Genomic DNA, 461,373 nt, shown 5'->3' with positions numbered 1-461,373 from the left:
GTGCCCTTCATGGGCGAGACCATGGCCTCGCGCTGGGCCTTTGAGGCGTACATGGTGACCCAGTTCAAAGATAACCCCTTCGAGCGCGAGTTCTACGACCTCGACAAAGTGACCGCCGAATCGGACTACAAACGGGTATACTATATACCACAACTGGAATCGCGGTTAGCCTACTGCCTGAATCACCCCAATAGCTGGCGCGTAAAACGCAACGACGACGTAGAAGCGTCGCTCAACCTGCTGCAAACCGAAATCAAAAACGAGTTGAAGTTTGTGGGCGACGCGCGGCTGCCCGAAGTCGACCGCCTGGCCATCGGCAAATTCGACTCGACGGTCTACCTTAAAACTTCGCGTTTTTTGAATTCGCTGAAGAAGTATTATGCCCGCAAGATGGACCGCGCAACGAAAGAGAAAGAAGCGTTGATTGCCAGCCATACAAACACACCCGCTAAATCCCAGGAGTATGAGGCCAGCAAAGCCCGGTACGTAAACAAGGCGGTAACCGACGCCGTTAAAAATACCGGCTCACCCGACCGGATTGTAGAGTACGGTGGAAAGCTGGTGCAAAAGATCTATCCCATCTACCAGGACGATCACCAACCCAGCAACCCGCTGGACTTCTCCGCAAATTTATACCAACCCACCAAGCACCTCCTGGGAGCAGAGTTTGACACGTTATATTTTAACCTCGGCGTGATCTGGAGTATGACACTTGTGTTATTTTTGACCTTGTATTTCGATGCCTTGAAAGGGATCATCAAGGTGTTGGAAGGAAACCGTAAGTATAAACGAAGAGACAAATAACCACGCCCCCTATGAAACAGCTTAACCTTTTCTGCATGATGTGTGTGATCGCCGCCGTAGCGCTGGCGTGTTCCGGCAAAAAACAAGAAACACACGAGCACGACACCGCCGCCGACGAATGGAAAGAAATGGACGACTTCCACATGCTGATGGCGGAAGCGTTTCACCCCTATAAGGACTCCGCCAACCTGGCCCCGGCCAAAGAAAAAGCCGACGCGTTGGCCAGCAGCGCCGAGCAATGGAAAAGCACTCCGCTCCCCGAAAAAGTAAATAACGACGAAGTTAAAGCCGCCCTGGCTCAATTGTCAACCGATGCCGCCGCCTTTGCCGCCACCGCCAAAAGCGGCGACGACAAAGCCACCGGCGAATCCCTCAACAAGCTCCACGACGAATTCCACCACATCCAGGAAATGTGGTACGGCGGCCACGGCCATGATCACGAGCACTAGATCGAGGCAGGCAGCGCCAAGGCAAAGGCAGGGATAAAGCATAGATGTCGCATAGATGAAGCAAACTTAAAGCACAGATAAGCCACTATAGGCAGCATTGCTTTATCGATGCTTTATCGCTGGTCTATTCCTGCGATATTCTCGCTGCCACCGTACTTTATCCCTGGGAAAGCCCGACGAGCTCTGACCCGGCTACGCTGAAGCCACCGCTGGCGCAAGGTTTTAGTCCTGCTTGCCAGCAGGACTAAGGGTTAGCGGAGGTACGGAACTTGCGTTTGTCCCGATATTATCGGGGTGCCTGAACCATCTCGCCCCGGAGGGGCGCAGTGTATCTAATATCACATTGAGCTAACATCGATCTAACCCCGACTTATCTCAGTCCTCTAAGCACTGACTCATGTCTGACTAAACACAGGCTATACTCAGACTCAACTCTGAGACATCCCAGCAGTACCCGGACTACTTACCCCAAAACCGTCTCGGGCACTGCGCACGATTAATTCCTTAAAAAATCTGTAACGTCGCCATCTTTTTGGCGACATATTGCGTATTGTAACCCATATGGCAGAAAAAAGCAGTGTTTTTGATATGATAGGGCCGGTTATGATCGGTCCCTCCAGCTCGCACACCGCCGGTGTTGTGCGCATCGCCCGGACAGCCTACAGACTGTTGGGCAGTCGCCCCGAGGAAGCCGAGATCACCTTTTACAACTCGTTCGCCCGCACTTACGAGGGCCACGGCAGCGACCGGGCCATCATCGCCGGCCTGCTGGACTTCAAAACCGACGATAAACGCATCAAAGAAGCACTGGACCTGGCCAAAGAGGCCGGCCTGGAATACCGCTTTAAATCCGTCGGCAACGCCTCAACGCTCCATCCCAACACCATCAAACTGGTGCTGCGGAAAGGGGAGGAGACCCTGGAAGTGGTCGGAGAAAGCCGCGGCGGCGGTCTGATCAACATTGCCGAAGTAAACGGCTTTAAAGCCGACTTTGGTGCCAACGCCCACACTGTCATTATCACGGCCGACGACGTCAAAGGAAGCATCGCCTTTATTGCCGACGTCGTGGCACACGACGATTGTAACATTGCCACCATGTCGGTGTCCCGCAAGGGCCGGAACGACGTGGCGTGCCTGGTAATCGAAATGGATTCGGGCATCAAGCCTGTAACATTGGCGTACCTCCGGAGTCTTAGCTGGGTAAAACAGGTCATTTATATCCCCGATATTGATTGTTAGAGTAATGATGAGAACACTACGCTGGACTTTTTTCCTTTTATGTGCGCCATTCCTGCTGCAAGCACAGCAGACACAGCCGGCGGCTGACACGGTACAACCCGGCACTGCCTGGACGTTGAAACAATGTATAGACTACGCCCTGGCCAACAGCCTGCAGGTGGAGCGCAGCGGCTACACGGTCGAGAATAGCAAGCTGGACTATAACCAGACCTGGGGGGGCATGCTTCCGCAGATCAATGGGTCGGCGACGTATAATTTTGGGTGGGGCCGCAACATCAACCAGGCAGACAACGAAGTTACTACCAGCGAACAGCGTACGCTGTCGCCAGGTGTGAGTGCCAGCGTTCCGCTCTTTAACGGTCTTCGCCTTCAGAACCAGGTGAAGCAATATTCCCGGAGTTATGAAGCTGCCAACTACGACCTGCAAAAGGCAAAGAACGATGTGGTCCTGAATGTCGCATCACTTTATATAACGGTAGTGTTCGACAAAGAGCAGTTGGAGAATGCCAAGTCGCAACTGGCTTCCAGCCAACAGCAATACGAACGTACCAAAAAGCAAGTAGCGGCAGGGGCACTGCCCCGGTCAAACGAGCTGAACCTCGACGCGCAGGTGGCCACCAATGAGGTGAACCTCATCACCCGCGAGAACAATCTTAACCTCTCCCTGCTGCGCCTGAAGCAAGCGTTGCAACTGCCGGCCGGGTCGACGCTGGATATAGAAGTGCCGCAGATCGACGTCGAAGACCTGGTCCTGGAGCAGTCGCGCGATCAAATCTACGATGTGGCCCGCTTGGTCATGCCGGAGATAAAAAGTGCCGACCTGAAAGTAGAGAGTTCGTACTTCGGCGTAAAGGCAGCGCGGGGTGGTTTAATGCCGCGCCTCTCCCTGGGGGGATCATACAGTACCGTATACAACAGCGAGTTCGAAACACTGACGGGGTTGGGGTACGTTGATCAGTTGAAGAATAACCGTGGTCACTCCCTGGGGTTTACGCTCACCGTTCCGATCCTGAACGGCTTGCAGTCACGCGTGGCCTTACAGCGTGCCAAAGTCACACGAAAGCTGGCCGAGGTCGATGCGAAAGAAACCTCCAACACTCTTCGCCAAAGCGTCGAGACAGCGTATAACGACGCCGTGGCCGCCTCGAAGACCTACAACTCTTCCCTGCGCCAGGTGCAGGCGCGCGACGAAGCTTTCCGCATGACCAAACAACGCTTCGAAGCCGGGGCGACCAACTACGTAGAGTACCAGGTTGCAGAGAACGATCTCTTCCAGGCCAAGTCCGACCTGGTACGCGCTAAATACGATTTTATCTTTAAGAAGAAAGTGCTCGACTTCTATCAGGGCAAGCCTTTAGCATATTAACATATTGACCGCAATGGCAAAAAAGCAACAATCCAATAAGCTCATCCTTTGGCTCGTAATCATCGTGGGCGTTCTCCTGGTATTCGTAATCGTTGGTAAATCGGCCGGATGGATCGGTAAACCGAACGAGATCGAGGTAGAATTGGCAAAAGCCAAACGCGCTACCATCATTGAAAAAGTCAGTGCCTCGGGCACCATACAACCTGTAACAGAGGTCAAGCTCGCCCCCGAAGTGTCGGGTGAAATTCGCGAGCTGCTGATCGAAGAAGGGGACTCGGTCAGCCGTGGTGACCTGTTGGTAAAAATACGTCCCGACACCTGGGTGTCACAGCTCGAGCGGGCGGAAGCTTCTATGAACCAGCAACGCGCGAACGAAGTAGCATCGGAAGCATCGCTGGCGCGCGCGGAAGCTACTTACCTTCGTGCTGAACAGGAATATAAGCGTAACGAACGACTGTGGAATGAGAAAGTCATTGCAGAAGCCGACTGGCAACTGGCACAGCAGAATTTCAAGGTGGCCGAGAACGATCTGAAGTCGGCAAAGCAGTCGCTGCAAGCCTCGAAGTTTGTGGTGCGCAGCAGCGAAGCCTCGGTGCGGGAAGCACGCGAGAACGTGCGTCTTACCAGCGTGCTGGCACCCATGGATGGCATCGTTTCAAAGCTCAGTGTAAAGAAAGGCGAGCGTGTGGTGGGAACACAAACCATGGCCGGAACGGAGATGCTGCGTATTGCCGACCTGAACGCCATGGAAGTACGCGTGGAGGTAAATGAAAACGACATCGTACGTGTGCACATTGGTGATACTGCCAACATTGATGTAGACGCATATTCAAACCAGGAAAAAGAGTTTAAGGGCGTTGTAACACTCATTGCCAATACAGCCAAAGAGAAGACTTCTGCCGATGCCATCACCGAATTCGAAGTGCGTATTCTCATTCTGAACTCGTCGTATAAGGACCTGATACAAGATGGTAAACGATACCCGTTCCTGCCCGGCATGACCGCCAGTGTGGACATTTTAACGCGACGCAAGATCGGCGCGCTGTCTGTACCCCTGGCAGCCGTTACAACGCGGGGACCAGATGACAGCGAGAAAAAGGAGCAAAATGGCCCGCCGCAAAACAATCAGTCTACGGACGACAAAAACAAGTCTGCAAAGAAAGAGGTGGTAAAAACCGTTGTGTTCGTCAACGATAAAGGCACGGCCAAGATGGTGGAGGTAAAAACCGGTATAAGCGATTACGATAATATAGAAATAATCTCGGGTGTGGGCGATAGTACCGAAGTAATCACAGGGCCGTTTTTGGCGGTATCCAAACGTTTGAAAGACGGCGACAAGGTCCGGCTAATGGAAAAGGACACGTCTCCCAAAAAATAAACCTGCGAGGTCGCAGAAAAGCCCTGATCGTAATCGGGGCTTTTTTGTTTAATATTGCCGTTAAAATCTAAAAAAGAACATGTCATTACATCCCTGGCACGAGGTTTCGGTTGGTGTTCATCCCCCGGACCAAGTCAACGCAATCATCGAGATTCCCAAAGGTTCCCGCGCAAAATACGAGATCGACAAAGAGAGCGGCCTGATCAAGCTGGACCGTGTTATATACGCGTCCATGTACTACCCGCTGAACTATGGTTTTATTCCCCAGACCCTGGGCGAAGACCATGATCCTCTCGACATCGTTGTGTTGACGCAGGTAAGCGTGGTGCCAGGCTGTCTGATTCCCTGCAAGATCATCGGTGTGATGCAAATGATTGACCAGGGAGAGGCCGACGACAAGATCATTGCCGTAGCCGAACAAGACCCGAGCGTAAGCCATATTCTGGACGTGAAAGACCTGCCCCAGCACTTGCGTGCCGAGCTGAAACACTTCTTCGAAAGCTACAAGCAACTGGAGAACAAAAAAGTTGTCGTAGACGAGTTTCTCTCCAAAGATAAGGCAGAGGCCATCCTGCAAGCCAGCATGAAGCGTTATCAGGAGACCTACGCCAAGAAGTAATGCACATAGGCTTCGAGGCAAAGCGGTTCTTTACCAACTTTACCGGTCTCGGTAACTACGCGCGCTTTGTCGTCGACGCCCTGAGCGAGTTCTATCCCCACGATCACTACACGCTGTATTCTCCCACGACAAGGGCGCATCCCGAGATCGACCCGATCGTACGCCGTTCAAACGTACAGGTCGTTGCGCCCACGGGAGGGTACCGGTTCCTCAAAGGACTGTGGCGATCGTGGGGCGTGAGCCGCCACGATACCGTCAAAACATTGGATGTATACCACGGCCTGAGCCAGGAGCTACCGGCAGGCCTACCTGCCGGCGTAAAAAAGGTAGTGACGGTACACGATCTGATCTATATACGATACCCGCAGTTTTATAAACCCGTAGATGTCGCCATCTACAAAGCAAAGGCCAAGGCTGCCTGTACCCGGGCAGATCGGGTAATTGCCATCAGCCAGCAAACTGCCCAGGATATTGTTGACTTCCTGCACGTCGATCCCCGGAAGATCGACGTCGTGTATCAGGGTTGTCACCCCATTTTTAAGCAACCTGTTTCCGTGGACGTCCGGGCGCAGGTACGCCAGAAGTACGACCTGCCCGACCGGTATATTCTGAATGTCGGCACCCTCGAGTCGCGTAAGAATGCGCACCAACTGGTAAAGGCCCTCGCGCTCCTGCCGCAGGAAGCACGTATACCCCTGGTGTTGGTGGGCCGGGCCACGGCCTATAAAGAAGAGGTCGTGCGTACCGCACGGGAAAGTGGCATCGAAGACCAGCTGATCTTTGTGCACCAGGCTTCATTTCAGGACTTTCCCGCCTTATACCAGGGGGCGGAGGTATTTGTATACCCCTCGTTGTTTGAAGGCTTTGGCATACCCCTCGTAGAAGCGATTGAGTCGGGTGTGCCGGTAATAACCTCTACAGGCTCGTGTTTCCAGGAAGCTGCCGGCGACGGAGCGTTGTATGCCGATCCGCACAGTGCGGAAGCGCTGGCACACCAGCTGGCCCGTACGTTGCAAGATGCTACCCTGCGCAGTCAACTAGTCGAAGCCGGCCGCCGGTATATACAGCAATTTCAGCCCGCTGTCATCGCACAGCGCCTGCAGGAAGTGTACAGGGGATAGGCTGACGATCAGGGGGTATTCCCGACAACTTGATGATAGATTGCCAGCGTGCGCGCCGCCATCTGTTCTTTTGAAAATTCCTTTACCTTTTCTTGTGCCCCCTTGATCAGCGTCTCGCGTAACGCGGGGTTGGCCATGATCGCCTCGATGTGTTCGGCCAGCGCCGTGCTGTCGCCCGCAGGCGCTAATAATCCGGTCTGTCCCGAAATGACCATCTCCGGTATGCCGCCGGCCTGGGTAGCCACGACCGGCACATGCGCCAGAAAAGCGTCAAGCACGGAAGTGCCCAGGCCTTCCAATATCGAAGGCATTAGGAATACATCCAGCTCAGGCAACAAGGCAACAAGATCCTTCCGGAAACCGGTAAACGTAATGATGTCTTGTAACTGCTTATTTTGTACATACATTTTCAACGATTCCTCCAGCGAGCCTTTTCCAATGATTACGGCCTGTACAGGCAGCTTCTTTTCCACCAGCGTATGAACTGTATCAATAAACGTGGTATAGTCTTTTTCGTACTCCAGCGCGGCGGTATTGCCGACGACGGTGAGCCCCGGCCGGCGAATGCCCTCACGGAGGAGGATATTGCCTCGGTTGGCCGGATCAAACTTGTGCAGGTCGACACCACTGTAGACCGTCACGGCCTTCTCCGGATGTTTCAGGTATGCCTGCATAACCTCCCGGGTCTTATCCGATACGCAGAGTATCCGGGCAATAGCCGGGTGGTTGTATTTCCAGCGGGTGAACCACGAGCGCTTGGGGGTAAACATCACGCGCCGGCTCAGTACCAGCGGCGTCGGGTTGCCAAACACATGCGATATGACCCCGAGACCATGCGACTTGGCACTGTGCATGTGTACCAGATCGATGGCATGCTCCCGGCAATAACGCTTAATGGCCAGTGCCGTGCCGATGTCGACAGCATTCTTGAATGGCAAGGCGATGACCGGTATACCTTCTTTGCGGCAATGCGCCTCAAACGCCGAACCTTGACGAGCGGCCACATGGTTTCGGACACCTTGCTTCTTTAGCTCTTCCAGCAGGTAAGCAATTTGCTGCTCGCCACCACGCCAGGTCTTTTCCGAGCTTAAGTGTAATATGGAAAGTGATGCCGCCATCATAAAATGCTAACGGGTAGACTGATTTTTGCGCAGCTCGTGAAACCGGAGATACCGTAGGTAGCGCTCATACGCCGAGTTAACGGCGATGACAAAACCATAGAAGCCATCCAGGAAGCCTGCTTGCAGGAAATACTTCTTCATGAACATAAACCAGGGCTTGATCAGCCCGTGCGTCAGGAGTCTATAACGCTTGCCCGCTTTAAAATCCTTTTCCGCCGCCAGCGCAGAGTAGGGGATGATCTTGCGAATATGGCTTTCGATCGTGGGGTATGAATAGTGATACAGGTCGCCCTCCAGCCGTTGCGTGGTATAGGAGGTCTGGTTAAACACCAGTTCTTCGTGAATCAGGCCGGCCCATTGCGTAAGGCCTTTTTTGAAGAGCCGTATTTTATACTCCGGGTACCAGCCGCTGTGACGGATCCAATGTCCGCAGTAATTTGTCAAACGGTTTACTTCGTATACCTCGGCTCTGGGAGCGGCTTTTACCTGTAAGATCGCTTGTTGCAATGCAGGCGATAGCGCTTCGTCGGCGTCGATCGATAGAATATAGTCGCCGGTAGTCAGGCTGTTGGCGTAGTTCTTCGACTCCGAGTAGCCGGTCCAGGCGCGCTGCACAGGGGTTAGGCCGTGGCGTTTAATAATATCACAGGTGTCGTCGGTGGAGAGTGAGTCCAGAATAATAAACTCATCGACCACGGGCTTGAGCGACTCGATACACCGGCCGATGTTTTTCGCTTCGTTGAACGTAATGATGACCGCGGAAAGTTTTGCCATTTTCTCCATTGCTACCACGTTGCCAGGTGCTGATACACTTTGTGAATGGGGAGGCCCATCACGTTAAAGTATGAACCGGCGATCTTTTCAATGGCAACCAGGCCTATCCAGTCCTGTGCGCCATAGGCGCCCGCCTTGTCGTAGGGCTTATACGTATCGACATAAAAGTCGATCTCTTTTGGCGACAGCCTGACAAACGTCACATCGGTAATATCGTCAAAGGTCTCTTCGCGTTCCTGCGAAAGTATGCACACGCCCGTCATCACGCGATGCGTACGTCCGGACAGGTCGCTCAGCATGGCGACGGCGTCGGCACGGTCCTGAGGCTTATTCAAAATGCGGTTGCCCAGGATCACGACGGTGTCTGCTGTGATGATGATCTCGTGGCCCATACGCGGACGGAAATACTCCGCTTTCTTAGCCGCCAGGTAGCGCGCCACCTGTTCCGTCGGTAAATCCTGCGGAAAGTCTTCTTCTACATCGGGCTTCTCCACGGTAAACGTAAAGCCCGCTTCCTTCATCAGGTATTGTCTGCGCGGAGAGCTGGAAGCGAGTATGATCGATCGCGTTAGGGGTATGGTCATATTGGTTGTTAAAAAGGGGCATAGACCGGCAGGGCAAATTCCGGTTCGCTGATCGAGCTGAACAGGTAGCCGCCGATAACCTTGGGGTAAAAATACGTCGATTTTTGCGGCATGGTATACCCGCTATGGCATACAGTCTTCACTTCGTCGATCGAAACTTCATTGGTGATGATGGCGAGCTGTGCATCTTGCTGCAACACCTTCTTTAGACAATCTGCGAAGCTGCGGTCAAAGCTGACATTGGTAGCACTGCGTTGCTCGCGTCCCGGTATGCCCAACACTTTCTCGATAATGAAGTAATGCATCACCGTCAGGTCAAGCGCTTTGACCACAGGGGGGAAAGGCCAGGGCATTGTATTCAGTGCCTCGGGCTTCAGCCGCACTTTATAGGCGTTGTCCCGGAACATCAGCCCAAACGCCCACCGTTTGCCGACAATCACCTCCGGAAGAATATCAACATCTTCCAGCGGCGTAATAGTAAAATCCTGCTCCAGTCGCCGCAAAATAGTCTCTTCGTCAAAGTCTTTCAGTCCGTGGATGAGCCGGTGCGTAGGCAGAATACGCAGGTCGTCCGCCTCTGTATTGGTCAGGTACATCAGGTGATAATTATACCCTTCCCGGCCGGTATGGGCGGGGTTGGCCGCCTGTTGTCTGTGTTTGTAGACCAACGATCCCTCATAACGGTGGTGGCCGTCGGCCAGGATGACATTGCCTGGCTGTAAAACCTCTATAAAGCGCTGCACGATGGCATAGTCCTGGATGCAAGCCATGACATCGCGCACACCCTGGTAATCTTCCGTTTCGTAGAGTGGCTGCTGAATGGCCTCGTCCATATACCGCTCCAACTCAAACGTAGGGTCGGTATAGAGTCCGTGGGTTGCGCTGGCGTGCAACTGCGTATTTTCCAGTAGCTCGATGCGGTCGTTAACCGCCTGGGGAATTGTATTCTCATGCCGCAGAATGACTTGCTCGTCCCAATCGTATACGCGTATGTGGCACATAAAACCTTTCCGGCAATACTCCTTCGGCGACCCTGCTAACGTGAAATATTGATAGTATACATAGATCCCCGGCAGCCGGTCTTGTGCCAGTATGCCCTGATGTTTCCATTGCGCCAGGCGCTTGCCGGCCGCCGCCGGTGTTTCCTGCGGCACCGACATATGAATACTATTATAGGGATGTTGATAGAGTGCCTTGCGTTGTTTCTCCGAGACGACGTCGAACAGGGGGGAAGTCAGGGAGTCGATGGATTGCGAAAGTGAGGGGTTATAACGCCAGGGGCGGATCGGTAAAATTTCGGGCATACTGGGAGTGTCGTATTAAGATCTGTTTTTTCTCCACTTGCTCGCCGTCGTGCCGGCCGTGGCAAGCGCGCCTTCGGCTACACGGTGGCCGTTATTTTTTAGCAATGTGCCTGCCAGAATAGCGACAAGGGCTTCTTCGGTGTGCGTGTGCTCAGGCTGCAGTCCTGCAGGGGTAAAATATTTCTCCACAAAGCGCGTGTCGAAATTACCCGAGCGAAAGGCCTCGTGCTTCATCACAAACTCGCAAAAGCCCAGGGTTGTTTCCAGCCCGGTAATCTCATAATCCTGAATGGCGCGGATCATTTTCTCGATTGCCGCCTCGCGGCTTTCGGCATGACAGATCAACTTGGCGATCATCGGGTCGTAATAGAAGGGGATGGCCATGCCCTGCTCAAAGCCGTCATCGACACGAATGCCGTGACCCTGCGGACGCTTATAGGTTTTTAGCGTGCCGATATCGGGTAAGAAGTTGTTGGTGGGATCTTCGGCATAGACGCGTATCTCGACGGCGTGGCCGTGCATCTGTAAGTCTTCCTGTTTGAACGGAATCTTCTCGCCTTCGGCAATTTTGATTTGTAACTGCACCAGGTCCAGACCCGTGATAGCTTCGGTTACCGGGTGCTCTACCTGTAACCGGGTGTTCATTTCCAGGAAGTAGAAATTCAGTTTGTCATCCAGGATAAACTCAATTGTGCCGGCACCGTAATAGCCACACGCCCTGGCGGCGTTGATGGCAGCTTCACCCATCAGTTTGCGCTTCTCCGGCGTTAACACAGACGAGGGCGCTTCTTCCACGACCTTTTGGTGACGACGTTGAATAGAGCACTCACGTTCAAAGAGGTGCACCACGTTTCCGTGTTTGTCGCCAAAGATTTGAAACTCGATGTGACGCGGACTGGTAACATATTTTTCGATGAAGACAGAGCCATCACCGAACGCGGAGGTTGCCTCACTGGTGGCGCGTTCCATTTGCTCGGCAAAGCTGGCTTCATTCTCCACCACGCGCATGCCTTTACCACCGCCACCGGCGCTGGCCTTGATCAGTATGGGGTAGCCGATAGTGGCCGCGATTTCCTTGGCCTTGGCGACATCTGTAATAGGCTCCGCCGTGCCCGGTACAAGCGGCACATTGAATGCGGCTACCGCGGCTTTCGCTGCCAGCTTGCTGCCCATGAGCTCAATGGCTTTGGCCGACGGCCCGATGAAGATCAACCCGGCGTCTTCGACGCGCTGGGCAAATGTTTCGTTCTCAGAAAGGAAGCCGTATCCCGGGTGAATGGCATCGGCGCCGGTTTGCCGGGCAGCGTCCAGGATCTTATCAATGCGTAAATAGGATTCGGAGGAAGGGGGTGGGCCAATGCAGATGGCTTCGTCGGCATAACGCACGTGCAGCGATTGTCGATCGGCTTCGCTGAACACCGCAACAGTCTGTATGCCGGCTTCCCGGGCAGAGCGCATGATGCGAAGGGCGATCTCACCGCGGTTGGCGACCAATATTTTTTTGATTTTTCTCATGGGTTAAGGGCCTGAATACAATGCTAGCGATAATTTCTGCATAGGCAAAGCCAGGAGAGGCATGTATAAACACGATTTTTCCTTATTTTTGCGGCCAATAACTAATCCCGAAATGGTAGATTTATTTGACAAGCTTAAAATGGAGGCCGGTCCTCTGGCCAAGTATTCGCATCTCCCGGATGACTATTTCTTCTTTCCCAAACTGGAAGGTGAAATAGGACCTCACATGAAGTTCAATGGCAAGGATGTTTTAAACTGGAGTTTAAATAACTACCTGGGTCTGGCGAACCATCCGGAAGTACGGAAGACCGATGGTGAGGCTGCTGCCCAATACGGCATGGGCTTGCCAATGGGCGCGCGGATGATGTCAGGGAACTCAGTAAATCACCTGGAGCTTGAACGTCAACTCGCTGAGTTCGAGAAAAAAGAAGACGTCATGCTGCTCAACTTTGGGTACCAGGGTGTGGTGTCGATCATCGACGCGCTCGTAGACCGCAAAGATGTGATCGTGTATGATGCAGAATCACACGCGTGTATCATCGACGGCGTGCGTCTGCACATGGGTAAGCGTTTTGTATACACCCATAACGACATGGAAAGCCTCGAAAAGCAACTGCAGCGTGCCACGAAACTGGCCGACGAGACAGGCGGTGGTATACTTGTGATTACCGAAGGTGTGTTTGGTATGTCAGGCAAGCAAGGCGACCTGAGAGGCGTTGTAGCGTTGAAGAGCAAATATAATTTCCGTTTGTTTGTAGACGACGCGCACGGTTTCGGTACTATGGGTAAGACCGGTGCCGGCACAGGCGAGGAGCAAGGTGTTCAGGATCAAGTCGATCTGTACTTCTCTACGTTTGCCAAATCGATGGCCAGCATTGGTGCATTTGTCGCAGGTTCGAAGAACGTCATCAAGTACCTGCGGTACAGCGTGCGCTCACAAATCTATGCGAAGAGCCTGCCGATGCCATTGGTAGTGGGTGCTTTGAAGCGACTGGAGCTGTTGAAGACCAATCCTTCGATGAAAGATAACCTGTGGAAGATCGTGAATGCCATGCAAAATGGCTTGAAAGAGCGCGGCTTCAACATCGGTACAACGACGTCGCCGGTAACACCGGTGCTGTTCAAGGGTGGGGTAGGCGAGGCTGCCAACATGGCAATGGACCTGCGCGAAAACTACGGAATTTTTTGCTCTGTGGTGATCTATCCTGTTGTCCCTAAGGACGTTATCATGTTCCGGATCATTCCGACGGCGGTGCATACCCTGGAGGATGTAGAGCGGACTTTGAGTGCATTCTCGAAGCTCAAAACCAAGCTTGACAGCGGGTTTTACAAGGAGGAAGCTTTAGTGTCGGTAACGAAGGCAATCTAAAAAAAACCGCCTTAGGGGTTGTTTTTCGGCCTTTTTACTTAAATTGGCAGTAGAAACTAAATTTTAATCCTAAAACTCCAAAGACAATGCAAAAGTTTCAAGAGCTCAAAGACCTGATCGCTTCCTTAGAAGGTGATATTGACAAGTTTTATAACAAAGGCAATAGCGCTGCTGGTACCCGCGTTAGAAAGGGTATGCAAGACCTGAAAAATCTCGCACAAACCATCCGCTCTGAGGTTCAAGATATTAAGAATAAGGCTTAAGTTTATTCTGATAATAAAAAGACCGTTTCGGCAGTACATCAGGACATGCCGAAACGGTCTTTCACTTGTTAGCCATTACGATATTATTATCGAGACTTCTTTTTAGTCTTCTTAGGTGCTTTTGTCACCTTTTTGGCTGATTTCTTTACTGCCTTCGCGGCTCTAACGCTCTTTTTCGGAGCTGCCTTTGCAACTTTTCTGGCAATTTTCTTCGCGGCCTTTTTCGGAGCAGCTTTCTTAGCCACTTTCTTCGCAGCTTTTTTCGCTATCTTCTTAGCTACTTTTTTGGGCGCTGATTTCTTTACGGCCACCGGTGCTTTCGCAGGGGTCTTCTTAGCTGCCTTTTTTGCCACTGCCTTCTTGACAGGCGCCGGAGCAGAAGCCCGTTTGCCGGGTGTGTTTTGTATCGCTTCCTGTTGCTCGCCACGGGCATCCTCAGCAACCGTTTTTAAGATCTGGCGTGTGTGATTTTCGGTGTCTACCTTGTCGATGATGTCTTCGAGCACGCCTTGTTCATCGATGACGAACGTCACACGTGCGGTGCCCATGTAGTTACGGCCGTACATCTGCTTCTCTACCCATGTGCCGTAGGCATCGTGTACTTTACGGTCAGTGTCTGCCAGCAGGCGGAAGGGAAGATTTTGTTGTTCGATGAATTTACGGTGTGACTGCTCGTCATCGGAGCTGATACCGAGCACCTCGTAGCCTTGCTTCTGCAGGCGCTCGTAGTTGTCCCGCAGATTACATGATTCGGCAGTGCAACCGGGAGTCATATCCTTCGGATAGAAATACAAAACAACTTTCTGGCCTTGGAGGTCAGAAAGCTTTACGGGCACGCCATCCTGGTCGTTCACTTCGAAGTCAGGGGCTTTGTCGCCAATTTTCAACGCCATATGCTTTAGGGGATTGTTTGTTTGAAAGTGCTTTTGTTACCCGCATTGTCCGTGACCACCAGCTCCAACGTCCCCTTCAGGGGCGCCTTGTCGGGACGTTCAGACCAGATGGTCGCGATCTTGCTGTCGTAATGCATCAGCAACCACTGTCCATTGATGCTGGCCTGGAAGGAAGCAATACCCGACAGCTCATCGCGGATCTTAAATCGAACCGTTTGGTTGTTGATGGAAATAGCCCGGATCGAGGGCGGTACGACATCGCGCAACAGGGTGAAATCGCCCAGCTCACGCGTTGTAAATTGAATGCGGTCGTTGACCCACTCCCCGCCAATATACGCGTACGATTTTCCGGAGATGCGATACACCGCCCAACGGTCGTTGAGTGAATAGGTATTGTTCGTCTTGAGCAATACCGTGATGCTTTTGTGCAGCGGAATCATACGGGTGCCGATCGTGAATACCTCACCGCCGGCACGCAGGGAATGCGCCGTGTTGAGGTACACGGTATCGTACAAAGCCCCCAGCGGAAACTGCAGGTCCATTCCGTCGCCGTAGTACTTGTATTCTGTACCGGAAGGTATCGTTGCCGTCAATCCGGGTAACACCGTCTTGTTGTTCACTACAACCGAATCGGGCAGGCCGCGACGTAAGTCCACCAGGTACACTTTACGACCGATATTGGCATAGTCGGGTTCAACTTCGGTTACCGCGCCGTGCACGTATACTTTCGCTTTAGAGGCAAATTCTTTGCCGCCGCGGGCCGTCACCTGCAGGGTATTCCCTGTAATTTCGTAGGCTACATCCGTGGTTGCCGGCAGCGGCTCCAGCGTAGGCACCTCGCGTGTGACGGGGTTGGGTTGAAGTTTAAAAGAAATCACACTGGTGTTTTCACGACTGTCTTTCATGCGGATCCGCACAGTCGAAAGCTTGTTCGGATTAACGGTGATCTTGCCAGAGGAGGGGGAGCTGCCGTAGAACTTGAGTGTATTGCCGTCTTCGATGTAAAGCTTATAGAAACGTGTGCCCTTGGTGCGCATAGTCTTAAAGTCCATGAGCGTATAAATGGCACGTGTTTCATTCAGGTCAATCTTGTCGATTGCCTGACTGAAGACCAGGGCACTGTCGACCCACATCTCCAGGTAATTTACGCCGCCGTAGAAAGGGCTTCCTGGAGCCAGCTTGTCTTTCGCCAGGAGCTCTACACCAATCAGTCCGCTGGCCAGGATAGGGCTGGCAATGACATAGCTGTTGCCGATCTTGTTACCATAAAACTCGAACCGGCCGAACTTGTCGTTGATACGGGCATTTTTATCAAGCGTTACCAGCGCAATCTTCTCGGGTACAGGGGGGAGGTTGTCGGCAATTTCCTTAAAGCCCGCGACCTTTATGGGATCGAGTGCGTAATTGTTGGGATCGCGAATATCAAAGTGCACGTGCGGGCCACCCGAAGAGCCCGTGTTACCGGATAGGGCGATGAGCTCACCCTGCTTGACAGGAAACTGACCCGGTTGAAAAAAGAGGTCTATTTCGCCTGACTTGAGTTTATATTGTTCCGCCAACACGTGTGGTGCGACTGCGCCCAGGAATTTTTCCAGGTGCGCATACAACGTCGTGTATCCGTCGGGATGTGTGATGTATAACACGTTGCCATATCCCGACGATCCCATGGAAGCGCGTGAAATATAGCCGCTCTTGGAGGCGACGACGGGGTATCCCGTCATATTGTTGGTACGAATGTCGATACCGGAGTGGAAATGCGTTGTTCGTAGCTCGCCCATCGTACCCGTGAGAGCGCCCGGCTGACCGGGGTGTACCGGGTAGATAAACGACTCGGTCTGGGCCTGGGCATAATACGACAAGGCCACAGCAACAACAGTTGTCGTGGTAATTTTATTTAATGCTGAACTCCAATAGTTTCTCATTCTCAATAGATGCGGATAGCACATTCCCAACCTTCACCGGACCTACACCCTTGGGAGTGCCCGTAAAAATCAAATCTCCTGTGCGCAGTGTAAAAAATTTCGATACGTACGAAATTATAAAATCGAAGTTAAAAAGCATAAGGCTTGTATTGCCTTGTTGTTTTAATTCTCCATCGATGGTGAGACTGAAGTTGATATTGTTGACATCAAAATTACTCACCGGAAGAAATGTATCGCTGATCGGAGCAGAACCGTTAAATCCTTTAGCAATATCCCACGGCAGGCCTTTCTCTTTCGCCTTCTGCTGCAGATCGCGCGCCGTAAAATCGATGCCGATGCCGATGGCGTCGTAATACTTACCCGCGAACTTGGGTTCAATATTCTTGCCCTCTTTGCAGATACGTAGCACAAGCTCTACTTCATAGTGAATGTCTGTAGAAAAATCGGGGTAATAGAATGGGGCGTTGTTTCGAAGAACGGCCGTATCAGGCTTGGTAAAAATAACCGGTTCGTCGGGGCGCTCGTTGTTCAGTTCCTTAATGTGTTCGGCATAGTTCCGGCCGATCGCGAAGATTCTCATGGTACGGTTTTAGTTGATGGTCAATACATTCGGAAAGACATTACCCGGGTATGCCGATGGACATCGGCCATACGGGCGACTAACTTTCGCCCTCAATTTATGAAACAATCATGGTGGGGATTTGTATTTTTGTTCAAAATAAATTTAACCCTTATGTGGAAAAAAGTAATCGTTTTTGCCGCTGTCCTTAGTGTGCTGTACGCCTGTAGCAAGGTGGCAGTAACCGGAAGGAGCCAGTTGAGCCTTGTTTCAAATGGTGAGATTATACCGATGGCCGATAAAGAATATGCAGAAGTCATCAAAAAGGGACCACTCTCCACAAACCAGGAACAAATCCAAATGGTGAAACGGGTAGGAGTGAAAATTCAAAAGGCAGTAGAGCAATATATGGCGCAGAAAGGCGCGTCGTCCGAGCTGGCGGGTTTCGCCTGGGAGTTTAACCTGATCGACGATCCCAAGATGGTAAACGCCTGGTGTATGCCGGGGGGTAAAGTGGCGTTTTATACAGGCATCATGCCGATCTGTAAGGACGAGACTGGTGTGGCGGTCGTCATGGGCCATGAAGTAGCGCACGCGATTGCCAACCACGGTCGTGAACGGATGAGCCAGCAGATGATTGCCCAATACGGCCTGAGCACCGTAGGTGCGTTGATGGGCCAGAATCCAACCGCGGGTAAAGAATTGCTGATGCAAGCTGTCGGTGCCGGTACAAACGTCGGTATGTTGAAGTTCAGCCGCGAGCACGAGTCAGAAGCTGACCACATCGGTCTGATCTTTATGGCCATGGCCGGCTATGATCCCGCTGCCGCGCCGACCTTCTGGCAGCGCATGGGCCAGGGTGGCGGTTCAGAGCCTCCGGAATTTCTGTCGACCCACCCTTCGCACGGCACGCGTATTAAGGATTTGCAAGGCTGGATTCCCGAAGCCATGAAATATTATAAAAAACAGTAATAGCAGGTAATACTATAAAAAAGGCTGATGTTGTCGTGGACAGCATCAGCCTTTTTTATGTGGGGTTGCTATTGGTTATTTTTTGAAGCTGCGCAGCTTGATCTCCGTCAGCTTGCGCTTCGTGTCCAGCGGAAAGTCGCCGTTCATCATCCAGTCGTAATACGCAGGCTCCTCTTTAAAAACAGTGGTAACAGGTTTGTTCTTATGCTTGCCAAAGTTGAAGAGCTCCTGGCCTTTGTTGTTCATGATCATGCGGCCGGCGAGGTCAACCATGTCGACGCAGGTGAGCTTGCCCAGCACCTCCATGTCGTTTTTAATCTCACCCAGTGGACGGCTCAGACCATCTGTCACGGGCTGGCCTTCGTAACGTTCTACTTGCGCGAGGAACACTTCCATCGTGGCCTCTGTGTCAGCCTCGGCTGTGTGCGAGTCGACGAGCTCTTTGCCTACATAGAATTTATAGGCCGCCGACAGCGTACGCTTTTCCATGAGGTGGAAGATCTTCTGCGCGTCGATGATCTTTTTGCGGCTATAGTCAAACTCGACGCCGGCCCGCAAAAACTCTTCCACGAGTACAGGTACGTCGAACTTTAATACATTGAACCCGGCCAGGTCGGCACCCTCTAAAAATTTGGCATATTCTTTTGCCACTTCTTTGAAGGTAGGTTTGCCCACAACATCTTCTTCGCGTATGCCGTGGATGGCCGATGACTCGGGTGGAATGGGAATTGTAGGATTCAGGACGTTGGACTTACGGTGTATCTCACCGTTGGGCATCATCTTGATAACAGCGATTTCCAGGATTCGGTCCTGGGTGATGTTGATGCCCGTAGTTTCCAAATCGAAGAAACAAAGGGGGGTTCGGAGATTGAGTTTCATACAAATACAATAACGTTAGTCAGGAACGAAGCAATACCAGCTAAATCAACGCTAGGCCACTATTTTTTCAGCAAGCGTGTGGACGTCAATTCCCCCCAGGTTGCCCGAGCTCATAATCAATAAGTTCTTGTTCTTCCACGACTGTTGTAGCAGGAACTGTTCCAGCGCTGCTGCGTCGGTAAATACCTGCAGCGACGGCAGTCCAAACGCCGATCGTATAGCTGTTTCGGGAATGGCCTCCAGCCCTTTGGCTTTTGTCTTCTCGGGATTTACATACACGACGGGAAGCTGAGCCGCCTTCAGGCTGTCTTTATAGTGGGGAAGAAAATCTTTATTCAGGCTGCTATACGTATGCAGTTCCAGGCAGGCAACAAGGTCGCGTGCCGGGAAGATCTCTTTGAGTGCCTTGACCGTCGCTTTTGCTTTTGAGGGTGCATGGGCAAAGTCTTTATAAACGGCAGTCGAACCATTCTCGCGGATCTTTTCAAGACGCCCTTCGGCGCCTTTGAAGCTCGGAATGGCCTCGAAGAATTGCTCGGGAGTGATGCCGATCTTTTTCAATACCTCTTTGGCAGCACTGAGATTCTGGAAATTGTGGTTGCCAAAAAGTTGAATGAGATGCCGCTCCTTACCGTTGGTCAGGAAGCAGTTGCCATTGGCATCTTGTGTATGCGCATGAGTTTTATACACCACTTGCACGATGCCTTCGCGCTCTTTTTTACCAATCATCAGCGCAAGAGAGTCCTGTTCGGAATATACCAGGATGCCACCCTTGGGTGTATTGTCGGCAAAGATGTCGAATTGTTTTACATAGTCTTCCTCCGACGGGAATGCGTTAACGTGGTCCCACGAGATGCCACTGATCACACCGAGGTGATGCTGGTAGCGCAGGAACTTTGGCGTGGGGTCCAGGGCAGAAGACGGATATTCGTCGCCTTCGATCACGATGATCGGGGCATGGGAAAGCCTGACAGTGTAGTCCAGTCCGTCGATGCGTGCCCCGAGAACATAGTCGAAGTCGCGGTTGAAGTATTTTAATACGTGCACGATAATGGCGGTGATGGTGGTTTTACCATGACTGCCCGCAACGACGATACGTTGCTTATCAATGGATTGCTCGTAGATGTATTCGGGGAAGGATTTAATGGTTAGACCGAGTTTTTTTGCCTGGAGCAGTTCGGGGTTGTCTGGACGGGCGTGCATACCGAGGATGACCAGGTCGATAGAAGCGTCGAGCTTCTCCGGTGTCCATCCCTCTTTTTCAGGTAATAAGCCGTGCTTTGCTAAAGCACTGCGCGAAGGTTCGAAGGCCTCGTCGTCTGATCCGGTAACGTGATGTCCCGCCTCTTTGAGCGCGATGGCCAGACTGTGCATGACGCTTCCGCCAATCGCGATAAAATGTATCTTCTGCTTTTTCGGGTGCATGGAAAAAACTAAATCCGGTTTTAAAATAAATCAAAATGTTGATGGCATACAAATTTGGCCCGGATGCGCGGGCGGTTGCACTTTATTAACATGTCTGACGTTAACTTGTTGGTAACTTGTTTATAAGTTGTGTAGATAGTGCGCCGCGCGTATCGTACGTTTGTCCCCCCTAAAAAAGTAAACACGCAACAACCACTGTATGGAGCAAGACAGATCGACGTCCCTGAGGTTTGGCAATAGAGCTAATAAGTTGATTCAGAGAGATATCTCTGCTGGCTTGGGCAAGTTGCCACCTCAGGTACTTGATCTGGAGGAAGCAGTGCTCGGTGCCGTGATGCTGGAGAAAAATGCGCTCAATGCTGTGGTTGAGTTCTTAAAGCCCGAGCACTTCTATGTGGAAAAACATAAAGTGATCTACACGGCTGTTCTTGAGTTGTTTAAGGCTTCCGAGCCAGTGGATATGCGTACCGTGGTAAACCAACTGCGCAAATCCGGCAACCTGGATAAGATCGAGGGCACCTTTTATATCGCCGAGCTAACCTCTAAAGTGAGCTCTGCGGCCAACATCGAATACCATGCCCGGGTTATCCTGGAAATGGCCATCAAGCGCGAGCTGATCGAAGTCGCTTCACAGATTCAGAGCGACGCGTACGAAGATACGACAGACGTATTCCAGCTGCTCGACAAAACGGAGAGTGCCATCTTCGAAATCTCCGACGCGAACTTGCGCAAGAACTATGACAGTATGCGAAACCTGATGGCCCAGGCCATTCAGGAGCTTCAGATGCTGCGTGAGCATAAAGACGGACTGACCGGTATACCGAGCGGCTTCACAGCGCTCGACCGCCTCACTTCCGGCTGGCAACGTTCCGACCTTGTTATTATCGCGGCACGTCCCGGTATGGGTAAGACGGCGTTTGTAGTATCCGCCTTGCGAAATGCGGCGGTAGACTTTAAAATACCGGTGGCCATCTTCTCATTGGAAATGGCGTCGATTCAGCTGGTGAATCGTCTTATCGCGGCCGAGGCCGAGCTTGAAAGCGAAAAGATTAAGAAAGGTAATCTGGAAGACCACGAGTGGAAACAACTCGTACACAAGACTACAAAGCTCACAACCGCACCGATCTTTATCGACGACACGCCCGCACTCTCGATCCTCGAGCTTCGTGCCAAGTGCCGCCGCTTGAAAGCAGAGCACGGTGTACAGCTCGTCGTGATCGACTACCTGCAGCTCATGAAAGGCGAGCAGAGTGGCAACCGTGAACAGGAGATCGCGTCCATCTCGCGATCCTTAAAAGGTATCGCCAAAGAATTGAGCGTACCCGTACTGGCGCTGTCGCAGTTGAGTCGTAGTGTGGAAACCCGGGGCGGTGATAAACGGCCGCAGCTGTCTGACTTACGTGAATCGGGTTCCATCGAGCAGGATGCCGACATCGTAATGTTCTTGTATCGTCCGGAATACTATAAGATCACCGTGGACGAAGACGGTATGCCGACACAAGGTACCGGCGAGGTAATCATCGCCAAGCACCGGAACGGTTCGACCGACAACGTCAAGCTGAAATTTATCGGTAAGTATACCAAATTCGCCGACCTCGACGGTCCGGCGTCTTACGATAATCCATTCTCCGGTTCGGGTATGGTGACGCGCGAAAGTCGTCTCAATACGCTGGGCGACGATATGCCGCACATGCCGCCGCCATCGGCCAACGATGACGAGACGCCATTTTAAGCGCTAATGCCAGGACCCGCTGCTACCAGTGCATTATGCCGGTAGCGTTATTCGCAGTACCTTTGGTGGTATATGCGGAGGCTGTTTTACTTCTCTTATTCCCTTTTTCTACTGACGAGCTGCGTATACCACGACCTGGATAAGCCTGTGATTGACTGTACGATAGCCGGTCCATCGCTAGCGTTGGAGTCTGTTACCCCGGCAAGCACCTGCGGTTCGCTTGACGGACGCATACGGGTAGTGGCTGCCGGTGGCGAACAACCCTATACGTATTTGTTGAATAACACGGCCCAAAGCTCGGGCGATTTTCAAGACCTGGCCGCGGGCATCTACTCCGTGGGGGTAATGGATGTGAATGGTTGCGATACCATTGTTACCAACGTAACCGTCACTGCCCGGGATTTTACCTTTACTGCCGAGGTGACCAAGGATAGTTTGTGCGAAGCGAATAGCGGCATCATCATACTGTCTGTGGAAGAGGTTAAACCACCCTATGCCTACCGGTTAGACGACGGCGTCTTTGCAGCCAGCAATACCTTCATGGCGGTGAGCCATGGCGACCACACGGTGACCATACGCGACGGTCTCGATTGTATGGTGTCGCTCCATGTAACCGTACCGCGTGGGATCACGGGTACCAGTTGGTCCACGGACATCCGTCCGGTCATGGAAACCTATTGTGCATTAAGCGGTTGCCACAATGGATCCGCACGCGTGGACCTGCGCAACTATACGAATGCCAGGAGCTATGCCCACGAGATCAAGTCCATGACGCAGGACCGGAGCATGCCCTATGATGGTAGCCCCTTGAAACAGAGCGACATCGATAAGATTACTTGCTGGGTAGACGACGGCGCTCCCAACAACTAAGCGTTATTCAAAAAGTATTTCTTGTAGGGCATTCTGCAGCTCCTGAACGCTTTTGGCGTCCCGTTGTGCACGAGCTTTTTCGACTCCGGCGTTAAAGATCTTAATGGCGTGATCCTTCTGCTCCAATGTTTGGTAAAGTTTGCCCAGGTGATAATATGTTGCCAGGTAATTGGGGTGTTCGAGCACAAGTTGTTTGAACAGGCGCAGGGCGATGCTGTGGTCTGTCTTTTGATATTCCAACGCCAACGCATAGACATTGAACGGATCGGCAGGATCGTCCTCTAAAAATTTCCGAAGTTGTTCGAGACGGGTCATATGAAGTAAACGTAGGTGCCAAGTAACAAACAAAATCCAGGAATAAAATCTTTCGGCCAAAATGTTTACGGGATGGTCAGTGGCATTTTGAAATTTGCGGGCGGTTTAGCGTTGGGAAAGTGGTTTTTTGTATCTTGGCCCTGTTTCTCAAAAAATAGTTTTGAACATCCTGATTTAGAGCAAGATGAAGATTTTAGTCTGTATTACACATGTGCCTGATACCACATCCAAAATCAACTTTATAGAGGGCAATACAAAATTTGATCCGTCAGGAGTTCAATTTATTATCGGTCCGTACGACGACTACGCGTTGGCACGTGCCATCGAGTTAAAGGAGGCCACCGCGGGCGCTACCGTGACGGTATTGAACGTTGGACCAGCCGACACCGAGCCTACCATCCGCAAAGCGCTGGCCATCGGTGCCGACGACGCCATCCGCATAAATGCAGAGCCTACTGATTCGTTCTTTGTTGCTACGCAGATTGCCCAAGAAGCCAAGGCAGGAAACTATACACTTATTTTAATGGGACGCGAGTCGATCGACTTCAACGGCGGTGTGGTACACAGCCTGGTGGGGGAGATGCTCGGCATCCCGTCGGTGTCACCTGTGATGAAGTTGGAGCTTTCGGGTAATGTTGCCAAGCTTACCCGCGAGATCGAAGGTGGTAAAGAAGAAGTAGAGGTGTCGCTGCCGCTCGTGGCCGGATGCCAGGAACCGATCGCCGAATGGAAGATCCCCAACATGCGCGGTATCATGTCTGCCCGCACAAAACCACTGAAAGTTGTTGAGCCTAAGACGGTTGACAGTGGCGTGAAACTTCAGAAGTTCGAACTGCCGCCGCCGAAGGGCGCGGTGAAAATGATCGCGGCGGACAACGTAGCCGAGCTGGTCAACCTGCTGAAGAACGAAGCAAAAGTTATTTGATTTTATCCATTACTTGTAAACGCAATACAGTATGCCAACACTTGTTTTTGTAGAGAGTGCAGAAGGTAAAATAAAGAAGACATCCCTGGAAGCGGTAGCCTATGCGCACGCATTGGGTACACCGGTAACGGCCATCGCACTGGGAGCAGTAGACACAGCGGAGCTGGAGTCGCTTGGAAAGTATGGTGCGCAAAAGGTGTTGCATGTAGCCGATAGCAAGTTTAACCAAGGCGTGATCCAGGCGTATGCCTCGGTTTTAACGCAGGCCCTGGCCGATGAGAAAGCGGACATTCTGGTGCTGGCCGATTCATCCCTGGGAACTCCCATAGCGGCACGCGTTGCCGCGCGCACGGGTTCCAGCCTGGCCTCAAACGTGGTGGCATTGCCCGATACATCGACAGGATTTGTCGTGAAGCGCAGCATCTATACCGGTAAGGCTTTTGCCAACGTGGCCTTGAATAATGCGAAAAAAGTCATCAGCCTGAAAAAGAATGCAGCCGAAGCAAAAGAGGTGGGCGGTGCAGCATCCGTTACACCGTATACCGTGTCGGTACCCGATGCGGATTTTGCTGTCAAAATACTTTCTTCTGAAAAAGCCACCGGTGAGGTGCTGTTGCCAGAAGCCAACATTGTAGTGTCTGGCGGCCGTGGTATGAAAGGCCCTGAGCATTGGGGTATGCTGGAAGACCTGGCCAAAGTACTGCACGCCGCCACCGGCTGTAGCAAGCCTGTTTCAGATCTGGGCTGGCGCCCGCACCACGAGCACGTAGGACAGACCGGTGTGAAAGTTGCACCTCAACTATATGTGGCAGTGGGTATTTCAGGTGCCATTCAACACCTGGCCGGTGTCAACTCCTCTAAATACATCGTGGTCATTAACAAGGATGCCGAGGCACCGTTTTTCAAGGCTGCTGATTACGGCATCGTGGGCGACGCTTTTGAGGTCATCCCCAAGCTGACCGAGGCCCTGAAGGCCGCAAAATAATGATAGAGGATTTGTGCCTAATCGGCCGATTTACGTAAGTTGTAAGAGGAATCGCAGTACAGGAGAGATTTAAGTAGAAGTGAAAAAAATCAAACTCGAAATATTAGGGCTTTCGTCCAGTCAGTCCCAGGCCGGTTCGTTTGCGTTGGTGCTGGGGGAAACTGAAGGCAACCGTCGACTTCCGATCATCATTGGTATGTTTGAGGCCCAGGCCATTGCCATTGAGATCGAAAAGATCATCCCGAACCGCCCCATGACACACGACCTGTTCAAAGCCTTTGCCAACAACTTCCATTTTACAGTCGAAGAGATCATTATCTCCGATCTGAAGGAAGGTGTATTCTTTGGCAAGATCATTTGCTCGGACGGTCTGAAGAAAACAGAAGTCGACGCACGTCCTTCCGATGCGATTGCTATCGGCCTGCGTTTTGATTCCCCCATTTACACCTATGAGAACATTCTGGCCGAGGCGGGTATTGTTCTGACCGACGAGGCAGAAGAAGACAAGCCGGAACCTAAGGTAGAAAAGGCCAAGGTTAAGAAAGAGCCTGCGCGGAAGGATGACTTTAAGAATTACACCATAGACAAGCTCAACGAGCTGTTGAAGGAAGCAATCGACAAGGAAGACTATGAGCGCGCCGCCAAGATTCGCGACGAGCTGAGCAAACGTAACTAGCAGTAGAGCAGAACACTTTATCGGCATCACAATCAACCAGGCGCGGTGCCGCGAAGTGTCTTGAGACCTATATTACACACCTAAACTTCTAAGAATTACCAGTTTAGAAGAAAGCTTAAGGCTGAAAAAAGACAGATTCGGCCTTAAGCTTTTTATATAAACAGAAATTCTTACCCAACGTTATGGAGGATTATTTGCGTGCCCTGGGAGGCCTGGTTTTTATTGTAGGAATAGCCTACACCTTTTCGGCCGATAGAAAGGCCATCAACTGGCGCCTCGTTGGCGCCGGCATTGCGTTACAAGTGGTATTCGCCCTCGTGATCGCCAAGGTGCCATTTGTACAGAGTGGCTTCGAATATATCAGCGCACAGTTTATAAGATTTTTGAGCTTCGCCCAGAAAGGAGCAGAGTTTCTCTATGGCGACCTTTCTAAAAACTCGGACACCACACCCGGCGTACGCCACTCCCTTGGTTTTTTGTTTGCATTCCAAACATTGCCCACAGTCATTTTCTTTTCAGCCTTTACAGCCGGATTATACCACCTGGGTATTCTACAGAAGATCGTGTACGCATTTGCATGGGTAATGACCCGTACGATGCGGATGTCGGGAGCCGAAAGCCTGTCCATTGCCGGCGACGTTTTTATGGGCCAGACCGAAGCGCCGCTGCTGGTAAAACCGTTTATCCCCGGCATGACTCAATCCGAGCTGCACTGCCTCATGGTAGGGGGCATGGCGACGATTGCCGGGAGTGTCTTTGGTGCGTATGTCTCGTTCCTGGGCGGCAGTAGCCCTGCCGAACAAACCCGGTTTGCAACGTACTTGCTAACCGCCTCATTGATGAGCGCGCCCGCAGCCGTGGTTATGGCCAAGCTCTTTTTACCAGAACGCGAGTCGGTCGATCAATCGCTGAAGCTTACCAAAGAAACAGCCAGCGTAAACCTGATCGACGCTATTGCTACCGGCGCGGCCGACGGCCTGAAGCTTGCGTTGAATATTGGGGCGATGCTGCTGGCATTTATAGCCGTGATCTATGCGGTCAACTGGGTATTGGAAGATTTTATTGGCCACTATACCGGCCTGAATGAGCTTATCCAGCAAAGCACTAACGGCACGTTTAAAGCCTTTTCGTTACAGTATATACTCGGTCAGGTGTTTCGTATCTTTGCCTTCGCCATTGGCGTGAACTGGGAGGAGAGCCTGGCCATTGGTAGTTTGTTGGGCGAGAAAATGGTGATTAACGAGTTTATTGCCTACTTTGATCTGGGCACCATGAAAGCCGCCGGTACACTGAGCGACAAATCCATTCTGATTGCAACCTATGCCCTGTGTGGTTTTGCCAACTTCAGCTCGATTGCCATTCAAATTGGCGGTACGGGCGGTATGGCGCCAACACGGCAGGCAGACATCTCGCGTTTAGGCATGCGTGCTATGATTGCCGCCACGCTCGCAACCATGATGACTGCTACCATTGCCGGGGCACTTTTCTAACCTTGTTTTATATTTCCTTTATTATCATACTTCATGACTGACGCCGACAATCGTGTATTGCACCACCTGGAGCAGTTTGTTTCGGACCACAAAAAACAAGTCATGGAAAAGGTCTTGAACGACCGTACCCGCCATGTAACGGTAATGCTGGAAGATATCTTCCAGTCGCAGAATGCCAGCGCCGTCATTCGTACTGCCGAGTGTATGGGGTTACAGGATGTGCACATTGTCGAGAACCTGGCCAAGTACCAGTTGAACGTCAGGGTATTAAAAGGCTCTTACAAGTGGCTGAACCTGGAACGCTATAGATCGGGTGAGGAGAACAACACCGAGGTATGTTTTAAGCGACTCAAGGCGGCGGGTTACCGCATTATGGTGGCGGACCCCGACGAAGACGGTATATCGATACACGATGTAGATATTACCGCCGGGAAAATAGCCTTGTTGTTTGGTAACGAGTTGCGGGGAATTTCCCCCTATGCACGGGAGCATGCTGACCAGCGCATCCGTATACCGATGTACGGGTTTACGGAAAGTCTCAATATCTCCGTTAGTGTGGCCATTTGCCTGAATATATTGATTGCGAAGTTACATCAATCCAATTTCACCTTCCGTCTTTCCGAAGAGGAGAAGCAGATCATACGATTGCAGTGGTTCCGAAAAATGGTACGCAAGTCCGATGTCATTGAACGCGAGTTTTTGCGCACAATTCAGTAGTTTTGTTTACGAATGTCTATAAAGCAATGCGGTGGCTGAAGAGAATTATTATTGGTTTGTGCTGCCTGTTTTTGGTTTTCCTGATTGTGTGCAACGTTTGGATTGTCAAAAGTACGGAGAGCCGGGTATATGAAGACCTGCAAGAGCTGCCCGCCCACCGGGTGGCCCTGGTGTTAGGCACCAGCCATAAGCTCGCCGGCGGCAAAGCCAATCCGTTTTTTGAAAAACGGATGGAGACCGCTGCGGAGCTCTACCGCATGGGTAAAATCGATCATTTTATTTTGAGTGGTGACAACCGCTCGCGGTTTTACAACGAACCGGTGGCCATGCGCAAGGCGTTGATGAAGCTCGGCGTGCCCGAAACCGCCATCACCCTGGACTATGCTGGGCTCCGCACGCTGGATTCTGTTGTGCGGTGTCAAAAGATATTTGGACAGGATAAGATTACGATTATTACGCAGCCGTTTCATAGCTACCGGGCATTGTTCATTAGCCAATATTATGATATCGACGCTGTGGCTATGGTAGCTGAAGAGCCGGACTTCGAGTATTCCTTTAAGGTTCGACTCCGGGAATACCTGGCCCGTACCAAGGCCGTGCTGGATCTTTATGTGTTAAAAACAGAGCCTCGTTTTATGGGGCGCAAAGAGGAACTGAACAGCTGAAAGGTCCCGTTTGTACAAGAGCATCCGTCTTCGTATAATTCGCTAATTTTGTGAAACCGCCATTTGTGCGTAACGCGCTGAACTGCATGTTTTTAAAGCGATTTATTTTTTTTGTAATAGTAGCATTGTTTACCGCCGGCTTCGTTCGCGCGCAAGAAACTGTTTTGAAGGGAAAGATAACCGATGTCAATACGGGCGATCCAATTCCCTTTGTCAACGTGATCTATCAGGGCACCACCATCGGAACGACAACCGACTTCGATGGAAACTTTACGATCAAAACGGCGACGCCCGGTGATACCCTCGTGGCATCCTATATCGGGTATAAACCCAAAAAGAAGGCCGTAGCGAAAGGCGGTACACAAACCATCAACCTGCAACTCGAAGAAGATGCGACGAGCTTACAAGAAGTGGTGATCAACGCGGGCGAAAATCCAGCGTATGCCATTCTGCGCGAGGTGGTACGCAACAAAAGTAAGAACGACAAACGCAAGCTTACGGCATACGAATACGATACCTACACCAAGATTGAGATTGACGTCGATAATATTTCGGATAAGTTTCGTCAGAAGAAGGTGATGAAGAAGATCACGCAGGTGCTGGACAGTGTGCAGCGGATTGCAGGCGACGATGGTAAGCCAATCTTACCGCTGTTTATTTCCGAAAGTGTTTCCAAACTGTACTACCGCGACGATCCCTCTTTGCGCAAGGAGAATATCCTCAAAACCAAGATCAACGGGGTGGGGGTGGAAGATGGTTCGGTGGTGACGCAATTTGTCGGGTCTTCATTCCAGGAGTATAACTTCTACCAGAACTGGCTGACAATCGTTACGAAAGAGTTTGTGTCGCCTATTGCCGACGGCTGGCGATTGTATTATGACTACGATTTGACCGATAGCGTGTACATTGGTGACGACTATTGTTACCGGCTCGACTTTAATCCGCGCAGTCCGCAGGAGCTGGCGTTTACCGGGACCATGTGGATCACCAAAAATGAGTATGCGCTGCGGCAGATCGATGCTTCCGTGGGGCGTGCAGCAAACCTGAACTTTATTGAGAAGATCCGCATCCAGCAAGAGCTGGAAGCAACGTCACTGGGCCCCTGGGTGCCCGTCAAAAACCGCGTGCTGATCGACGTAGGAGAGGTGACCAACAACTCTGCCGGTATGTTGGCGAAGTTCTACACCAGCAACAAAAACATTGTTGTTAACAAACCCTACGACCTGAAATTCTATGAACGTCCGATTGTGTTAGCCGAAGACTCGCGGATGTATGACGACGAGGTGTATTGGGACACGCTGCGGCATGAACCACTGAGTGAGACGGAGAAAAACGTCTACAAGATGATCGACACGCTGCAGAACATCCCGGTGGTAAAAACCTATACGGATATTATTAAGGTGTTTATCGATGGGTACTACGATGTGGGCAAGGTAGACATTGGTCCTTACCTGGGACTGGTTGCCTGGAACGACATTGAAGGTGTGCGTGTGCAGGGCGGATTCCGCACCAATGCTGACTTCAGCAAGAAGTGGATCTATGCCGGCCAGCTGGGCTACGGGTTTAACGATTCACGTGTGAAATACATGGCCTCTGTCCAAACCATTCTGTCGCGGCATCGGTGGACGACAGTTACCGTCCGCGCACGGAGTGACTTGCGTCGGTTGGGAGTAGAGGAAGAAGATCTGGAGGACAACCCGTTGTTCCTCGTGGCTTCCCGTTGGGGGTATTTCCGACGGGGCTTCTACAGCGATGAATACAAGGTCGCCTTCCAGCGCGAATTGTTCAAGGGCTTTACGCAAAAGGTAATGTTTAAGTACTGGACCTTTGAGCCTACATTTGACTTCGGCTACTTTGATGACCCCGACGTATCGGTCGCGTTTAACCAGAATTTTCAGGCGTCGGAAGTGATCCTGGAAACGCGTTTTGCCCGCGACGAATTGTTCATTCAGAATGACAATGAGCGCGTTAGCCTCGGTACAACCAAATGGCCTATTATCACAGCGCGTTATACCCGCGGGTTCCAGGGACTTTGGGGAAGTGATTTTTCTTATGATAAGCTGCGATTGAGCGTGGCCAAACGGATTAAGACCGGGCCGCTGGGTGTAGCCCTTGTCACCGTGCAGGGCGAATATATCTTTAATACCCTACCGTATCCGTTGCTGGTATTGCATTTGGGTAACCAATCGCCGTTGTATTCGGCAGTTACCTATAACCTTATGAATTATGGGGAATTCGTAAGTGACCACTATGCGTCTCTGCAATACCGTCAATACCTGGAAGGTTTCCTGCTAAACCGCATACCGTTGATTCAGAAGTTACGGTGGCGGTTATTGGGTACGGCCAACGTAATCATGGGCGGCTTGCGTACGTCTAACCAGGAGCTCATCAATACCTCTACGACGGACGAAGAATTGCGACCCGGTGGTTTTGTCGATCGTCGCCCGTACGTCGAGCTTGGCTATGGAATAGAGAACATCTTCCGATTTTTGCGGGTTGATTTTGTTCACCGCGTTTCCTACCTTGACAACAAGGATGCGCGTAAATTTGGAGTTTTATTTACAGCTCAGTTCCAATTGTGATTTTGTTATCGTATGTTTTATTAACGAGCCTGTAAAAATCGCATATTTGCAACCGATATGAGTGATATACGAATTACCCTGCCAGACGGCACAGTAAAGACTTACCCACAAGGTGTTAACGGAACAGCCATCGCTACCTCGATCAGCGAGGGGCTCGCGCGCGTTGCCCTGGCAATCGAAGTGGATGGCGAGGTCTGGGACCTTTCGCGCCCGATCAAGAAAGATGCCGCTGTAAAAATTCTGACGTGGAACGATGCCAATGGGAAAATGGCGTTCTGGCACTCGTCGGCACACTTGCTGGCAGAAGCACTGGAAGCGTTGTATCCCGGCGTGAAGTTTGGTACCGGTCCTGCGGTGACGAATGGCTTCTATTACGACGTAGACCTGGGCGGCGTTCCGTTTGGGGAAGAGCAACTGGCGGCGGTTGAGAGCAAGATGAAGGAGCTGGCAAAGAACAACAGCACCTTTAATCGTCGTGACGTGCCCAAAGCTGAAGCGCTGGAATTCTTTACCAAGAAAGGCGATCCGTATAAGATTGAGCTGATCGACGGTTTACAAGATGGCTCCATCACTTTTTATCAGCAAGGCACTTTTACCGATCTCTGTAAAGGTCCGCATATTCCCGGCACAGGCCTGATCAAGGCGGTGAAGCTGACAAACGTCGCGGGTGCCTACTGGCGTAATAATGAGAACAATAAGATGCTGACTCGCATCTATGGCATAACCTTCCCGAAACAAAAGGAGCTGGAAGAATACCTGCACCTGTTGGAGGAAGCCAAGAAACGGGATCACCGGAAATTAGGCCGGGAGCTCGAGCTCTTTGCCTTCTCCGAGCGTGTAGGCATGGGCCTACCGTTGTGGTTGCCGAAGGGCACCATCCTGCGCGAGCGTCTTGAGCAGTTTATGCGCCGCGCGCAGATTAAAGCCGGTTATGATCCGGTCGTGACACCGCACATCGGTAGCAAGTCGCTTTATGTGACTTCAGGCCACTATGAGAAATATGGTAAAGATTCTTTCCAGCCCATTCGCACACCGGACGAAGGAGAGGAGTTTTTGCTCAAACCCATGAACTGCCCGCATCACTGCGAGATTTATAAAACCAAGCCGCGGTCGTATCGCGACCTGCCGATCCGCCTGGCGGAATTCGGTACGGTATACCGGTATGAACAAAGCGGTGAGCTGCACGGCCTGACCCGTGTGCGCGGGTTTACACAAGATGACGCGCACATCTTCTGCCGCCCGGAACAGGTGAAGGAAGAGTTCGTAAAAGTGATCGACCTCGTGCTGCATGTGTTTAAATCCCTGGGCTTTGAAAACTACACGGCCCAGGTGTCGCTACGCGACCAGAACAATAAAGCAAAGTACATCGGTCACGACCATTTGTGGGACCAGGCGGAACGTCAGATTCAGGAGGCAGCGGACGAACGCGGACTCCGGACGGTGGCGGTACAGGGCGAAGCTGCCTTTTATGGTCCAAAGCTGGACTTCATGGTGAAAGATGCCCTTGGTCGCAGCTGGCAACTCGGTACGATCCAGGTGGATTATAACCTGCCGGAACGTTTTGAGTTGGAGTATGTCGGCTCGGATAATCAAAAACATCGCCCGGTGATGTTGCACCGCGCACCTTTTGGGTCGCTGGAGCGTTTCATTGCCGTGCTGATAGAACACTGTGCCGGCAATTTCCCGCTGTGGCTGGCGCCGGATCAGATCGCTGTGCTACCCATCTCGGAGCGTTTTAATGATTATGCAAAGCTTGTCTACGACACGCTTAAAGGTCAGGATATCAGAGGCTTATTGGATGATCGTGACGAGAAGATCGGCCGTAAGATTCGCGATGCGGAGACCAAAAAAATCCCGTATATGTTAATCGTGGGGGAGAAGGAGGTAGCGGAGCAGAAAGTGGCCATCCGTATGCATGGTCAAGGCGCCCAGGACAGTGTTTTGCTAAGTGAATTTGTGGACAGGTTCAGGTTGGAGTGTGCTGCTCCAAATTGATATTTTGATTAGATAAAATAATAGCGATATTTGCACCCTGTTTTTTTCGGACTTAAACATTTTTAATTATTAACACCAACACAAACAGACCCGGGGGAAGTTTTGGCAGACCTATGCGTAGGGGCCCCCAAAAGCCTGAGGAACCATATCGTATCAACGAGCGGATCACTGCTCAGCGCGTACGCGTGGTAGGAGAAAACATCAAAGTAGATGTTTATCCCATCCAACAGGCCATTCGCCTTGCTCAAGAGCAGAATTTGGATCTGGTGGAGATTTCTCCGAACGCAGACCCACCGGTTTGTAAGGTCGTTGACTACTCCAAATTCAAGTACGAGCAGAAGAAGAAACAGAAAGAGATCAAGGCAAAGACCGTGAAAGTTGTGATCAAGGAGATCCGATTTGGTCCCAATACTGACGATCACGATTTTAACTTCAAGCTGAAACATGCTGTTACCTTCTTACAGGAAGGCGCCAAAGTAAAGGCAACGGTGTTTTTCGCCGGTCGTTCCATTGTCTACAAGGAGCGCGGCGAGATTCTGTTGCTGAAATTCGCGCAGTTACTGGAGGAGAATGGCAAGGTAGAGCAAATGCCAAGGCTGGAAGGTAAGCGGATGAGCATGATGCTCATGCCGAAGGCAAAGAAATAACACAGTTTAATTTATATACAATGCCTAAATTAAAAACAAAATCAGGTGCCAAAAAGCGCTTTAAAGTGACTGGCTCTGGTAAAATTAAGCACAAGCGTGCTTTCAAAAACCATATCCTGACCAAGAAGGAGACCAAGCAGAAAAGACGCCTGGGAAATAAATCTTTGGTTACAGCTGCGGATATGGCCAATGTGAAAGCCATGCTCGTTCTTTAATTGGTTCAATGTTTAACCCGGATGCTGGCCTCAAGAGCTTTCGAACAGAAAGTCGCCATCAGCCAAAAAATTGTAAAATAAAATGCCAAGATCAGTAAACAATGTAGCTTCCCGCGCGCGACGTAAGCGCATTTTGAAGCTCGCAAAAGGCTTCTTCGGTCGTAAGAAGAATGTTTGGACGGTAGCTAAAAACGCCGTTGAAAAAGGTTTAGGGTATGCGTACCGTGACCGCAAGCAGAAAAAGAGAGAATTCCGCGGCGTATGGATTGCCCGTATCAACGCAGGAGCTCGTATTCATGGTCTCTCGTACTCCGAGCTCATGGGTAAACTCAAGAAAGGTGGCATCGATCTGAACCGTAAGGTTCTGGCAGACTTAGCCATGAATCACCCGGGGGCTTTTGAAGCCATCGTAAAAAAAGTCAAGTAATTATACTTACCATACATGTGTTATTGAAAAGGGGGCCCTCCGGCCCTTTTTTTATTCCCTGAAAATTGCTTTAATTCGGAATCGAATTTTTTCGACTGCACCCATTTTTTTTTAGATAGACTAGTTTTCCCAGCTGTGAAATACCAGGTCCCCGATCCCATGTACGAGCTTTTACCGAGTCAGGTGGGATAGCCTCCTATGTCAAACAGACCCTTACATAACGAAGACCCCGACTTAGCCTCAGATCCCGCTGTCGTTTCCGACCTGCGGATGCGTGCAGAGAATCCGTTTCCAGGCTTGCGGCCTTTTTCTCTCGAGGATTGTCACCTTTTTTTCGGACGCGAGGGGCAGATTAATGAAATTCTACAGCAGCTCGCGCAAAACCGTTTCGTGACGGTGATGGGGTATTCCGGTAGCGGGAAGTCGTCGTTGATGGCGTGTGGGTTGATTCCAGTGTTGTACGGTGGTTTTGTGGCCAACTCGGGACCTTCCTGGCGGGCCATTGTTGCCCGACCCGGGGCATCACCGATTGAAGGATTGGTGGATGCCGTGATCGACTTTATGCTCAAGAGCAAACGCATCACGACCGACGAGGTGGTCTTGCATCGGGCAATCGTCAACTCCCTGTTGCGCAGCGGGCCGGAAGGACTGCTGGAGATTGCGCGTTACTTGCAATCAGACAAACAAGAAAATATTTTCTTCCTCATCGATCAGTTTGAGGAGATATTCCGGCATCGTCACGACCATGGCGAAACAACGGAAAACGATGCCCAGCTTTACGTAAACCTGTTTTTGACGGCGGTTAAACAGGATACGGTACCCGTGTATGTTGCCTTTACAATGCGTTCTGAATTTATTGGCGAGTGCGCAGCGTTTCCCGGGCTTACACGGCTGATCAACAGCAGCAACTACCTGGTACCGCAGTTGACCCGCGAACAAAAGAAGATGGCCATCGAGGGACCTACAGCCGTAGCCGGCGGACAGATCTCGCAACGCCTGGTGAAACGCCTGCTCAACGACATGGGCAACGATCAGGACCAGCTGCCCATCTTGCAGCACGCCCTGATGCGTACCTGGGATTACTGGGCGTTGAACCACGAGCCGGGTGAGTCGCTGGACATACGTCACTACACCGCTATTGGCCGGATTGCACAGGCCTTATCCCAACACGCCAACGAGGCGTTTGATGAGTTGTCGCTGCGCGACAAGGTCATCGCCGAAGTTTTGTTCAAGAACATTACCGAAAAGAATCAGGAAAACCGCGGCATGCGCCGACCGGCCCGGTTGGGTCTGATAGCCCAGTTGGCAGAATGTAGTGTAGCCGAAGCGATGCGCGTGGTGGAGCACTTCCGCAAGCCGGGACGTTCGTTCCTGATGCCCGCCGCCCATATACTCTTGACCGAAAACTCGATGATCGAGCTTTCGCACGAAAGCTTGATTCGTATCTGGAACCGGTTGGAAGTATGGGTGGAAGATGAATTTGAGTCGGCCGCCATGTACAAGCGTTTGTCGGAAGCAGCAGCCATGTATCAGATCGGCAAGACCGGTTTGTGGCGACCGCCGGATTTGCAATTGGCCTTAAACTGGCAGAAGAAGCAAAAGCCTACCCGCGAGTGGGGCCAGCGTTACGACGAGGCCTTCGAGCGGGCAATTGTATTTTTGGATACCAGCCGCATCACGTACGAGGCTGAGCTCAAGAACCTGGAGATGATGCAACGCCGGGTACTGCGTCGTACGCGCGCCACGGCGGTTATTCTCGGTATAGCGTTTATCGTGGCGATTCTGTTTTTTGTCTACGCCTATCTGCAAAAGCTCCAGGCCGATGCTGACCGCCGGTATGCGGAGGTGCAACGAAACGAAGCGCAAGTGCAACGGGAAGAGGCGTTGAAGCAAAAGACGGAGGCCGACCGGCAAAAGCAGGATGCTATTTCTGCGCGTGAGCTGGCCGATAACTATAACAAGGAACTTCATAGCAGCATTCAAGAGCTCGAGATTGCCAAGCGTGCGGCAGAAGCCGCGTTGGAAAAGGCCCGTGTTGAAGAGCAGCGCGCGATCGCTGCCGGAACAGTCGCAAAGGAGAGTGCTGAACTGGCCGAATTAAAAAAGGAAGAAGCCGAGCTGAATTATCAACTTGCCAATGGCCTGTATATGCTGGCCATTGCGCAGAACTTAGCCACCAAATCGGTGCAGGAAGACGACGATAAAGACCTGGCCGGCTTGCAGGCCATGCAGGGGTATATTTTCCATAGTCGTTACCGCGGTAAGGTGTATGACCCGTATATCTACCGGGGGCTATATAGCGCGTTGACGAAACTTGCGGGAGCCAGCTACAACGGCATGAAAATACAGGGACCGCCGCGTGTACACCTTCGTTCGCTGGTGGTATCCGAGAAGAACAACTCGTTCTTTACCTCGGGCGCTGACGGCCGGATTTACAAGTGTGATTATGACAAACTTACCAATGCGGTAACCGGGTATGTAACGCCCTATCCCAGCAAAGTGATTGCGATGAGTCAGGATGAAACGTACCTGGTTAATGGCAGTGACTCAACTTTCCTTCAGGTCTACGGTTTGAAGGGTGGTGGGAAGTCGCAGGTGATAAAAGGATTCTCCGGCGCGACAAACGACGTAGAGTTTATTCCGGGGAGCAGCGACTTTATCGTATCGAGCGGCGGGAAGACCCTCAGTCGCGTAAATGCGCAGACGGGAGAGAAGCGGGTGTTGCTCACCCTGCCGATGGAACTGAAATCCATTAACATCCGAGCCGACGGCAAGATATTGGCGGGGGCTGCGTGGTCAGGACAAGTGATACTCGTTGACCTGGTCAAGAACAGTTACACCATGTTGGCAGACGATGCCGCGACACGTGTATTGTCCGTAAACTTTAGCCCCTCGGGCAACTACCTGGCCTATGGTCTGGACGATATGACCAACCGCCGGGGCCTGGTACGGCTCTACGATTTCGCCACCCGCGAAACGCGACAATTTACAGGACACCGCGCGGGCGTGAACGACGTCGCATTCAGCCCGGACGAACAGCTGCTGGCCAGTGCCGGTCTGGATAAGCGCCTGCAATTATACGTGCTGAACAATCCTGAAGACCTGCCGGTGGAAATGGAAAACAATAACGGTTTTGTATGGGATATTGCCTTTGCCAAAGGTTCATCCTTGCTCATTGCGGCGTGTAGCGAGTCGGAGATACGGGTGTGGCCGACGTCGCCGACGGACCTGGCAAACAGGATCTGCCCGTCGCTGACGCGAAACATGACGCAGGATGAATGGCAAAAGTACGTGGGTGACCAGATCGCATACGAAAGCACTTGCCCGGGACCTTCGGCCGCGCACTAAACAGAACAACGGATGTTACGGTATCAATCAATTCTATGGATCGTACTGCTGCTCCTGGCAAGCTTCCGGGCGATGGCCCAGGATGAGTGTGAGGTGGCATTGAACCGCGCCACCGATGAGTTCAATGCCGGGCATCTCTATGTCATACCGTCTATTCTCAGCGACTGTCTGCAAAAGAACCAGAACAAAGAATGGCGCCAGCGGGCATTCTTGTTGTTGTCCGAAACGTACCTGCTGCTGGAAGATCCCTTTAATGCCGAAAACAGCTACCTCGAAGTGTTGCGCGCCAATCCCGAGTTTGTCACCGATGAAAAGCGCGACCCGATCGACCTGGTTTACCTGAGCTCGAAATTTACCACGACGCCCATCTTTACCTTGTTTGCAAAGGCTGGTGCGAACGTGTCCTTTGTCCACACGATTCTTGACCGCCAGGCGGCGGACGGAAACCAGCAGAATTTGCTCCGTCCGGGGGGCCAGGCAGGTGTCGGCGTGGAGTGGAACTACAACGATCACCTCAGCCTGATGTTAGAAGGCACCTATGTCTTCTCTTCCTATAAGCAGCGCGTGTCCGGCATTTATGGTCGCGACCTTGCCGACATATACGATCGCCAAAGCTGGGCGCGGGTGCCGCTGTCGATCAAATATTCGGATGACCAGGGAAAATACAGACCGTATGTATACCTGGGAGCGTCGCTAGACGTGCTGCTGGGAGACCGCGTAACCATTACGTATTCCGATCGCAACTACAACCCGACGGCTGACCGTGTGGAGAATATCGACCGCGAAAGCCCGGTATTAAAATTCAAACCGAAGCGTAACATGCTGAATCGTTCGTGGCACATTGGCGGTGGTGTGAAATACAAGGTAAACCTTGACTATGTCTTTGTCGACTTGCGCTATTCGTTCGGGCTTACCAACCTGGTGGATGCGAATAACAGTATTTATGACTATGATGATTCCAGTCCTCGTACGTCGGAGGGCTTTCAGTCCGATGCTGAAGCCGCTTTACGGTGGGGCTATGTGGACGACCTCTTCCGGATGGACCATCTGTACTTGTCGGTGGGATATATCCATCCGCTCTACAAACCGCGGAAGCTGAAAAAAGCCCGGTCGAAATCTGTCATGCGCAATCTTAAAAAGCAGGATCATGTCACTACGGAGAAATAACTATATCTTCCTGGGGCTGCTGATGGTCCTGTTTGCCTGCGACACCAAGCAAGACTTTGAGGGAGAATTTCAGAATTACTTCATTAAATATTATGGTGAAGACGGCAACCAGGATGCGGTCGACATGGTGGTGAACGCCGATGGTACGGCATTGCTGCTCGGGAATACACAAGTGTTGGGACGGAACAAACGCATGGTACTGATAAAGGTCGGTGCGCGTGGCGAGGTGCTGTGGGAAGAACGATTTGGGGCCATTGGGGGTAATGACGAAAATGCGCAAGACCTTGAACCGACGGCAGACGGAAATTTTCTGATCCTGTCCAATACACTTTATGGCACAGATCCCAGTACCAACGATAACATTTATGACTTTAAGGTGCTGCGTATTCGCGGCGATGGCTCGGTAATCGACAGCATGTATTTTGGCAGAAACGGCGGGAGGTGGGCTACGCAATTTGCGTATGGCATCACAGCCTTGTCCAACGGCGGCTTTGCTGTAACAGGAAGCTCAGCGGATGAAACGATTTATGAGGAACCGATGTCTGGGGCGTCTGACTTGGATTTTGAAGATTTGTTCGCGATTGGCTTCAACCGTGATTTTACACGCGCTTGGGTGACGGTGGAAGATGTCGAGCCACGGGGTCAGTCGCTGGGTGAGCATATCGGTTCGGGGATCAAGGTATTAGAAAAATCTCCGTCAGAATTTTACTGGTTTACATATTCAGATGGTTTGCGAGGTATCGATACACAATATGAATCAAACTTCAATTCGTGGGTACTGGACGACAATGGTCTTTCCGTTGCCTCAGTAGCATTTTCAGGAGATAACACAAGGGAGGAGCGGCTGGCATCGGCCATTCAGGTTCCGGCGGCACTGGGCGGAGGGTATTACGAGTTCGGCACGTCTGCTATTGATAATGGCATTGTAGTAAATCCGGATGCCTGGGGAGACCTGTATTATTGCCGTCGCAACAGCACGCGTGGGTTGATCGATGAAGGTATTGTCAGGGGACTGTCTGGTTCTTTCCTTGCGCATGCGGTTGCGCCGGCTGTATATTCTAGCGGATTTCTGCTGTTGGGTCATGAAAAGACCACCCTGGGATCGACCATCCGACTAACGCAAGTGGACTTGTCGAGTGCGCCGCGTTGGTCGGTGACCTTTGGTGCCTTTGATAAAAACAGCCGGGGTGCGGCGGTAGCGGAGCTGCCGGATGGACGCATTCTCGTATTGGGAACAATCGAGCTGGAAACCCAGCGAAAGATCGCCTTATTCAAGTTGAACGCACAGGGCGAGTTATTGGATTGAGGGGAAGACCCGTGCGGACGTAAAACGAGGTTACATTTTTCGTCGGAAATCGATAAATAGTTTAGTATCTGCCTTTTATGCCAATAAGACCCCTCTTAGCAGCGCTTATTTTTGGATGGATTGGACTGTTGATGCCGGCGTTAGACGCGTCGGCACAATGTACTTTTACCAATCTCAATCCGTCGTACTGCGTCGATGCTCCAGCCTTTACGTTGACAGGAGGGACTTACTATTATGGCCCTGGTGTCACCGGCTCGACGTTTGATCCGGCGGCGGCAGGTGTTGGAACACACACGCTGATCGCGACAAATGGCGATGCCAACACGTATACTGTTTCTACCACGGGTACCTATAATCCTTTGTCGGCCACCGGGACAACGGTAAGCCTGGCGAACGACGATCTGACAGCCGCAATTCCCATCGGCTTTACGTTTAACTTCTTCGGCAATGATCAAACGGCTGTGCGAATCGGTTCAAACGGACTGATTGGATTTGGTCCGAGCTCGGTGGCAACTTCGAATAACGATGCCTTAACGACTGCGACCGATCCTGATAATATTATTGCAGCAGCATGGGATGACCTGGATCCAACCCTTGGCGGTACGATTGACTATTTCTTAACGGGCACGGCGCCGAACAGGGTGTTTGTCGTACGGTATACCAACATCCGACGGGTAGCGGCGCTGACGCTGGTAACGACACAGATTCAATTGCACGAGACTACCAACATTGTTGAAATACACTCACCCTCCATCAACTTATCCTCCAGCTCGGCGTCGCAAGGAATAGAAGGCCCGCAAGTGGGAGCCTCCACGGTGTCATATGTTGTGCCGGGCAGAAACAATACGAACTGGTCTGCGACCAATGATTATGTGGCTTTTGTGCCATCCTGCCTTGATGTTCGTACGGTAACGATCTATCCCGAGCCGTTGACAACGCCAACGGTTTCGCCTGCTACGACAACCATCTGTGCGGGTGGTACTGTAGCGGTGACGGTGCAAGGATCGCAGAGCGGTGTTTCGTATCAATTGCAAGACGATGCTACCAGTGCGGTGCTCAGTGGATTTGTGGGGGGGACGGGCGGTGATATTGTTATTACCAGCAACGCGATTGCCGCCGGCACAACCATGAAGGTATACGCGCGTAATCCCACAACCACCTGCGACACGTATCTGACAGACAAAATAAACGTGACAACCCAAGCCGCTACCGCGGCGAATGCCGGTCCGGATGCGGATGTCTGCGGCGCGGTGGCCACGCTGGCGGGTAATACACCGGCGATTGGATCGGGAACGTGGACGAAAGTTAGCGGCCCTGGTACGGTATTGCTTAGCGACAACACACAAGCCAATAGCACAGCCACGGTAAGTGCCTATGGTACATATATATTCCAGTGGGCGGTGACAAACGGCGCGTGCCCATCGACAGTTGACCATGTACAGATCCGCTACAGTGATCTACCTGCCGTGACCAATCCACCGACAGACGCGGTCATATGCGAAGGACTGGATGCTTCGTTTACCGTGGTGGCGACAGGCGCTGACCTGACCTATCAGTGGCAGGTGGACAACGGTGGCGGTTTTGTTAACCTGGGAAGCGCAACAACTTCGCCGTCGTTGACGGTATCGGCGGTCACCTCGACAATGGACGGATACCGCTATCGCGCGGTCGTAAAAGGAAGTTGTTTACCCGATGCTATTTCGGCACCCGCACGGCTGACAGTACACGAGCGTCCGGAGATTGTCGGGCAACCTGTTAGTCAGACGACGTGTCAATTAAATGCTGCGCCAGTGAGCTTCACGGTAGACGCGGGGGTGACGACCGGGGTGTCTTACCAATGGCAGGTGAGTACGAACGGTGGCCTGACCTATAGTCCGATCGTGTCTGACGGTGGTGGCATTTATAGTGACTACACCACGGGCATCTTAAGCCTTTCGAACCTGCCGGCCAGTTACAATGGTAATTTATACAGGGCCGTGATCAGCGGCTTGTGTACGCCGGGTGTTACGAGCAACGGAGCCTTGCTGACGGTTCAGAGCAGCGCGTCGATCACGACTGCACCGACGCTTGCGTCGGTGTGTGAAGATGGTACCGTGCAATTTCGAGTAACGGCTACGGGCACTAACCTGACATATGCCTGGACTGCCAATGGCAGTCCCATCTCAGATAACAGCATCTATAGCGGTAGTAGTAGCGCTACGCTTACGTTGAGCAATGTTCCGGCTTCGTATAACAACAACCAATATTCAGTAGCAGTTTCGTCGGCCTGCGCGAATGCCACCAGCACACCGGTAGCGCTCACGGTTAATACCAAACCTGTTATTACCAGCCACCCGGTGGCTATGCCGCCGGTAATCTGTCAGGGAACCAATACTACTATTACGGTAGCGGCGAGCGGTACCGGCGTGTCCTATACCTGGCAGGTGAGTACCGACAGTGGTGTTTCCTATGGCCCGGTGTCGAACGGTGGGGTATACAGCGGAGCGACAACGTCATCGCTGGTATTGACGGCCGTGCCCGTGGGCTATGATGGCTACCTGTATCGGGCGGTGGCAACGGGTAGCTGTACGCCGCCAGCGGTGAGCAACAGCGCTTTGCTGCGTGTACAGGCCACCGCGACGATCACGACCGAGCCTGTTGCCCAGGCGGTCTGTGAAGGCGGGTTTATTCAGTTTTCGGCTGCGGCCACTGGTTCCGGCTTGACCTATCAATGGCGGCAGAATGGCTCAAACATATCGAACTCTGCAGTATTTTCGGGTGTTACGACACCGACCCTGACTATTATCGGGCCAACCAGTGCCTATAACGGTCGGACGTATAACCTGGTCGTTTCCGGTGCTTGCAATACGGCGACCAGCATCGCGGTGCCGCTCACCATTCAGGAGAACGCCGAAGTAGCCACCGGTGGCCATCCTATAGCGCAGACCATTTGTGCGGGGAGCGACGCCACCTTCACGGTCAACCCGGGCGCGACAACCGCTCCGGTTATTCAGTGGCAGGTGAGTACTAACAGCGGCTCGACGTATTCAAATATAACCGACGGGGGTGTATACAGCGGCGCAACGACCAATACGTTGCAAATTACCGGCGCGACAACGACCCTGAACGCACATGTTTACCGCGCGCAAGTGTCGGGCACGTGTGGTTCGCCGATATTTAGTAACGGTGCTATTCTGGGCGTGAATGCCAGCACAGCGATTACGACAGAACCCACTGCTTCCGTAGTGGTGTGCGAGGACAGCAATGCTCAGTTCCAGGTGGTGGCAACGGGGGCAGGGCTTACCTACCAATGGAAAGAAGATGGCGTAAACCTGGTGAACAACGCCAGCTACAGCAATGTTACGACGGCTACGCTGACCGTGTTGGCGGCACAGAGCATACAAAATAATCGTGTCTATACGGTAGAGGTGAACGGTACCTGCGGGACAGTTTTGAGTGCCGGGGGTACACTTACGGTGCTTGAAAAACCAGAGGTGACGGGCCATCCCGGCAATCAGGTAATTTGTGCCGGTGGAGGAGCAACCTTCACGGTTAACGCTGGTGTGACGACCAACGCGGTGTATCTGTGGCAGGTAAGTACCAATGGCGGTTCGAGCTATTCCACGGTGACCGACGGGGGCGTGTATACAGGAGCAACGACGGCCACGTTGACGCTAGCGGGAACGCCGGCGTCTTATAACGGTTATTTATATAGAGCCCGCATTACCGGGACATGTTCACCCAGTATTTTTAGCAATAGTGGGTTGCTGGAGGTAAATACGCCTCCGGCGATTACAGCACAACCTCAACCCACTACGGTCTGCGAGGGGAGCACGGCCCAGTTTTCGGTTACGGCGACAGGCACCAGCCTCAGCTATCAATGGCATGAAAACGGCGTACCGATTACCAACGGTGGTGTATATAGCGGGGCCAACAGTGCGGTGCTGATGCTGACAGGTGTTACGAGCAGCTTCCATGGCCGTCAGTATACGGTGACGATTACCGGCACGTGTGGTACGTTGCTCAGCAACAACGGGACGCTGTCGATCAATGAAGGACCGGAAGTGGCCGTGAGTGGAGACCCGGTGGCGCAGGTTATTTGTCAGGGCGGCAGCACGACCTTTACAGTAGATCCCGGTGTTACGACCAATCCCTCGTACCAGTGGCAGGTGAGTACCAACGGCGGCACATCCTATACAGCGCTGAGCAATGGCGGCGTATACGGTGGCGTGGCCATGCAAACACTGACCTTGACCAACGTACCCCTGTCGTACCAGGGATATTTATACCGGGTCCGAATCAGTGGCACCTGTGCACCTCAGGTGTTCAGTGATGCGGCGTTGTTAACGGTGCAAGCGAATCCCGTGATTACGCAACAGCCGGCGACAGCGACCATTTGTGAAGACGGCTCGACACAGTTTTCGGTTACAGCGACAGGTGCTGGACTGACGTATCAATGGAAACAAGGAAGCACGAGCTTATCGGATGGTGGTGTTTTCAGTGGAGCGTTAACTTCTACGTTGACGCTTACGAATGTACCCGCGGGAATGGACAATAGTCAGTTCAGTGTCGTGGTTACTGGCACTTGCAACACTGCTACAAGCTCGGTCGTATTGCTGCGTGTGAACAGCAAGCCGGTTATTACCGCATCCCCCGTAAACAATACACCGGTATGCGAGGGGGGAAGCACGTCTTTCTCCGTTGCGGCGACGGGAACAGGGTTGACCTATGCCTGGCAAGTGAGCACGGATGGCGGGCTTCAGTACAACCCGATCGTGAATGGTGGTGTGTATACAAACGCCACGACATCGACATTGACCTTAACCGGTATTCCATTAGCTTATCAAGGTTATCTGTACCGCGCGGTAGCGTCGGGAACCTGTGCGCCGCCTGCGGTTAGCAATAGCGCGCAGCTTCAACTGAATGCCAATGTAGTGGTGACGCAACAGCCAGTGCCGGCGACGATCTGCGAAGATGGTACAATACAATTCTCGGTGACGGCTACCGGCGCAGGTCTTACGTATAAATGGAAGCAAGGCTCATCCTATCTTACGGATGGTGGTGTTTATAGTGGCACAACCACGCCGACCCTGACCTTGACAAATGTGCCGTTCGGATTTAACGGCAATCAGTATAGTGTCGAGATCGGTGGTACGTGCGTGGGCGCGACCAGCACAGTGGTTGCCCTGACGGTGCAGCACAAGCCAGTCATTGTAGGGCAACCTTCCAACAGTGCACCGGTTTGTGAAGGTGGCAATGCTTCGTTTACAGTAGTGGCGACGGGTACCACAGCACCAACCTATGGCTGGGAAGTGAGCACCAATGGCGGCGTGAGCTATACAGCCGTAACTAACGGTGGCGTTTACAGCGGCGCGACCACGTCCGTGCTGACGCTGACAAGCGCACCATACGTTTATAACGGCTATTTATACCGCGCCATTGTGCGTGGCGCATGCGAGCCGCCCGCGGTCAGCAACAGCGCAGTGCTGACAATTCAGAATCAGGTAAGTATTACGTCTCACCCTGTCAATGCAGATGTCTGCGAAGACGGCAGTACACAGTTTACCGTAGCCGCTATCGGTGCGGGCCTGACCTATAAATGGAAGCAAGGCGCCGCATACCTGTCGGACGGAGGAGTCTTTAGCGGTACCACGACACCGACATTAACACTCTCGAATATTCCCCTGACCTTGAACGGCGAGCAATTCTCGGTGGAGATTACCGGTGCTTGCTCGACGTTGACCAGCAATACCGCCAGCCTGACCCTGCGCACAAAGCCGACGGCTTTTGCGGCGGACGCATCTATCTGCACGGGGCAGACAACCAACATTGCCATTACCAATCCGAACAGTGTTTCGGGAACGGCCTTTACCTGGACAGTGCAAAGTGCCGTGAATGTAACGGGTGCGTCGGCGGGGGGTGGTACAGCCACCATCGCACAGCAGCTGTTTGTGACAGATGGCGTTAGCATGGGCACCGTAACCTACCTGATTCAGCCGGCAGCGGCCGGATGTACCGGGCCGGGCTTTGCAGTGCACGTAACCGTAACGCCGCTGCCGATCGCCGCGGCATCGCCGCAGTCAATCTGTTCGGGTACTGCGACTAGCGTTACCATTACGAATACCAATGGTGTTACGGGCACGGGTTATACCTGGGTAGTTCAGGCTTTCTCGAATGTATCGGGACAATCGGCGGGTGACGGATCCGTGATCAGCCAGGTGTTGACCACCGTGGATGGTGTGAACCCCGGCACCGTGACGTACCGCATCACGCCACACGTGAACGGCTGTACCGGTAACGTTGTGGATGTTACGGTAACCGTTAATCCACAACCCAGCATTACAAACCCGCCGTCTACCCTGGTGCAGGAAATCTGCAGTGGCACGGCGTTGAGCTTCTCGCCGACGGCATCCATTACACCGGGTACGACGTTTACCTGGGAGTCGACGGTGATTGGCTCGTTGAGCGGTGTCACTTCAACAGGCACAGGAGCCATCACTGACTCGCCGATCAACACCGCTAATACCACCGGGGTTATTATTTATAAGATCACACCTTCTGCCGGCAGCTGTTCTGGAACGCCGGTGAACTATGTAGTGTCTGTTCGTCCGAAGCCGACGGCATATGCCGATGGTCAGACTATTTGCTCGGGCGAGTCAACGACCGTAACGATTTCGAATCCCAATAGTGTAGCGGGTACTACGTACATGTGGACCGTGCTGGCTGCGGGTACCAATAACGTTAGTGGTGCTGCTGCGGGTGCCGGTAACGTGATCCGCCAGGCATTAACGAGCACCGATGGCCTCACCACGGGGACGGTGACGTACCAGATTACACCCTATTCCGGCGACTGCCCCGGCGTGCCGTTTGACGTAACCGTGACAGTGAAGCCCGTGCCGGTGATTAACAACCCACCTACGGATCTGACACGACAGCTTTGTAGCGGTGAGCTACTCAGCTTCACCCCAACCTCAGCCATTAGCGGTGTGAATTTTGCCTGGGTGCGCACGTTCACCGGACCCATTGATCCGGCGAGTGTGCCCGCTTCGGGTAGCGGTGCACTGTCGCACATGCCGGTCAATACAGGTAACGCTGTGGGTATCATCACCTATGTATTTACGCCCAGCGTGGGTGGCTGTACCGGACCAACCGTGAACCTGGTTGTTCACGTGAAGCCGCTGCCGTCGGCTCAGGCCGGCGATGTTACTATTTGTAGCGGTGAACGTGCACAGATCGCTATTTTGCCGGCCCCTCAGAACGTATCGGGTACAACCTTTACCTGGACGGCCGCAGCAGATGCCAATATTGCGGGTGCCGCGAGCGGTGATGGCTCGGTCATCGACCAGTTGCTGACGACTACCAACGCTTCCGTGGGGCAGGTGGTATATACCATTTACCCTGCGGCCAATGGTTGTACCGGGCCGTTGTCTACCGTAACCGTTACGGTGAACCCGGCGGTGACGGTGGCGGCGGGGGCCGACTTTTCAGTTTGCGAGGCGGATGTGATGCCGATGAATGTGCCGCTGACCGGAACAATCGGCGGGGGAGCATCAGACGGTACCTGGTTCATCAAGACTGGCGACGGTTCGATTTCAGCCAGCACCACGACAACATTGAAGGAAGTGCTTGCGACGTACACCGCGGTGGATGCCGACGTGGCACGTGGATTTGTGAAACTGTACCTGATTACCAACGACCCCGACCTGACGGGACCCTGTACGACGAAGACCGATACCCTGATGATCTTCTTCAACCGTCGCGCACGCATTGTGCCGTTGGTCGATTATGTAGTCTGCGAGCCGAATCGTATTGACCTTTCCGGCACCCTGGCAGGTAACGCTGTGAACGGTGCGTGGAGCATTGTCAGCGCTGCCGGCTCACTGTCAGTTAGCAGCGTGACAACCGATATGCGTGTGAACGCGCCTTACACGACGGCGCTCCCGGCGGACATTAACCAGACACTTATCTTCCGCCTGACGGCCAACGACCCTGACGGTTCGGGGCCGTGTACGGCCGTGTTTGATGAGGTAAATATACTTGTACAAGAGTCGGCGAAGGTATTTGCCGGCGCAGACTTCGCGATCTGCGAAAACGATGTTGTACACCTGAACGGGAGCATGAGCGGCGCCACCACCCAGACAACATGGACCGGTGGCGACGGCGATCCGGTTCGCTATTCAGACGTGAACGATCTCCATTCTTTGTATACGCCTACGACAGTCGACAGCGTCGCGGGATATATTATTTTTACGTTGACCAGCAACGACCCGGATGCGGGCGGTCCTTGTACAGCAGTATCCGACCAGGTCGAACTGACCATTAACCGTCTGCCTAAGCCTTCAATCTTCGGCCTGGAGCCTGCTTATGCGGAGAACGACCCGATCGAAGTGTTGCAAGGATTCCCCCAAGGCCCTGGCGGTGTGTTTACCGGCCCAGGTATACAAGCGGGTACGTCGTGGTTTGATCCGACGCATGCGAACATCGGCATCAACATTATCACCTATACGTTTACGGATGCTAACAGCTGCGTAGGCTCGGTGAGTCAGACAGTTATTGTGAACCCGCTGACCGACATCAACTTTGGCGTACAGACGGGTACCGGTGTGGCGGACTTTAGCACAGAGCCACGCATTTGTACGAACGTTGGCAAGGCGCGCCTGGTGGGTGATCCGCCGGTAAGTACCGGTTCGCCGACGACAGGTTTTGCCAGTCCGTTGACGCCGGGCATTCTAGGCTCCGACGGGGCTGGACAATACGTTAATACCGACGGCCTTTTGGCCGGTGAGTATTTTGTGGAATATACCTATACCAACGCTTCGGGGGCTATCAGTAAGATGTTGAAACGTATTGTGATCAATGCGTCGCCGCAGGCGGTGATCGGGGCCAATAATTCATGTGTGACGGATTCGGTGTCGTTTGTCGATCTGTCGACCATTCCCAACAACACCTTTGACGGTCATATCAATGGTTGGGAGTGGGACTTCGACGATGGCAACGTTAAGAAGACGATTCAGAATCCAAAGTGGAAGTATAGCCGCGAAGGATACTACAATGTGACCCTGACGGTGAAGACCGATCAAAATTGTACGGCGGTGACCGAGAAGCAGATCTTTATTGGCACCAAGCCAAAAGTGGACTTTACCTGGACAAAAATTTGTAGCGGTGAGGCGACGAAGTTCCAAAGCAAATCAGAGATCGCCCTTGGCACCATTCAGGAATATTCCTGGAACTTTGACGATGGCGACGTGTTGCCCTTCGGAGAAGCGGCGGATAACGTTCCAGCGGGTACGCACGGCGGCCGCACGCAAGGAACGTACGAAAAACCGAGCCACCAATACCAGGCCTTCCAGACATACCGCGTGAATTTGCGTGTACGCACGGACGTTGGATGTGAAAAGGATACAACGATCGCGGTTTACATTCTGGACTATCACTTGCCGGTTTCAAGTAACGGCTATCAGACAGATTTTGAAGACGGTCAGGGGGCCTGGATCAAGGTGGAAAACGGAAACCCGTCCAGTTGGGAGTTTGGTGTTCCCAACGGTGATATGATCAGGGGGGCTTTCTCGGGCGATAGCGCCTGGTGGACTGGGGGTAATCCCAATCCGGGCGCGGCACCCTATTACAGTACGTATTATGGCAGCGAAGATTCGTATGTGCTGGGGCCTTGTGTAAACCTAAGCGCGCTGGAGCGTCCGATGGCATCGATCCGGTACTGGTCCGATACACAAAAGAACTTTGATGGTGCTGTGTTACAGTACTCGTCCGATGGTGGTCAGAACTGGCGTGTGGTGGGCGCCGACAGTGAGCGGGGCATTGATTGGTATAATGGCTCGAACCTGAGTGGCAAGCCGGGCGGGCAAGACAACTTCGCCTGGACGGATATGACCAACGGTTGGCGTAACGGTCGTTTTAACCTGAACGATCTGCCGAAAGATACCGTCGTGTTCCGGATTGCGTTTGGCGCGAACGAAGACAATGATGCAGGTCGTATCCTGAACGGCTTTGCTTTTGATGATATCTATATCGGTGAAAAGGAACGAAACGTATTGGTAGAGCACTTTACAAACAATTTCAGTCAACCCAGCCTGGCCGCCGACGACTATATCGACCAGTTGAACCCGGCCGATCACATCAAGCTTCAATATCATATTACGACGCCTGGCTTCGATCAAATTGCCGTGGACAACACAGAGGACCCGGCCGTACGGAGTCAACTATACGGTGTATCGCAGCCACCCCTGGCTGTTATGGATGGTATCTTTGGCAATTACTATGGTATGAACTTTACAGGCGCCTATCAAAAAATCACGGATGACGAACTGGATCGAAGATCGTTGGAGGCGCCGTCTTTCCGGATCGAGATTGAAATAGATCCGACCGCCCCGTCGAACGTGCTGCGGGCCACGGTTAAGTATACCTTTATTGACCAGGAGCAGACCTTTACACCGCCGATGATCTTGCACGCGGCATTGGTAGAAGACAACATTGAAATAGGAACGAGCGGCCGCTATAATCATAATTCTCTGCGTAAATTGTTGTTTGGTCCAGAAGGGTTTTTGATTAATGAGCCGCTGGAAATCGGCAAAGTATACACGCGGACAATTGAGTATCCGATTCAGGTTCCAATTACTGATGGCAGCAACCTTTCATTGCTGGCCTTTGCGCAAGACAAAGCGTCACGCCGCATCTTGCAAACGGAAATCCGGAAGATTGAAGAAACGAAGACGCCGATGACCCCGGTAGGCTTGCCCGACGATCCGGCCACGGCAGCGCTGGCCAAGTTGAAGATTTATCCTAACCCGGCTTCGAAGCAGATTAACCTATTCCTCGGAACACGCCTGGAAAGAGATTACAGCTGGAAGGTGGTGGACCAACGCGGTATTACTGTATTGGACGGCGAGGTGAATCGCAACCTCGCAGCGCCGCAGGCAGTAGACATCAGCTCGTTGCCGAACGGTATCTATGTGCTGTCGATACAGGCCAGCGGCAAAGCAGTGTTGTATACAAAAATTGTTGTGTTGAATTAATCGCAGCGCGGAAGAAATTAGAGAGGGAAGGTTAGCGCCTTCCCTTTTTTATGTCTTCTAAGGTTGTGTCATGAGAATGTCGCGGGAGAGCTGCGGTAGAATTGTGTTGCAGCGGGCAATGAACTCTTTGGTCGTTTGTGTGACCTTGGAAAGGCTTGTTTCGGCTTTACTGTTCTCTTCAATGAAGAGGATGTTGGCTCGCAGGGCATCGATACCCAGGAGAATGAACGACGGTTTAATCTGGTGAATGAGGCGGGAGAGGCGCATCCATTCTTTCTCCTGAAGGCACTTTTGCATCTCCGTCAATACAGGCGGCACGGTTTGGACAAACGTAGAGACCATTTCGCGTATAAAGTCTTCGTTGTTGCCGGAGACGTTGCGTAGGTAGGAGAGGTTGTACATTACTCCCTCAGGTTCGGTGACCCGCGCGGGGCGCGGCTGCGCATCGTTGAGGGGTTTGATCTTGAGATCGTCAAATAGTTTTCGGTAGAGATCTTCGGGGGTGAATGGTTTGGGCAAGTAGTCGTTCATACCGGCGGCAAAACATTTCTCTACATCCTTTACCGTAGCGTTGGCCGTGAGCGCAATAATGGGCAGCTCGGCAGCCAGTTCCATCAGGCGAATGGCCTTTGTGGCCTCATAGCCGTCCATCACGGGCATCTGCACATCCATCAGCACGACATCGAACGCGTTGTTTTTGATCTTTTCGATTGCCACGAGACCGTTCTCGGCCACGTCGATATAACACTGCCAGTTCTTGAGGATGCTTCTGGCATACAGCCGGTTGATGTCATTGTCTTCCACCAGCAGAACACGCAGTTGCGAGGTGTTAGCCAAAGAATGTGTTTTGTCCAGGCGGGGCATCTGCGGCATGATGTCGTTCACCTGCCCGATGGGGTAGGGAATCGTGACGATAAATGTCGAGCCTTGATGTTCTTTGCTGACAACATGGATTTTTCCGTCCTGGAGCTCCACCAGCTGGCGCACAATGGTCAAACCTAAGCCTGTGCCGCCATAACGACGCGTCACGCTCTCGTCGGCCTGGCTAAAGCTTTCAAAGATCGTAGCCAGTTTTTCTTCCGGTATCCCCACGCCGGTATCCGACACTTCCAGACGCACCCAACAAATTTTTCGCTGTTCACGCTCGACGGTGCATTGCACGCGGATGGAACCCGTATGGGTGAACTTCACGGCATTGCTAATGAGGTTGATCAGGATCTGGTTTAACCGCACGGGGTCCCCCATCAGAATCTTGTTCAGCTTCTCATCGATGTCATAGGCCAGCGAAATCTTCTTTTCCCTGGCCTGATAGGTAAAGGTGCTGATCAGCGAGGGGAGCAGGTCAGTCAGGTTAAAGGCGATTTTCTCAAAGCGCAGTTTGCCAGACTCGATGGCGGCCAGGTCAAGAATGTCATTGATGATCACCTTCAGGTTTTCCGCCGAGTGCTTGATTGCGTTGAGATAGGTTTCGTGCTCGTCGGGGCTCGGATTTTGGCTTAATAAATTAACCATGCCCGCGATGCCGTTGATAGGTGTGCGTATTTCGTGGCTGATGTTGGCCAGGAATTGCTCTTTGGCTTTTTGTAGTCGCACCAGTTCGGCCTCGTCCTTTTTGCGTTGCGTGATGTCGCGGCAGTCGAGGATAAAGCCTGGGAGACCTTCTTTGTGTTTAAGGTTGATGGCGTTGAATTCCAGGAAGCGGTAGGTTTGGTCGCGGCAGAGGAATTGGAATTCTACTTTTTCGGTATATGCGCGCTTCTGGCTTTCTTTAAATTTCTGTTGCAGCTCGGCCAGGGTGGAGGGGCGGATGAACTCAAAAAAGTTCTTGCCGATGAGGCTCTTCGACCGGTAACCCAGGGTTTGTGATGCTGAAGCATTGTGGTATTGGATGTTACCGGTGAAATCTACAATAAAGATCACATCGGAACCATCCTCTACGACGGCTTTGTAAAACGAACCCTTGTTGACGTACTGCTGAATGTTCATCTATATACCGCTCGTCTCCATCTCTTTGAGGTATCGATATAAAGATGATTTCCCGATATCGAGCTTGTGTGCCACCTCGAGCACATTATTATCGTATTTATTCAAGTAGTGTCGAATGATGCGGTACATAAATTCCTGCATGGTCATTTCCTGATACAGGAACGACTCCATGCGGGTAGTGCTGTTGAAGCTGATGTCTTGCGGGCGAATGTCCTGCTCTTCCGCCATGACGGCTGACAGCTCAATGATCGATTTCAACTCGCGGATGTTGCCCGGGAAGGGATACTGCAACAATTTTTCCTGGGCTTCGGGACTGATCTTGAATTTGCGCATCTGGTTGTCGTTCGCAAACTGATCCAGGAAATGTTTGGCAATGAGGATTACGTCCTGCCCGCGTTCCCGGAGCGGCGGCAGGTTGATGGGCAAGCCCAGCAAGCGGTAATACAAATCTTCACGGAAACGATTGGCTTTCACTTCTTCTGCCAGGTCTTTGTGCGTGGCAACAATGATGCGGACGTCCAGCTTGATGACCTGGTTGGCGCCAATGCGGGTCACTTCGCGCTCTTGCAACACGCGCAGGAGCTTGGCTTGCAGGTTGAGATCCATCTCGCCGATCTCGTCCAGGAAGATGGTACCGCCTTCGGCCTCTTCAAACTTGCCGATACGGCGCGTCACGGCACCGGTAAAGGCGCCCTTTTCATGACCAAAAAGCTCGCTCTCGATCAGGTCGCGCGGAATGGCCGCGATGTTGACGGCAACGAACGGTTTGTTCTTTCGCTTGCAGTTGTAGTGGATGGCTTTTGCCACCAATTCTTTGCCGGTACCCGTCTCGCCCGAGATGCTAACCGAGATGTTCGTCTGAACAGCCTTTTCGAGCAAACTGAAGGTACGTTTGATGGCGGGGCTGGTGCCAATGATACTTTTCTCAAACTCGTACTTCTCGGAGATTTCTTTCTTGAGATGATCGATCTCACGGATGAGCGAGGTTTTGTTCCGGGCGTGGTGGATGGAGTTCAGCAGCCGGTCCTTTGTCTCATGATCTTTGGGAATATAGTCATAGGCCCCGGATTTGAGCAGTTCCACAGCGGTGTGGATCTTCTCCTGGGCAGAGACGATAATCACGTTGATGTTAGGGTCATGGCTCCGAATCTGGCTAAGCACCTTTTCGCCGGGTATGTCGGGCAGGGAATAATCCAGGGTTATGATCGCAGGGTTTTTATACAGGTTGGCCAGGCAATCCTTGCCGGATGTATAAAACTCTACTTCATAATCGGGGTTTAATTCCAGGACGTACTTGAGAAATTTGGTGTAAGCCGGATCGTCTTCGACTACAAAAATTTTTACGGGGTCTTTGTCGTACATGGGCTACGATTTCAAAAAGTAAATATAATCTCCAATATAGCAACAGCCAAGGACGTAAATTGTTATCGGGCGTGTGAAAACCCTGGTTTTTTCATTTACCTTAAAGAAAGGTGCTTGATAGGTGTCCCGTCAACAGTTACCTTTATGGGAGATAGCGTCCAATAAGGGTACTTGTACCTGAGTACAGCACGCGCCTACGGCCTGCAAATGGCGGTATGATGTACTGGCATGGAGATTGGGCTTGGGTAGGTACGAATATGAGTACGTTAACATTCCCTATGATTCCGCAGTTTGATAAACTGACCGATGCCGAAGGCGAGCTGATCTTGCGCGCACCGATTCTGGTGTGCATTCTGGTGGCAGGAGCCGATGGCCACATTGACCGAAAGGAGATTAAAGAAGCCATGGCCGTGGCCCGTAAACAGAAGGAGAGCGCTTCGGTGCTTTCGGGATTCTTCACCATCATGGCGGAAGACTTCGAGGACAAGATCAAGATTCTGATTCAAAGCTACCCGTATGAGTCAACGCGGCGTACGCCGCTGATCGTGGAAGAGCTGCAGAGCCTGAACCAGCTTTGGCCGAAACTCGACCGCACTTTTGCGGATGCCTATTATAAGATGCTGAAGAACCTGGCCAGCCGCATTGCGTCATCGTCCGGTGGTTTGTGGGGCATTAAGACCGTGACACCAGAGGAAGCGCGCTACGCAGCCCTTTCAATGATCAAAGACCCTGGCACAATTTAGCACGTCTTTGTACGGCCTGACGTTTTCAGGTGACCGTACAATTTCCATCTTTGCACCTGGGGTGTTTGGCCCCGTGTGACCTCTATGGCTTCGGAATCCTCGTTTTTTGGAAGTTCAATAGTCCCCATCCGGTTTGTATTCCTGATGTGGCTGGTGTTTTATCTGGAGCTCATATTTGGGCTGCCGTTGAGCTGGTATGGCATCGAGCCGCGTACGTTGCACGGCCTGATTGGCGTGCTCGCAGGACCGTTAATTCACGGTGACTTATTGCATTTGGTTTCAAATACCATCCCATTGTTATTTCTGGGGTGGGTGCTGTTTTTCTTTTATCCACGCATTGGCGGCGTGGTTTTCCTGCGGGCGTATTTTTGGACGAACGTGCTGGTGTGGTTGTTTGCGCGGCCGGCTAATCATATCGGTGCAAGCGGCGTGGTGTACGGCCTGGCGTTCTTTCTTATCTTCTTCGGGATCTTCCGGCGTGATTTTCTGTCGTTGTTTATCAGCATCATCGTGCTGTTGCTGTATGGAGGTGTGTTTTATGGCGTATTGCCGAGCGATCCGCGTATTTCCTGGGAATCCCATTTTGCAGGGGCATTGGTAGGAATTGTCACGGCGGTGACGTTTGCAAAGCAGAAAAAGGTTTGAGCACGGGATCTGACAAATTCAGAGCGACCCGGACGATACTTCGGATATATAATAGTATTGACATAGTTATTGATATACCATTGAAATAGAATTGTAATAGCCCTTATAAGGCAATAAAAAACCTGTTTCAAAACAACCCCAGACCAAAACCAATCAGGGTTCAAGCCTCTCGTTTGCACGGCAGACGTAAAAAATCACCGACCCCGCGCGATCAATCTTTTATGGCAAAATCGCCATTTTGTGTCATATTTGCGGTTTCTACGCGTATGGATGCAGCTGTCAAAAAGATCATGACCGACCTGAAAGGGCGGAAATATGCCCCGGTGTATTTTTTGCAAGGGGAGGAGACCTTCTACATCGATGTTGTGGCCGATTACATTGAAAAGCATGTATTGTCGGACGGCGAGCGAGGATTTAATCAAGTGGTGGTGTATGGCAAAGATGCGACGATGGCCACCATTCTAACACACGCAAAGCGGTTTCCGATGATGTCGGAGCGACAGGTGGTGATTGTTAAAGAGGCGCAAGACATTCAGGACCTTGGCAAGGACATTGGGGCGAAGCTGCTGCTCGACTATCTCTCCAAACCGGCGCCCACGACAGTGCTTGTATTTTGCCACAAACACAAGAGTCTCGATAAACGTAAAGAGCTCGGAAAGAAGATCGATCAGCTTGCTGTGACGATCAACACCAAGAAGCTATACGACAACCAACTGCCGGAGTTTGTCGCTGACTATGCCAAGGAGAAAAAGATTGGTATGGATGACCGGGCCGTGCAAGCCCTGTGTGAGTTCGTGGGCAATGATCTGAACCGGTTGGCCAACGAGGTCGATAAGCTGATTATTTCCCTGCCGCCAGGCGAGAGCATCACCGCCGAGCGTGTCATGGCAGGGGTTGGGGTGAGTAAAGAATACAACATTTTTGAATTGCAGAAAGCTATTCTGCAACGTGATACGTTACTGGCCAATAAGATCGTTAACTACTTTGAAAGTAATACGAAGAAGAGCCCGATGATACCGGCGGTAGCCTACCTGTTCTCATTCTTCAGCAAGACGTTGATGGCCAGCCAGGCTTCTGACAAGTCTGATAAAGGCTTAGCTAGTGAACTGAAAGTGAGCCCCTATGCTGTACGTGATTACAGCTTGGCTTTACGTCAATATCCCGTCTCCAAGATCATCGATAACATTGCCAGCATCAAAGATGCAGACTTGAAGTTGAAAGGTGTCAACACGGGTTCTGCCGACGACGGGCAGATCTTCCGGGAGTTGGTATGGCGTCTGATGCATTGATCGGGCGAAGCAAATCTGTTATATAGTTGCACATTCGTATAGCGTGGCACTATATTTAAGTCCATGTCGACAGCGTACACTATTTTTTTGGCGCTTTTTTGGTTCTTTATTTGCAATAAAACTTTGGCAGCGCTGTTTAATCTTAAATCGTATCCCGAACTCATGCACAGGTATATAGCCTTTTTGTTCTTTGCTTGTATCGCGTCCAGTAGTGTGCTGGCCCAGGATCAGCTCTCGCAGCAGAATGTCGAGAAGCTGTATCATCGGGGCACCGAATTGCTGGAGCATTCGAACTATGGCGCCGCCCGGCAGGTATTCTCTGAATTCCTGGCGCAGGCTTCGCCCCGCGATCCCCGCCGTGGGGAAGCGGAATACTATGTTGCCTTCAGCGCGCTGAACCTGGGACACCGCGATGGCGAAAAGCTCATTGACGATTTTATCGACCGCTATCCGTCGAGCCCCAAGGCTTCGACCGCCTATTATGATCTGGCCGTATCGTTCTACGCCGAGGGGAATTTTACGAAATCCTCGAACTACTTTAAGAAGGTGAACTTCCCGGCGCTGACGGCCGACCAGCAAGCGGAAGGCCACTTTAAGTGGGGCTATAGCTATTTCAACCAGAAGAAGCTCGACGAAGCGTTGGAGCAATTCAACTTTGTGAAGCGTCAAAGCAATTCGTATACCGCCGCGTCGAATTACTATGCCGGCTTTATTGAATACTCGAAAGGTCAGTTCGATGAAGCGCTAACGGACCTGAAGAAGGCAGAGGCCAGTCCGTCGTATGCGCCCATCGTGCCGACGTTGATCGCCAATGTGTATTACCGGCAGAAGCGTTACGACACCTTGATTGAGTACGCTAACCAACTGAAGTCACGGACCGACCTGACCAATGCGGAGGAAATCTCCATGTTGGTGGCGGAAGCCTACTATTACAAAGGCGACTTTAAGAAGGCCATCGAGGCCTATGAAAAATACTTTGCCAACAACGCCAAGGCTGAAAGCGGTTTACTGTTCCGGGCGGGCTATGCGCACTATGCCACGGGCAACACCGTCCGCGGCATCGAGTTCCTGGAAAAGTCCGCGGCCTCAAAAGATACGGTGAGCTATTATGCTTCGTATTACCTGGGGATTCTGCACCTGAAACAGGGCAACAAGCCCCTGGCGTTGAACGCCTTTGATTATGCCCGTAAGAACCCCAAGGACGCATCGCTGGCGGAAGAAAGTGCATTTCAGTTTGCCAAAATCTCGTATGATGCAGGGAAGCAAGACCAGGCTGTTGCCGAGTTTGAGCGGTATCTGAAAAATTCCCCTACAGGCGTACACGCCAATGAGGCGAAAGAGCTTTTGGCGCAGGCGTATATCAATGGTAATAACTTTAACAAGGCCATCGAATATATCGAGGCTTTGCCCTCGCGGAATAACTATGTAAACCAGGCCTATCAAAAGGCTGCGTACCTGAAGGGCTCTGAATTGTTTAATAAGGAAGATTACGCGGGCGCGATCCAGTATTTTACGAAATCGCTGGAATACCCGAGTGATCCGAAGTATACGGCGCTGGCCAGCTTCTGGATTGCCGAAAGTTACTCGCTCGGGGAGAAATATGAACAAGCCATTCCGCATTATCAGAAAGTGATCGCCCTGGGCACGGCGGCGGACGCCGATGTGGCGTTGAAGACCCGCTATGGTCTGGGTTACGCATTTTACAATACCAAGGGATATGACAAGGCACTGGTGAATTTCCGGGAGTTTGTCAACAAAGGCAGCAAAAACACGCCCAATTATGCCGACGGTATGATCCGGCTGGCAGACTGTTATTACGTGAGCAAACAATACGATGAGGCGTTGAACACCTACAACCGGGCGAAGTCCATGAGCTCGTCGGAGCATGACTATGTATTGTTGCAAGGTGGCATTATGAACGGCATTCAGCGGAAGTATGCCGATGCCCGTAACCAGTTTACCGAGCTGATCAAGAACTATCCCAAGTCGCAATATCGTGATGAGGCGATCTTCCAGCGCGCCCAATACGAGATTGAACAAGGAAACTATACCGCTTCGGTGGATGGCTTGTCAATTCTGATCCGGGAGAGCCCGTCGTCGCCCTATTTACCGTATGCGTATATGCGCCGGGCGGCATCGTACTCTAACCTGAAGCAACCAGACAAGGCTATTCAGGATTACAGTACGGTCATTCAGCAGTTCCCGACCCATCCGGCGGCGCAGGAGGCATTGACGCCGTTGCAAGAGTCGCTGAATCTGGCCGGCCGCGCGGGTGATTTCGAAACTTACCTGGCGCAATTCAAGAAAGCCAACCCATCGAATACCAGCCTGGAAAGTGTGGAATACGAGGCGGCCAAGAACCTCTACTTTGATCAGCAATACCAAAAGGCGATTGTCAGCCTGCGAAATTTCTTATCGTCGTATCCGCAGACATCGCATGCCCAGGAGGCCAGCTATTACATGGCCGAGTCACATTTCCGTCTGCGGGAATTTGACAAGGCGCTGCCGATCTACACCAACTTAAGCAATGACCGCTCCTTTACCATGGGGAGCCGGGTAGTGGCTCGTATGGCAGAGATCAATTTTACACAGAGTCGTTATGCAGAGGCGATTACGGCCTATCATCGCCTGGAGCGCATGGCCGTGAACAAAAAGGAGCAATACAACGCCTGGTCCGGATTGATGGAATCGTTTTACCTGCAGGCACAGTATGACTCGGCCGATGTGTATGCACGGACCATCATTGAGCGGGGTAATATCAATGCCGGTGCACAGAACAAGGCGTCGTTGTACCTGGGTAAAACTGCCCTGGCGCGTGGCGACTACGATACGGCGAAAGATGAGTTTCTGAACACCCTTAACGCGGCACGTGATGAGTATGGTGCGGAGGCAAAATACCTGCTGGCGAAAGTATTTTATACACAGAAAGAATACAAACAAAGCTATGAGACACTGACCAGCTTGACGAATGACTTCGCCACATACGAGGTATGGGTAGGGAAGGCGTTCCTGCTGATGGCAGATAACTTTGTTGCGCAGAATAATATCTTCCAGGCACGGGCTACGTTGCAGTCGCTGATTGACAAGTTTCCGCAGCAGGCCGTGAAGGATGAGGCCAAAGTAAAGCTCAGGCAGCTGGAGCAGAACGAAGCTGCAAAACAAAAGGCATTGGATGCCGACACGCTCGAAAACAATTGATTATCTGCTGACCTTGAAAGGAATGATATATCGTAATCTAAAAATATCCGCCCTGATGCTACTGCTGGTGGGGGTATCGTTTGCCGCCCGGGCTCAGGACGAAACCGGTGAACTGGAGTCGCGGGAAATTGTGATCGAGAAGGTGCGCGAGATCACCCTGCGCAAGGCCAACCGCAATTTTGAAAAGATTCCGCCGCGCCCTGCAGAGAACATCAAGGCCCCTATGACGTACGACTTCCAATCGTTCAGCTTCCAGGCGCCACAAGTAACGACGCAAATGCGCCCGCTCAAGCTTAAACAAGAGACTTCGCGAGACGTGCACGGCGGATATTTACGATTGGGCTATGGCAACTATTCGTCGCCGCTGTTAGAGGCATACCTCAATACACGTAAGGATAAAAACAAGCTGCTGGGCGCGTATCTGTATCACCATAGCTCGGGTAAGGGGCCGGTCGACGGCAAGAACTCCGGCAGTGGCACGACGGGAATCTCGCTGGCGGGTAGCTCCTTTAGTGACGCCATCGCGTTGTCGGGTAATGTCGGTTTTGAAAACCGCACGACTCATTTTTATGGTTACCCCGAGGAGGTGCCGGTAGACCGCGACACTCTGAAGCAAGCCTATAATATCTTTCGGTTGGCGGGGACGATCTCCAATGCAAAAAACTCTGACTTTGCGTATAAACTGGGGGCAGGATTTAGTTACCTATCCGATAAGTTCGATGCACGCGAGACAGAGGTGGGCCTGAACTTCGGCTCCTCTTACGAGATAGACGAAGACTCCAAGATCGCATTGAAAGCCGACTATACCGTCATTACGCGCAAGGATGCACACATCGATGCGAAACCCCGTAGCCTGTTTGTGGTGAATCCAACGTATAACTTTCCGGCAGCGGAGGACCTCCAGTTGAGCGTGGGGTTTGTCGTCGCATACGAGAACGACTCTATCGATTCAAAAGATTTACATGTATATCCTGACGTGCGGGCGACCTATCCGCTCAGCCCGACCGTAGATGCAGTGGCGTTCCTGACCGGCGGTATTGAGAAAGTGTCATTGCAGACCTTGTCATATGAGAACTTATGGCTGGCCCCGGACATCGCCATCTTTCATACCAATAAGACACTTGATTTTGGTGTAGGCATTAATGCCCGTCTGGGGAATAAGGTCTCGGCGCACGCCGGCTTATCGCTGTCAACGTTGAAGAATCTGTACTCCTACGTGAATGGTTTGGAAGACCAGTCGAAGTTTTACGCGGTATATGACGAAGGTACCACGAAGCGCACCAACCTGTATGCAGCATTGAGCTATGCCCAGTCGGAGCAGGTGAAGTTTATGTTGCGGGGCGACTTCTATGGCTACAACGCCGGCGACCTGGATGAAGTGTATCATCGTCCGACAACCAAGCTGACGGCCAACGCTTCGTACAATATATACCAGAAGATCATCTTGTCGGCCGACCTGATTGCACAAGGCGGCATGAAGGCCTATGATGCCACCCAGGATAAGACGGTAAAGCTCGACGGTGCTTTTGACCTGAATGCAAAAGTCGAATATCTGTTCTCACCGACCTTCTCGGCATTCGTTCAGTTGAACAATATCACCTCTAACAAGTACCCGCTCTACCTGCATTACCCGGTGCGGGCCTTCCAGGCATTGGCCGGAATCACGTGGAGCTTTTAAGTAAGATGGTCTGAGTCCTGAAGGTATTTTTGCGATGGTCGAAATTTCGCTTATTTTTGTCTGAATGACCATTTTCTTACACCTCTAACTACCAGAACATGGCAAGAAGAAAGAAGCTAAGCGACGAACAATCCCCCGAAAATACCGACAATATCCACCAGGAATCAGACGACAACTTTGGCCTTCCGGAAGTAGAGTATGAGCCGCTGAACCGGGACGATTCAACACCTGTTGAAGAGCCCGCCAGCACGAATACGTCGTATACTTCGCAACACGAGGAAACGGTTGAGCCGGAGTATGTCGAGCCGGTGTCTGCCCATGATGAGGAAGTATTGGACGAAGATTCCGCTTATGCACCTATTCACACGTACGAAGAGGACGAGCCTGCGTCGGTATGGCCTAAGGTATTGATCATTATTGTGCTCCTGGCCGTTGCGGGTGGTGCGGCGTGGTATTTTGGCTACGAGCGGCCACGTAAGCAAGCGATAGAGGCGGCGGCGCAAAAGGAACGGGATGATAAGGTTGCAGAAGATGCGCAGCTGAAGCGGGATTTGGAGATCGCCGAGCAGAAGCGTCGGGACGATGAACGTCGCGCTGATTCCCTGGCGAACCTGGCGCCGAAGGAAGGCAGCGTAGAAGCCCTGACAGAGCGTACCGGTCGTTATTACGTGGTGATTGCCAGCGCGATCGACGACGATCTGATTAAGGATTATGCCACGAAGCTGAGCAAAAACGGCGTAGTGTGCCGCATTATTCCACCGTTTGGAAAGACGAAGTTCAGCCGACTGGCGGTGGACGCGAAAGACACCTATGCGGATGCACAGGAGACAGCCGACGGCATGAAGGGTGGCGACTACGGGAACGAAATTTGGGTGGTGCGCTACTAGCACCATTTTTGCTATACAATAAAGTATGACATCGCGACAGGAAAAGAAGAACGAACAAGTGGCCTTTTTGGTGTCGGTCGGCATTCACGCCGTCGCCCTGCTGGCTATGTTCTTTATTGTGGCCTGGCGAACGCCCGATCCGCCGTACGGTGGTGAGCCCGGTGTCGAATTGAATTTTGGCCTGGATACTGAAGGGGGTGGCGATGTACAACCGCAAACACCGGTAGGCTCAGGCGGCACGCAGCCCGAAGAACCGCAACGTAATGAAATACCCCAGGCAACACCGCCTCCGGCTGCCCCGAAAGAGCAGGTAGAGGAGAAGATGGTGACCTCGGAAGAAGACGACGCACCGGCCATTGTTAAAGAAGAAAAGAAGGAAACAAAACGCCCTGCAGAGACCCCGCCGGTAAAGCAACCTACGGAAACGAAAAAGCCTGAGGCTAAGAGAGAGGAGCAGAAACCCAAGCAGGAGGTAAACCCCAACGCGGTGTACAACCCTGCCGGGCAAACCAACAGCACCAACAAAACTACGGAAGGCCGTGCCGGAAGCCCAGGCAGCCATGGTGACGACAAAGGCAAAACGGGGGACAAAGGAAACCCGGAAGGCTCGCTGGACGCAAAAGCTTTATACGGTAAACAAGGTAACGGCAATGGCGGCGACGGCTCAAGCCTGTCGCTCGACGGTTGGGTGTGGGATGCGATACCTCGCCCGACCGTACCCAATAACGAAACCGGCCGCATTGTATTTGATATTGTGGTGAATGCTGAGGGCGAGTTGGAAAAGATCACGGTTGCTGAGAATAGCCTGAGCCCGGAAGCGGCGAAGGCGTGTCGTGCGGCGGTGGAGAACCTGACATTCTCCCGTACGGGTGCCAATGTACCACAGGCCTCACGTGGCAAAATTACCTTTGTGGTGCGGTCCCGGTAATAAGCACCATGTCCACCTTTGTTTCTTACGCTGAGGTATTAGAGTATCTATACGCCAACCTCCCGATGTTTCATCGGATAGGTGCCGCGGCGCTAAAACCCGATTTAACAAACACTCTTGCCCTATGCGCTGCATTGGGTAATCCACAAGAACGATTCAAGACGATTCACGTAGCCGGTACCAACGGTAAAGGCAGCACCTCGCATACGCTGGCGGCGGTCTTACAAACAGCGGGATATAAAACAGGCTTATTTACTTCCCCGCATTTAAAATCTTTTACCGAGCGTATACGCGTGTCGGGGCAGCCTGTCGAAGAGGCCTTCGTGGTTGATTTCGTAAATCGCATTCGTACGGCAGCAGATACTATTGAACCGTCTTTCTTCGAGGTTACCGTGGCCATGGCCTTCGACTATTTTGCTCAACAGCAAGTAGACGTAGCGGTAATCGAGGTGGGCCTGGGTGGCCGTCTGGACTCTACAAATATTATCACGCCGGTGCTATCGATCATTACCAACATCGGCTGGGACCATCAGGACATTCTGGGAGATACACTGCCGAAGATCGCTGCGGAGAAAGCGGGAATCATTAAGCCCGCGGTGCCGGTAGTTATCAGTCAGCACCAGCCGCAGACGGATGAAGTGTTTATGATCAAAGCGCAGCGTGAATCTGCGCCTTTGATCTTTGCGCCTGACCGGTATAGTGTACGTGTGACCGATGCTTCCACGTCGCTGGATATATACCGCGACGGTGTGTGTTTATTTGAAGGTATCACCCTGGACCTGCAGGGCATTTATCAACAGAAAAATATACTGGGAGCGCTTGCTGCCGTGGAAGAGCTGCAACGGCAGGGGTGGGCTATTACCCAGGAGCATATCCGGGGCGGTGTGGGACAAGTGATGTCGCTGACAGGATTAAAGGGACGTTGGCAAATGCTTGGACAGCATCCGCTGATTGTTTGCGATACTGGACACAATGCTGACGGCATTGCCGAAGTTGTGCGACAGATCCGCCTGCAGCAATACAACCGGCTGTGGATAGTGTTTGGAGTGGTGAAGGACAAGGATATTCACTCTGTATTACAGCTTTTGCCAAAGGACGCGAACTATTATTTTTGCCAGGCCAGCGTTCCACGGGCGCTGGACGCAGAAGCCTTGGCGGCGCAGGCGCGCGCTGAAGGATTGCATGGAGAGGTGGTACGCGATGTGAACGAAGCACTGGCGCAGGCAAAAGCGAATGCCGGTCCCGACGATATGATCTTTGTTGGGGGCAGTACCTTTGTCGTGGCCGACCTGGCAGGAATCTGATCGATCATTAATAATTAAGAAGTGAAACGCAAGCAAGAGAGATTCCGGATCATTGAGGGGCTGGATAATGTCATAGAGCCAACAAAGGCGAATTATAACTCGATTAAGGGAAGCTGGCGGGAAAGCCACTTTAAAAATAACAATCCGATCACGATCGAGCTGGCCTGTGGTCGGGGCGAATACTCGGTGGCGCTCGGCAAATTGTTTCCCGAGCGAAACTTTATTGGCGTGGACATGAAAGGCGAGCGCATTTGGAAGGGCAGCACGTTGGCTGTTGAGCAAGGGCTTTCCAATGTGGCGTTCTTGCGCACGCAGATATTGCTGATCGAGAACTTCTTCGCGGTGGGGGAGGTGGATGAGATCTGGCTTACCTTTCCGGATCCACGTCCGCGCAAGCGCGATATCAAGCGCCGGCTGACAAGTCCGCGGTTTTTGGAAATGTATCAGCGTTTGCTGAAACCGGGCGGTTATGTACGATTGAAGACCGACAATACGTTGTTGTATACCTATACGCTGGAAGAGTTGCAGCAGCGTACGGATATTCTCGACCTGCAGTATACCGATCGTGTGTATGAGTCGCCGTTGCGGCCGGAGTGTTTTGATATTAAGACGCGGTTTGAAGAGATGTTTGCTGCCAAAGGCGAGACAATCAAATACCTGCGATTCCATTTTTAAAGACAATTAATTACCCCATCTCTATATGCACGACGAAACAAATTTTGAGCTGGAAGAGCGCTTTCTGACGGCCGACCGATTGATCAGCGAAGGGCAGCTGCGGGAGGCGGCCCAAACGCTGGAGGATATCCTGGCGGAGGCGCCTGACTTTGGCAAGGCGCACAACCACCTGGGCTGGCTGTATGAAACCAAATTCAAGAATTACGATCGTGCGGAAGAACACTATCGATTGGCCGTGAAGTTTGCGCCGGGTTACGCGGCGGCCTATTACAATTACTGCTACTGTCTGGCAGCGCTGCGCAAACACGATGAGCTGGAGATCATTCTTGGTCTGGCGTTAAAGGTGCCGGGCATCAACTACGCGACGTTGTACAATGAGTACGGTATGATGCGCGAAATACAAGGGCGGTATGACGACGCCATTCATTATTTCCGACTGCACATTCAGAATTCCTTTGATTCCAAAACCATCGATTCTGCTGTGGAATCCATCAGTCGGTGTGAACGCAAAAAGAAGCTGACCGTGTAACCGGTCGTGGGCACGGTTTTTACCCGTTCGTGACAAAACATTCTGTCATGAACACATACAGTCAAGATAACCTTACGGGTCGCAACCACGAAGGGGTGCATCCGAACCTTCCAGTGAAGTACCTTACTGCTTCGTCGGTCATTGGCGACGACGTGTATAACCCTGCCGGCGAAAAGCTAGGGGATATCAAAGATATAATGCTCGACATTCGCGAGGGCAGTATTCAATACGTGGTTTTGGAGTGTGGGGGCTTCCTGGGTATTGGCGAGAAGCTGTTTGCCATTCCATTCCGAATGCTGCAAATCGATCCTAAGAATCAGGCCTTTGTATTAAACCAGGACAAGGAGACATTGAAGAATGCGCCCGGTTTTGACAAAGACCACTGGCCGGAAACCAACGATCATGGCCTGGAAAATGCGGGTACTTACTGGGGCGGTTTTATGGGCTCCAATACCGGTAGCGAACCGTATTAATATGACTTATACGCCGGCGTGGCCGGAGCTTTACACAAATGTGGCGCGGGTTGTCCAAATCCGCGCTTTTTTTGTCTTTCTACGTTAGCTTTTACGCTGCGATTGAAGTAGTGATAGTATGTTGTAATTATTTGATAATCAGTATTTTTATTGCCTGGATAATGATTTTTTAATATTCCGGGCATAGTCAATTAATCCGCCCGTGGTATTTTTATACTGTTAACTTTTCTTTTAGGTTTGAAGACCGGTGCGCGTTAGTGCGCCGGGTTCATGAAAACGAGGTATGGGCAAAAAAAAGAAGCGTGACGTAGAGCTCGTCATACTGTCCGATATACATCTTGGCACATACGGCTGCCACGCCCAAGAACTCCTGCGCTACCTCAAGACTATACGCCCGAAACGTCTCATCCTGAATGGCGACATCATCGATATGTGGCAGTTTAGCAAGCGGTATTGGCCAACGTCGCATATGCAGGTGATCAGACACATTATGGGGCTGTTAGCTAAGAATACCAAGGTGATCTACCTCACGGGGAATCATGACGAAATGCTTCGCAAGTTTGCGGGGTTACGCCTGGGTTCTTTTCACATAGGCAACAAAGTGGTATTAAAGCTGGCGGGCAAACGTGCCTGGGTGTTTCATGGCGATGTATTTGACGTAACGATGCAGCACTCCAAATGGCTTGCTAAACTGGGAGCCATTGGCTACGACACCCTTATTCTGATCAATACCTTTGTTAACTGGTGCCTTAACCGGTTGGGGCGGGAGAAGATCTCACTCTCCAAGCGGGTGAAAGACAGTGTGAAGTCTGCTGTGAAGTTCATCAACAAATTTGAAGAAACGGCAGCGGAGATAGCCATTGACAATGGCTATGATTATGTGGTGTGCGGCCATATTCACCAGCCGGAGATCCGGAAGATTCAGACGGAGAAGGGGGAGGTTATGTACTTGAACTCCGGTGATTGGATCGAAAATCTGTCCTGTCTGGAATACGATCTGCGCACGGGCTGGCGCATTTACCGGTATGCAGAAGACAAGGTTGCCCAAAGTGTGAAGCTGCCGAAGCGTTTTCGGGGTGACAAGCTCGACAACGACGAAATTTTTCGCGACCTTGTCAATGAATTTTTAACCGTCAAGAAGTGAGAATATTATTTGCCATCCAGGGCACCGGCAACGGGCACATTGCTCGTGCGGAAGACGTTGTTCCGATCCTGCAGCAGTATGGAGAGCTCGACCTTTTTGTAAGCGGCGCACAGGCCGACATCAAGCTGAGCTATCCGGTGAAGTATAAATCCAAAGGCTTGAGCTTTTTCTTTGGCAAAAACGGCGGTATCGACTTTCTGAAAACCTTTAAGCAAAATAGCTCGAAGGACGTGTATCGGGAGATCAAGAAATTTCCCATTGAGAAGTATGATCTGGTGATTAACGACTTCGAACCCATTTCAGCCTGGGCCGCGCGGAAGTACGAAATTCCTTGTGTAGGATTGAGCCACCAATCGGCGTTGCTGTCGCCGCGGGTACCCAAGCCGCGTAAGATTGACCCTGTCGGCGAGTGGGTGCTGCACAACTATGCGCCGGTAGATCAGTATGTTTCCTTTCACTTTGAACGTTACGATGATAACATCTTTACGCCGGTGATCCGATCGGCGGTGCGCGAGCAGAAGCCGGTGGAGAAGGAACATTATACAGTATACCTGCCATCGTACGACGACCGCAAGCTGGTACCGATCCTGGCACGGATTCCACAAATCGAGTGGCATATCTTTTCCAAGCATGCACGGAAGCCTTATCACGTAGGTAAGCTTTCCGTATATCCCGTGAGCAAAGATGATTTCGCCCGCAGCATGACATCCGCGAAAGGCGTATTGTGTGGTGCCGGCTTTGAGACTCCAGCCGAAGCGTTGTATCTCGGCAAGAAGTTGATGGTGGTGCCGATGAAGTCGCAGCTCGAACAGCACTATAATGCAGCGTCACTGGAGAAACTCGGTGTACCGATCCTGAAGAAGGTGAAGAAAAAGAATATTGAAAGGATTATTGAGTGGATCGAGACCTCGGATCGCATAACGGTAGACTACCCGAATACGACGGCCGAAGCTGTAGCCCGCGCGATTGACGCGGCTCGTCGCTGATATTTCAAAACTTCATGCCTTCATAACGTGTCTGTAATGACGGGATAACCTTGTCATGCTATTTTTCCTAAGCGAAAATGATATGCGTGATAAGAATGACAAGAGAAGTTTCCGGATACTAGTGGTAGACGATGACAGGGACATCCTGGAGCTGCTGGAGTACAACCTCGAAAAAGAAGGTTTCCACGTAAAGGGTATTGATGAAAGTCAGGATGCTGTAAAGGCAGCGTTGGCATTTTCCCCAGATCTGATTATTCTTGACATCATGATGCCGCACCCCAACGGCATCGAGATCTGCCGGGAGCTGCGCTCCATCAAGCGTTTTGAGGATATTTACATTTTCTTTCTTTCAGCCAAGTCGGAACACTACTACCACGAAGCTGCTCTCGACACAGGAGGTGATGATTACATTGAAAAGGTGATCGGCCTGCGGGCGCTGACGTACAAGGTGGCGACCGTGCTGAAGCGCAATTTTGTTATCCGTAAGAGTATTCCGGAGTTGAAGATCGGCAACCTGAAAATTCACCGAAAGTCGACGTCGGTTATGATTGACAACGACGAGATTACGTTAAGCCGGCCGGAGTTTGAGCTTTTGTTCTTTTTTGCGCAGAACCCTCGCAAGGTTATCTCACAAGAGAACCTGTTGCAAAATATCTGGGGTTCGGAGATATATCTTTTTGACACATCTATTGACGTGTATATCCAAAGCCTTCGTAAGAAACTGGGGTTAGATATCATCCACCGCATGGGCGATAACCGCTACCGGCTTCATATTCGGTAGTCTATCTCAATCGGTATCGAGCATTTCCAGGATCTCGCCCAGCTCGTTGTATTCGCGTAAGCCGGGACGATCCTCCTGACCGCCTTGTAATGCCAGGCCCCGGATGCCTCCTCCGTCCAGTAGCGCTTGTACCAATGATGTTTGTTGCACCATGACCAGTACCGGATATTTTGTTGTGAGCTGCAGCAGGGCGGGGTCGTCCGGATCGATCAGCACATAGGTTGGATTGCTACCCGCCGGTATCTGCTCGCCCGGGGCCAGGGCTAGAATGTAGGGCAGCGATGGTTCGCGCGATAAAATCGTTAATTCCTGCAGGCCCAGTTCGATCATGTCGGGTCGGTATTCCTCCTGGATGCCGGGCCACTCGGCGGCGTCTGACATGCCGTAAAGTTCCGCTACGATCTGGGGGCCGGTAACCCAACCGCGTATTTCCTGGAATTGTTTCGGTGTAATGTGATTTTCCTGTCCGGATACAGCCCTGAATCCCAATAAATCGGCGCCCATGCCAGCACAGTACCGTGCGTCGCTCAGGTTAGTGATGCCCCCTACTTTTACGAATGTTCTTAATGCCATAGCTTTAATGCCCGCGAAAAAATAACTTTGAACGGCTTACGTTCAGATTCAAGCGCGGATTTAGATAAAATTGATTAATCAGTGAAATTTTTTGCCGGTTTTCTGTTGTCAACGGTGTTTTTGGCATTGGTGTCGTGCGACTCCGGCGATGATGCAGGCGTTCCCGACAGGGGGTATCGTTATTTTCCGTTGGCCGTCGGTCATTACCAGCTCTACGACGTGGTTGAAATTAGGTATACGCTGCGCGACCCCGACACGGCCCGATATGAACTGCACGTGGAGATGACCGATGCCTTTCTCAATGCCGACGGCGACTCGACGTATGTCGTGTACCGCAGCAAGCGCTTGCCTGGCGAAGTGGCCTGGACATACCTGGAAACGTGGTCAGCACGGCGCACCTCCGAGGAGTTGGTGATACAGGAGGAGAACATGCCGTATGTTAAGTTGCGCTTTCCACCCTACAACGGGCAAATATGGAATGGTAATGCGTATAACACCGGCGAGCGTGATGATTACCAATTGGACTCGTTGGGGCAGGGGCAAACCCGTGGCGCGCAGCACTTTGACGATTGTGTGACGGTGTTGCAGCATGACAACGACGACTTCATTGTTTTTCTCGACCAGCGCAAGGAGGTTTATGCTGCTAACATCGGACTGATATACAAAGAAACGACGCAACTGAGCTACTGTACGCAGCCCGGGTGTTTGGCGCAACAATTAGTGGAACAAGGCGTCATTTATAAACAATGGCTTAAGGAATATGGCAAAGTGGAATAGCCTGGTGGCGGCGTGGCTTGTTATTGTACTGGCAGTACCGTTGCAGGCGCAGGTTAACCGGTATGTTGTTGTGTTTAACAATAAGCAGGGTAGTCCGTATACGGTTTCCGAACCATCACAATTTCTGTCTCAAAGGGCGATTGATCGCCGTGTTCGTCAGGGTATCGTAGTAGAGGAACGCGATTTACCGGTATTGGAAACAAACGTAGCAACTGTACGCAGCACGGGGGCGGATGTGTTTTTCCGTTCGCGATGGATGAACGCCGTGTTAGTACAATGCGACGCTTCGTTGCTGCCGGCATTGCGCAGTCTGGCAGTGGTGGACCGTGTGGAGTTTGTGGCGCCCGAGGCACGGCTTGCGCCGAATGGTCGCAAGCGGGGCGACGCCAGGATCAAGACCACGAGTGCCGAAGTCACAGACACACAATTGTCGATGGTAGGAATTGATGCCATGCAAGCGGATGGGTTCCAGGGGGAGGGACTGACGATCGCCGTGTTGGACGCCGGGTTCCCGGGTGTCAATACAGCGCCTGCCTTTGGTGCGTTGTTTGCCCAAGATCGGATCGACCTGGCGGCGTCACACGACTTTGTTTACAATACCGACAATGTCTTTCAATACGATACGCATGGTACCGAGGTTTTCTCGGTGATTGCCGCACACCAGGAGGGAGTCTTTACCGGCGGCGCCTATGGTGCTCGTTATCAGCTGTATGTCACAGAAGATGCGGCGAACGAGCATCGCATTGAAGAATACAATTGGCTGTTTGCCGCCGAGCGGGCCGACAGTGCCGGAGCCGACATCATTCAGTCGTCGCTTGGATATTATGATTTTGACGATGCGTCGATGAACTACCGTAAGACAGACCTGGATGGAAAGACAACGGTTATAACCCGCGCGGCACAGTGGGCCGCCGATCGGGGCATTGCCGTGATTTGTAGCGCCGGCAATGAAGGTGCCGTAAGCTGGCAACTCATTACAGCTCCGGCGGATGCTAAAGGGGTGTTGGCCGTGGCAAGTGTGAACAGTGAAAAGATACGCGCGAGCTCCAGCTCGAAAGGCCCAAGCGCCGACGGCCGTATAAAGCCGGACGTAGCGGCGCAAGGTGTGAGTACCAGTGTGATCCGGGCCAACGGCGGACTGGGTACCGTAACGGGGACATCACTGGCCGCGCCGATTATCACCAGCCTGGTGGCCGGTGTCTGGCAACGCTATCCCGATTTAACAGCGGCTGAGTTATTGGAGGCCATTCGTCTGTCGGGCTCGCAGGCGGGTAAGCCCGATACACTGCTGGGATACGGTATTCCGAATTATAAAACTATCGAGACCTATTTTGCACAGCGTCGGGAAAACCCATTTCGGGTGTATCCCAATCCGATAGATGATGACAGCTTGCGGGTGCGCTCGTACCTGCCGGAGGAGTTTGATACGTGCCACGTCGAATTGCTTTCCCCGGAAGGCAAGCGGGTGATACAAAAGATCTTATATTTTTCAACCCAGACCCCCGAACGTGTCGTGGACTTATCGGTGCTGGGCACTGGACTTTATATCTGCCGTATTACCTGGCCAGGCGGTATGGTCACGCAAAAACTCGTACGACGCTAGGGATCGTTAGGGCCGAATCTGTATTTTAGCAGCCAGTTTCTTACCTGTCTCTTATGCCCCTTCCCATCATCGCGCCCTCTGTGCTGGCCTCTGACTTTGCCAACCTGCAGCGGGAAATCACCATGCTCAACGAAAGTGAAGCCCATTGGATTCATGTCGACATCATGGACGGTGTGTTCGTGCCCAATATCTCCATGGGGTTGCCCGTAGTGGAAGCCATCAACCGCCATGCGACGAAGCCCCTGGATGTACACCTGATGATTGTGCAGCCGGAGCGTTATGTGGAAGCTTTTCGGGCGGCGGGTGCGGCCAACATTTCGGTACACTTCGAGGCTTGCCCACACCTGCATCGAAACTTGCAGCAGATCAGGGCGTTGGGATGCAAGACGGGCGTCGCGATCAATCCGCATACTCCCATACAAGGGTTGGCCGACGTGATCGGTGATATTGACCTGGTATGTGTTATGTCGGTAAACCCGGGCTTTGGTGGTCAAAAGTTTATCGAGCACACCTACCGCAAGGTGCAGATGCTAAAGCAGTTGATAGACGATGCCGGGGCGAATACATTGATCGAAATTGACGGCGGCGTGACCCTGCAGAATGCTAAGCGGCTGTTGGATGCGGGGGCGGATGTGCTGGTGGCGGGTAGCTTTGTTTTCCAGGCGGCAGACCCGAGGGCGATGATCCGCGCCCTGGCCGCGGTGTAACCAGTCGTTACAGATTCTCGGACAGCGCCGTAACTTCGGCAGGATTTTTGACGTTCTACCTACCAAACTAACGAACCGCTATGCTGAAGGTATACTCTTTTATTGCCGTCTTTTTTCTTTTGATCTCTTGTTCTCGTTCCGTTACCCGTGTCGATCCTTCTGAACAGATAGACCTGAGCGGGCGCTGGAATGATACCGACTCGCGCATGGTGGCCGACAAGATGATCTACGACCTGTTCGACGCTGCGTCATTTAAGAACTATGCCAAGCAACTTGGGCGCAAGCCGGTGATTATCGTTGGAAGTATTCGTAATAAGACCTCCGAGCATATCGACGCCGACAACTATGTGAAGAAGATAGAAATGGTGGTGCTGAATTCAGCCGTGGCCGAGTTGGTGGAGTCGGACGAGTTTCGCGACAAGTTGCGCGTAGAGCGTACCGATCAGCAGGCTTTTGCCTCGCCGGAGACAGCCAAACAATTTGGCAAGGAGACAGGTGCAGACCTGATGCTGTTAGGAGAGATGACATCGGAGACAGACACCTATAACAAGAAACGGGTGGTGAATTATATCACGACCTTGTTCCTTACCGATATCGAAACTAACAAACGTATTTGGTACGGCCAGCAGGAGATCAAGAAGCTGGTGAAGAACTAAGTATTATGCGCCGCACGTTTTCGTATGCGCTGGTAGGAATTGTGGCATGCTGCCTGACAGCATGTGCCACGTACTATCAAAAGCACTTCGACTTTAACCGTGAGTTCGAGCGCGGCGACCTGCAGCAAGCGCTGGAGACGCTGAAGAAGAACAACCGTGAAGAGAACGGCAAAGCTCGTTTTCTATATTTTGTGAACAATGGGTTGTTACTTTCTATTCTGGGCAAATACGAAGAGAGCAACGAATACCTGGAGAAAGGCTTTCTTTTTGGTGAAGACCTTCACATTAATTATATCAACGAGGCTACCTCGTATCTGACCAATCCCAACTTTGCTGTATACCGGGGTGAAGACCATGAGCATCTCATGCTGCTGTACTTCAAGGCCATTAACTATCTGAAGTTAGGGCAGCCCGACAACGCATTGATAGAATGTCGCCGCCTCAACATCCGGCTGAATCAGCTTAGTGATAAGTATAAGGCAGAAGAGAAGTATCAGAAGGATGCGTTTATTCACAACCTGATGGGCATAATCTACCAGTCAACGCGCGACTATAACAACGCCTTTATTGCCTATCGCAATGCACTGGAAATTTATCAGGGCGAATATGCGAAGATGTTTGGTATGACGGTGCCTGAGCAACTTAAGCTTGATTTGTTGAACACGGCATACTGGACCGGGTTCTACGAGGAATTCGACAAGTTCAAAGAGGAGTTCGGGATGGAAGCTTATAAGCCGGCGGAACCCGAAGCGGAGCTGGTGTTCTTTTGGCACAACGGTCTTAGTCCGGTGAAGACGGAGTGGAGCATCAACTTTGCCATCAATCGTGGATCTGACAATATGGTGGTGTTTAAGAACGATGCGGTAGGGGTGGAGTTTCCTTTCCACGTGGAGGAGGACAAGGAGCGTGCGGACCTGGCAGATCTGGAAGTATTTCGGGTAGCCTTTCCGCGGTATCTGGAGCGGGCGCCCTATTTCAGTTCGGCGTCTGTGGATATCGGCGGCGAGCGTTACCCTATGCAACTGGGGGAAGATATCAGTAAGGTGGCTTTTTACAGCTTGAAGAAGCGTATGGTGGAAGAGTTTGGAAAGGGCCTTTTACGGGTTGCTTTGAAAAAAGTCGCAGAGCATAGTGTTCGCAAGGAAGATGAAGGGCTGGGGGCGGTGATCGGGCTGGTAAATGCCATGACTGAAAAGGCCGACACCCGGAACTGGCAGACACTACCGCATAGTATTTATTACAGCCGCGTGCCGTTAAAGGAAGGGGCGAATGAAATCGTATTCCAGTTGACTTCGGAGGCAACACGTACAACGGATTATAAATTTACCTATCAGGCAAAGAAGGGGCAGACACTTTTTCATACGTTCTCCTCGTTAGAGACTCAGTACACCCCCTCCCGGTACTACTAACGGATGCTCATGGCTACCAGATCGCATCAAAGGTGTCAAATCAACGGCTTGCCGAATCAACCCGGAAACAATCTTAGGATGATTGCTGAATTTCATTTACCTTTAGCCTTCAATAGCCAGATTGTGAAGGGCTTACATTTTTTAGCTTAATGGCTTTAACACGCACTTTTAGAAAGCCTTACGTCATAGCCGCCCTGGTGCTGGTCTCGCTGGCAGCAATGCCCGAAGCATTTGCCCAGTATGAGACGGAGCAGGAAGCATCCGTACCGTTGGAGTATTTTTACATCAAGCGGCAGGGCACTGGTTTGTTCCGCCGTATTCTCAGCAAAGTAACGTTCGGTCTAAGCACAGGCTATGGGTCGACAACCTTTAAGCACGAGCTGGATGGGTTTGGTATTTTGCAGAATCCGGACTCGATGCCCAAGTTGTTTCAGGGCAACAACGCCGCGCAAGGTTATTCCAACTGGTTTAACAAGGTACAACCCGAGGGCAACACGCTTCAACCGGGTGGTTTTCAGGTTAACTCGGATACCGCGGACATCGGCTTCAAAAGCAAATCGTTCAACATCCCCATTCGTGCGACGCTGCATGTAGAATTTAATCGCTACCGCATTGGTGGCGGATATTCGTTTGAGTACACGAGCGTCGGCGACTTTCGGCCGTTGCGCTACCAGGATCGGATCGGCAACTACTCGCCTGAAGTGACCAGCTTTTTCCTGAAGAAGTATTTTGTGCTGCTGGGCGCATCGGTGTATCGCTACAACGATTACCTGCTGGTGGTAGACGCCAACATTGGTGGCTATGCCATGGGCAAGAAGTTTGACAAGAACGCGATGAAGAAAGGCGTCTTTGTGAACCTGGGCGTGACCGTGGAGCGTGAGATGTCGGAATATTTCCGCCTGTTTGTGCGCCCGTCCTACGAGATCAAAAGCTACAAGCTCAACGTGCCCGAGACAGGACAGTCTATCCAGCATCGCTTTAATGCCTTTTACATTAACGTAGGCGCCACATATCGCATTCCGGAGCTGCGTCGTTGTTTCCTCAAGACATGCCACGCGCAGATGAACCACGCGCATGGCAACCGGGAATACCGCAGTCGCAAACACCCGATCTACAAGAAGCAAAATCCACACTACGGCGAGAACTATCCGACACTCATCAAGTACAAAGGCAAGAACAAAAAGAAGCTGAATCCCTACTAGGCGAAGGCTTCCTTCAGGTGTTTTTAGACCTGCTTTCCGTGTGCGCGCCAGCCTTGCAAAAACAAGCGTTTTGTTATCACAACTATTCCACTTCAGCGCTTAATTTTTAATGCTTTTTGCTATCTTGCGAGGCCTAAAAAAAGGCTTAATTTAAGCTAAAACAACCCATTTAGATGGCAGAAGAAACCAGCGGCCTGGTCCCAGGCAGGCAAAGTATAATTCCGATCAATATTGAAGACGAAATGCGTGGTGCGTACATCGATTATTCGATGTCGGTGATCATCTCCCGCGCACTTCCAGACGTGCGTGATGGGCTCAAGCCAGTGCACCGCCGGGTGCTTTTCGGTATGCTTGAGCTGGGAGTGAATTATAACAAACCGCACAAGAAGTCCGCCAGAATTGTGGGGGAGGTACTCGGTAAGTATCACCCGCACGGTGATGCGTCCGTGTACGATACCATGGTCCGGATGGCCCAGGACTGGTCCCTGCGCTACATGTTAGTAGATGGACAAGGTAATTTTGGTTCGATCGACGGCGACTCGCCGGCAGCCATGCGTTACACGGAGGCTCGTCTGCGTCGCATCGCGGAAGAAATGCTGATGGACATCAACAAAGATACGGTTGACTTCCAACCTAACTTTGACGACTCGCTGAAAGAACCCTCTGTGCTGCCCGGCAAGATTCCGAACCTGCTGTTGAATGGCTCTTCGGGTATTGCCGTAGGTATGGCGACAAACATGGCGCCGCATAACCTGCGCGAGGTTGTAGACGGTATTCACGCCTACATTGACAATAGAGACATTACCATCCCGGAACTGATGAAGTTCGTCACTGCGCCGGACTTCCCAACCGGGGCGTTGATCTACGGCTATGCGGGTGTGCAAGAAGCTTTCCTGACGGGGCGAGGTCGTGTAGTGATGCGTGCCAAGGCAGAGATCGTTACATCCGCCTCCGGCAAGGATCAGATTGTGGTCACGGAAATTCCGTACATGGTCAACAAGGCCATGATGATCGAGAAGACGGCCGCGCTGATAAACGAAAAGAAGATCGAAGGTATTTCGGATCTTCGCGATGAATCTGACCGTGAAGGCTATCGCATTGTATACGATCTGAAGCGTGATGCAGTACCGAATGTGGTATTGAATAACCTCTTCAAATACACTCAGTTACAGTCTACGTTCGGTATCAACAATGTAGCGTTGGTAAAAGGACGCCCGATGACGCTGAACCTGAAGGACATGATCCACCATTACGTGGAGCATCGTCACGAAGTGATTATTCGGAGAACGAAGTTTGAGCTGGCGGAGGCGGAGCGCCGCGCGCATATTCTTGAAGGTTATCTCATCGCGCTCGATCACCTGGACGAGGTTATTAGCTTGATTCGGAATTCAAAAGATCCTGAAGCGGCGAAAGAAGGTTTGATACAACGCTTTGGATTGTCGGAGATTCAAGCCAAGGCTATTCTCGACATGCGCCTGCAACGTCTCACCGGCCTGGAACGCGATAAGATCCAGGATGAATATAAAGAGGTAAAGGCGCTCATTGATCGCCTCAATGCCATCCTGGCAGATGAAGGTCTGCGAATGCAAATCGTTAAAGATGAGTTGACGGAGCTCAGGGAACGCTATGGTGACGCTCGGCGTACCGAAGTGATTCACAGCGACGACGACATCTCAATTGAAGATATGATCCCGAACGAAGAGATGGTGATTACCATTTCCAACCAGGGATATATCAAGCGCACGTTGCTTTCCGAGTATCGTACGCAAGGACGCGGTGGCGTTGGTTCAAAAGGTGTCAGTACCAAAGAAGACGATTTCACGGAGCATCTTTTCATCGCACATGCGCATAACTACCTGTTGATCTTTACGGATCAGGGCAAGGTGTATTGGAAGAAGGCCTACGAGATTCCGGAAGGGAATAAGATTTCGAAAGGACGTGCCATTCAAAATCTGATCAACATTGAGTCGGGGGATACAGTACGCGCAATCATTAAGGTCAAGAGCCTCACGGACGACGCCTATATCAATAATAACTATGTCATTCTCTGTACAGAGAACGGTATAATTAAGAAGACGTCACTGGAAGCATACTCGCGGCCGCGTCAGGGGGGTATCAACGCCATTACCATTCACGAAGGCGACCGCCTGCTGAACGCATCGTTGACCAATGGTAGCAACCACATTATCATTGCGAAGAGCGAAGGTAAGGCTGTCCACTTTAATGAAGCCGACGTACGCCCGATGGGGCGGATGGCTGCCGGTGTGCGGGGTGTAACGCTGGAAGGCGATACCGACAAGGTAATCGGCATGGTCTGCATAACCCGCGACGATGCCAACCTGCTGGTGGTGTCAGAACACGGTTACGGAAAGCGTTCGTCGATTGACGATTACCGTATTACGCGCCGTGGCGGTCTGGGTGTGAAGACATTGAACATTACAGAGAAGACTGGCAAAATAGTTGCAATTAAAGAAGTGGTAGACGACGATGAGCTGATGATCATCAACCGGTCTGGCATTACAATTCGCATCGCTGTCAGCGAGTTGCGCATTATGGGCCGCGCGACACAGGGGGTACGACTCATTAAATTAAATGATGATGATCGGATATCGTCTGTGGAGAAAATTCAGCAAATTGTGGTAGATAAGAACAGCGGGGACGAAAATTCTGGAGACGGTTCGGAGATAGCACCGGAAAACCCGGATAGCCTTCCACCGGCCGACGAAACACCGGATGAAAACCTATCTTAATATATTGCCCACTTATATAAACAACTGACAATGAAAAAATTAGCTCTTGTGTATTTCCTGGCCATTCCAGGGATTGTATTGGCACAGAAGGAAGTCAAACCGAATATTAACAAAGCACTGACGTCATTAAAAGATGGTAAGCTCGACGAAGCCAAAACGATGATCGATGCGGCGACGACCTACGAAAAGACCATGAACGACGGTAAGACCTGGTTTTACCGCGGCGTGATTTACGGTGCTCTGGATACTACATCTTCTTACAGCTCAACCGAAGATCTGGCGAGCGTTGCTGCGGCATCGTTTAAGAAAGCCAATGAGCTGGCCGGTAGCAAGGCGTCGGCTTACTTCGTGACTGACAAGAAAGGCGGACTGGTTCCTTACGATATGGCGATTTCCGCTATCACCAACAGCTACTTGATGAAAGGTGACAAGCTGTTTAATGGTGAAGACTTTAAAGGTGCCCTGAAGCAATTCGAAAAAGGCATTGCTTTCAAGCCGACAGATACCACCTTCTACGAGTACGCCGGGTATGCAGCCTTCAATGGCGAAGCGCGTGAAAAAGCCGTACAGTATTTGGGTCAATATGTAACGTTGGGTGGTAGAAGAGCGCAGGCTATGACCATGCCCGCCCTTATCGCGTACGAAGATCAGAACTACGAAGCTGCGCTGACAGCTTCCCGCAACGTGTTGAAAGTTCTGCCCACGCACAAAGATCTGAAGGCTGTTGAGCTGAACTCGCTCATCCAACTCAAGAAATATGACGAAGCTGCCAAGCTGCTGGAAACTGCTGTAAAGGCAAACCCGAACGATGCGCAAAGCTTCTACCTATTGGGCGTACTGAACAACGAACTGCAGAAGTTTGAAGATGCCAAGAAGAATTTCGAAAGCGCATTGGCGATCACGCCGGATTACTTCGACGCGCAATATAACCTGGCAAACTTCTACCTGATCGAGATCGACAAGACTTCAAAAGATATTAACGAACTCGGTATCTCGGCTGCTAATGCCAAGAAAAAACAAGAGCTGGTGCAGAAGCGTGTGAAGCAAAGTGAAGCGGCTATTCCGTTCCTGGAAAAAGCAGAGAAGATGAAGATCCCGTCAAAAGATATGGAGATCGACCTGCTCAACAAGTTGCGTCAACTGTATTACTACATCGCAGACGACAAGAACGATGCGCGTGTAACGGCTAAGTTGAAGGCCCTCGGTGCCGACGACTAATTGTCGGTAACACATAACGATATTTGCAACAGGGGGCTTATGGCCCCCTGTCTCGTTTTTGTATACTGCTATTCCGACCATTTATCGTGATCTGGTGATAACCGTATCCGATTGCATTGGGAAATCTGATGTTGTATAGTATCTTTCTCCACAAGTAGTTACTGTAAACACAGCCCATGACGCCCCAACCAACTGTTAGCCCAGAGCAAAAGAAAACGCTCTGGTTTGTGATCACTGCCTCTTCCGTAGGAACGCTGATCGAATGGTATGACTTCTACATCTTTGGCAGTCTGGCCACGATACTTTCGGAACAATTCTTTCCGCAGAGCAATCCCACGGCGGCTTTTCTGGCGACACTGGCAACCTTTGCTGCCGGTTTTATTGTGCGGCCTTTTGGCGCCCTGGTGTTTGGCCGGCTTGGCGACATGGTGGGCCGGAAGTATACTTTCATGATCACGTTATTGCTGATGGGGGGATCGACTTTCGCCATCGGCTTAATTCCTGGCTACAAACATATCGGTATGTTTGCGCCGGCGCTTGTATTGATCTTACGCCTCTTGCAAGGTCTTGCGCTGGGGGGTGAATACGGTGGCGCCGCTACCTATGTGGCCGAACATGCGCCCAAGGGTAAGCGTGGTTTTTATACGAGCTTTATTCAGACAACGGCAACACTGGGCTTGTTTGTTTCGATCGGCGTAATTCTGGCGGTGCGTAGCGCCGTCGGTAGTGAGGCGTTTGGTGAGTGGGGATGGCGCGTTCCATTTATCCTTTCCGCGGTGCTCGTGGCGGTGTCCGTATTTATCCGTTTGCGCATGGACGAGTCACCGTTATTTAAACAGATCAAAGCTTCGGGAAAGATTTCAAAGAACCCGATCAAGGAGAGTTTTACAAAACCTGAAAACCTGAAGCTGGTGCTGATCGCATTGTTTGGCGCAGCAGCAGGGCAGGGTGTAGTCTGGTATACGGGACAATTCTATGCCATGACCTTTATCGAAAAGACGTGCCGCGTGGAGTTTGTTCAGACACGGAATATTGTGGCAATCGCCTTGCTGATCGGGACACCGCTGTTTATATACTTCGGTTGGCTATCCGATAAATTCGGGCGAAAAGTAATTATGATGACAGGCATGCTCCTGGCTGTATTATTATTCCGGCCGTTGTATCGGCAGATGTATCTGTTGACAGATGTGCAGTACAAAACAGAAATTCCCAGTGAAAAGAAGATTGTGAAAGATAGCCAGGTCAACGCGGATGGCATGATGATGACTTCGGAGAAAACAATAGTGGCGTATGACGACGGTAGCAGGCTGACGAAAACGGTTCTCCTTCCCGACGGCGGAGCTCCCGGCGACCCCAAGGAAGAGCTGGAGCTAAGTGGGGAACCGTACTGGGCGCTGATAGGCCTGGTATTAGTGCAACTTGTGCTGGTCACCATGGTGTATGGCCCGATTGCGGCCTTTCTGGTGGAGCTTTTCCCGACGCACATTCGATATACGTCCATGTCGCTGCCGTACCACATCGGTAATGGTATTTTTGGAGGGCTGACACCGTTTGTCGCAACCTCACTTTTCGAGAATAGCAAGACTACGGCGAATCCGGCGGGCGACCCGCTCGCGGGCCTATGGTACCCTATTGTGGTGGCCGCCGTTACATTCTGCATCGGCATGATCTTTCTGAAGAATAAGAAGAATGAACAGGTCGTTGATAGTTTGTAGTTTTGCGACCATATGCCGTTTACACCTTCACATGCTGCTCTTGTTCTGCCCTTGTTGAAGAACCGAAAACTATCGGCTACAGGGTTGATTATTGGCAGTATGGCACCAGACTTTGCGTATTTCTTTACGCTCAGTACGGAGGGGAAGTACAGCCATACCTTGTTGAGTATTTTGTACTTCAATATACCCGTGACCATCTTTCTCGGGTGGATGTTCCATGAGGTGGTGAAGAAAAATTTGGTGGCCTGTCTGCCTGCTTTTTTCCGCGACCGCTTTTACGACACATATTATTTTGAGTTTGTGCCATACCTACGCGCCAACCTGGTGCCGTTTGCCATCTCGGCAGCCCTTGGAACAGCCTCGCATCTATTCTGGGATAGTTTCACTCATGCCGATGGCTACTTTGCCAGCAAGCTGCCTTTTTACCAGGGCACTGTTGTGCCGTATGAGGGTGTGCGTTATCCGCTATTTTATGCGCTCCAGTATATCAGCTCGTTTATCGGGCTGCTGTGTATCCTGGTTTATATTCTACTGAAGGAACGCCGACCTTTACCATCACCCAATATTGCAGCATTTCCCTATTGGCTTACACTATTGACCATTGCAGTGATAGTAATCGTAATACGCTTTACGATTTATGCACGGGTGAACGATACCGAAGGCGTACGTATCGTAGTGCTGATCAGCGGGCTGTGCCTGGGCGGTGTTATTTCCGGACTAATCGATTTCCGGCGGAAAGAATTGGTGTAATATCCTGAAGGTTTATTCGCCGCAGATTTTTTTCTTAAGCTTGGCATCTATTTTCATACCCAGGGATTCCGCTTTACGCAAATCTTCGCACGCGGCGGGCAGTTGTTTCAGGCGCTCACGGGCAATGGCCCGGTTATAGTATGCTGCGCCGGCGTCTGGTACATGGACCAATGCGACAGTATAATCATCCACGGCATCTTTGTAACGTTCCAGCTTAAGTAAGACGTTGGCGCGGTTGATCCAGGCTTTGACATAACTTTCCTTGAGTTCAATAGCTTGTGTATAGTCAGCAAAAGCGCCGGTATAGTCTTTGAGCCGTTCGCGTACGATGCCCCGGCTAAGCCATATTTCGGGGTCACGACGCTCAATATCCAAAGCCTGCGTGTAGTCCTCCAGCGCTCCCTTGAGGTAGCCTCCTTCCATGCGTTGGTAGGCGCGCTCAAGATAGGGAGCCAGCATGCTGGAGTCTGCGTCTATAGCCTGGTCGACTGAGCTTTGCGCTTCCTGACGGGAGCCCTGGGCGCGTTTGGTAACAGCGAGATTATGGAGCGCGCCAGGATGGTTGGGTTGCAACATCAGCGCTTTTTGCAGGTCGGCTTTGGCCCCGACCGAGTCCTTCAATAGCTGCCGGGCAAGTGCGCGGTTTACATAAAAGTCTGCTTCGTTCTTATTCAATGCGATGGCGGAGTCGAGCCAGGCAACAGCCACCTCGGGTTTGTTGCGCTTTTGCTCAATAACCCCAAGGTAGTTGTAAATCAGCGGCTTGTTTCCGCTCTGCGCTGTAGTGACCGGGTTGCTGCTACCGACACGTGCCGATTGACTGAAGTATAAGGTTGTGGTCGCGCCCGGTGGCGCATGTAGGAAGCGAACAAAATCGTCGTAAGCCTGGTCGTACTTTTTGAGTTGGTAAAAGATCTGTCCCCGGCTGAAAAGTGCCTCGGGACTGCCGGGTGTGCGCTCCAGGTAGATACTATAATCCGTTAATGCACCGTCGACATCTTTCAACTGCTCGCGGGCGTGGGCTCTGGCGAAGTAGGCATCGGTAAAGCCGGGTTTTAATGTGAGGCATTGCGTAAGCCAATCGACGGCGCGGGCATAGTCGCCCTCGTTGCTGGCAATTTCTCCCAACTCGTATAGCTCCTCAGCGCTGCGGCGTTTTTCCTGTCCACTGCAGACCAAGAACGAGATCAACAGGCAGGAAGTCATTACTAGGCTTCTCATCGGTTCTAAATTAACGAAAGATTCACCGGTTTCGTGCAAACCCTTTGCGATGTAATACTGTTAAAGTCACTATGGATACCGCCAAGAAAACCTCCTCGCGCAAATCGGCTGCCAAACAAACCCAGCCAGCCAAAATCATGGCTGCTTATAAGGCGCACGTGCTCGCGCTCGGGCATCAACCCCCGTCTGTATATAAGTTCTGTTTGGATGCCGGATTCACAGAAGACGAATTCTACCAGCATTTTGGCTCTTTCGAAGGGCTGGAACGGGTTATTTGGAGGGAATTCATTGATCAGACAATCAGTAGATTACAAGCCGATAATTCATTTAATAATTTCAATACGCGTGAGCGGGTACTGGCGTTTTATTTTACCCTGCTGGAAACGCTGCGCCCTGAGAGGAGCCTGGTACTGCTCTACCTGAACGGCGTGAAGCGGCTTGAAGTAACACCGGCATTTCTACGGTCATTCCGGGAATCGTTCGACGCATTCTTTACGACGTTACTGGCGGAGGGAAAACAACGCGGCGACGTGGCCACGCGGCCGTATCTGGAAAAACAATATCCGCGTCTGTTCTGGCTGCACCTCGGGTTTATCCTGACGTTCTGGAAACAGGACGACAGCGCCGGGTTTGAACGGACAGACGCTGCCGTCGAGAAGTCCGTGAACCTGGCCTTTGATCTGATCGGTACGGGCGCATTGGATTCAGCTCTCGACTTTGGCAAATTTTTATACCAACAGCATAAGTTCTAAGCGGGACGGAGAGACGGGAGATAAGGAAAAAGTATGAAAGAGTTTGAGCGCATTCCCGTATCCAAGGTCGAGCGGGCGACCAAGTTTATTACGACCGGCGCCAAGATCGGCACCAACTACATCAAGCACTATAGCAAGAAGCTCATTGATCCGACGATGAGCCGCGATAAGCTGCACGAAGATAATGCCGCTGACATCTATAATTCCCTCAGCGAGCTGAAAGGCGGTGCATTAAAGGTGGCACAAATGCTGAGCCTCGATAAAAGCCTGCTGCCGACGGCCTACCAACAAAAGTTTGCCATGGCCCAGTACAGTGCGCCGCCGCTATCGTACCCGCTCGTGGTTAAGACGTTTAAGCAACACTTTGGCAAAGGACCGGAAGAGATTTTTGAGACCTTCAGTCACAAAGCCTCTAACGCTGCGTCGATGGGGCAGGTACACCGCGCTACACTGGACGGCAAGAACCTGGCGGTAAAGATTCAATACCCTGGCGTGGGCGACAGTATTAAGTCTGACCTGGCCATGGTAAAGCCCATCGCATTGTCTATGTTTAATCTGAACCCCGTGGAGTACGACGAGTTTATCTACGAGGTCGAACAGCGCATGTTAGAGGAAACAGATTATCACCTCGAGCTACAGCGCTCCATGGAACTATCGACGCAATGTAAACATATTCAGTACCTTATCTTTCCGCAGTATTATCCCGCATTATCGGGTCCACGTATTCTGGCGATGGACTGGATCGAAGGCATGCCGCTGGGCGAAAGACTTCGTTACGGCATTACGCCAGAAGTAGGCACCCGGTTAGGGCAGGCGATGTGGGAGTTCTATCATTTTCAAATGCATCGCCTCAAGGCAGTGCACGCCGATCCGCACCCCGGCAATTTCATTATTACACCCCAGGACACCTTGGGCATTATTGACTTTGGATGCGTGAAGGTTATTCCCGAGAGCTTTTACGACGTGTATTTCCAATTGCTGGAGGGTGATATTCTGACCGATGTAAACAAACGCGATGCAATCTTCGAACAGCTTCGGTTTATTTATGCCGATGATAGTGCCAAAGACCGGAAGTTCTTTACGGGCATATTCTCACAATTGGTCGAGCTGCTGGCGCGGCCATTCCGATCGGACAAGTTTGATTTTTCAGACGACGCTTATTTCCAGGAATTGTTTGCATTCGGGGAGCGTCTCACGACGATGAAAGAGCTGCGGGAGTCTAAGAAGGCCCGCGGCGTGCGCGATGCAGTATACATCAACCGTACTTATTTCGGTTTGTATAACATTTTGCACGACCTGCGCGCTACGGTCGACATGCGCACGGCGGCTACAGTAACCAGATCGTAATAAAGAAAAGAATAAGCCGGTAGGCTTCCAGCGCCAGAAAAAGCCCAATAATGCCGCCCAGGGCTTTGAAGACGAGTCGCTTACCCTTCTGATTATAAAATGTACGGCCGGCGTACATGATAAAATACAGGTTGGTCGAGACGAATATGATGGTCAGTGTCAGATCATTCAGGTAGCTGGCCGAACCGGCGTGGCTCACTTGAAATAGCTTGCTGATAACCCAGAAGACCAATGTCAGGCCGATCGCATTCACGGCCAGGTTGAAGCTCGTAAGCTCGATCGACAACGCCAGATGATCGGAAAAATAGCGATTCCTGCGTCGGAAAATCAGACTCAACGGCAAGGCCGCCAGTACGACAAAGATTACAATCAAAAGCTTGGCTAAGCCGACCGTCTTGTTGTTGTAGATCAGTTCGAAGCCTTTCATCGACATTCCTTCCAGCTGTATTTTTTTGAACACAATCTCGCGCGCCAGTTTACTATGGGGCAGCACATTCAGCTGGGTGTACAGCGAGGCATTAAACATTTGGAGCACGGGAAAGAAGAAGTACGCAACGTTAAGAATAAAGAACATCTGCAACGGTCGCATATACATCACCCGACGTCCGTCGACATATTGACGAGAAAGGAATCCGGGATTGGAGATGGTTGGCCAGAGTGAATGAATAAACTTGTTGTCGTTAAAGGTCGTCGCGATCAATATTTTGCTCATCGCTGAGCCGATCTGACGGTCTCTGGGAAGGATGACCTTTTCACCACACAGGTTGCAATACAGACCATGAAAGGAGTTACCGCAGCTTTTACAGATGTGCTCCAACATCATATTGCCATCCGTCATGCTAAAAGAAAATAATCTTATCAAAAATACAGCCTGTGACCGGATTTCCAGATTCCAGGACTTGATAAACATCACGATAGTAAGATTCGTGCCGGCAGGACTTTCGGAGACATGTCCTCCAGGATGGGGCGCCCCGGCTGAATATCATCAACTTATTGGCAGTCAGTCTTCTGAAGGATCTTGCGGGCACGGGATACAAAACCGGGAGAGGCATAAGGTAGTTCGTCTTCGAGTATGATCTGCAGCTCTTTTTTCAAGTCTGGCTCTTTTTCGATTAACCGATGTAAGACCGTCATGGAGAACACCCGCACAGCTACCGGCGTGCTGCGATCTTTGAGATAACCAAAACAGCGGTCGATAAGCGTGCCATGGAACCTTCGGGGAATCTCGCAGTATTGTAGCAGTCGCATGGTGTTACGTTGGATGGCGTCGGGTACGTCGTCGGCATCGAGCATGACGATTATCGTGCGCAAGTGAGGTGCCATGAGGACAGGATATTTTTCGACGCATAGACTGATAACGTGGGCAGCCCGCTGTGTAATTCGATAAGGGCCTCCCTTGTATATTTCAACTAACGCTTTGAATCGAATGGCGCTATTTCCCACATAATCAGCGATTTCACGAGAGTTAGCTTTTGCGAAGCTTTTACTAAGAGCGACACGTAAATCCATTGAAAGATATATTTGATCAATTACCGCAGCCAGATGCGGATAAACTTTTGAGAACGAGTTGTTTTGGTAACTCCATCTAAATTTGATCCGAACCTAAATCAATGCGAATATGGAGGTATTTTTAACAATCGTGTCTACGGCCCTCCTTCAAATTGGTATCTGTGTATTCTGCTTCATTAAGAAAGACGGCCTGAAAGCCTGATGCCATTCTCCACTTCTCTCGCCTAAGACTGCAGTAGCTGCCCGCCCGGCGTGATCATAATTTTGTCTTCATCTCAAAATGCTCTATATTCAGCCATGATGATGTACTCATGGCACTGGTAAAGTATGGTCAATAAGAAATTATTTTCTGGCGACTACGAGATTCATGCGTCCATTAAGATGCTGTATCCTTATATCCAAACGGCGGGTGGCCTCGCCGAGTGGTTTGCCGATGACGTACGTATCAACAACAACGACAAGACCTTCATGTTCTGCTGGGACCACGAAGAGCGCAAGGCCCGGCAGGTAGCGTTTCGAATCAATCATTTTGCGCGCTTCGAATTCCTTCCCGAAGACGGCGAAGATCAAAACGACCCCTCGTATTTCGAGCTGCGGCTCGAGTTCAATGAGTTAACACAGTCCGTATTTTTAAAGGTGCTGGACTATTCAGACTTTGACGATGTTGAAGAGCTACACGACCTTTGGAATGGTCTGATGGAAAAACTACACAAAACCGTCGGTGGATAGTGCTTTTTTTACCGCATTGGCTTTATTTTTGAGCATGTTCTACCGATGAAGAAAATCGATAAGCTCGTTTTAGGGGCGTTCCTGGGCCCATTTGTCCTGACCTTTCTTGTAGTGGTCTTCATTTTGCTGACGCAGCACATGCTGAAGTATTTTGACGACATCATTGGAAAGGGGCTGGGCGCCGATGTTATCGGGCAGCTGCTGTTTTACTTCGCCATCTTCATGACACCTGTGGCATTGCCCTTGGCGGTGCTGCTGTCCTCGCTCATTGCATTCGGAAACCTGGGGGAACATTTTGAGCTCACTGCTATAAAGGCGGCAGGCGTATCCCTTATTAGAGCGATGGCGCCGATCTGTGTTTTTGTGGTGTTACTGACGGGGGTGGCGTTTTATGTGAACAATAACCTCGTTCCCAAAGCTGCGCTGGAAGCGTATAGTCTATTATACGACATCAAACAAAAGAAGCCTGCGCTTGACCTGCGCGAGGGGGCGTTTTACAATGGCATCAGTGACATCAGTATCAAGGTAAATAAGAAATTCCCGGATGGCGTGACATTGCGCGACGTTGTGCTGTACGACCACCGGAAGAATGACGGTAACAAAGAAGTGACCGTAGCCGACTCCGGCCGGATGTATACCATCTTGAACGAACGTTACCTTAAGTTTGAGCTGTACAATGGCTACCAGTACACGGAAGGAGCCAGCAGTGAGCGGGAGATGACCGGGCAAAAGAAACGGAACCCCGAGTCGCTTAGCCGTAGCCAATTCTCCAAGGCACAGGTGGTGTTTGACTTGTCGTCATTTAACCTGGAACGGACCGACAAAAAGTTCTTCCAGGGCAACCGGATCATGCGGAACCTGAATGAGCTGGATAAGGATATTGATTCCACCCGCCGCGAGATCCTGACCCAACGGTTAAACTACTACCAGTATCGGCCGAGCTACTTTACCTATCTGTTTCGAAAAGATTCGCTGATCATGCCGCGTGAAGTCTATCATCATAAACAATATCGCGACTCGATAGCACGCTTACCCTACATCCCTAAAACTAACCCTGTGGTGGAAGCAAAACCGGCTGTGTCGTCTGTTAGCCCGCCGCCCGCTGAGGCCGACGGCACGAAGGCGATAACAAAAATTGACACCGGCAAGACGAAGGCTTCATCGTCGTTGACGGCAAAGGCAGACACGAATAAAAAACCTGATATAAAGCGTAAGCCGAATGGACTGGAGGCTAAACGAGCCGCCGATCGTCGTCTCCGGTTGAATACTGTAGCGCAGAAGTCTAAGACCAAAAAGAAATCCACGGCGAAGAAAAGACCTTCCATAGTCAAGCCCGTGCCGCCGCCGGTTGTGGTCAAGAAAAAGGTATTGACAGATTCCGCCCGTCGCGCCAAGCTGGACAGTATCTTCACTATGCCTGCTCCCCACAACGTATTGCAGGGCGCTGCCAACCAGGCGCGCCAGGTGAAAAGCCAGATTGAAAATGTAAATACGAGTGTAGACAATTCCGGCGTCGAGTTGCGCACCTTTGAGATCCAATGGCATAAGATCTTTTCCAGCTCGATGGCGTGCCTGGCAATGTTCTTAATAGGAGCACCGCTGGGATCTATTATTAAGAGGGGAGGACTGGGGGTGCCGTTCCTGGTATCGATTCTGTTCTTTATAATCTATTATATCACGACCATGCAAGGTGAAAAATTAGCCAAGCAAGCGAAGATAGGGGTTGTGACGGGTGTATGGATGGCAGACTTTCTACTGTTAATTGTGGGATTATTCTTTCTGCGGCAGGCGCGTATCGACGCCCGCTTATTTGAGGCTGATTTTTACCGAGTTGTGCTCGATAAGGTAAAGCAATGGTTCCAAAAACGCAAGGCCCCGGCTACGGCAGTTTCATAATGTCAGTGAAAGTTTTCGCTATTTTTTGGAAAATTCGGCCATTTTGGCTTACCTTTGCCCCCTGAAATAAAGAGATAAAACATTTTTTGAGATGTATTTAACTACAGCTATCAAACAAGACCTTTTCGCGAAACACGGGTTCGCCAAAAAGAAAGAAGATACCGGTTCAGCAGAGGCTCAAATAGCCCTGTTCACGCATCGGATCAACCATCTGACCGCACACCTGAAAGAAAACAAGAAGGACTTTGCTACACAACAAGGCCTGATGAAACTGGTAGGTAAGCGTAAGAAGCTTCTGAACTACCTGCAGAATACTAACATTGAGCGTTACCGCTCAATCATCGCTGAGCTCTCGCTGAGAAAGTAAGCAAACAACATTCCCCAGAGGGAACCCTGATAAAGGTTCCCTTTTTGCATTTTAAAAAATCCTGGATTTCCCGGCCCGAACCATTCATTCGGGCCGGGTTATCTTCAATCGTACCCTATTATGAAACCCACTGCGATAACAAAAACATGTAAGCTGCCCGATGGCCGCGAAATTACAATCGAGACCGGTAAACTTGCTCGTCAGGCCGATGGCTCTGTTGTACTGAAGATGGAAAATACGATGATTCTGGCCACGGTGGTATCGTCTCCCGAAGCAAAAGAAGGCACCGATTTCCTGCCGCTGTCTGTAGACTACCAGGAGAAATTTGCCTCAACCGGTAAGGTGCCGGGTGGCTTTCTGAAGCGCGAAAGCAAACTTTCGGATTACGAAGTTCTCATCAGCCGCCTGGTGGACCGCGCGATTCGTCCGCTGTTCCCCGACGACTATCATGCTGATACGCAAATCATGTTGTACCTCATCTCGGGTGATGAGAATGCACTGCCTGATGCCTTGGCGGCATTTGCTGCTTCTGCGGCACTGTCGGTATCGGATATACCTTTCCAGGGCCCGATCTCGGAAGTGCGTGTGGCACGTGTGGATGGCAAATTGATCGTCAACCCAACCATGGAGCAAAAGAAACGCGCCGACATCGACCTGATGGTAGGTGCTTCTATCGAGAACATCCTGATGGTGGAAGGTGAGATGAAAGAAGTGAGTGAAGCTGAAATGCTGGAAGCATTGAAAGTTGCTCACGAAGCGATTAAGGAACAATGCAAGCTTCAGATCGAATTGACCCAGGCTGTGGGCAAGACCGAGAAGCGTGTTTATAACCATGAGGAAAAAGACGAAGCACTGCAGCAGGAGATCCACGCCAAGTATTACGATACCCTGTATGCGACCGCGCGTCAGCTGATCACCAACAAGAAGGAGCGCTCAACAGCCCTTGACAAACCGCTGAAGGATTATCTCGAGGCATTGCCGGAAGATTCTACGGTTAATAAGGCACTGGTAAAACGCTATTACAAGCAAGTGCTGAAGAAAGCCGCACGTGACTTGTCGCTTAAAGAAAGCTTGCGTTTAGATGGTCGTAAGACAAAAGAAGTGAGATCGATATGGTCTGAGGTCGACTACTTGCCAAGAACCCACGGCTCGGCTATTTTCACCCGTGGTGAAACACAGTCGTTGACGACGGTGACGCTGGGTACGAAATTGGATGAGCAGATGATCGACGGTGCGATGATCGAAGGATCGAGCAAGTTTATTTTGCATTATAACTTCCCTGGTTTCTCTACGGGTGAGGTGAAGCCTAACCGCGGTCCTGGTCGTCGTGAAGTAGGTCACGGCAACCTGGCGTTCCGTGCGCTAAAGCAAGTGTTGCCCCCCGATGAAAAGAACCCATATACCATCCGTATTGTATCGGATATTCTCGAGTCGAACGGCTCGTCGTCTATGGCGACAGTATGTGCTGGCTCGCTGGCGTTGATGGATGCTGGTGTGCCTGTAAAAGGCCCTGTATCGGGTATCGCCATGGGCATGATCTCCGATAGCACTACGGGCAAATATGCGATCCTGTCTGACATCCTGGGCGATGAAGATCACCTGGGCGATATGGACTTTAAAGTAACCGGTACAGAGCAGGGCATTACTGCCTGCCAGATGGACTTGAAAGTAGACGGCCTTACCTATGACGTGCTGAGCGAGGCATTGCTGCAAGCTCGTGAAGGTCGTTTGCACATCCTGAATGAAATGAAGAAGACCCTGGCGGAACCTCGCCCGGATCTCAAGCCTCATACACCACGCGCCGAAACTGTGATCATCGAGAAAGAGATGATCGGAGCGATCATTGGCCCCGGTGGAAAAGTGGTACAAGACATCCAGAACACAACCGGCGCTACCGTTGTGATCGAGGAAGTCAACAATAAAGGGATCGTCAACGTCTTTGCTACTAACAAAGATGTTATGGACGCTGCGCTGCGCCGCATTAAAGCCATCGTGGCTGTGCCGGAAGTCGGAGAGGTTTACACCGGTAAAGTGAAGTCGATCATGCCGTTTGGTGCGTTCGTTGAATTTATGCCTGGTAAGGACGGCTTGCTCCACATTTCGGAGATCAAGTGGGACCGCCTCGAGACCATGGAAGGTGTGCTTGAAGTTGGAGAAGAAATTCAAGTAAAGCTGATCGAAGTAGACAAAAAGACGGGCAAATTCCGTCTCTCCAGAAAAGTTCTAATCCCTAGACCACCTAAAAAGGAAACAACAGCAGCCGAATAATCGTTAACCCTTCATTGACAGGAACTAAGTTAAAACAGTATATTGTTAAACAATCATATTGACGTAAACAGAGCACAAAAAGGGACATGAGACAGCTTAAGATCAGCAAACAAATCACCAACCGCGAGAGCCAGTCCCTGGACAAATATCTCCAGGAGATCGGTAAGGTTGACTTGCTTACTCCCGACGAAGAGGTGGAGCTGGCGAAGCGGATTAAAGAAGGCGATCAAATAGCGTTGGAGAAGTTGACGAAGGCAAATCTCCGTTTTGTGGTGTCAGTAGCGAAGCAATATCAGAATCAAGGCTTGTCATTGGGGGACCTGATTAACGAAGGAAACCTGGGTCTGATCAAAGCAGCACAGCGCTTTGATGAGACCCGTGGTTTTAAATTTATTTCATATGCTGTATGGTGGATCCGTCAGTCGATACTGCAGGCGCTGGCCGAACAGTCGCGTATTGTTCGCTTGCCGCTAAACCGTGTTGGCTCACTGAATAAGATCTCAAAGACATTCTCCGAGCTCGAGCAGAAGTACGAACGCGAACCTTCTCCGGAAGAGTTGGCAGAAGTTTTAGATGTTACAACAGCAGAGGTTGTCGATACCATGAAGATCTCTGGTCGGCATGTATCCATGGACGCCCCGTTTGTTCAGGGCGAAGAAAACAGTTTGCTGGACGTATTGGAGAATGACAGTGAAGAAACGCCGGACTCAGGCCTGATGAACGACTCGTTGCGCCGTGAGGTGCAACGCGCCCTGTCGACGCTGACACAGCGGGAGGCAGATGTGATCACGCTGTACTTCGGTTTGAACGGCGAGCACTCCATGACACTGGAGGAGATCGGCGAGAAATTCAATCTGACTCGCGAACGTGTTCGCCAGATCAAGGAAAAGGCTATCAGGAGATTACGGCATACATCGAGAAGTAAAGCTTTAAAGCCTTACCTCGGTTAGGAATACGCCATTTGATTTCAATTTGAAGGTCTCGGATAACCGAGACCTTTTATTTTTGTCTTGTTAAAACATCTATGAAGTTAGATATACTTGTTCTTGCGGCCCATCCCGACGATGCCGAATTAGGGTGCGGCGGTACTATTGCAAAGCACGTTGCACTGGGGCATAAAGTAGGTATTGTTGATTTTACCAAAGGAGAGCTCGGCACCCGCGGAACACCAGAGACCCGCGCCGAAGAAGCCGCGACCGCAGCAAACGTTCTTGGTGTTGCAGTACGTACAAACCTCGCGCTTCAGGATGGCTTCTTCCAAAATGATCCTGACCATCAACTGCGGGTCATTCAAGCCATACGTCGCTATCAACCCGAAATTGTTCTGGCCAATGCGATACTGGATCGGCATATCGACCATGGCAAGGGCGCTTCCTTAGGCGCTGACGCTTCGTTTTTGTCGGGATTGGCCAAGATTCGTACAAAAGATACGGAAGGCCGTGAGCAAGCGGCCTGGCGGCCCAAGGTGGTGTACCATTACATTCAGAGCCAGTTTATCGTGCCCGATTTTATTATGGATATCACGGGATATTGGGAAACCAAGCTGCAGGCCATTAAAGCGTTTAAGTCGCAATTCTACGATCCCAGTAGTCAGGAGCCGGAGACTTATATCTCCAATCCTGCCTTCTTACAGATGATTGAATCACGTGCATTGGAGTTCGGACATGCCATTGGAGCCCGCCATGGCGAAGGGTTTACAGTACGACGTTACCCTGGTGTCAACAATCTGTTTAATCTGATTTAATACCGTCAGATGCCTGGTACTATGGTGCGAGGCGATGGATTTTCCATTGCCCATCTATTCGCGTGTATACAATACGGTCGTGCAGACGGCTGGGCCGGCCCTGCCAGAATTCAATCATAGACGGAATCACGCCATAGCCGCCCCATTGGTGTGGCTTGGGAAGCACGGTCTCGCCATCAAATCGTTTTTCGAGCTTTTGCACACGTTCCTCCAAAATCGTGCGACTGTCAATGATGGAACTTTGCGGAGATGCCCATGCGCCAATCTGCGAACCGCGCGGGCGGCTTTGAAAGTAGGCTTCAGACGCCTGGGTATCCAATCGTTGGGTAATACCTTCGATTCGAACTTGACGCTCGAGCTCAGGCCAAAAGAACGTTAACGCGCACGCCGGATTCTTCTCCAGGAGAAGCCCCTTATGACTTTGATAATTAGTGAAGAATAAGAACTGCTTAGCCTCTACGCCTTTTAGCAGCACAATGCGCGCCGAGGGCTGCCCATGCTCGTTGACGGTGGCCAGGTTCATCGCATTGGGTTCGGGCACACCCGCCTGCAGCGCTTCCTGAAACCACTTCTCAAATTGTTCTATTGGGTCGGGGAGGACATTGGTCACGTCCAGAGAGGATTTTGAGTAATCCAGGCGCAAATCGGCGATTGACTTCATGCTTTTTTCGCCAAAGTTTATGAAAGAAACTACCAATCACAAAAGATGCGTCCAGAAGCAATCGTTTTAGTGATAAAAATCATCCCTATAAAAACCCGGTCGACAGGTACCTGAAATAAAATTTGCACAGGTGGGGGCGAAGTATTTTATTCATATATGGATTGCGGGGTAATTTCCCTATTACGGAGACTAAAGCCGATGGAGTTTTTTAAATATAAAAATCATTTTAAACCAGAGAAGGGAAGGCTGTTGATATCAGAGCCTTTCCTGGCTGATCCTAATTTCGAGCGAACGGTAGTCTTACTATGCGAGCACAACGAAGAGGGATCATTTGGTTTTGTAGTAAATAAACCTTCCATTCTGAAGTTAAGCGAAGTCATGGAAGACCTGCAGCAATGGAACGAGGTGGTATATGTAGGCGGCCCGGTACAACAAGATACGCTACATTTCATCCATCGTAATACAGCGATTGAGAATGCTGTCAATATCCGGGACGAAATCTATTGGGGTGGGGACTTTGAAAGTGTCGTGCGCCAGCTTAACCGTGAGGAGATTGCCTCCCGCGATGTACGCTTTTTCCTGGGATATAGCGGGTGGGGCCCGGGCCAGTTGGAGGATGAGTTGAAAGAAGACTCATGGATAGTTTGCGACTATGTAGACGATGAGCTGCTCTTCGATACCGATCCGTCCATGATTTGGAAAAAGGCATTGGATAACATGGGGGGACGTTTCTCCATATATGCCAAGTATCCTGTAGACCCGCGATTGAATTAGCCAATTTTAGTAACTTTACGTTAAACGCATTACTGTAACGCATAGAAGTACCATGGGAACAGACAAACACGACGAGCAAGTACACACATCGGATGCCGGACTGACTGACAGCCATGGTAATACGCTACACTCTGAGATCGACCTCGGAGATCATCATGAAGAGACGACCGACGATTCTCTGGAAGATGTACATGTTGACTATAGTCATCATACCAAGTCGCAACTGGCGGCCCTGATAAAGGATCTTGCGAAAGACGAAAACTTCAAGCACGTTGATGCCGTGCTTCGTGAGATCAAGCCGTTGTACGACGATATGCGTGAGAAGGAAAAGGCTGAAGCGTTGGTGCGTTTTATTGGTGCGGGCGGTGTAAACGAAGACTTTGACTACAAGGGCGATGAGTCCGATATGATCTTTGATGCAAATTTTAAACTCATCAGAGACCGGAAGACGCAATTCATTCGCCAACAAGAGGAACGCAAGGGCGACAACCTTAAGCGCAAGGAGGATCTGTTGGAGAGAATACGTGTACTGGCTGACCAGGACAGCTCCGACAACCAGTTCGAGCAATTTAAAGAGCTGCAGAAGGAGTGGAAAAGTATAGGTCCGGTGCCCGGGCCGCAAGCAAAGACATTGTGGGCAAACTACCATGCCCTGGTGGATCGGTTTTACGATAACCAAAGTATCTATTTTGAGCTGAAAGAGCTCGATCGCAGAAGAAACCTGGAGGCTAAAGCAGAGCTTTGCCAGCGTGCTGAAAAGCTTGCGGAAGTGCCGATCATCAAAGATGCTATCCGCGAGCTCAACGAGTTACACCACGAGTTCAAACATGTGGGGCCCGTGCCCAAAGACGACAAGGAAGCCATTTGGCAGCGCTTTAAAAAAGCGTCAGACGCTGTATATGCTAAACGGGATGCCTACCTGCAAAACTTGCAACAAGAGCTGAATGTCAACCTGGACGAGAAAGCCAAGTTGAGCGACGAGGTGCAGGAGTTTGCTAATTACCAGTCGGACAGGATCAAAGAGTGGAACCAGAAAACTAAAGAAATACTCGACATCCAGAAACGTTGGGAAATCGTGGGTGGTTTACCCCGTGCAAAAGCAAAAGAAGTAAACCGGAAGTTTTGGTCGGCGTTTAAAGCCTTCTTTAATAACAAGAATACCTTCTTCAAGAAACTGGATGAAGAGCGTGACCGCAACCTGCAGCTGAAGAACGAGTTGGTACAAAAAGCCCTGGCGTTGAAAGAAAGCAGCGACTGGGAACGTACCTCCAACGAGCTGAAAAGCTTACAGCAAAAGTGGAAGGAAGTCGGCCCGGTGCCCGAGAAATTTCGTGAGAAAGTGTTTGCCGAATTTAAAGAGGCCTGTGACTATTTCTTCGAGCAACGTCGTACGCAACACGGCAAGGTGGAAAACGAGCAGGTCGAAAACCTGCATGCCAAAGAACAGGTGTGTCAGCAATTAGAAGCACATACGGCCAACGGCACCGCGTCGGCAGATGCGTTGAAGGAGCTGCAAGATCAATTCAATGCGATAGGCTTTGTTCCCAAGAAAGATATTACGGCCATTCGGAATCGCTATCACGAAGCTGTTGATAAGTTTGTCGAAGCCATCCAGGGATTCAGTGAGGAGGATAAGAATAAGCTCTTGTTGGAGAACGAGTTAAGCGACCTTAGAAATGACCCGATGGCAGATCGCAAGATCTTCCAGAAGGAGCAGGCAATCCGCAAGAAGATCGGCAAGATCGAAAACGACATTTCACTCTGGAAAAATAACCTCGAATTCTTTTCGCGGTCTCAAAACGCGGACAGTGTTCGCAGCGAATTTAACGAGAAGATCAAAGAAGCGACGGATCACCTCAAACAACTGAAGGATCAGTTGAAGTTGTTGAGGACCGTATAACGCCACGAGTAGGCGCTATTGTTTCTCGGTTAGATAGCGCCAGTAGCGTGTGGGCACATGGCGCAGGTGTAGTTTCTTATTTTTACGCACAGCAATCGAAATGGTTTGGAAATATGTTCTCCAAAGCGTTTGGTATGCAGCCTCATGATCGTGTACAGTGATGGATGCGACGCCTTGATCATCGGTAGAGACCGTAGGTTCGCCGGATTCTTCGGTCACTTCCATTACTCTCCCTGCTTTCTCATCATATAAAATTCCGTAACTGCGCTTGTCATCGTAGATGAGCCAGGACTGATCGGCATACCGGTCTTTAAAATGCCCTGCGATAAGCGGGAGCACATTAAAGTCCGGTTCGACTGTTGCAACGTACAGACCATCAGTGGTCTGCTGAAACCGGACGAAGGCTTCCATGCGGTGCTTTTCGCGATGGACTTTCTTGCTCAATTGCATGACAGTCAACACAGCAGGGTGCGCGAAGTTTCGTTCTGCTCCCGATGGCGCGGATAGAACATAGCGCGTAAAAGCCAGGAGCGTATCTTCAACATCCCGTTCTTCCGAGAGAAAGCTTTTATAAAAGTGCTCTGAGGATTCTGTGTTGAGCTTTTTCTGAAGCCCTTGCCATACGCGCGCGGCTTTCTGAGCATCGCGGGTAATGGTCTGGACAGCAGCATACAAGTGAGGTTGATAGAGATCCTCTCGAACGATCGATACATCTGCCAGCTTGCGTTCGTAAACTTCGAAGATCACAGTCAGCAGACCTCCAAAACTTCCGTCATACACCAACAGGTCTTTCATGAGAACAAATCCATTTGAGATGTAAGTGTTGTCTGGTATTTACTCTGCTGCAGAATTTGCCGGCGAAGTACGGAGGCAACAACATCCCGCGGACGGTTGTCGGATGTACAGATGAAGTGCTTGGCCCGGCTGCAAGCGACACCCAACGTACGCAAGTCCGTTAGATCTAATTTCTTAAAGCGCCGTGCCTCGACGATCTTCAGAGCAGAGCTGATACCAACGCCCGGTACACGAAGTATCATTTCATAAGCGGCTTTATTGATGTCAACTGGAAATTGGTCGAGGTTCCGAAATGCCCAGCTCAGCTTGGGATCGATGTCGAGGTCGAGTTGAGGGTTCTGAGGATTGAGCACCTCGTGCAATGAGAATTTGTAAAATCGCAGCAGCCAGTCAGTCTGATACAAACGATTCTCCCGGATCATGGGAACAGGTGTGCCAGGTGCGGGCAGGCGATGGTCGGACAAAACGGGGACATAGCCAGAGTAGTAGACACGTCGTAATCCAAATTTCTTATAAAGTGAATCCGCGATGGTCATGACCTGGAGGTCGTTTTCCGGAGAGGCTCCTACTACCATTTGCGTGCTTTGTCCTGCCGGGGCAAAGGTAGGAGTATGGCGTATCACCTTGCGTTCATCCGCCAGCGCTGTAATGCGGTCGTGTAGAAACGACATAGGCTTAATGATCGACTCCTTGCTCTTCTCCGGTGCCAGGTGACGCAGGCTTTGTTCCGAAGGCAACTCGATGTTCACGCTCAAGCGATCGGCATACAACGCAGCCTCATGAATAAGCTCTTCGCTGCACCCGGGTATGGTCTTCAGGTGAATGTATCCATTGAATCGATGGAGCGTGCGGAGCGTCTTCGCTACGCGTACCAAACGCTCCATGGTGTAATCGGGGTTCTTGAAAATGCCCGAGCTGAGGAAGAGCCCCTCAATGTAGTTCCGACGGTAGAAGTTGATGGTGATTGCCACCACTTCGTTCACCGTAAAACCTGCGCGTTGAATGTCATTGCTCCGACGTGACACACAGTAGGCGCAGTCATACAGACAGTAATTGGTCAGCAGAATCTTCAATAACGACACGCACCGTCCGTCTTCCGTATAGCTATGACAAATACCCGTGCCCGTGGTATTCCCGATGCCTTTGTTGGCATTAGCCCGCTTGCTGCCACTGGATGAGCACGACACATCGTACTTAGCGGCGTCGGCTAAAATTTCGAGTTTCTCTTGAATTCTTTCCCACATCCCTACAAAATTTCCTTTAAACTAATTAAAATAGATATTATAAACTAATTAAATTAGCTGTTATAATTGCATTGTTCGTGAGGGTAAAGGATCACTTCAAGATCACATGTAAGTCACATGATGTATCGGATATGACAGGATGGAGCGAAAAATTTTGCGTTGTTTTAAAGCGATGAAGGTGGGAAAAAAAATTTCGTGGCGGGTCGGAAGAGTGGCGTCGGCAGGCCCCTCAAAGACCCCCTTCCTCCGAGTCTGCCACAGGGTTCCTCCATAGATGTCCCACGGTTGAACCACGGATCATCTACTACTATATAGGGTGGAACATTGGTGGATCAAGCCTGAATCCAGGTTGTTGGCAGCATGGGGGAAACTGGCACCTGGCTACATTCTTAAAACAAATGGGTGGTTACCGGGTTTACTCGTCTTTCATTTTTGGATTGACGAAGGCAAGGAATATATCCTGATATCTTACTGGTTAGGGAGTTGGTATACTTGGGCGTTCTCTTGCGCGAAGGGACTGCGGTTGAGGATTTTTTCGATTTTCATACCCCGGATTCCATAACGTAACGGTCTGTATAAAGCGAAACAGGTTGCTACATTTTATGTAACTGCCTGATTATGAGAAGACCCCCGTGTTGGAAATCGGACCAACGACCTACTGATTACAAGGCCACGGGAGAGCTGCAAAAACAGCCAAATTTTGGCTGAAAAACGACCTTGTAGCATAACATAGTGCAGCAAAACGCTGCATTTCATAACATATTTGCATAACATAGATTCGAAACAGCACAGGTGTTCGCATACGAACTGCAATGATCATATTTGCTGCCGCGTGCTTAACTCGGAGAATCAATGGCGGGGCTCAGTGTAAATTTGCAGTTTAGTTTTTTCAAAAAGCGTTTGATGCCCTGGACAGTGACGCGCTTCGAATTCCCGCCACTGCTTATGCACAAACGTTACGAGCAATGCATTTGGGCAGATTGTCAAATAATCTAAATGAGAAAGGAAGTTAAAATTCTAGGGCTGTTAATTGTAGTGATAACTTCCTTTTGGACGATTTGGCAATTGAACCACTCGCAGCCGGCGCTTCAAACAAAGGCAAGGTATTAGTGTTCGACAACTTGGACGCAAATATCTTCAGAATCACCTTGTGCTCCTCGCCACGGCAATGATTCACAACCCGCAGAATCAATATTTCCTTTCAACACATGATCCGTATCTCCTGATCGATCTTATGGACGAAGACAACTGGGAACACCTTGCGATATTCAATGTCTATGTTAAAGATTATGAGACCTGCGTATACCGCTTATCGGATAAGGATCTGCAAAACATAATTTACCAGGGTGCCGATGCGTTCACCAATAATGAGAGTTTCGTGCCTGGGGAGCGACGTTGAATGAATACAAAACAATTCGATCTTATCAGCAATTCGAGGCCCACTTATTTGTCGCTTGATGTGACCTCGGGAATTGGCTACATTTTAGGATTTGGGATGGAATTTGTCGAGGGCAATGAAGATCGTTCCGAAGCGACGAGTAGATTTCAGGGTGAAATGTTTATGTTAATCCTTAACATCGCTTCTGAATGTTTGTATATACATAAGTTATATACTACATTCAACTCGGTAACCCCTGGTGTATATGAAAACCGTTTGTATAATCGTTGGTTATATCCTAACACTGACCACGGCGTGTGCGCAGAGCATTTCGCTGACCGATTTCCTTATTTTTCCAAGGCTTGATAGCACGTATTGGCATCACGACCAGGAGCGGATAAATTCGAATTACGACGGTGCTGGCGCCTGCGAGACATGTTTTACCAAGACCGAGGATTCGGTGCGGGACACGCATTGCATTCAGACGGCGTTTGGGCACGTGCGGCTGGATACGCTCTTCAACAATGCCTCGCCTGAGCGCCTGCAAGGAAAATGGACCGTGGTGAAAGCGGGGGCCTTCGTGGTATCGGACAGCACGTCTGCTTCGATGGATAGATTTCTGCGGAATATCCGCATACTGGACGATCAAAAGGCACCCGTGGGATTCATCGAGTTTACAGACAAGAAGGTTCACGTCGATCTCACCACCACGCATGGCCGACAGCGGGATCGCGGGCGTTATATGATCCGAAACAAACAGTTTCTGCTCGCCCGCAAATTCATAGGCCGCGCGTGTTCTCCAACTATCGTCGGCATTACCCCGAACGGCTTTTTAGTGATGGACGTTCACGCATACGGGATGCGCATAAAGATGGACAAGTACTTTGTGTTCACATCCCGAATAACCCGGCTGATCTTGCAGCGGGAAGGTTTACAAACTGTTTCCAGCGTACCTTAAATCACTAAACCTAAATCACCATGAAAAGAACATTATTCACCGCGATATTTTTATTTTCTGCCTATTTTTTGATTGCTCAGGTTCGTGATACGGAATCTGAAATCAGAAATCTGGAGCAGTTGGAAGTTCAGGCTGTTCTTAACAAGGATACAGTGATGCTGCTAAAGTTGTGGGCCAAAGATTATGTAGTAAACGCGCCCGACAACATGGTGAATTTTGCCGGTAGGAATACACTGGACAGGCCTGTTCTTAAACGCCCGCGGATTTCTTTCACCCGTTCTGTCGAGCATGTTATCATTCAGGGAGATGTTGTGTTGGCAATGGGAAGCGAAACTGTAGTAGCGCCCGGAGCTGGTTCGCAAACTCAACAGCCGGTTAAAAGACGTTACACGAATATTTGGATGAAGCAGGAAGGTACGTGGAAATTGATCGGCCGTCATGCTAATGTGATCTGCCCGTAAAATAGGTGAGGATTCGTATAATTGGCAACCAGCATCATTTTTTAAAATGTCTGAAAGGATCCTGGAAATAGATCACTGAGTCGGGTAGTCCCTGCTGTTTTGCCTCTGTTTCAATTTTGTCTAGAAATGCAGCCAGTCGATTCATAATACGGTTCTTCTCTTCTTTTGAAACCTCATCAGGATTTCCAATCCAACCGCCTTTTTGAATTTGATTGGGATCAAATACAGCAGATAGTCTTGTCATTCCTCCAACCGAAATTAGGTACATCTCACGCGGAGGATCCGAAAAATAAGCCCTTTTATTGTCCTCTGGTGCGAGGTCATCCAGAAGATGAAAACTTTCCCATTCTTTGGGTACCTGGTACGCCTTTGCCGTATCGATATAATTCATTATCAAGGTTGGATCCAAGCGGTCCTCGATAGGGTAACGAAGATACTGAATTCCGCTACCGGCTCGATAAAGGTCACGACAACCAACGAGAAAAACTGCCGCACAAAAAAGGATTAGTAGTTCAAGTATCTTTTTCATAGTGTTTAATCTTTTTTAGGGGTGAGTCCAGTTTCCATCTTTATCTTGCTTAGGCATTCCGGGCCATTTCCATGGGCTGTTTAGGCCAAGCAGAATCGCGTCGAAAACTTCCGGTGTATTTGATAGGACTGCGATTGCGCATTGCCTGATCCTCGGCGTCATCATTCGCATAAAAAATCGTCATAGTACTCTAGCGTCTACGTTGCGGAATCTGGGTAAAATTCTCTGCCGATCGGGTGCACTAGGGCGCACTATTACTTCCTTTATGGACGGACCAAAAGTTAGGAGTGTCGAGTGTTTTTCTTGATTTTCATGGCCTATGTTAAGGGCCTCTATAAAGCAAAACAGGCAGCTACATTTTATGTAACTGCCTGATTAGTAGGAGAGCCCCCTGTCGGAATCGAACCAACGACCTACTGATTACAAGTCAGTTGCTCTACCAGCTGAGCTAAGGAGGCCTGTTTAGACTTCGTTCAAGTGCTAAACGAGGCTGCAAAAATAATGGAAGAATGTATTTCCGCAAACATCCCTGATAAAATTAAGTGCGATTTTCTGATTTTTTTCTAAAACCATGGAGTCTGGTGCCCAGAAAGGAGCTGGTACGCTTTTGTAGTACGACTCCATGAGGCTCCCCGAATCGCCCCATGCGTTTCGTGTTGCCGTTGGATAGGCTCAAATTTCAAAATCCTTTCAGGTATGCAACAAGGTATCACGGACGACAAACTTCATTGGTACAAGGACGCCGTATTGTACGAAGTACACATCAAAGCCTTTCGCGATGGAAATGGCGATGGCATAGGCGATTTCAAAGGACTGCTTCAAAAACTGGACTACCTCCAGGACCTCGGCGTAACAGCCATTTGGATCTTACCATTTTATCCGTCGCCGTTGCGCGACGACGGGTACGACATCGCCGACTACTATAATGTTAATCCGGCATACGGCACCCTGGCGGATTTCCAGGAATTCCTGGACGAAGCCCACAACCGAAACCTGAAAGTTATTACGGAACTGGTCATCAACCACACGTCCGACCAACACCCCTGGTTTCAGCGCGCCCGGAAGGAGCCGATCGGCTCGCCTTTACGCGACTTTTACGTCTGGACCGACGATGCAAACAAATACCGTGACGTACGTATTATCTTTCAGGATACCGAGACTTCCAACTGGACGTGGGACCCAGTCGCCGGCCAATACTATTGGCACCGGTTCTTTCACCATCAACCCGATCTAAACTTTGATAACCCGCTGGTGCAAGCGGAGATATTCAAAATACTTGACTTCTGGTGTAGCATGGGTGTGGACGGTTTCCGTCTGGATGCCGTGCCTTATTTGTTCGAACGCGAGGGGACTAACGGCGAAAATCTTCCTGAGACGCATGTCTTTTTGAAGAAGCTTCGGAAACATGTTGACGATCATTATCCCGGCACTATGTTATTGGCCGAAGCCAACATGTGGCCTGAGGACGCTGCGTCTTATTTTGGCGATGGTGATGAGTGCCACATGAATTATCACTTTCCTGTTATGCCGCGCATGTATATGGCGCTGCAAATGGAAGATCGGTACCCGCTCACTGACATCTTTGATCAAACCCCGGAAATTCCAGCAAACTGCCAGTGGGCCATTTTCCTGCGCAACCACGATGAGCTTACGCTTGAGATGGTAACCGACGAGGAACGCGACTACATGTACAAGGCCTATGTCAAAGATCCGCGCGCGCGTATAAACCTCGGCATCCGGCACCGCCTGGCCCCGCTCATGAGCAACAACCGACAGAAGATCGAGCTGTTGAATTACCTGTTGTTCTCATTGCCTGGCACCCCGGTATTGTATTATGGAGACGAGATAGGCATGGGCGACAATTACTACCTGGGCGATCGCGACGGGGTTCGTACACCCATGCAATGGAGCTCCGACCGTAATGCAGGTTTTTCGGAAGCCCACCCCCATAAGCTATACTTGCCCATCATCCTCGATCCTGAATATCATTATGAATCGGTTAATGTGGATATGCAATCGCGCAATACATCTTCCTTACTATGGTGGATGAAACGCGTACTCAGTAAGCGTAAGCAATACAAGGCGCTGGGGCGTGGCGATTTGAAATTTGTATCGGTGGAGAATGCCAAAATCCTGGCGTTCACAAGAACGTATGAAGAGGAGACTGTGCTGGTCATAGTAAACCTGTCGCGCTACACGCAAGCAGCGGAGCTTAACCTGGATTCTTTTGCGGGCTATGTTCCCGTAGAAGTATTTAGCCAGAATCGATTTCCATCCATTAAGGAAAATAATCCCTATTTCTTTACACTGGCTGCGTATGATTGCGAATGGTTTGTACTGCACAAAGTGGAGTCTATGCTGACGGAAAACAAAACGTTGCCCGTGCTAAACATTGCTCAATGGGACAAGTTTGCGCAACGCGCCGTGGTAACCGAGCTTGAGAATTATATCTTACCAATCTACTTACGCAAGCTACGTTGGTTTGGAGGTAAGAGCCGCATAGTCGAAAGCATAAAAATCATCGATCATGCCACAGTGCCACTGACAGCGGCCAAGACGACGGCGTATATTCTGCTCCTGGAAATTAATTATGCCAGTGGATTATCCGATACGTACCAGTTGCCGATCGCGTTTGGTGAAGATGCCTTCGCGAACAAGCTAAAAGAGAATTGCCCCCAGTCGGTCATTGCCCAGGTGCGAACCAGTGAAGGGACCGAAGGCATCTTGTATGATGCGATCTATGGCCTGGCTTTCCAGGAGGAGATATTCTTAAAAATGTCGCGGCAAGAACGTGTGAAAGTGGCACACGGCGAACTTTTATTTACCGGCAACGAAGCACTGGCAGCGCATGTACAGCAGCAAGAGAAGATCAAGCCAAAAGTATTGGGAGGAGAGCAAAGTAATACTTCCATCACGTTCGATAACAAATTCTTTTTAAAGCTTTTTCGAAAAGTCGATAGATCTATTAATCCCGATGTAGAGATAACACACTTCCTGACGGAGCATACAAACTTTACACATGTGCCGGGATTTATTGGAACGATCGAATGGAAGTCTGCCAGCGGTTCCATCGTGTTGGGCATGATGCAGCAAATGGTAGAAAGCAGCACTGACACCTGGTCGTATATGTTAGACCGCCTGGATCACTTCAACGAACGTATTCTGACGCATACAGACATCGTCGAGCCGCCACCGCCGATGGGAACCCTTTTGCGTCCCGTCACATACGATCATATCCCGGCCGTCATGAAAGACTTGCTGGAAAGTGTTGTGGCAGACAACGCAGCTTTGCTCGGTAAGCGCACGTCGGAGATGCACCTCGCCCTACTATCGCGACCTGACATTCCGGACTTTAGATTCGAAGAATACTCGTTGCATTATCAACGTTCGCTATTTTCAGGACTCCAGTCGCTTGTGCGAAGCACCTTCCAGAACTTGAGCCGTTCCTTGGATAAACTAGATCCGGAAGTTCGCCAGGAGGCCGAAGACGTATTGGCCATGAAAGGAGAGATTCTTCAAGTACTAAAACGGATATACAAGAATAAGATTGACGTAGTTAAAATCCGCATTCACGGAGACTATCACCTGGGGCAGGTGCTCTATACGGGCAAGGACTTTATTCTTACTGACTTCGAAGGTGAACCCGCCCGGAGTTACAGTGAACGCCGGCTGAAACGATCGCCCTTACGGGATGTGGCCGGTATAATACGCTCATTTCACTATGCTGCATACGCAAGCTTGTTCCTCGACAACCAAATCCGGAAGGAGGATTTTCCGCGACTCATCCCGTACGTAGAGCAGTGGTATCACTACATGAGTAGCTTCTTTATGGATGCTTACCTCAAGTATTCGCAAGGAGCTGCCTTCATTCCTCAAAACAACGAGAGCTTTGAAATCATGATGACCACGTTCCTGCTGGAAAAAGCAATCTATGAGGTGAACTACGAATTGAACAATCGTCCGGATTGGGTGATCATTCCGTTGCGCGGTATCAAAATGCTGATGAAGAAGAATGAAGCGGAGGCAGAGCCGACGAAAATCGAGGACGTTGACAAGCATCCAATAGAGTTGTAGAGCATTTTGCACATGCGCGGTGAATACGATATACAGCCAGAAAAATCGCCTTCGGTCAATGGATCGGGCACAGTATTTAAAACACTGGAGGTACATTAAAACAACTAATCTTATGTTACGCTGGGCTGCAATCTTCTTTATCATCGCCATTGTGGCGGCAATCTTTGGCTTTGGAGGCATCGCGGAAGGTGCCGCCACCATCGCGCAAGTATTGTTCTTTGTATTCATCGTGCTTTTTGTCCTTGTGCTGGCATTTGGTGCGAGCATCTTCAAAAAGTGAGATGAGCGACATAACACCAAAGGCGTGGCAACAATTGCCACGCCTTACACTTTTCTTGCTGGCTGGTATGTATCATACCGCTGTGTTTGGCCAGCACGATTCTCTTCCGCCGCCACATGCTACGAAGTCGTCGATGAACTTCAGCAACGTGCAAGGTTGGGAGGGAGGCCGCACCCCGAAAGCACCGGAAGGTTTTACAGTCGCGCCTTACGCCACGGAATTTGATAATCCGCGGTGGATGTATATCACACCCAACGGCGACATCCTCGTAGCAGAGAGTAATACTTACCATCCCTGGTGGGAAAAACTTGGCGCTCATTTTATTGGGGCGTCAAAATCCAACAGCATGCGCAACAGCGCCGATCGCATCACGTTGTTACGAGACACCAATCAAGATGGCGCGCCGGACATGCGCGAAACCTTTCTTGACGAATTAAACCAGCCGTTTGGCATGCTGGTGCTGGGGGAGTGGTTTTATGTAGCAAACACGGATGCGCTGCTGCGGTATCCCTACAAGCCGGGACAAATACACATCGATAAATCGAAAGGGCAGAAGGTTGTCGACTTGCCCGCCGGCAAAGTAAACCGCCACTGGACACGCAACATCATTGCCAATAAAGAGGGCACAAAAATCTTTATAGCGGTAGGCTCAGGGAGCAATATTGCAGAGAAGAGCATCGAGAAGGAACTCTTGCGCGCGGCTATTCTCGAAATCAACCCCGATGGTTCAGGCCTGCGCGTGTATGCCAGTGGATTGAGAAATCCAGTAGGCATGGACTGGGCTATGGGTACAAATACATTATGGACTTCTGTTAATGAACGCGACGAACTTGGAGACGACCTTGTCCCCGATTACCTCACGAGCGTGGCCGAGGGAGGCTTTTATGGATGGCCCTACGTCTATCACGGTCAGCATCGTGACGACCGCGTGAAACTCCTGCATCCAGCCCAGGTCAAAGACACACGTGTACCCGACGTAGACTTGGGATCGCACACGGCATCACTTGGATTGGCCTTCTATAACAAAGACGCTTTTCCCAGCAAATACCACGAAGGCGCCTTTGTTGCACAACACGGCTCGTGGAATCGATCGCAACTGGCGGGCTATTGCGTAGTTTTTGTACCATTTAAAAATGGAAAGCCAAACGGCAAACCCGAAGAATTCCTGGGCGGCTTTATTGCCGACCTGGAGAAGGAAAAGGTATACGGTCGCCCGGTAGGGGTCGTGGTTACCCCATCGGGAGGGTTATTGATAACCGACGACGTCAGCAATACGATTTGGAAAGTAAGTTATGGAAAGGGGAACTAGTCCCCTTTTTTATTTCTGTAACAGCTCAAGCTTTGTATCTAACTTCTCTCCACCTCCGATTTCCACCACAGACGAACCAAACACCTGGATAGTCGACTTAATAAAGTCGCTGGCCTCAGCCTTATAGATGTTGTCAACATACTTCTGCGGATTCCGATCGATGTAGGGGAACCACGTGCTATGAATCTGGATCATAACACGATGTCCTTTCTTAAAGGTGTGCAGGATATCCTGCAGCCGGAAATTCACATCGGTAGGCTCTTGCGATTTAAAGGGAGCCGGCTTTTCGAAGCTGTTCCGGAATCTCCCGCGAAATACTTCGTGGCGTACCAGCTGCTGGTAGCCGCCCATCACGATGTTCGCAGGATTGTGTTTATACTGTGGATGATCAGGCGGGTAGACATCAATTACTTTTACGATAAAGTCTGCATCTGTACCACTGATAGCAACTTTCAACCTGGCCATGATCTCACCACCGACTAATACATCTTCGGTAAGCGGCTCTGTTTGAAACGTCAGCACATCAGGACGGCGACTTGCAGCCCGCTGGTCATCGCTCATGAACGAACGCGGCGTAAAGACCATGCCTTCTGTCTGTGACGTATAGGGAACCGGCTTTTCCGGGTCGCTCACATACTCAAATACAGCGTTATCCTTCAAAGGCTTATTGATCGACAGTTGCCCATGCTCGCCAAAATACAAACGCACAGGCGGGATCTCTTTTGGCGGCCAGGCGTCAAATTTTCTCCATTCCTTTCTACCGGTGTCAAACATCAGTGCCTCGGGAAAGGTACCAGCCCCTTCGCCTTTTAAGTAATAGGCAAAGAATCGACGCTCTACATCGCGCTGGTAGAAGGTGTTAATACTATCGCCAAAGTCGATATGGTTATGGATCGTGGCTCCTTGATCAGGGCGTGACCATTGACCATGTGCCCAAGGCCCCATTACAATGACGTTGCGTGCTGCCGGGCTGGATTTCTCGATTGACTTATAGATGTTTAGCGGACCGTACAGATCTTCGGCATCAAACCAGCCACCAACCGTCATGACCGCGTGGTTAACGTTTTTGAGGTGGGGGAGTATATTCCGTTTTTTCCAGAATTCGTCATAGTTCGGATGATCAATGATCTGTTTCCAGAAGAAATTGTCACTGTGATAAGCTTCGGTAGCATTTTTCAGCGGACCGATCGCCAGGTTAAAGTCATAACCATCCGCCACCGGCTTGCTTCTGAAACGGTTCAGTTGCTCTTCGTACCACGCTTTGTCGGTGGGCTTATCGTGTTGATAACCAAATACGGCGAACGCCGCCAGATAACTTTGTAGAAACGCGCCGTTGTGGTGGAAATCATCAAAGAAGAAGTCGGCGATAGGGGCCTGCGGCGACGATGCTTTCAGGGCGGGATGCGCATCCGGAATGCCGGCCGCGGTATAATAGCCCGGGTAAGAAATCCCCCATTGACCAGCCTTGCCGTTGTTCCCTTTAATGTTCTTGAGCAACCAGTCGATTGTATCCCAGGTGTCGGATGCCTCGTCTGTGGCCGTTTTATTTTTCCGGTCGTTGCCTGGAATGTTGGGTGTCATGTTGTCAAACACGCCTTCGGACATCCAACGCCCGCGTACATCCTGGTACACAAAGATGTATTTGTCATACAATTCGTATTTCGATGGGCCAAGTGATTTCCGGTACCGATCCTTGCCGTAAGGCGCCACGCTGTAACACGTGCGCTGCATTAGAAATGGATAGGTTCGGGACTTGTCTTTGGGAATATAAATGGATGTAAAGAGCTTTACGCCATCGCGCATCGGTATCTGTACTTCCAGTTTATCGTAGTTTTGCTTTACGTACACAGAATCATGCAACTGGGCCGAAGCGATTCCGCTAAACATTAGGATGGCCAACAAAAATAATAAGCGATTCATGCTATCTAGGTTTCAAGTTTAGAGTTAATGGAATCTAATAATAGCCAATTGTAAAAGGGCAACCAAACACTTCGGCGTTGATTCGAGGGGGTATGGACTGCTCAGAATGAAAGGGGCCGAACTGTAGAAAGGAAGCCAACGTACCGTCTTAAAGCTTTGATTTATTATTTAACATAATGTAAATTATGTAACTAAGCTAATAGGGATTGCTTGGGCTACGGATGTAACCTGTTGATTTACAATATTATGCCACTATAGCATCTACTAGCTAACCTTTGGCTGCACCCAGATAGATTGACCAGGATTCCAGTCAAGTCGCTCAGACCGAACCAAATACATCATTCCTGATGCGGCAATCTCCAACTCGCAAAAGCCGCCGAAGAACAACGACTTTACAATAAAACCCTTTTGGGCGCCTGGCGTCTCAGTAACGGATAACGTAAAATCCTCTGGACGCAAAAAGTGCACAGTTTGATCCCGCACTGTCACAGCCGTATACGTACCAAACAATCCAGCCACGTATTCATCCACCGGCTGTTTATAAACGGTCTGAGGCGATCCTTGTTGCACAAGCTGACCATCTCGCAGCACGAGAATCTTATCCGCCCACGGCAACGTATCTGCCGGATCGTGGGATACCATCATAAATGTCATGTCAAGCTGTTCGCCGAGATCATGAATAACGCTTTTCAGGACGTTTTTGTGCCCCGGATCCAGGTTGGAAAACGGCTCATCCAGCAGGAGCAGGCGAGGCTTGGCAATCAGCAACTTGGCCAGGGCAATGCGCTGACGCTCCCCTCCTGACAGTTGATCTGTCCGACGCTTAAGCAGATGCTCGATGCGACAAATCGCGTACAAAACGTTTGCATCATCTTCCGGGAGAATATTGGCGTATCCCAGCACTTGTTCCACCCGCAGAAATTTGGGCAGCTCAAAATGCTGCGACAGATACGCGATACCCTCCTGTCCGGGCACCAACACGTCACGCGGATCCTTAATTCGCGATTCTTCAAAAATGACTTCGCCTGCGTCAGAAGCTACCAGTCCAGCTACAATCTTGAGTAGTGTGCTTTTGCCTGAGCCTGTTTCGCCGGCGATGGCAATCTTTTCATGCTTTTGTTGTGAAAAACTGATCGGCTGTAGTACGGCGCCTTCGTTGCTGTCTTTGCGTACGCCGAACACCTGGAGGAAAGTCATACACAAACGTACCGCCTAACTTTTATTCTCCCAAGGTGATGTATGTCAGGGACGGCAAAATTAGAGTATCTTTGCGGCTTATTTTTAAGAAGCATGATTTCTGTCGACGCGGTTAGTGTAGAGTTTAATGGCTCAGCCCTGTTTAGTAACGTCACCTTTAATATCAACGAAAACGATCGGATCGCCCTCATGGGCAAAAACGGCGCAGGTAAATCTACTTTGCTCAAGATCATCGCTGGAGTGAGCAAACCGACTCGTGGAAAGGTGTCAGCGCCGAAAGATGCTGTTATAGCTTACTTGCCGCAGCACTTGCTCACCGAAGACAACGCTACCGTATTTGAGGAAGCCTCCAAGGCATTCTCCAAGATCCTGAATATGAAGAAGCGTATGGATGAACTAAACGTTGAGCTGGAAGTTCGTACCGACTATGAATCAGATGCTTATGCTAAGATTATTGAAGAAGTTTCGGAACTCAGCGAAAAGTATTACTCGATCGAAGAGATCAATTTTGATGCTGAGGTTGAGAAGACGCTCATGGGCCTGGGATTCCTGCGTTCGGACTTTACGCGCCCGACGGGTGAGTTCAGCGGTGGCTGGCGTATGCGCATCGAGCTGGCTAAGATCCTGTTGCAAAAGCCCGACCTGATCCTGCTTGATGAGCCGACGAACCACATGGACATCGAATCCATCCAGTGGCTCGAAGACTTCCTGGTGAACAGTGCCAAGGCCGTCATTGTAATCTCCCACGACAAAGCATTTGTAGACAACATCACCAACCGCACGATCGAGGTGACCATGGGCCGCATTTACGACTATAAAGTAAATTACACCCAGTATTTACAGCTGCGCAAGGAACGTCGCGAACAACAGCAAAAGCAATTTGACGATCAGCAAAAGGAAATCGCTGACATTACGGAGTTTATCGAGCGTTTTAAAGGAACGTACTCGAAGACACTGCAAGTACAGTCGCGTGTGAAGATGCTGGAGAAAATCAAGATTGTGGAAGTTGATGAAGTCGACACATCCCATTTGAACCTCAAGTTCCCGCCGGCGCCTCGTTCGGGTAACTATCCCGTGATTGCGGAAGGATTGACCAAACGCTACGGCGACCATGTGGTCTTTAACGATGCGAACGTCACAATTGCTCGTGGCGAGCGCATAGCCCTGGTAGGTAAGAACGGCGAAGGTAAATCGACGTTTGTAAAAGCCGTTATGGGTGAGATCGATTTTGAGGGCAAACTCCAGGTCGGTCATAATAGCTTGATTGGGTACTTTGCGCAAAACCAAGCCTCCCTTCTGGACGAAGATCTTTCCGTTTTCCAAACGATCGACCAGATTGCCGAAGGCGACGTCCGTTCCAAGATTAAAGATATTCTCGGTGCCTTTATGTTTAGCGGCGAGGCCATTGATAAGAAGGTAAAAAATCTTTCGGGTGGTGAAAAGACCCGCCTGGCCATGATCAAGTTGCTGCTTCAGCCGGTTAATCTATTAATTCTTGACGAGCCCACCAACCACCTCGATATCAAGACGAAAGACATCTTGAAAGACGCGCTAAGGGCCTTTGACGGAACACTCATTCTTGTATCGCACGACCGTGATTTTCTAGACGGCCTGGCTACCAAAGTGTTTGAGTTCGGGAACAAGCGAATCCGCGAGCACTTCGAAGACATCAGCGGCTTCCTGCGCAATAAGAAAATGGAAAACCTGCGCGAAATCGAGCGCACGGCCAAATAAAATGGCAGGGGCCTCCCCTCCCACTGCAATGTAGTGCGAGGGTGGGATGTGAGAGCGAAGAAAGAACGTCGTACACCGTCTTCGCTCCCACACTCACCCTCGCGCTGTTTTCTGCCTGTGGTGTAAATCCTCGATGAAAGAAATGTGGCCCGTTCTCAAGGACTGTATCTTTGGTATCAATCATCTAAGATCGATAGTCCTATGAAAGGTTGTTTTACACTCTTTGCATTCCTGTTCTGCCTCACACTGCAGGCTCAGACCGACAACAGCGCGAAGCGCATTCGAAACTTTAACCTCACCGACAACGGCGTCGCATTACGCGACTTTGACCCGGTTAGCTATTTTAAGGGACACCCCGCCAAAGGTAACGACAGCTTTAAGTATAGCTATAAAGGCATTACCTATTATTTCGCCAACACCGAGAACCAGGAAGAGTTTAAAAAAACACCCGAGAAATATGAACCTGCTTGCGGCGGTTGGGATGCATACTCCATGGCCGTCGATGGTCAACGCGTAAAAATTGATCCATCTACCTATAAGATAGTAGACGGTAAGCTCTATCTTTTCTATAACTTCAATGGCAGCAACAACCGCCTGAAGTGGGAAAAGGATGAAAAGAAGTATGCGCGCGCTGCCCACGACAACTGGCTGAGCAAACAGCGCTAAGCCAGTCGTTACATACGTTCAATATTCGCTTGCGGGATTGCATCTTGTTGCTTGTCAAACGGCTGGTTATAGAACCGTTTGCCCGTGGCAGCAAAGAACGCGTTGGCAACAGCGCCACCCGTAGGCGGCAATGCCGGTTCTCCTAACCCCGTCGGATCTATACCGTTATTGACAAAGTGAACGTCGACCTCCGGCACGTCCTTCATGCGGATAAGCTTGTAGGTATTAAAATTCTTTTGGTCTGCTGCTCCTCCGCTGAAGGTCAGGTTTCCAAAAAATGCATGCCCGAGCCCATCGACAATACCGCCCCGTACCTGCTGGTATGCACCACTAAGGTTAACAACAATACCACAGTCGGCGGCAGCATGGATCTTTTGCAACACCGGTTTGCCGCTCTTCATGCTGACCTCCGCTACTTGCGCTACGTACGAGCGGTGCGAAAAGTACACACTGAAACCCTGAAATACCTTTGGTTTCTTGCCCCACTCCGACTTCTCTGCCGCCAGTTGAATGACGGTCTTCATACGGTCTATATCATATTTAACAGCACCCGTAGGCGTACGTTTGGCTTTGTCTAATAAGCCCAGACGAAACTGTACTACGTCTTTCTTTGCTGCATGCGCCACTTCATCGATAAATGCCTGCTCGGCGAACGCCAGGAAATTTGTGATCGGTGCCCGCCAGGCTCCTGTCGTAATAGGTGATTTATGTTCGATTGAATCGATCAGCAAGTTATCCACTGCGCCCGAAGGAAAGTTATCCTCGCGTGTACAGTTGCCGGCGTTGATGCCGACACCGCGCAGCTTGTAGCCGATCATCTCACCCTGGCTGTTCAAGGCCGCGCTGAAACGGTACCGTACGGCAGGCCGGTAACTTCCGCCCGTCATATCGTCTTCACGCATCCAGACGACTTTTACCGGAGCTTCGATAATGCTTGAGAGCTCGGCCGCCTCCAGTACATAGTCGGCTTTCAGCCGGCGACCAAAGCCTCCGCCCAGACGTGTGAGTTCAAGTGTTATCTTTTCGGCAGGAACGCCCAATAGCTTCGCGGTTTCGTTACGCGCCATCTCCGGCGTCTGCGATGGGCCAACAAGCTCCACGCCGTCCTCACGCACGTGGGCAAAGAAATTCATTGGCTCCAGCGGCGCGTGCGGCAGGAACGGACATTGATATTCACGCGTAATAACAGTGGTGGCTTGTTTGAATGCAGCGTCTACATCGCCGTCCTTACGGCGCACAGTTGCCTCCGGGCTGTCAAGTAATGTCTTGAAAAGCTTATCGTGATCTGGTGTGCTCTCGGACGCCCCGTCCTGTTCGTATTCGATCTTAAGTGCTTTGCGGGCCTTGTTTACCTGCCAGGTAGATTTACCGACCACGGCCACGTTGTTCTTAAATGTAACAACGTCTACAATGCCGGGCATCGCTTTTGCCGCACTACTGTCGACCGATTTGATCTTCGTACCAAAAGCCTGCGGCCGTTGAATCACGGCAAAAAGCATTCCTTCCCGGTAAAAGTCAAGCCCAAAGAGTGGCTTGCCAGTGATAATCTCGTGGTTGTCCACGTTGCGGATGGCCTGGCCGATCAGTTTAAAATCCTTTTTATCCTTCAGCGTTACCGTAGCGGGTACGGGCAACGTACCGGCTTCGGCTGCCAGCTCACCATAAGTGGCCTTGCGTTTGCTGGCCGCATGGGTTACTACACTTTGTGATGTTGTTAGCGAGTCCGTTGTAACCTGCCAGCGTTTGGCGGCAGCTTCCAATAACATTTGTCGCGCCGAGGCCCCTGCTTTGCGCAGGCGCTCCCATGAATGGGGAATGGCGCCGCTTCCACCGGTCACCTGACGTTCAAATTTCTGTGTGTCGAGCGCCGCTTGCAGCACGTTAACTTTCGACCAATCCGCATCGAGCTCTTCCGCTACGATCATGGGGAACGAGGTCTTTATATTCTGACCCAACTCGGGGTTGGGCGAAAGGATCGTAACAATACCATCGGGCGCGATGGACAGATAGCTGTTAAACGTAATGTCATCGGGTGTCAACGACATATTGCCCACGACGTTGGGCGCACCGGCAGCGGTATCGTTCCAATAGAAACCCAACAGCAGGCCACCGCTGGCAGCCGTGGCAAGCTTCAGGAAATCACGGCGACTCGTTTTTGGTAGGATCGACATAGGCTTACGATTTAAGTTTAGAGGCAGCCAACGTAACAGCTTCACGAATGCGATGGTACGTGCCACAGCGGCAAATGTTCCCTTGCATGGCAGTATCAATCTGCTCAGCGGTAGGCTTGGGATTTTTAGTCAGAAATGCTGCGGCCGACATAATTTGGCCGGCCTGGCAATAGCCACATTGTGCTACGTCTATCTCGTTCCACGCCGTCTGCACGGGATGGTCACCTTTCTCAGACAAGCCCTCGATCGTCACGATTTTGCCGTTCCGCACCGCCGACACCGGCAGTGTACAGGACCTGGCGGCGTTGTCATTCAGGTGTACCGTGCAGGCACCGCACTGAGCAATGCCGCAACCATACTTTGTCCCTACCAGCCCCAGCGTGTCGCGCAGTACCCACAGTAGCGGGGTGTCCGCATCGACATCGGCCTGATAGCTTTTGCCGTTGATGTTTAATGTGTATTGTGCCATAACCGGATGAAATAAGCATCCTAAGGTATCAAATTTGACCATGTCATGCAGGCATTTTTGATCGCGGTACGCCCCGGTTCTCCAAACGGTAGGATACAGCCGATGTACGGATGTCTCCGGATGCTTGAGGAACTCAGGGGCGATTGCTATTTTCACATATCGTGATACCGATCAAAAACGATAAGCTCTCGCACCAACAACGGTGGCAGCTGGCATTCAGCTTGCTCGTGTTGTATTACCCTGTACTGTTGTACCTGGACTTCCCCGTCTATAGCGTCGATCTGGCATTCACCCTTCCAATCCTATATTACCAGGTTATTACCGGCACCGTATTATTGGTTATTCTTTTCGTCTGGATTAATGTGTCCGAGTGGTGCCTGGATGGGCTCGCGCATTACTTTGGCAGCGACTTTATTCTTGAGTTTAAACTCCCCGTCCAATTGATGACCTTCGTTCTGGCCATACTGTTGTCATTTGCTTTTATCGTCGTCATCGGCGGGGTAATGGGTGGACTAAACAACCTGGCACTTCATTTCTTTCACACCCCGCTGATTATTCCTTTCCGCGGAGACCGCACCACGCCGCTCTGGGATTTATACAAACGCGCCAACTCCGGCTTTTTTGTTTTGCTGATGCTCTCGGCCTTCTACCTCATTGTCAATCGTAAGGCGACACTCCGTATGAAAGATATCTTTACCCGCACGGAGACATTAGAGAAAGAGAATGTAAAAGCACAGCTCGCGGCGCTGAAAAGCCAGGTGAACCCACACTTTTTATTCAACAGCCTCAGCATCCTCTCCTCACTGGTACAAGAAGATCCTGTATTAGCGGAAAAATTTATTCAGGAGTTGGCAAAAACTTACCGTTATATCCTCGAACAGAAAGCGGTCGATACCATCCTGCTAAAAGAAGAGCTGGTCTTTCTCGAATCGTATATCTTTTTGTTGACTATCCGTTTTCAGCGCAAGCTTCACATCACCCTCGCGATATCCGACGAAGAGGCCCGTAAGTACCGGATCGTGCCCATGACCCTCCAGCTGCTTATTGAGAATGCCGTGAAGCACAATCAGATGTCCGATAAGGCTCCCTTGCAAATTCATGTAGACATCCACCTTGGTCAGCTACGGGTTAGCAATACCCTGCACACACGCCTCCGCCGATCAGAGGCCGGCGGAACAGGTTTGCAAAACATCATCGCCCGGTATCACCTCCTGACCGAGCAGTTTGTCCAAATTGAAGATTTTGATACTATCTTTCGTGTAAACGTGCCACTTTTAACCGAGTGACAACCGGTAGCCTGCTGTACATATATGAAGATTCTTATTCTTGAAGATGAAGGGATTATCGCTCGCCACTTAGAAGGGCTGGTCAAACAATGTCCGCAGCCTGTAGAAGTGTTGTCGGTCATACCTTCCGTGCAGGAAGCGCTGCACTGGCTTAGAATACACCCGTCGCCCGACCTGATATTGATGGACATTCACCTGGAAGACGACCTCGTCTTCGCCCTGTTTGATTCGATCGACCTGACCGTGCCGGTTATCTTTACCACAGCTTATGATGAATATGTCATTCAGGCATTTAAGGTCAATAGCATCGACTATCTACTGAAGCCCATTCAATACGAGGCGCTGGCAGCAGCGCTCGATAAGTACCACACATTTGAAAGACACTTCGCACGTACGTTGCCGGCCAACATGGCGCCTTTGCTCGCCCAACTGAAGGTCAAAGAATACAAAGATCGCTTTATGGTAACGCTCGGCAATAAGATCCAGAGTATCCCCACGAATGACATCGCTTACTTTTTCCTGGAAGAAAAGATGACATTTCTTGTGACGGATAAAGGCGCCAGGCTGCCCATTAATTATAGTTTGGATCTGCTATCACAAGTACTTGATCCTCACGAGTTTTTTCGAGTAAATCGTCAGTATTACATTGCACACAGGGCAATCCAGGCGGCGCATCATTATTCCACAGGGAAGCTTAAGCTCGAGTTACAGCCGTCGCCGAAGGAAATGGTATTTGTCAGTGGCGACCGGGTGACTCCCTTTAAAGAATGGTTGGGAAAATAAGCAGTCTCGCCGTGCGCTGGGGCATCGAAATGACCGATTGAGCCCGTTCAATTCGTCATTCAGCATAAACACCTTTCCCAAACAGGCATTAACAAACATATTGCTCTATGGAAAAGACACTATCCGCGCCACATCGCATCCCGTCGATTGATATCTTACGCGGCCTGATCATGGTAGTGATGGCCCTCGATCACGTTCGCGACTTCTTTAGTGCCACCCCTTTTCGCCCTGAAGATCTGACGCAGACTTCCGTACCGTTGTTCTTCACCCGTTGGATTACACACTTTTGCGCACCCACGTTTATCTTCTTGTCAGGCATAAGCATTTTCTTATTCCAACAACGAAAGTCCAGCCGGGGCGCGGTGAGCGTGTTCCTCCTGACACGGGGCCTGTGGCTTGTCGTATTGGAGGTCGTGGTGATCACTTTCTTTGTGCAGTTTGGCTATCACCTCATTTTACTCACTGTGTTTTGGGTGATCGGTTGGTCGATGGTGTTTATGGCTGCCTTGATCTGGCTGCCGCGGTGGTTATTGATAACGCTGGCCGTGGTGATTATTGGCGGGCATGACGCTGTGCCCAACATCACTACCATAACGCCTCAAAACGCGCTGGCTGCAGTCCTGCATAACACCCCTTTTGTGCTGCAGCTTGGCAAACAACCCGTACTAGTGGCCTATACTATTTTCCCCTGGGTGGGTGTGATGCTGGCGGGATACCTCATAGGCCCGTGGTTCTTACACGAACCGGGCGGGCGCGACAAGTTGCTGGTAACGGCCGGCGCAGTGTCACTGGTATTGTTTATTGTATTACGCGGAATAAATCTATACGGTGATCCTGTGCCGTGGAGCGTACAGCCCCGTGGCGATGTGTACACGGTACTGTCGTTTTTAAACGTCTCTAAATATCCGCCGTCGTTGCTGTTTATCAGTCTTACAGTAGGCGTCGGGTTATTGCTGCTGTATGTGTTTAATCATTGGACAAACCGCATAACATCATTTTTCCAGGTATATGGTCAGGTCCCGTTCTTTTATTACTTGCTTCATCTGCCGCTCATGAACATCAGTGCACTCATCTGGACGTACCTGGCCTTCGGGAAGCCCATTAACTTGTCGTTCATGATGCCGGAATGCCCACCGGGGTACCATCCTAACTTACTCCGTGCTTATCTGGCTTGGGTGTTAGTGGTCGCCGTATTGTATTTCCCATGTCGTTGGTTTGGCCGTTACCGGAAAGAGAAAGGCTATTGGTGGTTGTCATACATGTAAGTCATTGACTACAGCATAAAACAAAGAAGCCAGTGAAAACTGGCTTCTTTGTTTTTATAATCTTTTGTATCGAAGTTATCTTATCTTGTCAAGGCAGCAGGCAGGCCGTGTTTATTGAGAAAGGCTTCGGCTTCTTTTACCTTCTTGAGGATAAAAGGATCTTGCGCACGGCTTTTTATCCTTTTGCTGACGCTAACGCCGGAATAGCTAGTACTTTCTTTTTTACTAAGAATCGCCATATTTCGGTTGATTGCTGACCCAAAGATATCCATTATTTCTTGGATTTCAAACCCCCTCTGCCTTGCGCCGCGCCAGCAGTCCGATATACCGCCGGTTAGGCCGAAACAGCTCCCACTCCTCTTCAATGTTTCCCCAGATGTCAAACCCCTTTAATGTGCCATCCAGGTGTGTGGCCACGCCCATGGTATAATAACGCATGCGCACCGGTGTATTTCCCTGAACAAAAACCAGTGCCTCCGGATGGCGCGCTGTAAACGCCAGCACGGCCGCCGCCACGGTAAGCAATACCTGGTTAGGGTCCTTGTTATCGGTAATGATATCGTCGTCAATTGTATTGCCGACTTTGTCGTAGTCTCCAAAAGCAAGGTTGTAGATGTCCAATGATGTATCGGCAACTTCCATCCTGGTAAAACGTACGAGTTTACGAATCTCCCCTTTCGGACCTATGCTCAAAAATTCATAATCCAGAAATTCGGGGTTCGTCTCTAACGGGTAATGGGTTAAGGTCAAATCACAGCTTGTTTTGCCCTAAACTACCCGATCTGAGAGTAAGTTCAAAAGATTACGACGCCTCCTTCTTCCGGTAGGAGAAGAACAAGTTGATCCATCCGGCACGGGATATACGGAAGTTAAACGGGAGGATCAGGATAGACGCAGCGATCATTGCCCATACATACGTCCAGGTATCCGGATTAACGGTGTACCGCAGTCCCAGGTACACCGCTACGAACACCGCTACCTGCACACCGTAGCTGATGTACATTGCCCCGAAATAATAAGAGGGCTCCTGGATAAAGTCAAAACCACACGCCTCGCATTGCTTATTCATCTCCGCAAATTTGGTGCTCCATAAGGGGTGGGAAAACATGTCGCCTTCGTGACAGCGCGGACATTTCAGATTGACCACACTGTACAATTTTGTTCCTTTTCGTAACATACTGATGCCTGTTTTATACCGCTAATAACGGTCTTCACGGCACACCCGATAGCGCACAATTCGCGCTTTATAGCGGACGATTTATCTGTTCACGAAATTGCTCCGGCGTCAGGCCCGTGTGTTTCTTAAAGAAGCGGATAAAGTACGATGGGTCCGCAAAATTGAGTTTTACGGCCACCTGGCTGATGGTCAGATCGGCATACGAGAAAAAGCGCTTGGCTTCAAGAATGATCCGCGCATGAATAAGATCACTTAGGGTTTTACCAACGACGGCCTTGCATACGTTGTTTAGATAAGAGGCTGACAGGTTCATCAGCTCCGCATATTCATGCGGCTGTTTCAATTCGCGATAGTGATGGTTGATGAGCTCTTCCAGCTTGCGAAGCTTATGCGTGGCGTTCGGTGTGCCATCCCCTCGTACCGATACATCGCGTTCCCGGGCCAGTTTGCGCAGGACTACTTCCAGGTAGCTGCGCAGCAACGGCAGGTCGGGCCTGGCCTGAGGGGGCGTTTTGTACTCCTTCAACATTTCCTGGATGATCAGATCGATAACCGAGTCGCAACCAGGGAGTTGTATGTAAGGACTCGGATGAAACGATTGAAAGAACGGAAAAGCCGTCAAATCGGATTCCTGCTGGCCCATCTGGTAAAAAGCCGGAACAAAGAAGAAAAAATAGCCATCCGTCTCCGGTGAAAGATTCCAGGAGTGCACCTGTCCGGGTGTCATTAGGTAAAAAGAATTGGATTTGACGGGATAATCGACAAAATCGATCGTATGCGTGCCGATGCCTCGACTAACGTACAAACCCAGGTAGAAGTCGTGACGGTGAGATTTACTAACGAAAGGGTGTCTTTGCAGGTGTTCTTGTAAAGTCTCGATGTAAAACAGGCTCTGCTCGGCTCTTTCTCCAAAAGCATCTAAACAGTAAAGCGGTGTGTCGTTTAACGCGGCCGTGCGTCTCATAAAACGAAAGTTAGCGTTCCCACGCGGGAAACAAAAAAAGCCGTTCCAATTACTTGAAACGGCCTTTTCTATATTTTCTGGAAACTAGCCCAGGTATCCTTTCAATGTTTTGCTACGAGCGTGGTGCTGCAAACGACGGGTAGCCTTTTCTTTAATCTGCCGTACGCGTTCGCGGGTCAGATTAAATTTCTCGCCGATTTCTTCCAGCGTCAGCGCGTTCTCGCCGTTCAGGCCGAAATACAGCTCAATAACGTTGGCTTCGCGTTGTGTCAAGGTTGCCAGGGCACGTTGTACCTCGCGGCGCAGAGAATCAACAATTAGCCCCGAATCCGGGGTTTCTTCGCTGTCGCTGGCCAAAACGTCCAACAGGCTGTTTTCTTCGCCTTGTACAAACGGCGCATCCATTGACACGTGACGGCCGGAGATCTTCAGGGTGTCGGAAACTTCTTCTGAGCTGATTTCGAGCACTTCTGCCAGCTCTTCCGGGGAAGGCTCACGCTGGAACTTTTGCTCCAGGTCTGAGAAAGTCTTCGAAATTTTGTTCAAGGAACCAACTCGGTTCAACGGCAGACGCACAATGCGCGACTGCTCAGCCAGGGCTTGCATAATGGATTGACGAATCCACCAGACAGCATAAGAAATGAACTTAAAACCACGGGTCTCATCAAAGCGCTGAGCGGCTTTGATCAGGCCCAGGTTACCTTCGTTGATAAGGTCACCCAACGTCAAACCGTTGTTTTGATATTGTTTGGCCACCGAGACCACAAACCTGAGGTTTGCTTTGGTCAGCTTTTCCAGCGCCAACGGATCGCCTTCGCGAATTCTTTTGGCAAGCTCTACCTCCATGTCTGATGTGATCAGATCCACCTTCCCAATTTCCTGTAAATACTTGTCGAGCGACTGGCTTTCACGGTTCGTGATTTGTTTGCTGATCTTTAATTGTCTCATTGCAGCCTGTGTAGTATGTTGTTTATTTCGTTGAATTTAAATAAAATGACTCGTTCCTAAGAACGGTGGTTCAATAAAAAGGTTTACTCCGTGGATTGTTCGACACCTGTCGAATAGGCCGTAGTGTGGTAAAGGTGGGTAGTATGAGAATGAATAATTGGCCCAAGAAGTTCCGAGTGTTGAAAACTTTTCCGAGCAAAGGTACAATTTTTTCTTATTTAATGCACACCTCATAAGCCTGGTCGGCTGGGTGGATCAAAAAGAAGGGCAAACGGCCTGTATCCTTGATGAGGCTATGGCCGTTTGCCCTTTATCCCAGGGACTAAATCCCTGTTATTTCTTTACCAGATATTTCCTTAGCCAGATCTTTTGTTCGGTCTGAACACTTACCACGTACAAACCTGCGGGCAATGCTGGCAATTCAACCGTGTGCACATACTGACGTACTATGCCTAGATCGAGGTTCGCCATCGCACGGCCGTTCATGTCTTTTAAGGCTACACGTGTGCGCCCCGGTATGGCGTCAAAGCTTAGCGTCAATGATTGACGCTCGCCTTCCACTGCCGGATTCGGTGCCAGGATAAGCCCGGCTGCGTCCGCGTCGGAAACGGCCACCGATACATCGTTAGCAACAGACGCAGTCCGTGCACTGGCACTGCAGCTTCCTTTCAAAATCCAGGCGTCAGTCCAATACGTGCCGGTGCCGGGGGCATACGCCCAGGCCGCGCCGTTACACCAGCCGGAGAAGGGGTATTCCTTGCACTCATATTGCGCGCCGGCATTCTTCACTTTGCTGCCGGCCACATACCCGCCGTTTTCCGTGTATTGTGGGAGCGATGCACAATTATCTGTGCCACCCGTTACTGTCACCGTAACCGGCGAGGATGTTCCGCTGGCCCCGCCGTTGTCGAAAGCTTTCGTCGAAAGCGTGTAGGAGCCTGAAGCGACATTTGTCCACGTAAAGCTATACGGGCTGCTATTGTCCGTGCCGAGCAATGTAACGCCGTTGTAAAACTCCACGCGGTTGATCGTACCATCGTTATCTGTGGCGGTCGCCGTAATGGTGATCGATGCCGGAGCGGTAAACGATGCACCTTGCGCCGGAGCCATGATCGCTGTCACGGGCGGAGTATTGGTCTGTGTCCCGTTGACAGTAATACTCACGGCGGCAGAGGTTGTCACACCACCGGCATTGTCGGTCGCGCGTGTCGTAAGCGAGTAAGTACCCGCCGCTACGGTTGTCCACGAGAATGTATACGGAGCAGATGCGTCCTCACCCAGTTTTACCGAACCCTGGAAGAACTCTACGTTCGTAATGGTACCGTCAGAATCACTGGCCGAGGCAGCAATAGACACGGTAGCGGGTGCCGCAAAGCTGGCGTTGGCCGCGGGAGTGGTAATGGCAATAGTCGGGCTGACGTTGGTCGAACCACAAGGGCCCAGCAGTTTCCATACATCATCCGGTCCGCTTTTCAATGCGGGATCATCTCCTTGTGTCCACCAACGGGCCTGGTACCGGTTGCCATTGCGTGATACTTCCGCGTTACCGCTATAGGCAGTAGAGGCCAGCCATGCCGGCACAGTGCAAGTATTAATGGCGGACACCGTAATGTTAATGCCAGCGGAAGTCCCTACTCCGCCTGTGTTGTCGTAAGCCTTTGCGGTGAGCGCATAACTTCCAGCCGCAACATTTGCCCAGGTGTACGCATAAGGCGATGTGGCATCTTCACCCAGCAGCGTTGTGCCCTGGTAGAACTCCACTTTGCTGATCGTACCGTCAGCATCCGTCGCGGTGGCGGTAATGGTCACCGAAGCCGGCGCCGGGTAGGTGGCATTGTTTGCCGGTGCTGTGATGCCAACGGTAGGGTTGGCATTGCCGACACCGATCAGTACGGTGGCAGATGTGCCCACGCCGCCTTTGTTATCGGTTGCCCTGGCCGTCAGCGTATACGAACCTTGCGGCACGGCGTTCCAGGTATAGGAGTATGGCGCGGTAGCATCTTCCCCCAACAGCGTGGACCCCTGAAAGAATTGAACCTTCGTAACAGTACCATTGTCAGCAGCGGCAGCCGTGATGGTAATGGTTGCGCCGGGAGCAAACGTTGCATTGTTTGCAGGGCTCGTAATGCTGACTGTCGGTGCCGGATCCACGACCACGCCACCCGCATCGTTAATAGCCTTCAGTAAGCTTGTGCCACTGTTATAACCGGTGTCGCCGGTAAGCTCCCAGATGATCACACCCTGGTGACCGAAGCGCTTGGTATACTTGATTTTCTCCGCAGCACCCTTTGGTGTTTCGTAATAAATCTTTTTGCCGTTGGCGCCGATGTATCCACCCAGTTGACGGGAGTCCTGCGGGTCGAAGCTGGTGGCCGCATTCGGATAGGCAGCGACAATCTCTTTCCACTTGGGCGCCACAAAGCCATTGGCGTTGTCGGGCTTACGGGTCGCAAGATCATAACCGTAGAAAGGCACGCCGATACACAGCTTGGCCTTCAGTACGTTGAAGCCGCCATCGTGGTTCCAGGCGGCGGGCGCCATGCCCATCCAATATTCGAGCGCGTCTTCGGCCGAGTAGATCGGGTTGTCAGCCGTCTGGCCCTGGTATGTTCCCAATGGAACCTTGTACAGGGCCGCGTGCGGACCAATCGGTGAGGTATTCCAGGAACCGGTGAAGTCGTAGGTCATGAGTCCCAGCCAGTCAACGTATTGGGACAGCGCATCGTCGTAGTTGTTGCCGTAGTAAGAGGTACCAAACACCGCGGCCGACAGCAATTTAGTGGGCATCTTCTGCCGCAGCTTCTGAGCCAGGCGTGTCAGGCCGACAGCGGCCGGGTGCGGTCCCTGATCGGGCCCACCCCATTTGTCGCCACGTACACGACCACCTTGTTCGGTTGTGCCGGAAATGGCAGCATCAGGCCACCAGCACTCCAGGTCGAGGTCGACACCGTCGATGCCCTTGGTATTTACGTAGTTGGCAATAAAGCTTGCCATTTCTTCCAGCTTGGCATCGTTGTTATAGTATTGCGTCAACAGCCACAGAAAAGCAAAGTCGGTGGCACCGCCAATGGCGACAGATACCGTCGTGCCTTTTGCATGCGCGCGTGCCAGCACTCCATTGTCAAACAGGATCGAGTCTACTTTACGATTGTGAAACGAGCCCCAGGCAATGGAGGCAAAATTGCTGCTGTTGTAGTTATTGTTATTCTGTTGAAACAGGTTGAAGGCGATGTTAATGTGGTTGACCGTACCTGGATCATAGGTCTTGAAATCAAAGTCAGGTACCCAATACGGCAGATAACCGATGATGCGTTGCGGGCCGGTATAATCTCCACCGATACCACCATCGCCGCACTTGCTTACCAATGTCCAGTCGCCTGTAGTACCAGGCTCGGTAATGGTTGACCATTTCGCTTCATAGTTACCATTTTTGTGCGACACCTTTGTGCCGCCGGGATAACCCGCGGCATTCGGCGTCCAGGGTGCCCAGCAGCTCGGGAACGAGTACTGCCCGTAGGCAAGCACCGTTACCAGCAGGCACCAACATACCAGTAAAAGTTTACGTTTCATAGATGTTATAGGGTTATGTGTTTATAGGAAAAAAAAGAAGAGGGATTGCTCCGCTCTTCTTTTTTATAGTGACTGTTATTCGATGATGTATTTTTTAGTCCAGACTCGCTGGCCTGTCTTTACGTGGAAGATGTACAGGCCTTTGGGTAGCGGCGGCAGTGCCACCGTTACCCGGGAGCTACCGGTGTCGCCAAAGTGCTGGCGGTGTACGTCGGTGCCGTTTACATTCTTCAGCGTAACCTGTACTGCGCCCGGCGTCGACTCAAAGGTGAACGAAGCCGTCGTACTTTCGCCCGCTTTACCGGGGTTCGGATAGAGCGTCAGTCCTTTTTCTTCGGCAATCGACAACGTTGCTACAGAAGCGTCAGCGGTACGCGCCGCGGCGCCACAGCTTCCTTTCAGCACCCAGGCGTCAGTCCAATATGTACCGGTGCCCGGAGCATAAGCCCAGGCCGCGCCGTTACACCAGCCCGAGAATGGATAAGGTTTACATTCATACTGGCTGCCTTGGTTTTGTACAATGCTGCCGGCAACATAACCACTGTTCTCCACATATTGCGGCACCCCGCCGCAGCCTGATGTGCCACCGGTAACGGTAAGGCTAACGGCGGATGAAGTTGTAGAGGCACCCTGGTTGTCGGTAGCGACTGCAGTCAGGGTATAAGTGCCCGCGGCAATGCCGCTCCAGGTGTAAGCGTACGGCGATGAAGTGTCTTCGCCCAGCTTGGTGCCATTGCGGAAGAACTCCACTTTGCTAACAGAGCCATTATCCGAAGCAGTAGCCTGGATGGTTACAGTAGCCGGAGCAGCAGTCGACGTGCCGTTGGCCGGCGCCGTGATGTTTACCGTCGGTGGTGTATTGCCGTTGTTGCCACCGTTGCGGATATCGATCACCTGGCGGATGGCCGTCAACAGCGAGTTGTTACCCGTAGCGTCTTGCGACAATTCCCAGATCATAATACCACCCAGGTTGCGATCGAACGCCAGGTTGGTCTTTTGCTTGATGGTATTGATGCCGTTGAAGTAGTCGCCGTTATAGGTGTCTGAATTCGGGTTTGCGCCTTCGCTTACCAGCGTACGGAACGATTTCCACGAAGGACGAGCATAGAATGGCACGCCGAGTACAGTCTTTGCCGCAGGCAGCCCGCGTCCAGCCCAGTAGTCAAGTGAGGATATAGCGTAGCTGTATGGCGAGTGATCAGCACCGCTGCCACCGTCGTATACCATGATGTTCAGGAAGTCAACTGCGGTAAACACAGCGGGTTGAACGCCATTCGCATAGTATCCTTGTGCCGATACGGCGGCGGTCAGGAACTTACCTTGTGCATGCAGGGCATTGCCCAGCTCAGTCATCAGCGTAGCAAAGTTGGCAGGATCTTGTCCTTCAGCAGGATATTCCCAGTCGATGTCTACACCATCGAGTTGATGTGTGCTGAGGAACGAAAGAAGGTTATTGATAAAGGTGCTGCGTGTAGCGGCGCTGGCGGCCATTACCTGGAAGTCGGTGTTGTTCAGATCGCTCCAGCCACCCACAGCAATGCCTACTTTCACACCCGCGGCATGGGCACGCGATACGATCTGTGCCAGCTTGCTGCTGTTGTCGAGAGCCGTCAAGCCACCGCTCGTCGTCGGACGAATAAATGAGTAGTTAATGTGCGTAACCTTATCGTATTGAATATCATCCGGGGTACCCTGCCATGACGGCATGTACCCTACCACTTTGAATGAACCATTGTTACTCGTGCCGCCAGTAACCGTAACGGATACTGTCGACGATGTACCTGTACCACCAGCATTGTCGGTAGCCTTGGCCGAAAGCGTATAGGTGCCGGCAGTAACGTTCGACCAGGTGAAAGTATACGGGCTGTTAGTAGCCGTGCCGACCAGGCTTGAACCGTTGTAGAACTCTACTTTGCTGATCGTACCATCGCTGTCAGTAGCCGTAGCCGTCAGCGTCACCGACGCAGGAGCGGTATACGATGCGCCGTTGGTCGGAGCTGTGAGCGTAGCGACCGGGTTGGCGTTTGTTGTTCCGCCACCGCAGGGGCCGATCAATTTCCACACATCATCCGGACCGCTCTTCAGCGCAGGGTCCTCCCCTTGTGTCCACCAGCGTGCCTGGTATTTATTGCCATTGCGTGATACTTCCGCGCCATTATTGTAAACGTCGGCAGCCTTCCATTCAGGCGTAGAGCAGCTCGAACCCGTCACGGCAACGCTTACGGCGGCTGAGGTAGTCGAAAGACCGCTGTTGTCGGTAGCCTTGGCCGTTAGCGAATATGTACCGGCGCCAACACTGGCCCAGGTATAGCTGTAAGGCTGTGTCGTGGCTTCGCCAAGTTTGGTTGTTCCCTGGAAGAATTCAACACGTGCGATCGTACCGTCGGCATCGGTTGCTGATGCTGTGATTGTAATCGATGCACCCGCGGTATAGCTGGCACCTGCGGTCGGCGATTGGATCGATACCGTCGGCGCAGTGGCAGTACCCGCAATAACACTCACGGAGGTCGTCGCTGTATTTCCGCTGTTGTCTGTTGCTTTTGCCTGGATGGCGTGCGTACCCGCAGCCAACGCGGTAATCGTAAAGCTGTACGGTGAGGTAGCGTCTTCTCCTACTTTTGTACCGTCTAACAGAAACTCTACTTTGGTGATGCTACCATTTGAATCATTCGCCGTGGCGGTAACCACTACTGATGAACCTGGGGCTACCACTGCGTTGTTCGCCGGTGCTGTGATGGAAACCGTCGGCATACCGGTGTTACCCAGCGCAAAGACTTCGTTGATTTTGTTAACCAACGGTGACTTGACAGAAGAGTAACGCGCCAGCTTCGGACCAAAGGTAGTAGCCGAACCGCCGATCTCCAGGTCTTCATACACCGTCCATACGATCACACCGCTCAGCCCTTTGTCCACGACGTATTGGGCTTTCAAGCCAATAGACTGTTCATTGTCGTAGCTCAGGAAATAATTTCCTTTGGTGAGGTATGGCACTTTCGCATTGTCATCCCAATGTTCAGTCCAGCCGGACTTGTTCTGACGGATGTATTCGTAATAAGGAGTGCCTTCGTGTGCTGCCCAGTTGGTGAAGTCCGCAGCCGAGCTGATCGGACCGTCAGGATCAACCGTGCGTTGCACCTTCTGCGTGGGTGCGTTCAGCGCGGCGTTGCCTTGTGTTACAACACCACGGCCGTAGAAAGCGGCACCCATGTTGATCTTGTGAGCCGGTACACCCAGGGTTGTCAGGGCGCGGTAGCAAGCGTCCCAGCTAAAGTTGGCAAACTCTTGATTCGGATAGTCATACAACGGCGAGTTGTGTCCGGCTTTACCTGACCAGCCCCCGTTATAGTCATACGTCATCATGTTGAAGTAGCTCATCACATTGGCCAGCGTAGCCCATTGAAGACCTTGTAGCTTAGCGGGATCAGCCGTAAATGCAGCCGTGATCAGCTTATCGGGGCCGATGGCCGCGCGGATCTGTTGCACAAGCGTGGTAAAGTTGGCAAAGTCAGCCTGGCTTCCGGTAAAGTTCATGCCGGCATACGGACCCGGGTATTCCCAGTCAAGGTCGATACCGTCAAAGCCTAAGCCGATCAGACGTTGGCAGTCCGCAACAAAACGCGCACGCTTGGTAGCATCGGCAGCCATCTCCGGAAAGTGTTTACACATGCTCCAACCGCCAATAGAGGCCACGACCTTTACGTTGCGTTCGTGGGCCATCTCGATAATGCCTTTCGCACCACCTTCTTTTTTCAGCGGCACCGGCATAGGACCGGTCAGCGTAGTTTTGGTATTTCTCCAACCTGCACCATCCGCCACAAAACCTGCGGCAGCCACGCGCGCATCGGCGAAGTCATATTTATACTCAAGCTCACCGAAGATCAGGTGCATGTCCCAGCTGTCATATACACCACCGTGCAGGATGGGCGCGGGTTCTTGTACAGCGCCTTGCTGGTAGATAAGCTTGTTACGGTAGTCGCCGCTATGCAGCGAGCCGTCTTTGGCGACACCAAAGAACGAGAAGTTCAGAATGGTGTACTTGGAGTAGTCGATGTTGAGGTGGGTGTAGGCTCCCGCGCCGGGCACGCCATGTGCCGAGCTCTTCCAGGCATCCCAGTTGGTGATGTACCCCACAATTTGCTTTTGGTGATTTGCTGTCGTAGCACTGCCGCCGGTATTGACCTGGCCGAACAGCGCTACGTTAGCCAGCAACAACAGCAGCAGGGTATACACCCGCCGGCATGTGTTGCCGAAGCTAATGCTAGTTAGCGTAAAGGTTGACATAGTAAATGGTTATTGGTTTTGAACATTTGCCGCAGCCGCGCCGTTGAGAACTATGGCTGACTGCGTCGCGGGGTAAATGTTGGGATAACCGATAGGAAAAAGAAAAGTAGTTATTGAATGGCCGGGTGCACTTATTAAAAGGCGCAGGAACGAGGCGTGTGCCTTGTGTGCTCGCAAGTTTAGGAATGTACGGCCGTTGATCGAACGGAAAGCCTGCTCACCACTTCTTCTTTGCGCCGCCGCGAGATCGGCACTGATGAGCCGTCTTTCAGGACTAACAACCCTTCGCTTTTGAATTTTAATACATAGTCCAGATTCACCAGGTGCGAACGGTGTATGCGTAGAAAATTGTTGTGGACCGTCAGCAGGTCTTCATATTCTTTCAGCGTTTTAGACGACACAAATGTTTTATTGTCGGTCAGTACAAAACGTGTATAATTCAGATCAGCTTCACAGCGGATGATCGTATCGACCTCCAGGAACACCACACCATCATAGGTCGTGATGGCGAGGGTGCGTTCTTTATGTTCAAAGAAGTTTTCGATCTGGCGACTGTAAGTATCTTTTCTGCCCCGTTGGGATTGATAACGCTCCACGGCTTCTTTCAACTCGATGGGATTGATCGGCTTGAGCAGATAGTCCAATGCGTTGTACCGAATGGCACGGATGGCATACTGGTCGTGCGCGGTGGTGAAGATCACCTTGCAATCTATTTCAGGGATGGCTGCCAGAAAATCGAAGCCGTTCATCATCGGCATCTCGATATCGAGAAATAGCAGATCGGGTTTGAAATAATGAATCTTTAACAATCCGTCTTCGCTGTCGTCTGCTGTCTCCAGCAAAAACTGACCCGGAAAGATTCGCTCCATCGTTACCTTGAGTAGGTTCCGGGCTTTACTTTCATCATCGATAATCAACGCTCTAATCATTGTTAAAACTTCGGTGAACCAGTATTAACGTCTCTGCTGGTGTGGGCTGCCATGAGAACGGTGGGTAGCGGGAATACCTTATTTTTCAGGTATTAGCGTTGCCTGCATCTATAGCAGCACGCGGTCAAGGTATAACAAAGTACAAAAAATAAAGATACTTACTGGTCCAACCCTCTGATTAATATGATAACCTGTCCTTTTACCCGACTTGCTACAAAGAGCGCTTTTATACATCAATTGTGAGCGAAGGACGCACGATATGCACGATGCAGAAAGGAAACTTTAAATGTTACACTTCTAGCGTTCCAACGCACTCCGCATAGAAGTCATACCTGTTTTTTCCGGTATGAATTCTGTCCTGCCGAGAGGCACGCGAACAATCACCGTAGTGCCCGCAGCCGTGCCGTCCGGATGCACGCGATCAACGATGCGAAGGTCGAATACTTCGTTCTGTTTTTTCATCAACGCCATGCGCTCACGGATGATCTTCATGCCCATCGAGCGATATGTCTTTTTAATGCGGCTCTTTCGGATCAGTGTGCCTTGCTTGCGTCCAATGCCGTCATCGGCAATGCTGCACAGCAGCACATCTTCCGATTCCAGGTTAAACGCAATGCGCAGGTTGCGCTCGCCCTTCTTATGCATCAGCCCGTGCCACAACGCGTTCTCTACAAAGGGCTGCAATAAAAATGAAGGAATAATCACTTCCTCAGGATCGATGTCGCTGTCTACATGAATCTCGTAATGGAATTGTTTGTCAAAGCGCATGGACTCTAACTCGAGGTATAGCTCCAGCAACGTGAGCTCCTGATCGAGCGAGATGAAGTTCTTTTCAGAGCTCTGCAACACCGTGCGCAGCAACTTCGAGAACTGATGCAGGTAATGCATGGCCTCGTCTTGTTTATGCACAATGATTAATTCCTGAATGGAGGTCAGACAGTTGAAGATAAAATGCGGATTCATTTGGGCAATCAGCGCCTTGAGCTCAAGCTCGGCAATAAGCTTGGCGATCCGGATTTTCTCTCGGAAGCGATTGCGTACGACGTTCATTATCAGGCCGATAAACAGGATTGCGGCCACCGCCAGCATCGCCGTGAACCACCAGGTCCGCCAAAATGGGGGCAGGATAACAAGCGTTAAGGCAACACCCTGCTCGTTCCAGACTCCGTCGTTGTTCGACGCCTTCACTTGAAAGGTATACTTCCCAGGTTCCAGGTTGGTGTAGGTAGCGGAGCGCTTTCCTTTCACCATGTTCCATTCGTCTTCAAAGCCGGCCAACCGATAAGAATACTCGTTCTTCTCCGGCTGGATAAAATTCAACGCTGCAAACTCCAGGGTGATCACCGATTGATCGTACGATAACACCACCGTCTTTGTCTCGTTCAGTTGCGCCTTGAGCAGCGCATTGCGCGGATGCGGCAGTACTTCCTTGTTGAGGATCTTCAAGCTGGTAAAGGCAATCGGTGGTGGAAATTGATTGTTCTTCACATCCCGTATCACCGCGGGCATAAACGACGTGAAGCCGTTGGTACCACCAAACAAAAACTCACCCCGTCGCGTCTCATAACTGGCGTTGATGTTGAACTGATAATCTTGCAGACCGTCATGTGTCGAATAACTTTTAAAGACACGGTTCTTCAGGCTCAGATACGCAAGCCCGCGTCCCGTGCTCATCCATACGTGTCCCTGTTTATCAGACAGAATACCTGAAACGATGTTGTCGGGCAAGCCGTCCGATTCATGGAAGGATGTAAACGTACCGGAGGCTTCATTGTATAAGTTGAGCCCGCCCGCAAACGTACCAATCCATAAGTTACCTTCATGATCCTGGTTGATGCAGCGTATCCAATGGTTACTCAGACTGTTTTTGTTTTGCTGATCGCTCTTGATCACAGTGAAATGGGTATACGGTTCCTCCAACAGATTGAGCCCTTCTTGCGTCCCAATCCAAAGACGTCGTTTGGTGTCCTCGTACAGGCAGCGAATCATGTTGTTGCTGAGGTTCGAGTTATTGATGTTAATGCAGGTAAACATATTCGTGCGCGGATCATACCGGCTGATACCGTTATTGGTGCCCACCCAAATTCGCCGCTGACTGTCTTCCAGTAACACCCACACCACATTGTCGCTCAGGCCTGAGCCATCGCCATACGTATACCGTGTGAACTTCTTGCTGACGGGGTCATACCGACAGAGCCCGCCCAGGTACGTGCCGATCCAAAGTTGACCTTGATGATCAAGCATCAGGGAGAGGATGCGGTTGTCGCTAATGCTGTTGGTGTTTCGCTCGTCGTTGTAGTAGTTTGCAAACTGTCCGGTGGCCCGGTCGAAATAACACAGTCCGCCACCATCGGTGCCAATCCACAGGTTGCCGTTCTTTTCTTCGGCAAACGATGTGACCGAGCTGTTGCCGTTGAGGGTCGGCACTTTGTAATGGAAGAACGATTCGGCATTCTGGTTAAAAAAGTTTACGCCACCATTATAGGTTCCCACCCAGATGCCCCCTCGCTGATCGCTGCTAATGGACCGCACCACGTTGTTATTGAGACTCTTGGAGTTATACGGCGAGTGTACAATGTGCTGAAATTCATTGGTCTCCGGATTAAAAATATCGATGCCCCGTCCGTCAGTACCGATCCAGATCTTGCCATTGTCCTGTACCCACAGCGTAGGTAATAAATCGCTTGAGATGCCTTCCGTGCTGCCGAATACGTGGCGAAAATTTTTAAAGGTCTTCTCTTTCGGTTGATATAGATTGAGCCCGCCACCATACGTGGCGATCCAGATACGTCCAGACGGGTCCTCCACGATCTTCCGGACATTGTTCCCGCTTAATGATCCTACCTGATTTTTTCGGTATACGAAGTGCAGGAAGTTACCGGTGCTATCTTCCAATACATGGATACCATTGGAGGTACCTACCCACAGATTTCCGTGCCGGTCTTCCAGAATCGAGGGAATCGTATTATACACCATCTCGTGTACGTCGAAGATTCGCGCATACGGCTTGATAAACGTGCCGCTTTTTTCCTGGTACAGGTACAGCCCCTGGTCACTGCCGACCCACAGCCTGCCTTTGTGGTCCTGGTAAATGGCGCGGACGGGAATGCCCTTAAAGAAATGTTTGTCAAATCGGTCCAGTTCGCGGTTGTAAAGGTCTAATCCTTTTTCTGAGCCGATCCAAAGACGCTGCCGGGTGTCTTCCAGCAATGTATAGGTGATATTACTACTGATGCTAATGGTGTCGTTTTCCCTCGCACGGAAGCTAACAAAGGAATAGGCATCGTAACGCGCTACGCCATTCTCCGTGGCAATCCAGATAAACCCCCGGCTGTCGCGAATCACACCATTCACCGTATTGCTGGGTAATCCCTCTTCAGCCGTCAGATGGTGAAACTTGACATCACGCTCCTGCGCCCCGCACCAGTTTACGCCGGCCAGACAACAACATAGCAGAGAGAACAGACGGGTAACGCGTGACATACGTTGGCTCAGGGTTATATCCGAAGATACAACGTTTGCACGCCGGTTACATGCGTACGGAAGCCAGGATGCCGGGGAATACGAAAAGTGGATGAACTTCTCGACGATTACGATTAGGGAAGCCTGGCTACAAGTTGTTCAGGCAGCAGCCGGAGGATGTGGTAGATCATCTTCCACTTGAATCCCGGCACGATGATAAACGCACGACGTACGCCAACGGCTGCCCGGGCGATAAAGGAAGGCTCCAGCATCAGCGACTCGGGTAAGTCCAACCCGACAGTCATTTTACTACGGATGTAACCAGCAACGACAACGTGCACGCGTACGCCCCGGCTAAAAAGATACTGCCGCAGGCCGGCCAGATATTGTGTAAAGGCAGACTTTGTACTGCCATAGATGAAATTGCTTTTTCGACCCCGTACACCCGAAAGCGAAGATAGTCCGATGACACGTTCCAACGCTTTGTTGTTGGTGTCCGTCACAATGATGTTAAGGATTGACACGGCGCCGCAGTAATGAACATTCATCATCTGGTATGCCCCCTCCCAGTCCCGCAAAGCTTCTTCATTGTTCTTCAGAAATCCAGCAGCATATACCACGATCGCCGGCTTCATGGGCAGCGATTCATAAAAGCTCCGGTGTGTGGCAAAGGCTGTAGCATCGAAGTATACCACCTTCACGCGATCACCACCGATGTTGTGCGCGCGTAGAAAATCTTGCAGCGCGGACGTGCTTCGCGACGCCGCCACGACATCATACCCTTGTTGAATATATAATATGATCATCTCCTTAGCGACATCCGAATTTGCGCCGAGGATGAGAACTGTCTTTTTATCGAACATCTGACTATACGAAGATTTTTGCCTGTACTTATTGGCTGTTCGCTTGCCGGGATGTTGACGTCGCGGTTTCAATCAGCGTATCGAGTGTGGATCTGGAGACGCCCAGCTTGTCCGCGACAATGTTGATGAGCTCGCGTTCCGCAGGGGCAAACTCGCCGTCTGCCAGGGCCAGCTCGATCATGTCTTCGAGCTGCTTTTCCTTTTCAGAGTCGTCCAGCGGAATCAGATATTTATACTCGTCCGCACGGTCGAGCATAAGATTAAGCCGGTCAAGTGGAATCCCTTTTTCATAGGCGATCTTAGCCAGGGCAACACGCTCCAATTCCTCGATTTTGCCGTCGGCCGCACTCAACGAAATGAGGTTCCGGAAATGCGCCAATTTGATGTGGTCTAACATAGGTCTAGGGGTTCAGGCAGGATGACAAGTCTTTTAAAGATACTAGAATCACGCAGAAAATAGACGGTAAGTACTTGTAAAAGAAACAATTTATTCCTTGCTCTCCGGTGTGTCGGCTTGTAAAGCGTAGTCCTTGATTTTCTGATACAGCGTAGTCAACCCGATACCTAACAGTTTTGCCGCCTGCGTTTTGTTTCCCCGGGCAAACGCCAGCACCTGCCGGATGTGTTTTTTCTCTGCCGCCGCCAGCGTCCAAACGCCTTCTTCCAGGCCGGTAGCCGAATCATTGGCGTTAAAGTCGTAGGGTAGCATGTCGGCTTCGAGGATGTCCAGGTCGTTCAGGATGACACAACGCTCCACGACATTCTTCAACTCGCGGATGTTTCCTTTCCAGGGATGTACGCGCAACGCTTGCAGAAAGGTGGGCGACATGGCGGCCACGGGTTTTTTAGTCTTCTGCGAAAACTGACGCACAAAGTATTCGGCGAGCGCTTGAATGTCCTCTCTCCTCTCCCGCAGCGGTGGCAGGGGAATGCTGAATACCGATAGCCGGTAAAAAAGATCCTTGCGGAAATTACCGGCCTCCGACTCTTTTTCTGGGTTACGGTTGGTGGCAGCAATAAAACGCACGTTCACCCGCCGCGCCTTGCTCTCGCCCACCCGGTAAAATTCGCCGGTTTCCAGGACCCGCAACAGTTTTGCCTGCAAGTCGATGGGCATCTCGCCGATTTCATCCAGGAACAGCGTTCCCTCCTGGGCTTCTTCCAGGTAGCCTTTCTTGGCTTTTGTCGCACCGGTAAACGCACCTTCTGCATGCCCAAAGAGCTCGCTCTCGAGCAGGTCCTTTGGAAAGGCACTGCAGTTGACGGCTACAAAGGGCTTAGCCCTCCGATCACTTTCGTAGTGAATGGCCTGTGAAAATATCTCTTTACCCGTGCCGGTCTCGCCCAGGAGCAGTATCGTAGTATCTGTGGACGCTACTTTTCTGGCCAATGCGATGCTTTCCTGGATGCGTTTGCTTTGACCCAGAATGTGGCCAAAACCGAAGCGGTCTTGTAACCGGGCTTCCAGGTGTTGCACCTTCTGCTGAAGCAGGGCTTTCTCCGATGCTTTGCTAAGTAAAGGAATGATCTTCTCCTGGTGATCGCCCTTGGTCAGGTAGTCAAATGCCCCGTTCTTAATCGCCGTTACACCATCCTGGATCGTTCCATAGGCCGTGAGAACAATGACTTCCACTGCAGGGTACTGTTTCTTCAACATCGCCGTCAGTTCGATGCCGTTCCCATCGGGCAGTTTAACGTCCGATATCACGACGTTAATGGGCTCGCGCTCCATCACTTGTAGGCCTTCTTTCACCGTGGCGGCCTGCTGCACGGTATATCCTTCCAGGCTGATAACACGCGCGATGAGCTTGCGCAGGTTTTCTTCGTCGTCAATGATTAGTACTCTGCTCACAGGTATGTTCCATAGATCCAGGCAAATGTACTAACGATCAGCACAACACCATACACCTGTGCCTGCCGGTATTCCTGCAGGTAGGTTTTCAGCTCTTCGATCTTGGCCCGGTAACGCTTGCGAACGAACCACAGCATGGCACCGGTAAAGACAACGCTGAGTGCAAATGCCGTGAGTACATCCGGCGCCCAGAGCCCCGACAGGCCCTTGCCGAAAAAGAACCGGCCGACAAACACAATGCCCAGCAACAAAGACACAATAAATGTGATCTCCGTCCGCAAGCCCCGGCGGAACATTGTCAGGAGCTGTTCCAGCCGTTCGGGAATACTATCGCTCAACGTCAGGTGGTTGACAGTTTGTAGTTTGGCCCAATAAAACAGGACGATCAGTTGATAAAGGAACATCATCTTCACAAAACCCTGCGGCGACCCCGGATAGGTAAAGCCATCGGTCAGCAGGGGCATGGCCAGGGTGGCGACCACCATGCTGCCCAGCAGCACGGTAATGACACGTTCGTATTGCCGCTTGGTAACGGTAATCATATCCGTCGTCTTGCCTTGCAGCAACGCAGGCAGGCGATCGAAGTGGGACTGCTCTTCCGCCGAAAGGCCGCTGTTCTTTTTCCAGCCGGCTTTTAATGCATCTATGTCCATAATCAAGGTGTTAAAAGTTCTTTGAGTTTGTTTCGGATACGGGTCAGCTTGACACCGATATAATTTTCCGAGATGTCCAGGATTTGTGCCATCTCGCCATAGCTCTTTTCTTCCAGGTAAAGCATCAGCACCGCGCGGTCGAACTTGTTCAGCGCCTGGATGGCCCGTTGTAGTTCCTGGGCATACACGCGATCGATACGGTCGTCGGGAACCTCTGCCTGGTTATGATGAAAGGCCTGTAAGGAATGTTGATCGGGACGTCGCTTGCGCTTCCGCAGGCTGGTGATAGCGGTGTTTAACGCCACGCGGTACATCCACGTACTGACCAACGACTCGCCGCGGAAAGATGAATATGACTTCCACAGTTGTAGGATGATCTCCTGAAACAGATCATCGAAGTCGTCGCGATCATCGCTATAGATCCGGCACACCTTCAGGACCACACCGCGGTGATCCTGAAGGTGTTGTATAAAGGCATTTTCTAAGCCAGTCCCCATAATCGGATTAGTCAGGAAGGACGGTAATTTCTTACAACGATATACGATCTTTTTATGCCGGTGGGCACAGGGCCCGGCATTACAGGCTGTAGTGAATCTTTTCCGCCATGGCGTTGGCCTTCGCGCGCGCTGCCTCGATGCTATCGGCTTTGGCTAAACATACACCCATGCGGCGCTCGCCTTGTACTTCTGGTTTACCAAAGAGGCGCAGTTGTGTGTCGGGTTCGGCCAACGCTTCAGCAATGCCCGAGAATACAACATTTGCGGAGTGACCTTGCACCAGCAACACGCGTGACGCCGACGGTCCTAGCTGACGGATCACGGGAATGGGAAGCCCGAGGATGGCGCGTACGTGTAAAGCAAACTCCGACAGATCTTGCGAGATCATCGTTACCATGCCTGTATCATGCGGGCGCGGCGATACCTCGCTAAAGTATACGGTGTCTCCTTTGATAAAGAACTCTACGCCGAACAGGCCATACCCGCCAAGGGCATCAACAACCTGGCGCGCGATGGTTTGTGATTGCTCCAATGCCGTGGCTGACACCGGATGCGGCTGCCACGACTCCTGGTAGTCGCCGTGTTCCTGCCGGTGGCCAATAGGTGCACAGAACGAAACACCATCCTTGTGGCGAATCGTTAGCAGAGTAATCTCATAATCGAAGTCGACGAACCCTTCTACGATCACTTTGCCTTTACCGGCGCGACCACCCTCCTGCGCATATTGCCAGGCCTTTTCTACCTGATCCGCTTGTCGTACAATGCTTTGCCCTTTACCCGACGAGCTCATGATTGGCTTCACGACACATGGAAAATTCAATGTTTGTATCGCCGCCAGGAATTCTTCCTTTGTTTCAGCAAACACATACGGAGAGGTTTTTACCTGTAAAGTCTTGGCTGCGAGGGTCCGAATACCTTCGCGATTCATGGTGAGCCGTGCCGCCTGGGCGGTGGGTACAACGTTAAAGCCTTGATGCTCAAGTTCTACTAGCGTCCCGGTAGCAATTGCTTCCACTTCGGGTACTATAAAGTCGGGTTTCTCCTGCTCGATGATAGTACGCAGCGCCTGGCCGTCCAGCATGGAGATGACATACGCCCGGTGAGCCACTTGCATGGCTGGGGCGTGTTCGTATCGGTCCACGGCAACTACCTCAACACCATAGCGTTGCAACTCAATCACAACTTCTTTGCCCAGTTCGCCAGAGCCGAGGAGCATGACTTTAATGGCAGCGGGAGCATGGGGCGTTCCAAAGCGAACTGGATGGACGGGCGTGGTATTCATACGGGTGCAATTATCGCACACCCGCCGGTAAGGCGCAAATTGGTAGTGGTGTACCTGTCAGCCTTATTCTTTGGGAAGTCTGACAAAAAAAGAAGCGCCCCGGTTCTCGACGCTTTCAAACCATAGTTCGCCGTCCATGAGCTCGACAAGCTTCTTCGCTACGGGCAGTCCCATCCCGACCGACCTCTCGCCTTTCAATCCGATCCGGCCCTTGCCGGTGTTCTTTTGGAACAGGAAAGCCTTCAGATCGTCAGGTATGCCGATGCCGCTGTCTTTTACAGTAATCGTGAAGTGATCTTCCAATTCTTCTACCATGATATCGATTTGTCCACCTTCGGGTGTGAACTTAATCGCATTAGAGACCAGGTTGTGCAGCGCCTGAAAGAACTTTACGCCATCGATGTTGATGTAAAGGTTCTCCAACTTGGTGATCAGGCGGAATTGTTTGTCTTTATTCGTTTCGACCAGCTTTTCTAATGTGGAACTGATCTTTTCCAGGATGTCGAAGCGGCCTTTTTTTACAAAAATGTGCTCCGATTCCAGGTGTTCCTCCCGCAGCAGGTTGTTGACGATCTCGATACACTCGCGGGTAACATCCTGAATCATACGCAGGTGGTTGTGTATCGCGTCATATTGTTCGCCCTGATAGGATTTCTGTGCGTTTTGAATGAGATTCTCCGACAGGGTCAGCGGTCCGTACAGGTTGTGTGTAATCATATCCAGCAACGTGTCCTTCTTGGCCCCGTAGTTTATCATGTAGTTCTCGTGCTCTTTCATATGGCTCATGTCTTTCACAAAACCAGCCACATATTCGCCTTCCTCCAGTAAATACGCATCACACGATATGTGTTTAACCACGCCACTAGAAAGGCGGATGCGGAACTCAGTGTTGGTAATGCAGCCTGTCGAGATGAGGTCGGCAAAGCGCTGTTGCAGGTAGTGCCGGTCCTCCGACATGATAAAGTCCAGCAGCAATCGCGATTGCGCCAATACATTCTCACGTGTTACACCAAAAATGCCGGTGAACGCCGCGTTAAGATAGTCGAATGAACCCTCTGGCAGCTTGTAAACAAAAACCCCATCCTGTGAAAGACCTCCGATGCGTTTAATGTCATAAAACCGCTCCGCCTGTTGTGTCTCGTGTGATACCTGCATAGAATTAGTTCATTACACTTTTAAAAAACCGCGGGCAGAAGCGTGCGCAATGAGCTCTGCTGTATTTTTTACTTTGGCTTTCAACACCATATTCTTCCGGTGCGATTCCACCGTCTTCTCGGTGATGAAAAGCTGCTCAGCAATTCGCCGGGACGAAAGGCCTTTTGCGATCAATTCCAGCACCTCACGCTCGCGTTTGGAGAAGAACTCGTCCTCACCGCGCAGGGTATCTTCGATACCCGCTAGGAATTTATTAATATTTTTGAGCTTCCGGGAGGTTTCAGTGCAAATATATTTCTTGTCGGCATGCACGACTTTGATTGCCTTGATCAGCTCTTCATATCCGGCCTTCTTCGATACAAACCCCATGGCGCCGGCTTTCATGATTTTGGCCACCCGGTCGGCATCGTCATACACAGAGTGCGCCACGATCCTGATCTTGGGGTACTTCTTGCTGACGATTTCGCAAATCTCAAATCCGTCGATGGTTCTTACTTCTTGCATCCCATCCAGGTAAATATCCAGAAGCAGGATGTCGATATCTCTTTCGTCAATTACTTTCAGGAGCTCTTCTCCTTGTTTTGCTTCTCCTACTACCTCCAGCTCGTTATCTTGATTTAACAAAAACCGGACACCGTCCCGGATAATTTTATAATCTTCTAGATGGAATACTTTGATCTTTTCGGGCATCGTACTGTTTGTTACAACCTTAAAGGTAGAATCGTGGGGATAATTGGATCAAGTGATAGATCAAATAGTTGTAAAAATCAGGGAAATCCCTGATAGAATGTCAGAGGGTAACCGTCTAATATTGAAGGTATTTACCGACGACTTCACAGCATACATAAATTGTTCGTGCATTGAATTATAGAATAGTAGTGCTATCGTTTTTTATATGTAAAAATTGTGCCATCCACCGAGCTTGTCCGAAGCACCACCACAGCGCACGTATACGTCAACAATACATGTCATGAAATCGTTCTATAGTATCAGACATGTTTACTATGCCGATGACGATCCTGACGATCGTTTTCTTTTCCAGGAAGTAGTCAGTGAGATCGATGTGTCACTACAACTTACACTGGCCGACAGTGGACATGCATTGCTCGATACTTTACGCACGACACCAACGCTTCCGGATGTTATTTTTCTCGACTGGAACATGCCTGTTAAGAATGGCTTTCAATGTTTGAAAGAAATTAAACAGCACCCACGTCTAAAAGACATTCCGGTAGTCATGATTTCCACTTCGTCTGAAAACAGCGTAAGCCGGGCAACACTCGAAGGCGGAGCTTTTCAGTACATTCAGAAGCCTGTGTATTTCGCTCAGCTCAAGACGCTTATTTACGAATGCCTGCAGAATATTGTCGCGTTGCGCCACGAGACGCAATGAATATCACCAGTTCAACGACGTCGGTAAATTTTCTTCATAGTATAGGGTGATATTTTGTTCCCGTAGCCGGGCTTCTGTCTTTTTAATCAAGGCTTGCGCTGAGGAGGATCGCCGCGCCTTCCGAATTAATATATACCGGATGTTATCCGGGTATTTCTCCGAAGCAGTCAGATAGATCGGGAGATCCTGTTGCGTGTTGTCACCGACTAATGCAAATCGTTTATCGGGAAACAATGCCAGGATTTGATCCAGCATCTTTAACTTGTGAATGCCGGGCACACCTACCTTCCGGTACAAAAACACATCCCGGAGCTTGCGTAACTGTTTTAGGAATAGTGGCCCCGTCGGGAATTTGTTGTGTAGCAGGAACCTGTATATCAACGGATATAAATTTTGTTCGCTGTTAGAGAGGTATAAAACCGTTCCTCCTTGTTGCGCCGCATCTGACATCAGCTCACGCATGTTTTTAACCGCCCCACGTTTTTCAACTGGCGTAAAGAGCAATGTCCGAAGCTTTCGGAACTTGTTGCGAATGAACGAGTGTAGCAGCGTATCATCAATGTCGGACACCATCACCATGGGACTGACGACATGATGTACGGTGAGCAGGTATAAGCCTTCTAACAGTGTCACTTCTCCCCCTGCGTTCAGTGTAACGCGTTGCAACGCGCTTGATATTTGTTCGACAGGATGTTTGAAGAAAAATGCGCCCGTAGCATCGGTTTTTGCCGACATCGAGACCGGGCCGAAGTGTAACGTGACAGAAGTATGCGCTACCGGGCGCGTGCGGTATAAGGCAAACAATGTGCGGAATGTGCGTCGTGGGCTGTACGCCGTAAAGCTCAGGTCGTTTAACCGTGTTGTGGCGATTTGACCAAACATCAGTGCTTCCTTTCCATTGGAGAGCGCATAAAAGCTTAGCAGTACAGGTATCTTTTTAATACTCATGATGGAATCAGCAGGGGAATAGCGGCGGCAAGTATCCGGACGGTCAAATGATCCGTCATGCCCATATACTCGCCATCGATCTGAAAATGAACCTTTTCACTAATGTGTATCTCGGCCTCGCGGCAACAGATGACATCGGCAAACATATTCTTATCGATAAAGACGTTCAGGGCTGTGAGCCCGGCTTTGATCGCGGAGTCCAGTGCGATATGTTCTACATTGCAGATCTCAAACTTACCGTCTGATACCGATCCTTCGGAGATGTGAATACCTGTACCATATTTGTGTGCGTTGGCAAAGGCCAACATATATCCCTCCTTCTTGTATTCCTGCTCGGGTGTTTTAATGGTATAGTGCAGCAGCGGTGTGGCCTGCGTAGAGGCGATCAAATGTTTGGCATATCCCAACATGCCACGCGATTCATCCTCGGAGTATTCTTTTACCATCAGCGCATTGATGCCGATATCACCTAAATGTATACACAGGTGTTTGTCGTTGAACTTCAACAAGTCCAGGGGATGTGTGCGCTCGGCGCGAACGACCGCCTCGACTGCCTCGACGGGGTTCGCCGGAATGCCGATCGCCGTGGCGAAACCGTTAGCCGATCCAAACGGAAGTACCCCAAACGGAATCTTCCGGTTGAGTATGTTGCGCGCGACCATCTGCAAGGTGCCGTCACCGCCGCCCGCTATGATCCGGTCAGGTTTATACGTGTGGAGTTGCTCCTGAATAGCATTGTCGTCGTCCACACCGGTGGTATACATAAATTTAAAGTCGAACCCCGTTTCCACGGCCAGCGCATGGATGCGCAAGATGGCCTTGTCAATATTTTTGTTTCCGGAGGCAGGATTGATTACAAAAAGTATTTTCATGGATTTTTAAGGACAGTCGGGTGACGAATAGGATAAGTAAAAAACTATGCCACTACTGAAATATTCGCGTCGCTGCTTCCCGGCAGGTGAACCGGATAGCGTCGCGCATGGCCTCGGTTACAGGCAAACTTTTATCCGAGGTTAACCTGTATAGTAAATCCTCTACATCGCGGTCCGTTTCGCGTTGCCAGTCGGTATTTGTTTTCCAATCCCGGATGATGCGACGCCGGTATACGGCCTGGATCCCCGCTCCGGCAGCCGCGGCAAAGACGTCTGAAATATGTGGTATTGCGTGATGTACTGCCACAATAAAGGAATGTTCCAGCGTTGCATCATATGCGGCAAGAGCGTCTTCAAAGACGTCAGTCGTGGGTGGGTATGTGTAGGGCAATGTTCGTATATCGGTTTCGTTGTTAACATCCTGTAGCGCCTGCAGAAGCGTATCCAGGGTGACACGTGTTTGGTGCAAGGTGTGATCCAACTGGTCGATTTCTTGTCGTAACGATGACACGTCAGCATGCCCCGTCGGCGTGACGCGGTGAATATAAGGCACGACGGAGAGGCTGAAGGTGTTCCGGGCAATCTCTTCCCGGGGAACACAAACCGCCAGTTCCTCCTGGTTTTCGTAGCGGGCATAGGCAGCGGTAATGCGTGTGATATCTTGCGGACGTAACACATGTTGCTTTCGTCCCGCTTGATAATGTTGCCGGGCGTCGATAAAAAGTACCTCGTTACGTGTTCGTGATGGCCGAAGGATCAGGACTGCTGTCGAGGCCGCCGTGTCAGAGAAAAGATTGACCGGCAAGGCAATCACCGCATCGATCACGTTGGCGTCTATCAGTGCCCGCCGAATTTTCGCCTCAGCGCCCTGCCGCGACAGCGCGTTTAGTGTTATCAGGATCACGGCCCGGCCGCCGGGCGCCAGCGTGGCCAGTATATGCTGTACATAGGCGTAGTCACCTTTGCCCCGGGGTGGAAGCCCGTGCCGGAACCGTTGGTGTTGATCTGCCCGTGCTTCGGGATAGCCCCAATGTTTCAGGGATATCATCAGGTTGGCCACGACCACGTCAAACTTCATCAGCGTGCCGTCTTCTTCCAGAAAGCGCGGATCGGAAATACTGCTGGCGCCTTCCAGCCGAACGCCCGCCAGCCCGTAGAGATGCGTGTGTATACGTGCCAGCCGAAAGCCGCCGTCGTGATGCTCCTGGCCAAACGCCGAGAAGTCGGGCGATAGACGTGCATTCCGGGCGCGGGTATGCTGAATGGTAGGAACCAGCAGTGAGCCACAGCCGCATACGGGGTCGCCGATGCGTTCTCCGGCCCGCGGCGCGGCCAACAACGCTACCAGATGGCTGACTGCCGATGGCACGAACAATGCCTTATAGTGGTTCTCACGTGCGTGCGCCAGCTTCTCCAACAGATAGTGAAATGCCTCACCGGCCGCGGTGTCGAACGCCGCACGCGACAGGTATTTCAACGACTGCCGGATCGTCTCGGACGCGCCGCCCGTCGCACCAGGTTTACAATTGTTAAAATCAACGTCTCGAAATATACCCTGCAACGTATCGGGGTTACACGCATCCAGTTGTTGCAATGCCTGGATTACCCGCGCAGGGATGTCGTCTCTTTCGCGGTGCAGCAACAGGTATTCAAACGAAGATTTCTCAGGCAGCTGAAAACGGTAGAACATCATCATGCGTGCCACCTGGGGGTTTCCGGCACCGTACCGCTTCTCATAGATCGCTCGTTGTGTACGCCAGCCGGTGCTGATCGTACGCAGCAGCAAGAGCCCTGCTGTATATTGCAGGCTGTCTGCGAAGGTGTAGGTTCGCGCCATCATTTTATACACGCGCCAGAGTAGCTGGTGGCGCGTCACAGTATCGGGCGTAAGCTCATGCGCAAGGGTCATACAGGGCGGGGGTTGACACAACGGTTAATAATTGCCGGGCGATAAGCTCGGTGCGTCGCTCCTGGATTGTACGCAGCAAACGCATTTCCTCCCGGCGCAGCCGGTCGATGGTGGCGATAGCTTGTTGCCGTGCCAGGGGTGGCACCGGCAGCGTGATCCGTTCGATGACATCTTTGTTGATATTCGGTGTACGCTTTCCCGAAGCGTGCGTTTTCAGGTAGTGTTGTACGGGCGGCTGGTTGATATACCAGGCCAGGTAGCCGGGATCGATCTTTTGTACATTGGGGCGGAGAATAAAAAACGCCGAGGCCGGTACCACGCGGGGCAAAACCGGGGTATACGCCGTCGCATAGTTGTTAGCACCCTTCGCCAGGAACAGTACATCCCCGGCCTGCAGCAGGAATTTCTTCGGCATAGTATCAAAGCTGATACAGGTGAGCGACGAGCCGATGGCGGTATAGTGTTCTTCCAGGTCTTTCATTTGCAGCACGTGCAGATTGCCGCCGGGCGTTTGTGAAAGCTTGTTACGGAAGGAATAGCCGGCCCATATACCGGATAAAACAGCGGGAAGTTTTTCTACGGGAATCATACCAATGGCGATTAACGGTTAACCAAAGTACTTGCATAATTGCTACGATGCAAGTTTTATGAAAATGTATTTTTAAGGTATTCTGCTGACGCTCACGTGGGTATACTATATTCCGGGCATTCGTTGTGAGACTGATAAAAACAACAGATTTTTACCATCACTGTTAGCAATTTATGTACAATTTATGGCGTCTGAAAAAGAAGAACCCATTCACCACGGCAGAAATTTAAAGCGCTTTCGCGAGATGGTAGGAGTCAAACAAGAATCCCTGGCCGAGCAGCTTGGGCCGGGTTGGTCTCAGAAAAGAATATCGTTGTTAGAAGGGAAAGAGCTCATTGACGATCCCACCCTGCGCGAGGTGTCAGACAAGTTAAAAGTTTCTCCCGAGATCATCCGGCTGTTTAGCGAGCGGGTTGCGCGCGAGTGTGTCCTTCAGTCGTTTGAGCAACGGCCCGAAGGACCGTCCGTCGCGCCGGCCTCCGTCCCCGGCGATACCGTAACAAACGCCTCGCTGCGCTCCTTCTTAGATCACTGCATGGCTATGGTCCATGAAAACAAACGGCTCTACGAAGAGCTCCTGCGCTGCGAGCGCATGCGCTCTGCCACCCTGGAAATGCTCGTGGGCGGCAGTAGAGATTCGCCCCTGACGGGCGTCTAGCCACTCTAATCGCATTTTAATCCGCTTCTTAAACTGTTTTAATCGGGTCACCTCAGCTTTGGGGAAGACAACGAGGTAGAAAGTATTTTCACTTTAACAGAAAAGAAGATGATCAAGCATGTTCTCATCCCCACCGACTTTACCGTAAAGTCCTTACAAGTAGTCCGCTACGCGTTGGAAGACGCCGGGACAGCAAAGCTGAACATTCTTTTGTTCCACATGGTCGACATTCCGCATTCGATTACGGATCTGCTATTCTTTTCCAAAGAGCAGCTTCGGAAAAAGCTCATCAACCAGGATTTTAAAGACGCCTGCGCGGTACTCCGGAATAAATACGCATCATCGGTTGCTGATATCCAATGCGAGGTCTTTTATGGCAGCACCGCGGCGGTCTTTGAAAACTATGTAGACGCCCGCAACGTGGATGTCATCATGTATAATAAGTCACTGATACTGAAAAAGATCGATGCCCGTAGCGTGGATCCGTATGCACTGATCCGCCGCTGTCGCAAGCCGCTTATGGACATTAGCCATACGGCCACGCAACAGGAAGGGCAGGTGGATCTGTTCACCATTTTGTCTGGCACGTAGCCTATACCCGTGCGATTGAACATTATTCTAACGAAAACAGGATCAGATGCTGCTTAAGAATAAAATACCGTTAACGTATGCCCTTGGGAAGATCCGCAAAGAGATCATTCTCGTCACAGCATACGCCGTACTGATTGCACTGGTATACGACAAGTTTCACTTCACACGTATTTCCATACCCCTGTCGGTGCCAATGGTTATGGTCACCGTACTGTCGTTGTTGTTGGCTTTCAAATCCAACCAGGCCTACGATCGCTGGTGGGAAGCCCGCACCATCTGGGGCGCGATTGTAAACGAATCGCGTACGCTGGCACGACAGATTGCCACTATGACGTATACCGAATACGATACAGAAGCGCTCGACACCTTTCGCGATCGTTTCATCAAACGACAGATTGCCTGGGCGTATGTGCTGGGACAATCCTTACGGGGTGCGCGTACCTTTAAAGGATTAGAAGACTTGCTCGTTGACACAGAGCGCAATTACATTGAACGCTACGATAACAAGTCCTTCGCCCTGTTGGAACTACACGGTCGCGACCTGAATTTTGCCATGCGGAAGAAGTGGCTGAACAAATACCAGCAGGTAGAGATCGACGGTACCGTTACGCGGTTGTGCAATGCCATGGGCCAATGTGAGCGGATCAAGAACACGGTATTCCCTTCTACGTACAGTTTGTACATACGCTTTGCCATGTACTTTTTCATTATATTGCTTCCGTTTGCCTTGATCGAGATGTTCGGACTGATGGAGATTCCCATGGTCGTGGGGATTGCCTCTTCGTATCTGCTGATCGAAAAGATGGCTATCCACCTCCAGGATCCGTTTGAGAACCGACCCACCGACACGCCCGTCACCGCGATTGCGGCTACCATCGAACGGGATCTGCGGCAGGCGCTGAACGACCTGCACTCCGACCACCATCAATCTTTGGCCGCCCAAGGCAAGGAGCACGACTACTACATTATGTAGTCGGGCTTCCCGCTCCTGGCAAACGCTTCGCTTGAAACTATCCGTAGAAGGTGACTAACTTTGCAGGTATGAAGATTCTTTTGGTTGAGGATGAGCTGAATGTGGTGTCGTTCATCAAACGTGGGTTGGAGGAAGAAAACCATGTCGTCAGTGTCGCCATGGATGGCCTCTCCGCGTCTGAGATGCTCAAGCAGAACGTCTTCGATCTGGTGCTGCTCGATATCATGCTGCCCGGTAAAAGCGGCATCGAGATTTGCAAGGAACTGCGCCAGGAAGGTAAAACCATGCCGGTGATTATGCTCACGGCGCTGGGCTCAGCTGAAAACACCGTGACCGGCTTGGATAGTGGTGCGGACGACTACATTGTAAAGCCGTTTAACTTCAACGAGCTCATGGCACGTATACGGTCCGTTTCGCGGCGGGCGAACCCCCGGGCATCCGACAGCCGGGTCCTCTCGCTGGCAGATCTTTCTGTTGACATCGAAAGTAAAACCGTAACGCGCCAGGGCATTCCCATCCAGCTCACCGCAACCGAGTTCCGTCTGTTGGAATACTTGTTGCGCAATCGCCGGCGTGTATTGTCACGTGTCGATATACTCGAGAATGTGTGGGATATTACCTTTAACCTGGGCACCAACGTCGTAGATGTATACGTCAACTACCTGCGAAAAAAGGTTGATAAGGAATTTGAGCCCAAGCTTATTCATACCGTTATCGGCATGGGCTATGTATTGAAAGAGGCGCATGAAAATACAAACTAAGATCGCACTGCTGTTCAGCTTGTTGACGGCATCTTTTATCGCCCTGCTCAGCTTGCTTGCCTATTACTTTGCCAGCCAGCATGCATTCCAGGACTTTTACCGCCGCCTCGACATCCGTGCCATTATCGCTGCAAAGGCCGCCTTTGAAGAGAGCGAGTCCGACACCCGTACCTACGAAGAAATCCGGCAAAAACATCTGGAGAAATTTCCCACCGAAGAAGAATATTTTCTGCAGGTAGACGACGAAGGGATGGTTATTCCCAATTCGAAATATACCTTGCCCCTATCCTCTGATTTTTACCGCGATGTCATCCAGGATCGGTATGGTACATTCCGGCATGGCAATCGTTTCTATACCGGCATACTTTATACCGGCCACGCTGGCCGCTACGTCGTGATCGTATCGGCGACCAACGAATACAGCGAGGCCTACACACACAACCTGCGCAACATTTTTTTTATCGGCACATCGCTATCCGTGCTGGTGGCCTTCACCGTCGGCATGTTGTTCTCCAAACAAGTGCTGGCACCCATCCGCCGCATCACCACCAAGGTGCAAAACATCAGCTCTACCAATCTTCACATGCGTCTCGACGACCATGACGGCACCGATGAGATTGCGCAGCTGTCGAGTACCTTCAACAATATGCTCGACCGCCTCGAAACGTCGTTTGAGTCGCAAAAGAACTTTATCAGCAACGCCTCGCATGAGCTGGGTACACCGCTTACTGCGATCATTGGCGAAGCCGAATACGCGCTGCGCAAGTCACGCGACGAAGAGGCCTATCGCAATTCGATCAAGGTCATGCTCGACGAAGCCAACCGGCTTAAACACATCACCGTCAGCCTGCTCAGCCTGGCGCAAACAGGCTTTGATGGCAAGAAAGTCAACTGGGAGCGTATCCGTATCGACGAGCTTCTCTTCACGGTTTTTAATACTATCCATAATATTCATGCCGATAGCCAGATATACATTGATCACAAGTTATTTCCGGAAGATGAGTCGTTACTGACCATCGAAGGCAACCAACAACTGCTGCACATGGCGTTTGGCAACATTATTATGAATGCTTGCAAATATTCAGACAATCGCCCCGTCTCCGTAGCGATCGGCGCCAGCGACCGCGACGTGATCGTATCGGTTGCCGACCAGGGCATTGGCATTCCAGAAAGTGAATTGAAGTATATCTACGATCCCTTCTTTCGCGCATCGAATACACGCAACTATAAAGGATATGGTATCGGTTTGCCGCTTTCGCGCAACATCATTCGCCTGCACAACGGGCAGCTCACTGTCAGTGCGCAGGAAGGCAAAGGCACACAAGTACAAGTACGACTGCCCATCGCCAAAGAGTATACGCCCCTGCCGATGATGTAATCGGCCCAGCCATCCTACCCCACAAATATAACACATTTTTTTATTTCTTCTTAAAAATAGAAACATATCTTTGCTTCCACACGTACACCGCATATATGAAAGGCTATCTGGGAGAATTTGAAGAGCTGGTTTTGCTGACCATCGCTGCCTTACAAGAGGGCGCCTACGGCGTCGGTATTAAAGAAGACATCGAACAGCGCACGGACCGGGATATCAGCATCGGCGCGTTGCATGCAACGATCACGCGGTTGGAAGAGAAAGGTTTTATTGAATCGTGGCTGGGCGACCCTACGCTCGAACGCGGCGGCCGCCGCAAGCGATTCTTCCGGCTGACAGCAGAAGGCAAGGTAGCGCTGCACCATGTCAAGGCGCTACGCGACGAGCTCTGGCGTATTTCCAAAGTCAACCTGGCCCTCCCCAAATGAAGACTCTCCCACGCCCACCGCGTTTGCCGGAGCGTATCTTCCGGTGGTATAGTTCCGGTGCCCAGGTAGAAGACCTGCTGGGCGACCTCGAGGAAATATACCAGCAGCACCTCACACGGATGCCCGTACGAAAGGCCCGGCGCTTGTATTGGCGCAATGCCCTGGTGTTGTTATTCTCCTACGCTGTCAAGCGGCGTAAACAACATGCGGCCCATCATCCCCTATCGTCAAACGCTTACCCTTTTATGATGTTAAAAAGTTATTTTACCATCGCGGTGCGCAGCCTGGCGCAGCAACGATTCTTTACGATACTGAACGTAGCCGGCCTCGCCATTGGCATGTCCATCAGCTTATTATTTATTGCCCTGCTGACGTATGTCAGCGGGTACGATACCTTTCATGTACGCCGCGACCGTATTTATCGTGTTACTACGCAGGTGCTGGACGGCGACAACAACCGCACGTATGCATCCGCGCCCGCACCCCTGGCTGAAATGCTTCAGCACGAGTGCGCCGCGGCGGGTACCATCGTGCGCATTCAAAACCGTCTGGCCAGTAACGCACGCTATAAAGAGAACGAAGTGCCCCTCGCAGGATACTTTGCCGATCCAACATTCCTGCAGGTGTTTACCTTCCCGCTGCTCAAGGGAAATCCGGCCACGGCACTGCTGAAGCCCAATAGCCTGCTGATTACCGAAAAAGCCGCGCATAAGCTTTTTCGCGACGAAGACCCACTTGGCAAGATCATTACCTTGAAAGAATACGGTGACTTCGAGATCACCGGTGTACTAAAAGATCACCCCAAGAACTCGCATATGCAGTTTGAAGTCATCACCTCGTATGAAACCCTGCTCGCCTGGCAGAGGGCACATCCGCAGGCCACCGACGCCTGGCAGGAGTTTCGCGGCAGCTATATATATTTTCTGCTGGCCGACCATGCACCCGCCACCGACGTCGAGGCGTATTTTCAAAAGGCAACACCGTCTATCTATACTCAACCTGATAAATTTCAGGCAGCGTTCCACCTGCAGGCGCTGAACGACATCGTACCGGGGTCGGAGCACGCCAACGAGATCGGCCCGGAGTGGGGATACGCCTCGCTCTATATTTTTGGTGCCCTGTGCCTCCTGATCTTGCTGCCCGCCTGCTTTAATTATACCAACCTGTCCATCTCCCGTGCGTTGAAGCGCGCCAAGGAGATCGGGTTGCGCAAAGCCATGGGCGGTCAGCGCGCACAGATCTTCCAGCAGTTCATTACCGAAACTGTACTCATCACGTTGTTGGCGCTGATAGGCGCTTTCGGACTTTTTCTGCTCATGCGCCAGGAGTTCCTTTCGATGCTGGTGTCCTCCGACGCCCTCGAGCTGAACGCCGATCTACCCACAATCCTATGCTTCCTGATCTTTGCGACCAGTGTCGGGTTCGTAGCGGGTATATTCCCCGCTGCGTATTTCTCCAGGCTCAATCCGGTGCAAGCCTTGCGCAACACCATACCCCACGGCGCCTGGGGTAGTATGTGGATACGAAAGTGCCTCATGGTATTTCAGTTCGCGCTGTCGCTGGGCTTTATCATGAGCGTGGCCATTGTGCTGAAACAATACCGGTCGGCGCTAACCTTTGATTTCGGATTCGACAAAGCCAACATTGTCGATGTAAACCTGCAAGGCGTCGACCCGCAGCGTTTTCGCAACGAGTTCTCGAAGCTATCGGCCGTACAAACGATATCCCTGTCGTCGAACGTGCTCGGCACCTCCTACCCGGAAGAGACCTGGGTCAAACAACCTGACCAGATCGACTCGACGCAGGTGTTTGCGATGTCAATCGATCAACATTACCTCGGCAACCTGGGGCTAACCCTTCTCGCGGGCGAGAACTTTGGTGAGGCCCCCGGCGAGCAGGCGCATCACATCCTGGTCAACGAAGAGTTCCTGCGCGTATTTAAGCTCGGCACCGCCACCGGGGCGGTAGGCAAAACGCTGATCCTGCCGGGCCAGGGCATGGTATCCATACGCGGCGTGGTGAAGGACTTTTATTACCTGCTGTTAACGGAACGCGTTCAGAGCTTCTTCTTTCGCTATAGTATGCAAGACGTTTCGTATGCGAATCTTAAAATCGCCTCGAACGATATCTTCCAGACTTTTACCGACATGGAAAGCACCTGGAAACAACTAGGCACCGATGCCCCGTTCGAAGCCCGGTTCTTTGAAGATGAAATCGAGGACAGCTACGTCGGGTATTTCTCGATGGTAAAGATCTGCTCGGCATTGGGCATACTGGCCATTTCCATTTCTTGCTTAGGGTTGCTGGGCATGGTGGTCTATGCAACCGAAAACCGGACCAAAGAAGTAGGCGTCCGCAAGATCATGGGCGCATCCACGGCACAGCTGGTAGTGCTGTTGTCGAAGTCGTACTTTCGCCTGCTGGCGGTTGCCATCATGATTGCTGTGCCCATCACCTACCTGCTGTTTGATAAGGTGTTTCTACGCATTCAATATTACCACATAGATATTGGCGTAGCCGAGATCGTCATCAGCATCGTGCTCCTGCTTCTCCTGGGTTTAGTCACCACGCTGTCGCAAACCTGGCGCGCTGCACGTGCCAACCCCGCAGACACTGTGCGCCACGAATAAATAACGGGCTATGTGCTAGGGTTCAATTGTCATCGTCAGCAACGGAATAACCTTCACATACCCATGCTGGTCCTTCCGGAATTTATACGTGTAGTTGTAGTGCGTCTCCAGCTTGCTCTCGTTCGGCAGACCGTTGATCAGGCAGATGTTACGCTCTTCGGCAAAGTTGATCAGTTCCTTGAGGTAGGCCGCGGAGATCTGCCCTACTTCGTCGATGATACAGTGCACAGAGAAATTCCGGGCTGTCTTCTCAGTCGATTCCTTGATAAACACATTTAGCAGCGTGATATAGATTACCGCTTTTACGAGCATATCCGTACCGGTAGAACCCACCTTGTCGATCTTTTCGATCCAGCCGGTGTCGTTCTTACCCTCCTTGATCCGAAAGCGCAGCTCGAACAGGTCTTGCACGCGTATCTCTTCGTATTTTTCCTCGCTGATAGTTCGTTGCAGATCGTTCAGCAGCTCCACCGAGCGCTTATCGATCTCTGCCTTGGCTTTGTTCGACTGGTTGAACAGGTTTACTTCACCATACAGGAACGGGTTCTGCTCACGGAATTCTGCAATCTTCTGGAGCTTGCGCAATACCTTGTTCTCGCTATCCTCCGATTTGAGCTTGATATATTCGATCAGCTTCGAGCTTTCGAACGACGCGCGTCCGAAGTCCGCTTCCATCTTGCTGATCATTTTTGTGATCCGGCCCTTGTGCTCTGCCAATGCCTTCATCTTGCTCGAGATGGCATCGATCAACATACCGTGACTCTTGGCCACCTCGGCAATGGAAGTCTGGATTTTATTCTCGTTGTAAAACTCCTGCAGGTAGGCTGCAAAGCGCTCGTACTCACCTTCACCCGCCTGGGGGTTGACCTTAAAGTTCAAGTGGTTGTCCGGGCGGAAACGGCCCGCAAATTCGGTCACGTTGTTCCGGAATTTCTCAAACTGGTTGTGATACTCGGTGTCGTTGGCCAGCAGCTGTGAGCACAGTCCAACAATGCCGGCGTCCGAGTGCGCTGCCGGTGCAGGCTCGACGATGTGGCGTAGCCTGTCGAAGAGCGCCCGCTCGCGGAAGTGTCGCTCAAAGTGCTCCATTCCTTCTGTATACCGTTTCAACTCTTCGGCCAAGGAACGGATGTCCAATTCCAGCTGGCTTTTCTTTTTCGCAAAAGCTTGCTTGACCGCGGCGAACTCTTTCTCGGATTGCTGTACACGATCTTCGAAACGCTCCTTCTCCCGTTTAAACTCGTCTACTTTGTCAAATAGCTCGCGTTTGTCTTTGCGGTAGTCGTTGACCAGCTCCGCGTGTTTGTCGATGGTTTGTACCGCCTTGCGTGCTGCCTCGATCTCGTCTTTAAGCTTTTTAATACGGCTGTCGTCGATACCCTTATTCTTGAGCACCTTACTTTTCTCTTTTTGTAGCTTCGCTTTGTGGTCGGCATACGACGAGAGTTTTTCGTCGCGTACGTCCTTCAAGCGTGTAGACTCTTGCTCAAACGTGGCCGTGAGGACGGCATGTCGCTCGTTAAAACGGCCCTCGAGCTTCTTCCGGTTCCTGGCAAAGACAGCATCCAGGTTGGCCATGCTCTCAGTCAGTCCGGCAATCTCCTTTTTGATGGCGTCTTGCAACTGATAGCTCTCCAGCAAATCTTTCTCGCGCAGGGCTTCGCCTTTTGCTTTCCACTCGTTCAGGTCGAGGGTGTATTGTTTCTCTTTGTGCTCGTCCTGCCCGGCTTCGTATTCCAGTTGCGACAGCTCGTTCTTCAGGTGCGCTGACTTCTTGCTGATCGATGCCAGCTTATTCTGTTCATCGCGAGCCTGTGTTTCCCGGAATTCTAAAAAGGCCAGGTTCAGCGCGGCGATCTTGTCGATATATCCCTGCTTCTCCAATTCGTACTGCTCCAGGGTTTTGGAGAGTACCTGCACCTGACTGAGGTCGAGTTGGATGCCGTAAAGCGTGTCCAGGTTTTTCTTGATGACCTTTGGGTTGAGTGCTTTGTTAAAGAGAATCTCTTCGTTACACACCTTGCCGATGGTGTTATACCAGTCCGGGTAGTTCTCTTGTAAAAAACCGAACAGTGTATGTTGGTGCACCGACAGCTTCTGTTCGATTGCCTTGATCTTCTCTTCCAGTGCCGATACCTCGTCGTTGTTGCGTGCGATGTACTGCTCAGACGTGAGCTTGTTCTTCTCGCGAATGTGGTCGCCTTCTTTTTTCAGCGACTCGATCTGGTTGTTTTTGACGGTGAACGCCGACGATCGCTCCAGCTTCCGCCGGCTGATCTCTTCCAGGTTAGCCCGCAGTTGTGCCGACTCCTTTTCAAAATAGCGCTTGCGATGGGTTTCTTTCTCGCGAAAGTCTTCGTCTTTCTTCTCCAGCTCCTTTTGATTCAACGCTTGTCGCAGCCGGCCTACTTCTGCCTGGTGCTGTTCTTTTAGCTCGCTTTCTTCCTTGCGGAAATCGTCGCGCAACACATTCCGGTCATCCTGGTATTTACGGTCCAGTTGCAGGCCTTCGGCACGCAATACGTTCTCAAACTCACGGCGTTCATTTTCCAGGCCATCAAACAATGTCTTGAACTGGAGCTCCACATCGCTAAAGCCCGCTGTCAGTGTGGCGTATTCGTTTTCGCGGGCCTGTACTTCCAATGCCAGCTGGGCACGCTCGTCCATCTGCTTAAGCGCATCGGCAATGCCGCGCTCCTCGTACTCGCGCTGCTTCTTATCCGCCTCGCGGATTTTTGATTTGAAAGCTCCGATCTCCTGGTTGATTTCGCGGTTAGCCTCTTGTTGGCCTTGTTCCTGTTTCCGGAATTCGCTCTCCTGCCATTCGATCTCTTCGCGGTAACGTGCTACTTGCTGTCCTAATACCTGTTGTTGCTCGGTGGCATATTTTAGTGCGCCCCCCAGTTCCGTAGCCAGTGCGCGTTGCTTCAGCTTCAGGTTTTTGATCTGTGTAAAGTTGTCTTTGATCAGGTCGCCCCGCGTGGAGTTTTCCTTACGGAAGAACATCTCTATATCCTGGTACCGCTCGCTGAACTGACGCAACTGGCGTTCCACCGTTTTGAGCTCGATGTTGGTATGTTTCGTGCCGATGGAGTTGGCAATACATTCTTTTACAAACTCCGCGCGGATCACTGACTCCGAGCTGAGGAAAATCGACGTAATGGCCAGCGGGATATTGTGATAATTCGCGTTGCCCTTCATCAGGGAAAACTTTTTATACCGTTTATCCGGGTCGGCACCGTAGATGATATTCCGGTACCGCTCAAAGGTCTCGATCTGGTCGCTGTAGTTAATCTTATGCTCGTTCAGCCGCGTCAGGAGTGCCTTTGGCAACAGCGCTTCGCTGTCGACGATGTAGTGATCCTGGTCGAACGCATGGTCAACAAACCGGTAAAAAATCTTCTCCCGGCGATAGAGCATCACGTGAAAGAATCCCTCCTCCGTTGCAATTTCGTATACGATATACGAGTTGGGATATTGAAAGTAATAATCTTCAAATGACTTCTGCGAGCTGGAGATACCCAGTCCCCGTGTATTGGCGCTGTAAAAGAACAGGATCGCGCGTTGCAGCGTAGTCTTGCCCATGTTGTTGGTGCCCACAAAGCAGGTATTGCCCGCAATTTCAATGCTGGCATAATCGGTATTACCGATGTTGATAAATATAATCCGGTTAAGAATCCGCCTGTTCTCCATCTTCTTCCTCAATTGTTATGAGCGTGATCACTTGCTCCAGGTAATGGATTGCGTCCATGACCTTATACGTGTCCTCGTCTTCTTGTTCAAAAAAACCTCCTGCCGTCAGGTCGTTGGCGATCTCGGCCACCTTGTCCACCATCTTCTCCCGGCGCGACAACGCATAGAGCTTTTGCTTCAGCCGCTCGTTGGCATAACATTCCTCGGCAATCTGTGTCACGCGATACCGCGTGCCCACCACGGGCTTTGCGTCCATGGACGAGAAGAAGTCCATCACGTCAATGTAATAGGCAAATTGCTCCAGCTTCTTTTCCATGATCGTGTTTGTCTCTTCCTGCTGGCTGAAGTAATAGTAATTATGTCCCTTCTCCAGGTGGTAGCCGGTGTGGGCAAAGAATTCTTTTAATGTTTGAAAGTTGTCTTCGAAGTTGATGACATCAAACAACTTGCCCCGGCTGCCGTTTGAGCTGATAAAGTTGCCCTTGCTCAGGATGCTGAAAATCTCCGGTGTCTGCTTGGGAATGTTCATGATGTTGCTGCCTCCTCCTTCGACGGTTGTTTCGCCGTGCGTTGTTTCGTGTTCGCTTTCACGATCGCGTAGCCTACCCGCTGCTTTTGTTTCTTCTCGTTGATAAAATTCATCGACCCGAACTTGCCCGAGAAGGTCAGCTGCGTGTCATAGTCGATGGTAATGCCCACATAGAGCGATATGCGTTTCTCGAATGTAAGATCGCCGGCTTTCTCCGGAAATTTGTAGTCCAGGACAAATTGAAACAGATCGGTTTGGCTTTCCATAAACTTTTCCACCAGGCCCGCAATGTTCAGGCTCGACGACTCCTCCTGGTTCAGGTCGTCAAAGCCGGCCACCATCCGGCCGGCCGGCTTGCGATGCGAGTTGCGTAGCAGGTGCAGTTTACCGGCAACTTTTTGCGTCAACTGATAGCCGTGGTCGGTATGCAGGAAGTCGAGCGACAACCGCGACTTGAGCGGTATACGCTTGTGGAAGAACATCGCTTTGATGTCGGCCACGACGTCGACATAATTCGTTTTGTACTTCAGCTCTTCGTAATCTTTCAATTCTTTGAGACGCTGGATCTTTTTATAGATCGCTGACTGGTGCTGGATCCGGTTGATGTAGTCGATGATCTGCGATTGAATCTCGTTTAGGTAGTCGCGATTGCGCACCAGCGTATACCGCAGCTCCAGCACGATCGAGCTCAGCTCCGCATCGACAATGGTATTAAAGAATCCCTGGGCGTCGGAAACGATCTGTTCCGATTCGCGGATCAGGTTGATAATGTCGTCGCGCTTGCGTTTATACTTCTCGAGCTCCTGCAGCTTGATGACATAGTTATCCTGGTTCTTATAGGTGTCGTCAATGTTCTTGTGCAGCTTCATCACCTCGCGTGAGGTGGTGGAGTTGATCCTCTTCAACGACCGCTTGATGTTTCGGAGAAATTTGATATTGTTGTCAATGTGGTAATACCGCAGGCCTTCGTTCAGCGCCTGGATATTGTCATTGATGAAGCTGGTCGTTACCTCGCCGATCTCGAGAAACTCTTCAATGAAGGTCATGATCCGGTCGTCGAGGCTGATGATGTTGTTGTTCTCGTGGATCAGCTCGTTGACCACCAGCTTCTCGAGCTTCTCGTCCGTCATATCCTCCCGGGCCAGGATCTCCGACTTGTTGACGGAGTCCTTGTTGCCAAAAAGCATCTCGATCACCTCTTTGTTTTGGTACAAGAGGTTGACAAGGTCTTTAATGCTTAGTGGGTTCTTCACGTACGTCTGTTCGGTGGTTATCGGTCGATGCCAGGGACAAAAAACAGGGTCTTGCTGTCGTTTTGTTCCGGGATGTCGCGGCCCGGTTGAAAAATCGTGCAAGATAGGAAATTCGGCGCGGATGGAAAGGCGCCAGTCAAAACCTAAATCATTGAATGTGAACGGACTGTAAGATTTTCGCTAAACGACGCTTCCCAGTGGCTGTGGTAGCGTAAACACAAAAACTGACCCTTTGCCGGGCTCGCTTTCAACCCAGAGGCGCCCGCCGTTCTTTTCAATGAAGTCCTTGCACAGGATCAGGCCCAGGCCCGTGCCTTTTTCGTTGGCCGTTCCTTTGGTCGAGTGTTTGGTGTCGATCCGGAAGAGCTTTTGCACTACTTCGGGGCTCATGCCCACCCCGTTGTCTGCAATGGCCACGTGCACCTGGCCTTGCCGCACTTCTGCCGTCAGCCAGATGCTGCCCCCTTCGGGTGTAAATTTGATAGCATTTGATAACAGGTTGCGCACCACCGTCGTCACGGAGTTCTTATGTGCGTTCACGATGCGCGTACCTTCACTTTTGTAGGCAATCTCGATCTTTTTGGTCTGCGCCTGCGCGGTCAGCAGGGCTTTGTTTTCTTCCATTACCGTGGCGATGTCAAACACCTCCGGCTTAAATTCGATATTGCCCGTCTGCGAGCGTGACCATTCCAGCAGGTTTTCCAATAGGGCAAAGAGGTTCTTCACCGACTTGTCGAGGTCTTGCGCCAGCATGCGGATCTCGTCCTTGCTGAGGCTGTCGGTATGATTGATCAGCAGCCCTGAAAACGACGTCAGCGAATTCAGTGGTCCTTTTAAGTCGTGGCTGATGATAGAGAAGAATTTGTCTTTGGTGGCGTTCAGGTCTTGCAACGCCAGATTCTGTTGTTGAATGGTAGTATTTGTTTGCTCCAACATGCGGTTGGTGCGGCGCTTTATCATGTATTGGTATAACACCAGCAGAATAATGACACCGGCCAGCGCAATGAAGGCATAGAGGTATAGTTGCCGCTCCTCCTGTTGCTGAATCTGCTGCGCACGGAGGAGCGATTCTTGTTTGAGGTTCTTGATCTGCTCTTTCCGCAACTTCGTGTCGGTTTCCGATGGGCGTCGGTCACTCTTCTCCGCCTGCACCATTTCATTCAGTGCCAACAGCGAATTGCTGGACTGGAGCGCCCGTTGATGGTCGCCCAACGCAGTATAACAGTCCCGCAGGTATTCATAGCTCCGGGCCTGCTCATGCTGGGCTTGCACCTCGAGCGCAGCGTCAAGTGCCGGCAACAGATTAGCAATTGCCTTCTCGTATTGTTGCTGACGGAGATAGAGTGCACCAATGTTGTTATAAGACTGCGCGATCCCGCTCTTATCTTTCAGGCCCTGCCGAATCTTAAGCGCCGCCATATGATTGGCCAGTGTGCGCTCGTCGTTTTTCGTTAAGGTATATAATTCCCCAATGTCATTGAGCGAGATGGCTTCGTTCTTTCGGTCATGCAAGGCACGCCATACCGCCAATGCGCTCTTGTGCCGCGTCAACGCCTCCGTGTAATTCTTCATGGAGGCATACAACCGGCCGAGGTAAAACATCGCCTGTGCTATTACTTTGGTCTGCCCCAGGTCATCAGCCTTGTGTATCACCTGTTCGAAGTTTTGCGACGCCTGGTCGTGATTCCCCATGGCAGTATATACTTTACCCAGCTCGATACGGATGCGCGCTTCCAGGTGCGGGTTGTTAAATGCGGTGCTCATCTGCAGCACGAGCATCAGACGTTCGAGGCTATTCTGGTAGTCGCCCGTCATTTCCGACGCCCTGGCCATTGCCAGGTACGTAAACAACTTGCGTTGCTCCAGGCCGAGTGAATCTTCGAGCGTCAGGGCCTGTTCAAAAAAGTCGAATGCGGTAAAGTTGTAGATCGATAAAAAGATCAGCCCGGTCTCCGTCAGCGCCTTCGCTTGTCCAGCAGCATCGCCTGTCTGCCGGGCTCGCTGAAGTCTTGTGTCTGCTTCTTTGAGTAATCGCTCTGCCTGTACTTTCTCTCCGGCTTCCGGAAAGCTGTCGTACCAGGTCAGGTCGGCATTGATATCCTCCTGACTGTGGGCCTTCGTAAAGCAGAATAGCAAAAAAATGGATACGATTAAAAAATACTTCCCCCGGATTGACATCCCTCAAATTTCCTCAAAAGTGGAGAAAAAGCAGTGAGATATTCAATAGAAGTTTGCCTTAAAACTTACGTAGTCGGTCAACGCTCGCCGCACCCGACCAACGTTGCCCTGGCCGCGCCGTTGCAAGCTATATCCATGGTTTAAAGAGTGGCCGGTACTTCGACCAAAAAGCTGTCGAGCCAGGCGATCGCCTCCTGTCGGTTGTTGAACAGCTTGGTCTGTATAGGAAACTTATTAACAGTGGAAAGGATCAGGTTGATGTAGTAAAGCTTGAAGGCATTGCCGTTGGTGACAATGGCCCCTCGCTTGAGCCCCGCCGCAACCGCCAGGGGCATCATCTCTTTCTCAAACCACTTCCGGTTGTCGGGGTTGATCACCCCCTGGTTGGAGATGTCTGATAGCATACCGTCGACCGGAACCTTACGACCAAATTCGATCATCGTCAGAAATGGCTTTTTGTATTCTTCGGTGTTAGGGCTGCCATTCCAGATCAGGATCATGGAGCGTTTCTCCGGAAAATAGGTCACCGTGGCATAGGGGGCGTCAAAAACGATGGTATTCATGAGGGTTAGATTCGCTTGTATAAGGTACGGAAAAACAAGGCAGCACGGTGCGGTCGTTTGTCGCTTTTTATGCGCACTAGTGTTTATTTAACACTGGTTTAATATGCGCCCGCCCGCCTGGTGGCGTCTTCGGCAAAAAAAATCCGCTAAAAAGGGTGATCTTATGCCAGTTAAAGACACATACTGCTAAACAACACTGTATGATCGCAATGGAACCCGTCCTGTGTGTACCCGACACGGCCGCCGATGAGGTATTCTTCGAACAGATGTACCGGCAGGCTTTTCCCGTCGTTGCCAGCTTTGTGAGCCGCACACGCGGCACCTTCCAGGGTGCGAAAGATATCTTTCACGACGCCCTGGTGATCTATCTTGAAAAACGCGCCGCCGGCACGTTACAGGTGGCAAATACCCCCGAGGCCTACGTGGTAGGGATCGCCAAGCACCTCTGGCTGCGCACCGTCAGGCAAGAGCTGCACGAGCTGTCACTCGATACATTCGAGACCGGCCTGTCCATTGCCGAGCATACCACCGCTGTGCCCGACGCCACCCGGCTGCTACGCTTCCTGGAAGTGACGGGTAAAAAATGCATGGACTTGTTGCGCGCCTGGTATTACGACGGCCTCAAGGGCAAGCGCCTGGCCGAAACCCTGGGCTATGCCAACGAGCACGCTGCCGCCGTGCAGAAGTATAAGTGCCTGGAGAAGGTACGCACTGTGGTCAAACAAAAATCGATGGATTATGATGACTTCCTACACGGACACACAGCAAATTGAGCGCTATCTGCACCGGCAGTTGTCGACGGGCGAGCGGCTGTTGTTTGAAGCGCGCATGCTGACCAACGTCACGCTCCGCACCAACGTGCGTGCCCAACAGCGGGTATACGACCTGGTACGGCTATACCATCGCAAGCAGGTATTGCAGCAGGCCGAGGCAATACACCGGCAATTGTTTACCGACCCGGTACATGCCGACTTTCAACAATCAATTCATCAACTTTTTCACTAGCAGTATGGTACAAGCAAATCTTATCCCCATGGTCATCGACGGCCGTGGCGAACGGGCCTATGACATTTATAGTCTCCTGCTGAAGGAGCGCATTGTCTTCCTGGGCACAGGCATCAACGACGCTGTGGCCAATGTGATCGTGGCGCAGCTGTTGTACCTCAACAGCCTGGACCAGCGGCAGCCCATCAGCCTATACATCAACAGCCCCGGCGGCAGTGTCTATGCCGGCCTGGCCATTTACGATGCCATGCAGATGATCCAGGCGCCGGTGTCGACGGTGGCGGTAGGCGTGTCGGCCAGTATGGGCACCGCCCTGCTTGCCTCGGGCGCCAAGGGCAAGCGTTATGCGCTGCCTCACGCCACCATTCACATGCATCCCACCAGCGCCGGCGCGCAGGGCTATACCGAAGACGTACGCATTGCCACCCGTGAACAAGAGCGCATTCAGACACAACTCTTTCATCTCATGGGAAAACATTCCGGGCACACGTGGCAGGAGATCGAAGAATATTTTTTACGTGACCGATACTTAACCGCTCCGGAAGCACGGGATTTTGGTCTGATCGACGAAGTGCTTGGCGATACCAGCGATGTTGTGCAGCTTGACACGCCGTCCTTTGGCATGCGTCTGCTCGGCGACCAGCTTAAACAGCCTGTGCTAACATAAGTGTGGAAACCAATCGGCGCTTAATAATTTAGCGGCAGTTTTTAGCAATTATTCAATCGAAGGCTTTATTTGCAGAAAAAATTGCCCGTGAAGATATTGGTCGTCGACGATGAACAGCTGGACCTGTTTGTAACCAAAAAGCTGCTAGGCCTGGAATTCGAGGCGGAAGGTTTTACTTCCGTGGAGGAGGCGCTGCGCTGGGCCGGGGATAATCATTTCGACGTGGTGCTGATCGACTATTACCTCACCCCCACCATACTGGCCCACCATGTACTGAAAGATCTGCGGGCCATTAAAGGCGATACATTCAAGGCATTTGTGCTATCCAATTATGTGGACGACCAGCAGGCGCGCGAGCTGCGCAGCGCGGGTTTTGCCGACATTATCTATAAACCGATTACCCTGGAGAAATTTCGCGAGCAGGTAAAAAATTAGCGTGAGAGCAAAAAAAAACAGCGGAGTATGTTCGCTCTCGCGCTCACACTCACGCTGTTTTTTATCCCCTCTTTTCTTTCTCCACAGTGTATTAGAGCTGGTAGGAACCGACCTCTTTGTGTGTCAGCTGCGTGGCCATTTTTAGGATCCGTAGCGGATTGTGTTTACTGTCTCGGATGACCGCGTAACTACCGCGCAGCAATACTTCCTCGCCCGACTTCGATACGCGCTCGTAGTCGCCGGGTTGTGCAATTCCCTGGCGTAGGTCATCCCAGAATTTACGGTAGGCATTGCTCATGGCATATTCGGGCTTGACAAAGATGCGGTGGTGCTTGCCCCGGATTTCGTGCAATGCGTAGCCCATCATTTCGAGGAAAGGCACGTTGGCATCGAGGATGGTGCCATCCAGCGCGAACTCGATCGAACCGATACCACAGTCGGCGACAGCCTGGATGCGATTCTCTAACTCGGTGGCACGTCTGCGCATTTCCTCTTCCTGCTGACTGGCCATCTGCATTTGAACTTTTGCCAAGGTAATGTCGGTGGCCAGTTTCAGGATCTTAACGATGTTACCATTTTGGTCGGTAAAGGCCGAATAGCTACCGTTGATGTAGATCTTGGCGCCGTTCTTTTTCACACGCTCATACTCGCCGGGCTGCGGTATACCGGCCCCGAGCAATTCCCAGAACTTACGATACTCAGTTGTCAGGGCATATTCCTTGTCGACAAAGATGCGGTGGTGTTTACCTTGAATCTCTTCCAGTGTATAGCCCATGAGCTTCAGGAAGGTGTTGTTCGCCGTTAAGATGGTGCCGTCCAGCTCGAACTCGATGGCCGCAATGCCACTGTTATTGATCGCATTGACGCGGCTTTCCATCTCGACGGAGTTGCGGCGCATTTCTTCCTGCGTCGCCGACAGCTCTTCCATGTTCTGGCGCATCTCTTCTTCCTGTGCGCGCATCTCCTCTTCACGCTGCTGCGAATCGGTCAGCAGGCTCTTGATGCGTTCCGTGGTTTTTACCGACAGCAGTGAGGTTGCAATGGCCTCACTAGCCTTCTTGAAGAACTCCACGTGTCCTTCATTGTATTTCGTGAAGGAAGCGAACTCCAGCACGCCCGTTACTTCTTCGTTGGCCAGCAGCGGGATGATGATTACACTCGACGGCGTGGCCAGGCCGAGGCCGGACGTGATCTTCACATAATCTTTCGGCACTTGCGTCAGCACGATTACCTCTTTCTCGAGGAAACACTGTCCCACCAGCGAGTCGCCGATCTCGACGCGGCCTTCCTTGAATTTTTTACGGTCATAAGCATAGGTGGCAGACATCTTGAGGTACGGCTCACCATTTTCATCTTCTTCGCGCAGAAACATACAACCCTGATTCGATTGTGTATAGCGGCTCAGTTCCCCCACCAGCTCATCCGACAGCGTCTGCATGTTGTCGGCGTGGCGACGCAGAATCTCGCCGATCGACGCGACACCTTGTGTGACGTATTTGTCAGCGCGCTCGCGCGCTGTTGCCTGGACGATGTTCTGTTGCATCTTGAGTAACGACTTGCCCAGTTCATCGTCGTTTTCGGTCACATCATATTGCGTATTCAGGTTGCCTTTGCTGATCTCGTCTGCGAAGGCAATGTTGCGGCCTATGTGTTTAAGCTGATCACCTAATTGGTCGGCAACCGCCGCCGTTTCCCGGGTACGTTTGCCCAGGCTATAGCCCCAAAGGGCATTGATATAAAGAATAAGCGTAGCAATGATGGCGTGAAACAAAAAGGTCTGCAGGTCCATAAACTCCAGCTGTGTGAAGTATATGTCTTTCGTGCCTGTAAACTGCAAATAGGCAAATGTGCCGTGGTGCAGTACAATAAAGGCCAGCAACGGTATTTGCAGGCGCCAGTCCTGATAGGTGATCAGCAGGGCGGAGCCTACAAAGAACATAAAATGCATTTCAAACATGCCATGCATCTGATAAATGTACTGCGCCGAGAACACACCGACAACTACCGCCAGGACATAGCGGTATAGTGGTGAGTGCGGCAGCAGCAGCTTGGTGCCGTAGTAACTGACCAGACAGATCGTACCAACACCAATCGCGATCAGGTAGGTGTCATAAAAGAATGCCAGTGCGATGCCGACCAGGAAGTACACCGGCAGGGCGATGTTCATCTTGACGTCGGACTTTGCATTAATGTCCGTAAAGGCTTGGCTAGACTTCATGAACGGTTTTTCAGACGAATTCATTTTTAGTATAAGAGGTTTGACGAGTTCAAGAGTATTACTGGAAGAGGCTGACAAAGAGGTTGGGCTTTTCCGCGTCCGGAAACTGGCAGCCATAGGGTTGCGTGGCCAGTACTCCGAACGGTGGTGCAGCCTTGCCGGCTACGAGCGCGGTTAATGCGATCTCGGCATAGTTACTGTCTTTCGTTGTGCAGTAGCGGGATTTGTTATAATTGCCGCGGTAGAACAGTCGGCGATCAGCGTCGAGTACCACCGCTTGGGGAGTTGCGTATACGCCGCAGGCCGAGGCTATCGAGTCGGCATGATCCTGTAAGATTACTACGGAAGGGTTATCTGTTCCGATCATGTCCTGTGCGCGCGCCAGGTCGGCGTACGCCGGTATAACGGCAACCACCTGCACCTGGTTACCGAACTGGCTGGCCAGCGAACGAAAGTGTTTGAGGTTGAAGCGAGAGCATGGACAGTCGGGGTTGAAGAAGTGTATATACGCGGGCTTGCCAGCGCGGTAGCCTTCGAGCCAGGATACGTCTACTTTACTGTTTACACTATTCGATACGAAATTTGCCGGAACGGGAGTAGGCATTACGTACTTCAGCTCTTGGGACCAGAACAATAACGCGATAGACACTGACGCTGCCGCAAGCAGCAAACCAACCAACACTTTTCTCACCTGCTCAGGAGTTAAATATTATAAACGTAGATACGACTAAACTTCTGGTTTAGGATTTTACCTTCAGAAGTATGCATGGGCTAATCAAAAAACAATGCCATGAGCGGATTGTTTAGTGCTGCACAAAAAGTAAATCGATTTCCAGGCAAAATTCCACTTCAATCGTTTAAAATGGACACAAGTGTTTCCTAAACACCATTTTATTGTCTCAATTCTGGAATCTTATAAAATACGGTCTGAACGCCAATCTTCGTCTTGAACAAGGCTCTTATGCCATAGTTCCTTCTGTACAACGGTGCATTTATGGGATGCACGCTAACTTTCTTTGGTTTTGCTAAAACCGACTTCGTGCCGTTTTGAGAAAATGAGAAATAACACTAAAACAACGTCAACTGATCCGCTGGATCATCAGGCTCTGCCGTTCCGAAATTTGAGACTGAGATGCCCAGCAGCCGGACACGCTTCTCTTGCCGGTCCACCGTGTCGAGCAACTGGCAGGCTACTGTAAACAGTGTCTCCTTTTCGTTCACCCCCAGCACAAACGATTGGCTACGCGTGATCTGCTTAAAATCGTGGTATTTTATTTTGAGCGTTACCGTTCTGCCCCGCAGGTTGCGTTTATACAGCCGGGCGTGTACGACCTTGGCAAGATGCTCCAGCTCAACATACATGTCGTCTACTACGGCCAGGTCTTCCGCGAAAGTATCTTCCGCGCCCACCGACTTGATCTCCCGGTCGGGCTGTACGCGCCGCTCGTCGCGGCCGCGCACGATCTGGTAAAAGAAACGGCCAGTCTTGCCAAAGTGTTGCACCAGCTGTGCCTCCGTCAGTTTCTTGAGGTCGGCGCCCGTATGCAGGCCCATATTTTTCATCTTCGTCGCCGTCACACGTCCCACGCCAAAGAATTTTTCCACCGGCAAATTCTCCATAAACCGCTCGATCCGCGATGGCCCGATAAACGTCAGCCCGTCGGGTTTCTGCATGTCCGACGCGATCTTGGCCACAAACTTATTCACCGACACCCCCGCCGACGCTGTTAGGTGCAGCTCGTCCCGGATGGCATCTTTAATCCGCTGCGCAATATCCAATGCCGAGCCGATGCCCTGCTTATCCTCTGTCACATCCAGGTATGCCTCGTCCAGAGATAGCGGCTCGATCAGGTCGGTATAGCGCGAAAAGATTTCCCGCAGGTGCGCCGACACGCTGCGGTAAACGTCAAACCGTGGGAACACAAAGATCGCCTCCGGACAAAGCTGCCGCGCCTGCCGCGACGACATCGCCGACCGCACCCCAAACTTCCGCGCCTCATAACTCGCCGTCGCCACCACCCCCCGACCCTCGGGCGGCCCGCCCACCACGAGGGGCTTCCCCCACAACTCCGGATGGTCGCGTTGCTCGATCGACGCATAAAAGGCGTCCATGTCGATGTGAATGATCTTTCGCACGGCTGTGCAAATATACGTCAACGAGTGACAGCTGTATGGCAACAGCATGCACTGAAAATTCAGACGAAGGTCGACTTACCGGAATATCGCAAGCTGATCTTTTGACTGACCTACGTCAATTCAAAAATACCACGGATTTTTTGCACCAAATGCAAGGTCTCCCGCATTTTTATCCAGAATATAGCCATGTATTGCAAATTCCGACAGTATAAGGGCCGTTTCTTTTTCGTTTTTAATCACTATACTCCTTAGACTTGTACGAGTAGAATCGTAATTGAAGTCGACGTTCTCAACCCTTTATGCTTCATATTAGCATGGATTTAATTAGGATATAGGTCACAGCCGACCACGTAACAATGTTCACAACCACGAGCCATCTGATCATTCTTGAGTAATGATTCATGCGTTGTGAAAAACACGCTTTATTTAGCTCCGGATAATAAGGATCAACCATATCATTTAACTTGTTCATACTCTATATTTTGATGCTCAATGATGTTTACGCTGACAGGTATCCTTTCCGGATACTCAAGCCCCACGTTTATATTGAATCGTTTTGAGATTTTCAATTCGGTATCAACTGCCGGGTACACAACCAGGAAGTATTTGTTAACAATGCCTGGAAACCTCCAAACCACCATAGGGATTGAAACACCATCGAAACCGAAACCCCGGCTGAAAATAATATTGACGTCACGAAAAGAATCATAAAAACGTCTTTCCTCTTCATGCTGCTTTTTTTAGATTAGGTATAACGATGGAACAGGTTGTCCCTTCCTGTTCTTGTGAATGAATGGAAAATTCAGCACCCAGTTTTTTTGTTAACGTCTTTACGAGGAATAATCCCAAACCGCCATGTGACTGCATCGACCCGCGAAAGAATGGCTGGCAAATCAATTTTTGCTGTATCATCCCAATACCAATTCCATTGTCTCGAATGTTGATCAGCATTCCTTTTTTACTCGATCTTGCGTTGATATCAATCTGCCTTACCTCTTTTTCATGGTCAGAAAATTGAATGGCGTTTTCGATCACATGTTTAAGAATAAGAAAATTGCATTCGTGATCGGAAATCCATCGATGACTTTGATCAATGGTTGTTATTATCCGAAGGCCGTTGTCTTTGATTACCGGTTCGTACTGATTGAGAATAATACCTACCATCTCGCTGGCATCCAGTTCATCACAACTCAGATCGCGCTGTGCGTGCGTAATGTAAGCCTCCAGATTGCTAATCATCCCCTTCATATTTTTCGCGCAGCATTGAATAAGGTCAAGACAACCGCTCAACTCATCTGCATTTGCATGACGGGCTACCTCTGTTAATCCTTGTATCGAAGCCAATGGTCCGCGGAGATCATGGGAACAACTATGAACGAACCGGTCAATGATCATTTTACTTTGTGCCAGTTCTTCTTTGAGTGTATTTTCATCTTTCCGTTTCATTTGCTGCGTTGCTTAGTTTTTCCAAAATTGATTCCAATACTAATGTTCACTGGGTTTATGATATGGGTGCGATCGAATATTTGGCGGGTGCATCGCGTCGCCACGGGAACACCCCAGGCAACTTCTGCAAACAGGTGGATGAAATCTCCCTGATCGTTCTCTAGCTGATATTCGGCACCCAGCCCGAGATTGAATTGAGTAGTAACTTCTTTCCCCAGAAACTGTTCTTCGGATTTACTATGGTTGCGTGTGCTGTTCCGATCAAGGTTGCCATAGAATTTAATGTGCTGCTGGGAGATACCACCTAAAAAGTATGGCTCTACGGTATGATACCTGGCCTTACCCATCCGGAGCAAATACACATTAGTAGACAAGGCCCCTGTAAACAGGTCGAAGCTGTAGGAAAGAGACGGATCGGAATAGTAGAGTCCTGCACTACCCCTGATTTTTCCAAACTTATTGGCGAGAACACCACCAACAGCAACGCCCAGGTTCGTTACACGGAGACGATTAAGTTTGCTAAGATCACTTTTTAAGGTGTAGACAGAGGTGCCCAGGACAAACTCATAGCCCAGGTAAAGGGGCTTGTCACTTTTCACGCCAACGGTATCCGCCAGCGGATGCCGACCTTCTGCAGCGTGGCCATATTCCTGGGTATGAAACTTTAAGGTTTCACATTGTGCCTTGCGCGATTTGAGCGATAGAAACAAGAACAAAATGACAAACAGCCATCGCCAAATGCTGTTCTCTTCGAGTCTTTTTTTTGCCGTCATACCATTGCTGTTTAGTATGACTAAAGTGCAACTCAGAAGTGCAGAATAAATCAGCTATAGCTGATTGCAAAAAATCAGACAAACGGAAATACAATGACTAATTTCTTACTTGAACGTGTAATTCTTTCAGGAAAGTGAAATTCGCGGAGCGAAAGATATCCGTCAAGACTGGCGGAGGCATCAGATAAATCTGATTTGAGATAAAAGACCCAGACTAAACGCTGCAATTAAAAAGTAATCAGTTCATTCTTGATTGCATACCTGACAAGTTCAGCGGTGTTTTTTAATCCCAGCTTGTCAAGGATGTGCATTTTATGCGTATTCACTGTCTTTGTACTAATGAATAATTGCTCGGCCACTTCCCTGTCGGATTTTCCTGAGGCGACCAGTTGAAGTACTTCCATTTCACGTTTGCTGAGTTCCTTGAGTTGAAGATGTTGCTTGGTCTGGCGTTCTGAAACTTCCTTGTTATAGAAATCTTCGAAAACCAGGTTCGTGATCGCTTCATTAAAATATTTCTCTCCTTTACTGATAGCGCGAATGGCTTGTATAAGCGTAGACTTTTCTACCTCTTTGGGAAGGTAGCCATCAATGCCAGATTGTATTCCGGCAGATACAAGCTCCTTCTTTACTTCCATTGAAAGCAAAACCACCTTTATTTTGCTGTTGCGTTCTTTTACCCAGCGCGTAGCTTCAATTCCACTCATGCCTTTCATGTGTATATCCATAATAATCATGTCGGGGTTGAGATCTCTCATTTTACTGATCAGTTCTTCACCGCTTGAGAGCGACCCAACAATTTGTATATCATTGAACTGCGCCAACATGATGGCGATTGAATCGCGAACGACAGTGTGATCATCGACCAGTAAAATTTTGATTCTCTCCACGAGTTTCTATTCAATTATTAAGTTGTCACTTCACGGGTATCGTAACTGTAAACACTGAACCCTCTCCCGGCTTACTGGATACATCGATAGTACCGCCCATTAGATCGACTGCCTTTTTAACGATGGAGAGGCCCAACCCCGTTCCCTGAATTCCCTTTGTGTTTTTTCCCCGCTCAAAGGGCTCAAATATTTTCGTTAAATCCTCTTCACTTATACCGATGCCTTTATCTTTAATCTCAACTCGTAAGTTTTCCCCAAGATCGTGAACATGCACCCAAACCCGAGGTGTGCCCGGAGAAAATTTGATTGCGTTGCTCATGAGATTGACAAATATATTGCGGAGCAAATCATCGTCAGCATCAATATGCTTATGTTCAAACCCAAACTGGAACACGATGGTGTGAGAACCATTGTTGATTTCTTCAATATCTTTTTTTAGAGACTCAAAGAAGGATCTGATTTCGACTTTTCGCTTGACTACTGCAATTTTGTTTTCATCTGCACTGCCGAGCACTAACAAATCTCCCATCATTCGAGTCATGAGATCGACCTGTTCAAGTACGATTCCGATCTTGTTACCTAAAGATTCCGGCGCCAGGCGATTTTTATACTTTCGAACGTAGTTTGCGGTATTTTTTATTGTCGCCAATGGCATTCTGAATTCATGCGATACCATCGAAGCGAACCTCGCTTTCCAGATAGTCAGTTCCTTTTCCTTTTCCAATGCCTTCTGCAGCTCCTGCGTTCGAAGAGATACTTTCAGTTCAAGGGATTTTCTGAACTGAATCAACTCCGTGATGTCATTTGAAAAACATCCGATTCCAATTATGGCATTGTCTTCACTTCTAACGGGGTTTAATCTTACTTCAAGATAAATTTCTGAACCGTCCGGTTCCTCAACACGGTTGATATGCACAATATTTTCTCCCATGAGTGCCTGTCGATAAAGCCGCTCCCAGAGCTCTTTTATTTCTTCAGGGAAACCGGGTGCAATCAACGTATCGCCTTCGGTAATTTCAGCGCCGATAAATTTCTTTAAGCTTTTAAAGAACGCTTTGTTCGCTTTTACCAGTTTTAGATCCTTACTAGCGAGCCATATCTCCCCGGGTGAGCTGTTGATCAGAACATCTAAATTTTGCTCGCTTTCACTCAGCATTTTTTCAGCCGCCTTTTGTTCCGTACAGTCAAGTGCCATGGACAGCACTTTGGGACCATCGTTCATGGGGAGTGCGATCATCGAGAAGCGGACGTCCAGTATCGTTCCATTCTTAGCCTTAAGTTCGACTTCGGCATTCTTTACCATTCCGCCTTCCTTAATATTTGCCAGGAATGCGTCTCTTTGGGCCAGATCAACCCAGAAATCCAATTCTCTGGATGTTTTGCCAATCACTTCACCAGGCGTAAACCCGAAGAGATCTGTGAACGAAGCATTCACTTCGATGTACCTTCCATCATCCCATTCGGAGAGAACCATCGGAAGGAATGGATTAAGATGAAATAACCTTGAAAAGCGTTCCGCAGAAAGCTTTACCTCCTGGAGGGCTTGTATGAGTTGCGTGTTTCGGGCCTCCGCAAGTTTTTCCACCTGATCTTTCAGTTTATTAATCTCTGCCTTACTTCGTTTTAATTGTGGTTTTTCAACTATTTCCCATTCACCACTTCTCATAGCAACTGCCATCTCATGTACATGTGCAACATCAAGCACATCCGCCCCATTACATTTGTCAAGCGGGTACGTGCACATCACAATCATACGCTTGTCAAGTATTGAATTGTTAAGTTCACGTTCGTACTCAATGAAATCTTTCCAGACCTGACGCTCAACCCAAGCTTCGTTGCCGTTAACGCGCATCCCTTCGTGCCCTCTTACTAAAGCATCATTTAGTTTTTCATTCCACCCGTCAATGACACGTTTGGGGTTGAACAAACCATCTTTCAAATACCAGTCAGCATGCGACGACACTTCGATAGCGTTGGAGGTAAGATATTGGTCAAGAAGTGGAATCCCATTGCGCAGACTTGCCATAGCGTCCTCCACAGATACCGGATCGCTGGTTATCCAAAGACAAAATTCATTGTTTTCCAAACCAGCCTTAAAGTAGGGCACCAGCGTTGCCAGCAAATCTTGCTTCGAATAAAAGAAATTGCAGAAATGTGTACCCCAGGGAATGTTGCCAATTATATCGATGCCTGTGAACCTTAGCTCATTTTCCTTGGATGGGATTTTCATTGGCTAAGCTTTGTCATACTAAAAGCTAATCATTTAGAAACGAAATCGCAACGGATTCTTTCTGCGTTCAGACCATACACTTCAAATAAAGTGTATTAAAATGGAACTAGATTCAAGACGTCCGTTTGCTAAAGGACTTTTCGATTTTCATAACACCATCTCATAACACGACGATTATCAAGAGCCACCTGACGGAATCGAACCAACGACTTACTGATTACAAGTCAGTGGGTCGCATGTAATGGCATATCGCGCTATCGCCTGTCAGCGTAACCAACAGGTTTCCTATATCAGCTGGCATAAATTATATTTGTCGTTATGAGCATAACCCTTCGCAGAGACGTTTTTCAAGCAATTGCCGACCCGACCCGCCGCGAGATTATTCACTTGCTAGCCAACAAAACCCTGACCTTAAACGGCGTTGCCGAGAACTTCAAGATCAGCCGCCCGGCGATATCAAAACATATTCGCATTCTGTCAGAATGTGGGCTGATTGTCGTACATCAGCAGGGACGCGAGCGGTACTGCGAGGCTCGCCTCAACTCCCTCCGCGAGGTATCGGAGTGGTCGACTCAATACCAAAAATTCTGGTCCGCCCGGTTGGACGCCCTGGGCGAATTCCTGGAATCCGGCGCCAAACCCCGTAAAACGCGAAAGCGCTAGCATACTCTCGTATACCCGCGCTTTCGGTCCAAATAACAAAGACTTCTATTTCGGGGCGTTATAAACGCGCACCATAAAGACATATTCCCGCCACTTCTTCACTTGTTGCACCTTGCCCAGGTTCTTGAGCGTATTGATGCGCGGTAAGGCCAGGGGTACATTCACGGTATCGATCGGCATGTCGGTGATGGCGTGTAGCAGGATCGTCGACTTGGTGGCAAAGGCTGCGCCCGATGTTTCGGTCTGCAAACCGCTAATGATACCTACCAGCTCGCCTTTGGCATTGAACAGCGGGCCACCGCTGTTGCCGGGGTTTACCGGCACGGATACCTGGTAGGCATTGGGGTTTTGTTTGTAGCCGGTGGCGGCGCTCACGGAGCCTTCGCCAAAGACGATGTCTTCGCGCGGGAAGCCCAGCGTAAAGACCTCTTCGCCGAGATTGGCTTCGGACGGGCTCACCGTGTATGGCAGCGACTTGACCGGCGTCAGCAATTCGGGCGCGATCTTGAGGATCGAAATATCATTTTCTTTGTCACTGAAGAGAATGTCTACTTTCAGACGGCCAAAAGCCTCATTTTCAATGTAAACCGAGTCGGCATCTTTAATGACGTGGTAGCTGGTGGCGACGTAGCCGTTGGCGGAGATCATGAAGCCCGTACCGGCATAGGTCTCAGGTGCCGGACCTGTCTTTTCTTTGGACTCGGCAATGTCGGCCATAATGCGGCTCTGCGACTTGCGGATTTGCTCCACGTTCCGGCGCAGCTCTTTATAATAGGCGGTTTGTTTGGTCTCCAGCGACTGGGTCATTTGCAGGGTACCCAGAATACTGATCAGGGCGACGGAAGCTGCCACGGCCGTCATTGGCCAATACTTGCGCCACAGGTTGGTGCGGGTTACGGTCATCACCGGTGGCCGTTGCTCGTGCTGGGCAAAGGTCGTCATGGTGTCGTGTATCTCGTTCAATGAGGCTTTCAGGTCGCGGCGCCCGCCGTAAAAACGCATGGATTCGATCAGATTCAGGTGTTCCTGGACCTGTTGCGAAAGTACCGGGTCGCCTTCCATGCGCTCTTCCAGTGCCGCCTTTTCGTCGGGAGGCAGCGTGTTCTTGGCGTAGCGGTCCAGCAAATCGATCAAAGCGCGGTCAGGATTCATGAGAGGGTGGGTTGTGCAGCGTGAAAAAAAGCTTTTTTAAGCGTTGTAAACATTTGTATTTCTGGTTCTTAGCCGTGTCCGTGTTACTATACCCAAAGGTATCGCGGATACTCTCCATCGAGCTCTCCTGCAGGTAGAAGGCCTCCAGAAGACTCTTGCAGGGGTCGCCGAGCTCGTCCAGGGAAGCTGCCATCTTGTAAAAGATCTGCTCTTTGGCTTCGATGTCGATCATCTCCTCGTCAATTCCTGCCAGGAGCTCTCCTTCTTCAATTTGCCCACGGTACCGTTTTTTCTCCCACAGGCGCTTCAGCCACAGCCTGCGGCTTACAGCATAAAGAAAGGTCTTTACCTTGCAGTGTAGGACAAAGTCCGGTTGCTGAACCTTTTCGTAGAATGCGATCACCGCCTCCTGGTAAATGTCCTTCGCCTCCTGCTCCGTGCCGCTATTTGAACAAATAAGGTGTAAAACCATCGGGTAATGCGCCTTGTACAGCTCCTGCAGCACGATCCGGTTATTCTTTCTGATCTCCGAGACAATCAGCTCATCAAAATAATACACTGCTTATGCTAATAAGGTGGACTTTATACAAACGAACCCCCAAGGTAACCCATGAAAAAAACTTTTCAAACCTGAAAAATATTGGGTTACCGGGGGGACCTTTTTGTATGAAGGGAAAATTTAAACATTTGACTATGAAAATCAACATCGCATCATTTTTCGCAGTAGCTGCAGTAGTTGTAGCCGCTGCTTGCTCTTCAAAACCTGCTGAAACTGCAACTGACGTAGACACTACAGCAACTGAATCTGTTGCTCCTGAGCCGGTGGCACCTGCTGCTACTGACACAACTGCTACTGACACAACAGCGACTGCTGCTCCAGCACACTAATTCGAAACAACTATTATCCTGTAAACTAAACCTTTGTGAGCATCATGGACCCTGTCCAACTCACAAAGGTTTCCCTCTCTCCTTTTTTCTCTCCCCGCCCCTACAGAAGTCGTACTAGCTCCTTATAAACGCTGATCGTGTACAGATTGGGAGTGAATAAGTCTGTCCGGGGCGGTAACGATCGCTTCACTTTATTATATCTGTAACCATGCAAAAGCTCATCATCGTCCTTTGCGTCGCGGGACTATGCTCCTGCGCGTCTAAAAATTCCGAAATGTCCAGCGCCGATGCCGTTGGCGTCGAATCGGTTGCAGAAGCAGCCCTGACCGAGACTGCCGCTTCCGCAGGCAAGGGCGCGAATCAACAGCAAGCTTCACCCGCGATGGCGTTCAAAGACCCGTACCAGGGAAATACCAAGCTGATCAAAACGCTGCATTACCGTTTCGAAGTGGCCAACATAAAAAGGAGCACAGAAGCCATCGAAGCGGCGCTCAAGAAGTACCCTGCCTATATGGAGTCTTCCAACCTGCGTACAGAGTATCAGTTGGTGGAGAACCATGTGGTCCTGCGCGTACAAAACGAGTACTTCCACGAACTGCTCACCGACATCGATGCCCAGGCCCTTGCGGTGGAATTCCGGAATGTAAGCACTGAAGACGTCGCCAAAGATTTCGTCGACCTGGAGTCGCGTTTGCGCACCAAACGCGAAGTCGAAGAGCGCTACCGCGACATTCTGCGCAAAAAAGCGGGCACGATCGAAGAGCTGCTTGAGACCGAAAAGCAGATCGGCATCTTACACGAAGAGATCGAAGCCACCATCAGCCGCGTCAACTATCTTCGCGAACAGGTAAATTATAGCACGCTCAAGCTGGAATTGTACCAGCACATCCAACCCACTGTTGTCGTCGAAGAAACACCCGCCTGGGGCGATCGCTTCTCCGACGCCTTCTCAACCGGACTGCAAGGTGTCGCCAAACTGCTGTTGGGACTTGTCTATATCTGGCCCTTGTTGCTCGTCGTGGCTACCGCCACCGGCATCGTGATGTTCCTGAAACGGAAGGGACGCGTGAGTTTCTGACGTTCGATTATCTGGCGTGAGTCTTAGCCTCGCCTCGGGATTGTGTTCAACGAAAGACGAGACTTCCGTTATTATAAGCTCTTCCGATTTTTCGGGAGAGCTTTTTATTTCGACTTGTGTTGGTGATACGGGCCCGGCTTTTGGCAGATGATCCGATGGCTCAGTAGATTCAACGGTCTGATGAGGCGTAGTAGAACGCCAGCCATAGATACACGCTGCCGCGGACTGAATGGATGCTGTCGCCTGCCTTTCCTCTTCCCCCCTAAACTCTTCTAACGTCATCGCCTTTAAAGGCGGTTTTTCTTCCGATATCTCACCCTCCGGGCGTCCTGCAACAGCGATGACTTTAGCAACACCCGCCCGTTTCACATCTTTCACTATATCGTCTTCCATCGGTGAGCCATACCGTACACCCACCGTCAGCATCAGACTATACGATTCATCCGCCGGCACCTGGTCGGTGAGTGCTATTTCCATCGATGTCGCAGGCGATCCCTTCAGGGCAGGAAACCACGGTGAGGATACGCTCTTTGGCGCAAACATGGTCGTATACCAGGCGGAAGGTTTATAGGCACCCTCCTTGGGATCAAAATTAAAGTCCGGTACAATGCCCAGGCTGACGTCGATACAGAACCGTGCATGTCTATTATTGGGATGAAAGTTGATGTCGCGTAGCAGCGCCGGTATATTCACGCGGGCGGACAAAGTCTCACGATCCAGCACATAGGTAATGGGCGTACGGAGAACCGAGTCGAACATCGTATTTTTATTCAGCTGAAAGCCCGCCAGCAAGCCTGGATGCTTCGATAGCATAATGGAGCGTTGACCCAATTCGCCGATGCCATCCTGTTTCTGCACGATCTTGAGCGCCTTATTAATAAAGCCACTAAAGTTATAGTCGGATAAGACACGCACGGGGTGCATCATAAGGCGCACCTCTTTGCCCATCTTCGAGCATCCGCCAAATTCACTCATATTGAGTCGCGGCACTTTAAAGGTGGGCGAATTTTTGACGTATTCCCTGGGTGCGCCACCCTTCCGCCGCACGACGATCTTGTCTACGCCGCGCATCTTGTAAAAGCTGAGGTTACCGAGACTGCCGGTAATTTTAAGTTCTTCTAAAAAGGCCATAGGCTAGTATTTGTTAATAAAACGATCGGTTTTTAAAACGGTCGCGAGAGGCGCAACTGTTTCCGCGTACAATATAGGGAGTGTCAGCCAGAAGACTGTCAATTGTACATATATACTTTTTAGTTTTTCTACCGGACCATCAAATGACCAAGATGTATATAGATCATGGTCATGAGTGGTGTATAAATGGATTAAAATTACGTTATCAGTGGGATATCTTATCTATTGATTGGCTATTGAATGATCTCCGAAAGAGTTATCAACATAAATTTGTGGATAGCTGGGGTTGATTGTTTACAACTGAGGGTGTACTCGTGAGGATTGGGGAAATTTGAAAATGGCGAGTATGTGAGGTGTGGTCTTTTTAGCGCCGATGCAGTTTCGTATAGTAAAATTCGCCGGACCGTGTATACTGCCCTAAAGTTAGATGGCGGGCAGGTATACAACGGTCACGGCACTGGATTGGGCTCCAATTTAACGAATGCAAAAAGAAATGAATGCTGGTTAAGTATAGTTGAATCATGCGGATTGCAATCAGTTCGCCTTGATGTGGTTAGGCAGCCATATAAAAAATTTAGAACCGATGTCCAGCTTGGAGTAGACGGTGATGCTGCCGCCCATCTTTTCGAGTATCTCGCGTACAACGTATAACCCCACGCCCAGTCCCTGCGATTTTTCCGACCCACGGAAGAATAAGTCGAACACTTTTGATTCGCTGCCGCTTTTCATACCAATGCCGTTGTCCATGATGTTGATGGAGCAATTGCTGAAGCTCACGTGGCCCTGGATATCGAGCCAGCGGAGCTCTTTGTTGGCGTCACTAAACAGGATGGCATTTTCGATGATGTTGGACAGTACAATGCGCAAACGGTTGGCATCGGTGTTGAATTTGACGAGCTGTTCGATCTTGACGGAAGTAACGATGCCTTTGGCTAGTAACTGTCCGTCGTACCCTTTCAACACATCGTGGATCACTTCGGCGAGGTCCACTTCGTGAGAGAATACTTCCCGGCGCGAATTTTCCAGGAACTGTTCGAGGTCATCCAGCATGGATTCCATTTTGCGCGTGCTGTCGGTAATCGATTTGTAAAGTATGGCAGTTTCTTCCTCTGAGTACTGCCGTTTGTTTTGCAGCAGATTAACAAGGCCTTCGATCGACTTCAACGGCCCCCGCATGGAATGCGAGCAGCTGTTGATAAACTGGCCGACGACGTGCTTCAGCCTTTCCAGCTCTACCCCTTCGGTCGTGACCACTTTTGGAATCTTCATGTACATGTCGTCGTGTGTGCTCATAGTCAACTGATAGTCCAAAGCTGAGGAAGTCGGGCCTGTGATCCTTTAGTGAAAGGAGGATTTTGGGAAATCAGGGTGGGCCTTAGAATGAATAAGTGTAGTGTGTTGTGAAATGCTGGGGTGTGTGATTTTGGGGGCGAAGTGGGGAAATCTAACGGAATTACTTAGATTTTTTCTAGGGGATTGACTTAGGTTGAAGTTGTTACAATTAATCAACCTCTCTCGTATGTTATACTACTTGCCTTTGCCGACCGCGACGTAATTGTTTTCGATGGCGAAGCGGACGAGTTGGGCGACGTTGGTGAGATGGAGCTTGGTTTGGATATTGAGCTTGTGGGTCTCGACGGTTTTGATGTTGATGAAGAGCTGGTCGGCAATCTCTTTGAGGCTTTTGCCTTCGCCTATCAATTTTAATACTTCGACTTCCCGGCGGGTCAGGTCGTTGCGGGTTTCGCGCACTGCGTTGGGTGTTGCCGCGCCTTTTTCCTGGCTGTAGAAGTCTTGAAATACGATCGTCATGACTTCGGGACTGAAATAGCGCTCGCCTTTGACAACGGTACGGATGGCGGTGATGAGTTCGTCTTTGTCTATATCTTTCAGCACGTAGCCGGCAATGCCGGCTTTTATGCCGGCGGAGATATAGTCGCGGTTAGCTTCGGCGGAGATTAAGATCACGCGGATCTTGGGGTTGATGTCAGTGATCCAGCGGGCAGCTTCAATGCCGGTCATGCCGCGCATCTTGATGTCCATCAGAAATACGTCTGGTTGCGTGGTATTGGTAAAGTTGATGGCTTCTTCACCGCCTTGCACCTCTCCGATCACTTCAATGTCGGGTATATGCGCTAGCATGGAGGCAATGCCCTGGCGCATGAGGCCGTGGTCGTCGGCAATGGCTACTGTTATGCGTGTGCTCATGGTTGTATGATTTCATTAACGGTATCTAATATCTGGTCAATGCTGCCGGGCTTGCGAATAAACCGGACCGCGCCCAATGCTAACGCTTTGTCCTGGCTGTCGTCGTCCGGTTTGGCGGAGAATACGACTACCGGTATATCGCGCAGCTGGGCATCAGCTTTGATATGTTCAATAAAGGAGTATCCATCCATGACCGGCATCAGCAAATCCGTAATGACCAGGTCGGGTATCGTATGGGCCAGCGTGTCGAGGGCCTCCTGGCCGTTCGCAGCACCGACAGTTTCGTATCCTTCCATATTGAGAAATTGGATGATGCTTCGTTGCAGGTCCGGTGTATCGTCAATGACTAATATCGTCTTTGTTTTCATGTAAAGGTATAGCAATGATAAACGTCGTGCCTTGGTTTACGCTGCTTTCTACGTGAATGGATCCTCCTAGTAAATCTACCGTTTTTCTGACAATGGACAATCCCAGCCCGGTTCCCTGGATGGCCAGGGTGTTGGAGCCGCGGTGAAAAGAGTTAAAGAGATTTTCGCGGTCGTCATCGGGTATACCAATGCCGGCGTCTGATACTTGCACCCGCAGCGTGCGATTTGTATCGGTGACGTGCAGCCCTACGGAAGGCTGTCCCGGCGAGAATTTGATAGCATTGGTCAACAGGTTGACGACAATGATGCGCAACATGCGCGGGTCGGTGGCGATGACGGCGTGATCGCAGGCTACCGAGAGACGGATGCGGTGCGTCTTTTCAGAGCTTTGGTATACTTCGCGCGCGAGTACTTCGAAGAAACGCTCGACTTCGATGACCTGCACGTTGACGTTTACCTTGCCCGCCTCGGTCTTGCCGACGGTGAGTACATCTTCGAGCAGATAGTTCATATGTTCGATCTGGCGTACGATGTCATCGAGCTTGCGGTCGATCTCTTCGCCGGCGATGCGATCTTTGTAGCGTCGCAGAAAGCCTGTGGCCAGGGATATAGTCGACAGCGGTGTCCGGAATTCGTGCGAGGCCATTGCTACAAACTTGGTCTTGAGGTCGACCAGTTCTTTTTCTTTTTGCAGTGCTTCGTTCAGCTCGCGCGTACGCTCCTGTACCATGCGTTCGAGACCTTTGCGGTAGTCGATCAGCTCTGTGATATTCTGTGCCACCATGATCACGCCTTTGATGTGGTTTTCGGTGTCGTAGCGTGGTGAGGCTGCCAATAATAAGATAATGCGCTCGCCCGTCTTTGTCTGGATGGGCAGCTCGAAGTTATTGATGGAGTCGCCGGCAATGACACGTTTGAATATTTCACCCACGCTGTCGCGGTACGGCGGTTCAATGAAGTCGGTCACCCAATGGTGGCCAAGCACCTCTTGTTTGCTATACTGTGTGACCTGTGAGGTAACCTGGTTCCATTCGTTTACATATCCTTTCTGGTCAAGACCGAAGATCGGGACGTTGGAATTGTCGATCAGGCCGGAGAGCTCGTTGGCAATGGTAGTGAGGTTGTTCTCGTATTCTTTTTGCTGGCTGATCTCGCGGGAGCTGATACAATATCCCCGCAAACTGCCGTCGGGATTGTTGACGCGGGTGATGGCGATGCGGAACCACACCGGGCTGGAATCTTCGCGCACCTGGGTCTCGTACTGTATGGTCTCGCCGCCGCGCACCTGTACGATCATCTTTTCGAATATGGGCACCCGCTCGGGACGTATAAACGTACGGATGTCCTCCCCCATGTCGATGCGTTTTCCATTCAGGTTAAAGGCATTGCGTGAGTAGGCTTCGTTGAAGGCTACGACGCGCAGCTCCTGGTCTAACAGCACGAAGGCATCAAGCGTATTGTCAAAGATAGCTTTCAGGTTTGCTTCCGATTGCAGAATGCGGTTTTCCTGGGCCTTCTTGTCGGTGATGTCGGAGGATACGATGATGACGTGGGTGACCCGGCCAAATTGCCGCACGGGCTCATAGCGCAACAGGAGTACCACAGGGCCCGTAGGCATATCGATGTGTGCTTCCACCTGGCTGGTCTCGCCGGCCACTGCTTTGGTGAACAGGGCGCGGGCGACGTCGCGTCGTGTACGCACCACCACGTCCAAGAATGGCATGCCGGTCCGGGGGTGGATGCCTGCGGTGCCACGGATAAACGATTCAAAGGTTTTATTAAACAGTACGACTTCACCCGCAGCATTTAACAAAAGTATACCTTCCTGCGTGTTGGTGAAGATGATGTCGAGGTTCTTGCGGTATTCGGTTAGCTGATCGTCCTTCTGCCGGATGATCTCTTCGGCTTGCAGGCGGATGGTTTCTTTGGCAAGCTCCAGCCGATCGTTGAGCACACTGAGGTTTTCGTTGGAGGTGACCATTTCTTCATTGGTGGTGGCCAGCTCTTCCAGGGTGGCGCTGAGCTCTTCGTTGACGGCGGCAGACTCGAGGTTAGCGGTTTGCAATTGCTGGTTAACGAACTTGAGGCGCCAGGCGTCGGCTTTTTGTCGTGCATCGCGACGGTTGAGTGAATTGGTATTGTAGAGGATGAGCAGTATAAAGATCACCATAAAACTGATGACGATAAGCGCAACGCCCAGCTCTGTCGAGATCAGACCTTTTCGATGTCCCCACAGGCGTATGTAGCCGATAAGAATGGGTAACAGGATCAGCAGGGGTATCAATACCTTTGCCACCAGGCTGCCGGCATACGGGCTTGTGAGCTGTCGCATAATGCCCCGGCGTGGAGTAGCAAATAATAGCGCGCCGGCTAACAACAAAAAGCAACCTGCGGTGTGTACGGCCATGGGCAGGTAAGGTATCGAGTGGTCGAACTCCGGCACGCGGTACAGGTAGCCCAGCCAGGCGAAGAGGGCTAACAGGGCAATGACCACGGCCAGCATCTGCGCGACGACCAGCTGTGCATACTGTCGGCTATACACCAGGAAGCAGGCAACGCCGGCCAATATAAAGTTCAGCGTGACGTTAAGTGACATTCCACTGAAGCGTTGCGCAGCAGCATCCAGCGCCAGCTTTTTGTGATATAACACTTCATCAATTTCCGAGGGCAGGCCTCCGAAGATTTCGGCCAATCGGTATGCGCCGATAACCAGGACGATAACCGTAGCTGCCGTTGCGGTTTTGTGTGCCACCGGCGAATGCCCGGGCGAGCGAAGCCCCAAAGCCAGGCTGGTGAACAGAAAACAAAGGGCTGTGAGCGGATTCATGCTCAGTGTGCTGGCCACCGGCCGTTTTAACCATTCGGCATCGAGCTGCCACGCAGCAAGCACCAGGGCGGACACAACACCCATGATCACAACCAACAAGCGAGACCAATTCTCTAATTTCATTAAAAGCATAGGCTAACCGGGGATTCCTAATCAATATAAACAATATCGTGGAACCACCCATTGCAAAACCCGGGCGATGGTATACGGGCACCATTTTTTTTCTACTGTATCAGACAACTCTCATTAAATCATGAAAACGAAACGTGTTCCTCCCGGAAAAAGTCGCCGCATCTGGAAAATTCTGCTAGCGGTTGTGATCGTGCTGGTGGTGGTACGGCTTATTCTCCCCTACGTCGTGTTGCGCTATGCCAACAAGACGCTCGCCAATATGAAAGGCTATTATGGTCATATTACCGACATTGACCTGGCGCTGATCCGCGGAGCGTACCGGATGGATAGTATTTACCTCAACCAGGTAGATACCGTTACCCAAAAGCAAACGGAGTTCTTCGCAGCCTCCGCTATCGACTTATCCATTGAGTGGAAAGCGCTGCTGCATGGATCGGTTGTAGGCGAGCTGGTTTTTGAGAATCCGGTGATACGATTTACTAAAGACAAGGTGGAACCTACGGATGTGCGGAACGACTCCACGGATTTCCGGCAACTGTTGGACGACTTCATGCCGCTGCAGGTGAACCGTTTTGAGGTAAACAACGGGCGTATTCGCTACATAGATCAACACTCCAGCCCTCCGGTGGACATTGCGATGACCAACACCAATATTCTGGCGCTGAACCTGCGTAACAGCTACGACTCCGCCGCCTTACTGCCTGCGACTATCAAGGCCAGCGCCGATATATATGAAGGGTCGCTGGATTTTAATATGAAGATTAATCCCCTGGCGGACAATCCCACCTTTGATATGAATGCCGAAGTAAAGAATACCAATCTGGTGAAACTAAACGAGTTCTTTCAGGCGTATGCGAAGATCGATGTGAACAAAGGGCGGTTTGGACTCTATACCGAAGTGGCCGCGAAAGAAGGACAGTTTAATGGCTATGTAAAACCGTTGATTCAAGACCTCGACGTATTGGGCAAAGAAGATCGCGATGATAATGTCTTCCGCAAAATGTGGGAGGCGGTCGCGGGCGGCGTCGGTGAGATCTTCGAGAATCAACGCAAGGACCAGGTGGCGACCAAGATCCAATTCCAGGGCAACTTAAAAAAACCGCGCACCAATACCTGGTCAGCGATTATTAATGTATTGCAAAACGCCTTTATCCAGGCCATTCAGCCTTCGATCGACTATGAGATTAATCTGGCATCGGTGGATTCGTCGGAAAAGGAAGAGAAAAAAGGCTTCCTGGCAAAAGCATTTGATTCAGACAAGCCTGATAAGAAGGACAAATCCAGGGACGAGAAAAAGGCCGAGCGAAAAAAGAAACGTGATGAAAAGAAACGGGAGCGTGAGGAGAAGCGCGAGGCAAAAAAGCAAGAGAAAGGTGATGGGAGCAATATTTAACGGGTTAATGCAGGCGTTAATACGGTTGGCATAGTTTTTTATTATATACCTTGTTCGTGCGGGATATCGGCCCTGTGGAGTATTTTCCTCAGGGTTTTTCCATTTATAGAAATCTTGTTTTTAACGGCATTTTTCCGGTTTTCGCTGTATTATTTTATCCCACCTTCTCGCTACCTTGAACACATAAACTCTAATCATGGCTAAAAAGATTCGTACTGCCAAAGCTTCCACCGAAGCCGTTACCCTCGCACGCCCTAAGACTAAGATCCCGGCCAGGAAGTCGAAGAACCCACCCATGCCTGATGTCACTACTCCGAACGCAACGACTGTGGCGGGTAGCGCTGACGATATGCTTGACAACCGTGAGTTGTTGCGTGTCTTAACCGAGATGCGCAACGGTAACTTTTCTGTTCGGATGCCTTTTGATAAGGTAGGGCTGCCGGGTAAGGTCTGTGATACCCTTAATGAAATTATAGCGTTAAACGAGAAGATGATGCAGGAGTTTACCCGCGCCGGTAATACCATCGGTAAGCAGGGTAAGCTGACACAACGCATTGAGGTACCAAGCGCGCAAGGCTCATGGGCGAAGGGCGTTTCTTCGTTGAACGCGCTGATCTCCGATCTGGTACACCCGACGATCGAGATCGCGCACGTGATCAGCTCGGTGGCGAAGGGTAATCTTTCGCAAGAGATGCCACTGGAGATTGGGGGCTACACGTTGCAAGGTGAGTTTGCGCGTATTGCCCGCGAGGTAAATGACATGGTGAAACAGCTGAACCTGTTCTCTATGGAAGTAACGCGCGTGGCGCGGGAAGTGGGATCGGAAGGGAAGCTTGGTGGCCAGGCAAAAGTAAAAGGCGTGGCCGGTGTGTGGAAAGATCTCACCGATTCGGTAAACCAGATGGGTAGTAACCTAACGGCCCAGGTGCGGAACATCGCCGAAGTAACAACGGCTGTGGCAAAGGGTGACCTTTCGAAGAAAATTACGGTGGATGTGAAGGGTGAAATCCTCGAGCTGAAGAATACGATCAACACGATGGTGGATCAGCTGAACTCCTTCTCGTCGGAAGTAACGCGGGTGGCGCTCGAAGTGGGTACGGAGGGTAAGCTCGGTGGCCAGGCGCAGGTAAAAGGTGTCGCCGGCACGTGGAAAGATTTGACTGACTCCGTAAACCAGATGGCCTCGAACCTCACGGGGCAGGTACGTAATATCGCGGAAGTAACAACGGCCGTGGCGAAGGGCGACCTTTCGCGCCAGATCACGGTGGACGTGAAAGGCGAAATTCTGGAGCTGAAGAATACCATCAACACGATGGTGGATCAGCTGAACTCCTTCTCTTCAGAAGTAACGCGTGTGGCGCTGGAAGTGGGCTCGGAAGGTAAGCTCGGTGGGCAGGCGACGGTGAAAGGTGTTGGTGGTGTATGGAAAGATTTGACCGACTCGGTAAACCAGATGGCGTCGAACCTCACGGGCCAGGTGCGGAACATTGCGCAGGTGACAACGGCCGTGGCGAAGGGAGACTTGTCGCGTAAGATCACGGTGGATGTGCGGGGTGAGATCCGCGAGCTGAAAGATACGATCAACACCATGGTGGATCAGCTCAACTCCTTTGGTTCTGAAGTAACGCGCGTGGCGCGGGAAGTAGGTTCCGAAGGGAAGCTCGGTGGCCAGGCGACGGTGGAAGGTGTCGGTGGTGTATGGAAAGATTTGACGGACTCCGTAAACCAGATGGCGTCGAACCTGACGGGCCAGGTGCGGAACATTGCGCAGGTAACAACGGCTGTGGCGAAGGGCGACTTGTCGCGTAAGATCACGGTGGATGTGAAGGGTGAAATCCTCGAATTGAAAGATACGATCAACACGATGGTGGATCAGCTCAACTCGTTTGCCTCGGAAGTAACACGTGTGGCGCGGGAAGTGGGCTCGGAAGGTATGCTTGGTGGCCAGGCGGACGTGCCCGGTGTAGGCGGTACGTGGAAAGATTTAACAGACTCTGTAAATAAAATGGCGGGTAACCTTACCAGCCAGGTGCGGAATATTGCGGAAGTAACAACGGCCGTGGCGAACGGAGACTTGTCGCGTAAGATCACGGTGGACGTGAAGGGCGAGATTCTCGAGCTGAAGAATACGATCAATACGATGGTGGATCAGCTGAACTCGTTCGGCTCGGAAGTAACGCGCGTGGCGCGGGAAGTGGGCTCGGAAGGTAAGCTCGGCGGCCAGGCGACGGTGGAAGGTGTCGGTGGTGTATGGAAAGATCTGACCGACTCGGTAAACCAGATGGCGTCGAACCTCACGGGTCAGGTGCGGAACATTGCCGAAGTAACAACGGCCGTGGCGAAGGGAGACTTGTCGTGGAAGATCACGGTGGATGTAAAGGGTGAGATCCTCGAGTTGAAGAACACGATCAATACGATGGTGGATCAGCTGCGGGGCTTTGCGTCGGAAGTAACGCGTGTGGCGCTGGAGGTAGGTTCGGAAGGTAAGCTTGGCGGCCAGGCCGACGTACAGGGTGTGGGTGGTACATGGAAAGATTTGACAAGCTCCGTAAACCTGATGGCGTCGAACCTGACGAGCCAGGTGCGGAACATCGCCGAAGTAACAACGGCGGTGGCGAACGGAGACTTGTCGCGTAAGATCGACGTGGACGTGAAGGGTGAGATCCTGGAGCTGAAGAATACGATCAACACGATGGTGGACCAGCTGCGGGGCTTTGCGTCGGAAGTAACGCGTGTGGCACGCGAAGTGGGTACCGACGGTAAGCTCGGTGGCCAGGCGAACGTGCCCGGCGTAGGTGGAACCTGGAAAGATTTGACGGACTCGGTAAACCAGATGGCGTCCAACCTGACGGGCCAGGTGCGGAACATTGCCGAGGTGGCGATTGCCGTAGCGAACGGCGATATGTCGAAGAAGATCACGGTGGACGTGCGCGGAGAAATTCTCCAGCTGAAGGAGACCCTCAACACCATGGTGGATCAGTTGCGCGCGTTTGCGTCGGAGGTAACGCGTGTGGCGCGGGAAGTGGGTACGGACGGTAAACTCGGGGGTCAGGCCTTCGTGCCCGGTGTAGCCGGTACGTGGAAGGACTTGACGGACTCGGTGAACCAGATGACGGGTAACCTCACGGCGCAGGTACGGAACATTGCCCAGGTGACGAAGGCGGTGGCGTCTGGTGACCTTTCGAAAACGGTGGCCATCGACGTGAAGGGCGAGATCCTGGACTTAAAGAATACAATTAACACGATGGTGGAGCAGCTTAACTCCTTCGCCTTCGAAGTAACGCGTGTGGCACGGGAAGTGGGTACGGAAGGTAAGCTCGGGGGCCAGGCCGAGGTACGGGGTGTAGCCGGTACGTGGAAAGATTTGACGGACTCCGTAAACATGATGGCCTCTAACCTGACCAGCCAGGTACGCGGCATTGCAAAGGTTGTGACGTCGGTGGCGACAGGTAACCTGCGCCAAAAGCTGTCGATCAACGCGAAAGGCGAAGTGGCGCAGCTGACGGATACGATCAACGAGATGATCGAGACGCTGGCGGTGTTTGCCGACCAGGTAACAAACGTGGCGCGCGAAGTAGGTGTCGATGGGCGACTCGGGGGCCAGGCGAACGTGCCGGGTGCTTCGGGTATCTGGAAGAACCTGACGGAGAACGTGAACCAGCTGGCGCAGAATCTGACCACGCAGGTGCGTGCGATCTCGGAGGTGGCGTCGGCGGTAACGAAGGGTGACCTTACCCGTACGATTCGCGTAGAAGCGCAGGGTGAGGTGGAAGCCTTGAAAGATACGATCAACCAGATGATCTCCAACCTGCGCGCGACGACGCTGCGGAACCAGGAGCAAGACTGGCTGAAGTCGAACTTTGCGAAGTTTACGCAAATGCTTCAGGGGCAACGTGACCTCGATACCGTAAGCCGGCGCATTCTGTCCGAGCTTGCCCAGGTGGTCAAGGCGCACTATGGTGCGTTTTATATCCTCAAGCACAATGAAGAGACGTCGCACGTCAGCCTGCAGTTGTTTGCAGCATACGCGTATAAAGAAGAGAAGAATATACCACGCGAGTTTTCCATTGGCGAAGGACTGGTGGGGCAATGCGCGCTGGAGAAAGAACGCATCTTGCTAACCAATGTGCCGCAGGGGTATATCAAGATCAACTCGGCACTCGGCAAGATCCGTCCGGCGAACCTGATCATACTGCCGGTGTTGTTTGAGAACGACGTGAAGGCCGTAATCGAGCTTGCGTCGCTCGAGATCTTTAGCGAGACTCACCTTGACTTCCTCAACCAGGTGACAGAAAGTATCGGTATAGTGTTGAACACGATCGAGGCCAACACCCGTACAGAGGAGCTGCTGTCGCAGTCGCAGTCGCTGGCGGGCGAGCTCAAGAGCCAGCAAGAAGAGTTGCGTCGTACCAACGATGAGCTGCAAGACAAGGCGCTGCTGCTGGTGAAGCAGAAGGATGAAGTGGAAGCCAAGAACAACGAGGTGGAAGAAGCGCGTCGTTCGCTCGAAGAAAAAGCCGAGCAGCTGACCCTTACCTCGAAGTATAAATCGGAGTTCCTGGCGAACATGTCGCACGAGTTGCGTACGCCACTCAACAGCTTGCTCATTCTCGCGCAACAGCTGTATGAGAATGCGGAAGGTAACCTCAACGACAAGCAAATCCGGTATGCCAAGACGATCCACTCGTGTGGTGACGACTTGATCCAGCTGATCAACGACATCCTCGACCTGTCGAAGATCGAGTCGGGTTTTATCTCGACCAACATTTCACTGGTGTCCATTTCGGAGATCGCGTCGTTTGTGGAGACTACGTTCAAGCCGATCTCGGAGGCCCGCAATCTCAAGTTCCGGATCGAAACGGAAGCTTCGCTGCCGGCGTCTATGGACACCGATATTCAGCGTCTCAACCAGATCCTCAAGAACCTGTTGTCGAACGCTTTCAAGTTTACAGAGAAGGGCGAAGTAAGCCTGAACATCTTCGAAGCGAAGAAAACGTGGAAGACCGGCAACCCGGGACTGGAGGCCGCACGCAGAGTGATCGGCTTCTCCATTACCGATACAGGGATTGGTATCCCGCAAGAGAAACAACTTATCATCTTTGAAGCCTTCCAGCAGGCGGAAGGTTCGACCAGCCGGAAGTATGGAGGCACGGGCCTCGGCCTCTCCATCAGCCGCGGTTTGGCGGAACTGCTGGGCGGTACGATTGAGCTCGAGAGCGAGCCGGGCCGGGGCAGCACGTTTACGCTGTACCTGCCGGTGAATGCTGTGTCGAATGCCATTCCGCGCGAGAAGCCGGAGAGCATCAAAGCCATCGATCAACTGCAGCTGACCGACGATACGGGCGCGATCGACTCACTCCTGAACACGCTGCGCGTAACGAAGGACGGCGTCGAGGCCCGGGGCCTGGAGATTGTGAACGAGCTGACGAACGACGCAGGCGACGACCGCACCAATATATCGGCTACCGACAAGGTGATCGTTGTTGTCGAAGATGATTATCGCTTTGGTAAGATCATTTTGGAGAAAGCACACTCCCATGGACTGAAAGTGGTTATTGCTTCGACCTATGTGGAAGTGTTCGAGTTCATCAACCGCTTCGCTCCTGTCGCGATCACGCTGGATGTGAAGTTGCCGTCGACGAGCGGCTGGAAAGTGCTCGACCTGCTGCGCAACGACCTCAACTATCGCCACATTCCGATCTATGTGATCTCGGGTGAAGAGAACCGCGCGCTGGCGATACGCCGGGGTGCCCGCGACTTCCTGCTGAAGCCGATCGACAACGCGGCGTTAGACGAGCTGTTCCGCGATGTCCTCTCCTACAACCAGCGTCCTTCGCGTACGGTACTGATCGTGGAAGACAACGAGATTGACTCGTCGCAGATCGCCAAGGTGATGGAAGATACGCATGTGTCGATATCGATTGTCTCCACGGGTAAAGAGGCCTTCGATTATTTGGAGGTGGAAGATCCGGATTGTATTATCCTCGATTACACCCTGCCCGATATTTCGGGATCGGACCTGGTGACCAAGGTGAGCTTGCTCAAGAAGAAGCTTACGCCGGTGATTGTATATTCGGCACGTGACTTTGACAAGGGCGAGCTGGCGCACCTCGGCCAGAGTTCGAGCGCGGTGATCCTCAAAAATGCAAACTCTATTGAACAGCTGCTGGAAGAGACAATCTCCCACCTGCACATCAATCATAAGGATCTCTCGCAGCAGAAGCGTCGCATTATCGAGACGATTCGTAGCAAGGAGGATATCCTGAGTGGTAAGAACATCCTGGTGGTGGATGACGACGTGCGAAACCTGTTTGCATTAACGACGGTGTTTGAGCGGTATAATATCAACGTCATTACCGCAGAAAGCGGACGGGATGCTATTCAGATCCTGAACGACGATCCGAAGATCGATATGGTATTGATGGATATCATGATGCCCGAGATGGACGGGTATGAAACGACGCAGAAGATCCGCCGTGAGCATAAGAACAGCTTGTTGCCGATCATTGCCGTGACGGCAAAGGCCATGAAGGGCGACCGCCAGAAATGCATTGAAGCCGGTGCTTCGGATTATATCACTAAACCTGTTAAAATAGATCAACTGTTGTCGCTGATGCGCTTCTGGTTCTGTAAATAAACTGTTTTTTGGATGCGACCTAAGATTTTATTAGTGGATGACCGCGAGGATAACCTCCTTTCTATCGAGACCATTCTGGAACCCAGTGGCTACCAGTTCGTGAAAGCCCAGTCGGGACGGCAGGCACTGAAGATTCTGCTAACCGAGTACGACTTCGCCATGATCCTCATGGACGTGAAGATGCCGAACCTGAATGGCTTTGAGACCGCCTCGTTGATCTACGAGCGCGACAAGCTCAAGCACATTCCGATCATATTCATCACGGCCAACAACTTCGGAGACGAGAACATGTTTCGCGGCTATCAGGCCGGCGCGGTGGATTATATCTTTAAGCCCATCAATGCTGATGTGTTGCGGGCCAAAGTATCCGTGCTGGTGGACCTTTACCGTAAGAACCACCAACTGAAGATCCAGGAGCAAAAGCTGATCTCGATCAACCAAAGCCTGCAACTGGAAATCAAAGAACGCATAGCGTCGGAAGAGCGCGTGCGCCAGCTCAACAGCCAGTTGTTGGAAAATATCGAGCGCCTGGAGGCCGTCAACAAAGAGCTGGACCGGTTTGCCTTTATGGCGTCGCACGACCTGCAGGAGCCGCTGCGCAAGATTCGCTTGTTCTGTAACAAGCTCTTCATTCGTTATAAGGACATGCTGGATGATAGCGGTATTGACGACTTTAACCGTATTCAACGGTCGGCTGAACGTATGCAGACGTTGATTCGGGACATCCTCACCTTCTCCCGTATTTCCGACGACGCCGGGGAGTTTATTTCCACGGATCTCTCGGTGCTGCTTAATGAAGTGCTATCGGAGATGGATGATGAGTTTGATATTAAGGAGGCAGACATCGTCATCGAAAACCTGCCGGTATACCGTGTAAACGCGGGGCTGATCAAGTTGTTGTTTCACAATCTCATCACCAATGCGCTCAAGTATCGTAAGAAGGAATTGCGACCGACTATTCAGATCACTACCATCTTTCCGAATACGGAAGTGTTGCCGGTGAATGGGAAGGAATACCTCCGTATCTCTATCAAAGATAATGGGCTGGGCTTTGATCAGAAGTATGCCGAGGAGATCTTCGGTATGTTTAAGCGGCTGCATCACAACAGTGAGTTTAAGGGAACGGGTATTGGGCTCGCGCTGTGTAAGAAGATTGTGGAGCACCACAAGGGTTTTATCTCGGCGTTGAGTACAGCGGGTGAAGGGTCTACATTTACGATCTCGCTGCCGATACAACAGGGGGAATTGGTGGATCAGACGCGCGCGGGGTCCAATCACGTATAGTTATCACAACTCATCAATAGATGAAAAAGCCCGACCGGTTTACGGTTGGGCTTTTTCTATATAGTAGTTTCCTACTGCAGACCACCTCCAATGACCATTAAAAGAACAGTAAGGCGATTCCCGAGCTTCAGCCTTTGGCTACCAGCGGGATTACCTTCGTTCCGATCAGCTCAATCGAATGCAGCAGTTTTTCCTGCTGCAAATGCGCGTTGTCCATCTGGAAGGTAAAGCGACTGACCCCGCCCAGGGCTTCACTGTGGCGCAGGATTTTCTCCGCTACTTCTTCCGGGCTGCCGATCACCAGGGCGCCGCGCGGCCCGACCTGGGCATCAAAGTGCGGGCGGGTTACGGGCGGCCAACCACGCTCGCGACCGATCTTCGTAAAGGTCGTGGCATAGCCTGGGAAAAATTCGTCGTGTGCCTCCTGCGTGGTCGCGGCCACGAAGCCCAGCGAATGCAGGCCGACCTTTAGTTTCTCCGGAGCATGACCGGCTTTGGCGCCTGCCTCGCGATACAGGTCGATCAGGGGACGGAAGCGGTGTGTCTCGCCACCGATGATGGCGACCATCAACGGTAGCCCTAATGTGCCGGCACGGGCGAACGATGCCGGCGTCCCTCCTACGCCCAGCCATACCGGTATCGGCGATTGTACGGGCCGTGGATAAATAGCCTGTTCTTTTAATGCCGGCCGGAAACGGCCCGACCATGTAATAACCTCCTGGTCACGGATCTTTAAGAGCAGGTCCAGTTTTTCGGCAAAGAGGTCGTCGTAATCTTGTAGCTTGAAGCCGAACAGCGGAAATGAGTCCGTGAAGGATCCCCGGCCCACCACCAATTCTGCCCGTCCCTGCGAAATGAGGTCGAGGGTGGCAAATTCCTGAAATACGCGCACCGGATCGGCCGCGCTGAGCACGGTTACGGCACTGGTTAATTTGATATTTTTTGTGCGGGCAGCGGCGGCGGCCAGGATGACGGCCGGTGCCGAGTCGAGAAATTCGCGACGGTGATGTTCGCCGATGCCAAAGACATCGAGCCCGACCCGGTCGGCCGTCTCGATACGTTGCAGCAGCTGCGCCATCGAATCCATGTTACTTTGATTGCTTCCGATGGTAGCGGCAAAGCTGTCTATTCCAATTTCCATAGGTTCCTCCTTGATTGGTGTTGTAACATGCTTTTCGGGAGGATGGTTCCCGGGATATTATGAGATCACCTGGATCAATAATAACATAGGCAGCATCAACAGCACCAGATAGGCTACTTCCAGGTACCAGGTCTTCTGTGGATTCTCCCAGAAGAACTTATAGAGCATCAGGGCGTAGATGTTGAAAATGAACAGGGCAATGAAAGATGCTATACCAAAGGCACCGAGGTCGCTGCTGTTGTCTCCGAAAAAGACGATTCTCGCCAGTAGTGAAAGAATTACTGCGTTTGCGAGTACAATGGATATTCTTCTAAATGCTATCAAGATGTGTCTGTTTTCTTTTCGTATTTGTAGGTCCCGCTCCGCGCCTACCCTGACGCCTGGCTACGCGGGCAACGGTTTCCAAATGCCAAAGAAACACCAAATACGATAAGAAACCACATGGTAAAACGGGAACAGCCCTGTCATGCATTGTTTATTCTTTCAAGTTCTTTTTGGGCTTCGTGGTTTATTACAACGGACGTATGTTGTGTTAATTCCTGTAATCCGCGTATAGCCTCGTCTGTACAAATCTTCCGGAGTGTCCAAATGCATTTTTTATTGATATGCATGTGCTCATCCAGGGGCCATTCGGTCTTTGCAGCTCGTATCAACGACGGCACGGCTGCAGGATCTCCAATATCGCACAGGAGATCGACTATGTCATCGTTGTTGACTGAGGCTAACCGGGCATCTAGTATCAGACACAAAGTAGTTGTATACTTTTTGCTGGGAGCTTGTAAGGCTGCTATTACTAAAACCTGGACGCCGTCATAGTTTCTATTGTCATATTCCCGCCCTAACAAAACATTGAGGTGGTGATTCCCATTTTCACCGAGGAGTAACTCACGTGCGCCCTTGGCAAATTGAGGTATACTGATCGTGCCCGCCAATACTTGCTGATATCGACGCACGAATTCGTTCCATGTTGGATTGTCCATTTTTACCAGTTTATTTTCCTTTCGCAGCGCATAGAAAAACGCGATGATAGCCCCGATGGCGCAGACAATGGTCGCTCCCAAAAACCACCTCGCCTGAGAGCTGGAGCACGATCTTATGTCACCCGGATCGAGGATCGTGCCATAGCGAGGAGAACGAACAGAATATACGTCATACTTCTCGCCATTGAGCCATTCTTTCGCCCGTATGACAATTGTGTCACCCGGCGTAAGGCGTGTTGGAACGGACTTCCTGGTGGCCTCACATTCGCAGCCCATGATCGAGAAGGTCTTGTCGTTTGTCAGTTTAAAATCAATGAAATTTTTGGGTGCTTCTCCGCCCGATCGATCATATATCGGTGAGGCCCGTAAGACTACGGCAAATTCTGAATAATCTTCATACTTGTTTATATAGGCCTTGTTGTAGTGCGATATAGCGCCGCCCGCTAAAAACAATGTAAAAATAAAAAGGCCACATCCCGGGTTTGTTGATTCCTCGTCTTCTCCTGAGGTCATATTTATGCTAATCGGATCATATCCTATTCTTACTAACGGTATGGTAGAAAACGGGTTGTCGGCCCGTCCCATCTGTAACGTTTGCGCTGTATTCTATTTTTATTTCGGACTATCCTGTGACGTACTGTAGGGCCAGGACAGAAAAAAGACATGTCGACAATGCGGCTATGCGCAGAAGTATATCTAAAAGTCTGATGACGATCACGCACGTTTTCTTCCAGCGTCAAACCGATCCATCGTGAATGGCGTCAAATCGAATCCCGTTGGCTGGTTCATTGCCATGTTTGTCAGGATTTTGCCGGTGGCGCTGGCGAATTTGAAACCGTGGCCTGAGCAGGGACTGGCGATAATAACATTGTTATGTAAGGGATGCCGGTCAATGATAAAGTCCATATCGGGGGTGTTGGTGTACATGCATACGGCGGCTTCGCGGAATATGGGGTCGACGCCGAAATGTTTGCGAATGACACCTTCGATGGCTGAAACCTCCTGGGGGGCAACCTGGCGGTTTAGGTTATCGGGGTCGGCGGGTTGACCGTAATGATGGAAGGCAACTTTTAGGCCGTTTCCAAGGTCGGGAAAGCCGTAGAACATGGTGTCTTCGGTCTCCCAGATGTAGATCGGGAATTGGTCGGGGTGGAAGCTTTGCAACCGGCCGCCGGCGTGGTCGAACCAGAACACGACCTGGCGTGCTACGGTCAACGGCAAGGCTAACTCGGGCACCAGTTGATCCAGCCAGGCGCCGGCACTCACGATCACCTGTCGGGCCGTATAGGTGCCGTTGGAGGTATGGACCTCAACGTAATTCCGCTGTGGCGTCAGGGATGTTACCGCCTCTCCCAGCTTGCACACGGCGCCGTGGGCTTGCGCTAGTTGAAGAGCAGTCTCAATACAGGCTTCGGGAAAAAGTATGCCCGCGGCAGCTTCAAATACGCCTACCGTGTCGGGTGTGGGATGGAATACTGGAAATCGTGCGTGGATGGTGTCTGCATTCATGTATTCGTATGTCAGGCCGTGGGTTTCGGCACTCCGGCGTGAACCTTTTACCAGGATTGAGTCCGGAGCACCGAGCATCAGGCCGCCCGTTTGAGTAAATAGCGTTCGATTGGACAGACGTTCTTGCTCCTGCCACAGCCGATATGCTTCCTGCACCAACGGTACATACACCGGGCTTTCATAGTACGCCTGGCGAATGATGCGGCTTTGGCCATGTGAGGAACCGTATATATGGGGCGGTGTATAGCGGTCTATGCCGAGCACGCGTTGGCCAGCTTTGGCTAGCTGATATAGTGCCTGGCTGCCGGTGGCGCCCAGGCCGATGACGATAACGTCGTAGTCCTGCATGTGGACAAATATACTACTCTTCCATCTTCTTCAGGCACTTCACCATGTCAATGCCCTTACCCAGCACAGGCTTGAACAGGTCGCCTTTCTTCTCCAGGCGTTTCGGTAGGGTTTCCATCGTGAAGTCACTGGGGTGCAGGCCGTGTTTTACTTCTTTCCACTCGAGCGGTGTGGAGATGGTGGCGCCGGGTACGGGGCGCATGCTGTATACCGAGGCCAGCGTTTGGCCCCGCTTGTTCTGTAAATAATCGATGTACAGTCGGCCCTTGCGTTGGTTGAGGGAACGCTCGAGGGTGGTAAACTTGGGAACCAATTCCTGTGCGTGATGCGCCACCAGCTCGGCGAACATGCGTGCCTGGTCGTAGTCATATTTCGCGGCAAGGGGTACGTAGATGTGAAGGCCGGAAGCCCCGGAGGTCTTGCAATAGCCTACAGCGCCGGCCTTGTCGAGGATTTCTTTCACAGCCAGCGCGGTGTCAATCACCTGGTTGAAGGTATTCTTGTCGGATGGGTCCAGGTCGAGTACGAGGTAGTCAGGGTTATCAAGGCTTTTGGTGCGCGAGCACCAGGGGTTGACTTCGATGCAGCCCAGGTTGTTCATGTACAACAGCGTGGCTTTGTTGTTGCAGAGGATATAGTCGATGTCTTTGCGGGCGCCTTCGGAGTACAAGGTGATACTATCGACAAAGGACGGAGCGTCTTCGGCGGCGTCTTTGTGGTAGAAGCCCTTGTCTTCGATGCCGTTGGGGTTTCGCTTGAGTGATTCCGGGCGATCCTTCAGGTATGGCAGGATGTATTTGCTGATGCTATTGTAATACACCACCACTTGCCCCTTGGTGATGCCATCTTTTGGGAAGTATAGTTTGTTTTGATTGGTCAGCTTTACGTCGTGGCCATCGACCCGTATGATGCCCTCGTGAATATCTTCCGTTGCTTTCTTTCGTGATGTCTTTGCCGTCTTTGTGGCTTGCTTCGATGCCAGCTTGGCGGTGGCTTTTGCCGCTTTGCTGGTGCGGCTGTTTTTTTTACCTTTTGTGGCTTTCTCTTTAGCGGCCGCTTCTTCTACATCGAGGTGATCCACTTCTTTTGGTGTTTTGTCTATACGCATACCCATAAACACTGCCTGGCGTAATATTCCTTCATCTGTAAGCTCCGCGAATTTGATTTCGCATACCAACCTGGGCTCCACCCAGGTTACGGGGGCGTTAAAGGGTATTTTCTCCTGGAACGGAGACGTCTCGCGCACCAACGGCTGCAATTCGCTGTATACTTCTTTCAGTAGCTTGTCGGTAAATCCCGTGCCGGTGTGGCCGATGTATGTCAGCTTGCCGCGTTTGTACATGCCGAGGATCAGTGCACCGAGATGTTTCCGGCTTTTGCGTGGCGCGGTATAACCCGCGATGACAGCTTCTTGTGTATTAAGATTTTTGATCTTGAGCCAGTCGTACGTACGGCGGCCCGGGTTGTATAGACTGTCGGCCTTTTTGGCGATGACCCCTTCTACGCCCAGCTCGACGGCATGTTGGAATACCCGTTTGCCATGTTCTTCTACGTGATCGGAGTACCGGATAATCGCATGATCCTTCGGCAACAGCTTCGTCAGGATTTCCTTCCGTTCCAATAGCGGAACGCTTGTCAGGCTTTTACCTTTGTGCGATAGGATGTCGAATACATAGTAGATAATCGGCAGCGTTGGATTCTCGCCGTACTGCTGCAGCTTTTGAAAGCTGGGGCGATCGTTTTCGTCGAGCACGACAATCTCACCGTCCAGTATAGCGGGCTCTTTGATCTCGTCGAGTGCATCAACGACATCCGGGTATAGAGATTCGAACGACAGGCCGTTGCGTGAATATAGACGTTTTTCTTTCTTTCCGATTTCAGCGACAGCGCGGTAGCCGTCCCATTTGATCTCAAACACCCATGCCGGATCATCAAACGGCTGTTCGCGGGTTTGCGCGGCCATGGGCTCGATAAATTCTTTATACTTATGGGCTTTGCCGCTGCGAACAGATTTTAATGCCGAGGGCTCAGGCTTTTTTGCTTTTTCTTTTTCTTTTTCCTTCTCCTTCGGTGCTTCGGGGTCAGCTTTGCCCCATACCTTTTTGCCGTGCGGCTTGGCTGGCTTTACCGATTCGATGTCATACCCTTTGGTGGCATGTTCGTCGCGGTGTTTAATCAGCAGCCAGGCATTGCCTTCCTCGGCGCGCTTCATTTGGACGAGCGCAAAAGAGCCCTGTAGTTTTTTCCCTTTCAGGGTAAACTTCAGGTCGCCTTTTTTGAGGTGCTCGCGCAAGTGTTTTTCGTAGTCGGCACGTTTGGTGACACCGTCGGGCGTATAGGTGCCATAGTCCCAGATGTCAACGGTACCGGCGCCGTAGTTTCCTTTGGGAATGGAGCCGGAGAACTTGCCGTATTCGAGGGGGTGATCTTCGACCATCATCGCCAGTCGTTTGTCGGCGGGGTCCAGCGACGGCCCTTTGGGAATGGCCCAACTTTTCAGGACACCGTCCAGCTCCAGGCGGAAGTCATAGTGTAGTCGACTGGCATCGTGACGTTGAATGACAAAGGTAAGGGGCGCGACACCTTTTTTCTTTTTCTCGCCTTTCGGCTCGGAGGTCTGTGTGAAGTCGCGCTTTTTCTTGTACCGGGTCAGGCTCATCAGGATGCCTTTTTAAGACTGGCTTTAAGCTGGGAGATCAGGTCGGTCGACTTCCGGTGTGTTACCTTCATTTTCGTCGCGGCCGGTTTCTTGCCACTGGCCTTTGCCTTGATGATCTTCAACAGCTCGGACGCATAGGTATCTTTAAACTTGTCGATGTCAAATTCACCGGTGAGCTGGTCGATCAGCGAAAGGGCCATCTTGAGCTCGGCGGGTTTTGGTTTTACGTCCGGCAGGTTCAGCTCCTCGGTACTACGGATCTCCTCGGCAAAGCGTATGCGGTTTAATACAATCGCTTTGCCGCGGGGCTTCAGAACGCAGAGGTGTTCCTTGCTGCGCAGTACAAAGCTTCCGATGGCTGCCTTCTCGCTTTTGACCAGTGCCTCGTGTAACAAGGCGTAGGCCCGTACGCCCGATTTTTCCGGCTCGAGGTAATACGGCGTTTCGTAGTAGATCGAGTCGATCTCGCTTTCGCGTACGAAGTCAGAAATGTCGATGGTTTTGCTTTTTTGGGGGCTGGCCCGTTCAAAGTCTTTGTCGTCGAGTACGACATATTCGCCGTCCAGCTTATAACCCTTTACGATGTTGGCATATTCCACTTCCTTGCCGGTGGTGCCGTTGACGCGTTTGAACCGGATGTTAGCGTGATCTTTCTTATCTAACATATCGAGATCGAGATCACTATTCTGTACAGCACTGTACATCTTGATGGGAATGTTGACCAGGCCGAAGCCGATTGCACCTGTCCAAATCGCGCGCATACGTAGAAGGGTTTTGAGGTTATTGTATCTTCATCGCCTGGGCTATTTCCCACGATGAAAGTTTTACATAGTCATTGCCGATCCGAATGGTATACACCAGCCCTAAAGACTTCACTTCCCGCGGTCGTCCATATACAACACCTTCCTGGTTCTGGTAAATAATCGGGTCGCCGTTTTTAATCTTTTCCATAATCTTTTTTTGTTAAAGTTGAAACTCTGCAAAAAAAGATTAAATACTGTGCCACGGGAAAATATACGAAAAAATACTATATAATCTATCGGGATTGCAAAAAAATATACCTTTTGCCCTACACGTTGGGGTATTCAAGGGCCAACCTGTCCGCAATTATGCCGACACATTTTCTGCGGGCGTTTTTTGCAACACCGCCATCAGCTCTGCCTCATTTGTGAGGTCAAGGCGAAGCGGGGTGATGGAGACATAGTTGTTTTCTACCGCCCAGCGATCTGTTCCTTCTTCCGCAGGTTCCAGTGGAATGACGGTGAACCAATAGTGCTTACGGCCGTAGGGGTCGGTTCCCGGAACGATCTTGCCGTCGTATTGCCGCACGGATTGGCGCGTCCATTTTACTCCGGCCGGATTTTCCGGGAAGTTTACATTGACCAATGAAAGATTAGGGTTTTCCAGGAGTAACGCCAGCGCTTTTTCGACAAAGGGTTCGAGCTTGCTGAAGTCCGGTTCAGTTTTGCCCACAGGAGCGCTCAACGCAATGCCCTTCATGCCCAGGAGTACGGCTTGCTTGGCGCCGGCAAGGGTACCCGAGTGCCACATGGAGTTGCCCAGGTTCAGGCCCATGTTAATACCGGAGAGTACCACGTCTGTCTGGCCGAGGTGTGAGCCAAGGGCCACACAATCTGCAGGCGTACCGTTGACGCGATAGGCTTCCAGGTCGCCAAAGGCGATGGGAGACTTGCGATAGAACAACGGGCGTGACGCCGTAATGGCGTGCCCCATGGAGGATTGTTCAACATCGGGTGCCACCACGCGTACTTCTCCGAAGCGTGAGGCTATTTTGGCGAGCGAGGCAATCCCAGGACTGTAGATGCCATCGTCATTTGTGATCAGTATACGCATACCGAACGGGCTAATAATATCATTCCTACCCTGGCATGGGTTTATCCTGTGCAGATGCAGGCACACAGGCCACCCCCTATACATGACCCTAATGAAATTTGCCAAGCTGATTCACAACCCCAGTGCCGGAGAGGCCGAAGACGTAACAGAACATCTCATAGAAGCTATAGAAGACGCGGGCTACACCTGTAGCTATTCGTCTACAAAGGAGGACGGCTGGGAAAAAATAGATACAAAGCAAACCGACTTTCTGGTTGTGGCCGGCGGCGACGGCACCATCCGCAAGACCGTGCTCGCGTTTTTGGACAAACGACTCCCCATCGGACTGATTCCCATGGGCACGGCCAACAACATTGCCAAGACGCTGGATGTGACGGGCGAGCCGCGGGAAATCATGGCCACCTGGGGTGATCGGAATTTAAAATTGTTCGATATCGGTCGTATTTACAACCTGACGGATGAGAAGTTCTTCCTGGAAGGCATTGGCTTCGGGCTCTTTCCCCGTCTGATGAAAGAGATGGACAAGCAAAAACGCAAAAGCGACAATTACGATAAGAGCATCAAGACCGTGCTGGAGATTTTTCACGACATCGTGCTGAATTATAAAGCACGGGCGTGCTCGATCCAAATTGACGACGCCGAATACTCCGGGAATTACCTCATGGCCGAGATCATGAATACCCGTTCGATCGGCCCCAACCTGAATCTCGTACCGTTTTCCGACCCGGGTGACGGCGAATTCGAGGTAGTGCTCATTACCGAGTCCCAGCGCGAGCAATTCGCCAACTATATTCTCAGCAAGATCCTGGGCAAGGAGGAGCCTGCGTTCTTCAATATTTTAAAGGCAAAGAAGCTTCGGATCGCCTGGGACGGCGTGCACCTGCATGTAGACGATGCTTACCTTAAGCTGGACGAGCCGACCGAGATCAAGGTCGAGCTGCAGGCCGGCGCTGTGCAGTTCCTGGTGGGGCCGCCGGTAACGGAAACGCCGGCTACCTAGGGCACAACGGTCAGGCTTGCGGTCAGCAGGTGTACCCATTCGCGGGTATTGGTAGTGGTTACTCCCCATACTACGCTGCATGCAGCGGATCTTAAATATATATACTATATCATACGGATAGACTTTCTGTTGGCGGTCACGGCCCGTGACCGGACATCTCCGGTATGTATTCTATCGAAGTTGTTTTCGGATGCCGTAATTTATACTTAATATCATGCCGCCGTTTTGAAAACCGATGCGGCTTAAATAATTCTGCAAATCAAAAATTCACCAAACTTTATGCTGAAACGAAGTCTCGTAGTGCTTTTGTGCCTTATCCTCTGCATGTCTTTTGAGGGCTATGGCCAAAAGCAATACCAGTGGAAGGAGAAGACGGAAGATGGTTATACGTATAAGTATGTCACAAACGACCCGATGGGCGCCCGTTTTTATCAATTGAAGAATGGCCTAACAGTTGTTTTAAGCGTCAACAAGAAAGAGCCGCGCATTCAAACGCTGATTGGCGTCCGCGCCGGCAGTAACAGCGACCCTGCCGACCATACCGGCCTCGCCCACTATCTCGAACACTTGTTGTTTAAAGGCACCGACAAGTTCGGCAGCCTGGATTGGAATAAAGAACGCGCGTACATTGACCGGATCGACAGTCTGTATACGGTATACAATCAAACGACGGACGCCAACCGGCGCAAGGTAATCTATCACATCATCGACAGCGTATCGGGTGTTGCCGCCAAGCAGGCTATTGCCAATGAATATGACAACATGATGGCTTCGCTGGGCGCACAGGGTACCAACGCACACACCTCTGTGGAAGAGACGGTGTACGAGGAGAATATCCCGTCAAATGCGCTAGATCGTTTTCTGGCGGTGCAGGCCGAGCGGTTCCGCTACCCGGTATTCCGCCTGTTCCATACGGAATTGGAGGCGGTGTATGAAGAGAAGAACCGTGGCCTGGACAATGACGGCCGTAAGATGTACGAGACATTGCTGAATACGCTTTTCCCGACACACAACTATGGCCAGCAGTCGACGATTGGTACAATCGATCACCTGAAGAACCCGTCGCTGAAGGCCATCCGCGACTTCTATAACCAGTACTACGTGCCGAACAACATGGCCTTGATCATGGCGGGCGATTTTAACCCGTCGTATGTGATCAAGAAGGTTGACGCTGCCTTTGCGTATATGAAGCCTGCGCCGGTAAAAGAATATGCACCGGCGCCGGAGAAGCCGATCAAAGCACCCATCGTGAAGGAAGTGTTTGGCCCCGATGCAGAGAGTGTAAATGTCGCCTTCCGGATGCCGGGAGCGCTGGACACCCGCTCGTCGGTCCTGCTGACGGTGATGTCGATGGTGCTCAGCAATGGCAAGGCCGGCCTGATCGACCTGAACCTGAACAAGCAACAAAAGATCCTCGGCGCGAGCGCGGGTGTTTGGGGCTTTAAAGACTATAGCGTGTTCCTGCTGGGCGGCAAAGCCAAACAGGATCAAAGCCTGGAAGATGTTAAAAAGCTGCTGCTCGAACAACTGGACCTATTGAAGAAAGGCTCGTTTGACGAGTCGTTGGTGAAAGCGATTGTCAACAACGCCAAGCTGTCCGAGCTGCAAGGCCTGGAAGACAACGGCAGCCGTGCCGAGTCGTTGATGGATGCTTATATCAAACACAAAGGTCTGCAGTGGACAAGCGACGTTGCTTATCTCGATGAGATGAGTAAAGTGACGAAGAAGCAGATCATTGATTTTGCCAACCAATACCTGGGCGAGAACTATGTGCTGGTGTATAAACGTAAAGGCGAAGATAAGAGCATTACAAAAGTAGATAAGCCTGCTATTACGCCGGTGGAGGTAAACCGCGATGCGCGCTCTCCTTTCCTGGAGAGCATGGCGAAAATCCCGGTCACGCCGGTCGAGCCGCAGTGGTTGGACTACAAGAAAGACATTCAGCAGAGCAAGATCGGCCCGGCCGATGTGCTGTATGTGCAGAACAAAGAAAACGGTTTGTTCCGCGCGTATTATCGCTTTGAGATGGGCAGCTGGAGCGACAAGCGCCTGGGCATCGCCGCGCAGTACCTCCAATTCCTTGGTACCGATAAAGCTTCAGCTGAGCAAATCAGCAAAGCTTTTTACAACATCGCCTGTAACTTCTCCGTGTCGGCATCGTCTGAAGAGACAACCATTGCGATCTCCGGATTGCAAGAGAATTTTGGCGAAGCCGTTCGTCTCTTTGAATCGCTGATCACCACGTGCAAAGCGGACGACGCAGCACTGGCAGCGTTAAAAGATCGCTTGCGGAAAAGCCGTGCCGATAATAAACTGAATAAGAGCTCGATCATGCGGGGTATGATGCAGTACGCGATGTACGGTGAGAAGAACCCGTTCAACTTTCAGTTGAGCGACCAGGAGCTAACGGCTGTTACGGCGAAGGAGCTTACGGATTTGCTCCATGGACTGATGCGTCACAAGCATAGCATTTTGTACTACGGTCCTGAGCCGCTGGCAACGCTGACACCATTGTTCCAGAAGGCACATGCCTTGCCTACTACTTTCCTGGAAGCGCCGGCCCCGGTGAAGTTTACAAAGGTTGACCAAACGGCCAACACCGTGCTCTTTACCGACTACGATATGGTGCAGGTGGAAGTAAATTGGGTCCGTAATACCACGACATACGATCCTGCGAACACGGCGCGCATCATGCTGTTCAACTCCTACTTTGGCGGTGGCATGGGTACGATTGTGTTCCAGACCATTCGCGAGTCGAAGGCCCTCGCCTACTCGACATACGCAACGTATGCGTCGCCCGACAAGAAAGACGGTCGTTATACAGCGATCGCGTATGTAGGCAGCCAGGCTGACAAGATCGGTGAAGCCGTTACCAGCATGAATGAACTGCTGGACGATATGCCGCATACGGACAAGATCTTTACCACAGCACGCGATGGCATTAAACAAGACATCGAAACCGAGCGTATTAACCAGGATGGTATTATCTTTAGCTACCTGGCCGCCCGGAAACTGGGCCTTGATATTGACTACCGCAAAGAAGTGTACCGCGCGGTGGACGCGCTGACGTACGATGACATTGCGAAGTTCCACGATGACAACCTTCGTCACAAGTCGTACACGTATTGCGTGTTGGCTTCGTCGAAGAATGTTAAAGAAGACGATTTGAAGAAGTTCGGTGCGGTGAAGAAACTGACGCTGCCGGAAATATTCGGATATTAATATCATACAGTTTTCCCTGCGGGAGATGCCCGCAGGGAACTGTTTGTCCCGTTATAATTCTTGTTACTTAGCCACCCCTCTCTTGCGCCCGTAACAAGAACTGCCACTGCAGGACCGGATAACCCCACACTTCTAAGGCGTAGATTGTGTTTCCTCATAAGTTTAGGTTAATGAATGACGAAAATCCGGTCTCTGCAACAGGCCTTTGAGACAGCGTGAGTGTGAAAGCGGGAGCGAGAAGAAAGAATACCTTTTCGCTCTCACCTTCACGCTCACGCTGTTTTTTGTCGGGGCTTTTTGTTTGCGACTGAAACTGCGGCCAGTCTTAAACTGGCGTGTCCTCTTTAACTTCTCTGCATATACTATTCTGGTAACAATGAAGCCAGGAGCTTCTGCAACCTCTCTCCTTTTATATCTTTAGCAATGATTCTTCCGTGGGTATCCAGCAGCAAATTGAAGGGTATAAATGACAACGCATAGTATTGCGCGGCTGGGCTCGACATCCCTTTGAGGTCTGATAGCTGAGGCCACGTAAGCTCGTCGTTGGCAATGGCACTTAACCACTTAGGCCGTTCTTCGTCGAGGGAAATGCTGACGATTTCGAAACCGGCTGGATGGTATTTGCTATGGAGTGACACCAGGTTGGGATGCTCGCGACGGCAGGGGCCGCACCAGCTGGCCCAGAAGTCTATGAGCATGTATTTATGCGGGAGGTGTTCGCCGCTCATGGGTTTTCCGTTCTTGTCCGTTAACATGAAGAATTTAAAGGGTGTTCCACGATCCGTGTGGGCCAGGCGTTGCAGGAGCTTCGCTACGCCGTTGCTGCCGGCAAGCGCTTGTTGTTCTTTAGAGAGATGGTGAAAGATGGTGTCGGCTTGGGCGTAGGTGAGCAGGTCGGCGTCGCGGAGTAGCTCGGAGCCGATGTTGCTGGCGGGCTGGGCGTCTACAAGGGCGAGCATGTGGCGAAAGAGGGTTTCGGCTTTGGCGGAGTCGGGTTGGTCGGTTTCTATTAGGGTGCGCCAAAAGGTGAAGAAGTCGCTCTTCAGCGTTTCGCTGTAGGAGCCGGCGATAGAGGTTGCCTGGAGACTATTGACCAGGCGGCCTTCGGTATCGATGAACGTGTGGGTGCGTGCGTTAACCTGAATGTTGCCGGAGTCAAGGTAAAGCCAGAGGGCGGTGGACAGGCCTTCGAGCGCCAGTGTAGCTTGTACGGGGTGTGGGACCTGGCCGGTGAACTGGAAGGTCTTGTTTTCTACCCGCGTTTGGAGAGTGATGGGTTCCTGGGTGTTGAGGGTGTAGCGTAGGCTGATGGTGCCGGTGTAGTTGCCCTGGAGGTTACCGGTGATGGTGAAGGGGCGGGTTTGAGCGTGGAGAGCGAGGGTTAGTAGGGTTACTACTATAATCGTAAAGTACTTAGGCATAGGTCCCATTTAATGAACATTTAGCTATAACGATGGTAATTAGTAGTTCGTATGTGGCATCCAGCAATGTGAATCTGGCGCAAGTGTTGCGCCAAGCGTAAGCGGAGGCGTGTCACTTGTGCCTGCCTAATGGGAGTCTTCAGACTCCCGAGGAACCCCCAAGGGATTTTGAATAGACTCAAATGTTCCCTATCTTCACAAACAACGTTAACTGCTATCCCGTTATCAAATGAGTCGCAAATATAAAATCCGAGATCAGGAAGCTGTCTATTTTGTAACCTTCACTGTCGTTCGTTGGCTGGATGTTTTTATTCGAAGAGAATATAGAGATATTCTAATGGAAAGTCTACGGTACTGCCAAAAGAACAAGGGATTGGTGCTGTATGCTTATTGTATCATGAGTAGTCACGTGCATCTCATTATTAGTCGCCATCGGAGTTCGAACCTGGAGGGTATTATTCGAGATATTAAGAAATATACCTCTGTGCTAATTATTGATGCTATTAAAGCTAACTCGCAGGAGAGTAGAAGGAAGGATTTGTTGTCGATATTTGAAGCAGAAGGCAGAGGGAATAGCAATAATAAGACCTATCAATTCTGGCAGCAACATAGTCATCCAGTCGAATTGGATACAGAGGAAAAGCTTTATCAGCGAATGGACTATATTCATTACAATCCTGTCGAGGCCGGTATTGTGCTTTCTCCGGAGTATTATCTGTATAGCAGCGCTGCGAGTTATGCGGGATTAAAGGAGACCTTGATCGATGTTATTTTGATTTAGGTGCTAACAACCAGGCCTCGGGAGTCTGAAGACTCCCATTAGACAGGCACAAGTCACCCTCCCTTCGGTCGGAAGACTTGCGCCAGTTCAACATTCTTATTATTCCTTCACCTTCTATCCTATGCTTTGAAGTTTCGCAAGGTGTATGTCAGCGTTAATAGGAAATAGCGGTTTAGCACGTTGGTTTGGCGGTCCTCTATATATGTCTCTGTGACGTCGCGGGAGATGCTGTTGTTGTTGTTTAGTATGTCGTAGGCGTTGACTTTTACTTCTAGGGCGTCGTTCTTGAGGAATTTGTAGCCCAGGCCGGCGTTCCAGAACCAGATGCTTTGGTCGTATTCGGCAGAGAGGCCGCGGTAGAGTGTGTTGTTGGCGGTTGTGGTGAAGACGAAGTGTTTGAGGAAGATCCAGTTCATGCGCAAGGATGTTACCTGGTTGAAGTAGTTGTTGTCGGATTGTTTTTGCAGGGTGTTTTTGACGATGGTATAGTTGGCGTTGTAGGAGAGCGTGAAGTCGAAGTCTTCGCTGATGTTGCTGCTCAACACTACTCCCTGGCTAAGGGCGTAATTATTGGCGAGATTTTTTGCCTGGTTGATCAGCGCCGGAATGCGGTTGTAGTTCACGCCCGTGTTGATATTCAGGTTTACTTTCAGCGTCGACAGCGGCGTGCCGTAGGTAAACAAGGCTCTTGCGTTGCGGTAGCCGCTGATGTTTACCGGGTAGCTTAACTGAGTGCCGCGGGATAGAAAAACTCCATTTACGGTTTCATCTTCTCTTGCAATATAGGCGGCATTGGTGATGTAGTCCGTGATAAAACTGCCGCTCAATAAGAAGAGCAGGCTGGTGGATTTTTCGGTGTTGCTGCGGCTGTAGCGCACGGTGAGGCTATGGTTAAAATCCTGGGCAAGGTCGGGATTACCGGTCTTGAGGAACAGTGGGTTGCGATTGTCGATTACATTCTGTAACTGCGATACCGAGGGCGCATTGGTGGACGTGCGGTACATGATGCGGATATTTTCGGTTTGTGAGAATTTGTAGTTTAGCATGGCACGTGGCAAGAGCCGCTGAAAGGAGCGGTCGACCGAAAAGGCATACGGAAATTCCTGGTCGCTTTGTAAGTGAGAATATTGAAAGTTTACTCCGCCCATAGCACTGAGCTTCCGATTGTTGAACCGATAACTGGCCCCTCCCCGATGTGCTATGTAAGCGTTCTCGAAGGTATTGGTCAGCGTCGTATCCAGGTCATTGTATTCACCGCCGTCGCCCACGTTGTAGGTTTCTTTTTCGGTGTTGCTGCGGGTATACGACGGAGTATAGTTGATCTGTAGCTGGCTAAAGCGGGTCAACGGTTCGGTATACGAAAGGTCGGACGACACGGTGTAGCTGCGCGTGTGCTGATCCGAATGTTGGTCGACGAGTTGGGATTCTTCACCGGATGTGTATTCGTTTAAGGAATACAGCTCGGAGTCGCCGTCGCGGTTGCTGGATTCCGTGTTGAGGTTGACGGAGAATGAACGACCCCGTTTTGCAAAGCGGTGACGGAATAGAATGCTGTTCCCCAGGTTGTAGCCGCTGTTATCCGACCGGTTGCTATTGGTCAGGTGGCTTTCGAGCGCGGTGTTGTTGCCGGTATAATCGCCTTGCAGGGATGATCGCGCGTCGTTCGTCTGAAAGCTTAGACGCGGTGTGATGACGAGCGAGTTGGCTGTATCGATGGTGTGTTCAATGCGGGCATTGATGCGATGGTTGTAGTTGCGGCTGTTGGAACGGCTCATTTCACGGTACACCAAGCCACTGTCTTGCTCGGTGATATACGCGCGATTGAGGTCGGTCAGGCTTTCGTTGTCGGCGGTATTAAAAAAATAGCTGCCGGTAAATTCAGTCTTTTTGCCCCAGCGGTCGGCATAGTTGAGACCGGCAGAATGTGTTGTCGAGATGCCGCTCTGCTGACCGACGGAGAAGTTGTTTCCCCCGCCACCACCACCCCGGCCGCCGCGTCCACCCCCTCCGCCACCACCACTACTGGTGACGCCCAGGAGATCTTCGTTGCTGAAGTTTTGCTGGTTGATGTTGTTGGAGAGCCCTACGAATGACAGCTTGCTGTCACCTTTAAAGGAGTTGATGTTTCCGCCGGCAGTATACCGGCCGTCTTCGCCGATGCCTGCATAGACGCGTCCAAACTGGCCGTTGTTGCGGCCCTTTCTGGTGACAATGTTGATTGTCTTGCGTGTATTACCATCGTCGAAGCCTGTGAATTGCGATTGTTCGCTGAGGCGATCAAATACTTCAATCTTATCGATGATCTCTGCCGGAAGATTCTTGAGGGCAAGGTTGGCGTCGTCTCCAAAGAACACTTTACCGTCCACCAATACTTGTTGTACGGCTTCGCCTTGCGCCTTGACGCCGGTGTTGTCAACGGTAATGCCGGGCATCTTGCCAATGAGGTCTTCGGCGACGGCGTCACGGTTTACCTTAAACGCGTTGGCGTTATATTGTAAGGTGTCGCCCTTCTGCTCGACCTGGATGGCGGCGCCTTTGATTTCGACGCCCTTTAACGTTGTTACGCCGGGCGCCAGGGTGATGGTGCCCAGGTCCGTATCGGGCCCGCGTACGGCCACGGTGCGCTGGCGTGTAGTGTAACCGATATACGAATATTGTAAAACATACCGGCCGGGGACTACGTTGGTAAACGTAAATCGGCCGTCAACATCGGTGACAGTACCTTTGCGCTGGGTGGAGTCGTTCGCTTGCTGCAGTACCACGCTCACGCCGATCAGCGTAGTGTTATCCGTACTGTCGGCGATAATGCCGGTCAGGCGGCGCTCCTGGGCTATTGCCTGATAGGTGGAGGTACCGGTCAGGAAGACGAAGATGCAAATGTACCGGATTACCATACTGGGCCCACAATCAAAAAATCGTACCATTTTTTCGGTTTGGAGTCGAAAAATAAAGAAAGTCGGGCCAATCGCCAGCAGGTACTACGGGAGCGGTCGGCAGTAGCCAGCTGACGGTCGACGGTATGGGAAGACTATTCGACGGCTCGGGGCCCGTTCTGTTATAATTATTGTAACGAATTGAGCCTGAAAGGATAGCGTCCGGGTATTTTGATAACGTGGAACATCTGGTATCTTCCGGACTGAAAAAATCAGTGTCCTTCTGTATGGATTTCCGGATGCTTACGCATCCTGACTGTGGTGAAGACAAAATCAAACACTTGTTGCGATGAAGAATTTCTGGCTGATACTTGTACTGAGCGGTATCGCTCACATTAACCTTGCACAAAACACAAAAAAGATGACTCCCTGGGATTATGCAAAGGCCTGGAAAGAGGTCGCCGATTTTGAGCAGAAAGGTCTGCCGAAGTCGGCCCTCACGACGGTCGAGACGATTTATGCGCAAGCGAAGAAAGAAAGCAACGCGCCGCAGTTGGTGAAGGCTATTCTCTTTCGCGTAAAGTTGATCGAACACGAAGAAGACGCTTATACTAAAAACCTCGAATCCATTCGCGCAGAAGCGGAGCAGGCTACGTTTCCAGCGAAACCGCTCCTGCACTCGATGCTGGCGGAGATGTACTGGCGTTATTATCAAAACAACCGGTACCGCTTTCGCCAGCGCAGCGACATTACGGCTAATGCAGAAGAAGGCCGGGACGTAGAGACCTGGGGACTCGAACGGATCATTCGCGAGACGAGCGAGCAATACAGGCTTTCGCTGGAGGATGCCGCCCGGAGCCAGGGCACGCCCATTGACCTGTATCAGGACATGGTCTACGCCGGTAACGCCAAGGGCCGTGCGGCCCGCCCTACCCTCTACGACTTCCTGGCACACCGCGCCATCGACTTCTTTGGCTCGGAAGAGCCTTCGATATCACGGCCGGCCTATGCCTTTACGCTTGATCAGGAAGCATACTTTAGCGACGCCCAGGCGTTTGCCTCCCTCCCGCTGACCACACGCGATACGAGCTCGCTGAAGTTCCAGGCGCTGACGCTGCTGCAATCCCTCACGCATTTCCACCTGAACGATCGCGACCCTGCGGCGCTTATCGATGTAGACCTGGAGCGTCTGCAATTTGTCCGCGGCCATGCGACCTTAACCAACAAGCTGGAGCTATACCGTGCCGCGTTGGAGAAGCTGGAAAAGAAACACGAGGCTCAGCCGGTGTCGGCGCTGGTGAGCTATTACATTGCGCAGACGTATGTGGAGACGGCCACGCGGTATAAGCCGCTGGTGTCGGACACCCATAAGGATGATCTGAAGATTGCATACGAGCGCTGCGAAGCTGTCAAGAAACGTTTTCCGGGCTCAGACGGCGCGCAGTACTGCGAAAACTTGCAGGCGCAGATCAAACAACATTCCGTCAGCGTCAAACTGGAAGAGAATAATCTTCCCGGACAGCCCTTCCGTTGCCTGGTTCACTATCGCAACTTCCAGGACCTGCATTACCGCCTGATACGCGTTACGTCTGACGAAGTGCGCGCGCAACGCAAGCGCCAGGAACGCAGCTCGACCAACGACCGGGAGCTGGAATTCCTGCGTTACTTCCTGGCCAAGGCTCCGGTGAAGACAGGTCGCTTTACCTTGCCCGACGACGGCGACTACCAGGATCACAGCCTGGAGGTAAAGCTCGACGCTGTGCCCGAAGGTGAATACATGGTCATTCTAAGCAACCGTGCGGATTTCTCGGGCGGCGAGAATGCGCTGTCGTATGCCTTTACGCGCGTGACGCTAATCAGTTATATCCACCGGAACCTGCCGGATGGTACGATCGAATTCCATGTACTGAACCGTCAGACGGGTGAGCCTCTGACGAGCGCCAAGGCGGATGTGTATGGATCGAAGTACAATTATAACAAAAGCACCTACGAGCCCGTATTGGTCGGTAGTTATACCACCGATCCCCGCGGCTATATACGCGTGCCGTATGTGCGGAATGAGCACCTGAGCGGCCTGTATACGAACTTTACCTACCACAAGGACTTTACCAGCACGGTGCCGATTGATCAACAGTCGTATTATTATGGCTCGTTGCACCAGTATAAGGAGCCGCCGCGTGCGGAATATGTACAGGTTATGTTTTTCCTGGACCGCGCGATCTATCGTCCGGGGCAGACGATCTATTTTAAAGGATTGGTAATCCGTACCAACGGCGAGAAGTCGGAGATCGTCCCGAAGCATCGCACGACCGTTACGTTGCTGGATGTCAACTCCCAGCCTCGCGGACAGGTTGAGGTAACGACCAACGACTACGGCACGTTTAGCGGTACGTTTCAGGTACCTACCTCGGGACTAACCGGTGAGATGAGGCTGCATACAGACGAAAACGCGGGCGAGGCTTCGTTCTCAGTGGAAGAATATAAACGACCCAAGTTTGAAGCTACGTTCGAACCTGTCAAGGCTTCCTTCCGATTGAATGAGTCGATCCACACCGAGGGAAAAGCGCAGGCTTATTCCGGCGCAGTGATCGATGGCGCCAAAGTGCAATACCGGGTGGTGCGTGTGGCGCACTTCCCGTACTGGTGGTATTACCGCTGGGGCTACTATCCGCAATCACCGGAGATGGAGATTGCTCATGGAGAAACGGCCACGGATGCCTCCGGTAAATTTGCTGTAGACTTTACTGCTATTCCCGACCTGACGGTAGATCGTACGTCAGATCCTACGTTCAGCTATACGGTCTATGCTGATGTAACGGATGTGAACGGCGAGACCCACAGTGCCACTACTACCGTGACGGTTGGCTATAAATCGCTTGTGCTGCAAGTTCCCGTGACGAACCTGGACAAGGATGTGGCGAAGGTGCCCGAGCTTACGATCCGTGCGACTAACCTGGCCGGCGAACCGCAAACGGCACAAGGTACGATCACGATCTATCCATTGAAAGCACCGGCTAAACCCTTTCGTGCGCGCCTCTGGGAGCAGCCCGACCGCCACCTCTATACGCAGAACGAGTATTACAGCTTGTTCCCGGCAGACCTATATGCCGACGAAGGCAACAAGTTTACGTGGGAGAAAGAAAAAGCTGTATTGACGCTTTCTTTTAACACCGCAGAGAAAACCACGTTTGCCCTCGACGACCTCGCAAAATGGGAAACCGGTGAGTATGTCTTAGAGGTTACCGCCAACGATAAGGATGGTCAACCTGTAAAGGAGCTAACATACTTTACTGTCTACTCACTGCAGGCCAGGACACTGGCGACACCGGCGGTACACACGTTCCAGCCGGTCAAGCTTACAGCAGAGCCCGGTGAAACAGCTACGTTTATGGCCGGTACCAGCGCGCGACGGATCCATGTTCTCTACGAAGTGGAGCGTGACGGTACAATCCTGAGCAAAGAATGGGTAACACTGGGTGACGAGCAACGGTTGTTCAAGATCTCCGTCGAGGAATCGCACCGCGGCAATCTGGCGATACACTATACTTTTGTTTATGATAACCGACTTTATCATCAATCGGAAATTGTAAACGTGCCCTATACTAATAAAGCACTGGACATCACGTTTGAAAGCTTCCGCGACAAACTGCTGCCGGGACAACAGGAACAATGGAAGATCCGCATTAAAGGCAAAGGGGCTGATAAAGTGGCGGCAGAGATGGTCGCCACGCTCTACGATGCGTCGCTCGATGCTTTCCGCACGCATGGCTGGTCGGCCAGCTTCTTTGAATCCTTTTATGCGCAGTTGAATTGGAGCAGCGCCAGGGGGTTTGACGTGGAGTCGCTGAATGTTTACGATCATGATTGGAATCGCTACCCCCATTTTTCTCCGGAGTCGCCTCGATACGACGCGCTGAACTGGTATGGTTTCAACTTCTACTATTACGATGACCGCCGGATGTTAAAGAAGTCGGCACGCGGTGTCAGCGCGGGTATCGTCATGGAGGAAGCAACGATGTCGCTCGACGCAGCCGCGCCGGTTGCGGCTGCTCCGATGGCTGAAAAAGAATCAAAAGCAGAGGATAGCGTTGGCGGTTTTGGTGGCGTACCAAAACCGGGCGGCAAAGCCGATGAACCGGCAGCACCCCGCGAAGACTTCAGCGCAGTACAAGCCCGTAGCAACTTTAATGAAACAGCATTCTTCTACCCGCACCTGCAGACCAATGCCGAGGGAGAAATCATCGTTGGTTTTACCATACCCGAAGCGTTGACACGCTGGAAGATGCTTGGTTTTGCGCATACACAAGACCTGAAGTCGGGCCTGGTCACAAACCAGCTCGTGACACAAAAGGACCTGATGGTAGTGCCGAATCAACCACGGTTCTTCCGGGAGAATGACAAGATGGTCTTCCAGGTGAAGGTGACCAGCCTGGCCGACAAGCCGCTGCAAGGGCAAGCACAGCTGGAATTCTTTGATGCGTTGACCATGAAGCCCGCCACCGGCGTACTTGCCACAGGAGCGGTACGCGACTTTTCGGTAGCGGCACAGCAGAGCACCAACCTGACCTGGAATATCACCATCCCGGAAGGCTTGCAAGCCCTCACCTACCGTGTGGTGGCCAAGGCTGGTAATTTCTCGGACGGCGAAGAGATGACGCTGCCCGTTGTGACCAACCGCATGCTGGTAACGGAAACACTGCCGCTGCCCATTCGTGGTAAGCAAAGCAAAGACTTCCGGTTCGAGAAGTTGCTGACGAATAAGTCTACCACGTTGCGCCACCAGCGCTTTACGTTGGAGTTTACATCCAACCCGGCATGGTACGCTATTCAAGCGCTGCCGTACCTGATGGAATATCCGTATGAATGTGTGGAGCAGACGTTCAGCCGCTTCTATGCCAACAGCATTGCTTCGCATGTGGCGAATTCCAATCCTCGAATCAAACAGGTATTTGATACCTGGAAGAATATACAGCCTAACGCATTGGTATCGAATCTGGAGAAGAACCAGGAGCTGAAGTCGGCGTTGCTGGAAGAAACGCCGTGGGTACTGCAGGCACAAGATGAAACCCAGCGCAAACGCGCGGTAGGTTTGTTGTTCGACCTGAACCGCATGGCCAACGAGCAAGGGCGCGCGGTCGACAAGATTGTGAAGGCACAGACGGCCAGCGGTGGCTTTAGCTGGTTCCCGGGGTGCCCGGAGGATCTGTATATGACACAGCATATTGTGACGGGTATGGGCCACCTCGACGTGATGGGCGTACGGTCGGTGCGTGATGAAGACCGCACCTGGTCGATGGTTCAAAACGCCCTGCGGTATATGGACGCCCAGTTGCGGAAGGAATACGAGGACCTGAAAGACCGTGTGCGGCGTAAGCAAGCCAAACTCGAAGACAACAACCTGGGCTATGGACAGATTCAATACCTGTATGCGCGCACCTATTTCAAAGACATCGCAGTGCCTGCGCAAACCCAGGAAGCATATAACTATTACGTTGGGCAGTCTAAAAAGTACTGGTTGGATTACAACCTGTACCTGGAAGGCATGCTTTGCTTAACACTGCACCGCACAGGCGACAAGGTCACTACGGCTGCGATGATCAAGTCGTTTAACGAACGCGCACTGCACAGCGAAGAGATGGGGATGTATTGGAGGTCTGAGCATGGTTATTACTGGTACCAGGCGCCGATCGAAACGCAGGCGCTGATGATCGAGGTATATGATGAGGTTGCCAACGATATAGAAGCTGTGGAAAACCTGAAGGTGTGGCTGCTGAAGCAGAAGCAAACGCAAGACTGGAAAACCACTAAGGCCACGACCGAAGCGTGTTATGCCTTGCTGCGTCGTGGTGTGAGTCAGCTGGCAAGCACTGCCCTGGTGGACATCAAGGTCGGCGATCAGGTGGTTGATCCGGCGAAACGTCCGGACGCTTCTGTTGAAGCAGGCACGGGATATTTCAAGACCGCGTGGCAAGCGAATGAGATCAACAGTAAGTTTGGTAATATCCATGTCACGAAGCGCGACGATGGCGTTGCCTGGGGCGCTGTTTATTGGCAGTACTTTGAGCAGCTCGACAAGATCACGCCGGCGGAGACGCCGTTGAAATTGAAGAAAGAGCTGTTTAAGGAAGTGCGTACGGATCGTGGTCCGGTGATTACGCCGATTACGGAGCAGACGCCGTTACAGGTAGGTGACCTGGTGAAGGTTCGTATCGAGCTGCGGACGGATCGGACGATGGAGTATGTGCATTTGAAAGACATGCGGGCAGCGGGCTTTGAGCCGGTGTCTACACTGTCGACCAATCGTTATCAGGACGGGCTTTACTATTATGAAAGTCCGCGGGATTTGGCGACGAACTTCTTTATGGGGTATTTGCCGAAGGGCATGTATGTGTTTGAGTATGATTTGCGCGTGTCGCAGCAGGGGGACTTTTCGAATGGTGTCACTACAATTCAATGCATGTATGCGCCGGAGTTTTCGAGTCACTCGGCGGGGATACGGGTGAATGTGAAATAATCAGAATGGTATAAAGACAAGAGCGCCCGGCCCTACAACCGGGCGCTTTCATTTTCCTTCGGTGTCTTTTTATCATTTCTTTACATCAAATTCCAATAACAACGACACCGTCCCCTTCCCCTGACTTGGAGCGAAATAGTGTATCCGGTCACCGGTATAGGAGGCTTCGCAGCTACGGATCAGTTGGTTACCGAAGATTTTCTGGACGCGGGTGTTTACATCGCCGCGCAGCGAAGCGAATTGTTCCAGACGTGCGGGCAAATCTTTGATCGCCTGGTGTGCGTGCAGCACCCACAGATACTCCGTGCCGGGTTGTGTTAAGGAGAATACATTGTACTTGCCGGGCAGTACGATGCGCGGCTGAGCGGTCGTGACGACTGCGTTGTTATACTCTGCAGCGAATTGACGGTTCAGTCGTTCGTCCCGCGGCCAGTGAACCGTGGGTTGAAGATTGTGATCGAGGCTGAGCACGTATATATAGCTGTCGGGTAAGAGGCCTTCGGCGATCAGCTGAAACTCCAGCGGCAGTGTGCCGCCATGGCGCACGCGAAAGCGGTCGTTGGTATACGTAAAAGGTACCGGGGCGAAGGTGGCGGAGACGTCCTCTTCGCCGATGACTTTTAACACGGGGCGTAATACCTGCAGGTTGCCTTCAATATAGTGTTGATCGCCGCGTGCCAGGACAAACTGGTATGCGTATTTGCAATACGAGGCAAAGTCGTCGTAGCGAATCCAGGCGAAGCCACTGTTGGCCCACCCGGTGCCCCAGCTGTTCATGACTTCAAAGGCTTTGCGCGTGTCGTCGAAGCCGATGACGACCATGGCGTGGCCGCCGAAGACGTTGGTCTTGCCGATGCTGGGGTACCACACGGCATCGGTGGATTTCAGCGTCAGGAAGTTCTCGAGCACGAGCATGCCTACCACCACGGGCTTGTTACCCGCCAGGGCCAGCTTGACCCGGTCGACCTTGGTCTCGGGGGCCGCATCGGGTGTGAACAAGGCGACAAAGCTTTTCATCCGGTTTAAGGAGGCTTTGTTACGAAGCGCTATGGCGGGCACCGAGTCGCAGGCGTTGCTGACGGCGAAGTCGCGGTATAATACGTTGCCCTTCTCTTGCACAAAGGTGAAGGCCTGGTGCAGCTCGGCGCCATAGTCGCAGGTGCCGAGCTTGATCTGGTTGTACAGGAACATCGCGGAGTAGGCCTCGGCGTCGATCTGGCTCCGTTTACCGGACCATCGATTGGCAATTGCTTTCTCGATCGTCATGGCGGCATACCCCACCGACCAGCCCACACAGGAGCTGATCTTGCCCTGGTCGCGTACGGTGGGGCAATAAGGTTTGAGGTCGACCTTAAACGTATTACGTAATACGGTGCCGTCCTTTGCGCCCAGGCTGTCGTAGACCCGTTGTGGGGCTCTGGCGTACGCTGTGTCGTTCAGCACAAGGCCTTGCGCCAGTCCGTTGTATACCGCGAGCCAGGCGATCAATACCAATACAATATTAGATCTCATCCCAGTTCTTAAAGCGGTACGGCGTTACCAGGTATTGCTCGAGTATGGCATCATTCATCTTTTTGATCTCGCTGTCTACCTGTTTGATCACTTCTACGGCCAGCTTGGCGTACTTCAGAATCTGTGGCAGCATGGCGATGAGCGCATTGCCTGTAATCTGTCCGTTGGTGAGTGTGGTCACTTCTTTCTGGAACGTGTTGGAATAGTATTCCTTCGCGCGGTATAGATCGGCTTCTACTTGTTTTGAATAGGCGTCCGGGTAGCGAATAAGGTATTTACGTTTCTCTTTGTGCATCAGGTCGGCTTTGATGTTGCGCAGGGCGGCATTAAAATATTCGGCCGACGAATTATAGGCATAGATCACGTTCTCGACTTCCTCTTTGGAGTAGCGATCCTGAATGACCTTAAAGTTTCGAACGGCGGATTGCGACCGCTCTTGCAATTCGGCGAACTCCGTAAAGAAGGGTGTATTTTGCAGGCTCTTGAGGGCCACGACCGTACTGGACTGTGCCCGGGTAGACAGCGTGGCGATCAACAGGAATATCGTTATGATGAAATATTTCATACTATTCAATGTTAGGGGTTACACATACTCAATTCGACAAACGGCACGTGAGCGTTAAGCCCCCTGCCGTGTATACTTTACCTGGAATTGATTTTCGATCGATGTTCAGATAGGGCGCGAACGACACGGTGCGTTGCTCCAGTTTCTTCAGTTGGATCAACCGGTTGACCATGATGATGCCCGCCGTGAGCAGTACGGCGCCACCGGCGACTTTCAGGAATGTTCCGGTCTTGTGTTTTTTGTTGGCTTCGTCGTATACATCATTGCGGGTAGTGCCCATTTCTTCGTATACCGCGGCCGTTTCTACCATGTTCTGCTTGTAGACATTGTACAGGTCTTTGGAGTCTGAGCTGCTCTTCATGCCGCTGGTGATGAGTCCGACGCCTGTGGCTCCGATGCCACCCAGGCCTACCCAGAACGGCACACTATTACCGGACGCGCCCGACGGCAGGTTTTTCATCAGGTCGGGAGCCTTTACAGTTTCTTCAGGCTTCTTGGCGTTGGTCGCGGTATTGGTGGGCACCGGGCTGGTGGCGGATACTTCTACCGACAGCTCTCCGTTGAGCTCTGCCAGGTCGTCGAATATATTCCAGATCACCTTCTTGCCCGTGCCCATGCGAACATAGTTCCCCACGTCGCCTGAGACGGACTTGGGTACAATGGCTTTGTTGTCGATGATGACTTTCAGCGCAACGTCAAAGTATATGGCGTTGCCCTGCTTGGCGAGGTCGTATGTAATAACGATGCGTTCGTCATTTTCCAGTTCCCATTTTACATTGGACACAGCCTGCCCGGAGGCCTGCCACGCCAGGGAGATTAATGTGAGAAGTGTTACAAAGAGTTTCATGATCGTGAGGGTTGTTATTATCTTATTTCAAATGCTATTCGGTTACAAACAGCGCTACGTCGCCCAGGTCGTCTTTAACAAGCACGGGGTTCTGCGCGCGGTTTTTTACTTTCTTGACGATGGTCGCCACTTCCTTGCTTACGAAGCTGTGCAGCTCGTGTAACGTGACGATATGATTTTTATCGGCATCAGCCCGGCCCAGTGTCAGTCCTTGTATGATGGCTTTTGTAAAGGCACCATTCTTCCACTGAGGATCTTCGTACGATTGTTCTTCACCGCGGCTGGAGGCAAAGACGGTCAGCCCCTTCTTGACAGCGTTGAGCTTGCTGATCTCGAAGTTTATGTCGGCTGGATTGGCGCGCGCACCACCACTGTGGCAGGCATCGATGAAGATGATCTTCTTGCAGGGCACATCTTCGAGTATGCCGACGATCTCCTGCCGGAAGGATACCGATGTGCTGCGCTGCCGTGTGGGCGCATAGTCGTCGCCCTGGATGCGGAAGTCGCCGTCGAGCATAAAGCCGTGCGACGAGATAAACGCCAGGATGACATCGTCGGGACCAATGCTGCCCGTGTAGTAACGCACCTTAAATTCTTCCAGCGTACCACGGATCTCCTGTGCCGAGGCTTGATCACCCACGAGTGTATCGATCATGACCTTGCTGAACAAGCGATTGCCGCCCGCCATGGCCTGGTTCTTAAACACGCCGGCAAAGTCACGCGCATCCTTGCGGGTATACGCCAGGTTGGTTTCGGTGCCTACACAGAGGATATGCAGGTTGGGGCGAAACGGACTATACGCTACTTGCAACCGCTCCGAACGGGCTACGGGGTTTGTTTGCACTTCGAGGTATACTTCGTTTGTACCGGCTTGCTCCACCAGATCCACTTGCCCGGTAAAGATGAAATTGCCTTGTGAGTCCTTTTCCAGCTTAGACTGGCTACCCGCGGGCAGTGCTTTGCCGTTGTGCATAACCCGTACCTGGTCGAGTGTAATGGTATTCGGCGTCAGTATCCGGAACTTGAGTGGCAGCGATTTCTCTTTGGTGGTATAGGGTTGGCCATTCAGCAGTATGGGGTCGTAGGCAGTCCACCAGTATACACTGGCAACGCCTCGCGGTGTTTCCCGGGCAGTGCCCAGGGGTTGGATCGTGACCGTGCGACCCTTTCGGAAGACCATGAGCGGTTCGCTCTTCTTGCTTTGTTTTTCGGTCGTTACTTCCAGCACAATCTCATTGGCACCTTCGGTCAGCGCCACGCGGTTGGTGTAATTAAACTCCTGTTGCTGGCCGTACAGGCCGCTGACATCCATGCGTGCGCCCGATCGCTGACGATTATGATAGAGCACGACATTACCGGGTTTAATAGCGATGGTAGAGAAAATCTTGGCCTGTAAATCGAACTGACCGTCTTTGAGCGGGATGTTCTCGCCCGCGGCGTTACTCCAGTCGATCAGTATATAGTCCTTTTTTTTACCGCCGAGATTGATCGTCATCGCCGGACTCTTGCTTGTCGATACACCGGTGTCGACAGCCTCTTCTTTGTTCTTTTTCTTTTTACCAAACAAGCCAACCCTCTTCTTCCCTCCTTCCGATCCTTCCTGGGCGTAGGTAGCCATGGTCGCTCCAAGCATGATGGCCAATGCCAGCATGCGATAGCATGTAGTGTATTTCATAAGGTAAGAAGTCAGATCACTCGACGACGAGGACGTTGTACTTGCGATCTTGCAGCATCGCCTGTCCACTCTGGTTGAAGATACTCCAGTTGGCATTCGGACCGTACCATAGGCCTGTAACCTGATCGTTGGCAACCGGCCAGGTGATTTCCGCCCCCTGGTTAAAGGTAGTAATGACCAGCGCCGACGGCTTGTTGTTCGTTAAAGCATTGTTGAGCTTGGTATAGTCACCGACGATGGACTCGAATGTGCACGTATGGACATAGGAGCTCGCGTCTTCGCTAATGATGACACCGACTTTGAGCCCGGCCGGCAATTCGCTTTGGGCCAGGTTCATGATCTCCCACCGATTATTGACATACACCACGCCCAGAGGCCAGGTGATATAATCGCTGGACTTTATCCAGATAGGGGTGACAAACACACGGGCGTTGGGATGATTGTTAAGCTTAGGATGATCCATCGTGGAGACGTGTATCAATCGTTTATTCGCGGGCGTGATTTCGTGGACGAAGGCATTTTCTGATCCTGCGTCGGCGGTGACAACGTTGAACTTCTCCCCTTCTTGTAAGCTAGTCAGGTCCTCATTGAAGATTCCCCACTTGCCGCCCCAATAATAGACTCCAAGGGCCGAGGTATTGCGTTTGCCCATGACAGGGGTGACCACAACGATCTTGTCGGGCTTGCCGTTGGTCAGTACGTTGTCGATCATAGTGAGCTGGGGTGACTCCGGTACAGTCATTCCGATGTCTATTACATGCTGGAATGCTTTCAATCCGCCCGGGGTCGGAGTTTTATTGATATATACCGTCAGCGTGGTGTCGTGCTGAATACTATCATTAAAGGCACGCAGCGTGACCGGAAACGCCCCTGAGGTAGCGTATACGTGCACGGGGTTGGGTAACGTTGATACGGCGCTTTCGTCGCCAAAGTCCCATTCATAGGTGGCGGCGTTTTTGGAGGTGTTGGTGAAGCTGACTGAACAGTTCGCATTACAGAGGGGGTCTTGTACATGGAACGTGAAGTCGCTTTTCAACTTGCCGTCGGAAGGTTCAATGACGGCAAGGTCACAGCCGGATACGAGCAGCCATGCGGTCCAGAGCAAATAATTCCGGAGCAGTTGCAGCCTCCGGTAAGTGTTACTAAAACAGGTGAGTGTGTTCATGGGTCTTGGGTTTTTAATGAACTCACCCCTTTGTCAGGATCGTTTGAAAGTGGTTACCGGATTGTGAAAAAATATTTTTGTTGTCGGCTCTGGCATACGTGAGAGCGAGAAAAAACAGAACATCCTTATTCGCTCTCGCTCTCACACTCACGCTGTTTTACCGCTTGCGTCTGCGCCGGGCCAGCCAAATTATTATAAGGATCAAGAGTGGAACTCCGATAAAGAGCAACCACTTGTGTTTTTTGTGTCCGGTGCCGGCGAGGTCGGAATAAGGGCCTTCGTAGTACGATTGGCCTTTAATGGTGATCGTTACTTTGGGGTCGCCGTCTAGCTGCGAATCGGGGATGATGGCTTCGTAGCTGCCGTCTAGCTTGTCGGTCAGGGCGAGAGGTTTACCACCGAGGAGTATGTGTACCTGGGTGAGGCGATTGGGGCCGAGCAGGCTGCCGAATTTGTTTTTGGGAATAAACTGAAGAACGGTTTGTGCATTGGCGTTGACGGTACGAATTACGGTCTTTTGGCGATCTGCTTCACCAAAGTCGATCACGGCTGTGCGAAGCACAAAGCGCTCGTACTGGCCGGCCTGCGGGTCGTTGCCTTGCAGGCGGAAGATAAAGGTATAGATGCCGGAGGCTTGTGTATTGTTGTAGCTGCCGGTATACTTGCCGGCGGCGCCCGTCAGGGATACTGAGTCTATCGTCGGTTGCAAGGCGGCCGTGAACGCTTTGTCGAAGGCGAGCAGGGCTTCGTATTTGGTTTGGCCAGGGTCGTTTCCTTTTTCGCTCGGGAAGTCGCGCGGGTTTACGGCCCCTGTCTGCGCAAAGAGATCGTTTACGTCTTGTCCGGGGCGCGCTACCCATACGCGGGCGTGTGCGCCATTGAGCGGCTGATCTTTGTATTGCAGTAGTGCTTCGAGTGATACGGCGTCGCCGGGAGCATACGACCTATGTCCGAGGGACGCTGTGACGTCTATCTTTTCGTCGTTGACAATCCCCGTCACCTGGTAAAGACCCGAGGGGCCGGTAATGCGTACGGTCCATTTTCCGGGAAGTGTTGTTTCATAGCGCCTGATCCGGATGGTATCCATGACAAAGGTGCGATACATTGAGCCCGTAGTCCGCACCAGGGAAGAAAAGTCTTTGCCATCCTTTTCAATTTGTATGCGCGCCTTCGCGAGAATGGCTGGATCGGCTACTATGCGAAGCATGATTTTGTCGGCAGAGGGATTTGCCACAAAGATCGTCGAGGCTTCTTGCACAAGCTGGATCCGGCGGATGTCGAGTAGCTGGGGACTGAACTGTGCCAGGTTTTCGACAAAGGTTTGACTGAAGGACATGTCGAGGTTGGCAGGGAGGTTCGTCGTCGTGTTGATGGGAAAGGACTCACCATCAAAGTCGTTGTCTGTCGGGGCTTGTGCGATGTTGCCGAGCAGGCCGTTCAGGGCGTTGTCGCCGATGCCGACGGTATAGGTGCGGAACTTGATGGCCGGGGCTTTTAGGTCCAGGGGAAGCGTGGCAGGAAAGCCTGTACCATCCGGACGCATACCGTAGTCGTTGATGACCATGTTTGTGCCGGGTGCCTCACTCACCATGGGGTCTGTGTTCTGCATGCCATCGGTAAAAACGATCATGTTGCGCTTCGGGTGCATGGCATCAAAAAAGCTATACCCTTCCAAGATACCACCGCCAAGGCATGTCAGGCCCGCAGGACCTTTGGCATTCATATCTTCTTGTATCGACCCTGTTCCGGTGAGCGGCATGGGCGTTGTTTCATGGTTAAACACGTACATACCGCGAGGCGTCTTAAAGTCATGACGCGCATCGTCGAAGTAGGTAACGCCAATGCGATCGCTGCATTCGCCCCAGGCGCGATAGGCTTCGAGGAAGGCTTGCACCGATTCTTTCAGTACCGCCCATTTGCTCAGGCTACTGCTGCCCGGCACAGTTTGCATCATACTGCCCGACATATCCAATACCAGCACAACATCGACGGGAACCCGGACGGCACCATTGGTGATCTGTATCGGAATATTTTTTGTGATATGATCGCGACAGCCGGAGCAGTCGTTTCCAGCGCCGCAATCGAAACAATTCCCCGCGGTGCACTGGGTTGTTACCTGTAGTGTAAAATTACCGAAGGCTGTGGGCTCGCCTGTGATCTTGTAGCTTGTGCCCATCGCGGTGCCGGTCAGTCCGATGCTCGCCAGTGTACCCATCGGTACTTCCGGAACGTTTACGATCCAATTGAAGGAGTCTGTATTTTGTACACCGGGACCGCTCACCGTGAGGGTCAGCGAATACGGATTACAGAGCTCCCCCGCGGGCGGCATGGCAGGCGTAGTAGTAATGTCGTTATCGCATTGCGCAAGAGCAGGTTTGCACCATACGGATAAAAGTATCAAAAGTACCATAACGATTCCCGTCTTTGTGACAGGAGAAAGAGAGGGGTCTTTCCAGAACATATGGGGTTAGGGTTTTATTTTTTCCAGGACTATTCCTTGGGTATATCAAAGTACAGGTAATCGTCCGCTCCCACAACGGGGTTATTCCCGGTTAATGTCTTTCCATCGGAAAAAGTCCACCGGATGACACACGCTATTGGCTGGTCGCGATCGTATTTAAAGATCGCTTGTTTTAACGGGAGCTCATCGCCGGCCTGAAAAGTAACAAGTGTTGCGGTTGGCTTCTTGCGGAATGTATACCGCACGATGACGTCGGCACGACTGATGCCTTGTGATTCAAAGTCTTGCAGCGGTACTTCCAGGTCTACCGCGCGACGCGCAAAGGCATTCGTAGCGGCCGGCGTGGTAATATCCAGGTGCGTACTCCACGACGGTGCGGTGATCCATTCAGATATTTGTTTGGTGCCTTCACGGGTATATTCTACAATACGATACTTGTACGGCGCGGTGAGCTTCACGGCATAAGGAAAACGGATCTGGCGCGCCCACAAGTCGGGCTCGCTGCTGAGAAACTTTTGTGCCGGCAGTGTAACCTGTTGTCCCCCTACCCCGGTGGCAACAATGTCTATCGCTTTAATGGCCAGGTCGGGACGCAAGTCTTCGGTGAAGTCAAAGCAGCGAACTTCCAGGGCGGCATAGGCCGGCGGCACGCCTTCGTTCAGGTCAATCTTCTTTAGAACGTCCGGCCATTGTTTGGTATTGATCCGGATGGCAAAGGCATCAGCCCGTACGACCGACGACGTTGGTAGTGTATCCGTTGTGAGTAACGGCGTAACGGTTTCTTCAAAGGCTTCCGACACGTCGCCGTTGTGTTTCACCTCGACATCGCCGGTCTTGGCGGGCAGCAGGTCTGCATAGAATGCATACCCGAGGCTCAACGCCAGTTGATCCTGCTGTACCTGGTCCCACAGCAACTCCGCCTCGTGGTTCTCGAGTTTCAGGGTGAAGGTGCGCTCGGTCCAATAACTACTTCGCCCGGACGATCCTTTATCGCTCTCCGCCTGAAAGCTGCCGTCTTTGCCGATACGCCGATAGCCACTCTTCTCCTGCTGGCCACCGACCGGTGCCACGACAAACGCCTCGACATCGCGTATCGGCAGCGGCCGCAGATCAATACGTGTACCGCCAAGTTGTTGACGCGCCTGTTGCAACGCCTCGCGCGAGGCTTCTTCCATCTGTACCGTAAACTGTACAACGTTGGCAAATCGTTTCTCGCCCTGGTTGCCCGTAGCCGAGGTGCCGGTATAACGCATCTCCAGTAGCTGAAAGCGGGGCTTGCCGTTTTGCTCCTGTGCCAGCGTGAGGTTGCCGGGAGCGTAGTAGAACAGATTTCGGTTTTTGAAGTCCGGGTATATCTCCAGATCGCCGATGGTACGCTTCGGGGTGGCTACAGGCTGCGCCCATGCCGTGGTGGTGAGCCAGCATGCCAGGAGTGTTGCTACGATCATTCGCATTTTATTGGCCATCGGTTGCTTCGGGTTGTACCGGCTCGTCGGCCGATGTTTCCACGTCAAAATGTTTACGGATCATATCCTCACCCACGATGATAAAAGGATCGGAAGCTTCTACCCATTCGCTCATCAGCGTTTCACCGTCAGGCTGAATGAGGGCCAGCTGGTATTGATACTGTAAGTCTTCGCCTTCGGCTACAAACAGCTCGCCACCGGCCAGGGTCTGGTTGTCTTTGGTCACCGTGAGAATCGGCAACATGACGTCCGAGGTACCTTTGGGGTCACCTTGTTTGGAACGAATCATCAGCTTGAGGCTGTTGGCACCAGAATACCCGAGGGGCGTTAATACCTGCACTTCAAGACCCTTCACGCGGCTGGTAGAAGTCCCCCCGAGTATTTTCTGTGTGACCTGTTCGTTGCACGGGCTGCACGGCTTTATGCTATACTCTGCCCAAAGCTTGGTGATGTTGTTCCCGCTTAGTACCCGGTCTTTTTCTTCGGGTGTAAAAGAGGAAAAAGTTTCCTGCGGCGCTACTTCATACGAAGCCAGCGCGATACGTTCGATGGTCAATTCTTTGGATGCCTTTGTTCGCATGACCACCAGGTCGCGCAATACGACCGGGTAGTCGATGGGGTTCAGGAATCCGTTGAGCAGACCATCGGCCTGGGCATACTCCATTTTACCAAAGGTCATGGCGTCGTTGACCTTGAGGCGCACCGGCACAGAAATGGCCTGATCACCTTCCGCGTGTGGTAAGAAGTCGACATTGCCGGAGAGGCCGATGTTGTTCATCATCGCGCCGACCAGGTCGTCTACCCGGCGCTCCATCTTCCACGACACAATGATGGGTTCAAGAAAGTCCGTGGGCACGTTGGTGCTGACACTCTCAGGCTTTACATCAAAGTTGGTGAGCGCGCTGCCAAACGAGACTTTTGGTGTATCCCTCAGCGGCAATGGACGCAAGCGGATTTCCCGCTTCATCTTTTTGCTCAGCAATGTTTCCGCCAGGGCAATGTCATCCTGGCTCACGCCGGGGGTGAGCTCGGCTGTAACGATAACCTCTCCCCGACCCTCGGCGTCCGCGGACAGGTAGTATACATAAAACGAATACTGTCCGGTACTGCGGTCCCATTTCATGTTATAGCTTTTCGGCAAATAATAGAAATACCCTGCGTTGGGATTTTTATCTTCATATACTTCACGGAAGATATTGAGCTTGTCGAGGAAGTATTCAAAGCCGTTCCCCCCCAGCAAGATCGATACGTCTTTGCCCAAGGTCAGGTTAGGGCCTTGCACATCGGTGTTCGTCGGGGCCGTTGTGCCGGTTTGCGGTTTTAGCGGTTTGTAGGGCAAGATGAACATGCCGCTGGTCTTGAGCTTGGTATCGGTGGCCCATTGCTTTCGGCTGTCTTTCACAGCCGTCTTTGTCGCCGGCGTGGCGCGGATGATGTGATAGGGTTTTCTACGCGTGGTATCGGCCGTTGTTGCCGGGACCGTTTTGACGGGTGTTGTCTTGCGTATGATTTTTACCCGGTTCATCTGCTGTCCTGTCGCGGCGGTGACTGTCAGGAGCAACAAGCCGGAAAGGAAGGTCCTATATATTCGATTCATGGGAGTATCCGGTTGGGGTTATTTAAAGTGGCTGATCATTTCTTTTACCTGGCTCGTGCCGACTACAATGTCGAGGTCGCTGGCTTTCTTCCACTGGTCGGACTCATAGCGCGTGCCGTCGGGCATAAATACCTGCAGCATATATTCAAAGTCTGGTGATGCTCCATCGGGCACAAAGAGCTGGCCACCCGACAGGGTGGTATTGTCTTTCGTGATCGTCAGCGTGGGCAGATCTGCCTTTGAAAGACCGTTGGGGTCTGCCTGGAACGAACGAATCCGAACTTTGAGCATCTGGCCGGCTGTGAACTCGAGCGGTGTCAGTATTGTCACGTCGATGTTGCGTACGCGGCTGCCGCTGGTGCCTTTTATGATCTTTTCTTTCACCGTGTTGTTACAGGCGACGCACGGCTTGACCGTATAGTCCATCCACATTTTGACGACACCGGCATCCTGATCGATCCACGTGGGCACACGTGATGCGTCAAACTTCACGCGGGCTTGCTCCGGTACCTCCGGATCTCCCGTTTGCCAGGTATAGATCTTGAAGTTTCCGGTCGGTTCTTTCTTCAGCACGTTGAAATGCGTGAGCACCACGGGAAAGTCGGTTTTGTTCTGCCAGCCGGTGCGCCAGTTCTCCGGTAAAAGCTCAAAGCGTCCAAAGGTGCCCGCGTCGTCGATCTTGAGGTTGAACGGTATACGAATGGAAGCCGGCATACCCTCGCCTGCCGGGTAGACGATCACATCACCATACAGACCGATGTTGTTGAAGAACATGCCCATGAGGTCGTCTATGCGGCCCGTGGTAAACGAGATATAGATGGGATCCATCAGGTCGGACGGCGCGCGGATGGAGATGTCTTTGGATTCTACGCCAAACTGGCCGAGGTTGGAGAATGCGATTTCCGGCGCCTGAGCCATGGGCATTGCGATCAGGTCGGTCACACCGTAGGATGCCTCCGGTTTGCCCTTGATGTTTCCTTCTACGAGCTCGCGCACAAACTTCAGCTCGCGGCTACCGGTCTTGGGCTTGAGTATCGCGGTGACCGTGGTCTCACCCCTGCCGTTGGCATTGGCCGCGCTGTAGGTGGCGTTGAAGTCGTACTTGCCTGTGCCGGCAGTCCAGCTAAGGTTATACGATGCTGGTAAGAAGTAATAGTACCCAGCCTGCATGTTCGCATCGCGGTATACCGTGTTAAATACGTGCAGCACGTCGGGCGCGTTGAATTCACGGTCGGCATCGATCTGGCTCGTGAGGAAGAACGGTATATTGGCCGCGCCACGACGTTCCTTCGAGGGCACGGTGGGTTGTCCCTGCGGCTGTGTCGGCGGCGGTGGCTGCGTGGACGGGTTGGGCGGTGTCGAAGGTTGTTGCGACGGCGGCGTCTGGTTGCCGGGCAGCGTCTTGATCACGGGGCCGGTTTCTTTTAGCGCTCGTTTTGGGGCTACGACAACTTTTTTGGACACAGAGCGCTCAGCCTTTACCTGTGCCTGGACCTGTAGCGTCGCTGTGAGCAGCAACAAGGCCAGCAAGGATCGGAAGCGTATCGTTGCATATCGTTTCATGACTTTACGGTTTAAGGGTGGCGGCCGATTTAAAGGGCATGAGTACCACCGGGATGATCATGGACGCACTGCCACTCACACGCCATTTCTTTTGAAAGGCGTAGACTGTGTTGTCACCCAACACGTCGTCGCCCAGGTCGAGGCTGCCGAGTATACCTTCTTTTTTGGTAAGCGTCAGCGAGACAAAATACGATTCCAGGAAGCCGCTTTTATAGGTACCGTTGCCTTGTTTGAACTGGAACTTCAACTCGGCCGTGCCGTCGCCGGCAGAGAGCTTGCGGCTTTCACAGACCACGTCCGCCAGCGGTTTCTTGAGCTTGTTAAGCACGGCACCGCTCAGCGCCGTGGCGTCGCCCTGAATGCCTTTGACGCTTACCTGCAGGGTTATACTCTGCTCGGTATTGGCCACCACCTTGACGGCGGTGATGCCGGACGCATTGCCGCCGAACAGAGAGCCAAGCGCCGTGGACGAATCGTCCACGGGCTTTAGCTCCTGCTCCTGGGCCATGGCTGCGTGCATGGCCATTGTGCTAAACACCAGGAACAACCCAAGTACACGCATAAGGGGGTTACAATACTTTTGCATCGGCAGGAATTTCATCTACATAGATCAACGCATCCGATGACTTCTTGCGACCGGAGGACAACGTCTTGCTGCCCATCAGGCGCCAAACGATCTCGTATTCATAGTCGTAGTTACCACGCTTGAGCATAAACTCCGCGAGCGCAGCCGGCACTTGTTGTGTGCCTTTGATCGTTACCTGTTCTTCTTTCAGGCCGGCACCGTAGTCGTAGTAGAACTTGACGGTGGCCAGGCGGATCTGGGCTTCTTGCAACAGCTTCGGGTCCGCTTCGACACTCACCGCTACCGGGTGGAATGGCGGCGCCACGTTTAGTCCCAACTGATCGGACTTGGTCCAGTCTTGCTGCACGGTATGATCGCCAAAGAAGCTCCACTTGGTTTGATACTCGTAGGTGAGCCACTTGTCGCGGTCATTGTCGCCCTGGTCTTTCCAACCATACAACAGGCGGAATGGATTGCCTTGTGCATCTTTAAATTCTTTTTCCGCAATGCGTAGCTCATCGTAGGTGACAGCGCCATTGGCATGCGTTTTTTTCATGCTGACCGTGACGAAGTTGATATACTTGCTAAACTGGTCGGAATTCAAGCCATCGACTGACACCAGCAGCTCGCGTTGCTTGTAGAATGGATCGTCGAGGTTCACCGAACGGAAGCAGTCTTTGCATTGCGCGACATCGCTGCCCAGGTTTTCGTCGAAACGGAAGTTGATGGTCTCCATCGTAGCTTTGCTCAAGTCGATGACGTAATGACCCGACTTCTTTTGCTGTTTCATTTCATAGGCAAAATTAAAACTGACGGCGCTGGCGCTTTGTTGAATGCCTTTGGCGATGGTGTTAATTCCATTTGCGATCTGCTCGACTGTAGATTCTTCGCTGCCCGGCGGCATGGAGAAGGGAGCAAACATCATGTCCAGGATCTTCTTATAGGCCACATCCAACATGGATTCCATCTTATCGTCGGCGCCAAAGTTGATTACCTTGATCGTACCATCTTCGCGTAGCTCGTCAAAGGCGGCCTTGATGTCGGCTCCCAGGCTGACATACGGAGTACCGATCCGCACGCCTGCACTGAACTCCTCATGTTTATATACTTTGTCCCAGTCTACCTCTACACGTGCCTGCATGGGTGAGCGGTAGCCGGCAAAGTCCATGACAAAAGAGAAGCTCAGATCAGGTGTGGGCGTCTTACACGACTCCCACAGGATTTTGGCACCGAGCTTCGTCAGTCGGATCGAGCAGGCTGCCTTGTTGCCCACAAATACAGGCGCCCGCCCGACACCGACGACCTTCTTTGTAAAGTCTGATCCTTCTTCGGCGAAGGAGGAGATTAACGCGAAGGTTCCACCTTTATAGACAATCGGACCAACGATTACAGCTTCTTTGTTTTTGGTTTTGCTGCGCAGCATACTCTGTGCGCGTGAGAGCTCAGATTCCGGCACACTGAGCTGAACCAGCGCGTGTACAATACCGCCACCGTCGCCCTCGACCACCTGGTCGGTGCCGGGCTTGGTCTTGACGTTTTGGACATAGCGCAGGAAGGAGAACTGCGGCAGACCCGATAGTGTTTCTCCCAGCCGGAGCTTGTTCGGCAGGTAATAATACTTGGTCGAGTCTGTGATATGTGGGAAGACCAGTAACTCACCACATTGAATGGGTTGATCAATAAAGACCGGCTGTGCCAGTGAGGAGTGAGCGCCGAGCCACCCCGCCAGCAGGAACAGACAGTATATAATATTCGTTTTCATAGGAGTGTCGTTTATGCGTGACGATGGGATGTGCGTATGTGGCTAGCGGAGTATGCGACTGGAATCGGTGAAGTAATTCTTCACTTCGGTGACTGCGCGGGCAAAGTTGATCGTACCGGTACCCACACAGTTGGGACCGCCCAGATGCGGACAGGCCAATTGTTTGACGGCCGCGCGGTGTGTGAAGTATTGCGTAAGGGCCTGTGGCGGCGTAGCGGTCGACAGCGACCGACTGATACTAAATCGCTGGGTGAGTTCGGCATCGCTTATATCGAAGTGCGTTACGATGTCATACAGAGCATACGCAAACATGCTGGACACCAGGCGGTGGTTTGTTTCGGCGGCTCTGCCCGCGGCCGTCCGTGCATAGGCTTCCAGTTCGCTGGCCAGCGCTGTAGCCAGTATCCCCGGATAGCGCAGCCTGTTGTTGGGCGGTGTCAGTACCTGGCAGGCACGCATCATTACATCGAACGCCTCGGTGCGGCTGGGCAGCGCCTGGTCAAAGAAGAACCAAGCGTAGGCCTGAAACATCATTTCGTTATAGAACACATATCTACCGGGTACATCCAGCCAGCGGTAACTTCTTAACTCATAGCGTGCACCCGTATCGATATAGTCGTTCACCAGCGTAATGGTGCTGCGATGCGGCGGCGTCACTTCGCGACTCGCGGGAATTGTCGTTGTAAACTCCATTACGTGCGGCCGGTTCCACATTTCCGGCACACCGGTCAGGAAGGAATGGCTGCCCAGGAAAAGTCGTGAGTCGTTCCGGTTCAACCAATTCAACAGGTAGTTGCGGCCATTGGTGTGGCGCTCCAAGCCCCAGAAAGTGGCGAGCCCCTCGTCCAGCGCCGACTGCTCGTCGGCCTGCAACTCGTCCCCCCAGTGGCCCTTGTCGCCGCCGTACGATATCGCGAGGCCATTGTTACCCCACTTATTGCGAACAATCCGGTTGGATGCATCGTACTCGAGCGCGAACTGCGTGTGCGAGAATTCGTGTACAACCGTTTTATACCAGGCCCACCAATCCGGGGAGCTGGTGCCCATAATGTGATTGGCGGCGAGTTCGCCCAACATTACCCAGCCTTTGTACACGCGGGTGGTATGGTTGCGCTCGCTGCTGGCACACGGCCAGACGCCGAACACGCCGCCGATCTTATCGCGGCATTTGCAAGGGCCTGGTGCCGCTATACCGGCACGGTCGTCATAAAGATTGATCTCGACCGTGTCGACCAGACCGTTGGACATACTACGAAGCTGCATCAGCCGGCGACGGAGGATGGAGCTGGCGTTGGTCAGCGAGTCGTAGGTCTGCACGATCTTCAGGCCGGCGAAGGCGCTCCGGAAGACCGGCGCCGTTTGGTTATCCAGTACAACGTGCGAGAACCCATACGAAGTCGCACCACAATTCGACGGTTGTATATACGAAGCTGTTGCGCCGGTGAAGTTTGTTGTCATCGCGGCTGTAGGCCCGTGAAAATAAACAATGATTTGCTGCGCCCGCAGCGCCGGGATGATGCCGGCTGTCACAGCAAGCGCCAGGACTATATTTCTGATATGCTTTTTCATAGTGGAGCGTTATAAATTGTCGGCAAAGATGAGAGAGCTTGTGCCCGGGAGCTTGCCGGTGCTAATGGTCTTACCGGTCTTGAGTATCCAGTTGATTTCGTATTCATAGGCCAGTGCCTGTGCCGGCATGAGCAGGTCGATCTGCCCGGAGAGTGTCTTCTTTGGATCGAGGCGGAAGTTGCGCACCTGTTCTTTACCCCCCAGCGTATAGGTAACTTTTACCTCGGCCGAGCGCACGCCTTTCTCTTCGAACACGGCCGGATCAGCTTCTATGTCGAGCATCTTCCGCACATACGGCGACGAGACAGGTACAGAGCCCATACTGGTAGTGATCCACGGAGATTCTTCGGTAAAGCCGCCGAAGTAATTCCAGGCTACTTTATAGTCATAGTCCAGCCACTTGGCACGGTCGGCGTCGTTTTTCCAACCATAGATCACCTTAAAGGTATTGCCGGTGGTGTTAAAGTTTGTTTTATCAATACGGATCTCCTGATTGGTCACATCGCCGCCTTCGTGCTTCTTGCGAACTGTGACGTTGGCAAAATTGATATACTTACCAAAGTCTTCGGAATTAAAGCCGTCGAGGTAGGCAAAAACATCGCGTTGTACATAGAGCGGATCTTCCAGGTTAGCTTCACGGAAACAGTCGGTGCATTTGATCTGACCGAAGTTTTCATCGAAACGCATCACCAGATTGTCGACGGTATATTTGTTCAGGTCTATGCTGAACTTACCTGATTGGCGAACCTTCTTCATCTGGTAACTGGCCACGATCGAAATCGAGGGAACGTCTACCTGTGGTATTTCGGCCGGCCCGCTGACGTTGCTACCCCCGGTATAACCGGCGCTCACATCCATCGCCCGGCGGGGGCCGATGCGTACGTCGTCGCGCAACGAGGCATCCGTTCCTCCCGTGGTGGTACTGCCAGTGGTCGATGTCGTGCTCGTACCCGCGGTAGACGTTGTACCTGCCGTAGAGGTTGTGGTCGCAGCAGCGCTCCGACGGTCAGCAGCCGTACGGTTCTCCGCACGGATGGCCGCGTTCTGGGTACGGGCACTGTTGCGTTCTTCGTTCAGCCGGGTGGTGGCGCGGTCCAGCAGGCTCGTGCCGCCTACCCCTGCCGATGCACCTAGCTGGCCGAGGTTGGGAGAACCGGTACCCGAGGCAGGATCAAACATCATCGAAGTAAGTTTGCTATAAGCGGTCTCTAATGCCTTCTCGAGATCTTCATCTTCTCCATATTGTTCTACTTTGATTGCACCGCTTTTGCGCATGTCTTCAAAAGTAGAATTGATCTCACCTGATAGCAGTACCGGGCCGTTGACCGCGGCAGCTGCCTGAAAGACTGTACTTTCATAGATTTGCTCGAAGTTGGCTTCAATCTTCACACGCTTGGGCGAACGGTACCCCTGCATCGTCATCTCGAACGACACGCTCATGTCGGGCGTCGGTGTCTTGAAAGATTCCCACAGGATCTTGGCTCCCTGCTTGTTCAACAAAACGGAAATGGCTGCCTGGTGGCCATCGAGAATAGGCGCCTTGCCAATGCCGAGTACCTGCTTGGTAAACTCACCATCTTTGTTCGCAATGGAGGAGATCAATGCGATCGTTCCATCCGTAAACAGAATGGGGCCTTTTAGTATGGCGCCGGGCTTGATGCGTTGCAGCTCGCGCTCCGCCAGCTTGCGGTGCTCATCCGTTACTTCGAGCACCACGACAGCGTGCACCAGACCGCCTCCGTCGCCTTCCTTGTTCGCGGCATTATTGTCGACATATTTCAGGAACGAGAATTTAGGCTTACCGTTCGCTGCGGTGGCGATGCGTGGCTTATCCGTAACGTAGTAATAAGCGTTTTTATCCGATACATCCGGGAATACTGTCAGCGGCCCGGCTTTTACCGGTTCGTCCAGCATCACCTTTTGGCTATAGACGGTTTGGACGCCCAACACGGTGAGGATGGTTATACATACACAGAGGATCTTTTTCATATATACTTGGGTTTTGGGTTGATGCACAGGCGCTGCCCACAGCCAACGCCTGTTTGTCCGATCAGTTCTTAACGGTATCGAATATTTCCTTGAAACCGTCCAGTACTTTGTCGACTTTGTTTACTTCGCCGTCTTTGGGCGCAATAATGGTCTTGCCCAGCTCTACGGCTTGCTTGAATATTTCAGATTCTTTGTCACGGAGCTGTTCGGGGATCACAGCAAACACATAGTCGTCGTTGATCTTGGCTTCCCAGGGCAATACACATTTCTCGCCGGTCTTCGGCGTGAGGATCAGGCGGTATACATAGCCGCGGGTATCTTTGTCGGTGTAGATCGTCTTTTCGATTAGCCCCTGCCCTTTTGATACAGTCAGCGGAATGTTGGTTTCCACTTCTTTGCCGAACTTCTGGTAGCGCAGCTGCAGCGTAGCACGGGGAATACCCATCTCCTGCATTTGCGTCAGGTCACCCTCGAATTGAATCGTGCGGGGCACCACCGGTGCGGTCAGGTTGATGCCTTTCCAGTCGCCTTTCTCCCACTTCGGGTCGGGCGGATAGATGTTGCCTTTCAGGTTCCAGCTGGTGCGGTATTCATATACGTCCGGGTTTTTGTCTTCGCCGCGAGCATACGTCAGGCTTGCCAGTGTACCTTTTGCCAGCGTGGTCTTGTCGATGGTGATAGCGTCCTGGAAGCTGTTGCCGTTGCTGCGTTTCTTGCGAATATCGACCGATACGGCGTTGACTTCATCACCAAACATCTGCTCGGCCTGACCGTCGAGGATCAGGTGTATTTCGCGGTGTTGGAAGAAAGGGTCGTTTAGGTTTACCGACGTGACGCACTTCGCGTTGTGCTTCACGCCGTCGTACCAGGAGGCCAGGTTTTCCGTCAGCGTTGATTCGTGTACCACGGGAATACGCAGCTTCAGGCTATAGGTCTCGATCCCTATCTTCGTTTTGCTTTCAATCCGCTTGGTGTTGAATGTATATTTATACAGGTCTTCTGACGGCTGGTAACGTTCACCCGGCGCCGGGCTAACCGGCTTGCCTTCTTCCGGCTCTGCAAAATCCTTTTCTGCTACAGACGACAGGAAGTATTCCATAAAAGCGTCCGTTACTTCTTTGGCAATCGGGTTATCGGGCTTCAACTGGTCAAGCTTGATCACAACGGCTTTACTCTTCATGAGGAAGCTGACGAGCGAATCTTTTTCTGTATCGGTAATCTCATCATCCTTTAAGCTGTTGCTGAATGGCATGGTGTCGTCATCTTTATCGGTGTGCGAATACTCGCGGCTATATTCCTGGTAAATCCGGCTGATTTCCGTCCAGTTCACGGTGATGACGCCATCTACGGCAGGGGTTAGTACCTCGTATGCAAAGCGCAGGCTGAGCGACACGTCGGTGATCGAACGGGCCTTCTCAAACGTAGCGGCCAGCAATTGCGCACCGTTCTTTTCCAATATGGCGGCTACGGCCATCTTGGCGCCCGGTACCAACGCGGCTTTACCCGAGGTAACCATATTGGGAGTAAACTTCTCGTTGGTCAGCGTGCCCGATATAATGCGAAAGGTCTCTCCTTCGATGTCCGACTTCAGTGTAACAGGGCCGACGACTTTGGGATTTTTTACTTGCGCATATTTTGGGTTAACGCTCTTCAGATCGCCAATCTTTTGGGTAATCTTCTGCTGTAGCTCCTTTTCTTGCGCGGGGGTTAAGCCCCACTCCATCAGGAAGTGCATCAGGGCGCCTTGTACACCCCCAGCCGCTACGGTCTCTTCTGTCGTATACTTTACGAAGATGAACTCCGGCGTGCCGTCTTCCTTTTTAGAGAGCCGCAGGTTGGTGGGCAAGTAATAATACTCGTTGGAGAAATAGTTGTAGGATGAGCTGGAGGCCGTGTTGGCACGGCCGTAGGCAATTACCTGGAGTCCGTCAGATAAGGTAATGCCTACCTTGTTCTCAGAATCGAGAACCTGACAGAAGCCAGTCAGGCATGCTGACAGGAAAAATCCGATCAGCACGAAACGATTAATCATTGGTCTTTTCATGGTGTGTAGATTGATTAAATAATACAGAGTTGATGAGGCGTTCCTGGACGAAGGATTTTTCGACCTCGTCGCCGGCAGCCTTGATGATCTGCACCGGCAGTTGTGCGACGACGGTCTTGTAAAACTCGTTGGGGGTGGACGACCAGGTAAACGGTATATATTCTTTTGCATCCAGGCTTGTATGCAGCAAGCGGTTCAGGCACAGCAGAACGAAGTCCGTACAGTTGTACTCCCGCGAGTTAAAGTACGGCCGTTCCTCCTGAATGCCGGCTACGATCTCTTTCAGGCGCGCATCCATCATGGGACTGGTGCGCAGGCGTACGAGCGCGTCGCACGGATAGTCGTAGCTGTGCGGCAGGCCCCGGGTAAGGAGATAGTCTGCTGTGATGCGGGTCTCTGCTGACGAGCGCGGCAACGTAAAGTAGCGTGATGCCAGGTTGTCGTCGTGTTCGTCCCACCGAATCTCGGCAGGCCCCCACAGGTCGAAGTAGGTCAGCGACAACGTACGGATGGTATCATTGTACGTGGTTTTTACGCGGTTGATAATGGTGTCGCGCACGGCAATCGTATAGTTGTCAACGGCCAGGCCCACGTGGCCCGTATGGCCATCGTGCGTGGTATAGATCACGAGGTAAATGTCCGTGGGCCTGGCAGCCACGTGGCTGATGTTTACGACAAACAGCATGCAGAGCAAAAAGCGCATCGTATTCATGGCGTTACGTTTAATTGTTTGAGAATGGTCTTAAAGGGCAATTGTAGCGTTACCGGGCGATCGAGCACCGCCCCGTGTGCCGACCGCAGTCTATAGTAGTAGGTGACGGCCAGCGTGGCGGTAACGCTATCGGGGTCGCGCAGGCAGCGTTTGAACTCTTGCACGCCATCGGCATCAAACCGGAACGATAGCGCCATACGCGCACCAGGCGTAGACGGCGGCACTTGTGCCCGCTGTACACTGCGTGTCAGAATCGTGGTCAGATTGTCTTTGCCTACAATGCGTACGCCTTCGTCTGCCGCGCGTACCACGGCCGGGCCAGACAATACAGCCAGGGAGTCGTACCGTGCGCGGAGCTTTCTCTGCACACTGTCCTCGCCCCGGGCCGGTAAGCCCCAGTCGGTAAGTACATGGAAGATACCGCCCGCCGGCGAGCCTCCCTCCGGTTCCCAGGATATGAAGGAAGCTTCCAACACTTGCGTGTCCTGGCGTTGTGAAATGTGTAGCGCCGGCGGCAGGTAATAGTAGCAGTGCGCACAATCGACCATGGCATATACCACCACGGTGGTTCCTTTTACCGGTATGGCCACGCGGGAGGACTCCTCCAACAGCTGACCGAACAGCGGCAAGGGCAAGAGCAGGAACAGGGCAAGGCCGGTCTTCATAGCGATTAGTTGTTTACAGGGATTTCGTCGATGAGAATAACACCGTATTCGTCCTCGCCACTGACGGCGACCTTCTTACCTTCTTTATAGATCCACGTGACCTTGTAGTTTACTTTGTCTGTGCCGAGGGGCAGGATCGCTTCGAGGCTATAATCTTCGCCTTCTTTACCCGGCTTACCAGGCTTGATGGTCACCCGATCTTTGCGGGTGTTGCCGAAGAAAGGGTATTCAATATCCACGGCTACGGCGATGATACCGGCTTTTTGCAGGGCGCCCATATCGCCCATCAGGTCTATGCGGCGATACTTATAGGGTGTATGTAGATTAATGACGGGCGTATTGGCGGATACCCATCCTGTGCTGTAACTGCCGTCGCGTTTGAAGTGCCACTGCGTGTTATAGTCGTATTGCAACCAGTCGGTGCGGTTAGCATCGTTCTTGTTGAGGTAGATCATTTTGGAATTGCCGGTATAATCTTTCAGCGATGCCTGGCTGAGGAACATTTCCCGCAGGGTCTCGTCGCCATTCTGATGGCGCTTGCGCAGTGTCACGCTTACGCTGTTGATCATATTCTCAAACTCGTCGCGGATGCTGCCGTCGAGATTCACGAGCACCTCGCGCTGTTGGTACGTGGGGTCGTCGATGGCCACCTTGCGGAAGATGCGTTGGTCGGCTCCATACCGCTTGTGCAGGTCGCCGATATTGAATGTCAGGAGGTGGTGGCGCGACACCAGCTTTCGGCTGTTGATCTGTACCACGGTCTTGCCACTCGTGCGAACGGTTTGTTTCTTATAGACATCCGATCCGCCGACAAGGCTGCCCAGCAGGCCGCGGTTGCCAAAGATCTCGTCCAGCACGCCGCGGGTCTTTTCCGGGGGAATCGAGTCAGGGCGAACGGGGTCGAACATGAGCTTCAACAGCCGGTCGTAGGCAACGGTGAGCAGGTCGGAGGCGATGCTGTCTTTGCCATATGACTCCATGCGGATAGCGCCATTCTGCACCAACGAACCAAAGGTCTTTTCGACATCGCGGCTGTAAAAGATCGCGTCAACACTCTCGTGCGAATATTCACTTTGTTGCACCTGCGACCAGTCTACGACTAGTTGGCCGTTATACGCACTGGTCAGCCCGGAGAACTCGAGGTCGAATGTAATGGAGATATCGGGGGTGTTCATCTTAAAGCTCTCCATCAGCAGCTGTGCTTTGAGGGGCTCTACGAGGAAGGAGAACGCCACCTTCGAGTTTTGAAATACCGGGGCGATGCCCGTGCCAATCAGCTCTTTCTGTTCCTTACCGTCAATGAGCAGGCTCGACACCAGCATGAACTTGCCGGCGGTGATTTCCACCGGGCTCGTTAGCTTGAGGTCGCGGCGTTTCAATTTTCGGCGTAGCTCATTCTCCGCTTTGCGCACTTGTTCTTCCGGGGTATCGTACAGCACCAGGAAATGGATCAGGCCGCCACCGTTGGCCTCGGTGATCGCACTACTACTCGCAGCACCGTCTGTTTTGACCATGGCGTATTGCATGAAGGAAAATTCAGGCAGGTCGTTGGCGCCGGTGGCCAGCCGCCCGCGCGACGGCAGGTATTTGAACGTGAGGGTGTCGCCATATACCGGGAAGCAGATCAGCCCCGCGGCTTCGACATATTCTTCGGTCAACACCGGCTGGGCAGCCAGTTGCAGGGACGTCAGACCTGCCAGTAAGAGTATAAAGCCAATCTTTTTCATGGTATTTATTTCATGTCTGGAGGTATCAGAAAGAGGTAGTCGTCGGCCAGGACTTTGAGGTCATCCTCTACCTTTTTTTTGCCGGAGTACCAGCTTACCTGGTAGACAATCGGTTGCCCGGCGTCGTGGTATATCGTTGCTTTGGGCGGCTCGGTGTCGCTGTTCCGCAGCAACAGCATCTTTCCTTTATAGGGCCGTCCGAATAAGATGGATGCGAACCGGACACTAATTGTCTGAATCTTCTGGTCGTCCAGGAGTTGCTTGTCGACGCCCAGCTCGATGATGGTCTTTTTCAACGGCGGCTGTATCGATACTGATGGCAGATCGGTTGAAAGCCAGCCCGTGGCCGGTGTTGTTACCATACTGTCGACGCCGATGAACTTCCACCCTACTTTGTATTTATAGTGCAGCCATCCGTTGGTGCGATCGCCGAGGCGCTGGTAAGTCAGGGATTTTACAATGTTGCCCGAGTCGATGGCCATCTTGTTGAACTGTAGCACGCCGCTGTAGCTATTGGCGCTGGTATCCGGATAGTCCTTCTGCACCAGTATGGAAGCCTGGTCGATGATGTCGCCAAAGGCATGGGTAAAGGCGCCGTCAATCTGAAAGTGGATATCGCGCTGTTGGAAGTCGGGATCGTTCATATCGACAATGCGGAAGTAACGCTTGTCGTCCTTAAAGGCATCGTAGAAGCCGCGAATGTTTCCCGCGGAATATACCGGTACTTTAATGACCGTGGACTGGGTCATATCCAGGGTGAAGTGAAAACTGCGGATCTCCTTCTTAGACTTTAAGACCAGCTGGTCGTCCGGGATATATTGTTGTGTGCCGTCACCAACGAAAAAGCGAACAAAGGCGCCGCGTTGGTACCGTTCCTTGAGGTCTGAGGGTTGTGCAGCCGTGGTAGTCGCCGGTGCTTTCGCCCAGCCGGTATTGACATCGAACATGGTGTCGAGTACCCGCTCGGTAATAATATTGAGAATATTCTGGTATACTTCGCTTTTGACGTCCAGGCCGGCGGTCATATCCGCCACGTCGATGGTAATGGCACCCGTCTGGCACAAGCTATCGAGCACGTGCGAGGCCTGTTGGCGGCTGAAGCCCGACTGTTTGTTTTTAAACGAGCTGAAGTGATTGTATACCAGCTCCAGGTCTGCGTTCACCCGTGCTTTATACGCTTTGATCTTGGCGCGAAAGTAGCCTTCCACGACGACAGATACATCCGAGGTAGCGCTGCTAAAGGACTCCCACAGCAACGTCGCCCCTTCGGGTGGCAGGTGCGCGGCGATAGCGGCCTTCGAGCCGGGTAAAAAGGGTGCACTACCAGAGGTAATGACCCGCGCGGTAAACGGACTTTCGCCGTTGGGATTGAGTATTGTTGATACAATACGGAAGCCCGGGGCTGTTTCACGATCATCGTATTCCTGCATCGGCACCGCGCCCATTAGCGATGCCTTGGGGAATCTCTCCCGTAATTTTTTTTCTAGCAAACGCGCCTCGTTCGGAGAAAGGGAGAATTGTACCAGTACATGAAACAGCCCACCTGAGCTCTCGCGTGTTCCGCCGGTGTATTTGATACACGAAAACTCAAAGTCGCCGTTCTCGAGTACCGACACCCGTGGGTAAGGTGGTATGTAATAGTATGCGTTGCTATTCTCACTGTCTTGCAACAGTTGGATGCCATTGACCTCGATCCGGCCTTCGTCGTACTTGACGATGGCCGATGCCGTGAGCACCGGAAGGAGACAATACACCGCGACACATACCAGTAATCTAATCATATACAAAGGGGTTAAGGGAATTCCTTTTTATATTTCAAGGCTTTGTCCGGTGGGAAAGCAAGTGGTTACCAGAAACAGGAAATATTTTTTTTACTTCTTTCAACTATCTTTCCGATCGCCAGGCGACAGAAAATAAAAATGGTTTTTAGGAGAACCTTTTGTTATTTTGATGGACAAAGGAATATTATAATGGACTTGCGGATTCGGTCTTTGATAAAAGATATAAAGGAAGACAATCACCTGGTTTTGAAAGCGCTGTATAACTATATGAGGCCTGAATTCCTGGCGTGGTTTAGCCGGCGCTATTACTGCCGGATAGAAGACGTGGAAGACGCCTACCAGCGGTCTTTCAACATCTTCTATTTCAACGTGCGGGAAGACAAGGTTGCGATGCAGGAGATTAAAGCCAGTACCTACCTCTTCTCCATCGGCCGCAACATCATGCTGCAGGTGCTTAATAAAGAGCCAAAGAACAGAACGTCGCTGGAAGATGTGCACGAGCGATCGATGGAGCACGTCAGTATTGACTATGACATGGAAGACGCCTACCGCAAGGAGGTGATCGTGCGATTGCTCAATCAGCTCGACGAGACCTGTCGAAATGTACTGGTACTCAGTTTCTACCGGGACTTTTCGATGGAATCCATCGCCACGGAACTGAACTTCAAGAGTGAATCGGTGGCGAAAAAGAAGAAACATCTTTGTATGAAAAAGCTGAAGGAACTTGTCGACAAGCACAATATTGTGCGCGACAGCCTGGCATAAGAGGGGTATAAAATTTTGCGAGATGGACGAGGAACTGGAATTTGAATGGATTGAAAATTATCACAAGGGCCAGCTGAGCCTGGACGAGCGTCAGGCATTTCTGGACCGGCAACAGGCCGACACCGCCTTTGCGGGCAAAGTACGCTCTTACCGCGAGATCATGGACGGCATTGCTTACTACGGTAAACAACAGCCCTTTGCCGAGACCATTCGCGGCTGGGAGCAGGAGATCAAAACACAGGCGGGAGCAGGCACGCTTACCGCGAATCAGACAAACACGGCTGATAATACTGTGCCCGATAAGAAAATCGTACCGCTGTACCGCTCGTATGTCTATTGGGCGGCCGCCGCGGTATTGATACTGATTGTAGGCTCGGTATTGTTGTTACGCCCCACCCCAACAGAGACGTTGGCTTTATACGAAACATACTATAAACCATATCCCGACGTCTTTAACCCTTCGGTGCGCGGCGAATCCAGTACATCGACAACCTCAACACGGGAGAAGGCTTTTGCCGCGTACCGTGCGGGCCGTTATGAAGAAGCGCTTCAACTCTTTCACGCGTTGACCGGTGATAATCGTCAGGAACAAGACAACATCCGGCTATACCTCGGAAATTGTTACCTGGCCCTGGATTCGTTGGACGCTGCGGGCAAGGCCTTTTTATCCATCGGCGCGGATAGCCACATTGCCAGCCAGGCAAAATGGTACCTCGCCATGACATACCTCAAGGCTGGAACCGCCGATCGTGCAAAGAGTGTACTGCATACGTTGGTGGACGAAGGCGGCAGCTATGCAGACCGGGCACGTGAGATACTGCAGAAAATAGAATAGTCTATTTTATATAAAACCCTTTAATCCCACTTTTATGCCAAAAACAAAACCCCTCAACACAACCGACAGTACCCGTGACATTAATGACACGCGGCCGGCGATGAAAAAGCCGACAAAAAAAATAGTCGCTACGCTAAGCAATACCAAATCAACCATTACACGCCATGGCAGCACGAAACGAAAAGGATAGTACTAACGACATTAACGACAGCCGCCCGATGATGATGATCCGCACGGCGTCCGCAGCGACTGGCGCGCTATCATTGCTGTTATACGTTCTCTTTCAAATACTTCACTGCGGGTGCCGATAACCCCGGTATAGATACTCTGTTTCTCACCTTTTTCCAGGTGAGAAGCAGGGTTCCTGTTACGACCAGAAAGATCATGCCGGTCACGACACTGTATAAAAACGGATCATCCTCTCCCGGTATAATCCGGTGGGTATTGCCCCACGACACCATCCCAGCCCAATAAGCAGGATGCGACGTATACTGATCAGCCTCCTGTAGATATTCGCGCTGCGCCAGCGCCAATGCCCTACCAATTGTCTCCTGGCCCAAGCCTGCATAAAACTTTTGCATGAGCGATGCCGTGGTACCGTCATCGATACGCCACAACGACATGACTACATTGCGCGCACCTGCATGGAAAAAGCCGCGCGCCACGCTGTAGACACCCTCTGCCTGAAAAGATTTGCCATAGCCGGTCTCGCAAGCGCTTAATACGGTTAGGTCCGCCTGTAACCGCAAGTTGTATAATTCATGGGCAAAGAGCTTGTCATCCTGAAACTGTAAATAACAATTATAGATGTCTTGCGCGTCGGCTTTACCGTGCAGGGCGAGATGCAGAATGGCATAGTCCGGTGCTTGCTCCAGGAACGAGCGTTTACCGGCTGTTTTACCTGCCATAAACGTGCCCCGCATAATGTCGGAAATTGCCTTTAGTTCCTGGTGTGCTCCGGGTAGGCTCCCGGGAGTTTGCTCTGTACCGTCTGACCACCCATAAGCCAATAGGTTGCGGCGCTGCATGCGTTCCACCGGATTAGCAAAGAGCGAAGCAGCGTCGTATGAATACGCCACAGACGTGTGACGCACCAAGTAATCCAGCTGACGATAATCGACGCCCCCTTCCTGACGGGGCGGCGTCAACAACAACGCCTGGAACGGTAGCAGATTCAAAATACCATCCGGGACAATAAATACCGGTGGCAATGCCTTATTTGTTTTTAGATTACAAGCACGGAAAATAGGAGCCAGCAGCGTTTCTCCCAATTGGCTGGCCAGGTGAGTATATACAGCATAGTCATCTTGGAGCAACGTCTCCCGAATACCTGCCGCGAACAGCTCGCCCAGGGTGCGCACATCCTCTTCGATCGTTCCGATTGGTAGCCGTAGCAAGTGCTCTTTGCCGGCAAAAACAACAACAGCATAGATATACGTTCTCCCCGTAAAATATTCGACAAAGACAGCATTATCGCCCAGTTTGCTCTTCAACAAGCTAAGCTCCAGGTGGCCGGAGGGCTGATCGACCACGACGGCCCCGGGATATTTTGTGCCAATCCGTTCTTGCCACAGTCGGAGCTTTTCTTCCTCCGTCACCAGGGAAGTGTTGATGGCACGTTCAAGAGAGTCCGAAAGAGCCTGTTGTTTGCTTAGTCGCTGTTGTAACGTGGCGATGGCATGCCGGATGGTACGTTCCTGCTGTATAATGCTGTCGGGAATTTGTCGTTGCAACTGCCGGCCTACCTCTTCCAACCGTACACGCAAAATGCGGCCTTTGCTTTTATCGATCAGGTTAAAGGCTTCGCCAATATACCGGGCGTCGCCCGTGCGGCCATAGAGGTGATAAGCACATGCCAGCGCATTCTCATAAACGGTGTAGTTGGTACCGACAAACCGCAAGCGTGAGCTCTCGCGGTCCTGTGCTTCCCAATGCAGATCCATCAGCCTGTCCGCGAGTTTAAAACAGTCCAGGGCCAAACGCCAGTAAGTATACGGCTGGCCGTGCTCGGCGGCAAGTTTCATGAGAAGGTCACCTTTTTGTGATAGTTCCCGATAGCACTGTGGAATATTCTTCAGACGCTCAAACGAAGGATTGCGCATATCGTCCGGCGCCCGCATTTCTTCATTTACGGCAATACAAATACCTCGTTGTAGATAGAGTAACCCCTCCTTATATTTCCCTTCTTCTTCCAACACCTCGCTGATGTGCCGGCAGACATTGGTCATGTCCAAGGGATTGGCATCGGCATAATGCTCCAGCATCGCGAGTGCCTGGCTGAATTGCTGCAGGGCCTGCTCGTATCGGCCGTCGGCGTGTAATGCCTTGCCCCGGATGGTCAATACATTGGCGATCTCCACAGAGTCATTTGCATTGCGTGTCATCAATATATGACGTGCGCTGTCTATACAGATCAGCGCCGGTGAGATCCGTTTGGAGTCGGTGTAGGCAATCGATAAGTTTCGGTAATCATTGGCCATCTCGGTTGTATACAAGGTACCATTGGCACGACGCAGACCAATTGCCTTTCGGTAGTACACAATAGACTTATCATGCGCCCCCTGATTGTTGTAAATATTAGCCAACATACCATAACAACGGATCAATGCAGGCGTGTCGACCGGACGCATACGCTCCAGGGCGCCAATGGCCTGGAAGGCATAGCCACTTGCCTTTTCAAAATCGTTCTTGATCCGGTTCGTCGTCGCCAGGTTATAATAGCTGCGGTAGAGCTGCTTGAGGTCAATCGTCACGGATCTTGTCAGAATTTCAACCGCATGCAGGAAATTCTCTTCCGACGAAGCATAGTCCCGCAAGGTGTACCGGTAAACTTCACCCAGGCCGTTGTAACTTTCAGCGACAAGCACATGCTCGTTGCCGAGCAATTCACGACGCATCGACAACGCCTTCCGGTGAAATTGTATTGCCTTCTCCGGTTGGTTAATGAGGTCGTACAACACCCCTGACGTGTAGAGAGCATCCGCTCCTTCCTTACTGCCAATATCCGCATGGGTGGCCATGGAACGAGCACTATCCAGGTATAACGTAGCGTGATCATAGTCCCTGCGCTTCATGAAGACATTGCCGATGCCCGTACAAGCTGCCATGTGCTGTTGGACAGCATTGGCGAGCAACCCTCGTTGCGCGACGGTTTGGTATAGAAACAACGCACTATCATATGCGCCGCGCTGGTATACTTGATTCGCTCGGGTTAATAGATGCTGGATAGACTCTTGCTGTGACGCGACCGCATTGGCGTTCGCGAAGAAGCACCACAGCACGATAACAGCCAGAAATACATTTCTACTGCGCATAGAGGGGTCCGGGTCAGGGAAGTGCATGCAAGGTACTATGCGCGGCTTCGATATGTACCCGCTCCTTGCATTCTCCGGAAAAACACCCTAATTCAATACCTTATTTTACAGGTATACTTCTGATGGTACCTACGCGTAGGATGGGGTCATGAGATGAGCATCGCCGCTTTCGGATTGCAATGGTAATACATTGATCTCCTGCCACCGCATGCGGTATGCATTCATGGCAAATTTACCGAGCTTGTTTGTAAGCCGATGATTGACGTATGCACCGACTACCGCACCGATGCCGGGTATGAGTTGTAACAACTTTGCAAGATCGATATAGTCACGGTACTCTTGTTGAAAACTGCGCCAGTCGAATTGATGAATGTCGTCGGGCAAGTTCTTTTTTTCTTCTGACCAGCGCGCCATCGTTGCATATGTGTTATTGCGGTGTTTCTGGCTGGAGAACGCAAGCTGAAAGATGTGCAGCAGGTAGACGCGTTCTTTGTAATCGCGGGTTTCGAATCCGTATGCGGCCGCGATCTCAAACAACATTTTCATTTTGATACTGAGCCAAAGTGGAAAGTCGGCAAGTCCTAATAAGAAGCCTCCTGCACCGGTGATGGCGCCTTCAGTTGCGGCGGTATTCGTGTAGACACGTATCCGCTCCATCACTACGCGTTCACGATCTTGAAGTGATCCCTCACGCACGGCGGGACGATTCGAGATCTTCGCGCCAAAGATCATGGCACGCGTCATTTGCTTGATGGCTGTCGTCAGGGCGCGATGCACTTTCTCCGGTATGATGCGGTTCACGCGTTGCTGCATACCGCGGGATAGCATATTGAGCAGCGATGGTCTGCGCTGCATGTCGTGTTGCCATTGCCGGAGCTCGTCGAGCGCCTGGCGGTCGTACGGTGTGGAGAGGTATGTGATACGCTGCATAATCGTGTCCTTTAAGATTGTATACGTGAAATGTTGTGCCACGTTTTCCAGACAGATGCCACTCCTGCACGAGGAATTTTTTCCACAGCCCTCGTCTTTAACGTGTCATAATTTGTTCGCGCGATCGAATTTTTCTACTTTACTTCCCATCAAACAGCCTGTTATGGAAGAAAAAGAGATCAAGATCAGGAAGGGTGACAACGATCTGACAAGCGAGGTAAAAGGTTTCGATCAGGTCGTGTTTCTACGCTGGAATGCAAATGTTCCGCTACTGTATAATGGCGCCATCATTAACAAGGGGGACACGGTTCGCAAAGAAGATCCGTTTATCATCTCGCAACAAACGACTGAGCATGAATTTATTGCCACTATACAACTTCGATGACGTAACGCTTTTTATCAAAAAGAGGCCGCCTCATGTATTTGAGACGGCCTCTTTGTTTATGCGGATCTGTATTTTTATTGTGCGAGGTATGCGTCGTTCTGCCCCAGGTTGGGATTGAGGTCACGCTCTGCCTGCGGAATCGGGAATACAAAACGTCCGGCATTGGGATTCACCATCATTTCTGTTAAGGCGAGCTCCGTGCGGGTGTAATCGAACCACGCTTCGCCTTCAAACATCATCTCGAACCGCTTCTCATGCTGCACGTCGGTTACAAAGGCTTGCCAGTCAGTAAAGGTGCTAATGTCTTCCGTCTCCAGGCCGGCGCGGTCGCGCACAGCTTTGTAGTAGGTGTATGCGTCGTTGGTAACGCTTTGGGCGTTGCGCGCTTCTGCTTCAGCATAGATCAGGTATACCTCGGCCAGGCGGATGATCGGGAGGTTTTGCGCAGCCGGACCCGCCGGATATTTGCCAATGTAGTACTGGTCCCCCACTGGCAGGATATTAAAGTCCCGGCGCACGTCGGATACATCATATTCGTCATAGATGGCCTTGCTGGTAGAGAAAATCCCGCCGGTCTGTGCAACATTCTTCGCCAGCTCGTTTTGCACCTGCGCGTCATATTGGATCTCAAAGATAGATTCCGTGCTGTTTTCTTTCGTCCACACGTCACCATAGGTTCCCGGCAGTGAGTAGCCGCCGTTCATAATCACATCGCCCGCGAGGTTTGCCGCCTGCAGGTAATCGCCGCGATACAGGTTTACTTTTGCCAGCAGCGCTTCTGCCGCCCATCGGGTGGCGCGCCCCAAATCTGCCGCGGCGGTGTAACGGCTCGGCACTTCTTCGTAGCCGCTGAGGTCGGAGACAATTTGATCGTATACTTCTGCGGCCGGTGCGCGTGTCACTCTCAGGTCTGTCGAGCTGGACGTAGTAGGTGTTGTGATCAAGGGCACGTCACCAAAACTCCGCACCAGGTTGAAGTACGTGAGCGCACGAATAAACTTGGCTTCACGCAGCAGTCCCGCACGGGTGGAGTCGTTTGCGAAGGTTACCTCGCCTGCGCGATCTTCGGATTCCAACGCCAGGATGTTGTTGGCTGCATTGATCGTGGCATACGAGTTCGCCCAGATGTTAAGTGTCCAGGGGTTGTCGATGTTCACGGTATTGCTGGTGAACACCATGTACTCCGGATACTGTTGAATACTAACCACCTGGCCTGCGGCGAACTCGGGGATGATGATCATTGCCCGCCCGTAGTAGTTCGCATTCACCAGGGAGTTGTAAAGCGCAATCATCGCCGAGGTAACACTCTTTTCGTCAGTGAAATACTGCTCGGACGAGATTTGGTCAATGGGCTCTTTGTCCAGAAAGTCGCTGCAGGAAACTGCTGTCAGCGATGCGATTCCTAAAAGGATATAGTAACTGAATTTTTTCATGGTAGCGTCAAATTAGAAAGTCATGGTAAAACCGCCGGTGAAGATGCGCGGCTGCGGATAGCTGCCATAGTCATACCCGTAGATCAAGCCGGGGTTTGATGCGCCTCCCTGCGATGTACCTACTTCCGGATCGTAACCACGGTACTTGGTAAATACATGGGCGTTCTGCACGGTAGCATATACGCGCAGGGCTTTGATGTGCCATTTGTCGGTGATGGCCGTAGGCAGTGTATATCCTAACGTGATGTTGCGCAGGCGGAAGAACGATCCATCTTCGATGAAGCGAGTGGAGATGGTGGCGTTGTCAAAACTGGCCGGCGCGGGGCGTGGCACGTCTGTCACGTCACCCTCCTGGCGCCAGCGGCGTGTCCAGTCTACCAGACCGTTGGAAGTACCGCTGCCGGAAAGTACACTGAACAGGTTGTAGTTGAAGATGTCATTGCCGTAGGAGAACTGGCCCATGACGCTCAGGTCGAAGTTCTTGAAGAAGAACGTGTTCGTGATGCCGCCAAAGAAATCAGGATTAGGATCGCCGATGATTTTGCGGTCTTCCGGGAAGGTCGGCGGGCCGACGGTGCCATCGTTGTGCTCGAAGTCGATCATGCCTGTCGTGGTGTTGACACCCACCATTTTGTAGCCAAAGAAGGAACCGAGCGGTTCGCCTTCGCGGGCAATATTCAGGTAGTTACCCAACCCGCCGAGGATGTCTCCATTGGGCAGCGACACAACTTTGTTACGGTTGAAGGTCATGTTGAGGGAGGTTGTCCACCGGAATGCACCGATCAGGTTGCGCGAGGTGATCTCAAATTCAAGACCTTTGTTTTGGATCTCCCCTACGTTCCGGAGGGCAGTGGCAAAACCGGAGGTGCGCGGTATTTGTACGCCAATCAAGAGATCCGATGTGTTCTTTATATAGTAATCCGCCAACAGCGTGATACGGTCATCGAGGAAACCTGCATCCATTCCGATGTCGATCTGCTCGGTGGTCTCCCACCCCAGGTTCGGATCACCCAGGGTTGATGGAATATAACCCGGCTGACCGAGGTAGTTGCGACCGCCTGAGTACAGGGAATAGCTGGCGTAGTTGCCAATGTCCTGGTTGCCGGTAATACCCCAGCTGGCACGCAGCTTCAGGTTGCTGATGTTTTTATTTCCGGCGAGGAACGGCTCCTGCGAGATCCGCCACGCGGCGGCTACTGCCGGGAAGAAACCGTAGCGATTGTCCGCGCCAAAGCGTGACGAACCGTCTACACGGAAGTTGGCAGTCAACAGATAACGATCTTTGAACCCGTAGTTAGCACGTGCAAAGTAGGATGCGATGGCCCACTCCTGTGCACCGGCGGATGCGCCCGTGACCGTACCGCCCGCCGAAATCCACTCGATGTCGGTACGGTTATAGTTTGAACGACGAGCATCAACCCAGGTCAGCTTCGATCCCTGAAAGGAAACACCACCGAGTAAGTTGATATGGTGCAGATCGTTCAGACGCTTATCAAACGTGAGGGTATTTTCATTTACCCACAGTTGATCACGTGTACTGCGGCTTGCGCCAAGGCCTTTGTCTACTACAAAGGCGCGGATGCCTGTGCCGGGCATAAAGAAGCGCTCATCAATGTAACTCATGTCAGCGCCGAAGTTGGTCTTGATGCTCAGGCCTGGGACGATCTGGTACTCCAGCGCCGTGTTGGCCAGAATGCGGAAGGTCTCGGCAATATTTACCGGCAGCTCCAGCATGGCCACGGGGTTCTCGCGTGATAATACGACCTTGTCAAGTCCCCACGATCCGTCTGCATTGTGCACCGGTATATTCGGCGGTGTCACAAACCCGTTCTTGGTAGCACCTTCTTTCGAGTTTTCCTCCTGTACGCGGTTGTTGATCGCGCGCGTGAGGTTGATATTCGACGTGAGCTTAAAGCGTTTGCTGAATTGATGGTCTACGTTCATGCGGCCGCTGATGCGCTCGAAGGATGAGTTTAACAGGATCCCCTCCTGTTTGTAATAGCCGAGTGAAGTATAATATTGGGTGGATTCAGATCCTCCCGAAGCAGCAAGCTCATAGTTTTGCATAGGTGCTGTGCGGAATATTTCGTCCTGCCAGTCGGTGTCTACATCTGTAGACATGACCGCCGGGTTCGGCGCAGTGCCCAGGTACTTGTAGTAGTCGGCCATGTAATCGACGTACTGGGCGGTATTCATCATTTCATACTTCCGCTCTTTCGGCATTTCTGACACCCCGGCATACGCGTTTACCATAATCTGATTAGTGCTGGGCTTGCCACGTTTGGTAGTGATCAGCACTACACCGTTGGCTGCACGGGCACCATAGATAGAGGATGACGCGGCATCTTTCAACACCTCAACAGATTCGATATCGCTTGGGTTAATGGAGGACAGGATGTTGATGCCCGAAGTGCCGCCGCCAAAGTTAAAGTCACTTCCACCGACGAAATTCGTGGTGCTGTTGACCGGAATACCGTCCACGACATAGAGCGGGTCAGAACCGGCGTTGATAGAGGTTGTTCCGCGGATACGGATGCTGACGCCACCGCCCGGTGAACCACCCCGCTGTGTCACCTGCACGCCACCAGCCTTACCTTGTATGGCCTGGCTCACGCTGGGCAGCAGGTCGTTTTCGATCTGCTCACCGCCAATGGTGGATACGGAGCTTGTCAACGTGGCGCGGTCCATTGTGCCGTAGCCCACGACGACCACTTCTTTCAGGACTTTCTGCTCAGGTTCCAATGATATATCGATACTCTTTTGCCCTTTGATGGGAACTTCTTTATCTGCGAGGCCGACGAATGATACGACCAGCGTCTCCTGACCGGTTTCGACCATCAGGGTATATTTACCGGCTGCATCTGTTACAACGCCCTTGGTAGTACCCTTTACCATTATACTGGCGCCGGGAACAACGCCATCGTCCGGCGAGGATACAGTACCCGTTACGCGAAATGCGCCGGTCGATACTGTGGATGTGTCTTGCGCGGCTACACGCGTGCTATCCGTTCTGGTACTATCGGTGCGGGTACTGTCGACTGCAATCCTGGCCTTTGTCGAGTCGACTTGAATCAACGAATCGGTTTGTGCCATAAAGGCTTTGTCCTCTTCGGAGATTTTGGTGGTGTCTGTTACCGGAGGTTGTGTGTTTGTAGTGTCACCCGGTTGTCGGTCTTGCGCCCAGCCCGCGGTGGCGGATAGAATGCAAAGACAACTAGCGTAAAAAAAAATCCTCATAATTAAAGTGTTTGTAAAGTCGCTTGGACGTAAGGTAAACTCATGCCACACCGCAAAAGGCGGGTAAAAGCCCTATTTAGTGGTCAAATGGCGTTGTAACAGGTAACAAATGGGGAAAATCTTAGAAAGGTGGTTCCACACACCTGTTGCGAAATTCAACAATCTGTGGTATTCGATCTCATAAAAAAACTGAGGTACACTTATTCCGAAATCGTTTGATATTCCCTTGATTTGCACGGACAAACCCAGATTTGCAGGTCGCGACCCCGGACGGCGGATTGATTTTCATCTCATTTTACACTAAACTTATAAACGAGTTTTTACCTGAGCAGACCTTGCAACCACTCCGCCACCATAGCGATGAAGAGCTTTTGAAGCTGATCCGCGCGTCCGATAAGGCGGCGTATGAGGAGATCTTTCACCGGTATTGGTATCGCTTATATAGGATGGTATTCAAGAGCACGGGCGAGCACGAAGAGGCGGAAGAGATCGTACAGGAGCTGTTTTTGAAACTGTGGAAACGACGCGAGGAGCTCAAGGTCGTGAACCTCTCCCACTACCTGCTGGGTTCCGTCCGGAAACAATTGATCGATAAGATCCGCTCGAAGATCGTCCACCAAAAATACTGGGACCACTACCGCGCTTTTATTCCCACCAGCGCTAACGAAACCGACAGCGCCGTGGCATTTGACGAGCTCAATGCTGAAATACAACAAGCCATTAAACAGTTGCCCGAGAAATCGCAACAGGTGTTTCGCCTGAACCGCCTCGAAGGGCGCTCCATATCGGAGATTGCGCAATTCCTGAAATTGTCTGAGCGTGCCATCGAGTACCATCTCACACAATCCTTAAAGCAGCTTCGCGCGCATCTGAAAGACTATATCATCTCCCTTCTGCTTTGGGTTTTTCTCTTTTGACAAGGCCTGCCACGGATACACCGTCAACGGCGGGGATGTCTCCGTGTTTAGCCCGTGTATTCTCCGAGTATAGCCCGAGATAAGCCCGTGTAGAAGGACGGAGATATGAGGGGCTTCTCCCACGCTCGGCTAACACTCCTGTCGGTTTATCCCAGCCAATTTGCCCATGGAATTCTCAAACGATTGCGCTAAAACGAAGAAAATCAGCTAGATCCGGCCTCGTAAAAAATTTTCGTCCGCGGTTTACGGTAAATCCCGACTTATCCGACTTCTATTCCAGATAAGGCCAAATAAACCGAACCGACGCGATGGACGCTAAAGAATTTGATTCCCTATTGGAACGTTACAACACCAACACCTGCACGGCTGCGGAAAAACGGCTTGTCGAACATTGGATGAACAACCTCCAATCGCAAGACATTGAGATCCCGGAACATGCCCGGGACGCTATAAAAAACAATCTTTGGGTTAAGATTGATAATCAGGTTTTGGCGGAGTCATCTGCCAAACCTGGTTTCGTTTACTGGAAAGTGGCGGCGGCGGTGGCGCTGCTGATTAGTTGCAGCTTTCTGCTATACCAGTACTTCACACCCGCGGCAACCGGTGATGCGCCGATGCGCCTGGCGGAGGGCGACCTTATACGCTTCATCAACACTACGCGTGAACCCGTGCGGGTGCCCCTCAAAGACGGAAGTACCATTGTCGTACAACCAGGAGGCGAGCTGCGATACCCGGAGACCTTTGGCAACCAACGCGAGGTATTCCTTTCGGGCGAAGCCTTCTTTGATATAGCACGCGACCCCGCGCACCCCTTCCTGGTCCATGCCAACGAGCTCACTACACGGGTATTGGGGACGAGCTTCGTGATCAAGGCATATGCCGACCGGAAGGAGATTGTCGTGTCGGTACACACGGGTAAAGTGTCCGTCTTCCCGACGGCATTGCCGGGGAGCATCACATCGTCGCGGGAAATCATTCTTACACCCAACCAGCAGGTGGTATACAAACGTCAGGAAGGTATAGCAGAGAAGCAACTGGTAGAAAGCCCGGCCGTATTGGTGCCGGTGCCGAGTACCACGCTGGTCTATACTAACGAGCCCGTAGCGAAGCTGTTCCGAACGCTGGAGACGATGTACGGCGTACCGATTGACTTTGATGAACACAGTATCGAGCAGTGCCGCATTACGACCGAGCTGACCGACGAAGGCCTCTTTGAGCGGATGGAAGTCATCTGCCACGTCATCAATGCCACGTATTATGTAGAGGATGGGCATATCCGGGTGGAGTCCCCCGGATGTACTGCGAATTGAGCCTGTTGAAATGATACGAACTAACCTAAACCCTAAACCCTTGCTGCCTATGCAAAAATAGCACTACACTCCCCATATTCTTTAAAAACAAAAAGAGGCAGGTGATGTCGTGACCATCCCCCACCTCCATCAAGCCCTGCTGAGAAATCAGCCTGGCCGGTTTTTGCCCTTTTCACAAACAAAAACATCTAAATCTATGAATAAATCCAGACCTGTTCAATATGGGCTGTTATTGTTTCTTATGCGAGTGACACTAATTAACCTATTGATCGTCTCATTCACCATATCCATGGTGTATGCTATTGACGCCGAAGCCCAGGAAGTGCTGGACCGGCGGGTGACGCTTGATGTCGACGCCGTCGAAGTACAGGACGTGCTGACACTGCTCGGCAAACAAGCAAAAGTCAAATTCACCTATAACCCAAGTCAGATACCGATTCACAACCGCATTACCATGCACGTGATAGACCAGAAGCTATCGGATGTGCTGACGAATGTGCTGCATGAAAATATAGACTATAAAGTTATCGGCAAGCAGATCGCCTTGAAGCCCCAGCAACCTTCGCTGACAACAACGGAGCAGCCCGTGGCCTCGACGACAGATGCCGTGTATGGTCCGATCATTACCGGTAAGATTACCGACGCTACCGGCGCACCTTTGCCGGGCGTAAACGTAATTGTAAAAGGAACGACGATCGGAACCACAGCAAATGCCAACGGCGAGTATACATTGGAAATACCGGGGGGCGATGCAATACTGGTATTCTCCTTCATTGGCTATGCCACGCAGGAAGTATTAACCTCTGGCCGCACCACCGTGGATGTTACGCTGGAGGAAGACATTCAGTCCCTCGGCGAGGTGATTGTAGTAGGCTACGGCACGCAGGAGAAGAAGGAAGTTACGAGTGCGATCTCGCAAGTGTCGGGTGACGACATACGCAAGAGCTCGGCTATCTCGATCTCCAACTCCCTCGCCGGGCGCATGCCCGGCCTGATCGTCAACCAGCGCAACGCCGAGCCCGGACGCGACGATGCCAGCATTTTCATTCGCGGTATTGCCACGACCGGTAGCAGCCAGGCCCTGATCGTCATCGACGGTGTGGCCAACCGCGACGGCATTTCGCGTCTGGATCCCAATGACATTGAAACGCTGACAGTGTTGAAAGATGCCTCGGCCGCGATCTACGGCGCGCAGGCTGCCAACGGCGTGGTGTTGATTACGACCAAGCGCGGCAAGACGGGTAAGCCGACACTAAACTATAGTTTTAACCAGGGTTTTGTCAGTCCCACCCGGTTTATGGAGATGTCGGATGCCGCCACGTTTGCACGCAGTGTGAATGATATCTTACCAAACTCCTATACCGACGAGCAAATAGCGCAATATCAAAATGGCACACGTCCCAGTACCAACTGGATGAAGGAGTCGTTTGATGGCCACTACCTGCAAAACCGGCACAACCTGACGTTGACCGGTGGCACCGAGGCGGTGAAGTACTTTATCTCCGGTGGTACCGCCTATCAAGGTCCGCTGCTGACGGGCGATGAGACTACCAAATACCGTCAGTACAACCTTCGCTCGAACATTGACGCGCAAATGTCAAAGATTCTGACCATTGGGCTCGACCTCGCAGGGCGTCGTGAGAACCGGAACTTCCTGCAGACCGACCCCAACACTACATACCAGGCAGCGCTGTTGACACCGCCCACGCTGCCTGCTACAATACAAGGATTGCCTACACGTGGACGTCTCGGACAAAATCCACTGGCAATTGCCGCCGGCAACGGATATGATAAGCTCGAGCGCACGGTATTGAACAGCACCTTTAAGTTTGACCTGAAGCTTCCGTTTGTCGAAGGCCTGTCCGTCGACGGCTTTGCCGCGCTCGACATCGTCAACGACTTCCGTAAGATATGGCAGCAGCCCTATACATTCTATGACGCTGACACGGATGGCAACCCGGTGCCGGTACAATCGCCCGAAACACCACAGCTTACCGAGAACTATCAACGGCAGGAGTCCGTTACGCTCAACGCCAAGCTGAAATACGAACGCACTTTTGGCGCGCACCATTTTACCGGCTTCGTAGCCTATGAGCAAAATAAGAACCGTATGGACAGTCTCTCGGCACGTCGCACGGGTTTTGAGTCGGGCCAGATCGATCAGCTCTTTGCCGGCAACCAGTCCAACCAAACGGCTAACGGCACGGCGCGTAAAGGCGCACGCCAGAACTACTTCGGCCGCCTGACGTACGACTTTGAAGACAAGTATTTTGTGCAAGCGCACTTCCGCTATGACGGGTCGCAGATCTTCCCTCCGGGCGAGCGCTTTGGTTTCTTTCCCGGAGTATCGTTGGGCTGGCGTATTTCCGAAGAAGCTTTTATGCAGAATCAAACGATCCTAAGCAACCTGAAGTTCCGCGGCTCGTGGGGCAAGTTGGGAAATGACCGGGTAAATCAGTTTCAATACCTGGATGTCTTTACGTTCAACACGCGGTCGGGTGGCAATTATGTGATCGGAGGGAACGACGTACAAGTATTGAATCCAAAAGTGATCGCAAATCCCAACATTACCTGGGAGAAGCAGACCACGCTGGATATCGGTTTAGAAGCGGGCTTCCTGGATAATCACCTGCTATTCGAAGCTGATTTCTTCCTGAGTAAACGAAAGGACATCCTCGCACAGCGTAACGTTACCGTGCCGCAGTATACCGGCTTGCTCCTGCCATCGGAAAACATTGGAAAGGTTGATAACAAAGGTATCGATGGCCAGGTGACGTACCGCGGCAACGTAGGTGACCTGAACTTTACCGTAGGCGCCAACATGACCTTTGCCCGCAACAAGATCGTATTCATCGACGACGGCAACATCTTTACAGAAGCTTATCAAAAGCGCGAAGGCAAGCCGATCGGCGAAGAAGGTGTTAATGGAACCAAGCTTGCGTATGAGGTCGTCGGCATATACCAGACTGAAGAAGACCTGGCGCAACATCCGAGCCCCGGCGCGCAGATTGGCGACTTTATATACCGCGATGTGAACGGCGACGACGTGATCGATACTGACGACCGCGTACGGCAGAACCGGACTTCCACACCCCAGTTGCAGTACGGCATTAACCTTGGTGCACAGTGGAAAGGATTTGATTTCAGCCTGCTGTTCCAGGGCCAGGCCCGCGCTACGCAGGAGATCACCTATAACTTTGGTGCGTCCAGCAATGCGGCGGCATACTTCCTGGAAAACGCCTGGCGCCCGGACTTCACCGATGCCCCGATGGCGCGCATCAACTCGACCTATAGTAAGCAGACCAACGATGTATGGCTGCGAAATATCAACTTCCTGCGATTGAAATCGATCGAGCTTGGTTATACTTTGCCACACGCGCTGGTATCACGTGCCGGCATCCAGAACCTGCGGTTCTATGTCAACGGCTTTAACCTGCTGACGTTTGACTCCCTGAAAAAGGACGGCCTGCCCGACCCGGAAAGCACGAACATTCAGGGATGGGTATTTCCCCAGACCAAGAGCATCAACTTCGGTTTAAACTTAACTCTCTAACGGATGCCCTGTATGAAGATCAAGAAATTACTATACATATCCCTTGCGGCCCTTGTGTGGATAGGCGTCGCATCCTGCTCCGACGACATCCTGGATCAGAAACCACTGGACTCGTTCAGCGAAGTAGACGTGTTTGTAGACAAAGCGTTGCTGACGGATTTCGTCAACGGTACTTACCGCGGCATTCGTCATCCGTTTGCCGAAGAGAATACCTTCCTCCTGCTCGATGCCATGACCGACAACGCCTATTCGCAGCACGGCGGTCAGACAGCACTACGAAACTACACACAGGGACTCATTACGCGCGACAACGGCGAGAGCGCCAACCTTGGCACCTGGAACAACGCCTATACCTATATCCGCCGGGTAAACCTGTTCAATGAAAAGACCGTGAACTCACCGGTGGAAGCCGCCGCGCTTACACAGCTGTCGGGTGAAATGCAGTTCATTCGTGCATACCTGTACATGGAACTGTTGAGCTGGTACGGTGGTGTGCCGATCATTACCACAACTTTCGACCTGGGACAAGCCGATTATGATGTCGCGCGTAATTCCGCGGAAGAAGTAGCGGCATTCATCGTGGCAGAGTGCGACGCCGCGATAGAGAAGTTAGGTGACGTTACAACGACGCAGGTTGGCCGCGCCACCAAAGAAGCTGCGCTGGCGGTGAAAGCGCGAACGCTGTTGTATATTGCCAGTCCGTTATATAATCCCAACCACGACGATGCGCGTTGGATCGCAGCCCGCGACGCCAACAAAGCTGTAATGGACCTGCCCGGGTTCCCGGTGATTGGTTCGGGGGACCAATACGGCGAGATGTTTAATGGAAAAAGCACAGCGGAGATTATCTTCGCCCGCCGGTTTACGGTAAACAATGCACACGGGGGTGGCTCGTGGGGTGTGAACCTCTGGCTGTATTCCAACGGTCTGGGTGGATGGAGCAATATCACGCCGACACAAAATCTGGTGGATAGCTATGAAATGACCAATGGTTTACTTCCCGCAGACAATGGTTCCGGATATGATCCTCAAAATCCCTATGTCGACCGTGACCCGCGCTTTGGCGAATCTATTCTATACAATGGTGCTGTCATTGCCGACCCCATCAATGGCGGCACGCGCGACATGCAATTCTGGACCGCACCGGACGGATCGCCGGACGGAACATTGCAAGGCAAGGATTCGCCCATGGGCCCTTCTGGTCCCAATGCATCGCGCACCGGCTATAATTTTCGCAAGTTTCTGGACGAAGGGAAAAAAGCAGATGCCGCCGGTGCCGATGAGAACCTGAGCCCATGGATCTATTTCCGCATTACCGAGTTCTACCTCAACTATGCCGAAGCACAAATCGAGTTGAACAACGACGACGCTGCCCGCACGGCCATTAACGCTGTGCGCGATCGTGTAGGCATGCCTGACGTGAACGAAAGCGGCGATGCTCTGGTAGCGCGCTATCGCAATGAACGCCGTGTCGAGCTGGCCCTGGAGAACCATCGCTTCTTCGACATCCGTCGTTGGGCGATCGGCCCGGAAGCACTGGATAAACCGGCTATGGGTGTAAAAATCATCAAAGACGCCGGCAACATTACCTACGACTACAGTTGGGTGGCGGACCCCAACCGCAACTGGGACGACAAGATGTATTTCTTCCCAATACCGTACTCGGAAATTCAGCGGAGTCACAACACACTCACACAGAATCCGGGTTACGAAACAAACTAAGTTGATTTGACCTTTACAAGCAGCGGGGACCATAGCCCCGCTGCTTTTCTTTCGCCAGACATTCTTTACACTTACCTGAACGACCATGCCTCAAAGGCCCTCTATTTGTATTGGCATCGTGCTCATACTGTTTCAGCAGTGCAGTCCGAAGAAACAGTTTACCGAAATGAGTGCGTCTGAAACGGGCATCCAATTCCGCAACCAGATTACGGAGACGGAGCACAACAACATTATGACCTACGAGTATATGTATAACGGGGCTGGTGTCGCGACAGGTGACCTGAACAAGGACGGCCTGCCCGATCTATACCTCGTGGGCAACTCCATGCCTAACAAGTTATACGTAAACAAGGGCCAGTGGAAGTTCGAAGATATTACCGAGGCCTCCGGCACCGGCGGCCGCCCGGACTGGAAGACCGGCATCACCATGGCTGATGTAAACGGCGACGGTTGGTTGGATCTTTATCTTTGCTACTCGGGTAATACCACCGGCGAGCGCCTGGACAAACCCGTTATTCGCGACCATCCCGGACGCGCCAACCAACTTTTTATCAACAAGGGTTGTGAGCCCGGCGGTATCCCCACGTTTACCGAATCGGCCAAAGATTACGGCCTCGATGCGATTGGCACATTTTCTACACAATCCTATTTCTTTGACTACGATCGCGACGGCGACCTCGATATGTTTTTGCTCAACCATGCCAACATGTTTTACGCGCCCTTCTACAACGTAAAAAAGCTTCGCGCCCTGCGACACCCTTACTTTGGAAATAAATTATACCGGAACGACGGTCAGCGCTTCGTAGAAGTGAGTGAAGCCGCCGGCATCCACGGCAGCGGCCTCAATTTTGGGCTTAGCGCCGCCATCAGCGATCTCAATGGCGACCATTGGCCCGACCTGTACGTCACCAACGACTACGACGAGCAGGACTTTTGTTATCTCAACAACGGCGACGGCACCTTCCGTGAAGTGTCACATACACTGTTTGGTCACTTATCCAAGTACGGCATGGGCTCGGACATTGCCGATATCAACAACGACGGCAGACCCGATGTATACGTGGTGGATATGCTCCCCGAAGACAATCACCGCCAGAAGTTGTTGAAAGGTGCGGACGAATATGACAAGGTGATGCTGGCGGCCGATAGCGGTTATCATTTTCAATACATGCGCAACACGCTGCAGCTCAACCGTGGTCTGGCTCCCGACAGCCTGCCCCGTTTTAGTGAGATTGCGCAACTCTCCGGCATCTCAAATACCGATTGGAGCTGGGCTCCCCTCCTGGCCGACTTCGACAACGATGGGCTGCGCGACCTGTTTACGACCAATGGTTATCTACGCGACTACACCAACCAGGACTTTCTGAAATACAAAGTAAACGACGCCCTTCAGAAGACATCCAAAGACAAGCAGGCGATCAATGTCATGAACCTGATCCAGACCATGCCTGCCACGAAGTTAAAGAAGTATATTTTCCGAAACACCGACGGTATTCACTTTCAAAACATGACGGAAGCCTGGGGTCTGACACAGGAGACCATTTCCAACGGCACGGCCCATGCGGATTTTGACAACGACGGCGACCTTGACTTAGTGGTAAACAATCTAAATGACGAAGTGACACTGCTCCAAAATCACGCGGAGTCTATTCAACAACATCATTATATCAAGCTGCGGTTGGATGGACGCAAGCCCAACACACACGGCATAGGCGCGGCCATTACTATCACGCTATCGGACGGTCGGCGATTATTCCAGGAAGCGCATTTCAGCCGGGGGTATCAATCTTCGGTCGAGCCTGTCATGACCATTGGCATTGGCGACGCGACGTTCGCACAACAGATCGATGTGCGTTGGCCAGACGGTACGCAATCCAGCCAGGCGCTGGTCACTGCCGACCGACTGGTAGTGATCGATCAGGCAACGTCGGCGCCTGTGGATGCCGACGTGGCTATGCCTCGTCCAGCCTTGTTAAAAGACGTTGCCACCCCTGCGGGGCTTCGATTCAGACATCGTGAGAATGCACACATCGATTTTAAATACCAACGCCTGCTGCTGGCACAGCTGTCACGCCTCGGTGGAAAACTGGCTGTTGCCGATGTGAATGGCGATGGCAACGACGACGTGTTCTTCGGCGGCGCCTCCGGCCAACCGCGTAAGCTATACCTGGGAACGGACGTCGGCCACCTGACCGATGCGCCACCGCAACCCTGGGATAAAGGCCCGATGCCTTATGAAGACACGGGCATGACCTTTTTTGATGCCGATAGCGACGGCGATACCGATCTTTACCTTGTCAGCGGCGGCAATGAATTTTCCAGTGGTGACCCTTTTTATCAGGATCGTTTATACCTGAACGACGGCAAGGGTGTATTCCAGGCCACACCCACGGCGCTGCCCTCCGAACAAACCAGTGGCAGTTGCGTCATTGCCTCCGACTATGATCACGACGGCGACCTGGACCTGTTTGTGGGCGGCCGGTTGGCCGCACAACAGTATCCATTGTTTCCGAAAAGCTATCTGCTGCGAAACGATACGCGCAACGGCCAGGTAAAATTTACCGATGCAACCGAGACCGCCGCGCACGACTTGTCACGTGTGGGTATGGTGACCGATGCACGCTGGACCGATATCAACCGCGACGGCTGGGTCGATCTGATCGTGGTTGGCGAGTGGATGCCCGTAAGCATATTTATCAATCGACAAGGCACGCTGGCTCCTTCCACGCAGATTTCCAATCCTAAGCACAGCCAGGGCTGGTGGTGTGCAATCACTGATGCCGACGTGGACGGCGATGGCGATGTCGACTTTCTGCTGGGCAATGCCGGGCTGAATATGGCGCTGCAGGCATCTACGGAAGAGCCCATCGAGTGTTTTATGCAGGACATCAACGGCGACGGTGCCATCGACCCCATCGTGTGCAGTTACATTCAAGGCAAGCGCTACCCGCATCCTACACGTGACGAGCTATTAGATCAGGTCACACCACTGCGCAAGAAGTTTATACGCTATACCGACTATGCCGATGCCACGATTGAAGATATTGTGGGAGCAGACAGGCTGCCTGCATCGCGCGTGTTGCAAGCAGAAACACTGGCATCGTCGTGGCTGGAAAATACCGGTAACGGCGAACTGATATTGAAGCCTCTACCCGCGATGACCCAGCTCTCGTCGATCCAGGATTTCCACGTTGCCGATTTCGATGGCGACGGCGTTGCCGAAGTGCTGGCTGCGGGAAACTTTTATCCGTATCGTGCACAGTTTGGACGCTGCGACGCGTTTATGGGATGCTTGCTCAAGTTTGAACGCGGTGTGGCTTCGCTGTATGCACCAGACCGTCCGTTGTGGCTCACCGGCGACATCCGCGACCTGGCCATGATGCATTTCCAGAAGAGCGGCCAGCGGCTGGTTGTATCGCGAAATAACGACTACGCTTCACTGTACACACTTACACCACGCACGGACACACGCTAATAAAATAGTACACTGAATTTTAAGCTTTCCTTACGTTACTTACTTTTACCGCATGAACCGTATTCTCAGCCTTTTCCTCGTACTGCTTTTGGCGGCCTGCCAGAAGCCCGTGGCCACGCCCCCGGCGCCGGTAGCACCCGTTCCCACCGCTGCGCAGCTTGCCTGGCACGAGATGGAAACCAACGCCTTTATTCATTTTACCATCAATACCTTTACAGACAAGGAATGGGGATATGGCGACGAGCAGCCGGCCCGCTTTGCGCCGACATCGGCCAATACCGATCAATGGATCAGTACATTGAAAGAAGCCGGCTTTAAAGGCGTCATTCTTACATGTAAGCATCACGATGGTTTTTGTCTGTGGCCATCTGCCTATACCGAACACTCCATCAAAAACAGCCCATACAAAGACGGCAAGGGCGACCTCGTCAAAGAAGTATCTGACGCCTGCAAAGCACATGGCTTGAAGTTTGGTGTCTATGCTTCGCCCTGGGACCGCAACCATGCGGGTTATGGGAAGCCCGAATACATCACGTATTACCGCGATCAATTGAAAGAACTATTCTCTCAATACGGTCCGGTGTTTGAAATGTGGTTTGACGGCGCCAACGGCGGCGACGGCTTCTATGGCGGTGCCAACGAAAAACGCCAGATAGACCGGCAGAAATACTACGACTGGCCGGGCACACTCAACATGGTGCGTGCGATGGAGCCCAACATATTGTTCTTTAGCGATGCCGGTCCGGATATTCGCTGGGTCGGTAACGAGCGCGGCGAAGCCGGCGAGACCAACTGGAATTCCATCACGCCCGATACGTTGTACGCCGGAAAGGCGGACATCGAAAACTTACTGCAAGCCGGCAATGCGCAAGGCACACGGTGGATACCCGCCGAGGTGGATGTATCGATCCGGCCCGGATGGTTCTACCATACCAAAGAAGATTCACTGGTCAAAACGCCCGAGCGACTGTTCGAAATTTACCTCTCGTCTGTCGGTCGGGGCTCTACCCTGCTGTTGAATGTTCCGCCCGACGGTCGCGGTCTGATCCATGAAAACGATGTGAAGTCATTGCAAGGCTGGCGTCGCCTGATCGACAGTACCTTTGCGCATAATCTTGCCCTTGGCGCTACTGCTACCGCCAGCCAGTACCGCGGCGAATCGGAGGCCTATGACGCGACCAAGGCCATTGACGGCCAGAAAGACACGTACTGGGCGACCGATGACGGTGTCACGGCAGCAGATCTGGAAATTACCCTGGATAAGCCGCAACGCGTGCAGTATATCTTGTTACAAGAGTATATCGCGCTGGGACAACGGGTGGAACAATTTGAGGTCGAAGTGTGGCAAGACAATGCCTGGAAGAAAGTGGCATCGGCCACGACCATCGGCTACAAACGTATTGTAAAACTGGAGCCAGTGGAGACCTCGAAGGTGCGCGTGAAGATCATCGCGGCAAAAGCCTGTCCGTTGATCTCACAGATCGGTCTGTACTGATCCTATCAATTTTTTATTTTCACTGAACGAACATTTTTCATGACACGCTTTTTTTGTTGTTTGGTAGCGTTGGTGCTGGTGGTAACAACGTACGCCCAACGCAAGACAACTTCTTTTGAGATTAACGACGGCAAATTCTTGTATAACGGCAAGAGTGTACAAATTCACTCAGGAGAAATACACTATGCCCGCATTCCGAAAGAATATTGGCTGCACCGCCTGCGCATGGTAAAAGCGATGGGCCTCAACACCATTGCCACATACGTCTTCTGGAACTATCACAACACCGCACCCGGCGTATGGGACTTCCAATCTGAGAATCGAAACCTGACGGAGTTCATTAAGCTCGCACAACAGGAAGGACTCTTTGTAATTTTGCGTCCCGGACCGTATGCCTGTGCCGAATGGGAGTTTGGTGGCTACCCGTGGTGGTTGGTGAAAAACAAAGACCTCGTCATTCGTACTAATAACAAAGCTTTTCTCGACTCCTGCCGGCAGTATATCAACAAGCTTGCCGGCCAGGTGAAATCACTTCAGATCACGCAGGGTGGCCCGATCATCATGGTGCAGGTTGAAAATGAGTTTGGCTCATATGTGTCGCAACGCAAGGATATTGCCCTCGCAGAACATCGTGCGTATAACCAAACTATTTATCAATACCTGCAGCAGGCCGGATTTAACGTTCCCTTCTTTACTTCGGATGGCACCTGGTTATTTGAAGGCGGCAGCTTGCCGGGCGTATTGCCAACGGCCAATGGCGAGGGCAGTATTGAGAACTTAAAGAAGGCTGTTAACCAATATCATCAGAACCAGGGACCGTACATGGTAGCTGAATTTTATCCCGGTTGGCTCGACCATTGGGGAGAACCGTTCGTGCGTATCGGCACGGAGTCAATCGCGCAGCAAACGGAGAAGTATCTGCAAAACCAGGTGCACTTCAATCTTTACATGGTGCACGGCGGGACCAATTTTGGTTTTACATCCGGCGCGAACTACAACGACGAGCACGACATCCAACCCGACATTACCAGTTACGATTATGACGCCCCCATCAGCGAGGCAGGATGGGCTACGCCGAAGTATATGGCGTTACGGGACATGATGAAGAAGTACGTGTCCTACCCGGTACCCGAAATTCCAGCGCGTATGCCCGTGCTCAAAGCACAGGACATCGCGTTATCAAAAGCCGTGAGCTTCTTTGAATGGAAGAACAGCATTAAACCAGTCACCAGCCATGCACCGTTGTCGTTTGAGGATTTGAATCAAGGTAGTGGCTACGTGCTTTATAGTAAGAAGTTTAATCAGCCCATTCAGGGCACCTTGCGTGTGGAAGGTCTTCGCGACTATGCACTGGTATATGTCAACGGACGCAAGGTGGGCGAACTGAACCGTCAGGCCAATGTCTATACACTCAACGTCGACATTCCATTCAACGGCCGGCTGGACCTGCTTGTAGAAAATATGGGTCGCGTGAACTACGGCGCCAGGATCACAGAAAGCGCTAAAGGCATCGTGGCGCCCGTACGCATCAACGACTACGAGATTACCGGCGACTGGAAAATGTACTCACTCCCCTTCCTGCACGCACCGGTAACCGACAACGTGCCTGCGAAGCCTACGGCGGGGCTGCCTGCCATCTACCGCGGCACGTTGGAGACGAACCAGCCGGGTGACGTTTTCCTCGACATGCAGGGCTGGGGCAAAGGCATTGTCTTTGTCAATGGACACCATGCCGGTCGCTATTGGAAAGTCGGACCGCAGCAAACGCTATACATCCCGGGATGCTGGCTCCAAAAAGGCAAAAACGAATTTGTTATTTTTGAGCAACAGCACGACACAGAGCATACGGTGCTCAAGACCGTCGAGGCACCGATCCTGGAATCAATCCCCGCGGAGTAACATCATCCACCCTGTCTTAACGTGAACATGAGAATACAATTGTTTCTAATAGCCTGCGTCGTTTTGCTGGCGCAGTGCACTCCACGCGAAAAGGTAGCCCTACCGGGTCCCGTCGCGATTATACCCGAGCCGGCCCAACTACAGACCGGCAATGGCTATTTTGAGATCAATGCACAAACTGTTATTCAACTGGCGACCGACACCGGCAACGTTGCGGGTGTAGCACGTTACCTGAGCGAGCTGCTGCATGGCCCTTCGTCGTTTGAAATTCCCATAAAGAAGGTCGACACCTTTACCACCGGTCACGCCATCCACTTGCGCCTGATTCAAGGTCAGCCGGCCGAAAGCTATAGTGTCACGGTAAGCCCGGATGTTATCAACCTGGAAGCGTCGGACGCCGCAGGGCTCTTTTACGCCGTACAAAGCTTACGGCAGCTGCTGCCCGCTGCCGTTGAAACCAAAAACCACCAGACCAGCCGGTGGACAGTGCCGGCCGTTACGCTGCAGGATGCACCGCGCTACGCGTGGCGCGGCATGCACCTGGATGTGTCGCGTCACTTCTTCTCCCCCGACTTTATCCGGACGTTCATCGACCGCATGGCGCTGTATAAGTTCAATACCCTGCATTGGCACCTGACCGATGATCAGGGCTGGCGCCTCGAGATTAAGCGCTATCCGCGGCTCACGCAAGCAGGTGCATGGCGTACATTGAACAACCAGGACTCTGTCTGCCTGGAGAAGGCGGAAACCGATCCCTCCTATGCGTTGCCCGAGAAGTTCTTCCGCACGTCGGAAGGCCAGCGACAGTACGGTGGATTTTATACCCAGGAGGAAGTCCGCGACATCATTGCCTACGCACAACAGCGCATGATTACGATCGTACCCGAGATTGATATGCCGGGCCACATGCTGGCTGCGATCCAGGCGGTACCTACCCTGACGTGCACAGACGAAAGCAGCTGGGGCAAACTCTTTACAACGCCCTTGTGCCCGTGCGAAGAGACTACCTATAAATTTATCGAAGAGGTGTTGAGCGAAGTAGCAGGCCTTTTCCCGGGGCCTTATCTGCACATTGGCGCCGACGAAGTGGACGAAGCCACGTGGATCACCTCGGGCACCTGCGCCGGTATGATGAAACGCGAAGGCATGAAGAGTGCCCGCGACCTGCACGGTTATTTTGTCAACCGCGCCCGCCAGATTGTGGAGAAGCTTGGTAAAAAAGCGATTGGATGGGACGAAGTGTTGGACAGCAACGCCGATACGGCATTGACCGTGATGTACTGGCGTGGCTGGGTAAAGGATGCGCCGGCGAAGGCAGTTACCAAAGGCCATGAACTCATCATGAGTCCCACCTCGCACTGTTACTTCGATTACCAGCCCGACCAAACTTCGTTGAAGCACACCTACTTCTTCAACCCCGTACCGGAAGGCCTGACACCTGAATCTGAGAAAAGGCTCAAAGGTATTCAGGCCAACATCTGGACGGAATATATCCCGACGGAGGACCGCCTCGATTTCATGACTATGCCACGCATGGTAGCCCTGGCGGAAGTAGCCTGGAGCCGGCAAAAGGATTGGGACAGCTTCCAGGAGCGCATGGGCATACACTACGGACGTCTGGATGCCCTTGGCGTGCACTACCGCCTGCCCGACATCCCGGACCTGCCGCAGCACGTTGTCTTTACCGACACGGCACACATTGCGTTGACCATCCCGAACGGCATCACTGCCTTGCGTTATACTACCGACGGAACGCTGCCCGATAGTACCGCTGCTCTATACAACAATGCCTTTACACTCGACACCACAGCCACCCTGAAGATGGTTAGCTATGGCGCACACGGACGTGCGGGCAACGCGTATACCATCCGGTATGAAAAGCAAACTTACCTGACAGGCGTTTCGCCCGCGAATACAAAGCCCGGCTTAGCGTGTGCGTATTACCCCAGCCATCGCTCCTATCGCTCGGTGGAGAAGTTTGTGCCGACCGATCTGAAGACAACGGTGCGAGTACCTTCTGTCCTCATACCCGACATCGCGACGGCGACAGATGGATTTGGATTGGCCTTTACAGGATATATCAACGTAGCCGAAAAAGGCATCTATACCTTCTATCTTTCCTCTGATGATGGCAGTGTATTGAAAATAGGCGATCGCCTGGTGGTGAACAATGACGGCGAACATGGCGACCGGGAGATCGGTGGCCAGGTTGCGCTTGATAAAGGCTGGCATCCCATTACCCTACGGTACTTCGACGGCGGTGGCGGTAAGAGCCTGACGTTATTATACGAAGGCCCAGGCATCACAAAACAAGCCATACCGGCAACGGCATTAGCATCCGAAAAGCCGTAACGTCGGTCTTCATGAGCAAAGCGTGAGAGCGAAGGGAAAAAATACCCGTATCCGCTCTCGCGCTTACACTCGCGCTATTTCCGCCGGGCATAGTTTTTTCCTACTGCTCATACCATGGCGCCAGTCTTCAGACGTATCCTTGCGCCCGGCAGTTCATCCATTTAAAATCTTACTCTTCTCAGCATCAAACTCAGCCTGTGTAAGTACACCTGCGTCCAACAAATCTTTCAAATCCAGTAATGCCTGCTTTTTATTTACCGCGGGGGCGCCGTTGTTAACAGCCGGCGTGGCCGCAGCCTGCGTCTGTTTAGGGCCTGGGCCGTATTGGAGCAATAACGCTGTAATCTCGTTAAACCCTTTAATATTCGAGTAATCAATTGCCTTCTGCTCCTTCACATTTACCACCGTGGAATCCGCACCTTGTTCGAGCAGGTATTTAACGGCATCCTTCTTACCGTTCGCGGCGGCGTAGTGCAACGCTGTATTACCAGACTCGTCTTGTATGTTGAGCGTGGCACCGCGTTCCAGCAACAGCTTAATCATGCTCATGTGGCCGCTTTTCACCGCCAGGTGCAGCAGGCTTTCGCCGCCGTATTCGTACGTCGTGTTGAGCGTGAAGCTGCTTTGTATTGATAGGTTGTTGGCGGTCTCAACCCAATCAAGATAGGTATTCATCGACGTGGTCGCGCCGGTCATGGGACGGCTGTGATTTACATCAAGGCCGTGGTCCAGGAAGAGTGCTACAATTTCTTTTTGATTATTCGCGCATGCATACCAGATCGGTGATACACCATTCTTAGACGACACAAACAGACTGGCTCCTTTCGAGACCAACAAGTTCACCAGCATGCGGTTCGTTTCGTAGCACGCCAGCAGCAGCGCGTTTTCGCCTGCGTGGTTGATGTGATCGATATTGGCGCCGTTGGTCAGCAACAGCTCCACCATCGGCATGTGCTTCGACCGGACGGCAAACAATAATGGCGAGTCGCCTTGTTTATTCGTGGTGTTGACGTTCGCGCCATGCTGGAGCAGCAACGTGACGATCTCTGTGTTACGCCAGGAGGCAGCGATGAGCAGGGGTGTCTCAGCCTGATTGTTCTCAGCGTCGACGGCCACTCCCCTTTCCAGTAATTGCCTGACTACTTCGGTTTGACCTGTCTGCGCTGTCAGGTGTAGCAGGCTGTTGCCATTCAGGTCATTGATGTCGGTGCGCGCGCCTTGTTCCAGTAAGTATACCGCCGTTTGTTTCTGTTTTTGCAGGCTGGCAAAGAACAACGGTGTCTCGCCCTGGTGATCTTCGTAGTCGAGGTCTGCGCCGGAGGCAATCAGCAGCTTGACGATATCCAGATATCCGCGGTGAGCAGCGTAGTGTAACGCTGTACGCCCCTTTTCGTCAGTATATTTTACATCTACCTCTTTGTTGGCCAGTAAAAGCTCGGCAATCTTGCGTTTGCCTTCTTCACAGGCAATGATAAAGGATTGAGACATGTATGAATGGGGTTTTTATTATTTCTTTTCAGCTGCTAAAAGTATTTCTACTGTCTTGGCTTTTAGATTGTCGTTCGTTGCCAGGTCAATAGGTTTTTTGTCTTGCGTGTTGGTAATCGTCGGATCGGCACCGGCGTCGAGCAGCATCTTGGCTTTTTTGTAGATCTCACGCGCCTTGTTCTGCTCATAATTTGGATTGATGGCACATACCTTGTGTAGCAGTGTATTGCCTTCATTATCCTGGTGATTGACGTCCGTCCTGGTTTTTAGAAGAGCCATCTGCATTACTTCGGTGGACTTTTCAATGATCCAGTCCCACCCTGACTTGGGCGTGCTATAGTACGGTGTAGCATGATCGAGGTCTGCGCCGTCAGCCAGCAGTTGCTCCAGCAACGCCGTGTCGTTTGCGCCGCCCTGCATCATGCGCAGGAATTCCGAAAGGGGGGTCTGGCCGTTCTTGTTCAGCAAGGAAAAGTCCGCAGGCGTGTTGGCCGACAGTTTTTCGTATACCACGCGATCGAACTTATGTGCCAGCGCATAAAAGTAAGCGGAATTGCCGTCTTTATCCTGGTCATTTGGCTGCGCTCCATGCTGCAGCAGGATGTCCACCAGGTGCCTTTTATCGCGCTCCACCGCAATGTGTAACGCTGTCTGCTTCACGACATTGGTTTCGTTTACATCCACGCCTTCCTGGATAAGCATTTCAATATAGGCCAGCTGTTTTGGCTCGGGCATGAGGTTTATACGTACAACCTGGCTGATCAGGTTGTCTTCGGCGTTGTTCTTAAAGTCCGTGCGACAACCGGCGTCGATCAGGGCCTTGATGACGGCCGGTTCCGCCTGCGACTCGAATGCATAGGCCAGGAGTGTTTTGCCGTCCACTTCGTCGTTGATGTTTTGCGCGCTGGCAACAAATTCGCGCAGGAACGTGAGTGATTCTTCGTCCTGTGGCAGGCGCTTGATCAGCGGGTGGAAGATACTGTGGTCGAACCTCTCCAGCTCATATACATCGGTAGCAATCTGGCCATCCGCTGCCAGGGCTTTCAATATCGCAAAGCCTTTCTTCGCGATTAGGGTTTCGTATAGTTGCGTGAGATTGTACGATTGCAGTCCGTCGGGAATGCGCTCGCCGTTACGGATGAGCTCCTCGGCGGTAGAAAAATTCGCGCTGTTGATAGCGTCCAGCAGGGGCGTTTTTGTGAGCATGAGATGGGGTTTTTGTATGGCCTGGCAATATTGGAGCTAACCACGACAAAATCAAGCCCATTTACGGCCGGTGGGGCAATATGTCGATAATTAACCCTTGGTGTATGCGTTGTCGTATACGGGGCGATCACCCGTAATCATCCAAAAACAACAAGAGCCCGGGCATACGCACCGGGCTCTCACACATGGGAGAAAATAGATTAATGATACGATACATTCCAGCCGTAGTCTACGCGCAGGATTATCAGCTTATCAATTACTGCTGCCGGCAATTGGTCATCGGCGTAGTAAGCATATTGAAATACGCCATCGCGGATGTTTTTATTGACGGCGTTAGTGAAAATGTTATTCACGAAGGCAGTATAGTCTTCGCCCCAATAGGTTAAAAAGACTTCGCGGATGTTGTGTTCGGCCGGCAAAATGGTCGGGCCGCCACCGAGGGCCAGCCAAAGCGATTCCAGCCTCGGCATGGTGGAAAGGTCTATGCTGTTCACGCTGGAATTGGCAGCGGAAAAGCGTTTCAGGTTCACCAACGCGGCGACGTTCAACGATGTCAGCGAGTAGGCCGTGTTAAACGACACGATCTTATCCAGATCGCCGCGAACGGTAATCTCCCGTTCATTACCGGTTTCGTATGGATGTCGCTGTACAAAGGTGCCCGGGCCCGGGGTAAACTTTTCAATAAAGCCATCCCCCCAGTCTACATACAGGGTCGCGGATTCTTCGAAATCGAAGACGATGTGGTATCCACCCCCAGTTGCCCAGGTCGACCCACCAAACGTGATGGACGGACTATTGTCGGGGGCTGAACGCTGTAGCACCACGGTGAGAGGCACGTTTGCATAGTCATCAATGGCCGCAGCAGAAATATCACGTGCCGCGGAAATATACCCGGGCTTGTTGATGTGCAGCCGGAACCCCGACTCCATGTCGCTGCGTGTAAAGTTTAACGTGTTGATGCCTGCCGACAGGTCATAATGCTCAAACGAGCTCTCCCAATCCCGGATCAACACTGCTTCCGCATGGGTTAATTCCAATCCACCACTTTCGTTTTCGACAAAGACGGAGATCCGGAAATCGATCGTATCCTGTGGTACATCGACCACAGTAATTGCAAACGAAGCATAACCAAAGTCTTCCGGTGCGTGTGTGCCGGTCGGCACCACTTCGATCGGCACGTTGGTCGTAGTGTTGTGCGCTACCGGGAAGTCAAATGGCAGCGGGCGCGAAACATACTCCGCCATCGGCGAACCGGCCTTCGGCGTGAGGAACAACACCGCCGAGGAATCTTGTACAATCCAAAAGTCGGTCAGGGTATAATCACCTGGTTCAAGGCTTAACGGGGCTGTAACATAGCCATTGCCCAGGGTCAGGATGCTCACCCGTTCACGCGTCAGCACCGGCGTGCCATCGGGTTTGGTCAGCGTAATCAGGACAGACGAGCCGTCAGGTATCGTGGCCGCTATGCGCCCCGGGGCATCTCCGCCTCGCGCCAGCCCGAGGGAAAAGCTGACAGCCCGAGGCCCCTTGACGTGGTCCGGCTCGTCATTACACGATTGATTGAGACATAGCAATGCCAGGAGCATTGCCAAAAGCAAGCATTGTTTTTTCATAGACAGTGATATTTAAGGGTAAAAAAAAGATTAAAGCATAGCCATTCAGGATTAGTTAAAACGTCCCGTTAAAAAAACTCATTAAAATGATAGTATTGATCTCGCCCCGGTGTATATCGCCCTTAACGTTGTGCTGGTAGAAAACAAAAGACTTTATACAACTCACACTAACCCGTCAACATAATACTAAACGAAAGTTAAGGTATAATTGTATTCGATCGCGCGAATCTCCTCAACAAAATTTTTATACTACGATCAAAAAAGACGGGTGTGGGGTTTTATCCACACAACTACCCATATAAAAAAGGAAGCCTGCACATGACAGGCTTCCGGAATTTACAATTCCAACCCTACCCTGTCACCCGTGGACGATCATGCTCACACCCAAAATCAAATGTCTTCCGGAACCACAAAGCATGCCATATTTTTTTACATTGTGCAAAAAAGTGGAAATATCATGATCAAGGAATCCGGCACGGACAACTACTTTAAAACTATACTACAACATATTGAACGCCGGACCAGTCTTAACGAAGAAGAACAGCGCTTTGTTCAATCCGCATTTAGTATTCGGAGTCTGCTTCCTCGTCAATACCTGTTGACTCAGGGCGAGATATGCCGATACGAAAGTTATGTATGCCAGGGCTTCTTGCGTTCCTTTCATGTCGATGGCCGCGGTGATGAGCATACTTTACATTTCGCCCGGGAAGACTGGTGGATATCAGATCTGAATAGTTTCATACGCCAGGTACCCGCCAGCCGCAACATTATCGCGCTTGAAAAAACGGTGGTCCTGCAAATCGACATAGAAAAGCGGGAGGAACTGTTGCTCCGCGTTCCAAAAATGGAGCGCTTCTGGCGTATCCTCAACGAGCATGCGAGCATGGCGCAAGACGAGCGGATATTGAACAATATTAGCCTGTCGGGAGTAGAACGATACCAGGCTTTAGTAAAAAAGTACCCTGACATTGAACAACGCTTGCCGCAAAAACACATCGCTTCGTTCTTAGGAATGACGCCTGTCTTTCTCAGTCAAATACGAAAAGAGCTTTTAAAAAAGTAAAGGGAGGCAAGCAGGCCTCCCACTATTTTTATTCACTACTTTTCCATTCCGCCGCATGGTTCGCAACAGCGATGGCCTCGATCTCGATAAGCGCATCCGGGGAGAACAAAGAAGATACTTCGAGAATTGTATCGGCAGGATATGGGGCTGTAAAGTATTTTTCTCTAAGCGTCACAATCTTTCCAAAGTTTGCCATGTCCCGTAATAGTATCGTTACTTTAACGACATTCTTCAAACTGGATCCACCGGCTATCAGCACCTTCTGCAAATTTTCAAAAGTTTTGTGTGCTTGTATATCAAAATCGCCGATGCCAATCAATTGGCCATCCTCATCGAGGGCCGTTTGCCCCGAAATAAACAGGAGATGGCCCACACGGTAGCCCTGGGCCAGGCGAAACGGGGCATAAGTATCGGGTGTTACTTTTATCTGTGAAATGTCTATTTTTCCAGCATGTTCTACTTCCATGGTTGTATGAATTTAATAGAACAAAGGTAGCGCGCCCCCTCCCGTTAATAGTTCAATTATTTTAAGAAAGACTATTAAACTATTTTAATCCTTTGCCCCATGGCTTAGTATACGCGCCAGATAACATACTATTTCCGAATCAAACAAACCAATAATTCTCTTCGCTTTACAAACCCGAGCGAATCGTATAGCGTGATAGCACGCTCATTCGTTTTTGTTACATGCAGGAAAGGAATTTCGCCGCCATCGGTAATACGTTTCATTTGGCTGAGCATGAGCTGCGCCGCATAGCCACGTCCGACATAGTCAGGATGCGTACAGACGGCACTTATTTCAGCGTAGGGAGTCGCGTGCATGCGTTGTCCTGCCATCGCTACTAAACGATCGCCATCAAATATACCTTGATAGTGACCAAAATCAATCGTCCGTTCGATGAATGGACCTGGCTTCGTAAGATCTGTTAGCGCCAGCATTTGCGGAATATGCTCATCCGAAAGATTTATCACCGGTACGGTAATGGCTGAGCGAAATACGGGCTGCTCACAAACCATTTGAAATACAGGAATGCGAAGTACAACCGTCCATGGCTGGGGTATATCAATATTCTCAACGCAGACCACCGCAAATACACCGTCGCCGCGAGGAGTCAGCTTATGAAGTTCCAATAAATTAGCACCTGAGTTTTCGGCCAACCCTGCAAAGAGTGAAATATCTAAACGATAAAACTTCACTTTGTCGGTTCCCAGAGAGATGTCTTTATTTCCAGTTTGGAGTGCGCTCCAAACTGGATTGTCTAGTAAGTGTGTCATGCTTGTATTGCTTACGGCAGGATAAATCAGTAATTATTAATTTAACCTGAACGTTAAGCCGTCGACTGGCGAGCAACCAGTACCGAGGGAATAATGATCTTCTCGCTGCGAACGTCCGCCTTTTCTTCGAGGCCGCGAAAGAGCAGCGTAGCGGCGGCCTTGCCCATCTCGAACGCCGGCTGAGTAATGGTCGTCAGCGACGGATTGAGCAGGCCTGCGATTTGCAGATGTGAGAATCCCACTACGCGTACTTGCGTCGGTATGGATAGATTCAATTCGTGGCATACGGTGTACGTTTGGGTAGCGACTTTTTCAACAGATCCCACGATACCGTCGGGGCGGTGCTCACCCTGCAGCAGCTTCCGGATCAGCGGCAGGTTGTCAGCCTCGGTATGTGTGCAGTATACCACAGGGTTCTTCTGCTCGTCCAACCCGTTGTCGCGCAACGCCTGCTGGTAGCCTTCCTGCCGAAGGCGGATAATGGCCAGATCGCCGGCCAGTGATAAAAATGCCAGGCGCTTACTGCCGCGGTCTATCAGGTGCTGCGTGGCTTTGCGCGCCGACTCAAAATCGTCGGTAACCACCTGGGCAGAATGTATCCCTTCACACACCCGGTCGAAGAATACCAGGGGCATATCGCGGCCACCGAGCTCGACCAGGTGATCATACGTGGCCTCGTTGGCGACTACAGACATCAGCACACCGTCCACCCTGCCATTGCGAAACTCGTGAACAATGGATTGCTCACGCCCCACATCTTCATGCGTGAGGTATACCATGACGTGATAACCCCGGGATTGCGCTACTTCTTCGATGCCATCTATCGCGCTGGAGAAAAAACTATCGGCCACCTCGGGAAGCACCACTGCTATATTGCCGCTGCGGCGCCGCTTCAGGCTGCTCGCATACAGGTTGGGCACGTAGTTGAGCCGCGCCGCATATTCAAAAACACGCATCTTGGTTTCCGGGCTGATCTCATAGCTGTCGCGCAGCGCCTTTGACACCGTAGACACGGCCAGGTTGAGATCGGCGGCTATTTTCTTAATGGTTACACCCATATTCAATCACAATATGGCGTTTTTCGGCTTTACCACGAAAACGGTTTCGTAAATAAGCCCGGTCAAATGGTTGATCCCGGCGGTATTATTTGCCAAGTTGAGTATGGTTACGCAATTCCATTAAACTTTGCAACACATGAAACCTCAAGCCGAAATCAATCCCCTCGCAAATCTGGATGAATGGGAAGATGACCTGCTCCGCCGGTATCCGGATCCCGAAGCTATTGCCAACGAAAAATCCGTCGAGGAGTATCGCAACTACGATAACCCGCAACGCGACACGGTAAAGGAATTCTACCGGCTCAACCATACGTACCAGACCTACGACTTCGTCAAGCAAAAGCAAAAGGACTACCTCGCGTTCAACAGAAAGGAAATGCCCATCTGGGACGCCTTTACCTTTCTCAACCAGTTGGTCGATGATTCCGATCCCGATACCGACCTGGACCAGCTCCAGCACCTGCTACAAACCTCAGAAGCCATCCGTCGCGATGGGCATCCCGATTGGTTTGTGCTCGTGGGCCTGGTGCACGACATGGGCAAAGTGCTTTGCCTCTTTGGCGAGCCCCAGTGGGCTGTCGTAGGCGATACCTTCCCGGTTGGCTGCGCGCATTCTGACAAGATCGTGTTTCCCGAGTTCTTCTCGGCCAACCCCGATCACACCAACCCACAATACAACACCAAACACGGCATCTATACGCCCGGCTGCGGCTTACGCAACGTGGACATGTCGTGGGGCCACGATGAATATGTCTACCAGATGATGAAAGACTACATTCCCGAACCCGGCCTCTATATGCTGCGTTACCATTCCTTCTATGCACAGCATCGCGAACACGCCTATGAACATCTGCTCGACGACCACGACCGCGAAATGTTCAAATGGGTGGACCTCTTTAACCCTTACGACCTGTATTCCAAGAACCCCAACCCGCCCGACTGGAAGGAGCTCAAACCATATTATGAAGACCTTGTTGCCAAATATCTGCCGGCAACGCTGAAATTTTGAGCCAACGTTTTAAAGCTCAGAGCTTAAAACAGAAAACGTAGGGATGGTAAATTTCAGCTCCAGGCGCTGACGACCTCTTGCTGGAATTTGCCATCTTTATTTTTTTTATTCACATTAAGCTTTAAACTTTGAGCCTGATGTTTCCTTACCCAACCCTATGAACCGGCTACACCCAGCGGACTATATTGTCTTTCTAATTTATTTCGTCTGCGTGTCGGCCTATGGCTACTACGTATACAAGCGTAAAACCCGTAACGCCACTGGCGATTCCAAAGATTTCTTCCTGGCAGAAGGGTCGCTCACCTGGTGGGCCATCGGCGCATCGCTCATCGCTTCCAACATTTCCGCAGAGCATTTTATCGGCATGTCAGGCTCCGGATTTGCCCTCGGCCTCGCCATCTCTACCTATGAATGGATGGCTGCCGCCACGCTGATTATTGTGGCTGTGTTCTTCATTCCGATCTATCTCAAGAATAAGATCTATACCATGCCGCAGTTTCTGGCGCGGCGGTATAACGACACGGTCAGCACCATTATGGCGGTGTTCTGGATACTCGTGTATGTATTTGTGAATCTCACGTCCATTCTCTACCTGGGTGCCATTGCTATTACATCTATCTCCACGATCGGTTTTAACTGGTGCATCGCCGGTCTTATCATCTTCTCAATTGTCGTTACACTCGGCGGCATGAAGGTCATCGGCTATACCGATGTCGTACAGGTCGCCGTGCTGCTCATCGGCGGGCTCGTTACCACCTACCTCGCACTAACGCTGCTGGCGGAAAAATCAGGCTATGCCGCCAACGTATTCACCGGACTCACCCTGCTGCGCGAAAAGGCGGCGACACACTTTCATATGATCTTCACAGAAGATCACCCCTATCACAAAGACCTTCCGGGCTTGTCCGTGCTCATCGGCGGCATGTGGATCAACAACCTCGCCTATTGGGGATGCAATCAATATATCATTCAACGCGCACTCGGCGCCGACCTCAAAACAGCGCGCAGCGGTATTCTCTTTGCCGCCTTCATCAAGCTCCTCATTCCTGTCATCGCCGTATTACCCGGCATCGCCATGTATGTGCTGCATCAGCAAGGACTCTTCCAGCAGGAAATGACCAACGAGCTCGGCGTCCTCAAACCCGACCACGCCTACCCAACGCTTATGAACCTGTTGCCACCAGGCCTCAAAGGTGTCGCGTTTGCCGCGCTTACGGCCGCGATAGTAGCTTCTCTCGCCGGCAAAGCCAACAGCATCGCCACCATCTTCTCGCTGGATATCTATAAAAAGTTTTTCAATAAGAACGCCAGTGAAAAAACGGTGGTCAGTACCGGCAGGTGGGCTGTCATCCTGTCGCTCGTCATTGCCGGCATAGTCGCCCCGTCACTACGCTCGCTCGACCAGGCGTATCAATTTATACAGGAATATGTAGGCTTCATCTCCCCCGGCGTGCTCGCCATCTTCCTGATGGGCTTGTTCTGGAAAAGAACCACAGCTGCCGCTGCGTTGGCCGGCACGTTACTCACCATACCCGTGTCTACGATATTAAAATTCCTGCCACAGTGGACCCACGGTGCGTTCCCCGATTACCCCTTCCTCGATCGCATGACGATCACCTTCTGCTTCATCGTAGCGGTGATGATCATCATCAGCCTTCTTACACCAAAGCACGAAAACAAAAGCATACCGGTAGAGATCGATCACCGCATGTTCAAAGTTTCACCCGCATTTATCGTAGGAGCTGTTGTTATTGTCGGGATTTTAACAGGGCTTTATTCTACATTCTGGTAACAGTGCCTCAATAACGCTGATCTTTCGTCAGGCTGAAGAGTCGACAGCTCCCTCGATATTCTTGATGTCAAGGGTATAATTGTCAAAGAGACATATTTTCGATCCGGCTAGGCCACCCGTATTTTATAATCATCGCGCAAAGTTGCAGAACTTTTTCCATCGATCTTTCAAAAGGCGACACTCGGAATACCACATTAAAATATTATATTAGCTATGAAGCCCAAGGTACTGCAGTGAACAGTGCATTAGGCTTTTCGTGTTTTTTGACCTTTTCAAATAATACAACCTGTAAGCTAGGCTAAGGAATGGTATTCAGTAATTTCCCTGTCAGAAAAAAAATTCGTTGGGTCATTATGCTCACCAGCGCCGTGGTGCTCCTGTTTACATTTTTATCCTATCTTGTTTATGAAGTCGTTACTTTCCGCCAAACCTACGTGCGGCAATTGTATACCCTGAGCAGGATCATCTCAGCCAATTGTACCGCCGCGCTTGCCTTCGACAATCCGGACGATGCCGGCGAGGTGCTCAGGGCGTTGAAGGCAGAAAAGCACATTGTGGCTGCGGCGCTTTACGACAAGCAGGGCAACCTGTTCTCAAAATATCCCCAGGACTATCCGCTGCAAACTATCCCCAGGGACCAGGTCCAATTCGAGGAAAACCACCGGTTCGAAAAATCACATTTGATCATATTCGAGCCTGTCGTTCAGAACGACAAAATCCTGGGAGTGCTCTATCTGAAATCGGATATGGACGCCATGTATGACAGGATCCGTCTGTATGCCTCGATTGCCGCAGCGGTGATCGCCGTATCGTTTGTGGTGGCCTATTTTTTATCCAACATGCTCCAGCGAAGCATCTCCGAGCCCGTGCATGCCCTGACACGCACGGCGAAGACAGTTTCGGAGAAAAAAGACTATTCGGTAAGGGCTACCAAAACAGGTAATGACGAGATCGGGTATCTGACCGACGCCTTCAATCAAATGCTGTCTGAGATCCAGATGCAAAACGCCCAGATCCAACGATTCAATCAAAAGCTCGAGCTAACCATCGAGCAGAGAACACACGACCTGGAGATCGCCAACAAAGAGCTGGAGGCATTCTCTTACTCGGTCTCACACGATCTGCGCGCGCCACTTAGATCCATAAACGGTTTCTCCGGTATCCTGATGGAAGACTACGGCCATCTCCTCGGCGAAGAAGGCATCCAGACGCTGAAATCTATTATGCGAAATGGCACCCGGATGGGTCAATTAATCGACGATCTGCTCGCTTTCTCCAGGCTGGGCAAACAACACGTGGCCAAGCTCAACCTCAATATGACGACCCTGACAAAGACCGTATATGACGACCTCAAAGAACAATATGGAAATAAAGGCGAGGTCGTGATCAACCCCCTGCCCGAGATCAAAGGAGACCGCAGCATGCTACGGCAGGTTATGCAAAACCTTATCTCCAACGCGCTGAAGTACTCCATGAAAAAAGACAACCCCCTTGTCGAAATAGGAGCCTACAGAGAAAATGGAGAGAACATCTATTATGTAAAAGACAACGGCGCCGGCTTCAATATGCAATACTATGACAAGCTCTTCGGGGTCTTTCAGCGACTACACAGCGCCACCGATTTCGAGGGTACAGGCGTGGGGTTGGCCCTCGTGCACCGCATCATCCTCAAACACGACGGAAGGATCTGGGCAGAGGGAAAGGAAAACGAAGGCGCAACCTTCTACTTCTCTCTGCCGGTAACTTAAAAACATACCCAATAACATATGCATGACTCAATTCATGATGTAGACATTCTCCTGGTCGAAGACAATCCCGACGACGCCGCGCTGGTGATTCGCGCATTAAAAAAATGCAACCTCGGCAATAAGCTTATCCATTTGTCCGACGGCGAGCAAGCCCTGAATTTCCTGTTCGGCAAAGGTGAGTTCTCGGAACGCGAGGTTGAAGAAGATAAACCGCGCGTAATCCTGCTCGATCTGAAAATGCCAAAAGTGGACGGACTGGAGGTGTTGAAGGCCGTCCGCGAAGACCCCCGGACCAGGGTCATACCCGTGGTTATCATGACCTCTTCCGCGGAGGAAAAAGATATCGTGAATACTTACAACTCCGGGGTAAACGCCTATGTCGTCAAGCCAGTGGGCTTCGATAATTTTTCAAAAGCCGTGGCCGAGTTGGGTATGTTTTGGCTATTGGTCAACCAGTCCTCGAGATAAGACATGAAACGACAACCCGATATGTGCAGCATCAGATGGGTCAGGACCGCCACGCCGCTCCTGATGTGCATTTTCTGCTTCAATGCCCATACCGTTAGGAGCCAGGACCTGGAAGTGAAAAAGCTCAAGGCATTGAGCATGGAAGAGTTGATGGAAATAGAGGTGATCTCTGTTTCCAAACGCAAAGAAAAGATTCTCGAGGCCGCCTCTGCCGTTCAGGTGATCACCTATGAGGATATTCGCAATTCCGGCGTAACGAGTTTGCCCGAAGCGCTGACGTTAGCCACAAACCTGCAGGTAGCCCAGGTCAATGCCAGCCAATGGGCCATCAGCGCGCGCGGTTTTAATAATGTGCTCGCCAACAAGCTACTGGTACTGATCGACGGCCGGGTAGTGTATACACCGATGTATGCCGGCGTGTTCTGGGATGTGCAGAACCTCGTGCTCGAGGATATCGAACGGATTGAAGTAATCAGCGGGCCCGGAGGTACGATGTGGGGTGCCAATGCCGTCAATGGTGTAATCAACATCATCACCAAAAACACCCGCGAAACCCAGGGCCTCTATGCGGAAGCAGCCGCAGGAACAGAGCTTCGCGGCCTGGGCAGCCTGCGTTATGGCGGAAAGGTTTCAAATAAATTATCCTATCGGGTATATGGCACAACATTCAGACGCGACAACACCATCTTCCGCGATAGCATAGAAGCGACCGACGACTGGCAGATAGCGCAAACCGGGCTGCGGCTGGATTGGGAACCTACTGACAATGACGCGGTAACCTTTCAGTCCAATTTCTATGACGATCGCCCCGATCCGGACGGCGATCATCCCGTGGTGGCCCGTGGATCCAATGCCCTCGCGCGGTGGAATCACTCTGTTTCAGAACGCTCGGATTTTCAACTGCAACTGTTCTACGATAAAACATGGCGCGACTTCCGGAATGGCTTTGCCGAGAAACTCCATACGTACGATATCGAAGGTGTATCACGGCTTGCCCTTGGGAAAAGACACATCCTGATGTACGGACTTGGCTTCCGGATGATGGACCACAATGTGAGAAATCTGGAGCTATTCGCTTTTAAACCGGCACAAAAGTCATTGTATCTTTATAACGCTTTTATTCAGGACGAGATCTCCCTGGCCAAAGAGAAGCTCCGTCTTACCCTGGGAATGAAAGTCGAGCGAAATACCTATACCGGCTTTCAGTATCAGCCCAATGTACGGCTTACCTGGATGGCGTCACCCAGCCAAACCGTCTGGTCCGCCGTGTCCAGGGCCGTGAGAAACCCCGCGCGCATAGACGCCGAGTTTTTTCTCTACTTCGCTCCCGAGCTTCCCTTCATTGCCGGCAGCGATTTTCAATCCGAGAAGCTGATCGCCTATGAGCTGGGGTGGAAAGGACAAACCCACCACAACCTTACCTTGTCTGTGTCGGCTTTTTACAACCGGTATGACAACATTCGCAGTGTCGAACCCGGGCCGCCGCCGTTCGGCATACCTGTTACGTTCGGCAACGGTGTGAAAGGCGATACGCATGGTGTCGAGTTATCGCTGACGTATCCTGTTACGTCGTCGTGGAAACTTCGGCTCGGCTATACGTATCTGAACAAAGATCTCAAGCTCAAACCCGGCAGCGCCGATATGAACAATGGTACGGCCGAAAGCAATGATCCCAACCATCAGGCCTTGCTTCAATCCACTGTTCAATTGTTTAAAGGACTGCGGTTAGGCACCGTGCTGCGCTATGTCGGCAGGTTACCCGAGCCCTATATATCTGAGCATGCCGACCTCAACGTGAGCATCGCCTTGAAAGTGACCCGCAGGATCGAGCTGACCGTAACCGGGCAGAACCTCCTGCAAGATCATCATACGGAGTTCATCCCGAACTCCCCCGAGCCGAAAGACATAGAGCGGGGGGTATATGGAAAATTGATATGCAGATTCTGAAAAAACCTTTTATCAGCCGGTCTACAAAAACCGGCTCCGCAGCAATACCGTGCATGGCCATTGTGATCCTCATGGCCCTGCCCGGTATGCGTGCCCCTTTTCAGGAGACGTCAGAAAGCAAGGCCAACCAGGTAAAAGCAGTCTTTCTCTATAACTTCACACAATTCGTGGTATGGCCGCAGCGTATATTCAACAGCAAAACCTCACCCTTCGTGATCGGCGTGCTCGGAGAAAATACGTTTGGCCCCTACCTGAATGAGGTCATCGAAAGCGAAGGCGTTGACGGGCATCCCATTGTTGTCCGGCACTACAAGAGCATCACACACGACGTAGACGAATGCCAGATCCTGTTTATCGACAAATCCTTCCCAGCCGTCAAGCAGGCCATCGAAAGCCTCAAAGGCAAACCCGTGCTGACCGTGAGTGATAGCGAAAACTTCATGCGTCACGCCGGCATGCTGCGATTCTACATCGAAGGCGGCAAACTCAGAATCGAGATCAACCAGGAAGCCTCCCAGAAATCCGGTCTCGAGGTCAGCTCCAAGTTGCTGCGGATAGCCACGCTGTACAGAGAGTAGTATTGAGGTCCCTTTCGATTATTTCGCAAAGACATATACTCTTCCTGAGCAATTTCCTTCAAACAGATCTATGGCTTACCCTCGTCACTTCGCAGCCAGCCTGTCTTTATACTTCGCGTGGAGTGCTTTTGCCACCGCAGCGGAATTGCCCACCGGCACGGCCGGATATTTTTCGGAAGTAGAATTGACCCATTGCCACTCCCAATCTTTTATCTGTTTTTCAAATGCCTTTGTATCTACCGGTTTGCCTTCACGCATGCGCTGTGCGACATACGTAAAGAACTGCTCCCACCGGGGCATATAAAAGGCCCTCAATAACCCAGACCATTGCCGGTTGGAATATTCATGAAGCTCGCTTTCTTTATCACCCCAGAGCGTTACCAGGTCCCTGGCGTTAAATTCATACAAGTCCTGCTCTTCGGGCGTTGTTCCCCACCTGCGGGCATCGGCGATCCACTTGCCCAACAGGAATTCCTGGCGTGTGCCCAGCAGCGTATCGAGATCGTCGATAAGTGCGATGAACTCCAGGCTATGCTGTTTAAATGCTGCTGTATCTTTCTTCTCATAGTCTGCCGCGATCTGTTGCTGCAGTGGCAAAGCATAATTGGCCAATACCTGCCGGGTGATATCGACCAGGTCATACTGGTAACCCTGGCTGCTGCTGAACTGTGGCGCCTGGTCGACGAAGATTTCCCAGGCCCGAACGAGCTCGCGCGGATCGTAATCCAGCTTGGTCAGTACCCGGTGCCCTTGTTTCGACAATGTGGGGCGGGCCACGACGATCGACTCCGGCGTGCCTTCGCCAAGCCCACCGTTATACACCGTCCGCTCCAGGATCTGCCACGCTTCGTTGACTGACGCATTTTCGGCGCCATACCTTTTTTTTGCATAGCCTTTCAACCACTCCGCTACGTCTACCGGTCCATCCTGCCACACATTTTCCAGCATGAGCTCGAATAACGCCGGGTTTTGCTCGATGCCTTCGGGCGTAAGACCTATGCCCCACAATTTGCCCGACTGCGGGTCTTTCAAAGCGGCTGACGGCTCGGCGGCCACGTGCGACATTCTTCCGAACATGCCGACGTTACCACCGAAGTTCTGCAGCATATTCCAGATCCAAGGAGTGCCATAGTAGGCGCCGGTCTTCGTCCACACGGGGTGGCTTTCGCTATAGAGGTCCAGCACGATCATGCGGTCTTCAGGCACACCTGCCAGGATAGCCCTGATTTGCGCTGGCTTCCAGAAGTCCGCATTGTAATGAAACATCCAGCCTTGCATGAGCCAGGAAGCGTCAGGATCGATTTTAGACATGGAGGAATATATCTTACCGCTGATCTGCCGGAGAAAAACGGTATCGCCGCTGGGCGGTTCATTCTCGTTGAACGTATCGGCAGAATAAAAATGATCAGTGCCGTATTCTTTCGTTTGTGTTTCCAGGAACAGCGCGCCGATCTTTTCAAAGGAGGGATCTTCTGCATCCAGAATATACACATCGTCAAATCCCTGCTCCCAGTTCGTCTTCTTCAGTTTCGCTTCCGGATATTTATCCTTGAATGACGGAGGCACGTGCCCGGTAAAAGCAGGCAACACCGGTGTCATACCCAGGGAACGTTCTTTTTCAAGGATCTGCTTTTGGAGCGCTTTGTGTGTGTCCATCCAATGCTGCGGCAACGGGCCACCCCAATGGTCGATGTTGCCCATCCAGAACCATGAAAAATAAGAAGGCCCTGTAAAAAAGGTTGCCAGCTCTTTGTCGCTGAATCCCAGTGAATGATAAACGTCCTGCCATATCGCTTCTTCACCGGTCAGCGCCAAAGGCATGTTGATACCGTTCAGTGCCATCCAGTCTATTTCTTGCTGCCAGCGCGCCCAATCCCACCAGGCCATGGTATAGTTGAACGTGCAATAATTGAGATAATAGCGATGCTTGTAAGGCGAAACCTTTCGAACCTTGCTTTGCACCACCGGAAGCGGATCAGGCAGCGTGACTGCTGTATTGTTCCATGAAATATCGCGGAAACAGAATTTTTTCAGGTAGTGCCCCAGGGCAGAAGCGACGGATACACCATTATTGCCGCGCAGTACGATCTTATCACCTTTGCTTTCCAACTCGAAAACGTCTTTGCCATTTTCCTGGGCGATATATTCGATCTCGAATGCCTCCGCCTTATCTTTCACGATGCGCGCAACGAGGGCCGTGGCAGCATCGGCAGGTTTTGACTCCACAGGGTTGGATTGATTCGTACATCCGGGCAAAGCCATTGAAGCGAGGAGAAGCGCGGCGTGAATTTTTTTCATTGAGTTGAAATTTGGTCAGTATGTTTGTCGTGATGGCGGGCAAGTAAAAACGAGCATACCCAAACGCATGCTCCGTTACGCTGCCCATCAATCTCCTAATACAGGCAGAACGGCTCCTACCCTGACAACGGTCAAAAAACTTCGTGCGATAGACATAAAAAATAAGAGCTGGTGCATACACCAGCTCTTTGAGCTTACGAAGTAAGACTGCGGACCGGACGGGACTCGAACCCGCGACCTCCGCCGTGACAGGGCGGCATTCTAACCAGCTGAACTACCGGTCCGTTTCACCTTTTCGAAAGATATTCCGTCGAAAGGGAGTGCAAATATAGCGCGGACGTCATGTTCTCCAAATATTCAGAAAACATTTTTTTGCGATGCCCGACGCCACTGCGGCTAGTTGAATTTGAAATAGAACTCGCCGACGATGTTCGAGCTGTCCCAGGTGTTCTGTTTGTTGGCGGAGAGGCGGAGCACGTTGGCCCGTACTTCTTTGAATACCTGCTCAATCGTGAGTCCCGGCTTACGCATGGCTTTGAGTAACTCTTGCGTGTAGAGACCATTACGACCTCCCCCGTCGGCTGCTACGGAGCCGGGGGCGGTGGCATAGGCAATGAAAGAGCCGCGCGCCCGGCGCATCTCCCCTAGCCCACCCGATAGGGATCGGTTGACGGCGGGGAACGGGTTGTTTCGGCAGGCGTCGAGTATGACGATGTTCATGCGAGCGTTCGAGCGCTCCATGTTGCCCAGCACCATGCGCTGTGTCGGAAAGCAATACCGGGCAATGTCGTCTTCAAACTCCACACTGGCATCGACGGGCACCAGGTAATTTTCCTCTTCGTGGCGCACGCCGTGGCCGGCGAAGTAAAACAAGGCAACGGTATTGTCTTTGTCTCCGGCATCAATCTTGTCTTTGAATCGAAGCAACGCCGCCCGAATCTGACCATACGTGGCGTTGGTTAACAACGTTACATCGAAGTTGGATGCTTGGAGCTCCTTCGCCATGTCACTGGCGTCGTTCACTGGATTCTTTAACACCCCCACAGCCTTGGGATATGCACTGTTGCCAATGACAAGGGCGTACCGCTTCTCATTCTTGTATTCATCCGCCAGGCTCGGCTGCGTCGGTACTACAGGTAGTGTCGTGGCGACAACCGGCGTTGTATCCGGTTCCTTTTTTGTAGGGGCAGTATCCTTGCGTGCAGCCGGCGTTTTTGTTTCTGTACGGGGCAGAGATTGTGTACCGGCAGGTTTGGTGTTCTTGGTTGAGACGGTTGTCGTATTGCCAGCGGTGGTAGTCTTAGACGTGCCGGCGTCCGGTGTGCTGCTACGCGAGGCCACACCTTGCTTCTCCAGCTTGTCGAGCTCCCGCTTAATGTCGGCGTTGCCCGGCGCTGCCAGGCTGCCTTCTTTCAAATCGTCATACGCCAGGGGTAGCTGGCCGGTACGCACATACAACTGACTGCGTTCATACAGCAGCTTGGCCTTGGGCTCAGACTGAGTACCCAGCAAACGCAACGCGGCGCTATACGCATCGATGGCGTCTGCCGATGCCCCCAGCTTGTCGTGGGCCTTGGCTTTGAACCAATAGATGTTGCCTTTGTTGGCGTGGTCGCGCAGGATGGTCTCTTCAAAGTCGGGTATGGCGTGCGCGAAGTCATTGGTTTTGTAGTAGGCTAATGCGCGCAAGTAAAACACTTCCGGGTCAAGGGCCTTGTCACGGGTGTTCTTGGTGAGGTACAACGAAAAGTTCTCGATGGCAGCGGTGTATTTCCCCGCCGTGTATTGATCGTAGCCCTTCTCGTAGTATTTAAACTGCGCACTGACGCCCAGCGGCAACAGACACAAGAACCATACAAACCGAAAGAAGTATGCAGGCATATCCAAGCGTAATGCTAAAAGTTATACGAAACGCCGAGCTGAAGGTTTACCGACGGGAAGCCCTCTTTTTTTACCGGGTATTTTTCCATTCCCCGGATAAACGACTCGAAGTCCGTGCCGTAATATTGGTTGTCGTTATACGACTCGGTACTGACGAACGACACCGGAAACGTGTAGCCGATCGAAACCTGCAGAAACGCGGTGAATTTACGGGCAGGAAAAAGCTCTATCCCCGGGCCAACAAAGATTCCACCGGTCACCTGGCTCTGCTCCTTGAGCTCGTCGGATACGTAAACTTCGTCTTCGATCAACTCCGTACCGGGTTCCCACGGGACTTCCCCCAGGGTTTGCCAGTCGTCGCCGTTTTCGATGTCGCCGGCATTTTGTAACACGGTAGCGGTGCCCGTTACTTCCGTGCGGGTAGCATACGTAATAAACGGCTTGGCAAAAGCATATACCGATATGATCGAATTATCGCGTACCGGTATAAAGTTTAACTTTACATTCATGGCCAGCGACAGCAAACTCAGGTCGCCGCCCTTCAGATCAATATACAACCCGTCGTAGTAGGTTACTCCCTGGTCCTGATAGGGCCCACCGATAAAGGCATTGTTAAGGCCCGTTTCTTTGGGGTCGTAGTCAAAGCTGAGGTACGATATCGACGGCCCGATGGTGAGCACGCGGTTCAGGCGTTGCTGGAATCCAATCTCAAAGTTTGCACCGGCTTTATAGTCGCCGATGTTCTTGCCGAGGGTCCACGATGGACCGATGTCAATAAAGATTCCTTTACTGCGATCAATGCGTTCTTTCTTGGCAATGACGCCTTCATCCTGCGCGGTGGCCTGAAATACGACGCCTGTAATGAGTAAGCCTACGAGACATAGAGATTTTTTCATATAGAGGGAAAAGACATGGCTGGAAATATACTATATCCCCGGGGGACGACCGCGTCATCCCCATGTTCATGGGGCCAGGTGGCGCTACTGCGGAATCTTGAAGTAGAACTCTCCGATGATGTTGGAGCTATCCCACGTAAATTGTCTGTCGCCCGAGAGGCGCAGCACGTTCATCCGCACTTCCTTAAAGACCTGCTCGATCGTAAGACCCTGTTTGCGTATCGCCTTGAGCAGCTCCTGCGTATAGAGCCCGTTGCGGCCACCACCGTCGGCTGCCACAGAGCCGGGCGCTGTGGCGTATGCAATGAATGAGCCGCGGGCACGTTTCATTTCACCAAGGCCGCCGCCAATCGACCGGGTAGTGGCCGGGAATGGGTTGTTGCGGCAGGCATCCAAGATTACGATGTTCATACGTGAATTGGTCTGCTCCATGTTGGCCAGCACCATTTTTTGCACCGGGAAGCACATGCGCACGATGTCGTCATCAAACTCCACGTTGGCGTCGATCGGCACCAGGTAATTTTCGTCCTGGAACTGTACGCCGTGGCCCGCGTAGTAAAATAGCCCCACCGTTTGGTCTTTGGGACCGTTCGCCAGGTTCTGCTGAAACTTGCGCATTGCCTCCCGCATTTGCACATAGGTGGCATTGGTGAGCAGCTGCACTTCGAAGTTGGATTTGCGAAGCTCCGTCGTTACATCCGTCGCATCGTTCACCGGGTTCTTTAACGTGCCCATGGTTTTAGGGTACGTGCCATTGCCGATCACCAGGGCATAGCGTTTTTCATCTTTATATGCTGCCGCCAGCGAAGCCACCAGGCTGGCGCTGGACGATGTTTCCTCGGCAGGCTGCGGCGCAGGCTCTACCGGGGGCGTTGTAACAATCTGGGTGCTTGCCACTTGGACGGTAGTGGTAGGCTTCCGGGTAGGCTGATTTGTATTCTTTTTGACGATTACCTGAGTCGTCTTTTTGTCGGTTGTGTTGCCGGCAGGCTCGTTGCGAACCACGGCAGTTTGAGATGGGTCCAGCTCTTTGGCGGCGGCCAGGTCTTTGTTCGCAGCCTCGCGGTTGCCATGACGATTATAGTACTGTGCGCGGTCGGCCAGAATCTGGGCAGTGAGCTTTGTGTTGTGCTCGGCGCTGGTGAGGGCTTCCTGGTATTCGGATTCGGCCGGCTTGCCCAGTTTGTCGTAACAACGGGCTTTAAACCAATGGATCTGCCCTTTATTGTAGTGATTCAGTTCCAGGCACTTATCCAGATCAGCCAGGGCCTTGTCGGGTTCGTTGGTGAAATAATAGGATTGACCACGGTAGAAGTACAAATCTTCATCGTAGCGCTTGTTCCGTTCGGGGTTCGCAATTGCGCCGGAGAAGAGGTCAATGACACCGGCATAATTGGCGGACCTGAATTTTGCGATACCATCGTCGTAAGTGGCAGCATCTTGCGCAAACGCCACTGGCCACAGCAATAGCCAGGCGGCGAGAACCGATAGGGACTTTTTCATAGGGAGGGGCAAAATATCCTTAAAGATACGTATACGGGAAAAATTACGGAACCGTTTTACCCTGGAACAGTCTTGAAAGCAAAAAATGTTAATTTTATGGCCTCTGCCGCATGAGAAGACCACTGTTTTATTTGATTCTGATTGCCCTGCTCCTTCCCGCCTGCAGCAAAAAAGGCACAACTATCACTACTGTGAAGCCAAAATACCACCATCGCTGGTACGATCGTAAGAAGGACCGCCATACACCGCGCATAAAGAAGTTGCGGGTTCGAAACTAACGTTACCGCCCGCTTATCCCAGCCCCTTGACGACAAGGTCGATGTTCTTCCGGAAATAGTTTTTCGGTGGACTCAACTGGTTTACATGCGCCGTCACCACACCTCCGACAAATACGGCGTTGATCAGGTTGGTAATATCACGCGTCGAGATCGTCTTGGTGATCTCCTTGCGGAAGATCGCCTCGAGTATGCACTTCTCGAGCATTTGATCGATCGACATGATCTCGATATTGGTGATGCCATCAATAGAAGGATGAAACATTCGCTTCTCTTCCGGCTTGATAGGAAATGGTTTGGGCGAACGATTTAAGTCAGCCAGATAACCGGCCAGGCTTAACAACAATCCGGGGTGCTCTTCGAACTCGTCGCTAAGACGATCGAATAAATAGTATATTCCTTGCAAGCCTTCGCGGGGCTTGAGTGCAAATTCGACTGAACGTGCCAGGCACCACGCACGAAAATAATATAGCAGGATATCTTCCTTCTGCGGGAAGTACTTGAACAACGTGACCTTGGAGATTTTTACTTTGTCACAGATGTCGTCGACGTATAAATCTCCGAACGACTTTCTCCCAATTAACTTGAGGGTAGTTTCCAGCACTTGCACTTTCAGGCGCGCGGCCTTTTCTTTTCTCAGGCTCATGGTTTTGGTCTTGTCACTTTCTAAACAGCGTGGGAAGTAATACTTTTAACCTGACTTAACCAATGTCCGCATGCCGAAACGCCTTTATCTGCTTTTACTTGCCATAAGTACAGTTGCCTGTCAGCAACAAAAAGTACGCGAGCGTGTTACTGGCGTCCTGGCTGACTCGGCCATGGTCGTGTCGGCACACCCGTTAGCGTCGCAGATCGGCGTCGCCATCCTGCGGCGTGGGGGCAACGCGGTCGATGCTGCGGTAGCAACACAGCTGGCCCTGGCCGTGGTATATCCTAACGCTGGCAATATTGGCGGCGGTGGCTTTATGGTATTACGCCAGGCGAACGGCAACCTCGCCACCCTGGACTACCGCGAAAAAGCACCCCTCGCCGCGACACGCGATATGTATCTGGACAGCGTCGGCAATGCGGTCGACACCCTGAGTTCCGAAGGCCATTTATCGAGCGGTGTACCGGGATCGGTTGCCGGCCTCGCAGAAGCACATGCTAAATATGGACGCCTGCCGTGGAAAGACCTCGTACAGCCGGCCATCGACCTGGCGCTAAACGGCTTTGTCATGACGAAGCGCGAAGCTCGCGGGCTGAACGCCCTGCAAGAACAGCTCATCCTGCTGAATTCAGTCCCTCCCTCCTTCCTGATACGGGAGGCCTGGCAGGCGGGCGACACCATTCGCTGGGAAGATCTGGGCCACACCCTGGAACGCATACGCGACCACGGACAGGCGGGCTTCTACGAAGGCAAAACAGCCGACGACATCGTTGCCGAAATGAAGCGCGGTCACGGGCTCATTACTCACGAAGATCTGAAGGCTTACAAAGCCCTGTGGCGCGACCCGATCGTCGGCCAGTATAGAGGATACAAGATCATCTCGATGGCGCCGCCTTCCAGTGGCGGCATAGCGCTGCTTCAACTGCTGCGCTCGGTGGAGTCTTATCCCATCGGCGACTGGGGCTGGAACTCGGCCAAAGCCATTCACCTCATGACAGAAGCGGAGCGCCGCGTATATGCCGACCGCGCGGCTTATTTGGGCGACCCCGATTTCTACCGCGTGCCCGTACGCGCATTGACGAGCGCATTATATACCGACGAGCGCATGAAGACCTTTGACCCGCGCAGGGCCACCCCGAGCAACACGATCAAAGAAGGCGCCCTTGCGATGCATGAGTCATCGCAGACGACGCACCTGTCGATCGTGGATCCCGAAGGCAACGCCGTAGCCGTTACGACAACGCTCAACGACTCCTATGGATCGAAAGTGATCGTAGCCGGCTCGGGCTTTTTCCTGAACGACGAAATGGATGACTTCAGCGCCAAGCCTGGTTCGCCCAACATGTACGGCGTGGTCGGCGGCGAAGCCAACAAGATCGAACCCGGCAAACGCATGTTGAGCTCGATGACGCCCACTATCATCGAAAAGAACGGCCGGCTGGTGATGGTCGTTGGCACGCCCGGCGGCTCAATGATCATTACCGCCGTATTCCAAACGATCGTGAACGTATTGGATCATCATATGACCATGCAGGAAGCCGTCGCCGCCAAACGCGTGCATCACCAGTGGCTGCCCGACACCATCGCGTTTGAATACGGGGCCTTCTCGCGTGACGACAGCACGGCGCTGACGGAAATGGGCCATGCCTTTGAAGGATACCGCGCGTTCTGTCGTGTGGATGCCATTTTGGTGCGGCCAGACAGCACACTGGAAGGCGGCGCCGACCCACGCGGCGACGATACCGCGGTGGGCTTCTAACACACCGTTATTTCAGGGGGAGATAAGGGTTTTCGGATGGGTGCAGCAGGCCTGCCACCGACGGCCCGTGCATTTCATCGGCGCCGGTGTTACCTTTACGAGATTAACTTCTGAAGAACGTTGAAAAACCGCATACCAGGCATCTTTAAAAACAGGGTATTCCAGCATGTCATGTTCTGGCTCGTACATCTTGTCTTTTACGGCACGCTGTATGGCAGCTTCGAAGATAAGTATCGCCAGACGTTCTCGGAAGAACTCATGTATCTGCCCGGCAAGCTCGTCTTCACCTACTTCACGCTCTACTTCCTGCTGCCCCGCTTCCTGCTGATCGGCCGTTACGGCATGTTTATCCTGTGGTTCGTGACATCGTCATTGCTGGTGGGGCTGTGGCAGCGCTACATCGCGTACGAAGTGCATTATCCCATGTATTACCCGCAATGGCTGAACGATCCCTTCATCCATTTCGGGAAGATCATTAAAATGGTCGTCGGCATCTACCCCATTACATTTACCGCAGTCACCATCAAGCTGCTGAAGCATTGGTATACCAACCAAAAGGCACAGCAGATATTGAAGGAAGAAAAGCTGCAAGCCGAGCTGAAGTTCCTGAAGACACAGATCCATCCGCACTTTCTGTTCAATACGCTCAACAACCTCTATGCGCTCACGCTAAAGAAATCGGAGCGCGCCCCCGACATGGTGCTCAAACTTTCCGAGCTGATCGACTATATGCTTTATGAGTGCTCGGGCGACGCCGTGTCATTGGAGAAAGAGATTAAGTTTATTCAAAACTATATCGACATCGAAAAGATGCGCTACGGCGACAAGCTTGACGTGGACCTGCGGGTGACGGGCGATATCCAGGAGCGTGCCATCGCGCCGCTGATCATATTGCCGTTTGTAGAGAACTGCTTCAAGCACGGCGCGAGCGAATCGCTGGTACAGTCGTGGGTAAAGATCCGCATTGATGTGCAGCCCGCAACGATCATCGTAAAGGTCGAGAATAGCAAGGCTGAAAACGGCCATGGCCGTAAGGAAGGCATCGGTATCCAAAACGTGACCCGACGCCTCGACTTGTTGTTCCCTGATCGCTATACCCTGAAGATTGCCAACGAGGCGGCTACATTCCTGGTAGTGCTGACAGTACACGACACGGCGTCTCTTCGGGAGAAAATAAATTCTGCGGCTTAGCTATATCCTGTTATGAAATGTATCATCGTTGACGACGAACCCCTGGCGATCGAGATCCTCGAATCGTATGCCGCCAAGCTCGACAACTTAGAGATTGCCGGCACCTTTCGCAACGCCCTGGCTGCGTTCACCTTTTTACAAGAGAACACAGTGGATGTTATTTTCCTCGACATCCAAATGCCCCGCCTGTCGGGCATCGATTTCCTGAAGACGTTAAAGAATCCACCGAAGGTCATCTTCACAACCGCTTTTCGTGAATATGCGCTGGAAGGCTTTGATCTGGAGGTAACCGATTATTTATTGAAGCCGATCTCGTTTGAACGCTTCCTAAAGGCTGTAAGCAAGGTGCAGTCGCCGCAGATGACGTCGCCCCCACCCCCCGCCGAGCCACGCGACAGCTATGTCTATTTTAAAGTGGACAAGAAGATGATCAAAACGCGTATTGCCGATATACTCTATATCGAGAGTATCAAAGACTATGTGAAGGTGCGCACACCTGACAAAGAGATTATTACCCAGCAAAAAATTAGTTACCTGGAAGAAAGCCTCCCACGCGAAACATTCTTGCGTATACACCGGTCGTTCATCATCAACGTCGATCGCGTCGATGCGTATTCGGCCACCGAAATCGAGATAGGCAAACACAGTCTTCCGATCGGGCGTAACTACAAGCAGGAAGTTTTAGATGCCCTGTCGAAGAACGTATTCTAACGGTCAGGAAGCTTGTTGCTGCGTCGTGATCAGCGGCACGATCTCTTGTTTATTGGGAAGTCTGATCTCGAAGGTTGTTCCCTCACCAAAATTCGATCGTACCTGGATCGCGCCGCCGAGTTTGTCGATTGCTTCCTTCACGATATAAAGCCCGAGCCCTGCCCCTTCGCTTTTGGCGGTGGCGCGGAAGAACATGTCGAATATCTTGGTAATCAGATCGGGGGAAATACCGATGCCGTTGTCTTCAAAATGAATAAAGGCGTCGGTGCGCGTAATCCGCGCATGTATGCGGATGAACTGCCGCTCTTTGGTTGCTGCGCGGTATTTAATGGAGTTTGATATCAGGTTGTTAAAGATCACGATCAGTCGGTGCGCGTCCGAAAACAGCGGCACGTCTTCTTCTACCACGATCTCTTTATCCATGCAGTCTGAGCCCGAGAGGTAACGCATACGATCAAAGGTTTCTTCAATCAGGCCGCGCAGGTTAACACGCTCGATGCATACCTCGCTGCGGGCATTGCGCGAATAATCCAGGATCTCTTTAAGCGTCTCGTCCAGCTTGTGAATGCTGTGCTCGATACGGCTGAAGTATTCGTGAAAAAGCTTTTGATGATTGTCGTCGTCCATCTTGGCCAATTGTACCAGGCCCAATACCGACATCAACGGTGCGCGCAGGTTGTGCGACACGCTGTAGACAAAGCTATCGAGCTCTTTGTTAATTTTGGTCAGCTCTTCGTTCTGCTTACGCAGGGCTGTTTCTGCCTGGCGACGACGGGTCTCCACCTGTCGTTGGCGCATCGAGTTGGCGATAGCCGACGACAACCGCGCGAGATTTGACTTGAGGACGTAGTCGTCTGCCCCCTGCTTCAAGCAGCTTACGGCGAACTCTTCCGACACGGTGCCCGTCACGAGTATAAACGGTACGTTGTGGCCGTGCTCCTTACAGATCTTGAGCGCCTCGATGGAGTTGAATTGAGGCAACGAGTGATCGGACAGGATCACATCAGGCAAAAATGTCTGTAAGGCCTGCACAAACTCATCGCGCGAATCGACCTGTATCGACGTAAAGTGAACACCGTCTCGTGAGAGCGCGTGCTCGATCAGCCCCACATCGTCCTGCAGGTCTTCTAACATCAAAATCTTCAGTTCCCTTGTAAAAGCGGATTTCATACAGCGGTTCTTTTTAATCTATGTTGGCGCCTGGTTGAGAATCATCCAGAAAAAACCTATCTCGGAAACAGCACGTACGAATTTGTCGAATTCGACAGGCTTCACGATGTAGGCGTTGATTCCCAATTTGTAGGTTTCCAGTATATCACGTTCTTCTTTGGAAGATGTCAGCATGACCACGGGTATGATTCGTTTGTCCTGATCTGCTTTAATCTTCCGCAATACCTCGAGGCCGTCTACCTTGGGCATCTTGAGGTCGAGCAAGATAAGCTTCGGCATGTTGCTTTGTTTTTCTGAGAACAGAAAATTCAATGCCTCTTCGCCGTCCTGCAAATGGAGCAGGTTGTTAGCCAGGTGGTGTTTCCGCAGCGCGCGAATGGTGAGCTCCGCATCGTCGGCGTTGTCTTCTACAAGCAGTATTTCTACGGCGGTTGATTCCATATAGGTTATCGGTCATTTGGGGTTACCGTACGCGGCAGTGAGAAAAAAAAGGTAGCCCCTTGATCCGGTACTGCTTCAGCCCAGACCCTCCCACCATGAAGGGCTACAATGCGATATACCAATGCCAACCCCATGCCTGTCCCCTCAAATTCATCTTCCCGGTGCAGCCGTTGAAAAACACTGAATAACTTGTGTACATACTGCATATCAAATCCTACGCCATTATCACGAATTGAATATACGACCTCTGTGCCTGTCTCAAAAGCGTTAATCCATACTTGGGAAAATTCTTTCGTGCTGCTGTATTTAATAGCGTTAGAAATCAGGTTCGTCCAAACCTGCCGGATGAGGCCTATATTCGCCACCGCCGACGGCAGTGTGTGTACGTGAACTCGCAGCGTTTCGTGCTTTTTTCGATCGACGCTGCCGGCCAGTAAAGTATTGACAAGATCATGCATATTTACCTTTCCAGGGTCAGTGTGCTTCGGCCCACACGCGAAAAATCGAGCAGATCGTCAATCAATCGGCCCACTTTCCGTGCGTTTTTCATAATCGTATCGACTATACGCCGGCCGTTGGCGTCAAGCTTTTCTCCATACTCATCCTGTAAAATCTGTGAGTAACCGTGAATCGACCGCAACGGTGCGCGTAGATCGTGTGACACAGAATATGTGAACCCTTCCAGTTCGCGGTGCAGCTGCCCGGCGTTTTCCTCGGCACGGCTGCGTCCGGCCAGGTGCACCTGAAGTATACCGAACACCGCGGCCAATATGAGGACCGTGGTACCCAGAAGGGAAATAAATGCCACATCGGCGTGCCATATGCGCCGGCTCAGTTCAGCTTCGCGATGATTCAGGTGCGACACCTCCCGGCTCGCTGAAAGCAGCGCGCGGTGGCTGATGTATGCATAAACACCAAGGCTTATCAGGATCGATATCGTAATGATAAATCCGCCTAACACTTTTTTTTTGACATAAAGCTTCATCCTGGTCGCTACCAATCCAAGTCCAAATACCACACTGTCAGGTCATTCTCAGTGCACAGAACAAACGTCTGTGCTTCTAAAACCACTTGCTACGTCTACGAGTGTATGCGTATTGAAACAGGATAGATCACCCGGATGGGCTCCTGAGATCCCGGAACGGACCTCTTCACTATATTACTGGCATAATATGCGCGATGATATACCTGTCCTACGAATCGTTATAACGACGTGCGTCATTCGATACAGTAGCAGCAACACAGTAAATTACAATTTTACAACGGCGTCTTTATTGTTTTTATCGGCCTAACGACATACCTAATCAAGGTAAATTTCGAGAAAAAAGCAAACGGAGCGTTTACATTTTTTTAATAGTGAATTCCACACGTCTGTTCAGCTGCCGTGTTTCTTCCGAATCATTGCTCGCAATGGGCATGGCGCCACCATATCCCTTTCCGGTAATGCGGTTTTTACTAATACCATGCTCTATTAAGTAATCGCGCACTTTGTCGACACGTGCCTGCGAAAGCTTCACGTTTTGTGCCGGTATACCGCGATTATCGGTGTGTCCGGCCAATTCAATCTTAACGCTTGGGTTAGCTTTCAGAAAACCTACTATAATGTCAAGTTCCGAGGACGAGCCCGACAACAGGTTGGTGCGGCCTTGCTCAAACAACACATTACGCAACGCTACGGTCGCTCCTACTTCCAGCGGCTGTAGTTTAAAGTTCATCTCCAATGCCGACATTTCGTACGTACGAATGTTGAGCTTTTCCAGTGTGCTGATGTATCCGACGGCCTCAATGCGCACTTGATATTCTTGCGCGGCGTCTACCTGCACCGTATAACCGGCCGTTTCAGATGCCTTTGCTTCCTTTGTAGCCGTGCTGACCGTAAAGGTAATGCTTGCCGGAATCGACTCGCCTGTTTTGGAATTCGTTACACGGCCGTAAACGCGTACGTGTTTGTCATCGGTCGCGACTGGTGTCGGGATCGTGGCAGCCGTGTCGACTTTCACGACGACAGGTTGCTGCAGGGGCTCGTTACGTCCCTGGAACTTAATATCGCCGTAACCATCGCTGTTTTTGGTGCTGGTGAATAGTGCCAGGTCTTGTGCGGCATATGGACGATAGAAAAGGTCGCGGCCTTCCGTGTTGATGTCTCCGAGGTTTTCGGGCTCGGTCCAGTTCGTCCAGGTGTCATCCAGGCGTGTGGCCTTATAGATATCGAAGCTGCCGCGGCCTTTGCGACCGTTGGTCGAGAAATACATGGTGCGGCCGTCGCTGCTCAACGCCGGGCAGAGCTCCTGGAACTGCGTATTAATAACAGAACCGAGGTTGCGCGGTTCGGTCCAATGGCCGGACACGTCCTTGCGGGTCACGTACAGGTCTTCCACGCCACGGGTGCCATAGGTCTCTGCCGAGAAGACAAACACGTCGCCGGCAGGCATCATCGTGCCATATAGCACACCAGCTTTATTCTGAAAATACGGGATCGTAATGTTGACAGGCTCTCCCCAGCCGGCACCTGTGCGCTGGGCCTGGGCAATGCCCTGCGTGCGCGGAGAGGCGCCACCGGCAGCATAGTGACTCAACAGGTACACGCTGTTGCCATCTTCCGCGAATCCGGCCACACCGTTAAAGCTGCGGTTGTTCAGCAACGGGCCGGCGTGGATAGGTTCGGACCAGGCGTGGTCTTTCAAAACAGCGTACCAGATATCACCAGGGTCTTTCAGACCGCCAGTGTTGTTGGGGTGGTTGGCAATGGTGAAATAGAGGGTCTTCCCATCCGGACCGAGTACCGGATTCAATTCGTCGTAGGGCGAATTGAGAAATTCAAGTGTTCCGCTTTCCAACGGCTGCGCTGTGGAAAGAACTGCGATGCTAAGGAGGGTAAAAAATACAAAGACTCTCATGCCGAACAAACTAACTAATTTCAAAGATATAAATTTCGCGGCTCACTTGCTCACCCAGCGATTGCCTTTGATGGTAAATCGCCAGGGGAGCCTGGCATCTTCGCCTGCGTAGTCAATCCCGATACGGGGACTGGCCTCGATCCGGGCCGCCGTCATCCTCTCGCCACTATCCTCCAACCAAACTTCGTGCTCAAGCAACGATTTTCCATTTAACTTTCTATCAATGCCCATGGCTTTGGTTAATTTGCCCGGGCCGGAGGTTAGGTGAAAAGGATTCTTCAGCGCACCCCGGCGAATTTGCATCTCGGGCAAGCCGACAACAGGCTCCAACGCCCGCACCAAAACCGCTTCGGCGGTGCCCGCTTTGTTGGTGGTCACGTTAAAGAGATGGTGCATGCCGTAGCACAAATAGACATACGCATACCCACCGGGTTCGAACATAATGGCATTACGGGCCGTCTTTCTCCCCTCATATGCATGGCAGCCGCGCTCCTTCCATGAATAAGCCTCGGTCTCGACAATTATCCCGGCGGTGAGAATGCTGTTCTGTTTGGTGTACAATACTTTCCCCAGCAGCTCGCGCGCGATCTTGACGACGTTGTCGCGCTCATAAAACTCTTGTGTCAATCGCATACGGGTATCGGCCCTGTGCAGGGGCACGTTCAACATTTAACAGGTTATTTAACAAATATTGAAAGATAACCATTCAAAACCTTGTTTAACTTGCACGCTTTAAAACCACCAAAATATTTAACCACCATGAAAAGAACGTTTTGGATCGCATTGCTTTTTGCCGCCAGCCTTTCCGCCGGCGCACAAGTAAAGACGCCGGCTCCCAGCACGGCAGGATCCGTATCCACCACCGTCGGACTGACGGACGTTAAAGTGAGCTACTACCGCCCCAGCATCAAAGGCCGCAAGATTTTCAGCACCGACGCTGCCGCCCTTGTTCCCTATGGAAAGATCTGGCGCACCGGCGCTAACCAAGGTACTGTCATATCGTTCTCCGACGATGTGAAGGTAGAAGGTGTATCCGTACCGAAAGGCGATTACCTGCTGCTGACCTGGCCCGGCGAAACTGAGTGGACCGTATCCCTCTATAAAGATTTAACCATGGGTGGCAACACCGGCGCCTACGACAAGGCAAAAGATGCGGCGAACTTCAAAGTAAAAGCTACGACGCTCGCCGAAAAAATCGAGACATTGACCATCAACATTGGCGACATCGCCGCCGACAACAAGAGTGCCAAGGTTCAGATAGCATGGGAAAACACCTCGGTGAAATTCACCGTAACCGTGGACTACGACGCACAAGTGATGAAGTCGATCGAGCAAAACACCAAGGTGAGCCCGAACAACTACTTCCAGGCGGCCGTATATTATTTAGAGACTGGCCGTGACCTGAACCAGGCCCTGACCTGGATCAACGAAGCCGCCAAATCAAACCCTGACGCCTTCTGGATCCTGCATCAAAAAGCGAAGATCCAAAAAGCATTAGGCGACAAGAAAGGTGCTACAGAAACTGCTAACGCCTCTTTGGCCAAAGCGAAAACTGCCGGCAACCGCGACTACCAAATGATGAACGAAGACTTGATCAAGTCGATGAAATAATCTTCGATGTTTGGTGCGGTGTACGCGCCACTCCTAAATAGTCACCCCGTCCATTATCGTTAGATAGTAGACGGGGTGTTTTTTTATCTCCGCTCTCATTCCCACACTCGCTCTGTTTTTTACCTCTTATCAGGATTTTCACAGAGTGCCACAAACATTTTCTTATCTTGGTTCTATAACCCCTTACATCCAGATGAAAATCGTTATCGCTTTCGTGTTGCTTCTCCCGGTTGGGTTGTGGGCGCAAACACCGGTGGATTCACGTCAACGGCCTCTGGTCATTACGCACGTCAATGTAATCCCCATGGATGTGGAACGGGTACTGCCCGATCAGACAGTGGTGATCGAACAAGGCAAGATCAAAGCGATCGGAACGAAGGTGAGCTATGGCAAGAACGCCCTGGTGATTGACGGCAAAGGAAAGTATTTGATTCCGGGCCTTGCCGAGATGCACGCACACGTGCCGCCAGTCGACGAGCTTGAACCCGCCAAAGAAGTGATCACACTCTTCGCCGCGAACGGCATCACCACCATCCGCGGCATGCTGGGCCATCCGCGCCACCTCGAGCTACGCGGCATGCTGCAGCGCCACGAGATCATCGGCCCCGATCTTTACACCGCGGGCCCTTCGTTCAACGGTATGAGCATTACCTCTCCTGCGGCGGGCGCCGACCTGGTGCGCAAGCAAAAAGCAGCGGGCTATGATTTTCTAAAGCTCCATCCCGGACTGACACGCGAGAAGTTTGATACCATCGCCTCTACCGCCAAGCGGGTAGGCATCCCGTTTATCGGCCACGTATCGTCGGGAGTCGGCATCTGGCATGCCATCACATCGGGCTACTCTTCTATAGATCACCTCGACGGCTTTGTCGAAGGATTGGTGCCCGGTATCGAACGTATGAGCGACCAGCAGATTGGTCTCTTTGGTGTCTTCGTAGCCGACCAGGCCGACACCAACAAGATTACCGCCTTGATCCAGGGATTGAAAGCCGGCAACACCTGGGTGGTACCCACACAAGCCCTGGCCGAGCGTTGGATCGCCCCCGGCATGACACCCGAAGCTTTCCGCGCCGAAGCGCCCACCCGCTACATGAAAAAAGAAACCGTCAATCAATGGTGCGAAGCCAAAACAAACCTGGCATCAAACCCGCTCTATAATCCAGAGGCAGTGGTACGCTACGTCAAGCTGCGCCGCCGGCTCATCCTGGCGTGCCAGCAACAAGGTGTTGGGTTGTTGTTGGGGTCCGACGCGCCGCAGGTATTTAATGTGCCAGGCTTCTCCGCCCACCAGGAATTAGAATATCTCGTGCGTTCAGGTCTTACCCCCTACCAGGCTCTGCGGACGGGTACCGTCAACGTTGCTACCTACCTGCATCACGCCGATGCCGGCGTAGTGAAGGCCGGCAATGTAGCTGACCTGGTATTACTAAATGGCAACCCGCTAACCGACATCACACAGACGCGGAAGATCGACGGTGTGATGATGCATGGTTACTGGCTGTCGCGTGCCTACCTGGATCAGGAGCTGAAGAAACTGGAGAAGTAAGAACTACCATGAACTATCGCCCAATCGCTAAAACGTCGCTTCGCATAAGCGAGATCAGCTTCGGCTGCATGTCGCTCGGCAACGATCACGCTACGAACAAGACATTGCTACACCAAGCCTTCGATCGCGGCATCAACTACTTCGATACCGCCGATCTTTATCAGGCGGGCTTCAATGAAGAGACCGTTGGCCGTGCGTTTGCCGGCATGCGCGAGAAGGTCATTATCGCGACAAAGGTTGGCAATCAACTACGTGCCGATGGCAGTGGCTGGGATTGGAATCCGCGCAAGGAGTATATTTTGCAAGCCGTCGAAGCCAGTTTACGGCGATTGCAAACCGATCATATCGATCTATACCAGCTGCACGGCGGTACAATAGATGATCCCATCGACGAAACAATCGAAGCATTTGAGCTCCTGCAACAGCAAGGAAAAATCCGGCACTATGGCATCTCGTCCATTCGACCGAATGTGATTCGTGAATATTGCCGCCGATCGCATATGGTGAGTGTGATGATGCAATACAGCGTGTTGGACCGCCGTCCGGAGGAATCGTGTTTGGCGTTACTGCACGAGCATCAGATCAGTGTGCTGGTGCGGGGCAGCCTGGCAAGTGGATTATTGATCAACAAACCGGCGAAGACTTACCTGACGCACAGCGCGGAAGCGGTAGAAAAAGCATCGTCCAAAGTACAGCAAGTGGCTACGGGCGATGCATCAAAAACGTCCGTGGCGTTAGGATATGTACTCCATCATCCTGCCGTGACGAGCGCTGTAGTCGGTATTCGCACGGACGCACAGTTGGCCAACGTCGCTGAGGCCGTGCGTCACGCTACGTTGAGCGAGTCATCGTTACAAGCATTACAGCAGTCCGTTCCGCAGCTGGTCTACGATCAGCACCGGTAGTATAAATATCCTATGATCCCGTTTTCTCTATCTGTATATTCCTGTCATGGCATGTACCCGAAACCTACTTCTGATCCTGACCGGTATACTTGTTACCACCGGCGTTTGTAGTCAAACCTTTAACGCCCGTATTCAAGGCACACAAAAACCACCGCTACACGGCCGCCATTGGATGGCCGTGACGGGCAAGCCGCTCGCGGCAACAGCCGGTGCCATGGTCTTCCAGCGTGGCGGCAATGCCGTGGATGCCGCGTGTGCCATGCTGGCAGCAACCTGCACCATGTGGGACGTGCTGAGCTGGGGCGGTGAAACACAAGCGCTGATATACAATCCCAAGACGGGCAAAGTCATTGCCCTCAACGCCCTCGGGGTTGCTCCTACCGGCGCCACACCGGCCTTCTATAAAGGAAAAGGCATGGACTTTCCGCCGGAGTACGGTCCGCTGGCGGCGGTTACTCCCGGCACGCCCGGTGGACTTTGCACCATGCTTGCCGAGTGGGGCACGCTTAGCTTACGCGATGTACTGGCCCCGGCCATGCAGATGGCGGAAGGATATCCCATCGAAGCCCAGGCCGCCAATAGTATCGAACGCAATAAAGACATGATCAAACAGTGGCCGTATTCCAGGGCCGTTTTTTTACCGCACGCCGGTCAGGAACGTGAAGCTCCCGCCGCGGGCGAAATATTTAAACAAGAAGACTTACTTCAAACGTTGCGTAAATTGGTAGAGGCTGAGCAACAGGCCCTCAAGAAAGGTAAGAGTCGCAAAGAAGCTATCTACGCCGCCTACGATCGTTTCTACAAAGGCGACATCGCCGCCGAGTTTGCCCGCGGCAGCCAGGAACAAGGCGGGCTGATCACCCAGTCAGACCTCGCCAACTGGAAGGTAAAGATCGAAGAACCTGTCTCTGTGCGCTATAAAGGCATCGACGTCTATAAACTCTCTTCCTGGACCCAGGGCCCGGCCATGTTGCAGACCCTGAACATCCTTGAAAACTTCGACCTGAAAGCCATGGGTTACAACTCCGCCCGCTACATGCACACGCTTTACCAGGCGATGAACCTGGCTTTCGCCGATCGCGATTTCTACTATGGCGATCCGGCGGTTGCTCCAGACGAACCGTTGAAAGGCTTGCTCTCGAAAGAATACGCCAAAACGCGCGCCAAAGAAATCAACCCCGACCGCAATCACGCCACGGCTGGTCCAGGCGACCCCTACCCCTTCGAACAAAAAGTCAATCCCTACCAAACACTCCTGCGCCAGTGGAACCAGGCCAGCCGCACACCCGTAGCATCACCGTTAGACGAGGCCTACCTGGCCGACTTCCACCGGGGCACCACCTCCATCGAAGCCTCCGATGAATCCGGCTGGGTTGTATCCGTCACCCCCAGTGGCGGCTGGATCCCCGCCTGCATCGCCGGCAAAACGGGCGTCGGCATGAGCCAACGCATGCAGTCCTTTGTATTAGACGAGCGGCAAAACCCCTTCAACGTATTAGAGCCTGGCAAGCGCCCCCGCGTAACACTCACGCCCGGCCTGGCTATGAAAGACGGCAAACCATTCCTGTCCTTTGCCGTACAAGGCGGCGACAGCCAGGACCAGGATCTGCTACAGTGCTTTTTGAACGTTGTGGAGTTTGGCATGACGATTCAGGAGGCGGTGGAAGCGCCGAACATTGTAAGCTATCAGATGCGATCGTCGTTTGGAAATCATGAACGTAAACCCGGTGCGATTACCGTCAATACCAAAACACCGGATTATGTCTTAAGGGAACTCAAGAAGATGGGCTATAATATCGGTGTGGAAGAACGTACCGCGGGGCCGATCAACGCTATATATTTCGATCGTGAGCACGGCACGTTTTGGGGCGGGTCGGGGAATCATGGGGAGGACTATGGAATTGGGTGGTAACATTTACTCCAACCGCACGCTCTCGATCACGAGCTCGTGCGCACTGTCCAACGCGGCGCCCATTAAGCCCGGTCCGATGGAGATCTGTAATGTTTCGGCTTGGTCCAGGGCGAAACCAGACACGGCTGAAGGCACGAAGTAATACGGTAAGAACGATGGATACGGTCGTGGTAATGTTACAACCGACACGGGCTTCAGGTCTGCGAGGGCAACGCTATAGTCGCCGGTGCGAACGTCTACAGTGACGATGCCACCGTAAGCCGAGCCATCACGCATAATCAGCGCCAGCTGTACCGGTAGCGGTGTGGCGTCTTTAGTACGTCCGTGAAATACCATACGTGTCGCCTTTTCTATATCGCCTTGTCTTCCCGCCACCTGGCGGCCAAAGAAATACCGCATGGAGTAGTCGTGTATTGGCTTGCCCTCGCGATTTTCCGGATCGACCTCGAACAGCTTCTTCACCGGCACTGCCAATTCAACCCGTCCCGGCTCCGCCAGCGGTAGCAAGCTGGTACCCGGCGTCCAGTTACGTGAGAGGGTTGCTTCCTCTGCGGCCGTAAACAGGTATACTCCGCTTTTTGCTGGCAATACTGATACGGTATAGGGAGTCCCATAAAAATCCCAGTCGGTCGCGCCGCTCGGAATCGCGCCGGGATACGTTGTTGCTTTACCCCCTGCGCGCACAGTGATGTAGTATCGAAGAGTGCCCGGTTGCAGAAATGAGGATGAAATCGTGGCGCGATATGTAAAGCCACTTCCCGCTCCCATCTGGATCACTTCGGGCTTCCAATGCTTTCCGTATACATAAAGCTCGACAGCGTCCGGTACGGTCGCTGTGACAACAGTGGCTTCAACAGTATGGGCATCACCTGCTGTCGCCGCTCCGAGCGGCTTGTGGAGTACATACGGTTGCGATACCCCCAACGCCGGTGCTGCAAATTCCCGTAGACCGATGTTGTTGTGAAGCCGAACGTTCAAATCCCCCGCCGTCACGCCCTTCCGCGTTAGCAAGTACGTTCCCGGCGAAACGATAAACGAAGTTCCATCAGCGATAGCCGATAAAACATTCCCCGCGTTCATACCCTGCACGGCATACGCATCTTTCAAATCCGGTAATTGGATATTGATTGACCGCGCACGCGACTGCACGACAGCCATCTTTTTAGAAGGACTAGCTTTACTAAACGGATCATCCACCCACACCGCGTCGGGCATAACTTCCAATCGCCATACGCCCGGCGTTACGCGATCGAGAAAATAAGCCCCCGAACCGTTGTACTGCACCACGGGCGAGTTACCCCACCCGGCGATCTCTTCCAACTTCTCCACTGCAGGGGGCATTGTGCGGGTATGATTCGTATAAAAGAACTTCTGCGTCGTCGCCATCTGCGCAAGGTCCTGCTCATAGCTTACACTAAAGTCCCCGAAGGTTGCGTTGGCCGGATAGCGACCATAGCTTTTGTACAGCGGCACCGTGCGGAATACTTCACCGGCAATCTTGAGGCTAAGGGCTTTCTGCGGGGCATACACCAAATTCATGTAGTGTGTGCCGTATTCTGTATTGACGTCGGCCATATAGGTCGGGTCGTAGGCAAACTGCGTGGCAATCTGCATACCCGCCGTGCGGAAGCTGCGCGCCATCGCGGGGTATATATACGACCGGCCCACATCGGCGGCATCGAATTCGTATACCAGCTTGGCGATCTTCTTAAAGCCCGGATGTGCCGCGAAGGGTATGACGTAGTTGTCTACGTTGGGCAGCAGGTTGCCGCTGAGCTCATGATTGGAGCCGAGGCCCGTGGGATACCATTGAAATGTTCCGCCCTGAATGCCGGCATTAAAATACGCATCGGCCAAATGAATGCTATGGCTGATGTTATAAACCACCGGTTTCTTGTTCCCGGTCTTTTTCATGGCCGATACCATACGTTTGATGAACGCGGTCACCTTGGGTGCAGGCTCACCGTGGTGCGGCTCGTTCGATACTTCGAAGGCAATAATGTCCGGATCGTTCTTATACGCCAGTCCGGTATGCGGGTTGACGTGGTTCAGGAACTGGTACAGGTAATTTTCCTGTGCGCGAATGGCGCCTTCATTGGTCAGGCAGTCGCCCTTGCCATACTTCGACGAGAAGCCCGGTGTTTTTTCATCGGGTGCGGGCCATCCGTTCTGCCAGTAGGCAATGGGGGTGATCATGAACTTCATGCCGCGATCTTTCATCTTCTTGAGCATGTAGTCAAAGAGTTCCAGGTGTTCGTTGTGTAACAGGTTGCCGACGCTATCGCTGATCTCGCAATCCCACACATGCACACGGTATAAGTCAAAGCCCAGGCGGGCAAAATGGTAGACATCGTCGTCGATGGCTTTCTTCAAATCAACACCTTGTTGCTTCGCCGTACGGTACGCAAAGGCAAACGGCGCGGTGTAGTTTACACCAAAGGCATGGACTTCATCATTGGTTTTGCCCCACCGCATGATGCCGTCTTTGTCGACATACACATCGGTTCCCTTTTGCGCCCAGCTGGCAACGTTGATCATGCACGTTACAATCAACAATAATACTCTTACCTTCATGCTTCTATACTTTTCCGTTTCTCAATTTCACTTTGCGGCTGTTGCCTGGATCGTTACAATCGCCGGGCGAACTCCTTCGCCCGTTGCTTCCAGTCGAATCGTGCCTGCCGTCTTACCCGCCTGTATAATTACCTGGCATTTGCCATTAAACAATGATCGTTGCCAGGCACCGGGTGCACATTGATCTGCTTCGTGGCTGCTGGGATCGCCATTGCCCACACCGATAATCCGGGCGTCACCTTGCACACGAAAGCGCACAAGGTTGCCCGCATCCGGCACTTCCCTCCCGCGCGTATCTTTTACCGTCACGTTTATCACCGCAGCGTCACGTCCATCCGCTAATACTATTTTTCGCTCTGTCGAAAGCTCAATCACATCCGGCGCATCCGTTGTCTGCACCTGTGTGCGGATCGTGCGTCCTTGCTTTGTACCCACCGCTGACAATATACCGGCGCGGTATGGCACACTCCATTGCAAGTGCCGGTTACGCGGCATCGCCTTTTTACCCAGGCTCTTACCGTTGAGGAATAGTTCTACCTGGTCAGCGTTGGAGTTCACCCATACGTCGATGTTCTTACCCTCTTGCCCTTTCCAATTCCAATGCGGTGAGATGTGGAGCACGTCTTTATCGGTCCACCACGATTGATAGTAGTAATAAATGTTCTTGGGGAAGCCACACATGTCCATAATGCCGAAATGTGAGCTGACGTTCGGCCATTGAAACGGTGTCGGCTCGCCGCGATAGTCAAATCCCGTCCAGACGAAGCCACCCATAAACCAATCATTCTCTGCTGCCAACGGCCACCACGCTTCCGCGGTGGAAGCCCACCAGGGAGCGGTGATGTCCTGATCGGGCACATAGCCCTTGACTGAGTCCACCGCATAGATACCCCGCGTCGTCACGGTGCTCCCCATTTCGGTGCCGAGGATTGGCTGTTCCGGGTGATCATGATGATACGCCACAACATGCTTTTCGCGGTAGTTGAAGCCACGAATGGGAATGACTTCGTTTACCCCCGGAAATACATTGCCCAGATCGGCCGCGTACGTGCTGGTACGCGTTGGATCGAGCCGGCGCTGCAAGGCCAGCATCGACAATGCAATCCGTTTGCCAAAGCTGTTGGTTTGCGCATAGCCTTCTTCGTTGCCAATAGACCATAGGAATACCGACGGGTGATTCCGGTCGCGCTCGATCAGTCGGCGGAATTGATCCTGGTACTCGGCCGAGCTGCTTAACAACCGGGCCTCGTCCAGCACCAACATGCCCAATGAGTCGCAGGCATCGAGCAGCTCCGGCGTCGGTGCATGGTGGCTTGTACGATAAGCATTGACGCCAAGCTCTTGCAAGCGTCGAATGCGGTAATAGTGCAGGTAGTCCGGCAGTGCCGATCCAACGCCCGCATGATCCTGGTGGCAGTTTACACCCTGAATCTTTATTCGCTTATCGTTAAGCGATAGCCCGGTAGCCGCTTCGATCGTCACCATGCGGACTCCCAAGCGCTGACGGACCTGATCGACTACACGACCGTTCTGCTTAACAACACTCACTACCTTATATAAGTACGGATCTTGCAAGGACCACAACCGCGCATCGTTGATCGTCAGCTCCTGTTGCACGACCGCTGCAGCCCGGCCAGGCAATGCAACCGGCTTTTCAGCAGCCTGTACCAATACCTTACCATTGCGATCGGTGATATATGTCAGGACACTACCCTGCCCGGCAGCCAATCCATCATTCATCACGGAAGTCTGCACAGCAATCGTGGCATCACGCCCTGCGACCGTGCTCTGAAAGAATACGCCGTTCGGCGCTACGTGCAGGTTCTCATACTGATTCAGCCACACATGGCGGTAGATCCCTGCCCCCTCATAGAACCATCCTTCATACTGCGAAGCATCCACCCGCACGACCAACACATTCTCCTGCTTAAACTGAATATAGTCGGTAATGTCATATTCAAACCCGACATAGCCACTTTCGTTACGCCCCAGGTAAAAGCCATTTAGCCATACCTGGCAATCACGAAAGACACCGTCAAATTGAATGGAGAACCGCTTGCCCGAATCCGCCGGCACGATGGCAAACGTCTTACGATACCAGCCAATGCTATTCTGCGGATACAACCCTCCCACCGGCTTGTATCCATGCCCCATGACATCGGCATTGTCCGAATTTTCAAACGGCAGGGCTACTGCCCAGTCATGCGGCAGCGTTATAGTTGCCCACGCCTGGTCGTCAAACTTGGGGTCTACAGCCGTGCCACCGGCTTTGCCTGTTTTCGAGAACAGGTTGGCGATGGTGAAATTAAAATCCTTCGTCGCATCGGCGGCGTGGCCCAGATGGAACCTCCACCCTTCGTCCAGCAACAGATGCTTTCGAGGCGTTTGAGCAGACAGCGTGGCCGTAGCGAGCACGGCTGCCAGTATCAGTAAGGCAGTTCGTTTCAAAACATATACCGTTAAAAAAGTAAAGAGGCTATTCTTCCATGTAGTGGATCGCCGGGATCGTATTACCCGAAAAATCGAAGAGCGCACAGTTCTCCCACGACGACCCCGTGCCCCAGGTATCCTTCATGTTGGAGCTGATATAGGCTGGCTCCCAGTAGATCATACCAAGTCCACCACCATCGTGCACTTCCTGCGCCATATCGCGCAGCAGTTTCTCGAGTCCCTGACGGGTATACGAATAGCCGGGCAATATGGGATCGCTTCCAAACAGGTTGGTGTAGCTGTCCTGCGCTTCCATCGTCCACGGGTAGGCCGTTTCCAGGATCATCACATCCTTGTTATACGCACTCTTAAACCCGGCAATGGTCTCCGAAAGCTTGTCGGGCGCAACGGTCGTATGCCAGAGTGGATAGTATGAAAACCCCACAATATCAAAATCGGTCACACCGCCCGTAGTGGTCAGGTTGTCAAAGAACCATTTGACGTTCTTCGGATCGGCAATATGCAGGATCACCTTGGTCTTGATCGTCGACTCGTCGGCCGCATCACGCACGGCGTCAATGGCGCGGTTGATGACCGCCCCCGTCTCTACCCATTTTCCCTCGCATACGTTGCACGTCGGAAAACCCTCAGGTGCATTCGTAAACAGCAGGCCGCAGTTTGTCTCGTTACCGATCTGCACCAGCTCGGGCATAAGCCCTTCACCATTCAGATAACGCAGCGTCTTGAGCGTATAGTTGTAGATAGAATCTTCCAGTACATCGGCCGCTGTAATGTTTGCCCACGCCGCCGGAACATCCTGCGCGGCCGGATCAGCCCACGTGTCGGAGTAATGAAAGTCGAGCAGCACTTCCATGCCCTGCTCTCGGGCACGGCGAATGGACACCTCTACGTCCTTCAAATCACTATACATCTTCTTACCGTCGGCACCGTATACCTCCTTCGTCCAGGTAGGATTATGCCATAGCCGCAGCCGGACCAGGTTGGTACCGTTATTCTTAAAGATCACGTAGGGAGACTGTGGCTCGCCATCGTCTTTATAGACGCCGCCGTGCTCTTCGATCTGATTGACGTAGGAAAGGTCTGCACCGTAATAGGTCAGCGTCTGTTCTGTTTGGGCTGTGGCCCCGTCGTCGTCCTGACAGGCTATCAACGCTACCGAGGTCAGCGCAATCGCCACGTATATTCGTATATAATGAAAGCTCATGGTTTTGTTTTAAAACATCCTCACCCCGCCAGGCAACGGAACCGAAGGCGTATGCCGGCTCCGTGCCTGTGGGGTTCGGGACGTTATTCTTGAGGAATCAGCAGAAACTGCTTGGTAAGGTCATTGAAGATGATGGTATAGCTACCCGCGACAATTTCAATTTTGTCGTCGTTACCCGCCGGCACAGCCGTGCCGTAGAGCTTGTCGCCTACACCGACGGTGCCCCATTGGGCCGTCCAGCCGTCTGCTGCCAATTTAATGGCGACATCGGCATCAAACGTATAGTCAAGCGTCCACACGTGCGGATTCGCCGCAGTATTGGCCATGGGGATCAATGCCCAGCCGCTAAAATCACCGGTGATATTAACACCCGTGTAGTCCGGTGCGCTTGCCTCGTCATAGCTGTCCAGGGTAAACTGCATTTTCAGAATGTCCAGCGAGAAGGTATAATAACCGGCACTGCCGACCATAAAGGCGCCCGGGTCTGGATCTGCATCTGTTTCGCGGAAGAATACATCCGAGTCATTTAGGCCCCACATCGGTGCCCAGAGACCCTGGTATGCCAGGATCTTGAGTTGACCGGCATTAAAATGGCCGGTGAATGTGTAAGTAAAGTTGTCCGCCTCGCTGCGGAACATCGGGCTGGCCGCATTGGCATCCCATCCAAATTCGGCAGCGTCACCTACCTGGAATATGGTCAGATACGGAGGCTCGGCGATATAGGGCGTCACCTTCAATTCAACAGTATTGGAATAGCGCGAGGCGACAGACATCGACACATCCGAGCGAATGCGCACGACCACGTCGGCCGTCTCTTCGCCCGGCAGCTCTTCCGCCAGCATCATGTCGTTCAGCTGTGTCACTGTCAACGCTACCTCCGGCGTTGCGTCCAGGATCATCGTGCGGGGCGACGCGAAGTTGTCGCTCTTTTTATCAAGCTCCAAGGTATAGGTTACCGCCGCAGAAAAACCATATTCTGCATCGGTACGCTCAAATACCACCGCCGTTTCCGCAGCCGTCTCCATCGTCAGCACAATCTCGGACTTCGAGGCCGTGAGCTGCGAATCTTCGCCCGGCTTCAGCACCGTATTCGTGCCGTCTTCGTCACAGGCAGCCAGGGTCAGCAGGCATACGCCTATAGTATAGCTTAGTAATTTCTTCATAATTGTCTGTTTTAAAAACATCCGCGACATGATTAATAACCGTTTACCTTCGGATCAAGATTCGGGTTGGCGATCAGATCCGACTGTGGAATCGGGTACAGCTTGCGGTAAGACTCTACTCCACGCCCCTCTTGTACACCACCCTTCCAGGGCCACAGGTAGCTATCCTCGGTAAAGCGACCAAAGCGGATCAGGTCTGTACGCCGCACGGCTTCACTCGCCAGCTCGCGCCCACGCTCGTCGATGATAAAGTCCAGTGTAAGCTGCCCGTCGGTAATGTTACCGTTGGTATTGTTGTAAGCACGCTCGCGCAGGTCATTCACATACCCCAACGCCTCGCCGCGGCTTCCACCCTGCCCGTTGCGCAGGACGGCCTCGGCATACAGGAGGTATACGTCCGCCAATCGAAACATCGGGAAGTCGGTATCCACAAAGATGACGTGTGAACCAGGTTGGCCCGTAGAGGTAATGTTCTTGAATTTAATGATCGGGTAACCATCGGTCTCCGACGCAACGCTGTTTATCTCCAGGGTATACCCTTCGGTAAAGAACATCTCACGCTCATCGATGCCGCTCCCAATCGGAGGAAACAAGTCTACCATGTTTTTCGTAGCGCGCGGACCAGACCAGCCGGCATCAATGCCGTATTCCACATTCTTGCCTCTCGGAATGGGCCCTTTTAAAATGTAGTTCATGCCGCCATAGCTCTGAATGCGCAAGCCGTCAAACGCCACCGGAAAAATAACTTCGGTGGACTGATCATTGTCAGCCAGGAAGTTGTGTTCAAAATTCTCTTCCAGCGTGTAGCCGGCATCGATCACCTTCTTGGCATAGGTAATGGCGTCCGTATAGCGCGCCTGACCGGTGTACACTTCGGCATTGATGTAAAGCTTGGTCAACAACGTCCAGGCTGCAGCCTGATCCGCCCGGGCGTATTCATTCTGCCGGGCGGGGACAAGCTCGGTCTCGATCGCCTTCAGCTCACTTTCCAGGTAGGCAAACAGGTCTGCACGTGAGATCTGTTTAGGGAAGAAAGAACCTACTTCGTCTGTTTCGGTTACGAACGGAACGCTGCCGTACAGGTCGATCGCATGCCAGTAGCTCAAGGCGCGCAGAAAGCGCACCTCTGCCCGGTAATGCCTGGCCTCTTCGAGATTCGCACCGGTAATGCCGCGCTCACTCAGGTTGCCGTCGGTCGTTTCGCGAATAAACTCGTTGCAGATCGCTACCTGATAAAATATGCGGTAGTACAGCGCTTCTACAAACTGGTTGGTACTTGTCCAATTCATGGAATGCAGGTTCGGCAAGCCAGCATCGGTCCAGCTGATCACGGCCTCATCGGTCGAGAGCTCCTGTAATTGCCAGTATTGGCGTAGATAAGATGAGAAGCCCTCGTTTCCACCCTTGATATCCGGATTTCCCTCCGGTCCTTGCGAGCCCGTCAGTGCCAGACCCGAATACGCTTTCGCGAGGATAGACTTGTAGTTGCCAAAGTCTTTGTAAATATTAGCCGAAGTATCTTCGTATTTAGGCACCTGGTCCAGATCGTCGGTACAGCCGAGCATGCCCAACGCCAGCGTGGCGGTGAAGGCTATATTTTTGATGAATGTTGTCTTCATGTGTTTCGCTCCGTTAAGATTAAAAATCAAGGGTCAGACCCAGTGTAAATACGCGCGGACGCGGATAGAACGAGTTGGTCAGACCGGTAGAAGTCTCCGGATCGAGACCACTGTAGTTTGTGATCACAAACACGTTCTGACAGGTAGCCGAGACGTTCACGTCGAGCTTCTCTTTGGCCACCTTCCCCACGTGGTAGCTCAGATTGATGTTATCCATGCGCAGGAACGATGCGTTCTCGACGAAATGATCCGAGTATTGACGGTTCGCATCGTTCGGCCCCACGAACCGGGTATCGTATACCGCCGCGGGTATATTGATCAGGTAACCGCTTTGCGACACGTTGGAGAAATAGGCATTGGCGGCGCTATTGTTATACACATAGTTCTTGAAGGAAGCCCGCGCCACCATGGATAGGGTAAAGCGGTCGTACGAAAGCCGGGTATTAAAACCCAGAAATACATTCGGTGCAGGGTTGTGATAGCGGTATTTGTCATCGGCGGTGATTTCGCCATCGCCAGTCAAATCCTCGTACACCCCTTCCAGCGGAGCACCTTGCTCGTTGTACACCTGCTTGTATACATAAAAAGAATAGGGCGCATATCCTACCGTGTGGATCTGGATGCGGTTGCCCACGCCCCCACCGATATCCCCTACTTCAATTCCCGCGGAGCTTTCATTGGCGGTTTTACTGAGGCGTAATACTTCGTTTTTATTATAGGTCGCGTTGATGCCGATGTCCCAGGTAAACTTGCCGCGCTCCACGGCCTTCACATTCACCGATGCTTCCACGCCGCGGTTCTCCACTTCGCCTACATTGGTAAACAGGCGGTTTGTCAGGTTAGAGCCGGCCGGCAGCGGAATCTCGGCCAACAGATCTTTTGTCTTCTTTTGATAATAATCGATACTACCATAGACCTTGCCGGTCAGGAACTCGTAGTCGATACCCACATTATACGATTGGGTCTCTTCCCATTTGATATTAAAATCATATCCTTGTGCGCGCAACGTGCGGATGTAGGTATCACCAAACAGGTAGCTAGCCTCTGCGTTGCTGCGTACATAGCGCGCCAGGTACGGATAGTATCCTTGCGATGTCGCGCCCAGGTCCTGTTGACCCGTTACACCATAGCCAGCCCGGAGCTTTAGATCGGTGAGGCCTTTCACCTCCTGCATAAAAGGCTCGTCCATAATGCGCCACGCCAGGGCCACCGACGGGAACGTGCCCCAGCGGCTGTCGGGGCTAAACCGCGATGATCCATCGCGACGCAGCGTTGCCGTCAACAGGTAACGGTCTTTAAAGCTATAGTTCAAACGACCGAAGAACGACACCAATACATTTTTCAGCTCTACCGGCTCAACGCGGTTTAGCGTGTCTCCCTCGTTCTGAATGCTGAGGGTATAGCTGGCCGGGTTCTTGGTCGTGAAGCTTTGATATGAATACCCCGCGGTAAGATCCACCTTGCTGTGCAGGCCGGGCAACTCTTTCACATAGTTCAGGTAAAAATCCAACAGGTTGTTCTGCTTCTTCTGTGAATACACATTGTGCGTGCCGCCCTGGAGCATCACCGACGCCATCGTCGCCGGTAATGTCGTCGTGCCATCGCTTTCCGAAATATCATAGCCCATGTTAAGGTTGGCGCGTAGCGCGGGCAGGAAGTGCAGCTTGTAATCCAGCTGCAGATTGCCAATGCTACGTTTAACATCGGCATGACCATCTTGCTGGCGCAGAATGCTCACGGGGTTGCGCGGAGCAAGACCAGTAGGATTACCGTTTCCCTGAATCCATTCGAAGTAACCGTCGTAGGCCGGGTAGTCGGCGCGGATGGGTTGCGTCGGATCGAAGGATGCTGCTGTGCCGATCGCTGCCTCGTCGGCGAACTGGCTTTCGGTCATCAAGCCTTTCAGGCTCATGTTCACTTTCAGGTGATCGTCCAGGAATGTAGGATTGAGGTTCAACGCAGCCGACGTTCTTTCGAGCTTCGATGACAACAGAATCCCTTCCTGGCTCAAGCGACCAACCGATAGCCGGTACGGTATTTTTTTAAAGGCGCCGCTCAGACTCAGGTTATTGTCATAGGTATAGGCATCGCGGAAGATTGCGTCCTGCCAGTCGGTATTGGCCGTACCGAGACGAGTTTTGTCACCCGCGTTCGCATATTGGGCTACCACCTCGCGAAACTCGTCGGCGCTTAACACGTCAAGTGTCTTTACCACTTTGGAGACCGACGCCTGCGAGCTAAAGTGCACCTGCATCTTGTCGCCAGCCTTACCTTTTTTAGTCGTAATAATGATGACACCGTTGGAAGCACGCGATCCATAGATGGCGGTGGCTGAAGCATCTTTTAAAATGTTAAAGCTCTCGATGTCGTCGGGATTGATGAGCGACAGCGGGTTGGGCGAACCGGCCGTGCGGTCGTTATCCAGCGGTACACCGTCAATCACGACGAGTGGGTCGTTGCTCGCATTGAGCGATGATCCTCCGCGGATGCGGATCTGGCTGCCGGAGCCGGGTGCGCCACCGTTGGAGGTAATTTGTACGCCGGCGACCTTACCCATGATGAGCTGGTCGGCCGTTACATTCTGTCCTTTATTAAACTCTTTGTTGGTTACGGCCACCATGGATCCTGTCACATCTTTCTTAGTCTGCGTACCATAGCCCACCACGACCACCTCGCCCAGTGTAAGGATATCCGGGATCATCCGCATATCGACGGTGGTCTGGCCGTTAATGGCCACTTCTTCTGAAAGGTACCCGATAAACGAAAAGACAATCACGCCTCCTGTCGCCTGCTCGGCGGGCACTGTTAACGAGTAGCTCCCCTCAGCGTCCGTTGCGGTGCCGACGGCGGTCCCTTTAATAAGGACATTTACGCCCGGCAGCTCCGCCCCGTTCTCATCTGTCACCTTTCCCTTCACGATCTGCTGCGCCAGCAGGCTGCAGCATCCCGTTATCAGGAACGAAAAAATGAAGAGTAATTTTTTGCTCATACGAACTGGTTATGTTTATTCAACCGTTTGCAAGTTATTATGCAACCCGTTGCGGACACTGCCACAAATCCTACAGGAAGCAACAAAATCCAACCATTTTAGAGAATAATCCTACCTTTCGAAGTACTTTTCGACAAGGTTTCCAGCAGGACCGAAAACGGTTTCCGGAAATCGATTCCTGACGTGCTAAAAAGCGTCTCTATATTTACCTGTGCAAGCTGGTGCCGTATGGCGAGACACGTATTGCGATCATTCCTGAACCTATTCCCACGGCGAAACGACTGCCGGCGGATAGTAGCGATCGCCTGCTGCCTGTGGGCGGGCACGTTTCCCATCGCTGCGCAAGATTCGCCGCTGTTCTCGACCCTGTCCATGCACGACGGCTTGCCGTCCAACATCATCAGTGCCGTCGCCCAGGATACGCGCAACTTCATGTGGGTGGGTACCGCCAACGGCCTGTGCCGGTACGACGGCCACCGGTTCCTCACCTTTAAGCAAACGGAATCCGAACATTCCCTCACCACCAACGAGATCAGCTCGCTCGTGGCCCTTGGCGACTACCTCTGGATCGGTACATGGAAGGGCCTCTGCCGTATCCACACCGGCACATTTCAAGTAACGCGCATCTCCCTCGGCGAAGACCGTATCGTGCGCACACTCGCCCCCGGCCGCCGGGGTATACTTTGGGTTGGAACGGCTACCGGCTTGATTCGCTATGATACACATACCGGCACGCACAGCGTCCTGACAGCCGAGGCCAATCACCTGAGCCATAACACGGTCCGCGCTGTTTATGAAGACGCTGCCGGCACCGTGTGGGTGGGCACATACGATGGTTTCAACAAACTACCTGCAGGGCAAAGTACGTTCACAACCTTCGATCTGAAAAAGCCTTATAAGCCGGCGCTCAAGAATAACCTGATCTGCGGCGATATACGTCCGTATTCATCCACTTCCGACTCGCTGCTCTGGGTGGGTACCGAGACCGGCCTCTGTCTATTTAATACGCATACCGGCAACTACCAACAGTATACCGAGCGCAACACCCGCTTCAGCAACGAGGTGATCAAATGTATATACCCCGACGCCCGCGGCAACCTGTGGCTGGGCACCGACTTTGGATTGAATGTATTCACCCCGGGCACCGGCGAGGCCCACGCCTACTTTCACAATCCACGCCTGCCCTACTCCATTGCCAACAACGTCATCTGGCAGATCTTTGAAGACAATGCCGGCATCACCTGGTTTGTAACGTCTAACGGCCTGAGTCGCATGAACGGTTTTCAACCGTTTTACCGCTACCAGGAGGTATCCTATCCGTTGGCAGACCAAACGGTGGGCAACCAGGTAAAGGCCGTATTGGTAACACGCAACAATGTACTGTGGCTGGCCACGCTGCACGGGGTGATTCGCATCGACCCGGAGAAAAACACGCGGCGCGTATTTGAAGCCGGGTCACCGGAGAACAACCGCATCCAGCTCAACAATACGTACGCCCTGGAAGAAGACGACTATGGTCGCATCTGGATCGGTACCGCCGGGGGCATCAATGTATGGGATGAGGCGCAGCAGAAGATGTATGCCATTTCCGCCAATGCTACGAATGGTCTCACTTCGAACTACATCGCCCGCTTCACGAAAGGTACGGACGGCTCGTTTTGGGTTAGCGCGTGGGAAGGTGGTTTGTTTAAAGTCGTCGGGAACTTCCGCGAGCTGCAGGCCCTGCGGTTCGAGCGCGCCGGAGAATTTGGTTCGCCCAAAACCGTGTGCGGCGCCAACGCCATCTGGACCACACCGTACACCGGGCTGCTGCGCATCGACCTGCAAACACACAAAAGTACGTCCGTACCGGCCTTCAACCGGGTGGCCGGACGCCAGGACATCAACTGTTTTTATTTCTCCCGCAACGGCCGTCTCTGGGCCGGCACCACCAACGCCCTGATCGAGTACAATCCGGCGACGGATACTGCAATACGCCATCCGCTGGTCATGGGCAAAGACATTCTGCCGGCCAGTATTACCGAAGACGCCACCGGTAACATCTGGTGCGCCGCCGGCAACCTCCTGCTCAAGCTCTCGGCCCAAAATGCCCGCGTTGAGTTATTACCCCTGGATGATGAGATTCCCCTCAAGAGCTTCTTCGATGGCTGCGTTACCCGTACGCCCGCCGGCGAGATCATCTTTGGCGGTGACAACGGCTACGTCACCGTATCACCCCAGGTAAAACCCAACAGCTTTGCACCACAGGTATACATCACCTCGCTGGAAGTAAACCACCACCCGCTCCTGCCCGGCCAGACCCTGGACGGCGAAACCTTGCTCACACACGATATTGCCATCACCCCCTCGCTGGAATTGGAGTATGCCCATCGTTCGATCGCTTTTGAGTTCTCTGCATTACATTACTGGAAACCCGCGGCCAGTGTCTACGCTTACAAGCTGGACGGTTTTGACAACGACTGGAATTATGTATCGGGTGAAAAGAACTTTGCCGTCTATTCCAACCTCACACCCGGCACGTATACCTTCCAGGTAAAAGGCACCAACAACTACGGCCTCTGGAGTCCGCATGTTGCCACGGTGCGGATACGCGTACATCCGCCATTGTTGCTCAGCCCGGCCTTCCTGGTACTGTATGCGGTCCTGGTCGTCGCGCTGATCCTCCTCGCCCTGCGCACGTATACCTCGCGCTTAAACCTGCGCAATGAGCTGCGTATTACCCGACTGGAAAAAGAACACGCCGAGGAGATTGTCCAAACCAAGCAGCAGTTCTTTACGAATATCTCGCACGAGCTGCGCACCCCCATCAGCCTCATTCTACCGCCCATGCAGCAGTTGCTCAAACGCGGTGATCTGCCCAGCGAAGGTCTGTTACTGATCGGGCTGGCCGAGAAGAATGCCCAGCGCCTGCTGCGGTTGGTAAACCAGATCCTGGACTTCCGTAAGCTGGAAGACGAAGCCCTCAGCCTGCGCATGACGGCGTTCGATCTTGTGCCCTTCTGCCGTGAGCTATGCGCGCTTTTCTCGGACAAAGCCGGCCGTCACGATATCCGTTTTAGTTTTGTATCGTCGACAGAAACCTGTCGCCTCTGGGCCGACCAGGAGAAAGTGGAAACCATTCTATTCAACTTGCTCTCCAACGCGTTCAAGTTTACACCGCGTGGCGGTAGCATTACCGTTACGTTGACGTTAGCCACCGGGCTGCCCGGCTACCGCGATGGCGCGGTACAGCTCGGTGTAGCCGACACGGGCATCGGCATTGCGACCGAAGAGCTTCCGCGCATCTTTGATCGTTTCTATCAGACCGACGCCGCACAGAAGATGGAGATTGGCTCAGGCATTGGCCTGACGCTCGTGGCCGAGTACGCACGGCTTCACCAGGGCGATATCCAGGTGACCAGCACACCCGGTCAGGGAGCCACCTTCACACTCACACTGCCGCTGGGCAGCGGGCACTTGCCCGTCGACTCGCCGGCACAGCAAGAGATCGACCTTGTCGCGGTGAAAGCAGACCATGCCGGCGCAGAAGAGAATACATATCATTTAGGGCTCGCGTCTGACAAACCGCTGATCCTGATCATTGAAGACAACGCTGACATTATTACCTTCATACAGGCCAGCCTGCACGACAAGTATAATTTCATCACGGCATCCAACGGCGAGGAAGGCCTGGATAAAACCACCACCTTCCTGCCCGAGCTGATCATCAGCGACATCATGATGCCGGTCATGGATGGGCTAACCATGTGCCGTCAGATTAAAAGCAACCCGAAGACCAGTCACATCGCTGTCATCATGCTGACGGCGCGCACGCTTACGTCTCAGCAGGTAGAAGGGCTTCGCACGGGGGCAGATAGTTACCTCACTAAACCCTTTGACATTGATCTGCTGGAAGCGCACATCGATCACTTGTTACAGCGAAAACAGGAATTGGCTGATTACTTCCGGCACGAACTAATACTGCAGCCTGAAGAAGGCTCGGGAGAGAATGTGGATGATAAGTTCATCAAGAAGGTTATGAGCATTATCGAAGCGAACATTGCGAATCCTGACTTCAGTGTGGAGATGTTGAGTGATGAAGTGGGAATGAGCTCGACACATTTATACCGGAAGCTGAAGTCCACCACCAGGCTGTCGCCGAACGATATTATCCGGAAGTATCGGATTAAGAAAGCCTCATTGTTGTTGGCGAATAAAGAAGGTAATATTTCGGAGATAATGTACGCTGTGGGTTTTTCAAACCTATCGTACTTCTCCAAATGTTTTAAGGCCGAGTTTGGAGTTACACCGAAAGAATATCAACAGAAAGCCGGGACGCGGCGGATTTGAAACACCCGTAACACCACCGGCCTGCTGTCTATCAGACAACAGGCCGGCAGCCACACGATATACTTTTTAGTTTAGAGCAAGAATTTACCCGCTCTCCACACTCACCCTCACACTGATTTATGTCGCCCAGGTCTTACCATTACCGGCTTCTGATACGGGTATACAACCTTTATACGAACCGGGCACGGCCACATACTGCAGCACTTCCGAGGCACCCACTTTCGAAGTAAAGAATCCCAGCAGGGTAAGCTCCTTCGTCTTCATCAAAAAGTCGCGGTACGCCGGTGCCTTCTCGGTAGTATCGTTTAACACAGCGCTGTGGATCTTGTTCACGAACGCGGTTTGTTTCTCGGGGTCCAGGTCGATGAAAGCGTCGCCGTGTTCTTTTTTGGCTTCTTCGTCGAAGGCTTTCAGGCTGGCCAGGTACTTGTCCTGATCTTCTTTGGTATATACTTCCTTCAGCATCTGATCGATGAATCCCGGAACGCCGATTTCTTTGGCGCCGGGGGTATCGGTCTTCGGGATGATGATTTCGGCTACCTGCGTTACCAGGATGCCTTGCTGGTCGTTAAAGAACGACGGTTTCCAGTCGATTGTCGGTTTGGCGGCACAGCCTTTCAGCAAGCCTGCCAGCGCCGGCGCGGATATAACGCCCCCCATGATCCAGGCGGTGCGTCGTAATGCTTCTCTGCGATCCATATCGTAATGATTACAGGTTTTGTTTCTTCAATTCATTTACTGCGAAATCTACTGCGCGGGCCGTCAGCGCCATATACGTCAGCGACGGGTTCTGGCAGGCAGAAGAGGTCATGGCCGAGCCGTCTGTTACGAACACGTTCTTACAGGCGTGTACCTGGTTGAATTTGTTCAGTACCGACGTCTTGGGATCTTTGCCCATACGGGCAGTGCCCATTTCGTGAATGCCCAGGCCGACACCGATCTTGTTGTCGAACGTATGCACATTCTTATAGCCGGCGGCCTCCAGCATTTCGGCAGCATCGGCGGCCATGTCCTTACGCATTTTGTATTCGTTGTCGTGCAGGTCGGCATCGAATGTGAGCGTAGGCAGACCGTATTTGTCTTTCTTGTCTTTGTTGATGTATACCTTGTTGTCGTGGTACGGCAGGATCTCGCCAAAGCCACCCATACCGATGGTCCATCCACCGGGCTTGGCAGCCGCTTCTTTCAGGCCCGCGCCGAGGCTGAGCTCCGACACCAGGCTTGACCACCCCTGACGGCTCGCACCACCCTGGTAGCCAAAGCCGCGCAGGTAGTCGCGCTTGTCGCTGCCGATGTTCCGGTAACGTGGGATATAGAAGCCGTTGGCTCTGCGGCCAAAGTAATATTTGTCTTCATAGCCTTCTACAGACGCGCCGGCACCCACACTCAAGTGGTGGTCCATAATGTTATGGCCCAGCTCGCCGCTGTCGTTTCCAAAACCGTTGGGGAAACGGTTGGAGATAGAGTTCTGCATAATGAAGGTTGAACCGAAAGTAGAAGCACACAGGAAGATCACTTTCGCATGGAATTCCGTCTGCTCACCGCTCTCTGCGTCCAGCACTTTCACGCCGGTGGCTTTTTTCTTCTGTTCGTCGTAAACCAGTTCGTATACAATGGAATTCGGACGCAGGGTCATATTACCGGTCTTCTCGGCGGCCGGCAACGTAGAGGATACGCTGCTGAAATAGCCACCGTACGGACAACCGCGGCTGCACAGGTTCCGGTACTGACAGGTGCCCCGTTGTGGGCTGTGTGGCACGGGCGCAGTAGCGTGGGCTACACGGCCGATAGTCAGTGCCCGGTCGAATTTCGTTTTAACTTTATCTTTCAGGTCGATCTCGACGCAGTTCAGTTCCATGGCCGGCAGGAACTGGCCGTCAGGGAGTTGTGCGAGACCATCAACACTGCCGCTGACACCGATGTATTTTTCAACGTAGTCGTACCACGGAGCCAGGTCGTTGTAACGGACCGGCCAGTCGACGCCGATACCGTCTTTGGCATTGGCTTCGAAGTCCATCGGGCTCCAACGATAACTTTGGCGGCCCCACATGATGGAGCGGCCACCTACGTGGTAACCACGCATCCAGTCAAAGCGGCGTACTTCGGTATAGGGGTTTTCAAGGTCGTTTACAAACCAATGCTTGGTGGCTTGCTGAACAGTATATCCGGTGCGGGCTTGTACACCCTGTTGCTTCAAATCTTCCTGGGTGGGCTTGCCCGCGTTGGGAAAATCCCACGGGTCTTTCGTCGCTGTTGGGTAATCGGGATGCTTTACCATCCGACCACGCTCCAGCACGAGCGTCTTTAATCCTTTTTCGGTGAGCTCTTTAGCTGCCCATCCACCGCTGATACCCGTCCCCACGACAATAGCATCATAGGTGTTCTTCTTCTCCGCGTCTGTGTTTAGGTTCATGTTCGAAATAAAGTTTGCTTAAAGTTATATCATTCGATTGAACTAAGCTGAATTTTATTCCAACGGTAGAATATTATTACGCGTGTTTAGAATGTTTTTAAATAATGCACAGGTTCGCGGATTCGTTTACATCAGCTCGGCTAATTCCAGCCAACGCAGCGTTTTTTCGTCCACAGCTTTTGTGATCACCTGAATGCGCGCCGACCACTCCTGCAGTTGTTTGTGATCAATGGCGCCCGAAGTCATTTTGCCGGAGATTTCGTTTTTCTCCTCTTCAAGCTTATCGATTTCGGCTTGTAGTTTTTCGTACTCCTGCTTCTCCTTAAACGAGGCTTTCTTTTTCTCTTTGGTGTCGGGGGGCTTGACGGGTTCAGGTGCCGCGGCCTTCTTTGGCTCCGGCGCAGCACCAAGTGCCTCCTGCTCTTCTACCCAGTCGCGGTAGTCGGAGTAGTTTCCGTTAAAGAGCCGTATCACGCCGTTGCCCTCAAACACAAACAGCTGGTTTACAAGGTGGTCCATGAAATAGCGGTCGTGTGATACCAGCAACAGGCATCCGGAGAATTTGTCCAGGAAGTCTTCCAGCACGTTGAGCGTATCGATATCAAAATCGTTGGTAGGCTCATCGAGGATGAGGAAGTTTGGATTGGTCACCAACAACTTGAGCAGCTGCAGACGCTTCCGCTCACCACCGCTCAGCTTATTGATATAGTTGTATTGTTTGTCGGGGGGAAACAGAAAGGAATCGAGAAACTTCGAAGCCGATACCTGCGAGCCGTCCGACAGTGTGATGAACTCGGCAATCTCCTTCACCTCTTCAATCAGCCGGTTTTCGAGATTCAGCGTAATGGACTCCTGGGTGAAGTATCCATACTTCGTCGTAACACCGGGATTGATCTCGCCACTATCGGGCTTCTGTTTGCCCGTGAGCATGTCGAGGAAAGTAGACTTACCAATGCCGTTCTTGCCGACGATGCCGATCCGGTCATTCTTTTTAAATACAAACGAGAAGTCTGTCACGATGGGCAGCGACCCGAAATTCTTATTGATATGCTCAACCTCCAGGATCTTGCCGCCTTGACGTGACGAGTTGATGTCCAGCTCCATCTTGTCTTTGCGCAGGTCCTGTGAGGCCTTTTCTTGCAGGTCATAAAACGCTTCCACGCGATATTTCGCTTTGGTACCGCGCGCTTTCGGTTGACGGCGCATCCAGTCAAGCTCTTTTTTGAGCAGGTTCCGCGCCTTGGAAACCTCTGCCTTCAAGATCTCCTCGCGCTGTTCTTTCTTCTCCAGGAAGTATGCGTAGTTGCCCTTATAACGGAACAGCTGCCCCCGGTCGATCTCGATGATCTCGGTCGCGACACTGTCGAGGAAGTAGCGGTCGTGGGTCACCATGATCAGCGTGATGTTGGCACCCGCCAGGTAGTTCTCCAACCACTCGATGGCCGACAGGTCCAGGTGGTTGGTCGGTTCATCCATGATGATAAGGTCAGGCTCCTGTAATAGCAACTGCGCCAGGAAGATACGTTTCTTCTGACCGCCCGAGAGCTCACTGAATTTCTTATCGAAGTCGGGCACGCCCAGCTTCTCGATCACCTCATGTACCTTGGCTTCATAGTCCCAGGCTTTCAGCTCTTCCATCCGCTCCAGCACAGCCTGCATTTTTTCCGGCGAGGTATCAGGGTGGTGAATACAGTCTTCATATTCTTTGACGACTTTGGCAATCTCGTTGTCGTCGCTAAACAGCACATCTTTCACCGTCAGGCCTTTGGCCACGACCGGTTGCTGCGTAAGGTACCCCAACCGTTTGCCCTGCCGAACGCTGACTTTTCCAGCATCGGGCGCAAGCTCGCCTGTAAGAATCTTTAACAAGGTTGATTTTCCGACACCATTATTGCCAACCAGGGCTAATTTCTCGCCCTGTGAAATGCCCAACGTAATGTCTTTGAAGAGCCAGCGATCGGAGAACGTCTTGCCGACGTTTTCAGCGGATAAGTAATTCAAGATCTGAAAAATTAAGGAGCAAAAGTACGCAAATCCCGGCAGCGTATCCGGGTGGGCGAGTAATTAATGTTTTCGTCGACCGCCCTTCATGTGTAATATTTCCGGGACGATTCAAAAAAATACACTCTTCCGATCCGCTATCCTTGCATCGTAACAAAGCCTGAATTACTGTGCTGCGCATGCGCAATCCATATCTACCCGCTGCCTGGCTGATGGCCTCGACCGTAACCCTTTGGTCGTGCACGTTCGACGACGCATCGCGATTCAACAATCAGTTTATCGTGGACGGAAAATCGTATGCGCTGGCCTCGGCCGTTACGACCGCGCAGCAGGATCCGCCGGCAGAAGGAAATCCCGTACAAGTGTGGTCCGTGACCCTCGACTCCCCCGGCAAGGCGCGTAAAATACACAGCGTGTCGTTTGACTTGTATACCGACGGTGCTGAAGTGCTTCCGGAAGGAACCTACACATTTGACCCTGAACACGTGCAAACCGCGCAGACCTTTCACCAAGCGGACGCGACAGTGAATTATGACAGGGAACGACAAGAAGGCGGCCAGGTGTACAAAGAGCTGGAAGGGGGCACCGTGACCATCAGGCTGCTGGACGAAGCCCGCCGCGACTATGCCATATCGTTTGATCTGGCGCTGAACCAGCGACGGGTGAAAGGATATTACCGCGGCCAGGTCGAAGTGGCGCACTAATCATGCCGACAAAAAGTTTAAACAATTATTTTTAATTGTGCTATGCAGAAGAGCTCCGGCCTCCCGATGGCTATCGGGACCGGGGCTTTTTCATTTATACACACACAGCACAACCCCGGCCTCACCCGGTCAAATATCCACTCATACGAAAAATCATCCAGCGATCACGGTAATCTGCGACCTTGTCACCCTCAACCCAAGTATTCATGACAATTTTTCGCACGCTATTAGTAGTGCTGGCACTCGTGGTCAGCGCCAGTCTTCACGCTCAGAAAGCTCCTCCCCGATTCTCTGTTATCGCCTATTACTCCGCTGGTCCGGAGAAAGTCGATAGCATCCCGGCGAAAAAGCTCACCCACATCATCTACAGCTTTTGCCATTTAAAGGGCAACCGACTCAACGTCGACAACGCCCGCGACTCGGCTACGATCCGCGCGCTGGTAGGTTTAAAGAAACAGAACCCGAACCTCAAGATCATTCTTTCTCTCGGTGGATGGGAAGGCTGCCCCACCTGCTCCGATGTATTTTCCACAGACGCCGGTCGTACCGAGTTTGCACAGTCCGTACATCAGCTGAGCCAGTACTTCCATGCCGACGGCCTCGACCTCGACTGGGAATATCCTTCTATCCAGGGCCCTCCCGGGCATGCGTATGCCGCCTCCGATAAGGAACACTTTACCGAGCTGCTGCGCGTGCTGCGCAAGACCACAGGCCCGTCGTATGAATTGAGTTTTGCCGCCGGTGGTTTCCAAAAATACCTGGACGAGTCAGTGGACTGGAAAGCCGTCATGGCGATCGCCGATCGCGTCAACCTGATGACCTACGACCTTGTACACGGTTACTCTACCCGCACAGGCCATCATACGCCGCTATACTCACACCCCGATCAACATGAATCGACCGACAATGCCGTGCAGTATCTTATCAAGCTCGGCATACCCCGCAACAAAATGGTGATCGGCGCCGCGTTCTACGGCCGCATGTGGGAGAATGTTGAGGATGTCAACAACGGCCTGTTCCAATCGGGCAAGTTCAAGTCCTTTATCGACCATCGCCGGTTTGCCAGCGAGCTGACGCCTGCCAAAGGGTTTAAAGCTTATTGGGATGCGACGGCTAAAGCGCCTTACCTCTACAATGCCAAAGACAAGCTCTTTGTCACGTTTGACGACAAGCAATCCATGAAGCTCAAGACCGAATACGCCATCGATCAAAAACTCGACGGCATCATGTTCTGGGAGTGGACGTGTGATGCTCCGAAAGACGGCCTGTTGGATGTAATTGACAACGTAAAACGTGCCCGCTTTCCGGAAGCAAAGGCAAAGAAATAATCATCAGATAACGCACGCGACATGATCTGTGACCGCAGGTCATGCCGCTGTTGCGGAATGATTTTTTACCGTCTGTAGGTCTTACCAAAACCCTTTTACTATGGTGACCTTAAAAGACGCGAAAGCCTTTAGCGGCTTTTCTGTAAAAGACATTCCACAAGCCAGAAAGTTCTATCAGCAGACGCTCGGTCTGAATGTATCCGAAGAGAACGGCATGTTGTTCCTGCACCTGGCCGACCGAAGTGACGTACTCCTCTACCCCAAAGACAACCACCAGCCTGCTACCTATACTGTGCTCAACTTCCCGGTAGACGACGTTGAAAAGACCGTCGATGCGCTCACCCAAAACGGCGTTCAATTTGAGCGCTATGACGACCCCTCGTATAAGACCGATGCCAAAGGCATCTCCCGCGACAACGGCGGCCCGGTCATTGCCTGGTTCAAAGATCCTTCCGGCAATATTCTTTCGTTGCTCGAAGAAATGTAAGCCGCGCAAAGATGAAACCGGTTATTCCTTTCTACGCTAAAAAAAAGTGCTTCGTGAGAATAATCACGAAGCACTTTTAGGTATAGTTATTACGCTACAAGAACGTATTACGAAACGACCTCCAGCTCTTTCGCTGCCAGGAAGCGCTCCGCCTCCAGTGCCGCCATACAGCCGGTACCGGCAGCCGTGATGGCCTGGCGATAGTTTTTATCCTGTACGTCGCCGCAGGCAAATACACCCTCGATGTTTGTTTTGGCCGTTCCGGGAACGGTGAGAATATATCCCTGATCGTCCAGCGTGATGTAATCTTTGAAGATGTCAGCGTTGGGTTTGTGACCGATGGCGACAAAGAAACCTTCAATGGGAATCTCTTTCACTTCACTGGTGGCACTGTTCTTAATCCGCACGCCGGTTACTACGGCGTCGCCCAGTATTTCTTCCGTTTCAGAATTATAGTATATGTGGATGTTCGGCGTTTTCGCTACGCGGTCTTGCATGATCTTCGACGCGCGCATGCGGTCTTTGCGTACGATCATGTGCACCTGGGTCGCCAGCTTGGAAAGATAAAGTGCTTCTTCGCATGCCGTGTCGCCAGCGCCTACAATGGCTACCTCACGACCGCGGTAAAAGAATCCGTCGCATACGGCACAGGCGGACACGCCACCGCCGTTCAGGCGCTTCTCGGAGGGAATGCCCAGCCACTTGGCCGTCGCCCCCGTAGAGATAATCACGCTCTCAGCCAGCAGCTCGGTTTGCTCGTCGATGGTGACTTTAAACGGATAGCCCGAAAAGTCGACACTGGTGGCCATGCCCATGCGAATGTCTGTACCAAAACGCTCGGCCTGTTTCTTCAGATCTTCCATCATATGGGGGCCCATGATACCCTGGGGATACCCCGGGAAGTTTTCGACGTCGTTTGTCGTCATCAGCTGACCGCCAGGTTCCATGCCCTGATACATTACGGGCTTCAGGTTGGCGCGGGCGGCATAGATGGCAGCCGTATATCCGGCGGGGCCTGAGCCAATGATCAGCGTCTTAATCGTTTCCATACTGTCTTATTGTAATATTTCGTTAGGTTATATACAAAGAAAAATTAGTCACATAGATTGGGCGTTACCGGCTTGGAGAACATATTCACAAATATGTCACGGGCTTCTTCCCATACCGTCACGTCGATGCAATAGTTCACCTTCGGGCCTTCTATTTCGCCCTTGATAATCCCGATCTGCTTCAATTCCTTTAAGTGCTGGTTGATAGTCGACTGCGACAACGGCAGCTCTGTCACCAGGTCGTTGCAGATGCACGTCTGGTTGTCCAGCAGGTATTCCATGATCGCTACACGGGCCGGATGGTCAAAAGCCTTTGCCAACAGGGCCATGCGATTCTGGCGTTTTTCGAAGAGTTCTGATTTTGTAATACCCATACTGCTCTTATAACGTAATATTACGGTAAATAGATTCACCAGGCAAAACAGAATAAAAATCTGTGAGCAAAAAATATAAATAGCTGAATATCAAACATAAAGAAAACATCAACTTTCGTAGCTTTGCCCCCTCTCTCGTGTAAAGACCTTTGACAATGATGCTATACAACCGTGTATTTGTTTGGGCCATCGGCCTGCTCCTGACTTTCCCGGCCTTTGGCCAGCGAACTGTGGCCACGGCCCCCGCCACCAAACACGCCACCATCGATGTACGTGACTCTCTTGCGCAGACATTCCTTATCCAGGCTTTCGGCACCCTTCACCCCGGCATCATGACACTGCTGGCCGACAGTGGCGCCAGCAAGAACCAGCAGAAGACAGGACGATGGAATCAATATCATTGTCAACCGTGCAGTACATGCCCCGTCAGGCCGTTGCAGTATGACTCGCTTGTCAAATGGAACACGCATGATCCCGGCAGCGTGCTCTTGCTAAAAGAAACAGGTTTATACCTACAAGGTAAACGCGAAGGCGTTTGGCACCAATATCAATCCTACCGGGTAAGCCCACCGTTCGGTTGGTCGCTGGTGCAGGAGGTTACATACAAAAACGACAAACAAGACGGCTGGCAAATAACGTACGGCTATGTACCGCCCGACTCTGTGTTGGGACTTCTCACACCACGACAGTATATATCCGGCAAGCGATACCTCGAAAACGGCATCGCGCGTGGGCCGATGTTTGAGTTCAATGAATCCGGCGACACGGTTGTAGCAGGCCAGCTCGTCAACGGCCGCGAGCAAGGACTCTTTCACTATCGATACGACACGATGGCAACAGGCCGCTTCGACCGGGTGTATGACAATGGCCGGCAGCTGGAGACGATCTATTACCACCGGAATGGCAACGTAGCGTCTCGCGGGCTGCTGATCGATTACAATCCGCACGGCATCTTCCGGTCGTATAACGAAGCAGGCATCGTTGTGTTGGAACGGACATACGAGCTCGGCGTGCTCGAAGGCCCGTCTCATTACTTTTATGATGATGGCAAACGCATGATGACCGAGACTTTCGTCAAGGGACAATCCAACGGCAAGCGTATACGCTACCATCGCAACGGCCAAATCGCCGACGAGGTGCTGATCCGGGACGACAAGCCGTGGACAGCGCTATCCTGCTTCGACATGCAAGGCAAAGAGAAAAAGAAGGGGACGCTCAAAAACGGCACTGGTTCCTTGAAACTATATAACGATGCCGGGCAGCTGATCGCCATCGAATATTACCAGGACGGAGACCTGCTCGAAACCCAGCAACGTTAAGTGTGGCGATCACTCCGTCGCCGGCAGGAACGCCTTTTTGCGCAGCAACGCAGCACTGAGCAACGTCAACACCGCGCCCACGGGTAGGATTTCCATGATGGTCATGCCAAAACGTATGAACGGATTCTGATACGTAACCGCGAAGTCGTTCATTTCCCCGGCGTACTCTTCGAGTTCGGCCGCCGTGGCTCCCTGCTCGCGTTTCTCTTGCATGTAGTACCTCGTCATGTCATCCACAAAACCGGTTGCTACGGTGCGGTAACACACTTCCCACGCCAGGGCATACACGCAGGAAGCTACCAGGGTGATCAACGCTCCCACGACCAGGGCTTTTCCAAAGGTGATGACGCCGCCCAGGCATTGGTCACGGTACGATTTCACACCGAAGAAAATCAAGGACAACGCCACGACCATGGTCGTGTAGCCGACCAGTGTGCCCGAGTCGAAGTTCAGCACTCCCTTCAGGAGCAAAGGCGTAGAAATAAAAAGCATCCCGCCGGCAATGGCCCCGGCGATGGCGCCATAAATAAGTACGATCTTTTTCATAGATTTTATTTTCCGCGAAAACACGACACAAAGCCGGTTTTCTCCTTCACCCGAAAGGATGATCCTTCCTGAAAGTACGGAAATCACCCGAAAACGTGAGGCCGCCGCGACACTATGGGATCAGGCCCCTCATTTTGCCACGCTCGATCGCCTGGGTGCGGCGGCGGACGTCCAGCTTCACAAACAGGTTGGCCGCATGGGTCTTGACAGTATTCAGAGAAACGAACAACGCATCGGCGATCTCCTGGTTGGACAACCCGCGCGCCATGAGTTCAAGTACTTCAAGCTCCCGCTTGCTCAGTCCGCTTGCGTCAACCACTTTGTTGTCGCGTTGGAACATCGCCACGGCCCGCACTTCCACCGCTTTGCGCCGGTGCGTCAACCGGATTCCTGCCCAAACACCCAGGGTCGTGCACAACGCGGCGATCACCGCCAGGTAAAATTCCAGCGACAGCGAGCGTACAAACAACTGATACTCCAACAGCTTGAGCAGCAGAATAAGCGCAGCGGCGGCCAGGCTGTACCAAAGGATGGTTTTTTTCATTTCAGTAATTCCCGCAAAAGTTAACCATCCCCGACGGCATAAAAAAAGGTCGCCCCGATGTATCGGAGCGACCCTTGTCAAGAGCATACCAGCCGTCGGTTTACAGATCCTTGTTGGCTACCAGAATATCCACCAGCGCGCTTTCAGCATTGCCCATTGAGGCCACCTTTACGCTTTGCGCTTTTCCTTGCGCATTTACGTACAGCTTCGGAAAGCTATTGAGCGTAGCCGTGGCGATGGTAATGCTGTAAAACTTCTTGTCCCCTACGTGGAAAGGTTCTACCAGTTCTTTGGAGAAGGTATAGATCCATTCCTCGCTCATGGAGTTGGCCTTTTGTTCTTTTTTAATGGTGACCAGTTTGGTGCCGTCCTGGTATACGTTTGTTACACCCCCTTCGTATTTATAGCTTAGCGGCATGTTCAGATCGCGCTTGACCGGGTAAAGGGTCTTGATCACTTCTTTTTCTTTGGCCTGATATTCGTCGGCGTTTTTGATTTCTGCCTCACCACTGTACAGGGCGATATACTCGTCTACTACCGCTTCGTCAAGGGCGTTGCCTGCGATCAGGTCCTTTTTGAATTCGCTGTCGCGCCTGGAGGAGCTGAAGCTGCGGTTTTGTAAAATAAAGTCGACTACGTGGTTTTTGGAAATGAGCGATACGTTGGGCAGCAGCTTGATCATAGACTTGCCCGACGGCTTAAACACTACTTTGTAGCCGTGCATCAGCGAGAACTGCGGATTTTCCGAATTATAGTCCCATCCTTTGATCGAGATCAGCGTGTCGCCATTGAGCGACAGCACCGCGCAATCGGTTTTAGACATACCGACCTTGCCGGCGAACCTGGCGTATGGCGCTTTGTCTCTTACAATGACATCTTTTTTTACATCGATATCGTGATACTCTTTTGCTTCTTGTGCGAAGCCTTGTGCCGACGCCAGGGTCATGGCCGCGACGAAATACAATGTGTTCTTTTTCATGTTTGCCTTGGGCTTGATGGCCCTAAAAGTACCACTATGCTTACGGCCCACGGCAACCAGGCTGTGCGTAACATGACCGATGTAATATATCGCGTATTTTAGTATGACTGATATAGAAAATGCCGCTCCGATTTATACAATTACCGCTATAATACCCTAGTCTATTGCGTAACTTTTGCTGCTTCAATCATACTCGATAGAATCGCCGAAAGCTCTTCGTTTGTTTTACCCGTTGGATAACCGATGCTCTCAAAACGAACGATACCATTGCCATCGATTACCATTCTGGTGGGCAGGCCGGCCACGTGAAATGCCCGGTAAAAACGTTCTTGTTTTCCGTCCGCATCCAGTTCGTCCAATACCACCGTAAAGTCATACTGGTTCCTGGCTATATATTTTGATACGAGGTCGCGGCTGTTGGCCGATCGCTCGCGCGTGTTTACAAAGAGGAATCGAACATTCGCATCGTCTTTATAGTGCTTCATGGTTTCCACCACAAACGGCACTGTCTCGTGACAGGGGCCACACCAGGTAGCCCAGAAATCAAGGACAAGCACCTTGCCCCGGTAGTCGGTTAACGACACATCCTTCCCTGTCAGGTCTTTCATGATAAACACCGGTGCAGGATAATTTCGAATGCTATCCGAAGGAAGAAACCCGACGGCGGGTGTTTGAGACTGGGCCTGCGCCGCCAGGTGAATCAGGGTGGAGACCAAAAGCACGGCCACAATTTTTCTACGCATGATCATTGTTTGATTGAATTAAATCCCGGGTGCCTTACCCGATGTGTCCAATACCGGCGGTCCGACGGAAGGTTGCAAACAATTCGACGATTTTTGCAGATTCAACAGCTGCTAATAAATAAACTGGCTAACAACCAGTTAGCAACACACGTCCAAAATAGATCGGCATCCTTAACCTGCGCATTGTCAGCCGATCACATCGTATTTTTTGAAGTTTCGCGACCGGCGTAAAGTCATCGACAGGAGGCTTTGACATAACAATTTTGCGTGTATTTTAGCGACCCGATTTTTCCAGATGCTTAGCAAGCCTTGTTGCCACGGCGCTGGAAAAATCCTTACAGTTAAACAAAATCAATCTATGGCCAAGGAAATTGCAGCAAAAGAAAACCCAGTGGTAGACGCATTAAAAAAACTCAAAGAAGAGGAAGCAGAATTGGTTTCCAAACTGAAGCCTTTACAAGAGGCAATCGGTGCGCTGGAAAAGATCATCGACAAATCTGTTAAGAAGGTTAAACCTGCAAAAGATAACGGAGGCGATGCTTCGGCAGTCGAGGAAGTTGTAGCCGAATCGGTAGAAGAGGTACAATAGTCCACCCGTATCAAGGCATAAAAAAAGTTGCAGAGACTGTGTCCCTGCAACTTTTTTTTATGGCATATTTTCTTCTTTAAAAGTTGGTATCCGCTTTCTTCAGATCCAGCTCTTTAATCCAGATATTTCGATAGAGCACGTCATGTCCTTCTGCCTGAAGCTTCAAGCCTCCCGGCACGTCCGTTATTCCTTTGCCTCCGTCATTTCCTCCGTCGATCCCCGAGTTGGGTCCGCCCCACACCTGGGTAATGGCGTGATTGGTGTGGATCTTCTTGCCATTGAAGTAGATGGTCACCAGCGGTTGCTCGGTGCGCTTGCCGTTGACGAAACGGGCGGCGCGGAAAGTGATGTCATAGGCATTCCACTTACCGGTGCCGTTATACGCGCTGTAAGGGGCTGCCGCTTCGTTGATTACCGCAGCCAGGCCGTGGGTAGTGGAGTCGCCGTCGAGTACCTGGATCTCGTAGCGGTTTTGGAGATATACGCCGCTGTTGCCGCCGGGCTTCTCGATCAGGAACTCGATGTGCAGGCGGAAGTCGCGATATTCTTTCTTGGTCACAATATCCGCGGCGCCATATTTACCACCGGCGCTGGCAGGGTCGTTGGTGTTCACGACAGTGCCGTTGTCTACAGGATCTTTCACGATCTGCCATTTAATCGGCAGTGTGGCAGCGAGGCGGGGGCCTTTCCAATAGGTCCACTTGGCGTCGAGCATGGCGCGTGAACCGTCAAAAAGCACTTCGGCCTTTGCCGCAGGCTTGGTGCCTACACCTACCTGGGCGTTGGCCGCGGTAGCGGTCAGCACGATCAGAAATAACAGCGTAAAGATTCTGGTTGTTTTCATAACATACGTTTTAGATACGTTCAAGTAAACGAAAATGCACTCCATCTCCAATGCCTATTCCATAGTCGGCATTTGTATTTTTTCTCCATTATGCGCTACTTTCCACAGGGCTGATCTCAGGCTAACCCCAACCCTTATTACCATGAATGATGTATTCTCAGCATCCGTCACAATCCATGCTACTCCCGGGGTTGTTTGGGACGCGCTCACGCTTCCCTCACACATGGCGCAGTGGATGGGTGAGCCGGAAATGAAGATTCGTGTTGTCACGGATTGGCAAGTAGCGTCGCCGATCGCCATACGGGGCATTCATCATGTGCCGTTTGAGAACAACGGTGTTGTACTTCGGTATGAGCAGGAAAAACTACTACGCTATACACATCGTAGTTCGATATCGCAATTGGCAGATAGGCCGGAGAGTTATTCCGTCCTTACATTTTCGTTAGCGCCTGACAACGGCCGTACGCAGCTTTGGCTGGAGATCCGGAACTTCCCGACGGAGAGTATTCAGCAGCATTTGGAGTTTTATTGGCGAACTACGTTAACGATGCTGAAGGAGTGGATTGAAAAACGCTAGGCAACCACGCGGCGGTCGGTAAATACCAGGACCAGGGTAACAACGCCGATGGCAAAAAAGCTGATGACCAATGGGAACACGCCGTGTACCATGAAGTGACTGATGAGGGCGCCGAGGGAAGAGCCTACAAAGAAGAACAACGTACCATAGACGGAAGCCGCCATGCCGGCCATCTCCCCCATGGGCTCCAACGCCAACGCGCTGCTGTTGGGCTCTACGGCGAGGTTGATGGCCAACATAATCGCCAGAGCGATAAAGAATACCAGCATATCCGGCGGATCGCCCGCCACCACCGTGACGATCAACAGCAACGAACCGACGATGGTATAGACGACAAGCAGCCCCTTTACCGTGCGCCGGGCGCCATAGCGTGACGAGAGACGTGAGTTTGTAAAGGCACAAAGCGACATCAGTAATCCGATGCCTGCAAAGATCCAGGCAAACAACTCGGGCTTGCCGTAAATCTCTCCGATGATACGCTCCGAGCTGGCGACATACGAGCTGAGGGCCGCAAAGAGAATCGTGGTCGTGGCCATATACCGGAGGAAGACCCGGTTGCCAACCACCGCCCAGACGTTTTTACGAATCGTTGTCCACGCCAGTGGTGTACGACGCTCGGGGGGTAAAGACTCCTCTAGCCGGAATGACCACAGAAACACCACAACGGCAAACAACGGCGGCGTTAGAAAAACCATTTGCCACGACGCTACCGACATAATGGCTATTCCTAAAAACGGGGCAAAGATCGGCGTAAACAAAAAGATCGTTAAGATCAGCGACATGGTGTGCGCCATCCGGTCGCCGACAAAACGGTCGCGGACACCCGCAATGGTCGTCATGAAGACTGCCGATGCTCCCATACCCGCCACAAACCGCGCCATGTACATCAGCGCCAGCGTTGGCGCGAAGGCCGCTGCCAGGCCGCCGGCGATGTACAGCGGGAAGCCAATGCGCAGAATGGCCAGTCGGCCAAAACGGTCTGACAGTACGCCAAATATAATCTGGGCAACCTGGCCCATAAAAAAGAAGACAATAATCTGTGCCGTGGCCGTGGATTCCGGCGCGAGGCCGAAATGTTCGCGCAGCTCGCCAAACGCCGGTAACATAATATCAATTCCCAGGGCTGTCAACATCATGGTACTGGCCGACAATGCAATAAACTCCGCCGTCTTCATATGACATCAAAGCTAACAACTGCCCGGGATTTTGCAGGTGCCGTTTTATTTGTACTTTGTTAACGTTATATACCTATGCGTACTTTTTTCCTGACGACGTGTCTCCTATTCTGCCACCTGACCATAGTGGCCCAGCAGACAGACGACCGTTTTATCAGCTACGTCACCACACCCGGCGCTGTTGCATTATACTGGAAAGATGACAAGGGCCTGCCCCTCCGGAGCCTGCAGAACCTCAAGCAATATATCGAGAAGAAGGGAAAAAAGTTGGCTTTCGGCATGAACGCCGGCATGTACCGGCCGGACAGCTCGCCGCAGGGCCTGTTCATCGACAACGGCACCATCCGACAACCGCTGGACACCCTTTCCGGCGGCGGCAACTTCTACATGAAACCCAACGGCGTGTTCTACACGACGACAGGCCACCACGCGGGTGTACGGACAACACCGCGCTTCACGCCACACGATACCATTACCTTCGCCACGCAGTCAGGACCTATGCTGCTGATTGACGGCGCTATACATCCGGCCTTTAAGAAAGGCTCCGCGAACCTGAACATCCGAAACGGCGTAGGAATACTTCCTGACGGAAAGGTACTGTTCGCGATGTCGAAAGAACCCGTTAACTTCTATGACTTCGCGCAGTTCTTTCTCAGCAAAGGCTGCAGCAATGCCTTGTACCTGGACGGCTTTGTGTCACGCACCTATCTCCCCGCGCAGGACTGGAAACAACTGGATGGCAACTTCGGGGTAATGATCGGTGTAGCCGAATAGGCTTACCGCTCAACATATTGGGCAAGGCTCGCCAGCGACGATTGGATGCCTTGCCGGTGATCGTCAGCCTTAATGCCCACCGGCACATTCTCACAGACTACATTGACGTTCGTGCCGTGTCGCTCCCGCACCAGTGTGGTAATCACTTTCATTTCGCCGGCAAAGGCAGGATCATCCGATTCAAACTCCACTACCTCGACAATCCGCTGATGTGGAATCAGTTCCGCAAAATGCCCATGGAAGACATCAGCATGCGCAGAGGTCTTGCCCACCACATCCTGTTCTGATTCATCATAGCCAAACGACATGCGAAAGGTTCCTCCCGGCCGCGGATCAAATTCATAGATTTCGCAGTGCATGCCCTTGGGCGGACGCCAGGCTGCAATCGCCTTCGCATCCAGGTATGCTGCATAGATCACCTCGGGTGTTGCGTGAATGACGCGGGCAGCAGAATCGGTTCGTTTAGAAGTTGTTGTATTCATGACACAGGATTAATATGAAAAATTTGGGGCAATAATAATGCCTGCTGTCACGGCTGAATCAAGCGCATAAAAAAAGGAGAGATCGGCTCTCTCCTTTTTTTGCAGCACAGACTATATTAAAATAATTGTCCGAGCCGGAAGGCATAGTTGATGTTGATCGAATAATCGGCAAAGGCCGCATCACCCTGGACCGACACCTTTTCAGACTCATTGGTAATCACAGAATTTTGCAGGTTCTGCCGGGCAATGTCGGCGGCGCTCTTAATGCGGTTCTTGATAAAGTTATAGGGTACAAACAAGGCGATGCTGTGTTTACCCGTGCGATACGAAACGCCCGACTCGACCGCTACCACATAGCCCGGACGGCGGTATGCTACCTGGCCACCGAACGCATCGTAGGCCGGAATACCTTCCCAGCGACCCGCCAGCGACAGGGTAACATTTCTCGTCTTGCCGACAGCGGCCATAAAGCCTGCGCGGGCAAAATACTGATCGGGTGAAGCGTATTCGTTATAGCCAGTGAGTGTGCCCAATGTATTACCGTTCGCATCTTTCACCACCGTCGGGGCCGACTTAAATGTACCATTTGTTTCGCGCGGGTTGAATAGATAGTATCCATTCGCAAAGCCGTAAATTCTTCCGTACAGCTGGCGGAATCCCTGTAGCTCGACGGAAATACCCACGCCGCCGTCACCGGGCTGTATGGCCTGATCCATGACTACACGCTGCGTGGTACCATCTGCCTGTGGCGCGTCATCCTTTACCGAGTGGCTGCCGGTGTTCAGCTTCACCCCAAGTCCTATGGACAGGTTTCCTTTGTCGGCGTGCGCGGGATCGAGCACCCAATAGCTGGCGCTCAGCCGGATGTCACCCAGACCTTTTGCGTATACACTATACCGCGAAGTATCACCCGCAGTTGTTCTCAATACCTGGGAGCGTTCGTTATGCACATAGGGAATCGCCAGGTTTAATTGGATACGGTCGGAAAGACCGTACGATACATTGATATCGACTGCGTGCGAGTAAATATTGACAGCGTTGCCGCGCTCTTTGCCGTTGGCATCATGTCCCCCACCCGTGGTCTGACGTTCCTTTTGCTCCTCGGTGCCGACAAAGTGGCGCCACGAATGAAAGTAACGATAATTCAGCCCAACCTGAAATTCATTCTTGGGCAGCGTATACCCATTCGACGATAGTGGATTAAGTCCCCCCATCTGGCGAACAGCCACACAGCCTTGCGCCCGGGCATCCATACAAGCAAGCGAAACCAATACGATCAATACTAAAATGTAAAATTTGTTGTTCATAGAAAAAAGCTTTTAACGTGAATGAATAAAATAGCCAGCAGGATTCATGCAGGTCATAGCGACCTACGCGCGGGCTGGAATAAAACAGATCACGATAGCTTTTCCGGCGGGGGAGAAATGACCGGGTAATCGGCTTCCTGTAACATCAGGCAAACCCGGCATGGTGGATGTGTTGTAGATAGACTCGCCAGGGTATCAGAAATGACGAGCCCGGTAGTGGGTTGATAGTCTTTAAAGAATTTAGCGATGACTTGCAGGGCTCGTCCACTGGGCAGGTTGTTGACGATCTTCGAATAGTCGGTCATTGCCAGAACGAGCTCGCTTTGCCGGACGTTCCGCACACACACCAATTGCACCAGGTCCCCGTCCACCTTTTGCCTCACAACCGTATACTGCTCACCCTGGTATTCAAAGGACGTGGGTGACGACGGTTTATATTCGCCCGCGTGCACGGGATACGGAAGAGAAAAGGATAATGACAGGATCAGTTCGTCGTCGGCTGTGTAATGACCGGCATTCGCCCGCTGGGTCAGCACTTTTTCTGCCTGATAAAAGGACACCAGAAAAACGCCGTAGTATCCCCCTGCATGAAACAGGAATATTAGCAAGAAGAATATCGCTAATGATCTTTTCAGGGTCAAGGTTGGTTAAGGCAAATACTAGTTACAGAGAATTATCCAAAAAAACAACGGGCACACGGCTAACGGCTGTTTGCAGCTCCTCGGGCTTATTTACATACAAAACAACATTTTTCATTACGCGCCCCGTCTGAAACCGGGGAGATCATTTATTTTGCCCTCCAACGGACCCTCTACTCATCATGAGACAAAAATTCATCTACCAGGACCACAAGTCACACAAGTTCTGGGACATCGAGATTATCGGTAACTCGTTCACGATCTATTTTGGAAAGGCCGGCACACAGGGGCAAACCCAAACGAAGGAACACGCCTCGGAAGCGGAATGTAAAAAGGCCGCCGGGAAGCTTATTGCCGAGAAGACCAAAAAAGGATATGTTGCCGTGACGGAAGACCCTGCGTCCGCGGAAGCCGTTGCTGCCCCCGCGCCTGTTTCAACGGTGGCGACACAACCGGGCAGCTTCCCACCGCGCCATTTATACCACGACCTGCTGGCCCTTGCCGATCACCTGAAGCAAAACCCTCCGGAGGGGGCTGAAGTCGAAGTTGTTCCCGTTGTCGCCGAGAACATCGATGCCATGGAAGCTGCGGCCGGTTTTGAAATGCCCGAAGTCTTTGGCATGTACTGGCTTCGAAACGGTACGCTATTTTTTATGAAGGATGGTTTTATCTGCACGGTCAACGCGTACAATGCCCAGGGTACCAATGCCAATACACTCTACGGCCTCCTGTCATTTTACCAGGGATTCCACCGGCGTGAATTTCCGCTGATCGAAGAAGAGCGAGCCATGCTGACGCAATGCTTCTGGTTATTGGGCATGATCATCGACGACGATGAAATGCGGCTTTTCGTGGGAGATCCGAACACCGTCGTACACACGGTTCATTTTAAGCAAACGCTGCGCGACATCAGTATCGACGCTTTCGAGCAAGCTATCGCGCCGTTGCTGTCGCTGAAAGTTGCCCTCAGCCGGTTTATCAAACCTGTTGATTATACGATGCTTGACAATGCCGCGGCAGAGAACGAGGAAGATAACGACGTGGAAGAAGAAAAGGAAGATAACCCGGAAGCGTCAGACATAGCGGAAAAAGCAGAGACACAAGCCTTCCTTGACAAGTATAATATTCGCGCTGTGTCGTATGAAGAAGTGCGGGAGGCGATGGGCGTAGACGAGTTTTTTGAATACTGGAATGCCGATTCTGAAAACAGCCTGGCAGATGACTACGAAAGCGAGCACGACTACTTTGAATACTACGATTCCATCTATTATTGTGACGGCGATCTAAACGTCGACGGCGACCTGAAGATCCCGAACGCGCGTATTGACCTGCTCGTGGTGCGCGGTAACATGACAGTGCATGGCAAAGCATCCTCGGCATACTACGTCGCCGGCAATGCCACGGTTGACTATCTCGAACTGGCATACTTTCAGAAAACAGTGGGTACGGAGACAGTTCGCTATGTGGCTTCTGTCTGGGCAGAAGATGATGAAGTTACGCACACCTTGCCGTTCCGACACATCAACGCACCCTACTTTTTCGCATGGTTCTATGACCCTGCGTGCTTTGAGTATTCACCGCAAACCGTCATCGTGGCATTGTATAACTATGACAAGGTGTTTTCGTACAAAACCAGCAATGCCTATTTACCCTGGCATAACTATGCATATGCGCTTCGCCCCGAGCTTTGCTACAGGGTGGAAGAGTCGCATTACGATGCATTGAACATCAACGTCCGAACGATCTACGAAACACTCAAAGCAGATCAGCCGATTTTCCGCGAAGGTGTGAGCCCCGAGGGTATCATCCTGACGCTTGCGGGGACGCAGCTGGCGAAGGAAGACGACAACGCCGGTGCATATCTGTTGTATCAGGAGGCTATCGCAAAATCACCCGGCTACTACCTGCCCTATTACCTGGCGGGCAAATGCCTGGTGAGCGGAAAGGCCTATGGCCAGGCGATGGTGCTATTTGCAAAAGGCATCCCCCTGACACCGGATAGACTTGCCTATGAAATTGATTGCCTCGAGCAAGGCGCGCTCTGCGCGGTTCGTATGGGTGAATATGATCAGGCAATCGCATGGGGCAAAACTGCTGTAGAAAAGTATCCGAAGGCGAGCTTCACGCTGCGTGTCATTGGCGAAGCGCTGATCTTTCAACAGAAACTGGGCGAGGCTAAGGACTACCTGGAGCAATCGCTGGAGATCGAAGAGATGTTTAGCAACAACTGGCTGCTGGGATTGATCTATCACCTGCAGGGCGACAAAAAGAAAGCGGAGTCATACTACAAAGCTGCCGTTAATAAGAACAGCAAAGCACTACCGTATGAGAAACACACTACACTGGAGTACATATACGGTGATAACGTTACGATCGATTGGGATACGAATCGACCGGCCGTAAAAGTAAAAGATCAGACATACTGGGATCAATACCTGGCCAATGCCCTCCAGCAATATGGCCCGCAGTGGCTGCATGGCAAGGTTCCGGATGTTCCCGCACAGTATCGATCCAAAGAGATGCTCCTGTCACTCCTGGAACACCAAACGAAAGGAGAATATGATGTCAAAGGCGAAATCCTTGCCTTCTTTGATCCAGCGTTGTACACACGCGAGATTATCCTGCTGGCGATCCAACGCCAGGCCCCTTGCCCGTACGATATGATTCCGGTGTCGTTCCTGACGCCCGAGGTCTATCGGGCACACCCGCGTGGCATCGATCTGTCGTTTATCCCGGCGGAGCAATTGACGTACGACCTCTGCTTCCTGGCGGTGACGCAAAGCCAGTATAACTATAAGCATGTGCCGACCAACTTTCAGAATGAACGCATGAACATTGCGCTTATTGCCGGCGGCGGTCTGCAAGAGTATCCCGTCAAACAATTGCCCTCCCGGTATTACACGCCCTCGTATATCAAACAGGCACTTGACCTGGGCATTGATAGTATCAAGAGGATTCCGGTTAAATTAATAGACCAGGAGATTTATGCCTATGCGACCGAAAAGTATGGGCAGGATCCGGCCTGGCCGTTCATTGTGGAGCAATACGACCGCCAGCGCTGGCGGTGGGGCTCGACATCCCTGATACAATCCATGGGCGAATTGGTGCGGAAACATGGTATCGGCATTTTCGATCATGTCGATGTCGACCGGATCAACAAACACAGCTACGGCTACTATAAAAAACACCTCGGGCATCTGCCGGAGTTTGATGAGAAGGCGAAAGCCTACGGCTGGCACGAGCGCCGCAACGAAAAAGATGAATATGTTGCCGAGCCCGAGTTCGATTACAACACCTTCAGCAAGGTGTGGCCCTGTTTCTGGGATGAAGAGTTTATGATCAAGGCGCTCACCGCGGGTGAACGAAATGAGAGCGAGCGAATTTACAATGTCATGCCCCAACACCTGACACCGAAGATTTGTGAAGTTGCTGTAAAAAGAAATTCCTACGATTTTCAATTCGTGCCCAAACAGTGGATCACGCCGACGATGTGTGAAGAGGCGTGCTCGAAAGACTACGGCAGCGCGCTGGAGTATGTACCCGTGGCGATGCGTACGCAGAAAGTATGCGAGCTGGCCCTCGGCCGGGATACGGAGAATATAAAATTTGTGCCGCTGGCGCTTCGTACGCCGATGCTTTGTGCAGGCGTATTGTTGGGCCATACGCACCTGAGCAAATATATCCCGCATGAACACTACGCGCCGGTTTTTGAAATACTCTCGAGCAAATTCAAAAACAGATTTGATGCCGAATACCTGCAATTGAACTGGGGATTGGGCCTGATCTTCCAAAAAGATCATGCGGGCGCCCGCAAGAAATTAGCGGCCGTCGAGTCCTCTAAGAAAGCCGATAGGATCCAGGTGCACCATGCATTGTATTACACCGGTTGGAGTTACTTCCTGGAAGATGATACGAAAACGGCGCAAGAATACTGGCGCAAAGCGCAAGACATGGCCAGGCAGGAAAAGATCGACGACGAGCAATGGTTGACCTTTCCCTATGCGGAGTTCCAGCTGCCGGAAGTGACCGGAGTCTACGACTTCGGCAAGGACGAATTCGACCAACGCATGCGCGAGGTAACGGTGCTGGTACAAAACAAAGACTATACCCAGGCGCTTGACGAGCTCACGCAGGCGGAACAACAACTTAAAGACTCGCAGCATAGCGAAATGCGGTTGTGGGCGTATGTCTGGGATCATCAACGGTATGCCCTGTATGAGGCCGGTAAAAAAGAAGAATCGTTTGCTGTTTGCCGTCACATCATTGCCGAGATCGGTAAGATCACACTGTGGGATTACCTCGAAGAGTTCAACCCGATTCGTGGAGCGCTGCGCAGCGCGCACAACAGCCTGGCGTATCATTGTTACGAAACGGCTATCGACTTGAGTGGTATCAAGGAAGGACTCAACCACATTAAAATAACGATGAAGACGGTCGCTCCCATCGAAGATAAGAACGTGCTGAATCCTTACTACGAAACGCATGCACGGCTTTTACACAAAGCCATGAGTTTCGACCAGTCGTATCAAAAGGACTTTGAAAAAGTGATGACCAGGATCACGAAATCTAAATTGAAGGATGCTGACGTGTTGAGTGAGGAATTCATCGAAAAATTCTTAACAAAGTAGACAGACGTCTGTCTATAAAAAAGCCCAACGTCACCGTTGGGCTTTTTTGTTTTATACGGCCGTTAGTTGTTAATCTTCACCCGTTGGGTTTCCATCCCCCCCGGCGTCCTCAATTTCACTACATAATATCCCTGCAACGCATGAACGTCCACCGTAGCCTCATGCGCCCCCGCCTCTTGAATGCCGAGATCAACCGCACGGGCCTTCTGCCCCAGTACATTGATCAGCTCCACCGACACGGCACCTTTACGAGCAAGTTTATACTGCACATGCAAAGTAGACTTCGCCGGGTTCGGATATACCACAAGCGATGACGATTCCTCGTCTTGCGCCTCATCCGCTATCGCACGCTCCGGTGCACCCGTCCGGGCAGCAGGCGCCCCTCCTACTACATACGGCGCACCCGCGCTTCCCGACGCCGGCACATAGCCAACCGTTGTCCAGCTGGCGTTTATAGAACCCACGGCGACCCGTATCGTTGTCGCCAGTGTACCCAGCGACGCCCGCGGGACAGAGGCTTCCAAAACCGTCGTATTCTTCACGGCAGTAACCGTGCCCACGGAGCTCCACGTCCAGCCGGTGCCCGTGCCGGTGTATTGATACAGCGTTCCGTTTTCAACCATAAAGTTAAACCCGGTGGACGACCAGCTGCTGCCGGTATATTCATTGGTTCCCGAGGTATTGTTGTCGGTATCGATGAAGACCTGGTAGTTTGCACCGATCGAAGTACCCTGCGCCAGGATGTAGACATTGTTTGCGCTATTAGCCACTTTCAGGCTTGTCAGTCCTCCGGTGCCACCGGTGGCAATAGTGGGAACTGAGCTCCACTCACTGGCACTGCCGTCTACCACAATCGTTGTGGTTCCCCCACCGGCAGTAGTGGTGGCGCTGGCCTGGCTGGAGTTCGGCGAAGTGCCTGCGGCGTTCGTTGCCTTCACGATATAATAGTACGTGGTGCTTGCCGAAAGTCCGGTATTGCTATACGTCGTGGCGGTTAGCCCGCTGGTCACCTGTGTGTACGGCCCGCCGTTCACAGTCGCCCGGTGTACACTGTAGCTCGTTGCGCCAGCCGACGCGGTCCACGACAAATTGATCTGCGAAGCCGAAGCCGCACTGGCTGTCAGATTGGTCGGGGCTGCCGGAGCGCTCGACGTGGCACTCACCGTCAGCGTTGCGTTCAACTTGTTAAAGCCGGTCGCAGACTCCCATGTGCCGGTGTTGGCAAACTGGACGCTGTACTCCGGTCGGGTCGCAACGGCCCCGTTATTGCTCATATCGCTGAGGTGTAACAACAGCTCATACGTGCCCGCGGGAACACTTGCCGGTAGCGTCAGCGTCTTGTTTAACGCAACGCTCTGGCCTGACAACCAGAAGCGGGTATCGGCGTCGGTCCCCGTTATATCAACCTTGTACACGGTCGAGGTACTCGTGTTACGAAGCACAAGCTTGAGCGTTCTCGCATTGAAGGGCGCCGCAAACCCGACGTTCTTTGCATTCAACGCAAAGCTGATCGTACCGCCAACCGTGGCAGATGTCGAATAGGTACCATTGAGCATCACAAACCGGTATCCAAATCGGCGCTTGATCTCTGCCATGCAGCCGCCATCCTGCCAGTCGCTGTTCACTTCATTGTTATAATCAGAATTCAGATACGAGTAATTAAGCAAGTCCAGGTCCGTGACCGCCTGCCCGCTGCAATCGTTTTGCGGGCTGAATGCATCGCTGCACGTCTCTCCGCCAACGGCGCCGTACTTGCTGTCGTTGGCGGCATAGGCTTTCAGAATGGTCGTCTGATCGGATGCAGACGTGGCCGACGTGCCATAGTCCCAATAGGTACCTTGATCATCCGTCGCGGAGAGGAAGCAATCGTTGTGAAACCCGATCCGGGAAATGTTGGTACCGTTATACGCCTGCGCTGCCGTGATCGCGGCAGACGTCACCGGTGCATTGATACCGTATATAAATTTCTGTTTCATCTGCGGATACCGCACCTGCACCGTTCTGTTCGCCGGAACAGCATCGAGCAAAGCCGTTATCACATCCAGCCGGTCCTGCCAGTTTTGATCGGTCAGCTTACCTTGTACCGAAGCGTCGCCAAAGTAGTCAGTATAATACTGCTCACCCCACACGCCGATAAAGCCACTCTGCACAGCGAGGATGACATCGCTATTGTTTTGAAAATACGGCTTCAACTGGGCGATATGTCCCAGCACCACAGACTTTGGCGCATCGCCGTATGGCGGACAAATCCAGCTTCCGCAGGCCCCCGACGGCGCCGTGACAGTATACGAGAACCGGATCATCAAACGCACCCCCGCCGTCCTGGCGGCATCAAAGTCGGCCTGCACACCGCTCAGGAACGAAGCCGACAACGCCGAGGACTTGAAGATGTCCAATACATAGTGCCGGAAGATGATCGTGGGACTTACAGTATAATTTCCTTGCCAGGGAGTAAAAGGGTTGTTCCGCAGGGCGGCCAGCTGCGTGGCCGTCAGCGGTGTGAATGAACTGGCCACGCCGTTAATGGGCGTGTAAAAACCACGGTCGGGATTTTGGATCTCGGCCGTAGACTCGGTGTACGTAACGCTTTGCGCAAAACCGGCACTGACCAGGAGCAGCGCCATAAAAACGACAGTAAAACACTTTCTCATAAGCTTATCGATATTAAAGTGGGTAAAAGAAGGCTTTAATAAATATAAGCGTTATTTTATATCTTCATTTACTTTCTTTTTATTCTAAATAGTGAAATAGTAAATATTAGAAAGTTAAATAAGATAGAATTTGTAAGAATTGGCCTTTCGGAGGCTTTTAGGCGGTTTAGCCCATCGTTAACCGGATTTATTGGGTTTAGGAGGTAATCTGAGGCTTTAAGACCGGCAGCTGGCGCAGACTGGTGTGGAGCGATGGTCGACAGGGCTACCCTTGAAATGTATAAGCACTTCAGGAATAGATATAAGTGGCCCGGCCGCCATGTGCAGACCTTTGATCCATCAAAACATAAAAAAGCATGGAATCAACAACAAAAATCGCCCTTGTAACCGGCGGCAGCCGCGGCCTGGGCAAAGACACAGCGCTACGCCTGGCCGAACGCGGCAACGACGTAATCATTACCTACAACAGTCAGAAAGACGAGGCCCAGGCCGTGGTAGAAGCCATCCTACAAACCGGCCGCCGCGCCGCCGCCCTACATCTCAACGTGGGCAACACCCAAAGCTTCGATGCCTTCACAACCACCTTGCAAGTCACCCTCCTGAAGACCTTTCAGCGCGAGCGCTTCGACTACCTGGTGAATAATGCGGGGCACGGCGTCACCGTACCCTCCATGGCCGACACGACGGAAGAACAGTTTGACGAGTTGGTACGTGTGCACCTGAAAGCACCGCTATTCCTGACGACAAAAGTACTTCCCCTCCTGAACGATGGCGGTGCCATTGTAAACATCTCGACAGGGCTTACACGGTTCACCCACCCGGGTAGCGGCGCATACGCCAGTGTCAAGGCAGGCGTGGAAACGCTCACGAAATATATGGCCAAGGAATTCGGGCCACGTTTTATCCGCGCCAACGTAGTGGCCCCGGGCGCCATCGCCACAGACTTCAACGGCGGCAGGCTGCGCAGCAGCACACAGGTACAGGATATGATCAAAGCCATTACCGCGCTTCCGCGCTTCGGTCAGGCGGACGATATCGGCAGCGTCGTGGCATTCCTCTGTTCAGACGATGCGAAGTGGATCAGCGGACAACGCATCGAAGTTTCGGGCGGCATGTATCTGTAAGAAATCTGTATCTTTATTAAATCAACGCCCATGACCGGCTCCTTTGTTGACATAGCAACCATCAGCGACCTGCACCGCCTGTACAGTATCCCGGCACCCAAACATCCGCTGGTGTCGTTCATTTCGTTGGATGAAATAACCCGCGACAACTTCAGCGAAGACGAAACTGCGTACCGGCTCGGGTTCTACTCGATATACCTCAAACAGGTCAAAGGCTCGATGAAATACGGCCGCTCACAATACGACTTCGACGAGGGCACGCTGGTGTTTACCGCCCCCGGCCAGGCGATCCATACGCAACGTAAGATCGCTTACAACGAAGGCTGGGGGCTGTTCTTTCATCCTGACTTGCTTTACCGCACGGCGCTGGCCAGGAAGATACAGGGTTATTCTTATTTCCATTACGACACACACGAAGCGCTGCATGTATCCGACACGGAGAAAAAGATCCTACGCGAATGCGGTGCAAATATCCGACGCGAGTACGAACAGAACATCGATAAGCATACACAAGACCTGATCGTGAGCAACATTGAATTGCTCCTGAATTATTGCACACGCTTCTACGACCGGCAGTTCCTGATTCGTGCAAAAGCCAATCACGACATTGTCCAGCAATTTGAAGCGGCGCTGCTCGACTATTTCTCCAAAGACACGTTGATTGACGAGGGGCTCCCGGATGTAAAGTATTTTGCCACGCAGCTGAACCTATCCCCCAACTACCTGTCAGACCTGCTGAACAAATATACCGGCAAGACCACACAGGAACATATTCACCTACAGCTGGTAGAAAAAGCAAAATCGATGCTTTGGGGGACGCCGAAATCGATTAGTGAAATTGCCTACGACCTGGGGTTCGAGCATCCCTCCATTTCACCAAGATGTTTAAAAACAAGGTGGGCGTGGCGCCGAAGGAATTCCGGTTGCAGGCGTAATAGCTTCGGCATGGCAACCGTTATACTACGTGCCCGCAGCGCGACAACCTTTCTATATTTCTTTCGCAAGAACGCTATGTAAAAACAAGGGTTTTCCTATTTTTAAACCCGAGTTTATTTTATGACGACTGTTAAAGAGACATCCCGGCTGGAATCTTTCAGCGATGGGGTATTTGGATTCGCCATCACCCTGCTTGTTCTGGATATTCACGTACCAACTGTTTCCGAAGGGCAAGACTTATTGGATCTCCTGATGGCCGACTGGGCCACATACCTCTCCTTTCTGATCGGCTTTTTCACGATCTTGATATGCTGGATCAATCACCACTACATGTTCGACCATATCTATAAAAACAACAGCAAGCTTTTATTGCTGAACGGCTTCAAGCTGCTGGTAGTGACATTTACTCCCTTCGCCACCGCCCTGTTATCGAAATATATCAATACTCCTCAGCAAAGTACGGCTGTAGGCGTTTACGCATTCAACTTCGCCCTGATGGGCACGGCCATGTTCTTTATTTGGCTATATGCCGTCCGCATGGATTTAATGAAACACGAGTCCGAGGCCCTGCTAAAATTGATCACCCGCTATTACTTCCTGGCAACGGCCATGTCGCTTACTATTTTTATACTTTCGTTTGTCAATATTTGGATCTGCCTGGGGTTCTCGGGTATCATGTTCGCAACGTTCCTTTTCCCGGAACAGATGATGGTATATGCTATGCGCCGACAAGCATCGAAGTAGCTCAAGCATCAACAAACATCTTAATCGACAATCTAATATGGGACTTGATAGCGTAGAACTTATAATTCATGTCGAGCGACATTTTGATATCGCGATTTCCGCCAACGAGGCGGCCAGGATTACAACCGTGCAAGATCTTGCCGACTGTGTTTATGCCAACGTGACCGCGAGCTCCCAGCGCCTTTTCGATAAAGGCGATGTCGAAAAAACAATACTAAAAATTGTTAGCGACTCTTCGGGAATTCCTGCGACCGAAATCAAACTGGAACACGAAATTTGCTACGATTTGGGAATAGACTAGGCATTCACATTCGGCACACCGTTGGTCGACGCCGATCCAATGTATCCTCATACGCTCCTACTATAGTCAATTCTATACGAGTGTGCGAATTGTTGCGCCCTTTCAGGGCTGTCCGTTTCGACTGAACTGTCTACCCACAGGCCTTCAGCCTGGGCTATTCTGTCTCGCCCCTTCAGGGCTGAAACAATGCACTTCCGAATGTATAACCAACCTAAAAATAATAGATTAGAATAGATCGACCCCAGCTCAGAGTCCTAACAGACAACACAACGATTCACAAGCCCCGAAGCGGGCGCGATAGAATAGCCCAGGCTGTAGCGACAGCGTAGGCCTGGGGAAACAATGCGTCCAAAATAGTAGCCCTGAAAGGGCGCAACAGCTCGCACGCACGCTAAACGAGGTGCGAACAATCTCATCACCAATTCAAACGCTCGATTTTACGTACGAGCTCACTAATTTGATCGGTGTGTGATTGTTTGAGCTCTGCCGGGTTCAGAGTGCCTCCGAGGATAATCATTTCCTTATGCTCAAACCGTTTACCGAATCGATCGTCGAGCATGACGGTTTCCATGCTCTGCGCGATCCCCATCTCTTTCAAAACATCGTTCGGATAACCGGCGGTACAAAGCGCAACGCCATATTTTACAATCTTCATCCCGGGGAGCCGGCCTGATTGTTTATAGGCAAATCCAACAGTATAAACCCGATCAAACCAGCCCTTTAATTTAGCTGGACAATCGCTCCACCAAACGGGATACAGGAAAATTATGCAGTCCGCGCGTTGAATCTTTTTATGCTCTTCCAAAACGTCGTGCGCAACCGGTAAATCAACTTTAGCGAAGGCCTCCCGGTCGTACTCTTGTTCCGTCATGTCGCTCTTGAAATTCATCGCGTACAAATCCGAGACCTCGACCGACCATGCCTTTTGCAGCAAAGCCTTTTTTAACTGTTCCAGGATCTGATAGGTATACGAATTTTGACTGGGGTGACTATATACAATGACGATGTTCATGCCCGGGATCTATGCATTTTCTCGATCACACTTTCGACAAACCGCTGCCGGATATCTTCACCGAACTCAAAATACAAGTCGGGCTCGATCAGCTCAAGCTCCATCAAGTGGAACTTGCCTTGAATCATCACCCCATCTACCCGGGCGTATAGCAGCTCACTCTCCAATGTGGCAATCTGTTGCGCCAGCCGCAAAAGCTCGGGTGTGGGGTCAACCCGTTGATACAGCCCACCATATTGCCGCTGCACCCGGAAGTCGCCCTCTTTGGGCTTCTTTAACACTGCATGTGAGAAGGCGCCGTTAAAGAATATCATCGACAGCTCGCCTTCCGTCGCGATCTCCGGAAGATAGGGCTGGATAAGCCAATCTCCGTGAGAAACGACTTCGTCATAGGCCTCGGAAGTTAGGGTATTGGTCGTATAGGTCTGAGTAAGAAAAGACCCCGCCGAGATCGCCGGCTTGATGACCACCTGGTCCCAGACCTGTGCCAGGAGCGTCTCCCATTTTACGGGAGCGGTGGCCGAAGAAAATAACGTCGGAATAATGGTAATGCCTTTTTCCTGGAATCGCTTCAGGTAGAACTTATGCATGTTGTCTTTCACAACCTGCACGGGATTAAACATGGGCACACCGGTCTTTTCCACGGCATCCAACCAGTCGCGAAAGGCATCGGCTTCTTTGTAATAATCCCAGGTGTTCCGAATGACCAATGCTGAGAAATCCTCCCAGCGAACATCCGAAGCTTTCCAGATGACCGGAACGGCCGTGATGTTCTGCTCTGCAAAAAGTGGTATTAACGCCTGGTCCGCCGGATTGAGCTCCGGCAGCCGTTCACAAGTAAGTAGTCCGATGGTTGGTTTCATTATCCCCTCTTTATTCACCTCCAAAAATCTATTATTTACTCGAATTTCGGCATTATCTTAGTGAAAAGTCTTTCTAAAAACTTACCTATACGGGAACAAGCAATCCCCCCGCATTATGAATAAAGATATTCAGGCCTATAACGACGGCCAAACGCCGGAAGAACAGGAAGTCTGCAACGTATTGGCAGAGGAGATCTCCCGCCACCTGCCCGAGGCCGAGAACAAGATCTGGCATGCCCACCCCGTTTGGTTCCTGGACGGTAACCCCATCGTTGGCTATAGTAAATTGAAGGGTGGCATACGACTGTTGTTCTGGAGCGGCCAGTCGTTTGACGAAGACGCGCTGCAAATAGAAGGCACCTTCAAAGCCGCCGAAATGCGTTATACCGCCGTAGACCAGGTCAAAAAACGGGACCTCGCCCGCTGGCTCAAGAAAGCCCGTGAAATACAATGGGACTACAAAAACCTGGTCAAACGAAAAGGCAAGTTGGAGCGATTAAAGTAAACGGAAGATTTAAAAGTAAATGAACAGTCAGAGAAATAAGGAGCTGATCCCACTCGCGCTTATCGTAGTAGCGCTGATTTATACAGGGATTGTTATCATGACAACCGACACCATGCTAACACTGCGGTTTAAGATCGCGTATGGATTAACAGCAATCGCGCTTGTAATGTATTTTTTAGATAGAACCATTTCCGCCATCGTCCTGGGACTTACACTCGTCCTGGGATTGCTCAATGTAATCGCTTTTACGCCAATGGTATATACCGTCGGAGCCGGACTTAAGTTTGTAGCATACAATACTGAAGTTGCGCTTAAAATACAACTATTCTCGTTGTTCGTCTTACTTACATTCATCTATGCCTACGGGCGAACATTTAAAGCCTGGATCAACAAAGACGGTCTATAAACTGGATTCCCTAATGAAAGCCATTCTTGTTCCGCTTGTATTCATGGTCGGCTGGTCAGGGGCAACCGCGCAAGAGAAAGATCTTTCCTACTACCGTAGTCAAGCCCAGGAAGCCAGGAAAGCCGGAGACAATCCGCGGTTTTATGAGATGATCGTCCAGGCAAGTACACTCCACCCCTATCACCAGGGTATACAATATGAACGCGGCATAGCCTGCGCGTTGACAAACAGACCCGAAGAAGCGATTAGTTTTCTCAAGCGCGCGATCCTCACAAACGCCGCCTTTGATCTTCAGATTGAAGCGTTAGCAGGACTACAGCCCCGGGACGATTTCAAAAAACTACTGGCGCTGCAAAAGTCATTAAGCATTCCCATAATACAATCCGACACCGCCTTCGTCCTCCCCGATCGCCGGCTTCATCTTGAATCTATTGTTGTTGGCAAACGCGGCCTGTACGGTGCCGCCGTCCACCAGCGCAAGATCGTACACCTGCGCAACGGCGTGTTGACCGATTTAACATCGGAAGCACAGGATGGGTTGACTGCCGTGCTCGGCGTCAGACTAGACGAAAAGCGAAATATACTCTGGGCCTGTTCTTCGCCATTGCCTGAAATGAAGAACTTCGACAGTACCCAAACCTCAGCGCTGTTCAAGTACGATCTTTCTACAGGGAAGCTTCTTGGTAAATACCAGATGGCCGAAAAGACCAACGCTGTCTTTGGCGATTTGCTGATCTCCGCTACGGGAGCTGTATTCATTTCAGACAGTCGTAACAATACTATTTTTACATTGGAAGAGACCACACAGAAACTTGTTCCGTGGTTTACCTCGTCTGAGCTTTGGAGCCTGCAAGGCATTACTTTCTCTACCGATGAGCGCTACGTATTCATCGCCGACTACATCAAGGGAATCTTCCGGCTCGACGTAAAAACAAAAGAGCTGATTCTCCTCGAAAACACACAAGATGTCTCACTAAAATCCATCGACGGACTGCTGTGGTATAGGAACAGCCTGATCGCCATCCAAAACGGAACAAACCCGATGCGGGCCACCCGATATTATCTCAATACAGCGCTTACAGCAATAACCAGCTTTACGATCATTGACCGCGGACATCCGGCCTTCAATGAACCTACCAATGGCTGCATCACGAACGATACATTCTTTTACATCGCCAACAGCCAGTGGTCTGGGTACGACGAGCGGCACAACCTAAAAGAGGAAAACCAGTTACAGAAACCCGTTATCTTAAAGATGGCCTTGTCAAACAAATGACAGCCATCAAGTGGGAATAGCTGGCGCAAGAGTAGTCCCGACTTGTCGGGGCGTCTCTTGTGACTACAACTGCAGCCAGTCTTAGACTGGCGAGGAATCCAGTGGGCTCAAAGCGGCTCAACGTCAATTCCCTTCTTCTTCATCTCCGCCTGTATTTGCTCCAGGCGGGGATCATAGAACAATATGATGTTCTTCAGGTTAGGGAACTGGTCGACATCTTCGAAAGACTGGATGTTAAAGTCATCCGTAGAGCCGCTCCAAAACGGAATGATGTTCATGTAGATATCATTACCGCCGTCCTGCGTGAGCTCATCCACTTCCGACGCCAGCCGTTCGTCTATTTGTAGCTGCTCAAAGTACTGCAGCGCCTCGGGTATGATGTCATACCCTTCCGAGTCCACGTCGATGGTGCGTGCTTTGTACCGCTTGGCGAACTCAAAGATGTCGAAAGCGGGTTGGATCAACTCTTTTTCGTACATCAACACCTGGATCACCGCCAGCTTGAAATTGAGATCTTTGAACTGCAGGGGCTTGCCGTCGATGGCCTTAAACGCATAGCGATCGGGCTCGGGAATGACCTCGGGCACGTACCTGGAAATCTCGACAGTAAGGATCTCGTCCTGATCGTTCAGGTCGAGGAATACCGTCGTGTCGCCGGCAATCCATTGGGCATGTGTATCCGTGGGTTTCTTTTTGATCAGCGTATAGGCCGGCAGCGGTACGCCCGCGAGCGTAATAGCGCCCTGAAAAATGGAAGTAGGGAGAAATTTGTAAGTCTTTTCTTTCTTGATCTCAAAGGCGATTCCGTCCACCACAGTTTCGTCCTTGGAATAGGCATAAACGCCCAGTGCGTGCCAGGTGTAAATCGTATTAAACTTGGCTTTGTTGGCGACGGCGTCGGGACCGAAAATACCTTTTACCGTATCGAGCGGCAGCGGAAAGGTGACGACGTGTTGACCGATGATGATCTGATCCGATTGAATAGAAACCGTATGCATGGCGTTGGGGTAAAACTAAAAAGGCCGCATCATGATAGAAATTGGCCGCAACGCCCGAATATAAGCAACGATTATTTTTCTACAGCATCGTGCTCAACAAAATCCATAACATAATCAATCACTTTCGCTGACCGCAGGTTATGTCCGTAGCCTTTCGTGATAATTAGCTGTGAATTACTCCACGCGCTATTGATCCGCCTGGAATGTTCAACCGAGGCCTCACCATCCTCTTCGTCATGGATCAATAGTCCCCTACTATTCAACTTTGTCGCAAACTTGGGTGCAGAAAAATATGCCGGCGCCTGTTTTACCCGTGTTTCAAAATAATCAACAATCAGCCTGACTGCCCTCGGCGAAAGTTTAAGCTCGCCGGCATAGAACGAGACAAAATCCTGTGCCTCGCCCGGCGGTGCCAGGACGACCAATCGTTCCGGGGCCAGTTCCGGCAACCGGTAAAATGTATAAATGGCTGTGAATCCCCCGATGGAGTGCGACAAAACTGTATCCAAACTTCCTATTTGTCCGATGAACTTCTCGACCACCTCACTATACAACGGCATCGTCATAAACTTACCGCTGCTCAAACCGTGCCCGGGTGCATCCAGGGAATAGACTGTATATTTTTCTTTATCCAACGCATCGACATAACTCTTCCACCGAAACGTATGGCTTTGCCAACCATGCAATAACAGGATCTTCCGGTTTCCACTCCCCCACTTATAGGCCTGAATAGTTTCCCCCGCATGCGTAAAGGCGAACCGTTCGCCGGAACGAAGAAACTCCATGTGCTTGTCCGTCATCTTACCCCGAAACGGCCTGCAAAACAGCTCAAACCCGACACGTGCCGCCTGGCGGGGCGCCACCCAGGCCAGGAAATTAATCCATTGTCCGATCGTTCTGGTAATTAGTTTTTTCATGGCAGTTGCAATTTATCATTGACGTTCGTAGATACCAATCGGTATCTATCAGAACAAAAAAAATCAAAGTGTAATGGTCTTTAATTGATCATTCAAATGGTTGATCATCTTCCGAATGTCATTGTTGTTTCCTTCCAGCTTGCTCATCATGATCCCCCCTTCCAGCACAGCGATAATCAGGGTTGAAAAAAACACCACATCCGTATCGGGTTTCAACTGTTTGTGGTCAATTCCGTTTTGAAGAATCGTCATCAAGGACTTCTTCAAAACAGTCAATGTCTTCACAGCCTCCTTCCGCAACGCCGGATGCGCATCGTCCACCTCAATCGCCGCATTCAACAACGGACACCCGCCCTTCAGCGGCGGATTGGAGATATACGATTCAAAGAACTTAAAAATACCGCGAAGCTTGTCCACCGCATTGCTTTCATTGACAATGATCACACGCAGCTTCCCGAAGAGAATGTTGGATAAAAACGCCAGTGTCTCCTTCTCCAAATCGTCCTTGCTTCCGAAGTGCCGGTAGATCGCGCCCTTTGTAAAGCCCGTAGCATCCGTGATCTGACTGATCGACGTCGCCTTATACCCCTGCGTATTAAACAATACACCCGATTTCTTCAAAATAGTCTCTTTCGTAGCCTCCGGATCCCGCATATCGCGAAGATACCAATTGGTATCTAACTTTCAAAATACTAACCCCCAATTTGCTACGCATCAGAAAGAATACCTCATGGCCATAAAAAAAGCGAGCGAAGGTCGTCGCGGCTGCGCTGGAACTAAAATCCGAGCCTTATTCCCTATCGTACGTTCCGGTTGTTAAACCGCTCTGTAAACGTCTGATAAGTGCCTGTCCTATCTACAAAGCTCTTCACCATTTTGTAAAATTTTTGTTTCTTTTGTATTACCTCCCAAAGCGAATATGCGCTCAAGCCGTACTGAAGTGACTTTTTAAAAGCAACAAGGGCAAAGAGTCCCAATACAATAACGCTAAATTCCGAAAGCGATGCTAAGAGAAAATTTACATTTGCCCATGCGACTACCAGCGGCACTGACCAAAGCAATAACTGTCGAGTATAGTTTGCATGAAAAAACTTCCAATCTGGTTTAACCACGGATTTGACATAGTCCGGTGTGGATTTTATCTCCTGGTACTCTCCTTCGGATATCCTAAACGGAGGAATAAAGCTGTGCTTCGTAAATTCGGGAGGGCTATGAATCATGGTGCATCGAAATCCTGGCAAAAGTATAAATAAAAACTCACCTAAAACACAAACACAATCCATCGACTGGAGATTACCCTGATGCGTTCGGAAACTTTTTGGTGGTTTGAGAACATCTTAGCAGGAAAACAACATTCTATTCCTACATTCGTAAGAGGGGCCATCTATCAATGCTTCCTCCGATGAAGAATAGATAGATGGACTTCTATTTTTTCCAGAACTCGCAAACCATACCTATGAAATATTTCATTTTCTGTTCCTTACTAATCGCGACATCTTGTGCGCCGATTAATTTTTATCAACACACCTCATGAAAAAATCCCTGGCTTTCATTTTATCCGCACTTTGTATCTTAATCGGATGCGAGTCTTCCAAAAACCAACGCCCTCTTCAAACCACTGGACTACAGTATGATACTTCCCAAATTGCAATTCTCCCGTGGATCGACCGGTCCTATCCGTTTCGAGGGAGTGGCTTCAAACAGGCGGAGCTCACACAGCGGGATTTAGAAGTTATAGACAGTTTATTCCTCGCTAGTGTCAAGATCTACAATCAAGATCAAGCCCCGACCAATGTATATAGTGGGATTGATTTAATTAAACGGAACTATAGGCGACAACTGGTAGCTGTTGAAAATAAAAAGGGCGAAAAGGTCGTGTGGGTAAATTGTTTTTGCGCCCCCATGGGCGAATGGAAAACCAGGATTGTTTTTGTTCATGACGGGGGCACCTGTTTTTTTAATTTCCAGATCAATCCAACGAAAAAGACGTTCAGTGACTTCGTCGTGAACGGAGACGCCTAATAAATTTATCCAGTTTACAAACGGGAAATCACCAGTTGAATGGAAAATCTGCTTCTCCATAGCCAATGACAAAGTCCGCTCCCGTATCGGATGCATCCACACCCATATACCACATCCTCGCCTTTCCGTTTTCGATCAGCACGGCTGGTGCGATCGATGCTGTAGACTCCCAACTATACTCCTTCTTTAAGACCGGTTGGGGAAAGACTTCATACGGACCAAAGATGTCTTTGCTTCGGGCAACACCAATTGTTTCATCTCCTGAAATGAACAGGTAATACATGTTGTCCGGGCCTTTAACAATCGCCGGCTCTTTAATCACTTTTGCCCAGGACAAATCAAAATCAACGCCTGCGATAACAGGCTCTTGTCTCTTTTGCCAGTTTATCCCATCCGTCGAGGTGGCGCCAAGGATTCCAATAAAAGCGGGACTACAATTTTCAATACAATACCCTACATAAAGCATGTAGTATGTATCTCCTTCTTTGATTACCGTAGGAGAAAAAAGTGCGTTCGCATCTCTTTGATTGGCGCTGCCAAGTGATAGTATCGGGGTTGCTGCGTTCCGCACAAAGTTTATTTTGTCTGTGCTTCTTGCCAAACCTATTTGCCCTTTTGCCACGATGGTTCCACCGACATCAGCCTCAACCGCATAACCGCAGTAGTACATGGATAGACCATCACCATCCTGTATAACGCTTATTGCCTCAAGATGATTATCCCATTGGCCGGGATTCGCGTCAAGCGCAATACTCTCTCCGGAATTATTCTTAGCAGGTATCCAATGAATGCCATCTACAGATTTCGCCCCGGCAATAACAAGCTTTTCGTTTGTGTCAAGAATGTAGCTGGAATAGTAGAGGCGAAGCGTATCACCATCCCTGATAACCGATGGATCCGCAGCAGTCCACTGCCCTTGCCAGACAGGCGTTTCGCGCTTTACAAATTGGATGGTGCCCGCCAAATCATCGTTTTCAGCGTCCTCCTTACATGAAACAGCCAAAAAGCATAACAAAATAATCAGGGAGTTCTTCATACATGCCATGGGGTATCCGAATTTAATGGTATGACTACTGAAATCAAATCTACCCCTATCCTGGCAAAGACAAAATAATATAGGAGGATGGATCAAGGGCAATCCGGCGGAACTCCAGCCCACAGTAGGGTGCCCCTGACGTTACACCACGCTAATCAGGCTCTGACCGCTCCGGGGCTTCAACACCCCAAAGGGCCGGGCTCGATCTTCCGGAAAACCACTCTCCCTCAGAAGCGCTTCAAATTCACCAACCCCGTCTGCCGCCACGGCTACCAGCAACCCCCCGCTCGTCTGCGGGTCCGCTAATACATACCGTTGCGTATCCGACAGTGACCCCACCTTCTGCCCATAGCTATTCCAATTCCGCGTTGTACCACCCGGAAAACATTTCTGTTCCAGATAATGCGGCAGCGACGCAATGACCGGCACCTTGTCGTATTCAATCTCCGCTGACAAACCACTCCCCTCGCACATCTCCGCCAGGTGACCCAGCAGCCCGAAGCCTGTCACATCCGTCATGGCCTTTACATAATCGAGTTTACCCAACTGCTCGCCAAGCCTGTTGAGCGTCGTCATGCTTTGCAACGCTATGGCCGCATCCTCGCGAAGCAATAATCCACGCTTCTGCGCAGTGGAGAGTATACCAACCCCGAGCGCCTTGGTCAGATACAACCGACATCCCGCTGTGGCCGTTGAGTTTTTTTTCACCTGGTTGGTATTCACCAGGCCGTTTACGGCCAGCCCAAAGACAGGTTCGGGGCAATCGATACTATGTCCACCGGCCAGCGTTATACCCGCTTCGGCGCAAATGGCCCGTGAACCTTCCAGCACGCGCTGCGCTACTTCCGGCGGCAACTTGTCGATGGGCCAGCCCAGGATGGCAATGGCCAATATGGGCTTGCCACCCATGGCATACACGTCGCTGATCGCGTTGGCCGAGGCGATTCTGCCAAAGTCGTACGGGTCGTCGACGATGGGCATAAAGAAGTCGGTCGTAGAGATCAATGCGGTACCGTTGCCGAGGTCCAGCACAGCGGCATCGTCGCGCGTATCGTTGCCTACCAGCAAACGCGGGTCGGCCGCCGTGGTGATATTGCTGTGTAAGATCCTGTCGAGTATCGCGGGACTGATCTTGCAACCACAGCCTGCACCGTGGGAATATTGTGTGAGCTTAAATTTCTGTATGTCCATCGTTTCGGTCAAATCATTTGTTTACCGGAGGCACGGCCTCAAAGGCTTGTCGCACCACCCGGGCATTGTCGTGATGGTTGGCCTGATCTTTCAGCACCACGGTCAGAATCCGATCGGCCGTGCGCTGCGCCAGGCTGGTGCGATAGGTCTTGTCATAGTACGTTAGTACTTCCCGGATGAAGTCTTCCATCCGGCCTTCCTGTATTGCCGTGATCGCATTCCTGGCGTGGTCGTGGCCCAGCCGTTTGCGGATGCGTTCGGTGCCGGCGATCAAAAAATCCCGATCCAACGCCCCATACTCCCGCACCAGTGCCTCGATACGCTGCGTGGCGTTCATCTGTATATCCACCAGGAAGGCCCCCGTCAGTTGGTTCCAGACCGGCCTGGGAATCATACATTTTCCAATTGTCGAGCTTTCATCCTCGACCCATGTATACCGTTGCCGGTCGAGCCTGCGCAGCTGCCGGGCAAGGTTATTCTCAAACTGCTCTTGTGTAGGCTGCACCAGTTTATTGAGGCTGCCGTAGGATGAGCCCTGGTGTTGCGCGAGCGCTTCTAAATCAATCACCTGCTCCCCCAACGTTTGGAGCTCGTGCAGGATGCGGGTCTTTCCAGAGCCCGTCATACCGCCCAATACAACCAGTGCATACGTTACCTCGAATTGGTCAAGCACCCACCGCCTGTATTGCTTATATCCACCCTGTAGCAGATAAACTTCAAAACCATATAGATCCAGTGCCCAGGCCATGGCTCCGCTTCGCATACCACCGCGCCAGCAATGCACGGCGATCTTCTTTTGCGGCGCTGCCGCCAGTGCCTGCCGGATAAACCCCGACCATTTTGGTCCGGTCAGATCGAACCCCAGTAAGATCGCTGCCTCCTTTCCCACCTGCTTATAGGTGGTGCCAACCGTTATCCGTTCTTCATTACTAAACAGCGGCAGATTAAAGGCGCCCGGTACATGGCCTTGCGCAAACTCCGCGGGAGTGCGTACATCCGCCAGCGGGACCGACGCTTGTAGACACATAAAATCGTTGATGGTTATCGGGTGGATCACTGGTCGGCTTGCGTAGAGAACAAAGAAAAGAAAAATGTGGAGATTTTAACACACGGAACTCACGTCAGAATATTTTCGCAGATCCAGAGGGTAAATGTTTTTTCGGTTGTCCTAGGCTTGTACATGATAACCGAGAAAGCCATGGACGCACGACAACCACTGTTCTCCTGGAAGTACTTCGCATTAAACGGTCTGATCGCGACAGCACTGCTGGCGTTTATCGTGACCGCATGCGACGAAGACGGTCTGGCCCACATCGAAAATACCGTGGCCCTGCAACCAGTCCTGTCGGACTACCACATCTTCGAGGGAAATCCGGCGGCACTCCAGCCCACAGCAGGTTTTCACTTATATGAGTTATCGACAGAGCTCTTCTCCGACTACTCCGAAAAACAGCGCCTCGTGAAGGTTCCGTCCGGACAGGTCCTCGGGCCGCAACAAGATGGCTTGCCGAACTTTCCCGACGGAACCATCCTGGTAAAGACATTTTACTATTATCGTGACAAACGCGACACGTCTAAAGGGCGACAACTGATTGAGACGCGCCTGGAGATTAAATCCGGAGAAACCTGGAACGTGGGCACCTACCTCTGGAACGACGCGCAGACCGACGCCCGGCTGGTGACTTCGGGGCTTAACAAAACCGTGAACTGGATAGACGAGCGCGGCACAGGAAAAGTCATTTCCTATCGCGTACCCTCCAACCACGAGTGTGCCACTTGCCATTCATCCGACGACGCCATTATACCGATCGGCCCCAAGCTCCGAAATCTGAATAAGGATGTATCACGTGATGGTGCTAACATAAACCAACTCTCCTACTTCCAGCAGCAAGGTATCCTGGACACGGTAGATCCTACACAAATCATGGCACTACCCCCATGGCAGAATACAACGTATAGCCTGGAAGAACGGGCCCGCGCTTACCTGGATGTGAATTGCGCGCATTGCCATCGCAGCGGTGGCTTTGAAGACGGCGACCGGCTGCAGCTGGAGTATACCGCTTCCTTGTCGAATACAGGTATATCCGGAAAGCGTGACGAGATCATTGACCAGTTGTCGGAAGGACGTATGCCCCTGATTGGCACCTCCGTGGTGCACGAAGAAGCGCTTGAGCTCATCCGGTCCTATATCAAAAGCCTGTAGCATGAAATATTTCATTGTACTGATCATACTGACTTTTCCGATAGCAGCCATCGCACAGGACACTACAAAGGTCCGCCGGTTTACGGGATTGGTGCTTACCTTCTCACCACAATACAGCTATCGCTCGCTGCAGTACGATGCCGACGGTCGATGGTTGGAATCCCTGCGCGACAATGAAGTGCCCGGCACTGGTTTTAAGGCACGCGCGCAAGTGCGCTATCATATCAACAATCGTATCGACTTACTGGGCGGCGTGGAGTATGCCAACCACAGCATCAAAACGCGTTATGAAGATCTTACCTGGTCAGGAGATGCGGCAGGTCTGCCCGAAAAGAGCCGCACCATCTATCGCTATAAATTCCTGGCGATTCCCCTGCATATAAATTATACCCTCAAGACCCATGATAACCTGCGCGTATACGCAGTGGGTGGCGTCACCACGAGCGTATTCCTTTCGCGCAAGACAAAGGTCGACCTGGGTGGTGATCACCACGCCTCAGCCAAGACCGTAGGCTTCGCCAAATTTACCTGGTCGGCTACCCTGGGCGCCGGGTTGGAATATGCCCTGGGCAGGAAATTCTCCGTCCGGGCAGAGCCTTTTTTTGAACATTACTTTAAATCGATCTCAACAGACGATCACACAAAAGAATATCTGTTCGCGGTTGGGCTATCGACCGGTGTCGTTTGGGCGTTTAAGGGATGACCACTACGCTGACTATTATCCTGAATCATTATCTTAGCAACTCCCTGACAGAAGTACAGCAAAAAGCAGCAGCACCAGAAATGAAGGAATTAATTGATGCTATCGTTTTAAAACATCGCGCCAGCGAAATTGAGGTTAATCCACCGGCAACGCCCGACCAGATCGCAATTTTTGAAAGACAAATAGGCTTTTCACTGCCGGCAGACTTTAAAACGTTCTACACCGTATGCAACGGCTTTCAATGTAACGAAGAGTTGTTTTTTTTTATTTTATACCCCTTTCCGGAATCGTACAAGATCAAAAGCACTTTGGGCCTAATTGGTTTTACTTTGCCGAGTACCTGGTTTATGCAGACATGTGGGGCATGCGGCTTGCGGGAGATGGTCGATACGAGATATTTAATGACGCTTACCCGGGACTTATACTAACATCGTCACTACACGAATACCTTAGCCGGTTTCTTCAAGGTAACGTATTAGATGCCGGCGGGCTGGATGACTGGCTCGACGAAATTCGTGCGAAACTAAACAACATCAATTAGGCGCTCCTCGGGCTTCTCGTCGTGATGATACCGGAACGACGCAGTCCGGGTCGAGAAAATAAAGCCGGCTTCATCCACCTCCATGCAATACACCGTGGTGGGCGATACGTTCAGATAAGCGATCAGCAGCGAGAGGTCGGATGCCGGTATTTCCTGGGCACCCTCTGTCGAAAAGGTGTGGTAGATTTTACTACAGATCGTTTTTATGGCATGGAGATTCATAACACACGGTTTTACCGTGAGCGAAGAAAAAAACCGTACCTGCCAGGCCTGGGGTTAGAGCCCCAGACTCGTTACCGTAGCGGAACGACCTTGCCCGTGTTCATCTTTTTGCTTTCCTGAATCACGGCCTGATTCACCTCCTGTATCCGTTTCACCTCCATTTTCTCGAACGCGCGGTCATAGGTCAATAAACCATTCACCTCATGCTCCACATCGGTGGTTTGGGTATAGATGGCAACGCTGAGCCCTTTGTACTTCATTAATTGCTCGACCTGATTCATCAGGAGTATATACCGGTCCGTAAGTGCAGCCTTTGTTGGCTCATAATCGTAGGCGTTATTCTCCACCGGCCACATATGCCCCCGGACGTACAATCCCAGGCCGCCGAACTCGCCCAAAGAGGCTGCCCGTTTCGCATCGGGCACGGACGCATCGTTCGGACCGATGTAAATATGTGTATCGACAAAGTCCCCATTCCCGGGATCACCATAGGCCTGCTGATATCCGGGATTATTATTGAAACCGGAGTTACCGTTTACCAGTCGTGACGGATCATAGCGTTTTGTCCAGTCCGTGATCTCCCGCACGTCAAACGCTCCCCAGTTTTCGTTGAAGGGTACCCAGGCAACAATGCTCGGGGAATTGTAATGATCGTCGATGATATTTTTGAATTCTCTTCGAAAGTTTGCGCGTACCCGGGCCGTATCTTCGTGCTGATACCAGATGGCCGGCATATCCTGCCATACCAATAATCCCAGCTTGTCCGCCCAATAGTAAAACCGCTGGGGCTCGGTCTTCATGTGCTTTCGGATCAGATTATACCCTGCCCGTTTGGTAAACTCCACATCGTATTTTAATGCTGCATCCGTGGGTGCCGTCAGAATACCATCCGGCCAGTAGCCCTGGTCCAGGAGCCCGACCTGCATGACAAATTCATTGTTTAGCAGCGGCCGGATGACACCGTTCACCTCGCCCAACCGGATGTCGCGCATTCCAAAATAGCTGGTGACCTCATCCGTAATCTTGCCTGTCTCATCCTGTAAGGAGAGTGTCAGGTCATATAAAAATGGATCGTCGGGTGACCACAGCCTGGGATTCTTGATAGGAATGTAAAAGGCCACTCCGGTCTCGCCTGCCGCGGTGGCAATTGCCTTTTTGCCTATGCGTGCCACCGCGGATACTTTTGCAGTGCCCGCGTTTACCTGTACTTTCAGGCGGCTGTTTGCCAGCTCGGGGGTTACCCGGATGTTGCTGATATAGTTTTTGTTGACCGGCTCCAGCCAAACGGTTTGCCAGATGCCCGATGTAAACGTATAATCACCCCGTGGTCCGTTCTTCCCGCTGGGTGTGCGTCCATCGTTCGGATCATGCGCTGCCACGACCAGGGTGTTTGCCCCTGCTTTTAAGAATGGCGTAATGTTGATGCTAAACGCATCGTACCCCCCGGCGTGCGTTCCAACCCTTTGCCCGTTTACAAACACCGTCGCGTGGTGGTCGACGGCATCGAAGTGCAGGATGACCAGCTTGCCACTCCACGACGACGGAATTTCAACGCTCCTGCGATACCACATATTGATCTCCTGCTTCCGTTCGATTCCGGAAAGTATCGACTCCGGACAGTACGGCACCAATATCTGCTCGACTTTGCCGCCGAAAGCAATCGGCTGCTGGGGATCCTGCGCGCTTGCTACGTGGGGGCCACCGGCATAGTCCCATGGGCCATTCAAACACATCCAATCGTTTCGGCGCAGCTGCGGGCGGGGATATTCCGGAAAGGGAACCTCTGCTTTCATGGCCGTTTTGGTCCACTGGGTTGGCAATTTTGCCACCTGGGCGTTGGAGATTTCCAGGGCAACGATACCCAGCAGCAAACAGCAGAAAAGAGTCCTTATTTTTCTCATGAGGGGCTTGGTTGAAGCGTTTGGCAATAAGTAACACAACGATACACTCTCCCCAAACGAGGCGCCTTAAAATTAATTTCTTTCGGCAGTAAAACCTGGTGGCTGGCTTCCGCCGGTAGCGGTTTGAGGTCGCTCCGGGGGATACAGATTTACTATTTGTGACACCTGTTGGAAACGAACGTAATCTGCTCGATTTATGTCCCCTTCCTATGCAGCCTCTTGGAGCGCAGATCGGACCGGCCGCTGACTTCTCCCGCGTTGCCGGTGGGAATGAGGGACTTGGGCGTAAGAATTTGCCGTTGACGTTGGGCAATAGTAAAAGTACTTTTTGGCTGACATTTGTAGATTTTCGCCTGCCGGGGTGGTTGTTGAGGCCTATCATGTATACCCGGCCCGTGGGCGGAAACGAGTGAAGATGACATTTTAGACAATATTTTTTTATTTTGACTCTGCCTAACACAACCAGAACCTTAAATCTATATGCGCTTAATCTTCTCTACGCTGGCTGTCTGTCTCGTAGTGTCTGCATTCTCTCAAGATCTACCTGCTTTCGACAAGAAACCTTATAAAGACTCCGCGGGAAATCTCTACTGGCCGTTGTCCTTGCCGGTGTATCTCCAGTTGTCGCCGTCCCCCGGTTCAGCGGATGCGGTCATGCTCACGGAAGGCAAAGAAACTGCCCACGCCATGAAATGGGATGGCCACGGCAAGCACCTGATCAAACACGATGACAATCACCACTCCAAAGAAAGTACGGTTGCTTTTGCTGTAAACGCGGATGGTATCGCGCCGGTATCCGGATTGGAGCTGCTGGGAGCCACACGCCATGCGGCCGCGAAGGTTTACTTTGGGAAAGGTCTCACCATTTCTGTAAAAGGCAAAGACGAGATGTCCGGATTGGAGGGCGCGTACCTGTCGATCAACCAGGCGTCGTACACCAAGCTTTCCTCGCCGGTGGCATTGTCCGATGAGAAAGAGTATACTGTCAAATACTTCGGAGTCGACAACGTCGGCAATGTTGAAGAACCCAGGTGGGCAACCTTTACCGTAGACCTCACGGCGCCTGCCTCGACCCACGAAGTGAGCGGCGGCCACCTGGATGGCCAAATCCTTTCGCCCCGTGCTGTGATCGCGCTGGTCCCCCGCGACGAAGCGTCGGGTGTGAAGAAGACCGAATACTATTTTGACAGCGGCAAGCCACTGGCCTATACCACGAGGATTTCACCGGCCGGCCTGGCCGACGGTGAGCACACCCTCACCTATTATTCCTCCGACAACGTAGGCAATACAGAATCACCGCGTCAGTTTACCTTTTACCTGGATTCAAAAGGTCCGGAAGTAAAGTCTTCGTTCGATGCCGACTTTGCGGTGTCCGAGGGGCGCTCGTATGCCAGCACCAGCACATTGATCGCACTGGAAGCCACCGACAACAAAGCAGGTGTGAAACAGCTCTTCTATAGCATCAACGGTGCGCCGGAGAAAGTTTACACCGCCCCGTTTGCATTGCCCTCGAAGCAAGGCACCTATTCGATCCGCTACCGGGCGGTCGACCAGGTAGGCAACGTTGGCGCTACCGTGACCGACAAGCAAGTCGCCGCCATCTATATTGATGATACCCCGCCCGTTGTTACGCACAGCGTCAGCATACCCAAGGTCTACACACGCGACACGCTTTTTGTGACCGAAAAAACACTGTTCACGATAAAAAGCTTTGACGCAGAATCGGGTGGCGCGATCGTTGACTACAAAGTAGACAACAGCGTAGAAACAACGTATGAAGCTCCGTTCTCGGTATTTACGGAAGGAAAGCACGCCCTCTCCTATAGCGGCACAGACCTTGTCAACAACTCCGCAGTAAAGACAGCATTTTTCGTCGTGGATAATACCGCGCCCGAGATTTTCTTCCACACAAGCCTCGAAAAAATAGGCACCCAAAAGCTGGTGGCCAAAGAACAGGAGATTCCGATCTATGCCGCCGGCACAAGCTTATACATGGCCGCTACCGACAAAGCTGTGGGCACAAAGGCCATCTACTTTTCATTGAACCAGCAACCGGAAGTTCTATACACCCAACCGGTAAAGCTCATGACAAAAGGCGTGCACTCACTGAAGATCAAAGCGGTTGATTTCCTGGGGAACGTGCGAACGCAGGATACGATCGAGTTTGCTGTTCAATAAGACGTGGGGTTTATATCAGTTTTTGGAAGCGAGCGCAAGGTCGTAGCGTCGTTCCTTTAGCGGGATGCCAAAAGCGGTCGAATCTCTCTCTTCCGTCAGCTTGAATCCATACGACATGTAGAGGTGCGCGGCGGCGGGAAGGTCATCTGTCGTCCAAAGATACGCGGCGCTGTAGCCGACCTCCTGCAGGAAGCTCATATACAGGTCCATCAGCCTCCTACCCAGGCCGATGCCTCTATACTCACGGTCGAGCAGGAAATAACGAAGCTGGGCAGTATTGTGCGCGCGATGCATCAATAGCAGAAAGCCAACGATCCTGCCCTGATGCTCACAGATCCACACGCGATCAATGCGAGGATCATAATTTTTATAAAACTCAAAGAGACCGTCGCTGACGTAGGCTTCGAACGCCTCGCCATAGCCATATTCCTCGCGATATAGCTTACCATGGAGATAAATGACGTATCCGAGATCAGTCGGCCGGAAGTGTATCCGTATCGCGATCTCCTCTAAGTTGATTTTCATGAGACAATAATACTATGCTTCGCCGAAAAGAAAACCCCGGCACGGCTTCTTTCGTACATATAGTTCCTATGAAAAGTCATTATTCCCTGACCGACGCCCAATTCGAGCAACAATTCGCCAACGCCGTGCTCGACCCGGCTGTCTTCACCCATGAAGCCCATCTTCGGCTTGCCTGGAACCATCTGAACCAGTACGGACTGGAAACCGCCATCGAGCATGTCGTTCAGCAACTAAAGCACTATACAAAGGCTGTCGGCGCGGCCGATAAATACAATGAGACTGTCACTATAGCCGCCGTCTATGCCGTCCAGCACTTCAAGATACGATCGTCCAGCTCTGACTTTGTCACTTTCCTCTCGGAAAACAGCCAGCTAAAGACAAACTTCAAAGATCTGCTCAACACACATTATCAAACGAACATCTTCCAATCCGCACACGCGAAAGCCACGTTCCTCGCGCCAGAGCTATTACCCTTTGACTAGCCATCCTCGTCGTCGCTACGTGCGTCGTGAGCCTCCTGAAACGGAGGGATCGCAGTAGTCTCGCAGGGCGTTTGAGTAGCCGTATCGCTCACCGCGCCTGGCAAGAGTCTTAGACCCGCCTTGGGGTCCTGACAAGTCGAGATACCTGGCGCGGGGCTTGTCTCCGGCTGGTCTGGAGTATATGTATAGTCCGCTGGATTGTTTTCCGGCAGGGGCAATACTTCGGCCTTCACCCGATCGTCAGCATACGCTGCGGATTCTACAAGCTGATTCGCTGTAGCAGAACGCCACCCAAACGTACATGCTGCCACCGATTGTACCGATGTTATAGGTTGCTTTTCTCCATCATACCCAACACCTTCTACCTTACTTACTGTTCCAGGTTGTTTATTCTCCGACCCTTCACCCTCCGGACGCCCCGCTACAGCAATAACCTTAGCAACGCCGGCACGTTTCACATCCTTTACGACATCGTCTTCCATCGGCGAACCGTACCGTACACCCACCGTCAGCATCAGGCTATATGAGTCATCCGCCGGCACCTGGTCGGTGAGTGCTATTTCCAGCGATGTCGCAGGCGATCCCTTCAGGGCGGGAAACCACGGTGAGGATACGCTCTTTGGCGCAAACATGGTCGTATACCACGCGGAAGGTTTATAGGCACCCTCCTTGGGATCAAAATTAAAGTCCGGTACAATGCCCAGGCTGACGTCGATGCAGAACCGTGCATGTCTATTATTGGGATGAAAGTTGATGTCGCGCAGCAAGGCCGGTATATTCACGCGGGCCGACAAAGTCTTACGATCCAGTACATAGGTAATGGGCGTACGGAGCACCGAGTCGAACATCGTATTTTTATTCAGCTGAAAGCCCGCCAGCAAGCCTGGATGCCTCGATAGCATAATGGAGCGCTGACCCAATTCGCCGATGCCATCCTGTTTCTGCACGATCTTGAGCGCCTTATTAATAAAACCACTAAAGTTATAGTCGGATAAGACACGCACGGGGTGCATCATAAAGCGCACCTCTTTGCCCATCTTCGAGCATCCGCCAAATTCACTCATATTGAGCCGCGGCACTTTAAAGGTGGGTGAATTTTTGACGTATTCCCTGGGGGCGCCACCCTTCCGCCGCACGACGATCTTGTCTACGCCGCGCATTTTATAAAAGCTGAGGTTACCGAGACTGCCGGTAATTTTAAGTTCTTCTAAAAAGGCCATAGGCTACTATTTGTTAATAAAACGATCGGTTTTTAAAACGGTCGCGAGAGGCGCAACTGTTTCCGCGTACAATATAGGGAGTGTCAGCCAGAAGACTATCAATTGTACATCTATACTTTTTAGTTTTTCCACCGGACCATCAAATGACCAAGACGTATATAGATCACGGTCATGACTGGTGTATAAATGGCTTAAAATTATGTTATCAGTAGGATATCCACTCCATTAGCTGGCTATTGAACGACTCTCAGCGAGAGCTATCAACATAAATTTGTGGATAGTTGTACAGAATGTTTACAACTGAAGGTATATCCATGAGGATTGGGGAAATTATTGATCGTTATATACCGGTATATACAGCATCGCCCTGTACATTGTATTCAAAAAAAATAAGGATAAATTATTGACATGGGTCGTCGCGTACGACTTGCTGGCGCACGTGTAAACCCTGCCTACCGGCAGGCAGGATCAAGCGTTAGCGTAGGTATGGCACGTGTGACCGGACTCCCCAGGCACAAGTTTCTGCTCTCAATCCTTTACCAATTCCTGGAGCTTGCTCTGCTCTTTTGTCAAAAACCTGATTTCTTTGCTACTGTACCCGCCAAATCGAATGAAGTCAAAATTTTCGGATACGGTATAACCCCATTTGGATTCACCCGAAAGACCGCAATTATTCGACACCACGAACTCATAGTACCTGACCGAATCTACTACCCAATAATTAGAGAGCCTAACGGCATTCGGACATTTCGTTCTTGAGTCCTTCACCTCCTGCAAACGAGATCCATCGTCAAAGAACCGTGGGCAAAAAATTGCAACAAACGTTTTATGCCTATGCTGACGCATAATCTCTAAAAATTGCTCGGTTGCTTCAGCGCTTCGCATTTTATCATAACGGTCTCGTATTGCTGCCATCTCGCGCGCATCGATATCATAAATTTCCCCTTCCTCAAAAAGAGAGTCATTCCGGATCAGGAATCGCACAGCCCTTAGTTCATGGATAACGACTCTCCCATCCGTTAATGTTAAACCCTGCTGCAAGCGCGTTCCAAAGTCTTTACTTTTCTTAATTTTTTTTAGTTCATTCTTTTCATAGGGTGTACTTCCCGATGTCGTCCAATAAATCAGCGTATCACCGGACCTCTGATAAAAGAATTTAACGGAGTCGACCAGGTAAGTAGGTTTCTCATAAAAATTCGCTGCCACGTTTGTTCTGTTGTAAAAGAACTTTCCCTGTGCCATCCTGCCACCGATGGAATCTTCTAAAATAACGCTTTGGGCTTGCGTCTCCCCAAACGTAACGAGTGAAAAGAAAAGAACAATAGTTATAGTAATTTTCATAGTGTGTAAGAGCCGCCCAATAGTGTATAACACCGTTTATACGAGATCACTACTTAATCCACACCGTCTGCGTAAACGCGCCGTTCGCCGCGACATCCCACGCCTCCAGCCGAACCCACTTTCTGCCGGTGAGATCAACGGACTTGCTAATCGTTTGCTGACCAAAGCTGCGCGTATCATTCAATACAACTCGCTCGCGATAAACCTTCGTACCGTCGCCGGAGACGATCTCTGCATAGTGCATGGGGAACGTCCAGGTTAGTTTGAACGTGATCGCTGATTTGCGGCCCGTGACGGCAATCTCGTCGCCGGTGCTTTTTCCGTCGACGGTAAATTCGGGGATTAGTACTTCGCCGGTGGATGAAAAGAACTTGCCTTGATCGAGTGCATCTACGATGGGTTGCCAGCCGGTTTTATATTCCGGCAGCTTGTCGAGCTTCAGGTAGTTAACGTTCAGGTGCGCATACATCTCGTTCTCGGGCTCGATGGTAAAGAGGTCTGCTTCCGCCAGTACCTTCTTGCGGTCGCCCCAGTTGTTCATATCGTCCATGAGATCGAGCACACGCTTGCCGAGGTTGGGAAGGGAAAGATCGGCGGGCATCGCTTTCCAGGCGGCGCCCAGGAAGCGTTCATCCTTAAAGAAAGGTGCGTCCTTATACTTGTCCGGGTATCCCGTGGAGCCTTTCGTGCGCGGATGAGCGGTCCATGCGAGGCCTTTTTCGCTTTTCAACAGCGCCAGCATTTCGGCTTCGTTCGCGATACGATATACTTTGCCGTAGCCGGCCTCGCCCGTGACGAAGGGCATTCCTTCTTTTCGCGACATGATCCAGTATACGGGCTTTGGGAATAGCTGCAGCCAGTGTCCGCCGAGGAACTCATTCGGTTCTTCTCCGGGCAGCAGCAGAAAATCTTTTGTCGAAAGCCGCTCGCATTGCTGGAACAATGCCCGCAGCTCTTTCAAGCGAAGGCTGTCCGGGCCTTTGGGATGGGCCGTGTAGTGAAACTCACCGAGGTGGACGATGTCGACACCGGTACGTTTGAAGACGTCGACGAAGGTCGGTGATTCGGGAATGGGTTTGTTCGCCAGGACCACCTTCATGATAAACTCATTGTGGAAATGACTTGCCATGGTTTTGTATCCGGGCAGCGCCACGTAGCGGTCGTTGTTGGTAAACTTCTTGACTTCCGTGAGGGCGGCCGACGAGTTTCCGCTGCTGAGCAGCACGAAGAAATTCAGTCGTTGCTTTGTGCCCGGCGGGGCGTTGAACCAGGGCACAAACCGCCGGTCGCCAAACAAGTCCTGCCGGATGCCAATGCCGTAACCCTTGACCATACGTCGGTAGTGATTTCCGGCCCAGGCGAATTTCAGGTTGAAGGCTTCATCCAATGGGTAGAAATATTGGTGCGGCGCCGGAAATACCGCGAGGCTTCCCTGGCTGTTCTCGCCGATGATGGTCCGGTATTTCACCTTCAGGAGCGTAGCACTATCGTTGGGGCTGGCGTGCATGGACTTCATCTGCTCGTCGACATCGCTCCACCCGATTTTCTCCCAGGCCGTCTTCGACACCAGCCCGGCGTCATACAGGATGGCCGTTGAATCTATTTCTGTCGACATCACAGCGGCGATGTTCATCAGGGGACTTCCGTTGTACAACGTGACCTCCAGCGTGCCCGTGAACCCGGGTGCTTTTAGAGAACCAATGCTGATCATTGTTCTCGCTCCCACACTGCTCACGGCAGCGGAAAGCTTCTGGAGCTCGATGTTATACGAGCGGAAAGGCTTGTTCGGGACTTTATCGAAGAAGATGTTCCAGCCATTCTGCGACACCAGGTCCCGCTTGCCGACGGTCAGCAGAAATGCAGCGTCGAGGCCGGTGGCGATCGGGTGGCTCTTGTCTCCCTCCTGCAGCTCGATGCTCTTGAAGACGGGGCGCCCGGCGGAAAGATCGACCACCAGCTTGCCTGTCTTCTTTTCCCCTGCGGGCCATGATACTATCAACAGGTCGCCTTTGGCTACGGCCGATGCGCCGTTCTTCCTGTTGAAGCCTTTCATATCTACGCCTACCTGCGCATGCAGTGCCGAGCCGGAAAGAACGAGTAGCAAAAGAAGTTTGTATCGCATAGTTGTTACGTTGATGTATCGTCGCCCGCCCGGATGTCATTTTTTTTGTGGCCGGAGGTTGTAAGATCGGCAAAAAAAAATTAAAAATTGGATGGGATGCATGTTAGCATTTAAAATGTTTTCAATGTTTGTATTTGTTTATACCGTTTATATAATGTGTCTTGCGTTCTGTCCGGTGCTCTGTCGTGTACTCAGTCCGGTCCTCTGTCCTGGAAACATCATCGTCCCGTGTCCTGCCTCCTGTCTCGTTAATTTACGTTCCACGTGGATACAATTCCGGAGGCTGCACCCACAGGAGTTATGTATTCCTGCTAACATCTTTGACAACAGCGTTTGCCATTGTTTCTTTTATCACTATTGCCCACGGCGGTCAGGAGACCGCCACCATACTGGGCACAGGTGACGCGCCCGCGCTAACGCTCGGCACTTAACACCTGCGCCAGCAACCATTGCCATTGTGTTCCGACCTGGCGCAAGTATAAACACCAAGCGTTAGCGCAGGTGTGGCACTTGTGGCTAAAACTGTTGCCAGTCTTAGACTGGCAAGGCGGTTTTTAGACATGTCCAAGTCAGAGAATTGAACCAGTCACTCTTTGACCTAAATTAGTTCTTTCGTACTATTTATTACGATGCAACGATCGCTAAACTTTGCGACATGATCAATCTCAATCAACATACGCTCATGGACGCAATCTATAATCCGATATTCAAAGACACCTGTACATTTGTTAAAACGTCAGCGGAGACGCAGGGAGAATATTCCGAATTGGAGATAACGCTGGGGCCACTCGGCGGCAATCCTCTTCACAAGCATACGGCCTTTTGCGAAACCTTTACAGTGCTGGAAGGGCAGCTGGGTGTCTCGCTGCAGGGTATGGACCGCATCCTGTTACCGGGAGAATCGGTTACCGTTGAACCGGGCGATATACACCGCTTTTTTAACCCGACGAACGAGGACGTAACGTTCCGCCTGTTGTTTACACCGGGGCATACGGGCGCAGAGAATATGCTGCGCATTCTGTATGGTCTGGCGCGCGATGGAGAAACCAACAAGAACGGCATTCCCAAAAGCATCGTTCACCTGGCGCTTTGCGGAGAGATGGGCAACTCGAAGTTACCGGGTATTCTTTCCCTAATCTCTCCCCTGCTCAAAGCTCTTGCCTGGTATGGAAAACGTAACAAGGTGGAACAAATGCTACTGGAAAAATACTGCAGGCAGAAAGCTACGGTTCAAAAGCAAGCTTCGGTGCTCTAGCGCAGCGGTGCGCTACACGTTGTCGGGGTTGCCCGCCCGTACCTGGCTGGCGAGCTCCATGCTGTTCTTTACGTTCATTTTTTTGAACAGGAGCTGCTTGTGGTTCTAGACGGTGAAGACACTGACTTTTAATTTATCGGCGATCTCTTTGTTGGAGAAGCCTTTTACGATATAGTGCGCAATATCATTTTGCCGAGGCGTGATCTCATGCTTCTGCCGGGGATTGTACGTATGCACTTTCACAAACGCGGTCTTTATTTTTTTGAAAATATCGAGCTTCACCTGGTGGAATTTCTCCTGCCCTTCCAGGCTTTCGATCAGGATGAGGTAGAGGTAGCTGTCGTGATCCGTCTTGACGGCGATGTTCTCATTCTTAATATAGATGTATTCACCCAGCTGGTTTTTGAACCGGTAGTAGAGCGTGAACCGATGGGCTGCCGGATCGTATGGCTCACATCCGTGGATGAACTCAAAGCACTGCGTTACCGCGGGCAGATCGTCGGGATGGATCATGGCGAAGAAGTCGGGCAGGTCCAATTTCTCCAACAACTGATGCGATTGCCCGATGACAGAATCACAATTCGGGCTCATATACTTGATCGTGGAATGCGATACCGGGCAGAGCATGATGGCACAGTGTGGAAATATCTGCTCGGTAAAATGCAAGTGGCGTAAAATGACTTCCTTATCCATTTCCGCCCGGAATTGTGTGTATTGCGGACGGGAGGATTCTTGCGGTGGAAATAGATTTACAAAGGCGGATGCTGCTGAACGTGGGTCTTTTTTCATAGATAATTTCCTCTAACGGAAAATCAGCCCGTGCATCCGTGCTTTATTGTCACCTATTTGTTACCAGCTTTCCGCTGCGCCTTTTATTCCGTGGATGGTCGACCGGATTTTTCCGGAATTGATCCTTTGGTACTATTGGCTGGAAACGCGATTCGAGAAAACTTTGCAAAAAAAACTCAATTCTTATGAAGCAAACGTTGATGGCAGGCATTGGTATACTCGTGTTGTTTTGGATCATGGCTTTTCACGGGCCACCGGAAATTATTCCGAGAACGTGGGACATGCCCGCTATTCACAGATTCCATTTGCCGCCGCCCGATAGCAGTGTGCGCGTTCAATACGCTCCGGAGGAATACTATTATGGCCTGCCGGAGCACAAAATTTATCGCGCGTTTCCAGTCTATGTGCGGGAGTTCGAGAAGCGTGGATACCTGGATTCTCTTCGTGCATGCAAACCGGAGATTGTCTTTGACCCGGCCCGGTTGAAGACACCGGAAGATTGGATCAACGCCGGTGCATTGGTATTCCACTGGCCCATGGCCTACACGCCTGTAAAGGACAGTGTTTCTGCGCTGGATCTCGATCGTTTTAGCGCGGGAAGGGGCAGGCTTACCAAAGAAGGTGTCTATCCGGCGCTGCAATATGTCATTGATGGCAACGGCGCGCTGATGCTGGGATCGATGTCGTGTGCGACTTGCCATACACACATCCTGCCGGATGGTACTGTTGTTCCAGGCGGGCAGGGAAATGTTTTTAATGGTGAAGGGTTCGCCCGCGCGCTGGAACGCGGTGACATTCCTTTTCCTTACCTGGAGCATGCCTCGCGGCAGCTGAACTATGCCCCCTGGGCACCGGAGACATTGCCCGTCAGCCCGGTGTCGGGAAAAGATATGGCCGACTATGTACGGCAGGAAACCAAGGGCATTATCGACCGGCAAGGTGGTGGGCACCTATATCCCTTCGCCGTGCCCAGCCTGGTCGGTATCCGGGACATACGGTACCTGGATCACACGGGGCTGATGCGCCACGACGGACCGGGCGATATGATGCGGTATGCCGCCTTCAACCAGGGTATGGATATGCTCACGTCTTACGACGGCTTTATGCCGGGGGGAAAGAACAACGCAACGTTACCGGCGCCTGCCGAATGGAGCCATCCGTTCGGGTACGTAGGGAAACGTTATTCGGATGCCCAGCTCTATGCGCTGACGCAGTACCTGTATTCTCTGAAACCTCCCAAAAATCCGAATACATTTCCGCGCGCCATACTGCAACGCGGCGAGCAGGTCTTCAAAAACGCCGGCTGTGTTACCTGCCATACACCTCCGCTGTATACAAACAACAAACTCACGCCCGCCGGTGGCTTCGAGCCACCGGAAGATCACTATGCGAAGTATGACATCTTCAATGTCTCCGTCCACACCGATTCTGTCTCGACCTTGTATACCCGGCGCGGAACAGGATACTATAAGATCCCTTCGCTGCGGGGCGTGTGGTACCGGGAAGCTTTTTTCCACAACGGCCCCCTGGCCGCGCTGGAAGATATACTGGACCCCCGGCGCCTGCAGCCAGACTACGTGCCTACCGGTTTTAAACCACCGCACGTAAAGACCATGGCTGTGAAAGGACATCCCTTCGGATTGGCGTTGAGCGACGCCGATAAGAAAGCCCTTGTTGCCTTTATGAAAACCTTATAACGCTACACGCGATGATGATCATCTTTATTGTCAGCTTCCTCCTGGGGTATACCGCGGATGAGCCTTCCGTGTTGGTGCCCGCGTATAGCATCCGGTTTACGATTCAGAATGCAGGCATTGATGTTAGCGGAACGATGGCGGTAGCGGATGCTGCGATTCACTTCGATCCGGAGAATCTGAAAACCAGCAGGATCGTGGTTACCGCGCAGGCTGCTTCGGTACGCACGGGAATAACGATACGCGATGAGCATCTGACCCGGCGCGATTACTTCGATGCCGGCCGTTATCCGCTGGTGCGGTTACAGTCGCGTACGATCAAAAAGACGGGACGCAACCGGTATACGGGAGATTTTGACCTTATCATAAAGTCTATAACACGATCGGTTACTATTCCCTTTACGCGAAAACAACAGGGCGATACGTTGGTTTACCAGGGAGCGTTTACAGTCAATCGTCTGGACTTTGGGTTGGGTGAGGAAAGTCTCATTACTGGTAATATTGTGGCGGTTACGGTGGAAGCACATGTAGTCCATTAGCTGGAGACTGTGTCCAGGTCAGAGACTTGCGCCAGTTGTCGTTACACATCCGGCACAGGTGCTCACATTCCAACATGAATACAACTCCTTGGCTACAGCACACCTGGCACAGGTCTAGCCCCGTCTCGGGGCTAGACCTGTGCCAGCAACCATTGTGTCTCACGTGGATACAATTCCGGCTATTACAGCACCTGCAATGTTCCGCCGTCCGCACGAACCGATGCGCCGTTAATAGCTGCCGCTAACGGGCTGGACAGGTATGCCGCGACATTTGCGATTTCTTCCGGGGTGATAAAGCGCTGCAGCAACCCGTTGGGATTGGTGTGTTGAATGATCGCCGCTTTCATCTGATCGGCAGAGATGTTTTGTGCCGTTGCCAGTTGCTCCACCGTCTGCGCAACGCCGTCGGAATACGTGGGACCACCCAAAATAGAATTGACCGTCACGGCGGTGCCTTTCGTCAGTTTGGAGAGCCCGTTGCTCAGCGAGAGCATGGCGGTTTTGGTTACGCCGTAGTGAATCATGTCGGCTGGAACATTCACGCCGGACTCGCTGCTGATAAATAGAATTCTTCCCCAGCCTTTCTTCAGCATGGCCGGAAACAACGCCCGCGATACCCTTACACCACTCAGGAGATTGACTTCGAGGATTTTCGTCCAGGTAGCATCATCGATGTCGGCAAAAGGTTTTAGCTCGAAGATGCCCACGTTGTTTATCAATATATCAATGGTCGGGAGTTGCTTCAACATTGCTTCTATTTCATGGACGTTGGCAAAGTCAGCCGCTACGCCGGAGATCTGTGCACCGGGAACAGCACTGCGAAGACGATGTACCGCTTGCTGGGTTCTATCTTCCGCTTTGCCATTGATGATGACCATTGCGCCTTCTTCTGCCAGTTTTTGGGCAATGGCGAATCCAATGCCTTGTGTCGACCCGCTGATAAAGGCCGTCTTTTGCTTGAGTTGTAAATCCATAGATGATTGATTAGACTATTTTTGTATCGTTCATTACAAAATTCATGAAAAAAATATCAGCTGATCACGGATAGCTGAAGATTGATAAGCTCTTCAAGGCCTTTTTTGCTGGGGTACATGCGCCGGCTGACGTTCAAGCCATTCCAGAGCGTGATCAGATAACGTCCCAGCAGTTCGGGCTCGGTCCTGTTTCTCAGGACGCCCTGCTCCTGCCCTTGCCGGATGGCGGCCGTGAACATGGCTTCTACTTCTTTTAATATTGTTACCGCTTCTTTCTCGAGATCTTCGTCCAGGAACGTCATTTCCACGACGGTGTTGGCGATGATACAGCCCCGCAGGTGGGTGTCGCGATCGGCTTTGGCAATGCTTCGGAAGAAATCTTTGATCTCGTCGATGGGCGAATCGCTTGTCTTCAATTTGTTTTTAAACGCCTGGAAGGCTTGCCGGCGTTGCTGAATAGCCTTGCTGAACAGCTCTTTTTTACCGCCTTTGAAGGCGTTGTAAAAGCTACCGCTGCCCATGTTGGTGGCGGTAAGCAAATCATCCAGCGAGGTCGCGGCAAATCCTTTCTCCCAAAATACACGCTGGGCTTTTTCTAAAACCTGACCGTGATCCAATGTAGAAGGCCTGCCGCGCATATTTTTGTATCGTTTGACACAAAATTAAGGATCCATCCCCTACTTTACAATATCGGGTATGAATTAAAAGAAGATGTCTCAGTGTTTATCTTTCAGCGTATTCATGTCCGCCTCGATCTGTTGCAGAATATCCGTCACGTCATTACTCCGGATTAGCGCCGGCCGGCCATAGAGAATAGAAGAAGCATGCGGCACAATCAGGCTGTCACTCTTGGGCATGGCTTTTCCCATGCCCTTCATGTAGGCAGGTACGTATTTTACAGAAGGACGTTTCGATAACACGAGCGCTACGCCTGGCTTCAGGGGTTGCTGTACTTCCGCCTCTCCGCGCGTTCCTTCGGGAAAAAGGATCAGCGAATATCCTTCGTCGAGCGCCTTTATCATGGTATGGATCGGGTCATTTCCGGGATTTTCTTTATCCCGTTTGCGTTGTATGAGCAGCGTGTTGATAAAGTAGTTGCTCAGTTTCGCTTTCGTCTTTGTCTTTCCGAAATGGTCTGCCGCCGCGACCGGCTTTACTTTGCCGATCAGCTTCCAGGGTAGCGACGCCAGGATGGTCATGGTATCCAGGTGGCTGTTGTGGTTGGCCACGATGATGAACTGCTTTTCTTGTAAGAGAAATTTGCACTGATCAAAACGGACACCGACAAAAAAACGAAGGAATACCCACCCGACGACACTGTGTGTAAACCACAAAATAATCCGCTGCATCAGTACGCGATATAGTATATGAGGTGAAAAAATACCGGCGTGGTGTAGGCCAGTGAATCGATGCGATCCAGGATGCCGCCATGGCCCGGTATAGTGGCGCCCATGTCTTTGATGCCGATGTCTCTTTTTACCGACGACATCACTACGTCCCCGACAAATCCCGACACGGAGATCATAAAGCTGACAAAGAGCACTTGTAGATCAGACAGCGGTGTGAGAAAGCCCAGGCCATAGCCGATTAGCGTGGTGCTGATCACCCCGCCGATAAAACCTTCCCAGGTCTTATTGGGGCTGACCTTTGGAATGATCTTGTGCCGTCCCAACAATTTACCCCAGGTAAACTGCATGACGTCATTGATCTCTGTCAGGAAAACCAGGAAGAGCAACAGCCCGCGCCCACCGCTGGTAAACCCTGGCAGGTCCGGTAATGACAAGAGGTACGCCATGTGGCTCAGGCCGAACACGGTGAGCATCAAGATCCAATGTAACGACGACATCGATTTGATGATCCCTACCGTGTCTCCTTTCAGCACCATGCGCATCGGCAGGCACAGGAACATGACAACCGGAATAAAAATGATGAATGCCCCGTACCATCCGATATAGGCCAGGTAGTATTGAACCGGTATTGATACGTATGCCCAGAAGATGGCGCGGCGGTCGGACTCGCGGAATCCGAGCACCGAGTATAATTCGCGGAACGCAATGAACGACAGCATGGCCATTGCCACATAGGATAGCGTAGTGTTGATCAATACGGCGGCCAGTACCAGGGAAGCCATGATCCACCAGGAGCGCGTTCGGGACTTGAGCTCCGACAGATTTGCTTGCGGCTTGAGCTTACCGATAATAAAAAATAGTAATGAGGCAAAGATCAGGATCCCGAAGATCAGGATCACCACCATCATTATATCCCGTTGTTCCGGGAAATCGAGGTGAAAAAATTTGTTCATGGTTTGGGGTTAGTGAGAAGCAGGGAGTAGACTTTTGCCAGCCGTCTATAGCACGTGATGACCAGGCCCACATTCATCAGGATCAGGAGGTAATAGAATACCGGTGCATAAAAAATAGCCATGATACATCCCACCGAAATCAATGCCATGCGGTGTTGTTTGGCCATCGGGCCGAGGAAATGATGGCCGCAGCCCAACGAGGCGCCTAAGGTGCGAATGTACGCGGTGGCAATAGAAAGCGCAATCGCCAGATACGCCAGGTCCATTCCGTAGGGCATTGTTTTCGCCATAAGCCCCACGCCAAAGAGGGTGAGCGTGTCGCTCACACGATCGGGCACCTCATTGAAGATGCCGCCGACGGCAGATTTTTTGTTGTGCTCGACGGCCACCATGCCGTCCAGGAGATTCATGATCAATCGGCCCTGTATTCCGACAATGGCGAGGAGCATCATCCCGATACCCGGATGACCGGCGCGGTACGCCAGAAAAAAGGCAAGCAGCGAGACGCCGGCAAAGACGATGCTGAGAATGGAAATGAAATTCGGGGAGACATTCTTTGCGGCAAGCCACGCCGCGGTACGCCTGGCCCATCCCGAATCCCGTGACGCGATCGGGCGCCGGCTACTTGATTCTACATCCATAGAGGGTGGTTAGTCTGTAAAAATAAGTAATAATATCCCTGTTCGAAAAAAGAAATTTTGTAACCTAAGCCCGGGTGGATGATTGCCCGAGCGGCACGTATAGACCGGGCGAAAACGTTGAAAGAGTATCCGTTAAGGATTCCTCACGTCTTTCGCCATCATCTGTGCCAAGCCGTCGAAGGCATCTCCATAAATGACATTTCCTGTACACATGATCCCTGCTATCTTAATTCCTTTCCGGGTATCAAAAATCTCGATTGACCATGAATGATCGCACAGCGGGTCATCATCTCCTTCAAATTTCACCTCATATCCCTTTTCAAATTGAAAGATAAGACCGCCATTGTCAAGAATTTCGATCTGCTCGATCATGCGTTCCGTTAATACCGTCAACAAAACTCCTTTTGCAAGTTCTTCCGGACCGTTTATACATTCAGCGTTCAATGGATAGGACGAAATCCACTTCGTCCACGTCTCTTGATCATTCAATCTGAACTCAGAAGCATCCATCCTGATGGTGAGATCTTCCTTCTGATTGGAAAGATTGATTTGAATAACGCCTGGGTAGTACCGGAAGCTGTTACAGAACGCATTCGGAAGTGCCCACTTCAAAGCCGCGGTTATTTCGTGTGGTTTTAAGTCTTCAAATCCATCTCCTCGCGATAAGTATGCCATAGGTTGTAAAATAATGTCCAGCAAAAATAAAGTGGAAGTACGCAGTCTTTTTGCGCAGTGACAATGTTGTTTGGCGCGATGATGTGTTTTTCAGTGTGGAAAAGGCGCCGTGTTACACGCGAGATTTACCCCACGCCCGAATCCATATCCTGGATCGCGGGCATATGGTGCAATGAAATAGATTTTGACGAAGTGCTGGAGCTTGTTGGCAATTTTCTTTAGAATGTACTTTTCTTCACCATCTCCGGCAGCGCTTCATCAATCCGCCGGGCGAGCTCGGGTAGCTTGATTGTCGGCACGGCCGGGAACAGGTGATGTTCCAGATGGTAGAACATACTGAATGTAATTTTGTTTTTCCAGCCTGTGCGTTGCGTGCGGGCAAGCTCCGGGTGGTCGTGGGTATCGTGGTGGACGGTCCAAACGGCAAAGAACGCCATCAGGAATTCGCCGACGACCGCAGGTCGCGCCATTCAACCTTTTTGAGTACTTCAGCATGCGTCATCGCTATATCGTTTAAAACCGTTCCACACCTGGAAACGGCACCCGGTACGCAGGGTTTCGGAATTAATTCGTAAAACCTGCAACATTTTTCTGCCTATCGGCATCCAATGGGATAATGCCTCTAACCCCTATATTCAACCGCTTACCCTATGCTTAAAAATTACATTATAATAGCCATACGCAATTTGATGCGGCATAAGTTCTTTTCGGCGATCAATATCGTTGGGTTGGCGGTGAGCATGACGATCGCGATGGCCGTCATTATGCTGGTGGCAGACCAGATGAGCTACGACCGGTTCAATACCCGGCGCGACCGCATCTATCGCATCGTCAGCGGTTATGTAAACGAGGACGGCAGTCCGGGCGACGGGGTAACAACGTCCACCTCGGCGCCCCCGTTGCGGCAGGAGCTGCTGGAGAAATATACCGGTATAGAAGAAGTCGTGCGGTTTACGCGCGGCTTTGGAAACTCCTGGCTGGAAGTAGTAGACTACAACGTCAACGTTCCCCTGGGCGGGTACTTTGCCGACCCGGAAGCACTGACATTCTTTGAATACGCGCTGGAGTATGGCGATGCCGCCACGGCCCTGAAGAAGCCGTACTCCGTGGTGCTCACCCGACACGCGGCCGATAAGCTCTTCAAAGAGGAGAACCCGCTCGGCCTTACTATTAAAGTAGGCAATCTCGGGACCTACACGGTAACGGGTGTGCTGAAGAAGATGACGCGCAAGACGCACATTGCGTTTGAAGCCCTGGCCAGTATGTCTACCGTGGAAAGTCTTCACGCTCAGGGACTCGGGCAGGACCTAACCCAATGGGCTAATTTTTGGAATACGTGGACCTATATTCGCCTGGAAGAAGGTAAGGACGTCACGGAGATTCAAGCATCACTTGACCGTATTTATCGGGACCACATCCAGCATCCGGCCAAGCCCGACGACGCACGCATGTGCTTCCATTTGCAACACCTCCTGGACATCACGCCCAGCGACTTGTTTAACAACCCCATCGGCCCTTCCATACCCTGGATCTTCGTATATGCTTTCTCGGGATTGGCGGCCATCATTCTACTCACTTCGTGCTTCAACTTTACCAACCTGTCGATCGCACGCTCCCTGACGCGGGCACGCGAGATCGGTGTCCGTAAAGCAACCGGCGCCGCGCGGGTACAGATCTTCACGCAGTTTTTAACAGAGTCGATAGTGGTGGCATTGTTTGCCCTGGTGCTGGCCCTGTTACTCCTGGTGGCCCTTAAACCCCTGTTGCTCCAGCTTAACTTTGCCCGCCTGTTCCATTGGGACCTGCAGGGGGGCTCGATGGTATATGCTTTGTTTGTGGCATTCGCTGCCACGGTGGGCGTACTCGCGGGGTTCTTCCCGGCGGTGGTGCTTTCGGGCTTTGAGCCGGTCAAGGTACTCAAGAGTCTGAGCAACGTGAAGTTGCTGTCACGGGTGGGAATGCGTAAGGTGCTGCTTGTCTTGCAGTTCACGGTGTCACTGATCTTTATTCTGAGTGTAATTGTAACGTACAACCAGCTCGGTCTTTTTATGTACAGGGACCACGGCTTCGACATGCACAACAACATCGCGGTACGCTTGAACGGGAGCTCCGCCGCTGCACTCAAAGCAGAGCTACTCAAATACAATAACCTCACGAATGTCTCCGCGGCGTCCAATATACTGGCTTCGGGTTTTGATGATGGCGACAGCTTCCGACGTGGACCGGAAGATGCCGAGGGAACCTATATCCACCAATTTATTGTAGATGAAGACTATATGGCCAACCTGCGCCTGACGCTGGTGGCGGGCAAATTCTTTCCACCAAACGGAGGCGCCTCTAATAAGAACTTTATCGTGATCAACGAAAAAGCCGCCGAGGCCCTGCAATTCAAAACACCCCTCGACGCGCTGGGCGAAACGGTCATCTACCGTCGTGATTCCACGACCAAGACGATTATCGGTGTGCTGAAAGACTATAACCACGCACCGATGCTGGACGAAATTGCTCCGCTGGCGCTGCTGGTTGACCCGACACGCTATGGTTTGGTGCAGGTAAAGTATAGTGGCACCCGCGAGGCGGCAATCGCTTCTATCGAAAAATCCTGGGCCGCCGTAAATCCCGGTCTGAAGATCGATTGTAAAGACGTAGAAGGTGAAGTGTTGAAGTTTTACGAGCTTATCTTCGGTGACGCTGTACACATCCTCATGACCGTAGCCTCCCTGGCCATCCTGATCTCCTGTCTTGGTCTGCTGGGCATGGCGACCTATACTACCGAAACGCGCCTTAAGGAAATCTCCATCCGCAAGATTCTGGGCAGCAGTGACGGAGCGCTGATCTATTTATTGTCGAAGGGGTTTGTTGTGATCCTGCTCATGGCGGTCGTCATTGCCGTACCGGCAGCGTATTTTCTAAATGCGCTGTGGCTGGAGCTTCTGCCCTACCACGTGAGTGTAGATCTGCCAACGATCTTGCTGGGTGTAGGGTTGCTGATAGTATTCGGCGTGATCACGATTGGATCGCAGACGAGTAGAGCGGCATTGGTGAAGCCTGTGGATAATCTGAAAAGTGAATAAGCACTATTAAACTTGAATCACTTTACCGCCCGTAAATGCCGCTGTTCTTAGATCGACGTATTTTACAAGTTTGTCCATTTCGCCGGACTCCGATTTCACGAACAGGTTGGCGCGTCCGGTACCTTCAATGACGACCACATACTTAATGGCTCTCACGGGAACGCTATATTCGACGCCGCGGACGCCATAGAGCCGGCCTTTGTATTTAAAATACTTACCGATCAGCATCCAGGTGCCGATGGCCATAAAATCGTCTTCGCCGGTGGTGCCTGCCGCTACCAGATCGCCCAGCTCATCCAGCGTGGCGGCCACGTTGCCCCCGGCGTCATAGAACTCCTCCATTTCAGAGGTTATTTCTATCCCCTCCGGTTCCTGCTGCGCCAACTGGGCATAGCCATCGTCGGTAAAGACAATCGAAAATTCACCTTGCTCATATTCGGCTACATGCATGAGCATTCTCAAGGTGATCTTTGAGATTCCGCCCTGGTCGTTCTCTTCCGTCGATGTCCGCATACCGTCGCGTGAGCCCAGCTGTTCATCTCCTGCATTGCCATAGGGCATGTCCCGCCCCGCTAATAGTTTTAGTGCAGCGGCCACCAACATTTCGAACCCCTGCCCTGCCTTCTCCGGATAATACCCGTAGAGCTCAAAAAACAATTCATCGATAGGTGGTCTCTTCATAGCCTGGTGATTGAAAAACGAGGCAAATATGATAATTTTATGATTCAGTTAAAGCGCTTTTTCACACCGATAGTTATGAACGAAGACTTTGAATTTTCGCCCGAGCACGCGCATCCGAAAGCGCAGGCTTTATTAAACGAAGACTTTTATTGGAGCCCTGTCGAAGAGGCCGGCCCGTTCGGCAGCGACGACGGGGCTGATGCTTCCTATACATTTGCGAAGTGGCGAAGGGATCACGCCGACGAAAAACCATCCGTGTTCCTGCTGGAATTGTTCGAAGATTGGGGGTACCCGGTATTCAATCCACTTGAAACCAGCGAGTCGGGGATTCGAGCGCTGGCAGAAGCATTCGATGCAGAGATGATCGTCAGGCATGACAGCGCGGTTATCGCCGTGGGTTTCGCTCAATTTGCCCTGGAAGGAAAGATTGACATCGAACTGCAATCCTGGACTCAATGCGCCATCCAGCGTCAGTTAACAGACGAAATGATGGAGGTGTTCGACGCGCGCTATGATGCAAGGCGTCGCGAACTACTGGGCAAAATGGCACAGGTGGTCAATCAGATGGGTAATTAGTATACATGGGATACAATTAGAAAAGCTAAAAAGAGTATCAAATAAAAAGAGGTACCGACGTATCGGCACCTCTTTGATCTGGTGACTAAGCGTAGACTTTCGGCCTTAGCGCTAACGATCTGTTATGACCATTTTCTTTACATCGATCAATTGACCATCGATTGTTAGTGCGTAGTAATAGATTCCCGCCGGCAGCTGGTTGCCTTGTATCTGCACGGATGTTTTACCGCGACCCGACACAGGAATCGAGCTCACTTGTTTGCCGTCAAGCGAATAGATGATCAGGTTGGGTTGCTGCGCAGCATCTGGAACGATCATGTCTATGGCGGTGGTCTGTGAGAACGGATTGGGGCCATTTTGAAAAAGCGCGGCACCCGCGGCAGTTGTAGACAATACGCTTGATTGCTTTTTTTCCAGCAGCTCTGCCGTGAGCTTGTCCACACGGGCTGACAGTTCCTGTACGGCTTTCACCAGGGGTACCACAAAATCGGAATAGCGGATGGCGTAGGCATCATTATCGTTTTGAGGAGTCTCCACGCCGCTGAATGTGTAACCCGTTTCCTTGACCAACGTGTTTACCTCCTGTGCAATGAAGCCTGCCTGTCTGACAGCAGCTTTGCGATTAAGCCTATTTTTGGCACTAACGCTATCGGGTATTCCCAGAAACTTATCAATACGATCGTAATCGAGCACATAGCTTACGGGATGTAGCTTGTTGATAAAATCGAGGCCGGCTACATTTTCCTGAAGGTCTTTTTTAAATCGCCCGTCCGACAATGTCGACCAGGATACCTGGCCGCCGATGCTGGTGACGGCGGAGTTGCCGATGCGTACCTGATTGGACGCGGTAACGGCGGTACCGCTGCCGATGGCGGTGGTATTGCTGAGGTTTGTGTTTGCGCTGGAGGGGCCCGCCTGGGAGCCTACCGCAGTATTGTCACTGCCGGTTAGGTTGTTGTAGAGTGCAGAGCGCCCTACGGCCGTATTATAGCTTCCTGTGGTGTTGGTATACATGGCCTGGTAGCCTTGCGCTGTATTCTCATTGCCTGAAGTGTTTTTCGAGAGCGATTGGCTCCCGCCCGCGGTATTGGCTGTTCCAAAGATATTATCAAACATGGAATTTATTCCGATCGCGGTATTATGCCCGCCCGTCGTGTTCCGATACAATGCACCTGCCCCTGTAGCGGTATTATGGCTTCCTGTAGTATTCTGGGACATGGCATTAGCACCCAGGGCGGTATTATGGAAGGCGCTTGTGGCATAGTATAGTGTGCCGTTTCCAAATGCACTGTTACCACCCCCATCGGTCAAGTTGACCATGCAATTCGAACCGACGGCGGTATTAAAGGCTCCCGTCGTGTGCTTGTATCCGGCGCGATAACCCACGGCGGTGTTTTCAGTCCCCGTGGTAGTAAAGTATAGGGCCTCGGTACCGATCGCGGTGTTTTTGCCACCCGACGTATTGGAGTACAATGATTGATAACCTAAGGCAGTATTTTCTACGCTCGCCGGGAGACATATGCGGCCAGCATCAATGCCGTAATAAGCACTGCGGGTGCCCACGGTGCCAGCGCCCGTGCCGTACGTGGTGACTTGTGCCTGGGCTACGCCGGCAATGGCCAGCATAAAGACCAGGATGGAAAAGTTTGTTTTCATAATGGTAGGAGATTTGTTTTTATTAACGTTTTAACTGACTGTAGGGCGTGCCGCATAACATATTGATTAAATTAACCTATAACCTGATATAGAAATTCAGCTGACGCCTAACAATTAATTCTACTACCAATGTAACAAAAACACACTATATACCAAATCGATCGCAGCCTATATTACCTGGATGTCGCCTATTCATAATACAAAATAAATATACTCCTGTATATTTATCTGCTATCGGCGACAAATGGCAGGATGTTGCACACATCGCGCCGGAGGATATACCCACAAGGGTTGCATCAATTTACTGTTTGTCATAGAAAGGGTGCCGACGTATCGGCACCCTGTTGATTTAGTCAATGCTATAGAAGAATGTCCGGAGCTCGCCGGCGAAGGCATCGGGTACTTCCAGGGCGGCGAAGTGGCCGCCTTCTTTCATCTTTCTAAAGCTCACTACGTTTACAAATCGCTCTGCCCATTCTTTGGGGAATTGCGCTTCTCTTGGGAATACGGCCAGGCCGGCTGGGACATTGCTTTTTTGTAGCGGTTGTGCGCCGCTCCATTGGGCGATCGCATCGGCCTTATACATTCTGACGGAGGTGGCTACTGTTTGGCTTGCCCAGTAGATCATGATGTTGGTGAGCAGCGCATCTCTCCCGCCCCATGCGGCTTCGATCAGCTCGGGCGTTGCGCCGGCATTGGTGAAGCTCAACATCCAGGCGGCAAGGGCCGCAGGGGAATCGTTCAGGCCGTAGGCCAGCGATTGCGGCTTGGTGGCATGGACCATGGCATAAGCTCCTTCGGAATACCACCACTGCTGTACAAACTGTGCGAATTGTTTTTCAGCTTCGGTCATAGTCGCGGGATCTTCCTGGCCCATGGGATAGCCTATGTCGGTAAAATGGACACCGGCTACCACGCCTGCATATTTTGACGCGAGCGCTTTGGTCACGCCCATGCCCACATCGCCACCGGCAGCGTAGAACTTGTCATAGCCCAGGTTTTCGGTCATCAGGGCTTTCCACAGGTCGGCTACGGCCTCGCTGGTCACGGCAACCTTATCAGAAAAACCGAACCCGGGTATAGAGGGAATGACGAGGTCGAAGCTTTGCTCGCCTTGTGTCAGCAGGGGTATGATCTTGTGAAAGCGATAGTAGCTGTCAGGCCAGCCGTGCGTCAGGATCAGCGGCTTGGGATTTTTACCTTTTCCTTTGATGTATTGGAAGTGGACCTTCGTGCCGTGCACATCGGCAATATATTGCGGGTATTGGTTTAGTTGTGCCTCTTGCTTGCGCCAGTCATATTTGGTGAGCCAATACTGCACGAGCTCGCGCAGGTACTTTTCGCTGGTACCGAAGTTCCAACCAGAGCCTTCTGCTTCGCCGGGCCAACGGGTGTTTTGTAAGCGGTGTTTCAGATCGTCTACTACGGGTTGCGCGACGGCTACTTTAAATTCTGTTACATTTTTCATGACCGGTGTTTTTTTTGTTTGTGAATAAGAGGCGCTGCCCGACAAGAGCAGCACAAACATGATTACATACAATTTATTCATACGTTTTAGGGGGTTACATAGAACAAAGCTACCGGTCTGATAGCTTCGCCGTTAGTCGACATGCCGGAAGAAATGGTACAAATTTCGGTATCTATCCTTTGCGGTACTCCGAAGGTGTGATTTTTACCAACTTCTTGAAGGCCTTGGTAAAATGCGAGGCATCATCAAAGCCGAGCCAGTGGCAGATTTCCTGTATGGACATGGTTGTTTGCTTGAGTAAACTTTTCGCTTCCATCATCACAAACTCGTCGATGAACGTTTTTGCCGATTTGCCCAGCTCTGCTTGCAGGACTTCGCTCAGGTATTTGGGGGTGATGCTCAGGCTCGTGGCATAGTAGGCTACTTCTTTATGCCGGCTAAAGTCCTGTGCCACCAGCTTTCTGAACTTTTGCGTGATCTCTTCCCGCCGGGACACCCCGGCGCTTTTGGGTTTGTGGTTTTGAATGGAATGATATGTATTGGCCAGCATCAAAATGGTATGCACGATGCCCGGTATAGCTTCTTTCTCATCCTTCAACGCTTTGAGCAACGCAAACGCGGACTTCATTTTCTTTACCTGCTCGGCTGTAAGCTGTATGACATGATTGCCGCCGTGGAAAAAGAATGTCATGGCTTGTAAGAACAGCTTCCCCTGCATGCCCGCAAACAGCTCCTCTGTAAAGTATACGGTGTCATGTTCTGCCGTGTAGTTGCCGGTCCACTGGCATACGAGGCCGGGGCCCACGGTTGTGAGGCAGCCTGCTTTCAGGTTATAATCTGTGCTGCCGATCCTGAAGATGTCGTCTTTGCTGACGCCGGTATAGGTCACTCCGAGACCGTACGAAAATGTTCTGAACGGGAAATTGACATGGGCGTTTCGGTAGGTGTGGCTGTCGGCTAAGAAAAACGGCAGGCTGGGGCTGTGCGCGTTTTGGTGTTTCAGGAATTCGTACAGGTTGAACGACTTCAGGTTAAACTTTTTCTGCATGGTGCTTATTTTACAACATCTGTTTGTGCCATCCACGGCAGGTGCCGGGTGCTGATCCATTTTACATCGTAGTCGGTACTATAAAAAAGGTACTGGCCGTCGGGGGTGAGGTAGGTGCAATATTCATAGGTGGCGGTATTAAATTTGCGTCCCAGGTTCTTCGCGGGCGCCCACGTGCCGTCGCTGTACCGGGAGTAGTAAAGGTCGGCGCTGCCATACGCGTCGGAGCGATCGACCGCGGTAAAAATAAGGTATTGCTCGTCGGGGGTGACTACCGGGTCGTGTTCCATTTTGGGGGAATTGATGGCCGCTCCCAGGTTTTCAGGCGTGGTATAAGCTCCATGGATGTATTGGCTAACGTAGATGTCATGCGATCCCAGCGTTCCGGCGCGATCGGAAGCAAAGTACATATTACCGTTTGCTGCCAGTGACACATAGTATTCGGTGCTGTCGGAGTTTATACCCTCGGGGGTCTTCGGCGCTGTCCACGTACCATTGCCCAGCGGACGCACGAACCAGATGTTATAATCCGGCAGCGTGTCGGTCGCATGGGTCGGTCTGTTGGAAATGTAATATATTGTTTCGTCGGGCGTAATGAACGGGTCGGCCTGTGAATAGGCCGCTTCGGTAAAAGGGGCCAGCAGCGGTTTGCTCCACGCACCGTTCAGAAACTCCGTTACGTAGATCATCCACTTGCCCTGGTAGGACCGCGAGAAATAAAACCGTTTTCCGTCGCGCGAAAAAGCTGCATTAAAATCCAGTGAGTCGCTACTGACAATACCGGGAAGAAATCGTAAGGCTGCGGAGTCCGGCAACGGTTGGGGGTAATGCGGGCTATCAAGGATGAACGCCTCGTGTCGCTGTTCGCGGGTGCATTGTGTGGTTAGCCACACAAGGGTTATCAGGAAAAGACTTCCGAGGGGGATGCGGGTCATGGTTATCGGGGGTAAAAAACATGCTACCAGTATACTTAAACAAACGATTGTCTCCTACTCCCGTGCAAACTTTTCCGCCCTCGCATATTCAGTTTACTGCCGGGCGCTTATCTTTGGCGGCCGTGTTTCAAAGCACACACCACACATCGGAAACACGATGCACGTAACATGAGAAAAATTCAAGCCTTTCTGGTATTGTCTCTTATTGTCTTCAGCCATTTTTCCCAGGCACAGATCGACCAGGATCAGCTGAAGAAACACATCTATTATCTCGCGGATGACAAGATGAAAGGCCGGGGCACGGGCTCCCGGCAGGCAAAAAAGGCTGCGGACTATGTCGAAAAGGAGTTCAGAAAGTATGGCCTGGCGCCGAAGGGCGAAAAGGGCTATCGTCAGACATTCGAGGCGAGGGTAAAACGGGTCGTGGTGAAGGATAGCATTCGCCAGGCGGATAACATCATCGGGTTTCTGGACAACGGCGGCCGCTATACGGTTGTTGTGGGAGCACACTACGATCACCTGGGCGAAGGCCGCCAGGGTAGCTCGAAGGACTCGCTGGGTGTTGGGAAGATCCACAATGGTGCGGATGATAATGCTTCCGGTGTTGCCGGGTTGCTGGAGCTTGCCCGGTATTACGCCACCAATGGTGCTACAGAAAAATACAATTTGCTTTTCATCGCGTTTGGCGCAGAAGAGCTGGGGCTCGTAGGCTCCAAATATTTTACCAATCACCCTACCCTTCCGTTGGCAGACATCCAATGGATGCTGAACATGGATATGATTGGCCGCTACAATCCCGAGAACGGTGTTGCTGTGATCGGGTATGGAACAAGCTCGAAGTTCCCCTTGATCTTTGAGGGAGTCAAAAGCGACATTAAGTTCTATACCGGTAAAGACGGGAGCGGCGGCTCCGACCAGACATCCTTTTACAAGAAGGACATTCCCGTTCTTTTTTTCCATACGGGTGGTCACGCAGACTATCACAAGCCGGGTGACGATGCCGAGAAAATTGACTACAACGCCCTGCAGTCTATCCTGGAGATCGAGCGCCAGGTAATCGACCACTCTATGGACCAACCCAAGATGGATTTCATTCTGACGAATTAAGTATGGACGCCGGCACGGTCTGGATTGAGCCGTCCAGGCAAGTAAATTGAGCCGTGCACGAAAACAGTCACCTGGCATAAACGCTGACCTTTGTTGTCATGAGTCAACAAAAAACATCAGCTATGACAGCTATTAAGAAGATGGCCCTGGGCAACAATGGCCCCCTTGTATCCAAGCTTGGATTGGGGTGTATGCGCATGTCGCCCGTCTGGGGCGGGCCTGTGAGGGACGAAAATGAGAGTATTGCCACCATTCAGGCGGCATTAGACAACGGCATTAACTTTTTGAACACCGGTGACTTTTATGGCAGCGGCCACAACGAGCTGCTGGTCGGAAAAGCCATTAAGGGCAGACGGGATGATGCGTTTATAAGCGTTAAGTTCGGCGCCATTTTCTACGGCGCACACTGGCTGGGATTGGACCTACGCCCGATGGCTATTAAGAACTTTATCAACTACTCGTTGGTGCGTTTGGGGATCGACACGATTGATCTATACCAGCCGTGCCGACTGGACAACAGTGTGCCGGTGGAAGACGTGATCGGCACGATAGCCGATCTGATCAAAGAAGGGAAGGTTCGCTATCTGGGGGTTTCGGAAATCACCGCCGATCAACTGCGCAAGGCCAATAGCGTTTACCCGGTTACGGCGTTGGAGATAGGCTATTCGTTGGCCGATCGCCAGATTGAAAGCGACCTGCTACCTACGGCGAAAGCGTTAGGTATCGGCGTGGTGGCGTTCGCCAATACGGCCGAAGGACTACTCACGGGCGAAATGAGCGCGCCACTCGCCGCGGACAGCTATCAAAACCACTTCCCGCGTTTTCAAGGGGAGAATCTGGTCAGGAACCTGGAGAAGGTCGAGCTATTAAAACAACTGGCCAAGGCGAAAGGATTTACGCCAACACAGCTGGCCATTGCCTGGGTGAATGCGCAAGGTGATCATATCATGCCATTGGTCAGCATGAGCCGTCGATCGCGTCTACCGGAAAACACGCAGGCGATGGGGATTACGTTCACGCCGGACGAGCTGAATGCGCTTAATACTCATTTCGCTCCGGGGGCGATCCTGGGCGGTACGTACCTGCAACGGTAACGGGTTGGGGGCTTATCCCCCCTTCCCCTTTTTGTTTTATAACTTTAGGCTATGACGAATCCAGCTGAACCGGTCCCGGGGGTTATTTTCTACTCCTATCTCTCCACCCTGCGAAAAGCAAGAGTGGGCTTCCTGTCACATAATACGCTGGTGTTAGTGGTATCGGGACATTTTACGTTGGAAACTTCTGTGCAGAAAGTCACCTTGACCAAAGGTGAGATGCTGCTGATTGGAAAAAATCAACTCGGGCAAATTACCAAAACTCCCCTGCCCGGCGAGGATTATGAGACGATCGTCATTTCGCTGCAAGAGGATTTACTTCGGAAGATCGCGCTGGAGGAGCACATGGAGACGCCACCGAAATACGTCGGGCCACCCAATGTGCTCATTCCGGCAAATGATTTTCTGAGGGGATATTTTCAATCTGTCATGCCGTATGTGCGCAATCCAACGGAAACCATCACGAACGAAGTAGCGCTTTTGAAGGTAAAGGAAGCCGTGAAGCTACTGCTGCATGCCATGCCCCGGCTCGGCGGCTTGTTGTTTGATTTTTCAGCGCCCTACAAGATCGATCTGGAAAAATTCATGATCAACCATTTCCAATATAATATTCCCATTACAGAATTTGCGGAATTAACAGGCAGAAGCCTGGCGGGATTCAAGCGTGATTTTCAAAAGGTATTCGGAATGGCACCGAGGCATTGGCTGCAAGAAAAACGACTGACGGAGGCTCGCGCGTTGATCGAAAAACAAAAGAAACCTTCGGAAATATATCTTGACTTAGGGTTTGAAAGCCTCTCTCATTTTTCAAATTCTTTTAAGAACAAATTTGGCAAGGCACCGAGCGAATGGTCTTTGCGCCGTGTGTGATCGGCGACTTCCTTATCAATGCGTTTTCGGATTACGCATAGTTGTTTCTGACCCGGCTTAAGGTTTCTCGTGTCACACCCAGGTAGGATGCAATCATGTGAAGCAGTACGCGGTTAAAAACATTCGGATATGTTTTAACGAAATTTTCGTAACGCTTTTCCGCGCTATCACTGATACTACTTAGGATACGATTTTGACTTGCATCAAAGCTTCTGGTATCCAGTCTTTCCTTGAAATTCCGAAAGTTCGGGATCGTGCTCACCAACTCATCCAGATCGGTCTTTTTAATCAGGATTAATTCACTGTCTTCCAACGCATCGATGTTGTTCTTTGCCGGCGTGCCTGCATTATAACTTTCGTAGTCCCCTATCCACCAGTTCTCTACGGCAAACTTTAAAATATGTTCGGTGCCGCGATCCCCTACGCGGTACAAACGCAGACAGCCTGCAGCGACAAAACAATTGTGGTGGCAAACATCACCTTCCTGTAGCAAATATTGCCGTTTACGAAGCTTTTTAACTGCAGCCCGGGCATGGAATTGTTCTATTTCGGTGTCGGTAAGGAGGGCATTCTTTCTTAGATATTGCGCAAAAACTTCAAACATTACCAGCTTCTTTCTTACAAAAGAACGGAATAACCGGCCAAATACAATACCTGAAAAGTTTTGATATTCAGCTTTCTGACAAAGCCGGGGCGCCGCTCAATAAATTCGGAATTCATTCGCATTCGGCGCGATAATTTACGCTATAGATCGTCAACAACGGAGGCGCGGAGTATGAAATTCCACCGAAAAACTACTGAAACCTTCGATCGTCTCTAATTGTCAGCCGTATTCTCACTGTAAAGAATTTGTATAGTTACTCTTCGTGTTTAACGGCATGGTAGTAATGATTATTGCCTTCATCCTCAAATTCCTCGCGTAGGGTTAATCCCGCGGCGGACAACCAGGTCTGATACATTGCCGCACCAGGCGATGTGGAGCTTTGCCCTGTGAGTATATCGACCCAGTCCGTTTTTACAGCCGGAGACGTGAACAGGAATTTTCCGCCGCGATTCAGCCCGTGACTTACTTTTCGGATAAGCATTTCCTGCACGTGCGCCGGCAGAAGAAACAACAGCCCCACGGCGATGACGGCATCAAACTGCCGGTTGAAGAACGCTGATTCCTCGGCTGCCTCGCAAGCAACGGGAGTACCTGGAAAGTTTTGTCGAAAAGCCGCTACCAATGTAGGCGATGCGTCGATTCCGTAAGCGGTCAGGCTTTCCTCCACCAACACATGGGTGACCGGGAGTCCTGTTCCACACCCCAGGTCCAATACGGCAGCGCCTGGAGGCAGTGCCCCGGCCCATTGGCGGATGGCGGATGTTCCAATACCGGAGACGCTCTGTCCCCGGTATTTCATAAACGTCGCGGCTATTGATTCGTATCCATTTGATTTGTCCATAACCGAAAGCACGAGGAACTATTTCTACTGACGTTATCAGGAGGCTCTCCCCTAGCCAGTTCTATATCACCTTAAAGACTACTCACTCTTCAACGTAGTGGCTGGGTTGATTCTTGTCATTGTCAGCGTTAGGTAGCCTAATGTAATCCACGATAGTAAAATCAAAAACATTCCCGCGCCAATGAAAATGATTGGATTTAACGTAACGCGATAAGCAAAATTCTCAAGCCAGTTTTGCATGATCCAGATTACAACCGGTGTAGCGATGATTACGGCAATCAAAATCAGAATAGTAAAATCTTTAAGTAACAAAACCACGAGATTACCGAATTCAGCACCGAGAACTTTTCTTACACTGATTTCTTTAGTCCTGTTGCGGAATGTGAGCGCTGCGATTCCCAGCAGTCCAAAGCAAGCAATCAAAATAGCTACTCCGGAGAATGTAATGATAACGCGATTGATATTTTGCTCATTGCGATATTGTTGGTTAAGATTATCAGCCAGGAAAAAGAATTCGAACGTAAACCTGTTGTCGAATTTTTTCCAGGTTCCTTCTATTTTCTTAATCGTTTTGTTGAAATCATTGGTGTTGAGTTTTAGAACGATGTAATTGAAACCATTATTTCCCAATTTGATCAACAGTGGTTTCACTGTGTGATGCAGGGATTGAAAATTGAAATCTTTCACAACGCCGATCACAGTAGCCTTCAGGGCATCGCCATCTCGTTCCCAGGTAATTTGCTTTCCAATCGGCTGATCGAGCTGAAGATTGCGCGCAGTAGTTTCGTTAATCAGAAATGCATTGTCTGCATCCGCAGGATTCTCCCGTAGGAAATCACGTCCTTCCGCCAGCGAAATGTTTAATACTTTAAGAAAATCGTGATCAACGACGAGCTCAGAAACATCAATGTCATTTTCAGGATGAGTCGATTCAAAAATTTCATTTTGATTGAATGATCGACCCGGAATGTTCGATGCTGCTGAAACTTCTTTCACACCGGCAAGTTGCCTGAGTTCTGTCTCCACCTCTGCGAAGCGATCTCTCCATGCATCCTGATTCTTTACGGGTATTACGATCACTTCTTCTTTGCTAAAACCAACAGATCTGTTTTGAACTGCCTGAAGCTGATTGAAGATTACGACTGCAACACAAATCAGTACCATCGATGCACTGAACTGAAAAACAGTAAAGGCCTTGCGTACTGAAGTTCCCTTTGGACTTTGCAGAAATTTGCCTTTCAGCACGGCGGTTGGTTTTACCGACGATAAGTAAAGTGACGGATAAATACCGGCAACAAGTCCAACCACTATTCCGATCGCTGCCAAAATCGCGATCAATGAGATCATCGAAAACTGAACTGCACTTTCCGTGATAAAGTTGAACATTGGAACCAGTGTCTGAATCATCGCAAGCGACACCAGCATCGCTGCCAAAGCCACCAGCACAGATTCACCCGTGAACTGAATGATGAGTTGTCTTTTTAAAGCGCCAAGTGATTTGCGTATACCAATCTCTTTTGCGCGCTCTGCTGATTGTGCGGTCGTAAGATTAATGAAGTTGATGCACGCGATGACAAGAATCAGAATAGCAGCAGCAATCATCATATAAACATAATCGATGTTGCCGTTGCCCTCCAGTTCCCAGCGAACATTTGATTTGAGGTGAATATCAGTAATAGGTTGAAGTTTCAGTCCACTATGATTGTCCTCAAAGTATTTGAAATCTTCAGGTGACCAATCCACATAATTTTTGAGCCAGGGCATTAACTGGCTTTCAAGTTTTTTTGCATCTGCTCCTGGTTTCAGTCTTACATAATTATAGTGTCCGAAATCTGCCCAGGTGTAGTACTGACTTTGCGGGTCTTCGAGTGCTTTTTCAAGGACATAGGAAACGAGGAAGTCGAAATGAAAATGCGAAAGCTCCGGAACGTCTTTGAATACCGCTACTACTTCGATAAGCGTTTTGTCGTCATTGACCGAGAGAAATTTCCCAATAGGACTTTCATCACCGAAGTATTTGTATGCGGCTTTTTCGGATATCAGCAAGCCCCCCATTTTTTTCAGTGCCTTGTCGGGATCACCTTTTACGATCGGAAATGAAAAAACTTTGAAGAATGTGGTATCAACTGCGAGCACACCGGTTTCATCGTATTGAATATTTTTCTGTGGGTTGCGGATGGAGAACGTTTCGCGTGTAAGGCCAGGGCCCCAGAGAGGGGAAAGACTTACGGCATTTTCTACTTCAGGAAAGTCGTGCACCATCGCCTGTGCGAGCGGATGAGGCGTTCGTGTTTGTGGATTATCGTTTTCCCAGATAACGCGATAGATATTTTCTGAACCTTCATGAAATTTATCGTACGCAAGCTCTCTGCTAAGATATTGGATGATGAGGAACACGCATGTGATACCCAAAGCAAGCCCCAGAATGTTGATGAGACTGTAATATTTGTTCTTGAGCAGATTGCGAAGCGAGATCTTTAAATAATTGATAATCATAAGTCGTCAGGTTAAGGGTTCCGATGCCTTTGCCATTTTCGAGCCAGTGTGTACACCTTGCAATTACTGAGGTTTATTAAGGTATTTTGAAGATTTACCGTTCGGTTGTGAGGTTTGGTGTTCGGTAGCGGGCATGGTACCTTACACTTTGGAAGTGCTGTAAGTACGAAGACAGGCTGGCCTTGACGCCAACCAATGTCTCATAGCCGTTAGCAACAAACAATAACCAACTACTTGATTTCACCTAAACTTACAATGACAAAGTAGTACTAGTTACGGTCACTTCTTCGGGAGATGTGCGACCAATTCAACCTCTAACCTGGCCTCGGGCATATACAATCGTGAGACCTGAACCCAGGTCGCTGCCGGAAAATCATTTTTGTAAAACACTTTTCGCGCATGATTGAATTTCTTCATCGCGTCTATGTCCGTTGTATATAAATTTTCTTTGACCACATTTTGAAATGTCGCGCCGAAACTCTTTAACGATTGCTCCAATGCACGATAAACACTTGTGATCCCCTCGGGGGTCACGTCGGTTGCAACGGCTCCCGAAATGTACAGGATGTTGTCCACCTTTATTACCTGCACGTATCCGGCGGTTGTATCCTGCCGGATCGTATTACCCCAGTGCCACTTGTCCTTTGCAATACCATTGTTCTGTGCCGTTAACGCTGTGCTCACCAGCGTTAGCGTAAGCACCAGTATGTATTTTATAAAGCCATTATTTCGCATGATGGTATTATTTCTATTGATCATGGCAGGGTCACTCCCGCATGCTTTGTTTGATTTTCTCCCGATGTTGGCCGCCCCAGGCACTGAGCTCACGCAGTACATTCTTTAATGTCCAGCTGTATTCTGTTACTTCATAAACGATGGTTTCCGGCGAACCGGCAGACACATTACGTTTAATAAACCCATTCAGGTCGAGATGTTTTAGCTCGCTCGCCAGAACTTTCGGAGATATACCCCTGAGCTCGTTTTGTAATTCATTAAAGCGCTTGGGGGAGTGCATCAGATTGAGGACAACAGGAAGTTTCCACTTACCATTGAGAACGTATAGTGCGTCCACGACATTCCTGAGCGAACTGGCACATTCTGCTTTGTCGGGAAGCGTATCCTTTATCATCATTGTCATACCCAAAGATAAGCACTTTCCTAAAAGTAACCGCTTTCCTTTATGTAAGTCCCGTTTTTCCGATCGCCCGTGCAGCTACTTTTGTACAGACAAAAGCGAAACACACCCGCTGTCAAAAGTAGTACTTAAATAAAAATCCCATGAAACGTATACTTCACATCATGTCGAGCATCCAGAATAATGAGTCTTACAGCATCAAGCTTGGCAAGGCTATCGTCGAAAAGGTAATCGAAAAGTATCCGGGCAGTACGCTGGAGGAAGTTAATCTGGTTGAATTAAACATCCCGCATTTAACACCTGCTGTCCTGCGGACGTTCTTTGTCCCCGGAGATCAACTTACGGCCGAGGACAAAGAATCTATCCAATTTTCCGATAGCATGGTCAGGCAGCTGATGGCCGCTGATATCATTGTCATCGGTGCGCCCCTTTACAACTTCACCATACACACCGCGCTGAAATCCTGGATCGACCATATCACAAGGGCAGGAATAACCTTTGGCTATGGCGAGAACGGCCCTATTGGCATGGTTACTGGTAAAAAGGTCTATGTCGCTACGTCTTCGGGCGGCATCTATTCCGACGGCCCCGCAAAAGCGAACGATTTTGTAGCGCCCTATCTGAAAGCTTTTCTAGGTTTTTTAGGCATGACGGACCTGACAGTTTTTCGTGCAGAAGGCGTCAAGGTTCCGCGTGTTAAGGAGTATGCCCTGACAAAAGGGATCGAAAGTATACACATCGACTAATACGGCCGGATATCCCCGGGCTATTTGAGGATGATCCACGCCGGGGCATGGTCACTGGCTTTGTCCCAGCCCCTTACGGCGGTATCTACGCCAGCTTTACGAAGCCTGGGTACCAGGTGCGGGCTTACGAGGAAATGATCCAGTCTGAGGCCTGCATTGCGTTCCCAGGCCTTGTACAAGTAATCCCAGAAGGTGTAGATTCGTTCATCCGGGTGCAGGTGACGGGCAGCATCCACCCAACCCTGCTTCAGCAGGCGGGCGTATGCAGCCCGGGCTTCTTTGCGGAACAGAGCGTTGTTGAGGTACTTCTCCGGTTTGTAGACATCCAGCTCCGTCGGCATCACGTTGAAATCGCCCACCAGCGCAACGGGTACGTCGTGTGCCAGCAGCTTCCTGGCATGCGCGGAGAGTCGTTTCATCCATTTGAGCTTGTAGTCGAATTTTGGTCCCGGGTAAGGGTTGCCGTTGGGCAGATAGAGGCATGCGATCACCATCTTGCCCACAATCGCCTCTATGTATCGGCTGTGTTCGTCCGCAGGGTCACCGGGCAAAGCCCGGCCCAGTTCCTGAATAGGTAGTTTACGGGAAAGAATGGCTACGCCATTCCAGGATTTTTGTCCATGCCAGATGGCCTGATACCCGGCGGCGTTGATCGCCGCTATGGGGAATTGTCCCTCAGGCGTCTTTAGCTCCTGCAGGCATACAACGTCTGGCTTTGCTTCACTCAACCAGCGCAGCAAAACGGGAAGTCGTCCGTTGATACCGTTGATGTTATAGGTGGCGATCTTCATTATTTAAGCGCTGCTCTAAAATAATGAGCTGCTGTGCATAAATACTACCGCCCACCAAAAGTTTACGGCCCTCTGCCGTGTTTTATCGCGGACGAAGAAATAAACTACTAAGAAGATAGTAGATCTACTAATTATTTAGTAGTTTTGAATACATCAACAAAAAATAGCGCGATGGATTTAAACCTTACCAAAGCGGAAGAAAAGGCTATGAAGATCCTTTGGTCGATCGAGAAGGGCCTGCTCCGGGATATTGTTAACGAATACGAAGACCCCAAGCCTGCCTATACAACGGTGGCGACCATATTCAAGATTCTGGAAAAGAAAGGGTTTGTGGGAAGAACGCCTGTCGCGAATTCCCATGAATATTATCCGCTGGTAGCGCGAAAGGACTACACTACTCAGTCCGTGAAATCTCTGGTGGAAAACTATTTCTCGAGCTCATTCAAGAATATGGTGTCGGAGTTCAGCAGTGCGGAAAACCTCAGCACCAAAGATATGCAGGAGCTTATGGAGCATTTTCGGAAACAGATCGAACAAAAAAAGAAAAAGTGATGGAAAGTTATTTATGGAAGTCCGGCTTTTCATTGGTCGTACTCTATGCTTTGTACGGAGTAATGCTTCGGTATGAGCGCAATCACCAGTTGAATAGATTTATTGGATTAGCCTGTATAGTTTTCTCGATCGCCATTCCTTTTATACAATTTAAACATGTCTCGCAAGCGGGTCGGTTTCCGGGTATGTTCTCGGTGGTGACCAGCGGTACAGCCGATTTTCAGGAAACTGTTTCGTCTGCACTATCGGCGAGTACCATCGATATTGTTTTAGCTCTCTATATACTGGGAGCAGGTGTATGTTTATTCCGTTGTGTCTTCGGGCTGGCGGCTTTACTGAGGCTTTATATGCATTCGCCCAGACGGCACCAGTGGGGATTTACGGTTGTCGACCTTCAACAGCCTGTATCTCCGTTTACTTTTTTCAACATTTTGTTTATGGGAAAAGAGAATATGGATGACACTGTAAGGGCGACGATGCTGTTGCATGAGCGGGTTCATCGCGATCAATATCATTCCGTCGATAATATATTCCTGGAGGTTGTGACCGTGCTGTTTTGGTTTAATCCTGTGGCGTGGCTTTTCAGGCGGGATATCAAGGCGGAGCATGAGTATTACGCGGACGAGCGCGTGTTGGAGAATGGGATCGACCGGGAGGACTATCAGTACATATTGTTTAAGGCAAGAACGGGCGTACCGATAGAATTCGGTAATCATCTGAGTAGCAAAACCAGTTTAATTAAACGATTTAATATGATGACAAAAGCAAGAACAAACCCCCAACACAGCTATTGGAGAGTTTCTCTTTATTTAGCGTTGATGTCTGTAATCGTATTCCTCGGCGCTTTCTCGGGTCGGACCGAAGAACAGCCATTTGATAAGATCGCAACCTACAAACAAGGTGAAGCGGCGATGTATCAAATTCTTACGAAGCGAATCATGTACCCCGCCACGGCCCGCCACGAGAACCGTTCGGGTTTAGTACAGGTCTCTTTCACGGTTAACGAAAAGGGTCATGTCGAGAACATCCGGGCAGAGATGCGAAAGGATGGATATCTGCTGAAGGAAATGGTGGTTGTGGGGTATCACCAAACAACAGAAGAAGCAAAAGGAATCGATGATGCGCTGAAGGCGGCGGCGGTTCAGGCTGTTGAAGGCCTGGGTGCGTTCATTCCTGCGCAGAAAAATGGAAAACCTGTCAGCTGTGTTTTGACGCTCCCCATTAAGTTTACGTTAGAAACGACATAAACGGATCCGAGGCATTGAAAAACAGAAAAAGCGGATAACCGAAGTTTAACGCTTGGGTTATCCGCTTCCGTTGATAATCATTCGTTCTTTGTGATCAGGTCCAGGAGTACCTGCTTACGCTCCCGTGCAATCGGCAATGAAGTGTCATGGACCATCACGGTAAGGCCGTCGATCGCGCGGATATACCGTTTTTGCACAAGGTATGATCGGTGTGGCTGGATGAACTTCTCCTCCGGCAACATCTCCTGCATGCTCTTGAGCGTTTTGTGAACGACAATGCTACGCTTATCCACGAGGTGCACCTGTACGTAGTTTTGCAGGCCGCTGATATAAACGATGTCGTCGATAATGACCCGGTGGTCGACACCATCTTCCCGAAAGAAAACAAATTGGGGACCGTCGCTTGCAGGAAACCGCATATTGAACAGGTCCCTGGCTTTTACTACCGCGCGTTTAAAATCATCAAAAAAAATGGGCTTCAACAGATAGTCGATCGCATTTACTTTATACCCTTTCAACGCATATTCAGGATACGCCGTGGTAAAGACGATCATCGTAGCATTATTGTTAACCATCTCGGCAAACGGGATACCCTTCATCCGTGGCATCTCGATGTCCAGGAATACCAGGTCCACCTGCTTATTCCGGATCAAATCGACGGCCTGGAGCGGATTGGAATAGTCGCCTATACATTCGAGAAAGTCGAACGTCTTGATAAACTCCAGCAAGCCGTCGCGGGCTATCCGTTCATCATCTATAACGATGCACCGTATCATCCTTTTATAATTTCAGTTCAATCCTGGCCACAAACAGCTCGTTTTCATGGGTGAGTGTAAGCTGGTATCGGCCTGGGTAAGCCAGGGCCAGCCGTTCCTGTACGTGCTTCAGCCCCACTCCCCTGGGCCTGCCGGCTGTTTCGCTTTCATCGAACGTATTCGCAATCTCAAACACCAGCTCGCCGTGTGCGTTCAGCTCGCAGGACTGCCGTATAAAATACGCGTTGTCCCGATTCGGCAGTACATGCTTGAAGGCATTTTCAACGAAGGCAGACAGGATAAAGGGCGCAATGTGAACGTTGCCCGACGGCATGTTCCAGTGGCAAGAGATTTGCAAGTCTGCTACGTGCCGGTCTATCTCCAGATCGAAATATTCTTTCAGAAAAGCCACCTCCCGATCAAGGGGGATCCGTTCCTTCTGCGACTCGTACACATAGTAGCGCAAGACCTTGCTATAACGTTCCAACAACCGCAGCGCTTCGTCTTTGTCCTTGCGGATCAGGAACTGCAGGTTGTTCAGTGTGTTAAACGTAAAATGCGGGCTCAGCTGGCTCCGCAGAAGACTGATCTCCATTTCCAGCGATTTTCGTTTGAGCCTCTCCAGCTCCTTCTCCTGTACCAGGTAGTCTTTGTATTTTTCAAACGAGTAGCTCAACCCCGAGATGAAAACGCTGGCCATAAACAAACCAAAAAAAGCGGACCGCCAGTCTTCGATAATGAGCCCTGCAACACTGTCCGGCACGGTGAGCTGAACGATGCAATACCCTTCTGCCAGCAGCAGCAACGTTACACTCAGACAAAAAGCCCCGATCACGACGAGCATGGTCGCCATGTTCAAACGTGCGAGAAAGCGCTTCACCTTTTTTGTAGAGGTGTATCGCAGGTATATCCTGAAGGTAATAACCAGACATCCGGCATAGCCCGATGCGGTAGTGAACGGGATTCCCTTGTTGGCTAAAAGCTGTAACATCACCGTTAGGAAAAGGAATACCCAAAAGAACCACGTTAGCTTATCTCTAGATGTCACCATATGCCCGACAAAGTACGCCAGATAATTCCAGGGAAGAGACACGGTCCGTCAACAAATCCCGACAGTTGATCAAAAATAAAAATCCCGACCGAAAGGCAGCCCGTATTTTCACTCAAAGAAACAGATTATGAAAACAAATTTTTTAATCCGGGCGATTATCATGTTTTGCTTGCTGATGACCTCCCCTGGCCTGAAACACGTACAGGCACAAGTCTACCTGAAATCGGCGTGGATCGGACCATCCGACTATAAAGACGACCACGCGGCCGACGCAAACGAAAAAGGATCGGCGTATGTGCTGCGGGGCGGCCTTCAGTTGCCACTGTCCGTAAAAACAGATACTCTGTTGGACGGCGCAGACACGGTACCCATCCAGTCCGTCTGGGCCATACGGTTCGACGGTTCGCATACCCGCTTTGACCATCAGCACATGGAGGAGCATGGATTTCCGACGAACGTTTACAATTACCGGCTGGGGGTGGTCTACCTGCATACCTTAAATAAAAAGTGGACGCTCTGGTCGACCGTCGGTGCAGGGGTATATACGTCGTCGGCAAACATCGGCATTCGGCAGGTGATTGGCGAGGCGGCGGTAATCTTTGTCAGAAACATTACGCCCAACCTCAAAGTAGGTGCCGGGCTGGCGTTCGATAATACGTTCGGATTTCCCATGGTCTATCCCGGGCTTATCGTAGACTGGGCTATCGATGGTAAAGGCGGAAAGTACTTCGCCAGGCTGAACTCCAACGAGATTAAAGCGGGCATTAAGTACAGTGACAAATTTCAGCTGTATATGAACGTCGATGTGTTTGGCGCGTCGGCGCTGTATAAAGATGAGATGTTTACGCACATGTACTATGCAGTCGGCGTCACGCCGGAGTTCAAGGTCGGTAAATATTTCTCGATACCGGTGACGCTGGGAGTCAGTGCTTCACGCAACATGTATGTTAACGATCGTACCGTTCAGGATTTCTTTTCGTACCTCGGGAAAGATGATCTGCCCCATTTCGCGCCGAGCCCGTTTGTCTCCGTTGGGATAACGTACGGAATGTGATGTCGTTCCTTTGCCTGCCGCAGCTCCCGTAGCGCTTCCCCTGAATACAATTCGAGCCTTCCAGGTCTCAGGTTGAAAATAAATTTCAGCAAAGAATTGTGCAACCGAATAATTGCCCTTATACTTGCAACTACTTAATTGCACATAAACACAAATGGAAGCCAGGCGGGATGTTTTTCAGGCAATCGCTGACCCGACACGCAGGGCAATTTTATTATTGATTGCAGCCCAGGCAATGACGCCCAATGCCATCGCGGAAGAATTTCAATCCAGCAGGCAAGCTGTCTCCAAACACATTCAAATTCTTACAGAATGTGAATTGGTAAAACAAGAAAAAAAGGGAAGAGAGATTTATTATCACATCAATGCAAAGAAAGTGAATGAAATCAGTGAATGGGTTGAACAATTCAAGGCCATCCAGGAAACTCAATTCAATCAATTAGATAAAGTATTATTAACCCTAAAAAAACAAAGAAAATGAAAAACAGCTTGCTATTTGATTTTACTGTTGACAAAGCAGCGAAAACGGTATTCATAACAAGAGAGTTTGATGCTGACCGATCGTTGGTGTGGGAGGCATTTACCAAGGCCGAGATCCTGGATCAATGGGTAGCGCCTAAACCCTGGATATCAAGAACAAAATTTATGGATTTCAAAGTTGGCGGGCGAAGATTTTATGCCATGGTAAGCCCGGAGGGACAAGAGCGTTGGGCAATTCAGCGATACACTTCTATCAGCCCGGAAACCAATTTCAAAATGTTTAATGCTTTTGCAGACAAAGACGAGAACCCTGAGTTGCCGGGTTCTGATTGGGATTACACCTTTAGCGAGCAAGACGAAAAGACAAAAGTGAATATTACTATTTACAACGAATCCCTTGCCCGCATGGAGAAGATGATTGAAATGGGCTTCACTGAAGGATTTAAGGCGTCCATGATCAATTTGGAAAATCTGTTGACAACTTTGTCACCAAAACAATAGGAAGAAAATTGCTCCGTTGGTAGAAGTATCCATGTGTGAAATTCGGAAGGTACTGACATTAACCGAAAGCCGGTATACGCGTAAAGGAAGAGGCGATTCGAGACGATCGCCTCTTTTCGTATGCCACGAGCCATGCGGACACTTCCTGTTAACCGTTTGTATTTCGCAGGATCTTATCCATTTTCCGGCCTTTCGCCAACTCGTCCACCAGCTTGTCTAAATACCTGGCCTGCTGTGTCAACGGATTTGTAATTTCTTCCACGCGATACCCGCAGATCACGCCGGTGATCAGGCTCGCATGGGGGTTCAGTGTGGCCTGCTGAAAGAAAGTCTCAAAGGTGACTTTATCCTCGATAAGCTGCCTGAGCTTTTTATCGCTAAAGCCGGTCAACCACTTGATGACCTGATCCAGTTCATCTTTTGTGCGTCCTTTTTTCTCCACCTTAGCGACATACATAGGATAGACGGAGGCGAAGATCATCTTTGCAATGCGCTGATCGTGTGTGTTGGAGCTGTTCATAACCACAAATTACTAAAAACAAATTATCAGGACACCCTTCTTTTAGAGTCTCCCTCTGCAGGTGTTTGCCGGAAACGTTCTGGCAGATCAGGATTAGCAATGAAAGGTTTGCCGAATTGTATCAACTGCTTAGCAGACTCACGGGTAAAGAGCTGCCTTGCTGGTGGCAGCTCTTTGTTTTTGTTATGCGTTAAACCCTCCGTCAATGGTCACCCACGACCCGGTGATCTGCCGTGCCTCGTCACTTGCCAGGTATGATACCAAGCCGGCAACGTCCTCGGCGTTGCCATAATGGCCCAGCGCCATCCGGCTACGTGCATGGTCGGCGTGCGCGCCTTCGGCTGGGTTCATATCGGTTTCGGTTGGGCCGGGTTGCACCAATGTTACAGATATGCCTTTCGGACCGAGGTCGCGGGCCAGCCCACGGGTAAAGCCTTGCAGGGCCGACTTGCTCATGGTATATAGCGTAGTTTGGTTCCCGATAGCATTGTCGGCCATGTTGCTGCCAATCGTAATGATCCGCCCGCCCGCCTTAAGGTGTTTTACAGCTTCCAGCGTGGCGACATATACCGCCTTGACGTTCACGGTCATTACCTGATCATATTCCTCCATCGTATGTTCATGAAAATCTTTACCAATGTAGATGCCGGCGTTGTTCACCAATACGTCCAGGCGGCCAAACTCGGCTACGGTTTTGTTCACGGCGTTAATGATATCGTGCGCGTTGGCGTTGTCTGCGCCAATAGCGATGGCACGACCTCCGGCCGTGTTGACTTCTGCGGCCAACGCATTTGCTTTCTCGGCAGACCGGGTGTAGGTAAAGGCTACACGCGCCCCTTCCGCCGCCAAACGCCGCACGGTCGCGGCTCCGATACCACGGCTACCGCCGGTGACCAGGGCTACTTTATTTTCTAACTTTTTCATTCCCATTTTTGTTTGTGTTTCAAAGTATGGCACAAACCTACCTCGAGCAGCTTTACCTTTGCAAGTAAGCATCTGATTGTTAGATACTAACAAAATAGTAAGAAATGAGAAAGCAGACTTCTACAAACGCTTTGAATGAAAAACGCATCATTGATACCTGCGGCATGGCCGTGGCGTTACGGGTAATCGGTGGCCGGTGGAAACCCGCTATTTTATGTCGGTTGGCGGATAGCACAATGCGTTATAGTGAACTAAAAAAATCGATTGAGGGCATTTCTGAACGCATGCTGGTAGCCCAGCTGCGCGAGCTCGAGCGGGAAGGCATTGTACGCAGGGTCGTATACCCCGAGGTCCCGCCGAGGGTCGAGTATGAGATCACTCAGCTTGGACGTACGATGGGCCCCATGCTACACGCGATGGCTGAATGGGGCCGTCTGCGCAGCACGTTGAACGAGCAGCGGTCGGCAGAGCAACTGGCAGAAGTCTAAGCCATCCGAGGAAAACAGGCAGGGCGAAGTCAATTACGCGTATCCTCTGACACAGCTCCCGGAGGTAGAACTATGAGGCGATGGAATTGTCCATGGAACAGAAATCACCCGGCAGATAGCCTCCGCAGAAATTTTGTAAGCAATATTTGAGATTTGTCGTATATTGATTGTGGTCGCTGTGAGAGCAGCGGCTACTTGCTTTTGTAGGGTGCCATGACATCCGTCACCCTGCCTTTCATCCGTTGAATCGGATCCAGGAATAGATTCGAATACCCTTCCGCCAGACCCAATGAGTTTCTACAAGCAGTTCATGCCCCCAACCGCGCTCGCGGGATTGATCCGCGCGCTTGAAATATACCGGGTCGATTGGAATTCCGGGGAGAATCTTCCGGAGCCATTTATTACCTGCCTTGCGAATACCGAGCAGTGCCTTTACTTCTATGTAAATGATACGATCCGAATTGTTCCCGAAGCACACGTCGAAGTTCCTGTTCCTCCCGTGGTAATCACCGGACCGAAGAACAAACCAGTGGGACTATTGTTCGGAAAAGACCACTTGATGGTCAAGGTGATCTTCCATCCTACCGGCACGTATCGCCTGCTCGGACTCAATATGAAAGAGACGGTAAACAACGGGCTGGATGCAACTCGTTTTTGGGGCGAGTCGCTCCACGACATTCTTTATCAACTCCGTGGGGCAGACTCGTATGAAAGTATGATACAGATTATTAGTGCTTTTATCGAAGCGAAGTTTGATGCCCGATGCCGTCCACAGGAGCCTATCGATCTGGTGGCCATGAAGATGCTTAATCCGTTGACTGATCATTCCCAAGAAGAATGGGCCGCCATGGCTTGCCTCAGCCTGCGACAGTTCGAGCGCAATTTTATGACACGGATAGGCATCACGCCGAAACTTTTTATCCGCATTGTGCGCTTTGAACACGCGATGAAAATCAAGAACGATCATCCACAGAAAAGCTGGTCTCAGATTGCCGAAGAATGTGGCTACACGGACTCGTCCCATTTGCTGCGAGAATTCAAAGAGTTTGCCGAGTTTCCGCCAAGCCGTTTTTATCTTCAACCGACGAGCGGGTACAGTGATTTTCCGACAGGATAACGAATGTCGTTTTTTTACTAAGGCGTTCCCGGGCCGATACCCTACGTTTGTTTCCATAATTGCTTCAGTATGGAAAACAACTCATTACATATTGCGGGGCGGGATCATGCGGGTGTGTTTCTCCCGCCACCCATGATTTACGTGGCTACATTCTTCCTTTCCATAGGTTTACAACGCGTTGTCCCGCTACCCTCGGGATGGCTCGACACTGGCACAGCACATGCTATGCGATGGGGCATCGTAGCGGTCGGCCTACTTCTCCTTCTCTCTGCGCTCTGGCGCTTTGCTATCTCACGAAATACCTTAATCACAGTTAAACCGGCAAAGTCATTACAGACCACGGGAGTATACGCTTTCACACGCAACCCCATGTATCTGGCGTTGCTGATAATATTTACGGCAATCGCATTTTTTAAGGGCAACTCCTGGACATTTCTGATGATCGCCCCTCTGATGTTCGTGGTACAGACCTATGTGATCAGGAAAGAAGAACAATACCTCCAACGTGCATTTGGCGAAGAGTTCAGCCGCTATAAAAGTAAGGTCAGGCGATGGCTGTAGGTAGATCCAGGCAATTTCTTATACGATAACCAATCCAAATTACAATGTCGATGCGACGCTATCTTACCCTATTCATTTTATTTTTAACATTGTTTGCCTGCCAGAAAGATGACGACTCCAGTCCGGTTGCCGTTGTTGTTGCTGCTTGCCGCATTCAAAAAGAGATGACTGACGACGGACATTCTTTACTCTATAGCTACGATGACGATGGAAACCCAACGAAGATCGAAAGCTACAATCCCTATTACATGACACATGTGCTTAATGTACTCAGTAACGGAATGTCTATCGCGGAAGTGAACAAATTGCATCCCATGACTTTCACTACCTACTATGGCGTGGGGTTTCTTACAGCCCTGCCGGACGTCGCACTTATCTCCGTAACAATGGATAGTGTAACGCAGGTAAACTGGAAGACGTACTTTTTCCATTACGATTTTAGGGGCAGACTCGTCCGAGTCGGCGAGGAAACGGAGAACGTTCAAGGCGATGACGAATGGGAGCTGTTGATTACGTACAATGAACAAGACAATGTCATAAAAATGGTTTACCGACTAACTACGGGCACGCTTAACGTCAGCACGGTGATTGTGGTGGATGGGCATGATCACCATCAGACGCCCTATGCCGGCGTCAAAGGATATAAATTCCTAACTCTCAATTGGGACAATTCCGACTCGTGGCCCATTATAACAGCCTTGAGTAAGAACAACCCGACGAGCTATCGGTTGATCGTTAACGAAGTGGAATCGATGAAGATATCCATAGAATATGAATACAATGAACAAGGGTTCCCGCTTGTGCGTACTGTGGCGAATAAGAACGAAGCCGGCCAACGCACGTATCGTCTGACGTATGAATATGCCTGCCAATGAAATCTACGATCTTCCCTCCTTGCTTACAATAATGTTTCCAGGGCATGCGTAAGAGGTCTGCATGTCGAAGTGTGTCTTAAAACACACGCAACAAAATCCGCCGGCGGTTTGGATTCCTGGCTGCGATGGTATTATCATTAACGTTTGAACGTAATACCACTATGAGCCTGTTTCAAATCTTACGACTTACATCCTTTTTCATCGTGCTGGTGGCCTCTGTGACCTCGTGCACAAAGGCGCCAAGAGAAGCTTCCCCCTACGCCATTTCCAGGTTTCAGAACGTCATCCCCAGGCCCTCCGTGGAAGCAAAATCCGATGGCAAAGCATTTTTGATAACCAGCGCCACCACCATCACCATTGCCAACGACAGCCTTCAACCGGTAGCGCAATACCTGGCCGGCGTGCTCAACAAAGGCACCGGTTATACTATCGCTGTAAAGGTCAGTCAAGAAGCTCCGGCTTCAGGCATCTTCATTACCACCAAACTTTTCGACCACAACCAGGGCCGCGAGGGCTATAGCATCTCGACAGCAGGCGACCTCCTGACGATTACCGGAAAACCAGCCGGTGTGTTTTATGCCACACAGACGCTGCGCCAGCTACTGCCGCCCGTGATTGAAAAAGCTGCTACGCCAGGTATTGATACTACCTCCTGGGAAATAGCTTCCGGCCAAATCGTCGATCGCCCCCAATTCTCGTGGCGAGGATCGATGCTAGACGTCGCCCGCCACTTCTTCGGCATGGACGATGTTAAGCGTTACATCGACCTCATGAGTCTCTACAAAATGAACATCCTTCACCTGCATCTAAGCGATGACCAGGGCTGGCGCATCGAGATCAAATCATGGCCGAAGCTCACCGAGCACGGCGGCAGTACCGAGGTAGGCGGCGGAAAAGGCGGATTCTTTACGCAGGAACAATATAAGGAGCTTGTCGCATATGCGGCCGAGCGTTTTATTACTGTCGTACCCGAGATCGACATGCCCGGCCACATCAACTCGGCCCTGGCATCTTACGGCGAGCTGAACGGTGGCATTCAGGTGCCGAAAGAAGGGCGCATCGAGCTCGACCTGTCAACGCCCGGCGCATTGAATGGAAAGACGCAACCCACCCAGTTGTATACCGGTACTGAAGTAGGCTTTAGTACGCTTCGCTATGAAAAAGAAGAGACGTTCAAATTTATAAACGACGTCGTTCGTGAGCTGTCCGCTATTACCCCCGGCCCGTATTTCCACGTCGGCGGCGACGAAGCGCACGTGACCAAAAAAGAGGAGTATATCAAATTCGTAAACCGTTTCACCGAAATTGTGAAAGCCAACGGCAAGAAAATGATCGGATGGGAAGAAATTGCGCAAGCTGATATCGATAGCAACGTTGTTGTCCAATACTGGAACAAAGAACAGCATGCGCTGAATGCGCTGGAAAAAAATGCGCAGATCATTATGTCGCCCGCGAAGAAAGCATACCTCGACATGCAGTATGATTCTACCTCCCGCATTGGTCTGCATTGGGCGGCCTACATCGAAGTGGACTCCGCCTACATTTGGGACCCGGCTGCGTATGCTGAATCCGGGCAGGTGCTGGGTGTAGAAGCCCCCCTCTGGACAGAAACCGTCGCCAACATGGATGACATAGAATATCTTGTCTTTCCCCGTCTGCTTGGTTATGCCGAGCTAGGCTGGACCCTTGGAGCCAGATCCTGGGATGAATACAAAGTGCGTCTCGGCAAACACGCGCCACGTTTCGACGCCCTGGAAATTGATTACTATAAATCTCCCAAAGTGCCCTGGATGGAAAAAGGTCTTTAAATGATTGCGCTTGATCAGTGCAGCCAACCCTTTGAAGTTGCCTGCCGGGAAAACAAAATCATATACAATCCAATAACAATGATCATAAGAGGCATAACCATGCCGCCAGGACCATATACCGCAATTGAATTACTGATAAAAAGTGAGTGAACCATTTGAATCAGTATCGCGATAAACGCGATCACAAAAACATGCGTCGCGAGTTTCTTTCGAATCAGCAATAAAACACAGGCCAGCGTGCTTCCCCACACGGCAATGGCAAACGCCGCCGTTGCCCACAGCGGCACATTGGTGTATAAAGCACGCTCCTGCTCGGGCAATGCAGCGAGCGCTTCCGGAGTCATGGTAACGTGCATGATATAGGCCATAACGCCCAATAAATTCCAGAGCAATGCAATACTGCTAACGATCCAGAACCAGGTGGCAGGTTTAGTTGATGTTGTCATAGCAGATGGATTTGGTGTATCCGAAGATAGGCAACTATATTCAATTCCGAAAAAAGCGTAATTACTGGAATTCTGTAACAATAGGCCGTTGCAAACGGCTGGTTGCCGAGAAAATCAAATCCCGGCTCTTCTGAGCCGGGATTTTTATATACACTAGAGGCTACAAAATCCAGTTGGGGTATGGAACCAACTACAGGCGATTTTGGCGGTAAATGATGCGTAATTGTACTTAAACTCATATAGAAATGAAAAGGGTAAGCATAATCCTGGGGCTTTTTTTAATAGTGATGGCTGCGGCGTACGGTCAAAATGTACCAAAGACGGAGGTGGTGAAGTTGGTAGAAAGCTCGAAGAGCTGGAACGGCGCGGCGCTGCCGGGCTATCCTGCCGGAACGCCGCAGGTTACAATTCTAAAAATAACGATCCCACCACACACGGCTTTAAAAACGCATAAGCACCCCGTTATCAATGCAGGAGTGGTTTTGAAAGGCGAGCTGACGGTTAGCACAGAGACGGGAGAGTCAATGCTTATTAAAGCGGGGGAACCAATTGTTGAGCTGGTTAATATCTGGCATTCTGGTAAAAACGACGGCAATGAGCCTGTCGAGCTTATTGTATTTTATGCCGGAATAGAGGGCACTCCGATTACGGTGCCGAAAGGTGACGGAGCCCGGGACCATTAACGTATGCCTTCTCACTGAAGCCTTTCCATGACATCAATGATACCTTGCTTCCATTTCGGGTAGAGCTCCTCGTTTTCAGACCAGAGTTCATTTAGCTCGGCATTCTCGGCCAAGACCCTCTTTAAAGCGCGTACTGCCAGGGGCTTCAAATCGGAAACATCTAAATCTTTATGCAGCGTACCGAACAAATTCACATTACTTTCGTCGGTGTCTTCATCGCTATCCGTCCTGAACTGCGTTCCGTTAAGCAAATTGTCCATGTAAGCAGCCGATACCGTAACGGCGTGACATTCGTCATAATCTAAATACTCCTGGCCGATGGCATGCTCAAAGGATGACTTAAAGAATTCCCTCGGATCGTCTTTAATCTCGTCCGTGAATTCGTAGGCAGTATCATCGTCAAATATCCCGTAGTCCCAAGCTCCCATGATTTTATAGTTTATTTATAATTTACATTTTGATAAATACCGAAGCAGTGTCTGCCCTTTCAAAGCTTCAGGCCTAGTACCTGACCATCCTGCGCAGTCACCACTCCAACTTTGTGAAGTAACCGTCTTTTTTTACCGTGATGTTACTATCTTTTCACACTAATTTGAGCACGAGTATACGAAAAAGTTCTTTATTCGCTGGCGTGCCAAAGACTATGCGTGAGAAGTCTTCACGCTATATGTCACCGCATGAGCGTTCTGTATAGCCTGTCGCTGACGATCTTGCTAACCATTACACTGGCCACGGTCCCTAATCCCGGCCAGGTAGCGTCGCCCGCCAGCAGCAGGTGTTTTACACCGATATCGTGCGGGATTGCATGCAGGTTTGCATTTTTCCTGTTAAGCTTATGGCCCCCAACTGCGCCCAAATACCGTCGGGTGTACTTTTGATACGTCACGGGAGTACCGACCTCTAAAATACGGTGATGAAGCATGAGCGACGGGTACACACGTGTCGCGTGGTCGATGAGTACGGAGGCAATGGCCGCCTTTTTCTCGTGATATTCTGCGTCCGGCAAGTCTATCCACGGCGCGATACTGCAATGCGTGGATAGCATAACCGCGCGGAAACCCGGCGGCGCACTTGCATGGTCACCGGCGGCCGAAATAGAGATAAACATGTTGTTGCCGTTTCCGAGCGGCCGATCATAGTCGATTAACAGCTGATGGTGGCAGATGGCATGTGTGGCAACGTTCTCTTCGGGCACACCCAGAAAGACAACGATAGCCCCGCCGTATAAGTCTATGCCTGGCGTCCGGTACCGATCCAATTTTACCTGGACGGACGGAGAAACGATTGCATACAAGTTCTCCAACGGCAGCGTTACAACGGCCTTCCTGGCAGCAAAGGTTGCTTTGGATGTCGTAATTTCCCATTGTTCCCGTTGCTGCAATACCGTCACGGTATGTCCCTTTTTAACCGTGCCGCCTATTTTCTTATAATGTGCTTCTATATAATTAAAATAGCCGCGCATGCCGCCGACGGGACGCATCAGTCCTGATCCTCGTATCGTGATCCCCAAAGCTGCATTGATGAAGGGCGCTTCTTCGATGGTCGTATGCAGCGTATCTTCGATCAACATTGCCAACAGCCCGCGCAGCGGCAGGTCATTCTCCAGCTTAAGTTCTTTCAGTACGTCCAGCATGGTTTTGTTCAGGTACCGCGCCAGGTATAGATTCGAGACACCGATACATTTCACAGCGCGAATAATATCCGCGAGACTGGTAAACGGAAGAACGATCCCCTTCCGACTGGCCTTCCAGAATACGGACGAAACCTTATCCGACAATTTCCAGAATGCCCGGTGTGCGTCGCTGTCGCCAAGTTTTTCTGCCCGTTCTCGCACCCATTTGCGCTGATCGTGGTAAAGCGTAACCTGCCGGTCGGGCAACCACGCAACGTAGTCGATGTACTCACCGCCCGGTAGTTCGAGGCCCACTTCCGCGCAGAACAATCCACCGATACCGTTCTCCTGAAAATCAACAAGGGTCGTTGCCCCCACATCGAAAGAGAAACCTTGTTTAGTAAAAAAGCCAGCGCACCCTCCTAGCTGGCCGTGCGCTTCTAATACCAACGTTGAAAAGCCCTTTGCCTGCAAACGCAAGGCACACGACATGCCGGCCATCCCACCGCCTACAATGACAACATCATACATAACTTTCGCATAGCTACATATAAAACGACAAATATGCCAGACCGCAAGAAAGATGCTATACCCGATCGACCCTCACCCCAAGCAGGGGGTTAAATAAAGTTTATTAAAATGTTCGCGTTTTTGCTAAAACGATTAACTTAGTGTCTGGATATACGGTATCCGTTTTTATTTCTGGAATTTTGTCTGGTGAGATTTGAAAAATCGCAGTAATGCGGTTTACGGTTATTCCTTTGTCCTGTCCTGAAGAATTGTAATGCTGAACGTGATCAGTATAGCAAACCTCGTGTCCTGCCTATTGGCGGTGCGGGGGACTGTGCTCATATTGAGTGTGATTGTATGATGTGCATTACGCTGCCGTTTTGAATTACTCTTAAACAACCAACTCATATGAAAATCACCCGTGTCTTGCCCTATGCGCTGTGCATAGCGCTCACCCTTCCCTCCTGTCAACAGGATTCCATTCAACCCAACACTCCCGACGAGACGGTGTTCGGCACTGCGGCCGCTGCGCCGAGTCAGTACGGCACGTATACGATCAAAAACGCCGCCGGAAATTTATTTATGGAAGTAACCGGAAATCCAGGGATCAACGAGAAGTTCAAAGACGGCACCAAGATCGTTCAGTGGAGCGCCACGAGCGCCGGCGACCTCTGGCAGAAGTGGCAGGTCATTTATAAACAGACTGTCAACAGCATTCCTTACTATGCCCTCATGAACCTTCATAGCGGCAAAGTGCTGGACGTTCCCAACAGCGGCACGGCCAGCGGGTTACAGTTACAGCAATACCGGTACAACGGCACGAACGCGCAGCTTTGGGAGTTCCGCGAAGTGACCGGCGGATATGCCATTATCAACAAGGGTAACGGACTGGCTGTCACCAATCTGAACAGCTCTACCGCGAATGGTACCGCCATCGTGCAACAAACCTATTCCGCGGGAGCGGCCAACCAACGCTGGATCCTCACGGCGCTTGCCGCCGATTCCTACCTCGACGACGAGGTGACCCGGTACTTTCAGCGGAACAGCACGTCGCTGGGATCGGTGGCCTGGGACCAGGGAAGCAGCATTCCGTTGACGTGGAGCGGCAACAATGGAAAAGTGCTTTGGGTAACGCAAGACGCCTGGGACGGCGCCAAGCTTCAGTCGAACGGCATGTTCAACTGTACTGATTTTTTCGACTATAACAATTCCATCATCATTCAGCAGGACAAGACCAACTGGCTTCCCGACGACCCCAACATGACCATCAATAGCCCTATGGGCAGGCCCAAGCAGATCTGCAGCAATCAGGCTGGTACCAGCTGGAGCTGGCCAGGCAACGGCGTGGAGATCGGCGATAAGGTGTATATGCACTGTGGTGAGGGCAACGGCTTGAACATGACCAATCAGTCGATCTACGTGCTGACCCAAAGCACCGGTACATTATGGACCGTGCAACGCACTACTCCCGCCGGCATGTCGGGCCAGACCGACATTGGTTACGCCGCGGGCATGGTCAAGGCCAGCGACGGCTACGTGTACGTTTACGGCACGCAGGCCACCAGCTTCGGCTATTTGAACAATGTACATGTGGCGCGATTCGCTACCAGCAGTCCGAATTCGTGGACGTTCTGGAACGGCTCCAGCTGGACCAGCACGCCGACCACCGGAAACGGGGCCCGCATCGCGGAAGGAAAAGGTACCGTGGCGATCAATTACGTCAATGGAAAATATGTTATGATCACCATGGACCAGGGTTTCAACTGCGACGCTCCGAGAAACATCTACACGGCAACGTCGACAAGCCCGACAGGACCATTCTCCGCGGCCGTAGAAGTGTATAAGATCAACGACTATTTCCAGGGTCAATACACGCGTTACTATACGCCTAACGTTCATCCTACGTTCACGAACGGGCGTAACGAGTTGCTCATCACCTATTCCGTTAATCAGTCGGCCTGCGGCGTGAGTGACTGTGTCAACAACTTCATCGACCCGAATTATTACCGGATACGCGGCTTGCGCATACCCTATTCGAAGATCGGATTGTAAGGTGAGCTGACATCCCATATAAAAAAACAGCATGCTATTCACGTCGCTGCCCATGCGGCCGTGAATAGCATGTTCTATCAGCCCGCAGATCGGGGAACCGCGTGACCAAAAGTAGATGGTCACTCTTGAGTTTTAAGGTAGGTTATTTAATTTTGGATAAAATATCCCGAATGAAAGAGCATCTGCCAACCTTATTAAAAAAGTTAAAAGAGAATTCACTCCCGTTTAAAGAGGTGATTGAGTTTATAGAAACGTATTATCAACATCAGCCAACGGCCTTTAAAAATGGAGCGTTGCATAATGAAGCAACTCAAAATCAGGGGAGTGCAAAGGTTTTTACCTTCGCGCAACTAAATACGCTGGACAAAGAAGACACCCTTTATTTATTTGCAGAACATTATCAGTCCGTATTAGAGAATCCAACGGGAACGGATCATCAGAATATCAGGCAATTTATGATCCATGGCTGGCCAGGGATCGCTTTTGAAGGGCCGGCCCTCGTTATTAGAACTGAAAATAGATGAAGGGCTGTACGCCGGCGGATTTTATCTGAAGCATAATAATGATCACGGTCGTCAGGCAAATGGCTTTTGCCATCAGCGGCATTTTAATAACAAATTCTTCTGCCTGCTGCTCGATTGTTTTAGGAGTGAAATGCAAGAGATATCCAATCAGCATTAGTATAAGCACCATTTTATAGCCCGAGATAAATTCACTTAACACTCCGGCATTAAAATGGCTGGTAATTTGCGTGAGCACCTGGCCAGCGATTTCGAGGTCGTTAGCACGGAAGAAAATCCAGCAGAAGCAAACGAAGTGGAACGTGAGCAGCCAGCCGGCGCACCGCCAGGGCGTTGTATCGGGAATCGTGATCTTCTCACTGACCCATTTATGAAACGCCAGGGCGCCACCATGAAGACCGCCCCAGATCATAAAGCGCCAGGATGCGCCGTGCCATAGCCCACCCAGCAACATGGTGATCATTAAATTCAGATAGGTTCTGATCCTGCCACGGCGATTACCTCCCAGCGAAATGTACAAATAGTCACGAAGCCACGTGGACAAGGAGATATGCCAGCGTCGCCAGAACTCGGTGATGCTTTCCGATTGATAGGGCGAATCGAAATTGATGTTGAAGTGAAAGCCCAGGAGCAAGGCGATTCCAATGGCCATGTCGGAGTATCCGGAGAAATCGCAATAGATTTGCAGGGCGTAGCCATAGACCGCGAAAAGATTCTCAAGTCCCGTGTAAAGCGTGGGCGCATCGAAAACACGGTCGACAAAGTTGATGCTGATGTAGTCTGAGATAATCGCCTTTTTGAATAATCCGCAACCGATCAGAAACACGGCGCGGCCAAACATTTCGCGGGTTACGATCGTAGGCTTGTAAATTTGAGGAATAAAATCGGCCGCGCGAACAATGGGGCCCGCGACCAATTGCGGGAAGAACGAAACAAAAAAAGCGTAGTCAAGAATATGATCGACAGGTTTTAGTGTGCCCCGATAGATATCGAGCGTATAGCTGAGGGATTGAAATGTAAAAAATGAAACCCCTACGGGAAGGAAAATATCAAGGGGCTTGAACTCATTGCCTGAAACCGAGCAAAATGCTTCGTATAATAAATTGGTGTACTTAAAATACCCCAGCAGTCCCAGGTTGATCACCAGGGTGAGTGCTATGAAGAATTTCTTCTTCCATTGTTCGTCGGTATTGTAAATCAATTTTGCCAGGGTAAAGTCCACGATTGCGGCAAAAATCAGTAAGACAAAATAGATCCCACTGGACTTGTAATAGAAGTACAGGGAGAATAGTGTTACGAATATGAGCTTAGGCCGTTGTGTGTGGCTTAACGCATTATAGACCCATAAGAACACGGTAAACAAGAGCAGAAAGAAGCCACTGTTGAAAAGCAAGGGCTGGTCAGCATGGTAAACAAATTGTTGCGCGAGTTTATGGATGTCGAAGGGAAACATAGTTGTTGTAGCGCTTCATGATGGCCTGATAAAAAAGATCGCCCTGATATGCATATCCGTCTCTGGAGAAATGTATGCCATCGGGGCGAAGTAAGCCTTTGTTTTTCCATTGCATGGCTGAATCTTTTCCGCCGGTAGCTTTGTACATATCCCAAAAGGCCAGCCCGTTTTCGACTGCATATTGAATGATATGGTTACGCATTGTTTCTACGCCCGGGTTGGGTTTTATCTTTTTGCGGAAAGAATCGGGAGGTGTGACCAGGATAAATTTTGCCTGGGGATTATATTCTCTCAGGGATTGCACCAGTTTATCAATATGTTGTGGTATCGATAGATCGAGGGCAGGGTAATCGGCGGCTTCGTTCGTGCCAAGGGAAATTATAATGAGGGCAGGATGCAAGGCTTGCGTTTGCCGGGCAAAATGAATTGCGGCATTATAGTGCGCATACTTTGCTCCATTCACACCGATGGCGTGATACAAAATGCCATGACGTCCATTTTCAAGGTTAACACCGAAAATAGTTGCCTGTCGCTGTCCCTCGTTTGGATTTACCGTATAAATGCTTGTCTGCTCTACGGCGCGGGGCAGTATAACCCTGGAGGAATTCACAAACGGCCCATCCGGATAGGGTCCGATGTATGCCAGCTCAGCATTGGCGGTATCGCGTACAGAAAAGTGAAAACTGGCACTGTCTTTTTGAAAGAATACGGTTACTGCATTAAAGCTGTAGTCGCGCTGCTCACTGCTGTTTACCCGAATGGTAAGGTCTGTTTGAGGTTGGCCTGTGCTGATCGTTACGCCACCGATGCCAATGGGAAGCGGCTGCGTGGGGTGAACGCAGCGTTTGGATTGCCAGAGGGACGATGATGACGTGTGGAAATTTGCAGGCTCGTTTGTTCCGGCAACTCTGTAGGGAACGATTAATCCTCGGCCAGCATTACCAAAATCATGTTGGAAATTTCTGCGTACGACATCGGTGAGAAAATCTCCCTGGATATGAGAATCGCCGATGTGGACGATGTTGATCTTACCTTTCCCCGCTACTTTCAGCCGGATCAGCTCCTCAAAAAATTCCTCGAGGTGGGCTGCATTTTGAATGGTGTTCGCTTCCTCATTCTCCAGACTAAACGTCTTGTACGTAAAATCGACAATAGCCTGTCCGTATCCACCGATGTGGACCAGGAGAAGAAAGGCCGTAACGTATGTCAATTTCATTTTATGAATCACGCGCATGGAAAAGTTAATGATTGGGGCTTGCAGGCAATGCCGGCATCCTATCTTTCGCTATGTCTTTTTGGTTTTGGTTTTGGGCTTTGGTTTGCCCTTCGATTTTTGTCTCGGCTTTTGCTTCGACTTCGGTTTTTGCGTTTGCACCTGTTTTTCGTTATAGGATTTTTGCTCGTGCAGCAGGCTCTTGGCCATCAGGCTCGAGAGTTTCCTGCCTCCTTTAAAGTTCAGGTGGGTGTAGTCTTTCGCCGCCAGGGGTGGTTTTGCTTCTGCCAGTTTTACCATGCTGTTTTCTCCGCCCATGGCCTCGTACAGGTCCCAGAAGGCGATGCCGGTGCGTTCTGCAATGAGTCGTTGGGCGTCTCGCATGGCGGGAATGGCTTTCATGGTCTTGAATTCGCCGGTCGTGTTTGAACTTCGGTCGCTTACGCTCATGAGCAAAATACTCGTTTTCGGAAACAGACGTTTGAGCTTATTGACCACGTTAATCATACGCTCTACGTACCAGCCATAGTTCAGCGAATCTTCGAGCACGCTGTTGAGTCCGTATTGAAGAACAATCAACTTGTAATTACGATGTTTATTGAATTCCGCGAGTGTCGCATCGGGAATTTTGGCCAGGCCCATGCCTGAGTTTCCACGGATGGAAAAGTTGTCGACATAAATACCTTCACCGTTTTCAAAACTGGCGCCATACATTTCCAGGCTGTCCGGCTGTTGAAACTGAAAGCGGATGGCGCTCATCTTTTTGCCCCGGTGCGACCACTCCTGCAGCTTGCCAGATGTTTTGAGATTTTCGGTGTGGTTGATGGTGTCATTGACCGTGTAGTCGATGACGGCATGCCCTGTATTCTTGTAATACAATTTTACGGTGTTGAAGTCGCGCAAAAACCGCTGGCGTGACGGTTTGTACTCGACCTGGTTTCCTTCCTGTGGGAGAAAGCAGAATCCCGAGGGGCCGGGCAGCGCGGAAGAGTCTGTTTTACCGAGCAGCGAATAGGTTTTCCAATGCTCGAATGTATGCCGGATGGTTGAGCGGAATGCGGCTACTTCGGACGTGATAGGAACGTAGCCGACGCCTTCGCCCCCGAAGATCTGCTGCAACGTATCCCGCAGGCTGCCGCAAAACACGTCTCCTTCTACAAATGAATCGCCATAAAATGCCACCCGCACAGCTTTATGCTTTTCGTGCATTTCGTTCAGCGCCCGAATAAAGTGCTTCAACGCGACACCGTCCGGGCTGTAATTTTCGATGCAGGTGAGGCCCGGAGGGCAACCGGTTTTAGCGATATGGGTGGCGGAGTCCATGTTCTTTTGCGACGACTCCGTTTTTATAGAATCCAGGGAGATTTGTGGGTTGTTGGACGGGGCATGCCCATCCGTGCGGATGTCGGCGACGGGATCGACCTTCCGGAACGTCCAGGTGCCAATCGAAAACCTGGGCAGCAGTGAAAAAAGGAATAACAGACCGACGACCCACAGGCAAAGTCTTAGCGGATCACGTATGTTGTTGTTGAAGGCCACGATGAAGGTTAAAAAAATCAGCCATAGGGCTTACAAAAAATTTCCTCGGGTAAAAATAGTAAAATGAACGTTGAAACGCCCTGAATCGGGCGGTATTTGTTCGCCATCAACACCTGCCGGTTCTTCACTCAATAGAAGGTTGGCTCTCCTCCGGTTTGCTTTCACAAGTACTTTCGCCGAAGTCTTAACGTGATCTCGTTGACAGCTCAGGTCGCTTGTGATCCCTTAAAAGACGCCGTTTTTTTACGTACCCTTAAAAGGGAATTGACCCCCCCCCGGGGCAGTGCTACTTTACGGCTATGAAACGAAATTCTTTTCTCCAGGCGCTGATCGCCCCGTTGGCTTTACTGATAACGCCAGTATGGGCGCGTGCCCGTTCCTGGATAGGCTCCCGCGAGGTCAAAGGCTTCCGGGTAGAGGCGGGAAAAGATCGCTCGGGTAAAAGTATTAGTCTTTTTGAGGGTGATATATTCTATACCAAAGTTTCTACCCAGGATACAGACGGCGACATCTTTGTTTTCGAATCGACCCGCCTGAAAGAGGGTGGCCCGCCGTTGCATTTTCACTACGAGCAGGATGAGTGGTGGTATATCCTTCAGGGCGAGTTTCTGTTTCGGGTGGGCGACGAGACTTTTCGCGCCAAAGCGGGCGATAGCGTGTTCGGTCCACGTCGTGTTCCCCACGCCTTCGCCAAAGTGGGCGAGGGAGAAGCACGTATGCTTATGTTCTTTCAGCCTGCGGGAAAAATGGAGGCTAATTTCCTCGCTATCAGCCAAGGTGTTACAGCAAACATGACAGAGGCAGAACGCAAAGCCTTTCGTAAGGAACATGGATTGGAAGTCGTAGGCCCGCCGATTACCCACCTCAAACAGTAGTTCCTGACTGTGGGTGGCCCTACCCTACCCTTGGGGTTGAGGGAACGCGTGATTAGCGTTCTGTTTCATCCCTTTCGTTAACGTGAGATATCGCTGATCTCACGCAGGTAATCTCCCTGAATGTCTTCGTGAAGTTTTCCGAGAACGGCATTGATTTTTTTTAGCTGTTGCTGGTACATATTAAAAAGCACAGAACCCTGTTGCCGAGGAACGTGTGCTTCTTTCATTTTTGTACAGAAAAAAATGCGTACTTCAAGCTCAGTCTGTTTTGCGCCGGAGTATTTAATCTGCTTATTGGCAATGCGCAAAATCTTCCGGAGTGTTTTTTTAAGGAGATAGATATTGCTCGGCAAGGTCTTGAACTGTTCCGTAATTTCTTCCTTTATATTTTCAATATACGCTTGCTCATGGTGAGACTCAAACAAAAGATACGTGAGCAATTCTTTGTTTTCCTTTTTATATTTTGCCATACGCATGCAAAGCGCAAGCAGCGTCTCCGGCTCAAGGGTGCTCAATTCTCTTTTTATCTCGTTTATGGAAGAAGCAATCATCTGAAATACGTTGTCAATGTTAGATTAGATCAGTCCGGTGTATTGGGGTGGTAAGATACATCGACCTTCTTAAAATCGAACATAACTGATTGACTAACATCGACAACGCGTACGAGTCCCGGTTTTTGATCGCCTGTTCACAAACCAGGGGTTCACGACTCTTATATTTTTGTTTTCGATCTTTCCTTCGCTTCCTGACTCAACGGCGTAAAAAAGTTAACCAAATTGCCGTCGGTGTCCCGGAACAGCAACGAACGGTTGCCCCAGGGCATGGTTGTTGGCTTTTGCACTACCTGGCTACCCAGTATATCCGTCAACTGCCGGTACTTGTCGTCGACGTCATCCACCATAAATTCTATGATAACGGAACGGTTGTTCGCGGCACTGGCAACATCACTCCCTCCAAAAAGAGCCAGGGTACGCGTGCTTCCGATCGCCAGGCCCCCAAGAGGGGTTCGGAGTTCAGCAAAGTCGTCCGTATACCATGTAAAGGGCATTCCTGTGACGTTCTCATAAAATTGAACCAGGCGCTTAATGTCACCCGTGATAATGCGGATTGAGGATAAATTCATTCGTTCATCTGTTTTGATAGTACAGAAAGCAAATAAATTCTATCACAGTGACAACCCTATGTCAGCAGCTCCATGCGTGAGAATTCACCCTGATCAGGACTCATCCTTAATCGTTCGAACCAGGCTAAGCCCGGATATAAGAAAAATAAAGCCAAGAACACCATAGATGATCAATGCTCTTATATCCCGCGTTCCTCCTGTCGTATTCACAAAAAGTATAGCGCCGTAAATAAGGCCGACCATTCCCAGAACTGTTAGTATTGAGCCAAATATTCTTTTGATGTTCATAACTCCTGTGCCGTTTTCTTACTCTTCATAAAAATCCATGCCTCTATTGTACGATGTATGTTGACTGCTTATCCACTTGTAGGGAAATAAAATACACATTTTCTGATTGAATCGCTGTGCCGGACCCACCCTCGGTAGTCACCTGTTTAACATGAAGATACGCCTGCCGCGTGTGCCCGTCCTCATACCGTCTTTGAAAGACTCCAAAAAAACATAATTTTGCCGTCGCTTCCGGGTTCACCATGCCCTCCGGCAAAACTTTGTTGTAACGGATGGCCTGGAGCGACAAGACGCCAGCCGCCGTGTGCTGTCATCAATAAACAACCAAAAGACTATGGAACTGACCACAGAATTGCAAAAAATAAGTTATAGCCTGGGCGTGCTGATGGCCTCCAGCGTACGCTCGCAGGGAGCTGATGCCCTGGATATAGATGCAGTCGCGGCAGCCTTCCGCGATGTGTTCGAAAACAACGATCTTAAAATTAGCCTGCAAGATGCTAACAGCACCGTACAGGCATATATGCAGGCTGCTGCTGACAGGAAACATGCGGGTGCCAAAGAGGAAGGTGAGAAATTTCTCGCCGATAACAAGCTCAAGCAAGGTGTTACCACTACCGCCAGCGGCCTGCAATACCGCGCACTAAAGCTCGGCAACGGCAAAACCCCAACCGCCACGTCAAAGGTAACGGTACATTATACCGGGAAACTGATTAATGGAAAGGTGTTCGATAGCTCCGTCCAGCGTGGGCAGCCAACAACTTTTGGTGTCAGCCAGGTTATTCCCGGCTGGACTGAGGCCCTGCAGCTCATGCGCGAAGGCGACAAGTGGCTACTTTACATTCCTTATAATCTGGCCTATGGTGCAGGTGGCGCGGGTGGTGACATTCCGCCTTTTGCCACCCTGATCTTTGAAGTAGAGCTGATCACTGTAAAATAACGGCACGCTCATGGTAACCGCCATGAAGCGTCGAAGCAGCCCGATACTTGCATAGCCCGAAGGAATAGTACTTTTAGTTTGCCGGAGTGGCAACAAACTCCCCTTCCTCGAGGTCCTTGGCCACGTGGCCTGTGTTACGCTTTTTTGAATAGTCTTGATAACCTCGGGCCTTTTCCTGATTCTTTTATTACAGGTATATTTTTGAGGCTGTAATTATTAAGTAGTTACCTGAGTCACCGGTACTGGGGCTCTACGATCTCTCATCTTGAATTTATTTTGTAATTTCATTTCCATAAATAGATTTAATATGTCGTTGATTATGGTCGATGTGGAAACCGACGGATCTATACCGGGTGATTATTCCATGATTTCATTTGGAGCTGTTTTGGTAGATGACAAACTTGACAAAACTTTTTACGGGCGTCTGAAGCCCATCTCGGAAAAATTCGTCCCGGAAGCTTTACGAGTTTCAGGTCATTCGAGAGAGGAGACGTTGACTTTTCCGGAGCCCCAGTCCGTAATGGTCGATTTTGAAAAATGGATCCTGTCCAATAGTAACGACAGACCCATTTTTATAAGTGACAATAACGGATTCGACTGGATGTTTATATGCTGGTATTTTCACCATTTTTTAGATCGAAATCCGTTTGGTTTCAGCTCGCAGAATCTCGGCAGCTTGTATAAAGGCATGCAAAAAGATATGTATGTGAATTTTAAACATTTGAGAAAGACAAAACACACGCACCACCCGGTCGACGATGCAAGAGGAAACGCAGAAGCGTTGTTGGCACTAAAAAAGGAAGGACTCAAGTTTTCATTTTAACGGATCTGGGATTATGAAGCCATTCATAGATCCTCCCGTGATGCCGGTTACAAATGAAACAGCGGAGGAACGGCTAAAGCAAAGTGTCCCCTTGTTTAATACGCCCGGTCTTCCATATATTGAAAAGCGTGGTATTTCCCCGGAGATTGCACATACGGCATCCGTGCGTTTCGATGCCAACTGGAACGGCCGACCGGCCCTGATCGTGCCGATGGTGAATTCCGATCACACGTTGTGCTCTGTTCATGGGCGCTATCTGAGCGTCACGGGCAAGCAGAACAAAATGTTTACTATCGGACCAGGCGGAGGAGCCCTGTATGTCGGTCACGGGTGGAATGCCGAGCCTGTTATTTTGGTCGAAGGTCTTTTTGATGCGTTGTCATTGGCTATGTGCGGCTATAGTGCGGTGGCGACTGTGGGCAGACATGCGCCGTGGTTGCCAGAAGTTTGCAGAGACCGTCTGGTAATCTTAGCGTTTGATAGCAACCGTCCGGGCGAAACCGAGGCAAATTTCTACAAAGCATTTCTAAAGGGCGCGCGTTGCTATCGGATCACACCCCCTGGACGGAGCAAAGACTGGAACACGGCGCTCATGAAACACGGTCAACATGGCATTGAGCTGTGGTTGAAAAAGAATAACATAAAAAATTAATTCATCATGGTCAACGTTACTCACAGCGATTACGAGGCAAGCGCAATCCGTACATACGCAAAGCCGCTGCCGTTGAGCGTTTGTTTTCGCGTTACGCGGTTTTGCAATGCGCGTTGCGGCTTCTGCCTGGCCCCGCCGGACGGTGGGATTCATCCACCCGCCGGACAACTGAAACAATACATAGATTGGTTGATCGAAAGAGGTGTCAGACGTATTCATTTTTGTGGCGGTGAGCCGACAATACATCATGCACTTCCGGAACTCGTCGAATATGTTTATGCTAAAGGAGGAAAACCAATGCTGACCACCAATGGAATTTCGCTTTCTGACAAGTTAACTACAGTGCTTAAAGCTACCGATACAAAAGTCAAGGTGAGCCTCCATGGCCCCTTGGCTTTTCACGACCGAATGGTGGGCCGTGAAGCTTTTGATGCCACTACCAATACAATACGCAGACTCATCGCTTCGGGAGTACGGACCTCGATACAAACAACGATCGTCCACGAGCACCTGGAAGTGATGGATTGGATGATCGGATATGGCCTGCAAAACAAGATAAAAAGCATTAGCTTTTTGCCCTTTATTCCGCGCGGAAATGGTTATAGAGATAGGGGCATTTATGAGCTTTCATATCGCGAGCGTCGCCAGTTGCACGATCTAGTCAAACAGAAAAGAAGAAAATTCAATACGATCATTGACTTGCAGCTGCTTGATTTTAATGTAAAGCCGGTCCCGGTGGTTGAACCCGATGGACGTATCATCATGGAAGGCTCCATGGAATCAAAGGACGTGTTACTCGATCAGATATTACGGTAGACGAGCACCCATCTGGAGCGCACAACCACAAGTACGCAAGGAGCATTCCCAGTGAAGTAGATATGCAGGGCCTACAATTCTCCTTACCGAACAATGACGTCAGGCTGTTTTAGGATTTGTGGGGAACAAAGCACGATTGAACACTACGATTTCTTCATGGGAGGGCTGCGTTACGCGTTCTATGAGTTGAGCGATAGCAGAGTCCCTGATGTGAGCTGCCTTCTCTTTTTCTCCCGCATCAAGGGCGTCTTTAAGCTCGGTTGTATTGAGTTCAGTACAATAAGCAGGTGTGCCCGGCTGGTGTCTCCATGAATCAGATAAAGACCCAGCGTCAACAACATCAAAACCCACTTCATTAATTAATCCAGATATGGTGGCTTTCGCCTTTTCGTCATCTCCAGAGATTGCCATCGCTATTCGTCCTTCCGCACCTTGGGGATTGCCGCCATGTTCAAGGGTATGAGCTAATAAGTTGTTGAATGCCTTAGTAACAGGGCGTCCTATTTGCTCAGCCACCCATTCGCCTTCGACTTTACCATCCTGGAGTTCCGGAATATCTCCATCGCGGAATGGATAATAGTTAGATGTATCCACTACGATTACATCCTTTGCAATTCCAGCAAACAAATCTTTGGGAAAACTTGGAATTACTGTGGTCGGAACAGACAAGATCACTACCTCTACGTCCCTGACAACATCATTAAGTGTGGATGGTGAAGCACCTAATTCCCGAGCTCGGGTTTTTAATTTAGAGCCATCTGCACTGTACACCTTTACTCGGTGTCCGGCATTTACTAACTTTTTTGCAACAGTACCGCCTATGGCACCCGTTCCAATTATTCCAATTTTCATTTTTCTAAATTTTAGTATTATCTGATTATATACACCCGACTCGACGTCAAGTTTTAAAGCGCCTTCGGGCCAGCTTCCCCATAATTTTTATACCGCTTCACACACCTCCAGGGTACGCGCATGATGCCTGGCCTTCCGTTGGCTAGCGCCAACCTCCGTGTTCTATTCCCTCTGCCGAATTGCCAACTAGGCGATAATGTGTATTTGTTTACTCTTATTTTCGCCCTTCATCTCTTTGCGGCTTCATTTCTTTGCAAAGTTAGAAATATGCACTTTCCTTTGTATAGTGCTTTCCTAAAGGAAAGTACTATTTCTTAAATCAGCATTTATGGCGCAGAAAAAGGCACATTGTAATTGTCTCGATACAGTGAAACCCGTTCGAGACGCGCTTGACGTCATCAGCGGTAAGTGGAAATTACCTATTATTATATCTGTCGGAGTTGGCAACGACCGCTTCACGGACATACAGGACAGTATTCCCGGTGTTACACCAAAAGTGTTAGCCAAGGAGCTCAAAGATCTGGAGCAGCATAAATTGATTAAGCGCATTGTTTTGGACGAGTACCCCGTGAAAATCTTTTACCAGTTGGAGCCGTATGCCGACACGTTAACGCCCATTATCTATTCGCTTAAGGATTGGGGAATTAACCACAAAAAGAAGGTGACGGGTCAATCAGAAATATAGAGAATCTAAAGTATCGTAATGAATATCATTAAATCCTTGGATGAATCGGCTACCATGGAGATGATGGCATGAAAATTACACCTTTTGATTAAAGTAAATTCTTACCAGCCATAACTCATTCTTCCCTTGCATATCAAACAAGTCTGGATCTGATGATTTGGACGCTAAAGGTATCGTCGAACAACTAATACAACCATCCAGAATTATCAAGTGTAGATCCATTGCTACTCTGGATTCATTGGGCCGGAACTGATGAAAATCATCTTTTATCACAACGAAGATCAGCAGATAAAAACTTCTCTTTTTACAGTTTGCATAAACTTTAAACAAAAAATTCTATGAAAACAAAATCAATTTTAACGATGATGCTGATGCTTTTTGCATTTTCATTTATCCACGCTCAAGATGCGCAGAAAAGGGAAATGCCGCCCAAGCACAGAGGAATGCATCCGCGGCTTCAGACAGATGGTACCGTAGTCGATGATGATGGTAAACCACTGGGTTCCATTAAAAATGGCAAAGCATGTGACGTCACCGGCAAAGTAATCGGGGTAATCTCCGGCCATGGCGATGTGTCAACTGCGAGTGGAAAGATGATTGGAAAGATCCAGAAAGACGGAAGCTACAAGTCTATGAAAGGTCATGTAGTAACCACCGATCCTGACGGAGTCGTAAAAGTGGCTGGAAAGGATATTGCCAAAGTCGAAGCTGGCTATAAAGACAAATCTCACGGCTGCGCGCTCCATTGTTTTTTCAGCTCGGAAAATGAAGATGCAAAAGAAATTGACACGGAGATAAAGAACTAAAATGGCTGCCTACAACCAGGCGCACCTTTTTAAATTCACTGCGTTGGCGTTCATGTAATATTTACTGACAATTCATTCCGAGAGTTGACCGGAGCCGGAGTGTTTAAGATTGCAACCAGCAACACAGTTTCCCTTAGCCGTAATTGTATCGATATACGTCCGCTAATCATAGAAGCACTGAGATCATGATTAAGAAACTGATAAGCTGGTCGATCAAAAACAAATGGATGGTGATCATCATGTATTCCATCATGATCATCTACGGGATGTATTCCATCATGATCATCTACGGGATGTATTCCGTTTATAACACGCCCGTCGATGCAATCCCGGATCTGTCGGAAAATCAGGTTATCATTTATACCGAGTGGATGGGGCGAAATCCCCAGATCATCGAAGACCAGATTACCTATCCCCTAACATCAAACCTCCAGGGCATTCCTAAAGTCAAGAACATTCGTGGTTCAAGTATGTTCGGAATGAGTTTCGTCTTTATCATTTTCGAAGACGATGCCGATATCTATTGGGCACGAGCACGCGTGCTGGAACGGCTGAACTATGCAACAAGATTACTTCCACAAAATGTTACTCCTACCCTTGGCCCTGATGGCACGGGCCTTGGGCATGTCTATTGGTACACTCTTGATGCTCCTGGCTATGATCTTGGAGAACTAAGAGCGTTACAAGATTGGTATGTGCGTTTTGGCCTTCAAACAGTCGAAGGTGTGAGTGAAGTGGCATCCTTCGGAGGATATCAGAAGCAATATCAGGTTGTGGTTGATCCGATGAAACTTCGTTACCATGGAATACCATTGATGGAAGTTGTGAACAAAATCAAAGAGAACAACAATGAAGTCGGCGGTCGAAAGTTTGAATTGTCAGACATCGGATACATTGTCAAAACAACAGGTTACATCAAAAACATAGAGGAGATTGAGAACATCCCGCTTAGAACAGAAAACACCACACCCATAAGAGTAAGAGACATCGGCACCGTACAAATGGGAGGCGACTTGCGCTTAGGGATTGTTGATGAAAATGGTGAGGGTGAAAAGGTAGGCGGAATAGTGATTATGCGCTATGGCGAAAATGCAAAACAGGTTATCGATCGCGTCAAGACAAAAATTGAGGAAATAAAAAAAGGTCTGCCTGCAGGAATAAATATTAAACCCGCCTATGATCGGTCTGATCTCATCAATGCTACCATCGACACGTTGAAGGAAGCGGTTACCGAAGAAATCATAGTAGTTGCCATCGTGCTGTTCATCTTTTTATTACACGTCAGGAGCGCCCTGATCGTTGTGATTACAATACCTGTCTCCGTTCTTTTTGCTTTCATACTCATGAAGTGGTTCGGGATTACGTCAAACATAATGTCTTTGGCTGGCGTGGCATTGGCAGTAGGTGATTTAGTCGATGCAGGCATTGTAATGGTGGAGAATGCAATGAAGACAATTGGTGGTGAAGCCGAAACGAATTGATGATGGAAGAAACACGCATAGATAAGATTGAAAAGTCCTCGCAGCTGATCGGCAAAGCTGTTGTGAGTTCTATTCTCATTACGCTCATCTCGTTCAGTCCGATCCTTTTTTTAACCGGTCAGGAACACAAACTCTTCTCCCCGCTCGTATGGACAAAGACATTTGCCATGATCGGTTCAGGCTTTGTCGCAATCATGCTGGTGCCGGTGCTGATGGCATTGTTCTTAAAAGGAAAAGTCAGACCCGAAAGCAGACACCCTATCAGCAAGTTTCTCACACGGATCTACGGGCCGATCATACGATGGTGCCTGAGATGGAAGAAGGTCACGCTTGGACTGGCGCTTGCCCTGGTGCTAGGCAGTGTCCCACTCGTTATCAGCCTTGGAACGGAGTTCATGCCGTCCCTGGATGAAGGCTCATTGCTATTCATGCCTGTCACCTTGCCGGATATTTCGAACAACGAAGTAAAGCGCCTCCTTCAAGTACAGGATAGAATAATCAAGTCAATACCAGAAGTGGAAAATGTTTTAGGAAAGGCCGGTCGTGCTAACACCGCTACGGACAATGCTCCCATCAGTATGATTGAAACAATAATCATTCTCAAGCCTCAACGAGAATGGCGGGATGGGATTACAAAGGAAGAAATCATCCGTGAATTAAACAGTAAACTGGCAATACCGGGCGTGATTAACAGCTACACCCAGCCAATCATCAACCGAATCAACATGCTATCAACCGGCATAAGGACAGATGTTGGAATCAAAATCTATGGTCAGAATCTCGACTCGATCAATGTGCTTGCACATGAATTTAAAAAACAGCTCGAAGGCCTTGCGGGAGTTGCGGACCTGTATGTGGAACCAATTGTCGGTGGCAAATACATCGATATAAAGATTCGAAAAGAAGAAATAGGGCGATATGAACTTACTGTAGATGACGTTAACATGTTCATCGAAACTGCACTTGGCGGCATGAACGCGACAACCACGATTGAAGCTCGTCAGCGCTTTCCGGTAAATGTGCGCTTTGCACAAGACTACCGCAACACCATCAATCAAATCAAAAATCTTCAGGTGCAGACAACCAATCTCGGTCCTATTCCACTTTCGGCAGTCGCAGATGTTATTGTTACCGAAGGGCCGCCAATGATTAACTCAGAGAACGCTATGCTTCGTGGTACGCTTCTTTTCAACGTCAGGGGCAGAGACATGGGAAGCACGGTTTCAGAAGCCAAGGAACGCCTGGAGAAAGCCATGAAGAACCTGCCCAAAGGCTACTATTTGAATTGGAGCGGCCAGTACGAAAATCAGGTTCGGGCACAGAACAGGTTGATGGTGATCATTCCGATCGTGCTGATCATCATCCTTGGAGTGTTATACCTCACGTTTAATAGCATGAGAGAGGTACTGATTGTGTTAAGCAGCATTCCAGTCGCACTGGTTGGTGGAGCATACTCTTTGCACTTCTTTGATGTCAATTTCTCGGTTGCTGTGGCCGTTGGCTTTATAGCATTGTTTGGTATCGCGGTGGAGACTGGTGTTTTAATGCTTGTCTATCTCAACAACGCACTATACTTCAAAATAAAAAATCATTCTTCCGGCCAGGTGACAAACGAAATCATTGAAGACGCGGTATATGAAGGTGCTGTTCAACGACTTCGCCCTAAACTCATGACCGTGCTAGTGGACGTCATTGGCTTAATGCCAGTACTATTTGCCACCGGGACCGGAAGCGATGTGATGAAGCCAATTACTATTCCCTTTGTGTTTGGCCTGTTGACCTCCACGATCTTTGTGCTTATCGTGCTTCCGGTTATCTATGCTTACGTCAGAGAGCAGGAATTGGCAAAAAGCGGTCGGATTGAACACAAATTATTGGAAGATTAGCCCGAAAAACCCATTTTTTGGGCGATTTCAACGAATTCTATAACGCATTAATCGTAAAGTATAAATCCAAAGTCAAAGAATTACGTTAGATTTGGAGATCAAATGAAGGCAATCCGTTCCATATCAGCCGTTTTGTTAGCCGTCCTGGTGCTGGTTTCAGCTACCAGTTTTACGGTCGGCATGCACATCTGTATGGGTGAAGTTCAAAACATTGCCCTCTTTGGAAAAGCTGACAGCTGCCAGAAAGAAAAAGCTTTACCAGCTTGTCACAAGCACATGAAACCTGCCTGTTGCCAGGATGAGCTTGTTTATCACGAAGGCACCGATTTTAAAGGTTCAATCGAGCATATTCATTTCGTTGCTCCCGCTCCGATGGACATCGAGCAACCTGTTATTCTTATATCAGAAGTTATTCCAGCTTCACCGCTCGCGCAGTTCAAATACTACAACTACGATCCTCCATTGCGATCTTGTGACCTTACGGTCGAGCATCAAGTTTTCCTAATCTGATTTATTTTCATCCATTTTGAAGGGCAACCCGCTCTTCGTGTAATCGCTTTGCTCTAACGCGATCACAATACTCCTCTTTTTACATTCTTCATTTTAAGTCATGATTGAAAGCTTAATATCTTTCTCTCTTCGAAATAGATTCTTAGTACTGCTTGTTGCAGTTGGACTATTTGCCTGGGGAGTCTATTCGGTGAAAGTAAATAAAATAGACGCGATACCAGACTTGTCGGAAAATCAGGTGATCGTCTTTACGGAATGGATGGGCCGTAGCCCTCAGATCATTGAGGATCAGGTAACATACCCACTCGTAACAAACCTTCAGGGCCTCCCTCAGGTTAAATATGTACGCGGCGCTTCTATGTTTGGAATGAGCTTCGTCTATGTCATCTTCAACGATGACACCGACGTATACTGGGCCCGCGAGCGTGTTCTCGAACGACTCAATTATGCTACCCGTCTCTTGCCGGAGGGGGTCACTCCTACCCTCGGCCCGGATGGAACAGGCGTTGGCCATATTTTATGGTATACCCTCGATGCACCCGGAATGGACCTTGGCGAACAACGCGCCATCCAGGACTGGTATGTAAAATTCGCGCTGCAGAATGTACAGGGAGTAAGTGAGCTTGCATCGTTCGGGGGCTTTCAAAAACAATATCAAATCACGGTTGATCCGAACAAGCTTAGCTATTACGGGCTTTCTGCACAAGAGGTCATTCAGTCCGTACGCGCCAATAATAATGAGGCAGGTGGAAGAAAGTTCGAACAAAGCGACATCGGATACATCATTAAGACCACTGGCTACCTTAAATCAATAGAGGAGATCGAAAACATTTCTGTAAGGACCGTGAATACTGTTTCAGTCCGGGTTCGTGACATCGCAACCGTTCAGATGACGGGCGAAACACGCCTCGGAATTTTTGATCAGGACGGAGAAGGTGAAGTGGTCGGTGGAATTGTGGTGATGCGCTATGGCGAGAACGCGGATGAAGTGATCAAAGCGGTGAAGAAGAAAATGACTGAAGTAGCGAAAGGGTTTCCGCAGGGAATGAAATTCGATATCGTATATGATCGTAGCTACCTGATCGAGGAATCCGTATCCTCTATCAAGACAACATTGATCGAAGAAATGATCGTGGTGTCTTTGGTGGTCATTGTGTTCCTGTTCCACTGGAGGAGCGCGGCTAGCATCATCATTCAGATCCCCATCACGATTGCAACAAGCTTCATTTTTCTGAATGCGTTTGGTATTACATCCAATATTATGTCGCTGACAGGAATAGCACTTGCCATTGGGGTCATCGTTGATAACGGAATTATCATGGCCGAGAACTCTTATAAAAACCTGTCCCATCGGTACTCAGAACTAAACCCCGAGGACAAGTAACAATTAACGTATGAAACTCTTCTCTCGAAAACCATATAACAAAATAGATGATGCCGAAAGGCTTGCGATCATCGAGAAATCCTCTAAGCAGGTTTCACGGGGTGTCTTCTATTCAACCATCATCATCATAACATCATTCCTTCCTGTGTTTATGCTCACAGGTCAGGAAGGAAAGTTATTTCACCCACTTGCCTACACAAAGACATTCATCATGCTGGTTGATGCGATACTCGTTGTAACGCTCGCGCCCGTTATAATCTCCTTTTTTATGAAAGGAAGATTCAGGGACGAAAAGCACAATCCTATCAATCGGTTTCTTGAAAAGATCTACGAGCCAATCATCCGCACCTGCATGAAGTGGCGTAAAACAACGATTGGTGTCAACATCCTCGCATTGGCGGTCAGCGTCCCGTTGATGATCGGCCTTGGAAGTGAATTTATGCCGCCACTGGATGAGCAGTCTATCCTTTTCATGCCTGTAACACTTCCGGATGTATCAAATGAAGAGGCGAAAAGAATTCTTCAAGTCCAGGACAAGATCATTAAGTCTGTCCCCGAAGTTGACAAAGTATTGGGCAAGGCAGGCCGGGCGAGCACAGCAACGGACAACTCTCCTATCAGTATGATTGAAACGATCATTATGCTGAAACCAAAATCAGAATGGAGAGAAGGAATCACCAAGAATGACATCATTAATGAGCTTGATGCTAAAATGCAGATTCCGGGAGTTGTGAACGGCTGGACTCAACCCATCATCAACAGAATAAACATGCTGGCTACCGGCATCCGAACGGATGTTGGGATAAAAGTATACGGCCAGAACCTCGACAGCATCGCGGTACTCTCTACAAAAGTAAAAGCCGCGCTTGCAAATGTTCCGGGAGTGAAAGACCTGTATGTAGATCCGATTACCGGAGGAAAATACCTGACGATTGATATCAACAGAGACGCACTCGGCAGATATGGATTAAGTGTGAATGACGTTAACATGATTGTAGAATCCGCCATTGGTGGTAGTCCTATCGGCCAAACCATCGAAGGGCGTCAACGCTTTACCATCAGTGTGCGGTTATCGCAAGATTATAGAAACAGCGTAGAGCAGTTAAAGCGAATTCCTATTCAGACACCTGCACTTGGAACAGTACCTCTCTCCGCCGTGGCGGACATCAAATTCGAAAATGGACCGCCAATGATTGTGTCTGAAAATGCCCTGTTACGAGGTGCCGTGTTGTTCAACGTAAGAGATCGCGATCTTGGAAGCACAGTTCAGGAAGCAATGGAGACGCTGAATAAAAATCTGGATGCCCTTCCCAACGGATATTATCTCGAATGGAGTGGCCAATACGAAAATCTCATCCGCGGAAAACAAACGCTCATAGTCATTCTACCGGTTGTATTGTTGATCATTTTCGTATCGCTATACCTGGCATTTCATTCCATCCGCGAGGCATTCTTTAGCTTGATTACAGTTCCCTTTGCTCTGATCGGTGGAGCATACATGGTATACTTCTATGGCGTTAATCTCTCCGTTGCCGTGGCCGTTGGTTTCATTGCCCTGTTTGGAATCGCTGTAGAGACAGGCGTAGTAATGGTGATCTATCTGAACGATGCTATGCAGCAGCTCGTCAAACTCAGAGGCAATTCAAGCGAAACAATTACGCGCGAAGAGCTTCGGGAATATGTAATCGCCGGCGCGGCTAAACGACTGCGCCCAAAATTGATGACGGTCTGCGTGGCACTGTTTGGTCTGATCCCGGTGTTGTGGGCTACCGGTGTTGGAAGCGATGTAATGAAACCAATTGTGCTTCCCATGATTGGCGGAGTTCTTACATCATCAACACACATTCTTCTCGTGACGCCACTCATCTTCCTGATGACGAAAGAATATGAACTACGGAAATTTGGAAAACTTGAAGTATATGAAGTTAAGCATTAAGATATCTTTCTTGTTTGCAGCATTTTGGATAGGCCTGAATGCTATTGCAACTGCTCAAGTGATCACGCTCGACAGTGTTCTGCATCTTATCGATAAGCAAAACCCAATGTTGCAGGAGTACGACAGCAAAGTCAAAGCCCTGAATACATACGCCGGGGGCGCGAGAAGCCTTATGGCCCCGATGATCGGCGCGGGGACTTTCATGACTCCCTATCCCAACCAAATGTTGATGGATGAACGAGACAAAGGTGCCTGGATGTTCTCCATCGAGCAAGAAATTACCAATCCGTCCAAGCTCAATGCGAATCGCAGATACCTTTCATCAAGGGCCGCGGTTGAAAGTGAAAATCGCTCCGCTCAGTTCAATCAATTACGAAGCGAAGCAAAAACGATGTATTACCAATGGTTAGTGGCCGAACAGAAACTCACGGTTTTAAAAGAGAATGAACGCATCATGGACCTGATGCTGAAACTCGCAAGAATCAGATACCCCTACAATCAGGGAAGCCTTGGAAATATCTATAAAGCAGAGGGAAGGCTGAGTGAAGTGCAGAATATGATCCAGATGACGAATGGGTCTATAGAGGAAAGTTCATATAGATTAAAAAGCCTGATGAACCTTCCGGTCGAAACGCTCATCATGATTGATACAGCAACCCACATCACATATGAACCGAACCAGGTGATTTACGACACAGCAGCGCTCAGCACACAACGGAGCGATATCAAACAGATCGACAAGACAATTGAAGTAATGCGTTTGAATCAACAGCTACAGCGCTATCAATCAAGGCCGGATTTCAAGATCCGATTTGACCACATGCAGCCAATTGGAAATATGCCAACCCAGTTCACTGGGATGGCAATGGTTTCAATTCCGATCGCACCGTGGTCTTCCAAAATGTACAAGTCGGAAGTGAAGGGAATGCAATATGACATCGAGGCGATGAAAAAAGGCCGTCAGGCAATTTTAATCGAAACACGGGGCATGCTAACGGGCATGGCGTCTCAGTTAGCGCGGATGAAGCAGCAACTGGCGAATTATGACTCTAAGATCATTCCAGCGTTGCGGAAAAACTACCAGACCTTAATGTTGGCTTACGAGGAAAATCGTGAACAGCTCCCCATTGTAATCGATGCATGGGAAGCATTAAACATGGCGCAAATGGACTACATCGAAAAGACTCAGGAATACTTTAACATGATCGTAAGCTATGAAAAACAATTGGAGAAATAAATTGTCACTCCCAATTATGCTCCTGCCGTTACTCGTGTTGGTAGCATCTTGCAACAAAGGCGGAGAGCACGCAGAGCATGCGGACACCTATACATGCCCAATGCACCCCACGGCCATTTCTGATAAACCAGGAACGTGTCCGGTATGCGGCATGGATCTCGTTCGGAAAGCTCGTCCCGGCGAAGAAGTTGAAATTACAGAGGATCTTTCGAAACTGATTAAGTCCCCAAGTGAAACCGTCATTGCCTCTATTAAAACGATCAAGGGCGAATACATGTCAATGCCTGTTTCTACAGAAGCGCAGGGCGTAGTAACCTACGACACAAGGAACGTCTATACAATCCCAACACGAATCGGTGGACGACTTGAAAAAGTATTTCTCAAATATGCCTTTCAGCAAGTACGTAAGGGACAAAAGGTCGCAGAGATTTACAGTCCAGAGCTACTGACAGCACAGCGAGAACTGTTATTCGTAATTGAGAACGATTCGAAGAACGAGGCACTTATACAGAGTGCGAAAGAACGTCTAAAACTTCTTGGCGCAACAGATGCACAAATCAACGATCTCATTCAAAGCAAAAACCCAAAGAATACGTTCGCGATCTACAGTACTTATGACGGTTATGTTCTTGCTGACGGGCAACAGACACCGATTGCGCCAATGACATCACCAAGAGCGTCAACATCCGCCGGAGGAATGACTGATGGAATGAGTGGAAATGCGAGCACATCGCCATCTACATCCGCGAGCTCAGCTGTAAGCAAAAGTGACCAACTCATTCGCGAGGGAAGTTATGTAACATCGGGGCAGACTCTATTTAAGGTTGTTAATCCTTCCGCATTACGAGTTGAATTGAACATCGCTTCAACGCTTACTGCAACGGTAAAGAAAGGCAGTAAAGTAAAACTTGACTTCGGTGATGAGCACCGTGACGATGGAACAATTGATTTCGTCCAACCTTTTTTCAACGAAGGTCAGGAATTTCTCACAGTAAGAGTTTATACCAAAAACACGGAACGTCTCCATATCGGACATTTGGTAAAAGCGGTGATCGAAAGTAGCGCAGTTGAGGCACTATGGGTGCCAAAGGAAGCTGTACTTCACCTTGGTGTTGATGACGTAGTCTTTGTAAAAGAGAAAAATGTCTTCAGACCTAAGAAAGTGGTGACTGGCATTCGTACAGAAAAGCACATAGAAATCAAACAAGGGCTTTCGTCATCGGATGAAATCGCCAGCAACGGGCAATACCTGGTCGATAGTGAAAGCTTCATCAAAACGAATAAATAAGATGAAACACATTTTATTCATAACAATCGCATTCATATTCTTCGCTTGCTCGCAGGAAAAGCAAGCAGATGAACATGCAAGCCATGATCGTGCAAAGAAAGAAAGTTCTGCGACAAAATATACTTGTCCAATGCACCCTAATGTGGTGCAGGATGGCCCAGGTAAATGTCCAGTATGCGGAATGGACCTCGTGCCTAAAAATGCCAATACAACCGAAGCTACTGGTGACTTGATGCTAACGGATAGCCAGATAAAACTTGCTAATATCACTACGCAAAAAGTTTCCGTTCAATCCATCGGTGAATCGGTTGTTGTCAATGGTAAGCTTGTAGAAAATGAGGACCTGTCGCAAGTCATTAGCAGCAGGGCAGCCGGACGAGTCGAAAAACTATTTATAAAAGAAACGGGGCGTACAATTCAAAAGGGTGAACCGCTCTATGAATTGTACAGTGAGACATTACTTACTCTTCAACGGGAATTCCTGCTAGCCAAAGAGCAATATGATGCACTTGGTTCGTCCGAAACGCGCTACAAATCATTTCTCGATGCTGCGAAGAGAAAGCTACTGCTATACGGGCTCTCCGAATCCCAGGTTGAACATTTGGCAAAAAATAAGAACGCCCAGAATAGAATCACATTCCTTTCTCCTGGCTCGGGGATAGTAACAGAGATTTCAGTATCCGAAGGACAATATGTTTCAGAGGGCGGGGCATTATTTCGGATTGAGAACATAACCCATCTCTGGCTTGAAGCGGAATTATATCCAAATGAAGCCAAGGTAGCGAAGGTTGGTGATAAAATAACCGTGAGAGTAAGTGGGTTCGAAAATCAACCGATTGAAGCAACGGTTACTTTTTTCAGTCCCGAGTTTCGCGCCAACACACAGATTATGTCAATGAGAGCATCGATATCAAACCCGACCCTGTCATTCAAGCCGGGCATGCAAGCACAAGTGTTCTTCAGCCATGCTAACAAGAAAGCTTTATCCCTACCGGTTGACGCAGTGATCCGCGATGCCAGGGGAACTCATGTCTATGTGCAACGAGGGCGTAACACATTCAAGCCACAAATGGTGAAAACCGGCATGGAAGATTTTGAGAAAGTTGAAATCACCGAAGGATTAACCGAAGGTGACACGGTGGCTGTAACCGGTGCATACCTGCTGTATAGTGAAATAATTTTAAAAAAGGGAACAGATCCGATGGCCGGTCATTCTCATTAATAATATGAAAAAGTGCTGTAAAGATGCTTTTGAAAAGCCATTTAACCAGTAATAACCTTAAAAACATGAATACAATAAAAATCAAATCAATGTTCTACTCGCTGCTGGTAAGTGCAGCAGCATTCACGCTCCTGGCAAATTGTTCGGGAAACAAAAAAGATGATAATCACGCTGGCCATGAGGAAGGTGCGGTGAAAGATAGTGCGGAATATGCTTCGGGACCTACCGCAGCTGCGGAAGCCAGTGAGCCCCAGGTCCAGGTTGACGCGAGCTTTCAGAATCAGCTTGCAAGTGTCTTCATTTCCTATGTTGAACTAAAGGACGCCTTTGTTGCCTCTGACGTAAGCAACGTTAAAGACGAAGCGAAGAAAACTGGTGAAGCATTGGCAAAAGTTGACATGAAACTTGTGTCGGGCGCCGCGCACAATGATTGGATGAACTACCTGTCTCCTATCCAAAGCGCATTGAAAGAAATTCAGTCGAGCAGCGACATTGAAACCCAAAGAAAAGCCTTCAGCAATCTATCAGACAACTTATATAAAAGTATCAAGGCCTTTGGCCTGGGGGGAAAAGAAGCGTTCTACGAATTCTGTCCTATGGCTTTCAATAACGAAGGCGCATACTGGCTGAGTGATCAGGCACAGATTAAGAATCCATACTTCGGAGACAAGATGCTCACCTGTGGATCTGTAAAAGAGAAATTAAAATAATAAATGAAACGCAGAGATTTCATAAAACGGTCAAGCCTGTCGGCTCTCACAGCATGGATGGGATCGTCCCTAGTTCTTAACGCATGTCATACCGAAGAAGATATGATTGGAGAATCAAATTGGATTGTCGAAGGCTCCTTTGATAGACCTTTGACAATACCTTACGTCAGCAACGGAAGCGCTTCACTTAATGCGCAATTTAGCGTTAGCGAGTTGCTAAAAGGCAAATCAAGTACAACCCTTTCGTACGCGAATGGATTACTAGGTCCAACGATAAGGGCTAATACCGGCGAAACCGTAAACGTATCCCTGCAAAATAGTCTTTCAGAAGAAACCAATATTCACTGGCATGGATTAATCCTGCCGGAAAACATGGACGGACATCCAAGAGATGTGGCATCGCCCGGAGGAAGCCTGAATTATTCACTGCCGGTCATTCAGCGTGCCGGGACCTATTGGTATCACCCTCATCCACATGGACTGACTGCAAAACAAGTCTTTCTCGGGCTTGCAGGAATGTTCATTATAAACGATGCAGAAGAATCTGCATTGAACTTGCCTTCGGGCGAATTCGAGATTCCAGTCATTATTCAGGACAAACATTTCGAAGGAAACAATCTTGAATATTCTCCCAATGATGACGAGATCATGACTGGCTATCTTGGAGAACAAATCCTCGTGAACGGACAACATGCCCCATTTGTCAATGTTGCATCGCGGTGGTATCGCTTACGAGTACTAAATGGTTCAACGGCTAGGGTCTACAACCTTGGTCTTACCGGCGGAGCGAATCTGATCGTCATCGGGTCAGATGGTGGTTTGCTGCGTACTCCCGAAACAGTTTCAAATATTATGCTTGGACCCGGTGAACGACTGGACGTACTCATTGATTTCTCTGACCTGGCAGTTGGCAAAGAAATCTATCTTGTCAGCAATAAATTCAGTGAATTCAATGTGCAGGGAAGGCAGGCTTTCAGTTTGCTGAAGTTCAAGGTTGATCGCGAAGGAACTTCGGACTTCACACTCCCTTCAACCCTATCCAATATAAGCGCACTTAGTGAGAGCCTTTCGGTCAAAACAAGAACTATCGACATCGCACAGACCATCGGTGGAGAAGGTGGACATGGCGGAATGGGTAGACACTCCATCAACGGAAAGATTTTTGAAATGGACCGTGTAGATGAAACCGTTTCAGCCGGAACAACAGAAATATGGGAGTTCGACAACTTAGCGGGTGATGAAATTCATCCCATGCACATCCATGGCGTTCAGTTCCAGGTATTGGAAAGAATGGGTGCCCGGAACAAAGTGATTGCTTCCGAGAAAGGTTGGAAGGATACTATTCTTCTAATGCCTGGCGAGAAAGTCCGAGTAATTATGACATTCCCGAACTACACCGGTGTCTTCGTATTCCATTGCCACAACCTTGAGCATGAAGACGATGGTATGATGCTCAATTATAAAATAATCTAACGACGACAAAACACAATAGCTATGAAAAAAACAATAATGATTGCTCTTGTTGCGCTGGTGAGCTTCGGAGCTTATGCACAACACGATCATGCTGCACACGGTGACAGCAAAGATCAGGCACAAGGACACGCAACGTTCAAAGACGACAAAATCGGAACGGCATATGCCCACTATGTGCATCTAAAAGACGCACTTGTCGCTTCCAAAGCTGACGAAGCAAAGAAGGCCGCATCAGAATTACAGAAGTCTTTGACCTCGCTGGGCAACGCTAAAAAAGCCACTGAATCCGCATCCAGGATTTCAGCGACTACTGATCTCGAGGAGCAACGCAAAGAATTCTCAACACTTAGCAACGAAATGACATCACTAGTGAAAGCCTCAAAGCTTTCGACGGGTTCGATCTATGTGGAGTACTGCCCTATGGCAAATAATAACGAAGGCGCTTATTGGCTTTCAAATGAAAAACAAATCAAAAATCCATATTTCGGTGACGCCATGCTTAAGTGTGGGTCCGTGAAGGAAACAATTCAATAATAGGTAAACGTCGGTGCAATGACCTTGCTTCGCTACCGCCACAAAGCGATACAATGAGCTGCAATTAACTGATAAGCCATGAAACTCATACACATTTTATTCTTTGCCTGCGTCACATCCATTGCATTCGGACAACTCAACCTTCCGAATGCAAGTCCCGATCAAGAGCTCACGCAGCACCTCGGTTTTACTGAAGTTCAGATCAAGTATTCAAGGCCAAGCGTCCGAGACAGAACTATTTTCGGTGACCTTGTGCCATATGATCAACTGTGGCGAACCGGAGCGCACGATGCAACCACCATCTGGTTGTCCGATTCAATCATGATCAATGGTGTAAATATTCCTTCAGACACTTTTAGCCTTTTTACAATTCCCGGTAAAAATGAATGGACAATCATTTTCAACAAGGTTCCCGAAATGCACGGAACCTCGGGCTATGCAGAAGCCAATGACCAATTGCGCTTCAAGGTTAAATCTGAAAAGGCACCCAGGTTTTACGAAACGTTTACGATAGAGATCAATGATTTGACGAAAGACGGAGCATTCGTTTATTTGCTTTGGGAGAACACACTAGTAAAATTCCCGATCCAAAGTTATGCGGATCATAAGGTCATGGCAGAGATAGCCGATAGAATCAATATTAAGAAAGAGGAAAAGGCAAGTCTATATTATCAGGCAAGTCTTTACTACTTCAATAACAATAAAGATCTCAATCAGGCATATGAATGGGTCAAGGTCGCAAACGGAAAAACACAGGATGCCGCGTACCTCCAGCTTCAAGCAAAACTGGAGGCAGCGCAGCGCCGGGCCAGTGAAGCATTGGTTACGCTATCTAAATCTACCGAGCTGGCAAAAGCGAAAAAACTAGAGCCCATCCTAAAGGCAAATGAAAAGCTAGCGCAAGATTGGAGCAACAAAAAATCCAAAAAATGATGAGATCAATATTGCTAGTCATCGGTATCATCTACTCATTCGTTGTTTCGTCACAAGACATAAAGAAAAAGTACGCTGCTGATCCAGCAACGAGCAAGATTGAGTGGACTGGCAAGAAACTTACGGGTGAGCATTACGGTGAGATTAAGCTTGCCTCTGGTAATTTGATCTTTTCAAAAGAAAAGATATCAGAGGGATCATTTGAAATGGACATGGCCAGTATAAACTGTACCGACATCACCGACGCAAAATCGAACAAGAGACTTATTGACCATCTAAAATCAGAAGACTTTTTCTCCGTAAAACGTTACCCACTTTCGCGCTTCACCATAACTTCAGTCAGCTGCAAGTCGGAAAATGAATGTGATATCACCGGAAATTTGACAATTAAAGACAAAACGAATTCTTTAACCTTTCCTGTGAAACTGAAAAGAGAGAACGATAAGATCGTAGCCAAAGCAATAATGACATTCGACAGAAGTAAGTACGATGTGAAGTTCGGCTCACAGTCATTCTACGAAAATCTTGGAGACAAACTGGTGTATGATGATGTCGATATATCCATCACCTTGACACTAAAACGGGAAGAGCCAAAATAACATTCAAGACAATGGAACAACATCAACAATTCACTTGCCCGATGCATCCAGAGGTAATTAAGGATGCTCCCGGCCAATGCCCAAAGTGTGGAATGAATCTCGTACCTGTAGAGCCGGCAACGAAAGGCGAGCCGAAACATGAACAAGAAGCGCATGTACATTCAGCACATGCGCCAAAACATACTATGTCGGAGCATGATCACAAGGCTGCTGGCGGGCACGCGCATCATGCAGGAATGATTGATGATTTCAAAAGGCGATTTTACGTTACCCTTATCCTGGCTATACCGATCATGGCACTCTCACCTATGATTCAACATTGGCTTGGTGTCGATTGGGCATTCCCTGGGTCTGGTTATATTCTATTGGCGCTCTCAACTGTTGTGTTCTTTTATGGTGGGTGGCCTTTTCTTCAAGGTCTCATTACAGAAGTAAAATCTAAATCACTTGGAATGATGACGTTGGTTGCGGTAGCAATCACCGTCGCTTACGTATACAGTGTGGCTATCGTACTGGGTCTTGAGGGCATGGACTTCTTCTGGGAGCTAGCGACACTTATCCTCATCATGCTTCTCGGCCACTGGATCGAAATGAAATCGATCATGAGTGCCTCAAAAGAACTTGAACTTCTTGTCCAGCTTATGCCTTCGGAGGCACACCTCGTTCACGGAGATCATATTATGGACGTGAAAACTGATTCGCTCAAAGCGGGTGATATTATCCTTGTAAAGCCTGGCGAAAAGATCGCAGCCGATGGGATTATTAACGAGGGCAAAAGCTTTCTTAACGAATCCATGCTTACCGGTGAATCAAAGCCAACGGAGAAAGATAAAGGTGATAAAGTCATTGCCGGTTCTATAAACGGTGAAGGGTCACTGAAAATTCAGGTATCTCATGGTACCAAAGATTCTTACCTATCACAAGTTATCAAGCTGGTTCAGGATGCACAGGATGCAAAATCAAAAACGCAATTGCTCGCTGACCAGGCTGCGAAATGGTTAACGATAATCGCTCTCCTGTCGGGAACAGCTACTTTCATCGTCTGGCTTTTGCTTGGTAAGGATCTCGCTTTTGCCATGGAACGGATGGTAACGGTCATTGTGATTTGTTGTCCTCACGCCTTGGGACTCGCTGTCCCATTAGTAGTGGCAAGATCAACAGCCATCTCAGCGCAAAGCGGATTATTAATTAAGGATCGGACGGCATTTGAGAATTCGAGAAAAATCTCCATGGTTGTTTTTGACAAAACTGGTACGCTCACAAAAGGCGAATTCAATGTAGTGCGGTACGAAAGTCTTGACGGCAAGTCAAACAAAGAGCAAGTACTTCAACTTGCTGCCGTGCTTGAACAAAACTCGGAGCATCCTATTGCTACAGGGATCGTGCGAAAAGCAAAAGGACTTAATCTTCCATCGCCAAAAATGTCAGATTTCAAAGCCATTACCGGAAAGGGAATAGAAGCGACAGTTGATGGTAATAGCATACGCGTAGTTAGTCCCGGATACTTGAAAGAAAACAATATTGCCGTTGAGCAAGCCCCATCATCAAACGCGGAGACAGTAGTGTTTGTATTGTTCAATAATACAGTGATGGGGATCATTGCCCTGGCAGATGAGATCAGGCCTGAGTCAGCCGAAGCAATCACCGTGCTCCATTCACAAAATATAAAGTCGCTTTTACTAACAGGTGATAATAAGGAGGTAGCAAAAGTAGTATCTGAATCTCTCGGCATGGACGGCTTCATTGCTGAAGTGCTCCCGCATCAGAAGCTCGAAAAGATCAAGGAACTTCAACAGCAAGGAAATTTCGTAGCGATGACGGGAGATGGTGTTAACGATGCTCCTGCCCTTGCCCAGGCCGATGTTGGGATTGCTGTAGGTTCAGGTTCAGACATTGCTGCAGAAACCGCCGACATCGTTCTGGTGAACAGCAACCCAAAAGATGTTGCCAATCTTATTTTGTTTGGAAAGGCAACATACCGGAAGATGATACAAAATCTCGTGTGGGCCACTGGTTACAACGTTATCGCGTTGCCACTCGCTGCCGGAGTACTCTATAACGCGGGAATTATGTTGAGCCCAGCCATGGGTGCGGTGCTCATGAGCGTAAGCACCATTGTGGTTGCCTTAAATGCGCGGATGCTTAAGGTATAAACTGGCAGTGGCAAATTACGAAATCCCAAGATTTGCCAGTTCGATAAGAATCAATCTACTAAGCGTGGCAATTCCAGGCACCTCTCCTTTTGAAATTTATAATGGAATGGGTTGCAATACAGTCTTTTCCCAATCCGCATGCTTTTTTTTAAGCTTGTCAAAAATATCCGGATGCTTTTCCCTGAGATTGTTTTTTTCCTGTTGATCGTTAACAATATTAAAAAGATATTCTCCCTCGGCATCCTTTAAGTATTTCCAATCTCCCATTCTGACGGCCTTTTGCCTGACACGTTGAAATGTTCGCCAATAGAGTGTACGCTCTATATTTTTGTTACTTGCTCTCATGACTGGCATCAGGTCTATCCCATCCAAAGGAAAATCGACATGTGCTTTTGCACCTGCCGCAGACAGGATCGTAGCAGTCCAATCCATTGTAACAGCCACCTGTTGCGTCATGGTACCACGGCTAATTTTACCAGGCCACCGGACAAAAGCTGGCACCCTTATTCCACCTTCCCATAGAGAGCCTTTAGATTTAGTTAGACCTCCATTATCTGAATATCTTTCTCCACCATTGTCATTGGTGAATATGACAATAGTTTCATTCGATAGCTGGGCATCATCCAAAGACTTCATTAGTATTCCGACGCCATCGTCCAGGCTTTTCATCATGGCCGCATACACAGCTGGAGATCCTCCGTCTCTGAAATCTACCGAATCTGCATAGGGTTTATCATCGGGACCTTGCCACGGCCAATGGGGAGCCGTAAATGTTACAGTTAAAAAGAACGGCTTATCGTGTTTCTGTTTAATGAATGCTGCAGCCTTCTGAGAAAACAAATCGGTAAGATAACCCTCTTTATCTACTGATATATCATTTTCATAAAGGTCTGGCAGTCGACTGGTACCTTTGTGTGATATATAGTCGGCAGCGCCGCTGTGAATACCGAAAAAATAATCAAATCCATTTTTACCCGGGCGATGCTGGGGACGCGCACCCAAATGCCATTTTCCAATCAATGCAGTTTCATATCCACTTGCCTTCATTAACGTAGCGATGGATGGGAATGCTGGCGTTAATCCGACGGCACTGTCTTTTTTTTCGCCCGTAAGTGGTTCTATTAATCCAACAGGTGTTCTGGCGGGATACCGGCCCGTTATAAATCCTGCGCGTGTGGGCGTGCAGAGCGGCCCGGCTGAATAGGCATTGACAAACTTGATTCCCTGCGATGCCAGTTTATCAAGATTGGGCGTCTGGTAATCTTTACGACCATAGCCAGCCATATCCCCATAACCCATGTCGTCCGTCATTATGTAAATAATATTTGGACGTTGAGAATAAACATTTGAATGAACAAGCAGCGCAAGGCCGGCAAACATTGAAATCCACTTCAGATGGCAGTTGACCAGGCAGAACATATATAAATTATTTAAGTATTGAAAGGCGCTTCGAACATATGGAAAGTCCGGTGTGTGAGAATGACTAGAAGTGGAATATGCAAAAGTTATCGCTGCCGTCCTATTCCTTTTGAATGTATCTACTCAAGTCGGGGTTCAAGGCGAAAAGCCAAACAAGAAATTGAAAAATGGGATTAAAGCATTTAACAAAGGGGCGCTTGAAGAATACATGTTCAAAAGATCGTAGCGACCTAGCCCGCAATAAGCGGCTGCTCGCTTTTACCTGATTTGGCGAATTTGAAGATAGTGCAATGACACCAAAAACCACTGACCATCAGAAGTAATCGCCATCATCAATTTCAAAAACAATGAGGGAAAAGGTCATATAGACCGACTTACGCAGGACTTTCGTTGCTCAGGTAACGTAGGCGTAGCCTTCTTCGAGTAGACAGTAACTTTTAGTGGTCAAAAATCAAACGCGTCTATCACCGCGATATAGAGTACCCATCCGTAATCAACGGCGATCTGATCCCAGGTAGCGTCTAGGAAGTTGAAATTCTTATCGAACAGAAAGATAGTGACGCTATCAGCCTCAGCCTTCCAATTTTAACAATTAGAAGGCTTTTTAGTAGTAGACCGTGAGCTACTATTATCGAACGAAGTTATTGGAAATTTGACCAATTCAAAGAATTACCGGTTCGATGAGTTCCATTCACCTTATCCATCTTAATGCGCTCACCGATGTCGCATCCCGCAGAGTCTCGGTCACGCTACTTGCTTCATGCGAGCAAAGGTAATGTTCATAATGTCACCGCACCTACCGGCGCCTCATGTGTTGAATGATCGCCTCATTAAAAATATTGCCACTATTCAGAAATTCTTCAAGAATAATAGTTCCTTCGGATGCCTGGCAGGTTTCTTCCCACGTAGCCGGTCTTGCACCATCCGAATGCTCTTGTTTAAAATCCGCCCTTTCAAGAAAATTAAATTTCATAATTTGTATCCGTTCGTCATAATCCACACGTAGTGTGTATGAGTAATCTACCTTGTTGCTAACTGGAACAGAAACGAGTAGTGTAAATAGTGAGCTACCGGGTACAAATATTTGATCATACCCGTGACTGATCATGTGACGTATCAGTGTCCTGATTGGACGAGGCATACCGTCAGCGCTAAATGTGGAGAGAATCGCTTCCCACTCCATTCTCAACGTCTCACCGGTTACAGGGTCTCCTTCATGCATGGGTGATGGCCTTGTTCTTCACAATTCGTTGAGTATATTAACATCGCAAAATTCGAGAAGGATCCAAAATAAAAAAGCAAACTCCGAAAAGTTTGCTCTTAAATCGAAAATATAGACCCTACGAGCCAAATATCGAACCGAAATTCCTTCAAGAGTGCCAAAATTTGCGTGAATTGGCGGTTATGATTGAAAATTCTCGTTTCCAGGGAAATCCCCAAATGTCATGATTTTCCGTTGAACCTTCCGTCCGCGTTCGATCGTCACTGTCCGTTAACGTATTGAATCGGAACTTCAAATCCGTTTCTCCATGTCAAAAAAAGCTTTTTTGAAACTTGAAGAACGCTCACATATGCTTAAGAATTACGTCGTAATGGCTTGGCGAAGCCTGCTCAAGAATAAACTCTTCTCTTCGATCAACATCTTTGGGCTTGCGCTTAGCATGTCCGTGTGTATGATCGTATTGATCCGGATAGACGATGCCTTGCGATACGATAACTTTCATCGCGATCCTGGAACGCTCTACAGGATCATTTCGGATGTTGAGGACCAACAGGGAAACAGCTGGAAACTGGCCAGCTCACCGCTACCACTCAAACAAACTTTACAGGATGACAGCCTTCGACGACCTGTCACGCATTTTTACCCGGCTTCCACAACAGCAATGGACGCGTCACACCATGAATTTGATGTGAACGTAGCATTCACTGATCCTTCGTTTTTTGAATTATTCGCATTTACCCTAAAGTATGGTAAGACATCGGCGCTTGCCGAGCCTCGATCCCTGTTCTTAAGCCCGTCGCAGGCCGAACGATTCTTTGGCACCGCCGATCCAACGGGAAAGACACTGACCCTCACGGGCTGGGGTGAATTTTCAGTAGCGGGTGTAATAGATGCCGCTCCGTCTAAGTCGCACATTCAATATGACATGCTGGTTTCCATGACCACAGTGCCTGGGCTGGAGCATATGGGAGCACTTCCAAAGAAGCTGGACTCATGGGATTCATTTGAGTACGGTTATACCTACGTACGGCTCGATACTGACCTTGCGAAGCGGGGACTGTCGAACAAGCTCTCCGGTATTGCCGCAGCGTTGAACAAGGACCTTTCCGGCGGCAGACTAAGCTTTGATCTGCAGGCGTTATCGTCCATTACTCCCCAGGCATCTGATCTGCAGCGAGAGATCAGCCGCGGGCCATCACGGGGGTCGTTGCTTGCCGAAGGCGGCATTGTGCTCATCATTCTGCTTGCGGCGTGCTTCAACTATACAAATCTTTCTGTTGCACGGGCTCTAACGCGCGGTAAAGAAGTTGGTATTCGTAAGCTCTCGGGCGCCCAACGCTGGCAGATTGTTGCGCAGTACGTAACCGAAGCCATTCTTCTCGCCTTTATAGCCCTGTTCCTGGCAAATGTTATTCTCGCTCCTATTCTGCAGTACAAGCCATTTAACGACGGCTACGAAATGGTGCCCGACGTAACCATCAGCCTGAGGTTACTCCTGATGTTCGTAGGATTTGCAGTATTCGTCGGCATGCTGGCCGGGGCACTGCCCGCCTGGATATTGTCGGCTTTCCAGCCTGCCCGTGTTCTCCGGGGCGTTGGCAATCATAAGCTCATGGGTGGTATTTCGCTACGGAAGGCGCTAACAGTATTTCAGTTCTCATTATCGCTCGTGATTCTGGTGTTCCTTGCGACATTTTACAGGCAGTTCGACTACATGGCCAATGCCGATGTAGGTTTTACAACGGCTGGCGTGGCGCTCGTCCCCGCAGGCAGTCATCCGGAAGCGGCTGAAACAGCGTTTCGTACGTTGCCCGGCGTGAGAGGCACCGCGCTAACGTCCGGGTCGGTTGGCGCAACCAACCAAGTAAAGGTTTCGCGAAGCAACCGTGATGAGCAGGGCCTCTCTATGGAATACCATTCCAGCACCGCGGAATGGATGAAAATGATGGAACTTGAGATCGTTGCAGGATCTGCACTACCGGATCATGCGCAGACGGTCGTCGTCAACCAGAAAGCTGTCGCAGCGTTTGAATTTAATGGACCGGACGCCGCCATAGGATCCGTTATTTATCTCCAGGATTCCATTCCTGTAACGATCGCTGGTGTTGTAAAAGATTTCTATATACATGGTTACGGAAATCCGATACCGCCTCTTGTGCTTCAGAACAATCGTGACAAGCTTCAATTCATCGCACTTAAGACCGAGCAGGCCAGCCCTGCCCTGACCGCCAAACTTAAGGAAGAATGGAAGAAGCTAAACCCGTCAGCTTCATTTGAACCCATCTGGCTGGACGAAGAAATGAGAAAGGGCAATGACCAGTCGGCCGAAATTTCCTTGCTGGGCTTCCTTGGCTTTATGACGGTAACCATCGCATCGCTCGGCCTGCTCGGACTGGTAGTTTATACGGTAGAAACTCGCCGGAAGGAAGTGAGCGTACACAAAATTCTGGGTGCTAGCGTTGGTAACGTCGTCAGCCTTTTATCAACAAGCTTCTTTAGGTTGCTAATCGTTTCAGGCGCTATTGCCTTGCCTGTCGGCTACCTCCTTAGCACCATATTCCTGGCGAACTTTGCTAACCGTGTATCGGTCGGAGCGGCAGACCTGACGCTATGCTTTGCGTTCCTTCTAACGATTGGCCTGGTTACGATTCTCTCACAAACGTGGCGTGCCGCGCTTGAAGATCCTGCCAGGAATTTGAGGAGCGAGTAGTCCTTCGCTTTTGGAGACCGCAGTCATAAGAAAGGACGGCCTTTGAATGCGGAGCGCAAAGGCTCGATATGTTTCCGAAAACGTACATCCGTCAAATGTTGCCCGAGAGACTCAAACATCTCAATTGCTTTCGTTTGCTACAGCCTTACAAGCTTTTTCACCGTCATTCTATTCAAGCCGCTCGTCAATCGAGAAAAACTAGTATATTCTGAATTGCTTCTAAGTTTTCTAACTTTAATCGGCTTCGGCCTAAAATTCCAGTTTGACGCTACATACCGTCTGGGTATTATTGAATATATCTAATTTAGTTGCAATCCCCTAATGGGACCTCGGACGAACAGGCATACCATGTGTAGAATGACCGGAAGACGAGAAGATTAGATAATGACGGCACCCGACAGGATTAAAACTAACGCAGTGGTACCTGCACGTAACAAAACTATTACCAGCGAATTGATCCCTTAGAAGTTGCCGAACTCTTATCATTCCGACAGAAATAAAAGACCAGACCATTCTTCGAATTACTCTACGGCGAGGTATAGGTCGATACCGGCAAATAATATATTGAACGGGAATTATCGAACACAAAAAAACCTGAAATCAGTTAAGATTTCAGGCTTTTTATGATGAGTAGAGGGTGTGCTACCATTATCGAACCAATGATCGAAAACTTCACAAAATTCAGCGACCTACCAGTTCGATGAATTCGCTTCACCCCTTCAATATTGCCAGAGGCATAACCGCGAACAAAATCTATAATGAATTTGTCTTTTAAAAATCTTGTCAAATTCATGGAATTACGGTTCGATGAATTCTCTTCGCTTACCGCTCTAACGATCATTAGCCCACCTATGCTGGTATCTTTTGCCCCTCCCTACTGGGAATCATCCCAGCCTCCTGGAGCTGTCAACATGCTTTGGTACTAACGCATTTGGCCAACACGGATTATATTTATTGTTGGTAGCTGTCTCACCTTACTCTGTTTCTGAAATCCAGTCTTCTGTCTTTCTTTGTCGGCCGAGGCCAACTGTATCGAATTCGTCTCTCTTTCCTTTTTCTTTTACCACGCCAAATTGTCTGAGAATTGCATTAACAACATCTTGCTGGGATTCCATTTCGAAAATCCTTGTCCGTTCCTTCCAAATGATGCCGCTCTGTCCTCCTACTCCACCAAAGTAATCAACTTCAAAGTATGCGACCATATCATTACCAACCAACGCTAGTATCTCCTTTTCAACATTACCCGTAAGAAATTGCCACCTACCGATGTCATTGCCCGTGCGATAGTTATTTATCTCATCAAATAATTCTTCAGTCA

Annotated in this window: 366 protein-coding genes, 2 tRNA genes and 1 pseudogene (2 of these 369 only partly in view); 184 read left to right on the top strand and 185 right to left on the bottom strand. The window is 51.1% G+C overall.

Annotation, left to right across the window (positions count from 1 at the left end):
• From K7P01_RS22645 to K7P01_RS22615, 7 genes are all read left to right on the top strand, one after another.
• A protein-coding gene (locus K7P01_RS22645) for an ATP-binding cassette domain-containing protein (protein ID WP_267296860.1) crosses the window boundary here: on the top strand, window positions 1–804 show its end. The gene continues 2,286 nt to the left of window position 1, outside the view; 804 of the gene's 3,090 nt are visible here — the last part of the coding sequence; its start codon lies beyond the left edge, outside the window; the stop codon is at window positions 802–804.
• An 11-nt stretch (window positions 805–815) separates the two neighbouring features.
• The gene (locus K7P01_RS22640; protein ID WP_267296859.1) at window positions 816–1,253 is read left to right on the top strand and encodes a hypothetical protein; all 438 of its coding nucleotides are present in this window, start codon (window positions 816–818) and stop codon (window positions 1,251–1,253) included.
• 561 nt (window positions 1,254–1,814) lie between these two features.
• Window positions 1,815–2,492, top strand: a complete 678-nt coding sequence (sdaAB, locus tag K7P01_RS22635) for an L-serine ammonia-lyase, iron-sulfur-dependent subunit beta (RefSeq protein WP_267296858.1) — start codon at window positions 1,815–1,817, stop codon at window positions 2,490–2,492.
• Window positions 2,493–2,496: 4 nt separating this feature from the next.
• Window positions 2,497–3,858 (top strand): TolC family protein, encoded by a 1,362-nt coding sequence (locus tag K7P01_RS22630; protein WP_267296857.1) that lies wholly within the window; start codon window positions 2,497–2,499, stop codon window positions 3,856–3,858.
• A 13-nt stretch (window positions 3,859–3,871) separates the two neighbouring features.
• Window positions 3,872–5,236: an efflux RND transporter periplasmic adaptor subunit gene (locus tag K7P01_RS22625; protein WP_267296856.1), complete on the top strand. Its 1,365-nt coding sequence runs from the start codon at window positions 3,872–3,874 to the stop codon at window positions 5,234–5,236.
• Between the two features lie 79 nt (window positions 5,237–5,315).
• The gene (locus K7P01_RS22620; RefSeq protein ID WP_267296855.1) at window positions 5,316–5,855 is read left to right on the top strand and encodes an inorganic diphosphatase; all 540 of its coding nucleotides are present in this window, start codon (window positions 5,316–5,318) and stop codon (window positions 5,853–5,855) included.
• Entirely contained in the window at window positions 5,855–6,976 is a 1,122-nt protein-coding gene (locus K7P01_RS22615; RefSeq protein WP_267296854.1) for a glycosyltransferase family 4 protein, read from the top strand. The genes K7P01_RS22620 and K7P01_RS22615 overlap by 1 nt, the downstream gene beginning before the upstream one ends.
• Window positions 6,977–6,984: 8 nt before the next feature.
• Here the strand turns inward: K7P01_RS22615 and K7P01_RS22610 are convergent, their stop codons facing one another.
• From K7P01_RS22610 to accC, 5 genes are read right to left on the bottom strand one after another with little or no spacing between them, the layout of a single operon-like run.
• Complete coding sequence (locus K7P01_RS22610) at window positions 6,985–8,097, bottom strand: glycosyltransferase family 4 protein (protein WP_267296853.1); 1,113 nt, start codon at window positions 8,095–8,097, stop codon at window positions 6,985–6,987.
• A 6-nt stretch (window positions 8,098–8,103) separates the two neighbouring features.
• A complete protein-coding gene (locus K7P01_RS22605; RefSeq protein WP_267296852.1) occupies window positions 8,104–8,871 on the bottom strand; it encodes a glycosyltransferase family 2 protein in 768 nt (255 codons plus the stop codon).
• 11 nt (window positions 8,872–8,882) lie between these two features.
• Window positions 8,883–9,455 (bottom strand): Maf family nucleotide pyrophosphatase, encoded by a 573-nt coding sequence (locus K7P01_RS22600; protein ID WP_267296851.1) that lies wholly within the window; start codon window positions 9,453–9,455, stop codon window positions 8,883–8,885.
• An 8-nt stretch (window positions 9,456–9,463) separates the two neighbouring features.
• Window positions 9,464–10,759: a DUF1015 domain-containing protein gene (locus tag K7P01_RS22595; protein WP_267296850.1), complete on the bottom strand. Its 1,296-nt coding sequence runs from the start codon at window positions 10,757–10,759 to the stop codon at window positions 9,464–9,466.
• Between the two features lie 15 nt (window positions 10,760–10,774).
• Window positions 10,775–12,274 carry an acetyl-CoA carboxylase biotin carboxylase subunit gene (gene accC / locus K7P01_RS22590; RefSeq protein WP_267296849.1) on the bottom strand — a complete coding sequence of 500 codons (1,500 nt, stop codon included), beginning with the start codon at window positions 12,272–12,274 and terminating at the stop codon, window positions 10,775–10,777.
• 112 nt (window positions 12,275–12,386) lie between these two features.
• Here accC and K7P01_RS22585 point away from each other — a divergent pair, with 112 nt between their 5' ends.
• Both K7P01_RS22585 and K7P01_RS22580 read left to right on the top strand, forming a co-directional pair.
• Window positions 12,387–13,643: an aminotransferase class I/II-fold pyridoxal phosphate-dependent enzyme gene (locus K7P01_RS22585; protein WP_267296848.1), complete on the top strand. Its 1,257-nt coding sequence runs from the start codon at window positions 12,387–12,389 to the stop codon at window positions 13,641–13,643.
• An 86-nt stretch (window positions 13,644–13,729) separates the two neighbouring features.
• The gene (locus K7P01_RS22580; RefSeq protein ID WP_254084086.1) at window positions 13,730–13,906 is read left to right on the top strand and encodes a histone H1; all 177 of its coding nucleotides are present in this window, start codon (window positions 13,730–13,732) and stop codon (window positions 13,904–13,906) included.
• 446 nt (window positions 13,907–14,352) lie between these two features.
• On the opposite strand, the pseudogene bcp reads toward K7P01_RS22580, so the two are convergent.
• From bcp to K7P01_RS22565, 3 genes and pseudogenes are all read right to left on the bottom strand, one after another.
• Window positions 14,353–14,799, bottom strand: a pseudogene (gene bcp, locus K7P01_RS32180) (thioredoxin-dependent thiol peroxidase); the annotation flags it as partial.
• A gap of 5 nt (window positions 14,800–14,804) precedes the next feature.
• The gene (locus K7P01_RS22570; RefSeq protein WP_267296846.1) at window positions 14,805–16,721 is read right to left on the bottom strand and encodes a M23 family metallopeptidase; all 1,917 of its coding nucleotides are present in this window, start codon (window positions 16,719–16,721) and stop codon (window positions 14,805–14,807) included.
• On the bottom strand, window positions 16,690–17,301 hold the full coding sequence (locus K7P01_RS22565) for a fumarylacetoacetate hydrolase family protein (RefSeq protein WP_267296845.1): 612 nt from the start codon (window positions 17,299–17,301) through the stop codon (window positions 16,690–16,692). Before K7P01_RS22565 ends, K7P01_RS22570 begins: the two co-directional genes overlap by 32 nt.
• A 153-nt stretch (window positions 17,302–17,454) precedes the next feature.
• On the opposite strand from K7P01_RS22565, the gene K7P01_RS22560 reads away from it, so the two are divergent.
• Window positions 17,455–18,252 carry a M48 family metallopeptidase gene (locus K7P01_RS22560; protein WP_267296844.1) on the top strand — a complete coding sequence of 266 codons (798 nt, stop codon included), beginning with the start codon at window positions 17,455–17,457 and terminating at the stop codon, window positions 18,250–18,252.
• Between the two features lie 75 nt (window positions 18,253–18,327).
• On the opposite strand, the gene K7P01_RS22555 is transcribed toward K7P01_RS22560, so the two are convergent.
• Both K7P01_RS22555 and K7P01_RS22550 read right to left on the bottom strand, forming a co-directional pair.
• Window positions 18,328–19,131: a 3'-5' exonuclease gene (locus tag K7P01_RS22555; protein WP_267296843.1), complete on the bottom strand. Its 804-nt coding sequence runs from the start codon at window positions 19,129–19,131 to the stop codon at window positions 18,328–18,330.
• A 51-nt stretch (window positions 19,132–19,182) separates the two neighbouring features.
• Window positions 19,183–20,556, bottom strand: coding sequence for a UDP-N-acetylmuramate--L-alanine ligase (locus K7P01_RS22550; RefSeq protein ID WP_267296842.1), 1,374 nt, complete (start codon window positions 20,554–20,556; stop codon window positions 19,183–19,185).
• Window positions 20,557–20,755: 199 nt separating this feature from the next.
• Here K7P01_RS22550 and dnaB point away from each other — a divergent pair, with 199 nt between their 5' ends.
• Window positions 20,756–22,288 (top strand): replicative DNA helicase, encoded by a 1,533-nt coding sequence (dnaB, locus tag K7P01_RS22545; RefSeq protein ID WP_267296841.1) that lies wholly within the window; start codon window positions 20,756–20,758, stop codon window positions 22,286–22,288.
• Between the two features lie 72 nt (window positions 22,289–22,360).
• Window positions 22,361–23,158: a SprB repeat-containing protein gene (locus K7P01_RS22540; protein WP_267296840.1), complete on the top strand. Its 798-nt coding sequence runs from the start codon at window positions 22,361–22,363 to the stop codon at window positions 23,156–23,158.
• A 3-nt stretch (window positions 23,159–23,161) separates the two neighbouring features.
• On the opposite strand, the gene K7P01_RS22535 is transcribed toward K7P01_RS22540, so the two are convergent.
• Window positions 23,162–23,473: a tetratricopeptide repeat protein gene (locus K7P01_RS22535; RefSeq protein WP_267296839.1), complete on the bottom strand. Its 312-nt coding sequence runs from the start codon at window positions 23,471–23,473 to the stop codon at window positions 23,162–23,164.
• A gap of 184 nt (window positions 23,474–23,657) precedes the next feature.
• Between K7P01_RS22535 and K7P01_RS22530 the strand changes: the two genes are divergently transcribed.
• From K7P01_RS22530 to K7P01_RS22460, 15 genes are all read left to right on the top strand, one after another.
• Window positions 23,658–24,398 carry an electron transfer flavoprotein subunit beta/FixA family protein gene (locus K7P01_RS22530; RefSeq protein WP_267296838.1) on the top strand — a complete coding sequence of 247 codons (741 nt, stop codon included), beginning with the start codon at window positions 23,658–23,660 and terminating at the stop codon, window positions 24,396–24,398.
• Window positions 24,399–24,429: 31 nt separating this feature from the next.
• Window positions 24,430–25,383 (top strand): electron transfer flavoprotein subunit alpha/FixB family protein, encoded by a 954-nt coding sequence (locus K7P01_RS22525; protein WP_267296837.1) that lies wholly within the window; start codon window positions 24,430–24,432, stop codon window positions 25,381–25,383.
• A gap of 79 nt (window positions 25,384–25,462) precedes the next feature.
• Complete coding sequence (locus K7P01_RS22520) at window positions 25,463–26,059, top strand: bifunctional nuclease family protein (RefSeq protein ID WP_267296836.1); 597 nt, start codon at window positions 25,463–25,465, stop codon at window positions 26,057–26,059.
• A gap of 182 nt (window positions 26,060–26,241) precedes the next feature.
• The gene (locus tag K7P01_RS22515) at window positions 26,242–27,549 is read left to right on the top strand and encodes a NupC/NupG family nucleoside CNT transporter (RefSeq protein ID WP_267296835.1); all 1,308 of its coding nucleotides are present in this window, start codon (window positions 26,242–26,244) and stop codon (window positions 27,547–27,549) included.
• Window positions 27,550–27,582: 33 nt separating this feature from the next.
• Window positions 27,583–28,266 (top strand): TrmH family RNA methyltransferase, encoded by a 684-nt coding sequence (locus K7P01_RS22510; protein WP_267296834.1) that lies wholly within the window; start codon window positions 27,583–27,585, stop codon window positions 28,264–28,266.
• Between the two features lie 26 nt (window positions 28,267–28,292).
• On the top strand, window positions 28,293–28,931 hold the full coding sequence (locus K7P01_RS22505) for a SanA/YdcF family protein (RefSeq protein ID WP_267296833.1): 639 nt from the start codon (window positions 28,293–28,295) through the stop codon (window positions 28,929–28,931).
• Window positions 28,932–29,095: 164 nt separating this feature from the next.
• On the top strand, window positions 29,096–31,513 hold the full coding sequence (locus K7P01_RS22500; RefSeq protein WP_267296832.1) for a DUF5686 and carboxypeptidase-like regulatory domain-containing protein: 2,418 nt from the start codon (window positions 29,096–29,098) through the stop codon (window positions 31,511–31,513).
• A 57-nt stretch (window positions 31,514–31,570) separates the two neighbouring features.
• The gene (gene thrS, locus K7P01_RS22495; protein ID WP_267296831.1) at window positions 31,571–33,508 is read left to right on the top strand and encodes a threonine--tRNA ligase; all 1,938 of its coding nucleotides are present in this window, start codon (window positions 31,571–31,573) and stop codon (window positions 33,506–33,508) included.
• A gap of 113 nt (window positions 33,509–33,621) precedes the next feature.
• The gene (gene infC, locus K7P01_RS22490; protein ID WP_254088029.1) at window positions 33,622–34,155 is read left to right on the top strand and encodes a translation initiation factor IF-3; all 534 of its coding nucleotides are present in this window, start codon (window positions 33,622–33,624) and stop codon (window positions 34,153–34,155) included.
• Window positions 34,156–34,175: 20 nt separating this feature from the next.
• The gene (gene rpmI / locus K7P01_RS22485) at window positions 34,176–34,370 is read left to right on the top strand and encodes a 50S ribosomal protein L35 (RefSeq protein ID WP_254088028.1); all 195 of its coding nucleotides are present in this window, start codon (window positions 34,176–34,178) and stop codon (window positions 34,368–34,370) included.
• Between the two features lie 82 nt (window positions 34,371–34,452).
• On the top strand, window positions 34,453–34,797 hold the full coding sequence (rplT, locus tag K7P01_RS22480; RefSeq protein ID WP_254088027.1) for a 50S ribosomal protein L20: 345 nt from the start codon (window positions 34,453–34,455) through the stop codon (window positions 34,795–34,797).
• Window positions 34,798–34,995: 198 nt separating this feature from the next.
• Window positions 34,996–38,145 (top strand): nSTAND1 domain-containing NTPase, encoded by a 3,150-nt coding sequence (locus tag K7P01_RS22475; RefSeq protein WP_267296830.1) that lies wholly within the window; start codon window positions 34,996–34,998, stop codon window positions 38,143–38,145.
• Window positions 38,146–38,157: 12 nt separating this feature from the next.
• The gene (locus tag K7P01_RS22470; protein ID WP_267296829.1) at window positions 38,158–39,312 is read left to right on the top strand and encodes a porin family protein; all 1,155 of its coding nucleotides are present in this window, start codon (window positions 38,158–38,160) and stop codon (window positions 39,310–39,312) included.
• On the top strand, window positions 39,293–40,618 hold the full coding sequence (locus K7P01_RS22465; RefSeq protein WP_267296828.1) for a hypothetical protein: 1,326 nt from the start codon (window positions 39,293–39,295) through the stop codon (window positions 40,616–40,618). The genes K7P01_RS22470 and K7P01_RS22465 overlap by 20 nt, the downstream gene beginning before the upstream one ends.
• A gap of 77 nt (window positions 40,619–40,695) precedes the next feature.
• Window positions 40,696–51,627, top strand: a complete 10,932-nt coding sequence (locus K7P01_RS22460; protein ID WP_267296827.1) for a PKD-like domain-containing protein — start codon at window positions 40,696–40,698, stop codon at window positions 51,625–51,627.
• Between the two features lie 57 nt (window positions 51,628–51,684).
• On the opposite strand, the gene K7P01_RS22455 is transcribed toward K7P01_RS22460, so the two are convergent.
• Both K7P01_RS22455 and K7P01_RS22450 read right to left on the bottom strand, forming a co-directional pair.
• Window positions 51,685–53,613 (bottom strand): PAS domain-containing hybrid sensor histidine kinase/response regulator, encoded by a 1,929-nt coding sequence (locus K7P01_RS22455; RefSeq protein WP_267296826.1) that lies wholly within the window; start codon window positions 53,611–53,613, stop codon window positions 51,685–51,687.
• Entirely contained in the window at window positions 53,614–54,975 is a 1,362-nt protein-coding gene (locus tag K7P01_RS22450; protein ID WP_267296825.1) for a sigma-54-dependent transcriptional regulator, read from the bottom strand.
• A gap of 278 nt (window positions 54,976–55,253) precedes the next feature.
• On the opposite strand from K7P01_RS22450, the gene K7P01_RS22445 reads away from it, so the two are divergent.
• The 14 genes from K7P01_RS22445 to K7P01_RS22380 all read left to right on the top strand — a co-directional run bounded on the left by K7P01_RS22445 (window position 55,254) and on the right by K7P01_RS22380 (window position 70,235).
• Window positions 55,254–55,718, top strand: a complete 465-nt coding sequence (locus K7P01_RS22445) for a hypothetical protein (RefSeq protein WP_267296824.1) — start codon at window positions 55,254–55,256, stop codon at window positions 55,716–55,718.
• Between the two features lie 84 nt (window positions 55,719–55,802).
• Window positions 55,803–56,363 carry a rhomboid family intramembrane serine protease gene (locus tag K7P01_RS22440; RefSeq protein WP_267296823.1) on the top strand — a complete coding sequence of 187 codons (561 nt, stop codon included), beginning with the start codon at window positions 55,803–55,805 and terminating at the stop codon, window positions 56,361–56,363.
• 266 nt (window positions 56,364–56,629) lie between these two features.
• Complete coding sequence (gene holA, locus K7P01_RS22435) at window positions 56,630–57,652, top strand: DNA polymerase III subunit delta (protein WP_267296822.1); 1,023 nt, start codon at window positions 56,630–56,632, stop codon at window positions 57,650–57,652.
• Between the two features lie 162 nt (window positions 57,653–57,814).
• Window positions 57,815–60,850, top strand: a complete 3,036-nt coding sequence (locus K7P01_RS22430) for a tetratricopeptide repeat protein (protein WP_267296821.1) — start codon at window positions 57,815–57,817, stop codon at window positions 60,848–60,850.
• A gap of 22 nt (window positions 60,851–60,872) precedes the next feature.
• Entirely contained in the window at window positions 60,873–62,528 is a 1,656-nt protein-coding gene (locus K7P01_RS22425) for a TonB-dependent receptor (RefSeq protein WP_267296820.1), read from the top strand.
• 98 nt (window positions 62,529–62,626) lie between these two features.
• Window positions 62,627–63,415 carry a DUF4366 domain-containing protein gene (locus K7P01_RS22420; protein WP_267296819.1) on the top strand — a complete coding sequence of 263 codons (789 nt, stop codon included), beginning with the start codon at window positions 62,627–62,629 and terminating at the stop codon, window positions 63,413–63,415.
• Window positions 63,416–63,440: 25 nt separating this feature from the next.
• Window positions 63,441–64,343: a cell envelope integrity protein TolA gene (locus K7P01_RS22415; protein ID WP_267296818.1), complete on the top strand. Its 903-nt coding sequence runs from the start codon at window positions 63,441–63,443 to the stop codon at window positions 64,341–64,343.
• A gap of 8 nt (window positions 64,344–64,351) precedes the next feature.
• The gene (locus K7P01_RS22410; RefSeq protein WP_267296817.1) at window positions 64,352–65,647 is read left to right on the top strand and encodes a bifunctional folylpolyglutamate synthase/dihydrofolate synthase; all 1,296 of its coding nucleotides are present in this window, start codon (window positions 64,352–64,354) and stop codon (window positions 65,645–65,647) included.
• A 21-nt stretch (window positions 65,648–65,668) separates the two neighbouring features.
• Window positions 65,669–66,322, top strand: coding sequence for a tRNA (guanosine(46)-N7)-methyltransferase TrmB (gene trmB / locus K7P01_RS22405; RefSeq protein WP_267296816.1), 654 nt, complete (start codon window positions 65,669–65,671; stop codon window positions 66,320–66,322).
• Window positions 66,323–66,347: 25 nt separating this feature from the next.
• Window positions 66,348–66,851 (top strand): tetratricopeptide repeat protein, encoded by a 504-nt coding sequence (locus tag K7P01_RS22400; protein WP_267296815.1) that lies wholly within the window; start codon window positions 66,348–66,350, stop codon window positions 66,849–66,851.
• 47 nt (window positions 66,852–66,898) lie between these two features.
• Window positions 66,899–67,324: a PRC-barrel domain-containing protein gene (locus K7P01_RS22395; RefSeq protein WP_267296814.1), complete on the top strand. Its 426-nt coding sequence runs from the start codon at window positions 66,899–66,901 to the stop codon at window positions 67,322–67,324.
• Between the two features lie 283 nt (window positions 67,325–67,607).
• On the top strand, window positions 67,608–68,468 hold the full coding sequence (locus K7P01_RS22390; protein WP_267296813.1) for a UDP-2,3-diacylglucosamine diphosphatase: 861 nt from the start codon (window positions 67,608–67,610) through the stop codon (window positions 68,466–68,468).
• Window positions 68,465–69,454 (top strand): glycosyltransferase family protein, encoded by a 990-nt coding sequence (locus K7P01_RS22385; RefSeq protein ID WP_267296812.1) that lies wholly within the window; start codon window positions 68,465–68,467, stop codon window positions 69,452–69,454. Before K7P01_RS22390 ends, K7P01_RS22385 begins: the two co-directional genes overlap by 4 nt.
• A gap of 55 nt (window positions 69,455–69,509) precedes the next feature.
• Complete coding sequence (locus tag K7P01_RS22380) at window positions 69,510–70,235, top strand: response regulator transcription factor (RefSeq protein ID WP_267296811.1); 726 nt, start codon at window positions 69,510–69,512, stop codon at window positions 70,233–70,235.
• Window positions 70,236–70,241: 6 nt separating this feature from the next.
• On the opposite strand, the gene K7P01_RS22375 is transcribed toward K7P01_RS22380, so the two are convergent.
• Complete coding sequence (locus K7P01_RS22375; RefSeq protein WP_267296810.1) at window positions 70,242–70,808, bottom strand: beta/alpha barrel domain-containing protein; 567 nt, start codon at window positions 70,806–70,808, stop codon at window positions 70,242–70,244.
• An 81-nt stretch (window positions 70,809–70,889) separates the two neighbouring features.
• Between K7P01_RS22375 and K7P01_RS22370 the strand changes: the two genes are divergently transcribed.
• The 10 genes from K7P01_RS22370 (at window position 70,890) to K7P01_RS22325 (ending at window position 83,595) form a co-directional block, all read left to right on the top strand.
• On the top strand, window positions 70,890–71,585 hold the full coding sequence (locus K7P01_RS22370; protein ID WP_267296809.1) for a hypothetical protein: 696 nt from the start codon (window positions 70,890–70,892) through the stop codon (window positions 71,583–71,585).
• The gene (locus K7P01_RS22365; protein WP_267296808.1) at window positions 71,569–73,188 is read left to right on the top strand and encodes a S8 family serine peptidase; all 1,620 of its coding nucleotides are present in this window, start codon (window positions 71,569–71,571) and stop codon (window positions 73,186–73,188) included. The genes K7P01_RS22370 and K7P01_RS22365 overlap by 17 nt, the downstream gene beginning before the upstream one ends.
• Window positions 73,189–73,241: 53 nt before the next feature.
• Window positions 73,242–73,895 carry a ribulose-phosphate 3-epimerase gene (rpe, locus tag K7P01_RS22360; RefSeq protein ID WP_267296807.1) on the top strand — a complete coding sequence of 218 codons (654 nt, stop codon included), beginning with the start codon at window positions 73,242–73,244 and terminating at the stop codon, window positions 73,893–73,895.
• 80 nt (window positions 73,896–73,975) lie between these two features.
• On the top strand, window positions 73,976–74,551 hold the full coding sequence (locus tag K7P01_RS22355; protein WP_267296806.1) for a penicillin-binding protein activator LpoB: 576 nt from the start codon (window positions 73,976–73,978) through the stop codon (window positions 74,549–74,551).
• Window positions 74,552–74,556: 5 nt separating this feature from the next.
• Window positions 74,557–75,960, top strand: coding sequence for a COG3014 family protein (locus K7P01_RS22350; protein WP_267296805.1), 1,404 nt, complete (start codon window positions 74,557–74,559; stop codon window positions 75,958–75,960).
• Window positions 75,961–76,109: 149 nt separating this feature from the next.
• Entirely contained in the window at window positions 76,110–77,162 is a 1,053-nt protein-coding gene (locus tag K7P01_RS22345; protein WP_267296804.1) for a hypothetical protein, read from the top strand.
• A gap of 173 nt (window positions 77,163–77,335) precedes the next feature.
• Window positions 77,336–79,912: a DNA gyrase subunit A gene (gene gyrA / locus K7P01_RS22340; protein WP_267296803.1), complete on the top strand. Its 2,577-nt coding sequence runs from the start codon at window positions 77,336–77,338 to the stop codon at window positions 79,910–79,912.
• Window positions 79,913–79,942: 30 nt separating this feature from the next.
• Complete coding sequence (locus tag K7P01_RS22335) at window positions 79,943–81,130, top strand: tetratricopeptide repeat protein (RefSeq protein ID WP_267296802.1); 1,188 nt, start codon at window positions 79,943–79,945, stop codon at window positions 81,128–81,130.
• Window positions 81,131–81,306: 176 nt separating this feature from the next.
• Window positions 81,307–82,845: an MFS transporter gene (locus tag K7P01_RS22330; protein ID WP_267296801.1), complete on the top strand. Its 1,539-nt coding sequence runs from the start codon at window positions 81,307–81,309 to the stop codon at window positions 82,843–82,845.
• Window positions 82,846–82,857: 12 nt separating this feature from the next.
• On the top strand, window positions 82,858–83,595 hold the full coding sequence (locus K7P01_RS22325) for a DUF4184 family protein (RefSeq protein ID WP_267296800.1): 738 nt from the start codon (window positions 82,858–82,860) through the stop codon (window positions 83,593–83,595).
• A 12-nt stretch (window positions 83,596–83,607) separates the two neighbouring features.
• Here K7P01_RS22325 and K7P01_RS22320 read toward each other — a convergent pair whose 3' ends face one another.
• Complete coding sequence (locus tag K7P01_RS22320) at window positions 83,608–84,816, bottom strand: tetratricopeptide repeat protein (protein WP_267296799.1); 1,209 nt, start codon at window positions 84,814–84,816, stop codon at window positions 83,608–83,610.
• Window positions 84,817–84,953: 137 nt separating this feature from the next.
• Here K7P01_RS22320 and K7P01_RS22315 point away from each other — a divergent pair, with 137 nt between their 5' ends.
• The gene (locus K7P01_RS22315) at window positions 84,954–85,568 is read left to right on the top strand and encodes a TetR family transcriptional regulator C-terminal domain-containing protein (RefSeq protein WP_267296798.1); all 615 of its coding nucleotides are present in this window, start codon (window positions 84,954–84,956) and stop codon (window positions 85,566–85,568) included.
• Window positions 85,569–85,601: 33 nt separating this feature from the next.
• On the top strand, window positions 85,602–86,915 hold the full coding sequence (locus K7P01_RS22310) for an ABC1 kinase family protein (RefSeq protein ID WP_267296797.1): 1,314 nt from the start codon (window positions 85,602–85,604) through the stop codon (window positions 86,913–86,915).
• Here K7P01_RS22310 and K7P01_RS22305 read toward each other — a convergent pair.
• Entirely contained in the window at window positions 86,896–87,753 is an 858-nt protein-coding gene (locus K7P01_RS22305; RefSeq protein WP_267296796.1) for a DUF3667 domain-containing protein, read from the bottom strand. The genes K7P01_RS22310 and K7P01_RS22305 overlap by 20 nt on opposite strands.
• A 152-nt stretch (window positions 87,754–87,905) precedes the next feature.
• Window positions 87,906–88,238 carry a hypothetical protein gene (locus tag K7P01_RS22300; protein WP_267296795.1) on the bottom strand — a complete coding sequence of 111 codons (333 nt, stop codon included), beginning with the start codon at window positions 88,236–88,238 and terminating at the stop codon, window positions 87,906–87,908.
• Window positions 88,239–88,751: 513 nt separating this feature from the next.
• On the opposite strand from K7P01_RS22300, the gene K7P01_RS22295 reads away from it, so the two are divergent.
• The 6 genes from K7P01_RS22295 (at window position 88,752) to bshB1 (ending at window position 95,428) form a co-directional block, all read left to right on the top strand.
• On the top strand, window positions 88,752–89,153 hold the full coding sequence (locus tag K7P01_RS22295) for an START-like domain-containing protein (RefSeq protein ID WP_254087819.1): 402 nt from the start codon (window positions 88,752–88,754) through the stop codon (window positions 89,151–89,153).
• Between the two features lie 45 nt (window positions 89,154–89,198).
• Window positions 89,199–91,049 carry an LptF/LptG family permease gene (locus tag K7P01_RS22290; protein WP_267296794.1) on the top strand — a complete coding sequence of 617 codons (1,851 nt, stop codon included), beginning with the start codon at window positions 89,199–89,201 and terminating at the stop codon, window positions 91,047–91,049.
• Between the two features lie 91 nt (window positions 91,050–91,140).
• Complete coding sequence (gene rpsO / locus K7P01_RS22285) at window positions 91,141–91,416, top strand: 30S ribosomal protein S15 (RefSeq protein WP_267296793.1); 276 nt, start codon at window positions 91,141–91,143, stop codon at window positions 91,414–91,416.
• A gap of 120 nt (window positions 91,417–91,536) precedes the next feature.
• Window positions 91,537–93,684: a polyribonucleotide nucleotidyltransferase gene (gene pnp, locus K7P01_RS22280; protein WP_267296792.1), complete on the top strand. Its 2,148-nt coding sequence runs from the start codon at window positions 91,537–91,539 to the stop codon at window positions 93,682–93,684.
• 86 nt (window positions 93,685–93,770) lie between these two features.
• Window positions 93,771–94,634: a sigma-70 family RNA polymerase sigma factor gene (locus tag K7P01_RS22275; RefSeq protein WP_073130761.1), complete on the top strand. Its 864-nt coding sequence runs from the start codon at window positions 93,771–93,773 to the stop codon at window positions 94,632–94,634.
• 74 nt (window positions 94,635–94,708) lie between these two features.
• On the top strand, window positions 94,709–95,428 hold the full coding sequence (gene bshB1 / locus K7P01_RS22270) for a bacillithiol biosynthesis deacetylase BshB1 (protein ID WP_267296791.1): 720 nt from the start codon (window positions 94,709–94,711) through the stop codon (window positions 95,426–95,428).
• A 19-nt stretch (window positions 95,429–95,447) separates the two neighbouring features.
• Here the strand turns inward: bshB1 and pdxH are convergent, their stop codons facing one another.
• Window positions 95,448–96,089: a pyridoxamine 5'-phosphate oxidase gene (pdxH, locus tag K7P01_RS22265; protein WP_267296790.1), complete on the bottom strand. Its 642-nt coding sequence runs from the start codon at window positions 96,087–96,089 to the stop codon at window positions 95,448–95,450.
• A 198-nt stretch (window positions 96,090–96,287) separates the two neighbouring features.
• On the opposite strand from pdxH, the gene K7P01_RS22260 reads away from it, so the two are divergent.
• Window positions 96,288–96,863 carry a YqgE/AlgH family protein gene (locus K7P01_RS22260; RefSeq protein WP_267296789.1) on the top strand — a complete coding sequence of 192 codons (576 nt, stop codon included), beginning with the start codon at window positions 96,288–96,290 and terminating at the stop codon, window positions 96,861–96,863.
• 52 nt (window positions 96,864–96,915) lie between these two features.
• Window positions 96,916–98,763 (top strand): DUF349 domain-containing protein, encoded by a 1,848-nt coding sequence (locus tag K7P01_RS22255; RefSeq protein ID WP_267296788.1) that lies wholly within the window; start codon window positions 96,916–96,918, stop codon window positions 98,761–98,763.
• A 15-nt stretch (window positions 98,764–98,778) separates the two neighbouring features.
• Here K7P01_RS22255 and K7P01_RS22250 read toward each other — a convergent pair whose 3' ends face one another.
• Window positions 98,779–99,558, bottom strand: coding sequence for a TIGR03915 family putative DNA repair protein (locus K7P01_RS22250; RefSeq protein WP_267296787.1), 780 nt, complete (start codon window positions 99,556–99,558; stop codon window positions 98,779–98,781).
• Window positions 99,555–100,802, bottom strand: coding sequence for a putative DNA modification/repair radical SAM protein (locus tag K7P01_RS22245; protein ID WP_267296786.1), 1,248 nt, complete (start codon window positions 100,800–100,802; stop codon window positions 99,555–99,557). Before K7P01_RS22245 ends, K7P01_RS22250 begins: the two co-directional genes overlap by 4 nt.
• A 1,643-nt stretch (window positions 100,803–102,445) precedes the next feature.
• Between K7P01_RS22245 and K7P01_RS22240 the strand changes: the two genes are divergently transcribed.
• Together K7P01_RS22240 and K7P01_RS22235 are read left to right on the top strand one after the other, a co-directional pair.
• Complete coding sequence (locus tag K7P01_RS22240) at window positions 102,446–103,138, top strand: hypothetical protein (RefSeq protein WP_267296785.1); 693 nt, start codon at window positions 102,446–102,448, stop codon at window positions 103,136–103,138.
• 20 nt (window positions 103,139–103,158) lie between these two features.
• A complete protein-coding gene (locus K7P01_RS22235; RefSeq protein WP_267296784.1) occupies window positions 103,159–103,599 on the top strand; it encodes a YybH family protein in 441 nt (146 codons plus the stop codon).
• Window positions 103,600–103,633: 34 nt separating this feature from the next.
• On the opposite strand, the gene K7P01_RS22230 is transcribed toward K7P01_RS22235, so the two are convergent.
• Together K7P01_RS22230 and K7P01_RS22225 are read right to left on the bottom strand one after the other, a co-directional pair.
• On the bottom strand, window positions 103,634–104,128 hold the full coding sequence (locus K7P01_RS22230; protein ID WP_267296783.1) for a hypothetical protein: 495 nt from the start codon (window positions 104,126–104,128) through the stop codon (window positions 103,634–103,636).
• 385 nt (window positions 104,129–104,513) lie between these two features.
• Window positions 104,514–104,586, bottom strand: a tRNA-Thr gene (locus K7P01_RS22225).
• A gap of 238 nt (window positions 104,587–104,824) precedes the next feature.
• On the opposite strand from K7P01_RS22225, the gene treS reads away from it, so the two are divergent.
• The 3 genes from treS to K7P01_RS22210 all read left to right on the top strand — a co-directional run bounded on the left by treS (window position 104,825) and on the right by K7P01_RS22210 (window position 109,791).
• A complete protein-coding gene (treS, locus tag K7P01_RS22220) occupies window positions 104,825–108,202 on the top strand; it encodes a maltose alpha-D-glucosyltransferase (protein ID WP_267296782.1) in 3,378 nt (1,125 codons plus the stop codon).
• A 112-nt stretch (window positions 108,203–108,314) separates the two neighbouring features.
• Complete coding sequence (locus K7P01_RS22215; protein WP_267296781.1) at window positions 108,315–108,482, top strand: DUF1328 domain-containing protein; 168 nt, start codon at window positions 108,315–108,317, stop codon at window positions 108,480–108,482.
• 67 nt (window positions 108,483–108,549) lie between these two features.
• Window positions 108,550–109,791, top strand: coding sequence for a PQQ-dependent sugar dehydrogenase (locus K7P01_RS22210; RefSeq protein WP_267296936.1), 1,242 nt, complete (start codon window positions 108,550–108,552; stop codon window positions 109,789–109,791).
• A 9-nt stretch (window positions 109,792–109,800) separates the two neighbouring features.
• On the opposite strand, the gene K7P01_RS22205 is transcribed toward K7P01_RS22210, so the two are convergent.
• Window positions 109,801–111,711, bottom strand: a complete 1,911-nt coding sequence (locus K7P01_RS22205; protein WP_267296780.1) for a CocE/NonD family hydrolase — start codon at window positions 111,709–111,711, stop codon at window positions 109,801–109,803.
• Window positions 111,712–111,975: 264 nt separating this feature from the next.
• Entirely contained in the window at window positions 111,976–112,908 is a 933-nt protein-coding gene (locus K7P01_RS22200; RefSeq protein ID WP_267296779.1) for an ABC transporter ATP-binding protein, read from the bottom strand.
• Between the two features lie 93 nt (window positions 112,909–113,001).
• On the opposite strand from K7P01_RS22200, the gene K7P01_RS22195 reads away from it, so the two are divergent.
• On the top strand, window positions 113,002–114,642 hold the full coding sequence (locus tag K7P01_RS22195) for an ABC-F family ATP-binding cassette domain-containing protein (protein WP_267296778.1): 1,641 nt from the start codon (window positions 113,002–113,004) through the stop codon (window positions 114,640–114,642).
• A 201-nt stretch (window positions 114,643–114,843) separates the two neighbouring features.
• Window positions 114,844–115,308, top strand: coding sequence for a YHS domain-containing (seleno)protein (locus K7P01_RS22190; protein ID WP_267296777.1), 465 nt, complete (start codon window positions 114,844–114,846; stop codon window positions 115,306–115,308).
• Between the two features lie 8 nt (window positions 115,309–115,316).
• Here K7P01_RS22190 and K7P01_RS22185 read toward each other — a convergent pair whose 3' ends face one another.
• Both K7P01_RS22185 and K7P01_RS22180 read right to left on the bottom strand, forming a co-directional pair.
• On the bottom strand, window positions 115,317–117,479 hold the full coding sequence (locus tag K7P01_RS22185; RefSeq protein WP_267296776.1) for a xanthine dehydrogenase family protein molybdopterin-binding subunit: 2,163 nt from the start codon (window positions 117,477–117,479) through the stop codon (window positions 115,317–115,319).
• Window positions 117,480–117,483: 4 nt separating this feature from the next.
• Window positions 117,484–117,948, bottom strand: a complete 465-nt coding sequence (locus K7P01_RS22180; protein ID WP_267296775.1) for a (2Fe-2S)-binding protein — start codon at window positions 117,946–117,948, stop codon at window positions 117,484–117,486.
• A gap of 161 nt (window positions 117,949–118,109) precedes the next feature.
• On the opposite strand from K7P01_RS22180, the gene K7P01_RS22175 reads away from it, so the two are divergent.
• The 3 genes from K7P01_RS22175 (at window position 118,110) to K7P01_RS22165 (ending at window position 121,282) form a co-directional block, all read left to right on the top strand.
• Window positions 118,110–119,234 (top strand): sensor histidine kinase, encoded by a 1,125-nt coding sequence (locus K7P01_RS22175; protein ID WP_267296774.1) that lies wholly within the window; start codon window positions 118,110–118,112, stop codon window positions 119,232–119,234.
• Window positions 119,235–119,258: 24 nt separating this feature from the next.
• Window positions 119,259–120,017 (top strand): LytR/AlgR family response regulator transcription factor, encoded by a 759-nt coding sequence (locus K7P01_RS22170; protein ID WP_267296773.1) that lies wholly within the window; start codon window positions 119,259–119,261, stop codon window positions 120,015–120,017.
• A gap of 107 nt (window positions 120,018–120,124) precedes the next feature.
• Entirely contained in the window at window positions 120,125–121,282 is a 1,158-nt protein-coding gene (locus K7P01_RS22165) for a DUF1624 domain-containing protein (RefSeq protein WP_267296772.1), read from the top strand.
• Window positions 121,283–121,362: 80 nt separating this feature from the next.
• On the opposite strand, the gene K7P01_RS22160 is transcribed toward K7P01_RS22165, so the two are convergent.
• The 17 genes from K7P01_RS22160 to K7P01_RS22080 form a co-directional block, all read right to left on the bottom strand.
• Window positions 121,363–121,554 (bottom strand): hypothetical protein, encoded by a 192-nt coding sequence (locus tag K7P01_RS22160; protein ID WP_267296771.1) that lies wholly within the window; start codon window positions 121,552–121,554, stop codon window positions 121,363–121,365.
• A 13-nt stretch (window positions 121,555–121,567) separates the two neighbouring features.
• Window positions 121,568–122,032 (bottom strand): DUF6934 family protein, encoded by a 465-nt coding sequence (locus K7P01_RS22155; RefSeq protein ID WP_267296770.1) that lies wholly within the window; start codon window positions 122,030–122,032, stop codon window positions 121,568–121,570.
• Between the two features lie 52 nt (window positions 122,033–122,084).
• Window positions 122,085–122,459, bottom strand: coding sequence for a DUF983 domain-containing protein (locus tag K7P01_RS22150; RefSeq protein WP_267296769.1), 375 nt, complete (start codon window positions 122,457–122,459; stop codon window positions 122,085–122,087).
• 67 nt (window positions 122,460–122,526) lie between these two features.
• Complete coding sequence (locus K7P01_RS22145) at window positions 122,527–123,423, bottom strand: AraC family transcriptional regulator (RefSeq protein ID WP_267296768.1); 897 nt, start codon at window positions 123,421–123,423, stop codon at window positions 122,527–122,529.
• 84 nt (window positions 123,424–123,507) lie between these two features.
• Window positions 123,508–124,371 carry a sigma-70 family RNA polymerase sigma factor gene (locus K7P01_RS22140; RefSeq protein ID WP_254086066.1) on the bottom strand — a complete coding sequence of 288 codons (864 nt, stop codon included), beginning with the start codon at window positions 124,369–124,371 and terminating at the stop codon, window positions 123,508–123,510.
• A gap of 333 nt (window positions 124,372–124,704) precedes the next feature.
• Window positions 124,705–127,941 carry an Ig-like domain-containing protein gene (locus tag K7P01_RS22135; RefSeq protein WP_267296767.1) on the bottom strand — a complete coding sequence of 1,079 codons (3,237 nt, stop codon included), beginning with the start codon at window positions 127,939–127,941 and terminating at the stop codon, window positions 124,705–124,707.
• A gap of 75 nt (window positions 127,942–128,016) precedes the next feature.
• Complete coding sequence (locus K7P01_RS22130) at window positions 128,017–132,222, bottom strand: glycosyl hydrolase family 18 protein (protein WP_267296766.1); 4,206 nt, start codon at window positions 132,220–132,222, stop codon at window positions 128,017–128,019.
• A 179-nt stretch (window positions 132,223–132,401) separates the two neighbouring features.
• Window positions 132,402–133,151 (bottom strand): LytR/AlgR family response regulator transcription factor, encoded by a 750-nt coding sequence (locus K7P01_RS22125; RefSeq protein ID WP_267296765.1) that lies wholly within the window; start codon window positions 133,149–133,151, stop codon window positions 132,402–132,404.
• Window positions 133,152–133,448: 297 nt separating this feature from the next.
• Complete coding sequence (locus K7P01_RS22120; protein ID WP_267296764.1) at window positions 133,449–136,634, bottom strand: ligand-binding sensor domain-containing protein; 3,186 nt, start codon at window positions 136,632–136,634, stop codon at window positions 133,449–133,451.
• Between the two features lie 113 nt (window positions 136,635–136,747).
• A complete protein-coding gene (locus tag K7P01_RS22115; protein ID WP_267296763.1) occupies window positions 136,748–137,476 on the bottom strand; it encodes an SDR family NAD(P)-dependent oxidoreductase in 729 nt (242 codons plus the stop codon).
• Between the two features lie 28 nt (window positions 137,477–137,504).
• Window positions 137,505–137,873: a TerB family tellurite resistance protein gene (locus K7P01_RS22110; protein ID WP_267296762.1), complete on the bottom strand. Its 369-nt coding sequence runs from the start codon at window positions 137,871–137,873 to the stop codon at window positions 137,505–137,507.
• 90 nt (window positions 137,874–137,963) lie between these two features.
• Window positions 137,964–139,328: a sigma-54-dependent transcriptional regulator gene (locus tag K7P01_RS22105; protein ID WP_267296761.1), complete on the bottom strand. Its 1,365-nt coding sequence runs from the start codon at window positions 139,326–139,328 to the stop codon at window positions 137,964–137,966.
• A complete protein-coding gene (locus K7P01_RS22100) occupies window positions 139,325–139,981 on the bottom strand; it encodes a hypothetical protein (protein WP_267296760.1) in 657 nt (218 codons plus the stop codon). Before K7P01_RS22100 ends, K7P01_RS22105 begins: the two co-directional genes overlap by 4 nt.
• A 2-nt stretch (window positions 139,982–139,983) precedes the next feature.
• Window positions 139,984–140,478, bottom strand: a complete 495-nt coding sequence (locus K7P01_RS22095) for an RNA polymerase sigma factor (RefSeq protein WP_267296759.1) — start codon at window positions 140,476–140,478, stop codon at window positions 139,984–139,986.
• 79 nt (window positions 140,479–140,557) lie between these two features.
• Window positions 140,558–141,760 carry a formate-dependent phosphoribosylglycinamide formyltransferase gene (purT, locus tag K7P01_RS22090; RefSeq protein WP_267296758.1) on the bottom strand — a complete coding sequence of 401 codons (1,203 nt, stop codon included), beginning with the start codon at window positions 141,758–141,760 and terminating at the stop codon, window positions 140,558–140,560.
• Between the two features lie 63 nt (window positions 141,761–141,823).
• A complete protein-coding gene (locus tag K7P01_RS22085) occupies window positions 141,824–142,915 on the bottom strand; it encodes a sensor histidine kinase (RefSeq protein WP_267296757.1) in 1,092 nt (363 codons plus the stop codon).
• Window positions 142,916–142,927: 12 nt separating this feature from the next.
• Window positions 142,928–143,605 (bottom strand): response regulator, encoded by a 678-nt coding sequence (locus K7P01_RS22080; RefSeq protein ID WP_267296756.1) that lies wholly within the window; start codon window positions 143,603–143,605, stop codon window positions 142,928–142,930.
• A gap of 280 nt (window positions 143,606–143,885) precedes the next feature.
• Here K7P01_RS22080 and K7P01_RS22075 point away from each other — a divergent pair, with 280 nt between their 5' ends.
• Complete coding sequence (locus tag K7P01_RS22075) at window positions 143,886–144,308, top strand: response regulator (protein ID WP_267296755.1); 423 nt, start codon at window positions 143,886–143,888, stop codon at window positions 144,306–144,308.
• Window positions 144,309–144,311: 3 nt separating this feature from the next.
• Here K7P01_RS22075 and K7P01_RS22070 read toward each other — a convergent pair whose 3' ends face one another.
• From K7P01_RS22070 to K7P01_RS22055, 4 genes are read right to left on the bottom strand one after another with little or no spacing between them, the layout of a single operon-like run.
• Window positions 144,312–145,256, bottom strand: a complete 945-nt coding sequence (locus K7P01_RS22070; RefSeq protein ID WP_267296754.1) for a phosphatase domain-containing protein — start codon at window positions 145,254–145,256, stop codon at window positions 144,312–144,314.
• Complete coding sequence (locus K7P01_RS22065; RefSeq protein WP_267296753.1) at window positions 145,253–146,128, bottom strand: diacylglycerol/lipid kinase family protein; 876 nt, start codon at window positions 146,126–146,128, stop codon at window positions 145,253–145,255. The genes K7P01_RS22070 and K7P01_RS22065 overlap by 4 nt, the downstream gene beginning before the upstream one ends.
• Window positions 146,129–146,180: 52 nt before the next feature.
• The gene (locus K7P01_RS22060) at window positions 146,181–148,037 is read right to left on the bottom strand and encodes an SAM-dependent methyltransferase (RefSeq protein WP_267296752.1); all 1,857 of its coding nucleotides are present in this window, start codon (window positions 148,035–148,037) and stop codon (window positions 146,181–146,183) included.
• A complete protein-coding gene (locus tag K7P01_RS22055) occupies window positions 148,021–148,626 on the bottom strand; it encodes a restriction endonuclease subunit S (RefSeq protein WP_267296751.1) in 606 nt (201 codons plus the stop codon). Before K7P01_RS22055 ends, K7P01_RS22060 begins: the two co-directional genes overlap by 17 nt.
• 184 nt (window positions 148,627–148,810) lie before the next feature.
• Between K7P01_RS22055 and K7P01_RS22050 the strand changes: the two genes are divergently transcribed.
• The 7 genes from K7P01_RS22050 to K7P01_RS22020 all read left to right on the top strand — a co-directional run bounded on the left by K7P01_RS22050 (window position 148,811) and on the right by K7P01_RS22020 (window position 156,042).
• Entirely contained in the window at window positions 148,811–149,284 is a 474-nt protein-coding gene (locus tag K7P01_RS22050; RefSeq protein ID WP_267296750.1) for a helix-turn-helix domain-containing protein, read from the top strand.
• Between the two features lie 108 nt (window positions 149,285–149,392).
• On the top strand, window positions 149,393–149,875 hold the full coding sequence (locus K7P01_RS22045) for a universal stress protein (RefSeq protein ID WP_267296749.1): 483 nt from the start codon (window positions 149,393–149,395) through the stop codon (window positions 149,873–149,875).
• Window positions 149,876–149,921: 46 nt separating this feature from the next.
• Complete coding sequence (locus K7P01_RS22040; RefSeq protein WP_267296748.1) at window positions 149,922–150,848, top strand: bestrophin family protein; 927 nt, start codon at window positions 149,922–149,924, stop codon at window positions 150,846–150,848.
• A gap of 68 nt (window positions 150,849–150,916) precedes the next feature.
• Window positions 150,917–151,609, top strand: coding sequence for a response regulator transcription factor (locus K7P01_RS22035; protein ID WP_267296747.1), 693 nt, complete (start codon window positions 150,917–150,919; stop codon window positions 151,607–151,609).
• A complete protein-coding gene (locus tag K7P01_RS22030) occupies window positions 151,593–152,987 on the top strand; it encodes a HAMP domain-containing sensor histidine kinase (RefSeq protein ID WP_267296746.1) in 1,395 nt (464 codons plus the stop codon). Before K7P01_RS22035 ends, K7P01_RS22030 begins: the two co-directional genes overlap by 17 nt.
• Before the next feature lie 95 nt (window positions 152,988–153,082).
• A complete protein-coding gene (locus K7P01_RS22025; protein WP_254086089.1) occupies window positions 153,083–153,412 on the top strand; it encodes a PadR family transcriptional regulator in 330 nt (109 codons plus the stop codon).
• The gene (locus K7P01_RS22020; protein WP_267296745.1) at window positions 153,409–156,042 is read left to right on the top strand and encodes an ABC transporter permease; all 2,634 of its coding nucleotides are present in this window, start codon (window positions 153,409–153,411) and stop codon (window positions 156,040–156,042) included. Before K7P01_RS22025 ends, K7P01_RS22020 begins: the two co-directional genes overlap by 4 nt.
• A 15-nt stretch (window positions 156,043–156,057) precedes the next feature.
• Here K7P01_RS22020 and K7P01_RS22015 read toward each other — a convergent pair whose 3' ends face one another.
• From K7P01_RS22015 to K7P01_RS21995, 5 genes are all read right to left on the bottom strand, one after another.
• Window positions 156,058–159,735: an ATP-binding protein gene (locus K7P01_RS22015; RefSeq protein WP_267296744.1), complete on the bottom strand. Its 3,678-nt coding sequence runs from the start codon at window positions 159,733–159,735 to the stop codon at window positions 156,058–156,060.
• A complete protein-coding gene (locus K7P01_RS22010) occupies window positions 159,713–160,264 on the bottom strand; it encodes a condensin complex protein MksE (RefSeq protein ID WP_267296743.1) in 552 nt (183 codons plus the stop codon). Before K7P01_RS22010 ends, K7P01_RS22015 begins: the two co-directional genes overlap by 23 nt.
• Window positions 160,261–161,517, bottom strand: a complete 1,257-nt coding sequence (locus K7P01_RS22005; RefSeq protein ID WP_267296742.1) for a hypothetical protein — start codon at window positions 161,515–161,517, stop codon at window positions 160,261–160,263. Before K7P01_RS22005 ends, K7P01_RS22010 begins: the two co-directional genes overlap by 4 nt.
• Window positions 161,518–161,697: 180 nt before the next feature.
• Window positions 161,698–163,653 (bottom strand): ATP-binding protein, encoded by a 1,956-nt coding sequence (locus K7P01_RS22000; protein WP_267296741.1) that lies wholly within the window; start codon window positions 163,651–163,653, stop codon window positions 161,698–161,700.
• 182 nt (window positions 163,654–163,835) lie between these two features.
• A complete protein-coding gene (locus K7P01_RS21995; protein WP_267296740.1) occupies window positions 163,836–164,258 on the bottom strand; it encodes a hypothetical protein in 423 nt (140 codons plus the stop codon).
• A gap of 200 nt (window positions 164,259–164,458) precedes the next feature.
• On the opposite strand from K7P01_RS21995, the gene K7P01_RS21990 reads away from it, so the two are divergent.
• The 4 genes from K7P01_RS21990 (at window position 164,459) to K7P01_RS21975 (ending at window position 166,365) form a co-directional block, all read left to right on the top strand.
• Window positions 164,459–165,031 (top strand): RNA polymerase sigma factor, encoded by a 573-nt coding sequence (locus tag K7P01_RS21990; protein WP_267296739.1) that lies wholly within the window; start codon window positions 164,459–164,461, stop codon window positions 165,029–165,031.
• Complete coding sequence (locus K7P01_RS21985; protein ID WP_267296738.1) at window positions 164,997–165,263, top strand: hypothetical protein; 267 nt, start codon at window positions 164,997–164,999, stop codon at window positions 165,261–165,263. The genes K7P01_RS21990 and K7P01_RS21985 overlap by 35 nt, the downstream gene beginning before the upstream one ends.
• 4 nt (window positions 165,264–165,267) lie before the next feature.
• A complete protein-coding gene (locus K7P01_RS21980; RefSeq protein WP_267296737.1) occupies window positions 165,268–165,930 on the top strand; it encodes a ClpP family protease in 663 nt (220 codons plus the stop codon).
• Window positions 165,931–166,017: 87 nt separating this feature from the next.
• Window positions 166,018–166,365: a response regulator gene (locus tag K7P01_RS21975; RefSeq protein ID WP_267296736.1), complete on the top strand. Its 348-nt coding sequence runs from the start codon at window positions 166,018–166,020 to the stop codon at window positions 166,363–166,365.
• A 91-nt stretch (window positions 166,366–166,456) separates the two neighbouring features.
• Here K7P01_RS21975 and K7P01_RS21970 read toward each other — a convergent pair whose 3' ends face one another.
• The 7 genes from K7P01_RS21970 to K7P01_RS21940 all read right to left on the bottom strand — a co-directional run bounded on the left by K7P01_RS21970 (window position 166,457) and on the right by K7P01_RS21940 (window position 176,058).
• Window positions 166,457–168,583, bottom strand: coding sequence for a PAS domain-containing protein (locus K7P01_RS21970; protein WP_267296735.1), 2,127 nt, complete (start codon window positions 168,581–168,583; stop codon window positions 166,457–166,459).
• Between the two features lie 58 nt (window positions 168,584–168,641).
• Window positions 168,642–169,274, bottom strand: a complete 633-nt coding sequence (locus K7P01_RS21965; protein WP_267296734.1) for a DUF6436 domain-containing protein — start codon at window positions 169,272–169,274, stop codon at window positions 168,642–168,644.
• A gap of 377 nt (window positions 169,275–169,651) precedes the next feature.
• Window positions 169,652–170,767: a DNA polymerase IV gene (gene dinB, locus K7P01_RS21960; RefSeq protein WP_267296733.1), complete on the bottom strand. Its 1,116-nt coding sequence runs from the start codon at window positions 170,765–170,767 to the stop codon at window positions 169,652–169,654.
• A gap of 678 nt (window positions 170,768–171,445) precedes the next feature.
• Window positions 171,446–172,165 carry a sensor histidine kinase gene (locus K7P01_RS21955; protein WP_267296732.1) on the bottom strand — a complete coding sequence of 240 codons (720 nt, stop codon included), beginning with the start codon at window positions 172,163–172,165 and terminating at the stop codon, window positions 171,446–171,448.
• Window positions 172,162–172,938: a hypothetical protein gene (locus tag K7P01_RS21950; protein WP_267296731.1), complete on the bottom strand. Its 777-nt coding sequence runs from the start codon at window positions 172,936–172,938 to the stop codon at window positions 172,162–172,164. Before K7P01_RS21950 ends, K7P01_RS21955 begins: the two co-directional genes overlap by 4 nt.
• A 227-nt stretch (window positions 172,939–173,165) precedes the next feature.
• Window positions 173,166–173,828 carry a response regulator transcription factor gene (locus tag K7P01_RS21945; RefSeq protein WP_267296730.1) on the bottom strand — a complete coding sequence of 221 codons (663 nt, stop codon included), beginning with the start codon at window positions 173,826–173,828 and terminating at the stop codon, window positions 173,166–173,168.
• 25 nt (window positions 173,829–173,853) lie between these two features.
• Window positions 173,854–176,058, bottom strand: coding sequence for an MEDS domain-containing protein (locus tag K7P01_RS21940; RefSeq protein ID WP_267296729.1), 2,205 nt, complete (start codon window positions 176,056–176,058; stop codon window positions 173,854–173,856).
• A 318-nt stretch (window positions 176,059–176,376) separates the two neighbouring features.
• Here K7P01_RS21940 and K7P01_RS21935 point away from each other — a divergent pair, with 318 nt between their 5' ends.
• Window positions 176,377–176,721, top strand: a complete 345-nt coding sequence (locus K7P01_RS21935; protein WP_267296728.1) for an ArsR/SmtB family transcription factor — start codon at window positions 176,377–176,379, stop codon at window positions 176,719–176,721.
• Between the two features lie 45 nt (window positions 176,722–176,766).
• On the opposite strand, the gene K7P01_RS21930 is transcribed toward K7P01_RS21935, so the two are convergent.
• Together K7P01_RS21930 and K7P01_RS21925 are read right to left on the bottom strand one after the other, a co-directional pair.
• Complete coding sequence (locus K7P01_RS21930; protein WP_267296727.1) at window positions 176,767–177,873, bottom strand: S1 family peptidase; 1,107 nt, start codon at window positions 177,871–177,873, stop codon at window positions 176,767–176,769.
• Window positions 177,863–178,432: an RNA polymerase sigma factor gene (locus K7P01_RS21925; RefSeq protein WP_267296726.1), complete on the bottom strand. Its 570-nt coding sequence runs from the start codon at window positions 178,430–178,432 to the stop codon at window positions 177,863–177,865. Before K7P01_RS21925 ends, K7P01_RS21930 begins: the two co-directional genes overlap by 11 nt.
• 134 nt (window positions 178,433–178,566) lie before the next feature.
• On the opposite strand from K7P01_RS21925, the gene K7P01_RS21920 reads away from it, so the two are divergent.
• Together K7P01_RS21920 and K7P01_RS21915 are read left to right on the top strand one after the other, a co-directional pair.
• Window positions 178,567–178,761: a hypothetical protein gene (locus tag K7P01_RS21920; RefSeq protein WP_267296725.1), complete on the top strand. Its 195-nt coding sequence runs from the start codon at window positions 178,567–178,569 to the stop codon at window positions 178,759–178,761.
• Between the two features lie 208 nt (window positions 178,762–178,969).
• A complete protein-coding gene (locus K7P01_RS21915) occupies window positions 178,970–179,839 on the top strand; it encodes a DUF4349 domain-containing protein (RefSeq protein WP_267296724.1) in 870 nt (289 codons plus the stop codon).
• Between the two features lie 1,665 nt (window positions 179,840–181,504).
• Here K7P01_RS21915 and K7P01_RS21910 read toward each other — a convergent pair.
• The 4 genes from K7P01_RS21910 to K7P01_RS21895 form a co-directional block, all read right to left on the bottom strand.
• Window positions 181,505–182,263: a sensor histidine kinase gene (locus K7P01_RS21910; protein ID WP_267296723.1), complete on the bottom strand. Its 759-nt coding sequence runs from the start codon at window positions 182,261–182,263 to the stop codon at window positions 181,505–181,507.
• Between the two features lie 234 nt (window positions 182,264–182,497).
• The gene (locus K7P01_RS21905) at window positions 182,498–183,178 is read right to left on the bottom strand and encodes a response regulator transcription factor (protein WP_267296722.1); all 681 of its coding nucleotides are present in this window, start codon (window positions 183,176–183,178) and stop codon (window positions 182,498–182,500) included.
• Entirely contained in the window at window positions 183,175–183,546 is a 372-nt protein-coding gene (locus K7P01_RS21900) for a response regulator (RefSeq protein WP_267296721.1), read from the bottom strand. The genes K7P01_RS21905 and K7P01_RS21900 overlap by 4 nt, the downstream gene beginning before the upstream one ends.
• The gene (locus K7P01_RS21895; RefSeq protein WP_267296720.1) at window positions 183,518–186,496 is read right to left on the bottom strand and encodes a PAS domain-containing sensor histidine kinase; all 2,979 of its coding nucleotides are present in this window, start codon (window positions 186,494–186,496) and stop codon (window positions 183,518–183,520) included. The genes K7P01_RS21900 and K7P01_RS21895 overlap by 29 nt, the downstream gene beginning before the upstream one ends.
• Before the next feature lie 130 nt (window positions 186,497–186,626).
• Between K7P01_RS21895 and K7P01_RS21890 the strand changes: the two genes are divergently transcribed.
• The 3 genes from K7P01_RS21890 to K7P01_RS21880 all read left to right on the top strand — a co-directional run bounded on the left by K7P01_RS21890 (window position 186,627) and on the right by K7P01_RS21880 (window position 195,819).
• The gene (locus K7P01_RS21890; protein ID WP_267296719.1) at window positions 186,627–187,898 is read left to right on the top strand and encodes a DUF748 domain-containing protein; all 1,272 of its coding nucleotides are present in this window, start codon (window positions 186,627–186,629) and stop codon (window positions 187,896–187,898) included.
• Between the two features lie 196 nt (window positions 187,899–188,094).
• Entirely contained in the window at window positions 188,095–194,535 is a 6,441-nt protein-coding gene (locus K7P01_RS21885) for a HAMP domain-containing protein (RefSeq protein WP_267296718.1), read from the top strand.
• 12 nt (window positions 194,536–194,547) lie between these two features.
• Window positions 194,548–195,819, top strand: coding sequence for a response regulator (locus tag K7P01_RS21880; protein ID WP_267296717.1), 1,272 nt, complete (start codon window positions 194,548–194,550; stop codon window positions 195,817–195,819).
• Between the two features lie 127 nt (window positions 195,820–195,946).
• On the opposite strand, the gene K7P01_RS21875 is transcribed toward K7P01_RS21880, so the two are convergent.
• The 8 genes from K7P01_RS21875 to surE form a co-directional block, all read right to left on the bottom strand.
• On the bottom strand, window positions 195,947–196,960 hold the full coding sequence (locus K7P01_RS21875) for an LLM class flavin-dependent oxidoreductase (RefSeq protein WP_267296716.1): 1,014 nt from the start codon (window positions 196,958–196,960) through the stop codon (window positions 195,947–195,949).
• Between the two features lie 57 nt (window positions 196,961–197,017).
• Window positions 197,018–197,284: a hypothetical protein gene (locus K7P01_RS21870; RefSeq protein ID WP_267296715.1), complete on the bottom strand. Its 267-nt coding sequence runs from the start codon at window positions 197,282–197,284 to the stop codon at window positions 197,018–197,020.
• A gap of 140 nt (window positions 197,285–197,424) precedes the next feature.
• Window positions 197,425–198,525: a HEAT repeat domain-containing protein gene (locus K7P01_RS21865; RefSeq protein WP_267296714.1), complete on the bottom strand. Its 1,101-nt coding sequence runs from the start codon at window positions 198,523–198,525 to the stop codon at window positions 197,425–197,427.
• A gap of 129 nt (window positions 198,526–198,654) precedes the next feature.
• Window positions 198,655–199,797, bottom strand: a complete 1,143-nt coding sequence (gene solA, locus K7P01_RS21860; protein ID WP_267296713.1) for an N-methyl-L-tryptophan oxidase — start codon at window positions 199,795–199,797, stop codon at window positions 198,655–198,657.
• A gap of 13 nt (window positions 199,798–199,810) precedes the next feature.
• Entirely contained in the window at window positions 199,811–202,456 is a 2,646-nt protein-coding gene (gene ligD / locus K7P01_RS21855; protein WP_267296712.1) for a DNA ligase D, read from the bottom strand.
• On the bottom strand, window positions 202,456–203,217 hold the full coding sequence (ku, locus tag K7P01_RS21850) for a non-homologous end joining protein Ku (RefSeq protein ID WP_267296711.1): 762 nt from the start codon (window positions 203,215–203,217) through the stop codon (window positions 202,456–202,458). Before ku ends, ligD begins: the two co-directional genes overlap by 1 nt.
• Window positions 203,218–203,236: 19 nt before the next feature.
• Window positions 203,237–203,407 carry a hypothetical protein gene (locus K7P01_RS21845; RefSeq protein ID WP_267296710.1) on the bottom strand — a complete coding sequence of 57 codons (171 nt, stop codon included), beginning with the start codon at window positions 203,405–203,407 and terminating at the stop codon, window positions 203,237–203,239.
• 156 nt (window positions 203,408–203,563) lie between these two features.
• Window positions 203,564–204,310 (bottom strand): 5'/3'-nucleotidase SurE, encoded by a 747-nt coding sequence (surE, locus tag K7P01_RS21840; protein WP_267296709.1) that lies wholly within the window; start codon window positions 204,308–204,310, stop codon window positions 203,564–203,566.
• 91 nt (window positions 204,311–204,401) lie between these two features.
• On the opposite strand from surE, the gene K7P01_RS21835 reads away from it, so the two are divergent.
• Together K7P01_RS21835 and K7P01_RS21830 are read left to right on the top strand one after the other, a co-directional pair.
• On the top strand, window positions 204,402–205,310 hold the full coding sequence (locus tag K7P01_RS21835) for a diacylglycerol/lipid kinase family protein (RefSeq protein ID WP_267296708.1): 909 nt from the start codon (window positions 204,402–204,404) through the stop codon (window positions 205,308–205,310).
• 279 nt (window positions 205,311–205,589) lie between these two features.
• Entirely contained in the window at window positions 205,590–208,532 is a 2,943-nt protein-coding gene (locus K7P01_RS21830; RefSeq protein ID WP_267296707.1) for a M16 family metallopeptidase, read from the top strand.
• 362 nt (window positions 208,533–208,894) lie between these two features.
• Here K7P01_RS21830 and K7P01_RS21825 read toward each other — a convergent pair whose 3' ends face one another.
• Complete coding sequence (locus K7P01_RS21825) at window positions 208,895–209,953, bottom strand: TlpA disulfide reductase family protein (RefSeq protein WP_267296706.1); 1,059 nt, start codon at window positions 209,951–209,953, stop codon at window positions 208,895–208,897.
• Between the two features lie 229 nt (window positions 209,954–210,182).
• On the opposite strand from K7P01_RS21825, the gene K7P01_RS21820 reads away from it, so the two are divergent.
• Window positions 210,183–210,734, top strand: a complete 552-nt coding sequence (locus K7P01_RS21820) for an REP-associated tyrosine transposase (RefSeq protein ID WP_267296705.1) — start codon at window positions 210,183–210,185, stop codon at window positions 210,732–210,734.
• A gap of 119 nt (window positions 210,735–210,853) precedes the next feature.
• Here K7P01_RS21820 and K7P01_RS21815 read toward each other — a convergent pair whose 3' ends face one another.
• The gene (locus K7P01_RS21815; RefSeq protein ID WP_267296704.1) at window positions 210,854–213,658 is read right to left on the bottom strand and encodes a TonB-dependent receptor; all 2,805 of its coding nucleotides are present in this window, start codon (window positions 213,656–213,658) and stop codon (window positions 210,854–210,856) included.
• Window positions 213,659–213,956: 298 nt separating this feature from the next.
• Here K7P01_RS21815 and K7P01_RS21810 point away from each other — a divergent pair, with 298 nt between their 5' ends.
• Window positions 213,957–220,121 (top strand): alpha-2-macroglobulin family protein, encoded by a 6,165-nt coding sequence (locus K7P01_RS21810; RefSeq protein WP_267296703.1) that lies wholly within the window; start codon window positions 213,957–213,959, stop codon window positions 220,119–220,121.
• Between the two features lie 72 nt (window positions 220,122–220,193).
• Here K7P01_RS21810 and K7P01_RS21805 read toward each other — a convergent pair whose 3' ends face one another.
• The 18 genes from K7P01_RS21805 to K7P01_RS21720 all read right to left on the bottom strand — a co-directional run bounded on the left by K7P01_RS21805 (window position 220,194) and on the right by K7P01_RS21720 (window position 245,786).
• Window positions 220,194–221,633, bottom strand: coding sequence for a C1 family peptidase (locus K7P01_RS21805; RefSeq protein WP_267296702.1), 1,440 nt, complete (start codon window positions 221,631–221,633; stop codon window positions 220,194–220,196).
• Window positions 221,623–222,198 carry a hypothetical protein gene (locus K7P01_RS21800; RefSeq protein ID WP_254085200.1) on the bottom strand — a complete coding sequence of 192 codons (576 nt, stop codon included), beginning with the start codon at window positions 222,196–222,198 and terminating at the stop codon, window positions 221,623–221,625. The genes K7P01_RS21805 and K7P01_RS21800 overlap by 11 nt, the downstream gene beginning before the upstream one ends.
• 28 nt (window positions 222,199–222,226) lie before the next feature.
• Complete coding sequence (locus K7P01_RS21795) at window positions 222,227–223,045, bottom strand: hypothetical protein (RefSeq protein WP_267296701.1); 819 nt, start codon at window positions 223,043–223,045, stop codon at window positions 222,227–222,229.
• Window positions 223,046–223,079: 34 nt separating this feature from the next.
• Entirely contained in the window at window positions 223,080–224,720 is a 1,641-nt protein-coding gene (locus K7P01_RS21790; protein ID WP_267296700.1) for a caspase family protein, read from the bottom strand.
• A gap of 16 nt (window positions 224,721–224,736) precedes the next feature.
• Window positions 224,737–225,885 (bottom strand): DUF7452 domain-containing protein, encoded by a 1,149-nt coding sequence (locus K7P01_RS21785; protein ID WP_267296699.1) that lies wholly within the window; start codon window positions 225,883–225,885, stop codon window positions 224,737–224,739.
• 157 nt (window positions 225,886–226,042) lie between these two features.
• Window positions 226,043–228,295 (bottom strand): vWA domain-containing protein, encoded by a 2,253-nt coding sequence (locus tag K7P01_RS21780; RefSeq protein WP_267296698.1) that lies wholly within the window; start codon window positions 228,293–228,295, stop codon window positions 226,043–226,045.
• Window positions 228,296–228,375: 80 nt separating this feature from the next.
• Complete coding sequence (locus K7P01_RS21775) at window positions 228,376–229,794, bottom strand: hypothetical protein (protein ID WP_267296697.1); 1,419 nt, start codon at window positions 229,792–229,794, stop codon at window positions 228,376–228,378.
• 7 nt (window positions 229,795–229,801) lie between these two features.
• The gene (locus K7P01_RS21770) at window positions 229,802–231,409 is read right to left on the bottom strand and encodes a hypothetical protein (RefSeq protein ID WP_267296696.1); all 1,608 of its coding nucleotides are present in this window, start codon (window positions 231,407–231,409) and stop codon (window positions 229,802–229,804) included.
• Between the two features lie 18 nt (window positions 231,410–231,427).
• Window positions 231,428–232,972 (bottom strand): hypothetical protein, encoded by a 1,545-nt coding sequence (locus tag K7P01_RS21765; protein ID WP_267296695.1) that lies wholly within the window; start codon window positions 232,970–232,972, stop codon window positions 231,428–231,430.
• Window positions 232,973–232,976: 4 nt separating this feature from the next.
• Window positions 232,977–233,534, bottom strand: a complete 558-nt coding sequence (locus tag K7P01_RS21760) for a hypothetical protein (protein ID WP_267296694.1) — start codon at window positions 233,532–233,534, stop codon at window positions 232,977–232,979.
• Between the two features lie 7 nt (window positions 233,535–233,541).
• Window positions 233,542–235,299 (bottom strand): hypothetical protein, encoded by a 1,758-nt coding sequence (locus K7P01_RS21755; protein WP_267296693.1) that lies wholly within the window; start codon window positions 235,297–235,299, stop codon window positions 233,542–233,544.
• A gap of 42 nt (window positions 235,300–235,341) precedes the next feature.
• Window positions 235,342–236,868: a hypothetical protein gene (locus K7P01_RS21750; protein WP_267296692.1), complete on the bottom strand. Its 1,527-nt coding sequence runs from the start codon at window positions 236,866–236,868 to the stop codon at window positions 235,342–235,344.
• Window positions 236,869–236,877: 9 nt separating this feature from the next.
• The gene (locus tag K7P01_RS21745) at window positions 236,878–238,857 is read right to left on the bottom strand and encodes a hypothetical protein (RefSeq protein WP_267296691.1); all 1,980 of its coding nucleotides are present in this window, start codon (window positions 238,855–238,857) and stop codon (window positions 236,878–236,880) included.
• A gap of 61 nt (window positions 238,858–238,918) precedes the next feature.
• Window positions 238,919–240,901, bottom strand: a complete 1,983-nt coding sequence (locus K7P01_RS21740) for a hypothetical protein (RefSeq protein ID WP_267296690.1) — start codon at window positions 240,899–240,901, stop codon at window positions 238,919–238,921.
• Window positions 240,882–241,613: a hypothetical protein gene (locus K7P01_RS21735; RefSeq protein WP_267296689.1), complete on the bottom strand. Its 732-nt coding sequence runs from the start codon at window positions 241,611–241,613 to the stop codon at window positions 240,882–240,884. Before K7P01_RS21735 ends, K7P01_RS21740 begins: the two co-directional genes overlap by 20 nt.
• Window positions 241,610–242,278, bottom strand: a complete 669-nt coding sequence (locus tag K7P01_RS21730; RefSeq protein ID WP_267296688.1) for a hypothetical protein — start codon at window positions 242,276–242,278, stop codon at window positions 241,610–241,612. The genes K7P01_RS21735 and K7P01_RS21730 overlap by 4 nt, the downstream gene beginning before the upstream one ends.
• A 5-nt stretch (window positions 242,279–242,283) precedes the next feature.
• Entirely contained in the window at window positions 242,284–244,005 is a 1,722-nt protein-coding gene (locus tag K7P01_RS21725; RefSeq protein ID WP_267296687.1) for a hypothetical protein, read from the bottom strand.
• A gap of 5 nt (window positions 244,006–244,010) precedes the next feature.
• A complete protein-coding gene (locus K7P01_RS21720; protein ID WP_267296686.1) occupies window positions 244,011–245,786 on the bottom strand; it encodes a hypothetical protein in 1,776 nt (591 codons plus the stop codon).
• Between the two features lie 267 nt (window positions 245,787–246,053).
• On the opposite strand from K7P01_RS21720, the gene K7P01_RS21715 reads away from it, so the two are divergent.
• Both K7P01_RS21715 and K7P01_RS21710 read left to right on the top strand, forming a co-directional pair.
• Window positions 246,054–246,551 carry a sigma-70 family RNA polymerase sigma factor gene (locus tag K7P01_RS21715; protein WP_254085217.1) on the top strand — a complete coding sequence of 166 codons (498 nt, stop codon included), beginning with the start codon at window positions 246,054–246,056 and terminating at the stop codon, window positions 246,549–246,551.
• A gap of 22 nt (window positions 246,552–246,573) precedes the next feature.
• On the top strand, window positions 246,574–247,386 hold the full coding sequence (locus K7P01_RS21710; RefSeq protein ID WP_267296685.1) for a tetratricopeptide repeat protein: 813 nt from the start codon (window positions 246,574–246,576) through the stop codon (window positions 247,384–247,386).
• A 269-nt stretch (window positions 247,387–247,655) separates the two neighbouring features.
• Here the strand turns inward: K7P01_RS21710 and K7P01_RS21705 are convergent, their stop codons facing one another.
• Both K7P01_RS21705 and K7P01_RS21700 read right to left on the bottom strand, forming a co-directional pair.
• Window positions 247,656–250,700 carry a CHAT domain-containing protein gene (locus K7P01_RS21705; protein WP_267296684.1) on the bottom strand — a complete coding sequence of 1,015 codons (3,045 nt, stop codon included), beginning with the start codon at window positions 250,698–250,700 and terminating at the stop codon, window positions 247,656–247,658.
• A 129-nt stretch (window positions 250,701–250,829) separates the two neighbouring features.
• A complete protein-coding gene (locus tag K7P01_RS21700) occupies window positions 250,830–251,630 on the bottom strand; it encodes an EcsC family protein (RefSeq protein ID WP_267296683.1) in 801 nt (266 codons plus the stop codon).
• Between the two features lie 163 nt (window positions 251,631–251,793).
• On the opposite strand from K7P01_RS21700, the gene K7P01_RS21695 reads away from it, so the two are divergent.
• Window positions 251,794–252,015: a hypothetical protein gene (locus K7P01_RS21695; RefSeq protein WP_267296682.1), complete on the top strand. Its 222-nt coding sequence runs from the start codon at window positions 251,794–251,796 to the stop codon at window positions 252,013–252,015.
• Between the two features lie 74 nt (window positions 252,016–252,089).
• Here K7P01_RS21695 and K7P01_RS21690 read toward each other — a convergent pair whose 3' ends face one another.
• Complete coding sequence (locus tag K7P01_RS21690; protein WP_267296681.1) at window positions 252,090–253,448, bottom strand: RagB/SusD family nutrient uptake outer membrane protein; 1,359 nt, start codon at window positions 253,446–253,448, stop codon at window positions 252,090–252,092.
• A gap of 12 nt (window positions 253,449–253,460) precedes the next feature.
• A complete protein-coding gene (locus K7P01_RS21685; RefSeq protein ID WP_267296680.1) occupies window positions 253,461–256,685 on the bottom strand; it encodes a SusC/RagA family TonB-linked outer membrane protein in 3,225 nt (1,074 codons plus the stop codon).
• 335 nt (window positions 256,686–257,020) lie between these two features.
• Between K7P01_RS21685 and K7P01_RS21680 the strand changes: the two genes are divergently transcribed.
• The 8 genes from K7P01_RS21680 to K7P01_RS21645 all read left to right on the top strand — a co-directional run bounded on the left by K7P01_RS21680 (window position 257,021) and on the right by K7P01_RS21645 (window position 273,408).
• Entirely contained in the window at window positions 257,021–257,602 is a 582-nt protein-coding gene (locus tag K7P01_RS21680) for an RNA polymerase sigma factor (protein WP_267296679.1), read from the top strand.
• A gap of 308 nt (window positions 257,603–257,910) precedes the next feature.
• The gene (locus K7P01_RS21675) at window positions 257,911–258,912 is read left to right on the top strand and encodes a FecR family protein (protein WP_267296678.1); all 1,002 of its coding nucleotides are present in this window, start codon (window positions 257,911–257,913) and stop codon (window positions 258,910–258,912) included.
• A gap of 196 nt (window positions 258,913–259,108) precedes the next feature.
• Window positions 259,109–262,465: a SusC/RagA family TonB-linked outer membrane protein gene (locus K7P01_RS21670; protein WP_267296677.1), complete on the top strand. Its 3,357-nt coding sequence runs from the start codon at window positions 259,109–259,111 to the stop codon at window positions 262,463–262,465.
• A gap of 12 nt (window positions 262,466–262,477) precedes the next feature.
• The gene (locus tag K7P01_RS21665; RefSeq protein WP_267296676.1) at window positions 262,478–264,187 is read left to right on the top strand and encodes a RagB/SusD family nutrient uptake outer membrane protein; all 1,710 of its coding nucleotides are present in this window, start codon (window positions 262,478–262,480) and stop codon (window positions 264,185–264,187) included.
• A gap of 166 nt (window positions 264,188–264,353) precedes the next feature.
• Window positions 264,354–267,662 carry a VCBS repeat-containing protein gene (locus K7P01_RS21660; protein WP_267296675.1) on the top strand — a complete coding sequence of 1,103 codons (3,309 nt, stop codon included), beginning with the start codon at window positions 264,354–264,356 and terminating at the stop codon, window positions 267,660–267,662.
• A gap of 52 nt (window positions 267,663–267,714) precedes the next feature.
• The gene (locus K7P01_RS21655; protein ID WP_267296674.1) at window positions 267,715–269,157 is read left to right on the top strand and encodes an alpha-L-fucosidase; all 1,443 of its coding nucleotides are present in this window, start codon (window positions 267,715–267,717) and stop codon (window positions 269,155–269,157) included.
• A gap of 39 nt (window positions 269,158–269,196) precedes the next feature.
• A complete protein-coding gene (locus tag K7P01_RS21650) occupies window positions 269,197–271,056 on the top strand; it encodes a glycoside hydrolase family 35 protein (RefSeq protein WP_267296673.1) in 1,860 nt (619 codons plus the stop codon).
• Between the two features lie 27 nt (window positions 271,057–271,083).
• Window positions 271,084–273,408 carry a family 20 glycosylhydrolase gene (locus K7P01_RS21645; protein ID WP_267296672.1) on the top strand — a complete coding sequence of 775 codons (2,325 nt, stop codon included), beginning with the start codon at window positions 271,084–271,086 and terminating at the stop codon, window positions 273,406–273,408.
• 153 nt (window positions 273,409–273,561) lie between these two features.
• Here the strand turns inward: K7P01_RS21645 and K7P01_RS21640 are convergent, their stop codons facing one another.
• From K7P01_RS21640 to K7P01_RS21630, 3 genes are all read right to left on the bottom strand, one after another.
• A complete protein-coding gene (locus K7P01_RS21640) occupies window positions 273,562–274,896 on the bottom strand; it encodes an ankyrin repeat domain-containing protein (RefSeq protein ID WP_267296671.1) in 1,335 nt (444 codons plus the stop codon).
• A gap of 18 nt (window positions 274,897–274,914) precedes the next feature.
• A complete protein-coding gene (locus tag K7P01_RS21635) occupies window positions 274,915–276,102 on the bottom strand; it encodes an ankyrin repeat domain-containing protein (protein WP_267296670.1) in 1,188 nt (395 codons plus the stop codon).
• A 200-nt stretch (window positions 276,103–276,302) separates the two neighbouring features.
• On the bottom strand, window positions 276,303–277,715 hold the full coding sequence (locus K7P01_RS21630; RefSeq protein WP_267296669.1) for a hypothetical protein: 1,413 nt from the start codon (window positions 277,713–277,715) through the stop codon (window positions 276,303–276,305).
• A gap of 457 nt (window positions 277,716–278,172) precedes the next feature.
• On the opposite strand from K7P01_RS21630, the gene K7P01_RS21625 reads away from it, so the two are divergent.
• Complete coding sequence (locus K7P01_RS21625) at window positions 278,173–278,778, top strand: Crp/Fnr family transcriptional regulator (RefSeq protein WP_267296668.1); 606 nt, start codon at window positions 278,173–278,175, stop codon at window positions 278,776–278,778.
• 28 nt (window positions 278,779–278,806) lie between these two features.
• Here the strand turns inward: K7P01_RS21625 and K7P01_RS21620 are convergent, their stop codons facing one another.
• The 3 genes from K7P01_RS21620 to K7P01_RS21610 all read right to left on the bottom strand — a co-directional run bounded on the left by K7P01_RS21620 (window position 278,807) and on the right by K7P01_RS21610 (window position 281,111).
• Window positions 278,807–279,244, bottom strand: coding sequence for a RidA family protein (locus K7P01_RS21620; protein ID WP_267296667.1), 438 nt, complete (start codon window positions 279,242–279,244; stop codon window positions 278,807–278,809).
• Between the two features lie 128 nt (window positions 279,245–279,372).
• Window positions 279,373–280,053 (bottom strand): GNAT family N-acetyltransferase, encoded by a 681-nt coding sequence (locus K7P01_RS21615; RefSeq protein ID WP_267296666.1) that lies wholly within the window; start codon window positions 280,051–280,053, stop codon window positions 279,373–279,375.
• A gap of 53 nt (window positions 280,054–280,106) precedes the next feature.
• Entirely contained in the window at window positions 280,107–281,111 is a 1,005-nt protein-coding gene (locus K7P01_RS21610; protein ID WP_267296665.1) for a LacI family DNA-binding transcriptional regulator, read from the bottom strand.
• A 136-nt stretch (window positions 281,112–281,247) separates the two neighbouring features.
• On the opposite strand from K7P01_RS21610, the gene K7P01_RS21605 reads away from it, so the two are divergent.
• The 6 genes from K7P01_RS21605 to K7P01_RS21580 all read left to right on the top strand — a co-directional run bounded on the left by K7P01_RS21605 (window position 281,248) and on the right by K7P01_RS21580 (window position 288,653).
• Window positions 281,248–282,120, top strand: a complete 873-nt coding sequence (locus tag K7P01_RS21605; RefSeq protein ID WP_267296664.1) for an inositol oxygenase — start codon at window positions 281,248–281,250, stop codon at window positions 282,118–282,120.
• Window positions 282,121–282,277: 157 nt separating this feature from the next.
• Window positions 282,278–283,912: a sodium/sugar symporter gene (locus K7P01_RS21600; protein ID WP_267296663.1), complete on the top strand. Its 1,635-nt coding sequence runs from the start codon at window positions 282,278–282,280 to the stop codon at window positions 283,910–283,912.
• Between the two features lie 353 nt (window positions 283,913–284,265).
• A complete protein-coding gene (locus K7P01_RS21595) occupies window positions 284,266–285,660 on the top strand; it encodes an ATP-binding protein (RefSeq protein ID WP_267296662.1) in 1,395 nt (464 codons plus the stop codon).
• An 18-nt stretch (window positions 285,661–285,678) separates the two neighbouring features.
• Window positions 285,679–286,128: a response regulator gene (locus tag K7P01_RS21590; protein ID WP_267296661.1), complete on the top strand. Its 450-nt coding sequence runs from the start codon at window positions 285,679–285,681 to the stop codon at window positions 286,126–286,128.
• 21 nt (window positions 286,129–286,149) lie between these two features.
• On the top strand, window positions 286,150–288,075 hold the full coding sequence (locus K7P01_RS21585; protein ID WP_267296660.1) for a TonB-dependent receptor plug domain-containing protein: 1,926 nt from the start codon (window positions 286,150–286,152) through the stop codon (window positions 288,073–288,075).
• Window positions 288,063–288,653 (top strand): YfiR family protein, encoded by a 591-nt coding sequence (locus K7P01_RS21580; RefSeq protein ID WP_267296659.1) that lies wholly within the window; start codon window positions 288,063–288,065, stop codon window positions 288,651–288,653. Before K7P01_RS21585 ends, K7P01_RS21580 begins: the two co-directional genes overlap by 13 nt.
• Before the next feature lie 84 nt (window positions 288,654–288,737).
• Here the strand turns inward: K7P01_RS21580 and K7P01_RS21575 are convergent, their stop codons facing one another.
• From K7P01_RS21575 to K7P01_RS21550, 6 genes are all read right to left on the bottom strand, one after another.
• Window positions 288,738–290,951 carry an alpha-N-acetylglucosaminidase gene (locus K7P01_RS21575; protein WP_267296658.1) on the bottom strand — a complete coding sequence of 738 codons (2,214 nt, stop codon included), beginning with the start codon at window positions 290,949–290,951 and terminating at the stop codon, window positions 288,738–288,740.
• A 210-nt stretch (window positions 290,952–291,161) separates the two neighbouring features.
• Window positions 291,162–291,235 (bottom strand) — tRNA-Asp (locus tag K7P01_RS21570).
• Window positions 291,236–291,347: 112 nt separating this feature from the next.
• Window positions 291,348–292,832 (bottom strand): caspase family protein, encoded by a 1,485-nt coding sequence (locus K7P01_RS21565; protein WP_267296657.1) that lies wholly within the window; start codon window positions 292,830–292,832, stop codon window positions 291,348–291,350.
• A gap of 14 nt (window positions 292,833–292,846) precedes the next feature.
• A complete protein-coding gene (locus K7P01_RS21560) occupies window positions 292,847–293,728 on the bottom strand; it encodes a hypothetical protein (protein ID WP_267296656.1) in 882 nt (293 codons plus the stop codon).
• A gap of 84 nt (window positions 293,729–293,812) precedes the next feature.
• A complete protein-coding gene (locus K7P01_RS21555) occupies window positions 293,813–295,231 on the bottom strand; it encodes a caspase family protein (protein WP_267296655.1) in 1,419 nt (472 codons plus the stop codon).
• Window positions 295,232–295,522: 291 nt separating this feature from the next.
• A complete protein-coding gene (locus tag K7P01_RS21550) occupies window positions 295,523–296,152 on the bottom strand; it encodes a TetR/AcrR family transcriptional regulator (protein WP_267296654.1) in 630 nt (209 codons plus the stop codon).
• Window positions 296,153–296,222: 70 nt separating this feature from the next.
• Between K7P01_RS21550 and ggt the strand changes: the two genes are divergently transcribed.
• The 3 genes from ggt (at window position 296,223) to K7P01_RS21535 (ending at window position 299,816) form a co-directional block, all read left to right on the top strand.
• Window positions 296,223–297,914, top strand: coding sequence for a gamma-glutamyltransferase (gene ggt / locus K7P01_RS21545; RefSeq protein WP_267296653.1), 1,692 nt, complete (start codon window positions 296,223–296,225; stop codon window positions 297,912–297,914).
• 171 nt (window positions 297,915–298,085) lie between these two features.
• Window positions 298,086–299,105 (top strand): sensor histidine kinase, encoded by a 1,020-nt coding sequence (locus tag K7P01_RS21540; RefSeq protein ID WP_267296652.1) that lies wholly within the window; start codon window positions 298,086–298,088, stop codon window positions 299,103–299,105.
• Between the two features lie 12 nt (window positions 299,106–299,117).
• Window positions 299,118–299,816 carry a LytR/AlgR family response regulator transcription factor gene (locus tag K7P01_RS21535; RefSeq protein WP_267296651.1) on the top strand — a complete coding sequence of 233 codons (699 nt, stop codon included), beginning with the start codon at window positions 299,118–299,120 and terminating at the stop codon, window positions 299,814–299,816.
• Between the two features lie 3 nt (window positions 299,817–299,819).
• Here the strand turns inward: K7P01_RS21535 and K7P01_RS21530 are convergent, their stop codons facing one another.
• The 6 genes from K7P01_RS21530 to K7P01_RS21510 form a co-directional block, all read right to left on the bottom strand.
• Window positions 299,820–300,986 carry an ATP-binding response regulator gene (locus tag K7P01_RS21530; RefSeq protein WP_267296650.1) on the bottom strand — a complete coding sequence of 389 codons (1,167 nt, stop codon included), beginning with the start codon at window positions 300,984–300,986 and terminating at the stop codon, window positions 299,820–299,822.
• Between the two features lie 18 nt (window positions 300,987–301,004).
• Complete coding sequence (locus K7P01_RS21525; protein ID WP_267296649.1) at window positions 301,005–301,427, bottom strand: response regulator; 423 nt, start codon at window positions 301,425–301,427, stop codon at window positions 301,005–301,007.
• Window positions 301,428–301,432: 5 nt separating this feature from the next.
• Window positions 301,433–301,885 carry a sensor histidine kinase gene (locus K7P01_RS32175; protein ID WP_397311131.1) on the bottom strand — a complete coding sequence of 151 codons (453 nt, stop codon included), beginning with the start codon at window positions 301,883–301,885 and terminating at the stop codon, window positions 301,433–301,435.
• Window positions 301,886–301,887: 2 nt separating this feature from the next.
• Window positions 301,888–302,445 (bottom strand): histidine kinase dimerization/phospho-acceptor domain-containing protein, encoded by a 558-nt coding sequence (locus K7P01_RS21520; RefSeq protein ID WP_267296648.1) that lies wholly within the window; start codon window positions 302,443–302,445, stop codon window positions 301,888–301,890.
• Between the two features lie 322 nt (window positions 302,446–302,767).
• The gene (locus K7P01_RS21515) at window positions 302,768–304,324 is read right to left on the bottom strand and encodes an OmpA family protein (protein WP_267296647.1); all 1,557 of its coding nucleotides are present in this window, start codon (window positions 304,322–304,324) and stop codon (window positions 302,768–302,770) included.
• Between the two features lie 42 nt (window positions 304,325–304,366).
• Window positions 304,367–304,957: a DNA-3-methyladenine glycosylase gene (locus K7P01_RS21510; protein ID WP_267296646.1), complete on the bottom strand. Its 591-nt coding sequence runs from the start codon at window positions 304,955–304,957 to the stop codon at window positions 304,367–304,369.
• Window positions 304,958–305,083: 126 nt separating this feature from the next.
• Here K7P01_RS21510 and K7P01_RS21505 point away from each other — a divergent pair, with 126 nt between their 5' ends.
• From K7P01_RS21505 to K7P01_RS21490, 4 genes are all read left to right on the top strand, one after another.
• Window positions 305,084–305,935, top strand: coding sequence for a DUF2911 domain-containing protein (locus K7P01_RS21505; RefSeq protein WP_267296645.1), 852 nt, complete (start codon window positions 305,084–305,086; stop codon window positions 305,933–305,935).
• 193 nt (window positions 305,936–306,128) lie between these two features.
• Complete coding sequence (locus tag K7P01_RS21500; protein WP_267296644.1) at window positions 306,129–307,481, top strand: amidohydrolase family protein; 1,353 nt, start codon at window positions 306,129–306,131, stop codon at window positions 307,479–307,481.
• Window positions 307,482–307,489: 8 nt separating this feature from the next.
• On the top strand, window positions 307,490–308,386 hold the full coding sequence (locus tag K7P01_RS21495) for an aldo/keto reductase (RefSeq protein ID WP_267296643.1): 897 nt from the start codon (window positions 307,490–307,492) through the stop codon (window positions 308,384–308,386).
• A 46-nt stretch (window positions 308,387–308,432) separates the two neighbouring features.
• Window positions 308,433–310,298 carry a gamma-glutamyltransferase family protein gene (locus K7P01_RS21490; protein ID WP_397311130.1) on the top strand — a complete coding sequence of 622 codons (1,866 nt, stop codon included), beginning with the start codon at window positions 308,433–308,435 and terminating at the stop codon, window positions 310,296–310,298.
• A 3-nt stretch (window positions 310,299–310,301) separates the two neighbouring features.
• On the opposite strand, the gene K7P01_RS21485 is transcribed toward K7P01_RS21490, so the two are convergent.
• The 6 genes from K7P01_RS21485 to K7P01_RS21460 all read right to left on the bottom strand — a co-directional run bounded on the left by K7P01_RS21485 (window position 310,302) and on the right by K7P01_RS21460 (window position 322,298).
• Window positions 310,302–312,872, bottom strand: a complete 2,571-nt coding sequence (locus K7P01_RS21485; RefSeq protein ID WP_267296642.1) for a cellulase family glycosylhydrolase — start codon at window positions 312,870–312,872, stop codon at window positions 310,302–310,304.
• A 27-nt stretch (window positions 312,873–312,899) separates the two neighbouring features.
• Window positions 312,900–315,320: a beta-galactosidase GalA gene (gene galA, locus K7P01_RS21480; protein ID WP_267296641.1), complete on the bottom strand. Its 2,421-nt coding sequence runs from the start codon at window positions 315,318–315,320 to the stop codon at window positions 312,900–312,902.
• Between the two features lie 28 nt (window positions 315,321–315,348).
• Window positions 315,349–316,527, bottom strand: a complete 1,179-nt coding sequence (locus K7P01_RS21475; RefSeq protein WP_267296640.1) for a glycoside hydrolase family 53 protein — start codon at window positions 316,525–316,527, stop codon at window positions 315,349–315,351.
• Between the two features lie 83 nt (window positions 316,528–316,610).
• On the bottom strand, window positions 316,611–317,690 hold the full coding sequence (locus K7P01_RS21470; protein ID WP_267296639.1) for a SusE domain-containing protein: 1,080 nt from the start codon (window positions 317,688–317,690) through the stop codon (window positions 316,611–316,613).
• Window positions 317,691–317,722: 32 nt separating this feature from the next.
• The gene (locus K7P01_RS21465) at window positions 317,723–319,309 is read right to left on the bottom strand and encodes a RagB/SusD family nutrient uptake outer membrane protein (protein ID WP_267296638.1); all 1,587 of its coding nucleotides are present in this window, start codon (window positions 319,307–319,309) and stop codon (window positions 317,723–317,725) included.
• A gap of 19 nt (window positions 319,310–319,328) precedes the next feature.
• Window positions 319,329–322,298 (bottom strand): SusC/RagA family TonB-linked outer membrane protein, encoded by a 2,970-nt coding sequence (locus tag K7P01_RS21460; protein WP_267296637.1) that lies wholly within the window; start codon window positions 322,296–322,298, stop codon window positions 319,329–319,331.
• A 228-nt stretch (window positions 322,299–322,526) separates the two neighbouring features.
• Between K7P01_RS21460 and K7P01_RS21455 the strand changes: the two genes are divergently transcribed.
• Entirely contained in the window at window positions 322,527–326,627 is a 4,101-nt protein-coding gene (locus K7P01_RS21455) for a hybrid sensor histidine kinase/response regulator transcription factor (protein ID WP_267296636.1), read from the top strand.
• A gap of 117 nt (window positions 326,628–326,744) precedes the next feature.
• Here K7P01_RS21455 and K7P01_RS21450 read toward each other — a convergent pair whose 3' ends face one another.
• The 3 genes from K7P01_RS21450 to K7P01_RS21440 all read right to left on the bottom strand — a co-directional run bounded on the left by K7P01_RS21450 (window position 326,745) and on the right by K7P01_RS21440 (window position 331,041).
• Window positions 326,745–327,326, bottom strand: a complete 582-nt coding sequence (locus tag K7P01_RS21450; RefSeq protein ID WP_267296635.1) for a gluconate 2-dehydrogenase subunit 3 family protein — start codon at window positions 327,324–327,326, stop codon at window positions 326,745–326,747.
• A gap of 10 nt (window positions 327,327–327,336) precedes the next feature.
• A complete protein-coding gene (locus K7P01_RS21445; RefSeq protein ID WP_267296634.1) occupies window positions 327,337–329,040 on the bottom strand; it encodes a GMC oxidoreductase in 1,704 nt (567 codons plus the stop codon).
• Between the two features lie 126 nt (window positions 329,041–329,166).
• Window positions 329,167–331,041 carry an ABC-F family ATP-binding cassette domain-containing protein gene (locus K7P01_RS21440; protein ID WP_267296633.1) on the bottom strand — a complete coding sequence of 625 codons (1,875 nt, stop codon included), beginning with the start codon at window positions 331,039–331,041 and terminating at the stop codon, window positions 329,167–329,169.
• Between the two features lie 179 nt (window positions 331,042–331,220).
• Between K7P01_RS21440 and K7P01_RS21435 the strand changes: the two genes are divergently transcribed.
• The 3 genes from K7P01_RS21435 to K7P01_RS21425 all read left to right on the top strand — a co-directional run bounded on the left by K7P01_RS21435 (window position 331,221) and on the right by K7P01_RS21425 (window position 333,560).
• Window positions 331,221–331,745 carry a hypothetical protein gene (locus tag K7P01_RS21435; RefSeq protein WP_267296632.1) on the top strand — a complete coding sequence of 175 codons (525 nt, stop codon included), beginning with the start codon at window positions 331,221–331,223 and terminating at the stop codon, window positions 331,743–331,745.
• 206 nt (window positions 331,746–331,951) lie between these two features.
• Window positions 331,952–333,073 (top strand): glycoside hydrolase family 18 protein, encoded by a 1,122-nt coding sequence (locus tag K7P01_RS21430; protein ID WP_267296631.1) that lies wholly within the window; start codon window positions 331,952–331,954, stop codon window positions 333,071–333,073.
• A gap of 100 nt (window positions 333,074–333,173) precedes the next feature.
• Complete coding sequence (locus tag K7P01_RS21425) at window positions 333,174–333,560, top strand: VOC family protein (protein ID WP_267296630.1); 387 nt, start codon at window positions 333,174–333,176, stop codon at window positions 333,558–333,560.
• 107 nt (window positions 333,561–333,667) lie between these two features.
• Here K7P01_RS21425 and trxB read toward each other — a convergent pair whose 3' ends face one another.
• Window positions 333,668–334,609 (bottom strand): thioredoxin-disulfide reductase, encoded by a 942-nt coding sequence (trxB, locus tag K7P01_RS21420; protein WP_267296629.1) that lies wholly within the window; start codon window positions 334,607–334,609, stop codon window positions 333,668–333,670.
• A gap of 44 nt (window positions 334,610–334,653) precedes the next feature.
• Complete coding sequence (locus K7P01_RS21415) at window positions 334,654–334,983, bottom strand: ArsR/SmtB family transcription factor (RefSeq protein WP_267296628.1); 330 nt, start codon at window positions 334,981–334,983, stop codon at window positions 334,654–334,656.
• Window positions 334,984–335,138: 155 nt separating this feature from the next.
• On the opposite strand from K7P01_RS21415, the gene K7P01_RS21410 reads away from it, so the two are divergent.
• Window positions 335,139–336,302 (top strand): toxin-antitoxin system YwqK family antitoxin, encoded by a 1,164-nt coding sequence (locus tag K7P01_RS21410; RefSeq protein ID WP_267296627.1) that lies wholly within the window; start codon window positions 335,139–335,141, stop codon window positions 336,300–336,302.
• 9 nt (window positions 336,303–336,311) lie between these two features.
• Here the strand turns inward: K7P01_RS21410 and K7P01_RS21405 are convergent, their stop codons facing one another.
• The 4 genes from K7P01_RS21405 to K7P01_RS21390 all read right to left on the bottom strand — a co-directional run bounded on the left by K7P01_RS21405 (window position 336,312) and on the right by K7P01_RS21390 (window position 339,114).
• Window positions 336,312–336,848 (bottom strand): DUF4199 domain-containing protein, encoded by a 537-nt coding sequence (locus K7P01_RS21405; RefSeq protein WP_267296626.1) that lies wholly within the window; start codon window positions 336,846–336,848, stop codon window positions 336,312–336,314.
• Window positions 336,849–336,960: 112 nt separating this feature from the next.
• The gene (locus K7P01_RS21400) at window positions 336,961–337,392 is read right to left on the bottom strand and encodes a response regulator transcription factor (protein ID WP_267296625.1); all 432 of its coding nucleotides are present in this window, start codon (window positions 337,390–337,392) and stop codon (window positions 336,961–336,963) included.
• 100 nt (window positions 337,393–337,492) lie between these two features.
• Window positions 337,493–338,371 carry a hypothetical protein gene (locus tag K7P01_RS21395; RefSeq protein ID WP_267296624.1) on the bottom strand — a complete coding sequence of 293 codons (879 nt, stop codon included), beginning with the start codon at window positions 338,369–338,371 and terminating at the stop codon, window positions 337,493–337,495.
• Window positions 338,372–338,532: 161 nt separating this feature from the next.
• Window positions 338,533–339,114 carry a TlpA family protein disulfide reductase gene (locus K7P01_RS21390; RefSeq protein ID WP_267296623.1) on the bottom strand — a complete coding sequence of 194 codons (582 nt, stop codon included), beginning with the start codon at window positions 339,112–339,114 and terminating at the stop codon, window positions 338,533–338,535.
• 358 nt (window positions 339,115–339,472) lie between these two features.
• Here K7P01_RS21390 and K7P01_RS21385 point away from each other — a divergent pair, with 358 nt between their 5' ends.
• Window positions 339,473–339,703 carry a hypothetical protein gene (locus K7P01_RS21385; RefSeq protein ID WP_267296622.1) on the top strand — a complete coding sequence of 77 codons (231 nt, stop codon included), beginning with the start codon at window positions 339,473–339,475 and terminating at the stop codon, window positions 339,701–339,703.
• Window positions 339,704–339,779: 76 nt separating this feature from the next.
• Here K7P01_RS21385 and K7P01_RS21380 read toward each other — a convergent pair whose 3' ends face one another.
• Window positions 339,780–340,547, bottom strand: coding sequence for a 3-keto-disaccharide hydrolase (locus tag K7P01_RS21380; RefSeq protein WP_267296621.1), 768 nt, complete (start codon window positions 340,545–340,547; stop codon window positions 339,780–339,782).
• A gap of 142 nt (window positions 340,548–340,689) precedes the next feature.
• Here K7P01_RS21380 and K7P01_RS21375 point away from each other — a divergent pair, with 142 nt between their 5' ends.
• Window positions 340,690–341,124: an SRPBCC family protein gene (locus K7P01_RS21375; protein WP_267296620.1), complete on the top strand. Its 435-nt coding sequence runs from the start codon at window positions 340,690–340,692 to the stop codon at window positions 341,122–341,124.
• Here the strand turns inward: K7P01_RS21375 and K7P01_RS21370 are convergent.
• Complete coding sequence (locus tag K7P01_RS21370) at window positions 341,121–342,299, bottom strand: MFS transporter (protein ID WP_267296619.1); 1,179 nt, start codon at window positions 342,297–342,299, stop codon at window positions 341,121–341,123. The two genes, K7P01_RS21375 and K7P01_RS21370, sit on opposite strands and share 4 nt — an antisense overlap.
• 75 nt (window positions 342,300–342,374) lie before the next feature.
• On the opposite strand from K7P01_RS21370, the gene K7P01_RS21365 reads away from it, so the two are divergent.
• Complete coding sequence (locus K7P01_RS21365) at window positions 342,375–343,073, top strand: phosphodiester glycosidase family protein (RefSeq protein WP_267296618.1); 699 nt, start codon at window positions 342,375–342,377, stop codon at window positions 343,071–343,073.
• 2 nt (window positions 343,074–343,075) lie between these two features.
• Here K7P01_RS21365 and K7P01_RS21360 read toward each other — a convergent pair whose 3' ends face one another.
• From K7P01_RS21360 to K7P01_RS21350, 3 genes are all read right to left on the bottom strand, one after another.
• Window positions 343,076–343,555, bottom strand: a complete 480-nt coding sequence (locus K7P01_RS21360; RefSeq protein WP_267296617.1) for an SRPBCC family protein — start codon at window positions 343,553–343,555, stop codon at window positions 343,076–343,078.
• 116 nt (window positions 343,556–343,671) lie between these two features.
• A complete protein-coding gene (locus tag K7P01_RS21355) occupies window positions 343,672–344,862 on the bottom strand; it encodes a hypothetical protein (RefSeq protein WP_267296616.1) in 1,191 nt (396 codons plus the stop codon).
• An 89-nt stretch (window positions 344,863–344,951) separates the two neighbouring features.
• Window positions 344,952–345,503, bottom strand: coding sequence for a hypothetical protein (locus tag K7P01_RS21350; RefSeq protein WP_267296615.1), 552 nt, complete (start codon window positions 345,501–345,503; stop codon window positions 344,952–344,954).
• 179 nt (window positions 345,504–345,682) lie between these two features.
• Here K7P01_RS21350 and K7P01_RS21345 point away from each other — a divergent pair, with 179 nt between their 5' ends.
• Window positions 345,683–350,128 carry a WGR domain-containing protein gene (locus K7P01_RS21345; protein WP_267296614.1) on the top strand — a complete coding sequence of 1,482 codons (4,446 nt, stop codon included), beginning with the start codon at window positions 345,683–345,685 and terminating at the stop codon, window positions 350,126–350,128.
• 62 nt (window positions 350,129–350,190) lie between these two features.
• Here the strand turns inward: K7P01_RS21345 and K7P01_RS21340 are convergent, their stop codons facing one another.
• Window positions 350,191–352,779 carry a DUF4832 domain-containing protein gene (locus K7P01_RS21340; protein ID WP_267296613.1) on the bottom strand — a complete coding sequence of 863 codons (2,589 nt, stop codon included), beginning with the start codon at window positions 352,777–352,779 and terminating at the stop codon, window positions 350,191–350,193.
• A 356-nt stretch (window positions 352,780–353,135) separates the two neighbouring features.
• On the opposite strand from K7P01_RS21340, the gene K7P01_RS21335 reads away from it, so the two are divergent.
• The 4 genes from K7P01_RS21335 to K7P01_RS21320 are packed head-to-tail and all read left to right on the top strand — an operon-like array spanning window position 353,136 to window position 355,884.
• Window positions 353,136–353,903: an SDR family NAD(P)-dependent oxidoreductase gene (locus tag K7P01_RS21335; RefSeq protein WP_267296612.1), complete on the top strand. Its 768-nt coding sequence runs from the start codon at window positions 353,136–353,138 to the stop codon at window positions 353,901–353,903.
• Window positions 353,904–353,933: 30 nt separating this feature from the next.
• Entirely contained in the window at window positions 353,934–354,920 is a 987-nt protein-coding gene (locus K7P01_RS21330) for a helix-turn-helix domain-containing protein (protein WP_267296611.1), read from the top strand.
• Window positions 354,921–354,959: 39 nt separating this feature from the next.
• Window positions 354,960–355,583: a TMEM175 family protein gene (locus K7P01_RS21325; protein WP_267296610.1), complete on the top strand. Its 624-nt coding sequence runs from the start codon at window positions 354,960–354,962 to the stop codon at window positions 355,581–355,583.
• A 37-nt stretch (window positions 355,584–355,620) separates the two neighbouring features.
• Window positions 355,621–355,884, top strand: coding sequence for an acyl carrier protein (locus K7P01_RS21320; RefSeq protein WP_267296609.1), 264 nt, complete (start codon window positions 355,621–355,623; stop codon window positions 355,882–355,884).
• A 415-nt stretch (window positions 355,885–356,299) separates the two neighbouring features.
• Here K7P01_RS21320 and K7P01_RS21315 read toward each other — a convergent pair whose 3' ends face one another.
• Together K7P01_RS21315 and K7P01_RS21310 are read right to left on the bottom strand one after the other, a co-directional pair.
• Window positions 356,300–356,896 (bottom strand): NAD(P)H-dependent oxidoreductase, encoded by a 597-nt coding sequence (locus tag K7P01_RS21315; RefSeq protein ID WP_267296608.1) that lies wholly within the window; start codon window positions 356,894–356,896, stop codon window positions 356,300–356,302.
• On the bottom strand, window positions 356,893–357,759 hold the full coding sequence (locus K7P01_RS21310) for an ATP-grasp domain-containing protein (protein ID WP_267296607.1): 867 nt from the start codon (window positions 357,757–357,759) through the stop codon (window positions 356,893–356,895). Before K7P01_RS21310 ends, K7P01_RS21315 begins: the two co-directional genes overlap by 4 nt.
• Before the next feature lie 115 nt (window positions 357,760–357,874).
• Between K7P01_RS21310 and K7P01_RS21305 the strand changes: the two genes are divergently transcribed.
• The 3 genes from K7P01_RS21305 to K7P01_RS21295 are packed head-to-tail and all read left to right on the top strand — an operon-like array spanning window position 357,875 to window position 359,946.
• The gene (locus K7P01_RS21305) at window positions 357,875–358,264 is read left to right on the top strand and encodes a DUF1801 domain-containing protein (RefSeq protein WP_267296606.1); all 390 of its coding nucleotides are present in this window, start codon (window positions 357,875–357,877) and stop codon (window positions 358,262–358,264) included.
• A 19-nt stretch (window positions 358,265–358,283) separates the two neighbouring features.
• Window positions 358,284–358,670 (top strand): hypothetical protein, encoded by a 387-nt coding sequence (locus K7P01_RS21300; protein WP_267296605.1) that lies wholly within the window; start codon window positions 358,284–358,286, stop codon window positions 358,668–358,670.
• 13 nt (window positions 358,671–358,683) lie between these two features.
• The gene (locus K7P01_RS21295; protein WP_267296604.1) at window positions 358,684–359,946 is read left to right on the top strand and encodes a hypothetical protein; all 1,263 of its coding nucleotides are present in this window, start codon (window positions 358,684–358,686) and stop codon (window positions 359,944–359,946) included.
• 107 nt (window positions 359,947–360,053) lie between these two features.
• On the opposite strand, the gene K7P01_RS21290 is transcribed toward K7P01_RS21295, so the two are convergent.
• From K7P01_RS21290 to K7P01_RS21280, 3 genes are all read right to left on the bottom strand, one after another.
• Window positions 360,054–360,944, bottom strand: coding sequence for a DUF6892 domain-containing protein (locus K7P01_RS21290; RefSeq protein WP_267296603.1), 891 nt, complete (start codon window positions 360,942–360,944; stop codon window positions 360,054–360,056).
• A gap of 71 nt (window positions 360,945–361,015) precedes the next feature.
• Window positions 361,016–361,861, bottom strand: a complete 846-nt coding sequence (locus K7P01_RS21285; protein ID WP_267296602.1) for an alpha/beta fold hydrolase — start codon at window positions 361,859–361,861, stop codon at window positions 361,016–361,018.
• Window positions 361,862–361,924: 63 nt separating this feature from the next.
• The gene (locus tag K7P01_RS21280; protein ID WP_267296601.1) at window positions 361,925–362,515 is read right to left on the bottom strand and encodes a TetR/AcrR family transcriptional regulator; all 591 of its coding nucleotides are present in this window, start codon (window positions 362,513–362,515) and stop codon (window positions 361,925–361,927) included.
• An 876-nt stretch (window positions 362,516–363,391) separates the two neighbouring features.
• Between K7P01_RS21280 and K7P01_RS21275 the strand changes: the two genes are divergently transcribed.
• On the top strand, window positions 363,392–363,883 hold the full coding sequence (locus K7P01_RS21275; protein ID WP_267296600.1) for a hypothetical protein: 492 nt from the start codon (window positions 363,392–363,394) through the stop codon (window positions 363,881–363,883).
• A gap of 28 nt (window positions 363,884–363,911) precedes the next feature.
• On the opposite strand, the gene K7P01_RS21270 is transcribed toward K7P01_RS21275, so the two are convergent.
• From K7P01_RS21270 to mnmH, 3 genes are all read right to left on the bottom strand, one after another.
• Window positions 363,912–364,919 carry a glycoside hydrolase family protein gene (locus K7P01_RS21270; RefSeq protein WP_267296599.1) on the bottom strand — a complete coding sequence of 336 codons (1,008 nt, stop codon included), beginning with the start codon at window positions 364,917–364,919 and terminating at the stop codon, window positions 363,912–363,914.
• Window positions 364,920–365,060: 141 nt separating this feature from the next.
• Window positions 365,061–366,110 carry a selenide, water dikinase SelD gene (gene selD, locus K7P01_RS21265; RefSeq protein ID WP_267296598.1) on the bottom strand — a complete coding sequence of 350 codons (1,050 nt, stop codon included), beginning with the start codon at window positions 366,108–366,110 and terminating at the stop codon, window positions 365,061–365,063.
• Window positions 366,111–366,123: 13 nt separating this feature from the next.
• Entirely contained in the window at window positions 366,124–367,137 is a 1,014-nt protein-coding gene (gene mnmH / locus K7P01_RS21260) for a tRNA 2-selenouridine(34) synthase MnmH (RefSeq protein ID WP_267296597.1), read from the bottom strand.
• A gap of 171 nt (window positions 367,138–367,308) precedes the next feature.
• Between mnmH and K7P01_RS21255 the strand changes: the two genes are divergently transcribed.
• Genes K7P01_RS21255 through K7P01_RS21245 form a run of 3 tightly spaced genes read left to right on the top strand, consistent with a single transcriptional unit; the run spans window position 367,309 to window position 369,444 of the window.
• Entirely contained in the window at window positions 367,309–368,313 is a 1,005-nt protein-coding gene (locus tag K7P01_RS21255) for a hypothetical protein (RefSeq protein WP_267296596.1), read from the top strand.
• Between the two features lies 1 nt (window position 368,314).
• A complete protein-coding gene (locus K7P01_RS21250; RefSeq protein WP_267296595.1) occupies window positions 368,315–369,016 on the top strand; it encodes a PorT family protein in 702 nt (233 codons plus the stop codon).
• Window positions 369,013–369,444, top strand: coding sequence for an SMI1/KNR4 family protein (locus K7P01_RS21245; RefSeq protein ID WP_267296594.1), 432 nt, complete (start codon window positions 369,013–369,015; stop codon window positions 369,442–369,444). The genes K7P01_RS21250 and K7P01_RS21245 overlap by 4 nt, the downstream gene beginning before the upstream one ends.
• Before the next feature lie 95 nt (window positions 369,445–369,539).
• On the opposite strand, the gene K7P01_RS21240 is transcribed toward K7P01_RS21245, so the two are convergent.
• Together K7P01_RS21240 and K7P01_RS21235 are read right to left on the bottom strand one after the other, a co-directional pair.
• Window positions 369,540–369,779, bottom strand: a complete 240-nt coding sequence (locus K7P01_RS21240; protein WP_267296593.1) for a hypothetical protein — start codon at window positions 369,777–369,779, stop codon at window positions 369,540–369,542.
• A 71-nt stretch (window positions 369,780–369,850) separates the two neighbouring features.
• Complete coding sequence (locus K7P01_RS21235; protein WP_267296592.1) at window positions 369,851–371,680, bottom strand: glycoside hydrolase family 2 protein; 1,830 nt, start codon at window positions 371,678–371,680, stop codon at window positions 369,851–369,853.
• Between the two features lie 480 nt (window positions 371,681–372,160).
• On the opposite strand from K7P01_RS21235, the gene K7P01_RS21230 reads away from it, so the two are divergent.
• Complete coding sequence (locus K7P01_RS21230; RefSeq protein WP_267296591.1) at window positions 372,161–373,858, top strand: OmpL47-type beta-barrel domain-containing protein; 1,698 nt, start codon at window positions 372,161–372,163, stop codon at window positions 373,856–373,858.
• A 15-nt stretch (window positions 373,859–373,873) separates the two neighbouring features.
• On the opposite strand, the gene K7P01_RS21225 is transcribed toward K7P01_RS21230, so the two are convergent.
• Window positions 373,874–374,383: a GNAT family N-acetyltransferase gene (locus K7P01_RS21225; RefSeq protein ID WP_267296590.1), complete on the bottom strand. Its 510-nt coding sequence runs from the start codon at window positions 374,381–374,383 to the stop codon at window positions 373,874–373,876.
• A gap of 68 nt (window positions 374,384–374,451) precedes the next feature.
• On the opposite strand from K7P01_RS21225, the gene K7P01_RS21220 reads away from it, so the two are divergent.
• Window positions 374,452–374,865: a hypothetical protein gene (locus K7P01_RS21220; protein WP_267296589.1), complete on the top strand. Its 414-nt coding sequence runs from the start codon at window positions 374,452–374,454 to the stop codon at window positions 374,863–374,865.
• Here K7P01_RS21220 and K7P01_RS21215 read toward each other — a convergent pair.
• The 3 genes from K7P01_RS21215 to K7P01_RS21205 all read right to left on the bottom strand — a co-directional run bounded on the left by K7P01_RS21215 (window position 374,862) and on the right by K7P01_RS21205 (window position 379,548).
• Window positions 374,862–376,085: a hypothetical protein gene (locus K7P01_RS21215; RefSeq protein WP_267296588.1), complete on the bottom strand. Its 1,224-nt coding sequence runs from the start codon at window positions 376,083–376,085 to the stop codon at window positions 374,862–374,864. The genes K7P01_RS21220 and K7P01_RS21215 overlap by 4 nt on opposite strands.
• Before the next feature lie 528 nt (window positions 376,086–376,613).
• Window positions 376,614–377,426, bottom strand: coding sequence for a hypothetical protein (locus K7P01_RS21210; RefSeq protein WP_267296587.1), 813 nt, complete (start codon window positions 377,424–377,426; stop codon window positions 376,614–376,616).
• Window positions 377,427–377,475: 49 nt separating this feature from the next.
• Window positions 377,476–379,548, bottom strand: coding sequence for a CehA/McbA family metallohydrolase domain-containing protein (locus K7P01_RS21205; RefSeq protein WP_267296586.1), 2,073 nt, complete (start codon window positions 379,546–379,548; stop codon window positions 377,476–377,478).
• A 655-nt stretch (window positions 379,549–380,203) separates the two neighbouring features.
• Here K7P01_RS21205 and K7P01_RS21200 point away from each other — a divergent pair.
• Window positions 380,204–380,803: a cupin domain-containing protein gene (locus K7P01_RS21200; protein ID WP_267296585.1), complete on the top strand. Its 600-nt coding sequence runs from the start codon at window positions 380,204–380,206 to the stop codon at window positions 380,801–380,803.
• 105 nt (window positions 380,804–380,908) lie between these two features.
• On the opposite strand, the gene K7P01_RS21195 is transcribed toward K7P01_RS21200, so the two are convergent.
• Entirely contained in the window at window positions 380,909–381,592 is a 684-nt protein-coding gene (locus K7P01_RS21195; protein WP_267296584.1) for a LuxR C-terminal-related transcriptional regulator, read from the bottom strand.
• Between the two features lie 185 nt (window positions 381,593–381,777).
• On the opposite strand from K7P01_RS21195, the gene K7P01_RS21190 reads away from it, so the two are divergent.
• Window positions 381,778–383,289: a hypothetical protein gene (locus tag K7P01_RS21190; RefSeq protein WP_267296583.1), complete on the top strand. Its 1,512-nt coding sequence runs from the start codon at window positions 381,778–381,780 to the stop codon at window positions 383,287–383,289.
• Window positions 383,290–383,300: 11 nt separating this feature from the next.
• Window positions 383,301–383,825 carry a YceI family protein gene (locus tag K7P01_RS21185; protein ID WP_267296582.1) on the top strand — a complete coding sequence of 175 codons (525 nt, stop codon included), beginning with the start codon at window positions 383,301–383,303 and terminating at the stop codon, window positions 383,823–383,825.
• A gap of 182 nt (window positions 383,826–384,007) precedes the next feature.
• On the opposite strand, the gene K7P01_RS21180 is transcribed toward K7P01_RS21185, so the two are convergent.
• From K7P01_RS21180 to K7P01_RS21150, 7 genes are all read right to left on the bottom strand, one after another.
• A complete protein-coding gene (locus tag K7P01_RS21180) occupies window positions 384,008–384,799 on the bottom strand; it encodes an SDR family NAD(P)-dependent oxidoreductase (RefSeq protein ID WP_267296581.1) in 792 nt (263 codons plus the stop codon).
• A gap of 56 nt (window positions 384,800–384,855) precedes the next feature.
• Window positions 384,856–385,437 carry a TetR/AcrR family transcriptional regulator gene (locus K7P01_RS21175; RefSeq protein ID WP_267296580.1) on the bottom strand — a complete coding sequence of 194 codons (582 nt, stop codon included), beginning with the start codon at window positions 385,435–385,437 and terminating at the stop codon, window positions 384,856–384,858.
• 78 nt (window positions 385,438–385,515) lie between these two features.
• Window positions 385,516–386,148: a lysophospholipid acyltransferase family protein gene (locus tag K7P01_RS21170; protein ID WP_267296579.1), complete on the bottom strand. Its 633-nt coding sequence runs from the start codon at window positions 386,146–386,148 to the stop codon at window positions 385,516–385,518.
• A complete protein-coding gene (locus tag K7P01_RS21165) occupies window positions 386,148–387,101 on the bottom strand; it encodes a phosphatidate cytidylyltransferase (protein WP_267296578.1) in 954 nt (317 codons plus the stop codon). Before K7P01_RS21165 ends, K7P01_RS21170 begins: the two co-directional genes overlap by 1 nt.
• Window positions 387,098–387,742, bottom strand: a complete 645-nt coding sequence (locus K7P01_RS21160; protein WP_267296577.1) for a CDP-alcohol phosphatidyltransferase family protein — start codon at window positions 387,740–387,742, stop codon at window positions 387,098–387,100. Before K7P01_RS21160 ends, K7P01_RS21165 begins: the two co-directional genes overlap by 4 nt.
• Window positions 387,743–387,874: 132 nt before the next feature.
• The gene (locus K7P01_RS21155; RefSeq protein WP_267296576.1) at window positions 387,875–388,417 is read right to left on the bottom strand and encodes a hypothetical protein; all 543 of its coding nucleotides are present in this window, start codon (window positions 388,415–388,417) and stop codon (window positions 387,875–387,877) included.
• Between the two features lie 218 nt (window positions 388,418–388,635).
• The gene (locus tag K7P01_RS21150) at window positions 388,636–388,887 is read right to left on the bottom strand and encodes a fatty acid desaturase (protein WP_267296575.1); all 252 of its coding nucleotides are present in this window, start codon (window positions 388,885–388,887) and stop codon (window positions 388,636–388,638) included.
• A gap of 180 nt (window positions 388,888–389,067) precedes the next feature.
• On the opposite strand from K7P01_RS21150, the gene K7P01_RS21145 reads away from it, so the two are divergent.
• Window positions 389,068–391,491, top strand: a complete 2,424-nt coding sequence (locus K7P01_RS21145) for an ABC transporter permease (RefSeq protein WP_267296574.1) — start codon at window positions 389,068–389,070, stop codon at window positions 391,489–391,491.
• Window positions 391,492–391,497: 6 nt separating this feature from the next.
• Here the strand turns inward: K7P01_RS21145 and K7P01_RS21140 are convergent, their stop codons facing one another.
• Window positions 391,498–392,172, bottom strand: coding sequence for a hypothetical protein (locus tag K7P01_RS21140; protein WP_267296573.1), 675 nt, complete (start codon window positions 392,170–392,172; stop codon window positions 391,498–391,500).
• Window positions 392,173–392,247: 75 nt separating this feature from the next.
• On the opposite strand from K7P01_RS21140, the gene K7P01_RS21135 reads away from it, so the two are divergent.
• Window positions 392,248–392,748, top strand: a complete 501-nt coding sequence (locus tag K7P01_RS21135; RefSeq protein WP_267296572.1) for a hypothetical protein — start codon at window positions 392,248–392,250, stop codon at window positions 392,746–392,748.
• Window positions 392,749–392,859: 111 nt separating this feature from the next.
• Here the strand turns inward: K7P01_RS21135 and K7P01_RS21130 are convergent, their stop codons facing one another.
• The 4 genes from K7P01_RS21130 to K7P01_RS21115 form a co-directional block, all read right to left on the bottom strand.
• Window positions 392,860–394,404 (bottom strand): tail fiber domain-containing protein, encoded by a 1,545-nt coding sequence (locus tag K7P01_RS21130; protein ID WP_267296571.1) that lies wholly within the window; start codon window positions 394,402–394,404, stop codon window positions 392,860–392,862.
• Between the two features lie 349 nt (window positions 394,405–394,753).
• Entirely contained in the window at window positions 394,754–395,953 is a 1,200-nt protein-coding gene (locus K7P01_RS21125; protein WP_267296570.1) for an epoxide hydrolase family protein, read from the bottom strand.
• 91 nt (window positions 395,954–396,044) lie between these two features.
• Complete coding sequence (locus K7P01_RS21120; protein WP_267296569.1) at window positions 396,045–396,920, bottom strand: helix-turn-helix domain-containing protein; 876 nt, start codon at window positions 396,918–396,920, stop codon at window positions 396,045–396,047.
• A gap of 5 nt (window positions 396,921–396,925) precedes the next feature.
• Window positions 396,926–397,855 carry a TolB-like translocation protein gene (locus K7P01_RS21115; RefSeq protein WP_267296568.1) on the bottom strand — a complete coding sequence of 310 codons (930 nt, stop codon included), beginning with the start codon at window positions 397,853–397,855 and terminating at the stop codon, window positions 396,926–396,928.
• A gap of 168 nt (window positions 397,856–398,023) precedes the next feature.
• Here K7P01_RS21115 and K7P01_RS21110 point away from each other — a divergent pair, with 168 nt between their 5' ends.
• From K7P01_RS21110 to K7P01_RS21100, 3 genes are all read left to right on the top strand, one after another.
• A complete protein-coding gene (locus tag K7P01_RS21110) occupies window positions 398,024–398,962 on the top strand; it encodes a M20/M25/M40 family metallo-hydrolase (protein ID WP_267296567.1) in 939 nt (312 codons plus the stop codon).
• A gap of 122 nt (window positions 398,963–399,084) precedes the next feature.
• Window positions 399,085–400,056: an aldo/keto reductase gene (locus tag K7P01_RS21105; RefSeq protein WP_267296566.1), complete on the top strand. Its 972-nt coding sequence runs from the start codon at window positions 399,085–399,087 to the stop codon at window positions 400,054–400,056.
• Between the two features lie 51 nt (window positions 400,057–400,107).
• The gene (locus K7P01_RS21100; RefSeq protein ID WP_267296565.1) at window positions 400,108–400,926 is read left to right on the top strand and encodes a helix-turn-helix domain-containing protein; all 819 of its coding nucleotides are present in this window, start codon (window positions 400,108–400,110) and stop codon (window positions 400,924–400,926) included.
• A gap of 31 nt (window positions 400,927–400,957) precedes the next feature.
• On the opposite strand, the gene K7P01_RS21095 is transcribed toward K7P01_RS21100, so the two are convergent.
• The 5 genes from K7P01_RS21095 to K7P01_RS21075 all read right to left on the bottom strand — a co-directional run bounded on the left by K7P01_RS21095 (window position 400,958) and on the right by K7P01_RS21075 (window position 406,005).
• A complete protein-coding gene (locus K7P01_RS21095; protein WP_267296564.1) occupies window positions 400,958–401,530 on the bottom strand; it encodes a Crp/Fnr family transcriptional regulator in 573 nt (190 codons plus the stop codon).
• Between the two features lie 253 nt (window positions 401,531–401,783).
• Window positions 401,784–402,329 carry a class I SAM-dependent methyltransferase gene (locus K7P01_RS21090; protein ID WP_267296563.1) on the bottom strand — a complete coding sequence of 182 codons (546 nt, stop codon included), beginning with the start codon at window positions 402,327–402,329 and terminating at the stop codon, window positions 401,784–401,786.
• Between the two features lie 120 nt (window positions 402,330–402,449).
• Entirely contained in the window at window positions 402,450–404,867 is a 2,418-nt protein-coding gene (locus tag K7P01_RS21085) for an ABC transporter permease (protein ID WP_267296562.1), read from the bottom strand.
• A gap of 279 nt (window positions 404,868–405,146) precedes the next feature.
• Entirely contained in the window at window positions 405,147–405,626 is a 480-nt protein-coding gene (locus tag K7P01_RS21080) for a RidA family protein (RefSeq protein ID WP_267296561.1), read from the bottom strand.
• A 7-nt stretch (window positions 405,627–405,633) separates the two neighbouring features.
• Window positions 405,634–406,005 (bottom strand): winged helix-turn-helix transcriptional regulator, encoded by a 372-nt coding sequence (locus tag K7P01_RS21075; protein ID WP_267296560.1) that lies wholly within the window; start codon window positions 406,003–406,005, stop codon window positions 405,634–405,636.
• Window positions 406,006–406,145: 140 nt separating this feature from the next.
• Here K7P01_RS21075 and K7P01_RS21070 point away from each other — a divergent pair, with 140 nt between their 5' ends.
• Window positions 406,146–406,748, top strand: coding sequence for an FMN-dependent NADH-azoreductase (locus K7P01_RS21070; protein ID WP_267296559.1), 603 nt, complete (start codon window positions 406,146–406,148; stop codon window positions 406,746–406,748).
• A 20-nt stretch (window positions 406,749–406,768) separates the two neighbouring features.
• On the opposite strand, the gene xth is transcribed toward K7P01_RS21070, so the two are convergent.
• Window positions 406,769–407,539: an exodeoxyribonuclease III gene (gene xth, locus K7P01_RS21065; RefSeq protein WP_267296558.1), complete on the bottom strand. Its 771-nt coding sequence runs from the start codon at window positions 407,537–407,539 to the stop codon at window positions 406,769–406,771.
• A 171-nt stretch (window positions 407,540–407,710) separates the two neighbouring features.
• On the opposite strand from xth, the gene K7P01_RS21060 reads away from it, so the two are divergent.
• Together K7P01_RS21060 and K7P01_RS21055 are read left to right on the top strand one after the other, a co-directional pair.
• The gene (locus K7P01_RS21060; RefSeq protein ID WP_267296557.1) at window positions 407,711–408,091 is read left to right on the top strand and encodes a BlaI/MecI/CopY family transcriptional regulator; all 381 of its coding nucleotides are present in this window, start codon (window positions 407,711–407,713) and stop codon (window positions 408,089–408,091) included.
• Window positions 408,091–409,338 carry a M56 family metallopeptidase gene (locus K7P01_RS21055; RefSeq protein WP_267296556.1) on the top strand — a complete coding sequence of 416 codons (1,248 nt, stop codon included), beginning with the start codon at window positions 408,091–408,093 and terminating at the stop codon, window positions 409,336–409,338. The genes K7P01_RS21060 and K7P01_RS21055 overlap by 1 nt, the downstream gene beginning before the upstream one ends.
• Before the next feature lie 77 nt (window positions 409,339–409,415).
• On the opposite strand, the gene K7P01_RS21050 is transcribed toward K7P01_RS21055, so the two are convergent.
• Both K7P01_RS21050 and K7P01_RS21045 read right to left on the bottom strand, forming a co-directional pair.
• The gene (locus tag K7P01_RS21050) at window positions 409,416–410,114 is read right to left on the bottom strand and encodes a LytR/AlgR family response regulator transcription factor (RefSeq protein WP_267296555.1); all 699 of its coding nucleotides are present in this window, start codon (window positions 410,112–410,114) and stop codon (window positions 409,416–409,418) included.
• A 4-nt stretch (window positions 410,115–410,118) separates the two neighbouring features.
• Window positions 410,119–411,084 carry a sensor histidine kinase gene (locus K7P01_RS21045; RefSeq protein ID WP_267296554.1) on the bottom strand — a complete coding sequence of 322 codons (966 nt, stop codon included), beginning with the start codon at window positions 411,082–411,084 and terminating at the stop codon, window positions 410,119–410,121.
• 187 nt (window positions 411,085–411,271) lie between these two features.
• Here K7P01_RS21045 and K7P01_RS21040 point away from each other — a divergent pair, with 187 nt between their 5' ends.
• The 3 genes from K7P01_RS21040 to K7P01_RS21030 all read left to right on the top strand — a co-directional run bounded on the left by K7P01_RS21040 (window position 411,272) and on the right by K7P01_RS21030 (window position 413,179).
• Entirely contained in the window at window positions 411,272–412,198 is a 927-nt protein-coding gene (locus tag K7P01_RS21040; protein WP_267296553.1) for a DUF6268 family outer membrane beta-barrel protein, read from the top strand.
• 154 nt (window positions 412,199–412,352) lie between these two features.
• A complete protein-coding gene (locus tag K7P01_RS21035; RefSeq protein ID WP_267296552.1) occupies window positions 412,353–412,679 on the top strand; it encodes an ArsR/SmtB family transcription factor in 327 nt (108 codons plus the stop codon).
• Window positions 412,676–413,179 carry an SRPBCC family protein gene (locus K7P01_RS21030; RefSeq protein ID WP_267296551.1) on the top strand — a complete coding sequence of 168 codons (504 nt, stop codon included), beginning with the start codon at window positions 412,676–412,678 and terminating at the stop codon, window positions 413,177–413,179. The genes K7P01_RS21035 and K7P01_RS21030 overlap by 4 nt, the downstream gene beginning before the upstream one ends.
• Before the next feature lie 148 nt (window positions 413,180–413,327).
• Here the strand turns inward: K7P01_RS21030 and K7P01_RS21025 are convergent, their stop codons facing one another.
• Together K7P01_RS21025 and K7P01_RS21020 are read right to left on the bottom strand one after the other, a co-directional pair.
• Entirely contained in the window at window positions 413,328–413,699 is a 372-nt protein-coding gene (locus K7P01_RS21025) for a DUF2200 domain-containing protein (RefSeq protein WP_267296550.1), read from the bottom strand.
• Window positions 413,700–413,882: 183 nt separating this feature from the next.
• The gene (locus K7P01_RS21020) at window positions 413,883–414,623 is read right to left on the bottom strand and encodes an SDR family NAD(P)-dependent oxidoreductase (protein WP_267296549.1); all 741 of its coding nucleotides are present in this window, start codon (window positions 414,621–414,623) and stop codon (window positions 413,883–413,885) included.
• 104 nt (window positions 414,624–414,727) lie between these two features.
• Here K7P01_RS21020 and K7P01_RS21015 point away from each other — a divergent pair, with 104 nt between their 5' ends.
• The 5 genes from K7P01_RS21015 to K7P01_RS20995 all read left to right on the top strand — a co-directional run bounded on the left by K7P01_RS21015 (window position 414,728) and on the right by K7P01_RS20995 (window position 419,472).
• On the top strand, window positions 414,728–415,111 hold the full coding sequence (locus K7P01_RS21015) for a winged helix-turn-helix transcriptional regulator (protein WP_267296548.1): 384 nt from the start codon (window positions 414,728–414,730) through the stop codon (window positions 415,109–415,111).
• A 289-nt stretch (window positions 415,112–415,400) separates the two neighbouring features.
• Entirely contained in the window at window positions 415,401–416,228 is an 828-nt protein-coding gene (locus K7P01_RS21010) for a helix-turn-helix domain-containing protein (RefSeq protein ID WP_267296547.1), read from the top strand.
• Window positions 416,229–416,297: 69 nt separating this feature from the next.
• Window positions 416,298–416,789, top strand: coding sequence for a methyltransferase family protein (locus K7P01_RS21005; RefSeq protein ID WP_267296546.1), 492 nt, complete (start codon window positions 416,298–416,300; stop codon window positions 416,787–416,789).
• A gap of 50 nt (window positions 416,790–416,839) precedes the next feature.
• Window positions 416,840–417,664 (top strand): hypothetical protein, encoded by an 825-nt coding sequence (locus tag K7P01_RS21000; RefSeq protein WP_267296545.1) that lies wholly within the window; start codon window positions 416,840–416,842, stop codon window positions 417,662–417,664.
• Between the two features lie 161 nt (window positions 417,665–417,825).
• Window positions 417,826–419,472: a beta-N-acetylhexosaminidase gene (locus K7P01_RS20995; RefSeq protein WP_267296544.1), complete on the top strand. Its 1,647-nt coding sequence runs from the start codon at window positions 417,826–417,828 to the stop codon at window positions 419,470–419,472.
• Window positions 419,473–419,486: 14 nt separating this feature from the next.
• On the opposite strand, the gene K7P01_RS20990 is transcribed toward K7P01_RS20995, so the two are convergent.
• Entirely contained in the window at window positions 419,487–419,918 is a 432-nt protein-coding gene (locus K7P01_RS20990; RefSeq protein ID WP_267296543.1) for a hypothetical protein, read from the bottom strand.
• 245 nt (window positions 419,919–420,163) lie between these two features.
• Between K7P01_RS20990 and K7P01_RS20985 the strand changes: the two genes are divergently transcribed.
• Entirely contained in the window at window positions 420,164–420,601 is a 438-nt protein-coding gene (locus tag K7P01_RS20985) for a cupin domain-containing protein (RefSeq protein WP_267296542.1), read from the top strand.
• 11 nt (window positions 420,602–420,612) lie between these two features.
• On the opposite strand, the gene K7P01_RS20980 is transcribed toward K7P01_RS20985, so the two are convergent.
• Window positions 420,613–421,029 carry a DUF4259 domain-containing protein gene (locus K7P01_RS20980; protein ID WP_267296541.1) on the bottom strand — a complete coding sequence of 139 codons (417 nt, stop codon included), beginning with the start codon at window positions 421,027–421,029 and terminating at the stop codon, window positions 420,613–420,615.
• Between the two features lie 242 nt (window positions 421,030–421,271).
• Window positions 421,272–422,744, bottom strand: a complete 1,473-nt coding sequence (locus K7P01_RS20975) for a phytoene desaturase family protein (protein WP_267296540.1) — start codon at window positions 422,742–422,744, stop codon at window positions 421,272–421,274.
• Between the two features lie 387 nt (window positions 422,745–423,131).
• Between K7P01_RS20975 and K7P01_RS20970 the strand changes: the two genes are divergently transcribed.
• Window positions 423,132–424,775 (top strand): RICIN domain-containing protein, encoded by a 1,644-nt coding sequence (locus tag K7P01_RS20970; protein WP_267296539.1) that lies wholly within the window; start codon window positions 423,132–423,134, stop codon window positions 424,773–424,775.
• 170 nt (window positions 424,776–424,945) lie between these two features.
• Window positions 424,946–425,299 carry a HopJ type III effector protein gene (locus tag K7P01_RS20965; protein WP_267296538.1) on the top strand — a complete coding sequence of 118 codons (354 nt, stop codon included), beginning with the start codon at window positions 424,946–424,948 and terminating at the stop codon, window positions 425,297–425,299.
• Here the strand turns inward: K7P01_RS20965 and K7P01_RS20960 are convergent.
• From K7P01_RS20960 to K7P01_RS20950, 3 genes are all read right to left on the bottom strand, one after another.
• On the bottom strand, window positions 425,280–426,749 hold the full coding sequence (locus K7P01_RS20960; protein WP_267296537.1) for an MBOAT family O-acyltransferase: 1,470 nt from the start codon (window positions 426,747–426,749) through the stop codon (window positions 425,280–425,282). The genes K7P01_RS20965 and K7P01_RS20960 overlap by 20 nt on opposite strands.
• The gene (locus K7P01_RS20955) at window positions 426,727–427,965 is read right to left on the bottom strand and encodes a GDSL-type esterase/lipase family protein (RefSeq protein ID WP_267296536.1); all 1,239 of its coding nucleotides are present in this window, start codon (window positions 427,963–427,965) and stop codon (window positions 426,727–426,729) included. The genes K7P01_RS20960 and K7P01_RS20955 overlap by 23 nt, the downstream gene beginning before the upstream one ends.
• A 69-nt stretch (window positions 427,966–428,034) precedes the next feature.
• Window positions 428,035–429,501, bottom strand: a complete 1,467-nt coding sequence (locus tag K7P01_RS20950; protein WP_267296535.1) for an SGNH/GDSL hydrolase family protein — start codon at window positions 429,499–429,501, stop codon at window positions 428,035–428,037.
• A 299-nt stretch (window positions 429,502–429,800) separates the two neighbouring features.
• Here K7P01_RS20950 and K7P01_RS20945 point away from each other — a divergent pair, with 299 nt between their 5' ends.
• The gene (locus K7P01_RS20945; RefSeq protein WP_267296534.1) at window positions 429,801–430,376 is read left to right on the top strand and encodes a cupin domain-containing protein; all 576 of its coding nucleotides are present in this window, start codon (window positions 429,801–429,803) and stop codon (window positions 430,374–430,376) included.
• Between the two features lie 77 nt (window positions 430,377–430,453).
• Here the strand turns inward: K7P01_RS20945 and K7P01_RS20940 are convergent, their stop codons facing one another.
• The gene (locus K7P01_RS20940; protein ID WP_267296533.1) at window positions 430,454–430,927 is read right to left on the bottom strand and encodes a hypothetical protein; all 474 of its coding nucleotides are present in this window, start codon (window positions 430,925–430,927) and stop codon (window positions 430,454–430,456) included.
• Window positions 430,928–431,088: 161 nt separating this feature from the next.
• Complete coding sequence (locus K7P01_RS20935) at window positions 431,089–431,499, bottom strand: VOC family protein (RefSeq protein ID WP_267296532.1); 411 nt, start codon at window positions 431,497–431,499, stop codon at window positions 431,089–431,091.
• A gap of 622 nt (window positions 431,500–432,121) precedes the next feature.
• On the opposite strand from K7P01_RS20935, the gene K7P01_RS20930 reads away from it, so the two are divergent.
• The 4 genes from K7P01_RS20930 (at window position 432,122) to K7P01_RS20915 (ending at window position 435,015) form a co-directional block, all read left to right on the top strand.
• Entirely contained in the window at window positions 432,122–432,724 is a 603-nt protein-coding gene (locus tag K7P01_RS20930) for an FKBP-type peptidyl-prolyl cis-trans isomerase (protein ID WP_267296531.1), read from the top strand.
• 307 nt (window positions 432,725–433,031) lie between these two features.
• Window positions 433,032–433,547, top strand: a complete 516-nt coding sequence (locus K7P01_RS20925; RefSeq protein WP_267296530.1) for a 3'-5' exonuclease — start codon at window positions 433,032–433,034, stop codon at window positions 433,545–433,547.
• A 13-nt stretch (window positions 433,548–433,560) separates the two neighbouring features.
• Complete coding sequence (locus K7P01_RS20920) at window positions 433,561–434,199, top strand: toprim domain-containing protein (RefSeq protein WP_267296529.1); 639 nt, start codon at window positions 433,561–433,563, stop codon at window positions 434,197–434,199.
• Between the two features lie 6 nt (window positions 434,200–434,205).
• The gene (locus K7P01_RS20915; protein ID WP_267296528.1) at window positions 434,206–435,015 is read left to right on the top strand and encodes a radical SAM protein; all 810 of its coding nucleotides are present in this window, start codon (window positions 434,206–434,208) and stop codon (window positions 435,013–435,015) included.
• Window positions 435,016–435,114: 99 nt separating this feature from the next.
• On the opposite strand, the gene K7P01_RS20910 is transcribed toward K7P01_RS20915, so the two are convergent.
• Window positions 435,115–435,885, bottom strand: a complete 771-nt coding sequence (locus K7P01_RS20910; RefSeq protein ID WP_267296934.1) for an NADPH-dependent F420 reductase — start codon at window positions 435,883–435,885, stop codon at window positions 435,115–435,117.
• A gap of 310 nt (window positions 435,886–436,195) precedes the next feature.
• On the opposite strand from K7P01_RS20910, the gene K7P01_RS20905 reads away from it, so the two are divergent.
• The 16 genes from K7P01_RS20905 (at window position 436,196) to K7P01_RS20830 (ending at window position 454,704) form a co-directional block, all read left to right on the top strand.
• On the top strand, window positions 436,196–436,552 hold the full coding sequence (locus tag K7P01_RS20905) for a winged helix-turn-helix transcriptional regulator (RefSeq protein WP_267296527.1): 357 nt from the start codon (window positions 436,196–436,198) through the stop codon (window positions 436,550–436,552).
• A 338-nt stretch (window positions 436,553–436,890) separates the two neighbouring features.
• Entirely contained in the window at window positions 436,891–437,358 is a 468-nt protein-coding gene (locus tag K7P01_RS20900; protein WP_267296526.1) for a DUF3659 domain-containing protein, read from the top strand.
• Between the two features lie 185 nt (window positions 437,359–437,543).
• Window positions 437,544–438,839 carry an efflux RND transporter permease subunit gene (locus K7P01_RS20895; protein WP_267296525.1) on the top strand — a complete coding sequence of 432 codons (1,296 nt, stop codon included), beginning with the start codon at window positions 437,544–437,546 and terminating at the stop codon, window positions 438,837–438,839.
• Entirely contained in the window at window positions 438,839–440,725 is a 1,887-nt protein-coding gene (locus tag K7P01_RS20890) for an efflux RND transporter permease subunit (protein ID WP_267296524.1), read from the top strand. The genes K7P01_RS20895 and K7P01_RS20890 overlap by 1 nt, the downstream gene beginning before the upstream one ends.
• A 102-nt stretch (window positions 440,726–440,827) precedes the next feature.
• Entirely contained in the window at window positions 440,828–441,235 is a 408-nt protein-coding gene (locus K7P01_RS20885; protein ID WP_267296523.1) for an HYC_CC_PP family protein, read from the top strand.
• Window positions 441,236–441,335: 100 nt separating this feature from the next.
• Window positions 441,336–442,619 carry an efflux RND transporter permease subunit gene (locus K7P01_RS20880; protein WP_267296522.1) on the top strand — a complete coding sequence of 428 codons (1,284 nt, stop codon included), beginning with the start codon at window positions 441,336–441,338 and terminating at the stop codon, window positions 442,617–442,619.
• A gap of 10 nt (window positions 442,620–442,629) precedes the next feature.
• The gene (locus tag K7P01_RS20875) at window positions 442,630–444,555 is read left to right on the top strand and encodes an efflux RND transporter permease subunit (protein ID WP_267296521.1); all 1,926 of its coding nucleotides are present in this window, start codon (window positions 442,630–442,632) and stop codon (window positions 444,553–444,555) included.
• On the top strand, window positions 444,539–445,792 hold the full coding sequence (locus K7P01_RS20870; RefSeq protein WP_267296520.1) for a TolC family protein: 1,254 nt from the start codon (window positions 444,539–444,541) through the stop codon (window positions 445,790–445,792). The genes K7P01_RS20875 and K7P01_RS20870 overlap by 17 nt, the downstream gene beginning before the upstream one ends.
• The gene (locus K7P01_RS20865; protein ID WP_267296519.1) at window positions 445,770–447,080 is read left to right on the top strand and encodes an efflux RND transporter periplasmic adaptor subunit; all 1,311 of its coding nucleotides are present in this window, start codon (window positions 445,770–445,772) and stop codon (window positions 447,078–447,080) included. Before K7P01_RS20870 ends, K7P01_RS20865 begins: the two co-directional genes overlap by 23 nt.
• 1 nt (window position 447,081) lies before the next feature.
• Window positions 447,082–448,302, top strand: coding sequence for an efflux RND transporter periplasmic adaptor subunit (locus tag K7P01_RS20860; protein ID WP_267296518.1), 1,221 nt, complete (start codon window positions 447,082–447,084; stop codon window positions 448,300–448,302).
• A gap of 65 nt (window positions 448,303–448,367) precedes the next feature.
• A complete protein-coding gene (locus K7P01_RS20855) occupies window positions 448,368–449,012 on the top strand; it encodes a DUF3347 domain-containing protein (RefSeq protein ID WP_267296517.1) in 645 nt (214 codons plus the stop codon).
• Between the two features lie 3 nt (window positions 449,013–449,015).
• A complete protein-coding gene (locus tag K7P01_RS20850) occupies window positions 449,016–450,485 on the top strand; it encodes a multicopper oxidase family protein (protein WP_267296516.1) in 1,470 nt (489 codons plus the stop codon).
• Window positions 450,486–450,506: 21 nt separating this feature from the next.
• A complete protein-coding gene (locus K7P01_RS20845; protein WP_267296515.1) occupies window positions 450,507–451,019 on the top strand; it encodes a DUF3347 domain-containing protein in 513 nt (170 codons plus the stop codon).
• Between the two features lie 78 nt (window positions 451,020–451,097).
• Window positions 451,098–451,952 (top strand): DUF2911 domain-containing protein, encoded by an 855-nt coding sequence (locus tag K7P01_RS20840; protein ID WP_267296514.1) that lies wholly within the window; start codon window positions 451,098–451,100, stop codon window positions 451,950–451,952.
• A complete protein-coding gene (locus K7P01_RS20835; RefSeq protein WP_267296513.1) occupies window positions 451,949–452,551 on the top strand; it encodes a YceI family protein in 603 nt (200 codons plus the stop codon). The genes K7P01_RS20840 and K7P01_RS20835 overlap by 4 nt, the downstream gene beginning before the upstream one ends.
• Before the next feature lie 11 nt (window positions 452,552–452,562).
• Window positions 452,563–454,704, top strand: a complete 2,142-nt coding sequence (locus tag K7P01_RS20830; RefSeq protein ID WP_267296512.1) for a copper-translocating P-type ATPase — start codon at window positions 452,563–452,565, stop codon at window positions 454,702–454,704.
• A gap of 96 nt (window positions 454,705–454,800) precedes the next feature.
• On the opposite strand, the gene K7P01_RS20825 is transcribed toward K7P01_RS20830, so the two are convergent.
• Window positions 454,801–456,123, bottom strand: a complete 1,323-nt coding sequence (locus K7P01_RS20825) for a sulfatase-like hydrolase/transferase (protein WP_267296511.1) — start codon at window positions 456,121–456,123, stop codon at window positions 454,801–454,803.
• Window positions 456,124–456,919: 796 nt separating this feature from the next.
• A complete protein-coding gene (locus K7P01_RS20820; protein WP_267296510.1) occupies window positions 456,920–457,306 on the bottom strand; it encodes a hypothetical protein in 387 nt (128 codons plus the stop codon).
• A 388-nt stretch (window positions 457,307–457,694) separates the two neighbouring features.
• On the opposite strand from K7P01_RS20820, the gene K7P01_RS20815 reads away from it, so the two are divergent.
• Entirely contained in the window at window positions 457,695–460,055 is a 2,361-nt protein-coding gene (locus K7P01_RS20815) for an ABC transporter permease (RefSeq protein ID WP_267296509.1), read from the top strand.
• Window positions 460,056–461,029: 974 nt separating this feature from the next.
• Here the strand turns inward: K7P01_RS20815 and K7P01_RS20810 are convergent.
• On the bottom strand, window positions 461,030–461,373 hold the 3' portion of the coding sequence (locus K7P01_RS20810; protein ID WP_267296508.1) for a hypothetical protein. 115 nt of this gene lie beyond the right edge of the window; 344 of the gene's 459 nt are visible here — the last part of the coding sequence; its start codon lies beyond the right edge, outside the window; it ends in the stop codon at window positions 461,030–461,032.

Origin of the sequence: Parachryseolinea silvisoli (assembly GCF_021190955.1) — a bacterium.
Classification (GTDB): Bacteria; Bacteroidota; Bacteroidia; order Cytophagales; family Cyclobacteriaceae; genus Ohtaekwangia; species Ohtaekwangia silvisoli.
Note: the sequence above shows the minus strand (reverse complement) of the source record. Positions and strands in the feature narration are given on the sequence as shown.

What these genes read in the sequence shown, in the direction of transcription:
- K7P01_RS22640 (WP_267296859.1), top strand. Translation starts at nt 816, where the DNA reads ATGAAACAGCTTAACCTTTTCTGCATGATGTGTGTGATCGCCGCCGTA.
- sdaAB (WP_267296858.1), top strand. Translation starts at nt 1,815, where the DNA reads ATGGCAGAAAAAAGCAGTGTTTTTGATATGATAGGGCCGGTTATGATC.
- K7P01_RS22630 (WP_267296857.1), top strand. Translation starts at nt 2,497, where the DNA reads ATGATGAGAACACTACGCTGGACTTTTTTCCTTTTATGTGCGCCATTC.
- K7P01_RS22625 (WP_267296856.1), top strand. Translation starts at nt 3,872, where the DNA reads ATGGCAAAAAAGCAACAATCCAATAAGCTCATCCTTTGGCTCGTAATC.
- K7P01_RS22620 (WP_267296855.1), top strand. Translation starts at nt 5,316, where the DNA reads ATGTCATTACATCCCTGGCACGAGGTTTCGGTTGGTGTTCATCCCCCG.
- K7P01_RS22615 (WP_267296854.1), top strand. Translation starts at nt 5,855, where the DNA reads ATGCACATAGGCTTCGAGGCAAAGCGGTTCTTTACCAACTTTACCGGT.
- K7P01_RS22610 (WP_267296853.1), bottom strand. Translation starts at nt 8,097, where the DNA reads ATGATGGCGGCATCACTTTCCATATTACACTTAAGCTCGGAAAAGACC.
- K7P01_RS22605 (WP_267296852.1), bottom strand. Translation starts at nt 8,871, where the DNA reads ATGGCAAAACTTTCCGCGGTCATCATTACGTTCAACGAAGCGAAAAAC.
- K7P01_RS22600 (WP_267296851.1), bottom strand. Translation starts at nt 9,455, where the DNA reads ATGACCATACCCCTAACGCGATCGATCATACTCGCTTCCAGCTCTCCG.
- K7P01_RS22595 (WP_267296850.1), bottom strand. Translation starts at nt 10,759, where the DNA reads ATGCCCGAAATTTTACCGATCCGCCCCTGGCGTTATAACCCCTCACTT.
- accC (WP_267296849.1), bottom strand. Translation starts at nt 12,274, where the DNA reads ATGAGAAAAATCAAAAAAATATTGGTCGCCAACCGCGGTGAGATCGCC.
- K7P01_RS22585 (WP_267296848.1), top strand. Translation starts at nt 12,387, where the DNA reads ATGGTAGATTTATTTGACAAGCTTAAAATGGAGGCCGGTCCTCTGGCC.
- K7P01_RS22580 (WP_254084086.1), top strand. Translation starts at nt 13,730, where the DNA reads ATGCAAAAGTTTCAAGAGCTCAAAGACCTGATCGCTTCCTTAGAAGGT.
- K7P01_RS22570 (WP_267296846.1), bottom strand. Translation starts at nt 16,721, where the DNA reads ATGAGAAACTATTGGAGTTCAGCATTAAATAAAATTACCACGACAACT.
- K7P01_RS22565 (WP_267296845.1), bottom strand. Translation starts at nt 17,301, where the DNA reads ATGAGAATCTTCGCGATCGGCCGGAACTATGCCGAACACATTAAGGAA.
- K7P01_RS22560 (WP_267296844.1), top strand. Translation starts at nt 17,455, where the DNA reads ATGTGGAAAAAAGTAATCGTTTTTGCCGCTGTCCTTAGTGTGCTGTAC.
- K7P01_RS22555 (WP_267296843.1), bottom strand. Translation starts at nt 19,131, where the DNA reads ATGAAACTCAATCTCCGAACCCCCCTTTGTTTCTTCGATTTGGAAACT.
- K7P01_RS22550 (WP_267296842.1), bottom strand. Translation starts at nt 20,556, where the DNA reads ATGCACCCGAAAAAGCAGAAGATACATTTTATCGCGATTGGCGGAAGC.
- dnaB (WP_267296841.1), top strand. Translation starts at nt 20,756, where the DNA reads ATGGAGCAAGACAGATCGACGTCCCTGAGGTTTGGCAATAGAGCTAAT.
- K7P01_RS22540 (WP_267296840.1), top strand. Translation starts at nt 22,361, where the DNA reads ATGCGGAGGCTGTTTTACTTCTCTTATTCCCTTTTTCTACTGACGAGC.
- K7P01_RS22535 (WP_267296839.1), bottom strand. Translation starts at nt 23,473, where the DNA reads ATGACCCGTCTCGAACAACTTCGGAAATTTTTAGAGGACGATCCTGCC.
- K7P01_RS22530 (WP_267296838.1), top strand. Translation starts at nt 23,658, where the DNA reads ATGAAGATTTTAGTCTGTATTACACATGTGCCTGATACCACATCCAAA.
- K7P01_RS22525 (WP_267296837.1), top strand. Translation starts at nt 24,430, where the DNA reads ATGCCAACACTTGTTTTTGTAGAGAGTGCAGAAGGTAAAATAAAGAAG.
- K7P01_RS22515 (WP_267296835.1), top strand. Translation starts at nt 26,242, where the DNA reads ATGGAGGATTATTTGCGTGCCCTGGGAGGCCTGGTTTTTATTGTAGGA.
- K7P01_RS22510 (WP_267296834.1), top strand. Translation starts at nt 27,583, where the DNA reads ATGACTGACGCCGACAATCGTGTATTGCACCACCTGGAGCAGTTTGTT.
- K7P01_RS22505 (WP_267296833.1), top strand. Translation starts at nt 28,293, where the DNA reads ATGCGGTGGCTGAAGAGAATTATTATTGGTTTGTGCTGCCTGTTTTTG.
- thrS (WP_267296831.1), top strand. Translation starts at nt 31,571, where the DNA reads ATGAGTGATATACGAATTACCCTGCCAGACGGCACAGTAAAGACTTAC.
- infC (WP_254088029.1), top strand. Translation starts at nt 33,622, where the DNA reads ATGCGTAGGGGCCCCCAAAAGCCTGAGGAACCATATCGTATCAACGAG.
- rpmI (WP_254088028.1), top strand. Translation starts at nt 34,176, where the DNA reads ATGCCTAAATTAAAAACAAAATCAGGTGCCAAAAAGCGCTTTAAAGTG.
- rplT (WP_254088027.1), top strand. Translation starts at nt 34,453, where the DNA reads ATGCCAAGATCAGTAAACAATGTAGCTTCCCGCGCGCGACGTAAGCGC.
- K7P01_RS22475 (WP_267296830.1), top strand. Translation starts at nt 34,996, where the DNA reads ATGTCAAACAGACCCTTACATAACGAAGACCCCGACTTAGCCTCAGAT.
- K7P01_RS22470 (WP_267296829.1), top strand. Translation starts at nt 38,158, where the DNA reads ATGTTACGGTATCAATCAATTCTATGGATCGTACTGCTGCTCCTGGCA.
- K7P01_RS22465 (WP_267296828.1), top strand. Translation starts at nt 39,293, where the DNA reads ATGTCACTACGGAGAAATAACTATATCTTCCTGGGGCTGCTGATGGTC.
- K7P01_RS22460 (WP_267296827.1), top strand. Translation starts at nt 40,696, where the DNA reads ATGCCAATAAGACCCCTCTTAGCAGCGCTTATTTTTGGATGGATTGGA.
- K7P01_RS22455 (WP_267296826.1), bottom strand. Translation starts at nt 53,613, where the DNA reads ATGAACATTCAGCAGTACGTCAACAAGGGTTCGTTTTACAAAGCCGTC.
- K7P01_RS22450 (WP_267296825.1), bottom strand. Translation starts at nt 54,975, where the DNA reads ATGTACGACAAAGACCCCGTAAAAATTTTTGTAGTCGAAGACGATCCG.
- K7P01_RS22445 (WP_267296824.1), top strand. Translation starts at nt 55,254, where the DNA reads ATGATTCCGCAGTTTGATAAACTGACCGATGCCGAAGGCGAGCTGATC.
- K7P01_RS22440 (WP_267296823.1), top strand. Translation starts at nt 55,803, where the DNA reads ATGGCTTCGGAATCCTCGTTTTTTGGAAGTTCAATAGTCCCCATCCGG.
- holA (WP_267296822.1), top strand. Translation starts at nt 56,630, where the DNA reads ATGGATGCAGCTGTCAAAAAGATCATGACCGACCTGAAAGGGCGGAAA.
- K7P01_RS22430 (WP_267296821.1), top strand. Translation starts at nt 57,815, where the DNA reads ATGCACAGGTATATAGCCTTTTTGTTCTTTGCTTGTATCGCGTCCAGT.
- K7P01_RS22425 (WP_267296820.1), top strand. Translation starts at nt 60,873, where the DNA reads ATGATATATCGTAATCTAAAAATATCCGCCCTGATGCTACTGCTGGTG.
- K7P01_RS22420 (WP_267296819.1), top strand. Translation starts at nt 62,627, where the DNA reads ATGGCAAGAAGAAAGAAGCTAAGCGACGAACAATCCCCCGAAAATACC.
- K7P01_RS22415 (WP_267296818.1), top strand. Translation starts at nt 63,441, where the DNA reads ATGACATCGCGACAGGAAAAGAAGAACGAACAAGTGGCCTTTTTGGTG.
- K7P01_RS22410 (WP_267296817.1), top strand. Translation starts at nt 64,352, where the DNA reads ATGTCCACCTTTGTTTCTTACGCTGAGGTATTAGAGTATCTATACGCC.
- K7P01_RS22400 (WP_267296815.1), top strand. Translation starts at nt 66,348, where the DNA reads ATGCACGACGAAACAAATTTTGAGCTGGAAGAGCGCTTTCTGACGGCC.
- K7P01_RS22395 (WP_267296814.1), top strand. Translation starts at nt 66,899, where the DNA reads ATGAACACATACAGTCAAGATAACCTTACGGGTCGCAACCACGAAGGG.
- K7P01_RS22390 (WP_267296813.1), top strand. Translation starts at nt 67,608, where the DNA reads ATGGGCAAAAAAAAGAAGCGTGACGTAGAGCTCGTCATACTGTCCGAT.
- K7P01_RS22380 (WP_267296811.1), top strand. Translation starts at nt 69,510, where the DNA reads ATGCTATTTTTCCTAAGCGAAAATGATATGCGTGATAAGAATGACAAG.
- K7P01_RS22375 (WP_267296810.1), bottom strand. Translation starts at nt 70,808, where the DNA reads ATGGCATTAAGAACATTCGTAAAAGTAGGGGGCATCACTAACCTGAGC.
- K7P01_RS22365 (WP_267296808.1), top strand. Translation starts at nt 71,569, where the DNA reads ATGGCAAAGTGGAATAGCCTGGTGGCGGCGTGGCTTGTTATTGTACTG.
- rpe (WP_267296807.1), top strand. Translation starts at nt 73,242, where the DNA reads ATGCCCCTTCCCATCATCGCGCCCTCTGTGCTGGCCTCTGACTTTGCC.
- K7P01_RS22355 (WP_267296806.1), top strand. Translation starts at nt 73,976, where the DNA reads ATGCTGAAGGTATACTCTTTTATTGCCGTCTTTTTTCTTTTGATCTCT.
- K7P01_RS22350 (WP_267296805.1), top strand. Translation starts at nt 74,557, where the DNA reads ATGCGCCGCACGTTTTCGTATGCGCTGGTAGGAATTGTGGCATGCTGC.
- K7P01_RS22345 (WP_267296804.1), top strand. Translation starts at nt 76,110, where the DNA reads ATGGCTTTAACACGCACTTTTAGAAAGCCTTACGTCATAGCCGCCCTG.
- gyrA (WP_267296803.1), top strand. Translation starts at nt 77,336, where the DNA reads ATGGCAGAAGAAACCAGCGGCCTGGTCCCAGGCAGGCAAAGTATAATT.
- K7P01_RS22335 (WP_267296802.1), top strand. Translation starts at nt 79,943, where the DNA reads ATGAAAAAATTAGCTCTTGTGTATTTCCTGGCCATTCCAGGGATTGTA.
- K7P01_RS22330 (WP_267296801.1), top strand. Translation starts at nt 81,307, where the DNA reads ATGACGCCCCAACCAACTGTTAGCCCAGAGCAAAAGAAAACGCTCTGG.
- K7P01_RS22325 (WP_267296800.1), top strand. Translation starts at nt 82,858, where the DNA reads ATGCCGTTTACACCTTCACATGCTGCTCTTGTTCTGCCCTTGTTGAAG.
- K7P01_RS22320 (WP_267296799.1), bottom strand. Translation starts at nt 84,816, where the DNA reads ATGAGAAGCCTAGTAATGACTTCCTGCCTGTTGATCTCGTTCTTGGTC.
- K7P01_RS22315 (WP_267296798.1), top strand. Translation starts at nt 84,954, where the DNA reads ATGGCTGCTTATAAGGCGCACGTGCTCGCGCTCGGGCATCAACCCCCG.
- K7P01_RS22310 (WP_267296797.1), top strand. Translation starts at nt 85,602, where the DNA reads ATGAAAGAGTTTGAGCGCATTCCCGTATCCAAGGTCGAGCGGGCGACC.
- K7P01_RS22305 (WP_267296796.1), bottom strand. Translation starts at nt 87,753, where the DNA reads ATGACGGATGGCAATATGATGTTGGAGCACATCTGTAAAAGCTGCGGT.
- K7P01_RS22300 (WP_267296795.1), bottom strand. Translation starts at nt 88,238, where the DNA reads ATGGCACCTCACTTGCGCACGATAATCGTCATGCTCGATGCCGACGAC.
- K7P01_RS22295 (WP_254087819.1), top strand. Translation starts at nt 88,752, where the DNA reads ATGGTCAATAAGAAATTATTTTCTGGCGACTACGAGATTCATGCGTCC.
- K7P01_RS22290 (WP_267296794.1), top strand. Translation starts at nt 89,199, where the DNA reads ATGAAGAAAATCGATAAGCTCGTTTTAGGGGCGTTCCTGGGCCCATTT.
- rpsO (WP_267296793.1), top strand. Translation starts at nt 91,141, where the DNA reads ATGTATTTAACTACAGCTATCAAACAAGACCTTTTCGCGAAACACGGG.
- pnp (WP_267296792.1), top strand. Translation starts at nt 91,537, where the DNA reads ATGAAACCCACTGCGATAACAAAAACATGTAAGCTGCCCGATGGCCGC.
- K7P01_RS22275 (WP_073130761.1), top strand. Translation starts at nt 93,771, where the DNA reads ATGAGACAGCTTAAGATCAGCAAACAAATCACCAACCGCGAGAGCCAG.
- bshB1 (WP_267296791.1), top strand. Translation starts at nt 94,709, where the DNA reads ATGAAGTTAGATATACTTGTTCTTGCGGCCCATCCCGACGATGCCGAA.
- pdxH (WP_267296790.1), bottom strand. Translation starts at nt 96,089, where the DNA reads ATGAAGTCAATCGCCGATTTGCGCCTGGATTACTCAAAATCCTCTCTG.
- K7P01_RS22260 (WP_267296789.1), top strand. Translation starts at nt 96,288, where the DNA reads ATGGAGTTTTTTAAATATAAAAATCATTTTAAACCAGAGAAGGGAAGG.
- K7P01_RS22255 (WP_267296788.1), top strand. Translation starts at nt 96,916, where the DNA reads ATGGGAACAGACAAACACGACGAGCAAGTACACACATCGGATGCCGGA.
- K7P01_RS22250 (WP_267296787.1), bottom strand. Translation starts at nt 99,558, where the DNA reads ATGAAAGACCTGTTGGTGTATGACGGAAGTTTTGGAGGTCTGCTGACT.
- K7P01_RS22245 (WP_267296786.1), bottom strand. Translation starts at nt 100,802, where the DNA reads ATGTGGGAAAGAATTCAAGAGAAACTCGAAATTTTAGCCGACGCCGCT.
- K7P01_RS22240 (WP_267296785.1), top strand. Translation starts at nt 102,446, where the DNA reads ATGAAAACCGTTTGTATAATCGTTGGTTATATCCTAACACTGACCACG.
- K7P01_RS22235 (WP_267296784.1), top strand. Translation starts at nt 103,159, where the DNA reads ATGAAAAGAACATTATTCACCGCGATATTTTTATTTTCTGCCTATTTT.
- K7P01_RS22230 (WP_267296783.1), bottom strand. Translation starts at nt 104,128, where the DNA reads ATGAAAAAGATACTTGAACTACTAATCCTTTTTTGTGCGGCAGTTTTT.
- treS (WP_267296782.1), top strand. Translation starts at nt 104,825, where the DNA reads ATGCAACAAGGTATCACGGACGACAAACTTCATTGGTACAAGGACGCC.
- K7P01_RS22215 (WP_267296781.1), top strand. Translation starts at nt 108,315, where the DNA reads ATGTTACGCTGGGCTGCAATCTTCTTTATCATCGCCATTGTGGCGGCA.
- K7P01_RS22210 (WP_267296936.1), top strand. Translation starts at nt 108,550, where the DNA reads ATGTATCATACCGCTGTGTTTGGCCAGCACGATTCTCTTCCGCCGCCA.
- K7P01_RS22205 (WP_267296780.1), bottom strand. Translation starts at nt 111,711, where the DNA reads ATGAATCGCTTATTATTTTTGTTGGCCATCCTAATGTTTAGCGGAATC.
- K7P01_RS22200 (WP_267296779.1), bottom strand. Translation starts at nt 112,908, where the DNA reads ATGACTTTCCTCCAGGTGTTCGGCGTACGCAAAGACAGCAACGAAGGC.
- K7P01_RS22195 (WP_267296778.1), top strand. Translation starts at nt 113,002, where the DNA reads ATGATTTCTGTCGACGCGGTTAGTGTAGAGTTTAATGGCTCAGCCCTG.
- K7P01_RS22190 (WP_267296777.1), top strand. Translation starts at nt 114,844, where the DNA reads ATGAAAGGTTGTTTTACACTCTTTGCATTCCTGTTCTGCCTCACACTG.
- K7P01_RS22185 (WP_267296776.1), bottom strand. Translation starts at nt 117,479, where the DNA reads ATGTCGATCCTACCAAAAACGAGTCGCCGTGATTTCCTGAAGCTTGCC.
- K7P01_RS22180 (WP_267296775.1), bottom strand. Translation starts at nt 117,948, where the DNA reads ATGGCACAATACACATTAAACATCAACGGCAAAAGCTATCAGGCCGAT.
- K7P01_RS22170 (WP_267296773.1), top strand. Translation starts at nt 119,259, where the DNA reads ATGAAGATTCTTATTCTTGAAGATGAAGGGATTATCGCTCGCCACTTA.
- K7P01_RS22165 (WP_267296772.1), top strand. Translation starts at nt 120,125, where the DNA reads ATGGAAAAGACACTATCCGCGCCACATCGCATCCCGTCGATTGATATC.
- K7P01_RS22160 (WP_267296771.1), bottom strand. Translation starts at nt 121,554, where the DNA reads ATGGATATCTTTGGGTCAGCAATCAACCGAAATATGGCGATTCTTAGT.
- K7P01_RS22150 (WP_267296769.1), bottom strand. Translation starts at nt 122,459, where the DNA reads ATGTTACGAAAAGGAACAAAATTGTACAGTGTGGTCAATCTGAAATGT.
- K7P01_RS22145 (WP_267296768.1), bottom strand. Translation starts at nt 123,423, where the DNA reads ATGAGACGCACGGCCGCGTTAAACGACACACCGCTTTACTGTTTAGAT.
- K7P01_RS22140 (WP_254086066.1), bottom strand. Translation starts at nt 124,371, where the DNA reads ATGAGACAATTAAAGATCAGCAAACAAATCACGAACCGTGAAAGCCAG.
- K7P01_RS22135 (WP_267296767.1), bottom strand. Translation starts at nt 127,941, where the DNA reads ATGAAACGTAAACTTTTACTGGTATGTTGGTGCCTGCTGGTAACGGTG.
- K7P01_RS22130 (WP_267296766.1), bottom strand. Translation starts at nt 132,222, where the DNA reads ATGTCAACCTTTACGCTAACTAGCATTAGCTTCGGCAACACATGCCGG.
- K7P01_RS22125 (WP_267296765.1), bottom strand. Translation starts at nt 133,151, where the DNA reads ATGATTAGAGCGTTGATTATCGATGATGAAAGTAAAGCCCGGAACCTA.
- K7P01_RS22120 (WP_267296764.1), bottom strand. Translation starts at nt 136,634, where the DNA reads ATGTCACGCGTTACCCGTCTGTTCTCTCTGCTATGTTGTTGTCTGGCC.
- K7P01_RS22115 (WP_267296763.1), bottom strand. Translation starts at nt 137,476, where the DNA reads ATGTTCGATAAAAAGACAGTTCTCATCCTCGGCGCAAATTCGGATGTC.
- K7P01_RS22110 (WP_267296762.1), bottom strand. Translation starts at nt 137,873, where the DNA reads ATGTTAGACCACATCAAATTGGCGCATTTCCGGAACCTCATTTCGTTG.
- K7P01_RS22100 (WP_267296760.1), bottom strand. Translation starts at nt 139,981, where the DNA reads ATGGACATAGATGCATTAAAAGCCGGCTGGAAAAAGAACAGCGGCCTT.
- K7P01_RS22095 (WP_267296759.1), bottom strand. Translation starts at nt 140,478, where the DNA reads ATGGGGACTGGCTTAGAAAATGCCTTTATACAACACCTTCAGGATCAC.
- purT (WP_267296758.1), bottom strand. Translation starts at nt 141,760, where the DNA reads ATGAATACCACGCCCGTCCATCCAGTTCGCTTTGGAACGCCCCATGCT.
- K7P01_RS22085 (WP_267296757.1), bottom strand. Translation starts at nt 142,915, where the DNA reads ATGCAGGTATCACACGAGACACAACAGGCGGAGCGGTTTTATGACATT.
- K7P01_RS22080 (WP_267296756.1), bottom strand. Translation starts at nt 143,605, where the DNA reads ATGCCCGAAAAGATCAAAGTATTCCATCTAGAAGATTATAAAATTATC.
- K7P01_RS22075 (WP_267296755.1), top strand. Translation starts at nt 143,886, where the DNA reads ATGAAATCGTTCTATAGTATCAGACATGTTTACTATGCCGATGACGAT.
- K7P01_RS22070 (WP_267296754.1), bottom strand. Translation starts at nt 145,256, where the DNA reads ATGAGTATTAAAAAGATACCTGTACTGCTAAGCTTTTATGCGCTCTCC.
- K7P01_RS22065 (WP_267296753.1), bottom strand. Translation starts at nt 146,128, where the DNA reads ATGAAAATACTTTTTGTAATCAATCCTGCCTCCGGAAACAAAAATATT.
- K7P01_RS22060 (WP_267296752.1), bottom strand. Translation starts at nt 148,037, where the DNA reads ATGACCCTTGCGCATGAGCTTACGCCCGATACTGTGACGCGCCACCAG.
- K7P01_RS22055 (WP_267296751.1), bottom strand. Translation starts at nt 148,626, where the DNA reads ATGATTCCCGTAGAAAAACTTCCCGCTGTTTTATCCGGTATATGGGCC.
- K7P01_RS22050 (WP_267296750.1), top strand. Translation starts at nt 148,811, where the DNA reads ATGGCGTCTGAAAAAGAAGAACCCATTCACCACGGCAGAAATTTAAAG.
- K7P01_RS22045 (WP_267296749.1), top strand. Translation starts at nt 149,393, where the DNA reads ATGATCAAGCATGTTCTCATCCCCACCGACTTTACCGTAAAGTCCTTA.
- K7P01_RS22040 (WP_267296748.1), top strand. Translation starts at nt 149,922, where the DNA reads ATGCTGCTTAAGAATAAAATACCGTTAACGTATGCCCTTGGGAAGATC.
- K7P01_RS22035 (WP_267296747.1), top strand. Translation starts at nt 150,917, where the DNA reads ATGAAGATTCTTTTGGTTGAGGATGAGCTGAATGTGGTGTCGTTCATC.
- K7P01_RS22030 (WP_267296746.1), top strand. Translation starts at nt 151,593, where the DNA reads ATGAAAATACAAACTAAGATCGCACTGCTGTTCAGCTTGTTGACGGCA.
- K7P01_RS22025 (WP_254086089.1), top strand. Translation starts at nt 153,083, where the DNA reads ATGAAAGGCTATCTGGGAGAATTTGAAGAGCTGGTTTTGCTGACCATC.
- K7P01_RS22020 (WP_267296745.1), top strand. Translation starts at nt 153,409, where the DNA reads ATGAAGACTCTCCCACGCCCACCGCGTTTGCCGGAGCGTATCTTCCGG.
- K7P01_RS22015 (WP_267296744.1), bottom strand. Translation starts at nt 159,735, where the DNA reads ATGGAGAACAGGCGGATTCTTAACCGGATTATATTTATCAACATCGGT.
- K7P01_RS22010 (WP_267296743.1), bottom strand. Translation starts at nt 160,264, where the DNA reads ATGAACATTCCCAAGCAGACACCGGAGATTTTCAGCATCCTGAGCAAG.
- K7P01_RS21995 (WP_267296740.1), bottom strand. Translation starts at nt 164,258, where the DNA reads ATGAATACCATCGTTTTTGACGCCCCCTATGCCACGGTGACCTATTTT.
- K7P01_RS21990 (WP_267296739.1), top strand. Translation starts at nt 164,459, where the DNA reads ATGATCGCAATGGAACCCGTCCTGTGTGTACCCGACACGGCCGCCGAT.
- K7P01_RS21985 (WP_267296738.1), top strand. Translation starts at nt 164,997, where the DNA reads ATGATGACTTCCTACACGGACACACAGCAAATTGAGCGCTATCTGCAC.
- K7P01_RS21980 (WP_267296737.1), top strand. Translation starts at nt 165,268, where the DNA reads ATGGTACAAGCAAATCTTATCCCCATGGTCATCGACGGCCGTGGCGAA.
- K7P01_RS21970 (WP_267296735.1), bottom strand. Translation starts at nt 168,583, where the DNA reads ATGAAGTCTAGCCAAGCCTTTACGGACATTAATGCAAAGTCCGACGTC.
- dinB (WP_267296733.1), bottom strand. Translation starts at nt 170,767, where the DNA reads ATGCTGTTGCCATACAGCTGTCACTCGTTGACGTATATTTGCACAGCC.
- K7P01_RS21955 (WP_267296732.1), bottom strand. Translation starts at nt 172,165, where the DNA reads ATGAAACGGAAAGATGAAAATACACTCAAAGAAGAACTGGCACAAAGT.
- K7P01_RS21950 (WP_267296731.1), bottom strand. Translation starts at nt 172,938, where the DNA reads ATGACGGCAAAAAAAAGACTCGAAGAGAACAGCATTTGGCGATGGCTG.
- K7P01_RS21940 (WP_267296729.1), bottom strand. Translation starts at nt 176,058, where the DNA reads ATGAAAATCCCATCCAAGGAAAATGAGCTAAGGTTCACAGGCATCGAT.
- K7P01_RS21935 (WP_267296728.1), top strand. Translation starts at nt 176,377, where the DNA reads ATGAGCATAACCCTTCGCAGAGACGTTTTTCAAGCAATTGCCGACCCG.
- K7P01_RS21930 (WP_267296727.1), bottom strand. Translation starts at nt 177,873, where the DNA reads ATGAATCCTGACCGCGCTTTGATCGATTTGCTGGACCGCTACGCCAAG.
- K7P01_RS21920 (WP_267296725.1), top strand. Translation starts at nt 178,567, where the DNA reads ATGAAAATCAACATCGCATCATTTTTCGCAGTAGCTGCAGTAGTTGTA.
- K7P01_RS21915 (WP_267296724.1), top strand. Translation starts at nt 178,970, where the DNA reads ATGCAAAAGCTCATCATCGTCCTTTGCGTCGCGGGACTATGCTCCTGC.
- K7P01_RS21910 (WP_267296723.1), bottom strand. Translation starts at nt 182,263, where the DNA reads ATGAGCACACACGACGACATGTACATGAAGATTCCAAAAGTGGTCACG.
- K7P01_RS21905 (WP_267296722.1), bottom strand. Translation starts at nt 183,178, where the DNA reads ATGAGCACACGCATAACAGTAGCCATTGCCGACGACCACGGCCTCATG.
- K7P01_RS21900 (WP_267296721.1), bottom strand. Translation starts at nt 183,546, where the DNA reads ATGAAAACAAAGACGATATTAGTCATTGACGATACACCGGACCTGCAA.
- K7P01_RS21895 (WP_267296720.1), bottom strand. Translation starts at nt 186,496, where the DNA reads ATGAAATTAGAGAATTGGTCTCGCTTGTTGGTTGTGATCATGGGTGTT.
- K7P01_RS21890 (WP_267296719.1), top strand. Translation starts at nt 186,627, where the DNA reads ATGAAAACGAAACGTGTTCCTCCCGGAAAAAGTCGCCGCATCTGGAAA.
- K7P01_RS21885 (WP_267296718.1), top strand. Translation starts at nt 188,095, where the DNA reads ATGGCTAAAAAGATTCGTACTGCCAAAGCTTCCACCGAAGCCGTTACC.
- K7P01_RS21880 (WP_267296717.1), top strand. Translation starts at nt 194,548, where the DNA reads ATGCGACCTAAGATTTTATTAGTGGATGACCGCGAGGATAACCTCCTT.
- K7P01_RS21875 (WP_267296716.1), bottom strand. Translation starts at nt 196,960, where the DNA reads ATGGAAATTGGAATAGACAGCTTTGCCGCTACCATCGGAAGCAATCAA.
- K7P01_RS21865 (WP_267296714.1), bottom strand. Translation starts at nt 198,525, where the DNA reads ATGGGACGGGCCGACAACCCGTTTTCTACCATACCGTTAGTAAGAATA.
- solA (WP_267296713.1), bottom strand. Translation starts at nt 199,797, where the DNA reads ATGCAGGACTACGACGTTATCGTCATCGGCCTGGGCGCCACCGGCAGC.
- ligD (WP_267296712.1), bottom strand. Translation starts at nt 202,456, where the DNA reads ATGAGCCTGACCCGGTACAAGAAAAAGCGCGACTTCACACAGACCTCC.
- ku (WP_267296711.1), bottom strand. Translation starts at nt 203,217, where the DNA reads ATGCGCGCGATTTGGACAGGTGCAATCGGCTTCGGCCTGGTCAACATT.
- K7P01_RS21845 (WP_267296710.1), bottom strand. Translation starts at nt 203,407, where the DNA reads ATGGAAAAGATTAAAAACGGCGACCCGATTATTTACCAGAACCAGGAA.
- surE (WP_267296709.1), bottom strand. Translation starts at nt 204,310, where the DNA reads ATGCGTATACTGATCACAAATGACGATGGCATCTACAGTCCTGGGATT.
- K7P01_RS21835 (WP_267296708.1), top strand. Translation starts at nt 204,402, where the DNA reads ATGAAATTTGCCAAGCTGATTCACAACCCCAGTGCCGGAGAGGCCGAA.
- K7P01_RS21830 (WP_267296707.1), top strand. Translation starts at nt 205,590, where the DNA reads ATGCTGAAACGAAGTCTCGTAGTGCTTTTGTGCCTTATCCTCTGCATG.
- K7P01_RS21825 (WP_267296706.1), bottom strand. Translation starts at nt 209,953, where the DNA reads ATGCCTAAGTACTTTACGATTATAGTAGTAACCCTACTAACCCTCGCT.
- K7P01_RS21820 (WP_267296705.1), top strand. Translation starts at nt 210,183, where the DNA reads ATGAGTCGCAAATATAAAATCCGAGATCAGGAAGCTGTCTATTTTGTA.
- K7P01_RS21815 (WP_267296704.1), bottom strand. Translation starts at nt 213,658, where the DNA reads ATGGTACGATTTTTTGATTGTGGGCCCAGTATGGTAATCCGGTACATT.
- K7P01_RS21810 (WP_267296703.1), top strand. Translation starts at nt 213,957, where the DNA reads ATGAAGAATTTCTGGCTGATACTTGTACTGAGCGGTATCGCTCACATT.
- K7P01_RS21805 (WP_267296702.1), bottom strand. Translation starts at nt 221,633, where the DNA reads ATGAGATCTAATATTGTATTGGTATTGATCGCCTGGCTCGCGGTATAC.
- K7P01_RS21800 (WP_254085200.1), bottom strand. Translation starts at nt 222,198, where the DNA reads ATGAAATATTTCATCATAACGATATTCCTGTTGATCGCCACGCTGTCT.
- K7P01_RS21795 (WP_267296701.1), bottom strand. Translation starts at nt 223,045, where the DNA reads ATGAAACTCTTTGTAACACTTCTCACATTAATCTCCCTGGCGTGGCAG.
- K7P01_RS21790 (WP_267296700.1), bottom strand. Translation starts at nt 224,720, where the DNA reads ATGAAATACACTACATGCTATCGCATGCTGGCATTGGCCATCATGCTT.
- K7P01_RS21785 (WP_267296699.1), bottom strand. Translation starts at nt 225,885, where the DNA reads ATGAACACACTCACCTGTTTTAGTAACACTTACCGGAGGCTGCAACTG.
- K7P01_RS21780 (WP_267296698.1), bottom strand. Translation starts at nt 228,295, where the DNA reads ATGGTACTTTTGATACTTTTATCCGTATGGTGCAAACCTGCTCTTGCG.
- K7P01_RS21775 (WP_267296697.1), bottom strand. Translation starts at nt 229,794, where the DNA reads ATGATCGTAGCAACACTCCTGGCATGCTGGCTCACCACCACGGCATGG.
- K7P01_RS21770 (WP_267296696.1), bottom strand. Translation starts at nt 231,409, where the DNA reads ATGAATCGAATATATAGGACCTTCCTTTCCGGCTTGTTGCTCCTGACA.
- K7P01_RS21765 (WP_267296695.1), bottom strand. Translation starts at nt 232,972, where the DNA reads ATGAAACGATATGCAACGATACGCTTCCGATCCTTGCTGGCCTTGTTG.
- K7P01_RS21760 (WP_267296694.1), bottom strand. Translation starts at nt 233,534, where the DNA reads ATGCGTGTACTTGGGTTGTTCCTGGTGTTTAGCACAATGGCCATGCAC.
- K7P01_RS21755 (WP_267296693.1), bottom strand. Translation starts at nt 235,299, where the DNA reads ATGAAAACGAATATTATATACTGTCTGTTCCTGCTGGCGGGGTGGCTC.
- K7P01_RS21750 (WP_267296692.1), bottom strand. Translation starts at nt 236,868, where the DNA reads ATGAAAAAGCATATCAGAAATATAGTCCTGGCGCTTGCTGTGACAGCC.
- K7P01_RS21745 (WP_267296691.1), bottom strand. Translation starts at nt 238,857, where the DNA reads ATGAAAAAGATCCTCTGTGTATGTATAACCATCCTCACCGTGTTGGGC.
- K7P01_RS21740 (WP_267296690.1), bottom strand. Translation starts at nt 240,901, where the DNA reads ATGAAAAGACCAATGATTAATCGTTTCGTGCTGATCGGATTTTTCCTG.
- K7P01_RS21735 (WP_267296689.1), bottom strand. Translation starts at nt 241,613, where the DNA reads ATGAATACGATGCGCTTTTTGCTCTGCATGCTGTTTGTCGTAAACATC.
- K7P01_RS21730 (WP_267296688.1), bottom strand. Translation starts at nt 242,278, where the DNA reads ATGAAGACCGGCCTTGCCCTGTTCCTGCTCTTGCCCTTGCCGCTGTTC.
- K7P01_RS21725 (WP_267296687.1), bottom strand. Translation starts at nt 244,005, where the DNA reads ATGAAAAAGATTGGCTTTATACTCTTACTGGCAGGTCTGACGTCCCTG.
- K7P01_RS21720 (WP_267296686.1), bottom strand. Translation starts at nt 245,786, where the DNA reads ATGATTAGATTACTGGTATGTGTCGCGGTGTATTGTCTCCTTCCGGTG.
- K7P01_RS21715 (WP_254085217.1), top strand. Translation starts at nt 246,054, where the DNA reads ATGAGGCCTGAATTCCTGGCGTGGTTTAGCCGGCGCTATTACTGCCGG.
- K7P01_RS21710 (WP_267296685.1), top strand. Translation starts at nt 246,574, where the DNA reads ATGGACGAGGAACTGGAATTTGAATGGATTGAAAATTATCACAAGGGC.
- K7P01_RS21705 (WP_267296684.1), bottom strand. Translation starts at nt 250,700, where the DNA reads ATGCGCAGTAGAAATGTATTTCTGGCTGTTATCGTGCTGTGGTGCTTC.
- K7P01_RS21700 (WP_267296683.1), bottom strand. Translation starts at nt 251,630, where the DNA reads ATGCAGCGTATCACATACCTCTCCACACCGTACGACCGCCAGGCGCTC.
- K7P01_RS21695 (WP_267296682.1), top strand. Translation starts at nt 251,794, where the DNA reads ATGGAAGAAAAAGAGATCAAGATCAGGAAGGGTGACAACGATCTGACA.
- K7P01_RS21690 (WP_267296681.1), bottom strand. Translation starts at nt 253,448, where the DNA reads ATGAAAAAATTCAGTTACTATATCCTTTTAGGAATCGCATCGCTGACA.
- K7P01_RS21685 (WP_267296680.1), bottom strand. Translation starts at nt 256,685, where the DNA reads ATGAGGATTTTTTTTTACGCTAGTTGTCTTTGCATTCTATCCGCCACC.
- K7P01_RS21675 (WP_267296678.1), top strand. Translation starts at nt 257,911, where the DNA reads ATGGACGCTAAAGAATTTGATTCCCTATTGGAACGTTACAACACCAAC.
- K7P01_RS21670 (WP_267296677.1), top strand. Translation starts at nt 259,109, where the DNA reads ATGAATAAATCCAGACCTGTTCAATATGGGCTGTTATTGTTTCTTATG.
- K7P01_RS21665 (WP_267296676.1), top strand. Translation starts at nt 262,478, where the DNA reads ATGAAGATCAAGAAATTACTATACATATCCCTTGCGGCCCTTGTGTGG.
- K7P01_RS21660 (WP_267296675.1), top strand. Translation starts at nt 264,354, where the DNA reads ATGAGTGCGTCTGAAACGGGCATCCAATTCCGCAACCAGATTACGGAG.
- K7P01_RS21655 (WP_267296674.1), top strand. Translation starts at nt 267,715, where the DNA reads ATGAACCGTATTCTCAGCCTTTTCCTCGTACTGCTTTTGGCGGCCTGC.
- K7P01_RS21650 (WP_267296673.1), top strand. Translation starts at nt 269,197, where the DNA reads ATGACACGCTTTTTTTGTTGTTTGGTAGCGTTGGTGCTGGTGGTAACA.
- K7P01_RS21645 (WP_267296672.1), top strand. Translation starts at nt 271,084, where the DNA reads ATGAGAATACAATTGTTTCTAATAGCCTGCGTCGTTTTGCTGGCGCAG.
- K7P01_RS21640 (WP_267296671.1), bottom strand. Translation starts at nt 274,896, where the DNA reads ATGTCTCAATCCTTTATCATTGCCTGTGAAGAAGGCAAACGCAAGATT.
- K7P01_RS21635 (WP_267296670.1), bottom strand. Translation starts at nt 276,102, where the DNA reads ATGCTCACAAAAACGCCCCTGCTGGACGCTATCAACAGCGCGAATTTT.
- K7P01_RS21630 (WP_267296669.1), bottom strand. Translation starts at nt 277,715, where the DNA reads ATGAAAAAACAATGCTTGCTTTTGGCAATGCTCCTGGCATTGCTATGT.
- K7P01_RS21625 (WP_267296668.1), top strand. Translation starts at nt 278,173, where the DNA reads ATGATCAAGGAATCCGGCACGGACAACTACTTTAAAACTATACTACAA.
- K7P01_RS21620 (WP_267296667.1), bottom strand. Translation starts at nt 279,244, where the DNA reads ATGGAAGTAGAACATGCTGGAAAAATAGACATTTCACAGATAAAAGTA.
- K7P01_RS21615 (WP_267296666.1), bottom strand. Translation starts at nt 280,053, where the DNA reads ATGACACACTTACTAGACAATCCAGTTTGGAGCGCACTCCAAACTGGA.
- K7P01_RS21610 (WP_267296665.1), bottom strand. Translation starts at nt 281,111, where the DNA reads ATGGGTGTAACCATTAAGAAAATAGCCGCCGATCTCAACCTGGCCGTG.
- K7P01_RS21605 (WP_267296664.1), top strand. Translation starts at nt 281,248, where the DNA reads ATGAAACCTCAAGCCGAAATCAATCCCCTCGCAAATCTGGATGAATGG.
- K7P01_RS21600 (WP_267296663.1), top strand. Translation starts at nt 282,278, where the DNA reads ATGAACCGGCTACACCCAGCGGACTATATTGTCTTTCTAATTTATTTC.
- K7P01_RS21595 (WP_267296662.1), top strand. Translation starts at nt 284,266, where the DNA reads ATGCTCACCAGCGCCGTGGTGCTCCTGTTTACATTTTTATCCTATCTT.
- K7P01_RS21590 (WP_267296661.1), top strand. Translation starts at nt 285,679, where the DNA reads ATGCATGACTCAATTCATGATGTAGACATTCTCCTGGTCGAAGACAAT.
- K7P01_RS21585 (WP_267296660.1), top strand. Translation starts at nt 286,150, where the DNA reads ATGTGCAGCATCAGATGGGTCAGGACCGCCACGCCGCTCCTGATGTGC.
- K7P01_RS21580 (WP_267296659.1), top strand. Translation starts at nt 288,063, where the DNA reads ATGCAGATTCTGAAAAAACCTTTTATCAGCCGGTCTACAAAAACCGGC.
- K7P01_RS21575 (WP_267296658.1), bottom strand. Translation starts at nt 290,951, where the DNA reads ATGAAAAAAATTCACGCCGCGCTTCTCCTCGCTTCAATGGCTTTGCCC.
- K7P01_RS21565 (WP_267296657.1), bottom strand. Translation starts at nt 292,832, where the DNA reads ATGCCTGCATACTTCTTTCGGTTTGTATGGTTCTTGTGTCTGTTGCCG.
- K7P01_RS21560 (WP_267296656.1), bottom strand. Translation starts at nt 293,728, where the DNA reads ATGAAAAAATCTCTATGTCTCGTAGGCTTACTCATTACAGGCGTCGTA.
- K7P01_RS21555 (WP_267296655.1), bottom strand. Translation starts at nt 295,231, where the DNA reads ATGAAAAAGTCCCTATCGGTTCTCGCCGCCTGGCTATTGCTGTGGCCA.
- K7P01_RS21550 (WP_267296654.1), bottom strand. Translation starts at nt 296,152, where the DNA reads ATGAGCCTGAGAAAAGAAAAGGCCGCGCGCCTGAAAGTGCAAGTGCTG.
- ggt (WP_267296653.1), top strand. Translation starts at nt 296,223, where the DNA reads ATGCCGAAACGCCTTTATCTGCTTTTACTTGCCATAAGTACAGTTGCC.
- K7P01_RS21540 (WP_267296652.1), top strand. Translation starts at nt 298,086, where the DNA reads ATGTTCTGGCTCGTACATCTTGTCTTTTACGGCACGCTGTATGGCAGC.
- K7P01_RS21535 (WP_267296651.1), top strand. Translation starts at nt 299,118, where the DNA reads ATGAAATGTATCATCGTTGACGACGAACCCCTGGCGATCGAGATCCTC.
- K7P01_RS21530 (WP_267296650.1), bottom strand. Translation starts at nt 300,986, where the DNA reads ATGAAATCCGCTTTTACAAGGGAACTGAAGATTTTGATGTTAGAAGAC.
- K7P01_RS21525 (WP_267296649.1), bottom strand. Translation starts at nt 301,427, where the DNA reads ATGGAATCAACCGCCGTAGAAATACTGCTTGTAGAAGACAACGCCGAC.
- K7P01_RS32175 (WP_397311131.1), bottom strand. Translation starts at nt 301,885, where the DNA reads ATGCATGATCTTGTCAATACTTTACTGGCCGGCAGCGTCGATCGAAAA.
- K7P01_RS21515 (WP_267296647.1), bottom strand. Translation starts at nt 304,324, where the DNA reads ATGAGAGTCTTTGTATTTTTTACCCTCCTTAGCATCGCAGTTCTTTCC.
- K7P01_RS21510 (WP_267296646.1), bottom strand. Translation starts at nt 304,957, where the DNA reads ATGCGATTGACACAAGAGTTTTATGAGCGCGACAACGTCGTCAAGATC.
- K7P01_RS21505 (WP_267296645.1), top strand. Translation starts at nt 305,084, where the DNA reads ATGAAAAGAACGTTTTGGATCGCATTGCTTTTTGCCGCCAGCCTTTCC.
- K7P01_RS21500 (WP_267296644.1), top strand. Translation starts at nt 306,129, where the DNA reads ATGAAAATCGTTATCGCTTTCGTGTTGCTTCTCCCGGTTGGGTTGTGG.
- K7P01_RS21495 (WP_267296643.1), top strand. Translation starts at nt 307,490, where the DNA reads ATGAACTATCGCCCAATCGCTAAAACGTCGCTTCGCATAAGCGAGATC.
- K7P01_RS21490 (WP_397311130.1), top strand. Translation starts at nt 308,433, where the DNA reads ATGGCATGTACCCGAAACCTACTTCTGATCCTGACCGGTATACTTGTT.
- K7P01_RS21485 (WP_267296642.1), bottom strand. Translation starts at nt 312,872, where the DNA reads ATGAAGGTAAGAGTATTATTGTTGATTGTAACGTGCATGATCAACGTT.
- K7P01_RS21475 (WP_267296640.1), bottom strand. Translation starts at nt 316,527, where the DNA reads ATGAGCTTTCATTATATACGAATATACGTGGCGATTGCGCTGACCTCG.
- K7P01_RS21470 (WP_267296639.1), bottom strand. Translation starts at nt 317,690, where the DNA reads ATGAAGAAATTACTAAGCTATACTATAGGCGTATGCCTGCTGACCCTG.
- K7P01_RS21465 (WP_267296638.1), bottom strand. Translation starts at nt 319,309, where the DNA reads ATGAAGACAACATTCATCAAAAATATAGCCTTCACCGCCACGCTGGCG.
- K7P01_RS21460 (WP_267296637.1), bottom strand. Translation starts at nt 322,298, where the DNA reads ATGAGCAAAAAATTACTCTTCATTTTTTCGTTCCTGATAACGGGATGC.
- K7P01_RS21455 (WP_267296636.1), top strand. Translation starts at nt 322,527, where the DNA reads ATGGCGAGACACGTATTGCGATCATTCCTGAACCTATTCCCACGGCGA.
- K7P01_RS21450 (WP_267296635.1), bottom strand. Translation starts at nt 327,326, where the DNA reads ATGGATCGCAGAGAAGCATTACGACGCACCGCCTGGATCATGGGGGGC.
- K7P01_RS21445 (WP_267296634.1), bottom strand. Translation starts at nt 329,040, where the DNA reads ATGAACCTAAACACAGACGCGGAGAAGAAGAACACCTATGATGCTATT.
- K7P01_RS21435 (WP_267296632.1), top strand. Translation starts at nt 331,221, where the DNA reads ATGCGCAATCCATATCTACCCGCTGCCTGGCTGATGGCCTCGACCGTA.
- K7P01_RS21430 (WP_267296631.1), top strand. Translation starts at nt 331,952, where the DNA reads ATGACAATTTTTCGCACGCTATTAGTAGTGCTGGCACTCGTGGTCAGC.
- K7P01_RS21425 (WP_267296630.1), top strand. Translation starts at nt 333,174, where the DNA reads ATGGTGACCTTAAAAGACGCGAAAGCCTTTAGCGGCTTTTCTGTAAAA.
- trxB (WP_267296629.1), bottom strand. Translation starts at nt 334,609, where the DNA reads ATGGAAACGATTAAGACGCTGATCATTGGCTCAGGCCCCGCCGGATAT.
- K7P01_RS21415 (WP_267296628.1), bottom strand. Translation starts at nt 334,983, where the DNA reads ATGGGTATTACAAAATCAGAACTCTTCGAAAAACGCCAGAATCGCATG.
- K7P01_RS21410 (WP_267296627.1), top strand. Translation starts at nt 335,139, where the DNA reads ATGATGCTATACAACCGTGTATTTGTTTGGGCCATCGGCCTGCTCCTG.
- K7P01_RS21405 (WP_267296626.1), bottom strand. Translation starts at nt 336,848, where the DNA reads ATGAAAAAGATCGTACTTATTTATGGCGCCATCGCCGGGGCCATTGCC.
- K7P01_RS21400 (WP_267296625.1), bottom strand. Translation starts at nt 337,392, where the DNA reads ATGAAAAAAACCATCCTTTGGTACAGCCTGGCCGCCGCTGCGCTTATT.
- K7P01_RS21395 (WP_267296624.1), bottom strand. Translation starts at nt 338,371, where the DNA reads ATGAAAAAGAACACATTGTATTTCGTCGCGGCCATGACCCTGGCGTCG.
- K7P01_RS21390 (WP_267296623.1), bottom strand. Translation starts at nt 339,114, where the DNA reads ATGCGTAGAAAAATTGTGGCCGTGCTTTTGGTCTCCACCCTGATTCAC.
- K7P01_RS21385 (WP_267296622.1), top strand. Translation starts at nt 339,473, where the DNA reads ATGGCCAAGGAAATTGCAGCAAAAGAAAACCCAGTGGTAGACGCATTA.
- K7P01_RS21380 (WP_267296621.1), bottom strand. Translation starts at nt 340,547, where the DNA reads ATGAAAACAACCAGAATCTTTACGCTGTTATTTCTGATCGTGCTGACC.
- K7P01_RS21375 (WP_267296620.1), top strand. Translation starts at nt 340,690, where the DNA reads ATGAATGATGTATTCTCAGCATCCGTCACAATCCATGCTACTCCCGGG.
- K7P01_RS21370 (WP_267296619.1), bottom strand. Translation starts at nt 342,299, where the DNA reads ATGAAGACGGCGGAGTTTATTGCATTGTCGGCCAGTACCATGATGTTG.
- K7P01_RS21365 (WP_267296618.1), top strand. Translation starts at nt 342,375, where the DNA reads ATGCGTACTTTTTTCCTGACGACGTGTCTCCTATTCTGCCACCTGACC.
- K7P01_RS21360 (WP_267296617.1), bottom strand. Translation starts at nt 343,555, where the DNA reads ATGAATACAACAACTTCTAAACGAACCGATTCTGCTGCCCGCGTCATT.
- K7P01_RS21355 (WP_267296616.1), bottom strand. Translation starts at nt 344,862, where the DNA reads ATGAACAACAAATTTTACATTTTAGTATTGATCGTATTGGTTTCGCTT.
- K7P01_RS21345 (WP_267296614.1), top strand. Translation starts at nt 345,683, where the DNA reads ATGAGACAAAAATTCATCTACCAGGACCACAAGTCACACAAGTTCTGG.
- K7P01_RS21340 (WP_267296613.1), bottom strand. Translation starts at nt 352,779, where the DNA reads ATGAGAAAGTGTTTTACTGTCGTTTTTATGGCGCTGCTCCTGGTCAGT.
- K7P01_RS21335 (WP_267296612.1), top strand. Translation starts at nt 353,136, where the DNA reads ATGGAATCAACAACAAAAATCGCCCTTGTAACCGGCGGCAGCCGCGGC.
- K7P01_RS21330 (WP_267296611.1), top strand. Translation starts at nt 353,934, where the DNA reads ATGACCGGCTCCTTTGTTGACATAGCAACCATCAGCGACCTGCACCGC.
- K7P01_RS21325 (WP_267296610.1), top strand. Translation starts at nt 354,960, where the DNA reads ATGACGACTGTTAAAGAGACATCCCGGCTGGAATCTTTCAGCGATGGG.
- K7P01_RS21320 (WP_267296609.1), top strand. Translation starts at nt 355,621, where the DNA reads ATGGGACTTGATAGCGTAGAACTTATAATTCATGTCGAGCGACATTTT.
- K7P01_RS21315 (WP_267296608.1), bottom strand. Translation starts at nt 356,896, where the DNA reads ATGAACATCGTCATTGTATATAGTCACCCCAGTCAAAATTCGTATACC.
- K7P01_RS21310 (WP_267296607.1), bottom strand. Translation starts at nt 357,759, where the DNA reads ATGAAACCAACCATCGGACTACTTACTTGTGAACGGCTGCCGGAGCTC.
- K7P01_RS21305 (WP_267296606.1), top strand. Translation starts at nt 357,875, where the DNA reads ATGAATAAAGATATTCAGGCCTATAACGACGGCCAAACGCCGGAAGAA.
- K7P01_RS21300 (WP_267296605.1), top strand. Translation starts at nt 358,284, where the DNA reads ATGAACAGTCAGAGAAATAAGGAGCTGATCCCACTCGCGCTTATCGTA.
- K7P01_RS21295 (WP_267296604.1), top strand. Translation starts at nt 358,684, where the DNA reads ATGAAAGCCATTCTTGTTCCGCTTGTATTCATGGTCGGCTGGTCAGGG.
- K7P01_RS21290 (WP_267296603.1), bottom strand. Translation starts at nt 360,944, where the DNA reads ATGCATACGGTTTCTATTCAATCGGATCAGATCATCATCGGTCAACAC.
- K7P01_RS21285 (WP_267296602.1), bottom strand. Translation starts at nt 361,861, where the DNA reads ATGAAAAAACTAATTACCAGAACGATCGGACAATGGATTAATTTCCTG.
- K7P01_RS21280 (WP_267296601.1), bottom strand. Translation starts at nt 362,515, where the DNA reads ATGCGGGATCCGGAGGCTACGAAAGAGACTATTTTGAAGAAATCGGGT.
- K7P01_RS21275 (WP_267296600.1), top strand. Translation starts at nt 363,392, where the DNA reads ATGAAAAAATCCCTGGCTTTCATTTTATCCGCACTTTGTATCTTAATC.
- K7P01_RS21270 (WP_267296599.1), bottom strand. Translation starts at nt 364,919, where the DNA reads ATGAAGAACTCCCTGATTATTTTGTTATGCTTTTTGGCTGTTTCATGT.
- selD (WP_267296598.1), bottom strand. Translation starts at nt 366,110, where the DNA reads ATGGACATACAGAAATTTAAGCTCACACAATATTCCCACGGTGCAGGC.
- mnmH (WP_267296597.1), bottom strand. Translation starts at nt 367,137, where the DNA reads ATGTGTCTACAAGCGTCGGTCCCGCTGGCGGATGTACGCACTCCCGCG.
- K7P01_RS21255 (WP_267296596.1), top strand. Translation starts at nt 367,309, where the DNA reads ATGGACGCACGACAACCACTGTTCTCCTGGAAGTACTTCGCATTAAAC.
- K7P01_RS21250 (WP_267296595.1), top strand. Translation starts at nt 368,315, where the DNA reads ATGAAATATTTCATTGTACTGATCATACTGACTTTTCCGATAGCAGCC.
- K7P01_RS21245 (WP_267296594.1), top strand. Translation starts at nt 369,013, where the DNA reads ATGACCACTACGCTGACTATTATCCTGAATCATTATCTTAGCAACTCC.
- K7P01_RS21240 (WP_267296593.1), bottom strand. Translation starts at nt 369,779, where the DNA reads ATGAATCTCCATGCCATAAAAACGATCTGTAGTAAAATCTACCACACC.
- K7P01_RS21235 (WP_267296592.1), bottom strand. Translation starts at nt 371,680, where the DNA reads ATGAGAAAAATAAGGACTCTTTTCTGCTGTTTGCTGCTGGGTATCGTT.
- K7P01_RS21230 (WP_267296591.1), top strand. Translation starts at nt 372,161, where the DNA reads ATGCGCTTAATCTTCTCTACGCTGGCTGTCTGTCTCGTAGTGTCTGCA.
- K7P01_RS21225 (WP_267296590.1), bottom strand. Translation starts at nt 374,383, where the DNA reads ATGAAAATCAACTTAGAGGAGATCGCGATACGGATACACTTCCGGCCG.
- K7P01_RS21220 (WP_267296589.1), top strand. Translation starts at nt 374,452, where the DNA reads ATGAAAAGTCATTATTCCCTGACCGACGCCCAATTCGAGCAACAATTC.
- K7P01_RS21215 (WP_267296588.1), bottom strand. Translation starts at nt 376,085, where the DNA reads ATGGCCTTTTTAGAAGAACTTAAAATTACCGGCAGTCTCGGTAACCTC.
- K7P01_RS21210 (WP_267296587.1), bottom strand. Translation starts at nt 377,426, where the DNA reads ATGAAAATTACTATAACTATTGTTCTTTTCTTTTCACTCGTTACGTTT.
- K7P01_RS21205 (WP_267296586.1), bottom strand. Translation starts at nt 379,548, where the DNA reads ATGCGATACAAACTTCTTTTGCTACTCGTTCTTTCCGGCTCGGCACTG.
- K7P01_RS21200 (WP_267296585.1), top strand. Translation starts at nt 380,204, where the DNA reads ATGATCAATCTCAATCAACATACGCTCATGGACGCAATCTATAATCCG.
- K7P01_RS21195 (WP_267296584.1), bottom strand. Translation starts at nt 381,592, where the DNA reads ATGAAAAAAGACCCACGTTCAGCAGCATCCGCCTTTGTAAATCTATTT.
- K7P01_RS21190 (WP_267296583.1), top strand. Translation starts at nt 381,778, where the DNA reads ATGAAGCAAACGTTGATGGCAGGCATTGGTATACTCGTGTTGTTTTGG.
- K7P01_RS21185 (WP_267296582.1), top strand. Translation starts at nt 383,301, where the DNA reads ATGATGATCATCTTTATTGTCAGCTTCCTCCTGGGGTATACCGCGGAT.
- K7P01_RS21180 (WP_267296581.1), bottom strand. Translation starts at nt 384,799, where the DNA reads ATGGATTTACAACTCAAGCAAAAGACGGCCTTTATCAGCGGGTCGACA.
- K7P01_RS21175 (WP_267296580.1), bottom strand. Translation starts at nt 385,437, where the DNA reads ATGCGCGGCAGGCCTTCTACATTGGATCACGGTCAGGTTTTAGAAAAA.
- K7P01_RS21170 (WP_267296579.1), bottom strand. Translation starts at nt 386,148, where the DNA reads ATGCAGCGGATTATTTTGTGGTTTACACACAGTGTCGTCGGGTGGGTA.
- K7P01_RS21165 (WP_267296578.1), bottom strand. Translation starts at nt 387,101, where the DNA reads ATGAACAAATTTTTTCACCTCGATTTCCCGGAACAACGGGATATAATG.
- K7P01_RS21160 (WP_267296577.1), bottom strand. Translation starts at nt 387,742, where the DNA reads ATGGATGTAGAATCAAGTAGCCGGCGCCCGATCGCGTCACGGGATTCG.
- K7P01_RS21155 (WP_267296576.1), bottom strand. Translation starts at nt 388,417, where the DNA reads ATGGCATACTTATCGCGAGGAGATGGATTTGAAGACTTAAAACCACAC.
- K7P01_RS21150 (WP_267296575.1), bottom strand. Translation starts at nt 388,887, where the DNA reads ATGGCGCGACCTGCGGTCGTCGGCGAATTCCTGATGGCGTTCTTTGCC.
- K7P01_RS21145 (WP_267296574.1), top strand. Translation starts at nt 389,068, where the DNA reads ATGCTTAAAAATTACATTATAATAGCCATACGCAATTTGATGCGGCAT.
- K7P01_RS21140 (WP_267296573.1), bottom strand. Translation starts at nt 392,172, where the DNA reads ATGAAGAGACCACCTATCGATGAATTGTTTTTTGAGCTCTACGGGTAT.
- K7P01_RS21135 (WP_267296572.1), top strand. Translation starts at nt 392,248, where the DNA reads ATGAACGAAGACTTTGAATTTTCGCCCGAGCACGCGCATCCGAAAGCG.
- K7P01_RS21130 (WP_267296571.1), bottom strand. Translation starts at nt 394,404, where the DNA reads ATGAAAACAAACTTTTCCATCCTGGTCTTTATGCTGGCCATTGCCGGC.
- K7P01_RS21125 (WP_267296570.1), bottom strand. Translation starts at nt 395,953, where the DNA reads ATGAATAAATTGTATGTAATCATGTTTGTGCTGCTCTTGTCGGGCAGC.
- K7P01_RS21120 (WP_267296569.1), bottom strand. Translation starts at nt 396,920, where the DNA reads ATGCAGAAAAAGTTTAACCTGAAGTCGTTCAACCTGTACGAATTCCTG.
- K7P01_RS21115 (WP_267296568.1), bottom strand. Translation starts at nt 397,855, where the DNA reads ATGACCCGCATCCCCCTCGGAAGTCTTTTCCTGATAACCCTTGTGTGG.
- K7P01_RS21110 (WP_267296567.1), top strand. Translation starts at nt 398,024, where the DNA reads ATGAGAAAAATTCAAGCCTTTCTGGTATTGTCTCTTATTGTCTTCAGC.
- K7P01_RS21105 (WP_267296566.1), top strand. Translation starts at nt 399,085, where the DNA reads ATGACAGCTATTAAGAAGATGGCCCTGGGCAACAATGGCCCCCTTGTA.
- K7P01_RS21100 (WP_267296565.1), top strand. Translation starts at nt 400,108, where the DNA reads ATGACGAATCCAGCTGAACCGGTCCCGGGGGTTATTTTCTACTCCTAT.
- K7P01_RS21095 (WP_267296564.1), bottom strand. Translation starts at nt 401,530, where the DNA reads ATGTTTGAAGTTTTTGCGCAATATCTAAGAAAGAATGCCCTCCTTACC.
- K7P01_RS21090 (WP_267296563.1), bottom strand. Translation starts at nt 402,329, where the DNA reads ATGAAATACCGGGGACAGAGCGTCTCCGGTATTGGAACATCCGCCATC.
- K7P01_RS21085 (WP_267296562.1), bottom strand. Translation starts at nt 404,867, where the DNA reads ATGATTATCAATTATTTAAAGATCTCGCTTCGCAATCTGCTCAAGAAC.
- K7P01_RS21080 (WP_267296561.1), bottom strand. Translation starts at nt 405,626, where the DNA reads ATGATCAATAGAAATAATACCATCATGCGAAATAATGGCTTTATAAAA.
- K7P01_RS21075 (WP_267296560.1), bottom strand. Translation starts at nt 406,005, where the DNA reads ATGACAATGATGATAAAGGATACGCTTCCCGACAAAGCAGAATGTGCC.
- K7P01_RS21070 (WP_267296559.1), top strand. Translation starts at nt 406,146, where the DNA reads ATGAAACGTATACTTCACATCATGTCGAGCATCCAGAATAATGAGTCT.
- xth (WP_267296558.1), bottom strand. Translation starts at nt 407,539, where the DNA reads ATGAAGATCGCCACCTATAACATCAACGGTATCAACGGACGACTTCCC.
- K7P01_RS21060 (WP_267296557.1), top strand. Translation starts at nt 407,711, where the DNA reads ATGGATTTAAACCTTACCAAAGCGGAAGAAAAGGCTATGAAGATCCTT.
- K7P01_RS21055 (WP_267296556.1), top strand. Translation starts at nt 408,091, where the DNA reads ATGGAAAGTTATTTATGGAAGTCCGGCTTTTCATTGGTCGTACTCTAT.
- K7P01_RS21050 (WP_267296555.1), bottom strand. Translation starts at nt 410,114, where the DNA reads ATGATACGGTGCATCGTTATAGATGATGAACGGATAGCCCGCGACGGC.
- K7P01_RS21045 (WP_267296554.1), bottom strand. Translation starts at nt 411,084, where the DNA reads ATGTTACAGCTTTTAGCCAACAAGGGAATCCCGTTCACTACCGCATCG.
- K7P01_RS21040 (WP_267296553.1), top strand. Translation starts at nt 411,272, where the DNA reads ATGAAAACAAATTTTTTAATCCGGGCGATTATCATGTTTTGCTTGCTG.
- K7P01_RS21035 (WP_267296552.1), top strand. Translation starts at nt 412,353, where the DNA reads ATGGAAGCCAGGCGGGATGTTTTTCAGGCAATCGCTGACCCGACACGC.
- K7P01_RS21030 (WP_267296551.1), top strand. Translation starts at nt 412,676, where the DNA reads ATGAAAAACAGCTTGCTATTTGATTTTACTGTTGACAAAGCAGCGAAA.
- K7P01_RS21025 (WP_267296550.1), bottom strand. Translation starts at nt 413,699, where the DNA reads ATGAACAGCTCCAACACACACGATCAGCGCATTGCAAAGATGATCTTC.
- K7P01_RS21020 (WP_267296549.1), bottom strand. Translation starts at nt 414,623, where the DNA reads ATGAAAAAGTTAGAAAATAAAGTAGCCCTGGTCACCGGCGGTAGCCGT.
- K7P01_RS21015 (WP_267296548.1), top strand. Translation starts at nt 414,728, where the DNA reads ATGAGAAAGCAGACTTCTACAAACGCTTTGAATGAAAAACGCATCATT.
- K7P01_RS21010 (WP_267296547.1), top strand. Translation starts at nt 415,401, where the DNA reads ATGAGTTTCTACAAGCAGTTCATGCCCCCAACCGCGCTCGCGGGATTG.
- K7P01_RS21005 (WP_267296546.1), top strand. Translation starts at nt 416,298, where the DNA reads ATGGAAAACAACTCATTACATATTGCGGGGCGGGATCATGCGGGTGTG.
- K7P01_RS21000 (WP_267296545.1), top strand. Translation starts at nt 416,840, where the DNA reads ATGCGACGCTATCTTACCCTATTCATTTTATTTTTAACATTGTTTGCC.
- K7P01_RS20995 (WP_267296544.1), top strand. Translation starts at nt 417,826, where the DNA reads ATGAGCCTGTTTCAAATCTTACGACTTACATCCTTTTTCATCGTGCTG.
- K7P01_RS20990 (WP_267296543.1), bottom strand. Translation starts at nt 419,918, where the DNA reads ATGACAACATCAACTAAACCTGCCACCTGGTTCTGGATCGTTAGCAGT.
- K7P01_RS20985 (WP_267296542.1), top strand. Translation starts at nt 420,164, where the DNA reads ATGAAAAGGGTAAGCATAATCCTGGGGCTTTTTTTAATAGTGATGGCT.
- K7P01_RS20980 (WP_267296541.1), bottom strand. Translation starts at nt 421,029, where the DNA reads ATGGGAGCTTGGGACTACGGGATATTTGACGATGATACTGCCTACGAA.
- K7P01_RS20975 (WP_267296540.1), bottom strand. Translation starts at nt 422,744, where the DNA reads ATGTATGATGTTGTCATTGTAGGCGGTGGGATGGCCGGCATGTCGTGT.
- K7P01_RS20970 (WP_267296539.1), top strand. Translation starts at nt 423,132, where the DNA reads ATGAAAATCACCCGTGTCTTGCCCTATGCGCTGTGCATAGCGCTCACC.
- K7P01_RS20965 (WP_267296538.1), top strand. Translation starts at nt 424,946, where the DNA reads ATGAAAGAGCATCTGCCAACCTTATTAAAAAAGTTAAAAGAGAATTCA.
- K7P01_RS20960 (WP_267296537.1), bottom strand. Translation starts at nt 426,749, where the DNA reads ATGTTTCCCTTCGACATCCATAAACTCGCGCAACAATTTGTTTACCAT.
- K7P01_RS20955 (WP_267296536.1), bottom strand. Translation starts at nt 427,965, where the DNA reads ATGAAATTGACATACGTTACGGCCTTTCTTCTCCTGGTCCACATCGGT.
- K7P01_RS20945 (WP_267296534.1), top strand. Translation starts at nt 429,801, where the DNA reads ATGAAACGAAATTCTTTTCTCCAGGCGCTGATCGCCCCGTTGGCTTTA.
- K7P01_RS20940 (WP_267296533.1), bottom strand. Translation starts at nt 430,927, where the DNA reads ATGATTGCTTCTTCCATAAACGAGATAAAAAGAGAATTGAGCACCCTT.
- K7P01_RS20935 (WP_267296532.1), bottom strand. Translation starts at nt 431,499, where the DNA reads ATGAATTTATCCTCAATCCGCATTATCACGGGTGACATTAAGCGCCTG.
- K7P01_RS20930 (WP_267296531.1), top strand. Translation starts at nt 432,122, where the DNA reads ATGGAACTGACCACAGAATTGCAAAAAATAAGTTATAGCCTGGGCGTG.
- K7P01_RS20925 (WP_267296530.1), top strand. Translation starts at nt 433,032, where the DNA reads ATGTCGTTGATTATGGTCGATGTGGAAACCGACGGATCTATACCGGGT.
- K7P01_RS20920 (WP_267296529.1), top strand. Translation starts at nt 433,561, where the DNA reads ATGAAGCCATTCATAGATCCTCCCGTGATGCCGGTTACAAATGAAACA.
- K7P01_RS20915 (WP_267296528.1), top strand. Translation starts at nt 434,206, where the DNA reads ATGGTCAACGTTACTCACAGCGATTACGAGGCAAGCGCAATCCGTACA.
- K7P01_RS20905 (WP_267296527.1), top strand. Translation starts at nt 436,196, where the DNA reads ATGGCGCAGAAAAAGGCACATTGTAATTGTCTCGATACAGTGAAACCC.
- K7P01_RS20900 (WP_267296526.1), top strand. Translation starts at nt 436,891, where the DNA reads ATGAAAACAAAATCAATTTTAACGATGATGCTGATGCTTTTTGCATTT.
- K7P01_RS20895 (WP_267296525.1), top strand. Translation starts at nt 437,544, where the DNA reads ATGATTAAGAAACTGATAAGCTGGTCGATCAAAAACAAATGGATGGTG.
- K7P01_RS20890 (WP_267296524.1), top strand. Translation starts at nt 438,839, where the DNA reads ATGATGGAAGAAACACGCATAGATAAGATTGAAAAGTCCTCGCAGCTG.
- K7P01_RS20885 (WP_267296523.1), top strand. Translation starts at nt 440,828, where the DNA reads ATGAAGGCAATCCGTTCCATATCAGCCGTTTTGTTAGCCGTCCTGGTG.
- K7P01_RS20880 (WP_267296522.1), top strand. Translation starts at nt 441,336, where the DNA reads ATGATTGAAAGCTTAATATCTTTCTCTCTTCGAAATAGATTCTTAGTA.
- K7P01_RS20875 (WP_267296521.1), top strand. Translation starts at nt 442,630, where the DNA reads ATGAAACTCTTCTCTCGAAAACCATATAACAAAATAGATGATGCCGAA.
- K7P01_RS20870 (WP_267296520.1), top strand. Translation starts at nt 444,539, where the DNA reads ATGAAGTTAAGCATTAAGATATCTTTCTTGTTTGCAGCATTTTGGATA.
- K7P01_RS20865 (WP_267296519.1), top strand. Translation starts at nt 445,770, where the DNA reads ATGAAAAACAATTGGAGAAATAAATTGTCACTCCCAATTATGCTCCTG.
- K7P01_RS20860 (WP_267296518.1), top strand. Translation starts at nt 447,082, where the DNA reads ATGAAACACATTTTATTCATAACAATCGCATTCATATTCTTCGCTTGC.
- K7P01_RS20855 (WP_267296517.1), top strand. Translation starts at nt 448,368, where the DNA reads ATGAATACAATAAAAATCAAATCAATGTTCTACTCGCTGCTGGTAAGT.
- K7P01_RS20850 (WP_267296516.1), top strand. Translation starts at nt 449,016, where the DNA reads ATGAAACGCAGAGATTTCATAAAACGGTCAAGCCTGTCGGCTCTCACA.
- K7P01_RS20845 (WP_267296515.1), top strand. Translation starts at nt 450,507, where the DNA reads ATGAAAAAAACAATAATGATTGCTCTTGTTGCGCTGGTGAGCTTCGGA.
- K7P01_RS20840 (WP_267296514.1), top strand. Translation starts at nt 451,098, where the DNA reads ATGAAACTCATACACATTTTATTCTTTGCCTGCGTCACATCCATTGCA.
- K7P01_RS20835 (WP_267296513.1), top strand. Translation starts at nt 451,949, where the DNA reads ATGATGAGATCAATATTGCTAGTCATCGGTATCATCTACTCATTCGTT.
- K7P01_RS20830 (WP_267296512.1), top strand. Translation starts at nt 452,563, where the DNA reads ATGGAACAACATCAACAATTCACTTGCCCGATGCATCCAGAGGTAATT.
- K7P01_RS20825 (WP_267296511.1), bottom strand. Translation starts at nt 456,123, where the DNA reads ATGTTCTGCCTGGTCAACTGCCATCTGAAGTGGATTTCAATGTTTGCC.
- K7P01_RS20820 (WP_267296510.1), bottom strand. Translation starts at nt 457,306, where the DNA reads ATGGAGTGGGAAGCGATTCTCTCCACATTTAGCGCTGACGGTATGCCT.
- K7P01_RS20815 (WP_267296509.1), top strand. Translation starts at nt 457,695, where the DNA reads ATGCTTAAGAATTACGTCGTAATGGCTTGGCGAAGCCTGCTCAAGAAT.